The following is a 461373-nucleotide window of genomic DNA, read 5'->3' on the forward strand; positions in this document are numbered from 1 at the left end:
CTGGCGGCGGAAGCCAGGGCGGCCTGCAAGGGTTTGGCGGTAAGGGTGGCGCTGATACCCAGTTCGTCCCGGGCGTGCGAACCCAACGCATCATGGGCCATCAATTGATCGGCCACCTGATGCGCCAGTTCGGGTGATACGCCACGGTGCATGTAGATGTTGGCGAGCTCGATGTGTTCGGCTTTCGGGTCACTGGCCAGCTCGGCCCGTTCGCGGGACAAATCGGCACGCTCGGTATCCGCCTGGGAGTGTACGGAGATGTACTCGCCTGCCGCCATGGACATGGCGCCGGCCATCAGTCCCGCCATGCCCGTGACCAGCAACGTGGCGTGGCTGGCGTTGGCGGCGGCAACGCCGATCAGCAGGCTGGCGGTGGAGACAATGCCGTCGTTGGCCCCCAGGACGGCGGCGCGCAGCCAGCCGATACGATCACTGCGGTGGGATTCGGTGTGTCTGTGCATGAATTTCATGGTTGAGCGCGACTCACTGTCATTGGGCGGTTCACATCGGGCGGGTTTCAATCTGCGCCTGCAACTGGCCGCCGACAATGGATATTTCCTTGAATTGTTGGCCGTCGCGCAGCACGAACAGCGCGTCCATCCCGCGTTCCTGTGCCAGGCGTGGCCCTTCGGTTTCACCCAGCACCATCAGCGCCGTGGCCCAGGCATCGGCGAGCATGCACGAAGCAGCCACCACGGTGACGGCGGCGAGCGGGTTGCACAGCGGCGCGCCGGTGGCCGGGTTCATGGTATGAGCATAGGCTTGACCGGCCACGTCGACCCACTGTCGGTAGTCCCCGGAGGTCGCGATCGCGGCGTCGCCAAGTTCCATCACACCCATGACTTCACGCACGCCCCGGTCAGGCTTTTCCACCGCTACGGTCCAGCACTGGCCGTCGGGTTTGACGCCCCGGGCGCGCATCTCGCCATCGATGCCGACCAGGTAGCGGGTGATGCCAAAACCATCCAGGCAACGGGCCAACTCATCGACGCCAAACCCCTTGGCGATGCCATTCAAATCAAGGTGCAGCGGCGCGCGTTTGCGTACCTGATTGCGTAACGGGTCGACCACCAACGCGGCGCTGGCTGACAGCCGGGTGCGCGGCGGCATCGTCGCGAGCGCCTGTTCTGTAACGGTCGGTTCTGCGGGGCCGAACCCCCAGGCATTCACCAGATCACCGACGGCAATGTCGAAGGCGCCGCCGGATTGCTGACTGACACGCAGTGCCGCTGACAGCACCGTTGCCAGTTCCTGAGGCACCGAAATCCATTGCTGCTCGGGGGCGGCATTGAGGCGGTTGAGGTCCGAGTCGGGTTTCCAGGTGGACATTTGCTGATCCACCCGGGCCACGGCGCACGCCAGGCGCTGACCCACTTCGTCGGTATCGATTCCGGCCCCGGCATAGAACAGGGCGGTGTAGCGGCTGCCCATGGTTTCGCCGTTCAGGCTGTAGCGCTGCAACTCAGTAGACGTCTTCACGGTAGCGTCCTTGTGCCTTGAGGGTCAGCACCGTCAGGTTGAGAGGTGCCAACACCTCATCGAGGGCGTGCATCACGCCTTTGGCCATTTCGCGACTGCCACACACCAGCACCTGGGCGCCTTTTTCAATCAGTCGACGCAGGGCCTGGGCATCGCCGATCAGCCGGTCTTGCACGTAGCAGCGGTCCTGAACCTGAGAGAAGGCGGCGCGCAATGCCGTCAGGCGCCGGTCGGCCAGGTACTGCTTGAGTTGCGGCTCGTAGAGGAAGTCCGAGGCCGGGTTGCGCCCGCCCCAATACAAGTGCATCGGGTGGTGGGCCGTGTTGTTGCGGATAAAACCGGCCAATGGACCGATGCCGGTACCGGCACCGATCAGGATCACCGGGTGCGTGCCCGACGCCGGGCGAAATTGCGGGTTGGGCTGGATAAACGCTTCGATCGATGCTCCGATGTCCAGGCCATGAAGGAATTCCGAGCACACGCCACCGTTGTGTTTGCGCACGCAGATTTCCAGCACGCCGTCCTGCGAACCGCTGGCCAGCGAGTAGAAACGGGGGATCGGACTGCCCGGAGGCACAATCCCGACCAGGTCACCGGCCAGGAAGTCCGGCAGCGCACCGGGTGCCTTGAAGCGCAAGACGTGGGTCGGTGCGTTCACCTGTTCGCCATAGACGATGCGCTCAGTCAGCAGCAATGGACGGGTCTGTGGCCGCTGCGGGGCATGGACCAGTGTCAGGTCATGTTTGAGCACGTCGCCCAGCGCGTGGCCCCAACGTGCAAATTCCTGAGAGGATTGGCGGTTGACAGTTTCCAGCCCCAATAACGGCGAGCCACCGGCTTGCAACATCGCGTCCTGCACCTGATGGGCGAACTGACAGAACTGCGCAAACTGGCGGTCACCAAAGCCCAGCACGGCAAAGGGCAGGCCGGGCTTGAGACCGGTTTTGGCCAGCCGCGCCATGAACTGCGAAGCCGAGGCTGGCGCGTCGCCGTCACCGTGGGTCGCGGTGAGGATGATCACGCGTTGGGCGCTGCGGTAGTCGTTGGCGTATTGATTCATCGCCGCGCTATGCACTCGGTGTCCGGCCAGGTGCAAGGCGTCATGCAAGGTCTTGGCAAAGCCCCAGGTGCTGTTGTTTTCACTGCCCACCAGAATCACGCTGTCGGCAGAGTGGGCAGGGCTGTTGTGGCGGATGTTCGGGCTCGCCTTGCGCCGGCGCCACCACAACAGGAGGCCGGTGACGCTCATCAACGGCACACAGAGGGCACAGAGCCCAAGCGACAGGCCCAACCACCACAGGCCTTCACCGGTGTGCAGCTGATAGATCAATTCGTAGAGGTTGTGCATCGAGTCGTGGGCCTGGTAGGACAACAAGGCGCCGCTGGCCTGATCCACGTAGCCGTCGCCCTGGGCCGTGCGCAGGGAAAACACGTCCTTCGGGTTGCCGGGACTGGGGTAGACCAGCTCGCGCAGGTCATTCAGGTCGGTGGCCTGCAAGGCTTGCAGGCTCGCCACCGGCAAGGCCGGCCCGGCACTGACGTGGGCGGGGAAGGCGGGTTCATTCTGACTGCCGTCGGCGATAAAACCGAAAGTGGTGGCGGACATATACAGCCCGCTCAAGGCCGACAGCAGCAGCCCGAGCAAGGCCAGTCGTCCGACTTCAGCATGCCAGCGTTGGTTGAACGTGCCGCGCAGTGGCCGCAGCAGGTTGCGCCAGCCACCCAGGCGTCGGGCCAGCAACAGCGCGCCGGACACTGACAGCATCAGCATGAACAACGCGCCGACACCCGACACCCCATGGCCCGGTGTGCCAAGGAACATCGAGCGGTGCAGCTCTTTCACCCAACGCGTGAACGCGGAGGGCGCATAAGGCGCGAGGCCTTCGCCAGTCAGTGGGTCGACCGTTTCAGCCCCGGCCTGACCGTTCTGGTTGTAGTAGACGATGACCGTCCCGGACGCTGTGCGCTGGATCTGCTCCACGCCCGGGAAGTGATTGGCCACACGCCCGGCCAATTGGCCGACGTTGAGTTGCCCGGCCGCGGTGGGGGTGCTGTGCAAGCGTTCCAGCGCCGGGTCGACCGACAGGATCGCGCCGCTGATGGCCAACAGCATGACCAACAGGGAGGCGATCAGGCCGGACAGGGAATGGGACTGGCGAAGCATGTTCAGCCTCCAGAAAGGGCAGGTGCTACAAATCGTAAGTAAAGGACTCGACATAGGTGCTGCCGGTCGCCGGCTGGCCTGCGCCCTTGGACGTCAGGGGCACGCTGACATCGGCGCGGGCGTCACGTTTGTCCTCGACGGCACTGTCGATGCGGATCTGATACCCGGCATCGATCAGGGTGTCTGCCAGTTCGACGCTGACTTTGAGCGTGCGCCCACTGCCGACACTGGCGCCGCTGACGCCGTCAAACTCGCTCGGGTTCATCCCGCTGCCACGGGCCCAGTCGCCCAGGTGCTTGTAGTACTTGGCCTTCTTGCCGGCCACCCACAGGGTTTTCTGGTATTGGCCGTTGGCGTCGGTGACGTAGATCGCCAGGTAGGCATCATTGCCGCTGTAGTCCTTGAGCTGGGTAGTCAGGGTTACTTCCCGGGCCTGGGCCAACCCCGGCAGGGCAATGGCGCCGGCGAGACAGGTGGCTGCGATGATCTTTTTCATGAGGGTGTCCTTGTGATCGTTAGGTCGAGAGCCTGGACCTGCTTGCTGACAGCAACCTGAATCGCAGGAAAAACTCATCGACGGGTGAGGCGTCATTCGGTGAGCGGGCTGCCGAGATAATCCCTGGCATCGCCGTCGTCGCGGAAATGGATCTCGAGCGTGCGCAGGCGCAGCGAGGCCGGTGAGTAGCTGGCTTCGATGGCGTTGCCCTTGCGGTCCAACCCCTTGAGTTCGTAACAACCGTCGTCGACCTTGATGCGTTGCACGCTCCAGCCGTATTGCCGCTCGACCTGCTGTCGCAAAGTCTCGCGGGGTTGCCAGTCGCTCACCGGGTCGCTGCAGTCGTCGTCGGCCATGGCGAAACCGCTAAGCAGCAGGCTCAACAGCGCGGCATGGGCAATAAAACCTGATTTCATGATCTGTCTCCTGCCGAGGTCGGCGTCTGTGGCATACCCTAAGGTGCATTCCTGACAACCAGCTGAATCTTCAGATTCACGTCAGGTAAGGCGATTAAGGTGCGGCACGACAACCACCACAGGAGGTGCCAGATGCGGGTTTTATTGGTCGAGGACGCCCCAGGGCTGGGGGAAGCGGTGCGCGAACAGATCGCCGATGACGGTCACGCCGTCGATTGGGTGCAGCGCCTGGACCATGCGCGCAACAGCGTGCGCACCACGCCTTACGACCTGATCCTGCTGGACCTGATGCTGCCGGACGGTCTCGGGCTGGATTTCTTGCGTCAGCAGCGCTCGGCGGGGGACGTGACCCCGGTGATTATCCTGACGGCCCAGGATCAGATTTCCGATCGCATCGCCGGCCTCAATGCCGGGGCCGACGATTACCTGGTCAAACCGTTCGACCTGTTTGAACTCTCGGCCCGTGTGGCGGCGGTGGCCCGACGTTACAGCGGCAATCCCAATCCGCAGATCAGACTTGGTGATGTGCAGGTCGACATGAGCGCCCGCACCGTGCAGCGTGCCGGCACCACCGTGGACCTGACGGCCCGGGAATGGGCGCTGTTCGAAGCGTTCGTGCAGCGCCCCAGCGCGTTGTTGTCCAAGTCGCAGCTCGAAGAGCGGCTGTATGCCTTCGGTGCCGAAATCGAGAGCAATACCATCGAGGTGTACATCAGCCGTCTGCGTAAAAAACTGGGGCGCGATCTGATTGAAACCGTGCGCGGCATGGGCTACCGGTTGGCGGCCGCATGAAGTCTTCTTCGAGCCTGCAAAAACGCCTCGGCCTGGGGCTGACCCTGGGCATGACCTTACTGTGGCTGGGCGCGACGGTCGGCGCCTGGCTGGTGGTGCAACATGAGTTGAACGAGGCGTTCGACAGTGCGCTGGAAGAGACCGCGCAACGGATCTTGCCGCTGGCCGTGCTGGAAATCAGCAACCGGGAGGAACCCCGTGAAGCGCAGCACGTTGCGACGTTGAAAATGCACAACGAATACCTGACATACCTGGTGCGCGATGCCAGCGGCAAGATCCTGATGCAGTCCCACGACGCCAACCCGAAGATCTTCAGTAAGCGGCCGACCGAGGGATTTTCCACCTCTGAAAAGTACCGTTTGTATGGCGCCAGTGCGTTACGCGAGACGCTGTTCATTGAGATCGCCGAGCCGCTGGGTCATCGCCGTGAAGCCGCGCGGGAGGCTTTGTTTGCCTTGTTGTTGCCGCTGTTGGCGCTGATTCCCATCAGCCTGTTGGGCACCTGGTTGTTCGTGCGGATCAGCCTGCGCAGTGTGTTGGCGTATCGTCGGGCGGTCGAGGCGCGTGGGGTGGGGGATCTGTCGCCGATCAAGGTGGCCCGCCTGCCCGCAGAAATCGATCCGTTGGCCGAGGCGGTCAACCACCTGCTGGAGCGCTTGCGCAAGGCCCTGGAGGCCGAGCGCAGTTTTACCGCCAACAGCGCCCATGAACTGCGCACGCCACTGGCCGCGACCCTGGCGCAGATCCAGCGTTTACACCACGAGGCGCCCGAAGGGCCGTTGCGGGTGCGGGCGGCGAAGATCGAAAACGCCTTGCGTGAGCTGGCGCGGCTTTCGGAAAAGCTCATGCAATTGGCCAAGGCCGAGGGCGGGGGGCTGTTGTCCGAAACGCCTCAGGACCTGATTCCGTTGCTGGCCCACGGCGTTGATGAGTGGAACCAGCGCAGCGGCCAGCGCATTGAATTGCATTTGCCAGGGCAGGCCAGCGTGTACTCGAACATCGACCCGGATGCCTTTGGCATCTTGTTGCGCAACCTGATCGAGAACGCGCTGAAGTACGGCGCCACCGATCAACCGATCGAAGTCAGCCTCACCGAACAGGCCCAACTTCGGGTAGTCAATGGCGGCCCGGCGGTGCCGGCATCGGTGTTGCAGCACCTGACCGAGCGTTTTGTGCGAGGTCACAGTGAAATAAGCGGTTCTGGATTAGGGCTGGCGATCGCCAAAACTATTGTCCAAGGGGTCAACGCGAGTATGAAATTGGTCTCTCCTGCAACCGGTCGACAAGAAGGTTTTGAAGTGTGCGTCTGGTTACCGCTCGCGACGGTGATCGGAGACTGACAACGGCCGGGTCATTGTCGTAAATCCGCTTGCGTTAAAAAGTCCGACTGTTTCAGCGGTGAGGACAGTAAATGAGCGCGGGTCTCTCAGGCACTTATCGTAAGTAATGCAACAACTAATGGATCCAATGGAAGTATCTGGCGCCCATCTAATTTACGCGGGCCAGTTATCATGCGGCTTTCCGGGAAGTTGCCGACTTGCCGTCGGGATGAGTTGCTTTGACTGAAGTAACCGTTTGTCGGTAGTCTGCCCAAGAAATGAACATTCTAGCCTCTGCGCCCTCTGATCTTTCAGCATGTCACCATGACTCGCTATTGCTGTCGCGAGAAAAGAAGTGGAAAAACAACCTCATGTGCAGTGAATGCAAATGGGGATTTTTTTATCTGAAATTCAGGAGGTAATAACTAAGCCGGTCATTGAATTGCCAGGTAATTCAATGGGCTAAGCAGTGTCAGGTCGACGATTTGGCATATCTTATAAAAAGTAAGATCGCACAGGGTTTGAAGAGCGAAATGCCCTGTTGAAGAACCGATCTGTACTATCGAATAAGGTGGGGAACTTACCGTGGCGATAAATACAATTATGAGCCTGTTGGAAAACAAAGAATGTATGGAATTTTTGCGGCTGGGCGTTATTTACGTTCATTTATTGTCGTGTTGCGTGGCTATTGGCCTGGTGTTGACCAGTGATATTGCAATGGTTAAAGATTTATTGAAGCGGAAAACGTCCACTGGGCATGATCATGCTCACATGGAAAGTCTGCAGAAGTCGGTGGTGGTTGCGTTAATCGCGTTGTGGGTAACCGGTATCGCTGTCATGGGAATTGATTACCTGGATAAAGGTATGAACTACTTCATGAACCCAAAACTTCAAGCCAAAGTTATTATTGTCATGTTGCTGACCTACAACGGCATGTTGTTGCATCGCCTGGTATTGCCCGCTTTGCAAAAGGCCGGCTCCTTACTCGATCTCGGATTCAGCGCACGGATGCTGGCGCTGTTTTGCGTCTCGCTGTCGGCGGTGTCGTGGATGTACGCGGCCATGCTGGGCGTCGGTCGCCCGTTGGCCTGGAAATACTCGCTTTCCGAACTGTTGATGGCGTATCCGGTGCTGATCGCATTGGGTTTCCTGACCATGCTGGTGTTGACTCAGCGAGTCAAACAACAGGACTACGCCGTTTTCTCAGCGCGGACCGTTGCGAGCCAGTGCTAGGCCCGTTCAGCGCGTAAGTTTGGCGGGCTTGTTTTAAAGCCTGGCAGTGGCGACTTTCTTAGTGCAAGGCAATATAGGCCTGCACTGAGAAGGTCGCTTTTTTTTGCCGCCATCTTGGCGCGTAACTGTAAGCGGGCACGGTGAATGGATGCTCGCTTATGGCTAGCGGTGCTTCGCGGCTTGCCTGTCCGTTCGATATCAGTAAAGCTTTGCCGCGCCCGGTCCCGGGCGGGTTGGCTACATGATCCAATGGTTAAGGAAAGCGTTGAATGACACTCAGGGTGATGGTGGTCGGTGGCTACGGAAATTTCGGCAGCATCGTTTGCAGGCATTTAGTTGCGATGCCAGACGTAGAGCTGGTGGTCTCCGGTCGTAACTCACACAAGTTGCAGCGCCAGGTCAATGAATTGAAAACCCAGTCCGGCCGTGTCTGTGAAAGTTGGTGCGGTGATGCCATGGGCAGTGCGTTCGGCTCCGCGCTGAGCGCGATGGGCATCCAGTGGGTCGTGCACACCGGGGGCCCGTTTCAGGGGCAATCCTATGCCGTCGCGCAAAGCTGCATCGACGCGGGCGTGAACTACTGCGATCTGGCTGACTGCCGCACCTTCGTCAATGGCATTGATGTGCTCGACGCGAGCGCAAAACAGGCCGGCGTGGCCGTTCTCAGTGGGTGCAGTTCGGTGCCGACGCTGTCGTCGGCGCTCATCGACCACTATCGATATCGCTTCAAACGCATCGACTCGATTGCGCATGGCATTTCTTCCTCGGCCAAGATGCCCGGCCTCTCGACCGTCGAAGGGGTGCTGGCCTATGCGGGCAAACCAATCAAGCAGCTCAAGAACGGCCAGGTGCACGAAGTGTCGGGCTGGCAGGATTTGACCCTGCGCAAGATGCCGCAATTGGGGACTCGTGTCCTGTCCAATGTCGATGTGCCGGACATGGATATCTTCGCGGCCCGTTACGGCGCCCATACCTTGAGTTTCAAGGCAGGTTCGGGCCTGAAACTCGGTGGCGTGGTCAACTACGTGCTCGCCGAGGCGTTGAGAATCGGGCTGGTGCGAGACTCCGCGGCGTGGGCGGCAAGGCTGCATCGTTGGGGGACGTGGTTTGAGCGATTCGGTGATGGCTTGAGTGCGATGTACATCGACGTCGAAGGGCAGGGCGTTGACGGGCAACCGCTGTCCATGACCGTGCAATTGACGGCGCACAATGACAAGGGCCCTGAAATCCCGAGCTGCGCGGCTGTCGCCCTGGTAGCAAAACGGGTCGCGGGTTACGTGCCGGCACCCGGCGCCCGTCCCTGCGTGGGCGAGATCAGCGTCGACGAGTACATGGCCGCGATCAACGACCCCGCCAATCTGCAGCTGTCCGTGCGCTTTTCTGACGAGCAGGGCTGAGCATGCTCTATCTGTGCCTGAAGTACCTGCACGTCATTGCCGCGATTTTCCTGTTCGGGTTCGGCATGGGCTCCTATCTCTATCTGATCGCGGCCAGTCGCACAGCCAACCCGCAAGTGATCGCGCACGTCGCCAGAATGGTGGTGCGCTTCGACACCTGGATTACCACCCCGGCAGGCTTCATTCAGATCGTCTCCGGTTACCTGCTGATGAAAGTGTCCGGGCTGCCCATGAGCACTGAATGGATTCTGACCTCGTTGATCATTTTCCTGTGCGTGGGGTCATTGTGGCTGCCGGTGTTGGTGCTGCAGAAGCGGCTGCACGGGATGGCGTTGAGCGCGGTGGAGACGGGCGAGGGGCTCGACGCGCAATTCCGGTCGGTCTACCAGAAGTGGTTCTGGATGGGCGTGATGGGTTTTGCGGGGATGTTTGTGATCGTGATGATGATGGTCACGAAGATGACGCCGATGCAGTTGATCGAGGCGGTGGCCTAGCGCAACGGCCACGCCTCATATTTGACCTGGCTTTGTCGCCTAGTGGGTCTCAAGCCACTCCTGAAACCGGGTCGCGCCGACAATGGGATTGGCACCTGGTGTCAGCGACTGGTCATTGATCGGCGCACCGAAGTAAGGGACCGTGTCGTCCGCGACGGTCTGGCGTGGGTCCAGGGTGTGCTTCAAATAGTCGCTCGCGAACTCGATGAGCGGGCGGTTTTCAGGGCCGGCCACTTCGACGGTCTGATTGATCGGTGCTTTCAACGCGATGTCCGTCAGTGCCGCCGCCACATCGGCCGAGGCTACCGGTTGCAGCGCGGCGGACGTCAAGTGAATGGTGTCGCCTTCCTCGCGCCCGGAGTGAGCAATGGCATGGATAAATTCGAAGAACTGCGTGGCCCGCACAATGGTGTAGGGAATGCCCGACTTCTTGATGAGTTTTTCCTGGGCCATTTTCGCCCGGAAGTAACCGCTGCCGAGCATCCGTTCGGTGCCGACCACCGACAGCACAACATGGTGTTTGACGCCGTCGATTTTCTCCGCCGCGATCAGGTTATGCCCGGCGGTTTCGAAGAAGTGCAACGCCGCGTGGTCCTCGAACGAAGGCGAGTTCGACACGTCGACCACCACATCCGCACCTTTCAACGCCTGCGTCAGCCCCTCGCCGCTGATGACATTGACGCCGGTGCTTGGCGACGCCGCCAAGGCTTCATGCCCCAGATCCTGCAGGTTCTGGCAGAGCTTGCTGCCGATCAGCCCGGTGCCACCGATGACGACGATTTTCATGTCCTGTCTCCCGAAGCGGTGAGTGCTTGAATCATTAAACACCTGTGCAGGTGGCCGTATCGGGCGCTGGTGCACGTTGCCGACAGGAGGTCGCAAGTCTCAATGCCTGGTGGAATAAACGGTGGTTCTTTGCTTTAGTCCACCTGTCTGGCCAGCGTGTGCCACGACTGGAGCGCCCCATGAACTCTCGATTCCCGTCGTTTTCCGTACTGGCTGCTGCGCTTGCCTTCGGCTTTTCTCCAGGTGCCGAAGCGGCCGAATACACGCAAGTGAATGAAACCGCCAGCACGATCTCCTTTACGTACAACCAGTTCAGCTCGCGGGTGTACGGCACGTTTGACACGTTCAAGGCCACGCTCGACTTCGACACGGACAACCCCGAGGAGGGCCGTGCCGCGCTGACCATCCAGCTCGACAGCATCGATGCCGGTAGCGAAGACGCCAACACCGAACTGCAAAGGCCCGCCTGGTTCGACACGCAGAAGTATCCCGAGGCGACGTTTGAATCGACCACCGTGAACGCGCTGGGTGACCACCGCTATTCGATCACCGGCAAACTGACGCTCAGAGGCGTCACCCGTGAGGTGACTGTTCCGGTCCTCCTGAAAGAGGAGGAGGCCATCGGGATCTTCGATGGCCAGCTAACGCTCAAGCGTAGCGACTTCAAGGTCGGCGAGGGTGAATGGGGCGACACGGTTGTTTCCGACGACATCATTATCCGGTTTCGGATGGTTGCGCCGCAGCGGTAGTGGTAGCGGTCAGTGGGGTCTAACGGCAAGCATCCGCCACCGCTTTCTCGGCCCGTTCAATTTCCTGCTTGATGTCCGTGGTGATCCGCTGTTCCTTGAACTTCTGTTCGAGAAATTGCTGGCTCCCCTGGTTTTTCAGCTCTGCGTCGGTGGCGGCGTCCTGCGCCTGCAACTCGGCAGCGTGTGCGTCTATGACGGCTTCAACCTCGGCATCATTTTTCGCGGTATCCAGGGAGCTGACCAATTTGCCGACTTCGGCTTTCTCGGCTTCGGCGTAAGCATCGACAGACAGCCCGGCAGCCATCGCTCGTGCTCGAATTTCCACCTCTTCCTTGTGCTGTCGAGCTGCCTTGCACACTGCATCCCGGCGCGCGCGTTCGCCAGTGTTCCATTCTATAAACCCATACGTCGTCACTCCGATCATGGTCAGGGTAATGACGGCGCTGATAAGTTGGGCTCTCACATTGCGCAACCTCAACAGTCAAGTGGATCCGTATGAGTCACTATCGCCCGATTCCATGGGAGGCTTCAAAAGCGTAGCAGGACGAACGCGTTGTACGTTGCCGGCGCAATGTCATTTGGCTCGATGCCTAGGGATAGCTCACTTTGTGCTATTACTTTTCTGACGATTGTCACAGAGGCTTTAAGGGCGCATTACCGTGAATGTGCGGGTACCCACGAGTCGTAATTGTTTGTTTGCCTAGGTGGCAGGATGCCACAATCGTTTTTTTTGTCGCAGCATCATGATCAGGCGGATCAAATGGGTGGCCCAGGATTTCGGCACGACCAGGATGCTTTCATCGCAGCGCAGGTGCGCAGTGATCGATTGCATCAGCTTTTCCACCAGTCATTCCCTGCGATTTTCGGCAGTTTTCTGGCCGCGATCATGCTGTGCGGGCTGTGCTGGGAGCGTTTTGATCACTCCGTCATTTTCACCTGGATAGGGCTGCTGACAGCGTCGTCGTTGCTGCGCCTCCTGATGTTCGTGGCCTGGTTTCGCTGCCCGGACAGTGAGCGCACCCCGCAACGCTGGGAGAAGAAATACGGGTTCACGCTGGTGTTGTCCGCCGGGATATGGGGGGCGGGTGCATTTGCGGTCATGCCGGCAAACGACCTATTGGCCCAGGCACTGGTCATGCTTTTTGCCGTCGGCATGTCGGTCAGCGCGGTGTCGTGTTATTCGGCGTATCGATACATGACGCTGGCGTCCATTGGCCTTGTGTTGTTGCCGTGTACGCTCTGGCTGCTGTTTCAATCGTCAGCGATTCAGGTCGGCATGGCGCTGGCCGTGATTGTGTTCGCCTCATTCGTGGCCAGCGCGACACGCAAACTGGCCGAAGCCCTGGAAACCGCCTTCCTGCTAACCCGCGAAATGGAACGCGCCCATCGCATTGCCACTTACGCCGCACAGACCGATGAACTCACCGGCCTGAAAAATCGCCGCGCTTTTTTCGAGCATGCCCAGCAACTGTTCCATGACTGCCAACACAACCGGTTACCGTTGTGCGCGGTGATGCTGGACATGGATCACTTCAAGCACATCAATGACACCTACGGTCATCAGGTCGGGGATCAGGTGTTGCGGCAAATGGGCGTGATCATCAATCGGTCCTTCCGCGACACGGATGTCTCCGGCAGGCTCGGCGGTGAAGAGTTCGCGATCCTGCTCCCGGATACTTCCATTGAAGTCGCCCTTAACATCGCCGAGCAACTTATCCAGTCGATCGGTGGATTGATGACCGGACCGGTTCACCGTATATCGGCCAGCCTCGGTGTGGCAGCGATGGACATCGGCGATAACGATTTTCAAAGTTTGCTGAATAACGCGGATAAAGCGCTGTATCGAGCCAAGGCGCGTGGGCGTAATCAGGTAGCTGTTTCGGAGTAGGGAGGTAGAAAGGTTTTTCGGCCGTGCTTGAAAGCATTCACGCGATTGGCGGGTTGCGCAATTGTTGTAGCAGCCGGACGCTGGCTGCTACAGGCAGGCGGGCGTTTAAGCGAGCTTCACATTCATGGTGATGCCCGCCGTGAACACCTTCTTGCCTTCGGCATCATGAATATCCACCGGCACGATCTTGTCGCCCTCCGTCCGCCAATCCACCGCCTCGCCATCGGCCACCGCCGTCACATCGCTCTTGGCCTTGGCCAGATACTCGACCGTCATCCCTTTCGGAATCCAGCGCGCACCGGCCGGAATGGACACGTCGGTCATCGTCCCTGCCGCCAGTTCGGCGGCGTTGCACATCGCAATCGCATGAACCGAGCCCAAGTGGTTGGTGATCTCCTTGCTGAACGGCACCTGCACCGTGGCATGACCGGGGCGCAACGCCGAGATCAGCGGCTTGATGGTGCTGAAATAGGGGGCCACCTGGCAGGCCATTTTGCTGAATGCTTCCGGGCCGGCGCTGTTGAACATGCTGAGAAACTGACTCATTTTGAAGCCTCGCTGAGGGATGGTTTTACAGAATGATGTTCCGTAACAGAATAATGTTCTGTTACGGAACAGTATTCTGTCGCGAGGAAATCTGTCAACCTAGCGCAGCTTTCTCACCGGCAGCCGCCTGCCTTGTCATGAATTTTCTGGCCTGTATCCCGCATGGAAACCGCAGATCTACTCGAGCGCAGCTACCCCGGCAGAAGAGCCGAACTCAAGCGCGACATCTTCAGAAAAGCCTTGGCCCTGTTCAACGAACAAGGGCTCGAAGCCACGACCATCGAAATGATCCGCGCCGAATGCGATACCAGCGTCGGCGCGATCTACCATCATTTCGGTAACAAGGAAGGCTTGGTGGCCGCGTTGTTTTTTACGGCGCTGGATGACCAGGCACTGCTTCGTGACAGCTACCTCGCCGAGGCACAGACCACCGAAGAGGGCGTGCACGCGCTGGTCCACAGCTACGTCGATTGGGTCGACAGCCAACCCGAGTGGGCGCGTTTCCAGTACCACGCGCGATTTGCCGTCACCAAAGGGCCGTTCAAGGAAGAACTGGCCACTCGCAACAAAATCCGTAACCAGACACTCGGCCAATGGCTGGCAGAGCCCGGCCGACGCGATGAATTGCGCGCGTTTCCGGCCGAATTGCTGCCGTCGCTGATCATCGGCCAGGCGGACAGTTACTGCCGGGCCTGGTTGTCGGGGAGGGTGGTCGCCAGTCCGAATGCCTACCGGGAATTGCTGGCAGAAGCGGCGTGGCGATCAATCTGTGACAATAGCCGCGCCGAAACCCAGTAAAGCGATCCCGGAGTCAGAATTTCAATGCCCGAACTCACCCACTTCGACGCCCCGTGCCCGGAGCCCATCAACAGCCAGATCCTGCAGATGGTCGTTGACAACCTGACCGACATCAGCATGGTCGGCATCGTGCCGAGCAACCCGCTGTACAACGTGTATCAGTACGCGGTCGGTTACGAAGTGCATCTGTACCTGGAAGCCCTCGGCGGGTCCAAGGACATTGCGGTCGAGTTGATCGTCGCCACCGACGATGAAAACCCTGAAAAGGTCATCGGCTTTCTGCTGTACCTGCCGGTCAAGGACGATCCCGAAGCCTGCGGCGTGGCCTACATGGCCGTTGACTCGGGTCATCGCCGCCGAGGCGTCGCGCGGACCATGCTGCAAGACATGATCAGCCGCTACCCCCACGCCGAACTGACCTGCACCGTGGCCAAGGTGCCGTGGTTCGAGTCGATGGGTTTTCAGGTGCTGGGCGTGCGCGGCACGCAGGTGCTGATGAACACCCGCGACCACAGCAGCGAAGGCTTGATGGGACTGTTGGATGTCACATTTATCTACAGTTCTCTAGAGGTTCGGCAGATACATAACTACTTGCTGCAAAAACACGGAAAGCGCGCGATGGTCGATGCCGAAAAGCAACGCGACCGGCATCTGGACCAAATGACCCACAACGCCAAGGTGTTTGTGCTGAATCGTTTGGGCCGGGACGCGGCGAACGAGCCCCGTCTGGACTAGACTCATAAGTCCTTTTGGGAGCGCGTGGTCGTCCTGCCATGATATTCTGCGCGCCAACTTGGTTTGACCTATTCAGTTGGCCCGTCCTTGAGACGTGCCGACAGGATCAATGTCGCTCAAGTAGCTGAAGCCAATAATGATAAAAAGTCAGTTCAGTAGGGACATATAAATTGAGGTCGATGCAGACAGTCGGCCTTGTGTGCCCACCCTTCGATTCTTGTGTACGAGCACCCACGACGTCCTGCCTGAATGTCATGAACCAAGGGGCCGTGAGCGGGAATGGAAGGGCGGATGGCGTTTTATCATAGGTGCTACAGATGTTTAAGAAAATGAACACGGCCCTGCTGGGGCTGGCTTTGTCGATGGGGATCACGTCCGTTCACGCGGCAGAGGCAAAGAAAGTCGATGTACTGCTGATCGGCGGCGGCATCATGAGCGCGACCCTGGGTGTCTGGCTCAACGAGCTGGAACCTGGCACTTCGATGGAAATGATCGAGCGCCTCGACGGCGTCGCTCTGGAGAGCTCCAACGGCTGGAACAACGCCGGTACCGGTCACTCCGCCCTGGCCGAGTTGAACTACACCCCGGAAGACGACAAGGGCAACGTACAGATCCCGAAAGCCGTTGAAATCAACGAAGCGTTCCAGATCTCCCGTCAGTTCTGGGCCTGGCAGGTTCAGCAAGGCGTGCTGAAAAACCCGCGTTCGTTCATCAACTCCACGCCGCACATGAGCTTTGTGTGGGGCGATGACAACATCAAGTTCCTGAAAAAGCGCTACGAAGCCCTGCAAGCGAGCCCGCTGTTCGCCGGCATGCAGTACTCCGAAGACCCGGCTGTGATCAAGAAGTGGGTTCCGCTGATGATGGAAGGGCGCGACCCGAACCAGAAAATCGCGGCCACCTGGAGCCCGATCGGCACCGACGTCAACTTTGGCGAAATCACCCGCCAGTTCGTCGCGCACCTGCAAACCACACCGAAGTTCGACTTGAAACTGTCTAGCGAAGTGCAAGACATCACCAAGAACGACGACGGCACCTGGCGCGTCAGCTACAAAAACCTGAAAGACGGCACCAAGTCCGAAACCGACGCCAAGTTCGTGTTCATCGGCGCGGGCGGCGGTGCACTGCACCTGCTGCAGAAGTCCGGTATTCCTGAAGCCAAGGAATACGCAGGCTTCCCGGTAGGCGGCTCGTTCCTCGTCACCGAAAACCCGACCCTCGCCGAACAACACCTGGCCAAGGCCTACGGCAAAGCCTCCGTTGGCGCACCGCCAATGTCGGTTCCGCACCTGGACACCCGTGTCCTGGACGGCAAGCGCGTCATTCTGTTTGGCCCATTCGCGACCTTCAGCACCAAGTTCCTGAAGGAAGGCTCGTACCTGGACCTGCTGACCACCACCACCACGCACAACGTGTGGCCAATGACCAAAGTCGGCATCAAGGAATACCCGCTGGTCGAGTACCTCGCCGGCCAACTGATGCTGTCTGACGAAGACCGCCTCAACGCCCTGAAAGAATACTTCCCGAACGCCAAAGCCGAAGACTGGCGCCTGTGGCAAGCCGGCCAACGCGTGCAAATCATCAAGCGTGATGAAGCGGCGGGTGGCGTGCTGAAGCTGGGCACCGAGATCGTTGCATCGCAAGACGGCACCATTGCCGGCCTGCTGGGCGCATCGCCGGGCGCCTCGACGGCTGCACCGATCATGCTGACCGTGCTGCAGAAAGTGTTCAAGGACAAGGTGGCTTCGCCTGCCTGGCAGGAAAAGCTGCATCAGATCGTGCCGAGCTATGGCACTCAGCTGAACGGCAGCCCTGAGAAGGTTGCGCAGGAGTGGGCTTACACCGCCAAGGTGCTGCAACTGACTCCGCCGCCAGCGATTGGTCAGGTAGCGGCTCCGGCTGCTGCTCCGGCTGCTGCTGATAAGGCGAAAGCGCCGAAGGCTAATGCTGCCAGTGATATGGCTTTGTAAGTAGAAGCGTAATCAGAGAAAGCCCACTGATCGGAGACGGTCAGTGGGCTTTTTTGTGCTTCAAACTCAGCACTTGCTGGCCCGTAATATCCAAGACTGACACCGCCTCTGTGGCGAGGGAGCTTGCTCCCGGTGGGCTGCGGAGCAGACCCGTTCAGGCCATGCTCATTCAGAGCGGTACATCAATTCCAAGCGTTCTATCCACTCGTTTGTAGCGCCAAATCTTGCGTAATACTTCATTCTTTCCAGGTCACTCAATTGAGTGAGGAAGGGAATGAAGTAATTGTCGTTGTAGTACCCTTGAGCACCTTGCATCTCTCCACCCCACCAGGAAGGGTTGTACCCTTCAAACGCTATCCATGGGGGAGGAGGGGCAAAATTCTCGCGCAAAATAACATTCATGAAATCGATGCTGTTCGTAACCATTCGAACAGTTGTTGAGTTGAACTCTCTTGTGGAAGTAAAAAATACTAATTGCTCGTTTTTTTCATCGTTAACATAGTGCTTTGCAGGTAGCTCATTAAATATTTTTTCAGATGTGTATTTAAAATTTGCTTCGACGAACGCCAGAAATTTATGAGTGTCTGCGTGCTCAATTAAAAATGAAGAATAAAAGGCTGGAATACCCAGTCCTTCTAAAGATGATGTTTTGGGGTAGTAGGGCAGCCGACTCATTTCGCTTGTTGAAGGATCAGCGAAAATGGTTTTTAGCTCTGAAATGGAGTATCCAGCAATTTGCTCTTCTGGTTCTTGCTTCATGAAGGATTTGAAACGACTAAAAAAACTCATCACCAGACCTCAGTCTTGTACGTAATCAGTAAGCCAGGTTGCACCCAAATAACCCGCCGTACCGAAGATAATTCCACCAACAGCAGCACTGACAATTGCTCCTGGGCCCGTTTCTATACCAACAGCAGCACCTACCGCCAGGCCAATCCGTCCTCCCGCGATTGCGGCTCCCCAACCTCCAGCTTGCTTGACTACTTCGACCGAGATCGGTTTGACGCTATTTTGCTTGATTGACTCATCTGTAGCCAACTTCAAGTCATAGGCGGTAAAACCGATGGCAAAAACCCTTACAACTCTCGCTCCCTTAATCAACATGTTTGTTGCTTTGTAGGAACTTGGGGTAAAGACTGCTTTGGCCGGTACTTTTTCAGCCTGAACCAGTACTTCTTTGTCTATATTCTTAACCCAATCTGCGATTTGGTCTATCTGGACGACTTTCTTTGGGGCGACTTTTTTGTATTCGTCGAGTGACTTTAATATCTCTTCGGTGGATACAAGCTTTGCACCTGCTGCTTTTGCTTTTTCTATATCAATGTAAACGGTCTTGCCCTCGAATCGCGGCGACCCGTTTGGAAATTCAGAGCTGGTAGATAGATAGCTGGACGGATGTTTTCTGCTGCTAAATACGTGCTCCGCTACCGTGGCGTTGGATTTCGGGTCTATAGGTATCATGCCAAATTTTTCCGGCCATACCTCGTGCTTGATTTGAAACGCGGGGAGGTTCTTTGCGACAAGGTGAGGATTATCTGGTGAGGAGTAGATTTTGCGAACTAGAAAGCCATCTTTACCTATTTCATCGACGACAACGAACAAGTGAATGTTGGCAGGCATTGAATAGCCAGGCACATTGCTAACCGACCCGGCCTGTTGATTTGTAGGGACTTTACAAGAAAACTCAGTCATGCATCGCCCCACTTTTCAAGCGCGGCAACACCTGTGGTGATTTCCAGCGTTTCCTGTTTTTTGGTTGTGATTCGTGGCGTATGTCCTGACTCGTCAGAAAAGCCGGTGTAAACCCGGCCTGCTTCATCTTTGATGTGATAGGGCACATAGGCAAGAGGCTGGCCGTCGCTCCCGAGAATACGAAACTGCTCATTGAATGGCTGCAACCACAGCGGCATAGGTAAGGGCGGGACGAAGTCCGCAGGCGAGTGGACGTTGCCAATGATCACCGTTCCGGAGCCACTCACCACGTTATTGCCGTGGGCACCAACACTGCCGACCGTTGCGGCGGGTTTACCGTTTATAAGAACGGTAGAAGCGACCTCTCCTACAATGGGGCTGCCGCACGTACTTTTGTCGTCTTGGCGAGCAGCAGCCAACCCGTCAAAGAATACGTCGGGAGAGCCAGCGGCGATGGGGTTTACTCCGTGGCCGGGTAGCGGACAGCTTGTGGGATCCGTGACTCGGGCAGCAGGTTTTCCAGCCATTTTGAACGTCCTTGTAAAATGTGAAGTGGAGGATTGTTACACAAAGAATCCGCTGACAACCATGGCCATCCTTTTTAGCCCATTCACGACCAATACTTCCCGAACGCCAAAGCCGAAGACTGGCACCTACAGAAAGTGTTCAAGGACAAGGTGGCTTCGCCTGCCTGGCAGGAAAAGCTGCATCAGATCGTGCCGAGCTATGGCACTCAGCTGAACGGCAGCCCTGAGAAGGTTGCGCAGGAGTGGGCTTACACCGCCAAGGTGCTGCAACTGACTCCGCCGCCAGCGATTGGTCAGGTAGCGGCTCCGGCTGCTGCTCCGGCTGCTGCTGATAAGGCGAAAGCGCCGAAGGCTAATGCTGCCAGTGATATGGCTTTGTAAGTAGAAGCGTAATCAGAGAAAGCCCACTGATCGGAGACGGTCAGTGGGCTTTTTTGTGGGGAGTGGTTTTCGAGGGGGTAGATTCATCTGGGCTCACATCTCGGTGCTTCATCCAAAGCCTGTCTCAACGCATCAAAAATTTTGAACCGCCTTTGGACGCGCTCGCCTAATGATTAGCTTGTGAACGAATCGCACAGGCAATGTGCCAATACCGGCATTTTCCGAGAGGTGGTCAACGTGGCTAAAGACGAGAAGAAAAGCAAAGGTGATGCTTCGAACGCCAGCAAGGATTTGAAAGACAAAAAGTCATCGAAGGCAAAGAAATCAGCTGCGGCCTCGGCTCTTTCGAAATCTTCCGAAAAGAAAGACAAGAAAAAAGATGCCGAACCGAAGAAATCTGCAAAAAAAGCTGATAGCAAGCCAGACAAGGCTAAGAAATCAGACAAGGCAGAAAAGCCGGCGAAAAAGAAAAAGTGACCTCTGCGATCTGCTAGGGCGTTACGCCCTAGCTTCCTCAGGCCAAATTGCGAGCAAGCCTGGCCCACCTCAATACCCGGTTATCGCAGTGCTTCGCGTCGATATTGTCCGGGCGATTTTCCGTGAACACGGCGGAACGCGACTCCAAAGGCAGCATCCGACAGATAACCCAGCGAAGCGGCAACGGTAGCGACGTTGTCCGTGCCATCGCGCAACCTCGACGCCGCCACTTGCATGCGCCATCGCGTGACATATTCGCCGGGCGACTGCCCCACGCGCGTCTTGAATAATGCAGTAAAGCCAGAGCGGGACATGCAAGCCATATCCGCCATTTCAGCCAGCCTCAAAGATTTTTCGGGTGCGCCATGAATGGCACGCAACACCTTGGCGATGACCGGATCTCGAAGTCCTCCCAGCCAATTCAAATCAGTAGAGTCGGCGGCGGTGATGCGATGGCGAAGCACGTGAATGAAGATCAGCCGCAGTAGATCGTTGCACATTGCATGCGCGCCAGCTTGATTCGATTGCCACTCACGATCCAGTTCATCCAGCAGCCAGCCAAACGACGATGCGCCTCCGGACCCGGCGCGGATGATGAGTGCAGGCGGCAATGCATCGAGCAACTCCATCGCCGCAGGACCGACAAGTGAAACGCTGCCGCCCAGCAACTCGACATCGTCACCCACGCCGAACATTGCCGACGCCCCCGCATGGGAAAACACATCGGAGGCATTTATCGCCTCCACATCCGGCCCGCTGGCCAGAACGAACGGCGTACGAGCAACGACAAAACAGTCGCCAGCCCTCAGATGACAAGGCGCCATGCCGTCCATGCGCAACCAGCACTCGCCTCGTCGCACGACATTGAATTTCAATTCGATGGGCCGGAACTGTAATGCCCAAGTGCCGCCTGCCTGCAATCGCACGGAGCAGGCGGCACGCAGTCCTGACAGCGCCAGGACTTCGGACAATGGATCAGAAACTGAATTTTGGATGATCACGATAGAAAACCGGGTTTCTTGAGCTGTTTCGTCCAGCGAGCTTAGTGAAGAATCGAGCACTTCGATACCTGCGAGGGAGATTTCTCATGCCGACGCTTCAAAACCCCATTCACTCCGACTTCAATTCCGCCAGTACCGCCGCCGAGGTCATGGCAGGTGTTGACCTGACCGGCAAAATTGCGATCGTCACCGGCGGTTATTCGGGAATCGGACTGGTCACCACGAAGAGCCTGGCTGCCGCCGGCGCGCACGTTATCGTTCCCGCCCGAGATCCGGTCCGGGCCCTGGCTGCCCTGGCAGAGGTCAAGCGGGTCGAAGTACTGGAGATGGACTTGATGCAACCCGCATCGGTTGAAGCCTTCAGCCTACGCATGCTCAACAGTGGCCGTCCGATCTCGCTGCTGATCAACTGCGCCGGGGTCATGGCCTCGCCACTGACGCGAGACGGCGATGGGCATGAAAGTCAGTTCGCTACGAACCATCTCGGTCATTACCGCCTGACTTGCGGGCTGTGGCCGGCACTGATTGCCGCGGGTGCGGCGCGCGTGGTTTCGGTCTCGTCACGAGGGCATCAGATCGCCGGGGTGGATTTTGACGACATCGATTTTTTGCGCCGGCCATACGACAAGTGGGTGGCGTACGGTCAGTCGAAAACCGCCAACGCACTGTTTGCGTTGGCGCTCGACAAACTCGGACGTCATCGCGGCGTGCGGGCATTCTCGCTGCACCCGGGGCAAGTCCTGACCAGCCTCGGACGCCATCTGAGCAGCGCCGAAATAGCCGCATTCGACGTGCTGGATGAGCACGGTCGGCAGCGCCTGAACCCGGAGATCGGACTCAAGACACTGGAACAGGGCGCTGCAACCGGCCTGTGGTGTGCGACCAGCGCCACGCTTGCAACCTTGGGCGGTGTTTACTGCGAAGATTGCAATATCGCCTCTATCAACGAATCGGAGACGGGACGCAAGGGCGTGGCCAGATGGGCAGTCGATCTTGAGTATGCCGAGCGTCTTTGGGCCGCATCGGAGCAATGGACAGAGATGACAGTTTCATAAATCTGATACTGTTTTTTATGTTGGATCTGAGTCTTTTTTTAGTGCGTCGGTGCTCTATAGAGTGCGCGTCCGACGCACTAGTGGACAGTGATCGGCCGCCTACTATTTCTGGCTCTCTGAAGACCGGACGACCTCGAGAGTCTTCAGGAACCACCATGAATACTCGTCCTGGTTTTCGCAGCAAGACACTCCCCGAATCGCAACGTGACATTCTCGGTATGATCGCGACCGATCATCATCTGGGCGACATACTCTGCGCCATCTGCCAGATGCACGACGCACAGGCCCCCGAAACCTTCTGTTCGATACTGCTCACTGATGCCGAGGGCAAACGCTTGCTGAGCGGCGCGGCGCCCAGCCTTCCGGTCGAATACAGTGACGCGATTCATGGAATGGCCATTGGTCCACAGGAAGGAACCTGCGGCACCGCTGCGTTCCGGCGCGAGCTTGTAGTCACCGAAGACATCGCCCGGGACCCCAACTGGGAGCGTTTCCGCAGCCTGGCGCTGGGGCATAACCTGCGTTCCTGCTGGTCGGTGCCTTTGCTCTCCCATCAGGGACGCGTGTTGGGTACATTTGCCCTGTACCAGAACCGCGTCCATGCGCCGGACGAGGCGCAGATTCAACGACTGGACCGCGCGGCCCAACTGGCAGTCATTGCGATTCGTCATGAGCGTGATGGCCAACGACTGGAGGAAAGCGAACAACGTTTTCGTTCATTGTTCACCTACAACCCCCACCCCGTGTTCTCCCTCGATCTGTTCGGCAATATCCAAAGTGTGAACGCAGCAGGCCTGAAGCTGAAACCGTACACCGCAACCGATTTCATTGGTCATCACTTTTCCCATCTGGTACTCGAAGAGGACCTGGAGCGGGTCAGTCAGCATTTTTCCGCAGCCCGCGCCGGAGAACCTCAGCGCTTCGAGGCACGGGTTCTCGACGAGAGTGACAATCTGCTGACCATGGACATCTCTAACCTGCCGATCATGGTCAACGGAGAAATCGTCGGGGTATTCGGCATTGCCCGGGACATCAGCGAGCAGAAGCATTACGAGCGCCAGTTGAGCTTCAACGCCAGCCATGACCGGCTGACCGGCTTGCTCAACCGTGTTTCGCTTGAAGAACGGCTTGTTCTGGATTGTCACATCAGTCGTCGGCGCAAGCGTCGTCTGGCGGTGATGTGCATTGATCTGGATGGATTCAAATCCATCAACGATTCGATCGGACACTACTTCGGCGATCAGGTGCTGATTGAGGTGGCGCAGCGTATGACCCAGCAGATTCGTCCCGGCGATACCATCGTGCGCATGGGCGGTGATGAATTTATCGTTCTGCTGCCGGACTTGCTTCGTGATGAGGACGTTGTACCGGTAGCCGAGCGATTGATGGCCAACATTGCCAGGCCCTACTGCATCCAGGGCATTGACCTGCACCTGAGCGCAAGTGTCGGCATCACCCTGAACGATGGTCACATCGAGCAGCCGATGCAGTTGATCCAGCAGGCTGACATGGCCATGTACAAAGCCAAGCAGCAAGGGCGCAACAACTTTCAGTGGTACACCAGCGATCTTAATCAGCGCGTTTGCGAGCACGCGAGCCTGCGCAATGACCTGCAAAAGGCTATCGAGACCCAGTCGCTCAAGCTGCATTATCAACCGCAGATAGAAGCGCGCACCGGGCGAGTGGTCGGGATCGAAGCGTTGCTGCGCTGGGAGCATCCGGAAAAAGGATTTATCTCACCCGCGGTGTTTGTGCCGGTGGCAGAGGACAGTGGTCAGATCATCCCGCTGAGCCTTTGGGTTCTCGATACGGCCTGCGCACAGCTGCACCAGCTAGGCGAGCAGGGCATCACGGGCATTTCGATGGCCGTGAATATTTCGCCGATGCATTTCCAGCGTGGTCAGTTCGTGGAATGTATCCAGGCGGTGCTGAGCAAACACGGCCTCAGCGCCGGACAGTTGGAACTGGAGATTACTGAGTCGCTCTTGCTGCATAACGTTGAACAGGCGATCGACACGTTGCACCGGCTTAAGGCATTGGGGGTACGCATTGCTCTCGATGATTTCGGCACCGGTTTTTCCAGCCTCAGCTACCTCAAGCGTTTGCCCATCGACAAGATCAAGATTGACCGCTCGTTCATCCAGGAAATCGCTACCGACCCTCACGATGCAGCGATCACCCAAGGCATTATTTCCATGGCCCATCACCTCAGTCTGACGGTGGTCGCCGAGGGCGTGGAAACGGCGTCCCAGGTGGATTTCCTGAAGGGCAGTCGTTGCGATATTTTTCAGGGGTATTACTTCGCCAAACCGATGCCTTGTGCAGAAATCGAAGCTTTCCTGAGCCATCCCGCGTCCCATCCCTGACCGGCCATTATGTCGGGTCTCAGTCCTGAAAATCAGACGCTAAGGCAAATTTTCAGACTCCAGCGCAGAACTCCCTCTCCTCAGGCAAGGCGCTCCCCGCGCCTTTCTCACACACTCGGCTCTAACGCTATCGCGCTGCACAACAACAAGAGCCGCGAAAAAAATGACTACTTTCCAGCCTGCTACCGAAAGCCCGACCAGCCACATCGGCGCCCGTCAGACCCGTGTCGAGGACGCCGCATTGTTGCGCGGCCTCGGCTGCTATGCCGATGACGCTGCGATCCCTCCGGGAACGCTACACGCGGCGATCATCCGCTCACCCCACGCTCATGCACGTATCACCTCGGTGGACTTTTCCCGTGCGCTGCTGATGAAAGGCGTGCATGGCGTGCTGGTCGGCGAAGACGTCAAACGCTGGGCGCTGCCGTTCCCGGTGGGGGTGCGGCAGCCGATGGAGCACTGGTGCGTCGCCGTCGACAAAGTGCGTTACGTCGGAGAGCCGGTGGCCGTGGTGATCGCCGAGAGCCGCTATCTGGCCGAGGACGCCATCGAAGGGGTGCGCGTTGAATACGAGCCGCTGCCACCGATCATCGATCCTGAACTGGCCACTGCCGAACAGGCGCCGGTCCTGCACGAAGCAGTCGGCAGCAACGTGGTCAATGAGCGGCACTTTCGTTATGGCGAGCCGGAGCAGGCCTTCGAGCAGGCGCCGCACAAGGTCTCGCTCAAAGTAAAGTTTCCGCGCAGTTCCTGCACGCCCATCGAATGCTATGTGGTGCTGGCTCAGTACGAGCGCGCCACCGGCATTTATGACGTGCTGGCCAATTTTCAGGGCCCTTATGCGTTGCACACGGTCATGGCCAGGGCACTGAACGTGCCCGGTAACCGCTTGCGTTTACGCACACCGAAAGATTCCGGCGGCAGCTTTGGCATCAAGCAAGGGGTTTTCCCTTACGTGGTGATGATGGGCCTGGCGTCACGCAAGGTCGGTGCACCGGTGAAGTGGGTCGAGGACCGTCTGGAACATCTTCAGGGGGCTTCTTCGGCGACCAATCGGGTGACCGAAATTGAAGCGGCGGTAGAAGCCGATGGCCGCATCACCGCGTTGCGTTATGACCAGATCGACGATTGTGGCGCCTACCTGAGAGCGCCCGAACCGGCGACTTTTTACCGCATGCACGGCAACCTGACGGGAGCCTACGCGATCCGCAATTTGCAAGTGCGTAACCGGGTGGTGCTGACCAACAAAACCCCTTCCGGCCTGAACCGGGGTTTCGGTGGACCGCAGGTGTATTTCGCCCTGGAGCGGCTGCTGCAACACATCGCCGTGCAGTTGAAGCTTGATCCGTTGGATGTGATCCGCCGCAACCTGGTGCCGGCCGATGCCTTCCCTTATCGCGCGGCTGCCGGTGCGTTGCTCGATTCCGGCAACTACCAGGCTGGCATTGCCTTGGCGGCGGCTGATGGCGGTCTCGACGAGTTGCTCAAACGTCGTGATCAGGCGCGTGCCGAAGGCCGGATCTATGGCATTGGTTATGCCGCTGTCATCGAACCGTCGATTTCCAACATGGGCTACATCACCACTGCGATGACACCCGAAGAGCGGCGCAAGGCCGGTCCGAAAAACGGCGCTGTCGCCACCGCAACCATCAACGTCGGCCCGTTGGGTGACGTCAGTGTGCATGTGTCCTCGGCACCGCAAGGGCAGGGCCATCAAACCACCGTCGCTCAAGTCGTCGCCGAAGTGCTTGGGGTTGCGCTGGAATCCATCGTGGTCAACGTCGAGCTGGACACCCAGAAGGACGCCTGGTCGATTGCCTCGGGCAACTATTCCAGCCGCTTCGCCGGCGCTGTGGCCGGTGCCGTTTACAAAGCCGCGCTGAAGATCCGCGATCGCCTCGCCGCGATTGCCGCCGAGCAATTGCAGGCCAGTCCCGAAGATATTCGTTTCGCCGGCGGCAAGATATTCGTGGTCAATGGCGGGGCGGTAGCGCCATTTCATCGGATTGCCGGTGCGACCCACTGGTCGCCGGGCCTGCTGCCGGAAGGGGAAAACGGCGGTCTGCGTGAAACCGCCTTCTGGAGCCCGCCGCAATTGGAGGCACCGGACGACAAGGATCAGGTCAACAGCTCGCTGTGCTACGGCTTTGTCTTCGACATCTGCGGTCTGGAAATCGACCGCATGACCGGCGAGATCCACATCGATCGCTACGTCACCTGCCATGACGCCGGCCGCCTGCTCAACCCGGCGCTGGTCGATGGCCAGATTCGTGGCGGCTTCACCCAAGGGCTCGGCGCGGCGCTGATGGAAGAGTTCGCCTACGGCGAGGACGGTAGTTTCCTCAGCGGGACCTTCGCTGATTATCTGGTGCCGACCGCACCGGAAGTGATCGAACCGATGATCCTGCACATGGAAACGCCATCGCCCTTCACCCCATTGGGCGCCAAGGGGGTGGGCGAGGGCAACAATATGAGCACGCCGGTGTGCGTCGCCAACGCGGTGGCCGATGCCCTGGGTCGCTCGGACATCCGTCTGCCACTGACGCCATCGAAAGTACGCACGCTGATCGGGATCGACGAGCCGCCACGGCCCGCCGGTATGGAGCCCGATGAAAACCTGGACGCAGTACCTGCCGGTGGACCGGCACTGCGGGCCAACGACTCGGTGGTGATTCCTGCTTCGCCGCAACAGGTCTTCGACACCTTGCTCGACCCGCAGACGCTGGCGGCGATCATTCCCGGTTGTCACGACCTCGTGCTTGAAGGCGAAAACCGTTACCGCGCAGACGTCACCGTCGGCGTCGGCATGATCCGTGCGCGCTTCGAGGCCAAGGTTGCCCTGAGTGATCTGGACCCGCCGCATTCGTTGCGTCTGTCCGGATCCGGCAGCAGTTCGATGGGCTCGGCCCAGGGCCAGGCCAAGGTGCGTTTCGTCGAACTGGAAAATGGCCACACGCGTCTGGAATACCAATATCAGGTGGCGGTCAGCGGCAAGGTCGCCGCGGTCGGCGGCCGAATGCTGCAAGGGGCCTCGAAAGTGATCATCGGACAAATATTTACTCGCCTGTCACAACGGGTCAGCGGCCAAGCCATCTCCACCGGCTGGTGGGCGCGATTGCGGGCCTCGCTTGGCGCGCTGTTTGGCAAGGGAGGTGCGCAATGAAACCGGCTGCTTTCGATTACGTTCGGGCTGATACCCGTCGTCAGGTGGTTGAGTTGCTCGCCGAGTACGGCCAGGAAGCTCGCATCATCGCCGGTGGCCAATCGCTGATGGCGGTGCTGAACATGCGCCTGGCTCAACCCAAGTTGCTGATCGATATCAATCATGTGGCTGAGCTGGCCTATATCGAACTGCGCAAGGATTGCCTGGCGGTAGGTGCCGGGGTACGGCAGGCACAGTTGCTCGCGCGTTCGACCCTGATGGACGAGGTGCCTTTATTGGCGCTGGCAATGCCTTGGATCGGTCACTTCCAGACGCGTAATCGCGGCACAGTCTGCGGTTCGGTGGCTCATGCCGACCCGAGCGCCGAGTTGCCGCTGTGCCTGGTGACGCTGGGTGGCGAGATCGTTCTGGAGTCGAAAAAAGGCAAGCGCATTGTCAAGGCTGCTGACTTCTTCCAAGGCATTCTCACCACCGACAAGCGTGCGGATGAACTGGTCGTCGAGGTGCGCTTTCCGCTCAAGCGCGAAGGCATTACCTATCGCTTCCGCGAGATCGCCATGCGCCACGGCGACTTTGCAATTGTCTCCCTGGCCGCAGCCATCGGCGCGGATCAGGTCGAACTGGGCATCGGCGGGGTCGCCGACCGTCCGCAACGTCGCAGCCTGCCTCGTGGTGCGGCGCTGCCGGACGCGCTCAATCAAACCGCCTGGTCGCTCGATGCACAAGACGATGTGCAGGCCAGCGCTGCCTATCGCCGCCAACTGATTCGCGAGCTGGGTCACCAGCTGATCGAAGGAGTCTGAACATGCGTGTAACTGCCGACCAAACCTTTCCGATCCGCCTGGAACTCAACGGCCGCTCCCGCGAAGCCCTGGCTGAGCCGCGGACCCAACTCTGCGACTTCCTGCGCCACGACCTCGGTGCCACCGGTGTCCATGTCGGATGCGAACACGGTGTCTGCGGTGCCTGCACGGTGCTGGTGGACGGAGTCGCCATGCGTTCCTGCCTGATGCTCGCGGTACAGGGGCACGAGCGGCGTATCGAGACCGTCGAGTCGCTGGCTGACGACGACACTCTGAGTGACCTGCAACAAGCCTTTCGCCGTCATCACGCCTTGCAGTGCGGCTTTTGCACTGCGGGCATTCTCATGTCCTGCGTGGATTTTCTCGAGCGGGTACCCAACCCGGACGAGACCCAGGTACGCGACATGCTTTCGGGGCACCTATGTCGCTGCACGGGTTACACCGGCATCGTTCAGGCCGTGCTCGAAGTCGCTGCCCAGCGCCAAACGAACAAAGGGGTAAAACAATAATGTTCGATCTCGGACGCAGTTTCCTCGCTGCCGTTGAACGCCGACCGCATGCCGTGGCGGTCAGTGACGGTGCGTTGAAGAAAACCTATGAAGACTGGTTCGTCGATATCCAGAGCGCCGCCTGGGGCTTGCAATGCCTTGGGCTGCAACGCGGTGACCGACTGCTGGTAGTGATGCAAAACCGCTGGCAGATGGCAACCCTGCATTGGGCCTGTCAGTTCGCGGGCATCGTCATGACCCCGTTGAACTGGCGTTCGACGGCCGAGGAACTGGGCTACTGCATCGAAGATGCGCAAATCCGTGCAGTGGCTTACGACGACGCAACCGTGACCGCTGTGGCCGGTTGCAGCGCCGCCACAAGGTTGCCACGGATCGCCACCGGACTCCGTGCCGCCAACACCGACCTGAGTTTCGAGGAACTGTGTTCGCAGACCCCCTCCGGCATCATTTTGCAGGCCGACGCCGAAGACTTTTCACTGCTGCTGTACACCTCCGGAACCACCAGCAAGCCCAAGGGCGTGCCGCGTCGGCACCGTAGCGAACGCGCTGCTGCGGTTGCCCACGTAGCGCAAAACCTTTACCGCCAGGGCGAGTGCACGCTGGGTGTCATGCCGCTTTACCACACCATGGGCGTGCGCTCGTTGCTGTCCATGGCGTTGATCGACGGGCATTTCGTCTGTGTGCCGAAGTTTGACGTGGAAGCCACGCTGCATGCCATCGAGCGGGAAAAGGTCAGCAACCTGTACCTGGTGCCGACGCTCTACCACATGCTCATCGAACACCCGGCCTTTGCTCGCGAGCGAGTCGCCAGTGTGGAGAAAATCGGCTTTGCCGGTGCACCGATGAGCGACGGTTTGATGCGTCGCGTCGAGCAGGCGTTCCAGCCGCAATTGTTCGTCAATCATTACGGCAGCTCGGAGATCTACACCTTCACCATCGACCAGCAAGCCAGCCGCAAACCCGGTTCGTCAGGGCGCAGTGCAATGAACCAGCGCGTGCGCGTGGTGCCGATCGATGCCGAAACGGTGGACGTACAGGTCAACCCATTGGAGGAGGGCCAGATCATCGCCGACCTGGCGAGTGACGAGGCGTTCGAAGGCTACCTGAACCGCCCCGAAGCGACCGCCAAGGCGTTGCGTGATGGATGGTATTTCACGGGTGACATCGGCTACTTCGATCTGGAGGGCGATCTGTTCGTCACCGGTCGTGTCGATGACTTGATCATCACCGGCGGCGAAAACGTCAGCCCGGCAGAAATCGAAAACATGCTCTCTCTGCACCCAGCAGTGGAAGAAGTGGTGGTGGTCGGTCTGCCCGACGAGCAGTGGGGCAAGATCATTGCCGCGTTTATCAAGCTGCGCGCCGAGGTATCGGAAAGCGACCTCGATGCCCATTGCATTGCTTCGGGCCTGGCCAAATTCAAGCGGCCACGGCGTTATCAGTTCATCGATCAGATTCCCAAATCTCCAGTGGGCAAGGTGCTGCGGCGCGTGCTGCTGGCTCAATTTCAGGAACAGGCCTTGAAGGCCATCAGCTAATCATCCAGAGGACACTCTCATGCAACAGCAAGCGATCCAGCAATTTCTCGACACTCAGTTCGATGGCTTCCAGGTTGAAGTCGATGTGTCCCGCGAGCGCGCCGACATCATCCTCAACCGCGCACCGTTGAACGTCATTTCCATGGGGCAGCGTGATGAACTGCGCCAGGTCTTCGAAGCCCTCGATGCACACAAAGGCGTGCGCGTCATCGTGCTGCGCTCGGTGGGCGAACACTTCTCCAGCGGTGGCGACATCAAGGGCTTCCTCGAAGCGTCGCCAGAGCACGTTTCGAAACTGGCCTGGAACGTCGCGGCACCGGCACGTTGCGAAAAACCGGTGATCGTGGCCAACCGGGGTTACACCTTCGGCGTCGGTTTCGAACTGTCCCTGGCCTGCGATTTCCGCATTGCTTCGCAAACCACTCGCTACGCCTTGCCTGAGCAGAACCTCGGTCAGATCCCGGGCTCGGGTGGCTCCGCGCGCCTGCAGAAAATCATCGGCATCACCCGCACCAAACACATGGTGATGCGCGCCAAACGCATCACCGGTGACCAGGCCTACGCCTGGGGTATCGCGACCGAGGTCGTGCCGGATACCGAACTGGAAAGCACCGTCGACGCGTTGGTCGATGAACTGCGCCGCTTCTCGCCGCTGGCTCAGCGCACGGCGAAAAAACTGATCAACGACAACGAAGATGCGCCGCTGACCGTCGCGATCGAAATGGAAGGTCACTGCTATAGCCGTCTGCGTAGCTCCAAGGACTTCAAGGAAGGCGTTGAAGCGTTTCACAGCAAGCGTACGGCCGTGTTTATCGGCGAGTAAATCGTACTGGCGAGCGGGCCCGGGAGTATGTTGGTAACAGCGTACGCCTTACGGAGCAGGGCCTGCCGCCCCTTCAATGCAACTGAAAGGGCACATCAAGGTTTCACCGCTGACCTGCTGATTACTCGCAACCCGTGCACCGGGATGCAGAACGTTCGATCACCGTTTGTGTGAGGCAACCATGACTACGACAACAACAATAACTGCATCACCCTCCAGCGCCGCTAGCGATACACCACAGATTCCACCGGGCAAGGCCTTGCTCGCGGCATTTGCCTCGACATTCGGCTGGGCGCTGGATTTGTTTGACCTGTTCATTCTGCTTTATGTGGCACCGATTATCGGCCGCCTGTTCTTCCCCTCGGACACCCCGACATTGTCGCTGGCCGCGGTATATGCCTCGTTCGCCGTGGCGTTGCTGGTGCGTCCGCTGGGCTCGGCGATCTTCGGCGCGTATGCCGACAAACACGGCCGCAAGCGTGCGTTGATGGTGTCGATGGTCGGCGTCGGTATTTCAACGGCACTGTTTGGCGCGTTGCCGACCATTCATCAGGTCGGCATATTGGCCCCGATACTGTTTTTGGTCTTGCGGGTGATTCAGGGCATTTTCGTGGGCGGCATCGTTGCCTCCACTCACACCATCGGCACCGAATCCATCTCGCCGCGCTATCGCGGCTTGATGTCCGGGTTGATCGGTGGTGCCGGCGCCGGTATGGGCGCGCTGTTGGCGTCATTCACTTATCTGGTGTTGTCGGAGATCTTTCCCGGGGAAGAATTTGACGTCTGGGGCTGGCGCTTCATGTTCTTCTGCGGCCTGCTCAGCACGTTTTTCGGTCTGGTGATGTTCCGTTACCTGGAAGAGACCCCGGTCTGGCAGCAACTGCAACAAGCGCGCAAAACCAAGGGGCCGGCGGTAGTTGTCGTGTCGCCGCTCAAGCGTCTGTTCGGTCGCGAGTACCGCGGCGTGATGCTGGTCAACCTGCTAATTACGTTCGGAGGCGGTGCCACGTATTACCTGGCCTGCGGTTATCTGCCGACGTTGCTCAACGTGGTCGCCAAAGTGCCCCATGCGCAGACTTCGCAGCTGCTCATGTACGGGTCGGTGGCAACCATTGTCGGAGCACTGGCCTTCGGTTACCTGAGTGACCTGATCGGTCGCAAGAAGACTTTCCTGCTGCTGGGTGTGATCAACCTGGTGAGCCTGCCGATGATGTTCCTTGGTGTCGCCGAATCGGGTTCGCTGACCCGTACTGCGCTGTATTGCGTGGGTATAGGCTTCATAGGTGGGGCGATCATCGCGCCGATTCTGATCTTCCTCAACGAACGCTTTGCCACCGAGCTGCGAGCCAGCGGCACCGGATTGTCCTGGAACATCGGTTTCGCCCTCGGCGGAACCATGCCGACGTTTGTGTCCCTGGTCAGCGGCAGCCCGGCGCAGATCCCCATGGTGCTGGCGATGTTCGCCGTCGGTCTGTCGGTGATCTACCTGATCGGCAGCGTGGTGATTCCAGAAACCCAAGGCAACTTCAAATAACGGCGGGGAGGTGCTCCAGGAATTCGCCGATCAGCTGCAAAGTCCGCTCGGGCGCTTCGGTTTGAGGAAAGTGTCGACAGTCATCCAGCAGCACACAGCGGCACGGTCCAGCGACCTGTCGCTGGATGACCACCAGTTGCTCGGGCGTGGCGTAGTGGTCGTCGCGACCCTGAATGACCAGCAGCGGCCTTTCGATACAAGCCAACTGCGCTTCGAGATCGTCCAGGGAAAAGTCGGGGTGTAGCCAGCTGTCGCTCCAGCCGTGAAAAGCGCCATCGACATTTGTCCCATGGTGGCGTGCCAGGCGTTCGCGCAATTCGCCCAGATGCCAAGCCTCGGTGGTATGGCGAATGCCATCGAGGCTCTCGGTCTCGACAATCACGTGAGGCGCCAGTGCGATGCTGCCCAACACGCGTGGATCGTTGGTGGCGGCATAGGCAAGGACGATGGATGCGCCGTCACTGTGACCGAGCAAGACCACTTGCGGCAGTTGCAAGGCATCGAGCAATTGCCGCAGTTCACGAGGGCCGTCGCTGCTCAGGTAGTTCAGCGGCCGCGGCAGGGTTACCGGGCTCGATTGCCCATAACCCTGACGGCTGTAAGTGACCACACCGCAGCCGCTGACCTGGGCCAGGCGCAGGGGGAAGTCTTTCCATTGTTCGGCGCTGCCGAGGCCTTCGTGCAACAGCACAAACGTTGGTCGCGACGGGTCAGCCGCAGGCAGTTGGCGATATTCCAGGCGCAGCGGCCCAAGTTGCAAAAATTGTTGTGGCGACATGTTGAATCAACGATTGAACAAGGTTGCTCGCAGGTTACCGTAAACGTAACCCAGCATGCAGTACCACGCTTTGCTTGAGGTATAGAAAACATGCGTCATCTCGATGTTCAGGTGATCGACCAGGCACTGCAATGGGCTCGCGCCGGGCAGGCCCAGTGGCTGTGCACAGTGCTCTCCACCTATGGCTCGGCGCCGCGTGCGCCGGGTGCGATGCTGGTGACCAATGGCACAGGCGAACACGTCGGCTCGCTGTCGGGTGGCTGCGTCGAAGAGGAGTTTCTCGAAAGCCTGACGCGCGGTGAGTTACGCGAACCGGCGCAGATCGTCAGTTATGGCGACAGCGTCGAGCAACGCCACCGTCTGCGATTGCCCTGTGGTGGCGTGCTGATCGTGCTGGTCGAGCACCGCGCTGCCAGTCTCGAATGGATCGCCCACCTGGAGAGTCTGCAAGCGGCGTTGCTCGGCCAGCGCCGTCTGATGCGTCACGTCGAGCTGAGCAGCGGTGCCTTGCGCCTGGACCCGGACACCGGACACGGCAGCGAGCGGGTGCAAGTCGTCGACGAAAAGGTGCGTATCAGCGTCGGCCCGGCGTTACGACTGATTCTGGCGGGGCTCTCGCCGGTCGCCGAATTCTGCGCCAGTTTTGCCCGCGCCATCGGCTGCGAAGTCATCGCCTGCGATCCCCGGGAAGAGATGCTGCAAGTACAACTCGAAGGTGTGGAGATGCAACGCGTGCTGCCCTCGATGTTCATTGCCGCCGGAGGTTGCCACGCGGCGACCGCGGTGGTGGCGCTGACTCACGATCCGCGAATCGATGACCTGGCGCTGATGGAAGCGGTGCACACTCCGGCGTTTTACATCGGCGCCATGGGATCTCAGGCAACGTCGGCCAAGCGCGCCGAGCGGCTGAAACGCATCGGTGGTCTGACGGATGAACAGATCGCCCGTTTACACATGCCCATCGGCCTCGATCTGGGCAGCAAGGCCCCGGCGGAAATCGCTCTGGCGGTGGTGGCCGATATCCTGCGCGTTTATCACGGCAAAGAACGCCATGCCTTGTAAGGCGGTTTTTCCGACGAGCGTGGGGGCTGCGAAAGTCGAGGTAGACGCTCGGTCATTCGCGCGCGATAGTGGCCAGCCAAGTGTTGCTGAACCATTGAGTGACCGTCGGGGTTGAGAAATAGATAGACGCCCCGATGATATGCATTGTGGTCGGTAACAATATCGCTTCTAGCGAGCGGAGGAATCTGATGTCGATTGCCCAACGGGTTTTCCACGGCAGGTTTGGACGGGTCGCCTTGCTGAATATGGATCGTTCGCTGGTCACCCACACCCATTCCGAATGCCATGTCCTGGTTAAAGTGTCCGGTGAAGACACTTACTTCAACGTCAACGGTCGGCGGGTTCCGCTCAGCGATCGCACGGCGGTGCTGGTCAACGCCTGGGAGCCGCATTTCTACGATCCGCAGCCGGGCGCCGGTGCCACCCTGATCCTTGCGCTCTACATCGAGCCCGCCTGGCTAGCCACTGCCCAGCAGTCGCTGGCGCTCAGCGGTCGGCCGGACTTTTTTGCCCGGTCGTGCATCGAGCTGTCGAGTCGTAATCGCACCTTGGCCGACATCCTGGTCGCCGAAGCGCATGGCTGCGGGATCGTGCCGAAAGAACGCATGGAATTCATGCTGTTCGACTTCCTGATCGAACTGATCGAGGACTTTTCCAGTTGGCGGCATTTGTCGATGCTGGGTGCGCCGAACTCAGGTGAGTTCCGGGACGCGCGCGTGCGCCGTGGCACCGCCTGGTTGCTTGAGCACCTCGATGATCCGAACCCGATCGACAACGCCGCGCGGGCTTGTGGACTGTCTCGGGCGCACTTCTTTGCGCTGTTCAAGAAAGATACCGGCATGACCCCGACCTTGCTGCTGAACGACGCGCGCATGCGCCGGGCTTTTACCTGGCTGGAGCGTGAGCGCAGTGGAACGTTGGGCCTGTTGTCGGAGAACCTCGGGTTCTCCGAGCAAGGTCATTTCACACGGTTTTTCCGCCAGCACATCGGAGCTTCTCCCAGCCAGTATCGGCGTGTAGTGGATTGTTATGCGACGGTTTGAACCGAGAGGAGGGCGGGGGTATTGGGCAATACTCCCGCCGATGAAGTTAGTCTTTCAACTTGAAGCTGACGGCTTTTATAGGCTACGTAAGTTGTAACATCTATTAATTGTCCAGAAAGTCATAAATCTCTTTCATGCGCTCTTCGCGCATCAACTCAAGTTCTTCCTTGGTTTCGGCCACCCACTGCAGGATGAAGTCCCAGCAATCGCAGCCGTGCGCGTCGGCTTCTGCTTCAAATGCTTCTTTCAGAAATTTAAGGCGATATTCTTCCGGCGAGAGCCCACAGTTTTCAGCGAGGCTGTAGTTCAGCTCGCTGAGTTCAAGTTGGATCCATAAGTTGGCGTCCAGAAACTTTTTCAGGGCGAGTTCGGCTCTAAGTTCTTTTGCGATCATGAATGCTCTCTTGTGGAATGCAATAAGTAGCTGGTTGTTCGAGGTCGGCCCAGCGATAAATCGGACTGTGTCAATTTCCTGCCATCATCCATCCTCGAACGCCATGACGTTCACTCAACTCTTTCACGACGCGAGCCGCGTCCTGCTTTTGTTTATACGGGCCGATGACGACAAAGTTGTTTTCTTTACGCGCTACCGGCAACTCCAACTGTTGAATGGCTTTTACTGCGCGATGGCGACTGGGTGTGTTCAATGCAATTTCGACCACCCAAACGCCGGATGAAGGCGTGGTTGAAGCTTTTTTTTTAGGGTGGAGAATATAGCCGCCGCATGTCAAGCACGGGCGTTCCAGCGTGATTAGCGAGCCTGGAATGGTACGAAAGACATGCCATTGCGTATGAATGGTTTTTTTACGAGCGAAGAGTGCCAAGAGCAGGCCGGTGAAAGCAATCAGACCGCTTAGAATAATTGTCCATTTGTGTGCCTGTGTGGGCAATGAAGGCAGCGTAAGTACTGTAGTTTCATCTGGCTTTTCCATCAAAAATTGTACGGCCTCAGCCTCCGTTGAGTCGGGTATGCGGGATTCGTTTTTCGCAAGGTGCGCGAGCCTGTCGGAATCTTTTGCACTGAGCTCTGCCGCAACTTTATTTGCGGTGTCATCGAATAGTTGTTCGAACTTTGTCACTTTTTGCTGGATGTGTGAATTGTCGACGTTATTTTGACAAGTTTGTCCTGTGGACGTGTAGGTCCATAGTAGTGCTGATAGTTGCCCAAAAACGCCAGTTACCAGGAAGCCCAAGCCAAGCTTTCGCACGACACCATCTCCAAATCAAATGAATTGTTATTTGTCCCGTTTGTTCTGATAAAACAGGGTTCTATTTTTGATCCTGGGATGGTCTAGATTCTTGAGCGCGTCAGTGTGCCCAAGCGCCAAAACGAGTTGGCTGCTTTTTGTTGTTTTAAAGAACATCGGGCATGCACTTTATAGACTGTTGGTTGACGAAAAAGGCTCAGGTGATCAAAAAAAAGCCGTATCAGATGGATTTGATGAGGGCCAATTAAAACACTTATATTTAAGGTTAATATCGTGGCCAAAGTACCTGGCCAAAGATTCAAGCCAAGCCTGCGCGCTCGGTATAAATGAAAGGATTGTTAGCCGGCCCTTTACGGTACGGACGGGGAGAAGCAACTGAATTTTTTGTCACCCTTTCAAACGATGCCGGTGTGCTGCACTACACTTCAGGTGCCATTCCTACCGCAGAGAGTTCTTGGAGAACGCTCCAGATGCTGTGCTTAGTCCTGAAGAGTTTGCGGAACTGAGCGCTCAGCTTGAAAGCTCTGCTCAACACGCCTGGCCGTGGACGCATTACCGGTCCTGATGTGGGATGAGGGTCAATGCTATGGCCGCTGAAGGCAACGTCGGACAATTATTTGCTGTCGTCACTTTGCTTGCCGCCGCCGTGGTGGCAGTGCCGCTGCTCAAACGCATCGGGCTCGGCTCAGTGGTCGGTTACCTGGCGGCGGGGCTGATCATTGGCCCCTTCGGACTGCAACTGATCAATAACCCCCACACCATCATTGAGGTGGCCGAGCTGGGTGTGGCGATGTTTCTTTTTGTGATTGGACTGGAGATGAAACCCTCGCACCTATGGGATCTGCGTCGGCAGATCTTTGGGCTGGGCAGCCTGCAGGTGGTGGTCTGTGCTGTTCTGCTCACTTTTGTCGGCATGGCTTTTGGATTCCCTTGGCAGGTGTCATTTGTCTGCGCAGCGGGTTTTGTACTCACCTCCACGGCCCTGGTTATGCAAGTTCTCTCGGAACGCGGTGACATTACCGAGCCGAGAGGGCAGCACGTCAGCGCTCTGATTGACCAAGGTGTTCTGCAGACCACTGTGGGCGAGCACTTCGGTGCGATTAATGCGGCCAACATGCGTCGTGCCCATGCGCTGGTCGAGAGCGGCAAGGCCCGGGGCAAGATCGTTCTAGAAGGTTTCTGACTTCACTCCTCGGGCGGGCTCGCTTGCGGGCCTCTGAACCGCCTGCGGCATCACTGCCATTTTTTATGTCGCAGAGTTGACGATGAATCCGTCCAGTAACGTATTGGTTTCAGTTCGCTTCGGAACGAGGCTGTACTCCGAATTGCGGAACGATGTGAGTGCCCAGCTCCTCAATAACTTGCGCAGCAGGGCGCTTTCCGTACTTGAGATTCAGGATAACGTGGTCCACCCCGATTTCCTCAAGCGCCTCCAGCAAAGCCCGGAGGTGGACGCGTCCAAGCCTGAACCCCAAATGAATGTGAGTGGGCGGCGTGGACGGGTTCTCACTGAGGTCGATGTAAAGCGACTGAGTGAAGGGCTTATAGACGGAACCACATTGCTTCATGACCTCCAGCCGCCAATCTTCCACGATCAGTCGCTGCATTTTCGGCGCGCGTGGATAGTTGATCCATCCGACGCTTTCGCGCGCTATCCAATCCAGTGACTGGCGGCTATGCCCGGTTACGAGCATTGGAATCACTTGGGTTGTGGGTTTCGGAATGAGGTCTGCGCCCTGCATCTCACCACCGCTCCAGCGGATGGGTTCAAAGCTTGTGCTGTGGGCTCGGCGAATCACTTCGTAGTGCTCTCGAAAGATTTCTCCGCGCCTTTCGGCATCGACGCCAAAAGCCGAAAATTCCACAGGGCGATCGCCGGAAGCTACCCCCAGAATCAAGCGACCTGCGCTCAACTGATCGATGCTGGCTGATGCCTTGGCCGTGTGCAGTGGATGGTGTAAAGGGATGGCAATGGATGCGGTGCCAAGCGTTATCTCTGACGTATGAGCGGCTATATAGCCCAGGTAAACCCAAGGGTCGAAGACTTGGCCGACATCGCCGAAGCCAGGGTCGCGAAGAGGCACATCGCGAAACCAGAGCGCGCAAAAGCCCAGCTCCTCGGCTCGTTTGGCCAATGCGACCTGGTTGAGCATGCTCGGAGTGTCCCCATCGAAGGCCTCCAAAGGAAAGAACAATCCCAGGCTCAAATGACCCGGAGTGAAGGTTCGGCTGAACCCTCGATGCTCCTGATAAGGAATCGTGCTCGGCCGATACATACTAATCTTCCTCAATGGGGAGAACGTGAACAGCGCCCCTGTTTCCAGAGGTGCTGCGGCATCGGTCGCTTGGGAACGACAGGTGGGGTAGTGGGTGCAATCTTTGCCCGTTGCGCCGTACATGCTGGTCGGGTCGACCGGAGTGAGGGGCCAGTTGCTGGCGATACGATACGCGCGGGCAGGTCCGGATTGGCATTGAGCGGGCGGTCAAAATAAATCAGATCGTTCCAACCCGATACATCGCCTGAGCAAAAGCATGGGGACCATCCAACAAGCGTAGGCGGCATTGCGGGGGAACCGCCATGTTCGTCGTCCGTCTCGGTACCTGTCGCAGATGGTTAGACCGCAGTCTGGGCCTTGGGCGTCGTGATCGGCGCGCCGCGGGTTGCTATAGAGGACAGTCGTCAGGTCAGCCCGCTGAGCCTTTGGGTACTCGACCGACAATTGGGTCCGGCCCCAATCCTGAAATTCAGACGATAAGATAAATTTTCAGACTGCAACGCAGAACTCCATTTCCCTAGGCAAGGCACTCCCTGCGCCTTTCTCACACAATCCGCTCTATCGCTATCGCGTTGCATAACAGAAACAGGTGCGATGAGCGACTTTGGAACTTGCATTAACAATATTAACTTGATGCAGGAGGGGCGAGGCATCGTCGATTTCTCGTTTTCAGCAGGATGTTAAGAATAATAAAAAAACGCGCACCTGAAAATCTTGCGTTGCTTCTATTACTTTAAAATAACAAATGGAGCGCTATATAAATGAGTGGAAAAACAATAACTGCAAGTTCGGTGTTTCTTAGTATTACCCTGAGTGCCCAGGTGCATGCGGACTTCCTGAGTGATAGCAAAGCCACCTTGGGAATGAGAAACTTCTACTTCAATAACGACAACCGCGATGGCGTCGCCGCACCTTCCAAAACCGAAGAATGGGCGCAGGGTTTCATGTTGGACTTCAAATCGGGCTATACCGATGGCATGGTTGGCTTTGGTGTCGATGGCTTGGGGTTGCTGGGGGTTACCCTGGACAGCGGCAAAGGACGGCATGTCGGCAGCAGCATGATGCCTTCTGACAGTGACAACCGTGCCGTCGACGAGTGGAGCAGGCTGGGGCTGACCGGAAAAGTCAAAATGTCGAAAACTGAACTTCGCTACGGCACCTTGATTCCGAAACTCCCAATTCTGGTCGCCAACGATGGGCGCGTGCTTCCGCAAACCTTCGAGGGCGTTCAAATCACCTCGAGCGAGCTCAATAGCCTGACCTTGACTGGAGGTCGGATCGAACATGCAATAGGACGTGGTTCGAGCGATCAGACGGGGCTGGCCGTTACTGGTGGTACGCGTGAAAGCAATCAGTTTGACTTCGCCGGGGGCGATTGGAAAGTCACCAAGGATCTGACAGCTCAGTACTACTACGCCGGCCTCGATAACTACTATACGCAGCATTTTTTGGGATTGATTCACACCCTTGCCATCTCGGACAATCAGTCCCTAAAAACCGACCTGCGCTACTTCAAAACTGACTCGTCAGGTGCAAATAGCTCCGGTACGTCAGGCTACAGAGTTAGTGGCTACACCAAAAACGGTGATGGAGAAATCGACAACCGTACCTGGAGTGCCGCGTTGATTTACACACTGGGTGGCCACGCGATTACTGCGGGGTACCAAAGTGTGTCGGATGGCAGCAACTTCACTCAACTCAGTCAGGGTAGCCTGGTAGACAAGGGCGCCGGTGGAGCAAGCCTGTATCTGTATACAGACCGCCTGATCCAAACCTTCACCCGCGCAGGCGAGCGCACAGCTTTCGGTCAGTATGCTTACGACTTCGCCGCTCTGGGTGTCCCTGGCCTGAAAGGCTCGGTCATGTACCTCTCCGGCGATAACATTAAAACTACGTCAGGCGACAACCAAAAGGAATGGGAAAGAGACATTAGTCTGGACTACGTCCTTCAGTCGGGAGCGCTCAAAGGCGTCGGGTTCGGCTGGCGTAACGGCAAGTCCAACAGCGAAGCGGCTCGTAGCGTAGATCAGAATCGTGTTTTTGTAAGCTATAGCCTTCCGCTTCTCTAACTATTGTCATGAGCGGTTAATTCCCAGCTTTGTTTTTGTTTACATAGCTAATGATGGATTCAGTCGTCTTGTTCCACTTGAAGAGCTTGGCAAGCGCTGCGGGCGCTGAGACCTGGAACTGATGGCTGACCTCTTTGGGCGTTAATCCCTCCGCCAATAACAGCAGAATTTTGGCCCGCAGCCCAAGACGCTGCCCCAGCCAGCCCATCCGCGACCAGCCTTGTAGTGTGGCGTGGTCAAATCGCATTAAAACGAATGGGGCGGCGGGTTTGTCTACACCCTCTTAGAAGCCTTCCAGCACGACCTTGCCCTTCGCCTTGCCGCTTTCCAGCAGAGCATGGGCACGACGAAGATTTTCTGCGCTGATGCGCCCGTAGTTGTCGCCAACGGTGGTGCGCAAGTCACCCGCATCAATGCGCCGCGAAACTTCGTTGAGGATGTTGTGCTGCTCCTGCATGTCCTCTGTCTCGTAAAGCGAGCGGGTGTACATCAGCTCCCAGTGCAACGACAGGCTCTTGCGCTTGAGCGGTACGGCGTCCAGCGTGGCCGGGTCATCGATCAGGCCCAGCTTGCCCTGAGGCTTCAGTGATTCGATGATTTGCTCGTAGTGCCGATCGGTCTGGGTCAGGCTAGCGACATGGCTGACTTGTGCGATACCGATGCGCTTGAGCTCCTCGCTGAGTGGCTTGGTATGGTCGATGACATGATGCGCACCAAGCTCGGTTACCCAGGTCTGGGTTTCAGGGCGCGAAGCCGTACCAATGATCGTCAACCCGGTTAGCTGACGCGCCAGCTGAGTCAGGATTGAACCCACCCCGCCTGCAGCGCCGATGATCAGCAGCGTTTCGCCCCGGTCGGTGGTATCGCGTGCAACACCGAGGCGATCAAACAGTAATTCCCAAGCGGTCAAGGAAGTCAGTGGCAATGCCGCAGCCTTGCTGAAATCCAGCGACTGGGGCATTGAGCCGACGATACGCTCGTCCACCAGTTGCAGCTCACTGTTGCTGCCCGGGCGGATCAGCGATCCGGCGTACCAGACCCTGTCACCGGGCTTGAATAGCGTCACGTCGCTGCCGACCGACTTGACCACGCCGGCAGCGTCCCAACCGAGGATACGCGGCTGGCTTTCGTCCTCGTGCGGTACGTAGCCCTGCCGCACCTTGGTATCGACAGGATTGACCGATACGGCCTTTACCTCTACGAGCAAGTCGCGCGGCCCCGGCACTGGCTCGGGAATATCGATCTCCACCAAGGCGTCGGGATGTTCAATAGGCAGGCATTTGAAGTGTGCAATGGCTTTCATTCGAAGATCCTCAGGAGATGCGATACATTTTCGTGATGGTGAGCTTTTCAGCAGCACGTTCGATGAAAGGGAGCGCTGCCTGAAAATGCGGTGTCGCTTCGTGATCAGTCAGCGCCGCTTCGTCCCGCCACTGCTCGATCATGTGGAAAGTGCGAGCCTGCTCGGCATCACGATGGAAGTCGTACTGGATACAGTCCGCTTCGCCTCGGCTTGGGCCTTGCAGGCCCTGCAGCGTTTGCTCGAGCTCGGCTTCGAAGCCGGCCTTGGCGACCAAGGTGGCAATCAGTGTCAGAGGGGTGGTCATCAAACCTCCTGTCTGTGTGCGATATAAAGAGGGAGCGCATTGGCTGGCACGGAGTATCGAAGATGTCCATGCCGGCCATGCGGCCAAAAACCTGAATCCGGGTGAGAGCGCGACAACAATCTTGCCCGCTTGGGCATTCGACCAAGTTGATAGCCCTAAGGCCATGCGAGCGCCCTCGCTCCGGCGGGATCACCTGTAGCGTTCAAGCCAATGGGCATAGGGAGCGGGCAGGGTCCAGGCAGCACGCTCTACACCCAGCGCCTGGGCGGCTGAATAGGACCAGTTGGGATTGCCCAGGTGCGCCCGGCCAATCATCGCCAGGTCCAGTTGACCACTCTTCACCGCTTCTTCGGCGACGCTCGGCGTGCCGAAGCCCCATGCCGAGGCCACCGCAATCCCCGCCTCGCGCCGTACACGCTGGGTAACTTCGCCCATGAAACCGGGGGCCCAAGGAATGTTGGATTCAGGGATGGTGAACCCGATACTGACGCTGAGTAAGTCCAATCCACCGTCCTTGAAACGACGTGTCAGTTCGATAGCCTCTGACAAGGTCTGTTCATCCCGACCGTCGTATTCGATGACACCCAGACGAGCGGTCAGCGGCAAGTGCTCTGGCCATACTTCGCGAACCGCCGCCAGTGTTTCCAGCAGAAAGCGGCTACGGTTATCGAAATTTCCGCCATAGGCGTCGTCACGAAGGTTGGAGTGTTCAGAGAGGAATGACTGGGCCAGATAGCCATGGGCGAAATGCAGCTCCAACCACTCGAAGCCGGCTTCACGTGCACGGCGAGCGGCGGAGACAAAATCCTCGCGCACTCGGGCGATATCCTCCAGCGTCATGGCTTTCGGCTGCTTGGCGAGATGAGCGCCAAAGGCAACAGCAGACGGGGCGATGGTCTGCCAGCCACGCAAATCATCCTCGCCGATATGATCGTCACCTTCCCAAGGACGGTTCGCACTGGCCTTGCGCCCCGCGTGGGCAATCTGGATACCTGGCACTGCGCCGGCAGCCTTGATCGATTGCACCACCGGCACGAAGGCACGAGCGAGCTCATCATTCCAGATACCAGCGCAGCCAGGCGTGATCCGTCCTTCGGGTGACACGGCGGTCGCCTCGACAACCACCAGTCCCGCCCCGCCACGCGCGAGGGTGGCATAGTGCACAGTGTGCCAATCGTTGATCAGGCCATCATTGGCCGAGTACATGCACATGGGGGGAATCGCGATCCGGTTGCGAAGGGAGACATCCTTGAGCGTGAAAGGTTGGAACAGTGCAGACATCAGGTTTTTTCTCCGAGGGATACTATTACTGTTGTTCGATAATATTCGAACTATTGGCCTAGAGCAAACCCGTGTATGATTCGCTCATGCGCCCCTTCAAACACCTTCCTCTCAGCGAATTCGTTCTTGAGCGTCTGTTTTACGCCTTGAGCGACCCTGTACGCCTGGAGATTGTCCGGCGCCTCGCCGAGCTGGGAGAGGCCAGCTGCGGCGACCTGGACGGTGGCCGCGCGAAGTCCACCATGTCCCATCATTTTCGGGTGCTGCGAGATGCCGGCCTGGTTCAAACCCAGACCATCGGCACGACCCACATGAACTCGTTGCGTAGAGAAGACTTGAGTAACCGTTTTCCGGGCCTGCTGGAAACGATCCTGTCCCAGCACGACTAAGCCTGTCGCTCAATGACGACTTTGCCAATGGCACTGCCTGACTCAAGGCGATCATGTGCCGCGCTGACACCCGCAGCAGTGAAGTCATGGCGCTCATCGATCAGTGGTTTAACCAGGCCGCGATCAACCAGGGCGGCCAGTCTTTGCAGGATCTCGCCATGGTGCTTGCGGCCTTCGTTATGAATGATCGAAATAGCCATGAATACAAAGTCGAGTCTCAATGCCTTAAAGTGCATTTCGGTCAGATCGTAGCTGTCGTAACCGATGATCGAGACAACATGGCCCTTAAGCTTCGCGGCTTTCAGTGAGTTTTGTAAGACCTCACCGCCCAAGGTATCGAAGACCGTATCGAATCCTTTTCCTTCGGTGATTCGCTGACTGTATTCCTGGGGCGTCTCGCTGTTATAAAAAATAATCTCATCGGCGCCCAGTTGACGGGCAATTTCCGCTTTTTCTGGCGTTGAAACCGTCGTCGAAACCCTGGCCCCCAGGACCTTGGCCAATTGAATGCCTATGTGCCCAACACCACCGGTGCCACCATGCACCAAGACGTTGTCATTGGGTTTGATCGAGGCTCGGTCGATCAGCGCCTCCCAGGCCGTAATTGCCACGAGCGGCAAGCTGGCTGCTTCGCCAAAAGAGAGCGACTTGGGTTTTAGAGCAAGCATCTCAGCATCGGCCTCCATCTGATCTGCCAGCGCACCGGGAATCCCCACGATGCCGCCGAAACAGCCATAGACTTCATCGCCTACGTTAAAGCGGGTCACACCAGCACCAACGGAGCTGACCACCCCTGAAACATCGATGTGAAGAATTGCCGGAAAAGTCAGACCGGCCGTACCTTCGCTGCCCCGACGAATTTTCGTGTCTACTGGATTCACGCTTGTCGCCCACACGTCGATAATCACATGACCTGGGCGGGCAACGGGGTTTTCCGTATTAATTTCTACAAAAAGGTCTGAGTTACCATGCTGATTTATCACAATGGCTTTCAAGGCTTAAACTCCGAGGAACAATAGGCCAACAAATTTATCATCAGTAATATGGGATAAATACGCTAGAATTATTGAATCTTTCGGTCCTTTTGGTTGGTAATAAATGCTGGATTCCATTGATGAATTGCGGTTGTTTATTGCTGTTTTCGAGGAGGGTTCCATCCGCGCAGCGTCCGAACGAATGGGGATGACTGCCGCAGGCGCAAGCAAGCGTCTTCTGGCCCTTGAAGACAGCGTTGGTCGGAGACTTTTTAACCGCACCACCCGCAAGCTAAGTCCCACTTCGGACGGTGAGAAGCTTTATCAACACGCACTAAGCATCCTGGAAAGCGTCGAAAAAGCGGAGCGAGGATTTTTCCAGAAGACCGAGATTACCGGTCATCTACGCATAACCGCTTCCGCGACATTTGCCCAAGGTTATTTATCGAGCGTCGTGAGCAGTTATCTCAAACGCTACCCTGGCGTTATCGTTGATTTACACCCGACAGATCAACTGGTTGATTTGGCCGCCCATGGTACCGACCTTGCGATTCGGCACGGAGTAATGGCCGATTCATCCCTGATCGCGCAGAGGATTTCTGCGTCCCGACGTCTGATTTGCGCCGCCCCCCAATATTGGGAAAAACAGGGTATGCCTACCTCTCCAAAAGACTTAACCACGCTGGACGGCCTCATCGTCGGAAAAGATTCCAGTTGGACCATGTCCCGAGGAGGCGTTAAAAAAACATGCAAAATACGCAACCGTTTTTCATCCAGTTTGGGGGAAGTGGTTCGCCAGATGGCAATAGATGGGCATGGAGTAGCGCTGCTGATGGACTGGCATATACGAGATGATCTTGATTCAGGAAAGCTGGTGGAGGCATTTTCCAATTGGGCCATTGAGCCGCCAGTGGGAATCTATGCGGTATACCCTTCAAGAGAAAACATCGCTCCGACTGTTCTCAGTTTTGTTGCTCATCTCAAAGAGTGGGTCGCGGCCCACCCCGTTTAAACTGAGCGCTGATGGGCGACAATCCACCTTTTGAAGCGCTTTCGTTAAGGGAAAGCTTTGGGCGCCGCCGGTAAACGGTCCTCGGGTAGCCTGGACCTAGATCTTTTCTTGCAGCGCTTTGAAAAAGGCATCGATATTTTCGTCGTGACGTTTGTAATAGGTCCAAGGGCCTATCCGCTGCGAGGTTACCAGGTGCGCGCGCTGCAGGGTTGTGAGGTAAAGCGATGTAGTGGACTGCGAAAGGCCTGTGCGCTCCTGGATGATGCTGACGCACACGCCTACTGTTTCCGGGTCGACTTCCTGCTCGGGAAAGTTCGTCCTGGGATCCTTGAGCCAATTGAGGATGTCAAGGCGCGTCGGGTTCGCCAAGGCTTTCAGGGTTTCGTTGATGTCAATGTTCATAAAATTGGCGATACCTGTTTTTCGCGATATTGCGATATCTTCGTCGTTCGCACGGAGAATTGGAAGGCACCCAAAGTGACCTCTGCGTGCATTTGTTGCCAGGCAAGATGTTCCCCTTCCTCGGTCAGCAAGCGTAAGCCGCGCCCTGGAGTCTGGGACGCGGCGCGGATTGCTCAGGGGCGATAGCTCGGGTAGTCGGTGTAGCCCTTGTCGGTACCGCCATACATGCTTGTCGGGTCGACCGGATTGAGCGGCCAGTCGTTGGCGATACGGGCGGGCAGGTCGGGGTTGGCGATGAAAGGACGACCAAACGCGATCAGATCCCCCCAACCCGCCTGGATGACACGATTTCCGCGTTCAGCGGTGTACCTGCCGGCATAGAGAATCTTACCGCTGAAGATACTGCGAATATCTTCCCGGAACGCTTCAGGTAGATCGGGTGCGTTCTCCCAGTCGGCCTCGGCGAGCGACAGGTAGGCGATACCCACTTCCTCGAGAATCTTCACCGCTTCGACATAGGTTTGATGGGGATCTTTCTCGACCAGGCCGAGGTAGACGCGATCTTCATCGGTGGTCGCGAAGAGCGGGGCGAAGCGAACGCCCATACGCTCCTTGCCAACGACGCCAGCAACTGCCTGGGTGATTTCGCGCAGGAAGCGCAGTCGATTTTGCAACGAGCCACCATATTCATCATCACGCTGGTTTGTGTGGGCGGAAATGAACTGGTTCACCAGGTAGCCGTTCGCGCAGTGCAGTTCCACTCCGTCGAACCCGGCGTCCAGGGCATTGCGGGCCGCCTGGGCATAGAGCTGGACCAGTTCTTTCACCTCTGCGGTGGAAAGAGCGCGCGGGGTCGATGGATCGGCCAGTGCACCCGTGCCAGGGCCGGTCTCGATGAATACCTTGACGTTGTCCGCCTTTATGGCTGACGGCGCGACCGGCGCTTCACGGCCGGGCTGCAAGGACATGTGCGACACGCGGCCGACATGCCAAAGTTGAGCGAAGATCACACCCCCTTCGGCGTGAACGGCGTCGGTGATTTTGCGCCAGCCTTCAATCTGCTCGGCGCTGTGAATGCCGGGAGTCCAGGCATAACCCTGTCCACGAGGCTCGATCTGGGTGCCTTCGGTCACCATGAATCCCGCGCCAGTACGCTGGCGGTAATACGTGGCCATGAGATCGTTCGGAATGTTGCCAGGCTGGGAGCTACGCGAACGGGTAAGTGGTGGCAAAACGATTCGATTCTTGAGGGTGTAGGGCCCCAGCTGTGCAGTTTTGAAGAGCGCGGACTGTGTCATTTCATTTACCTGCATATATAGAAATATCGATGTATTAAGCTAAATGGATGCGGATCCACGGGATCAGAGCAAACCGTAAGGCGCTTCGTTGAGGTGTTCACCCACATCTTCTGCATTTGGCGCTTCCTGAGATACGGGGGGTGGCTTCGAACTCAGACTATTTGTGATATCGAGATATGTCAATATCTAGTTTTTTCTTTCTCAATTTGGTCAGCTATCGCAGGTTGCTCAGATCGAGATACTGATCAATGCTGCGCAAAAGATGATGTGTTGGGATGCGATCTTCCATCCGGATATCCACCGTATTTGCGCTGCTGGTTCAGAACTTCGATGTAGTAGTCGCCCTAGGCGCGGGCCTGGAGTCCGACGCGCCAGTACTGGTCAAGCTGCACGTCGGTGCCGAGGTAGGTATGTCCTTTTCTACCGGTCGGGGACCATGCACCTCGGGGTGCATTTGAAAGTGTCCCTTGGAAGGCATACGATCGAGGATGAGGCAGTTTACAGGCAAGCTACAGCGCCGCCACGGTGACACCACGCCGAATGCGGTCAGCAGACCGGGAGGCGTTACTTGAAGTGCACAACTGATATGCCCGCTAGCGTCATCACAAAACTCACCTACCTGGTCAAGCACGATGCGAAGCCCTATGTGCATACCGAGGCTTTGACCGGTGACAGTGAACCGCACTACTTTGCCGAGCAGGAGGAGCGCGAGGTCACGATACACAACGGTCGTCCGTTGGCAGGCAGCCTGTCTCTGGACAAGCAGGGGTTTGAGCTCCATCGGCGGGATACGGTGGTCGACGACCTCTACGACGATGCCTTGGTGGAAAGCGTCTACTATGACGAGGTCAAGGCCTTGATCAAGGAGCTGACGGGCGCGAGCCGGGTCGTCATCTTCGACCACACCAGGCGCAGCGACGCCGAGGGGCGGGATATTCGCGGCCCAGCCAGCCGTGTGCATAATGACTACACCGAGCGCTCGGGTCCTGAGCGTATTCGCGACGTGCTGGGCCTGGATCAGGCCGCCGCACTGGTGTCGGTGGCCCAGATTAACCTCTGGCGCCCGATGAGCGGGCCCGTCAAGCGCTCGCCGCTGGCCGTGCTGGACGCCTCGACGCTTGACTCCAATGACCTGCTGGCCACCGACTTGGTCTATCCGGATCGTATCGGTGAGATCTACCACCTGGCCTACAATCCGCAACAGCGCTGGTACTATTTTCCGGACATGCCCCGTGACGAAGTCTTGCTGATCAAGGGGTATGACTCACGTCACGACGGCCGTGCCCGCTTCACGCCCCATACCGCCTTCAAAGACCCCAATACGCCGCCGGGAGCCCCGCCGCGCGAGAGTATCGAAGTTCGCACCCTGGCCTTCTTTGATTAGGTTTTTGCCGCTTGGCGCGGGCCTCCCGCCGCGCGGTGTTCCCCCCCCCCCGTGCTTTACCAGGCGACCACCCGCTTCTCGTTGGTAGGGATGTATAGCGACTGGGTGAAGGGCTTGAACAGCTAACCACATTCGGCACGATCCGCAGTGCGCCAGTCCTCGACAATCAGCTGCTGAGTCTTTGGTGCGCGCGGATAGCTGATCCACCCGTGATATGGCTTAATTATAAAGATTCAACGATACCTGAAATTTAGGAAAACATAGCAGATCATGGTTGCTGTCAGGCCGACCAATATGTACTCGACGCGGGGTAGGAATATAACCAACCCACCTAGAGAAAACACGATCAGGTGTTTTGTAGTATGTATTTCCTTATTTTAGGTACCGCTATGAAGTAGCCATGTTGCTTGCCTAAGAAAAATAAGGCCATGCCGATGATTGACGTAATCTGGAAATCGCGCATCGCAATGTCATTCAGGATCGCATGCCTGATCAAATTTGCGAGAAGTGCTAGCCCCATAAATAGAAAAAGGTGCGAGTAGATTAAGGAGTGTCCACTCATACTACTTTCATTTTTGCTCAGTAGGTAAAAGCTATCAAAATAGATCCACCAGATACTGCAAATCATGATAAATCCGGTGATAGCTGCCATCACATTATAACGATCCCATTGAATGTCAGATAACCCTCCAGAAAGGCTAATTACCGACTCGCCCAATAAGATGAGGGTGAGTAAACCTAGTCGTTCAACCAAGTGTTCTGTATGTGCAGGCAATGGCTTTAGCTTACCCCAAGAAAACAAAGGGAGCAGAATGTCAAGAAAAATCCCAATGTAAGCGACAAGGTAACGCATAGGTGGGTCAAAAAGAATGGATGAAAGACTAACAACTGCGCTAACTAACAGGGCGAAGCCAAGCCTGGAGGAGAATTCGCTACGGTGATCGAATTTATTTATGGACGAAATGTACATAATACTGATGATGGCACGTATACCAAAATAGCAGGCAATGACAAGCGCATAGTTTACTTCCAATTCTTCCCCAATCCGTGCAGACAGCACAATGAGCAGCAACATTAAAAATAATGTTGCCAAGCGGTGAAGGTTACTGTCTGTATCAAACCTATTTGAGTAAATCGTGTGGCTGGACCAGATCCACCATAATGGAACAAAAAGCAGTAAAAATGTCCATAATTGCTCCTGTTCAAAGTGGCCGTGATGAAGATGTCCAAGAGTATGCGTAACCTTGCCAATTGCAACAACGAAAATCAGGTCAAAAAACAACTCTAACCATGTGGCGTGTCGATTTTTTTCATAATACTTCAAAGATTTCATTCGCTGCTGGCTCCGTGTGCACCTCTTTAATGTAGAAGGAAACTAACGGATAAGCGAACGGGTGGACGGGTATAGGCGTCAACCTTGGGGACGGTCGCAAAAACTGAGTGCAACACCTGACCTAGTCCACCACCACGTCTGTTAGTACGGTCAATACAGAATCCAGCGTGCCATCGGGCCGATAGCAACATTGCGCACGGGCGGACCTTAGCGGGCAACTGGGCTGCTGTTCCGCCAACCATTCATTCAGCGCCTCGACCAGGACACGGGCCTCGACTATGGAATCTTCCGAGCTGTCAAAAATTAACATCGCCATTTTTTATGTCCTCGGTTCGCTGGGCTGATATTTTCGTGCCGCTGCTTTATGAGCGATGCTTATCGCTGGCAGCACCTGGATTCTTCAATCTCCCGTATTGAAATATTATCGAATGCACACCTGGTGCGCTGCGCAATGGGGGACGTTCGCCCTCGGCTACGGTGTGAGTGATGCCAAGCGATTTCACTATCTAGCGATTTCGTCAACTCACTAACGAGAGCTCAATCATCTGACTCATCTCGGTGAACTCTGGAGCCCCGTCATAGCGAAGCCCGTCAATGTAAAACGCTGGGGTGCCATTCACGCCGCTCCGTACGCCGCCATTAAAATCGGATTTTATTTTGGGTACGTAGGTACCGTCTTGCATGGCAAGATAGAGTTCTTCGTCGGAGAGGCCATGTTTTAGAGCGATGGCCCGAAACAGCGGCAGGCCCAATCGATCCTGATTTTCATACAATTCGTCGTGCGCCTCCCAGAAGAATCCTCGACTCCCGGCAAACTCAGCGGTGACAGCTGCAGCCATCGCATGCGGGTGAGCAGTGGTCAGTGGAAAATTACGGAACACGAACAGCAAATCATCGCGAAAATGCTGTTGCAGATTCTTGACTATCCAATACGCTTCAGCGCAATAGGGACATTGATAGTCGCCAAATTCCACCAGTGTGACCTTGGCATGCGCACTTCCCTGGCGATGGTCGCTGGCACTTACCGGGACTTTGAGAGTGGCCATGGGATCACCTGTTAATTTTAGGTTGGCGTGCTTTGTGATGAATTCGCCAGAGCATCCAGCGCATCCAGAATGCCGTCCGCCCCCGGATTGATTGCCATCGGGGAGACGTAGCTCCAGGCGACCACCCCCTCCTTGTCAATCACGAACAGCGCCCGCTTACAAACTCCCAGGTGGGAGTCGTACGCTCCATACTGTCGCGCCACAGCCCCTTTGGGCTCGAAATCGGCCAGCAGGCTGAAGTGAAAACTCCGATCTTTGGCAAAGGCCTGATGACACCAAGCGCTGTCAACCGAGATACCCAGTAGCGTCGCACCGTATTCTCTGAATGTGGGTAGCAACTGGTTGTACAAGGTCAGTTGGTCGCCACAAACCGAAGTCCAGTCTGCGGGATAAAACGCCAGTATCACGGGAGTTCCCTTTAGCTCGCGTAGGGACAACTGCTGATCAGGGGTTGCGTACAGAGTGAAGTCGGGCGCGACAGTGCCGGCCGGCAGCGGCCCCTGAACCAGGTCGCCATTCGTTTCTTTCGCATCATCCAATTCTGAAGTGTGCATGGCTTGAGCCCTTATAGATGGGCGGTTGGGGTCTGCTCAGCGGGATACGACTTGCCCGGGGGGATAACTCCATCCACCGCCAAGTGATTTATAAATGGCGACGATGCCTCGATACACCTCGTTCGAGGCCTGAGCCTAAGTGTCTTCGGTTGCGAGACGTTCACTATCCGCATCAAGAAGCACGAGGAGATCCGCCGTGCCTTCGCGGTATTGGATTGAGGCCAGGTTGGCAGCGGAAAGGCTGGATTCGCTCTGACGCACCATTGACTATAGTCGTTGTTGGCGCTTGCCGTAATCGCTGAACGCGTTCTCCGTTTCCTCCAATGCCGGCAAGACCTCGCGCGCTCGTTCTTTTGCTGTCATTTTCGGCGGCTTTTTTATCCGATGGTTTTGGTGCGAACCGCAATCATGTCCTTGCTGATCGATTCGCCCCTGCGAATTCCGACATCGAAGCGTTGCTCGATCACGCTGGTGATTCCATAGCCTCATTTGCTGATGAGTTGGTGGTTTACGACTGGCGGTATTTTTGAGCACAAATTTATCAGACGTCGTTCGTCGGTATCCTGGGTCGCCCATAGCGTGTTTTGATGAGATCCGACTATCGTTATTGGATGGCGTAGTCTGCCGAGACTGCCATTCCCTCCAACGTAATCGTCTTCCTGAGCAATCTCAGCGTATTGCGGATCTCATGCCCCTATGTCTTGAGCATCGTTTACGGGGACGTAGATCCATCCGAATGAGTCCGTGTTATCCATCTTTGGAGACAACTCATCATGGCTACTCTCTGTGAAATATGTAATGCGAGACCCGCTGTAGCGCGAGTGACCGTATCGCAAAATGGCCAAGCCAGGACAATGTCCATTTGCGACCACGATTACCGTCAACTCTTACGCCATCAAAGCATGTTGAATCCATTCGACTCTCTACTGGGCGGGGGTGTGTCCCGCTTTTTCGACAGCATGGGCGGAGCAAAGGATCAAGCGGGTGATGACTTCAGGCTCTCTGCGCAAGTGCCTCGAGAATCTGTCGATGCAACCGATGCATTCAGTTCCCAGACGCTGGAAATCCTGCAACGCGCGGGTGAGAAAGCCCATGAGCTCAACCGTAGCGAGCTCGATACTGAGCATTTGTTGTATGTGCTTGCGGATACCGATGTGGGTACGGCGTTGCTTAAGGAGCTGAAGCTTTCTCCGGACGAGATCAAAGGCTACATCGATCAACATGCTCAGAGGGGCACAGCGGAGGCCCAGGCCCCGGTGGACCAGATGAGCATTTCGCCACGGTTAAAGAAAGTTTTCAATTTTGCGTTCCAGGCATCTCGTGATTTAGGACATTCGTACGTTGGCCCAGAGCATTTGTTGATCGGGCTTGCCTCTGTACCAGAAAGTATCGCCGGGACATTGCTTAAAAAATACGGCGTAACGCCTGAAGCCTTGCGGCAGAAGGTGGTCAAGGTGGTGGGTAAGGGGGCTGAGGATGGGCGAGTCGACACCCCGACGGGAACACCGACACTCGACAAGTTCGGTCGCGACCTGACGTCACTGGCTCGTGAGGGCAAACTCGATCCCGTACTGGGGCGCGCGCAGGAAATCGAAAATACCGTCGAGGTGCTGGCGCGGCGCAGAAAGAACAATCCGGTTCTTATCGGCGAACCTGGCGTCGGTAAAACAGCCATCGTTGAAGGGCTTGCACAACGAATAGTAAAGGGCGATGTCCCTGAGATTCTGCGTGGCAGGCGGCTTGTTGAAGTCAATCTGAACTCAATGGTTGCGGGCTCTAAATATCGTGGTGAATTTGAGGAGCGAGCCAAGCAACTGCTTGATGAAGTCGCCGCAAAAAGCTCGGAGCTTATTCTGTTCATCGACGAGTTACATACGATCGTTGGCGCGGGGCAGGGTGGTGAGGAGGGCGGCCTCGATATTGCCAATGTACTCAAACCCGCATTGGCACGCGGAGAGCTTAGCTTGATCGGTGCGACGACACTCAATGAGTATCAAAAGCACATCGAAAAAGACGCAGCGCTTGAACGACGTTTTCAGCCTGTGCTGATATCCGAACCCACCGTAGAACAGACCATCATTATACTGCGTGGGCTGCGCGACAAGCTTGAGGCTCACCATCAAGTCACATTCGCCGATGAAGCATTTGTGGCGGCAGCAGAGCTGTCGGATCGTTACATCACCTCGCGCTATTTGCCGGATAAAGCCATAGACCTAATCGATCAGGCCGCGGCCCGCGTTCGAATCAGTTCCTCGTCAAGGCCGGCCAGCATCCAGGAGCTGGAAGCCGAGATTACGCAACTTAAACGTGAACAGGATTATGCATCCTCCCGTAAACGTTTTGATGAATCCAAAGGCTTTGAAGAACGCATTGGTCAAAAACAAGCGCAACTGGGAGAGGAAACAGAAGCCTGGGAGCGCAAGACAGGTTCCGAAACCCTTGAGGTGACCCTGGAGTCAATTGCCGAGGTGCTGTCCCGTCTCACCGGTATTCCTGTGACCGAGCTTACGCAAGAAGAGCGTCAAAAATTGTTGAATATGGAAGAGACGTTGCGTGATCGGCTGGTCGGGCAGGAAGATGCTGTGCTCGCGGTCAGCGATGCCGTTCGTTTGTCTCGAGCCGGACTTGGCCAAGCCAACAGACCTATTGCCACGTTCCTCTTTCTTGGCCCTACGGGCGTTGGCAAAACTGAACTTGCCAAAGCGTTGGCGGAAACGGTGTTTGGTGACGAGCAATCGATCATTCGTATTGATATGTCGGAGTACATGGAGCGGCATGCGGTTGCTCGTTTGATCGGTGCGCCACCCGGTTATGTGGGATATGACGAAGGCGGTCAGTTGACAGAGCGTGTCCGCCGCAAGCCCTACAGTGTGATTCTGCTCGACGAGATCGAGAAAGCGCATCCCGATGTGAGCAACGTATTGCTTCAGGTATTCGACGATGGGCGTCTCACGGACGGCAAGGGACGTGTTGTGGACTTCAGCAATACGATCATCATTGCCACCAGTAACCTGGGCTCTCCCATCATCATGGAGAATCTCGAGCGCCCTGAAGATGAACGCCTTACGGAAAAAGCGTTACGTAATGAATTGATGGGAGTCTTGAAAGGGCATTTTCGTCCCGAATTCCTGAACCGTATTGATGACATCATCGTGTTTCATGCCCTTACCCGTGACAACATCCGATCGATTGTGAACATTCAGCTTGATCGGGTCATTCGAACCGCAGCTGCACAGAACATTACAGTGAAAGTTGATGGCTCACTCATTGATCATCTGGCGGACGTTGGTTATCAGCCAGAGTTTGGCGCGCGCGAGTTGAAACGTCAGATTCGCCAGACCGTCGAAACGCGGCTTGCGAAGGAAATGCTCGCTGGCAAGCTGAAAGCCGGCGACAGTGTCGAGTTGGGTTACGACAAAGAGCGTGGCGAAGTGGTCTTCAAAAAGGTCGAGGTGGATGCGTCAAAGACTTCCGAAAAGGGTAGTCCACCTGGCCAATCGGATGATCTGACACCTGCCGCGGAGACTGGGACTTAGCCTCATGCTTGGACGGGCCCGGCAGACTGAAGACGCAAGTGTGGAGGGTTATCGTGTCAAAGCCTGATTCTGAAAGGCGTGAGCGCAACTCGACGCTGAAAAATTTCAGACTTCAGTGGGCGCTGATGAGTGCTTACGAACGTTTCGAACAATTGGTTGTTCTTGCGCTCAGTCTCATCATCGCGTCTGTGATTATGATGGCGCTACTGCAGCTCTGTCGCAGGGTCGTGCCGTTGTTGATCAGTGGTGCGATTGATCCTCTGGACCACGATGTTTTCCAGGCCCTCTTTGGCTCAATCTTCACCGTGCTGATAGCCCTGGAGTTCAAGCATTCGATTGTGCGCCCCGCCTTAAGACGCAACAGCATCGTTCAGGTTCGCACAGTGCTGTTGATCGCCCTGCTGGCGCTCAGCCGGAAGTTCGTTATTCTCGATTCTGCCGCTACTCCTGCGCTCACCATTGCCGCACTAGGATTTGCCACCCTGGTACTCGGCATCGTCTGCTGGCTCTTACGAGAGCGTGATAAGGATGACTTACGAGAAAGTGATAAGGATGAATAGCTACAATTCTTGGTGAACGCTCCGGATCTGGTGCTTAGTCCTGAAGAATTTGCAGAACTGAGCGCTCAGCTTGAAAGCTCTGCTCAACACGCCTGGCCGTGGAAGCATTACCGGTCCTGATGTGGGATGAGGGTCAATGCTATGGCCGTTGAAGGCAATGCAGGACAATTATTGGGCGTCGTCATTTTGCTTGCCGCCGCCGTGCTGGTAGTGCCGCTGTTCAAACGCATCGGGCTCGGCTCAGTGGTCGGTTACCTGGCGGCGGGCCTGATCATTGGCCCCTTCGGACTGCAACTTTTCAATGACCCCCACACCATCCTTGAGGTGGCCGAGTTGGGCGTGGTCATGTTTCTTTTTGTGATTGGCCTGGAGATGAAACCCTCTCACCTATGGGACCTGCGTAGGCAGATCTTTGGGTTGGGCAGCCTGCAGGTGGTGGTCAGTGCATGTCTGCTCACTTTTGTCGGCATGGCTTTCGGATTCTCTTGGCAGGTGTCATTTGTCTGCGCAGCGGGTTTTGTACTCACCTCCACGGCTCTGGTTATGCAAGTTCTCTCGGAACGCGGTGACATTACCGAGCCGAGAGGGCAGCACGTCGTGTCCATTTTGCTGTTTGAAGACCTGTTGATAGCCCCTTTGCTGGCGGTGGTGGCATTTCTGGCGCCCACGGAGTTGGCGAATGGACCCACGTCTCCACTTTGGCAGCGCATAGGTATCGCAGCGCTGTCCTTGGGTGCATTGGTGGCCATCGGGTTGTGGCTGCTCAATCCCCTGTTTCGGGTATTGGCCCAAGTCAAAGCGCGCGAGGTAATGACTGCCGCTGCGCTGCTGGTTGTGTTGGGCGCAGCGTTGCTGATGGAACTCGGCGGTCTTTCAATGGCGATGGGGGCTTTCGCGGCCGGTGTGTTGCTGTCCGAATCCACTTTCCGCCACCAGTTGGAGGCCGACATCGAGCCGTTTCGCGGCCTGCTGCTGGGGCTGTTTTTCCTCGGCGTCGGCATGTCGCTGGATCTGCAATTGGTGGCCGAGGCCTGGAAGCTCATCATCTCCGGCGTGCTGGCGCTGATGGTGGTCAAGGCGCTGTGTATTTATGCGGTCGCGCGCCTCGCGAAAAGCGGTCATGACGACGCGCTGGATCGCGCCTTGCTGATGGCGCAGGGTGGCGAATTTGCTTTTGTGCTGTTTGCCGAAGCGCTCAAACTCAGGGCCATCAGTCCTGAAGTCAACGCCAATATGACGGCTATTGTGGTGCTCTCCATGGTCATAACGCCGGTGACTTTATTGCTGTACAAACGGTTTGCTCGCGCGCGGACCGTTTCCCTGGACGGTGTGGAAGCCGCACAGAATCTGCGCTGCAATGTACTCATCATCGGTTTTGGCCGTGTGGGGCAGATTGCCTGCCAAGCGCCGCTCGCTCAGGGAGCGAAAATTTCCATCATCGATATAAATCCAGAGGTCATCCGCGCCGTGACACCCTATGGTTTCAAGGTCTATTACGGCGATGGCGCCCGCCATGAAATATTGCACGCCGCTGGCGCCCATCACGCTCGCGCCATCATTGTTTGTGTGGACGATAAAAAAGCCGCGACTCGCATTGTCGAAAGTACGCGGCACTTCTGCCCGCAGGTGAAATTGGTGGTACGCGCTTTTGACCGCGAACATGCGCTGGAATTGGTCAAACACGACGCCGACTACATAGTGCGGGAAACCTTTGAGGCCGCCCTGCTGCTCGGCCGTCAGGCCGTGGTGACTCTGGGGGCGTCGGAGCACGAAGCCGACGCAGTGATCGACGAAGTGCGCAAACGCGATGCCGAACGTTTTGCCTTGGAAACATCGGGCGGGCTGTTTGCCGGACGAGCGTTGGTGCTGGGAAATATTGAGCGCATCGAGCCGCCGAACCCTGAGGCGCGGGAGGCTCGGTGAGCATCAGTCACAGTGCCGGCTCAACTGCGCTCCAGAGCAGAAAACTGGCTACTCAACCACGTATAAAGCTGAGAAACCGCAGGGCTGATCTGCTTGCGATGCGGGCACACCAGACTCAACGGCGAAGCTTCGCCAGGATAATCCGGTAGCAGCACAAGCAGGCGCTCAGCGGCGATATCGGCACTGACATCCAGCCAGGATTTGTAGGCGATACCTTCACCGTCCAACGACCAGCGTCGCACGACATCGGCGTCATCGCTGAACAGTGGCCCCGAAACCTGCACGGTTTGTCCGCCCAGGTTCCACTTGTCGTAGACCCGGCCATTTTGCAGATAGAGCAGGCAGGCATGCTTGCTCAAGTCATCCGGTGTTTGGGGAGAACCGCAGCGTTGCACATACTCCGGCGAGGCAACCAGCACCCGCTGGTTCCACGGCGCAAGCGGCAGTGCCACGTAGTTGGCATCTTCATTCGGGCCGTATCGAATCGCCACGTCCACCGGGTCGCGAAACAGATTGGCCACCTGGTCCGACAGGAAAAAACGCAACGTCAATTCCGGATGCTGACGGCGGAACAGCGTCAACCACGGCAGCAGTATGTTGCGCCCCAGATCGGATGGCGCTGTCACTTGCAGTACGCCCCGCAGCGTGGCGTTCTCACCACGCAGGTTTTCCTCGCCTTGCTTCAGGGTCTCAAGCACTGAGTGGGCGGTGGGCAGATATTGCTCGCCCTCGGCAGTCAATCGCAGGCTGCGAGTGGTGCGGGCGAACAGGCGCACGTCGAGCTCGCGCTCCAGACGTTTGATGGCGGCGGCGACCTGACCAGGCAGTAGATCAGCCTCCAGCGCCGCTGCGGTGAAACTGCCCAGCGCGGCACTGCGGATAAATAAACCAAGATCGTCGATGCGGATCATTTTCACTCCTGCAGTGAAAGTGTTGGCGCATTCTGCTTGTTTTTCTTTGTACATGGGAAGTCGAAGATGGCTGCAAGTGAGCGCATCAACCCTTCAGACAGCGAGTGTCCATGAAAGCCATCACCTTTACCGAACATGCTTTGCCCATCGACAATCCACACGCATTGATCGACATCAGCCTCCCGGTGCCCACGCCTGGTCCACGGGATCTGCTGGTCGAAGTTCGCGCGGTGTCAGTGAATCCCGTCGATACCAAGGTGCGCGCCGGAACTTTCACAAAAGAACCGAAAATCCTCGGCTGGGATGCCACAGGCATTGTCCGCGAGATCGGCTCTGAAGTGACGCTGTTTCAGCCGGGCGATGAAGTGTTCTATGCCGGCTCGATTGCCCGCACCGGCAGCTACAGCGAATTCCATCTGGTCGATGAGCGGATCGTCGGGCACAAGCCTCGGTCATTGAGTGCCGCCGATTCGGCAGCGTTGCCGTTGACCTCGATCACTGCCTGGGAATTGTTGTTTGACCGGCTCGGTGTCGTCGAGGGTTCGGGGGAGGGCAAGTGCCTGTTGATCACTGGAGCGGCTGGCGGCGTCGGTTCGATGCTGGTGCAACTGGCCCGACAGTTGACCCGCCTTACCGTCATCGGTACCGCCTCACGCCAGGAAACCGCTGATTGGGTGCGGCAGTTGGGCGCGCATCACGTGATTGATCACAGCCAGCCACTGCTCGCACAGTTGCAAGCGCTCGGCGTGGCGGAGATCGACTATGTCGCCAGCCTGACTCACACCGAACAGCACTTTGCACAACTGATTGACGTGCTCAAGCCGCAAGGGCGCCTGAGCGTGATTGACGATCCCGAAAGCCTCGACGTGATGCCGCTCAAGCGTAAGTCGCTGTCGTTGCATTGGGAGCTGATGTTCACCCGGTCCCTGTACGAAACCCCGGACATGATCAACCAGCATCACCTGCTCAATCGGGTCAGCGCTCTGATTGACCAAGGTGTTCTGCAGACCACTGTGGGCGAGCACTTCGGTGCGATTAATGCGGCCAACATGCGTCGTGCCCATGCGCTGGTCGAGAGCGGCAAGGCCCGGGGCAAAATCGTTCTCGAAGGTTTCTGATTTTACTCATCAGGCGGGGCCGCTGAACCACCTGCGGCATCACTAGCCAATCTTTAATGTTGGAGCGTTGACGATGAATTCGTCCAGTAACGTGTTGGTATCGATTGCCGTACTCAAGGCCAAGGCAGGCAAAGAGCTGGCATTGAAACAGGAATTGCTGGCGCTGGTAGAGCCGACCCGCGCAGAGCCGGGCAATCTCGACTATGTGTTGTTCGAGTTGCGTGATGAGCAGGGCACGTTCTACATGCGCGAGGCTTTCAGGGATCAGGCGGCGCTGGATGCGCATTTTTCGATGCCTTACTTTCAGCGCTTTGCCGCGACGGCAGATGACCTGCTGAAAGAGCCGTTGCAACTGATATTCCTTGAGCAGGTATCGGCTTGATCATTCAACCTGCTGAACCGCACCACCTCGGCCGGGCGTGGACGCGGCCGGCGTATCAATTTGCTCCAGGGTGCGGCTTGACTCCGAATTGCGGAACGAGGTGAGCGCCCAGCTCCTCAATGACTTGCGCAGCAGGGCGCTTTCCGTACTTGAGATTCAGGATAACGTGGTCCACCCCGATTTCCTCAAGCGCCTCCAGCAAAGCCCGGAGGTGGACGCGTCCAAGCCTGAACCCCAAATGAATGTGAGTGGGTGGCGTGGACGGGTTCTCACTGAGGTCGATGTAAAGCGACTGAGTGAAGGGCTTATAGATGGAACCACATTGCTTCATGACTTCCAGTCGCCAATCTTCCACGATCAGTCGCTGCATTTTCGGCGCGCGCGGATAGTTGATCCATCCGACGCTTTCGCGCGCGATCCAATCCAGTGACTGGCGGCTATGCCCGGTCACGAGCATTGGAATGACCTGGGTTGTGGGTTTCGGAATGAGGTCTGCGCCCTGCAGCTCGCCACCGCTCCAGCGGATGGGTTCAAAGCTTGTGCTGTGGGCTCGGCGAATCACTTCGTAGTGCTCTCGAAAGATTTCTCCGCGCCTTTCGGGATCGACGTCAAAGGCCGAAAACTCCACTGGGCGATCGCCGGAGGCTACCCCAAGAATCAATCGACCTGCGCTCAACTGGTCGACGCTGGCTGATGCCTTGGCCGTGTGCAGAGGATGGTGTAAAGGGATGGCGATGGATGCGGTGCCTAGCGCTATCTCCGACGTATGAGCGGCCATATAGCCCAGGTAAACCCATGGGTCGAAGACTTGGCCAACATCGCCGAAACCAGGGTCCCGAAGAGGCACGTCGCGAAACCAGAGCGCGGAGAAGCCCAGTGCCTCTGCTCGCTTGGCCAATTCGACCTGGTTGAGCATGCTCGGAGTGTCCCCATCGAAGGCCTCCAATGGAAAGAACAATCCCAGGCTCAAATGACCCGGAGTGAACGTTCGCCTGAACCCTCGATGCTCCTGATAAGGAACCGTGCTTGGCCGATACATAATCATCTTCCTCAATGGAAGAACGTGAACCGCGGGTCGACCGGATTGAGAGGCGAGTTGTTGGCGATATGCGCGTGCAGGTCCGGATTGGCAAGGAACGGGCGGTCAAAGGCAATCAGATCGCTCCAGCCCAATACTGATCACTCAGCAACGGACTGGGGATTCATGCAAGAAGCGTAGGCGGTTTTGCAGAGAACCGCCATGTTCTGGGCGTGCGGAACTCGGATTTTGGCGCCAAGACTAAGATTGATCATCCACCACTGACCTTCCAGTGTTTGACGTTATCAGCAAACACCATCTGCTTCATCTCATGAGCAATACCATAAGCCAGCGATTCATGGGCGGCGATGACCTTTTCCTCCGCGGACAAGCAATGAAAAATGTCGAGTTTGGTCGCTGCGTCAGCGGTTTCGAGCATGAAGATTTGCACGTAGCGCGCAAGGTCATTGTCGAGACTGGACAGGTATTCCCGTAGTCGTTGATGGTCGACGGATTTTTGGCTGAAGTACCAGTTCATCGGATGAATCAGAAAGCGTGCGTGAGGGGATGTGATGCGCCGGCCTGCCGCCAGAAACATGATGATGCCCATCGATTCGATATTGCCGGCGTTGATTGCGCAAAGCGGTACGGGCAACGACTTCAGGAACGTGTAGAGCGTGAAGCCAAAATTGGTGCTGCCCCCGCAAGTGGACAGGTTCAGGAGAAGGGAGGTGGCACCCTGATCGATGGCTTCAAGGCAGCAATCCCTGAAGCGCTCGGTCGTTGCCTGGTCGATCTGGCAATGAAAATGCACGATGTGTTCAGTCATTGATTGACCTCCTGGGTGCGATGCGGGGGAGGGCTTCCAAGCGCTATTGAGTCTAGTAAACATCGCTTATTCAGGGCGAAAAACCGCCGTAAGGTGACACCGACGAATGGGACAGCCGTCAGTCGACTGGTCGCCGTTTCCAATGGAACCAAACGCCCGAATCCGCTCGTCGCGAGCCCCGTATTTCCGTTCAAACTTTCCGTTTTGTGCATCCTCCGAATTGTACGGGCCCATGCTCGTGCCAACGATGTAGAGGTGAACAAAATGGCCAATACAGGAAATAACAATCCAGGCAATTTTTCCAATGATCCTGACAAGGCTTCAGAAGCCGGAAAGAAAGGCGGAGAAGCGTCTGGCGGCAACTTTGCGAACGATCCACAACGCGCGTCTGAAGCGGGTCAAAAGGGAGGTCAAGCTTCTGGCGGACAGCCCTCGCGCGATAAAGACAGCATGTCCGGAGGTGGGCAGGGTACAAATCGCGGAGGGGAATTTGCCGACGATAAGGAAAACATGTCCAAACCAGGCCAAAAAGGCGGCCAGGCTTCCGGCGGACAACAGTCCAACAAGGCTGATCAATCGTCCAGCGGCGGGCAAGGAAGCGGACGCGGTGGCAATTTCGCCGATGACCGCGATAAGTCGTCTGGAACGGGGCGCAATGATGATGGGATGAGCGGAGGTGGAGGACGTAAGTCTTGATGTCGTCTGACCCTATCAAGCCCCGAATTTTCGGGGCTTGATATCGATGGCAATGCTCGTCTTATCTTGCTTAAGTCATGCTGATGGGGCTAGATCGCCTTCACCCTTGTCTCCTCGCCAGGATCAATTTATGCCACTGAGATTTCACAAGATGCACGCCAATGGCGATGACTTCGTTGTTGTGGACTCGCGAAACTCGACCAATCTAGCGCCTTTCTCGGGAGCACTCACAGGTAGCTGGTAATGAGCATGGGGTAGGGCAGTTGAAGGATTGAATGGAACATCTTCACTATATTGCGCGGTTTCTTTCGCCGCCTTAGACATCACTGTTACGTAAGGTCAAATCGCTCCAACGCATAATCCTTACCTGCCAAGGTCAGTTCAAAAATGGTGGCGCCAAACGTACCGCGGGTCACTTTTTGCGTCACCAGACGTTTAGCCTGGAGTTGCTTTAGACCGGCTTCAACTTCTACCGTGCTGAGGGAGACAAGTTTGCAAACCGAGTTCAAGTTTGCAACTTTTCTGAAGTTCGCATGATAGGCCAAAACTTCCATCAGTAGCGTTTGGTTATCGGTCAACTTTGGAAACTGAGGGTTGTTCTTTTTGTAAACCTTTCGCTCTATCTCGTGTAACTCGCCGTCAGTTCCATCAGGGATGCGGACGTAGTAAATCGCTACAGACAGCGTGCCGATTAAAATCGCGATAATCATCAGCAGCGACCAATTCGGCATTGGCGTTTCCAGCAAAAGCCAATCCCCCAAACGTAGCAGCCAGCTCGTGGTATCGGCCAACAATGTCAGGTCGAAATAAGTTTCGAGCGACGTTATGGCCACCCAAGCGACAACGAAAATGCCAGCCAGGAAGGCCATAGCCTTGGGTGTGAACGAGGAATGCTTGCCTTGTGCTGCCATGCTACTCGTCTCGACCGCAGAAACTGATGCTATCAGCATAGCAGTGGAAAAGCGGGCGTCTGGCACCTCACCTGCAAGGTCCAGCATTTGGCCTTATCAAACCAACGGACTCCCGCGCATCCCTCGCGCCGGATCATCCAGCAACCTGAATTGCTCCACCATAAAATCAATCAACATCCGCATCGACGGCAGCATCCCTTGCCTGCTCGCAAACACCGCATAAATCATCTCGGTCCGCGGTGCCCAATCAGGCAACACCACCACCAGCTGCCCGCGCTCGATAAAGTCATGCACCAGCGACATCGGCATCTGCGCAATGCCGACGCTGTCTATCGCCGCGCAGCGCAGCATCGGCAGCCCCTTAGTAATCAGTTGAGGACGGTGCTGGATCGTGAATTCCAAGCCATCTTGATGGAACAGCGTCCAGCTGTAATCGCGTTGCGGGCTGCCGTGATGGACGCTGGGGAAGCGTGACAGGTCTTCCGGCTCCTTGGGTTCACCGAGGCGGTTCAACAGCGCGGGACTGGCCACCAGGCATTGCGGCCGCTGGGACATGACGCGGTTGACCAGGTCCGAGTCCTGAAGGGGAGGCGGGCGGACTCTCAGTGCCAGGTCAACGCCTTCGGCGACCACGTCGACCTGACGGTCGCTGGCTTCCAGATGCACTTCGACACGCGGGTGCATGGCCATGAACCGGGTGATGATGCCGCCGACGCATTCTTCCAGTAAGACCGTCGGGCAGGTAACGCGCAGCAAGCCGCCGGGTTCTGAGTGGGTCATGGCAACCGCCGCTTCAGCGGCTTCTGCGCCTTTGAGCATGGCGCGGCAATGGGCGTAATACGTCTGCCCTAATTCCGTCACCGTGAAATGGCGGGTGTTGCGGATGATCAGGCGCACGCCCAGGCGTTCTTCGAGCAGTGCAATGCGCCGGCTGAGGTTGGATTTTGGAATGCCCAGCGCCCGTGCGGTCGGCGCGAAGCCGCCGTGGTCCACCACCATCACAAAGTACTGAAGGTCATTGAGGTCGAGCACCGGGCGACATCCATTCGGCCAAAAGAGGCCAACTATACAAGAACGATCGTCCAATGGATGGGAAAGACAAACCCGTTTTTCGGGACTGGTTCACAAGACAGCGAAGCACCTAGATTGCCGCCGTTCGGTGGATTCATTAAAGGAGCTTCAGATGTTACATAGGATGATTCTCGCGATGTCTCCACGCTTTTTTTACTGGATGACTAAAACTTGAACAAGCTGTCCGAGATGCAATCTTTTGTCATGGTGGTGGACACCGGTAGTATTTCCGAAGCCGCTCGGCGTTTGGGTATCGCAAAATCCATGGTCAGCCTGCGGATCCAGCAACTGGAAAAGCGCCTGGGCAGTATTCTGCTGGAGCGTGGGCGCCAAGCCCGGTTGACGGAGGCGGGCGATGTTTTTTACCGTTATTGCGTGCGCATTCTGGCCGATGTCGAAGATGCCGAAGACGCGGTGCAGGCGTTTCAATCGAGCTTGCGCGGTGTGCTGCGGCTGGCTGCGCCGATGGCCTTCAGCATTCGTTACCTGACGCCGATTCTGTCGTCCTTCGCGGTGCGTTACCCGGAGTTGCAGCTGGATATCGAGTTCGATGACCGCCACGTCAATCTGCACGAAGAACGCTATGACGCGGCCATCCGCATCGGCGAGTTGCCGGACTCTTCCCTGGTCGCCAAGACCATCACGCCCAACCGCCACATCATTTGCGCAAGCCCCGGATATCTTGCCGAACACGGCACACCGCAAACCCCGCAAGAGCTGTCCCGGCACTTCGCCATGCTCTATGTGAATCGCGAACCCCACGGCATGTGGACGCTGCCGGTGAACAACACCCTGGAATCGTTCCGTGTGCGCTGCCGGATGCGCACCAACAACGGCCATCAACTCATGGAAGGCGCCAAGGCCGGCATGGGCCTGGCGATTCTGCCGACTTTCCTGGCGGCGCCGGCGATTGTGGCCGGTGAGCTCAAGGAAGTGCTGGCGTCTTATGCCCCACGTGGCGGCAATATTTCGGCGGTCTACCGGCAATCCCAGCGTGCGTCGCCCAAGCTTCATGCGCTGACCAGCTTCCTCATCGAACAGATCGGCAACCCGCCGGTGTGGGAGCAAATGCTTGCGGCTCACACGCGTTCAATCGTTCTGGAAAAACGAAACCGGGAATCGTCTTTTGCCGGCTTATGAGCCTGCGCACCGTCCAATATGCTTTTTCCCAACAGACGCATTCTGACGTCTGACAGGGAAGAAAACGGATGAAGAGTACCCTTGACAATCCTGCTCGCCGGGCGGTCCTGGCCGGCGGAGTTGTGGCCGCTGCGACGTTGGCGGCGGGCAGTGGTTTGGCGCAGGCGTTTGAGTCCAGCGGTATGGCTGGCAAGCGTGGCGCTGATCGTGCGTCGGTTGATGTGATCATTGTTGGCGGTGGTTCGGCGGGCGCGGTGCTGGCCCGTCGGTTGAGCGAGAACACCACGCGTCAGGTGTTATTGCTCGAAGCCGGCCATGGCTACGGCCCGCACAATTACCCCGAGATCGTGGCCAGCAGCGACATCGTCGGCGCTAACGCCAACCCTGAATTCGAGTGGGGTTACAAGACCCGACCGGGCTACATCGACCACCCCATCGGCGTCTTGCGCGGCAAGGTGTTGGGTGGGAGTTCGGCGATCAACGGCGCGGTGGCCATCCGTGCCCGTGCCACCGATTTCAAGCGCTGGGATCTGCCAGGCTGGAGCTACGAAGAGCTGCTGCCGTCGTTCAAAAAACTGGAAACCCACAGCGGTGGTGCGAGCGCGTTGCACGGCCATGAAGGGCCGCTGCCGGTGCATCAACTCGGCAAGGCCGACGTCACGCCCATGCAGCGCGCGTTCATCTACGCGACCTTCGCCAATGGCTATCGCGTAATCGAAGACTTTGACGGCGCTGACGCCCACGGCGTCGGCCCGTACCCGATGAACATTGTCAACGGCGTGCGGGTCAACACCGGCATGGCGTACCTCACCGACGAGGTGCGCGCCCGCGACAACCTGCACATCCAGACTGACAGCCTGGTGGACAAAGTGCTGTTCGACGGCAAACGTGCGATCGGCGTGCAACTGGCCAACGGTGAAAAATTGTTGGCCGCTGAAGTGATCCTTTCCGCCGGCAGCTACGGCAGCGCCGCGATCCTCTTGCGTTCGGGCGTTGGGCCTGGCGAAGACCTGCGTGCCTTGCAGATTCCGCCAGTCGCCGAGCTGCCGGTCGGGCAAAACCTGGTGGATCACCCGTTCTATTACAACGCCTACGCCGCCAAGCCAGACGCCATCGGCAGCCAGTCGCCCGCCATCGGCGCCAAGCTCTGGACCCACAGCCGTTCCGCCGAGACTGGCGAGCTGGACCTGCACATCACCGCCACCCACTTGTTTCCTCATGATCAAAGCCCGACCGGCGTCGGCTTCGTGCTCGCCGTCGCCCTGACGCGGCCACTGTCTCGGGGCAAGGTGACGCTGGCCAGTCGTGATCCGTTCGTGGCACCGACCATCGACCTGAATTTTCTCGCCGAGCCCAAGGACCGCCAGCGCCTGCTGGATGGCATCCGCCTGGCCCGCAAAATCGGCGGCACAGGGCCGCTGAATGCGTTGATCCATTCCGAGCTCAACCCCGGTCAAGGCAACGACTCGGACGAGGCGCTGCTGGCCAGCGTCAAAGCCAGTCTCGACACCTATCACCACCCGACCTCGACGGCGCCGATGGGCAAGCCGGGGGATGCGCGGGCGGTGGTCGACCTGCAAGCGCGGGTCATTGGTGTGCAGGGGCTGCGCGTCGTGGACGCGTCGATCTTCCCCGACGTGCCCTCGGTCGCCACCAACATCACCGTGATTGCCGCCGCCGAGCACATTGCTCGTCTCTACGCTTAATTTTCAGGAACCTGCCTCTATGAACAGCACCCCGGTATTGAACTGGATCGACGGCCAATGGCTGGACTCCGGTGTTTACAAAGACTCCATCGACCCGGCGACTTACGAGCTGATCGGCCGATACGCCGAAGGCGGCTTGAACGAAGCGCAAGCCGGCATCGAGGCCGCGCAACGGGCATTTGCCGAATCGCCCTGGAAAGATGACCGACACTTGCGCGCTCAGGTCTTGCTTGAGCTAGCGGATGCCTTCGAGCGCAACGCCGATGAGCTGATCGACACTCTGGCACTGGAGAACGGCAAGATTCGGCCCGAAGCCGAGTTTGAAGTCGGCATGGTGCCCTCCAAGTTGCGCTATTACGCGGCCCTGGCGCGTGCCGAATACGGGCGTGCGGCGGAGCCAAAACCCGGCAGGATTTCCCTGGTGATTCGTCAGGCGGTGGGCGTGGCGGGCATCATCGTGCCGTGGAACTCGCCGGTGGTCTTGATGATCCGCTCGCTGGCTCCGGCGCTGGCGGCCGGTTGCACCACGGTCATCAAGATGCCCGGGCAAACCGCCCAGACCAACTGCCTGGTGGCGCGGATCATGAGCGAGGCGCTGTCGCTGCCCCGTGGCGTGATCAATCTGTTCAGCGAGCAGGGCGCGGCGGGCTCGATCCATCTGGTGGAATCACCGCGTGTTCCGGTGATCAGTTTCACCGGCAGCACCAGCACCGGCCGGGCGATTTCCGCCGCGGGTGCCCAGCACCTCAAGCGTTTTGGCCTGGAGCTCGGTGGAAAAACGCCGATGCTGGTGTTCAACGACGCCGACCTGGACGCGGCCGTGCCGACCCTGGTGAAAGCCCTGACGGTATTCGCCGGCCAGTTCTGCATGACCGGTTCGCGGCTGTTGGTGCAACGGGATATCGCCACGGTGTTGACTGAGCGTTTGGCCGCAAAACTGGACGCAGTGCGCGCCGGGCCCGCCGCCGACTCGGCCAGCGAGATGGGGCCGTTGATCGATAAGCCCAACGTGCAACGGGTCAATCAAATCGTCAAAGAGGCGATTACCGCCGGTGCCCAGGTCATCGTGCGCGGTGGCCCGGTGACCGAGGGGCCGTTGGCCAAGGGTGCGTTCTATCGCCCGACGCTGCTGCGGGTCAGCGACCCCGAAATGGCCATCGTCCAGCGCGAAACCTTCGGCCCGGTGCTGACATTGCAAGTGTTTGACAGCGAAGCCGAAGGCATCGAACTGGCCAACAACAGCGAGTTCGGCCTGGCCGCCAGTGTCTGGACCCGCGATGTCGACCGCGCGCTGCGGGTGGCTCGCGAACTGGAGGCGGGCACGGTATGGGTCAATGACTGGGCCGTGGTCTACGACGAGTTTGAAGAGGGCGGTTTCAAACAGTCGGGGCAGGGGCGGCTGAACGGCGTGGCGGCCATGGATGATTTTGTCGAGTACAAACACATCGCCCTCAATCCCGGCCTGCGCAAGGGCTGAATCTAATGCGGCCCACCCGATTTATGATCGGCGCGCTGCTGGCGGGGACGCTGACTGCGTCCTCCGCTTTTGCCGCCCACGAAAATGATGTGTCACCCATGAGAAGTGCCCCCATGTCCAAGGACAGACTTTACGACGCCTTACTGGACGCGCTGACCGCAACGTTCGGCCACCATCCGGGCTTTCGCGCGACCCATGCCAAGGGTGTGCTGCTCAGCGGAACCTTTATGGCATCGCCGCCCGCGCCGGTATTGAGTCGGGCGGCGCATTTGCAGGGTCAACCAGTGCCGGTGTTGCTGCGGTTCTCCAACTTCAGCGGCGTACCCGCCACCGAGGACGGCGACCCGATGGCCAGTCCTCATGGCCTGGCCATTCGTTTTGCCCTGCCGGACGGTGAGTCCACTGATATCGTGACCCACTCGTTCGACGGCTTCCCGGTGGCCACCCCCGAAGACTTCCTGAGTTTTCTGCAAGGCATCGCCGCCAATGTCGCCACGCCGCCGGACCCGCTGCCGCTGCAAACCTTTCTGGCCAGTCATCCCCGAGCCGAACATTTCCTTCAAACGCCCAAGCCCGCGCCGAGCAGTTACGCCGGTATCGAGTACTTCGGCATCAACGCCCTGGTGTTCACCAACCGTCAGGGTGAAGCGCATATCGGCCGATACCGGATTGAACCGTTGCGAGTGGAGCCAGTATTGAGTGAGCAGCAAGCCGCCGCGCTGCCTGCCGATTATTTGCAGGATGAAATCAGCGCACGGTTGGGCAGGGGCGCTGTGAAGTTGCGTCTGGTGGTGCAGTTGGCGGCGCCCGGGGATGCCATCGAGGACGGTTCGATCCCTTGGTCGCGCAGCCACGATGAAGTTGAGCTGGGGATACTGACCCTCGATGCGTTTGTCCCGGCCGGGGAGCAGCAATCCGCCCAACAGCGCCTCGACTTCAACCCCGGTCGCTTGATCGACGGCATTGCACCCAGTGACGACCCGATGATTCTGGCGCGCGAACGCATCTACCAACGGGCGCTGCTCCGGCGGCAGCAACCATGAGCATCGAGGCTGAGATTGGCGTCAGCGTGATTGTGCATGAGGTCAATCCGCAGCATCAGGCGTTGTATGAGCAGTGGATGAACAAGGCCATCGACGCGCATCGGCAGTTTCCGGGTTACCTGGCAACGGACGTGGTCAAGCCTGTTGGCTCGCACCTGCGTTACGCGATCATTTTGCGCTTTGTCAGCAAGGGGCACGTTGTGGCGTGGCTGGAATCTCAGGTGCGGCATGCGTTGTTGCGCGAGTCATTGCCCTGGTTGCGGCAGGACTATCACCGTACTGACGATGATTCGAAATTCTGGTTTGAACCGGTGCAGGGGCGGGTGACTGTTGCGCGATGGAAGCAATGGGTGCTGTCTTGGATGATCGTTTTGCCGTTGACGGTGTTCTTGCCTTGGGGGTTGGCGGTGCTGCTTGAACTGGCTGATCTGCGATGGCCGGTCTGGGTATTCAAGGTCACGGTAGCCGGGTTGGTATCGTTCAACATGGTGTATTGGCTGATGCCGTTGACGACGCGGTTGATGTCGCGGTGGTTGTTGAAGTGATGATCGAATGAGGATTGCCCGCAGTCTGTTTAAACAGAAAAAATCACTCACGTTTAAATGAAGCTTGCTGTTACCGCATCGAGGCTACAACGCCTTGCGCCACCCCCTACACGTAAGACAGAATCCGCCGGCTTGTGCGTCTGGGGCGCGGGTTTTATCGTTCCTGGGTCACTGAAAAACAGTGATCGGGTTTGGTAGCCCGGTATAACTAGACGCATAGCGCATCGTTCGCAGACGTGTTCACGTCTCCGATTTATGGTGGCCATGCGCAGGGCTCCTTCGGGGGCGCCGGGTTCATCTAGTTACCGGTCTACCAACCCGCGTATGGCCGCCACCCTTCGTTTGGTAGCGAGGGTGATGGCTCTTCTTTATGTGTTAACTAGAGAGTTCCATCCATGATCAAACCAACGCCAAACCCACCGGACACCGATCCGGCATCCCCCTATGAATCCCTCGATTCGAAAAAACTCCACGAAGCCGCCGAGCGCGCCCTCGACCACTACCTCAACCCGGGGGCCCACATCATGGCCAGCACCCACGAACCCGAACCCATGTTCCTCGCCAACCCCAAGTACGACACCGAATCCCTGCTGGCCAACGCCAGCGAATCACTGGGCTCGGCCACCACCATGCTCAGCAACTTCGCCGCGCTGTTGGACAACTCACACCGCAAGACCCTGCTGGGGATCACACAAGTGGTGATGCTGGGGGAATTGGCCGTGAACCAGGCGCTGGATAACGTCGAGCCCAAGGCGTAAATCACCAATCCCTGTAGGAGTGAGCCTGCTCGCGATGGCGGTGGGTCAGGCAACATTTCTGTTGAATGCAAATCCACTATCGCGAGCAGGCTTGCTCCCACATTGGATGGTGTCGTCCCACAGGTATTGTTATCGCCGCTGCCCCCTGTAGGAGTGAGCCTGCTCGCGATGGCGGTGGGTCAGGCAACATTTCTGTTGAATGTAAATCCGCTATCGCGAGCAGGCTCGCTCCCACATTGGATGAGGTCGTCCCACAGGTATTGTTATCGCCGCCGCTCCCTGTAGGAGTGAGCCTGCTCGCGATGGCGGTGGGTCAGGCAACATCTCTGTTGAATGTAAATCCGCTATCGCGAGCAAGCTCGCTCCCACATTGGATGGGGTCGTCCCACAGGTATTGTTATCGCCGCTGCTCCCTGTAGGAGTGAGCCTGCTCGCGATGGCAGTGGATCAGCCAACATTTCTGTTGAATGTAAATCCGCTATCGCGAGCAGGCTCGCTCCCACATTGGATGGGGTCGTCCCTCAGGTATTGTTATCGCCGCTGCTCCCTGTAGGAGTGAGCCTGCTCGCGATGGCGGTGGATCAGCCAACATTTCTATTGAATGTAAATCCGCCATCGCTAGCAGGCTCGCTCCCACATTGGATGGGGTCGTCCCTCAGGTATTGTTATCGCCGCTGCTCCCTGTAGGAGTGAGCCTGCTCGCGATGGCGGTGGATCAGCCAACATTTCTGTTGAATGTAAATCCGCTATCGCGAGCAGGCTCGCTCCCACATTGGATGGTGTCGTCCCACAGGTATTGTTATCGCCGCTGCTCCCTGTAGGAGTGAGCCTGCTCGCGATGGCGGTGGGTCAGGCAACATTTCTGTTGAATGTAAATCCGCCATCGCGAGCAAGCTCGCTCCCACATTGGATGGTGCCATCCCACAGGTATTGTTATCGCCGCTGCCCCCTGTAGAAGTGAGCCTGCTCGCGATGGCGGTGGATCAGCCAACATTTCTGTTGAATATAAATCCGCTATCGCGAGCAAGCTTGCTCCCACATTGGATGGTGCCATCCCACAGGTATTGTTATCGCCGCTGCCCCCTGTAGGAGTGAGCCTGCTCGCGATGGCGGTGGATCAGCCAACATTTCTGTTGAATATAAATCCGCTATCGCGAGCAAGCTTGCTCCCACATTGGATGGTGCCATCCCACAGGTATTGTTATCGCCGCTGCTCCCTGTAGGAGTGAGCCTGCTCGCGATGGCAGTGGATCAGCCAACATTTCTATTGAATGTAAATCCGCCATCGCGAGCAGGCTCGCTCCCACATTGGATGGTGCCGTCCCATTGTTATCGCCGCTACCCCCTGTAGGAGTGAGCCTGCTCGCGATGGCGGTGGATCAGCCAACATTTCTGTTGAATGTAAATCCGCTATCGCGAGCAGGCTCGCACCCACATTGGATGGGGTCGTCCCACAGGTATTGTTATCGCCGCTGCTCCCTGTAGGAGTGAGCCTGCTCGCGATGGCGGTGGGTCAGCCAACATTTCTGTTGAATGTAAATCCGCCATCGCGAGCAAGCTCGTTCCCACAGGCCTCGCGCTGCTCGGCAGCGGCTACACGTCCAGCATCTGATCCGTATTTTCCTTCGCCATCTGCCTCTGTCATGCACCCACCCTCACGCTCACAATGACAGCACGGTCCGCAGTCGCGCAGTCACTGCACCGTAAACTCATAATGTAGGAGGCCCCATGGGCAAGATGGCAATTTTCCTCGGTGGATTTCTGGTGTTAACCATTTTGATTGGTGCCCTGGCCACCATCTCTCCCGTTTAGTCCCTTCCTCCCGGCAGCAAAAAGCAAAACGCCTCCACATCGGGAGGTGTTTGCGATTTGAGTTCGGCAATCACTCCGCCCGCCAGCGCCGCGCCTGCACAATCAGCGCCGGGGCAAAGTGCAGCACGACCATCCGCACCAAATGATGCGTCAGGATAAACACCACATTCAGCCCGCCACTGAACGCGACGATGGCAATGGTTTCAATGGCGCCCGGCATGTACGCCAGCCACAACGACAGCGGATCGCTGCCCAGCAACTGCCCGGCTACACCGGCAAACGCGGCGGCGATCAGCAACATGAGGCCGACGGCGAGCAGCCCGGTGCGGCCATGGCGGACCAGTTCGGTGAAGGTGATGTCCTTGAATTTCGAGCCAATCAGCACACCGATCAGCACGGAGGCGGAGTCGATACTCCACTGCGGCAGGTGGAATGTCTGGAGGTAGCCCAGCTTGATGCAGGCGGCGGTGAGCACGATGGCGGTGAGCATGAACGGCGCTGGCACGCCGACGCTCAACAGCACGCGGCCGAGCAGCAGGCACAAGGCGATCAGCGACAGCAGGGTCAGCGCCGTACTCACGCCCAGCGGGCTGCTCTGGGCCAGCGCCACGTCGACATGCCCGGGAATGCAAAAACTGACCAGCAAGGTGATCGACAACAGGCGGACCAGGTGCACGACGATCACTTTGCTGGACGCGCGTTCAGACTCGATCAAGTCGAAGACGGCGGCGAGTGCGCCGGGGTACACGGATAACAGCGAGTCCTTGAGGTTCCAGCCCGAGACTCTGAACAACCAGAAACCGGCCACGGAACTCTGGACCATCAGGCACAGCAGCATGAAGCCGAGGCTGGGCAACATGGCCGCCACGGTGTGATTGTCCCACGAGGTAAACATCAAGCCGGTCGCAATCCCCAGCACAATTTGCACATAGCCAAGGCTGAAGGGCAGGGTGGGGGAAAATCGCAGATTGCTGGCGATCAACGCGCTCGCGAGTATCGAGCCCAACAACAGGCCGTGGGGGATACCGGCGTATTGCAACACGGTGCCGACGCCGGTGGCGATCAGCAAACACACCAGGGTTTTCATGAGTCTTCCTTGATTCTTGAAGTGCGCCAACGCTTCCATTTGGGCCGTGCACGTTTTCCCACTTAATGGCGTGAGGCGTCAAGTACGTGCATCTCAGTGTTGTCAGTGTGAGTTACCGGGTATGGCGAGCGGCCGTCCGTGGGCCCGCCCCTGTCGATCAGAGGCGGGTTATCGCGAACCCTCCCGACTTCATTGCCGGGCCTGGGGTGAATGCGGGTTGTGGTCGGTGTGTTTCGGTCCAGCCAATGCCCACGCCACCACCCCAATCAGCGGCACAAACACGATCACCACGATCCACAAGAGTTTGTTGGTCGATTTGCCTTCGGCTTTGCGCACTCGGTTGATTGCCCATAGCTCGACCAGCAACAGAACGGCTGTCAGCACGATCCAGATTGTTTCGATTTGCATGAGTCACCCTCCAGATAGTCCTTTTGTTAGGTGAGCCGTGGTGGGCAGGGTTCATTAAATTTTGGTGGAGGCTTGTGCTGGGTTGCTCGCGAGGGTGATCTGTCAGTCACATCTGTTTAACTGTCAGGGCCTCATCGCGAGCAGGCTCGCTCCTGTAGGGATTGCGGGGGTTCATTAGATCGAGTTGGCGAGCTTTCCGGTGGAGAGGCGGCGTTTGTAGGCGCTGTCGCGGTTGGCCAGCCAGTAGTAGAGCGGCGAGGTGATGAGCAGGCCGACCAGCCAGGACAGGTCAGCGCCGTTGATGTGTTCGGAGATGGGCCCAACGTACAGCGGCGTGTTCATGAACGGAATCTGCACCGCGATCCCGATTGCATACGCCAGCAACGCCTGCGGGTTGTAGCGTCCATAGATCCCGCCATCGACCTTGAAGATCGAATCGATGTCGTACTGACCTTTGTGAATCGCGTAGAAATCGATCAGGTTGATCGCGGTCCACGGCACCAGTACCACGAGCAGCACCAGCACCATATCGACGAAGTGCCCGATGAAGTTGGCAGAGGCGCCGACGGCGGCGAAGCAGCAGGCGGCAAGGATGATGACGGAGAGGACGGCGCGGCTTTTGGCGGTCGGGATCCAGCGGTAGGCGAAGGTTTGCACCAGGGTGATTACCGACAGCACAGCGCCGTAGAGGTTGAGGGCGTTGTGGCTGATGACGCTGAGCAAGAACAACACGAGCATCAACGGGCCGATGGAGCCGGTGGCGAGTTTGACCGCGTCCATGGTGTCCATGCCCACGGGCGTGGCGAGGACGGCGACGGCGCCGAAGATGAACGAGAGGCTGGAGCCGAGGACGGTGCCCAGGTACGTGGTCCAGAACGTGGCGGCCACCGGCACGCTCGCCGGCAGGTAGCGCGAGTAGTCGGAGACGTAGGGGGCAAAGGCGATTTGCCAGAGCGCGGCGAGGGAGACGGTGGCCAGCCAGCCGGAGATGTTGAAGCTGCCACGGGTGAGGAAATCGGCGGTCTGCACGTGGGTGAAGATGTAGCCGAAACCAAGCACGATGCCGGCGCCCAGCACCCAGGTGCCGATGCGGTTGAGTACGTGGATGAACCGGTAGCCGATGATGCCGATGATGCCGGAACCGAGGGCGCCGATGACGATGCCGACCGGCACCGGCACGCTGTCGACCACGCCGTGCAGGGATTTGCCGGCAAGAACGATGTTGGAAGCGAAGAAGCCGATGTACATGATGCCGGCGATCAGCACCACCAGCAGGGCGCCGAGGGAGCCGAACTGGGTGCGGCTCTGGATCATCTGCGGGATGCCCATCTGTGGGCCTTGCGCCGAGTGCAGCGCCATCAGCACGCCGCCGACCAGGTGGCCAACGAGGATGGCGACGATGCCCCACACCAGGTTGAGGTGGAACATCTGCACGCCAAGGGCGCCGGTGACGATGGGCAGCGGGGCGATGTTGCCGCCGAACCAGAGGGTGAACAGGTCACGGGTCTTGCCGTGGCGATCTTCGGGCGGCACGTAGCCGATGGTGTGTTTTTCGATGAGCGGGGCGGCGGTTGTTGCGGTGGTAACCATGACGGACTCCAAGGCAATTTGAGTACGTGGACGTACTTCGGTGAGCGCCGCACGGGGGCGACGCTTTTCTTGTTGGAGTGATGATGTGCGGTGGGGGCGGATAGATAAATTAGTAAGATTGTGGGTATAGACGTTAAAAAAAGTAGGTCGTTTGGTCACCGCAAAACCCTGTGGGAGCTAGCCCGCCAGCGATAGCGATTTGACAGTCAACATTGATTTGGCTGTCAGATCGCTATCGCTGGCGGGCTAGCTCCCACAGGGATTTTTTGGGTGTTCGGAATCTTTGTTATTCAGTGATCGATAGCAGCATCCGTTGCAACATGGCGTCGCAGGCAGTGAGTTGTTCGAGGCTGACGAATTCGTCGGGTTTATGGCCCTGGTCCATGCTGCCGGGGCCGCAGACGACGGTGGGAATGCCGGCGGCATCGAACAGGCCGCCCTCGGTGCCGAAGGCCACGGTGCCGAACGCTCGGGAGCCACAGAACCTGGCGATCAACTCGGCCGCTTCGCTGTGTGCATCAGTCGCCAATCCCGGATACGCCGACAACTGGCTGAATCGAATCTCGCTCTGTTCACTCACGGCACGCATGCGCGGCAACACCTGTTGCTCGGCAAAGGCCTTCAACGCCTGTGCAACTTCACTCGGATCATACGAGGGCAACGCGCGGATTTCGAAGTCGAAGCGGCAATCGGCGGGGACGATGTTCAAGGCCTTGCCACCGCAAATCACCCCGGTTTGCACAGTGCTGAACGGCGGATCGAACCGCGCATCGTGATGCTCGGGGGCTTTGAGTCGGTTGCCGATCCGCCCCAGCTCACCAATCAGTTCGGCGGCGTATTCGATGGCATTGACCCCCAGCGGCGCGTAGGCGGAGTGGCACGCTTCACCGTGGACATCGCAGCGCATCGCCAGTTTGCCTTTATGCCCGAGCACCGGCTTGAGCTCGGTCGGCTCGCCGATAATGCACAGCATCGGTTTGACTGGGCGCTGTTCCAACTCCGCCAGCAACGAACGCACGCCGAGGCAGCCGACCTCTTCATCGTATGAAAGCGCGATGTGCACCGGCAGCCGCAACCGGGCGTTCACCAGCGACGGAACGAGGGCCAGTACACAAGCGATGTAGCCTTTCATGTCCGCCGTGCCGCGCCCGAACAGTTTGCCGCCGCGCTCGGTGAGTTCAAACGGCGCAACAGTCCACGGCTGGCCGTCGACGGGCACCACGTCGGTGTGCCCCGACAGCACGATGCCCGGCCGATCCGCCGGGCCAATGGTCGCGAACAGATTGGCCTTGCTGCGCTGCTCGTTGTAAATCAGCTCGCAAGGCACATCGAAACCCTCGAGGTAGTCGCGGATGAACTCGATCAGGTGCAGGTTGGATTCGCGGCTGGTGGTGTCGAACGCCACCAGGGTTTCCAGCAAATCACGGCTGCTGCTCATCGGTCGTCTCCGGCGACGCCGTAGCCGGGGGACTTGTCGGGGGCGAGGGCGCGGTCGATGTAGTCCTGAACTTGCGGGCGATAAGCGTCCCAAAGTTTTTCCAGCTGGCCGATGGGATTTTCGTCCGCCCAATCGACCCGCAGGTTGATGATCGGCCAGGTCAGTTCGCCGACCACCACCATCGCCGCCGAATGCACCGGCCCGGCTTCGCCACCGGCGGCGATGGCCGCTTTCATGGCAGCGAGCAAGCGGTCGGCGAGTTGTCCTTCGCCGTGTTCGAACGCTTGGACCATGGCCTCGATAACCGAACGGTCGGCAAGCATGTTGCCGGCGGCGACGCATTGTTCACCGGACACGGCGTTGTGGTTGCCCAGGGTTTGCGCGCCGCTGAAATGCGCGGTCTGGCCGAGGTGGTCGATGGCGGTAATCTGACGGTATTGGCTGTAGCCGTTGCGGGTCAGGACTTTGTCCAGCGCCTCGGCCGGCGCCAGGCCTTGTTCCATCATGGCGAGCACTTCCGGGCCTAACGACGGCAAGGTGATGTTTTGTGTGGAGACGGCGCCGACACCCGGCAACAGCCAGGGGCAACGGGCGCCGACGGCGATGCTGGAGGAACTGATCGCAATGCCGAACTGGCCGGTTTCGGGGCATCGGGCGGCGATGGAGAAAGTCATGGGTTTAGCTCCTTGGTTTGCCTTGGAGAAGGTGGTGTCTGGGCGGGCCTCTTCGCGAGCAGGCTCGCTCCTGCAGATGATCGGTGACGTGCATGAAATCGAGATCTACCGTAGGAGCGAAGCTTGCTCGCGAAGGCCGCGACTCGGTCTAACGGCTCACTCAGGAATCACCGCAATCACATCAATCTCCATCAGCCACTGCGGCTGCCCCAGCGCCGACACCACCAGCCCGGTCGAAATCGGAAACACGCCTTTGAGCCACTTGCCCACTTCCTGATACACCGGCTCGCGATACCGCGGGTCAATCAGATAAGTCGTGGTTTTCACAATGTGGCTGAGATCGCTGCCTGCCTCTTCCAGCAACTGCTTGACGTTGCGCATGGCCTGCTCGGCCTGCGCACGCGGGTCACCCAGACCCACCAGCCGGCCCTCGAAATCCGTTCCGACCTGGCCGCGAACATAAACGGTATTGCCGGCCCGGACCGCCTGGCACAGGTCATTGTCCAGGCTCTGGTTCGGGTAGGTTTCCTTGGTGTTGAACATGCGAATACGGGTATGGGTTGGCGTGGACATTTTTAGCTCCTGACAGAAAAAGGCTTAGGCACTGACCGTGGTTTTGAGGGCGACCGGGGGCTGTTCAGCCTCGCGTTGCGCCGCATCGTGGTAGTCGAGGTAAGAGCGCTGAATGGCGATGTGATCCGCCACGTACTTGGCGTCGTGCCAGACACCCCAGATAAACGAAGAGCCGCGACGGGACTGCCACGGCAGGCCGAGGAAATACACGCCAGCCTCGCTCGACACGCCGCGCTGATGCTGGGGCTTGCCGTTGTCGTCGAAGGCATTGACCTTGAGCCAGCTGTAATCCGTGGCGAAACCGGTGGCCCAGATGATCGAGGTGACGCCGACCTTGGTCAGGTCGAGTTCAAGAATCGGGTGGGTCACGCATTCGGGATCCGGGAACACGTGGCGGGCTTCAGGTTCTTCCGGCAGGTCCAGGCCGTTGCGTTCGATATAAGCGTCGGCGGCATTTAGCAGCGCCAGGTAGTTCTCATCGCCACGCGCCAGGTTGTCCGCCAGATTCGGCTGGAACGTCGCTACGTTACCGTTGAACGATTGAGTCAGACCCACCAGCGTCATGCCGCGATGGGCGAGTCCACGGAAGTCCACCGTGCGCCCGCCATGGGCACCGCTGACCGCGATGGTCACGTGCTCCCGTCCCGGTTTCATCGCCGCCTGATCCCACTCGCCCAGCACACCCAGCCACCAGCAGAAATCACGGTTGCGGTAAGCGCGAGGAGGGCGGTCGTGGGCGCCGACGGAGAGGTAAACCTTCTTCCCCGCACGCTGCAATTCATCGGCAATCTGCACGCCGGACGAACCCGCGCCGACCACCAGCACCGCGCCTTCAGGCAGTTGCGCCGGGTTGCGGTAGTCGGCCGAGTGGATCTGCATGAAAGGCTGATCTTTCGGCGCAATCGGCGGAATGACCGGCCGCTGGAAAGGCCCGGTGGCCGCCACCACGCGGTTGGCCTCAATCACGCCTTCAGAGGTTTCAATGGTGAAACCCGGGCGACCGACATTGCGCTCGACTTTCAGCACGTCGACGCCGGTGCGGATCGGCGCGTTGAATTTCCTGGCGTAGGCTTCGAAGTAATCGGCGACGCGTTCTTTCGGGGCAAATTCGTCGGGGCTGAGGTCGTCGAAATCAAGACCCGGGAACCGGTCATGCCACGCCGGACCATTGGCCACCAGCGAATCCCAGCGCCCGGTGCGCCAACGCTCGGCAATGCGGCTGCGCTCCAGCACCAGGTGCGGCACCCCGAGTTTGCTCAAGTGTTCACTCATGGCCACGCCAGCCTGACCGGCGCCAACAATCAGCGTATCTGTTTTTATTTTTTCAGTGGTCATCTCAATACCCTTCGAAGTTGGAGTGAGGTCGCGAACGCCCCGCCATTTCTTGGGCTCAAGACTAGGGATGACCCTGGTATCGGTAAAATATTATTAAGCTGGCATTTGAGTATAAATAACTGAGGCAGAGCGCCGTATGGCGCTCGGGTGGATACGCCGAAGAGGCGCCACGGGTTAACATGGCGCTTTATCAGCGCACCATACAACCGGTTGGGTAATGTAATGGAGTGGATCGAGCATTGATCGAACGACGCCAATTCAGCGGAGGCATGAAGGGCAAAAACCTTCGCTATCTCAATGAACACCCTGATGGGACCCAGCAAACGGTCCGCGCAGGCTTTCTGCTGCTCGAACATTTCTCGCTGCCGGCGTTCACCCAGGCGCTGGATACGGTCGTCACGGCCAATCTGCTACGACCCGACTCGTTCTCTTCTCGCACCTTTGGTTTGAACGATGGCGAAGTCGTCAGCGATCTGGGCCTGGTCATTCGGCCCGATGCCCGTATCGATTGCGCAACGGTCAAAGCGCTGGACCTGCTGGTGATCTGCGGTGGCTACCGGACAGAACTCAAGGCCAGCGAAGGCTTGATCAGTCTGTTGCGCACGGCGTCGGACCAGGGCGTCAGCCTGGCCGGGCTGTGGAATGGTGCATGGTTTTTGGGGAAGGCCGGTCTGCTGGACGGTTACCGTTGCGCGATTCACCCGGAGCATCGCCCGGCGCTGGCGGATTTCTGCAAGGCCACGCAGGTCAGCAGCGAGCCCTACATCATTGATCGAGACCGGCTGACGGCTTCGAGCCCGTCCGGGGCCTTTCACATGGCGCTGGACTGGATCAAAGGCCTTTACGGCAAAGCGCTTGTCGAGGGGATCGAGGACATCCTGGCGTTCGAGGAGTCGCGCTACCGGCGCATCAAGCCTACGGAAAATGTCTGTGTGAGCGCGCCATTGCGCGAGGTGGTGAAGCTGATGGACGCCAACCTCGAAGAGCCGTTGGAGCTGGAGCAACTGGCGGTCTACGCGGGTCGTTCTCGTCGACAGCTCGAACGGTTGTTCAAGGAGCAACTGGGGACTACGCCACAGCGGTATTACATGGAACTGAGGATTACCGAAGCGCGGCGGCTGCTCCAGCATACGGAGCTGTCCCAGGTGGACGTGCTGGTGGCGTGTGGCTTTGTGTCGCCGAGCCATTTCAGCAAGTGCTACAGCTCGTATTTCGGCTACCGGCCTTCCAAGGAGAAGCGACTCGTCAAATAAGAGCCGCTCGCCCCGAGAAACCCCGACCGTTAATGCATCTTGCTGTGATCAGCCATGCCGAGTGCCCGGGCCTCGGCTTCCACTTTAATCGTCTCTTTCTCGCCCTTGGCGTTTTCCACGGTCAGGATCAGCGGGACTTTATCGCCTTCCTTCACCTGCGCCGTCAGGTCCATCAGCATCACGTGATAGCCGTGGGGATCAAAGCTCACCGGCTTGCCGGCCGGCAGCTCGACAGACTCGACCTGACGCATGCTCATCACATCATCTTTCATGCTGGATTGGTGAATCTGTACGGTTTTGGCGACAGGCGATTGCACGCTGAGCAGCTTGCTGTCGCTGTCGGCTTGCAGGGTCATGAAGGCGCCGGTCGATGGCTGGCCGGCAACGGTCGCGCGGACCCAGGCGTCGTCCACTCTGGTTTGCGCCGATACCTGCCAGGCCATGCCGATCAGGGCGCACCCCAGGACCAGTTGTTTGACGCGTCGCGAGAAAGCGGTGTTGGCGTGGATCGAATTCATCAGCAGACTTCCATGACGGTGAGCAGGTCTTCTGCGCACTCTTGAGCCGTAAGGGACGCGGACAGCCCCAGGCGCAAGTTGCCCCGGGAGTCGAAGACGTAGCTGGTCGCGGTGTGGGAAAGGGTGTAGGTCGAACCGCTCGGGATCTTTTCGAAGAACACGCCGAACTCCTTGGCGGTGGCGGCGGTTTCTTCCAGCGTGCCGTGCAGCGCCTCGAAGCTCGGGTCGAACGTCTTGACGTAGGCGTCGAGCATTTGCGGCGTGTCGCGTTCCGGGTCGAGGGTGATGAAGATCACCTGCAGCTTCTCGCCGTCTCGGCCCATCAGTTTCTTGGCCTGTGCCGCACGGGCCAGGGTCGTGGGGCAGACCGCCGGGCATTGGGTGAAACCGAAGAACACCATCGGCATCAGGCCGCGATAACTGGTGAGCATCTTCGTTTCGCCCTGGGCGTCTTTGAGCTTGAAGGTACGCCCCATGATCTTGTCGCTGAGGTCCTTGCCGTACTTGAACGACAGCCTGGAGCTGTCATCGCAGCCGGCGAGCAGGCCAAGACTCAACAAGCCCATACCGCGCAGGACCGTGCGGCGGGTAAACAACGTACTCATGGAAAAGCATTCCTGTGTTGCGACGGGAAATCTGTAGCGCCTGATGAGTCAGACGAAAAAAGCGCGTGGATATTAACAAACTGTGGCCGTGTTTCGCTCATTGTTGGACGAGGGGTGGTTTTGGTACAGCATCAGAAGTTGCAGAAAACTACGGATCAGCGTCGGACCTGTAGGAGCCAGGCTTGCCGGCGAAGGCGCTCTCAAGTACGCCTTCGCCGGCAAGCCTGGCTCCTACAGGTTCCGATACATATCTCGGCCGAACGGACACATTCCAGATACAAAAGTGCGCTTTCATGGCCCTGTCCCCCCTCACAATGAGAGCGTTGCCATGATCCGTAAACTGCAGCAAGCCGCCCGCTTCCTCAGCCAGAGCGCGCGTTTGATGGTCGGCGTCCCTGATTACGACAACTATGTCGCCCAGATGGCGCTCAAACACCCCGAAGAACCGGTGATGAGCCATTCGGCGTTTCTTCGCGAGCGTCAGGAAGCCCGCTACGGCGGCAAGCAATGCACCACGCGTTGCTGCTGATTACCCGGGCAAACGCCGCGATCAGCACAATATCTTCGCCATTGCGTAACCACTGCTAAGCTTCGACGTTGCAGCGTCCGAGCCTTTACGGGATCGGGCGTTGAGCGTGGCCATGGAGTACGACTTCAGTATCAATATCCACTTCTACAGGGGTGGCGAGCGATTGTCGGTAACCTGCACGGAGGCAGGCAATGGTAATCAAGCACGTAGGCCATTCAAGTGCCGAGGGCGTTCCCGAGCCACTCGATCACGAAGAGATAGAGCGGGTGCTGGCGTTGTTGCTGGCCAGTCCGGTGTTTGCCAAGTCCAGGCGCATGGGAAGCTTGCTGCGTTTCCTGGTCGATCACGAACTTCAGTTTTCCACTATCCCACTCACCGAGCATGCCATCGGCATCGCCGTGTTTCGCCGTGACCCGGCTGTTTACTGCACCGGAGACGACCCGGTGGTGCGCGTGCAGGTGGGCCGGTTGCGGCGCAAACTCGCGATCCATTACGCCACCCTGGGGCAGCAAGACCCGATACGCCTGAGCATTCCGGCCGGTTGTTATCGGCTGGCTTACCAGCGGATCAGACCCAAAACCATCTCGATGCGTCATCCTGTTTTGCAGATTCAGCCGTTTACCTGCATCACCCGTGACGGCGATGACTTCACCAGGGGCTTGTCTGAAGAATTGAGCTGCCGGCTTTTCGAGTCGTTCGAGCAGACGCAAAGCCATGGCAACCACGTGTTGATGAAAGTGTCACGCTCCAGTGTCAAGGCACTGGACGTTGTGCGTGCCGGGCGCGGTAACTATTCCCTTGAGGGCAGCGTGCGGGTGGAACCGAGCCGAGTCCGGGCATCGGTGCGCCTGATTGATGTCGCACAGGGGCGGATCCGCTGGTCCGAGCAGTTCGATCGCAATCAACCTTACGGCATCGCGACCCAGGAAGATCTGGCGGAGTCCATCTGTCGGTCGTTGACGGGCTATTTCGCCCGGGGAAGCGGTGATGTTTCTTGAGAGGAAGGGGCAACCGCGAGGTTGCCCCCGGTGCGACGATTACACGGTTTTCCATGCACCGTCTTCGTAGCGACGGGTTGCATCGTTAACGACAGTCAGGTCGATTTCGATGGCCTTGGACCGCGACGTGCTGAACATGGTGCTGGTCTGCACGTTCTGCTCGAACCACACGAGAATGGTCTCGACAGGGGTCAAAACAGTGTTGCCGGTAACCACCTGCTTGGTGGCGACGTAGATCGGCGTGCTGACCTGCGTGCCGTCGATGCCGACTGACAACTGGTTGATGCCGGGGTGGATCGGGCCGTATTCGTTATCCAGGGTAATGGATATGTCTGGGCCGCCGGTTACCGCCTGGCCCAGCAAGCCTTCCGGGCTGAGTATTGATTGTTGCCCCAGGCCGATCGTGACGATGTTGGTCGACACCTTCACCGTCACGTCAGCCTGAAAAGTATTGGACCCGAACAGTTGGTATTGCGGGGTCCAGCTGAAGCCGTTGTTGCTCAGGTACTTGTCATAGGACTGCCAGACAACGTTATAGGCTTCGTTGCCGACTTTCTTGGCGAAGCACAGCTTGTAGCCTGACTGCTTGAGAAGGGTCAGGTCATCGGCTGCGATCTCGATCGTGACGGACTTTTGCGTGGCTGCCAGGGTTGACGTCAACACCTTGCAGTAGTCCGACGTTTTCAGAGCCGTGGGGGCAATGCTCTGGAACGACTTGAGGGCCTCTTGCACATCATTGTGAAGTTGCAGAGCTTGCTTGCTTACAGCGCTCGACTTACTCATGGCTTTCCTCTTCCTTGGTTGTGTTGGGCAATCAATGGGCAGCGGGCAGCGAATCCGACAAGTGATCGGGCAGCACCCTCTAAACACATTGACGGCTTCACAGTAGGCGCAGGATTCAGGGCGGCGAAGTGTCTTGGCGTTACAGCGGGGAGGGCGGTTAAACCAGCAAGGTAACAGCCTGCGTAACCGGGTTGTATCAAGGGAATCTGTGAGTTGAAACAGCGGAGCGGCCGTGCGACCGCCCCACCGTGGCTTCATGCAGTCGGGCTACTCACCTTCGCGTCGGCCCAGACGAAGTTCCAGCTGGTTCGTTTGCCCTTGGCAATCTCGATCAGCTTGTTCTCATATACGGTGTGATTGACCGTGCCGGTGTAAGTCAGCTTCCGGGCCGCGTTGGTCCCGGTGACTTCCCCGGGTTCGCCGCCAGATTCAGTCATGGCCTTTTTCATATCGGCTTCCGACGGGGCGCTGCTCTGGTTTTTTTCAACGGTTACGAAACTCATGGTGTCACCTCTTCCGTGATGGGGGGATCGGCGGACAGTCGGGTCAAGACGTTCTCGACCCGGCCAACACACCGAAGCCAATACTCTATTGGCCCGCCGGGCACCGCAGAAGTGACAACACGGTCGGTAAGGTAACACCGCGGATACAGCGAATCGCGCGATGTAACGGCGACGTATCAGCCAGTGGCATCATTTCGCTTTCCAGTGTCCACCGCCCGATTCGCAATCAGTCTTCGATTGGGCCAAGTGTTCCGCACCGTAGTAATACGTGGTGATCTGGGCGTTATCGGGGATGTTCGGCGACTTGCTGTTCTTGTCCTTGCTGGTGGAGTGAGGGTTGGCCAGGGATTCCTGGGTCAGGGTCGCGATGCAGGAGGCCTGATAATGATCGTCGCACTGGTCGACTTTTTTCTTGGTGCTGGTGAGCATGTCCTTGCTCTCGTTGCTGCATGACCAATCGATGGCATTTACCGGCATGCCTTCGTACTCATAGCAACTATGGGACTCGACCACCGGAATGGAAGGGCTTTGGGATCGGGTCAGGACGTCACAGCCTTCAGCGAATACCAGCGTAGGGCTCAGGCTGGCGAACAGAAACAGCAGTCTACGGTTCATCGGGAATTCCTCTCCAATGGCGCTGCTCGTGATCAAAGATCGGCGCTTATGGAGTTTCGAAAACACGATGAGGCGTGGGGTTCAATTCGTTTTTGAGCCGCGACGGCATTTAATCCATCAGCGCGCAGTTAAAAGGGCTGCCCTCTCGCTCACGAGAGGGCAGGTGTCCGTTTTATGTGTGATGAATCTCCCGATCCTTGGTTTCCGGCATGAAGAATATGCCCAGGACGGCGGTCATCACGGCGATGACAATCGGGTACCAGAGGCCGTAGTAGATATCACCCGTGGCCGCGACCATGGCGAACGCGACCGTCGGCAGGAAACCGCCGAACCAGCCGTTGCCGATGTGGTAGGGCAGCGACATCGAGGTGTAGCGGATGCGCGCCGGGAACAGTTCCACCAGCCAGGCGGCAATCGGACCGTAGACCATGGTCACGTAGATCACGAGGATGGTCAGAAGCAACAGCACCATCGGGTAGTTGGTCTTGGCCGGGTCGGCTTTCTCGGGGTAACCGGCTTCTTTGAGGGCGGTGCCGAGAGTGGCGGTGAACGCGTCGTTCTTGGCCTTGAAGTCGGCGGCCGGCATGCCGGTGCCCTCGAAACTCTGAAGCACTTTATCGCCGATGCGCACCTGCGCGACCGTGCCCGGTTCAGCCTTTTCGTTCTTGTAGGGGATGGCCCGTTTGGCCAGCACGGTCTTGGCGAGGTCGCAGGAACTGGTGAATTTGGCCTTGCCGACCGGGTCGAACTGGAACGAGCACTGGTCGGGATCGGCGATCACCGTGACCGGGTTCTTCTCCTGCGCGATGAACACGTCGGGGTTTCCGTACTGAGTCAACGCATGGAAGATCGGGAAGTAGGTCACTGCTGCGAGGATGCAGCCGGCCATGATGATGCCTTTGCGGCCGATACGGTCGGACAGGCTGCCGAAGATGACGAAGAACGGCGTGCCGATCAGCAGCGAGCCAGCAATCAGCAGGTTAGCCGTCTGCGCGTCGATCTTCAGTGTCTGCAGCAGGAAGAACAGCGCGTAAAACTGCCCGGTGTACCAGACGACCGCCTGGCCGGCCGTACCGCCGAGCAGGGCCATGATCACGATTTTCAGGTTATCCCAGCGGGCGAAGGATTCGGTCAGCGGCGCCTTGGAAGACTTGCCCTCTGCCTTCATTTTCACGAATACCGGTGATTCGCTGAGCTGCAAGCGGATGTACACCGACACAATCAGCAGCAGGATCGACAGCAGAAACGGAATCCGCCAGCCCCAGGCCTCGAAAGCTTCGTTGCCCAGGATCGTCCGGCAAGCAAGGATCACCAGCAGCGAAAGGAACAGGCCCAGGGTCGCGGTGGTTTGAATCCATGAGGTGAAATAACCGCGTTTGCCTTTTGGCGCATGCTCCGCGACGTAGGTCGCCGCGCCACCGTACTCACCGCCCAGCGCCAGGCCTTGCAACAGGCGCAAGGTGATCAGGATGATCGGCGCCGCCACGCCAATGGTCGCGTAGCCGGGCAGAAAACCGACGACGGCGGTGGAGACACCCATGATCACAATGGTGATGAGGAACGTGTGCTTGCGCCCGATCATGTCACCCAGGCGCCCGAACACGATGGCGCCGAAGGGACGCACCGCGAAACCCGCAGCGAACGCGAGCAGCGCGAAGATGAAGGACGTTGTCTCATTGACCCCGGCAAAAAAATGCTTGGCGATGATCGCGGCCAGGGAGCCGTAAAGGTAGAAGTCGTACCACTCGAACACGGTGCCCAGGGACGAGGCAAAAATGACCTTGCGCTCCTCCTTGGTTATACCGCGTTGGGGCGCGCTGCCCGTGGAGATGTTGTCGATTGCGGCCATGAGTCTTCTCCGTCGTTCTTGTTATAGGCCGGAGTACCTTGTTACCTCTTTGCCGCACCCAGGCCCTTGGGCTGATGTCGTCGGATTACGGATTGCACGAAGCATGCACACAGGTTGACCGCCTCGCATCGCTGCAAGGTTTCTTGAAGCATAATCGGCTTCACGCAGATATCCACTCGACGTCACTTCTCACCCCACGGAGTCACGCCTGACGCCTCGGTACGCAACCATTCGTTTAATCAATAATCACCATCAAGGAATGCAAGTTCTGTTTTTTTGTCATGAGAGGAGGATAGCGTCATACCAAAGTCGCCTCTGAAGGAACCTGCGCGATGAGAATCTCTACCTTGCTGGCCCTTGTCGCCGTATTGACCGGCAGTATTGCCGCCACCGTGCCGGCCTACGCGGCCGATCCGTCCTGCCATTTCCTGCCGATGGGCGATAGCCCCGCGAGCTTGCAACCCACTCAGTCGGTGGGCGTGCTCTACAGCGAAAACACCCTCAACACGATCGAATACCTTGAGCAGTACCATTCGGTCGCGCTGAATGGTGCGAAGAACCCGGCGCTGGATTCGCGCATCAGCAGCGCCTTCGTCAACAGCTCCGATCCTAAGCGGGCGATCAACTGGCTGATGGGGTCGCTGCAAAAACAATTTGCTTCGGTGACCGTCTACGACAATCTCGACGCCCTGGTACAAGCCCATCCCGATGTGGTGGTGATGCTCGACACCTACAACCGTCTGGTGTCCAAGCGCAACAACCAGGTCGAAGCGCGATTCCTCGCCAAGTTCTACGACTCGAACCTGCAATACATCGGCAAGGCTGAAGGCTCACGTGAGCAGCAGATGCCTTCGGTGTGGGTGCATGGCAAAGCTGCCCCGGAAATTGCTGCGCAAATCGACCAGCAAAATGCGGTGCAGATAAATGCGTTGAAGCAGTTTGATGCGTCGTTGAAGGCGTTGGTGACGTCTGGTAATGGGGCGCAAGTCGCCAGTTACTGATGCACATTCAACGTGATCAATAACTTACTTGTGAATTCCACACATTGAGGTGTGACCGCTTCTGACCTGTGGCGAGGGAGCTTGCTCCCGTTCGGCTGCGCAGCATTCGTAAATCCAGTGCACGCGGTTTATCTGAATGATCCGGGTTGCGGATTTTGGGGCCGCTTCGCGCCCCAGCGAGAGCAAGCTCCCTCGCCACAGGATATTGGTGAGTTCAACGTATCGAGGCCTCAACGCTCCTTTTTTGAGGAAGGGCGGTCAGGTGATTTTCAGGTTTATTCAAGTGCCGCGCATATCAGGTGGCGCACGACCTCGGCCTCCACAGCGCCTTCATCGCCACCCTCATCAAATACCGCGCAACTCGCCGTGCGGTTTCCATCAATGCAGCGGTAAACCGCAATGATGCTGCCCGGTCCGGCTCCCGTGTGACCACTCAAGGTCAGGCCACTTTCCACCGTGCCCTGCATCAGACCGAGGCCGTATCCCGGAGCAACCCAGGGACGCCCAGCGATCGGTCCGCCCAGCGTGCGTACCGTTTGCATCTCCCGCAGCAGTGATTGCGGCAACAGATGCCCGTCCAATAGACGATCCAGACACAGGGCCGCTTCAACAAGCGGGCCGACCAGCAAACCGTGATAAACCCAGCCCGGGTCGTAAGTCGAAGCCGCTCCCATGTTGACGTACGCCAGATCGGCGCGGGTCGTGGCGAGGCGGATGCGCGATAAACCGAGCGGGGCAAACACGCGTTGCGTCAGCGCTTCTTCAAGTCTCAGCCCCGTGACGCGCGCAATGAGCCTGGCGATGAACAAGTAGCCGACGTTCGAGTATCGCCAGCCGTCTCCGGGTGCATAACGTAACCTGGTCGCATCAAGACGCTGCAGCATTTCGGCGGCTGACCACGGTGTCTCATGGCGCGCGACGGCGGTGTGGTAATCGGCGAGTTCACTGTAATCCGCCAATCCGGCTTCATGCCGCAGCAGTTGACGCAACGTGAACGGGCCTTCAGGCACTCCCTCATCCAGACCGATCAATCCATCACGCACCAGCGACAACGCTGCGGCGGCGAGAACTGTCTTGGTGAAACTCCACCAGGGCACGGTTACGTCGGGCTGCTCAGGCGTGAGGAGTGAACCTTTTGAGACAAGGGCGAAGGGCATGGGCTGACTGCTCTGGGGGAGACGCCGGGGAGTTTGCCAGAAAACAAAACCGCGATTGTGTTTACGCAACGGTTTGGCTAATCTCGCACAAACACGCAAACTCAGGCATAAACATGCAAGATCAGCATTCGGCCACCGAGCTTCCTTCCGTGCGCCGGCAAAAAATCCTCCTGATCCTCGAGCGCGACGGCAAGGTCATGGCCTCGGAATTGAGCCAACATTTCGCCGTTTCGGAAGACACCATTCGCCGCGACCTGTCGGAGCTGCACAGCGCCGGCCTGGTGCAACGCGTGCACGGTGGCGCGCTGCCTCGGCCCAAGGATACGGGCAAGGATTTCCTCACTCGGGTAGGTGAAACCGACGAGGTGAAAGTGCACCTCGCGCAACTTGCCGCGCGACACGTCCGGGATGGTCAGATCGTGATGTTCGATTCGGGGAGTACCACGCTGCAGATCGCCCGGTCCTTGCCTTCGACTATTTCCATCACGGCCATCACCACATCGCCGTTAACCGCGATTACCCTCGCGGAATACCCTGGCATCAAGGTGATTCTGGCGGGTGGGCAACTTAACCTGGCGACGATGTCGGTCAGCGGTCACGAGACCGTGCGCTTGTTGCAAGGCATCAAGGCTGACGTGCTGTTTACCGGGGTTTGTGCGATTCATCCGGAGGTCGGCATCAGCTCGCTGCATTTTGATGAGGTGCCAGTGAAGCAGGCGCTGTTTGACAGTGCCTCTCAAGTGATCGCCGTCACCACGGCGGACAAATTGGGTGCGGTGGAACCGTACATCGTCGTGCCGTGCTCACGTTTGCACACCCTGATTACCGAGCGTCACGTGGCGTCAGGCGACATCGACGACTATCGCAAGCTGGGAATCGAAGTGGTGCAAGCGCACGCCTGAGCGATCAGCCATGCCCCAGGGCAATCGCAAACGACACCACGATCAAGCACGCAAACGCAAAATTGATGTTCATGAAGCTTTCGCCCGAATAATCAGAAGTGGCGTCATCCTGAACTCGCCGCTTAAAAATAAGAAATTCGGCTTCATGATTTAAAAGATCGAAGCAATTGATAACGGTGTAGCCCACACCTGCAAACAGCAGCCTAAACCAGGTATTTGTTGAACCAGGCCACGGTCCTGTCCCACGCGAGCTTCGCAGCGGCTTCATCGTAGCGAGGCGTGGAATCGTTATGAAAACCGTGATTGCAGCCTGCGTAAATGAATGCCTCGTAAGTTTTGCCCGACGCTTTCAACGCTTTCTCATACGCCGGCCATCCTTCATTGATGCCCTTGTCCAGTTCGCCGTAATGCAACAGCAGCGGCGCCTTGATTTTCGGCACATCCTCAGCCTTTGGCTGACGGCCATAAAAGGGCACGGCCGCCGCCAGTTCCGGGTAGGCCACCGCCGCCGCATTGGAGACGCCGCCGCCATAGCAGAACCCGGTGATGCCGACCTTCCCCGTGGTCTTGTCATTTTTCATCAACCAGTCAATGGCGGCGAAAAAGTCATTCATCAGCTTTTCCGGATCGACAGTCGCTTGTAACTCCTTGCCTTTTTCATCGTTGCCCGGATAGCCGCCCACCGAACTCAGGCCATCGGGTGCGAGGGCAATAAACCCCGCTTTGGCAACGCGCCGGGCGACGTCCTCGATGTAAGGGTTGAGCCCACGGTTTTCATGCACGACCAACACCGCCGGCACCTTGCCGGTGGCTTTGGCCGGGCGCACCAGATAGCCGCGGACATTGCCGTGGCCCTTGGGTGAGGGATAGGAAATGTACTCGGGGAGGATGTCCGGGTCGGTGAATTCAACCTGCTCGGCGAGCGCGTAGTTCGGGCTCAGGGAGGCGAGGAGGGCGCTGGCTGTCAAACCGCCCAGGGTGAACAGCGCTGCTCGATCAAGAAACTCGCGCCGGTTGATCTTGCCGTGGGCGTAGTAGTCGTAGAGCTCCAGCAGTTCCGGGGCGAAGTCTTTGGCGGTGAGACGTTCCATGGGGGCACTTCCCGTTGGTTCAGGATCTGAATCAGTAAAGCAGCGTTTGGCGCACTGACTCAGTTTTCGAAACAGGACGCCGGCAACGCCAGCGCCCGTCTGGACATTGGTCGCCTGGATATTCAGATCATTGCCGCGACGCAGAATCGGCCGATAACCCGCATGCTGCTTGAGCCAGACGGCATTATCGGTCTCGCGCCGCAACAACCAAGCGATGTGTTTAGTGTCCGCCCACCACCATACTGCTGAACGGCGCCACATAAGCCTGCAACGTCACCAACCCACCGACCAAGATCGCCAGCACAATCGAGTGGAAGAACACATATCGCAGAATCTCCCCTTCATGCCCGTACCAGCGAGTCGCCGTGGACGCGACCACGATCGACTGGGCGTCGACCATTTTGCCCATGACCCCACCGGAACTGTTGGCTGCGGCCATCAGCACCGGGCTGATGCCCAGTTGCTCGGCGGTCACTCGTTGCAAGCCGCCAAACAGCACGTTGGAGGCGGTGTCGGAGCCGGTCAACGCCACGCCGAGCCAGCCCAGGAGGGTGCCGAACATGGGGTAGAAGATGCCGGTCGCGGCGAAGGCCAGGCCCATGGTGGCGTCGAGGCCCGAGTAGCGCGTGAGGAAACCGAGCGCAAGCATGGCCACGATGGTGATGAGTGAGTAACGCACCACCCACAGCGTTCGCAGGTATTGGCGGGCCAGTTGCGGGATGGAATAACCCATCAGCAGGCCGCCGACGATGGCCGCCAGGAGGATGCCGCTGCCGGTGCTGGTGAACCAGGTGAATTTGTAGACCGCTTCCTCGGTTTTTGCCGCGGGCACCACGGGCGGCACCTTTTCGATTTGCTGGTGAATGGTGGTGAAGGTCACGATCGGGGCGAAGATCGGGTTGGCTTCGCGCATCGGTTTGCCCTGAGGGTCGAGCTTGGCCGAATTGGTGGCCGGATCGAATGCCGGGCGGGTATCGAACATGTTCTTGAAGCCCTGAGTGCCCCAGGCGAATACAAACACGGTGAGGATGATCCACGGCATCCAGGCGCGCATCACCGCCGGTTTGGCATCACTGGCGAAGGTCCCGCTGGCCTCGGGTTTTTGCTGATGCTCCTCGTCGATCTTCGAGTTGTCGACATGCCCAGTCAGGGCCGCCGAGGTGTGGATCGTGGCCGGTTTCCAGACCTTGAGGAAACCGGTCAGGCACGCCATGGAGATCAGCGCGGCGATCACGTCCACCAGCATCGGCCCGTGGTAGTTGGACACCAGAAACTGCGGCACGGCGAAACTGACCCCGGCTACCAGAATGGCCGGCCAGATTTCCAGCATTTTGCGCCAGCCGGCAAAGGCCCAGATCAACCAGAACGGCACGAGCACCGAGAAGAACGGCAACTGCCGGCCGACCATCATCGACAGCTCCATTTCATCCAGGCCGGTGACCTTGGCCAAGGTGATGATGGGCGTGCCCAGTGCACCAAACGCCACGGGCGCGGTGTTGGCGATCAGCGCCAGGCCTGAGGCGGCCAGCGGCGAGAAGCCCAAGCCGATCAGAATCGCCCCGGTCACCGCCACCGGCGTGCCGAACCCGGCAGCCCCTTCAAAGAAGGCGCCGAAGCAGAAGGCGATCAGCAGCAGTTGCAGGCGTCGATCGTCGGTGATGCGCGCAAGGGAATCCTGAAGCACTTTGAACGAACCGTTTTCGGTGGTCAGCCGGTGCAGGAAGATGATGTTGAGGACAATCCAGCCAATCGGCAGCAGGCCGTTGGCGGCGCCGTAGAGTGCCGCCGAGCCGGCCATGTCCGCGGGCATGCCGAAGGCAAAGATGGCAATCAACAGCGCCGAGCCAAGGGCCAGCAAGGCTGCCAGATGTGCCTTGATATGGAAAAACGCCAGGGACGCCAGCATCACCACCACCGGCACCGCCGCCATGATGGTTGAAAGCACCGGGTTACCAAAGGGATCGTAGATTTGCTGCCAGACCATGTTCCACCTCTGCTTTTTATTGTTAGTAGTGCAGGCCCCGGACGGGGTTGGTGGCATGGAGTATAGGTGGCATTACGCCGCTGTCCTGTGAAGTTTGTCGGCGTTAATACCTTGTATCAGTGTCCAGTCCTGACCCGGCCGATCTTCTACTACGCTCAGAAAGAATGACGGCGCGAGCCCCGATCCAGGGCTTGCGCGTCCAATGCTCTGGCCCGATCCATTCACCACGAGAGGGAGACAGCGATGACTGAACGCCATGAGGAACACAAGGAAACGCTATCCAACGGATGCAGGATCGACGTGAAAGCCGAGATATTGAGGGACGGCTCCCTGAAGATGTTCATCGGTGTTTACCGGCCGGATGGCTCGGTCATAAAAGAGGACAATGACCCGCGTCCGCATCTGTTGGACATGGAGGACGCTTTGGCCTGGGCAGTTGAAAAAGCCAAAGACATCGGTAACCGCCAGCACACGTTGTAAGAGCGGTGAACCACCGCTCTGACCATCGCCTTTATTGCGTACCAAACATGGCTGTCCAGTAAATCCCGGCGTCACTCTTTGGATCAACCGCATAGGCCGCGCCCAGTTCGCGGAACTGTGGGTTCATCAGGTTGGCGCAATGCCCGGGGCTGGCCAGCCAGCCATCGACGACCTTGCGCGGGGTGTCTTGCCCGGCAGCGATGTTCTCGCCGATTTCCTGATAGGTGTATCCCGCCAGTTCAGCGCGATCCCCCGGTGTGCGACCGTCCTGGTCCTTGTGGTCGAAGAAATTGTTATTCGCCATGGCCCGGGTATGCGCTTCGGCCGCGGCCGCCAACGTCGCATTCCAGGCCAGCGGCGTGGTCGCGGCAAACGGTTGGCCGCCGCACTGGCGCGGCTGGGCGCGGGCGGTATTGAGCAAGCCCAGCAACTTCTGGCCCTCAGCCGCGGCGTCACCCATGCGCGCGGTCAATTGCGGTCGCGCGAGCACAATGCGCCAGTCGCGACCCTGGTGGCTGACACCGACGTCGATGAATTGCGGGTTCAGCACGACCTGGCAGAAGCTCTCCTTGATCGCCGTCATGGCGGACTGTGCATCACGCGGTCCGGACAACATAATCGCTTGCACGTTGGTCATCGGGTACGACGCTTGAGCCATGGCCTGCTGCAAGTCGACAGCTCCGCTGGGCGACAGGTTCAGGCGCGAATCGCTCGTCAGCGGCGGCAACACCGATGACGCCTGACCGGCGCAACGCTGTACCTGGCTGCGGTAAACGTTGATCGACTCGACCAATTGCGTTTCTTCGCTGGCCACAGCAGTGGCGGCGAACACCAACCCCAGTGGCAACACGGCAAAACGCATAGCGGATGACAGGACGCGCATGGAAATCTCCCTTGAATTGACTGCGCCCATGATGCGCGATTCCACCCCATGCCGCGCAATGCCTTTTTGCGCTTTGTTGTCCGGCGGTTGACATGATTTGGCTACTACACTGAAGCCAAGTCGCCAAACGGGCGCTTCCCTCGACGCCAAACAGAGTGTCTCCATCATGTCCTTCAAATGGTCCGTTGCGTTTCTCGTGATTACCCTTGTCGCAGGCCAGGTTATTGCCGACGACCAGCAGCAAAAAAAAGAAGTGGCTGAAGACAAGGCTCAGGTGCTTGAGCAAAAAGCCGCGGACAAGAGCGCCGATGTACCGGTGCCTAAATCCGAGGCGATCACCCAATCCGAAGTCCAGGCCGTCGATCCCGCCGGCAAGTCTCCGCTGGACGATGCAATAACCTGCATGGCCCGCTCCATCTACTGGGAGGCCAAAGGCAAGGACACCGACGACATGGCCGCCGTCGCCAACGTGGTCATGAACCGCCTCGGCCACGCTGGTTTCCCCGACACCGTGTGCGCGGTGGTCAAGCAAGGCTCCGAGACCAAGAGCTGCCAGTTCTCGTGGTGGTGCGACGGGCGCCCGGACACCGTCCAGGAAGAGACGCAATATGCCCTGGCCAAGGAAATCGCGCGCAAGGCGCTGAACAAGCAGCTCCCGGATCGCACCGGTGGCGCGATGTATTTTCATGACCGCACGGTGAAACCGGACTGGGCCAAGGAGTACATCAAAACCGCTGAAATCGGGATGTTCCGGTTTTATAAACCGCATGATGGTTCGGCGAAGTAGGGGGCACTAACCACGTCGAATATCGCCTTGCCAAGGAGTGACGCGCCTTTCTCAGAAGAGGTAGAGAAGGGTTGCAATGACCACAACGACCCCTGACCCCATAACGAGTATTTTTGATGATGACGTGCCGGACACCGGTTGCGCACCCCCATCAGCTCCCGAAGTGCCTTCACTGAGCATTTCGATTGAGGCAGGGCTGATAAGGCTGGGTGACCGGTGATTGGAAACATGAGGATTGCTCATTCGCAGGCTGTAGCCTTTGTCGACCCAGAGAGGCAGTTCATCCGGGTTTGCGACACGGATATAGTCCTTCTCGAATCGAGTCATGCTGACCACGTAATGTCCATCCTCATGCCTGTGTGGCCGTAAAACGGTTCCAATCGCATTGCCCCTCTTAACAACGGCTTGAAGTTTTAACATTGGATTTTGCTCCATCACTTCTGGCTAGAACTTCGCGTAATTCAACGCATCGATAAGGGCCGAACCGCCAATGCCGGTCACACGGTGCTTGCCAGACCTGAAAGATGTGGCGACCCGACTTGCCCGATGGGGCCATCACGGGCACAGAAAAAAGGCACCTTCATCGCTTGATGAAGGTGCCTTTTGCATAGGCGTCGGTTTTTACAACTCCTGCCCTAAAAAGATCAACGTATTGCCATGGGCCTCAGCCGCTGCACGCTGGTTGTAGCTGTCGCGATGCGAGCAGTTGAAGCCATGCTCGGCCTCCGGGTACACGACGATTTCCACGTTGTCGTTGTTGTCGAAACGCTCGGCGATTTTCTCCACCGCTTCCAGGGGAATGTGGCTGTCCTGTTCACCGAAGTGCATCAGCAACGGCACCTCGATTTCATCGGCGCGGTCCAGATGGTTCTGGATGCCGCCACCGTAGTAGGCGATGGCCACATCCACCAGGCCGTTAGTGGCGGTGAGGTAGGACAGCAAGCCGCCGAAGCAATAACCGATGGAAGCGATGCCGCCGTCCAGGCCCGGTTGCGCATCGAGCGCTTCGATGGCCAGTTTGATGTCGTCCTGCGCCTTATCGATGTCGGTGGCGTTCATCAGCTCGACGGCGCGTTTCCAGCCCGCTTCGTCGTAACCCAGTTCGATACGGTGGCCGTTGCGCCAGAACAGGTCCGGCGCAATCACCAGGTAACCATCGGCGGCGTATTGCTCCGCGACCGAGCGGATGTGTTCATTCACGCCGAAGATCTCCTGGATCAGCACGATCCCCGGACCTTTGCGAGTATGCGGAATCGCCAGGTAAGCGCCGAAGGTGCCTTCGTCGCTGTCGATCTCGATCCATTGGGTGGTTACGCTCATGGTGGCTCCTGTCTACGCAAGTGAGTGAGGTTGAGGCTTATTTCGGCTGCGTGGCCTTGTAGCTTGGCAGAGACTGCATACGTTTCCACCATCCGTCGAAACCGTCCACCGAAAACACCTGTGGCGCATCCGGCGTCATCGCGATGTAGGCGCAGCCCGGTGCCAGGTAAAAGTCACCGATACTGGGTTCAAGACCGGCGATATACGGATCGGTGCCTTTTATTTTCATCAGCTCGCGCAACACCCGTTTCGAATGTTCGATCCCTTTGCGGCGCGCCTCTTCATTCTGACCGCCAATGAAGTCAGGAAAAAGATGGTAGCCGAACACTTGCACCAGGTTGCCATAGCCATAGGCATCGTAGATGCCCTGGGCCATGTGAGTGCGAGCGCGGTCGTGGGCGTTATCCGGTGTGATGGACGGCCCGGGCAGGACTTCGTCCAGATAGGCGATGATCGCGCCGGTTTCGATGACCCGAAAGCCGTCATGGTCGATGACGGGCACCTTGCCGAAAGGGTGCCGCACCAAATGTTCCGGCAGATGCGGCTCGCCTTTGATCACATTGACCTGCACCTGGTCGAAGTCCGCGTCTTTTTCCGCAAGCAGCATTTTCACTGTGCGCACATAGGTACTGCCGTCAAAACCGTAGAGAGTGAGGCTCATGGCGATTGCTCCGTTTTCAAGGGAGTGGAGGACGCGCCCGAGACTCTGGTCGGTCAACGGTTATGGCGACGCCAGAAGAATCGAGCCAACAGTGCATCCAGGCTGAGCTTGCCGGCACCCGAGAGCAACAACGGCATCATGGCGGCGAGGTAGATCAGCGGCAGCTTGAAGTTGCCGTGACCCTTGTTGCTGATGGCGTAACCCTGGGCAAGCTCACTCAATGTAGACCAATCGGCCGGCCAGTGAACGGCAGCGGTCGCGACAATCGTGACAACGATCAGAATGATGGCCGACACCCGCGTCCCGAAGCCGACCAGGATGGCCAGGGCGCAAATCAGCTCCGCCCACATCGACAGCTCCCAGTTCAGCGTGGCCGGCACGTGGTTGAACGGAAACGGGAAGGCGTCCTGGATGTCGGCGAACCAGTTCTCGCCGTTCCATTTTTCCAGGCCCGACTCGAAGAATTCCCAAGCAATGAACAGCCGCAGCGTCAAAGGCGCGAGCCAGCTGCCGGCACGATCAAGGTTTAGGTGCAGGCCTTTCACGGCCGATGAAAGTGAGGTGGTCATGAGCGTGATCTCCGTTCAGTCAGGAAGGCGGGGCAGCGGTTGCCCCGCGTAATCGGGTTACTCGCTGGCGCCGCACTTACCCTCGCCGCACTTGCCTTCAGCCGGTTTTTCCGCGGTATCGGCCTGGGCTTGGCTGTAGCCGTGGGCCAGTTGTTTCATGCTGAACGCTTCGGATTCGGAAGCCGAAGCCGCGTTGGACAGGGCCAGGCCACCGGCGATGATCAGGCCGAGGGTCAGGGAAGAAGTCGAGAGCTTGAACATGGTGATACTCCGTAGCGTTGAGTGAGTTGAGCGCTTTGATCGGCTTGGCCAATCGACGCGCACAGTTCATCAAGCGGGTGTATCTGCGATGTGTCTTTGGTGCGGGGTTTTATGGATGGGGTGTGTCGCAAGGGCGTCTGTACACACTCCGATACACGGCCCCGACACCTTGAGCCTGTGCAAACCCCCTGTGGGAGCGAGCCTGCTCGCGATAGCGGTGTGTCAGACACCATCAATGTCGACTGACAGGCAGCTATCGCGAGCAGGCGCGCTCCTACAGGGGGGATGGGTGAAGTTGAGATTGTGGTCGGGTCATCTGTGATCCGGCGCTCACCAACAGCGTCTAGCCTCCGTGTCCCCGCAATCCCACGGGGCGAGACTTCGGAACCCGGCATGCAAGCGCTGTTGAACGAGATCCTTGACGCCGTCCGGCCGCTGATCGGTCAGGGCAAGGTGGCTGACTACATTCCCGCCCTCGGCACGGTGCCGGCCAATCAGTTGGGCATTGCCGTGTATGGCAACGATGGCGAGCTGTATTGCGCGGGCGATGCCGATACACCGTTTTCGGTGCAGAGTATTTCCAAGGTGTTCAGCCTGGTGCAGGCCATCGATCACTCCGGCGAGGCGATCTGGGAACGCCTCGGTCACGAGCCTTCCGGGCAGCCGTTCAACTCGCTGGTGCAGCTGGAATTCGAGCGCGGCCGCCCGCGCAATCCCTTTATCAATGCCGGTGCACTGGTGATCTGCGACATCAACCAGTCACGCTTTGCCGCGCCAGCGTTGTCGATGCGCGACTTCGTCCGTCGCTTGTCCGGCAATCCGCAGGTGATGGTGGACGGCAAGGTCGCCGAATCCGAATACCAGCACCGCGCGCGCAACGCGGCCATGGCCTACCTGATGCAGTCGTTCGGCAATTTTCACAACGACGTCGAGGCCGTGTTGCGCAGCTATTTCAGCCATTGCGCGGTGCGCATGAATTGCGTGGACCTGGCCCGGGCGTTCTGCTTCCTGGCCAACGACGGGTTCTGCAAACACAGCGGCGAACAGATCCTGACAGCGCGCCAGACCCAGCAGGTCAACTCGATCATGGCCACCAGCGGGCTGTACGACGAAGCCGGCAACTTCGCCTACCGCGTCGGCTTGCCGGGCAAAAGCGGTGTGGGCGGGGGAATCGTCGCGGTGGTGCCGGGGCAGTTCACGGTGTGCGTCTGGTCACCGGAACTGAATGCCGCCGGCAACTCGCTGGCCGGCATGGCGGCGCTGGAATTGTTGAGCCAGCGAATTGGCTGGTCGGTGTTCTGAGGCATTCGGGCCTGAGCGGTTAATGACGCTCCCTGGATTTTCCTATACATTTTCCAGCCGCCCACTGCATGGTGAAACCGCTTCATGTCTCTTGCGCTCGAACGTCTAGTCGCTGGCACGCCGATCCCTTTTGCCGGTAATCGTGTCACTGTCGTCAGCCCCGAACTGGCCGCGCGCTTTCAGCCCGGGGACCATTTGCTGGTCGAGCAGGTCAGTGGCGAGTTGTTGCTGATCCCGGTGGTTGACCAGCAAGCGGCCGCCGTCGCCATCGAGCGCGCCGAAGCGGCGTTCAGTGCGCTGTCCAGCGTCCCGGATCAGGCGATCAGTGCGTTCTTCGATCTGTTTGCCCAACGCCTGGAAACCCCCGAGTGCTGGGCCTTGATCGAGGCCGCTAACCTGGCCGACATCGAACGCGCCAAGGCCCGCGGGCGTTCCACCACGCGACTGCTCGCCGATGAACGCATGCGCCGCGACATGATCGCCGGCCTGCGGGCCTGGCGCGATGCGTCGGCGACTCGCGGCAAGGTCATCAGTTGCGTCGAGCACGACGGCTGGAAGGTCGAGCAAGTGGTGTCGCCGCTGGGCATCGTCGCATTTGTGTTCGAAGGCCGACCGAATGTGTTCGCCGACGCCGCCGGTGTGTTGCGCACCGGCAACACCGCCGTGCTGCGCATTGGCAGCGATGCGTTGGGCACCGCTCAGGCCATCGTCACTCACGCATTGAACCCGGCACTCAGCGACGCCGGTTTGCCGAACGGCGCGGTGTCGTTGGTGGAAAGCGTCAATCACGCCGCCGGTTGGGCGATGTTCGCCGACCGTCGTTTGTCGCTGGCCGTGGCCCGGGGTTCGGGGCGGGCGGTCAGCCAACTGGGCAGCATCGCCCAACAGGCCGGCACCGCTGTCAGTCTGCACGGCACTGGTGGCGCCTGGCTGATCGCTGACAAAGACGCTGATGCCCAGCGCTTTGCCGCCGTGGTACGCAATTCACTGGACCGCAAAGTCTGCAACACCTTGAACGTCTGCCTGATCCAGCGCGACCGCGCCGCTGAGCTAGTGCCGTTGTTTCTCGACGCCCTACAGCAGGCGGGCACCGCCCGGAGCCAGGGTTGCAAGCTGCACATCGTTGAAGGCAGCGAGTCGTGGTTGCCGACTGAATGGCAAACCGGCAGCGTTGAGGTGTATCGCGCCGAAGGCTACCAGACCGAGGCGCTGGCCGAACCGTTGCCCGAGGAGCAGTTGGGCCGCGAGTGGGAATGGGAAGAAACTCCGGAAGTCAGCCTGAAGATCGTCGATGACCTGGACAGCGCCATCGCCTTGTTCAATCGCTACAGCCCGCAGTTCACCGTGTCGCTGATCAGCGAAGACGGGGCCGCGCATGAGCGTTTCTACAACGCGGTCAACGCGCCGTTTGTGGGCAACGGAATTACCCGCTGGGTCGACGGCCAATATGCGCTGAACAAGCCGGAACTGGGGCTTTCGAACTGGGAGAGCGGTCGGCTGTTTGCCCGCAGTGCGATTCTTTCGGGAGACGGGGTGTTCACCATTCGCAGTCGCATGACCCAGACCGATCTGTCGGTAAAACGCTGACATTCCTGGCACAGGCAACGATCGCACTATAATTAAGGTGTGTTTGCGTCTGTGTCTTGAGTGAGGGCTGCGTCATGAAACTTCATTCTTTTCGGCATTACTCCCACGATCTGGAAACGGTCGTGCACGACACATGGATCACCGGCCGGGTGAAGTCGGCCCTGGCGTTGGCAGAACCCAGCCTCGGCCTGCAGATCCATGTCAAAACCCTTGCGGGTACGGTGGCGTTGAGCGGTCGGGTCAACACCCATAAACAGTGTGAGCAGGCTGTTGCTCTGGCCCGTTCGGTGCCGGGCGTCGTCGAAATCGATGCCAGGGATTTGCGGACCCACGTGTTCACGCCAGGCAGTAATCCGGTTCCCCCCAACGCCGAAGAAACCGCCGAGCGTCGGCCATCATCGTCAGCAAAAGACGATCACTGATCAGGGCGACCTTGTGAGTGCAGCGCTCCCGTGAACCGGGAGCGCCTTGGTGTGGGCATTTCAGCTCGAACAACAATGGATTGCGTTTTTTGGGTGTTCTCTCGCTGGAAGCAAAGGCGGATGATTGGCCGTTCCCCAGAGAGGTGTACCCGATGAAACGTGTCCTCATGTTGTTGGCCAACGGTGTCGAGCCACTGGAAATGGCGGCGTTTACCGATGTGCTCGGTTGGGCCAATCTGCTTGGCGACCAACCCGTGGAATTGATCAACGCCGGCCTCCGGCGGAATATCGTGACGACCTTCGGGTTATCGTTCAATCCGGCTCATTTATTGAGCGAGGTCGATCTCGACAGCTTCGACGCTTTGGCATTGCCCGGTGGTTTCGAACCCTCGGGCTTCTATGAAGAGGCCTTGAGTGAGCCGTTTCTGGCGGTCATCCGGCACTTTGTTGCGGCCGGTAAAACCGTCGCCAGTGTCTGCGTGTCGTCGGTGTGCCTGGGCGTTGCCGGGGTGCTGAAAGACAAAGATGCCACGACCTATCACCAGGTCGGTGGCAAGCGCAAAAACCAGCTGGTTGAAACCGGCGCCCGTTTCGTCGACTGGCCTGTGGTGGTTGATGGCCGCATCATCACGTCAAGCGGCCCCGGCACGGCAACGGAAGTCGCCTTCGTGCTGCTGGAACAACTGACCAGCGCTGCAAATGCGGCGGATATCCGGCAGAAAATGCGTTTTCCAACACCGTCTCGCCAGTGGTATGAAACGCCGCAAGTGCCTTGATCCGGCACGCCATTCATTTGCCTCATACATCCAGGGAGCCGCTTCAGTCGAGCGCATTCGTCGCGCCCGACCTTCCAGGTTCTGCCTCCCATCCCATCAAGCAGCTTCGACGGCTTTGCCATGCATGGCACACGTGGTCGGGTGTTCGGCCAGTGACACAAAGCGGCGACTGCCGGCCTCCAGGGCATCGATCGAACCGGTCTCGATGTCGTAGACCCAGCCATGCAGGTTCAACTGACCTTTTTCCTGGGCCAGGCGCACGCTCGGATGCGTCTGGATGTTGGCCAGTTGCGCGATGACGTTCTCCCGGACCATCGAACTCACCTTCGCCGCGTCATCGGCGTGAGGGCGGGATTCGTTGATGACCTTGGCGGATTCAGCGTGTTGCAACCAGCCACTGACGGCGGGCAGGTGATCCATGCATGTGCACTTGGCGATGGCGGTCATGGCGCCGCAATCCGAGTGGCCACAGATCACAATGTCAGTCACGCCGAGCACTGCGACTGCATATTCGACCGTGGCCGAGACACCACCCGGGTGCGGGCTGTAGGAGGGCACGATATTGCCGGCGTTGCGGATCACAAACAGTTCCCCGGGTTCTTGCTGGGTCAGCAGTTCGGGGACCACGCGGCTGTCGGAACAGGTGATGAATAACGTGCCGGGATGCTGGGTGGTGGCCAGGTGTTTGAACAGGTCGGTGCGTTGCGGGAACGCTTCGTTCTGGAACTTCAAAAAACCTTCGATGAGCGCTTTCATGGTGACGTCCTCATAAGTGATGAACAGGGGCTACTCAGCTCGAGCAACCGGTTCCGAATTCGCTGAATTGCAGAATGTGAGTGGTGCCTTTGGAATCCTGGTACGTCATTTCCACCGGGACCACGCCGCAGACATCGGCGGTCGGGGTGATTGCCACGACGTGGGCGATGTCCAGGCTCATGCCGTATTGATAGGCAACGGCTGCGTCCTGGGCTTGAACCTGGGCCGATACGCCCGCGATCAACGAAAGAGCCAGCATCATTTTTTTCATGGGGCATCCTCCAGACGAGTGTGGTGGCTGACAAAGTGTGTGGGGTGTTGGGTCTGGCCCGCACCGGAGTGCGGACCGGTTCAACTTAGAAAGGACGCAGGGGCAGGAACTTGCCGTCGAGGGTGATGACTGCGCGGTGGCCGCCTTCCGGGTCTTCGACTTTCTTCATGTCCAGCTTGAAGTTGATCGCGCTGATGATGCCGTCGCCGAATTGTTCGTGAACCAGGGCTTTCAACGTGGTGCCGTAGATCTGGATCATCTCGTGGAAACGGTAGATGGTCGGGTCGGTTGGAACGCCTGAGAGGCTGCCGCGCAGCGGAATGATTTGCAGGCGGGCCACGGCGTCGGCGTCCAGGTCCAGTTTTTCGCCAACCACTTTGGCGGCTTTTTCTGGCAGCGGGTGTTGGCCGAGCAGGGCGGCGGTGACGTAGGCCAGGCTCAGGCCGGTGCCCTCGGCCATGTCTGCGAAGGACAGGTTTTTGCGCGCTTTGGCGTCGAGGATTTTGGCGGTCAGCTCGAGACTGGTGTCGTTGTAAGCGTGGGACTGTTGCATGGTGTTTCTCCTATCGGGGTTGTGTTGCTTGGGTGTGAAGCAATCTTCTACCGATTGATCCATAGCGTCCAAGACCGATATACAATGCGTTGCATAAGTCCTGCCTATAGATGGTGAGCCCCATGCTGCTGCGACATCTGCGTTATTTGCTGGCGGTTGCCGACCACGGCGGCTTTACCCGCGCCGCCGAGGCGCTGCACGTTTCACAACCGACCCTCTCCCAGCAAATCCGCCAGCTTGAAGAAACCCTGGGCGTGAGCCTGTTCGACCGGACGTCGCGCACGGTCAAGCCGACCGATGCGGGCCAGGCCTACATCGAGTGTGCACGTCGGGTATTAGTGGAACTGGAAGCCGGCAAACGGGCGCTGCATGACGTGAAGGATTTATCGCGCGGCACCTTGCGCCTGGCGATGACGCCAACGTTCATGGCGTATCTGGTGGGGCCGTTGGTGCGCGATTACGTGGCGCGGTATCCGAACATCCATCTGCAGATTTTCGAGTTGTCGATGGACGACATCGAGGCGGGGCTGGTGGATGACTCGCTGGACATCGCCATCGCGTTTACTCAGGTGAGAAACGCCGACATCGAATCGATCCCGGCGTTTACCGAAACCCTGGGGGTGATGGTGGGGCGGGATCACCCGCTATATGAACGGCGAGCCGCGTTGTCCGCTGAAGAGGTGGCGCAGTTGGATTTTGCGCTGCTGGCCCCGGACTTCGTCACCCGCACCCGCATCGATGACTATTTTGCGCAGGAGCAGATCACGCCGAAGGTGGTGATTGAGGTGAATTCGGTGAGCACCTTGCTGGAGGTGATTCGGCACACGGCTATCGCCACCATTCTTCCCGAACCGATTGCCACCCAGGACCGGGCACTGCGCAAAATTCCATTGCTGGGGGAAGCGCCTACACGCGGGGCGGCGCTACTTCGGCGCAAAAATAATTATCACAGCGCGGCGTCGGTGGCCTTAATGAACCTGGTGTTGGGCGCGGTGGCGACGGAGTCAGTCATCCAGTGATTGGCAGATGCCATTGGGGGCTTTGCCCGTGGAGCTCACGGTCACCGAGTCGTCATCGGCGAGAATGATCAAGATCGTGACGCCCGAACCCTTGGCTTCAAAGCTGCGCTCGTTGATGGCTTTGGTAACGGCATCTTTGTCATTGATTGTTACCGGACCTTCCTGATCTGCATGGACGGCAATATTGCCGGGGCAAATCACATCAAATGAAGGAAGGTTGGGGATGCTGTCTGCGTGGGCAACATTTGCCATTGTCAGTAACAGCAGGGTTGTCAGGGCATTTTTCATCGCAAGTCTCCATGGGCACAGCAGCGAATACGCTTAACGATAGCTGTATTTACTGCGCACGAGACAAACAAAAAAAGGCCCCGCTTGATCATACGAGCGGGGCCTTATTTATTGAGGAGCAGCGGGGGGGGATATCAGTAGAACCGGTCAATCACCCGAACTTCATTCTGGTTCTGCATCGAGGCCCACGCCTGTTTCAGCGTTTGCAGAACATTACCGATGAAGTCCTTGTCGGCTGCGGCTTTCTTGCCGACATAGCCTTGGCCGCGACGGTACATCTTCAGTCGGGCCAGCAGGTTCTGGTTGTTCTGGTCGAACTCCGCTTCATGGGCGTGTGGCGACAGGCAATCGATATGAACCTGGCCCGATTTGCTGATCCACAGAATGTGGCTGTCGTGGCTGTCTTTTTGCGCCGCGAAGATGCGAGCCAGTTCATCGATAGTAGGTTGATTGTTCAGATTCATAATATGCCCCTTGACCATTTGGTGATCTTTCAAAGTTGATTCGCTAATACAGGTAGCCCATCGGTTAGTTGATCCCTGGCACCGAAACCAGGACGTCAGCGGTCAGCCGTCAATTCGACGGGGTCTCGCGTCTGTTGCATGTAGTCGTGTTGAATAACTGCTACGCAATAGCGTCACAACGAAGAGAAGCAGCGAAAACCTGGAGGCCACCGCCGACTTTTTAGGGTCGGCCACAAGCTTCATGAGGATTGATCGCCAGCGCTTCTCGTCCTTGTACTGGACGTTCGGGCCAGGTCAGCTTCTTCAATCTGCCTTGTGGGCAGCGTGTATCCGGGAAAAACAGCTCGGCGGTCAGACGAGCTTGCTCAAACATGTTGCTGTACTCCCGATCGGGGAGATGTCTGCATCATGCAAGGGCAAATCGGAGGCGTCAACCGTTATGTAGTGATTATTTTTAATCACTACATATTGTCGGACAAAGCGCTTTGGAATTAAAAAGCAGCGACGCAACGCCCGGGTCAGGACGATGGCAGCAGATGTTGGAAGCGATAGAAGGTGCAGGGATAACCGTCTACCGACCGTTGATGCAGGGTGAATTCATCGCCTGCGAACTCGGGCATCACCTTGGCCCAGAAGCGCCGTGCAGGCACGTTCGCGTCGATGTGGAAAATCTGCCATTGACCGGGGAACCGGCTCAAGAGGGTAGACACGACAAACTTCGCGACACCTTGGCCACGAAAGCGTCGGCTGATGAACAAGTAGCCGATGTTGTGCTCGGCCCCCTCAACATGGACATCGTCATCCACGGTCACGAAACCGGCCAGTTCCCCGTCCACCTTGATCAGATACGGCCGGGTTGCTGGGTTACGCCAGTAATCCGGTTTCGGCTGGATATTGAAAAAACCGTGCTCGCCGAGTTTCAGCGGTAGAAACTCGCTGAAGTCATGCATGTAGAACTGCATCAGGTTTTCAATCGTTTCCAGTTCGTCGCGGTGTGCGGCATGCAGTTCTATCGAGGGCATGCTGGGTTTTCTCCAGATCGAAGGGCCGTCCGTGGCTCTTTCGGGATCACTCAGTGCGGAGCGAAGTCGTATGTCCCACCCGTCTTCAACGCCGCGGCGTAAGCAGGACGTGCCTGGAAGCGATCAACCCAGGCCGCTACATGAGGGTAGTTGCCCAGCTTGCCTTGGGCGCGGGCAATCTCACCGATAAAGCTCATCTGGATATCGGCGGCGCTGAATTCGTCACCCAGCAAATAATCGGACTGGCTCAAGGCCGTGTCGAGGTAGCCAAGGTAGTTGGCCACTTCGGAGTTGATGCGCGGATGCAGTGGCGCACCGGCTTCACCCAGACGCCCGACGTACAGGTTCAACATCAGCGGCAGCATGGCCGAGCCTTCGGCGAAGTGCAGCCACTGGACGTATTCGTCATAGGCGGGGGTAGACGGATCGGGTTGCAGGCGCCCCTGGCCATGACGACGGATCAGGTAATCGATGATCGCAGAGGACTCGATCAATTTCTGCGCGCCATCTTCGATGACCGGCGATTTGCCCAGGGCGTTGATCGCTTTCAATTCCGGCGGTGCCAGATTGGTTTTCGGGTCACGCTGATAGCGTTTCAGCTCATAAGGAATGGCCAGTTCTTCCAGCAACCAGAGAATCCGCTGGGAGCGGGAGTTGTTGAGGTGGTGCACGATAATCATAAACAAGATTCCTGTAGCAGCTGTCGATTGAAACGAGGCTGCGATGCCGTTTCAGAAAATGGGGCCATCGCCGGGCTTGAAGAACACTAGACCATTACGGTCCGTTCGAAGTGCCCTCAAGCTTTACTGGCCGGTTTCGCCGCGCGTTTGGCGCCTGTCGACGGCTTGCGCTTGGCGGGCTTTCGTTTGTTTTTCCACGGAGTGGCGCCACGACCGGCCGGGCTCGCCGGCCCGCTGATGGTCAGGCTCAGGCCGGCGCAACGGGCGACCTGTTTGCTCATCCACGCGGCCTGTTTGGTGACGAATTCTTCCAGGCTCATCTCGCCGCTTTGCACCATGTCCAGCGCCTGTTCCCAGATGGCCGTGGTGCCGGGGTCGGCGATGGCGCGCGGCACCGCATCGATCAGGCTGAAGGCCGCCGGGGTCGCGGCCAGGGCCTTGCCGTTCTTGATCAGGTAACCGCGGTCGAGCAGGCCCTGGATGATCGAGGCGCGTGTCGCCTCGGTGCCAATGCCGGTGGTGTCCTTGAGCTTCTGTTTGAGCAGCGGGTCTTCCACCAGTTTGGCGACGTTCTTCATCGCTTTGATCAGGTCGCCTTCGGTGAATGGCTTGGGCGGTTGCGTCCAGAGGTCCTTGAGCTTCACGTCGGCCACCGCGCAGTCACGCCCTTCGGCCAATGCCGGGAGTGTTTGCGGTGCGGGTGCCTCGCGACCCTTGGCCGGGGCGAGCGCCTCGGGCAGGGCGCGTTTCCAGCCGGGCTCGACGATCTGCTTGCCGACGGCGCGCAAGGCTTCACCGGCGCAGTCGAAGTCGGCCTGGGTGCGGTCGTATTCATGGTTGGGCAGGAACTGCGCCAGATAGCGTGCGCGGATCAGGGTGTAGACCGCCCGTTGCTTGCCCACCAGTCGATCGAGATGCTTGGCCGCCGCCGTCGGGATGATGCCGTGGTGAGCCGTGACCTTGGCGTCGTTCCAGGCCCGTGAACGGCGCTGTGGCTCCAGGTGATCGTTCAAGGCGTTCAGGGACGGATCGGCCTGCCGGAGCGCGGCGAGAATGCCCGGGGCTTCACTGTGCTGGCTCAGCGGCAGGAAACCGCAATCGCTGCGCGGGTAGGTGATGACTTTGTGGGTTTCGTAGAGCGCCTGGGCGATGTCGAGGGTTTCCTGGGCGCCGAGCCCGAGCTTCTTCGAACAGACTTCCTGCAACGTGCCCAGGTCGAACGGCAACGGCGCGACTTCACGCATTCGCTCGGTGCGCAACTTGATCACCCGGGCACTCGCCGCGCTGCTGATGGCCGCAGCCGCTTGCTGGGCCAGCGGCTGATTCAGGCAACGATCCTGATCGTCACAGACGTCGGATGCCGCGCGCCACTGGGCGGTGAACGCCGTGCCGTCATGCAACAGCTGCACGTCGATGGCCCAATAGGCCACCGGTACGAAATCGGCAATGCTGCGGTCACGATCCACCACCAGCCGCAAGGTCGGTGTCTGCACCCGGCCTACCGGCAACACGCCCTGATAACCGGACTGACGGCCCAGCAACGTGAACAAGCGGCTCATGTTCATCCCGATCAACCAGTCGGCCCGGGAACGTCCCAGCGCCGAATGATAAAGGCTGAAAGTTTCGGCTCCCGGTTTGAGCGCCGCCAGCGCCTTGCGTATCGACGCATCGTCCAGTGCCGACAGCCACAGGCGCCGGATCGGCCCGCGATAGCGGCAATGCTCGACCAGTTCCCGGGCAATCATCTCGCCCTCACGGTCGGCGTCAGTGGCAATCACCAGCTCGTCAGCCTCGCCCAGCAGGCGTTTGACGGCCTTGTACTGGCTGGCGGTGCGCGGTTTGACCGTCATCTTCCATTTTTCCGGAATGATCGGCAGATCCGCCAGCACCCAACGCTTGTAGCGCGCGTCGTAGGCGTCCGGCGGCGCGGTTTCCAGCAGATGGCCGATGCACCAGGTCACCGTGACGTCCGTTCCCAGCCAGCAACCGTCGCCCCGACGCTTGGCGCCGAGTACTGCCGCGATGTCTTTGGCCTGGGAAGGTTTTTCACAGAGGTACAGCTGCATAACCACCATCGTTCATCAAGTGTGCAAGAGACGCACAGAATGGCGGGTGATGAGCAAGGGATCAATCATTATCTGTATGGATGTACAGCAAAGCTGTTGCGTTTGTTTGCGCCAGTCAAAACGGCCCGTTCGGCTGCGAGGCCGTCGTGCTGACGAAATTTGGGTTATACCTGACATTCGCAGTCTCAGGTTTCGGGGCCGCTGCGCGACCCATCGCGGGCAAGCCGGATCACCGTACCGCACGCTCCCACAGGTCCATCACCTTCATGAGGCACGTATTCCATGAAAAGCACCGGTCCCAGTCCTGTCATCACCATCGCCGAGCAGCCGGGCTGCCTGTTAGTGAAATTTCACGGTATTCAAGTGGCCGCTTCCTCGCGCGCACTGGTGCTGCTAGAGGCCAATTATCCTCCGGTGTACTACGTGCCCTGGGAGGACATCGACGAAAATTATTTCGCCCGCACCGACCACACGACCTATTGCCCGTACAAGGGCGACGCCACGTATTACAGCCTGCAAATCCCGGGGCATGAGGGCGCCAACGCGGTGTGGCGCTATGAAGACCCCAAAGTGTCGGTCGAACAGATTCGCGGGTATGTGGCGTTCTATCCCGATCAGGTTACGTTTGAGGTGCTCAAAGACGTTGAGTGAGGTTCGGCATTGACGGCAATGCTGCTCACTCACGCGCGATTTTTCAGGCCTACCTGCTTTTGCGGCGAGGGAGCTTGCTCCCGCTGGGCTGCGTAGCGGCCCCAAAAACGGGGCAACCCTACCGATTTTTGTGAGTGCTGCGCACTCAAGCGGGAGCAAGCTCCCTCGCCACAGGTTTTTGATTGGCTGAAGAGGTGATCAGGTGAGCAAACGCCCACATTAACCGAGCGTTTTCATTTCAGCGAACAGTCCCCACCAGCGTCGATTCATCAATCTGACCAATCGAAGTGACCCCGGTCAGGGTCATGGCCACGCGCATTTCCTTGGCGAAAATATCCAGCATGTTCTCCACCCCGCGTTGACCATCGGCCGCCAGCGCATAAGCCATGGATCGCCCCAGCAATACACCTTTGGCGCCCATGGCCAGCATCCGCACCACATCCAGCCCCGAGCGAATACCCGAGTCGACCAGCACCGTCAGGTCATTGCCCACCGCTTGCATGATCGGCGGCAATGCCTGGGCGGTAGAAAGGACGCCGTCGAGCTGTCGCCCCCCATGGTTCGACACCACGATGCCGTCTGCGCCAAAGCTCACCGCGTCCCTGGCGTCCTGCGGGTCGAGGATGCCTTTGATGATCATCGGGCCTTTCCAGAAGTCACGAATCCACTCCAGATCACTCCAGCTGATCGACGGGTCGAAGTTATTGGCCAGCCAGCCCATGTAGTCTTCAAGCGTGACGGCTTTGCCCAGGTACTTCGAGATGTTGCCCAGGTCGTGCGGGCGGCCCATGACCCCAACGTTGAACGCCCAGTCGGGGCGTGTCATGGCCTGAAGCATGCGTCGCGATGACGCAAAAGGCCCGGACATGCCCGAATGCGCATCGCGGTAGCGGGCGCCCGGGGTCGGCATGTCGACAGTAAACACCAGGTTTTTCACCCCGGCGGCCTTCGCTCGCTCCAGGGCGTTTTTCATGAAGCCCCGGTCTTTGAGCACGTACAGCTGAAACCAGATGGCTTGCTGGCTCTGCGCCACGACTTCCTCGATCGAACACACCGATACGGTTGAAAGGCACAGCGGGATACCTTTTTTCTCCGCCGCTCTGACCGCCTGCACCTCACCCCGGCGGGCGAACATGCCCGTCAGGCCGACCGGCGCCAATATGACGGGCATTGATAGGGGCTGATCGAAGAGGGTGGTTTCCAGGCTCAGGGTTTCGACGTTTTTCAGAATCCGCTGACGCAGGCTGATGCCCGCCAGGTCGGCGCTGTTGGCCCGTAGCGTATGCTCGGCATACGCCCCGCCATCAATGTAATCGAACAGAAAACGCGGAAGTTTGCGACGTGCTGCCTCGCGGTAGTCGGATGCGGATGAAATGATCATGGGGCCTCGGTCTGGTGAGTGTCGGGGCTGTAGAGATCGTTGAGCTTAACCTGTGGCGAGAGAGCTTGCTCCCGCTGGGTGGCGAAGCCACCCCAATCCAGCCGACTCGATTGTTCTGACACACCGAGGCGGCTGGTTTGGGCCTGCTACGCAGGCCAGCGGGAGCAAGCTCCCTCGCCACAGGGGATTGTGGTGGACTCAGTTAGTGTCCAGATCCACGTTTTTGGTCTCACGCAGACAGATCATCCCCACCACCAGGCTCACCGCGGTAATCACCACCGGGTACCACAGCCCGTAGAAGATGTCCCCGGTATACACCACCAAGGCAAACGACACGGTCGGCAGGAAACCGCCAAACCAGCCATTACCAATGTGGTACGGCAGGGACATCGAGGTGTAGCGGATACGGGTCGGGAACAGTTCGACCATCAGCGCTGCCAACGGGCCGTAACACATGGCGGAAATGATGATCAGCACCACCATCAGTCCCACGATCATGGGCTTGTTGACCTGTTGCGTATCGGCTTGTGACGGATACCCCGCCAAGGTCACCGCACCGCGCAGGGCCGCTTCGTCGAAGCCATCCAGTTTCACGTCACCGACGCTGACCTGCACGTCGCTGCCGGCCGGTGCGGCTTCGCTCGTGTAGGGCAGGCCCTGCTTCACCAGGAAGGTTTTGACCTTGTCGCACGGGCTGTCAAATTTCGCCTTGCCCACCGGGTCGAACTGGAAGGTGCAGGTGGCCGGGTCGGCCAGTACGGTAATCGGTGCCTGACGGCTGGCCTGGTCGATGGCCGGGTTGGCGTAGTGGGCGATGGACTTGAAGATCGGGAAGTACAACGCAGTAGCCAGCAACAGACCGATCATCAGCACCGGTTTGCGCCCGACCTTGTCCGACAGCCAGCCAAAAAAGATGAAGAACGGCGCGCCGATAATCACGCTGACAATCAGCAGACTGTTGGCCAGCGCCGGGTCCATCTTCAGGAACTGCGTGAGGAAAAACAGCACATAGAACTGTGCGGCGTAGAAGGTCACCGCTTGCCCGGCGTTGATGCTGAACAGGGCGATCAGTACGACTTTGAGGTTTTCCCATTTACCGAAAGAATCGCGTAGCGGCGACTTGCAGAGTTTGCCTTCCTCTTTCATTTTCACGAAGGCCGGCGACTCGTGCAGGCTCAAGCGAATCCAGGTCGAGATGCCCAACAGCACGATGGAAAACAGAAACGGAATGCGCCAGCCCCAGACTTCAAACTGGTCGCCGGTGAAATAACGGCAGCCAAGCACCACCAGCAGCGACAGCAACAGGCCGAGGGTGGCGGTGGACTGAATCCAGCTGGTGTGGAAACCGCGCTTGCCCATCGGCGCGTGTTCGGCGACGTAAGTGGCAGCGCCGCCGTACTCACCGCCCAGGGCCAGGCCCTGAAGCATGCGCAACACCACGAGGATGATTGGCGCGGCGATGCCGATGCTCGCATAAGTCGGCAGCAGCCCGACACAGAAGGTCGCCAGGCCCATGAGGACGATGGTCGCGAGGAACGTGTATTTACGCCCGATCATGTCCCCCAGCCGTCCGAACACCAACGCGCCGAAGGGCCGCACGATGAAACCGGCGGCGAAGGCCATCAGCGCAAAGATAAACGCCGTGGTGTCGTTGACCCCGGCGAAAAACTGCTTGCTGATCACCGCCGCGAGGGCGCCGTAGAGGAAAAAGTCGTACCACTCGAACACCGTCCCGAGTGACGACGCGAAGATGACTTTGCGGGTGTCGGGGCTGGTGTCGACGCTGAGCGTGGCATCCAGGGGCTGAACATGTTCTGACATATCGGTATCCCTCACAGTGATTGTTTTTGTTGTTCCACTGTCGGCGCCAGCCTTGTGGGCGGGCGCCGCGTTTATCCATAAAGCCGGGTGTACGTCGATCTTTGTAGGAGCGAAGCTTGCTCGCGAAGGCGTCAGACCTGACACACGGTGTCATCGTTCTTCGCGGGCAAGCCTCGCTCCTACAGTGGGTTGCTCATAAAGCCGGGTGTACGTCGATCTTTGTAGGCGCGAAGCTTGCTCGCGAAGGCGTCAGACCTGACACACCGCGTCATCGTTCTTCGCGGTCAAGCCTCGCTCCTACAGTGGGTTGCTCCATAAAGCCGGGTGTACGTCGATCTTTGTAGGCGCGAAGCTTGCTCGCGAAGGCGTCAGGCCTGACACACCACGCCATCGTTCTTCGCGGGCAAGCCTCGCTCCTACAGTGGGTTGCTCCATAAAGCCGGGTGTACGTCGTCTTTGTAGGAGCGAAGCTTGCTCGCGAAGGCGTCCGACCTGACACACCACGTCATCGTTCTTCGCGGGCAAGCCTCGCTCCTACAGTGGGTTGCTCCATAAAGCCGGGTGTACGTCGATCTTCGTAGGAGCGAAGCTTGCTCGCGAAGGCGTCAAACCTGACACACCACGTCATCGTTCTTCGCGGGCAAGCCTCGCTCCTACAGTGGGTTGCTCCATAAAGCCGGGTGTACGTCGATCTTTGCAGGAGCGAAGCTTGCTCGCGAAGGCGTCCGACCTGACACACCGCGTCTTCGTTCTTCGCGGGCAAGCCTCGCTCCTACAGTGGGTTGCTCCATAAAGCCGGGTGTACGTCGATCTTTGTAGGCGCGAAGCTTGCTCGCGAAGGCGTCAGACCTGACACACCGCGTCATCGTTCTTCGCGGTCAAGCCTCGCTCCTACAGTGGGTTGCTCCATAAAGCCGGGTGTACGTCGATCTTTGTAGGCGCGAAGCTTGCTCGCGAAGGCGTCAGGCCTGACACACCGCGTCATCGTTCTTCGCGGGCAAGCCTCGCTCCTACAGTGGGTTGCTCATAAAGCCGGGTGTACGTCGATCTTTGTAGGAGCGAAGCTTGCTCGCGAAGGCGTCAGGCCTGACACACCGCGTCATCGTTCTTCGCGGGCAAGCCTCGCTCCTACAGTGGGTTGCTCAGCAGTTCCTTCTGCGGGTTGAGGTTCCTTGTGCTGGGGTTGAGGATCATCAGCGCAGCCTTTTCGGCAATCATCAGCGTAGGCGAGCACGTATTGCCCGAGGTAATGCGCGGCATGATCGAGGCATCCGCGATGCGCAGTCCGGGAATCCCGTGAACGCGCAACTCGGCATCGACCACGGCCTCCACATCGTTGCCCATGCGGCAGGTGCCCACCGGATGGAAAATCGTCGTGCCAATTCGTGCGGCGGCTTCGTGTAGTTCCTCTTCGGTCTGCAAGCTATCGCCGGGCAAGTACTCGACCGGTTTGAACGCTCGCAGGGCCGGGGCGGCGACGATGCGCCGGGTCAGGCGAATGGCATCAGCCGCGACCCGCAAATCCTCTGGATGGCTTAAATAGTTGGGCTGAATCAGCGGCGCTTCCTGCGGATCGGCGGAACGAATCTCCACCCGTCCGCGACTCTGTGGCCTCAGGTCGCAAACCGACGCCGTGAAAGCAGGGAAGGCGTGCAGCGGTTCGCCGAAGCGTTCCAGCGACAGCGGTTGAACGTGGTATTCGAGATTGGCCGAGGTCTGTTCCGGCCCTGACCGGGCAAACGCCCCCAGCTGACTCGGCGCCATCGACAGCGGGCCGCTGCGGTCGTACAGATAACGCAGACCCATGCCCATCTTGCCCCACACGCTGCCAGCGATCTGGTTCAGGGTGCGGGCGTTTTCCAGTTTGTAGATCAGCCGCAGTTGCAGGTGATCCTGCAGATTGCCGCCCACGCCCGGCAGTTCATGAGCCACACCGATCCCCAGTTTTTCCAGGAGCGGGCGAGGGCCGATCCCGGAGCGTTGCAGAATGCTCGGCGAACCGACGGAGCCTGCGCACAGCACAATTTCCTTGCGCGCCTTGAAGGTTTTTGCCTGGCCTTGATAACGGGTGCTGACCGCCGAAGCACGGCCGTTTTCCAGCAGCACGCGGTCCACTTCGACGTCGGTCAGCACGGTGAGATTGGCGCGATTGCGGATCGGTTTGAGAAACGCCTTGGCCGCGTTCCAGCGAATCCCGGCCTTCTGGTTGACCTGAAAATAGCCGCAGCCTTCGTTGTCGCCCTGGTTGAAGTCATCGATGCTGGCAATGCCGCTTTGCTCGGCGGCACTGCGGAACGCATCCAGAATCGGCCACGACAGCCGCTGACGCTCGACCCGCCAGTCGCCGCTGGCGCCGTGAAATTGCGAGTCGCCGGCAAAATGGTTTTCGCTTTTCTTGAACAGCGGCAGCACGTCGTTCCAGCGCCAGCCCGGATTGCCGTCAGCGGCCCAGCCGTCATAGTCGCCAGCCTGGCCGCGCATGTAGATCATGCCGTTGATCGAGGAACAGCCGCCCAGCACTTTGCCGCGCGGGTAACTCAGGGCGCGACCTTGCAGGCCGGGTTGCGCTTCGGTCTTGAAGCACCAGTCGGTGCGCGGGTTGCCGATGCAGAACAGGTAACCCACGGGGATGTGAATCCAAGCATAGTTATCGCGGCCGCCGGCTTCGAGCAGCAAGACGCGGTGTTGCGGGTCGGCCGACAGCCGATTGGCCAGCAAACAACCGGCCGGCCCGGCACCGACCACGATGTAGTCGAATTCATCAAGGGAAGTCTGCATCCCTGACCTCGTATTGTTGTTCTTGTTGTCGGTCATCCTAGTTGTTAGCTTTCGTCAAAAGAATGTTAGTTTTTGCGCAGCCGCTGTGCGTTTTCAGACAGCGCCTCAAACAGCGTAGCCCCAAGGACGACTCATGTTCGACTGGAATGACCTGCGGTTTTTTCTCGAATTGCAACGCAGCGGGCGTTTGCTCACCGCCGCCCGCCGTTTGAACACCACCCACGCCACCGTCGCCCGGCACATCGAGGCCATTGAAAAGAGCCTTGGCACCGCGCTGTTTGTCCAGCATGCCCAGGGCTACGAAATGACCCCGGCCGGCGAAGCGCTGCTCAAGCACGCCGAAGCCATGGAAAACGTCGCGTTGCTGGCGCAAGAGGAAATCACCCAGTCCACGGCGCCACTGGGCAAGATTCGCGTCGGCGTGACCGAAGGGTTGGGCATCATGTTCCTCGCCAGCCGCATGAACGGCCTGTTCGAACGCTACCCCGGACTGGAAGTGGAGCTGGTCGCCGTGCCGCGCTTCGTCAGCATCCTCAACCGCGAAGCCGAAATCAGCATCCACCTTGAACGCCCGGCCGCCGACATGCTGGTCACGCGCAAACTCACCGACTATCGCCTGGCGCTCTACGCCAGCCAGGCCTACCTCGACAAGGCACCGCCGCTGCACAGCCGCGAAGACCTCGGCCGCCACGCGTGGATCGGCTACGTCGATGACTTGCTGTTCAGCCAGGAACTGATGTTCCTCAACAGTTTTTGCCGCAACCCGCAGGTGGTGTTCCACAGCACCAGCGTCATCGCCCAGCAACAGGCGGCACGTTCGGGATTGGGGATTGCGGTGCTGCCGTGCTACATGGCCAGCGCCGATCCGGAGCTGGTGCCGCTGTTTCCAGACGAGAGCATTGAGCGCAGCTACTGGATCAGCACGCGGCGGGAATTGCACAAGTCGGTGAGATTGCGGGTGATGTGGGATTACGTGGTGGAGTTGTGTGAGGCGGAGCAGGGGTTATTGATGGGATAGCCTGCCAACCCATCATAGATCTCTGATCAACCAAGCAATGAAGCAACCAACACAACCCCTGTGGCGAGGGAGCTTGCTCCCGCTGGACTGCGCAGCTGTCCTGGTCTTCAATTCGGGATGAAGACAAGGAGCGTCCTCCGACACTCCGTCGCGAACAAGGGAGCTTGCAGCATGACCGAAGAGACAAAAGTGAAAGGCCCGGCGTCGTACTTCCCGTCCATCGAGAAAAAGTACGGTCAGCCCATCAACCATTGGCTGGACCTGCTCGGGACGGTGAGCGGCAAGAAGCATATGGAAATGGTGGCTTTGCTGAAGGATGAGCATGCAATGGGGCATGGCCATGCGAATGCGTTGGTGGCGCATTATTTGGCGGCTGTTAAAAAGTGAGGCCGCTGTAAAAGGCTGCAATGTGAAATGGCGGTGAGAGGGGGGCTGGATGTGCCACCGCCATCGCGAGCAGGCTCACTCCTACATGGGTTCTGCGTCGTTCGCGAGTGTTGTGGTCAGCATAGCCTCCTGTGGGAGTGAGCCTGCTCGCGATGGCGCCAGCTGGCTCACCGCATTCTGCCGGGATCACTCAAACATTCGGCGGCAACTCGCGGGTGGTGCGCTATAGTGGGTCGCGGGGTTGGCTGTCGGGAATCGACAGCGTGGCGCGCAAGCCGCCTTCCGGGCGATTGGCCAGGGTGATGCGTCCGCCCAGTCGGGTGGCGATGGTGTTGACGATGGTCAGGCCCAAACCCGCGCCATGGGCATTGCCACGGCTGTAGAAGCGTTCGAACAACCGCCCGCGATCCGCCTCGTCGATACCGGGCCCCTGGTCCTCGACGCTCAGCGAATAGAAGCCATCCGCCTGACTGAGTTGCACCGTGATGACCCCATGCTCCGGGGAAAAGTTCGCCGCGTTGCTGATCAGGTTGTTCAAGGCGATGTCGATGGCGGCGGCGTCGGCCACCACTTCAAAGGGGCGATCGGTGACGTCGAAGGCCAGCTCAAGGTTCTTGCTCAGCAACCACGGCGTGAGCTGCACGAGGCTGTCGCGCACGGTGGCGGCAAGGTCGATGCGTTGCTGTACAGGTGCGATGGCTTTGGGTTCGAGGCGGGCCATGGTCAGCAATTGATTGACCAGGCGGCTGGTGCGGTCGACGCCGGCGATCAGGAATTCCAGGGATTCACGGCGCTCCTGTTCCGTGCCGGCTTCCAGCAGATTTTGCGCATGCACACGCAGCACGGCCAGCGGTGTGCGCATTTCGTGGGCGGCATCGGCGATGAAGCGCCGCTCGCGGCCCATCACTTCCTGAATCTGCGCGAGCATGCGGTTGAGCGCCGCTTGCATCGGCTCCAGCTCACTGGGCAACGGCGTCAGTTGCAGAGGCTCCAGCGAACCGCTGTGCCGCGCGCGCAAGGTCGCCGCCATGTCTTCCAGCGGCTTGAGGCCCCAGCCGATGGCCAACCAGATCATCGCCGCCAGAATCAGGCTGCCCAGCACATTGGGCCCCAAGGTATGGCGCACGATCCGGTCCACCAGGTCCGAACGCACGTCGTCCCGTTCGCCCACCCAGATTCTCAGACCGTTCTGTTTGTCTACCAACAGGAACGCACGCCAATGGCGGTTGTTGAGGTCCACGACGTCGCTGAAGCCGGGTGTCGACGGCGGCGCGCTGAAGGAGGGCGCACTGGCCGTGTGCACCAGCACTTCGCCGTTGAGGGTCCAGACTTGAAAAGCCATCTTGGTTTCATAGGGATGGCCATCGACCCTCGGCTCGGCCTCGCCCAGCGCCTTGTTGAAGGCCTGATACAGATCGGCGTGTTCCTTGCTCGCCATCGGCATGCGCATCACCCCCTGCAACAGCCGGGCGTTTTGCGCGAGTTGGGCATCGTAGACTTCGGCGATTTCGTGATTGCTGTCGTGCAGGTTCAACAGGCTGATCACCGCCAGCCCTACCAGCATCAGGCCAATGATCAGCGTGAGCGTGCGGCGCCGGATCGACGTCATCGGCGCTCCTCCACCAGGTAACCGACACCACGAATGGTGCGGATCAGGTCGGTGGAGAATTTTTTGCGCAGGTGATGGATGTGCACTTCCAGGGTGTTGCTTTCGGCTTCTTCATTCCAGCCATACAGCAACTGCATCAGATGATCGCGGGTCATGACCCGGCCCGGCGGTGAGAGCAATTCGTGGAGCAGCTGATATTCCTTGGGCGTCAGAGCCACCGGCTCGCCCAGGTAACTGACTTGCTGGGTGCCGGGGTTCAGGCTGATGCCGGCGTGTTCGATCAGCACCTGGGCGCGGCCGGCACTGCGCCGCAACAAGGCCCGCAGGCGAGCCTTGAGTTCCGCCAGATCAAAGGGTTTGACCAGGTAATCGTCGGCCCCGGCGTCCAGCCCGGCAATGCGGTCTTCGGTCGCATCCCGGGCGGTGAGGATCAGCACCGGCAGGTTGGAGCCGCTGTCCCGCAAGCGGCGCAGCACTTCCAGCCCGTCCATGCGCGGCAGACCGAGGTCGAGCACCGCCAGGTCAAAGGTTTCACTGAGCAGCGCGTGCAAGGCGCTGGTGCCGTCCTTTAGCCAATCGACGGTATAACCTTCGCGGCCCAGGGCTTGATGGATGCCCTCGCCGAGGGCCACGTCGTCCTCAATCAGTAATAAGCGCACACGGACTCCTGTCAGTTGAGTTTCTTGTTCACGTCCACCAGCAACGTTTCGATCTCTTTGCGTCGCCCGGCGTCGGCGAGTTCACGGCCTGGTCTCGGGGCGGCTTGCAGGGCTTTTTGCAACGCGCTGCGGGCTTCGCTGTAACGTTTTTGACGGTAGAGGTGATCGCCCCAGAAGTACAGACTATCGATGCCCTCCGGGTTGAGTTGCAAGGCCTGTTTAAGTAACTGTTCGGCCTTGTCCGAGTCACCGAAACCGATGGGCCAGCCGGGGACGCGATCATACAACGCGCCGAGGCTGGTATAGGCCGAGCCTTGCAGGGCTTTGGGGTCCAGCGTCATGGCTTTTTCCAGATCGGCTTTCGCGGCCTTCACCTTGCTCAGCGCACCGAGGCCACCTTGGGCACCGGCCCAGCTGCTGTTGACGATGCCGGACCAGATCCAGGCTTCGGCCACCGATTGACGTTCCTGAGTGAACGCGGATGCCTGGCCTGCCAGTTTCTCGAATGCAGCGGTGCGTTGCGCTTCCGGGACTTCGTATTGAATGTGCGCCCAGCTTTGCTGGATGCCCTGGAGGCGTTGCTGATCGGCGGGTTCCAGTGCCCAGACACTCTGGCTCAGGGCTCCCAGCAGCAGGCAAGCGATGATTTTCTTCATGGTTTGAGGGTCTCGTTGTCGGGCTTCTGACTCAGGCGACGGATCAGCGGCAATTGCTTGCGCAAGCCACGGTCCACCAGATTGGGCAGCAGGCTGTTGAGGCGCACAAAAAAGCGCTCCGGCCAGCCGAGGTACAAGTCGCGTCGGTCACCGGCAATCGCATGCATCACTGCGGCGGCAACGGTTTGCGGATCGTCGACGTTGGCCTTGAGCGCATCGTTCAACGCCTGCGCCGCCGGGCTGTTCATGCTGGTGCGGGTAGCGCGCGGGGCGACGTAGAGCACGCTGACCCGGGTGTCCGCCAACTCCCGGCGCAGGGCCTCGGAAAACCCGCGCAAGGCAAACTTGGTGGCGCAATAACTGGCGTAACCGGGGTAACCGATGGAGCCGTAAGTCGAGCCGACGTTCACCACCATCGCGCTCTCGGCTTGTTTGAGCAGCGGCAGCAGGGTTTTGGTCAGGCAAATCGGCGCGCTGATGTTAAGGGCCATCATGGCGTGGATATCGCTGTCCTCCAGCTGCTCAAGCATGGCGAAGTGATTGATCCCGGCGGCGTTGATCAGCAGGTTGATCCCGCCAATCGATTCGGCTGCGGTCAGCACCTTGCGTCGGTCGGACAGCACGGTCAGGTCCGCGCCGACCCAGTACAGGTTTTGCGGATAGCGTTCAAGCAAAGGCCGCAGCGGTTCCTGGTGCCGAGCCACCGCCAGCACCCGGGCGCCGCTGGCGCACAACGCGGTGGCGATCGCCAGGCCGATACCGCCGCTGGCGCCGGTCAGCACCACGCGGGCATCATGCAACTTCATGCAGGGCCTCCCCGTCACGCGGCAAGCCGCGGAACATATCGGTGTAAAGTTTGTACACCACTTTGGAGGCGTGAATCACCGCAGCCTGGTCGTCCGGATCGTCGAGGGTATTCATCAACCGGCGATAGGTCTGCATGTGCTCGATGTCCAAAGAGCCATGGGAACTGAGGTAACTGAAGGCGCTTTCCGGCAACGCCAGGCGCTCGCGGATGCTGCCGGCGGCGTGGGTGGCCAAGGCAATGCTGGTGCCTTCCAGCACGTTGACCATGCCGAACAGGCCGACCGGGTTGTCGCGGGCAATCAGGTCGTAGAGGTAGCTGACCATCAATTCAATCGGCAGGCTCGGACGACCGTCGCGCACGGCAATGCGGTCGCCGCCGCAGGCTTCGATATCGTCCAGCACCCACTGCTCGTGACCGTATTCCTCCTCGATGTACTCGCACACCGCTTTACGCAGCCATTCCAGGCGCGACGGCAATTTCGCCCCGCACGCCATCATCAACGGCACGGTGTGGCGCACGTGGTAATAGGCTTGCGCCAGGAAGGCCCGGTAGCTTTCCAGGCTGACCTTGCCCTCAAGGGCATCGCGGATGACCGGCAGGTTGAACAGTTCATGGCGTTCGTGTTGCGTGGCTTCTTGCAGCGTGTCGAAAAAACTCATGATGCGGATTCCTCGGAAAGTACAGATTCAGTCAGTTGCGCCCGGTAGCGCTCGATGATGGCGTCACGGCGCGGGCGGCCATTGGCGGTAAGCAGGCCATTGGCGGGGGTGAAAGGTTGATCGAGACGGGTCCAGTGATGGACCTGCGCATAACCGGGCAAGGCCTCGTTGGCCTCGGCGACGGCGGCAGCCAGTTCGGCGTCGGTGCAGTCCGGGCGATGGGGCCAGAGCAGCGCATGGTTGTGCGGCATGGCTTCGCCGTAGACGAAGGCCTGGGCGATATGGCGGCGCTGGGTCAATTCGGCCTCGACCCATTCCGGGTTGACGTTGCGTCCGAAACTGGTGACGAATTGATGCTTCTTGCGCCCCTTGAGGTAGAGAAAACCGTCCGGGTCGAACTCGCCGAGATCGCCGGTCGGCCACCATTCATCGGTGTGCGGCGCCTCTCCCAGATAACCGAGCAAGGTCGAACCCTTGACCAGCACCTCGCCGTCCTCGGCCAGACGAATCGTGACGTGGGGCAGGGGCCGGCCGACACTGCCGAGACGGCGCGCTTCGGGGCGATTGAGGCACACCACCGAGGCGCACTCCGACAGGCCGTAACCTTCGTAAACAGGGATGCCGATGCGTTGCGCGCGGTGCAGCAACTCCTCGGCCACCCGCGCGCCACCCACCGCCGCAAACCGCAACGAGTAGGGACTGAAGGCTTTCTGCTCGGCGGCGCTGACCAACATCTGCAACAACTGCGGCACCAGGATCAGGCTCTCGGGCGCCCGGGTGGCCAGGCAACCGAGCAGACGCGGCACATCAACACCGCTGGCGCCCTGAATCCCCAGGGTTTTCTGGCTGGGCAAACTCAACGTGGCCCCGGCATACAGCGCGGCGTAGCAACCGAGGTTTTCCAGCAAAATCGCCAGGGGTAACAACGCCAGATGATGCTGCGGATCGGCGGGTTTGCTCGCCTGATTCAGTTCGCGAGCGACCGTCAACAGGCTCTCGGCGCTGAGACACACGCCTTTGGGCGTGCCCGTGGTGCCCGAGGTGAAGGTCAGTTTGGCGGTCCCTTCCGGCATGCGGTTCGGGCCGCTGAACGTGCGGCGCCAGAACTCACCGGTCTTCTCGTAGCCGGCCGCTTGCAACTCGTCGTCCAGCGCGGGTTCGGCAATCACCCGTTCGGCCTGGCTCTGCTCCAGACAATGGGCGCGCTGAGCGGGGCTGAAAAAAGGCGGCAACGTCAGGCAAGTCAGGCCTTCGAACAGCGCGGCCAGGTCCCAGAGCATCGCTTCGACGCCATTGTCCAACGCCAGCGCAATCACCTTGACCTGCTCATCGCGCAGCCGTTGCTGGCGATACACCACCTCGGCATACAGCGTGGCGTAATCCACCTTCTGATGATCACCCCACAACGCGATGGCGCTGGTCTTGCGCTCGGCATGGCTGCGCAAGGTCTGTTTGAAACGCTCGGTTTCAGGCGACATGGCTGGATTCCTCAAGGGATGTCGGCAAACCCAGGCGATTGAACATCCCGATGTTGCGCAAATGAATAAAACCGGCGCGGATGTTGCCGACGTGCACCCAAGGCTTGCTCTCGTAATAACTGCCCCAGTGCTGTCGTTCGTCCCCCAGCCGCTCAGGGTCGGCCGCGCACAGCGTCACCGGTTTCAAGCCCAGGCGATGAAAGCTGTTCACCAAGCCGATGTTGCCGGTGAACGCCACCCATTCCAGGCCGCCCATGGCCAGCAAGTAAGTGATGGCAATGATGCTCATCCGCGCACTGCCGGTGTCACTGGCGGCCAGATTGCCGACCTCGACGATACCGGCACGATCCACCGGGCGGTCCGCCGCAGCGCTGATCAGCGGCTCGATCGACTCGTCCAGATAACGTTCCAGAAACAACGACTCAGCATTGGCCATGCGCACACCGGCCACCGCACACAGCGAGCCGGAGGCATCACTCATGCCAAACAGCTCCGGCATGAAATGACGAATATCGGCGCCATGGGCCTTACGAAAACGTTGCTGAATAAAGGCTTCAAAGACCGGGCGCTCGACGTCGTCCGGTAACGCCCTGGCCAGGTTCATCGGCGGAGCTTCGGCCTGGCCGAAGCGTAGGGGTAGAGGAATATTCCATTCAAAGTCAGGCATTGGAAGACGCCTCCCGAGTAAGTGTGGGAGAAGTATCGAAGCCATTTCTTAACGGAATCTGAAGGTAAGAAAAAGATCATCTTCCGCTGTCTTCAGATTGCCTTAAGACTTCGCGGGCAGGGTGTGCCCCGTCGGTGCGTTGACACACCGCACCCCGGCCGCACGAATGACTCGGCCGCCGGCAATGACATTCATGAGGCCCGTTATGACCCGCGAATCAATGACCCATCGGTATGGAAAACTCTCGATCACCTTGCACTGGCTGATGCTGGTACTGTTCGTCGGCGTGTACGCCTGCATCGAAATCAAAGGCCTGCTGCCCAAGGGCCAACCGTTGAGAGCCATGTTTCTCGGGCTGCACGGCCTCTTCGGCTTGAGCATTTTTGCCCTGGTGTGGGTGCGATTGCTCGGACGCCTGACGCCTCGGCCACCGATCACCCCGGCACTGCCCAAATGGCAGACCGGCGTTTCGCACCTGATGCACCTGGCCTTGTACGTATTAATGATCGCCACGCCGCTGCTGGCCTGGCTGATGCTGTCCGCCGGCGGCAAACCGATGCCTTATTTCGATTTCTACCTGCCATCGCCGGTGGCGGTTGACCCGGACCTGGCCAAGCAATTCAAGTACTGGCACGAACTGCTCGGCAGCGCGGGTTACTGGCTGATCGGCCTGCACGCGGCGGCGGGGTTATTCCATCACTATTGGGTCCGCGACAACACCCTGACCCGCATGCTGCCCGGCCGGTCCAATCCCATCAACCAGCGCCAGCGTTAATCCCAAGCCCGGTGCCAACCAGACACCGGCCATATCCATAGCCACCCCGAGACCCCGAATTCACCCCAAACCCCCTGTGGGAGCGAGCCTGCTCGCGATGGCGTCATCCCAGACGCCATCAATCTCAGCCATGGATTCCCACTTCGATATTCACTGCCTTAAACATGTTTGAGCCCCCACGTTTAAAGACACTCAGTGTTACGTCCGAACGGCTACAACGCCTTGCGTCATTGCCTACGCGTACGCCAGAATCCGCCGGCTTGTGCGTCTAGGACACGGGTTCTATCGTGGCGGGGTCACTGAAAAACAGTGATCGGGTTTGGTAGCCCGGATCGTTCTAGACTCATGGCTTCACCTTTACGCAGTCGGTTTCACAAGACTTTGCGTTCATGGTGGTCATGCGTGGGGCCCACTTGTGGGCGCCGGGTTCTAGTGCGACCGGTCTACCAACCCGCGTATGGCCGCCACCCTCCGTTTGGTAGCGAGAGAGTGATGGTTCCTTGAAATATTCGCGCTAGAGGTTTCACCATGATCAAACCAACACCCAACCCACCGGACACCAATCCGGCATCCCCCTACGAATCTCTCGATTCCAAAAAACTCCACGAAGCCGCCGAACGCGCCCTCGACCACTACCTCAATCCAGGTGCCAACATCATGGCCAGCACCCACGAACCCGAACCCATGTTCCTCGCCAACCCGGCATACGACACCGAATCCCTGCTGGCCAACGCCAGCGAATCACTGGGCTCGGCGACTACCATGCTCAGCAATTTTGCGGCGTTGCTGGATAACTCGCACCGCAAGACGCTGCTGGGGATTACGCAGGTGGTGATGTTGGGGGAATTGGCGGTGAATCAGGCGTTGGATAAGGTTGAGGTGAAGGAGTAAGGGCAATCCCTCTGTGGCGGTGGGTTAGTCCGTCGTCACAGAGGGGAGGGCAAGTCGGCAACTGTATCCATGAGGCTCGGCTTTTGGGCGAAATTGACTCATTGCTGGCTGCTATCGGCCCAGAGTGTGTAAAAACGCTGCGCCAAAATTGAAGTGTGCGCGTCTACGTTAAATCTGAAATTTATCGGCACGTCAGCAGATGTGGATTTTGCGTAGAGGCGCGATTTTCAGTCCGGTTTTGAGTACCTGTCGCGCTCAAAAACGTTTTTAAACAGCCTCGGCCAAGAGCTGCCATTTGTGAAAGACCTCAACCAGCATCCGCCATGTTCTGGGCGAACTGATTATTAGGCTTCAAGGTTTCCAAGGGACTTTGAGCTAGTCAAACCAGAGAAGGCTGACATTGCGCAGCCGCCTCGCAGAGTCACCTTAAAAAATAAATTTACACTGGCCTCTTGAAATCTACATAAGTGACCTCATTTTAGTATCACAAAGCCACTACAATGAGGCGCTCTATGGCAGTACATAGCGGTAGCATCAAAATTCTCAGCCTAAATGGTGGGGGAGCCAGAGGCTTATTTACCATCAATGTGCTCGCTGAGATTGAGCGAATCATTGAACAACAGACCGGGCAGTCGAACGTAAAAGCGGGAGAGTACTTCGATCTGATTACTGGCACCTCAATTGGCGGGATTCTGGCGTTAGGGCTCGCATCAGGAAAAAGTGCTAGGGAGTTAGAGTCGGTCTTCCGCGTCCAGGCCCCCCTAATCTTTCCGCGGATGAGCTCTTGGCGGAAAAAATTGAGGGCTGCTTTTAGTGCCCGATACAGCAGCAAACCACTCTTTGATGCCGTCGCAAGCATGATTGGAGCCGATATCACATTTGGTGACTTGACACGTCGCGTCATGATTCCCGCTGTGAACCTCTCGACCGGCAAACCCCAGTTTTTCAAAACTCCTCATAATCCAGCGTTCAATCGTGACGGTCGCCTCAAGCTGATAGATGCAGCAATGGCTACATCGGCGGCACCTACCTACTTTGCGCCTCATCATTGCGTGGATTTGGATGCGTACTTCGCTGATGGAGGCTTGGTTGCTAACAACCCAAGCTTCATCGGACTACATGAAGTTTTCCGGGACATGACTAGCGACTTTCCGGACGCCACGGTTACCGATGTCAAGATATTGAATGTCGGCACACTGGGGGAGGAGTACACGGTGAGTCCGGCCGCGCTAGAGTCAAAGCGCAACCGTGGCTATCTCGGATTGTGGGGCCTTGGTGAGCGATTGGTGCTGACCACTATGACCGCGAATCAGCAGCTTCATAAAGCAATGTTGGAGCGGGAGCTCAGAACCTATAACGCATCAGAAAACTACGTTTATCTTGACGATATCGTTCCTAACGAAGCTGCATCCGATATCACTCTGGATAACGCAAGCGAAAGTAGCTTGCGTAACCTCGCAAGCCGGGGAAAACAGCTGGCTACTAACGAGTTTACAAAGAACCCTCTATTGCAAGCTTTCTTCAAACATCCGGCAGCGCCCTTTGCTGTACCTGGTCCCGTCCAACAGGAGCAAAAGTGATGAGTTGGAATTTCCACCGCTATTACAACGACAGCACCGATGGGCTCATTAGTAAGTTGAGATTAGCAGACCCCTGTGTCGTGAAGCTTAAAGGATTGCGCGACCTAGCCCGAATCCGCACAAAAGAGGTTTTCAACGAAGCGAAAGAGCTCGTCAGAACATCCAGCGCGACCATCTCTCTCGAAAGTATTACAGCTCGAGTTGCGAACACTCGGCTAAAGTATCTAAGCCCGCAAGCTCAGACTGAGGCAGCAAAGCTTCTCAGAGACATGGATGATGAAGCGCGGAAAGCTTTTCTGTCTCTTACACCGCGCTTTTGGACACAGGGAAGTTTTCAGTACGATACACTCAATTATCCGTACGCCACCCCGCCTCAGGAAATGGACATAGATGATGGCACATATCTCCCGATGGCCATCTTTGAAGATCGTCCCGTTATTGGCCACCAACTGCTCCTGCTTCTTGTGGACTCATCGCTGAAGTCCTTGGTGCATGAAAACGAAGGCTGGCAATTTGAGGCCAAGCGAACCTGTGCTCGAATCAAAATCCCTGCAGAGCACACACATATTGATGTCCCTATGTATGCAATTCCAGAAGACCAATTTTTGCTCAAGGAAGTAGCTCTGGCGAAAAGCCGTGGCATGGTCATGGATTCGATAAATGGGTCGTTTTCATTAGAAAGTGCCGACTATGAGCTTGATGAGGACTGCGTGAACCTGGCGTTGCGCGAAGGTGATCAAAAGTGGATGAAGAGTGATCCAAAAATTGTCGAAGACTGGTTCAACGATAGTTGCCGGCGCATTGGCCCTCACCTACGCAGTATTTGCCGTTTTATGAAATCGTGGCGAGATGTTCAATGGGAAAAGGGTGGGGGCCCTTCGTCTATATCACTGATGGCCGCTACCGTCAGTATTCTTGATCGGATTGCACACGATAAAAATGATCTTGGTGCAACGATGCGAATGCTCGCAAAGTACCTTCCTGACGAGTTCTCAAAGGGGGTGGAAAGCCCAGACCACACTGACGAGAAACCGCTCTTTCCGCCGCGAATTGAGCACGAGGAGCGCGAGTTGGAAATCATGGCAGGACTCTCTGAGCTGCACGGTATTTTGATTGATGCTCAGCAGTGCGTATCTAAAGAGCTCGCTCTCCAATCTATCAATCGTGCGTTCGGCCAGCGGGTGCTCAAAAGCGACCTTATTGTTAGTGAAAAGTCTGCCCCTGCGTTTGCCAATGAGCCTACACGTGGTGCCCAAGCTGCGACCATCAGCAACACCATGGCGAGCGGTTAACACTAAATGCTTAGTGAGCTTCATCAGGTATTGCTGGGGTGCGGGTTTCAATACACCAAGGCCCGGCACATCCCTGAAGGTACGCCTCTGTGTCTCCTCGACGTCGCGAAAGGGTTTTACGTCAAATCTTACGGAACTACGGGTGGCGAGTTCAGCATTGCTTTAAGCCTCCCTATAGACCCTCATATCACTTTACCTACTGCGTACATTCTCAAAAAGCCTGACCAGTACAAGAATCGATTGCTGCCACATGTCAATCTGGGGTGGTACCTGTGCTATGTCCGAGAGATGGAAGCTGACTGGGATGCGAATAATCTGCAGGAACTCTATCTGCAGGTCGATTGCCAAATCCAAACTACGCTAAATGCCTCAGTCGCCTCAGCGAATCAAGGCTCGCCCGATGACCGAGAAATGGAGGGCGAGTTCTCATCCTATTGGCTATCCCAGAAGAAGTTATATCTACTCTCAGATGCATCAGAAAAATTAGAAATGGAATGTTATGTGACTCTCAATGAGAGCGGATTAGCAAACCCCGGAAAGGCCTCAGGTGAGGAGTGGGTTGCCTATGAAAAAGAAGACGAAAGCGAATTCAATGAGTGGCTAAAGCAGAGACACCTTACGAAGCAAGACGGAAGGACGATTCTCACAACCTATTTCAAAATCAACCCTTCCCGCCTAGCCGGTGTGGAATGGCCACCACAAAATCTCCGCGCACTACTCCATTGGCTTACCGAAGTAGATCTAAGTGCTCGTAGCCGTCTGCTGGATCACTTTGTGAATAATCCGGTGAAACGGCATGTGCTTCTTTTCGATGTTCGCCACCAAGACTTGGTTGGGCTCTTTGTTGAGCTCGATATTGCTGCGACTGGATTGAATACCTATCCTCGGAAAAAAAATCGGAAGAAACACACGGGGCGCGTAGTCAAATCGAAGACGCTGATCACATGTCTTTCCGCCAAGCGCTCGGTTCATAAATTCTCTCGACTTGGGGTAACTAGAGCAGACAGAAAGACGATTTTGAGCCGCAACCGCCGTCGATCAGCAACCGGCGACTTGAGTACTAAACGCATTGCACTCATAGGCTGTGGAACCATTGGTGGATATCTATGTGGCTTGCTGCTTCGCTCTGGCGCAGGTTGCGGAAACACTCGATTTGATCTCTACGACGACGACTCATTCGGACCTCAAAACTTTGGACGCCACCCACTCTCAACCTTAGATTTTGGGCAGAACAAAGCAAAAGCTTTAGCAGCCGCGCTTAAATCCTCTACACATTTAAATTGTAAGGTAGAGGGGAAGCCTACTAGTTTTTCAATTACCCCTGAGCTGTTGAGCCAGTACGACATCGTCATTGATGCAACTGGCCGGCCTCCAGTGGCAAAACGCTTGGCTCACGTAGTTCGCACAATACCAAACAACAAGCGTCCAAAGGTTGTTCACGGATTCAACGATGGCAACGGTCGTTCATCAAAAGTCATGATTGACGATGGTAGTTGTTGCTACGGGTGCATGCTTATTGATCCCGCATTCTACAAAAATGGCTTGGATTTACGGTTTAGCAAAATCAGTACGGCCGAGGAACGCTTCGTCAGTTGCGGGAATACCTTCACTCCCTATGACGCGGCTGTCAGCGTTATCACTGCGGCTATGATGCAGGAAGCTGTACTTTCGATTTTGGAGCCAAGTCTTAGCTGGACGTATAGCGAACATATGTTGGACGGTAGTCGGTCCAAACAAGCTCGACTTTTACCTCGACAACGCAATTGTCCCATTTGCCATGACTGACACTGAGCTGACATTTACAGATAAGCATGGTGGGTTGCTGGTGATTACGTCTTCTCCTCTAAAGAGAATGCTGGCCTACCGCCAACTCAGCTGGCTTAGTACCGAAGCTGCCGGAGTGCTCATCGGGGAACGTCGTGGGCCGCACTTGGTGGTTCATCAGATATCCGAGCCTGGACCTGGCGATATCAGGCGTCGATGCTTTGTGGACCGAAGAGGAGCGCATCATCAAACTGCTGTAGATGAAGCCTTCATCAGTTCGTCAGGGATGCTTCAATATCTTGGCGAATGGCACACCCATCCGGAGGACTCTCCGTCACCTTCATCTACTGATTTGGACACATGGCAGCGGCACCTCATTGCCGGCCACGAAAAAATGGTCTTATTGATAGTAGGTCGTAAGGAAATTTGGGCAGCCCAAAAGGACGCCCAAATAATTACCCCTCTTCTTGAGGCTTAATAATTGCTCGCTACTAAAGTTCTTGAACAGGTGCAGTAACTGTAAAGAAAACGATCATTATTTGGGTGGTATGAGTGACGGACCGCTTTTGGCCCAGAGTGTGTAAAAACGCTGCGCCAAAATTGAAGTGCGCGCGTCTACGTTAAATCTGAAATTTATCGGCACTTCAGCAGATGTGGATTTTGCGTAGAAGCGCGATTTTCAGTCCGGTTTTGAGTACCTGTCGCGCTCAAAAACGTTTTTACACAGCCTCGGCCGATTGCAGCCTCTCGCGAAGGGCTGCAATTGGAAAAATACAACCGCCCCCTTTTTTCCTTTTTTAGCATCCAGATGCTACCGGCTAGGAACGTGTATTTTTTTTGGACTGAAATAACAGGGCCTGTTCACTCGTAACCAAATACCAGGGATCTCTGGGGAGCTGTGGTTTAAGCATATACGATGGGGCGCTTGGATGCCGATAGCTTATTCGTTATCTATAGTTAGCCCCGCCGCGTCCCACTCAAAAAGTCGAGTGATCACCCTACGCAAGTCGTCTCCGTACCTGTCAGTGATGTAAGCGAGAAAATTGTCTGAGGGCAGAACCGGGAGAAGTATAAATAGACCTTCATTGTACTTTTCTGGTGATATTAGTCCGAGTCGATAGAGGTCTCCCGTCACAGGATGCTGTTGTACCTCGCTCACATTTTCAAATAACTGTATTGGGTGATGGAAATAATCTAAACGGGCGAGTAAAACTTGCCTCAGAAAATGGGCGTGACCTTCTGGCAGAGATCGAAGTCGCAATAACCAGTTTCGTAAATTTGCATGCTCCATAGGGCTGTGTGATTGATTAAAGCCTAGCGATTTACTTAGTTTGTCCAATTGTATGGAAACATTAATACGATTGAATAAATGCCATTCACGCTCGTGATCTGCGCGGTATGGCACGGAGTCGTTACTATTTGCGCCCGCACTCCATCCTTGTAATTGCTCCTGCAAGCTAGGACCACGTAAGTGAGATGCACACACCATCACCACAGCTTGGCCATTACTTGCTTTAAATTGTTGTGGTCCTCTCCGTACATAAAAGCCAATGTCCTCAGGACTATTCATAATTGGCAATCCACATCCTGGGATCTCACATCGCCCCCCTGCGCGCTGGAAAATCATGTGCTGAACGTCCGGGAATCCGAAGGGGTTGTAGAGGGTGTAGTGATAGCCGATCCTTTTGAAAATGGCCCCCGGCCCTATCATTTCTAAGCCATGAGGATCTGTGTCTGGAAGTTGCTTGAGTTCACAAATAAGAGATCGAACTTCTGAAGCGTCAGAGGTAAGGGTTGCAACCTTATGCACTAAACGTTGCCCATTCTGAAGGGTGTCGGCAATGACTCCTCCATGATTTAGGCGCAACATATTGTTTCGCTGGCTCGATTTTCTTGCCTCTCTTATCATCATTGAGTAAGTCATGACCAATATGTTCTGTTCGTGCAATATATTGTCTAACAGTTGCTGCTGAGCGTCAGATTCGGGAGCTTTGTCGCCGATTACTAATAAATAGTCAAACCTCAAGAAGACATTATTTTTTACGCCATTATCATCAAAAATTTTGTATGGGTATTGTTCAAAAAGACGCTTAAGCTTGAGTAATGATGCTTGTCGCTCAGCTGGAAATGTCAGCTCGGATTTCCACTCATTTACTTGTCGAAGCGGCCCATTTATGTCGGAGTGCAAACAGTCTTTGCCTTTCTTACGCGTAAAAACTTTTCGTGCGGAACTTTCTATCTCGACAAGAGTTACTTTGATGATGTTCGCTTGACAGGTGATATAACAAAAATCTGGTATGTGCTCGCTAGATAGTTGGCGCTTAGAAATAATTGAGTTCAGGTAGAGGCCGCCTAGAAATAGTCTAGGTGTGAATATTAGATGCGGATTTTTAATTAGATACCGATGCAGGCGGTTCTCATCATGAAAGTTTTCGCGTTCGCGCTTGAACTTTGCGGATTTATTGTTAGATGAAGGCTTGGAGCGCACATGAAATATACTTACCTTTTCGCGTGAGTTGCTTTTCTTGGCTTTTCTTTTCGCATTTTGAGCTTCGACTTTTTTTCGTACCGATTGCCGAGTTTTTTCAAGCTCCTCCTCAAATCCGTTGAATGCGCAGCCCATGCTTACTAACCCCTATGATGTCCACCGTCCCTGAATCGTATTCTAAATTGCGATGATGGGGTAAGCAGCTCGCCTAACAAACGTGCGAGGGATGACGCAAGGAAACATCTTGCTTAAGCAGCTTTGCTGATTCCCGTTGGCTAATCAGTGAGGCTAGACCCTCGCTATCGACCCAAAATTGCTCAAAAAACGGGACGTAAAAAAACGGGGCGGATTTATTTAACGGCCAATTAGCGCCTGCCTTTGTAGCAACTGTCGAGGCTGGGAGGCTGCACTTGAGGGCGTGATCCTCGCAAATTGGCGTACGCGGTGCTCCTGAAAGAACCAGCTGCCTGATTTCACGACTGCTTCGCAGCCAAACGCAGCCTCGCGCTGCTCGGCAGCTGCTACAAAAAAGTTAGGCTAGGATTTCGAATGACGTGCTAGCTAGACGCTCGCCGTTCACCAGGATGTGCACCGCATGTTTCCCCACATAGTGCTTCCGAGTAGTCAGCTCCTTGATCTGCTGCCCACGACTAACCCGCTCAGTCGCCCCACCAGCCAACGTCAACGCCTTCAGCTTGAACACCTTCGCCGAAGTCCCCCCATTGGCCTTCACATAATCAATCGCATAATCAATCACCAGCCGCTGACTCTCCGCCACCGTGGATTTCACCGCAAACGACAACGTAATCTTCTCCCCCAACCGAATCACCGCCGGCTCCACCTTCACCCCAACAATCTCAACCTCAGCCTTACCACTCGCCCCAATAATCGCCAACGCCCGCTGGTTTCCCTGCTTGATCAAACTGCGCAACGCATGCTTGGCAATCCACGCCGTGTGCTTGTTCTCCAGCGACCACCCCTCAATCAAGTCCAGCACCCACTCCGGATGGTCCTTGGTGATGTCATTCAGGTGATTGGCCACCGACTTGCGCACGTAAAGGCTGTCATCTGCCTTGAGGTTGTCGAGAATCGCCGCCGCCAATGTCGGATCACTCTGAATCTGTTCCAACCGAAACGACCATGGCAAACGCGGCCGACTGCCTTCGCTGGCCAGGCGCCGCACGTGCTCGTTCTCATCCCGAGACCATGCCTGCATCAGCGCCAACGACCGTTGCAGATCGCTGCGCAGAAAATACCGGATCGCAAATTCCGCAGACCCAAACGCGGTGAAGTATTTGAGCGCGTCCATCGAGCGCTCGAAATCATGCGCGCCATACATCGCCACGTAGTGCGGCAGCGAGATGCTGACGAAGCCGCTGTTGAGGCGGGGGGCGAGGGCGCGTAGCACTTCGAGGGATTCGTCGTAATCCAGCGGCAGCACGGCGTGCAGGCATTCGCTGACGCGGGCCATGCGTTGCATGATCGACAGGTCGGCGAGGCCGTCGTTGGCCATTTTCAGGAAGGCTTTGGCGTTGAAGGCCGGGTAGACCGCCGTCATTTCGGTTGCGATGTGTTTGAGGCGTTCGGCGTTGAAGATTTCCTTCAGGGCCGGGGCAGGTTGTTCGGCGGCGGTCATGGTCGGGTCCGTTCGAGGGGGCCGGTCAGGTTATCGGGGTACTGATGAAAGCCTCAAGCTTTTCTGTCTGCGCGGCGAATTCTGTGATAGTGGCGGGCTCACGGGTCAAATCATTCCCCGGGGGATCGACGTTCGCTGACGCTGACGATGGACGCTCGGGCCGGTTCGGGAGGGGAGTTGAGTGGGTCCATACGGACGGTGCCTGTGAAGTACGCTTCAGGGCCTTTTATCGAGGGTTGCGAGCCTGCGCGCTTGAGGATCATGATCCGGTCCTATTGATAAATGAACAGGAAATTTTATGGGCCTCACGCTCCACATACACTCTATGCATGTCCTGGAGTAAAGCGACCCATGGAAGCCAACCGTTTTGGTGACATCGCTGCATTTGTCTGCGCCGTAAAGGCTGGAAGCTTTACCGCGGCGGCGGCTTCTCTGGGCCTGACCCGGTCGGCGGTGGGGAAAAGCATAGTTCGCCTGGAAAGCCGGATGGGCGCGCGGCTTCTCAATCGCACGACGCGCAAACTGAGTCTGACTGACGAGGGGCAGGTCGCCTATGAGCGCTGGCGTCAGATTCTCGAAGATCTGGATGAAGTGGACGCGACCATGGCCTTGCGTCGTGGGCGGCCCACCGGGACCTTTAAGCTCACGGCACCGCTGTCCTTTGGTCAGCGCCACATTCTGCCGATTCTGGATGCTTATCTGAAGCAGTGGCCTGAACTGCGGGCGGATGTCTGGTTTACCGATCGCTTTGTTGATCTGATCGAGGAGGGCATCGACATCGCCATACGAATTGGCATGCCCAAAGATGACTCCCAATTATTCACCCGTACCGTGGCTTGGCAGCAATTCGCGACGTGTGCATCGCCTGCTTATCTGGCCCAACGCGGCGTGCCGCAAACGCCCGCTGACCTTGTCGGGCATGACACCATCGCTTTATTCAGTGGGGAGCGGCCGACCGTCTGGCGTTACCAGACACCTGCCGGCCTTCATCTCTACGAACAGCCGGGGCGACTGAACATCGACAGTTCAGAAGCCACGCGAGAAGCGGCGCTGGCAGGCATCGGCCTGATTCATCTGCCGACCTACATTACGGGTAACGACCTGCGCGATGGCACGTTAGTGGAAGTGTTGAAACCCTATCGCGCACCTCCTGATCCCATCAGAGTCGTCTACACCAGCAAGCGTCACCTGTCCCCCCGCGTTCGCAGGTTTATTGACCTGTTGATCGAGCGTTGGGAAACAGGCGTGCCGTGGGAAAGATAGCGATATTGGGGACTCAGCGGACCGTGTAACGGTCGCGAACTGCTGTTTATCCAGCCTGGGGAATCAATAAATATGTCAGTCATCGTCACTCACGGGACTGCCATCATGACTACCGCCACACACTTCTCGCCGCCAGCTCAACCTGCCACTTTACCGACCGCCCATCCTTCGCTTGAGCGCCATCCCGGGTTTCAACGCTTGTTTAAACCGCAGGCGCTCACGATTGGCCTGATCTTGCCCCTCGAAACCCACCCGGGCAGACCGGCGCCGACCATGCGTGATCACGTGGAGATGGCGCAACGCGCCGAAGCGCTGGGCTTTGGTGCCTTATGGATGCGCGACATACCTTTCTACGACCCGGATTATGGTGATGTGGCGCAGATCTTTGAGCCGCTGGTCTACATCGGTTACCTGGCCGCCGCCACCCGCAGCATTGTCTTGGGCACCACGGGTATTGTGTTGCCGACCCGTGATCCGATGTATCTGGCCAAGCAAGCGACGTCCCTCGATCAACTCAGTGAAGGTCGACTGGTGTTGGGGCTGTCCTCGGGTGATCGATACAGTGATTACCCGATGCTGGGCATCGATTATGAATCCCGTGGCGATCGTTACCGTGATGCCTTTTCGGTGTTTCGAACCCTGATCGAGCAGAGCTTTCCGCGTTTCCGCTCCGAGCGATTCGGTGGCTCACTCGGAAACCTGGACCTGGTGCCGAAAGCGCCGTATGGCCGCGTCCCGTCAATTGCTGTCGGCCAGGCGCAACAGAGCGTTGAATGGTTGGCTCAGCACCTTGATGGCTATCTTGCTGGCGTCCAAAGCCCGGAGCGGTTGGCAGCGTTGGGCGAGAGCTGGCACGCCGCCGTGCAGGAGGCGGAGAACCGCAACGCTTTCAAACCGTTGGGCCTGGGCGGCTATTTCGACCTCAGCGACAACCCGGATCAGCCATTCCAGCGCATCCAGGGTGGCTTCCGGGCAGGGCGCAACGGCCTGCGTAATTACCTGGAGCACGCGCAATCTGCCGGTGTTTCGCACATCGCGCTCAACCCCAAGGTCAGCCGTCAACCCTATGGCGAAATCCTCGACGAACTCGGCGAGTACGTTTTGCCGTACTTCCCGTCACACGCCTGAGATCACGCGGAGGAATCACTCATGTCATCACTTTTCGACTCTTATGACCTTGCGGGTCAGTTGCTGCCCAATCGCATCGTCATGGCGCCGATGACCCGCGCTCGCGTCGAGGGCACCGTGCCGTCTGAAGACATGGCGACCTACTACGCCCAGCGCGCCGGAGCCGGCCTGATCATCAGTGAAAGCGCGCAGGTTTCTCCGCAGGGACGTGGCTACCTGTATACCCCGGGGATCCACAGCGCAGCGCAAATTGAAGGCTGGAAGCGCGTGACTGATGCTGTTCATCAAGCCGGGGGACGCATGTTCCTCCAGCTCTGGCATGTGGGGCGCGTCTCGCACTCTTCGCTGTTGGACGGATGCTCGCCTGTCGCGCCTGTGGCCATGCCCGCCAGTCAAACGTTGGTGCATGCTTACGACAGCGACGGCAAGCCTGCGCAAGTTGCGGTGAGTGCGCCCGTGGCGTTGGATGCCGAGGGGATTCGGCAGGTCATTGCAGACTTTCGCCTGGCCTCGGCCAACGCCCTGTCGGCAGGTTTTGACGGTGTCGAAATTCACGCCGGCAACGGCTATCTGTTTGAACAATTCATCAACGGCGGCTTCAACACACGTGAAGACCGCTACGGTGGTGCGCCGATTGCGAATCGCCTGCGATTGCTGCTTGAGACGGTCGATGCGGTGAGTGCGCAGATCGGCAGTGCGAAGGTGGGTGTGCGCGTGTCGCCTTTTGCCCACTTGGCGGACCTGCACCCGTTCGATGGCGAAGAGGCCACTTGGCTCGCTCTGGCCGGAGCACTGTCGCAACGCCAGATTGCCTACTTGCATGCGAGCCATCTCGGCACGCCGGACTTTCAAAAAGACTTCCGCGCCGCTTACGACGGCACCTTGATGGTGTCGGGCGGGTTCACCCTTGAAACCGCGCAGCAGGCCATCGAAGAAGGATTAAGCGACCTGGTGGTGTTTGGCCGGCCGTTTATAGCCAACCCCGATCTGGTCAATCGCTTGCGCCATGGCTGGCCACTGGCCGAAGCGGGAAGGGAGGCTTACTACGGCGGGGGCGCGCATGGCTACATCGATTATCCCGCGTACTCGTCGCCAGTCGCAGAAAGTGCCTAGCGGACCCGTCGTGCAGCGCCGGGGCAGGCTGTTCGGCGGCGGTCATGGTCGGGTCCGTTCGAGGGGGCCGGTCAGGTTATCGGGGTACTGATGAAGGCCTCAAGCTTTTCCGCCTGCGCGGTGAATTCGGCGATGCGCGGGAAGCGTGAGGCGTCGACTTGGTCCGGTGTCACCAGGTTGGTGAAGCTCCAGGCGACGGCGAGGGTGATGCCGTCTTGCTCTATCAAAGCGCCGTTGGCCAGAGGCTGTTTTTCCAGCTCGCGTTCAAGCGCTGAATAGGCTGCGGCGAGTTGCCCTTCGACGCGCTCAACCCAAGGCTGGTATTGAATTTCGGCGGGGCGCAGGTTGCGTTCGTAGTAAAGCTGAACGGACTTTTCGCACGCCGCCAACCCGAGCCCGATCAGGCGCCATGCGCGCAGCCGTTGCGTGAGGTCGCCGGGCATCAGGCTTTTGCCAGGGCCGGCGAGGGCTTCGAGGTAGTCGATGATCAGGGTCGAGTCGATCAACACTTCGCCGTCGTCCAGCACCAGGGTCGGCGCTTTGACCACGGGGTTGATCTGCTGGAAGTGCTCGAAGTGGCGGAACACCGAAACCGACTCGTGCTCCAGGTCGATGCCCAGGTGTGTGGCAGAAATGGCCACGCGCCGCACGTAGGGCGAATCCAGCATGCCGATCAGTTTCATTGAACCGCTCCTTCAGGTGTCCATGTCGGGATGGACTACCTTAGCTGAGGTTCGGCGACCTGCAAGCGGCCTTGGTTAATCTTCGAAACCGACTTGCTCGTGTATCTCGTCGACCTTCAATTCCAGGCGATAGGCCACGGCGATGAACAGCGCCTGACACAGGCACAACGTCGCGCTCAACGAGCGGAAGGCGAACGAGCTGCCTTCGTTGACCAGCAGCACGGTGTTGGCGCGTTTGGCCAGGGGCGAGAGGTTGCTGTCGGTGATGATCAGGGTTTTCGCCTGGTTGTGCTGGGCGATGCGCAGGCAGTGCTGGGTTTCCTTGCCGTAGGGCGTGAAGCTGATGGCGATCACCAGGTCATTGGCGCGCACGCTGCGCATCTGCTCGCGATAACTGCCGCCAAGGCCGGAGACCAAGTGGATGCGCTTGTTGGTGTGTTGCAGGTTGTAGACCAGGTAATCCGCGACGGCGAACGAGCGGCGCACGCCGACCACGTAGATGTTGTCGGCGTTGACCACCAGGTCCACGGCTTTGTCGAAGGCCTGGTCATCGAGTTCCAGCCCCAGCCGTTCGATGCCCGACAGAGTCGCGTCGATGCACTCGCGTGCGAGGTCGCCGCCGCTGGCTTTCTGCGATTTGTTGGCGATCATGCTGCGAATGCGCTGCTGGTAGTTCTGCACCGGCGTGGTCTTGTGCGTGTACGCCTCGCGGAACAAGGCCTGCATTTCGCTGAAACCGCTGAACCCGAAACGCTGCGAGAACCGCACGATGGCCGACGGGTGGACTTCGCACTCGCGGGCGATGTCGCTGATGCGGTCGACCATGATCCGGTCGCTTTGCTGGCTCATGTAGCTGGCGATGCGTTTGAGCTGGCGCGGCAGGCTTTCGTATTCGTTGGTGATCAGCTGCAACAGACGCTCGGCATTGATCGGGGGGCTGGCGAGATCGCTGTCGGGCGTGCTCTCGGTCGTAGCCGGCTGATCGGTGCGGGACATAGGGAATCCTTCTGGCTTGTTCTTATAGGGCTGACTGGTGTGTCGGCCCCTGACAATAGGTTGGCTGTGCGCAGTCTACAGGGTAGGCCGGAATAAAATCTTGAGCTTGCGGCCGGCGTGCGGTTTGCTGAAACGATGCACTGTGTCTGGAATGCTTTTGTAGAAGTTTATTGGAAAAAATATTCCACGTAAAAATTATTTGGAATAATTATTGATTGTTCGGTCCCGGTCGTTTTAGTCTGCATCCCACCAAGAGCGTTCGGCGCCTCCATCGCCCCGAACGCAGGCTGATAAAAATAACAGGAGCCAGCATGGGCCAGACTCGTTTTGCCAGTGGGCGTCAATTGGATCTGATTTGCCTGGGGCGCCTTGGCGTCGACCTCTATGCGCAGCAAGTCGGGGCGCGGCTGGAAGATGTTTCAAGCTTCGCCAAATACCTTGGGGGATCGTCCGCCAACATCGCGTTCGGCACCGCTCGACTGGGCCTGAAATCGGCGATGTTGAGCCGGGTAGGGGACGACCACATGGGGCGGTTCCTCCTGGAATCCCTGGCGCGTGAAGGCTGTGACGTCAGCGGCGTCAAGGTCGATCCGGAACGCCTGACCGCCATGGTCCTGCTCGGTCTCAAGGACCGCGAAACCTTTCCTTTAGTCTTCTACCGCGAAAACTGCGCCGACATGGCGCTGCGGGCCGAGGACATCAGCGAAGCCTTTATTGCCTCCAGCAAAGCCTTGCTGATCACCGGCACCCATTTCTCCACCGACGGCGTCTATAAGGCGAGCATTCAGGCGCTGGATTACGCCGAGAAGCACAACGTCAAACGGGTGCTGGATATCGATTATCGCCCGGTGCTGTGGGGGCTGGCGGGCAAGGCGGACGGGGAAACCCGGTTTGTTGCCGATCAGAACGTCAGCCAGCATGTGCAGAAAATCCTGCCGCGTTTTGACCTGATTGTCGGCACTGAAGAAGAGTTTTTGATTGCGGGCGGTTCCGAGGATTTGCTCACGGCGTTGCGCAATGTTCGGCGTTTGAGCGACGCAACGCTGGTGGTCAAGCTCGGGCCGCAGGGTTGCACGGTGATTCACGGGGTGATTCCGGTGCGGCTTGAAGACGGGGCGATTTACCCCGGTGTTCGGGTGGAAGTGCTCAACGTGTTGGGGGCCGGCGATGCCTTTATGTCGGGTTTCCTCAGCGGTTGGCTGGAGGATGCCAGCGATGAGCGCTGCTGCCAGTTGGCCAATGCTTGCGGCGGGCTGGTGGTGTCGCGCCATGCCTGCGCCCCGGCGATGCCGACCCGCGCCGAACTCAATTACCTGTTCAACAGCCCGGTGCCGATCACCCGGCCGGATCAGGACGAAGTGCTGCAGCGTCTGCATCAGGTCAGCGTGCCGCGCAAACAGTGGAAGCAGCTGTTCATTTTCGCCTTTGATCACCGTGGGCAACTGGTGGAACTGGCGCACAAGGGCGGTCGCGACCTCAACGCCATCTGCGAACTCAAGCAGCTCTTTATCAAAGCCGTGGAGCGGGTCGAAGCGGATTTGCGCGAGCAAGGGATCGAGGCGGATGTCGGCTTGTTGGCTGATCAGCGTTTCGGCCAGGACTCGCTGAACGCCGCCACCGGTCGTGGCTGGTGGGTGGCGCGGCCGGTGGAAGTGCAGGGCTCGCGGCCGTTGGCCTTCGAACATGGGCGCTCGATCGGCAGCAACCTGATTGCCTGGCCGCAAGAGCAGATCATCAAGTGCCTGGTGCAATTTCATCCTGATGATGAGCCGTTGTTGCGCCTGGAACAGGAAGCGCAGATCAAGGGGTTGTATCAGGCGTCCCAGGTCAGCGGTCATGAACTGCTGCTGGAAATCATCCCGCCCAAGGATCATCCGTCGACCCATCCGGACGTGCTGTATCGCGCGCTGAAACGCCTCTACAACCTGGGGATTTACCCGGCGTGGTGGAAGATCGAAGCGCAGAGTGCCGAGGAGTGGAAGCAGCTTGATGAGTTGATTCAGGAGCGAGATCCGTATTGCCGGGGCGTGGTGTTGCTGGGGCTGAATGCGCCGGCGGCGGCACTGGCCGAAGGGTTTCAGCAAGCGAGCCAGAGCCAGACCTGTCGCGGGTTCGCGGTGGGGAGGACGATTTTCCAGGAACCGAGCCGCGCGTGGCTGGCCGGTGAAATCGATGATGAGGCGCTGATTGCTCAGGTGCAGGGCACCTTCGTCGAACTCATCGACGCCTGGCGCACGGCCCGCGCCTGACGTGACACCGCGTTATCGTTCTTCGCGGGCAAGCCTCGCTCCTACGGGAAGCCGCGTTGATCTGTAGGAGCGAGGCTTGCCCGCGAAGTCGGCCTCAGACTCAACGGAAATTTAGAAAACAACAAAAAGGTGCAGCCATGCCCGCTATCCGAATTGGCATCAACCCGATCTCCTGGAGCAACGACGACTTGCCGTCCCTCGGTGGCGAGACGCCGTTGAGCACCGCGTTGAGCGAAGGCAAGGAGATCGGTTACGAAGGTTTTGAACTCAACGGCAAATTCCCCAAGGATGCCAAAGGCGTCGGTGACGTGCTGCGGCCTTACGATCTGGCGCTGGTGTCCGGCTGGTATTCCAGCCGTCTGGCGCGCCGTTCCGTGGCCGAAGAAATCGACGCCATCGGCAGCCACGTCGAGCTGCTGGCGAAGAACGGCGCCAAGGTGCTGGTTTACGGCGAAGTGGCGGACTCGATTCAGGGCCAGCGCATCCCCTTGGTTGAACGCCCGCGTTTCCACACCGAACAGGCCTGGCAGGAATACGCCGACAAGCTCACCGAACTGGCGCGGTTCACCCTGTCCCAAGGCGTGCGCCTGGCCTATCACCACCACATGGGCGCTTACGTCGAATCCCCGGCCGACATCGACAAGTTGATGGCGTTGACCGGCAGCGAAGTCGGTCTGCTGTTCGATTCGGGCCATTGCTACATGGGCGGCGGCGAGCCGTTGCACGTCTTGCGCAAACACATCGAACGCATCTGCCACGTGCATTTCAAGGACGTGCGCAAACCGGTGGTGCAACTGGCGCGCAACAACCTGTGGAGCTTTCCGGACTGCATCATCAACGGCACCTTCACCGTGCCCGGCGATGGCGACATCGACTTCGCCGCGCTGCTCGATGTGTTGCTGGCCAACGATTACCACGGCTGGCTGGTGGTCGAGGCTGAGCAAGACCCGGCCGTGGCGCCGAGTTACGTCTACGCGAAAAAAGGCTACGACACCTTGCGTGCGTTGCTCGACGAGAGGATTGCGCTATGAGCCTGCTGGTCAAAAGCAATGCCCGAGGCCGGACCATGGTCGAGTTGGGCAAAGGTGAGCTGGAATACGTTGGCTTCGCCGCTTACCGCTTGAGCCTCGGCGAAACCTTGCCGGTGGCGGCGGGCGATAAAGAGCTGTGCCTGGTGCTGCTCAGCGGCCGGGTCAGCATCAAGGGTGAAGCGCCGGGGCAGGGGGCGTTCGACTGGGACAACCTCGGCGATCGCCAGTCGGTGTTCGAGGACAAATCGCCGTTCGCCGCTTATTTGCCGCCGGGCAGTCAGGCCCAGGTCGTCGCGTTGAGCGATGTGCAGATCGCCGTCTGCGCCGCACCGGGCTCAGCCGAAAAGGGCCTCGGTCCACGGCTGATCAAACCCGACACCATGAAGCGCAGCGTGCGCGGCAAGGGCGCCAACACCCGTTACGTCTGCGACATCCTGCCGGACACCGAGCCCGCCCATTCGCTGCTGGTGGTGGAAGTGCGCACGCCGTCGGGACACTCGTCGAGCTACCCGCCGCACAAGCACGACACCGACGATTTGCCGCACCAGAGCTTTCTCGAAGAAACCTATTACCACCAGATCAACCCGCCCCAGGGTTTCGTGTTCCAGCGCGTCTACACCGACGACCGCAGCATCGATCAAGCCATGGCCGTGGAAAACAGCGACCTCGTGGTCGTGCCCAAGGGCTATCACCCGGTCAGCGTGCCCTACGGCTACGAGTCGTATTACCTGAACGTGATGGCCGGCCCGAAACGGGTCTGGCAGTTCCACAACGATCCGCAGCACAGCTGGCTACTTGATCTCTGATCTAAAAAGCCTGAATTCCACTATTCGAACGGAGAACAAGAACAATGAGCGACGCCCAGGTCATCGGCCATTACCTCGACGGTCACGTGCAAGACAGCGGTAGCGAGCGGTTCAGCAATGTCTTCAACCCGGCGACCGGCGAGGTGCAAGCGCGTGTCGGGCTGGCCAGTTCGAAGACCGTGGACGATGCCGTTGCCTCGGCCCTGAAAGCATTCCCGGCCTGGTCCGAGCAATCGTCCTTGCGCCGTTCGCGGGTGATGTTCAAGTTCAAGGAATTGCTCGACCGTCATCACGACGAACTGGCCGAAATCATCAGCCGCGAACACGGCAAGGTGTTCTCCGACGCCAAGGGCGAAGTCACCCGTGGCATCGAGATCGTCGAATACGCCTGTGGCGCGCCGAGCCTGCTGAAAACCGAATTCAGCGACAACATCGGCGGCGGCATCGACAACTGGAACCTGCGCCAGCCGCTGGGCGTATGCGCCGGTGTCACGCCGTTCAACTTCCCAGTGATGGTGCCACTGTGGATGATCCCGCTGGCGCTGGTTACCGGTAACTGCTTCATCCTCAAACCCTCCGAGCGCGACCCGTCCGCCAGTTTGCTGATGGCCCGTTTGCTGACCGAAGCCGGTTTGCCGGACGGCGTGTTCAACGTGGTTCAGGGCGACAAGACAGCGGTCGATGCGCTGCTGCAACACCCGGACATCGAGGCGATTTCCTTTGTCGGCTCGACGCCGATTGCCGAGTACATCCACCAGCAAGCCACCTCGCGCGGCAAGCGGGTGCAGGCGCTGGGCGGGGCGAAGAATCACATGATCGTCATGCCCGACGCGGATCTGGATCAGGCCGCAGACGCCTTGATCGGCGCGGCTTACGGCTCGGCCGGCGAGCGCTGCATGGCGATCTCGATTGCCGTGGCGGTGGGCGATGTTGCAGACCAATTGATTGCCAAACTGCTGCCGCGCATCGATCAACTCAAGGTCGGCAACGGCATGCAGGGCGACAGTGACATGGGGCCGTTGGTGACGGCCGAACACAAGGCCAAGGTCGAAGGCTTTATCGACCAGGGCGTGGCGCAAGGCGCGCAGCTGATTGTCGATGGTCGTGGGTTCAAGGTGCCGGGGGCGGAGAACGGCTTCTTCGTCGGCGCGACGTTGTTCGATCACGTCACTACCGAGATGAGCATTTACCAGCAAGAGATCTTCGGCCCGGTGCTGGGCATCGTCCGCGTCCCGGATTTCGCCAGCGCCGTGGCGTTGATCAACGCCCACGAATTCGGCAACGGCGTGTCGTGTTTCACCAGTGACGGCGGCATCGCCCGAGCGTTTGCACGCACTATCAAGGTCGGTATGGTCGGCATCAACGTGCCGATTCCGGTGCCCATGGCCTGGCACTCGTTTGGCGGCTGGAAACGCTCGCTGTTCGGCGACCATCACGCCTATGGCGAAGAAGGCATCCGTTTCTACAGCCGCTACAAAAGCGTGATGCAACGCTGGCCCGACAGCATCGCCAAGGGCCCTGAATTCAGCATGCCGACAGCCAAGTGATTCACCTGTGCGGAGAATAACAATAATGAGCAAACCCCTGCGTTTCGCCCTGAACCGTATGGTCGCCCCACGTTTGTCCCTGCCCGCGTTCATCGACCTGGCGGTGGCCCTCAAGGCTGACGCCATCGAGATTCGCAATGACCTCAAGGGTGTCGAGATAGAAGACGGCACCGCGCCCGAGCGCGTCCGCGAGTTGTGCGCGGCCCAAGGCATCAGCGTGCTGTCGATCAACGCGCTGTACCCGTTTGATGTGTGGAATGACGAGCGCCGGACGCTGGCCTTGAAACTGGCGACTTATGCTCGTGATTGCGGCGCGCAGGGGTTGGTCATGTGCCCGCTGAATGATCGCGCGGATACTCGTAGCGAAGCCGAGCGCGCTTCAGGCTTGCAAACCGCCTTGAGTGAACTGGCGCCGATCCTGCGCGATCACGGCATTCTCGGTTTCATCGAGCCGTTGGGTTTCGAAGAATGCTCGCTGCGGCGTAAACGCACGGCGGTGGAAGCGATCAAGGTTGTCGGTGGGCTGGATGTGTTCCGGCTCGTCCACGACACCTTTCACCATCACCTGGCCGGCGAGTCCGAGTTTTTCCCCGAACTGACCGGGCTGGTGCATATCTCCGGTGTCGAGGATGCCGAGGCGCCGTTGGCGACGATCCGCGACGGCCATCGCGTGCTGGTGGGCGAGGGAGACATTCTTGGCAATGCCGCACAGATCGACACCTTGCTCAGCGGCGGTTACAGCGGCTACCTGTCATTCGAACCGTTTGCCGACAGCGTCCACGGCCTGGCCAACATCGAGCAGGCCATTGGAGCAAGCATGAATCACCTACAAAAATCCCAAGGCTAATGAAGAACCCCTGTAGGAGTGAGCCTGCTCGCGATTGCGCAGTGTCAGGCAGCATCAATGTCGACGGACACTGCGCAATCGCGAGCAGGCTCACTCCTACAAGTTTTCTGCGTGTATTGAAGGATCAGTTATGACCACAACAAGACTGACCATGGCCCAGGCCCTGGTGAAATTCCTCGATAACCAGTACATCGAGGTCGACGGGGTCCAGAGCAAATTCGTCGCCGGGATCTTTACCATTTTCGGCCACGGCAACGTGTTGGGCCTGGGGCAAGCCCTGGAGCAGGACAGCGGTGACCTGATCGTCCATCAAGGCCGCAACGAACAAGGCATGGCCCACGCCGCCATCGGTTTCGCCAAGCAACACCTGCGGCGCAAAATCTACGCCTGTACCTCATCCGTCGGCCCAGGCGCTGCGAACATGCTGACCGCCGCCGCGACGGCCACCGCCAACCGCATTCCCTTGCTGCTGTTGCCCGGCGACGTCTACGCCTGCCGCCAGCCGGACCCGGTGTTGCAGCAAATCGAACAGTTCCACGACTTGAGCATCAGCACCAACGATGCATTCAAGGCCGTGAGCAAATACTGGGACCGCATCAACCGCCCCGAGCAGTTGATGACCGCGGCGATCCACGCCATGCGGGTGCTCACCGACCCTGCCGAAACCGGCGCGGTGACCCTGGCCTTGCCGCAAGACGTGCAAGGCGAGGCCTACGACTATCCCGATTACTTCCTGCAAAAACGCGTGCACCGCATCGAACGTCGTCCGGCCACCGATGCGATGCTGGGTGATGCGCTGGCGCTGTTCAAAGGCAAGCGCAAACCGCTGATCATTTGCGGTGGCGGGGTCAAATACTCCGGGGCCAACGCGGCGTTACAGGCGTTTGCCGAGCGCTTCGACATTCCCTTCGCCGAAACCCAGGCCGGCAAGAGCGCGGTGGTGTCCAGCCATCCGCTGAACGTCGGCGGGATTGGCGAAACCGGGTGCCTGGCGGCGAACCTGTTGGCAAAAGACGCCGATCTGATCATCGGTATCGGCACCCGCTACAGCGATTTCACCACCGCGTCGAAATCCCTGTTCCAGCATCCGGACGTGCAGTTTCTCAACCTCAACATCAGCCCGTGCGATGCCCTGAAACTGGATGGCGTGCAACTGCTGGCGGATGCGGAAACCGGTTTGCTGGCGCTGGCCGAAGCACTGGGCGATTACCGTTCCAGCTGGGGCGATCAACCGCGTCAGGCCAAGGCTCAGTTGGATGAGGAGGTTGATCGGCTCTATCAGATCGAGTACCAGGCTCAAGACTTCTCCCCGGAAATCAACGACCACATGGACCCGGCGGTCCTGCGCGAATTCATCGAACTGACCGGCTCGTGCCTGACCCAGAGCCGCGTGCTCGGAGTGCTCAACGAAACCCTCGCTGATGACGCCGTGATCGTCGCCGCCGCCGGCAGTCTGCCCGGTGACTTGCAGCGCAGCTGGCGCAGCAAGGGCGTGAACACCTATCACGTCGAGTACGGTTATTCGTGCATGGGTTACGAGGTCAACGCCGCACTGGGCGTGAAACTCGCCGAGCCGGAGCGCGAGGTCTATGCGCTGGTCGGCGACGGCTCTTACATGATGCTGCACTCAGAGCTGGCGACCTCGATCCAGGAGCGCCGCAAGATCAACGTGGTCCTGCTCGACAACATGACCTTCGGCTGCATCAACAACTTGCAGATGGGCAACGGCATGGACAGCTTCGGCACCGAGTTCCGTTTCCGCAACCCGGACACCGGCAAGCTCGATGGCGGCTTTGTGCCGGTGGATTTCGCCATGAGCGCGGCGGCCTATGGCTGCAAGACTTACAAAGTGAACACCGCTGACGAGCTGAAAGCCGCGCTGGCGGATGCGCGTTTGCAGACCGTGTCGACGCTGATCGACATCAAGGTCCTGCCCAAGACCATGATTCATGGCTACCTGTCGTGGTGGCGGGTCGGCGTGGCGCAAGTCTCCACCAGCGCCCGCACCAACGCGGTGGCCAAGACCCTCAATGAACGACTGGCCAAGGCCCGTCAGTACTGATTGCCCTGAATCGAACAATAAGGAGTCCTTACATGTCATTAAAGTTAGGCGTCATCGGCACCGGGGCCATCGGCCAGGACCACATCCGTCGTTGCAGCCAGACCTTGCTCAACAGCCAGGTGGTCGCCGTCACCGACATCAATTTGCAGCAAGCGGCCAAAGTCGTGTCCGACCTGAATCTGACCGCCGAGGTCTACCCCGACGGTCTGGCGCTGATCAACGCGCCAGAAGTCGAAGCGATCCTCGTCACTTCCTGGGGCCCGAGCCACGAAGCGTTTGTGCTGGCGGCGATTGCGGCGGGTAAACCGGTGTTCTGCGAGAAGCCCCTGGCCGTCACCGCCGAAGGCTGTCGCAACATCGTCGAGGCCGAAGTGGCCCACGGCAAGCGCCTGGTGCAGGTCGGTTTCATGCGGCCGTATGACGAAGGCTATCGCGCACTCAAAGCGGTGATCGACAGCGGTCAGATCGGTGAACCGTTGATGCTCCATTGCGCGCACCGCAACCCGACCGTGGGCGAGAACTACAAGACCGACATGGCCATCACCGATACGCTGATCCACGAACTCGACGTGCTGCGCTGGTTGCTCGATGACGATTACGTGTCCGTGCAAGTGGTGTTCCCACGCAAGAGCAGCAAGGCCCTCGCGCATTTGAAAGACCCGCAAATCGTCCTGCTGGAGACTGCCAAGGGCACACGCATCGACGTCGAAGTGTTCGTCAATTGCCAGTACGGCTACGACATCCAGTGCGAAGTGGTGGGGGAGACCGGCATCGCCAAACTGCCGGAGCCTTCGCAGGTTCAACTGCGCAGTGGCGCGAAGTTGTCGAACGCGATTTTGATGGACTGGAAGGATCGCTTCATCGCGGCCTATGACGTGGAGTTGCAGGCCTTCATCGATGGCGTGCGAGCGGGGCAGGTCGGAGGCCCGTCAGCATGGGATGGCTTCGCTGCCGCCGTCGCTGCCGACGCCTGCATCGAAGCACAAAACAGCGGAGCGATCGTCAAAGTCACACTCCCTGACCGCCCCCGTTTCTACGGTTGAGCACCGTCCCCTGTGGGAGCGAGCCTGCTCGCGATAGCGCCAGCACATTCAACATTAATGTCGGCTGACACTCCGCTATCGCGAGCAGGCTAGCTCCCACAGGGGGCGTGTATATCCGGCAGCTATTTATAAGGAGAACATTTTCATGCGCATCGGACTTGTCGGTTACGGCCATGGCGGCCGGTTTTTCCATGCTCCGCTGATCAGCAGCCTGCCGGCGGCGACGTTCGTGGGCGTGGTCACCCGTTCCCCGGAACGTCGACAATTGCTGGCGGCCGAACACCCTGGCGTACCGGCCTTCGACAGCATCGGCCAATTGGTCGAAGCCGGGATCGATGTGCTGGTGGTATCGACGCCGCTCAAGGGGCGCCCGGCGCTGGTGCTCGACGGCATCGAACACGGCGTGGCGGTGGTTAGCGACAAGCCGTTTGCCGCCGATGCGCAGCAAGCGCAAACCCTGATCACCATGGCCGAGCGCCAGGGCGTGCGGCTCAGCGTCTACCAGAACCGTCGCTGGGACTCGGACTTCCTCACCGTGCGCAAACTCATCGAGTCCGGCGCTCTGGGCCGTGTCACCCGTTTCGAGTCGCGGATCGAGCGTTACTCGCCGCAATCGGTGAACAACGGCAGTGGCGGCGGCTTCCTGCGCGATTTGGGCAGCCACCTGGTGGATCAGGCGTTGCTGCTGTTCGGCCCGGTGACCCGGGTGTACGCCGAACTGGATTACCGGGAAAAAGACCAGGCCTTCGACAACGGCTTCTTTGTATCCCTGACCCACGCCAACGGAGTGATCTCGCACCTGGGCGGCAGTTGCCTGCAAAACACCCCTGGCCCGCGTTTTCGCGTGACCGGCACTCAAGGTTGTTACAGCGTCGATGGTCTGGACGGGCAGGAAGCTTCAGCGCTCGCCGGGCTATCGCCGAAATCCGAGGGTGAGCGCTGGGGCGGGGAAGAGCATCGCCGCTGGGGCTGGTTTGAACAGGGCGAAGTGCGTGAGCGGGTGCCCTCGGAACGCGGATGCTGGAATCAGTTCTATTTGCAGCTACAAACCGCGTTACAGAGCGGTGGCCCACTGCCTGTCGAAGCCCGTGATGCACTGGCGACCACCCGCGTTCTAGACGCTGCGCGCTTGAGTTTCGAACGGCGTCAGGTCGTGGAATTGAGCCCGTTTGAGAGCCATGGAACAAAATCAGAATAAAATTCTAAAATGAGTTGATATAGAAATAATATTCCAATAAAGTCATTTCCAGCGAACTGCCTCTCGCTCGTTTTCACAGCTTTTCCCGCTTGCCTGCTTACTGAAAATCGTCACGCCTCATCCATAAAACCAACAAGAATGTGGAGAAAGACTTTTCATGAAGACCAAGATCCGTTTTGCCTCACTGGCCTTGTCCCTGATGTTCGCCAGTGGCGCTGCACTCGCCGACATGAAGATCGGCGTCAGCATGTCCCAGTTCGATGACACCTGGCTGACCTACCTGCGCGAATCCATGGACAAGAAAGCCAAGTCCTACCCCGACGGCGTGCAGCTGCAATTCGAAGATGCGCGCAGCGACGTGGTCAAGCAGTTGAGCCAGGTCGAAAGCTTCATCAGCCAGAAAGTCGATGCCATCGTGGTTAACCCGGTGGATACCGCCGCCACCAAGAAAATCACCGAAGCCGCCGTCAAGGCCGGCATCCCGCTGGTCTACGTCAACCGTCGTCCCGATGACCTGAAACTGCCCAAAGGCGTGGTCACTGTGGCCTCCAACGACCTGGAAGCCGGTGAAATGCAGATGCAATACCTGGCCGACAAAATGGGCGGCAAGGGCGACATCGTGATTCTGCTGGGCGACCTCGCGAACAACTCCACCACCAACCGCACCAAGGGCGTGAAAGAGGTGCTGGCCAAATACCCGAACATCAAGATCGAGCAAGAACAGACCGGCACCTGGCTGCGGGATAAAGGCATGACCCTGGTCAACGACTGGCTGACCCAGGGCCGCAAGTTTGATGCAGTGGTGGCCAACAACGACGAAATGGCCATTGGTGCCGCGATGGCCCTGCAACAGGCCGGCGTCGACAAGGGCAGTGTGCTGATCGCGGGTGTCGACGGTACGCCGGACGGCTTGAACGCAATCAAGAAAGGCAGTCTGGCGGTCTCGGTGTTCCAGGATGCGAAAGGTCAGGCCGACGGCTCCATCGACACGGCAGTGAAAATGGCCAAAAACGAGCCGGTTGAACAGGCCGTGTGGGTGCCATACCGTTTGATCACGCCGCAAAACGTCGACACGTTCAAATAGCCCGTCCGCCCCATAACAACAATAAGCACGCAAGGTTGCCACCGCGACCTTGCTGATGGAGTACCTGATCATGTTCGCTTCAGCGACTGCTTCGAGCGCCCCGTTGGTGGGTATCCAGCCAACCGCAACACCTGTCGATGAGCCGTACCTGCTGGAGATCATCAACGTCAGCAAGGGTTTTCCCGGTGTGGTGGCGTTGTCGGACGTGCAGCTGCGGGTGCGCCCCGGCTCCGTCCTGGCGCTGATGGGCGAGAACGGTGCGGGCAAGTCCACCCTGATGAAAATCATCGCCGGCATCTACCAGCCGGACGCCGGCGAGCTGCGCCTTCGCGGCCAGCCGGTGGTGTTCGATACGCCGCTGGCCGCGCTGCAGGCCGGGATCGCAATGATCCACCAGGAACTCAACCTGATGCCGCACATGAGCATCGCCGAGAACATCTGGATCGGCCGCGAGCAGCTCAACAGCCTGCACATGATCGACCACCGCGAAATGCACCGCTGCACTGCGAAACTGCTCGAACGCCTGCGGATCAACCTCGACCCGGAGGAGCAGGTCGGCAATCTGAGCATCGCCGAGCGGCAGATGGTCGAGATCGCCAAAGCGGTGTCCTACGATTCCGACATCCTGATCATGGACGAACCGACCTCGGCCATCACCGACAAGGAAGTCGCCCACCTGTTCTCGATCATTGCCGACCTCAAGAGCCAGGGCAAAGGCATCATCTACATCACCCACAAAATGAACGAAGTGTTCGAGATCGCCGATGAAGTAGCGGTGTTCCGCGACGGCGCCTACATCGGCTTGCAACGGGCTGACAGCATGGACGGCGACAGCCTGATTTCGATGATGGTCGGCCGCGCGCTGAGCCAGTTGTTCCCGGTGCGCGAAAAACCGATTGGCGATCTGCTGTTGTCGGTGCGCGACCTCAAGCTCGACGGCATTTTCAAAGGGGTGTCCTTCGACCTGCATGCGGGCGAGATCCTCGGCATCGCCGGGCTGATGGGCTCAGGCCGCACCAACGTTGCCGAAGCGATTTTTGGCATCACTCCGAGCGACGGTGGCGAGATTCGTCTCGATGGCGAAGTGGTGCGCATCAGCGATCCGCACATGGCGATCGAGAAGGGCTTCGCCTTGCTGACCGAGGATCGCAAGCTCAGCGGCCTGTTCCCGTGCCTGTCGGTGCTGGAGAACATGGAAATGGCGGTGCTGCCGCATTACGCCGGCCACGGGTTCATCCAGCAGAAAGCCCTGCGGGTCTTGTGCGAAGACATGTGCAAGAAGCTGCGGGTGAAAACCCCGTCGCTTGAGCAGTGCATCGACACCTTGTCCGGCGGCAACCAACAGAAAGCCTTGCTGGCGCGCTGGCTGATGACCAATCCACGCATCCTGATCCTCGACGAACCGACTCGTGGCATCGATGTCGGCGCCAAGGCCGAGATCTACCGGCTGATCTCCTACCTCGCCAGCGAAGGCATGGCGGTGATCATGATTTCCTCGGAGCTGCCGGAAGTGCTCGGCATGAGCGACCGGGTGATGGTCATGCACGAGGGCGACCTGATGGGCACCCTCGACCGCAGCGAAGCGACCCAGGAACGAGTCATGCAACTGGCCTCGGGCATGTCCGTACGCCATTGAGTCAAGGGCAAACAGAGTCCAAGGGTGAGCAGAGTCCAGGGGTGAACCGGGATTCTGTGGCGAGGGAGCTTGCTCCCGCTGGGCTGCGAAGCGGCCCCAATGTCTCGAACATACCGTAGAACTGGCGAGCGCTGCGCACTCGAGCGGGAGCAAGCTCCCTCGCCACAGGTATGTAGTCGATGCCGGAATTCATTAGAAGGGTGAATGGTTATGAACGCGATACTGGAAAACAAGCCAGCAACGGCACCGGTCAAGAGTCGTCGGCGCTTTCCGACCGAGTTGAGCATCTTCCTGGTGCTGATTGGCATCGGCCTGGTCTTCGAAGTCTTTGGCTGGATCGTGCGCGACCAGAGCTTCCTGATGAACTCCCAGCGCCTGGTGCTGATGATCCTGCAAGTGTCGATCATCGGCCTGCTGGCGATTGGCGTGACCCAGGTGATCATCACCACCGGGATCGACCTGTCCTCCGGTTCGGTGCTGGCGCTGTCAGCGATGATCGCTGCGAGTCTGGCCCAGACCTCGGATTTCGCCCGGGCGGTGTTTCCGTCGCTGACCGACTTGCCCGTATGGATTCCGGTGATCGCCGGGCTCGGCGTCGGGCTGCTGGCGGGCGCGATCAATGGCAGCATCATTGCCATCACCGGGATTCCGCCGTTCATTGCCACCCTCGGCATGATGGTCTCGGCGCGTGGCCTGGCGCGTTATTACACCGAAGGCCAGCCGGTGAGCATGCTCTCGGATTCCTACACGGCCATCGGTCATGGCGCCATGCCGGTGATCATTTTCCTGGTGGTGGCGGTGATCTTTCACATCGCCCTGCGCTACACCAAGTACGGCAAGTACACCTACGCCATCGGCGGCAACATGCAGGCGGCGCGCACCTCGGGGATCAACGTCAAGCGTCATCTGGTGATCGTCTACAGTATTGCCGGGTTGCTGGCGGGCCTGGCGGGCGTCGTGGCCTCGGCGCGTGCCGCGACCGGGCAGGCGGGGATGGGCATGTCTTATGAGCTGGACGCGATTGCCGCGGCGGTCATCGGCGGCACCAGCCTGGCCGGTGGCGTCGGGCGCATTACCGGCACCGTGATCGGTGCCTTGATTCTCGGAGTGATGGCCAGTGGGTTTACCTTTGTCGGTGTTGATGCGTATATTCAGGACATCATCAAGGGACTGATTATTGTGGCGGCGGTGGTGATCGACCAATACCGCAACAAGCGTAAACTCAAGCGCTGAGTCGTAGAACCGACAGCCAATGCGCCACGCCTGACCCGCGTGGCGCAACCATTTGTCTTCTCTATACAGCCGCTCGATTGAATTTCTTGCTATAAACGCACTCCGATAACCACCGCAGAGGCTGCCATAGAGCACTTTCCGGGCTTTGTCGGACAAATTCGCTGTCTTTTCAGTTGCTGAGGCCTCAAGTCGGCCTTAGACTGCCGGCCCTCGTAAATTGAGTGCCGGGTGGCGCTTGGAATAAACGGCGCCTTTCCGATGGCCAGACCTGGTCCACCGGAACGCTCCCTAATTCGCCTTAATGCACGTTTTTTTATAGAGATATCAATGACAAAGGACAAGTTGCTGGCCATGCCGGCGGATGACTACATGAATGCCGAGCAACATGCTTTTTTCTATGAGCTGTTGCAGAACATGAAAGTCGAAACCCATGAGCGCATCGAACAGAACCGCATCGCCATCGAGAGCCTGGACACTCCAGCCGATCCGGCCGACGCTGCTTCTGTCGAAGAAGAGCGCACCTGGCTGGTGAACGCGATCGATCGCGACCAGCGCATGCTGCCTCAGTTGGAACAGGCTCTGGAACGCATCAAAGAAGACAGCTTCGGCTGGTGCGATGACAGCGGCGAGGCCATCGGCCTGAAACGCCTGCTGATCAGCCCGACCACCAAGTACTGCATCGAAGCTCAAGAGCGTCACGAACAGATCGACAAGCACCAGCGTCAGGCCTGATTTCGTAGCGCCCCGCATCGCGGGCAAGCCCGCTCCCACGGTTCACGATGAACCTGCAGGAGTGAGGCTTGCCCGCGATGCTTTTTGCCGTCTGCGAAAACCTCAGGCACTTCTATTGATCTGCTGCAACGCCCACTACTAATGGACCATAGATAATGGCCTTGTGGTGGCGTTTAATGCATGCACAACAATTAGAAGAGCCTTGGGGTGACGAAGATGACGAGAGACGGATCTCTGGTTGCGGCAGTGCCTGCACCAGTGTTTTTGCCGAAAAACCTTTGGCTGACGCCAACCCTGCAAAGCATCGTCCTGATGCTCTTGCTGTGCGGCATGGCGTTGGGTGGCTGGTCGCTTTACCTTTGCCTGCCACTGGCGGTGCTGGTGATCTGGCTGCCTCGCCTGCGCTCGCGCGCCACGCCCGAAGCAGCGCCCGCCGACGGCGCCAGCGCCATCGCCGAGTTGACTCGCGATCTTTCCTACACCACCAGTCATAACGCTTTGTCGGCCGCGGGCGTGGCCTTTTCGGTCAAGCAACTGGCGGACAAACTGCAATCGCAACTCGACGCGGCGGCGCAAATCGTCAGCAACGCCGAAGTGATGATCGGGACCGAACAAGCCACGTCGAAACTCAGCCGCGAAGCCCTCAGTGCCGCCAGCGAAGCTCATCAGAGCAGCGCAGCAGGGCGCACGGAACTGATCGAGTCCATCAGCCGCATGCATCAGCTCAGTCAGCGCGCCAATAACAGCCGTGAACTGATCGAAGCCCTGAGCCTGCGCAGCGACGATATTCAACGGGTCACCCTGGTGATTCAGTCCATCGCCAGTCAGACCAACCTGCTGGCCTTGAACGCCGCGATTGAAGCGGCTCGGGCCGGGGAACATGGTCGCGGGTTCGCGGTGGTGGCGGATGAGGTTCGCGGCCTGGCGGCGCGCACGGCGACGGCGACTGGCGAAGTCGGGGAGATGGTCGCCGATATCCAGCAACGCACCGCGCAAGTGGTGGAGCAGATCCGCCAACTGTCCAGCGACCTCGACATCGGCGTCAAGCAGGTCGAGCACACCGGCCAGCACCTGGAAAACATCGCGCGCCTGGCTGCCGGCGTCGAGCATCAGGTCGGGGAAATCGCCAAGGGGGCGGACACCAACCGCGAACAACTCGACAGCCTGTTCCATGCCATTGAACAGATGCGCAGCGACCTGGCGATCAGCGACCAACAGACCCAGCGCCTGGCCCAGGCTGCGGTGCAAATGGAAGGCCAGGCCGAAACCATCAGCGAGCGTCTGGCCGAAGTCGGGCTGGATGACTACCACCAACGCATCTATGACCTGGCCCGCGAAGGCGCCAGCCAGATTGCCGCGCGTTTCGAAGCGGATATTGATCAGGGCCGTGTCAGCCTCGATGATCTGTTTGATCGCAATTACCAGGCGATCCCCAACACCAGTCCGGCCAAGTTTCAGACGCGTTTTGATCGTTACACCGATCAGGTCTTGCCCGCCATCCAGGAACCGTTGCTGCCGCGCCATGAAGGCCTGGTGTTTGCCATCGCCTGTACCCAGCAGGGTTACGTGCCCACCCATAACAAAATTTTCAGCCAACCGCTGACCGGCGATGCGCAGGTCGATACGGTCCAAAACCGCACCAAGCGCAAATTTGCCGACCGCACCGGCATCCGCTGTGGCAGCCATCAACAGCCGGTGTTGTTGCAGACTTACACCCGCGACACAGGCGAACTGATGCACGACCTTTCGGTGCCGATCATGCTCAAGGGGCGGCATTGGGGTGGGTTGCGGTTGGGGTACAAACCGCAAAGTCCTCGCTAGATGCTCAACATGATAACCGGTGAGCAAGCCTGAAACTCAACTGTGGCGAGGGAGCTTGCTCCCGCTGGGCTGCGTAGCGGCCCCAAGATGGGCCTGCTGCGCAGTCCAACGGGAGCAAGCTCCCTCGCCACAGGTTTATCGCTGACGGAAGACAGGCGGGCTAGTGAATCTGATGCATGCGCAGGTTCAGGTCGTCGACCACCCGCGCCCAATCGGCGTCTTCACGCAATTGTTCTTTGAGGAAGCCGGCTTGTTGCGGCGTCCAGAACTCCGCATCGATGAGTTTCTTGTCGTCGGCCAAAGGTGAATGGCTGGCGATGAATTCATCGATGGCTTTCTGACTGGAGTCCAGACCGAGCTGGTCGAACAAACCTTTCAAGTCGTGTATAGGTGAATCCATCTTCATCTCCTTGCGGGGCGCGATCTGAGGTGCGGCTTCATGGCATCTGAGCGGGCCGCGCTTCAGGAGTTCGATTGCGATGTGGGGAAGCAGGAGAGAGCATAGACGGCAAATCCGACGATCAGGCTTTCAATGCACCTTCATCGACAGCAGTTTTCAGAGCCTGGGCAGCTTCTTTGGCGGCGATGGCAGCGACGTCCGAGGTCTTGAACCAGCGATCCTTCTCGACTTGGTGATACGTCACCGTGGTCAACGGTGGTTTGGCACGCATGACAATGACTGCCTGGAATTCGCCTTCGACCTCTCTGGCTTCGCCCCGGATAAAAAATTCACCGATATCAAATTCCGTCACGTAGCTGCCTTCCCTTGGAAATATATTGTTGTGTTGAATGCCGTCCGTCCTGGGGACGAATTTCATTGGTCGGGCAGTATGGCAGTAGTTGCCTGCCGGCGGCTGAGTTAAGTCGCCGGCATGACGAAACGTCTATAGACATGAAGGCAGGCGAACGCGTCAGATGCGAGACTCAAGTGAGCGGGCAAGTGCGCAGGCTTCGTTATGGCAGCCACGGAAACCTCTTACACGACCCGTAGAAATTTCCTTGATATGGAAGAAGGCATTACCGGCCAGCACCACCTGAAAGCGTGGCAGCAGCAGGCTTTCAGGCTGCAATTCATGCGGCTGGAACACCGCCGGGTGCAACGGGGCGTAATTGTTTGCGCGCGTTGTCTGGGGGGAAGCGAAGTGAGTCATGGTGCACATGTGAAGTCCTTTTCATTGTTTTACCGACGTGTGTACATCGTTTTGGGTAGTCTCGGTGAGCATCGCTGCTCTAGAATCACCCGCACTGGTTAGCGAACGGTGTTCATCTAAAGCAATTTTTTATTTGCGATATGTCGGAAAAGTGCTTTTTTTAAAGAGTTTTTTCCCTAAAGTTGGTAATCCGGTTTCCTCTGGCTGTGAGAAGGGCTTTTTCCTTCAACATCTGACGACTTTCACAGAGGACGGCGCGAGTGATATTCCAGTAATCTCACTGACCTCGCGAGGCATGAGCGCTCTGCTCGGCTCAGGATTTCAACCCGGGTCTTACGGCAACACTTCGGCATGGCCGCTTTTTTCTGCTGTGCGCTTTTTCTGCGTGCGGCATCATTTTCAGATGTGGGGATGTTTCCTTGGCAGTAAGTAATCTCGATATGCATGCTTTGTTCGTGCTGGGTGATTTGCGCGCAAAGCTGGTTAAACAGTTTCAGTCACGTTTCGTTTACATCACCGAACAGAACGCTGAAGGCATTTACATTGCCGAGATCGACACCGAAGAGGCGCTGGTGGTCGACGACAAGCCTGGGCTGAAGCTCAAGGTCGGCGATCATTTCAGCGCTTCGGTTCTGCCCAGTCGTGAAGGCGGCAAGCTCGACATCAAGTTCCGTGAAATCAAACTGACGGTTTACGGGCTGGGCGATTACGCCTTTGTCACCACCGCAGAGGGTCACGCGATTGTGTTCAAGGAAGGCCATAGCGTGGTGATGGTCTTCGCCGCCCACCAGCAGCTGCAGGAAGGCCTGACCAAAACCCTGAAAGCCGTGACCGCCAAAGCCGCCAAGTGGCGCAAAGGCGAACTGATCACGTTCAAGGCCAGCGAGTAATGACCCTGACCCGCGCCGACTTCCACGAACAGAACCAGGCCAGTGCGCACCTCGAAGCCCGACGGCTGTTCGAGCACAAGGCTGTTCTGCAGGGAGGCTGGCTGACGTGGGTGGCGTCACAGATTTACACGCTGCGCCCGGCGGCTTACGCCAGCATGGTCAGAAGAGAGCTGGCACGCTTGCAGGAAACTTCCGAAAATTGAATCGCCCCTCTCGAAAGCAGGAACCTCTACTACAGTCAGTTGACTGAGTATTCAGAGGCTTGCGGTCTTCTGTCAGGCCATCCTGCTATTTGCTGTGAACAGTACGAGGTGCAAAAGCATGAAAGGATTTCGACGGTTGTTGGTTGGTGCACTGGCCGCATTGGGTGTATTGAGTTCACCCATTCCGGTATTCGCTGCCCAGGCGCCGATCCATTTTGCCGACCTGAATTGGGAAAGTGGCAGCCTGATCACCGACATCCTGCGGATCATCGTCGAGAAGGGCTACGGCCTGCCGACCGACACCTTGCCCGGGACCACCATTACCCTGGAAACCGCCTTGGCCAACAATGACATTCAGGTCATTGGCGAGGAGTGGGCCGGTCGCAGCCCGGTCTGGGTCAAGGCTGAAGCCGAGGGCAAGGTCGTGAGCCTGGGCGACACGGTCAAGGGTGCCACTGAAGGCTGGTGGGTGCCGGAATACGTGATCAAGGGCGACCCGGCCAAGGGCATCAAGCCACTGGCTCCAGATCTGCGCAGTGTCAGCGACCTGCCCAAGTACAAGGACGTGTTCAGCGATCCGGAAAGCCCGGGCAAGGGACGCTTCCTCAACAGCCCGATTGGCTGGACATCGGAAGTGGTGAACAAGCAGAAACTCACGGCTTATGGCCTGAACGACAGCTATGTGAATTTCCGCAGCGGTTCCGGGGCTGCGCTGGATGCAGAGATCAGTTCGTCGATCCGTCGTGGCAAGCCTGTGCTGTTTTATTACTGGTCACCGACGCCGTTGCTTGGGCGCTTCAAGCTGATTCAGCTGGAGGAACCGCCCTTTGATGCCGAAGCCTGGAAAACCCTGACGGACGCTGATAACCCTAATCCGAAACCGACTCGCTCGCTGGCCTCGAAGCTGTCGATTGGCGTGTCCACACCTTTTCAAAAGCAGTACCCGCAGATTGCCGATTTCTTCAGCAAGGTCGATTTTCCGATCGACCCCTTGAACAAGGCACTGGCCCAAATGAGCGAAAAACACACCCCGCCACGGCAAGCGGCGGAGGCGTTCATGAAGGCGCACCCAGAGGTATGGCAGGCGTGGGTGCCGAAGGATGTGGCGGATAAAGTCTCCGCCAGTCTTCAGTGACTATTGTGGCTAGGGAGCAAGCTCCCTCGCCACAAGACATGTGCAGGGTTAAAAACGCGTTTGCACCGCAAGCTCAAACGTACGCGGTGTTCCGAGGTAATACGCCGGCGATACATGCGCAAACTCGGCATACACCTCGTTGGTCAGATTTCGCACTCGGCCGGTGACGGTGGTGTGGCGGTCGACCTCGTAACGGAGAAACGTGCCGTAGAGCGTGTACGACGGCACCGTCATGGTGTTGGCGCTGTCGGCAAACACTGAGGCCACATAACGCGCATCGACACCCCCTTGCCACTGCGGTGCGAAGTCATAGGTCAGCCACACATTGCCGACCCGGTCCGGCACATTGGTCGGCGTGTTGCCCTTGCGTGATACCACCACGCCCGCCGCATTTTTCTCGGTGAACGCGTCGTACTGTGCGTCAACCCACGCGAAGTTGCCCTCGGCCAACAGCTTGTCGGTGATTTGCAACGAACTGGCCAATTCAATCCCCTTCGACGTCTGCTGACCCACTGGAATGCTGAGGGTCGGGTCCAGCGGATCGGTCACTGCGAAATCCTTGCGCTCAATCGTGTACGCCGCCACCGTTGCCGAACCGCGCCCGTCCAGATAATCGAACTTGCTGCCGACTTCCCATTGCTTGCCGGTGGACACGTCGAAATCCTGCGTGCCGTTGGGTTGTTCGGCAGCGCTGCTGTATTGCACGTAGACGTTGGCGGAGGGAATGAACTGGTAGGTCAGGCCGACCCTTCCCGTCACCGGCTCCCAGCTGCGTTTCAAATGGCGGGGATTGCTGGCGGTCACTTGCCGGTGATTGGTCACGTCCAGGTCGATATCGTCGTAACGCAGGCCCGTCAGCAACGCCAGTTTGTCGGTCAGCGCCAGGCGGTTTTCGGCGAACAGGGCTTTGGTGGTGACCTCGTTGGTCTTGTCGCTGACAAATCCCGGTCGGGTGCCGGGAATGTCGTAGAAGTGCCCCGGCTGGAAGTTATTCGGGTCAACGGTGCTTGCGCCTTTGACGTTCAACGGCGAGTTGGTGGTCTGGTTGACCTTGTACTCGAAACCGCCAGACCAGGTGGTCTCCAGGCCCAATAGCGTGTTGTCGTGGCGCAGTTCGAACTGGTTGCCGTTCTGTTCGCCCTGATGCCGGACCTGATACGCCGTGGAGCGATTCACCGCGCTGTTGTCGGCGTTGTACTGATAGGTTTCCAGGTTGCGGTAATCGCGCTGGCTGTCGAGGTGGTAAAGCGTGTTGCGCAGGGTGGTACTGTCGGTGATCCGGTAGTCGATGATCGAGCGAGCCCAGATCGTGCGCTGCTCGTAACGCCCGTCTTCAACGTTGTAATTGTTGAAACGATTGTGTTCGTCGATTTTCAGCTCGCCCGCCTTGGGATTCAGCACGGGTGTGCCCCAGTAAGGACTGTCTTCGTGTTCGTCCTGGTATTCCAGCGCGAGGGTGTGGGACAGGTTGGGCGTCAGGTCGCTGAGCAGCGAAAACGCGACACTCCAGGCATCGCGCTCCTGGCGGTCGATGTAGCCATTGCCGGTGTTGTGGCTGACGTCGAGGCGCGCGTAGTGCTGCACATCATCCCCGGCCTCGCTGAGTGCGTGGTTAAGACCGAACGCGGTCTCGGTCGTGTCATAAGTCCCATAACTGGCACGACCTTCGACCGCTTGCTCTTCGCGGGTCGCAAGTTTGGTCACGTAGTTCAATGAGCCACCCACGGAGCCGGTGCCGTTGATCAGCGACGAGGGGCCACCCACCAGTTCGACCCGATCGTATATCCATGCATCCACTGGCCGGGCGAGGCCGCCAGAGACGTTGATGCCGTTGAACATCTGTGTGATCTGACCGCTGGTGAAACCGCGGTAGGAAACGAACCCGCCGAAACCCGGCGGTGCGCTGGCGTTGACACCCGGCAAGGTGTTGGCGGCGTCCTGGAAGTTTTGTGCGCCGTGCCGCTCGATGTCGTGGCGGTTGGCGATGGCGACTGATGCCGGGGTTTCCCGCACGCTAAGGCCCAGACGCGAGGCCATGCCGCTGGACTGATCGAGGCTCAGCCCTGGCTCGGTCGTCGCTTCGCCATCAATGGTAATCGGTGCGAGGTCGACGGTGGATTGCGCCCAAGCGTTAACAGACAGGCAGCCGCACAGGCTGGCCAGCAAAGGGCTTACTAACAAAGAAGCATGTTTCATCGATGAATCCTGAATTCCTGGCTAAGAAACAGCGCACGGGCGAACGCCACGCGTTGGCGCAGTGGGCTGATCGGGAAAGGCGAAGAAAATCAGGCGACAGGCGGAGCGCGAGGATTGGCCGAGGGCCAGGTGAAACGGGCGGGGAGGTCAGCGTTGGCGATGACAGCCAGAGGCGGGCTGTGCTGCTCCGGGAGTATCGCCAGGGTCAGGCTGGAGTTGAGCGCCGGGCCCATGCCACCGGTGGAACACAGCGGGCAACCAAAGGCTTTGGACAGGGTCGGCAGGTTGTCGTCCGAGGAGTTCGAGGAAACTGGCGCCTGGGTCGCCGGATCAACCGAACAGAACGGGCCGCCGATGCCGTTGAGCTGCATCCCGACCATTTGCCCGTGACCGATACTGCAGGCGAACACATTGAACAGGACGCAGCAATAAAGCATCCATGCCATCAATGTGCGATCAGTTCGGGCGAGTTTCATGGAGCGGCACTTTATCATCGTCGATGACGAATACCCTTACAAAATCGTTCAATGAAGTTCATCCTGCTGCGACATTTCACGCTGGATGTCTGAACATGAGCCTATTGATCGCGCAATGGATGGCTGCCATCTTCCTGTTGATCAGCCTGATCCACCTGTACTGGGCGGCAGGCGGCAAGTTAGGTAGCGAGGCGGCGGTCCCGCGAATATCGCCAGAGGGGGGAGGGGAATCCAGGCCGGCCTTCAAGCCGTCGGGGTTTGCCACGTTGCTGGTCGCGGTGGGATTGCTGTTGATCGCGATGCTGGTATGCCTGCGGGTCGGCCTGTATTTGCCGACGGTGCATCACTGGTCGCTGCAATGGGTAATCAGCGCCATTGCGATGCTGATGTTTGCCCGGGCAATCGGCGATTCGAATCTGATCGGGTTTTTCAAGCAGGTCAAGGATTCGAAGTTTGCCCGACTCGACACCTGGGCTTATTCGCCGCTGTGTGTGGTGTTGGGGGCCGGGTTGTTGGCTGTTGCCTGGATCTGAAAAGCTTCGCGGGCAAGCCTCGCTCCTACAGGTTTTGGGTCGATCACACGTTGGTGATTTCCCACGATCCTGTAGGAGCGAGGCTTGCCCGCGAAGAGGCCCTGACCTCCAACACAAATCTTCCGAACTAACTCCCGCTTTCTGTGCGCCGACTACTCACCTCAGCCGGCACATCATCCCCCGCCATGCGCTTGCGAAACAGCGCCGCCCGCGCCAGCAGCAATGTGGTCACCGGCACCGTAATCGACAACAGGATCGGAATCAGCCAGGCATGCAGCACCGGCCCGGACTTCAGCGCCGAAAAATATATGATCGAGGCCAGCGCCACACACCACGCCCCCAGGGTCGAGGCCAGTGCCGGCGGGTGCATACGCTGGAAATAATCCTTCATCCGCACCAGGCCAATGGCGCCGATCAGCGCAAACAGACTGCCGAGCACCAGCAGGATCGCCACGGGTATTTCAACCCACAGAGACAGTTCCGCGTTCATTCGATCACCTCGCCACGCAGCAGGAATTTGGCCAGGGCAAACGAGCCGACGAAGCCGAACAGGGCGATCAGCAGCGCCGCCTCGAAGTAAGTGTCACTGGCATACCGAATGCCAAGCGCCAGCATCATCAGCATCGCGATGATGTACAGGTAGTCCAGTGCCAGAACCCGGTCCTGGGCCGACGGGCCTTTGAACAGGCGAATCAGGGTCAGGATCATCGCCAGCGAAAAGATGAACAGGCTCAGCAGGATCGCGTTCGACAGCAATTCGCTCATTCGAAGATCTCCATCAAGGGGCGCTCGTAGGTCGCCTTGAAGTGTTCGATAAACAGCGTTTCATCCTCCAGATCGAACACGTGCAGCAACAGAATGCTGCGGTCCAGCGCCAGTTCAGACCAGACCGTCCCGGGGACCACCGTGCAGATCATCGACAGTGCCGCGAGGCCGTTGGCATCGCGCAAGTCCAGCGGGACCTTGATGAAGCGCGGGCGCGGTGGACGGCGACCGGCATTGAGCACGCCCCAGGCCACGACGAGGTTGGACACCAGCACGTCACGACCGACCAGGAAGAACAAACGCAGGATCACCCCCGGTCGACGAATGCGGATCGGCAGCGGCCGCAGCTTGCGCATCATCAGCGGCGCGCAGAACCCCAGCACCGCGCCGAGCAACAGGTTGCCGGGGCTTATCGACAGGTTCAGCACCAGCCACAACAGCCACAATGCCAGGGACAACCACGGTGCCGGAAACAGACGCTTCATGGCTGCACCTCCAGCATCGCCGCCCTGGCTTCCGGGCTCGGCACCACACGCGTGCCCAGTACCGCCATCACGTATTGCTGCGGATTGTTCAAGGCATCAGCGGCCGCCTGGGTGTAGCGCATCAGCGGTTCGGCCTTGAAGGTCAGCGCAACACTCAGCCCCAGCAGGACGATGATCGGCACGCACTCGAAGCGTCGCAGCAACGGTGATGGCCGTTCTTCGGGTGTCCAGAAACGCTGGATGCCCAGCCGCGAGAAGGCAATCAACGACGCCAGCCCGGACAGGATCAGCAACGCCAGCAAGCCCCACGCCGCGTTCGATATCGGCACATCGGTGCTATTGCCCAACCCCAACGGGTTGAGCAGGGCACTCAACAGGCTGAGTTTGCCGATAAACCCGGACAACGGCGGCATGCCGATAATCAGCAGCGAGCAAGCAATGAAGCTCAAGCCGAGGAAGGCCATGGTCCAGGGAATCACCTGGCCGACCACGGCTTTCTGTTCGTCATCGAGGTTGATGCCTTTGGGCGGTTGCAGGGATTCCATCGGCCGTGGAAGCAGGTCGCCGTCGTCGAACAGCGGCATTTCATTGGCGGAACGGGAGCGCTCGATCAGCTCGGCCAACAGGAACAACGCGCTCAACGCCAGGGTCGAGCTGACCAGATAGAACAGCGCCGCGCCGATCAGGTTCGGCTGGGCAAAGCCGATGGCCGACAGCAGAATCCCCGCCGACACCAGAATGCTCAGGCTGGCCATGCGTTCCAGTCGTTGCGCGGCGAGGATTGCCACGCCGGCGCAGACGATGGTCGCCATGCCGCCGTAAATCAGCCAGTCGCCACCAAAGTACGCCGACGCCCCGGCCTGGCCGGAGAACAGCAAGGTCCACAAGCGCAGCAAGGTGTAGACGCCGACCTTGGTCATGATCGCGAACATCGCCGCCACCGGTGCGCTGGCGGCGGAATAGGCCGGCACCAGCCAGAAGTTCAGCGGCCACATCCCTGCCTTGGCCAGGAACGCCACCGCGAGAATCCCCGCGCCGGCGTGCAGCAGGCCGCGATCGGCTTCCGGCACCAGCGGGATTTTCAGCGCCAGGTCGGCCATGTTCAGCGTGCCGGTGACGCCATAAATCAGCGCAGCGCCAATCAGGAACAGCGACGACGCCAGCAGGTTGATCGAGATGTAATGCAAGCCCGAGGACACCCGCGCCCGGCCCGAACCGTGGAGCATCAGGCCGTAGGAGGCCGCCAGCAGCACTTCGAAAAACACGAACAGGTTGAACAGATCCGCCGTCAGGAACGCGCCGTAAAGGCCCATCATCTGAATCTGGAACAGTGCGTGGAAACTCGAACCGGCGCCGTCCCAACGGGCCATGGCGAACAGCAAGGCACTGACGCCGATGATCCCGGTCAGCACCAGCATCAACGCCGACAGGCGATCGACCACCAGCACGATTCCGAATGGCACCTGCCAGTTGCCCGGGAGGTAGACGCCGATCGAACCGGGCACGCCAGTGGCTTGCGTCCATTGCAGCAACAGCACGGAAATCCCCAGGCCCAGCAGGCTGGAGAACAGGTTGATCTTGGCTTTCAACGGGCGGTGTTTCTCGCCGAGCATCAGCATGAGGGCGGCGGTCAGCAGCGGCAGCAGAATCGGTGCCGCGATCAGGTGCGTCATTGCATTCATTCTTTAGGCTCCCGGCCATCGACGTGGTCGGTCCCGGTCAAGCCGCGCGAGGCCAGCAACACCACCAGAAACAGCGCTGTCATGGCGAAGCTGATCACGATCGCGGTCAGCACCAGCGCTTGCGGCAGCGGGTCGGTGTAGTGCAACAGGTCCTGCGGCACGCCGTCCTTGATGATCGGCTCCTTGCCGATGAACAAGCTGCCCATGCTGAAGATGAACAGGTTGACGCCGTAGGACAGCAGGCACAGGCCCATCACCACCTGAAACGTCCGTGGCCGCAGGATCAGCCAGACGCCGGACGCGGCGAGCACGCCGATGGCGATTGCGATGACTTCTTCCATCAGACGGCTCCTTTGGTGGCGACGGATCTGGGCAGGGCAGCGGTCTTGTGACCCCGGACCGATTGGTGAGCGATGGCGGTGAGGATCAACAGCGTCGAACCGACCACCACGGCGTACACGCCGATATCAAAGAACAGCGCACTGGCGATGTGAATGTCGCCCAGCACCGGCAGTTCAAAATGCCAGGTGTGGGTGGTCAGGAACGGATACCCGACTGCCATCGCGCCGAGCCCGGTGATCGTGGCGAACAACAGGCCGGTGCCCATCCAGCGCAACGGTCGCAGGCTCATTTGTGCCTCGACCCACTGGGTGCCGGCAACCATGTATTGCAGGATGAAGGCGACCGACATCACCAGCCCGGCGACAAAACCGCCACCCGGTTGATTGTGCCCGCGCATGAACAGGTAGAAGGACACCACCACCGCAATCGGCAGCAGCAGGCGCACCAGCACCGCCGGGACCATCATGAAACCGAGCGCGGTGTCGCTGGCATGGCGCGGGTTGACCAGGTCGGTGACGACGTCGGGCGCCAGCAGGCGTTGCTGAGCCGGCAATTGCAGGCTTTCTTTCGGCGGGCGGAAGCGGCGCAACAGGGCGAAGACGGTCAGGGCCACGGCGGCCAGCACAGTTATTTCACCGAGGGTATCGAAACCACGGAAGTCCACCAGCATCACGTTGACCACGTTGCTGCCGCCGCCTTCGGGCAGGGCGCGACTGAGGTAGAACGAGGAAATGTGGTTGGGCGTCTGGCGCGTCAGCATCGCGTAGGCCAGCAACGCCATGCCGCCACCGACGACACTCGACAGCAGCAAGTCGCGGATCCGGCGGATGCGCGCCTTGCGCAGGGTGCTCGGCAGGGGCGCCACCTCTTCGATCCGCCGTGGCAACCAGCGCAGACCGAGGAGGATCAGCACCGTAGTCACCACTTCCACGACCAGTTGCGTCAATGCCAGGTCCGGCGCCGAGAACCAGACAAAGGTGACACAGGTCATCAGGCCGCAGACGCTGACCATGGTCAGGGCGGCGAGCCGGTGATACTTGGCCTGCCACGCCGCGCCGAGGGCACAGGCAATCGCCAGCAGCCACAGGGTCACGAACACGATCGAGCCCGGAATCTTCGGCCGGTCACCCCAGCTCAGGCTGCTGTGCAGCATCGGAATCAATCCGGCGAACACCGCCGCGAGGACCACCAGGAACAATTGCGTTTGCAGGCGCTTGGTGTTGATTCGCCGCTCCAGCCGACGGGCGAGGCGCATCATGACCACCAGGCTGCGTTCGAACAGGCGCTTGCCGTTGAAACGCCCAATGATCGGCGGGTATTTGAAACGCCCGCGCTTGAGCTGATTGCGCAGCAGCAGGTAAAGCACGATGCCGCAGGACATGGCGATCAGGCTCATGATCATCGGCGCGTTCCAGCCGTGCCAGATCGCCAGGCTGTACTCCGGCAAGGTGCCGCCCACCACCGGCAGGGCCGCAGCGGACAGCAACGGGCCGACCACTTGCGCCGGGAAAATCCCCACGACCAGACAGGCGAACACCAGCAACTCCACCGGCGCGCGCATCCAGCGTGGCGGTTCGTGCGGGGTGTGGGGCAGGTCGGTGGCGGTCGGGCCGAAGAACACATCAACGGTGAAGCGCAGCGAATAGGCGACGCTGAAAGTACCGGCGATGGTCGCCACGATTGGCAAGGTCATCTCGACCCAGGCCGTGGCGTTGATGAACACGGTTTCGGCGAAGAACATCTCTTTGGACAGGAAGCCGTTGAGCAGCGGCACACCGGCCATCGAGGCACTGGCGACCATGGCCAGGGTGGCGGTGAACGGGATCAGCTTGATCAGGCCGCTGAGCTTGCGGATGTCACGGGTGCCGCTTTCATGGTCGATGATCCCGGCGGCCATGAACAGCGAGGCCTTGAACGTGGCGTGGTTGAGGATGTGAAACACGGCGGCCACGGCGGCCAGCGGACTGTTAAGTCCCAACAACAAGGTGATCAGGCCGAGGTGGCTGATGGTCGAGTAGGCCAGCAAACCCTTGAGGTCGTTCTGGAACATCGCGCAGTACGCGCCAAGCAACAGGGTACAAGCCCCGGCGCCGCTGACGATGTAGAACCATTCTTCACTGCCGGACAACGACGGCCAGAGCCGCGCGAGCAGAAACACCCCGGCCTTGACCATGGTCGCCGAGTGCAGATAAGCCGAAACCGGTGTCGGCGCTGCCATCGCGTGGGGCAGCCAGAAGTGGAAGGGGAATTGCGCACTTTTGCTCAGGGCGCCGATCAGGATCAGGGGCAGCAGGATAGGGTAGAGGTGATGCGCGCGAATCAGGTCGCCGGCGGCCAGGACCTTGTCCAGGTCATAGCTGCCGACCACATGGCCGAGCAGCATCACCCCCGCCAGCAAACACAAACCGCCCGCGCCGGTGACCATCAGCGCCATATAGGCGCCGCGTCGCGCATCGGCGCGGTGGTGCCAATAGCCGATCAACAGGAATGAAAAGAGGCTGGTCAGCTCCCAGAAAAACACGATCTGGATAAGGTTGCCGGAGATCACCAATCCGAGCATCGCACCCATGAACGCCAGGAAAAACGCAAAGAAACGCGGCACCGGATCGTCCGGCGACATGTAATAGCGGGCGTATAAAGAAACCAGCGTGCCGATGCCCAGCACCAGCATCGAGAACAGCCAGGCGAAGCCGTCCATGCGCAGGACGAAGTTCAGGCCCAGGCTGGGCAGCCAGAAAAATTCTTCACGAATGACGCCGCCATCGGCGATTTGCGGGTACAAGAGGGCAACCTGGACGGTGCCAATCAAAGCCACCAGGCCAGCCAGTAAAGATTCGGTATTACGCGCGTTGTGTGGCAGCAAAGCCGCCAGACAGCTGCCGATAAAAGGCAGAAGCAGTAGAACTATCAGGGACATAGGCTTCTAATCTGCGGAAGTTTGTGAAGCATCATACGTGCCAGCTCTCGGATCACCAAACGCCAAGCTGTCGCAGAATCCTTCAAGGTAGACGGGAAAAGCCGGGTTTACAGTGTTGCGAAGGACTGTTTTAGCAGGTCCGGCCCCTTCGCGGGCAAGCCTCGCTCCTACGGGTTTTGTGTCGATACCTGAACTTGCGAACGACACAAAACCCGTAGGAGCGAGGCTTGCCCGCGAAGGCAATCCGCCAGGCACCGAAAATCTTAAAGCTTAACCTTGGATTTCCCGTTCCAACTCTTCTTCGGTCGCAGCTGCCTTACCCTTGGTCTTCAACTCACTCACTATCACCGCCGCCACAATTAACCCCGCACCCACCAGAGCAATCGCCGGCAACCGCTCCCCGGCGATCCGCCCGACAATCCCGGCCCACACCGGCTCGCCCGCATAGATCAACGTCGCCCGAGTCGGCGATACGCTCTTCTGCGCCCAGTTCATCGCCACCTGGATTGCCGCGCTCGCGGCGCCCAGGCCCAGTGCACTGCACAGCAACAACCACGAGAAATCCGGAATCACTTCCTGGGTCGGCACCACCATCAGGAACGCCAGCACCGACGTGGTCGCCAGTTGCACCACCGTCACCCGGCGCACATCGACCTGACCGGCATAGGTGCTGATCAGAATGATCTCTGCCGCAATCGCGACCGCGCTGATGAGCGTGGCGATTTCACCGGGGCTGAAATTAAAGGACGCGCCCGCAGGCCCGGACAGCAACATCAACCCGGTAAACGCCAGCATGATCCCGATGCTCGGCATCAGCCCCGGACGCCGCCCCAGCACCAGCCATTGCAGCAACGGCACGAAGGGCACGTACAGCGCGGTAATAAACGCCGACTGACTGCTGGGAATACTTTGCAAACCCACGGTCTGCAAGCCGTAACCGAGCATGATCGCCACGCCGATAAAGGCACCGGCCTTGAGTTCGAACAGGGTCAGGTCCCGCAGGTGACGCCATGAGAACAACGCAACAATGATTGCCGCCGCGGCAAAGCGCAGGCCGACGAAAAACATCGGCCCGCTGACGGTCATTGCATGCTGCACCAGCAGGAATGTCCCGCCCCAGACCATGGTGATCAGCACCAGCACGCACTCGGCCTTGCTGAACCGAGAGAAACGGGGAGAAGTGTGAGAGGGGTTCACAGACGTCATGACCTTGCGCGCTACCTGAGGGCGACGCACAATGCGTCGAATGTTGCGCAGTATACTGCCCAACCCCACCGAGTGAGCAATATAGTGCACAAAGATTCTACCCCGCGGGCTTCGGTCCTCCAGCACGTCAGCCAGAACGTCCGACGCCTGCGCCATGCCGCCGACATGAGCCAGACCGCGCTGGCCGAAAAGTCCGGAGTTAGCCGCCGCATGCTGGTGGCCATCGAGGCTGGCGAGAAAAACGTCAGCCTGACCACCCTTGATCGCGTGGCCGAAGCGCTGGACGTGGCGTTCAGTGATTTGATCCAGGCGCCGGATGCCCGAGATCCGAGCCGTATCAACGAAGTGGCCTGGGCCGGTACGATCCCCGGGAGCAAAGCCGTTCTGCTGTCCAAAGCCACCGCTACCCGCGAAGTGGAGCAATGGGAGTGGTGCCTGCAACCAGGAGAAATCTACCCCTCGCAACCGGATGCCGAGGGCTGGAGTGAGCAGATCTTTGTATTTGAAGGCTGCCTGACCTTGATGCTGGGCGACACGCCGCATGATATCGCCGCCGGCGAGTTCTACATGTTCCCCAGCAACCAGCCGCACGCCTACCGCAATGATGGGGTTGTGGCGACGCGGTTTGTGCGAAACGTGGTGATTTGACTGCGGACTATCGCTCAGCGGAAACGATGAGCTACCTGGTCGCCATCGGCAGGGCGCTGATGACACGTCCTACTTTGGTACTGCTTGATGAACCATCCATGGGTTTGGCGCCTATTATCGTCCCGGAGATTGTCGAGATCGTCGCGCAACTCAATCGTGCCGAGCAGGTGAGCTTTCTGATTGCCGAGCAAAACATTAACGTGGCACTCAACTACGCATCGACGGCTTACGTCCTCGATACCGGCCGAGTCGTTGCTGGCGCGGGGCGACCTGCCCGGTTTCTATTCAGGTAAACATTGACCAGTGAGAACGCCATGACTCAAACCCAGCGCGCACAGGCGACCGACGCCATCCGCCACGCGGACATCCTGGTCGTCGGCGGCGGCCTCAGCGGAGCGATGCTGGCGGCGCAGCTGTTGCGATTGCCTGGCAAGCGTTCGGTGCTGGTGATCGAGCCGCGCGCGGAACTCGGGCGGGGCGAGGCGTACAGCGCGGTCGAGCTGGGCCATACGCTCAACGGCAACGCTGCGCGCATGAGCGTTGACCCGGACAACGCTGACGACCTGACCCAATGGCTTACCGAACACATCGCGGCCGGTGGCTGGCCGGAATCCGATGAGCAGCATGTGCCGATCAGTGAGTTGTTCCCGCCCCGGGGCCTGTTCGGGGTGTACGTGCAGCAGCGCTTGGCGCAAGCGCAGGCGGTGGGGGCGGTGGACGGATCGACGGTCGAGCACGTGCGGGCCGAGGTGGTCGATCTGCAAACCCGGGACGACTCAGTGTTGCTGACCTTGAGTAATGGGCAGCGCTTGCAAGGCGCTTACGCGGTGCTGGCCACGGGGATGTTTCCCGCTGCGCGCACCCCGCAGACCGAATCCAGCGGTTTGAACGCTGCGGCGCTGGATCCGTGGGATGTCGCGGCCATGCGCCGGCTGGACCCGCAGTCGACGGTGTTGATCATCGGTTCGGGCCTGACCATGGTCGATGCCGTCGTGTCGTTGGAGCAGGCCGGGCATCGTGGCCCGATCGAAGTGTTTTCCCGGCACGGCTTGCTGCCGCACGTGCGCCGGCAGCCGCCGGCCTGGGTGGATTTTCTCGCTGAGGATCAGTGCATTCGCACGCCTCGACAGCTGGTGCGCGAACTGCGCCGGCATTGCCGGGACGCCATCGCTCAAGGCATCGACTGGCAGGCGCCGCTCGATACCGTGCGGGCGCACATCGGCCGGTTGTGGAATCAGGCGACGGACGTGCAGCGCCGACAGTTTGTGCGGCATGTGCGGCCCTGGTGGGAAAGTCATCACCACCGCTCGCCACCGTTGAGTGCCGAGTTGGTGGCGCGGCTGCACAAGGAAGGGCGGTTGCGGATCCAGGCGGCGTCGTTCAAAGGGCTGGAATCGACGGTCGAGGGGCGGGTGAGCATCCGCATCCGCCGTCGTGGCGAGGTTGAAACCACGGTGGTCAGCGGCGCAGCGTTGATCAATTCCAGCGGCATCGAATACGACTGGCGTCGGGTGGCCCGACCGCTGCCGCAACAACTGCTGGCGCGCGGGCTGATTCGCCCGGGGCCATTGGCGTTGGGGATTGCGGCGGCGGTTGATGGCGCGGTGCTGGACGCTGACGGACAGGTCGCCCAACGGCTGTTCGCCATGGGCCCGCCGTTGCGCGGCATGTGGTGGGAAAGCACGGCCGTCACCGACGTCGCCAGTCAGGCCAAAGCCCTCGCCGACCGGCTGGCCCGGTCGCTGTAGCCGCCGTCGAGCTTGCGTTCGGCTGCACAGTCAGTGCAGCTTCAGGTGCTTTGCACTATCCCAACCCCCTGCGGTCGTAATCTTCACAGGGCGGCGCGTCACTGCGCCGCCGCAACCTTGGAGATCCAATGAGCCAGGACGTCCTGACCACCGAAGCCAATCGCCGTCAGTTGCAGCAAATCATCGCCGGTTTGTCCGATGGGGTGATTTTGCTGGAACTCGACCAGACCATTGTGTGGGCCAATGAAGCCGCGCTGGCCATGCATGGCGTCAGTCAGATCGGCGAGTTGGGCGCCAATGCCAAGGAGTACGCCAAGCGCTTCGCCTTGCGCTATCGCAATAATCACCCGGTGCCGCCAGAGAACTACCCGATCAGCCGCGTCGCTAAGGGCGAGACCTTCGCCGATGTGTTGGTCGAGGTGACGCCGGTCGACGATGAGGAACGCATGTGGGTTCATAACGTGCGCAGCATGGTCCTCGCCGACAGCGCCGGCGAGGCGGAGTCGCTGGTGTTGATCATGGACGATGTCACGGAATGGGCGAGCGCCGAGCAGCGTTTCGAGAAGACGTTCAATGCGAATCCGGCACCGGCGGTGATCTGTCGTCTCAGCGATTTGCGTTACATCAAAGTCAATTCGGGCTTCCTGGAAATGACCGGCTATGCCCGCGATCAGGTGATCGGGACTTCGACCTATGAGCTGGACATTCTGGATGGCGCCGAAAACAGGGACCTGGCCATCGAGCGTCTGCGCGAGCACGCCACGATCCCGCAGATGCAGGCTGAGCTGAAACTGCCTGAAGGCGGCAGCAAGCAGGTGATCGTCGCCGGTCAGCCGCTGGAGTTCAACGAGGAAGACTGCATGCTGTTTTCCTTCGTCGACATGGAGCCGCGGCACAAGGCCGAGGTTGCCCTGCGCCAGAGCGAGGAGCGGTTCGCCAAGGCGTTTCGCCTGACGCCGGTGCCGACGCTGGTCTGTGGTGCACAGGATCAGGTGGTGATCGACGTCAACGAAGCCTTCCTGGATACCCTCGCGTACCCCAGTGAAGAGGTGCTCGGAAAAACCGTTGCCGAACTCGACTTTATCGATGACAAGGGCGCGCGCACACGGCTGTTCGCGGCGCTGGAGAAGGCGGGAAGCCTGGATCGGGTCGATGTCAGAATCCGCAGGAAAGACTCGAGCGTGATTGACTGCACGGTGTCGGCCGACACCGTGAACATTCAGGACAACCCTTGCTACCTGCTGGTGTTGATGAACATCACCGAACGCAAACGTACCGAGCTGGAACTGGTGGCGGCGATCGAAGAAGTGATGAAAGACGCTTCCTGGTTCACCCGTACGTTGATCGAAAAACTCGCCAACGTGAAGAACATTAACTCGCCGCAGTTACCCAGCGTGTCCTTCACCGACCTGACCGCCCGCGAGCGCGATGTGCTCGGCCTGATCTGCGAAGGCCTGGCGGACAAGGAAATCGCGGCACGCCTGAAACTGGCGCCCAATACTGTGCGCAACCACGTGTCGACGGTGTATTCCAAGCTGGATGTGCACAGTCGCAGCGAAGCAATTGTGTGGGCGCGGGAGCGAGGTTTGTTCTCCAGTGAGTGGCGGCCCAAAGGCCAGCGTTAAGGTGCAAATGCACTAGACGAGGCAGTGCAAATGGAGGTTCTGGCGGGGTGCAGCAGTTCCTAACCTGTCAGGGTGCGAAACGGGCCTTTGGTCGGTATCGCGTCCTCTACGAAACAGCTTAAGGAACAGTCGTATGCTCGGCCAATTCAACCAGTTTTCAGTCGACGGGGTCAGCCGGCCCATGGGTGAATCGCAATGATTTATCTGGCGCAATTGCGTGCGCAACTGGAACAGCACTTTTCCCCGCTGGCTTGTGATTGCAGCGTGTCGGGGGACAACTCGGTGACGGTGAAGCTGTATCACCCGGCGTCGGGGCAGGTGGATCTGGTGGTCAGTGGGCTGAGTGTCGCTCACCTCAGAACACCGGAAGCGGTCGCTTCGTTGATTGAGGAGCTGCGTTACGAGCTCGAAAGCAACAATTTGCATCAGAGGCAGGACTCGGTTTCGTAGCTGTCGTTTTTCAGTGTTGAAAACGAGTTAAGTGCCTTATTGACTGGCATTGGCGGCGGGCTAGGCTATAAGAAATGCGAGGGTATTATTTTCTGTGACCAATCCGCGGCTACGCGGTAGGGGTGTCGGGTCGCGGAAAGTGTCGATGACTTATCGCGGGACAGCCTATGAACAGTCTTGGGAAACGTGCTTTTTCGCCCCTGTCGCTCGCCTTTTGCGTAGCGATGCTCAGTGGTTGCGCCAGTCCGCCACCTCCACCGCCCGCCGCACCACCGCCTGTTCCGCAGCGCACCTGCGAAACCACTGAACAAACGGATGTGATGGGCGATGCAAGAGTGACCGAGGAAGTGACCCGGCAAACGAAAGTGACCCGTTGTGTCACTCAGTAGGTCTGAGTGACTGCTTCGTTGCTTTCTTCATGTGTTGAATGCGCAATGATCCGGCACCCTCACGGGTGCCGACACCTGGGGGCCTGAACCTCAGACATCCTCGATCCTGACCCAGCGTGACTCGCTTGCCGCCAACCGGATCGCCGTCGCCAGACGTTCAACTTCCCATGCTTGCTCAAAGTCAGTCCCGCCCTGGGAAAGGCCAGCCAGGGCCATCACCAGGTCATGTACCTCTAGCGTCTTGAGTTCGTTGTATCCCAGCTGATGACCCGCAGCCGGGCTGAACGCCGCGTAGCCCGGCAGGTTCGGTCCGGCGAGCAAGCGCTGGAAACCGTCCTGGCCGGCGCGATACAGGCGCAGCTCGTTCAAGCGCTCCTGGTCGAACGCCAGCGTGCCTTCAGTGCCGCTGATCTCGAAGCTCAGGTGGTTCTTGTAGCCATGCTTGAGCCAACTGCTGCTGAACGTACCGCGTGCGCCGTTGGCAAACCGCAGCAGCGCGTGGACCTGATCGTCGACTGCAATGGGCCGTTGCTCCTGGCTGCCTGACGTCGCAGGACGCTGCCGGTGCACGGTTTGAGCGTCGGCGCACACTGATGCGACATCGCCCATCAGATAGCGCGCCATCGCCAGTAAATGACTGCCCAGATCCGCCAGCGCGCCGCCCGCGTGATCGGCATCGCAGCGCCACGACCACGGCGAAGCAGGATCGGCCATGAAGTCTTCGCTGAATTCGCCCTGAAAACTGATGAGCTGCCCCAGTTTGCCGCTGTCGATCAGCTCCCTGGCCAGCCCGATCATCGGGTTGTGCTGATAGTTGTAACCTACCCGCGTCACGATGCCCGCAGCGTTGGCGGCCTGACGCATCGCGTTAGCTTGCTGCAGATTCACCGCCAGAGGCTTCTCGCAATACACCGCTTTACCCGCCGCGAGGGCGGCCATGGCCATGGGGTAGTGGAGGTGATTGGGCGTAGTGATGGCGACCAGATTGACCTTGGGATCATCGATCAGCTGTTGCCAGTCGGTGTGAGCGGTTTCGAAACTCCAGGCGTCGGCACAGTGCCGTGCACGATGTGGATCGACGTCGGCGAGGGCCGCCAGCCTGAGCTTCAGCGGGAGCTCGAACACCGCGCTGACGTTGCGAAAGGCCAGGGCGTGAGCGCGACCCATGAAACCTGTGCCGATGAGTCCGATACCGAGTTCGCGCATAGCTGGGGGCCTTTTGGGATTTTTGTTGTTGGGACGCTATTTATGGAATATAAATTCCTAAAATGCAATTGGTGGAATAATAATTCGTTATTTGTATGGGATCAGCGAAATGGCTACAACGCTATGCGCTCAGTAGGCGGTGCTGGAAGGTGAGGGGGCGAGTCATTGGTGGAATATTTGGTGGGCCGCTCTTGCTGATCTCTTTTACCGCTCTGTCAGATTTTGAAATAACTCGTCTCGTATGAGGTGCTCCGAAACATTGTAGGATTTCATCCCCCATTTCTTTCAGGTCTATATGAACACCCTCCTGGAGCCTCCCAGTCGCTTTTTTCAATCCACACCCTGTATCCATTCGGCCTTCGCTATTCGGCGCAGGTCTCGCTTTCTAATATCGCGTAACCTCGAAATCCCGGCTGCAGGTTGCTCAGTGATGTCCTTCTCCAGGACTGACCGTGCCATCTCGAAGGGCTCTCCTCCTTGCCTGCGCTCGGTGAAACCTTTCTTTCTTGCGCCTTGTGCCCTGAACATCGCATCCGCTCCGTCGAGCAGGCGTTCGTGTGTTTCTGCCATTCACTCATTCGCCCCCACTCTACGAGAGACTGAATAATTCCTATGGAATGGATTGCTGATCCCACGGCCTGGCTTGGCCTGCTGACCCTGATCGTGCTGGAGCTGGTGCTCGGCATCGACAACCTTGTGTTCATTGCCATCCTGGCTGACAAGCTACCGCCAGAGCAGCGAGATCGCGCGCGTGTCATCGGGCTGTCCCTTGCATTGCTGATGCGTCTTGGCTTGCTCGCGAGCATCTCCTGGATGGTCACCCTGACCGAACCTTTGTTCGAGGTCTTCGACAAGACGTTCTCGGGCCGGGATTTGATCATGCTGTTCGGTGGTGTGTTCTTGTTGTTCAAGGCAACCATGGAATTGCATGAGCGACTTGAAGGGCATGTGACACAACGCTCAGGCAATGCGGCCTATGCGATGTTCTGGCCTATCGTTGCGCAAATTGTGGTACTGGATGCCGTCTTCTCGCTGGACGCTGTGATCACTGCCGTGGGCATGGTGGAGCACTTGTCGGTCATGATGATCGCTGTGATTTTCTCCATTGGCTTGATGATCATCGCAAGCAAGCCATTGACCAATTTCGTCAACGGGCACCCCACCGTCATCATGCTCTGCCTGGGTTTCTTGATGATGATCGGCTTCAGCCTCACCGCTGAGGGCCTTGGCTTCCACATTCCGAAAGGCTATCTCTACGCAGCGATCGGCTTCTCGATCCTGATCGAGTTGTTCAATCAGGTGGCTCGCTCACGCCGCAAGAAGAGTGTGCAAGGTCATCGCCCTATGCGTGAGCGTACTGCGCATGCCGTTTTGCGTTTGCTGGGTGGCCACAAGCTGGGGGCCGATGAAGTTGGCGAGGAAATCGCTGACATGCTGTCAGGTGCAGAGGCCGAGCAGGTTTTCCATCGACGGGAGCGCGTCATGATCAGTGGCGTGCTGCAGTTGGCGGAACGCCCGATACGCGGCGTCATGACTCCGCGTGCGGAAATCGACCACATTGACCTGGCCGATTCTGCGGAAAAAATCCGCACCCAGCTGATGCACTCGCCGTACTCCCGATTGCCGTTGATCCGCAGTGGGCGCGTTGATGAACCTTTGGGGTTCGTCCACAAGAAGGAGCTGCTCAAAGAGCTGTTGGCCGGGCACCAGCCCAACCTGGAAACCATTGCCCGCCAGGCCATCAACTTGCTGGACAACTTCTCGATTCTCAACGCACTGGAACAGATGCGCAAAGAGTCGACTCACATCGCGTTCGTGGTGAACGAGTTCGGTGACTTCATGGGTATTCTGACCATGACCGACATTCTCGAATCCATCGCGGGTGAGTTGCCGGATGCCAGTGAAATTGAAGGCCCGAACATCGTTGTCGAGGAGGGAGGCTTCCTCGTCAGTGGTGCGCTGAATCTCAGCCAGATTCGCGAACACATTGGCTTCCAGGCTAAAGCGACTGATGACTATCAGACGCTCGCAGGGTTGGTCATGAGCTTGCTGGATCGTCTGCCGGTCATTGGCGACAAGCTCGATTGGCAGGAGTGGAGCATGACCGTTGTGGAGGTCGAAGAACGACGAGTGACGAGGGTGCGATTGCGTAAAAAGTAAGCCGGAGTCCGCTCGGCAAAAGGCAGCCCTGAGGCTGCCTTTTGTTCATCCTGGGCAGTGAATCAGGACAAGAACCCGCCATCCACATTCAACGAAACCCCGGTCGTGTAGCTCGACGCATCGCTGGCGAGGTACAGCACCGCGCCGGCCATCTCGCTCGGATCCGCTACGCGCTTGAGCGGGATCTGCTGCAACGCGGTCTTCAGGATCGCGTCGTTCTTCACCAATGCCGACGCGAACTTGGTGTCGGTCAGGCCCGGCAGCAGGGCGTTGCAGCGGATGCCGAACTGCGCGCATTCCTTGGCGAACACCTTGGTCATGTTGATCACGGCGGCCTTGGTCACCGAGTAGATGCCCTGGAAGATGCCCGGCGAGATGCCATTGATCGACGCGACGTTGATGATGCTGCCGCCGCCGTTTTCGCGCATCAGTTTGCCGGCTTCGACCGACATGAAGAAGTAGCCACGGATGTTGACGTCGACGGTCTTCTGGAAAGCGCCTAGGTCGGTGTCCAGTACGTTGCAGAACTGTGGGTTGGTCGCGGCGTTGTTGACCAGGATGTCCAGGCGCCCGAACTGTTCCTTGATGCCGGCGAAGACCTGGCTGATCTGTTCCATTTCACCGATGTGGCACGCGACGGCGGTGGCTTTGCCGCCGGCGGCGATGATGGCGTCGGCCACGTGCTGGCAGCCATCGAGCTTGCGGCTCGAGACGATGACGTGGGCGCCTTGCTGGGCCAACAGTTTGGCGATGGCCTCACCGATACCGCGGCTGGCGCCGGAGACGAAGGCGATTTTGCCGTCGAGGTCGAACAAGTGAGTCTTGGACATGAGGTTTCCTTGTTATTAGGGCCCGGAATGTAGTTAAAGCCGCGATCAGAGCGTAGATTTCTGGATGACTTGCAGGCTCATCTGCTCCAGCAGTTTGTTCATGTGAATGAACTGCGCGAAGCGTTTGTCCTGGGTCTGACCGTGGAAGAAGCGGTAGTAGATCTGCTGCACGATGCCGGCCAGGCGGAACAGGCCGTAGGTGTAATAGAAGTCGAAATTGTCGATCTGGATGCCAGAGCGCTGGGCGTAGTAATCGACGAACTCGCGACGGGTCAGCATGCCCGGGGCGTGGCTCGGCTGGCGACGCATCAGTTGCACCGGCGCCGGGTCTGTGGCTTCGATCCAGTAGGCGAGGGTGTTGCCGAGGTCCATCAGCGGGTCGCCGAGGGTGGTGAGTTCCCAGTCGAGCACGCCGATGATTTGCATCGGGTTGTTCGGGTCGAGGATCACGTTGTCGAAGCGGTAGTCGTTGTGGACGATGCTGGAGGTCGGGTGGTCGGCCGGCATCTTGTCGTTGAGCCAGGCCTTGACCGCCTCCCACTTCGGCGCGTCCGGCGTCAGGGCTTTTTCGTAGCGATCGCTCCAGCCCTTGATCTGCCGTGCCACATAACCTTCGGGCTTGCCCAGGTCGCCCAGGCCAAAGGCCTTGTAGTCGACACGATGCAGTTCAACGAACTTGTCGATGAAGCTTTTGCACAAGGCTTCGGTTTTCGCCGAGTCCAGGCCCAGTTCCGGTGGCAGTTCCGAGCGCAGGATGATCCCGTTGACCCGTTCCATCACGTAGAACTCGGCGCCGATCACCGATTCGTCGGTGCAGTGCACATAGGCCTTGGGGCAATACGGAAAACCGTCGCGCAGTTGATTGAGAATGCGAAATTCGCGGCCCATGTCGTGTGCGGACTTGGCTTTGTGGCCAAACGGCGGCCGACGCAGGACGAACTCTTGCTCCGGGTATTCCAGCAGGTAGGTCAGGTTCGACGCACCGCCTGGAAACTGGCTGATCTGAGGCAAGCCACTCAAGCCCGGAATGTGGGCCTTGAGGTACGGATCGATCAGGCTGGCATCGAGTTCTTCGCCGGTGCGGATACGGGTGGACTGGTCAGTAAGCGCCATGCTTATCCCTTCTGCTTATTCTGGAGGCCTGCGATTATTGGCTAATCTAATGCGCGCACCCGGCACCCACAACCACGAACGGCCCTTATAGGTGAGCGTGTTGCCGGGCAATCATTGCTTTTGATACACCTGTTTGAATGACCCTCAAGGCGCAACCTTGCTCAGTGAGGCCGGCAGGGTAATGGGCGTCAACACGGGACTGCCGGAGAAGAATGCCACCAGGTTACGACCCACCAACTCCACGGTGCCTTGCGTAGCCTCCGGAGACAACCCAGCGACATGCGGCGTCAGGATCACGTTGGTCAGCGCCTTGAGTGCCTCCGGCACGTGAGGCTCGGCATCAAACACATCCAGGGCGGCACCGGCAATGCGTCGTTGCTCAAGCGCAGTGACCAGGTCTGCCGTGGCGATCACCGAGGCTCGGGCGATGTTCACGACGAACCCTTTGGGGCCCAAGGCATCCAGGACGTGTTTATTGATCAGGTGTTTGGTGCCCAGGCCGCCAGGGGTGGCAACGATCAAAAAGTCCGAGGCACGAGCCAGTTCGGTCGGTGTCGAGCAGAAGGTATAGGGTACGTCGCTGCGATGCTGGCGGTTGTGGTAACTCACGGTCATGTCGAAGCCGGCGGCGGCGCGTTTGGCGATGGCCATGCCGACCGCGCCGAGGCCGAGGATCCCCAGGCGCTTGCCGGCCAGGGAGGGGCGCATGATCTTCGGCCACTCGCCGCGGCGTACCGCTGCGTCGCAACGGGGAATGTCGCGAACCAGCGCCAGCAACATCGCCATGGCATGGTCGGCCACTGAAGAGGCGTTGACGCCGGCGCCATTGGTGACGGTGATGTCCCGGTTGGCGGCGGCTTGCAGGTCGACGTGTTCGTAACCGGCACCGATCACGCAGATGATTTTGAGGTTGGGCAGGGCGGCAATTTCATCGGCGTACAAGCCCAATGGACCGCGAGTCAGTACCGCATCAATCTGCGGGCCATGCCGTGAGATGGCGGCGGCGCGCTCGGCCGGCGTCGGGGCCAGAATCAGGTGAAAGCCCTGATGTTCGAGAATCGGCAAGTAATCGTTGATGGTTTCAACCAGTACCAGAACGGTTGCAGGCATGCTGAGCTCCTGTGGGGATTGAATGTCGGATCTCGAATGTTGCTTCAGATTGCTGATTCCAGAGGAGTTTAGCAACGACCGGGGATTGCACACGCCGTTGATCAGACTGATTCACCTTGGGAGGTCAGAAAATGGCGGGCGGCGTCGAGAATCTCATCAGACAGTTCATCCCCCCGCGTGGCGCGAGCCAGGGTCAGCGCGCCGACCATCAAGGAATAATCCACCAAGGCTTGCTGGCGATTGGCTTGGGGCTGATCCGAACCCATCAAAGGGGTGAGCATCTGCAACAAGGCTTCCAGCCCCTGGGTGTAGGTCTGGTGCAAACCGCTTTCGGCGGTTTCATGGCACATGTCGCCGGCAAACGCCGTGACCGGGCAGCTTTCGCCCGGGTTATCGCGGTTGGCCGCCGACAGGTAGGGCGCGATGATGCTCGTGCGGGCCGAAACGCGGTTATCGTTGGCGTCGATTTTCTGCTTCCAGCGTTCCATCGACTGGGTGAACGCCCGGGTGCAGGCCTCTTTCGCCAGCGCTTCCTTAGAGTCGAAATGACCGTAGAACCCGCCATGGGTCAAGCCGGCCGCGCCCATTACATCGACGACGCTGATCCCGTGCAGGCCGCGCTCGCGAAACAGTCGCGTGGCGGCTTCGACGATGATCTCGCGGTTGAGTTCGGCTTGTTTGCGAGAGACTCGAGGCATGGCGGCTCACAGGTAGGGAAGGTGTTTAGATGACTGGCATCATAAGGAACTGTCGAGCGCGTGTCAGTGAATGACTTTCGCGGCAACAGTCGGCCCGGTCGAAGGATGTTTCTATCCCGATTGAGAGATGTCCTCCGAGACCTTGTAAAACGCCAGGCGTGGCGGCAATCAGTTGGCGTATTGAGCGATGCCATTGCCGAAAGACCAGTTCTCGGGTTTGCCTTCCACCAGATTGATGAAGACATCTTCCAGGCGAACACCCAGTTCAGCGTTGAGGCTTTCGGCGATGGTCTTGTAGAGCAGTTTTTTCTGCTCGAGGGTGCGGCCTTCCCGCAAGGTGATCTGGATGATCACCAGGTTGTCCGTGCGATTGATGCCCATGTAAACGGGGTCAAAGATGAAGTGGTTCTCGTCGTGTTCGGCGAGGATCTGGAAGTTATCGTTCTCGGGGACGCCAATGGTGGCATGCATGGCAGCGTAGATCAGCTTGCCGATGCGCTTGGCGAAGGTCGGGTCCGGGTTCTTTTTGATATCGACGCGAACGAGTGGCATGAGAGGTCTCCGTAAAAGAGGGCTGCCGGTCAGCAGGTGATTTGAAAAAACATGACGCTAATCCTTCACCGAATAGATTTATCAGGACATCTATTTAATTTGATGCAAGAGCGCCACGGGAGCAAGTGTAGGAGAGCGCCACAAAGGCACGCACCCACTGGGTCTGGATCTGATCCGCACAACCACTCCTCAGCTAAGTCTTTGCTTCTGTTCATTAATCCCGGACAATCGCGCCCCTGTTTCGGCCAGGGCGCTGCCCGTCGGATTTTTCCGACTCGTCCTGACCGGGTAGCAAATGACCGGAATGCGGAGATCCCACCGGATGAATGATCAGGCCAATAGCGTCGACGAACGCTATGTAGCGGCGACACCAGCGACTCTCACTAGCTGGAATCGCCATGACACCACCTGGATGCTCGGCCTGTTTGGCACGGCCATCGGAGCCGGTACCCTGTTTTTGCCGATCAACGCAGGCCTGGGAGGTTTCTGGCCGTTGCTGATCCTGGCGGTACTGGCCTTCCCGATGACCTTTTATGCGCACCGTGGCCTGACCCGCTTCGTGTTGTCCGGCCGCGAAGGCGCGGACATCACCGAAGTGGTGGAAGAACACTTCGGCATCAAGGCCGGTGCGTTGATCACCTTGCTGTACTTCTTCGCGATCTTCCCGATCCTGCTGATCTACAGCGTGGCCCTGACTAACACCGTGGGCAGTTTCCTTGAACATCAACTGCACATCATGCCGCCCCCGCGCGCCGTGCTGTCGCTGGTGCTGATCCTCGGCCTGCTGGCGGTGGTGCGTTGTGGCGAGCAGGCGATCGTCAAGGCCATGAGCCTGATGGTGTACCCGTTCATCGTGGCGCTGCTGTTTCTCGCGGTGTTCCTGATTCCGCACTGGAACGGTGGCATCCTGGCCACGGCGTCGACCCTGCCTGAACCGTCGGCGCTGCTGCACACGCTGTGGCTGGCCATTCCGGTGATGGTGTTCTCGTTCAACCACTCGCCGATCATTTCGGCGTTCGCGGTGGACCAGAAGCGTCGTTACGGCGAACACGCTGAAGAACGCAGCTCGCAGATCCTCTCCCGCGCCCACCTCTTGATGGTGGCGATGGTGCTGTTCTTCGTCTTCAGCTGCGTGCTGACCCTGTCGCCGGGGCAACTGGCGGAAGCCAAGGCGCAGAATCTGTCGATCCTGTCGTACCTGGCCAACCACTTCAGCAACCCGACCATTGCCTTTGCGGCGCCGTTGATTGCGTTCGTGGCCATATCCAAGTCATTCCTGGGCCACTACATCGGCGCCAGCGAAGGCCTCAAAGGCTTGATCGTAAAAAGCGGCAAACGCCCGGCGCCGAAGACCCTGGACCGCATGACCGCCGCGTTCATGCTGGTGGTGTGCTGGATTGTCGCGACCCTGAACCCGAGCATTCTCGGCATGATCGAAACCCTCGGTGGCCCGATCATCGCCGCGATCCTGTTCCTGATGCCGATGTACGCGATCCGCAAAGTGCCGGCGATGGCGCGCTTCCGAGGTCAGGCGTCCAACGTCTTCGTGACGGCGGTGGGGCTGGTGGCGATTTCGGCGTTGATCTATTCGCTGACGGCCTGAGCACTGCTTTGATCATTCCCACGCGGGGCGGGGGAACGATCAGGGAGCGATCAGGCATATAAAAACGCTGCTCATCTTTCGATGGGCGGCGTTTTTTATTGCGTAGAAGAACGCACACCCCTGATCCAGCGCACCCGTCCCCCAGGATTAGCGGCTAAGCTTGCGGCTGCATCAGCGCGTCGTAGACCGTTTGCCGCAGATTGACCCTTTCTCTGGAGACGCTTTATGGCAGGTGCCCCCGGCGCATCGGTGCAACCCCGTGCCGATACGCCCAACCGCTGGCTCGACGTTATGGCCGGTGTGTCGATTGCCGGTTTGTTGTTGCCCGAGGCCGTTGCCTATTCCAGCATTGCGGCGTTACCGCCCCAGGCCGGGGTGATTGCGCTGTTTGCCGGGTTGCTGTGCTACGGACTGTTCGGCACCAGCCGTTTTGCCATTGTTTCCGCGACTTCATCTTCGGCAGCGGTACTGGCCGCCGCCACCGCCACGCTGGCCAACGGTGATTCAGGGCTGCGCATGACGCTGGCGATCGGCCTGGTGCTGGTGACGGGTGGTTTCTTCCTGTTGGCCGGACTGTTCAAGCTTGGCCGCGTGACGTCATTTATCGCCAAACCGGTACTGCGCGGCTTTGCATTGGGCCTGGCCGTGACCATCATCCTCAAGCAACTGGCGAGCATCGTTGACGTGCACTTGAGCAACGGCAACCTGATCCGTTTCCTGCCGCAACTGCTGGAGCAGTGGGCGCAGTGGAATCGGGTTGGCTTGCTGGTCGCCGCGGTGGCGCTGCTGGTGTTGTGGGTGTGTGCACGTTTTCGGCGATTACCGGGAGGCTTGCTGGTGGTGGCGCTCGGCATTGCCGCCGGCCAATGGCTGAACCTGCCGGCCTACGGAGTGAAACTGATCGGTGTGATCGACCTGAGCCTTGAAGTGCCCCGGCTGCCGGTGCTGCCGTTTGCCGACTGGCTGCACCTGGGGGAATTGGCGTTTGCCATGGTGATGATTCTGTATGCCGAATCCTATGGATCGATTACCTCGTTTGCACTCAAGCATGGTGACCGGGTTTCCTCGAACCGCGATCTGCTGGCCCTCGGGGCGGCCAATCTGCTGTCAGGCCTGTTCCACGGCATGCCGAGCGGCGCCGGTTACTCCGCGACGTCGGCCAATGAGGCGGCCGGTGCCGGTTCACGCCTGGCCGGTGTGGTTGCGGCGGGGGTGGTGTTGCTGATTGTCTTGACCGTGTTGCCCTGGATTGCCTTGACGCCCGAACCGGTGCTGGCGGCCATCGTCATTCATGCACTGGCGCGCGGCTTGAGCCTGCAGCCATTGGGTCGGTATTTCATCTGGCGTCGCGACCGCTTGCTGGTGATCTGCGCGGTGGCCGCCGTGTTGGTGCTTGGCGTGCTGGACGGCTTGCTGGTGGCGGTGGTGATCAGCGTGGTGCTGATGCTCAAGCAGATGTCTTCGGCGGATATTCAAGTGCTGGGGCAAATGGGTAACGGCCATGATTATGTCGACCTGCAGCGCCATCCCGATGCCCGGGCGATCCCTGGCGTGCTGATCGTGAGGCCCAGCGAGGCGCTGTTTTTCGCGAACGTGGAGCGCATTCTGAGTGGCGCGCTGCACCTGGCCCGGCACGCGGAGCCGCCGGTGCATACGATCATTCTCAGCCTGGAAGAATCCCCCGATCTGGACGGCACCAGTATCGAAGCGCTGGAAGCGTTCTTTATGCAGGTGCGGGCGCTGGACATGCTGTTGATCCTGGCGCGGCTCAAGCACGAAGCCAAAGCGGTGCTCGCACGGTTACCGACGCAGGAAATGGAGCAGGTGATTCTGAGTGGCCTGAGCGTCGACGGCGCGGTGCAACAAGCCCTCAAGCCATCCACATAACCCCTGTGGTAGCGGGTTTGCGGGCATAAAAAAACGCCGCTCATCTCACGATGGGCGGCGTTTTTTATTGCGTTGCAGCGTTAGGCTTGAACGACCGGGATGTTGGCGTTCGCAGCAGCTTCACGGAACTCGGCGATCTGGTCGAAGGACAGGTAGCGGTAAACGTCGGCCGCCATGCTGTCGATCTTGCCAGCGTATTCCATGTACTCCTCGACGGTCGGCAGGCGACCCAGGATGGAAGCAACGGACGCCAGCTCGGCCGAGGCCAGGTAGACGTTCGCGCCGTCACCCAGACGGTTCGGGAAGTTACGGGTCGATGTCGACACCACGGTGGAGTTCGGCTCTACACGTGCCTGGTTACCCATGCACAGCGAGCAGCCTGGCATTTCCATGCGAGCGCCGGCCTTGCCGTAGATGCCGTAGTAGCCTTCTTCGGTCAGCTGGTGAGCGTCCATTTTGGTCGGCGGCGACAGCCACAGACGGGTTGGAAGCTGACCTTTGACCTGATCCAGCAGTTTACCGGCAGCGCGGAAGTGACCGATGTTGGTCATGCACGAACCGATGAACACTTCGTCGATCTTCTCGCCAGCAACGCTGGACAGCAGACGGGCGTCGTCCGGATCGTTTGGCGCGCAGAGCACAGGCTCTTTGATGTCGGCCAGGTCGATTTCGATGATTTCAGCGTATTCGGCGTCAGCATCGGCAACCATCAGCTCAGGGTTGGCAACCCAGGCTTCCATCGCTTGAGCACGACGTTCCAGGGTACGCGCATCGCCGTAGCCTTCACCGATCATCCAGCGCAGCAGGGTGATGTTGGAGTTCAGGTACTCGGTGATGGATTCTTTCGACAGCTTGATGGTGCAACCGGCAGCCGAACGTTCAGCCGAGGCGTCGGACAGCTCGAAAGCTTGTTCGATGCTCAGGTTGTCCAGGCCTTCGATTTCCAGGATGCGACCGGAGAATGCGTTCTTCTTGCCTTTCTTCTCAACGGTCAACAGGCCAGCCTGAATCGCGAAGTAAGGAATGGCGTGAACCAGGTCACGCAGGGTGACGCCCGGTTGCATTTTGCCTTTGAAGCGCACCAGGATCGATTCCGGCATGTCCAGCGGCATGACGCCAGTGGCGGCGGCGAACGCTACCAGGCCAGAACCGGCCGGGAACGAAATGCCCATCGGGAAACGGGTGTGCGAGTCACCACCGGTACCGACGGTGTCCGGCAGCAGCATGCGGTTCAGCCAGCTGTGGATGATGCCGTCGCCCGGACGCAGGGAAACGCCGCCGCGGGTCATGATGAAGTCTGGCAGGGTGTGGTGGGTGGTCACGTCGATCGGCTTTGGATAGGCCGCGGTGTGGCAGAAGGACTGCATCACCAGATCGGTCGAGAAGCCCAGGCACGCCAGGTCTTTCAGTTCGTCACGGGTCATAGGACCGGTGGTGTCCTGAGAACCGACGGTGGTCATCTTCGGTTCGCAGTAGGTGCCAGGACGAACGCCTTTGCCTTCTGGCAGACCGCACGCCTTGCCGACCATTTTCTGTGCCAGGGTGAAGCCTTTGCCGGTATCGACAGGCGCTTCAGGCAGTTTGAACAGGTCGGTAGGGCCCAGGCCCAGTTCGGCACGTGCCTTGTCGGTCAGGCCGCGACCGATGATCAGCGGAATACGGCCGCCAGCACGAACTTCGTCCAACAGTACCGGGGTCTTCATTTCGAAGGTGGTCAGGACTTCGTCAGTGCCGTGTTTGCAGACTTTGCCAGCATGCGGATACAGGTCGATCACGTCGCCCATGTGCATGTTGGTCACGTCGAATTCGATTGGCAGTGCGCCGGCATCTTCCATGGTGTTGTAGAAGATCGGAGCGATTTTGCTGCCGAAGCAGAAACCGCCGGCACGCTTGTTCGGCACGAAAGGCACGTCGTCACCGAAGAACCACAGCACCGAGTTGGTGGCGGACTTACGCGAAGAACCGGTACCGACCACGTCACCGACGTAGGCGATCGGGAAGCCTTGACCGCGCATTTCTTCGATCTGCTTCATCGGACCGGTGACGCCCTGGGCGTCAGGCACGATGCCTTCACGGGCCATTTTCAGCATGGCGAGGGCGTGCAGCGGGATGTCCGGGCGGGACCAGGCGTCCGGAGCAGGGGACAGGTCGTCGGTGTTGGTTTCGCCGGTGACCTTGAACACGCGCAGGCTGATCTTGTCGGCCAGTACAGGGCGGTTCTTGAACCACTCGCCGTCAGCCCAGGATTGCAGCACGCCTTTAGCGTGTACGTTGCCGTTCTTGGCTTTTTCAGCGACGTCGTGGAACGCGTCGAACATCAGCAGGGTGTGCTTGAGTTCTTTGGCAGCGACTGGCGCCAGTTCGGCGTCGTCCAGCAGATTGACCAGGGTCACGATGTTGTAGCCGCCCTGCATGGTGCCGAGCAGTTCAACAGCGCGTTTCTTGTCGATCAGAGGGGAGGTTGCTTCGCCTTTGGCGAGGGCAGACAGGAAACCGGCCTTTACATAGGCTGCTTCGTCCACGCCTGGCGGAATGCGATTGGTGATCAGGTCAACGAGGAAAGCTTCTTCGCCAGCCGGGGGATTCTTCAGCAGCTCGACCAGGCCTGCAGTTTGTTCGGCGTTTAGCGGCTGGGGAACGATACCCAGTGCTGCACGCTCTTCGATATGTTTGCGGTAGGCTTCAAGCACAGTTATTACCCTCATCAGTGGTCCCAAATGGGTGTCCGGGACGCTCATCCCGAAATTGCCGTACTCATGCGCTGCGTGGCGTTGTGGGCCACTTAGCCAGAATTACCGACAATTCCTTACAGAAGCTGCTTTCAAAGTTTTACGCCTGCAGAACGGGGAGCTGATGAGGGTTGGCGTAGAGCTTTTCCCCGCTGGAAAAACCCTTCGCCAACTCCGCTCTGAAGGAACGACTGTGCTCGTGACGCTTTGAAAACAGCTTCTAACGGACATTGGCGCCTTAAAAGGCTGGCTGATTCTACGGCAAAAAAAAATTAAAGGTAAGTTGGCCCCTCAAGATTGAGGGGTGATCAATGTTAGACAAAGGGCTAACATGCCGGCCTGTTCTGCTTTCCCGTGTCCTCCTGACCTATGCCCAATCAGACCATCAAGACCCCCTGCGTCGGCCTCTGTTCCACTGTTTACGGTGATCTGGTGTGCCGTGGCTGCAAGCGTTTCCACCATGAAGTGATCAACTGGAATGGTTACAACGAGGAGGAAAAGCGCGCGGTATGGCTGCGTCTTGAGCAGTTGTTGTCCCAGGTGATGGCCAGCAAGCTGGAAATTTTCGACCCGCAGCGCCTGCGCTTGCAACTGGAGCAGCGCAAGATCCGCTTTGTGCCGCATCAATCCGAGTATTGCTGGGCTTATCAGCTGATCGCCCGTGGTGCGCGGGTCATCAATAACCTGGAAGCCTACGGGATGGTGCTGATGCCGGAGTTTCGCGACTGGAACCTGCCGGAATTGCGTGACGCCATTGATCGGGAATTCTTTTTGCTCTCTGAGGCGCATTATCAGCGCTACATTGCGCCGGGGTTTCTGAAAGACGCTTTTGGCGGCTGAACATTGAGTGCTTCGCGGGCAAGCCTCGCTCCTACAGGTTTTGTGTTGATCACCCCCGTTGTGTCCGACACAAACCCTGTAGGAGCGAGGCTTGCCCGCGAAGGCGTACTACCCGACGCCGCAAATCTCAATGCTGCGTCACAATCTCCTCCAGATGATCCATGATCGTATCCGGCTTCAGCACCAGCACATCGCTCTCCACCGCATCCAGCACCACTTCCGCCGTATTCCCGATCAACGCTCCGGACAACCCGGACCGCGCAACAGTGCCAATCACGGTCACCGCCGCCTGCAGCTTGTGCACCATGAACGGAATCAACACATCCGCCGGACCTTCCTCGATGTGCAGGTGATCATCATCGATATCGAACTCGGCCTGAAAGGCCTTGCACTGCTCGCGATAGCGCGCCTCGATGTTTTCGCTGAGCTGCAGCGTAGGGTCCGCCGCCGACAGCATCGGTGACGGATGGGCACTGACCACGTGCAGTTTGGCCTTGGCCAGGCTGGCGATGTCGTAACCGTGATCGACGATGGTGGCGTGCAACGTGCGGTGTTCGCCATCGGCATTGCCGACGTCAATGGCCGCGAGAATGACCCCGCCGGTCCACGGTTTAGAGGTTTTCACCAGCAGCACCGGCGTCGGGCAATAACGCAGCAGTTTCCAGTCCGCCGGGGTCAGCAGGGCTTTTTTCAGCGGGCTGTCGGGGTAATGCTGTTTGATCACCAGCCCGCAGCCTTCCGCCTGCTGCACATCGACGATGGTTTCATGCAGGCTTTCATTCCAGGCCTGCTCGGTGGTGACGCTGTAGCCGTCCTGCAACAGTGCCGCCTTGAGCACGCCCAACATGCCGCTGTGGTCATGCTTGCGATCGCACACCAGCAGATGCAGATGCGCCTGGGTCACGCCTGCAATCAGTTTGGCCCGTTTGAGCGCCAGGCTTTCCGAGTGTTCGGGTTCGATGACCACCAGGATGCTGCGAATGGCTTGCATGATCGGGATCTCCAGGAAGGTAAAAAATACTGCGTTGGACAACTATAGTTGGTCACCGCCAACCCGGTACTTGATGCATATCAACGGCGGCGACTGGTGGTCTGGCGGCAGGCCGGTATAATCGGCGCCCTTCGATTCAGACCTTTTATTCCGTGAGCCCCATGATCCTTCCCGAAATTCACGAGTTCCTCGGCTGCCGAACCCCCGATGGCTGGGTCCAGGCCGCGCTTGCCGATCAGGACACCTTGCTGATCGACCACAAGAACTGTGAGTTCAAGGCGGCCAGCACGGCGTTGAGCCTGATCGCCAAGTATCACTCCCATGTTGACCTGATCAACCTGATGTCGCGCCTGGCCCGGGAAGAGCTGGTGCACCACGAGCAGGTCATGCGCCTGATGAAAAAGCGCAAGATCGAGCTGCGTCAGCTGTCCGCCGGGCGTTATGCCTCGGGCCTGCGCAAAGTGGTGCGCAGCCACGAGCCGGTCAAGCTGGTGGACACGCTGGTGGTCGGCGCATTTATCGAAGCCCGCAGCTGCGAGCGTTTCGAAGCGCTGGTGCCGCATCTGGACGAAGAACTGGGCAAGTTCTATTTCGGCTTGCTGAAAAGCGAAGCGCGGCATTTCCAGGGTTACCTGAAACTCGCTTACCAGTACGGTGATGCCAAGGATGTTGCGCAAGTCATTGACCGGGTCCGTGCCGCCGAGCAGGAACTGATCGAGTCGCCGGACGTGGAGTTCCGTTTTCACAGCGGTGTCCCGGCATCGGCGTGATTCGCCCTCCGCGCGTTGCAATCTTTTGCGACTGAATTGTTAAAAACTCTTAAGAGTATGAAAGATCACTGAAAACCGGCCCTCGAGGCCGGTTTTTGCTGCCCGTCATCACCGTCCCGTCACCGATTGGCGCCATAATGCCGCCCACTTTTCACAAGGGTTGGCAGACGGTCGTTATGGATAACCTGGGTTTTGGCAAAGTATTGCTGGTGGAAGACGACGAGAAGCTCGCCGGGCTGATCGCGCATTTCCTGTCCCAACATGGCTTTGAGGTCCGCCAGGTTCACCGCGGCGACCTCGCGTTGGCCGCGTTCCTCGAATTCAAACCGAAAATCGTCGTGCTCGACCTGATGCTGCCCGGGCAGAGCGGCCTGCACGTGTGCCGCGAGATCCGCAGCGTGTCCGACACGCCGATCGTCATCCTGACGGCCAAGGAAGATGACCTCGATCACATCCTCGGCCTGGAGTCCGGTGCCGACGACTACGTGATCAAACCAATCAAACCGCCTGTATTGCTGGCCCGCCTGCGTGCGTTGCAACGGCGTCAGGCGCCGGACAGCGGCGTGTGCAGCGCCCTGGAATTCGGCAACCTGAGCATCGACCGCAGCTGTCGCGAAGTGCGGTTGGCGGGGGAGGTCATCGAAATGACCACCATGGAATTCGAACTGCTGTGGTTGCTGGCCAGCGCTGCCGGCAAGGTTCTGTCCCGTGACGACATCCTCAACCGTATGCGCGGTATTGCGTTTGACGGCCTCAACCGCAGTGTCGACGTCTACATCAGCAAGTTGCGCGGCAAGCTCAAGGACAACCCGCGCGAACCGGTGTGCATCAAGACCATCTGGGGCAAGGGTTACCTGTTCAATCCGTTTGCGTGGGAGCTGTAAATGCTGCGGTTATTTCTTGGGCTGTTTCTGGTGATGACGGTCGGCCTGGTACTGGGGTTGCAAACGGTCGAGCGCACGTTCGATGCACTTCTCGATGATCAGATGCAGAGCTACAACCGCGAGGCGGTGCGTGGCCAGGCCTGGTCGCTGGCCGAGCAATTACGCGATCTGGACGGGTCGGACCGGGAGCGCGAACTGGAAGCGGTGCGCCCGCACTATGGCTTGGGCCTGACGCTGGTCGAGAGCCGGCAACTGTCCCTGACCGATCAGGAGAAAGCCGAGTTGGCCCAAGGGCTTCTGGTGATCCGTGACAAGTACACGCAGTTCATCTCGCGCATTGACGAGGGTTCGCAGTTGCTCAGCATCAAGCTGCCGGCCGAGCCCAGTCTGATGCCGTTCTACATTGCCGCGGCGTATCTGATGATCGCGGTGATGATCGGTTTTGTGTTGATGTTCTGGGTACGCCCGCATTGGCGAGATCTGGAGAAACTGCGCCTGGCGGCCGAACGTTTTGGCGATAACGACCTGTCGTCGCGGATCCAGCTGTCCAAACGCTCGAACATTCGTGACCTGGCCGAGCACTTCAACCTGATGGCGGCGCGCATCGAAGGCTTGATCGCCAATCAGCGCGAACTGACTAACGCGGTGTCCCACGAGTTGCGCACGCCGATTGCCCGCCTGTCATTCGAACTCGATCAGCTCAAGCAACAACCCGATCCGACCCAGAACCGCGAACTGATTGCCGACATGTACGCCGACCTGGGCGAGCTGGAAGAAATGGTTTCCGAGCTGCTGACCTACGCCAGCCTTGAGCGCGGCGCTACGGTCATCAGCCGGGAAAACATCCAGGCCAACAGTTGGCTGGACAGCGTGGTCGGCAGCGTGGCCCTGGAGGCCGAGGCTGCCGGGGTGCAGTTGTTGATTGTCGAGTGTCAGGTCGATGAGGTTCGCATTGAGCCACGCTTTATGGCCCGGGCGGTGATCAACCTGCTGCGCAATGCCATTCGTTATGCCGATGAGCGGGTGGAGGTGTCGTTGGTCCGTACCGGTGATCACTACGAAGTGCGGGTCAACGATGATGGGCCAGGTGTGCCGGTGGACGGGCGCGAGAAAATTTTCGAACCGTTCTCGCGCCTGGACGCCAGCCGTGATCGCCGCACAGGTGGGTTTGGTTTGGGGTTGGCGTTGGTGCGGCGGGTGTCGCAATCCCATGGCGGGCAGGTGGAAGTGGGGGATTCGCCTTGGGGTGGGGCGTCGTTTCGCATGACGTGGGCGCATCTGGATTGATTGCGTTGATCTCACCGCCCCCATCGCGAGCAGGCTCACTCCCACAGGGGAATGCATTCCAAGTGTAGGAGCGAGCCTGCTCGCGATGGAACCATCCGCAACACCGAAGAGCTAAAAAACGTACACCACCTGCCCACCCACCGAAGTCTCCCATAGGGGAATGCATTCCAAGTGTGGGAGCGAGCCTGCTCGCGACGAGGCCATCCGCAACACCGAAGCGCTAAAAGGCGTACACCACCTGCCCACCCACCGAAGTCTCCCACAGGGGAATGCATTCCAAGTGTGGGAGTGAGCCTGCTCGCGATGGGGCCATCCGCAACATCGAAGCGCTAAAAGGTGTACACCACCTGCCCACCCACCGAAGTCTCCCACAGGGGAATGCATTCCAAGTGTAGGAGTGAGCCTGCTCGCGATGAGGCCATCCGCAACACCGAAGAGCTAAAAGGTGTACACGACCTGCCCACCCACCGAAGTCTCCCACAGGAGAATGCATTCCAAGTGTGGGAGCGAGCCTGCTCGCGATGGGGCCATCCGCACCACCGGATCGCTAAAAAGCGTACACCACCTGCCCACCCACCGAAGTCTCCCACAGGAGAATGCATTCCAAGTGTAGGAGTGAGCCTGCTCGCGATGGGGCCATCCGCACCACCGAAGAGCTAAAAGGCTTACACCACCTGCCCACCCACCGAAGTCTCCCAAAGGGGAATGCATTCCAAGTGTAGGAGTGAGCCTGCTCGCGATGGGGCCATCCGCAACACCGGATCGCTAAAAGGCGTACATCACCTGCCCAGCCAAAGAGGTCTGCATTCGCCGCTCGACAATCGGACTGTCGGCCGCATCACCTGCCAGATACTGCGCGGCCAGCACCGTCGACACACTCCACTGATCATCAATCGGCATCGACCAGCTCAACTCCGCCCCTCGACTCACCAACCCTCCGCGAGTGTCATGCGCCCTGAACCGGCTGCGCGAAGCCTGCGCCGCACTGACGCCATACCAGGTGCGCACGTAATGGCTGTCGCCAAACTGACTGTTCAGGCTGCCCACGACCTTGCCATAGTCGCCCTCATAAAACGGCGCGCTGATGCTCAGCTTCAGGCGATTCCAGGATGAACCGGTGTCGTGATCGTCATCGTCCTTTTCCAGCGCATGCTCGAACTCGGCACCGAGAATGATCGGGCCCATGTGGTAAGTCCCGTCCAGACCCAACGCCGGCCGCGACTTGATCGAGCCCATGCCGTTGAGCTCGTCCGAGCCTTTGAACCCGCTCTTGCGATCCTTGCGCACATCGCTCGCGCCGATGTACACGCTCAGGCCGAAGTCGTCTTCATCAAAAGCCCAGCCCAAACCCTTTTCCGTGTCCAGAAAGAGGCCATAGGGGCTGATAACCTTGGCGCCCAGCAGCGGCGCCACTACGCGCTCGTCGCTGCCGCTGTACCGCGGCGCGCTGGCGGCACCGGCGCGCAAGGTGTATTGCCAGTCTTCAGCGCGTAATGAGTCGGTGGGAAGCAGCAGGCAAAACGAAGTCAACGACAGACACATCGAACGTAACATGGGAGCACCCGAGGGGAGGTTGGATGCGCCCATGCTAGGCGGCCGCCGGCCGGCAATCTTTGAGAGCTTTGTCGGGAAACTGTCAAAGACTGTGAAGCGGCTTTAGCGGCTCAAACCCAGGCGCTCATGCCATTGGGCGATGGACTCCTCGGGGTAGACGTCGAATTGCTGGTCGGCAGGATGCGCCTCGACTTCCACCCACGGCGCCTTGGAGCCGAGCATCAAGTGCGTGTGTTCCGGTGGCACCGGCAATGGCGTGTCGATGGCCGAGGCAAACGGGTGGATCAGCTCCGGCCACTCAGGGCTGAACAGCCACAAACCTGACCCGCAAAGGCTGCAGAAATGCCGTTCGGCGCTGCTGCTGTGGGCGTGTTTGTCGCCTTCGTCCTTGAGTCGTGCATGATAAATCGCGATGTGCTTGCGGCCGCGGACTTTCAGGCTGGCGGCATCACCGGCAATATTGATCGAGTAACCGCCACCGCCCTGAGTCTTGCGGCAGATCGAGCAGTAGCAACGCTGATAAGGGTAGGGGTGGGCGCTGGTCAAACTGAACGACACAGCGCTGCAATGGCAGGAACCTTCGAGCTGCATGGGAACCTCCGACAAGGGTTGGGTTTACCCCAGACAGCCTAGACCGTCAGCGGACGTCGACCGGCACCAGAATCGCATCACCGGTCGCCACCAGATTCAGCTGGTCGCCGGTTTGCGCGAACAACTCGGCGCGGGCAAACACCTGCTTTTTGCCGGCCTTCACCACCCGGCCCCTCGCGATGAACACTTCGCCAATGGCGGGTGCCAGGCAGTTGACCGAAAAATGTGAAGCCAGCACGTTGCCGGCAACCGTCCCGGCGGCGAATCCGCAGGCCGTGTCGAGCAATGCGCCGATCAGGCCGGCGTGCAGAAAGCCTGCGTATTGCGCCATGTCGGCCTCGCGAAAAGCCAGGGTCAGCTCGACTTCACCGCTCGCGGCTGCGGTCACTTCGAAGCCTGCCCAGCGGTTGAAGGCTGAGGTTGAATTGATGTGTTTGAGTGCGTCGAGCATGTCTAATCCCTCCGGTTGAGACACCAACATGCGCCGGGTTCCGGGGGAAGTCATGGTGGATAAGGGAGGGTGATGGGCTGCAGAATCTGTGGTGAATGTGCCGCCTTCGCGAGCAGGCTCGCTCCTACAGTTGAAATGCATTCCCCTGTAGGAGTGAGCCTGCTCGCGAAGAACGATAGCGCGGTCCCGCTGGACGCCCCCCCATGCCCAAGGCAGCATGGTCGCCTTCATCACCGGGGCTGAATTCATGCGACGACTGCCTTCCTTAGCAGCACTCAGAACCTTCGAATGCGCCGCCCGCCACGCGCATTTCGGCCGGGCCGCCGCCGAGCTGTGCGTCAGCGACAGCGCCGTCAGCCATCAGATCCGTCAGCTCGAAGAGCACTTGGGCGTCTCTTTGTTCATCCGCGAAGGTCGGCAAATCCGCCCGACCATGGCCGCGGGGCGATTGATGCAAAGCCTGCAGCACGCCTTCGAACTGATCGGCGAGGCCTGCGATGAATTGCGCGACCCGTCGTCGTTGGCGGTGTTGCGCCTGGCGGTCACCGCCGAGCTGGCGCAAAAGTGGCTGATGAGTCGGCTCACGGACTTCTACGCGCGCTATCCGCACATCACGCTGCACCTCTACGAACAACCGATCGACGCCACGGCGCCGGGGGAGGACATCGACCTGGCGATCACGTATGGAACGGGCCCGGTCGACAGCAGCGCGTACTTCGTCCGTCCCTTGCCGGCGTTGCAATTTTTCCCGGTGTGCAGCCCCGGCCTCTTCAACCAAGGCACCCTGAAAACTCCGAAGGACCTGGCGCGCCATTGCCTGCTGCACGACGATCAGGACGGCAAGACCTGGACCGCCTGGCTCACCAGTCATGCCGGCGATCAGCGTCCCGACCGCCAACTGTATTTCGCCCACGCGGGCCTGGCGCTGGAAGCGGCGGCGCAAGGGCAGGGCGTGGCCATGGGCGACAATCTGACGGCTCAGGAAGACTTGCTCAGCGGTCGTCTGGTCCGGCCATTCACCGCCAGCATGACCGCGCTCGGGCAATATGCATTGGTGTGTGAGCGGGTGCGTCTGGAGCGTCCGGCCGTGGCGCTGATGCTGGAGTGGTTCAACGATCAGCTGATCGATTGATGAGTTGAATTCAAGTATTCCGAAATAATCATCGTTGGCGAGGAGCGCACCGACGACCTTAGCCTGTGGTCATTCCAATCCCCGCTGATGAGGTCTGACCATGGCACGTTTGCTCGATTCCACCCCGAAACTCGACGGCTTCCGCCTGCCCGGCGAATTCGAAACCAAGGCCGGTTGCTGGCTCGGCTGGCCGGAACGTACCGACGTCTGGCGCAACGGTGCCAAGCCTGCGCAGAAAGTCTGGGTGCAGATCGTCACCGCCATTGCCCAGAGCGAACCCGTGACGGTGTGTGCTTCCGCCGCCCAGTTCGCCACCGCTCGCCGCCAGTTGCCGCCTGAGGTTCGCGTGGTGGAAATGACCTGCAACGACACCTGGTTCCGCGACAGTGGCCCGTGCTTTGTGGTCAACGACGACAGCGGTGAAGTGCGCGGCGTCGACTTCGAGTTCAACGCCTATGGCGGTCTCGACGGCGGGTTGTACTACCCGTGGGACAAGGACGATCAGATCGCCAGCAAGATCCTCGAAATCGAGCGTTTCGACCGTTATCGCGCGCCGTTGATTGCCGAGATGGGCGGGATCCAGAGTGACGGCCAGGGCAGCATCCTCACCACCGAGCAATGCCTGCTCAACCGCAATCGCAACCAACATCTGGGCAAGGAAGAAGTGACCCGTCGCCTGACCGATTACCTCGGTGCCGAGCAAATCATCTGGCTGCCACGGGGTTGCAAGTTCGACGAAACCGACGGCCACGTCGACGATCTCGCCTGCTTCGTGCGCCCCGGCGAAGTGGTGCTGCAATGGACCGATAATCGCGATGACCCGCAGTGGGAAATCTATCAAGAGGCCTACGACATTTTGCGCAGCACCCGCGACAGCCGTGGCCGCGAGTTGATCGTGCACAAGCTGCCACAACCGGATGTGCTGGAGTGGACCGCTGAAGAAGCCGAAGGCCTGGACCAGCAAGACAGCACCCATACCCGTCAGGCCGGGACCCAAATCTGCGCGTCGTACATCAACTACTACGCCGGCAACAGCTCGATCGTGGTGCCGCTGTTTGGTGATCGCAACGATCAGGCGGCGCAGGCGACGCTGGCCGAATTGTTCCCGCAGCACACAATTGTCGGCATCGAAAACTCCCGGGAAATCCTCCTCGGTGGCGGCAACGTCGCGTGCATCACCATGCCGCAATACGCCGCCCCCGCCAATAACAGGAAGGGAGTTTAATCATGGGCCTGCACAAACTGACTCAAGCGTTATTGCTGGTGCTTGCACCCATGTGTGTGCAGGCCGCCGACACCGCGAAACCGGTGGTGAACCTGTACATCTGGGGCGAATACCTGGCCCCGGATACCCTGGCCAATTTCGAGAAGAAAACCGGCATCCATGTGGTGGTCGATCACTTCGACTCCCTTGAAACTGCCGAGACCAAACTGCTGACCGGCCGCAGCGGTTATGACCTGGTGCTGACGGCGGGGCAGCACCTGTCCCGGGCGATCCAGAGCGGGGCTATTCAAACACTGAACCTGCAACGGCTGCCGCACTTTGCTGGCGTCGGCGAAGAATTCCGCCAGCACATGGCGGCGTTCGATCCGGGCAATCGTTATGCCGGGATCTACGCCTGGGGCACTACCGGGGTCGGCTATCAGGAAGAGGCGATCAAACAGCGTTTGCCCGATGCGCCACGGGACAGCTGGGCGATGCTGTTCGACCCGGCCGTGGTGTCGAAATTTGCCGATTGCGGGGTCAGTCTGCTCAACGACCCGAACGAGGTGTTTGCCGCGGTCATGAAGTACATGGGCCTGGACATCAACCGCCAGAACCTCGATGACCTGAAACTGGCCGAACAACAATTGGCGAAGATCCGGCCGTACATCCGCTACTTCGACAATGACCTGAACATCAGCGACCTGGCCAACGGCAATACCTGCGTGGCGATGTCGTGGAACGGCAACGTGGCCATCGCGGCCGGGCAGGCCGAGGCGGCGAACAAACCGTTCAAGCTCAGTTACCGGATACCGAAGGAGGGCACGTTGATCTGGTTTGACGCCATGGTCATTCCCAAGGATGCACCGCACCCCGAGGCCGGGCTGGCGTTGATGGATTACCTGATGACACCCGAAGTGATTGCGCCGATCACGGACACCATTCACTACGCCAATGCGATTACGGCGGCGGACGGGTTGATTGATCCGGCGATTCGTAACGATCCAGAGACGTATCCGTCGGCGCAGGTGAGGGCTTCGTTGTATAGCAAGAATGACAATGGCAAGGCGTTCAACCGGGCGCTGATTCGGGCGTTCAGTCGGTTGAAATCCGGGTTGTGATCGGCTTTGAGTGATGCGGTGAATGGGCAATCGCCTTCGCGGGCAAGCCCGCTCCCACAGGTCGGGCACAGATGCTGCGTACACAAAAATCCTTGTGGGAGCGGGCTTGCGCGCGATGAACGATAACCCGGTTTATTTGCCGGTCATCCGCCACAAATACCAGGAAGCCACCGTCCGATACGGACGCCACGCCAAGCCAATCTCCACCATCTGCTTACGCGTCGGCTGCACCTCCAGGCCCTTCAGCCGGCGATACCCCTCACGCACCCCAAAGTCATCCGCCGGCAAAATATCCGGTCGCTCCAGGCTGTAAATCAGCAGCATCTCGACCGTCCAGCGCCCAACCCCGCGCAAGGTAATCAACCGCTCGATCAGCGCCTCATCGTCCATCGCCAGTGCGGTGGCGTAATCCGGTACGACACCGTCCAGAGCCGCCTGCGCAATCCCTTGAATGGTCGCGATCTTGCCGGCGGAAAACCCGCAACTGCGCAGTGGATCAAAGCCTGTCGCCAGAATCTGCTCAGGCCTTGGAAACGTGGTCGACGGAAACAACGCCAGCAGCCGGCCGATAATCGCATCCCCGGCCTTGGCGTGCAGTTGCTGATAGGCAATCGCCCGCACCAGCGATTCATAAGGATCGCGAGCTGCGTGGGGCTCATGCAGGCAGGGGCCAACGGCGGCGATGTGGCGCCGCCAGTCGTCATCGATTGATGACAGAAACCCGGTCGCGGGCAGATAGGGATCGGGCATGGCGATCAAGCGTTCCCGGCAGGTTTCAGCAGGGCATTGATTTCCCCATACGTGAAGGCCTTGAGGTGGCTGCTGTCGAGTTTGCCAGTTTCCAGAAAACCTTTGGCCAGGGACGCCATGGCGCCATACAGAAATTCGGCGATGCCCGAGCCGGCACTCAGGCGTCGCACGCCGAGTGCTTGCAACGCTTCAGGCGATGGCAACCCCGGCAACCCGAGCACATTCACCGGCAGCGGTGTGCCCTGGCACAGCGCAGCGATTTCATACTCCGCCGTGACGCCCGCCGCAAACAGCCCGTCAGCCCCCGCCGCCTGATACAACGCGGCGCGCCTGAGCGTTTCGGCGACGCGGTCTTCGGCAGGTACCAGGCCCCTTAAGTACACGTCGGTGCGGGCATTGATGAACAGCTTCACCTTGCGCCGATCGGCCACCTGCCGGGCGACTTCGATCTTGCGCACCAGCAGCTCTGGCGCAGTGGCACCGTCCTCGATATTGATCCCCACCGCACCGGCCGCGATTACCGCATCAACGACTTCGGCCACCCGCGTCAGGTCGTCGGAATAACCGGCCTCGATGTCGACGGTCAACGGCACCGAGATCACCCGGGCGATGGACTCGACGGTCGATATCAGGCGTTCGAGGGGCAGGGCATTGCCGTCCGCATATCCATGCGCCCAGGCCACCGCCGCGCTGCTGGTGGCCACGGCCTTGCAGCCCAGTTGCTCGACGATGCGCGCCCCGGTGGCGTCGGCGACGTTAGTCAGGATCAATAAGCCGTCGCGGTGCAGTTGATGAAATCGAGTGTCCATCGAATGTCGTTCCTTATGACGTTTGCAGAAAATCAGGGGATCAGAATGCGAGTTGTCCGGTCAGCTGCACCGCGGCTTTTTCCAGCCGGAGCAAAAACGCCTTGCGCGGTTGACCTCCACCATAGCCCGTCAACGAGCCGTCTGCACCGATCACCCGGTGGCAGGGCAATACAATCGAAAGACGGTTCTGCCCGTTGGCCAGGCCCACGGCGCGACTGGCGCCGGGCTTGCCCAGTGTTGCGGCGATGGTGCCGTAGGTGCTGGTCTGGCCGTAGGGGATCTTCGCCAGTTCAGCCCAGACCTGCCGCGCAAATTCGCTGCCGGGCAAGTGCAGTGCAACGGTGAATTCAGTGAGTTTTCCGGCGAAATACTGGGTCAGCTCGGCTTCAATCTGCTGCAAATGGGCGTTGTGTCCCGGCGCCACGGCATAGCCATAACGCTTCTGCAGTTCTTCGACTTCCCGGGTCAGTGCCGGTCGATCCAAGAACTCCAGCAGCACCAGCCCACGGCGTTCGGCCATGGCGATCATCGGCCCAAGCGGTGTGGTCAGGCGCGTGAACAGCAGCGGTTCACTGTTGGCCGCGCGGCCCGGCGTGATGTGGAAGGATTTTTGAAACGCATCGCGAAAACCGCTCAGGGATTCGTAGCCCGAGTCAAACGCCACATTGTCGATGGAATCCCCCTGTTTGATACCGCCCAACGCCATCCCCAGGCGTCGGGTGCGCAGCCAGGCGTGGAAGGTCATGCCGAAATGCTGCTTGAACCAGCGGCGCAGTTTCAGCGGCTCGATGCCCTCAGCCAATAACTGGACATCGGTCCAGCGCAGGTCGGGATCGTTGTCCACCGACTTGAGCAGCCCCTGCACCCAGTCCGGCGCAATGGCCGCAGCGTCCAGCGGTTTGCAGCGCAGGCAAGCGCGATAGCCCGCCGACATGCACTCATCAGCGTGGGCGAAGAACTCGACGTTCTCCGGCTTGGGCTTGCGCGCCGTGCAACTGGGGCGGCAGAAGATTCCGGTGGTCTTCACGGCAGTAAAGAACACCCCCTCGTAGGCGGTGTCTCGTTCGAGCATGGCGCGAACCATCTCGGCGTGGGGCGGAAGCAAAGCGTTTTGTAGGTTCATGGGCTGAGCATAAGGCCCGTTGGGCGACGTCTCCACCGGAAAATCGACAGGGAATTACGCTGACTCGTTACAGGGGGCGATGCAGTCCCATTCGATTTTCGGCCCGACGTGCGGTGCCATGCACCCGCGACGGGCCGGCCAGTCCCCAATGGCTTTTGTGCCGGCGAATTCCGAAGGGTCTTTGTTATCGACAGGCTCGCGACCAAAACCAACGCACTTTTCCTCCCTGCTAATGCTTGTGTCGGTGGTGGATGTCCGGAAAGTGTGGATGGCTGTGGCGGATCGGCGTGTGCTGATGTTCGTGGCTGTGCGGCTCGGTCCCGTCCCACTCGAACGAATGCTCATGTTGATGATGCTCGTCATGCACGTGCCGATGGCCATGGGTGAGTGCCACGTGCTGATGCTCATGGGCATGATGCTCCCTGAGATGTATCCAGACGCCCAGGCCCATCAGCAACGATGCGATCCAGAACGTCAGGGAAACCGTCTCACCGAACAGCAGGAGGGCGATGGCGGCGCCGAGAAAAGGCGCCGTGGAAAAGTAGGCGCCCGTGCGTGCAGTGCCCAGCCCGCGCAACGCCAGCACGAACAACACCAGGCTGATGCCGTAGCCGAGGAAGCCGACGATCAACGTCGGCCCGATTACCGTGATGTGCGGCAGTTTTGCCCCCAGCAGCAACGCCAGCGAGCAGTTCACCAACCCTGCGGCCAGCCCCTTGATACCGGCAATGAACACGGCATCCGAGGCCGACACCTTGCGCGTGAGGTTGTTATCGATCGCCCAACAGGCGCAGGCCAGTGCGACCGCCAGTGGCCCGATCCAGCCTTGTGGCTGAGCCGAATCGTGCGGCCACGCTAGCAGCAATCCACCCGCGACAATGGCCAGCATCCCGGCGACGATGCGTCGGTCTGCATTTTCCTTGAACACGACCCACGCCAACACGGCAGTCAGTACCGCTTCGAGGTTGAGCATCAGCGAGGCCGTGGCGCCGGAGGTCAGGGTCAAACCAAACATCAGCGCCACCGGCCCCAGCACGCCGCCAAACACGATGGCACCGATCAGCCAGGGCCATTCAGACGCTTTCAGGCCGCTGGGCTGCCAGCCCCGGTCGCGGATCAGCCTGACGAGGGTCAAGCCCAGCCCGCTGCCCAGATACAGCAATCCAGCCAGCAGGATCGGCGAGAGGTCCAGGCCCAACACCTTGGCCAGCGGCGTACTCGCCCCAAACAGCGCGGCTGCGCTCAGAGCATAGACAACGTTCAGGTTCATTCGAGGCTCGGCGAGTATTGATTAGTGATGCAGCGCAGTTTGAACCTGCGCTGCATCCCGTCAACCCCAGGAATCAGGCCCGACGCGCCATCAACAATACCGAAGCCGCCGCCGACAACAACCCCGCGCAGCAACGGTTGAATAGCCGCTTGCCCCGGGGCTCGGCAAACCAGCGGCGCATGTGCAGGCCCATGTAGGCGTAGGCGCTGATGGCGATCCATTCCAGCATCAGGAACAACGCGCCGAGCAACGCAAACTGTGGCGTCACGGCGCGGGTCGGGTCGACGAACTGGGGCAGGAATGCAGTGAAGATCAGGATCGCCTTGGGGTTGCCGGCCGCCACCAGAAACTCCTGTCGCGCCAGCGCCAACACGCCGACCGACGAACCCGACGAGGCTTTTTCGACCCCAGGATCGGCGCGCCACAATTGCCATGCGAGGTAAAACAGATACGCCGCGCCAACGATCTTGATGCCGTAGAACAGCAACTCGGACGTTTGCAGCACCACCGCCAACCCGGCCGACGCCAAGGCAATCATCCCGGCAAACGCCAGCAACCGCCCGATCCCCGCCACGCAGGAGATGCGGTAGCCGTAGCGGGTCGAGTTGCTGACCGACAGCAGATTGTTCGGGCCCGGCGCCATGTTCAGGGCGAAGCAGGCGGGGATAAACAGCGTGAGCGTGGCGAGGTCCATGACAGGTCTCCGGTAACGAGAGCGGTATTTTTATCATGGCCGGCGGGGGGCTTTCCCCGTACAGCGATGGACGCAAGTCGCCGTACACTTTTGTTGTTTGTCGTGAGTGCGCGCCCGCTCATTCAACATGATTTGCGGGCGCTTGTTTAAAACCCGTCGGGTTTACTTCCTGAAAGCTACAAATCCTTGCGCCGTTGCCTACGGCTGCGCCAGAATCCGCCGGCTTGTGTGCTGTAGACCTTGATTCTATTGTTTCCGTGCCGCTGAACACTCAGCGGTCGGGCTTGGAAACTCGACGGGTAAACGACACGAAGGCACCTCTTCATAACGTATTTTTTCGCACTAAGTGCGTTGCGTTATGGCGGCTGTGCGTGGGAGACCTTATAGGTCTGCCGGGCTCGTTTACCCTGGTTTTCCAACCCGCGTACAGCTGCCACCCCTTCGCTTGGAAACGAACGTGGCAGCCTCACCAGTAAACGAGGTTTCACCATGTTCAAAGTCACACCAAACCCGCCGGACACCGATCCGGTTTCCCCATACGAATCTGACTCAAAGAAGCTCAACGAGGCTGCGGAACGAGCGCTCGACTTCCACTTCCCGTCGAATGCCGATATCAAAGCCACTCCGCGAATACGCAGCACCCTGTTTTCCGTAGACCCCGAGGCCTCGGCCGAAACCCTGGCGGTTTATCTGGTCGAGACCCTGGCCTCGGTCGATGTGATGGTCCATCAGTTGGTGGATCATCTGGAGGGTGAATCGCGTTACGCGCTCCTGGGTATATCCAACAGCATCATGACGGCGGAGATCACGGCGAACCGGGTGTTGGATAAGATTGATCTGCCCAAGTAGGTGCCGCTTGCTGTGGTGAGTGGCTAACGGATGTTTGGCTGTTCATCAGGGCCAGAAGTGACACAGCCGCGACTCGTACGTTTCAAACGCGAAGAACCCCCAGTGGTCTGCCAATCACTGGGGGTTTTTGTTGGCCGCAAGACCGGCCGGTTTCATCGCCGGTCATGCTCCCCCGGTCACATGTTGCGTATCGCCTCGTTCTCGTTAAGCACGAAATTTCATGAGCTCCTTCCAAATGTAACCGTAGCTGTAGCGAAGCCATGCAACTTTTAACAAGTCGAAGTTACGTCGTAGCCAACTGTTTTTTCGCGCTTTTAGTTCTTTGGCTATTTCATCTAGCAACCATTCATCCTTAAAACCAGTCCAGACAGGAGGGACGGGCGTTTCAAGGTTGCTGAAACACACAGGCGCGACCTCTGAGTACAAAATGTCCTCAACGACCTTTGGGTCATAGCCCCGGATTCGTTCTGCGATAGAGGCGTAGTCGACGGAGCTGTCTACAAAAGCCTCTGCCAGTGCGATCTGGATGCTTGCTCGTTCCGCAGGAGTCAGAATATGTCCCAATGGGCCAGCTCCTCTAGCTCTGCGTCGAATATTCTCCTGTCACATGTTGCGTATCGCGTCGTTCTCGTCAAGCACGAACTCCAGTCCAATACCCACTTCCTTTAGGACCTCAGCAGCGCGGTCAATAAAAAACTCGCCCTGCTCTGGCAGCTCATACAAGCCGTTGATGCGAATGATGGGGTGCTTTCCAAGGGCATTGGGTATCTCGGTGTAGATCTCGCCGCTCTCGATGAACGCAACGTAGGTATTGAGTTTGTCCTGCAGCAATTGCAGATGCTCGCCTTGCTCAGCTTTGCCGCCCCATTCGAGGTGGTCAGAGATGAACAACACCACGTTGTCAGGTTCCCAGGTAGGGATGGCCCAGATATCAATCACCTGTGGATTTGTAATGGACATGTCTGCTCCCTCAGGAATTTCGACTCTGGTCGGTGGAATCGTGGTGCGCCCCGGGAAACCGGGTTTACCTTTGCCTACGATGGTTGCTCCAGTTTTTCTATCTCTGGAAAACCGAGTTTCTGGTTGCGCGTGAGTGACGCTGTTTCAGAAGATTTGCATTCAATGCATGTGATTTTGCCATCGCCGTCACCGGCGTTTTTCAAAGTACTTGGTGCCGAAAAGAAATACTTCTCCTTGGAAGGCATGCGCAGGATTATTTTCGAGTAATAAGAGGCAAGATTTATTTGCGGTAGTGTTTAGATATCTCCCGCCATATATATTTGTATCGAAACTCAAGCCAGTGTATTAGTAGTTTGTCTTTCTGGCGTCGTAGATAACTGTTTTCTCTGGCTTGCAACGACTTATTGATGTCAGCCTCCAAGTTTTCTAAATTGAAGGCTGACCATATCATGGGGATTACTGTCTCAAGATTTGTATGGCAGACAGGTGCTACTTCATGGTAAAGAATTTTTCTGATTTCTTCAGGATCGTAGTCTTCGGTTTGGCGTGCAATGGTTTCATAGTCAATTTCCGTGTCAACAAACGCGTCAGACAGAGCCCAGTAAACATATGAACGCTCCTCGTCAGTCATTGAACGTCCCATGTCAGAAACTCCTCGAGTTCTTCGTCAAAACTATCCGCAACGTAGTCGCCAAGAATGCCGCCCGCAATACTGCCAGCGACCACGACAGCAATGGCACACACCGGGGCGGCAGGACCACACAGTAATGAGATACTTAGCCCAGCCAAAGCTCCACCGGCTGCGCCACCGCTCAGGATTATTCCTTGTCTTCCGGCTTCCTTGGTTTTATTGTCGGCTTTGTATATTTCGGAGGCGGCAAAAGCCGCAGTCACAATCCACGCGACTTTGCCAGCCACATTCATTCTCTTGGTGCCGCGAGTAACTTTGCTGTTGTCCACGCCAGATTTTTTCAAAATCAAATAATGGACTTTGGATTTTTCTACATCGGTTAACAGATCAAAATTTTTCTTGTAAAGCGAGTGAGCGTACTTATCCAGAGTGGTTTGCAGGGTTGGCCCGTTCAGCTTGATATATTTCGCAACGGCGACACCTTGAGCAGATGTAAACTTCCGATGCTCGTTCATGATGTTGTTACGCATTTCTTGGCAATACGCCACGCCGTCCTTAGCGGTAACGTTGCCCGCAAGCACTTCGGCTTCAACCAGACGTGACATCTCTTTTATCTTGCTTTGGTACTTCAAGCGAGTATTGGCGTCCTTGATCGCGTCAGTGGCAAAACGTGCTGCTGCGCCTTCCATACCGGCAATCGCCATTTCCAAAGGTGAGCTATGTAGATCATGCTCTTTTTTCAAGAGATAACTGCCCGTAATGAGCATGGGTTCCGTCACGAGATGTTCCTTATCTCTGAATTGTGCTGAGGATGGATTCGAGGATCGAAGCGCTGTCGGAGGTTTCCTCGACGCCGTAATCGATTGCGGTACAGGTCTTGCCTGTGGGGTTGGAAAATGTGACGGTGTTTTTTGCATCAAACACACCTTGCATCACCGATCCGTCTTCGAAATGTGCAACGCAGGAAAGCCCTTCATAGCTTTCGACGGTCGGAATCTTAAAACCGATCCAGTTCCCGTGAATGACCATGGGCGTAGGCGGAGTAAAGGGGGTAGGGGTGTGGGAGCTTCCGATGATGACCGTACCCGAACCGCCGATCACGACGTCGCCATGGGTGCCGACAGTACCGACCAGTGCGGCATTTTTGCCGTTGATAAACACTGTGCCGGACACTTCCGAGGCTAGCGCACTACCGCAGGTACACGTGTCACCTTTGCGAGCGGCTGCAAGACCGTCAAAGAACACATCAGGAGAACCGGAGGCGATAGCTTTGGAACCGTGCCCCGGGATGGGACAACTGGTTGGGTCGGTGATTCGTGCAGCTGGCTTTGCCATGCTTGACTTCCTGTCGACGAATTTAAAGGGGGACGACTGTATCAGACTTGCTCTGAAAAATGGCTCGCGAAGCGGGGCATAAGGTGAGCTGAGCGACGGCTCCGCCGGAAAATTTGCCCTGGAACTCAGGTGCGACGCGCCATCAACAATACCGAAGCCGCCGCCGACAACAACCCCGCGCAGCAACGGTTGAATAGCCGCTTGCCCCGGGGCTCGGCAAACCAGCGGCGCATGTGCAGGCCCATGTAGGCGTAGGCGCTTATGGCGATCCATTCGAGCATCAGGAACAACGCGCCGAGCAGTGCAAACTGTGGCGTCACGGCGCGTGTCGGGTCGACGAACTGGGGCAGGAACGCGGTGAAGATCAGGATCGCCTTGGGGTTGCCGGCCGCCACCAGAAACTCCTGTCGCGCCAGCGCCAACACGCCGACCGACGAACCCGACGAGGCTTTTTCGACCCCAGGATCGGCGCGCCACAATTGCCATGCGAGGTAAAACAGATACGCCGCGCCAACGATCTTGATGCCGTAGAACAGCAACTCGGACGTTTGCAGCACCACCGCCAACCCGGCCGACGCCAAGGCAATCATCCCGGCAAACGCCAGCAACCGCCCGATCCCCGCCACGCAGGAGATGCGGTAGCCGTAGCGGGTCGAGTTGCTGACCGACAGCAGATTGTTCGGGCCCGGCGCCATGTTCAGGGCGAAGCAGGCGGGGATAAACAGCGTGAGCGTGGCGAGGTCCATGACAGGTCTCCGGTAACGAGAGCGGTATTTTTATCATGGCCGGCGGGGGGCTTTCCCCGTACAGCGATGGACGCAAGTCGCCGTACACTTTTGTTGTTTGTCGTGAGTGCGCGCCCGCTCATTCAACATGATTTGCGGGTGCTTGTTTAAAACCCGTCGGGTTTACTTCCTGAAAGCTACAAATCCTTGCGCCGTTGCCTACGGCTGCGCCAGAATCCGCCGGCTTGTGCGCCTTGGGCCTGGGCTCTATCGTTTCCGGGTCGCTGCCAATTCAGCGTCCGGATTTGACCGTCCGACTCAATCAAGGCGCACCAGTGTCCAAGAAAAGTTTCCGGCTTTTTTGCGGTGGCTGTGCGCGGGACATCTTCGGGTGTGCCGGATTCCTTGATTTCCGGTCGGTCAACCCGCGTACAGCTGCCACCTTCATTCGTTTGACCGCGAATGGTGGCAGCTCCACTAATCAAGGAGCATCACAATGTTCAAGGCCACACCCAATCCCCCGGGAACCGACGACGTTTCCCCCTACGAATCCGCCGATTCCAAAAAGCTCAACGAAGCCGCCGAGCGAGCGCTCGACTTCCACTTCCCGTCGAATGCCGATATCAAAGCTATCCCGCGAATACGCAGCACCCTGTTTTCCGTAGACCCCGAGGCCTCGGCCGAAACCTTGGCGGTTTATCTGGTCGAGACGCTGGCCTCTGTCGACGTGATGGTGCACCAGTTGGTGGATCATCTGGAAGGTGAGTCGCGCTACGCGCTACTGGGTATTTCCAACAGCATCATGACGGCGGAGATCACGGCGAACCGGGTGTTGGATAAGATTGATCTGCCCAAGTAGGTGCCGCTTGCTGTGGTGAGTGGCTAACGGATGTTTGGCTGTTCATCAGGGCCAGAAGTGGCATAGCAGCGACTCGTGCGTTTCAAACGCGAAGAACCCCCAGTGGTCTGCCGATCACTGGGGGTTTTTGTTGGCCACAAGACCGGCCGGTTTCGCCGGGCACCGTCGGTCTACCTCGCAAACCTCCTCGCACCCACCACACACAAAATCACCGCAACGGTAACCCCCAGCATGCCGAGACTAACCTGCTCGTGCAGCAGCGTAGCCGCCAGCGCCAATCCAAAAAACGGCTGTAGCAGCTGCAGCTGCCCAACGGCTGCAATCCCCCCTCGGGCCAGCCCCCGATACCAGAATACAAAGCCGATCAGCATGCTGAAGAGCGACACATACGCCAGGCTCCACCAGGCCGGTGCGCTGATGCCCGAGAACGAAGAGGGCGTCAGCCACCAGGTCAGTGGCGCCACGATCGGCAGTGACACTACCAGCGCCCAGGAAATCACCTGCCAGCCGCCCAGGGTTTTGGAAAGCTTCGCCCCTTCGGCATAACCGAGGCCGCAGGCAAGAATGGCCAGTAGCATCAGGATGTCGCCGGCCGGCGAAGCGGTGAGTCCCTGGGAAACGGCGAACCCGACCACCAGTAAACTGCCCAGGACCGAGAAGAACCAAAAGGCCGGCCGGGGACGCTCGCCGCCGCGCAACACCCCGAACGCGGCGGTCGCGAGCGGCAACATGCCGACGAAGACAATGGAGTGCGCGGACGTCACATATTGAAGCGCCAGCGCCGTCAGCAGCGGAAACCCGACCACCACGCCCAGCGCGACGATGACCAAGGGCAGCATCTGGTGGCGCGCAGGGCGCTTTTCCTTGAACAGCCACAACATGCACAGCGCCAGCACGCCGGCGATGGTGGCTCGGGCGACGGTCAGAAAGACCGGCTCGAATTCCAGGACGGCCACCCGTGTCGCGGGCAGCGAACCGCTGAAGATCAGGACGCCGATGAGTCCATTGATCAACCCGCTGGTGTTCTTTTCCACTGTCTGGTTTTGCAGCTTCGATGTGCGTTCCATTTGGCGTCCACTCAAGGGGCGGGGTTGCGTTCAGCGCATCGTATGACCGACTATCGATACAATCAAAAAATTGTCATGGATACATTTCCCTATGCCTCGCTCCCGGTACAAGTCGCTGGTGGACGCCTTCGCAGCCGATATCCGCTCAGGGCGTTTGCCGCCCGGTACGCGCCTGCCGACTCATCGTTTGCTCGCCGCCAGCCATGGCTTGGCCTTGGTCACTGCCAGCCGGGTCTATGCAGAGCTGGAGGCCATGGGCCTCGTCAGTGGCGAAACGGGGCGCGGGACTTTCGTCCGGGAGACTTCGCTGCCGCCCAGCCTGGGCATTCATCAGCCCAGCGTGGCGGCGGGGATGATCGACCTCAACTTCAACTATCCCTCGGTACCGGGGCAGGCCGATCTGCTGCGCAATGCCTTGCGTCAGCTCGCATTGTCCGGTGACCTGGAATCCCATCTGCGCTATCAACCGCACGCGGGGCGCCTGCACGAGCGGGCATCGGTCGCGCGCCATCTGGAGGTGCGCGGGCTGACGGTACAGGCCGAGCAGGTGTTGCTCGTCAGTGGCGCGCAGCATGGTTTGACGGTGGCGTTGATGGCGCTGCTGCAACCGGGGGACGTGATCGCGGCCGACGCATTGACCTATCCAGGGTTCAAGGTGCTGGCTGAAACGCTGCATCTGGAAGTCGTGCCTATTCCCGGGACCGATACCGGGCCGGATCTGGAGGCGCTGGAAAAGCTCTGCCGGAGCCGATCGGTGCGAGCCGTCTACACCATGCCGACGCTGCACAATCCGCTGGGATGGGTGATGGCCGCCGATCAGCGTGAACGCTTGGTGGCGATTGCGCGCCAGCATGACCTGCACATCATCGAGGACGCTGCCTACGCGTTCCTGGCCGAAGACTCGCTGCCACCGCTCGCGCAACTGGCCCCCGAAAGAACGGTGTACGTTTCAGGCTTTTCCAAGAGCGTCGCCACCGGGCTACGCGTCGGATTCGTCGCTGCGCCCCTGAAAACCGTGCCCGCACTGGAGCGCACGATCAGGGCGACTACCTGGAATACCCCCGGGGTGATGACGGCGATTGCGTGTGCGTGGATCGATGACGGCACCGTCAGCCAGCTCGAAGCGCAAAAACGTGCAGACGCACAGGCCCGCCAGGCCGTGGCCGATCAGCACCTGGCCGGCCTGCACTTCGTGCGCCATCCATCCTCCTACTTTATCTGGCTGCCCTTGTCGGAAGACGCACGGGCCGACCAGATTGCCATGGCATTGATGCGCGAGCAGGTGGCGGTATCGACCGCCGAACCGTTTGCGACTTCTGTCCATGTGCCCCACGCAATCCGCCTGGCGCTGGGTTCGGTGGATTTGGGCGCACTTGCCGTGGCACTGGAGAAAGTGAAGCGGGTGGTGGGGGCGTACTCGTAGCGAAGTCATTGCCCGGGTGTGATCACTTCGCTAGCCACACACCCATAACCACAACCATGACCTACGCTTGTTCACAGACGCATGTTCAGAGAGCAGGGTTTGCTCCTGAGCGCGATTCAATCGGCACCCCACAAAAATAATATCGGGAGAGTCCCTATGCTTGCCTTGCTCCGTCGATCAAGCCGCTTCATGGCAATTGCCGTCACCGCTGCCGCGCTCGCGGCACCGGCGTTTGCGCTGGACACCGTCAAGTTCATGGCCCCTGGCTCGGTCGGTGGCGGCTATGACCAGACCGCACGGGATCTGGGCAAAGCCCTGGTCGAGGCCAAGGCGGCCAAATCCGTCACCTTCGAGAACAAGGGCGGCGCTGGCGGTACGCTCGGGCTGGCGCAATTTGCCAACAGTACCAAGGGCGACCCGAATGCGCTGCTGGTGGTCGGGGCGATCATGGTCGCAGGTATTGAACAGAACAAACCGCAAATCACCTTGAAGGACGTGACACCGATTGCCCGGCTGTTCACCGAATACAACGTCATTGCCGTACGCAAGGAGTCCGAGTTCAAAACCCTGGAGGACTTGCTCAAAGCCTTCAAGGACAAACCCTCCAGCATCACGTGGGGCGGAGGTTCCAAGGGGTCGATTGATCACATCGGGATCGCCGACCTGGCCGGCAAAATGGGAATCCCCGTCAACAAGGTGAACTACGTGGCGTTCGCGGGTGGGGGCGAAGTGGTGGCGCAGGTACTCGGAGGCCAGATCAAAGTGATCACCGGAGGTTATGCCGAACTGGGCCAATACATCCGCAACGGGCAGTTCCGGGTGCTCGCCATCGGCGCGCCCGAGCGCATTGCCGGCATCGACGCGCCAACGCTCAAAGAGAGTGGCTACGACGTGATAATCGGCAACTGGCGCGGTGTTTACGGTGCCGCGGGCCTCACACCCGAGCAGCGCAAGGAAGTGACGGACGCCGTGCTGGTCGCCGCCGCCAGCGACGGCTGGAAAGCCAATGTCGAGACCAATAAATGGGCGCCCAACCTTCTGACCGGCGATGAGTTCGGCAAATTCGTCGACGAAGAACACGTGCGGTTGCGTGCGATGCTGGTCGAGGTCGGGTTGATTGCGAAATGAACCCGACTCGTAGAATCCTGCCGGTGCAACTGGCGATCGGCCTCGGTGTGGTCGCCATCAGTACAGTGTTGGCGCTCGGCGCCAACCGCTTTCCTGAGGAAATGGGTTTCGTCATCCTCGGCGCTCACGTCTATCCCTACGCATTAGCAGTGTTCCTCGGTGTGGTCGGTCTGTTGCTGTGTTATCAGGCCGTCACCGGTGGTTTTCGCGAATTGGCCGATCACGAAGACGAGTCTGCCAAGGCACTGCCCGGGGGCAAACTCGGGGCTGCCTGGGTGACCGCGGGCCTGGTGGGCGTGGCGGTGCTGATCAACCTCATCGGGTTCGTGCTGTCGGCGGGGTTGTTGTTCGCCTGTTCAGCCCGGGGGTTTGGCAGTCGTCGCCCGGTGCGCGACCTCGCCATCGGCATTGCCCTGACGCTGCCGATTTACTGGCTGTTCAACGCCGGGCTCGGCGTGTCCCTTCCGCCCCTGATCAACGCCTGGATCTGAGGAGGTAAAGCACGGTGGATATTCTCTCAAGCCTGGCCATCGGTTTCGCCGCCGCGCTGACCCCGATCAATCTGATGTGGGGATTCATCGGCTGCCTGCTCGGCACGGCCATCGGTGTGTTGCCGGGGATCGGACCGGCACTGACCGTTGCGCTGCTGTTGCCGATCACCGCCAAGGTCGACCCCACCGGGGCGCTGATCATGTTCGCCGGGATCTATTACGGCGCTCAGTTCGGCGGCTCGACCACGTCCATCCTGCTCAATACCCCCGGGGAATCGTCGTCCATGGTCACGGCCCTGGAAGGCAACCTCATGGCCCGAAACGGACGGGCAGGGCCGGCCCTGGCGACGGCGGCTATCGGGTCGTTTGTCGCCGGCACCATCGCGACGATCCTGCTCACCTTGTTTGCGCCCATCGTTGCCACGTTGGCGCTGAAGTTTGGTCCGGCGGAGTATTTTGCGATTCTGGTGCTGTCCTTCACGACGGTGTCGGCAGTGCTCGGCGCTTCGATGCTGCGGGGTTTCGTCTCGCTGGGGATTGGCTTGACGATTGGCTTGATCGGCCTGGATTCGACCTCGGGCATTGCCCGCTACACCCTGGGCGTGCCGGAGTTGGTGGATGGCATTGAAGTCGTGCTCGTGGCAGTCGGTTTGTTTGCCGTGGGCGAGGCGTTGTACAGCTTGCTGTATCAAAAAGAAGAAGCGTCCGGTCGGCACCGGCTGACGTCTTTGTGGATGACGCGCGCCGACTGGAAGCGCTCGATTCCCGCCTGGCTGCGGGGCACTCTGATCGGTTTTCCTTTCGGCTCCATTCCGGCCGGTGGCGCTGAAATCCCGACCTTTTTGTCCTATTCGGCCGAACGCAAACTGAGCAGGTTTCCCAAAGAGTTTGCAGGCAGCAAGGGCGAGGGTGCCATCGAAGGCGTTGCCGGCCCCGAGGCCGCCAACAATGCCAGCGCGACCGGTTCCCTGGTGCCGCTGCTGACGCTGGGCATTCCGACTTCCGCCACGGCTGCAATCCTGTTGGCCGCGTTCCAGAACTACAACCTGCAACCGGGGCCGATGCTGTTCCAGACCTCGGGTGATCTGGTCTGGACCCTTGTCGCCTCGCTGTACATCGGCAACGTCATCCTGCTGGTGTTGAACCTGCCGTTGGTGGGGTTGTGGGTCAAATTGTTGCAGATTCCCCGACCGTACCTGAACGCCGGCATTCTGGTGTTCGCCACCATTGGTGTATACGGCATGCGCCACTCTTCGTTCGACCTGCTGCTGATGTTGGCAATCGGTTGGGGCGGGGTGCTGATGCGGCGCTTCGATTTCCCTGTCGCGCCGGTGATCGTGGGCATGCTGCTGGGACCGATGGCCGAAAAACAGCTGCGCAACGCGTTGTCCATCAGCGAAGGTGACTGGATGATCTTTCTGACGCAACCTATCGCCGCGTCGTTCCTCGCGCTGACCCTGTTGGTGTTGATCGTGCCCCATCTGCTGCACGCTCGGGGCATCAAGTTGCATGAGGATGATTAGGCAGTTTTCTTCAATACGCAGGGCAGGGCGCTCAGTACCTTGGGCGCTGGTTTTCCTGAATTGAAGAAGGTGTGCATGAGTCTGATTATCTCCATGGCCACATTTGCCCTGGTGGCGTCGATAACGCCGGGTCCGGTCAACATTGTCGCGTTGAGTTCGGGGGCGCAGTTCGGCTTTCGCGCCAGTCAGCGGCATGTGGCCGGGGCCACGTTGGGCTTTGTGTTATTGCTGGTGTTGATGGGCCTGGGGCTGCATGAGGTGTTGCGCATCTGGCCCGCGCTGACACAGGTGGTGCAACTGGCGGGCGTGGCGTTTTTGTTGTTCATGGCCTGGAAGCTTGCGGCAGACGATGGTCGCATCGACGCCAAAGAGTCGCGCCGGGCACCGTCGATGCTGTATGGCGCGGTGATGCAATGGCTTAACCCGAAAGCCTGGCTGGCGTGTGTGGCGGGCATGGGCGCCTTCGTCGCGGACGGCGAGGCGCGGTTGGTCTGGCAGTTTGCAGCGGTGTATCTGGTGATTTGCTACGTGTCGGTGGGGTGTTGGGCGTATGCCGGAACTTTTCTGCGGGGTTATCTGAATAACCCTGCAGGCATGCGCTTGTTTAACCGCGTCATGGCGCTATTGCTGGGGGCGAGTGCCGTGTATCTGCTGGTTTCCTAGCCCCCGGTTCACTCACCTCAATCGAGACCGTGCAGCAAACTGAACTCATTTTTTATCAATGGTGTGCTTAGCCTCGATACTGTCCCGGTGTCGCTGCCAGATGCTGTTTGAATACCCGCTGGAAATGCGCCTGATCGGCAAATCCCGCTTCCAGTGCTACCTCCGCAATCAACTTGCCATTGCGCAGTTGATCACGGGCGAACTGGATACGCCGGTTGACCAGAAAGGCATGGGGCGTCATGCCGTAATGGTGCTTGAAGGCGCGAATCAGGTAGGACGGAGACAGTTGAGCCGCGTCGCAAATATCTTCGAGCTTGAGTGGGTGTGTACAGTTGTCACGAATGTAGTCGGCCGCCCGTTCCAGCTTGAAATTGGGTTCGCGCAACGCTTGATCGACCGGGTTTAGCCGCTGTTGCACATCGGTAAAAAACTCCACCGCCGCACTGTGTTTGCACAACACGTCCTGCCAGGGATCAACCAGTATTTCGTACAAGCTGTTGAGGCCGTCGAACAGGTTGCCATCGCGGGTGTGGGTGACGGAAAACCGCCTGAAGGCGGAGTCCTGGCTGAAGCCGAGCTGACGCTGCAAATCGGTCAGCCAAGGCGTTTCGACGTACAGCATCAAGTATGACCACGGCTGGTCGTCGATCGGATTGCAGGCATGGACATCATCAGGGTTCATCAACACCACGGTGCCGGCGCTGACCTGGAACTGCGCTTGCTCATGAAGGTAAGTACTGCGCCCGGCGGTGATCGCGCCGATGGAAAAGTGCTCGTGGGAATGCCTGGTGTAGCAGACCTCGCGGCCGTCGGCGATGGAACGGGCCTCGATGAAGGGCAGGGCATCGTCTCGCCAGAAACGGGGTGCTGTGTCAGCGTCTTTGGCAAAGGTGTGCTTCATCGTCAATGTCCTCGGCAGGCCAGCAACGGAGTGTATTAGCTCTCGCCGTCAAAGGCTCGTCGCAACGCGGCAATGTCGAGCTTTTTCATCTGCATCATGGCTTGCATGGCGCGTTGGGATTTCTTCGTGTCGGGGTCTTTGAGCATGTCCATCATGGCGACCGGCACGATCTGCCAGGACAAGCCGAACTTGTCCTTGACCCAACCGCACTGCTCGTTCTGCGGATGGGCGGAAAGCGAGCCCCAGAAATAGTCGACTTCTTCCTGGGTCTGGCAGTTGACCTGAAACGAAATCGCTTCGCTGAACGTGAACGCCGGGCCGCCATTGAGGCCTGTCATGGGCTGCCCGTCGAGTTCGAAGCTGACCGTCATCACAGAGCCTTCGGGCATGCCATGAACCTCCTGGCCGGCCTTGCCGTAGTGAGTGATGGCAGTGATTTTCGAATGATCGAAGATCGAACAGTAAAACTTCGCCGCCTCTTCGGCCTGATTGTCGAACCAGAGGCAGGGCGTCAGTTTTTGCACGCGTTGCATGATGATGCTCCTCTACGGGTGATTCATGCTGGATTATCAGCGTAGCCAGCTTGTAGTCGATTGGCTGGACCGTAGATCGACATTTACCCTCAGGTCCTGGTGTGCGACCAAGTCAAAATGACAACTATGTGAGTCATATAGACCATTCGTGAGAGTGGTCCTTATGACTCATATCGCTTCAGGGTGCTGATTTGGAAGGATTAAAAAACTGGCATGAGACTTGATACGTAAAACGTACAACTGAACTGCTTCAGGAGTACGGAAAAATGTTCGAGTTCTTCAACAATCCTCAGACCGTTCTGAACCTGTCGAGTCGCGTGCTGGGCGCGGGTCTGGCACTGCTTTTGGCGGGCATCTACGGCGCGTATCTCTACGGCGGCCATGTGCCAATCGTGGCGCTGGTGATGATGCATGCCATGACCATCGTCGGGCCTACCTTGCTCAAGATCGGCTACGTGATGCGCCTGCTGGCCCAGCATCGGTTGAGTAAAGGTTTGGCCAGGGTGGTGGCCTGATGCGCAGACTCGCCGCTGCCCCCCTCTTCAGTCTCGACTTTCGACCCTTCTTTCTGGCGATCGCCGGTGCGAGCCGGGTGTTTCCGGTACCGTTTTCCGGGTGGGGGCTGGGCTCTCGGCGCTGTTGTGGAGCGGCTCTTTCGGCCTGTTTCTCATGCACTACACCGGCATCCTGTTGAGGCCGAGACTCTAATGCCCGAGGCCGCCGCGATCAGCGATCCACTGCGTGGCCATGTCGATGAAGGCGCGCAGTTTCGGTTGAGTCTGGGTACGGCTGGGGAAGTACAGGTACAACCCCGAACTCAGCGGCACAAACGGCTGCAGCACTCGCTCCAGCTGACCGTTCGCCAGCTCGTCGATGATCTCCAGGTTGCAGGCGTAAGCTAATCCGAGCCCGTTTCGGGCGGCGCTGATCAGTAGCTTGCGATCATTGACGAGCACGCCACTCTCGACGCCCACCGTGAAGTCTCGCCCGTCGCGGCGAAACTCCCAGCGATGCGCGCTGCCTGAGCTGGCGAAGCGGAAGCCGATGCACGCATGCCGGGTCAGCTCTTCCGGGCTGAGCGGTTTGCCGGCCTTGGCGAAGTACGCTGGCGAACCCACCACCGACCATTGCAGGTCCGGTGTCAGGCGCACGGCGATCATGTCTTTCTCGATGGACTCTCCCAGCCGGATCCCGGCATCGAAACCGCTTTCCATCAAGTCGACTGTGGCGTCGTCCAATGAAATGTCGAGGCCGACCTGCGGATAAGCCTGGCGAAACAGCGGCATCAGCGGCTCGATCAACAAGGCGCCGGACAGGCGTGGCGCGGTGATGCGCAACGTGCCCATCGGTTGGTCGCGAAAACCGCTGAGCACCGCCAGGGCTTCGTCGATTTCACTGGCCGCCGGACGCAAGCGGGCGAACAGGCTGGCGCCAGCCTCGGTCAACGCCACCCGGCGCGTAGTGCGCTGGAACAGCAACACGCCGGTGCGCCGCTCGAGCAGTTTGATCGCGTGGCTGACCGCCGTGGGCGTCACCGCCAACCGGGTGGCGGCGAGGGTGAAGCTTTTGTGCTCGGCCACCGCCAGAAACTCGGTCAAGCCATCGAAAGGATCGCGATTCATATCGACGCCATTATGAAAGACAGTTTCATAGTGCTTGTAACACGAGGGCATTTTTCAGACCAATCTTCCTGCGTACCTTGTGCTCACCCCAACCCAAACAAGGAACTCGATTCATGACCACTTCCCACACCTTCAAACGTGTCTGGCTCATCACTGGCGCTTCCCGTGGTATCGGCGCCAGGATCGCGGCCGCTGCACTGGCCAATGGCGACGCCGTGGTGGCCACCGCCCGTGATGCCAGCAGCGTCACCCAACGTTTCGGCACTCAACCCGCGTTGCTCGCCGTGTCCCTGGATGTCACCAACGAAGCGCAAGGCGTTGCGGTCGCCAAGGCCGCCATCGAGCATTTCGGGCGCATCGATGTGTTGGTCAACAACGCCGGCTTTGGTTTGCTGGGCGCGGTGGAAGAAGCCAGCGCCGATGAAGTGCGCCGTGTGTACGAAACCAACGTCTTCGGTTTGCTGAACATCACTCGGGCCGTGTTGCCATACATGCGCGCCGCCCGCAGTGGGCATGTGATCAACCTGTCATCGGTGGGTGGTTACGCGTCGGGGCCGGGGTTTGGCGTCTATTGCTCGACCAAGTTTGCCGTCGAAGGCCTGAGCGAGGCGTTGCACGCCGAGTTGGCACCTGTGGGCGTCAAAGTCACCGTGGTTGAGCCTGGATATTTCCGGACCGAATTCCTCGAGGGCAACTCCCTGGTCGAATCCCCGTCGACGATTGCCGACTACGACAGCACGGCGGGTGAGGTGCGCAAAATTGCCAAGGCCGTGACCCTGAACCAGCCGGGCGACCCGGACAAGCTCGCCCAGGCCATGATTATCCTGGTGGAAGCAAAAAAGGCACCGCTGCGCTTGCCGCTGGGCAGTGATTGCGTCGCGGCGATCGAAGCCAAGAACGCCTTCGTCACCGATGAGTTGCAGACGTGGCGCGAGGTGTCGGTGTCCACCGACTACTGATCGCAATCTTTGTGGCCAGGGAGCTGCTGTGGCGAGGGAGCTTGCTCCCGCTCGGCTGCGAAGCGGCCCCAAACCCTCCAAACCTGGTACATCAGAAAAACCGTGTTAGCTGGTTTTGCGACGGCTTCGCCGCCGAGCGGGAGCAAGCTCCCTCGCCACAAATGCCCACCAGGCACAAAAGCCCGTTAGCCACCCAAGCGCCATCACTACAAAACCTCATTCCAAGGCCACCCATCAAGACGTGGCTACTGATCGCAATCTTTGTGGCCAGGGAGCTGCTGTGGCGAGGGAGCTTGCTCCCGCTGGGCTGCGAAGCGGCCCCAAACCCTCCAAACCCGGTACATCAGAAAAACCGTGTTAGCTGGTTTTGCGACGGCTTCGCTGTCGAGCGGGAGCAAGCGCCCTCGCCACAAATGCCCACCAGGCACAAAAGCCCGCTAGCCGCCCAAGCGCCATCACTACAAAACCTCATTCCAAGGCCACCCATCAAGGTGGCCTTTTTTTGACCGGTGGTCGATGAACCGGTCTCGCCCGGCATTTTGCGCTTAGCTGTAGGGATAACCGGAGGCGCGCGTAGGCATTCCGTGTCACAGCGACGCCCCTTCAGAACACCGTGAGTCTGAGGAAATTCGCAATGCTGACCCTGAATATCAACGGCAAGGATCAGGAGTTGGATGTCCCCGCGGACATGCCGCTGCTCTGGGTCCTGCGCGATGTCGCGCACCTGACCGGGACCAAATTCGGTTGCGGCATGGCCCAGTGTGGCGCCTGCACCGTGCACGTCGACGGCGCGCCGCTGCGCTCGTGCATCACGCCCGCCACCGCAGTAGCCCACGGGCAAAAAATCCTTACCATCGAAGGCCTGTCCACGGATGGTTCGCACCCAGTGCAGCAAGCCTGGGCCGAACTCGACGTGGTGCAGTGCGGTTACTGCCAGTCCGGGCAGATCATGTCCGCCGCCGCGCTGCTGGCGAAAATCCCCAAACCCACCGACAGCGACATCGATCAGGCGCTCTCCGGCAATATCTGCCGCTGCGGCACCTACCCAAGGATCCGCGCCGCGGTCAAACGCGCCGCCGAGATCGGTTGATGCCACGTTGAAGGGAGTCTGAACATGAACAGCATCAACCCGGTGTCACGTCGCGGTTTTCTCAAGGGCAGCGCGCTGTTGGGCGGAGGTCTGGTGGTGGCGTTCGTCATTCCCGGCGCCCATCGCTTTGCCGTGGGGGCAGAGAATGAAGGCAACGTGTTTGCGCCCAATGCGTTTTTACGGATCGGCAACGACAACGTCGTCACCGTACTGCTCGGCCACTCGGAAATGGGCCAGGGCATCTGGACCGGCCTCACCATGCTGATCGCAGAAGAGCTGGACGCCGACTGGTCGAAAATCCGCGTCGAACATTCACCCGCCTCGGCGGCTGACTACGGCATGGCGGGTTTCGGCGGAATGCAGATCACCGGCGGCTCGACTTCGACGTGGATGGAGTTCGATCGCTATCGGCAGGCCGGCGCGGCAGCGCGTCTGATGCTGGTCGACGCAGCCGCCAAGCGTTTCAACGTCGCGCCCTCGGCGATTCACACCGAGTCAGGCGTGGTGATTGCCGGCGACAATCGCGCGACCTACGGCGAACTGGCGGACGACGCCGGCAAGCTGCCGGTGCCGGATCCGGCCTCGATCAAGTTCAAAGAGGCCAAGGACTGGAAACTGATCGGCAAACCCACCAAGCGCCTGGACACCCCGGAGAAAATCACCGGCCGGGCCAAGTTCGGCATGGACGTGCAATTTGAGGGCTTGATGACCGCCATGGTCGCCCGCTCACCCGTGTTTGGCGGCAGCGTCAAATCTTTCGAAGGCGCCGAAGCGCTGGCCGTGCCGGGCGTGCATAAAGTGGTGCAGGTGCCCACCGGCGTGGCGGTGATTGCCGACCATTACTGGGCGGCGAAGCTGGGGCGTGATGCGCTGAAGGTCGAGTGGGACCTGGGGCTGAATGCCGGCCTCGACAGCCAGAAATTGCTGGAAAGCTTCCGCAAACTCGCGACCACGCCTGGCGTCTCGGCCAGCAAGGCCGGCGATACCGCCGCCGCGCTGGGCAAGGCGGCCAAGACCGTCGACGTCGAATACAGCGTGCCGTACCTGGCCCATGCGCCGATGGAGCCGCTCAATTGCACGGTGAAAATCAGCAAGGACAAGTGCGAGATCTGGACCGGCACGCAGTTCCAGACCCTGGATCAAATGATCGCGGGCAAGATCACCGGGCTCAAACCTGAGCAGGTTGAAATCCACACCGAATTCCTCGGCGGCGGCTTCGGTCGTCGGGCCAATCCGACCTCGGACTTTGTCGCTGAAGCCGTGCAGGTCGCCAAGGCGGCAGGCGGGCCGGTGAAAACCGTCTGGTCCCGGGAGGATGACGTCCGCGGCGGTTATTACCGCTCGGCGTTCCTGCATCAGGCACGGATCGGCCTGGATGCTGGCGGCATGCCTGTGGCCTGGAAGCATGTGATGGTCGGTCAGTCGATCATGGCCGGTACCATGATGGAGGCGACGATGGTCAAGGACGGTATCGACAAGACCTCGGTCGAAGGCGTTGCCGACAGCCCGTACCTTGAAGACCTGGCCAATCACCAGGTGGAACTGCACTCGCCGACTACCGGCATCAGCGTGTTGTGGCTGCGTTCGGTGGGGCACAGCCACACGGCGTTTGTCATGGAGTCGTTGATTGATGAACTGGCGGAGGCGGCTGGCAAGGATCCGGTGGAATACCGACGAACCTTGCTCAAGGCGCATCCGCGACATTTGGGTGTGCTGAACCTCGCCGTCGAAAAAGCCAACTGGAAGGCGGAACTGCCGGACGGCCATGCCTTGGGTGTGGCGGTGCATGAGTCTTTCGGCAGTTACGTCGCGCAGGTCGCTGAGGTGTCCCAGGACAACCTGAAAATCCGCGTGCACCGGGTGGTGTGCGCGGTGGACTGCGGGATTGCGGTCAACCCGATGAGCATCGCGGCGCAGATGGAGTCCTGCATCACCTTCGGCCTCGGCTTTACCTTGCACAGCAAACTGACGTTCAAGGACGGTCAGGTGGTGCAATCCAATTACCACGACTATCAGGTGCTGCGGCTCAACGAAATGCCGGTGGTCGAAGTGCATATCGTGCCAAGCACTGAACGGTCCGGCGGTATTGGCGAAGCCGGCGTCCCACCCACGGCGCCGGCAGTGGCCAACGCGGTGTTCGCCCTGACCGGGCAGCGCTTGCGGGAACTGCCGTTGCAACTGTCGGGGGTGTGAGATGAGACGACATCTGATTCTGGGGACGGTGGTGTTGATCGGCTTGGTCAGCTATGCCGAGCACCTGTTTGCTGACGATAAGGAAGCCATCAAGGCGTTTGATACGGTTCAGAAGGTCTTTCAAAGTCCGCGTTGCCAGAACTGTCATATCCCGGGCGATTCGCCGTTGCAGTTCGATGCAGGCATCCCCCACGCCATGAGCGTAGTGCGCGGGATGGACGGAAAGGGCGCAGCGGGGTTGCCCTGCGCGACCTGTCACGCCGAGTCCAATCCGCCCGCCAGTTACGGGCCGCATACGCCACCGGGGGCGCCGCACTGGAGCTTGCCGCCCGCGGCGCACAAGATGGCCTGGATCGGGCTGCCGGCCGACCAGTTGTGCGCGATGATCAAGGATCGCTCCAGTAATGGTGACCGTGATTTCGCGGCCCTGATCAAGCACGTCACCGAGGACAAACTGGTGCTCTGGGGCTGGAATCCGGGTGAGGGAAGGGCGCCGGTGCCGGTGCCGCACGACATTTTCGTCACCCAATTCAAGCTGTGGGCGGCCGCTGGAGGCCCGTGTCCGGTGCAGGGCAGTTGACCGGCGGTCCGTTAACAGGGAGTCAAACCGGGTATGCACGACTCTAAAGTACATACCCGCCAATGGAGTGAGTCATGCTGATCCCAGGCAAACCGGTCAAGCGCGGTGCTTGTACAGACCCGTTACGTTCGCCACTGCAGGAGCGTGAGCTGCTGCGTGACCTGGCCCGCAAGGCCGAGCAAGAACTGATGGGCGTGCAGATGGCGAGCATGGATGAGTTGACGCTGCTGCCCAACCGCCACGGTTTTACAGCGCTGGCCCAACAGGGGATGGACGCCTGCCAGCAACTGGGGCTGCCGGCGACGCTGCTGTTTTTCGACCTCGATAACTTCAAGCGAATCAACTATCTGTACGGGCGCGCCGAGGGTGATCACGCCCTGAAGACCTTCGCTGACGTGCTGCGTATCGCCTTTCGCGAAAGCGATGTGATTGGTCGACTGGGCAACGATGAGTTTGTCGCCCTGTTGACGGGTGCAAGCGTCGTCGAGCTGTCCGCGATCAAGGCCCGGCTCGAAGAAATACTCGCCGAGCGCAATGCCACGGCGAATCGCAGTTTTGCCATTCACTTCAGCATTGGCCAGGTCGAGTTTGATGCTCGGCTAAACCCGACAGCGGAAGACGTGTTGACCCTGGCCGATAAGGCGATGCACGACACGGATCATTGCTGAGCGGCGCCTTGCAACGCTGCGGCAACGTAGGCGGCCGTTCGCAACAGGCGGCCATCGTCCCTGAACCTCCCGATGATCTGTAGCCCGACCGGCAACATGGGGTGGGCGCGCACCAGCGGGACGTTCACCTGCGGCCAGCCAAACGCCCCCCAGAACTTGATGAAATCCGACGGTCCGGTGCTTTCCAGGCCCATCGGCGCGACCATCCCGCAGGAGGCACCGAGCATGGCGTCGAACGGTTGGCAAAGCTCATTCAAACGGGGCGCAAGGGTGGCCAGGCGCGCCTTGGCAGCGGATTCCTGCTCCCAGGTTGTTGCCGCCGCTCGCTCGAACATGGCCAGTGTCGATGGGCTCAGTTGAGCACGATGGCGTTGGAATTCCTTGGCCAGCGAGCGGGCACCTTCGCAATCGTTGATCAGCTGATGGTCGTCGAACACTGCGGCAAACTCATCGGGCAGTTCCAGTTCGCTCACATAATGGCCGGCGCTGCGCAACTGATCCGTGGCCTGCTCCAGAGCGCAGGCCACCTCGGCGTCTACCTGATCCCAGCGTGAGGTGCGGCAGAAACCCAGCCGCAGTGGACGCCGCTCGACGTCCGGCACTACAAAACCGGGAATCAACACCCGCGCCACAAGGTGCAGATCGCGCACCGATCGTCCATACCAGCCCACGGTGTCGAAGCTCGGCGCCAGCGGCTTTACACCTTCAAGCGACACCAGTCCCAGGGACGGTTTGTAGGCGAAGAGGCCGCAATAGGACGCCGGCTTGAGCAGCGAGCCAGCCGTCTGGGTACCCAGCGCCACCGCGAAGAAACCCGCTGCCATCCCCGCCGCCGAACCCGCGCTGGAGCTGCCCGGCGTGCGAGCGAGATCGTGAGGATTTCGGGTCGGGCCAGTGTGCATGTAGGCAAATTCGGTGGTGTGGGTCTTGCCCATGATCAGCGCCCCGGCCTGGCGCAGCAGCGTCACGACGTGGGCATCCCGGGACGGTTGATGGTCGGCGTAGATGGGCGAGAAAAATTGCGTGGGGTAGGCGGCCGTGTCGAAGATGTCCTTGATGCCGACGGGGACGCCGGCCAGCAGGCCGCGCCCGGTGATCTGCGCAGCATCGGCACGCACCTGCCGGTCGTCGAACGAGACGAACGCCTGAATCTCCGGCTCCCGCGCCTGAATGCACTCAAGAAAGGATTCGGCGATGGCGGCAGCGGTCGTATCGCCATTGACTACCGCTTCACTGAGGGTGGTCGCGTCAAGGGCTGGGCGGTTCATTTGGCGAACAACTGGCTGATGTTTTTAAATGCCTTGAACTCCAACGCGTTGCCGCAAGGGTCGAAGAGAAACATCGTGGACTGCTCGCCCACCAATCCCTGAAAGCGGATGCCTGGCTCGATCACGAAGCGTGTCCCAAGGCCTTTCAAGCGCTCGGCCAGCGCCTCCCATTCCGCCATCCCCAGCACCACACCGAAATGCGGTACCGGTACGTCATGACCGTCCACGGCATTGGTGTGCGCCGCTTCCTGTGAAGCGTTTTTCGGTGCCAGGTGAATCACCAGTTGATGACCGAAAAAATTGAAATCGACCCACTGTTCGCTGGAACGGCCTTCTTCAAGACCGAAGACTTCGCCATAGAAACGCCGGGCAGCGGCCAGATCGTAAACCGGTACAGCCAAGTGAAAAGGGGAGAGTTGCATCGGATTCGCCTCGGATTGTCAGGAGATGAGGCTGAGTTTAGCGCTATGATTTTTGATTGAAAGACGATAGTTTTTGCGTCGAGCTCAAATTATTTCGATCAATCGAGAAGTCCAATGCTGCGCGAATTGAAAACCTTCGTCGCCGTCACACGCTACGGCACATTCGCCGCCGCCGGCATGCACATCGGTCTGACGCAGTCGGCGGTCAGCGCGCAGATGCGCAACCTGGAAAAGGCGCTGGGCATCCGCCTGTTCGATCGCACCGGGCGACAGGCGATTCTCAATGCCGCAGGGCAACGGGCATTGCCGATGGCGCAGCAGATCCTCGACACGTTTAACCGGATGGCCGTCAGTGAGGACGTCAGCGAGTACCGTGGCGAGTTGAAAATCGGTGCGGTGGCCACGGTCCAGACCGGATTGTTGCCTCAGGCATTTTTGCGCTTGAGGGAACAGGCACCGCTGCTGGAACCGAAACTGGTGCCGGGCGTGTCGTTGAACCTGCTGAGTCAGGTCGATACGGGTGAGGTGGATCTGGCGATATTGATCAAGCCGCCCTTCGAACTGCCCAAGGAGCTGTCGGCGCAGGTGATTCGCCGGGAACCATTTGTATTGATCGTGCCGATGGATCTTGAGGGCGATGATCCGCTGCAGATCCTCGCGAGCCAGCCGCACGTGCGGTACGACCGTAACTCATTCGGAGGGCGCCTGATTACGCGGTTTTTGCGTGAACAGCAGATTGATGTGCACGTGGCGATGGAGATGGATGAGCTGGAAGCCATTGTGAAAATGGTTGAATGCGGGTTTGGTGTTTCACTGCTGCCCGAGGCCGGGTTATGGCTTGAACATGGGGCGAAGGTCAGGATCATTGCGCTGGGCGAGCTGACGTTTTATCGGGAGATTGTCTTGTTGCAGCGCTACAGCCAACGCACGCAGCCGATCCAGCTGTTGTTTGCCAAGTGCCTCACGACACTCGCCGACTAAACGCCATCCACCTGTGGGAGCGAGCCTGCTCGCGATTGCAGTGTGTCAGTCAACATTAATACTGAATGTCAGACCGCAATCGCGAGCAGGCTCGCTCCCACAGGGGATTTGCGTCGGGCTTGATAATGCAGGCATAAAAAACCCGCCAGACGAGGCGGGTTTCTTATTGGCTAGCAGAAGATCACTCTTCCAGGCTACCCATCGCAGTGGTGTTGAAGCCACCGTCTACATACATGATTTCGCCGCTGATGCCGGACGCCAGGTCCGAGCACAGGAAGGCGCCGGCGTTGCCGACTTCGTCGATGGTGACGTTGCGACGCAGCGGGGTTTGCGCTTCGTTGGCGGCCAGCATCTTGCGGAAGTTCTTGATGCCGGAAGCGGCGAGGGTGCGGATCGGGCCAGCCGATACGCAGTTGACGCGGGTGCCGTCCGGGCCCAGGGAGCCGGCCAGGTAACGCACGCCGGCTTCCAGCGAAGCCTTGGCCATGCCCATTACGTTGTAGTTCGGCATGGTGCGCTCGGCACCCAGGTACGACAGGGTCAGCAGGCTGCCATTGCGGCCTTTCATCATTTCGCGGCCAGCTTTGGCCAGGGCCACGAAGCTGTAGGCGCTGATGTCGTGAGCGATGCGGAAACCTTCACGGGTGGTGGCTTCGGTGAAGTCGCCGTCCAGTTGGTCGCCCGGGGCGAAGCCGACGGAGTGCACGATGCAATCCAGTCCGTCCCACTTCTTGCTCAGCTCAACGAAAACCTTGGCGATTTCTTCATCGCTGGCCACGTCGCACGGGAAGCACAGGTCAGGGTTGGAACCCCAGCTTTGTGCGAACTCTTCGACACGACCCTTGAGTTTGTCGTTCTGATAAGTGAAGGCAAGCTCAGCGCCCTCGCGATGCATGGCGGCAGCGATGCCGGATGCGATGGACAGCTTGCTGGCGACACCGACGATCAGTACGCGCTTACCGGCGAGAAAACCCATGTGTTGCTCCTCTCTTTCAGGTTATTGCGCAGTGGCCGGAGCCAGGAAAGCGGCTTCCAGCAACTGCTGTGTATACGGATGTTGGGGGGCGGCAAAGATACTTTGCGCGTCTCCCTGTTCGACCACTTGGCCCTGCTTGACCACCATCAGCTGGTGGCTCAGCGCCTTGACGACAGCCAGGTCATGGCTGATAAACAGATACGTCAGGTTGTACTTGGTTTGCAGTGAGCGCAGCAGCTCCACCACTTGGCGTTGCACGGTGCGGTCGAGGGCCGATGTCGGCTCGTCCAGCAAAATCAACGCCGGTTTTAGCACTAATGCCCGGGCAATGGCGATTCTCTGCCGCTGCCCACCGGAAAATTCGTGGGGGTAGCGGTTCCGGGTTTCCGGGTCCAGGCCTACCTCCTTCAATGCCGCAATAATCGCTTGTTCCTGTTCCGCCTCGGTGCCCATCTTGTGGATCCGCAGGCCTTCGCCGACGATCTGGCTCACGCACATCCGTGGGCTCAGGCTGCCAAACGGGTCCTGAAACACCACCTGCATCTCCCGGCGCAACGGCCGAACCTCGGCCTGCGTAAGGCAGTCTAGCTGCTTGCCTTCAAACCGGATGGCGCCTTTGCTGCCGATCAGCCGCAAAATCGCCAAACCCAGTGTCGACTTGCCCGAACCGCTTTCTCCCACAATCCCCAGGGTCTGGCCCTGAGGCAGGCTGAAATTGATCCCGTCCACCGCTTTGATGTGGTCAACGGTCTTTTTCAGAAAGCCTTTCTTGATCGGGAACCAGACTTTCAGGTCCTCGACCTGCAGCAGCGGCGGGCCAATCACGTTGGTCGCAGGCGTCCCGCTGGGCTCCGCTGCCAGCAGTTCCCGAGTGTACGGATGCTGCGGCGCGCGGAACAACTCTTCGCACGATGCCTGTTCGACGATGCAACCGCGCTGCATGACACATACGCGATGCGCAATTCTTCGTACAAGGTTCAAATCGTGACTGATCAGTAGCAAGGCCATGCCCAGGCGGGCCTGCAATTCCTTGAGCAGTTCGAGGATTTTCAGCTGAACGGTCACGTCCAGCGCGGTGGTTGGCTCGTCGGCAATCAGCAGTTCCGGCTCGTTGGCCAGGGCCATGGCAATCATCACCCGCTGGCGCTGGCCACCGGACAACTCGTGGGGTAAAGCCTTGAGGCGCTTGTGCGGTTCAGGAATGCCGACCATTTCCAGCAATTCCAGGGTGCGCCTGGTCGCCACTTTGCCGACAAGGCCCTTGTGAATACCCAGCACCTCGTTGATCTGCTTCTCGATCGAGTGCAGCGGATTGAGCGAGGTCATCGGTTCCTGGAAGATCATCGCGATCCGGTTGCCGCGGATGTGGCGGATGGTTTTCTCTTTCAGACTCAGCAGGTCTTGCCCGGCATACTCGATGGTCCCGGACGGATGCCGGGCGAGCGGGTAGGGCAGCAGTCGCAGGATCGAATGTGCGGTCACCGATTTGCCTGAGCCGCTTTCGCCAACCAGGGCCAGGGTTTCGCCGCGCTTGATGTCGAAGCTGACGCCTTCCACCACCCGCTGGCAGTGATCGCCGACGACGAATTCGACGGCCAGGTCGCGCACTTCGATCAGATTGTCCTGATTCATTTCACTTCCTCGGGTCGAAGGCATCGCGAGCGGACTCGCCGATGAACACCAGCAAACTCAACATCAATGCCAACACGGCAAACGCGCTCATGCCCAGCCACGGTGCTTGCAGGTTGGATTTGCCCTGGGCCACCAGTTCACCCAGGGACGGCGCACCCGGTGGCAACCCGAAGCCCAGGAAGTCGAGGGCGGTCAGGGTGCCGATGGCTCCGGTCAAAATGAACGGCATGAAGGTCATGGTCGAAACCATGGCGTTGGGCAGGATGTGGCGGAACATGATCGCGCCATTCTGCATCCCCAGCGCCCGGGCCGCGCGCACATATTCCAGGTTACGCCCGCGCAGGAACTCGGCGCGCACCACGTCCACCAGGCTCATCCACGAGAACAGCAGCATGATGCCCAGCAGCCACCAGAAGTTCGGCTGCACGAAACTGGCGAGAATGATCAGCAAATACAACACCGGCAGCCCGGACCAGATTTCCAGGAAACGCTGCCCGGCCAGATCCACCCAGCCGCCATAGAACCCCTGCAAGGCCCCGGCGATCACGCCGATGATCGAGCTGAGAATGGTCAGGGTCAGGGCAAACAGTACCGAAATGCGGAAGCCGTAAATCACCCGCGCCAACACATCGCGGCCCTGATCGTCGGTGCCCAGCAGGTTGTCGGCCGAAGGTGGCGCCGGCGCCGGGACTTTCAGATCGTAATTGATGCTTTGGTAGCTGTAAGGGATCGGCGCCCACAGCACCCAGGCATCCTTGGCCTTGAGCAATTCACGGATGTACGGGCTCTTGTAGTTGGCCTCCAGCGGAAATTCGCCGCCGAACGCGGTTTCCGGGTAGCGCTTGAGCGCCGGGAAATACCAGCCGTTGTCGTAATGCACCACCAGCGGTTTGTCGTTGGCAATCAGTTCGGCGCCGAGGCTCAGGCCGAACAGCACCAGAAACAGCCACAGCGACCACCAGCCACGCTTGTTGGCCTTGAACAGTTCGAAACGCCGGCGATTGAGCGGGGACAGATTCATCTCAATGCTCCCGGCTTTCGAAATCGATGCGCGGATCGACAAAGGTGTACGTCAAATCGCCAATCAGTTTCACCACCAGCCCCAGCAACGTGAAGATAAACAGCGTGCCGAACACCACCGGGTAATCGCGGTTGATCGCTGCTTCGAAACTCATCAAACCGAGACCGTCCAGGGAGAAGATCACTTCCACCAGCAGCGAGCCGGTGAAGAAGATCCCGATAAACGCCGACGGGAAGCCGGCGATCACCAGCAGCATCGCATTGCGGAACACATGACCGTAAAGCACACGGTGATTGGTCAGGCCCTTGGCCTTGGCAGTGACCACGTACTGCTTGTTGATTTCGTCGAGGAAGCTGTTTTTGGTCAGCAGGGTCATGGTCGCGAAGTTGCCGATCACCAGCGCGGTCACCGGCAATGCCAGGTGCCAGAAGTAATCGAGAATCTTGCCGCCAGTGCTCAGCTCATCAAAGTTGTTCGACGTCAGTCCCCTGAGCGGAAACCAGTCCAGGTAGCTGCCGCCGGCAAACACCACGATCAGCAGGATCGCAAACAGGAACGCCGGGATCGCATAACCGACGATAATCAGCGAACTGGTCCAGACGTCAAAGTGGCTGCCGTGTCGCGTTGCCTTGGCGATCCCCAGCGGGATCGACACCAGGTACATGATCAGCGTGCTCCACAGCCCGAGCGAGATCGACACCGGCATCTTTTCCTTGATCAGGTCGATGACCTTGGCGTCGCGGAAGAAACTGTCGCCGAAGTCCAGGGTGGCGTAGTTCTTGATCATGATCCACAAGCGTTCCGGCGCCGATTTGTCGAAGCCGTACATGTGCTCGATTTCCTTGACCAGCATCGGGTCCAGGCCCTGCGCGCCGCGATAGGCCGAGCCGGCCACCGAGACTTCGGCACCGCCGCCGGCAATGCGGCTGGTGGCGCCTTCGAAGCCTTCGAGCTTGGCGATCATCTGCTCCACCGGCCCACCGGGGGCGGCCTGGATGATCACGAAGTTGATCAGCAGAATGCCGAGCAAGGTCGGGATGATCAGCAGCAGTCGCCGAAAAATATACGCCAGCATCTGATTACTCCGTGCCCGCAGGGTCGGCTTGCAGTTTGGTTTCGACTTCTACCGCAGGTTTCGCATCAGGCTTGACCCACCAGGTAGTGGTGCCGATGTCGTACTTGGGAGAGACTTTCGGGCGAGCGATGTGGTTCCAGTACGCCACGCGCCAGGTTTTGATGTGCCAGTTGGGGATCACGTAATAGCCCCATTGCAGCACGCGGTCCAGTGCCCGGGCATGAGCCACCAGGCTTTTGCGCGAATCGGCGTTGATCAGTTGTTCGACCAGTTGATCGACCACCGGGTCCTTGAGGCCCATGGAATTGCGGCTGCCGGGTTTGTCGGCCGCGGCGGACATCCAGAACTCGCGCTGCTCGTTGCCCGGCGAGTTGGATTGCGGGAAGCTGCCGACGATCATGTCGAAGTCCCGTGAACGCACGCGGTTGATGTACTGCGAGACATCGACCCGACGGATCACCAGGTCAATGCCCAGGTCGCTGAGGTTGCGCTTGAACGGCAGCAGCACGCGTTCGAATTCGGTCTGGGCCAACAGGAACTCGATGGTCACCGGTTTGCCGTTGGCGTCGACCATCTTGTCGTCGACGATCCGCCAGCCCGCCTCTTGCAGCAGTTGGTAGGCTTTGCGCTGCTGGGCGCGGATCATGCCGCTGGCGTCGGTCATCGGGTTCTGGAACGCTTCGCTGAATACCTGCTCGGGGATCTTGCCGCGGAACGGACTCAAAATTTCAAGCTGATCGGCGTCGGGCAGGCCGGTCGCGGCCATTTCCGAGTTTTCGAAGAAACTGCGGGTACGCACGTAGGCGCCGTTGAACAGTTGCTTGTTGGTCCATTCAAAGTCCAGCAGCAACGTAAATGCCTGGCGCACGCGCACGTCCTGGAACACCGGACGGCGCAGGTTGAACACAAAGCCTTGCATGCCGGTCGGGTTGCCGTTCGGGATCTGTTCCTTGTTCAATCGGCCTTCGGTGACCGCCGGGATGTTGTAGGCGTTCGCCCAGTTCTTCGCGCTCATTTCCAGCCAGTAATCGAACTGCCCCGCCTTGAGGGCTTCCAGCGCCACCGTGTTGTCGCGGTAGTAATCGGTGGTCATCACGTCGAAATTGTAGAAGCCACGGTTGGCCGGCAGGTCCTTGCCCCAGTAATCCTTGACCCGCTCGTAGCGGATCGAACGCCCGGCCTTCACTTCGGTCACCTTGTAGGGGCCGCTGCCCAACGGTATTTCGAGGTTGCCTTTGTTGAAATCACGATTGGCCCACCAGTGTTTGGGCAACACTGGCAACTGGCCGAGGATCAGCGGCAGTTCGCGGTTGTTGTTGTGCTTGAACTTGAACAGCACGGTGAGCGGGTCTTCGGCGACCGCTTCCTCGACATCGCTGTAGTAACCGCGATAGAGCGGGGCGCCTTCTTTGGTCAGCATCTGGAAACTGAACACCACGTCTTCGGCGCGCATCGGATGGCCGTCGTGGAAGCGCGCTTCAGGACGCAGGTAGAAGCGCACCCAGCTGTTGTCCGGGGCTTTCTCGATCTTGCCGGCGACCAGTCCGTATTCAGTGAACGGCTCGTCCAGGCCCTGTTTGGCCAGGGTGTCGTAGATCATGCCGATGTCGTCGGCCGGTACGCCTTTGCTGATGAACGGGTTGAGGCTGTCGAAGCCGCCGAACCCGGCCTGGCGAAAGATTCCGCCTTTGGGGGCGTCGGGGTTCACGTAGTCGAAATGCTTGAAGTCGGCCGGATATTTCGGCGGCTCGTTGTACAGGGTCACGGCGTGTTGCGGGGCGGCGCAGGCCAGCCCGGCGAACAGCAGACCGCTGGCCTGCATCAGCAGTGCGCATAGGGGCTTCATCGATCTTTCTCCGAAGATTTCAGCCACCACGCGGAGAGGCCCAGGGTATAGGGCGGCGTGGTGACGAAGGCGAACCGGTTGCGGTAGGCCAGGCGGTGATAATTGAGGTACCAGTTGGGAATCATGTAGTGCTGCCACAACAAGACCCGGTCCAGGGCTTTGCCGGCGGCCACTTGTTCGTCGCGGGTTTGCGCGGCGAGCAATTGTTCGAGCAGGTGATCGACCACCGGGTTGGCGATGCCGGCGTAGTTTTTACTGCCCTTGACCCCGACCTGGCCGGAATGGAAATACTGCCATTGCTCCAGGCCCGGGCTGAGGGTCTGGTTGAGCGTCATCAGGATCATGTCGAAATCGAACTGATCGAGGCGTTGTTTGTACTGCGCGCGATCCACTGTGCGCAGCCGCGCATCGATGCCAATGTTGGCGAGGTTCTCGACGTAAGGCTGAAGGATGCGCTCCAGGTTCGGGTTGACCAGCAGGATCTCGAGCTTGAGCGGTTGGCCTTTGGCGTTCTCGATCCGTTGTCCATTCAGCTTCCACCCGGCCTCGGCGAGCAGCGCCAGGGCCTTGCGCATGGTTTCCCGAGGGATGCCGCGTCCGTCGGTCTTTGGCAGGCTGAACGGCTCGGTGAGGAGCTTGGCGGGCAATTGCTCGCGATAGGGCTTGAGCAACAGCCATTCATGACCGACCGGCAGGCCCGTGGCGGAGAATTCGCTGTTGGGGTAGTAACTCATGGCGCGCTTGTAGGCGCCGCTGAACAGCGTGCGGTTGGTCCACTCGAAGTCGAACATCAGCCCCATGGCTTCACGGACTTTGGTCTCGGAGAAGATCGGGCGCCGGCTGTTCATGAACAGACCCTGAGTCTGGGTCGGGATCTGGTGCGGGATCTGCGCCTTGATCACGTCTCCACGGCGCACGGCCGGGAAGTTGTAACCGTTTTCCCAGTTCTTCGCCTGGTGCTCGATGTAAATGTCGAATTCGCCGGCCTTGAAGGCTTCGAACGCCACATCGCTGTCGCGGTAGAACTCGACTTCCATGCGGTCGACGTTGTACTTGCCACGATTGACCGGAAGGTCCTTGCCCCAGTAATCCTTGACCCGCTCGAAAATGATCTGGCGTCCTGGCGTCACCGAGGTGATGCGATAAGGCCCGCTGCCCAGCGGTGGTTCGAAGGTTGTAGCCTTGAAGTCGCGACCTTTCCAGTAATGCTGCGGCAGCACCGGCAATTCGCCCAGGCGCAGGATCTGCAACGGATTGCCGGCCCGCTTGAAGACGAATCGAATGCGCTGCGGGTTGAGGATGTCGACCCGCAACACTTCCTGAAGGCTGGTGCGGTACTGCGGGTGACCTTCCTTGAGCAGCAAGCGATAGGAAAAGGCCACGTCGTAGGCGGTAATCGGCGTGCCGTCGTGAAAGCGCGCTTCGGGGCGCAGGTTGAACACCACCCAACTGCGGTCCTCGCTGTACTCCACCGATTGCGCGATCAAGCCATAACTGGAGGTCGGCTCATCGCCGGACGGCGCGTATTGACCGGTGCCGACCATCAGCGGTTCGTTGAGCTCGTTGATGCCGTATTGCAGGAAATTGGCGGTGGAAACCGGGCTTGAGCCCTTGAATGTGTAAGGGTTGAGCGTATCGAAGGTGCCAAACGCCATCACCCGCAACGTACCGCCCTTGGGCGCTTGCGGGTTGACCCAGTCGAAGTGGGTAAATCTGGCCGGGTACTTGAGCGTGCCGAACTGCGCATAACCATGGCTTTCGCTGATCGTCGCGCTTGCGGTGGAGCTCAAGGCCAGGCTGATCAGGAAGAGGAGGAGGGGACGCTTCAAGTCAGAGATCCGATCCAGGCGGCTTGGGCTTTGTGGGCCGTACAGTAACAGCTTGTATCGACAGGAAAAAGACAGGGGGTTAATGCGCTGTTAATTGCCGAGGTGACGATGCGGCAGGTGCTGTGCCTGTGGCGAGGGAGCTTGCTCCCGCTGGGCTGCGAAGCGGCCCCAAAACCTGAAAATTTTTATAATTTCTGACACACCGCATGTTCAGGGTTTACGACTGCTTCGCAGCCGAGCGGGAGCAAGCGCCCTCGCCACAGTTCCCATGCATCCCCCGATTCCAGCAGAGCTCAAATTGCAGGCGAAAAAAAGCCCCTGGATTCAGGGGCTCGTTTTTAGCGCGGCGAAGAAACTGTCAGCATCTGCCCAGGCTTGAGCGCCTGGCCAACACGCGGATTCCAGCGCTTGAGGTGCTGCATTTCAACGTTGAAGCGTTTGGCGACCATGTATAGCGAATCGCCTTGCTTGACCTTGTATTGGGTCTGCGGCTTCTGTTTGTCGGCTTTGCTGTTGGTCTTGCTGTTCGCCGCCACAACGGTGTTGACGCGACCGCCGCTACGTTTGGCAGTGTCCTGCATCACCAGGGTCTGGCCGACCTTGAGGTTCTTGCCGGTCATCTTGTTCCAGCGCTGCAGGTCCTTGACGGCGACCTTGTTCGCCTTGGCGATGGCGGCCAGGTTGTCGCCGCGTTTGACGCGGTAGGCACGTTTCAGGCTGGCGACTTCGGATTCATCGGCGCCTTCGAAGACCGGCTTGAGCGACTTCTTGCTGATCAACTCTTCAGGACGCATGGTCGAGAGGCTGGCGGTCAGCAACTGCGCCTTGGACGTTGGCACGAGCAAATGCTGGGGGCCGTCGATGGTGGTGCGCTGTTTGAAGGCCGGGTTGAGCTGGAACAACTCGTCTTCGTCGATGTTGGCCACCGCGGCAACCTTGGACAGGTCCATGCGCTGGTTGATTTCGACGACCTGGAAGTAAGGTTCGTTGGCGATCGGGTTGAGGTTCACGCCGTAGGCTTCGGGGGCCAGCACAACCTGGGACAAGGCCAGCAGCTTGGGCACGTAAGCCTGGGTTTCGGCTGGCAGCGGCAGGTTCCAGTAATCGGTCGGCAGGCCCAGCTTCTCGTTGCGCTCGATGGCACGGCTGACCGTACCTTCACCGGCGTTGTAGGCCGCCAGAGCCAGCAACCAGTCACCGTTGAACATGTCGTGCAGGCGGGTCAGGTAATCCATGGCCGCAGTGGTCGAGGCGGTGATGTCGCGACGACCATCATAGAAGCGGGTCTGACGCAGGTTGAAGTAACGGCCGGTGGAAGGAATGAATTGCCAAAGGCCCACCGCATTGGCCCGGGAGTAGGCCATCGGGTTGTAGGCGCTTTCAATCACTGGCAGCAGCGCCAGTTCCAGCGGCATGTTGCGTTCTTCAAGGCGTTCGACGATGTAGTGAATGTAGAGGCTGCCGCGTTCACCGGCGTTTTCAAGGAAGGACGGGTTGCTGGCGAACCACAGGCGCTGTTGCTCGATGCGCGGGTTGACGCCCAGGTTGTCCTGCAACTGGAAACCCTGGCGCATGCGCTCCCAGACATCCTGTGGAATTTGCGGAGTCGGCTTTTCGCTGAGCCAGATAGGTTTCTGCTTGGCGCGAGCGGCGATGTTCGGAGTGTGTGTCGCTTCGGTCTGCGGCACATGGCTGGAACAGCCCGCCAGAGTGGCGGACACAGCCACCGCTATGGCTTGAGCCAAGCGGGTCAATGCGTCTGAATTGATGGCTTTACGAATAGATGACGACATTGGCTGGAAGTAAGTTCCGGGCAAAAATGTCGGGCGATTCTAGAAAGCGCACCCTCTGCGGTCAACCATTCAGAATTTTTGTACCAACGGGGCGGCGACTTAGAACTTATCTTTCCAAGCCCGAAGAGCAGCAAAGACCGCACTCGGAGACCGGTTTTGGGTTCCATTCCGTTCGTCCACTTTTTCTTTAACGGATGTTTCGTCGACACGCAAAAAGGGGTTGGTCAGTTTTTCAAGCGCCAGAGTAGAGGGCAGCGTCATGATTCCGGCAGCACGTTGCTCGGTAACTTTTTCCAGACGTGCGGCGGTGTCAGGATTGCCGGGTTCGACCGCTGCGGCAAATTTCAGATTGCTCAGGGTGTATTCGTGGGTGCAATAGACCAGCGTATCTTCCGGCAGCTCAGCGAGGCGGCTCAGCGAGGTGTGCATCTGCTCGGGCGTGCCTTCAAACAAGCGCCCGCAACCGGCGGCGAAAAGGGTGTCGCCGCAGAACAGCAGGCCGTGGTGATAATAGGCAATATGCCCCAGGGTGTGTCCGGGAACCGCATAGACGTCGAAGTCCCAGCCCAGCACGCTGACACGGTCGTTGTCCTTGAGCGCCACGTCTCGCGCCGGGATGGTTTCGCTGGCCGGGCCGTAGACTTTCGCGTCTGTCGCTTTTTTCAGCTGCTCGACACCGCCGACATGATCATGATGATGGTGAGTGATCAGGATGTCGCTCAATACCCAACCCTTATGCGCCGCCAGCCATGCTTGCACGGGCGCGGCATCACCCGGATCGACCACGGCGCAGCGCTGGGTGTTGTGGTCCTGTAACAACCAGATGTAGTTGTCGGTGAAGGCGGGCAGGGCACTGATCTGTATCATCGTCGGATTCGCCAAGCTGAAAACAATGGCGCATCTTAGAACTTCCTGGCGCGTTGGAGAATGCAATGACCGATAAAGCGTTCGCTCAGGCCGATCCTGAGTGGCTGAATTTGATCAGCGCGGCCCGTGAATGGCTGTCCGGGCCCATCGGGCAATTTCTGTTGGACGAAGAGCGGCGCATGCTTGAAGACGAGCTGGGCCGCTTCTTCGGTGGCTATCTGGTGCATTACGGCCCGTCGGCCCAGACACCGCCGTCGGCACCCCAGGTTCAGCGTAATGTGCGACTTGGCGCGCCGTTGCCGGGGGTCGAGATCGTCTGCGAAGAGCAGGCATGGCCGTTGAGCGAGCATGCCGCTGATGTGGTGGTGATGCAGCACGGCCTGGATTTCTGCCTGTCGCCCCACGGCTTGCTGCGTGAAGCCGCGAGCAGCGTGCGGCCCGGCGGGCATCTGCTGATCATCGGGATCAACCCCTGGAGCAGCTGGGGCTTGCGCCATGTGTTCGCTCACGACGGCTTGCGCAAGGCGCGCTGCATCTCACCGTCGCGGGTCGGCGACTGGCTGAATCTGCTGGGCTTCGCGCTGGAGAAACGCCGCTTCGGGTGCTATCGTCCGCCGCTTGCGTCACCCGCCTGGCAGGCTCGCCTGGCCGGTTGGGAGCGCAAGGCCGGAGACTGGCAACTGTCGGGCGGCGGCTTCTATTTATTGGTGGCGCGCAAGATCGTTGTTGGCCTGCGACCCGTCCGTCAGGAGCGGCGCGAACCGATGGGCAAGCTGATTCCATTGCCGATGGCCAAGGTCAACCGTCGTAACATCGAGCCGTAATACACTCTTTATTTTCCCGGCCGGGTTCGCCCCGGCCTCGGGCATCGTCGGTCACTGATCGGCGAGCCACCGCATTTTCTGGATAGATTGGCATGAGCGATAGCGTAGAACTCTTCACCGACGGCGCCTGCAAAGGCAACCCTGGCCCTGGCGGCTGGGGCGCGTTGCTGGTGTGCAAAGGCATTGAAAAGGAGCTGTGGGGCGGCGAAGCCAACACCACCAACAACCGCATGGAGCTGATGGGCGCGATTCGTGGCCTGGAAGAACTCAAGCGCTCCTGCGACGTGCTGCTGGTGACCGACTCCCAGTACGTGATGAAAGGCATCAACGAGTGGATGGACAACTGGAAGAAGCGCGGCTGGAAAACGGCGGCGAAGGAACCGGTCAAAAACGCTGACCTCTGGAAACTGCTGGATGAGCAGGTCAACCGCCACAACGTCACCTGGAAATGGGTACGCGGGCACATCGGCCACCATGGCAACGAACGGGCTGACCAACTGGCCAACCGTGGCGTGGATGAAGTGCGCGGGTACAAGCAGGCTTGATCGGTAGTGCCGCCCTTCGCGAGCACTGTCTGCCGGAGAACCATGCAGGAGCGAGGCTTGCCCGCGAAGAAAGCGCCGCGGTGTAACTGAGAGACCGGGTTATCGTTCTTCGCGAGCAAGCTTCGCTCCTCCAGGGTGTCACAGCATCAAGATCGCGGTGGCCAGTTGTTGGTCTGAATACGGTTCGTTGACCACCCCGCGAATCCGCAAAAACGCCGCCTGGATCCGCGCCCCGCGAATCACCCCCTCGCTCGCCACAAACGCTGCCGCATCATCCTTGGCCGCCAGTACGATCTTGTCGTCGCTGAATGAGCCACTGGTGCCTTTGGTGGAGCTCATCGTCAGACTGACGGTGACGTCTGTGCTGATGACAAAACTGGTGGCGTGGGCGCCGGAACCCAGCAAACAGGTACTCAATAAAACCAGCCGTGCAGTCTTCATGACGATTTCAAACCTTGGGTAAGCAAGGGGTGCACGCTAGCAATCCATCGGTTTCCAGACTTTATGAACATTGCTAATGATTGTTAAAAACTGCATGAGCGCCCGTCACCTGGCAGTGCGCGCGCCGGATCCCGCGAGCGTGTTAACATCGCCGCTTTTGCACGATTGACCCGTTGAGAGCTGAGCACTGATGGCCACCAGATCCGTTGTACTCGATACCGAAACCACCGGCATGCCGGTGACCGACGGCCACCGGATTATCGAAATCGGTTGTGTCGAGTTGATCGGTCGGCGCCTGACGGGCCGGCATTTCCACGTTTACCTGCAACCGGATCGCGAGAGTGACGAAGGCGCCATCGGCGTCCACGGCATTACCAACGAATTCCTGGTGGGCAAACCGCGTTTCACTGAAGTGGCCGATGAGTTTTTCGAATTCATCAAAGGCGCGCAGCTGATCATCCATAACGCGGCGTTCGACGTTGGCTTCATCAACAACGAATTCGCCCTGATGGGCCAGCACGACCGTGCGGACATCACGCAACACTGCTCGATCCTCGACACCCTGATGATGGCCCGGGAACGTCACCCGGGGCAGCGCAACAGCCTCGATGCGTTGTGCAAACGTTATGGCGTCGACAACTCCGGTCGTGAACTTCACGGCGCCTTGCTCGACTCCGAGATCCTCGCCGACGTTTACCTGACCATGACCGGCGGCCAGACCAGCCTGTCACTGGCCGGTAATGCGTCCGACGGCAACGGTTCCGGCGAAGGCGCTGACAACTCCGCCACCGAAATCCGCCGCTTGCCGGCCGACCGCCAGCCGACCCGGATCATCCCCGCCAGCGAAGATGACCTGGCCCGGCACGTGGCACGCCTGGAAGCCATCGCCAAGTCCGCCGGCGCCCCGTCGCTGTGGCAGCAGTTGGTCGAGGCCAAGGCGCAGGCTTGAGGCGAATCAGATGTAACAGGGCTTTTGTGGTGAGGGAGCTTCCTTGCCACAAGTAGTCCTGCTGAATGTTGGAGAGTTGATGGCCACATGATGGTGCACTCATTGACCCGCTTCAGGGCATCGTCGCTCGCCACATCCGCTTCAACCCTCTACCCTGAGCATATTGGCAGGCCACGGTCTGCAGCCTCAGGACACTGAGCCTCATGTATAAAGATTTGAAATTCCCGGTCTTGATCGTGCATCGCGACATCAAGGCCGACACCGTCGCCGGTGATCGCGTGCGTGGCATCGCCCGGGAACTGGAGCAGGAAGGCTTCAGCATCGTTTCGGCGGTGGACTACACCGAAGGGCGGCTGGTCGCTTCGACCCATCACGGCCTTTCCTGCATGTTGATCGCCGCCGAAGACGCCAGCGTCCACTCTCATTTGTTACACAATATGGCCGAGCTGATCGGCCTGGCGCGAGTGCGGGCGCCGGACTTGCCGATCTTTGCGCTGGGCGAACAGGTCACGCTGGAAAACGCCCCGGCCGATGCCATGGCCGAACTCAATCAACTGCGCGGCATTCTCTATCTGTTCGAAGACACCGTGCCCTTTCTGGCGCGGCAAGTGGCCCGGGCGGCCCGTAAATACCTGGATGGTTTGCTTCCGCCGTTTTTCAAGGCGCTGGTGCAACACACCGCCGATTCCAACTATTCCTGGCACACACCCGGCCATGGCGGTGGCGTGGCGTATCACAAAAGCCCGGTGGGGCAGGCGTTTCACCAGTTTTTCGGGGAAAACACCCTGCGCTCGGACTTGTCGGTGTCGGTGCCGGAACTGGGTTCCTTGCTCGATCACACCGGCCCGCTCGCCGAAGCGGAAGCCAGGGCTGCGCGCAATTTCGGCGCCGATCACACCTTTTTCGTGATCAATGGCACCTCGACTGCCAACAAGATCGTCTGGCATTCGATGGTCGCTCGCGATGACCTGGTGCTGGTGGACCGCAACTGCCACAAGTCGGTACTGCACTCGATCATCATGACCGGCGCGATTCCGTTGTACCTGTGCCCGGAGCGCAATGAACTGGGGATCATCGGACCGATTCCGCTGAGCGAGTTCAGCCGCGAATCGATTCAGGCAAAGATCGACGCCAGCCCGCTGACCCAGGGGCGTGAGCTCAAGGTCAAGTTGGCCGTGGTGACCAATTCGACCTACGATGGCCTTTGCTACAACGCCGAACTGATCAAGCAGAGCCTGGGCAACAGCGTCGAGGTCCTGCATTTCGACGAGGCCTGGTACGCCTACGCGGCGTTCCACGAGTTTTTCGCCGGTCGTTATGGCATGGGCACGTCCCGTAGCGAAGACAGCCCGCTGGTATTCACCACGCATTCCACACACAAACTGTTGGCCGCGTTCAGCCAGGCCTCGATGATTCATGTCCAGGACGGAGGTGCGCGGCAACTGGATCGCGATCGCTTCAATGAAGCATTCATGATGCACATCTCGACGTCGCCGCAGTACAGCATCATCGCTTCGCTGGACGTGGCATCGGCGATGATGGAAGGCCCGGCCGGGCGTTCGCTGTTGCAGGAAATGTTCGACGAAGCCCTGAGTTTTCGCCGGGCGCTGGCCAATCTGCGCCAGCACATCGCTGCGGACGACTGGTGGTTTTCCATCTGGCAGCCACCGTCGGTGGAAGGCATCGAGCGCGTGGTCACCGAAGACTGGCTGCTGCAACCCGACGCCGACTGGCATGGCTTTGGTGGGGTGACTGACGATTACGTGTTGCTTGATCCGATCAAAGTCACCTTGGTGATGCCTGGCCTGACGGCGGGCGGTGCGCTGAGCGAACGCGGGATTCCGGCGGCCGTGGTCAGCAAGTTCCTTTGGGAGCGCGGACTGGTGGTCGAGAAGACCGGCCTCTATTCATTCCTGGTGCTGTTCTCGATGGGCATCACCAAGGGCAAATGGAGCACGTTGCTGACCGAATTATTGGAGTTCAAGCGCAGTTACGACGCCAATGTCAGTCTGGCGTCGTGCCTGCCATGCGTGGCGCAACAGAACGTCGCGCGTTATCAGGGCATGGGTTTGCGGGATTTGTGCGATCAACTGCACGCCTGTTATCGCAGCAATGCCACGGCCAAACACCTCAAGCGCATGTACACCGTGTTGCCGGAAATCGCCATGAAGCCGGCTGACGCCTATGATCATTTGGTGCGGGGAGAGGTGGAGGCAGTGTCGATTGATGCCCTGGAAGGGCGAATTGCCGCGGTGATGCTGGTGCCGTACCCACCCGGCATCCCGCTGATCATGCCGGGGGAGCGGTTCACCGAGTCGACCCGGTCGATCATCGATTACCTGTCGTTTGCTCGCACGTTTGACAGCAGCTTCCCCGGGTTTGTCGTTGATGTGCACGGACTGCAACACGAAGACGAGGGCAATGGACGGCATTACACCGTCGATTGCATCAAGGAATGAGGACCTTTCCCAGCATGCAACCGATCATGAATCCCAAATACCCAGGTCTCTCGGTGCGTGTCGCCGATGAGGGATTTGCGCCCTATATCTGGGGCAGCGATTTCAGTTTTGAAGTCGCGGCCTATGGTGCAGCTGAAATCGGCAAACCGGTGGAGCAGTGGCGGGTCACGCCGATCACCCCTTATCGAAAGTGCTACGGGATTGATCCCGAGGAGTTCAGCAGTTTTCGCGATGCCGCCGACAGTGCGGTGTTCATGGCCTATCTCGATGACGAGCCCGTCGGCCATCTGGTGGTCAGCACCAACTGGAACGGCTTTGCCCATATCGACGAGTTGGCCGTGCATGCGCCAGCGCGCCGTCACGGTGTGGCCAAGGCGTTGCTGGATGTGGCGCAGTTCTGGAGTCGCAAGAAGAAGTTGCCGGGCATCATGCTCGAAACCCAGAACAACAATCTGGGCGCCTGTCGACTCTATGAGCGCTGTGGTTTCGTGATAGGCGGGATCGATCATCTGCGTTATCGCGGCATCGACCCGAACACCGCCGAAGTCGCGCTGTTCTGGTATCGCCTGTTCGATAATCCGCTGGAAAACCCGCTCAGCTCGACAACATCGCCACGGCTTGTTCCGTGAGGATGTCCAGCAGCACCTGAACGGCGGGCATGGGCTCGCCGTTCTTCAGGGTCAGGGCATAGAGGCTGATCGGCACCGCAGGCGCCAAGGGGCAGGCATCCAGGCCGCTCGACTTGGCCCCAAGGGCGGTGAAGGGGTCGACAATCGCCAGGCCTTCGCCGGCCTCGACCATGCTGCGCATCATCTGATGAGTTTGCACCCGCGTCTGGATGACCGGGGCAGGGCGCAAGGCATGCAATTTGTTATCGAGCGCCGGGCTTAGCGGATCATGACCTTCCAGACCAACCATCGACTGGCCAGCCAGATCCTGCAACGAAATGTACTTCTGTTTCGGTTGCAGCCAGCCATGGGGCGCCAACAGCTGGAGCTTGCCTTGGGCAATCACTTGGCAATAGATGTCGGCGTGGTCGGGATCGTGCAGGCTCAGCCCCAGATCGCTTTCACGCAGCAGCAGGCTTCTGACGATCTCGCGGGTGGGTTGGCTCAGCAGGGTGCAAGCCGCATCGGGAAGGCGTCGGCGCAGGGCGGCGATGCTGTGGGGCAATAACTGCTGGGCCAGTGGCGGGGTGCAGATGATGCGCAGCGGGTGCGCCTGATACTGCTTGAGGCTGCTGGCCAGGCGCTGGACCGGTTCAAGCGCGTCATACACGCGGGCGATTTCAACCTGCAGCTCCCGCGCCTCGCGCGTCGCCTGCAAACGTCCACGCACGCTGGAAAACAGCATGAATCCCAGCTGATCCTCGGCGTCGCGCAAAATGCCTTCGACCTCGGCCACCGGCAACTGCAGCCATTCGGCGGCGGTGCCCAGATGACCGGTCTGCAAGAGCGCGTGGATCACTTCGATATGACGTAAACGCATGCGTGAAGTCCATGTTCAGCAGGTGAGGGAGTCAGTGACTGAATCCTAACTCAAGTGCGCGCATATGACTTCGGCTCATAACGCGGGGTTATGAGGCAGCGGTGATTTCCGGCCGGCTGCCGACATAGGTGTCGGGCTCGCGCACGATGGTGATTTTCGATTGCACCAGCTGAAACTGGTTGTCGTCGAGCTTATCGACGCGATCGCCAATAGCCAGTTTGTAGGTGGTCACAGGCGCCGAGCCAGTGAGGCCGTCATGCGAGGGGGTGGATTCCTGGAACTCATGCACGGAATAAACGCGGCCTTCCGCGTCTCTTGCATGGAACTGACCGACGAGTACTGCTGCCATCTGCTTAGAACCTCTGGAGATAAATCACTCAATTTGCGGTTCTGTAGACCGTGGTTAAGCGAAGTAAGTTTTCCTACAGGAAAAAAATAGTCAGGGGCGGTGAATTCAACAGCCCACTGGGTGAATCGTCATCTATAACTACAAGTCTTTCCCATCGAACAGTCGAGAGTCTTCAATGAGCAACGTCTACACGATCGCCGTACTGGTCGGCAGCTTGAGAAAGGAATCAATCAACCGCAAGGTTGCGCTGGCCCTGGCCGACCTGGCGCCTGCCAATCTCAAGCTCACCATCGTCGAAATCGGCGATCTGGCGCTCTACAACGAAGACATTGACGGGACTTCACCGCCGGCAGCCTACAGCACTTTCCGACAACAAGTGAGTTCATCCGACGCAGTGCTGTTCGTCACCCCTGAATACAACCGCTCGGTGCCGGCACCGCTGAAGAATGCGATTGACGTGGGATCGCGTCCCTATGGCAAGAGCGCCTGGAGCGGCAAGCCAGGAGCGGTGATCAGCGTTTCGCCGGGGGCTGTCGGCGGGTTTGGGGCCAACCATCACTTGCGTCAGTCAATGGTGTTTCTGGACGTGCCGTGCATGCAGCAGCCGGAAGCCTATCTGGGGGGCGCAGGTTCGGCGTTCGATGAGTCGGGCCAATTGTCCGAATCGGTGAGGCCGTTCTTGCAGAATTTCATCAATGCGTATGGCAAATGGGTCGAGCAGCATAAGAAAGAGTGACCTGAACGCAACACATCCCCTGTAGCAGCTGCCGGGTTGTTCAGTCTTTGCTTTACTGCATATTCGGAATTCCATATATTCACGCCTCGTTTTTCCAGAGGCGTGTACCCGCATGCTTATAGCGTCGCTGATTTTCCTGCTGACCATCACCCTGGTGATCTGGCAACCCAAAGGCCTGGGGGTTGGCTGGAGTGCGACATTTGGCGCCGTGCTGGCGCTGATTTTCGGGGTGGTGCACCTGGCTGATATCCCGATTGTGTGGCAGATCATCTGGAACGCCACCGGCACCTTCGTGGCGCTGATCATCATCAGTCTGTTGCTGGATGAGGCGGGATTCTTTGCCTGGGCAGCCTTGCATGTGGCCCGTTGGGGAAAGGGCAGCGGGCGCAAACTCTTCGCTTATATGGTGCTGCTCGGGGCGCTGGTGTCGGCGTTGTTCGCCAATGACGGTGCGGCGCTGATTCTCACCCCGATCGTGATTTCCATGCTGCTGGCGCTGCGCTTTTCCCCGGCGGCGACGTTGGCATTCGTGATGGGCGCCGGGTTCATCGCCGATACCGCGAGCCTGCCGTTGGTGGTGTCGAACCTGGTGAACATCGTTTCGGCGGACTACTTCGATATCACCTTCAACCGCTATGCGGCGGTGATGATTCCGGTCAACTTCGTCAGCGTCGCCGCCACGCTGGCGATGTTGATGTGGTTTTTTCGTCGTGACATCCCCAAGGCTTACGACCCCGAGCAACTGGAACATCCGTCGACGGCGATCCATGACAAGGCGACGTTTTATGCCGGTTGGGCAGTGCTGGCCATCCTGTTGATCGGCTGCTTCGCCCTTGAGCCGCTGGGCATTCCGATCAGCGCCATTTCCGCTGTCTGTGCCGCGTTGCTGCTGGCCATCGCCGCCCGTGGCCACAAGATCTCCACGCGCAAGGTGATGAAAGAAGCGCCGTGGCAGATCGTGATTTTCTCGTTGGGCATGTACCTGGTGGTCTATGGCCTGCGCAATGCCGGGCTCACCGGGTATCTGGCGGGGTGGCTGGACGGGTTCGCACAGTACGGCGTTTGGGGCGCGGCGATGGGCACGGGCGTGCTGACCGCGCTGTTGTCGTCGATGATGAACAACTTGCCGACGGTGTTGATTGGTTTGCTGTCGATCGATGCCAGCCAGGCCACGGGAGTGGTCAAGGAAGCGATGATTTATGCCAACGTCATTGGCAGCGACCTGGGGCCGAAAATCACGCCGATTGGCAGTCTGGCGACGTTGTTGTGGTTGCATGTGCTGCAACGCAAGAACATTCAGATCGGCTGGGGGTACTACTTCAAGGTCGGGGTGGTGTTGACGGTGCCGGTGTTGTTGGTGACGTTGGCGGCTTTGGCTTTGCGGTTATCCATTTAGAACGGGGTGGCTTCTTCGCGGGCAAGCCTCGCTCCTACAGGATTTATGACGAATGCAAATTCAGCGAACGATACAAAACCTGTAGAAGCGAGGCTTGCCCGCGAAGGGGCCAACCCAGGCACTACAAATCTCAACCACTGCCCGGCACATTCGGCCAAAGATCCGCCACCAGAAACAATCGCTCCGCTTCCTCCCAATCCCCATCCGCGTTCTCGATCAGGCGCACCATCAACTGCGCCGGGGCCAATGGCTCCAGGTCACTGAGCCATGCGTCCAGCTGCCCGGTGTTCCAGGTCTGTTCCGCCGGGTAATGCGCCGGCGCCAGCCACGCATGGCGGGGCAGGGGTTGCCAGCGGCCGAACGGGCGCTGCACGACAAAGTCCGCCCAGTCTTTCTGATGCAGCCAGCTGCCGCGCAGATGCTGTGGATGGGCACCGTGGGGGGGCTCGGCTTGTCCTGGCCACGGATACAGCAGATAACCGCCCAGCCACAGATGCGCGCTGAACTGCTGAATATCCAGCGCCGCCAGCACCTCGCGACTCTCGGGGCGGGCGGAAATCGGCAGTTGGTGTTGCGTCAGATGCGCCAGTTTGCGGTCCAGACGATCATGACAACCTGGTCCGAGCCACTGCGCCGTGTCCTGTCCGTCACCATTCTGCGGCCCCAGATACAGCTTGATCGCCAGTTCCAGATGATGCACGCCGTCGCGATCGCGCAACAGCATGTCCAGCTCGCCCAAAGTGTGGCCTTCGCGGCGGATCGGCATGTTGGCGGCAATCAACTCGATACCCGGCGCATGGCGCACGGCGTATTGCCACAAGCGTTCGTAATACAGGCCCAGTCGCCGGGTCCTGGCCTGCGCCAGCCAGTGCAGCAAGTCGTAACTGTCACGGTCGAGTTGCTTCAGCCAGCGTTCCAGCTGCTCAGGTGCCTGCACCCAGTCGCTGCCGGCCAGCGGATGGCGTTGCGGCCACGGAGCGGTGTCGAGCATCGGCGGCGCGAGGATGACCCAGGCAAGGTCGCGCACTTCGGGGTGGCGCAACTGGTGGGGTAACTGGAGCAAATCGGGAAATAGGATCATCTTGCGAGCATAGCCCTAAACATGAGTACACCCTTGTGGCTGAAAGGATTTTGTCTATCCCGCGCTTTCGCCCATAATCGTGTTTTTCACCGTCGCGCAGGAACCCCATGGAGCAATTTCGTAATATCGGCATCATCGGTCGCCTGGGCAGTTCGCAGGTGCTGGATACCGTCCGCCGACTGAAACGGTTTCTGCTTGATCGTCACCTGCACGTGATTCTCGAAGACACCATCGCCGAAGTCCTGCCCGGTCATGGCCTGCAAACCTCGTCTCGCAAGATGCTCGGCGAAGTCTGTGACATGGTGATTGTGGTCGGCGGTGACGGCAGCCTGCTTGGCGCCGCGCGTGCCTTGGCCCGACACAATATTCCGGTGCTCGGCATCAACCGGGGCAGCCTCGGTTTCCTGACCGACATTCGCCCGGATGAACTGGAAGTCAAAGTCGCCGAAGTGCTCGATGGCCATTACCTGGTGGAAAACCGCTTCCTGCTGCAAGCCGAAGTCCGGCGCCATGCCGAGGCCATCGGCCAGGGCGATGCGCTGAACGACGTGGTCCTGCACCCGGGCAAATCGACGCGGATGATCGAATTCGAGTTGTACATCGACGGCCAGTTCGTCTGCAGCCAGAAGGCCGACGGCCTGATCGTCGCAACGCCCACCGGTTCGACCGCCTATGCGCTGTCGGCGGGCGGGCCGATCATGCACCCCAAGCTCGACGCTATTGTGATTGTGCCGATGTACCCCCATACCTTGTCGGGCAGGCCAATTGTGGTCGATGGCAACAGTGAGCTGAAAATCGTCGTGTCCAAAGATATGCAGATTTACCCGCAAGTCTCCTGTGACGGGCAGAACCATTTCACCTGCGCGCCGGGCGACACCATCACCATCAGCAAAAAAGCCCAGAAACTGCGGCTGATCCACCCGCTCGACCACAACTACTATGAGGTCTGCCGGACCAAGCTTGGCTGGGGCAGCCGGTTGGGTGGTGGAGGCGACTGATGCTCGATCCCGCGCGTAGCTACGACCTGATCGGTGACGTGCACGGTTGCGCTCTGACCCTTGAGCACTTGCTCGACCGGCTCGGTTATCACAAACAAGGTGGCGTCTGGCGGCATCCATCGCGCATGGCGGTGTTCGTCGGCGACATCATCGACCGCGGCCCGCGGATTCGCGAGGCGCTGCATATCGTCCACGACATGGTCGAGGCCGGTCAGGCGCTGTGCATCATGGGCAACCATGAATTCAACGCCCTCGGCTGGGCCACGCCGGCGCCGCCAGGCAGCGGCAAGCAGTTCGTGCGCGAACACACGCCACGCCATGCGCGTCTGCTCGGTGAAACCCTGACGCAATTTGAACATCACCCCGGCGACTGGCATGACTTCCAGCAATGGTTTTACGAACTGCCATTGTTTGTGGATGCCGGGCGTTTCCGCGTGGTGCACGCCTGCTGGGATGCCGGCCTGATCGAGCCGCTGCGCGCGCTGTTTCCCGATGGCTGCGTCGACGAACATTTCCTCCAGGCCTCGGCCGTGCCGGGCAGTTTCGCCTGCACCGTGTTCGATCGTTTGCTGCGCGGGACCGACATGCGTCTGCCCCACGGGCTGACCATGACCAGCGGCGATGGCCTGACGCGTTCGTTCTTCCGCACCAAATTCTGGGAAGACGACCCGCAAACCTACGGAGACATTGTGTTCCAGCCCGACGCCTTGCCCGAACCCGTGGCCCAGACGCCCCTGTCGTCCACCGAAAAAAATACCTTGCTGCGTTACGGCGTCGATGAGCCGCTGTTGTTCGTTGGCCATTACTGGCGCAGCGGCAAACCGGCGCCGATCCGTCCGAACCTGGCCTGCCTGGATTACAGCGCGGTGCTCTACGGCAAATTGGTCGCCTATCGCCTGGATCAGGAAACCCGCCTCGACCCGCACAAGTTTGTCTGGGTCGATGTCGAGCGGCCGGAGGTGTTGCGATGACTACCGTTGCTGTTTTACGCCTGCCGCTGGCCGTGGATTTGAGCGGGTTCGTCAAACTGCTGCAACGCATGCAGGTGCCGCATCGGGTCAGCGAAGAGTCCGGTGAACAGGTGCTGTGGGTGCCGGCCAATATCAGCGAAGACGTCCGTTCCTTATATGAACGTTTCCCGGCGGGCGACCCTGATCAGCAGCTGGACATTCCGGTCGCGCAAACCACCAGGCGGCCTGGTTTCGTCGAGCAGATGCGCCATGCCAAGGCAACCGGCTTGGTGTTGCTGCTGAGCCTGATCGTCGGTGCGGTGACGCTGCTGGGGGAAAACCTCGACACGCTGCGTTGGCTGACCTTCCTCGATTTTCGTATCGTGGGCGAGTACATCCATTTTGTGCCCTTGGCCGACAGCCTGGCGGCGGGGCAGTGGTGGCGTCTGGTGACGCCGATGCTGATCCACTTCGGCATCCTGCACCTGGCCATGAACGGCATGTGGTACTGGGAGCTGGGGCGGCGCATCGAGTCGCGTCAGGGCAGCATCAACCTGATCGGCTTGACCTTGCTTTTCAGCCTGGTGTCGAACTACGCCCAGTTTGTTTTCAGTGGCCCGACCCTGTTCGGCGGGTTGTCCGGGGTGCTTTACGGCCTGCTCGGGCATTGCTGGATTTTCCAGATATTGTCGCCGAACCCGGCATATCGCCTGCCGCGCGGCGTGCTGGTGATGATGCTGGTGTGGCTGGTGCTGTGCCTGTCGGGCCTGGTCTCGATGATCGGTTTTGGCGAAATCGCCAACGCAGCCCATGTCAGCGGGTTGCTCGTCGGATGCTTGACCGGTTTGTTGGGCGGTTTGTACAACCGCCGTAAACTGGCCGTCTAATCAGTTATGTATTAAAGAGCGGAGCCCTTGATGTCCTCTTTTAACGAAATGATTCAAAACATCACCCCCGATATCTACCAGAGCCTGAAGCTGGCGGTGGAGATCGGCAAATGGTCCGACGGTGGCAAACTCACCGCCGAACAACGTGAATTGTCGCTGCAAGCGATGATCGCCTGGGAAATCCAGAACCTGCCCGAGGAAGAGCGTACCGGCTACATGGGCCCGCAGGAATGCAGCTCGAAGTCGATCAGCGTGCCGAACATCCTGTTCAAATCGGATGCCATCCATTGATTGAGATTGGCCGTGGTGCAATCAGCAAAATGTCGGCGCGCCTTGACGGGCCGAACGTGCAGTACGCGTTTCGTCTGGATGACGTCGAGGTGCCGGTCAATCCCTTGATCGGCAGCACGGTGCGTCTGGAATATCTGGGGGCGATTCATTGCACCCATTGCGGGCGCAAGACCAAAACCAGTTTCAGCCAGGGGTATTGCTATCCGTGCATGACCAAACTGGCGCAGTGCGACCTCTGCATCATGAGTCCGGAGCGTTGCCACTACGACGCTGGCACCTGCCGTGAGCCGGAGTGGGGCGAGAAGTTCTGCATGACCGATCACATTGTGTATCTGTCGAATTCGTCCGGGGTGAAAGTCGGGATTACCCGCGCCACCCAGCTGCCGACTCGCTGGATCGACCAGGGCGCCCGTCAGGCGTTGCCGATCATGCGCGTTTCGACCCGCCAGCAATCGGGGTTTGTCGAGGACCTGTTCCGCAGTCAGGTGGCGGACAAGACCAACTGGCGTGCTTTACTCAAGGGCGACGCGGTGTCGGTGAACCTGGCCGAGGTTCGCGATCAGTTGTTCGACAGCTGCGCCGAAGGGTTGCAAGGTTTGCAGGAACGATTCGGCCTACAAGCAATCCAGACCATTACCGACGTAGAAACCCTCGAAATCCGCTATCCGGTCGAGCAATACCCGGCCAAAATCGTCAGCTTCAACCTGGACAAGAATCCGATTGCCGAAGGCACGTTGTTGGGGATCAAGGGCCAATACCTGATTTTCGACACCGGCGTCATCAATATTCGTAAATACACGGCTTATCAGCTCGCCGTGCATCAGTAAGGACTCCAGCATGCGCACCGAACAACCGAAGATGATCTATTTGAAAGACTATCAGGCGCCCGAGTACCTGATCGACGAGACGCACCTGACCTTCGAGTTGTTCGAGGACCACAGCCTGGTCCATGCGCAACTGGTGATGCGCCGCAATCCCGAGCGCGGCCCGGGCCTGCCGCCGCTGGTGCTGGACGGCCAGCAACTCGAGCTGCTGTCGGTCACCGTGGCTGACCGCGAGCTGAGCGACGCTGATTATCAGCTGACGGAAAACCACCTGACCCTGCACCCGACCAGCACCACCTTCACGGTCGATACCAGCGTCAAGATCCACCCGGAAACCAACACCGCCCTGGAAGGTTTGTACAAATCCGGCACGATGTTCTGCACCCAGTGCGAGGCCGAAGGCTTCCGCAAGATCACCTATTACCTCGACCGCCCGGACGTGATGAGCACGTTCACCACCACGGTCATTGCCGAGCAGCATAGCTATCCGGTGTTGCTGTCCAACGGCAATCCGATTGCCTCCGGTCCCGGCGAAGACGGCCGGCACTGGGCGACCTGGGAAGACCCGTTCAAGAAACCGGCGTACCTGTTCGCGCTGGTGGCCGGTGACTTGTGGTGCGTCGAAGACAGCTTCACCACCATGAGCGAGCGCTCGGTGGCGCTGCGCATTTATGTCGAGCCGGAAAACATCGACAAGTGCCAGCACGCGATGAACAGCCTCAAGAAGTCGATGCGCTGGGACGAGGAGGTCTACGGTCGCGAGTACGATCTGGACATCTTCATGATCGTCGCGGTCAACGACTTCAACATGGGCGCCATGGAGAACAAGGGCCTCAACATCTTCAACTCCAGCGCCGTACTGGCCCGCGCCGAAACCGCCACCGATGCCGCGCACCAGCGTGTCGAAGCGATCGTCGCGCACGAATACTTCCACAACTGGTCGGGCAACCGCGTGACCTGCCGCGACTGGTTCCAGTTGTCGCTCAAGGAAGGCTTCACCGTGTTCCGTGATTCGGGCTTCTCCGCCGACATGAACTCGGCCACCGTGAAACGCATCCAGGATGTGGCTTACCTGCGTACTCACCAGTTCGCTGAAGACGCAGGCCCCATGGCTCACGCCGTGCGCCCGGACAGCTTCATCGAGATTTCCAATTTCTATACCCTGACCGTGTACGAAAAGGGTTCGGAAGTGGTCGGCATGATCCACACCTTGCTCGGCGCCGAAGGCTTCCGCAAAGGCAGCGACCTGTATTTCGAACGCCATGACGGCCAGGCCGTGACCTGCGACGACTTCATCAAAGCCATGGAAGATGCCAACGGTGTCGACCTGACCCAGTTCAAGCGCTGGTACAGCCAGGCCGGTACCCCGCGTCTGGCGGTGAGCGAGTCCTACGACGCCGCCGCGAAAACCTACAGCCTGACTTTCCGCCAAAGCTGCCCGGCGACCCCGGACAAGGTGGAAAAACTGCCGTTCGTGATTCCTGTGGAATTGGGCCTGCTTGACTCGAAAGGGGCGGCCATTGCGTTGCGTCTTTCCGGTGAAGACCGCGCCCAAGGCGCTTCGCGGGTGATTTCGGTGACCGAAGCCGAGCAGACCTTCACCTTCGTCGACATCACTGAACAGCCACTGCCTTCATTACTGCGCGGCTTCTCGGCGCCAGTCAAACTGAGCTTCCCGTACAACCGCGATCAACTGATGTTCCTGATGCAGCACGACAGCGACGGTTTCAACCGCTGGGATGCCGGTCAGCAATTGTCGGTTCAGGTGCTGCAAGAGCTGATCGCTCAGCAGCAAAAGGGCGAAGCACTGGTGCTGGATCAACGTCTGGTTTCTGCTTTGCGCACCGTGCTGTCCGACGAGACGCTGGACCAGGCGATGGTTGCGGAAATGCTCTCGCTGCCGGGTGAGGCGTATCTGACCGAAATCAGCGACGTGGCTGACGTCGACGCCATCCATATCGCTCGCGAGTTTGCCCGCAAGCAATTGGCTGAAGGTTTGTTCGAGGCGCTGTGGTTGCGTTATCAGGCCAACCGCGATCTGTCGAAGAAAACCCCGTATGTGGCCGAGGCCGAGCATTTCGCCCGTCGTGCCTTGCAGAACATCGCGCTGTCGTACCTGATGCTCAGCGGCAAGCCGGAAGTGTTGGCGGCGACGCTGGAACAATTCGAGACCAGCGACAACATGACCGAACGCCTGACCGCGCTGGCGGTGTTGGTCAATTCGCCGTTTGAAGAGCAGAAGGCCTTGGCGCTGGCGAGTTTTGCCGAGCACTTCAAGGACAATCCGCTGGTCATGGATCAGTGGTTCAGTGTCCAGGCGGGCAGCACGTTGCCCGGTGGTCTGGAGCGCGTTCGTCAGTTGATGGAGCATCCGGCGTTCAACATCAAGAACCCGAACAAGGTGCGGGCATTGGTCGGCGCGTTTGCCGGGCAGAACCTGATCAACTTCCATGCGGCGGACGGTTCCGGGTATCGCTTCCTGGCGGATCTGGTGATCGAGTTGAATGGCTTCAACCCGCAGATCGCTTCCCGCCAGTTGGCGCCGCTGACTCGCTGGCGCAAATACGACGACGCCCGTCAGGCGTTGATGAAAGGCGAGCTGGAGCGGATTCGTGCTTCGGGTCAGCTGTCCAGCGATGTGTTTGAAGTGGTCAGCAAAAGCCTGGCTTGATCCCTGTTCCGCGGAGTACCTGATCATTCCCACGCTCTGCGTGGGAATGCATCCCGTGACGCTCCGCGCACAGCCTCTACAGCGGACGCAGAGCGTCCATGGCGGCCTTCCCACGCAGAGTGGGAACGATCTTCACGATCTTGCTTAACATCACCCCTCCGAATGCCTCCCCATTCATCCGCACCCGCTATCGCTCCAGTTAACAAAACATAACGTGGCGTCGATTGTCAGACCTTTCCAAACCCCGATAGGATAAGCCAGCTTCCGAAGGGGCTCTAGATTGCGCATTTCAGGACTATGCTCCAGAACAGGCAATCCCGATGAGCACCCCTTACGGCGCCCTGAAAGGTTGAACGACCTAACAATAATAATGGGGGAAGGTCTATGAGTGAGCCTGTCATGGGTGTGGGTATCTGCCGCCCGCCGGCATTACGCAAGTTCGCGTTGCTGGCCACAGCGCTCTCGCTGTTGGGTTGTGCCGTGCTGTCGGCACCTGCGGTGGCCGCTGCGGCGCCAGCGTCCGACACTGTTTATGCCGTTGAATCTGCCAAAGCCAGCAAGAGCCTGATGCTCGACGTCGTGCACGTCGGCAAGCGCCTGGTGGCTGTGGGTGATCGCGGGCACATTCTGTATTCCGATGACCAGGGTGCAACCTGGACCCAGGCCAAAGTGCCGACCCGGCAATTGTTGACGTCGGTGTTTTTCGCCGATGACCAACACGGCTGGGCCGTCGGCCATGACGCTCAGATCCTCGCCAGCGAGGACGGTGGCGCCACCTGGACCAAGCAATTCGAAGATTTGAAACGCGAATCGCCGCTGCTCGACGTCTGGTTCCAGGACGTCAACAGCGGCTTTGCCGTGGGCGCCTACGGTGCGTTGCTGGCCACCACCGACGGTGGCAAGCACTGGGAAGATGCCAGTGATCGCCTCGACAACGAAGACCAGTACCACCTCAACGGCATTGCGGCGGTCAAGGATGCCGGGCTGTTCATCGTCGGGGAGCAGGGCAGCATGTTCCGCTCCGCCGACTGGGGCCAGACCTGGGAAAAACTGGAAGGCCCATACGAAGGTTCGCTGTTCGGCGTGATCGGCACCGCTCAGGCCAACACACTGCTGGCCTACGGGTTGCGGGGCAATCTGTTCCGTTCGACCGATTTCGGCACGACCTGGGAACCGGTCGAACTCAAGGCTGCTCGCGGTGCGCTGGAGTTCGGTCTGTCCGGCGCGACGCTGCTCGACGACGGCTCGATTGTCATCGTCGGCAACGGCGGCTCGGTGATCCGCAGCAACGATAACGGCGAAACCTTCAGCGTGTTCAACCGCCCGGATCGCATTTCCGTTTCGGCGGTGACCGCGGCAGGCAACGGCAATCTGATTCTGGCAGGTCAGGGTGGCGTTCGCGTCACCACGCCAACCGGCGCAGAGAATGGCAAAAACGGGTCGTCCAAATGAGCCGGGCAAATAATAAGAAGGCGGGTCTATGACATCCTTGAGCAGTCATCACCAAGACAAGGCGACGTTTCTTGAGCGCCTGATTTTCAACAACCGCCCGGCAGTGATCGTCATCTGCCTGCTGGTCAGCATCTTCCTGTTCTGGCAGGCGACGCTGATCCGGCCGTCCACCAGTTTCGAAAAAATGATCCCCCTCGATCATCCCTTCATTCAAAAGATGATGGAACACCGTAACGATCTGGCGAACCTGGGCAACACGGTGCGCATTTCCGTGGAGGCCACCGACGGTGACATATTCTCCAAGGAATACATGGAGACCCTGCGTCAGATCAACGACGAAGTGTTCTACATTTCCGGCGTCGACCGTTCCGGCCTCAAGTCGCTGTGGAGCCCGAGCGTGCGCTGGACCGAGGTGACGGAGGAGGGCTTTGCCGGTGGCGAAGTGATCCCGCAGAGCTATAACGGCTCCCAGCAAAGCCTCGACCTGCTTCGCAACAACGTGCTCAAGTCCGGTCAGGTCGGGCGTCTGGTGGCCAACGACTTCAAGTCGAGCATCGTCGACATCCCGCTGCTGGAGTCCTACCCGGACCCGCAGGATCAGGGCAAGTTGCTGGCGCTGGACTACCGCAAGTTCTCCCACGAGCTGGAAGAAAAGATCCGCGACAAGTTTGAAGCGCAGAACCCTAACGTGCAGATCCACATCGTCGGTTTCGCCAAGAAAGTCGGCGACCTGATCGATGGCCTGGTCATGGTGGTGATGTTCTTCGGCGTCGCCTTCGTCATCACCCTGATCCTGCTGTACTGGTTCACCAACTGCATGCGCAGCACCGTGGCGGTGTTGAGTACGACGCTGGTGGCGGTGGTCTGGCAGTTGGGGTTGATGCACTTCTTCGGTTTCGGGCTTGATCCGTATTCGATGCTGGTGCCGTTCCTGATCTTCGCCATCGGTATTTCCCACGGCGTACAGAAGATCAACGGGATCGCCTTGCAGTCCAGCGAAGCCGACAACGCCTTGACCGCCGCACGACGCACGTTCCGCCAGTTGTTCCTGCCAGGGATGATCGCGATCCTTGCGGACGCGGTGGGCTTCATCACGCTGTTGATCATCGACATCGGTGTGATTCGTGAACTGGCCATCGGTGCCTCCATCGGTGTCGCGGTGATCGTGTTCACCAACCTGATCCTGCTGCCGGTCGCCATCTCCTATGTCGGCATCAGCAAGCGCGCTATCGAACGCAGCAAGAAAGACGCGCACCGCGAACACCCGTTCTGGCGCCTGCTGTCGAGCTTTGCCAGCCCGAAAGTCGCACCGGTGTCGATCGTCCTGGCCTTGCTGGCCTTCGGTGGCGGCCTCTGGTACAGCCAGAACCTGAAAATCGGCGACCTCGACCAGGGTGCCCCGGAACTGCGGCCGGACTCGCGTTACAACAAGGACAACAACTTCATCATCAGCAACTACTCGACCAGCTCCGACGTATTGGTGGTGATGGTCAAGACCAAGTCCGAAGGTTGCTCGCGCTACGAAGCCATGGCGCCGATCGACGAACTGATGTGGAAGATGCAGAACACCGAGGGCGTGCAGTCGGCGATCTCCCTGGTGACCGTGTCCAAGCAGATGATCAAGGGCATGAACGAGGGCAACCTGAAATGGGAAACCCTGTCGCGTAACTCGGACGTACTGAACAACTCCATTGCCCGTGCCGATGGCTTGTACAACAACAGTTGCTCCCTGGCGCCGGTGCTGGTGTTCCTCAACGACCACAAGGCCGCCACCCTGGATCGCGCCGTGCATGCGGTGCAAGACTTCGCCAAGGAAAACAACAAGGACGGCCTGGAGTTCATCCTCGCGGCGGGTAACGCCGGTATCGAGGCGGCGACCAACGAGGTGATCAAGGAATCCGAGCTGACCATCCTGATCCTCGTTTACATCTGCGTCGCGACCATGTGCATGATCACCTTCCGTTCCTGGGCGGCGACCTTGTGCATCGTGCTGCCGCTGGTGCTGACCTCGGTACTCGGCAACGCCCTGATGGCCTTCATGGGCATCGGCGTGAAAGTCGCGACCCTGCCGGTCGTTGCGCTGGGGGTGGGGATTGGCGTGGACTACGGCATCTACATCTATAGCCGTCTGGAAAGCTTCCTGCGTGCAGGCCTGCCGTTGCAAGAAGCCTACTACCAGACGCTCAAGTCCACTGGTAAAGCCGTACTGTTCACCGGCCTGTGCCTGGCGATCGGTGTGTGCACCTGGATCTTCTCGGCTATCAAGTTCCAGGCCGACATGGGCCTGATGCTGACCTTCATGCTGCTCTGGAACATGTTCGGCGCGCTTTGGCTGCTGCCGGCGCTGGCTCGCTTCCTGATCAAGCCGGAGAAACTGGCGGGGCAGAAGGGCAATTCGTTGTTCGCTCACTGATCCCTGGCTGAAATAGAAAAGCCGCAACCTGGGTTGCGGCTTTTTTTCATCTGGGGATTAACACAACCCTTTGCAGGAGCCGGCTTGCTGGCTCCTAAAAAGGACCGCGTTGGTTATGAGGGATCAGTGCCGAGCACGACGTTCAGCGCACTGCGCGCATCGTCGAGCTGAACGAGGGTCGCATGCCGCGCACCCAGCGCATCGCGGTTCTCGATCGCCGTCAGGATCGCCTTGTGTCGGGGCAGCGCCAGTTCATGCAGGTTCGGCCGCTGGTTGGAATGTTTCAGCGCTTCAGCAATCGCCACCGACAGCATGTTGCACAGGTTGGCCAGCAGATCGTTGTGGGTCGCATCGGCGATGCGGCTGTGAAAATCCAGGTCCGGCTGCAACAGCGCTTCCGGCGTCGGTGCGGCTTCCATGCGCTGGTAGGCTTCACCGATGGAGGCGATGTCTGCGTCGGTCGCGAACTGCGCGGCGAGGGCGGCGGCAGCGGGTTCGATGATGCTGCGCACGCTGGTCAGCAACTCGAAAAATTCATTCTGCGGGCTGCTTTGCATTAGCCAGTGCAGCACATCCGGATCGAGCATGTGCCATTCCTTGCGCTGCTTGACCACGGTGCCGACCCGCGGACGGGAATACACCAGGCCTTTGGCAACCAGCACGCGGGTGGCTTCGCGCAGCACCGGGCGGCTGACCGCGTACTCCTCGCACAGCAGGGCTTCGGCGGGCAGTTTGTCGCACGGTTTGAAGCGCCCGGAAACGATCTGCATGCCCAATTCCTGGACGATGCGCGAGTGCATGCTTTTGCGGTCGGAGGGTTTGCGGTAATCCATGGGGAACGGCGCGATCCTGTGCGATGGAGATGCCGCGCATGATAGCAGGCGCGGACCCGGTCCTGAATCAGATGAAGAGCCAATGTGGAAGTGAGCCTGCACGCGATAGCGGTCGTTCAGTCAACATCAATGTTGAATGTTCGACCGCTATCGCGAGCAGGCTCGCTTCTACAGGGGGATTGATGTGATCAGTGAGAGTGGCGCGGGACTTCGGAACCGCGGCAGCCAACCAGGAAGTCGAAATCGCAGCCCTGATCCGCTTGCAGCACATGGTCGATGTACAGCTGACGATAACCGCCCACGATCAGATTTTGCGGCGGTTGCAGATCCGCCATGCGCGCAGCCAGTTCAGCATCCGGGATGTCCAGGTGCAAACGCCCGTTGGCGCAATCCAGTTCGATCCAGTCGCCTTCCTTCACCGTCGCCAGAGGTCCGCCGGCCGCTGCTTCCGGGGCCACGTGCAAAACCACGGTGCCATACGCCGTGCCGCTCATGCGTGCGTCGGAAATGCGCACCATGTCCGTCACGCCCTGGGCCAGCAGCTTGGCCGGCAAGCCCATGTTGCCGACTTCGGCCATGCCCGGATAACCCTTCGGCCCGCAGTTCTTCATCACCAGAATCGAGTTGGCATCGACGTCCAGGTCCGGATCGTTGATCCGTGCCTTGTACATGTCGAAGTTCTCGAACACCACCGCACGCCCGCGATGCTGCATCAATTCGGCACTGGCCGCGGATGGCTTGAGCACTGCACCGAGGGGCGCGAGGTTACCGCGCAATACGCAAATGCCGCCATCGGCGCGGATCGGGTTGTCGAGGGTGCGGATCACTTCGTCCTGGCCATAGATCGGCGCGTCCTTGGTGTTCTCGCCCAGGGTTTTGCCGTTGACGGTCAAGGCGTTCGGGTTGGGGATCAGGTTAGCTTCACCGAGGCGACGCAATACCGCTGGCAGGCCGCCGGCGTAGTAGAACTCTTCCATCAGGAAGCGCCCGGACGGTTGCAGGTCGACAATGGTCGGCATGCCGCGACCGATGCGGGTCCAGTCATCCAGGTCCAGCTCGACGCCGATACGACCGGCGATGGCTTTCAAGTGGATCACGGCGTTGGTCGAGCCACCGATGGCGGCGTTCACGCGGATGGCGTTTTCGAAGGCTTCCTTGGTCAGGATCTTCGACAGCCGCAGATCTTCACGGACCATCTCCACCGCGCGCATGCCGGACATATGCGCCAACACATAACGCCGCGCATCCACCGCGGGAATCGCCGCGTTGTGGGGCAGGGACGTGCCCAGTGCTTCGGCCATGCAGGCCATGGTCGACGCCGTGCCCATGGTGTTGCAGGTGCCGGCCGAACGGGACATGCCGCCCTCGGCCGCGAGGAAATCGTCAATCGTGATGGTGCCGGCTTTGACTTGCTCGCTGAGCTGCCAGACCACGGTGCCGGAGCCAATGTCCTGGCCTTTGTGCTTGCCGTTGAGCATCGGCCCGCCGGTAACGACGATGGCCGGCACGTCGCAACTGGCCGCGCCCATCAGCAGCGCCGGGGTGGTTTTGTCGCAACCGGTCAGCAGGACCACGCCATCAATCGGGTTGCCACGGATCGCTTCTTCAACGTCCATGCTTGCCAGGTTGCGGGTGAGCATGGCGGTAGGGCGCAGGTTCGATTCGCCATTGGAGAACACCGGGAATTCCACCGGAAAACCACCGGCCTCGATCACCCCGCGTTTGACATGCTCCGCGATCTGGCGGAAATGCGCGTTGCACGGGGTCAGTTCCGACCAGGTGTTGCAGATGCCGATGATCGGCTTGCCGTGGAACTGGTGGTCGGCGATGCCCTGATTTTTCATCCAGCTGCGGTACATGAAGCCGTTCTTGTCAGCGGTGCCAAACCATTGGGCGGAGCGCAGGTTGGGTTTTTTATCGGACATGATCGATTCTCTTATTGTATGACTATATTGTTCGAGCTAAGGCGTAACATAAGCGCAATTTCGCCGGTTTGGAAGTGTTGTTGGTTAATTAGTAATACTATATAGTCGCTTTCAACGGAGGGATTGCCCTGGCGGTTTTCAGCGAGAGGCGTCCCCCGAGGTTCTATAACAACAACAATCGGAGACCGATCTCATGAGCCAGGAACTGCGGCTTATTCGTCGCATTACGCTGAAACTGATTCCCTTCCTGATCCTGCTGTACCTGATCGCCTATGTGGATCGCTCCGCCGTAGGTTTCGCCAAGCTGCACATGGGCGCCGACATTGGCCTGGGTGACGCAGCCTATGGCCTCGGTGCAGGGTTGTTCTTCATTGGCTACTTCCTGCTGGAGATCCCCAGCAACCTGATGCTCGACCGCTTCGGTGCCCGACGCTGGTTCGCACGGATCATGGTCACCTGGGGCGCCATCACCATCGGCATGGCGTTCGTCCAAGGGCCGCACAGCTTCTATGTCATGCGCTTTCTGCTCGGCGCGGCCGAAGCCGGGTTCTTCCCGGGCGTTCTCTACTACATCACCCAATGGTTCCCGGTTCGCCATCGCGGCAAGATCCTTGGCCTGTTCATTCTTTCCCAGCCCATCGCGATGATGATCACCGGCCCGGTGTCCGGCGGTTTGCTTGGCATGGACGGCGTCCTTGGTTTGCATGGCTGGCAGTGGCTGTTCATCGTCATCGGCACCCCGGCGATCCTGCTGACCTGGCCGGTACTGCGTTACCTGCCGGACGGACCCCAGCAAGTGAAATGGATGGATCAGGCCGAGAAAGACTGGCTGACCGGCGAGCTGAAAAAGGACCTGGAGGCCTACGGCCAGACCCGTCATGGCAATCCGCTGCACGCCCTGAAAGACAAACGCGTGTTGCTGCTGGCGCTGTTTTATCTGCCGGTGACCTTGAGCATTTATGGCCTGGGCCTGTGGCTGCCGACGTTGATCAAACAGTTTGGTGGTACGGACCTGGTGACCGGTTTCGTGTCATCGGTGCCCTACATCTTCGGGATCATCGGGCTGCTAATCATTCCGCGCAGTTCTGACCGCCTGAATGATCGTTACGGTCACCTCGCCGTGCTTTACGTGCTGGGCGCCATCGGGCTGTTCCTCAGCGCCTGGCTGACGGTGCCTGTGCTGCAACTTGCGGCGTTGTGCCTGGTGGCGTTTGCGCTGTTTTCCTGCACCGCAGTGTTCTGGACCTTGCCCGGTCGTTTCTTCGCTGGCGCCAGTGCGGCGGCCGGGATCGCGTTGATCAACTCGGTGGGCAACCTGGGCGGCTACATTGGCCCGTTCGTGATCGGTGCACTGAAGGAGTACACCGGCAACCTGGCGTCGGGGCTGTACTTCCTGTCGGGGGTGATGGTGTTCGGGCTGGTGTTGACCGGCGTGGTCTATCGGTTACTGGAGCGCAAGCATGTGCTGGCGGCCGACCAGTTCGCAGCCAGTGCTCGCGGCGCGACTCGCACCTGAGAGATCACACAAATGCCCTGTGGGAGCGAGCCTGCTCGCGAAGGCGGAGTGTCAGTCGGTAATGATTTTGGATTTGACGGCCTCATCGCGAGCAGGCTCGCCCCCACAGGGTGCAATGCCGCCTTCAAGATTGTTTACAGGAGAAAATCCATGCGTTTAGTGCAGTTCGAACTGAGTAACGGCGAGCGCCGGGTAGGCGTGGTCGAGGAGGGGCTGGTGCGCGAAGTGCAGGACGCGCGCACGGTCCGTGACCTGGCCCTGGCGGCTATCGAGGCGGGCGTCAATCTGCAGCAGCAGGTGAAAACCCTGGGCCTGGGCATCGGCCATGACTACGCGGAGCTGCTGGCGCAACTGCGGATCCTCCCTCCGCTGGATCACCCGGACCCGGCGCACATGCTGGTCAGCGGCACCGGCCTGACCCATCTGGGCAGCGCTTCGGCCCGCGACAAGATGCACCAGCAGGCCGGCGATGAAGCGGCAATGACCGACACCATGCGCATTTTCAAATGGGGCGTGGAGGGCGGTAAACCGGCGGCCGGGCAGGCCGGTGTGCAACCGGAGTGGTTCTACAAGGGTGACGGCAGCATCGTCGTGCGTCCGGGCCAGCCGTTCCCGCTGCCACCCTTTGCCGAAGACGCGGGTGAAGAGCCTGAACTCAGCGGCCTCTACGTCATCGGCCAGGACGGTAAACCGTATCGCCTCGGCTTCGCGGTGGGCAACGAGTTCTCCGACCATGTGATGGAGCGCAAGAATTACCTCTACCTGGCGCATTCGAAATTGCGCAGTTGCAGCTATGGCCCGGAACTGCGGGTCGGCGAATTGCCGGCACATCTGGCTGGCACCAGCCGCATCCTGCGTGACGGTGAAGTGCTGTGGCAGAACGAGTTCCTCAGCGGCGAGGCCAACATGTGCCACAGCTTCGAGAACCTTGAGTACCACCATTTCAAGTACAGCCAGTTCTTGCGTCCGGGGGACGTGCACATTCATTTTTTCGGCACCGCGACCTTGTCCTTTGCCGACGGCATTCGCACCCGGGAGGGTGATGTGTTCGAGATCAGTCAGGCCGAGTTCGGCGCGCCGTTGATCAACGGGATCGCCCCGGTTGAAGCCGCGTTCGAGCCCGGCACCGTCGGCACCCTTTAAGGAGATACGCATGCCTCAGATTCTTGGTCACAACTACATTGGCGGTCAGCGCAGCGCGACTGGCACCGTCAAAATGCAAAGTGTTGATGCCAGCACCGGCGAAGCCTTGCCTCATGATTTCTTCCAGGCAACGCCTGAGGAAGTCGATGCCGCCGCCAAGGCTGCCGCCGCCGCTTACCCGGCCTATCGCAGTCTGAGTGCGGAACGTCGCGCGCAATTTCTCGATGCGATTGCCGATGAACTCGACGCCTTGGGCGATGACTTTGTCGCGGTGGTCTGCCGCGAAACGGCATTGCCGGCCGGACGTATTCAAGGCGAGCGCGGGCGCACCAGCGGGCAGATGCGTCTGTTCGCCAAAGTGCTGCGTCGCGGCGATTTCTACGGCGCGCGAATTGATCTGGCAATGCCGGATCGCCAACCGCTGCCACGACCGGACCTGCGCCAATACCGCATCGGTCTTGGGCCTGTTGCGGTGTTCGGTGCGAGCAACTTTCCGTTGGCCTTCTCCACGGCGGGCGGCGACACCGCGTCGGCGCTGGCCGCCGGTTGCCCGGTGGTGTTCAAGGCTCACGGCGGCCACATGGCCACCGCCGAACTGGTCGCCGATGCGCTGATTCGCGCGGCGGAAAAAACCGGCATGCCGGCCGGCGTGTTCAACATGATCTACGGCGGCGGAGTCGGCGAGGCGCTGGTCAAACACCCGGCGATTCAGGCGGTCGGTTTTACCGGTTCGCTGAAGGGTGGCCGCGCCTTGTGCGACATGGCTGCCGCACGTCCACAACCGATCCCTGTGTTCGCCGAGATGTCGAGTATCAACCCGGTGATCGTGTTGCCGAAGGCATTGGCTGCTCGGGCCGACACCGTCGCCCGTGACCTGACCGCTTCGGTCGTGCAGGGATGCGGTCAGTTCTGCACCAATCCCGGTCTGGTCATCGGTATTCGCTCGCCGCAATTCACCGCGTTTGTGCAGCAGGTCGCGGGCCTCATCGGCGATCAGGCGGCGCAAACAATGCTCAATGCAGGGACGTTGAGCAGCTATGGCAACGGCCTGCAAAAACTCCTAGCTCACCCGGGCATTGAGCATCTGGCTGGCAATCCGCAGCAAGGCAATCAGGCGCAACCGCAGGTGTTCAAGGCTGACGTCAGCCTGCTGATCAATGGCGATGCAGTGCTGCAGGAAGAAGTGTTCGGCCCGACCACTGTGTTCGTCGAAGTGGCGGATCAGGCGCAACTCAGTGCCGCGTTGAACGGCCTGCACGGGCAGCTGACGGCGACGATCATTGGTGAGCCGGCGGACTTCGAACAGTTCGGCGAGCTGACGGCGTTGCTGGAGCAAAAGGTCGGACGGATCCTGCTCAATGGCTATCCGACGGGCGTTGAAGTCTGCGACTCGATGGTCCACGGCGGGCCGTACCCGGCAACTTCCGATGCACGCGGCACGTCGGTCGGCACGTTGGCGATTGATCGATTCCTGCGGCCGGTGTGTTTCCAGAACTATCCCGACAGCCTGTTGCCGGAACCGCTGAAGAACGCCAACCCCCTGCGCATCCAGCGTCTGGTGGACGGCAAACCTTCCCGCGACGCCCTTTAACAGCTCACCGCAATCCCCGTGGGAGCGAGCCTGCTCGCGAAAGTGGTGCATCAGTCAACAACAATATCGACTGACACTCCGCATTCGCGAGCAGGCTCGCTCCCACAGTATTTTGTGTCGCCAGCATGTTGGATGAGCGACACAGACCCACCCTCACATTGAGCTATCATTGCGTCTTTCCCATTCAAAGATTGACTGCCATGACTGCCGCATCCGACACCTTGATCAACGCCCTCGAACACTGTGACATGCTGGAAATCGACGGGCTGCACGCCTTCGATTTTTCCCTCGATGAAGACGAAAACCTGCACATCGAATGCATGGACGGCCGAGCACTCAAACGTTGGGAGTTCAGCATTGCGCAGATCACAGCGGCGACTTTCGATCCTGATTTGAAGAGCTGGATCATTACCGGCGATTCCGGTGAGCATCGACTAGTGCCTATGGACGCGTTCGGCGGTGGTGACGACGAGGAAGAAGGGAATGAGGATGCATAAGCTCTGGCCGCTGTTGATGGCCGGCAGCATCGGCGCGATGGGCATTGAAGCCGCGTCGGCCGACGACTATCAGTTGCTGGTCGGTTCCTACACGGCGGGGCAGAGCCAGGGGATTTATCGCCTGAACTTCGACAGCGCCACCGGGCAGATCAACCCCAAGCCGCTGCAAGTGGTCACCAGTGAAAACCCGTCCTGGCTGACCGTTTCCAAGGATCAGCAGCGTTTGTTCGTGGTCAATGAAAACGGCCCCGGCCAGAAAGACCCGGTCGGGCGCGTCAGCAGTTATTCAATCGATCCCAAGACCCATGCACTGAGCCTGATCAATCAGGTGCAAAGCCTGGGCAACGAGCCGACCCATTCGAGCCTCAGCGCTGATGCCAGTCATTTGTTCGTCAGCAACTATTCAGTGGTTGAAGACCCGGGCGGCACGTTGGCGGTGTTGCCCGTGGGCGCCGACGGCAAGCTCCAGCCCGTGGTGCAGATGAGCAGTCACCCGTCGAGCCGGGTCAATCCCGAGCGGCAGATGTCGGCGCATGTGCATTCGACGGTTTCCTCGCCGGACGGCCAGTACGTGTTCTCCAATGACTTGGGCGCCGACAAGATCTTTGTCTACCGCTTCGATCCCAAGGCCAATCCGGAGCTACCGTTGACTGCCGCCACACCGGCGTCGGTCCAGTTGCCAGCCGGCAGCGGGCCCCGTCATTTGCTGTTCAGCGCCGATGGCAAACACGCCTGGCTGACCATGGAAATGAGCGCGCAGGTCGCGGTGTTCGATTTCCAGAACGGCAAACTTGAGCAGACCCAGATGGTTGATCTGGCGGCGGGCCAGCCTGTTTCCGACAAGGCCGCCGCTGCGTTGCACGCCTCGGCCGATGGCAAGTTCCTTTACGTCAGCAACCGTGGCACCGCCAATCAGGTGCTGGTGTTTGCCATCGATCCTGCGTCCGGCCATCTTAAGGAGCTACAGCGTCGTTCGGTGGACGGTGATCACCCGCGCGAGTTCAGCCTCGACCCGAGTGGCCAGTTCTTGCTGATTGCCAACCAGAAGAGCAACCAGATTGTTGTGGTCGAACGCGATGCCAAGAGCGGTTTGTTGGGTAAAACCGTACAGAAACTGCCGATGGATGCCCCGAGCGACCTCAAGTTCCTGGTGCGTCAATAGGCCGCAGGCCCCGGTTGACGGGGCCTGCATCCTTGTATTAATGCGGCTGATATCTGCTAATGCTACAAAAGATTTCAAGGCGCCAACCCTCGAAGGTTAAGTTTGCTCCACGGCCCCATCGGGCAAGCAAGCCAACTGAATCCGAGGAATACCGCCATGAACTTCAATCTCTTCTCCATCATCGCCGCTTCTGCCATCTCCGCCACCGTTGCTCTGCCAGCCAGCGCCAACGTTGAGATCAGCGACAAAAAATCCCACGCCCAGAGCTACACCCAGAAATACCTGCAACAGAGCGCCAACTTCTACGCGGCACTGGATCACAAGACCCAAGCCTGAAATTCAAGCCCTGCACCCTTTATGCAGGAGCGAAGTCACTTGCGCCGATCGATCGAAATACGTCGAACGTCGATGAGTGATGTCGCTCCTGCATAACGCGTTTACGACAGCATCACATTGCCATCAATGTATCGCTTGATATCACATAGCCATGCATTTAGATTTGACGTTGATTTTTTGACTCAACATCTAATAACAAGGATCGACAGCATGGCGATGCGTCTGGCAGTGGTTCTTCTGTTCCTCTATTCCACCCCCATTCTTTCGGCTGCTCAGCCCGTTTCCCAGGAGCCGGACGCGGCCCGCGAACGCTTGATGAGTTTTATTCAAGACTGAGATAGACGGGCTTAATGATCAATGAAGCTGATGGTGACTATGGAAAACCCTGAGTGGTTGTCACCGCTTTTTTGATCGATTCTGTGGGCACTTAAACATGCCCACGGAGAACACCATGGCCAGCTCAATCCTCACTTCTGCCAAATACGGCGCCTACCTGGCCATAGGTCTTTACGTGGCCCTGGTGCTGATCGTCAGCGTTTCGTCCAATTTGCAGCACACCTTTGAAGCGCCGGTTCAGGTCGCTTATCCCGCCATCCAGTTCGAACACCGTGCTCAAAGCGTCGTGGTCGATCAAGCCGCATCGGCGGGAGTGGCAGGGGCATGAAAGGCAGCAAACTCTGGGTCATAGCCTTCCTGGCATTCATGACCAATGGCGCTTCCCTGTTGGGGATAGGGCAGGGCTCGGCGGGTTCAGTTGCGCGGTCCATCGAAGCCAATCACAACCTGGCGCGTAATATTGAAACCGCAAAAGCTCTGGGCTTGCTGGCCGGCAATCCGCCCATGAAACGGCAAGACGATTTCTTCGGGCCGTTCCAGGTGGATTGCTCGGTAGTGGAGATGTGCGAGGTGTTCGCCTGAAAACGAGCGGCTATTGAGATCCATTGTGGCGAGGGCGTTTGTCGGAACGCCGCATCGCCCCGTTGGGCTGCGAAGCAGTCGTAAATCGGGCGACTCGGTGTGTAAGAAAGATTGAAGGGGGCTGCTTCGCACCCCAGCGGGAGCAAGCTCCCTCGCCACAGGGATTGTGCGTTACTTCTGCATCACGCCTACAAACAACTCTGACGCCAGAAACCGCTGCAACCACCCCTGCAACCGCACATAAGGCGTCTGCCCGAACCACTCGCGATCGACATGGGCGAATTGCCGTATGAACGGCATCAACGCCACATCCGCCAGGCTCGGATGCGCCGCCAGCAGATACTCGCGTCCCTCCAGCAACACCTCCAGCTTGCGCAAGAACACCTCACCTTCAGCACGATAGGTTTCCATCGGCTGCTCGGGGTAACGCTCGGCGTATTTGTAGCGATTCAAATGCACCTTGAACACCTGATCGTTCTCTTCAATCAGCGCGGCGATGTGCGCCTGTCCGGCAGGATCACCCTTGAGCAACCAATCCTGCGGATCGTTCTGCGCCAAGGCCCAGTGCATGATCGCCAGGCTTTCATCGATGACTTGACCGTCGATACTCAGCACGGGGACCGTGCCCTTGGCCGACAGCGCAAGCATTTCGGCAGGTTTGGCTTTCAGGCTGACCTCGACAATCTGCACCGCAACGCCCGAATAGCGCAGGGCCATGCGCGCTCGCATGGCGTAAGGGCAGCGGCGGAACGAGTACAGCGTATTCATTTGACCTCCAGGGTACTCAAGCCATTGCCCTGGCGTTGGACCTGAATCTGCACCGGAATCCGCTCATGCATTTCCTGCACATGGGAAATCACCGCGACCTTGCGGCCCTGGGCTTGCAAGCCGTCGAGTGCGTCCATGGCCAGTTGCAGGGATTCCGGATCGAGGCTGCCGAAGCCTTCGTCGATGAACAGCGATTCGATTTTCAGTGTGCTCGAAGCCATCGACGCCAAACCGAGCGCCAGGGCCAACGACACCAGGAACGTCTCGCCGCCCGACAACGAATGCACCGAACGCAGCTCATCGCCCATCTCGGTGTCCATCACCAGCAACCCGAGCATGCTGCCGCCGCGTTTCAGGCGATAGCGCCGCACCAGTTGTCGCAGCTGTACGTTGGCGTGATGCACCAGCAAGTCGAGGTTGTAGGCTTGGGCGATCTTGCGGAAGGTGTCGCCGGTCGCCGAGCCGATCAAGGCATTCAGGCGAGCCCAGCGTTGATACTCGCTGTAGGCGTCGGCGATCTGCTGCGCCAGGGCTTGGTTGGCGTTCTGCCGACGCTGATCCTCGGCCTGTTCGGCGCGCAGTTCGGCGCAACGGTGCTCGCTGGCGGCGAACAGGTTTTGCAGGTCTGTCAGTGCCGTGGCGAGTTGCTCGGCGTCGAGATTGCCGTTGTGTTGCGCCTGATGATTGAGCAGGCGCTGGTCCCGTTCCTGCAATCGCACGTTGGCCTGTTCGATGGCTTTTTCGCTTTGCTGCAAGTGCTGCCGCAGTTCGCTGACGTGCTGGTCGTCGACGCTCAGCAGCGCTTCCAGTCCGCCATCGTCGAGCTCTGGATGCAAGGCGCGCCAGTCGGCGATCTTTGCGCTCAGTTCGCGGTCTTCGGTTTCCAGGGCCAGCAGGCGCTCTTGTCTGGCTTTGAGTTCAGCGGCCAGTTCGACTAACCGCGTGCGCACGGTTTGCAGTTCCTGATGGGCTGTTGCCTGGGCAGTGCGCGCCTGTTCGACGGCTTGATCCAGTTGCTGCTGCCAGTGTTCGGCGCTGCTGTGTTCGCCCAGCAATTGCGTCAGCCGTTCCTGGCAAGCCTGTTGTTGCTCGGCGAGGACGGTGAATTGCTGCTGCGCCGCTTCCAGTGCCTGGGCGCGGGCCAGTTGGCGGTCCTGTTCTTTTTCCAGTGTCTGCTGGCGTTGTTGCTGTTCGCCGAGCTCATCGCGTTGCTGTTCGAGTTGCTCCAGGCGCTGGGCGATCTGCCGGTCGAGTTGCATGAAGGTCGCGGCCGGTTCGTTGCGCAAGGCCTCCAGTGTCTCGGCCGGAAGCAGGGTGCTGAAGGCGCTCAGCTCTTCGTCGAGACGCTGGCGATCACTGCCCAGCTCACGCTGCTGGTTACTCAAGTGCTGCGTCGCTTGCTGGCTAGCTGCCTCGGCACTGCGCAGTTGCTGCTGAAGGCGAGCCGCATCTTGTTGCAGGGTGAGCAGGGCGGTCTGCCGTTGTTCATCCTGGGTGATGCTCTGGTTCAACTGGCTGTTTTGCTGCGCCAGCCAACTGTCGCGCTTGTTCGCGTCCTGAGCCAGCAGTTGCGTCGACAACGGATGGGCTTCGAGGCTCGGCGTCAGGCCTTGTTGCTGGCTGGCGAGTTGCTCCTGTTGCTGCAGCAGTTCTTTTTGCTGAGCAATCAAACCGCCGACTTCACCGCGCAAATCGGTGAGTTTCTCTTTCAGCAGGTCGACGGCCTTCTGCGCATTGGCCTGCTCGCTTTCATCGTGGCGACCGAGGCTTTGCAGCAACGCTTCGGGTTGATGATAGGGATGGTCGGGGCTGCCGCAGACCGGGCAGGGCTGATCGTCCTGTAGCTGTGCGCGCAGTTCTTCGACGCTGGCGCTACGGGCCAGACGCTGACGCTCCAGCAGTTCGCGAGTGACGGTCAGGGTCTGTTCGGCGATGACCAACTCGTTCTTGGTCTTCACGCCGTCCTGGGTCAGGCGATCACGTTCCTGCTGGGCGCTGAGCTGGCGTTGCGTCAGCTCGGCGCTGCGCTTGTCGATCTCCTGCTGGCTGGCCCACAGCCGTGTCAGTTCTTCAAACGCCCGCAGTTGTTTGCGGTTGTCCTGCAACAAGTTGCCCAGTAACTGGATTTGTTCGGCCACGGCTTCCGGCTCGGCACCGGCTTCTTTGTAGAGCACTTCCAGATGCTGCTTTTGAGCCGCCAGTTCTTCGCCGGCGCGGGCGGCGCTTTGCTCCAGAGCCGCCAGTTCAGCCTGGCCCTTGTTCAAGCGATTACCGATCAACATCAGCTGTTGCAGGCGATCACGGTAGGCGTTCCACGCCTCGCTCAACGGCGCTAAATGCGTGCTTTGCTCAAGCTCCCCGGCAATCCGCTCCAGACGTGCAGCCACCTGTTTTTGTTGCTCGAGCAGGCCCTGAATCGTGTGCTGTCCTTGAGTGCTGGCCAGTTCCGCCTGTTGCTTGTGCTCTGCACTCACACTGGCGTCTTTGACCAGCCGAGCGAGGGTGCTTTGCTCTTCAAAGGCCTGGCGCAGCAACGGAGCTTTTTTCGTGTGCTGGCTTTGGGCGTCGACCAGCGCGGTCTGCGCAGCGCTCAAGCTCTGTTCGAGTTGCGCCTGCCGCTCGTTCAACTCGGCCTGCTGTTGGATGTGCTGCTGAATCTGCGCCGCCAGCGGGGTGAGCTGGGCGGTGAGTTCGGTCTTGCGGGCGAACTGGTGCCGTTGCGGGGCCAGTTGTTCCAGGCGCGTCAGCTTCAACCGGTCGCCAGCCAGGCTTTCCCAGTGCTGCCGGGCGCTGGTCAGCTGTTCGGTGGCGCTCTGTTGTTCGTCCTGCAATTGCCGCAGGTCCTTGAGCCAGGTGTGCTGCAATTCAAGTTGTTTGAGCTGCGCTTGCTGGGTCTTGAGTTGCTGCTGCGCTTCGTTGAAGCGCGCATCGAGCTCGGCCCGGGCTTCGGGAGCCAGCGGCGTCACACCCGTGGCCTGATCCTGCAACAGCTTGTGCGCTTCACGCGCCTCTTTGGCTTTGTCGAAGGCGCGGCGACCGAGGCGGGTGTACAGCGCGGTATCGGTGAGCTTTTCCAGCAGTTCGCTGCGTTCGTTGTCGTTGGCCTTGAGGAAGGCACTGAACTCGCTCTGGGCCAGCAGCACGGCGCGGGTGAACTGTTCGAAGTTCAGGCCCAGCACGGCTTCGAGCTGGGTTTTGAACTCGACTTTCTGACTGGCCAGCAACTGATCCTGATCGATGTCGCGCAGGCTCTGGCGACTGGCTTGCAGCTTGCCGCCGGCCTTTTCGCGAGCGCGATTGGCTTCCCAGCGCGCGCGGTAACGACGGCCATCGATGCCGACGAAATCCACCTCGGCATACCCTTCGCCGGTGCCACGCCGCAGCAAGGTGCGCGGGTCGCCGGTGCTGATTTCGCCATCGGCGTCCGGTGCCTTGGCCGACACCTGAGCGTTGCTCAATCGCGGAACGGCGCCAAACAGCGCGAGACACAAGGCGTCGAGCAAGGTGCTTTTGCCCGCGCCGGTCGGCCCGGTGATCGCGAACAGGCCGGCACTCGCCAGCGGTTCAGCGGTAAAGTCGATTTCAAAGGGCCCGGCCAGCGAGGCGAGGTTTTTCAGGCGGATCGCGAGGATCTTCATGGTTGTTCGCTCTCCATCTGCACGTCCTGCAACAGCTCGGCAAAATCTTTCAGCGTTTGCTCATCGACCTCGCTGCCGTAGCTGTCCTGCCAGGCACGACTGAACAATTCCTGCGGCGTGAGCTGGTCCAGTTCGATCAACGTGGTGCCGTCTTCGACACCCTCGTGACTGCCGTTGCCGGCATATTCGGCGGCGATGCGCACCAGGCGCACGGCTTTGCCTTGAAGGGCGCTTTCAACCTGGTGACGCAAGTCGGGTTGTGGTTCGTCGAGACGCACCCGCACTTCCAGCCACGGCTGGCGCTGAATGTCGGCCAGCAAATCGATGTTCGGCAGGTCGGCCAGTTGCAAGAGAATCTCGGCCAGCGGTGCCGGGCCGATGCGTTGCAGGTTGACCGCACGGGGAATCAGTTTCGGTTCGACGCTGACCAGGGTTTCGCCGTCGAGCGTGACGTCGAGAATCTGATGCTGATAACCGATTTCCGAGAACGACAACGGAATCGGCGAGCCGCTGTAGCGGATGCGCTCTTCACCGTTGACCTTCTGCGGCTTGTGTAAATGCCCCAGCGCGACGTAGCTGATGCTCGGCCCGAACAGGCTGGCGGGCAGGGCTTCGGCATTGCCGATGATCAGGCTGCGCTCGGAGTCTTCCGAAACGGAACCGCCGGCCATGTGCGCATGGCTGATGGCAATCAGCGCCTGGCCAGGCTTGCGCTTGGCATTGGCCGCTTCGATCAGCCACTCGTGCACCTGACCGATGCCGCGCAGGTAGTTGTCACCCAACTGCGCGCCAGTCACTTCGGCAGGGCGCAAAAACGGCAGCGCCAGGCACCAGCCGGCAATTTCGCCGCTGGCATCTGGCAACGGCAGTAACAGCCGTTCGGCGTCCAGTTGACCGTCGTCGAGCCACAGCACGCGGCCAAGCGCATGGGTGCGCAAACGCCGCATCAACGGCGCGGGCAATTCGATCCGCGAGCCGGAGTCGTGGTTGCCGGCGATGATGACGATGGTCAGCAGCGGTTGCTGCTCGTGGGCGCTGACGATGAATTCATAGAGGCGTTCCTGGGCTTTGACCGGCGGGTTGACCGTGTCGAAGATATCGCCGGCAATCAACAGCACATCAGGCTGGTCCAGCTTCAGCTGGCGCAACAGCCATTCAAGAAAGCAGGCGTGCTCGAAATCGCGGTCCTGGCCGTGCAGGTTTTGCCCAAGGTGCCAGTCGGAGGTGTGAAACAGACGCAAGGCGTACTCCGTAGGAAAATAAGGTGATGGCCGCGTGGAAATTGATGGCGGCGAAAAGAGTGGGAGTTTACTGGCAAACCGTCGTTTGGGTGCGTCAAGGGGGGTATTTTTGCCCTGACTTAAAGTATTCGGCGATCTTTAGGCCGTCATCGCGAGCAGGCTCGCTCCCACATTGGACCTGCGTTAACTCCAATGTTGTGTCCAGTACCGTCCCTTGTGGGAGCGAGCCTGCTCGCGATGAACGATGATGCGGTGTTACTTCGGATACAGCGGCGGCAGGCCACTGTCTCCCACCGGATCCTGAACCCGTTCGGCAATCGGGATCGCCTTGATCGCCCGCCACAGATCTTCGCCTTGCCAGTGCTGGCCGGTTTCGCTGTAGAGCGCGCCGTTCAAGCCGTCCAGTGCGTCGGACAGTGGCACGAAGCGGGCGGCCATGTCGGCGAGGGTTTCCGGTTGTTGCCGGGCCCAGGCGTCGAGGGCCTGGCGGGTGGCGTGGGGATCGTTGGCCTGGCAGGCGCGCTTGAGTTCGTCGAGGACGGTGCGTGGGCTCGGGCCGGTCTGCGCGGCGCGCAGCACAGCGGGTTGCCAGCGGCCACGCCACCAGAGACCGAAACCGAGCAGGGTGGTGCAGGCCAGGATCAGGGTGCTGAGTTTCCAGCGCCAAAGGGTTTCGCTGTCGGCTGCGGACATGACCGACGGCGTGCCAGCCGGAGTATCGACCACCAGGCTCGGATTACTCGCCACTTGCAGGCTTCGGGCCGGCAGGCTGCTGTGTTCCAGGTGATCTTCGAAGGTGTTCCACCAGACCACTTCCACCGCAGGCAACTCGATGGCGCCACTGCGGCCCGGCACCAGCGCTTCGCGCTCTTCACGACTGCCGATCAGGCCGCGCTCGGTGCTTTGGTTGCTCAGCACTGGTTGGTCCGGGTAACGGCGCAGGCCGTTGACGTCGGTGGCCGGCAGCGGCGGCAGTTGGGAGCTGGCCAAGCCTTCGGCCTTCAAGGTGAGGCTACGAGTCAGCGAATCACCCGCCTGCGCATGGTCCGGCTCCGGGTTCCAGCTTTCGCTCAGGCTCAGGCTGCGGGCCGGCAACCAGGGCAGGTCGGCAGGGTAGGTAATGGGTTTGGCCTTGACCGTCAGCAGAATCGGAGTGGAGCTGACACGCATCAGTTTCCCGGACTTCGGCGCCTGGGTGGCGTCCTGGGTGGGTTGGGTGTCGACGAGCGTGGCACTGAAAATCTGCGCCGGAATGGTCAATTCGCCGCTGTGTTGCGGGTAGATCGCATAGCGCATTTCAATCACGCCATGACGCAGGCCGTTGATGGCTTTCTCGTAAGTGCGCGACTCGCCCAGTTGTTCGATACGCGCATCGGGAATCTGCAACGGAGTCAGGCTGCTGTCGTCGTACAGCGACACCGAATGATAGATGCGCAAAGTCAGGATGGCCTGGGCCTGCACATAAACACTGGACTGGTCGAGGCTCGCGTCGATAAACACCGGGGCCAGTTTGTTCGCGGTGTCCTGGGTTTCGCTTTCGACCACTTGCACGGTAATCGGCTGGCTCTGCACCTCGCCCAGTTGCAGCGGTGGAATCGTCACGCTGCCGTTTTCCTTGGGCAGCAAGGTGATGATCCAGCGCGTGGTAGCGCGGTTGTCGCCGTTCAGGGTGGTCAGTTGGTTGACCTGGCGGGTGCCACGCACTTCGAACAGCGGTTCCAGCGGTGCCAGGTCAGGCTTGCCGAATTGGGTGACGTCGTTGGATTCCAGGGTCAGTTCGACCGTCTCGCCGGAGTTCAGGCGACTGCGATCGACACTGGCGACCAGCGCCGCCGCCTGAGCCTGGACGGTGCTGAGCAGCAGGGCGAGCATGAAAAGGGTGAAGCGGGTCATCGCGTTTTTTCCTGATCCTGATGTTGTTGCTGTTCGTACCAGAATTTGCGCCTGAGCAATTCGCCCGGGTCATCGGGGATCGTGCGCAGCCATTGCTCCAGCGCCTGACGCTGTTCGCCGTCGATATTGTCGCTGGCCGGCCGCATCGGTGGTGTGGTGCTTTGCTCGTCCCCCAGCTCGCTGCCCGGGACTTCATTGGCGCCCGGTTTCGGCGGTGTTGTGGCCTGTTGCCCGGCGTCCGGCGTGGTCTGCCCGGCGTCGGACTTCGGTGGGTTGTTGTCCGCAGGCTGTGTGGCGGCACCCGGTGGCGTTTCTTGCTCGGTGTCCTTGGTCTCGTCATCGGCGGATTTCTGCGGCTCAACCGGTGGCGGTGCGTTTTTCTGCTTGAGCAGACTTTCTACCAGTGCCTTGTTGGTCTGCGCGGGGCGCAGATCAGGCTGGCGTTCCAGCGCCTGATCGTAAGCGTCCAGCGCCGCTTCCAGCTCACCGCTTTTGGCCAGGGCGTTGCCACGATTGTAGTGGGCGTGGGCATCGTTGCCCTCGGCGAACCGCTGGGCGGCGCCGCTGTAGTCGCCGGCCTCATACAGCGCGACGCCTTGCCACTGCGGATCCTCAAAATGCTGCGACGCCTTCGCCGGATGGCCTTGCCTGAGCAGATGCAGGCCCCGTTGATCGGGGCGCAACCACAAGTCTTCAAAGTCGAAGGCATAGCTCGGTTGCGGCAACAGGAACAGTAAAGGCAGGCAGAACAACCAGCCACGGCGACCGGCGCACGCCGCCAGCAGCAACAGCGGCAGCAGCAGCCAGTAACCCTGATCGGCCCAGGTGTCCAGGCGCAAGGTCTGGCCGTCGTTGCGCAGGGTGCGTGGACCGTCAAGCAGGCCGAGCCCGCGCAGGTCGGTATCGCCCAGTCGCGCTGGGCGATAGCGTCCGCCAAGCTCGTTGGCAAAAGCTTTCAGGCTTGGACTGTCCAGGTACGGCACAAGGATCGCGCCCTGGTCGTCCTTGAGAAAACTGCCGTCCTCCTGTGCGACCGGTGCGCCTTCGGCGGTGCCGATGCCGAGCATCAGGAACTGCGTCGATTTTCGATCCAGTGCCTGGCGAATGCCTTCACGTTCCAGGTCCGTCAGGGTGGAACCGATCAACAGGATCCGGCCTTCACCCAATCCCCCCTGACTCAGCAGTGCCAGGGCCTTGGTCACAGCGAGGTCCGCGCGATGGCCGGCTTCGGGCATCAGCGACGGCTTGAGCGCATCGAGCAGATTACGGCTGGTCGACAGGTCATCCGACAGAGGCACCAGGGTGTGGGCGCTGCCGGCGTAAACGACGATTGCAGTCTGGGCGTCGCTGCGCACTTGCAACAGGTCCAACAGTTTGCGCCGGGCCTGTTCCAGCCGGTTCGGCGCAACGTCGGTGGCGAGCATTTCCGGGGTCAGCTCAAGCACGACCACCAGCGGGTCGGCGGGTTTCTGACTGATTTGTTCGACGCGCTGCCAACTCGGCCCCAACAAGGCCAGGACGGTCAGTATCCACGCCAGGCCGAGGACGACCCACGGCAGTTTGCTGTCGCGACCGTTGCCACCGCTCAGCAAAGCAGCGTGGAAGGCCGGTGGCAGGATCATCTGCCAGCGCCCGGCGCGTTTTTGTCGATGCCAGAGTTGCCAGAGCAGCCAGCCCAACAGAGGCAACAACAGCAACCACCAGGGGCGGAACCAGTACGGCCACAGCGCACTCATCGGCGCCTCCGCAGGCGCAGGCGTTTGAGTCGCTGGCGCCAGTCAGGCAATTGCGTTTGCAAAAACAGGTCCTTGGTAAAGAGCCGTTGCAGCGGGTTGTCCGGCCAACGCTCGCGCACCACCAACAACATGCTCAACAACAACGCCAGCGCCAAAGGCCAGTGATACAGCGCCTGCGCCGGGCGGGCCTGGGTCGGCTGTTGGGTCACTGGCTCAAGTGTGTCGAGGGTGTCCTTGATCGTTTGCAGCTCTTTGCCATCGTGGGCGCGGAAGTACTGACCGCCGGTGACTTGGGCGATGGCCATCAACGCCGGTTCATCCAGATCCAGGCTCGGATTGACCCCCAGGAACCCCAAGGTGCCGCTTTGCTCCGGGTCAGCGCCGATGCCGATCGGGTAGATTTTCACGCCTTCCTTGGCCGCCAGGCGCGCCGCCGTGAGCGGGTCGATTTCACCGCCATTGTTGGCGCCATCCGTGACAAGGATCAACACACGGCTCTGGGCCGGACGCATGCGCAGGCGCTTAATCGCCAGGCCGATGGCGTCGCCGATTGCCGTGTTCTTGCCGGCGATGCCGATTCGCGCTTCGTCGAGCCACACGCGCACGGTGTGCCGGTCGAACGTCAAGGGTGCTTGAAGGTAAGCCTGGCTGCCGAACAGGATCAGGCCGACACGGTCACCGTCGCGACTTTCAAGGAAGTCACCGAGCAAGTGCTGAACCAGCGACAGTCGGCTGACGTCTTCGTCCTGCCACTGCATGTCGGGGAAATCCATGGAACCGGACACGTCCACGGCCACCAGCAGATCGCGACCACTGGCGGCAATCGGCAGGGGATCGCCCAGCCATTGCGGGCGCGCCGCCGCTATCAGCAACAACAGCCACAACAGAATGAACGGTGCTTGCTGGCGCCAGGCCGGCAGGTTGGCGCGCGCACGGCGGCGGGCGAGGCCTTCGAGGTCATTGAGGAAACTGACCTTGAGCGCCGGTTCGCCACTGTCGGCCACCGGCAGCAGGACGCGCATCAACCAGGGCAGCGGCAGCAGGGCAAAGATCCACGGCCAGGCGAACTCAAACATGTTTGCGAATCCAGGTATCGACGGCTTGAGTGAGGCCGGCGATGGCCTTGTCGTCGAGTTTGCATTCGGGTTTGTAGGCGCCTTCGACCAGCACCATCCAGCGGGTCAGACCGGCGGCCGGGCAGCGGTTGTCGAGGAACGCCAGCCACTTACGCCCGTTGAGGGTGTGGCTCTGGCTGTAGGGATAGTGATTGCGGCACAGGCGTTTGAGCAAACCATTGAGTTGTTGCAGCCAGGCGCCGGCCGGTGCGCCGTCGTAGGGTTTCGGCATCCGCGCCAGTTCGGCGAGTGCGGCGATGCGCACCGGGTCCAGCGGTTGTTCGGCGCGGACGATCGGGCGCTTGTTCGGAATGAATCGCCGCGCCTTCCACAGGCCGAAACCGATCAGCGGCAGCAACAACAGCAACAGCCACCAGCCGGGCGCGGGGGGCCAGAACTCGATGGGCGGCGGGGTAATCAGCGGTTGCAGTTGATCGAGGCTGCTCATCGACCTTTCCCCGGTTTCTGTGGGTTGAGGTACTCGCGCAGTTGCTCGACCATCTCGCTCTGGGTGCTCAACGGCATCAGCAATACCCGCAGTTTTTGCGCGAGCAATTCCCAGCGAGCGATGCGCGCTTCGGCCTGGGCGCGGTAGGTCTGGCGCAGGTCGAAATTCAGGGTGTCGAGTTCCAGTTGCGCGCCACGTTCAACGAAACGAAGCAGCCCGGCGGCGGGCAGGGCGTGGTCCAGCGGATCGGACAGCGGCAGCAGCAACAGGTCGCAATGGCGCGACAACAGGCTCAGTTGCTGTTCAGAACCTTCGGTCAAGGCGCGTTCATCGCAGATCACAATCACCAGGCTGCCGGGGCGCAGCACCTCCCGTGCACGACGCAGGGCCATGTTGAGGGAATCGCGGTTCTGTTCGCTTTCGGTGTGCAGCGACTGATTGACCCGCACCAGACGGTTAAGCAGTTGCAGCAGGCTTTGTTTGCTGCGCCGGGGTTTGATTTCGTAGTGCTCGTTGTCGCCGAACACCAACCCGCCGACCCGGTCGTTATGGCCAAGGGCCGCCCAGCCAATCAGGCTCGCTGCCTGAGCGGCCAGCACTGATTTGAACATCAGCCCCGAACCGAAAAACAGCCGACGGCTTTGCTCGACCATGATGAAAATCGGTCGCTCGCGTTCTTCGTGAAACAGCTTGGTGTGGGGCTCCTGGGTGCGGGCGGTAACGCGCCAGTCGATGGTGCGCACGTCGTCGCCGGCCTGATAAACCCGCACTTGATCGAAGTCCACACCACGGCCGCGCAGTTTGGAGTGGTGCAGGCCGATCAGGGGGCTGCGCTGGCTCGGCGTGGAAAACAGCTGCACTTCGCGCACGCGATGGCGCATCTCGATCAGCTCGGCGAGGCTGACGCGGATGCCCGGCTCGGGCGGAAGGAGGGCGTTCATGGGGGTCAAGCGACGGCTACGACGTCGAGAATCCGCTGGACCACCCGGTCCTGATCGATGCCAGCGGCTTCGGCTTCAAAGGACAGAATGATGCGGTGGCGCAATACGTCGAACAGCACGGCCTGGATGTCTTCCGGGCTGACGAAGTCGCGACCGGCCAGCCAGGCATGGGCCCGGGCACAGCGATCGAGGGCAATCGAACCGCGAGGACTGGCGCCATAGGCGATCCACTCGGCCATCTCCGGGTCGAACTTGGCCGGGGTGCGCGTGGCCATGACCAGTTGCACCAGGTATTCCTCCACGGCGTCGGCCATGTACAGGCCAAGGATTTCCTTGCGTGCGGCAAAAATCGCCTGCTGGCTGACCCGGCGCTCAGGCTTGGTTTCGCCGTTCAGGGCTTCGCCACGGGCCTGTTGCAGGATTCGGCGTTCGACGGCGGCATCGGGGAAGCCGATTTTCACGTGCATCAGGAAGCGGTCGAGCTGCGCTTCCGGCAGGGGATAGGTGCCCTCCTGCTCGATCGGGTTTTGCGTGGCCATTACCAGAAACAGCGGTGACAGCTCGTAAGTGCTGCGCCCGACACTGACCTGGCGCTCGGCCATTGCTTCCAGCAATGCCGATTGAACCTTGGCCGGGGCGCGGTTGATTTCGTCCGCCAGCACCAGGTTATGGAAGATCGGGCCCTGCTGGAACACGAAGCTGCCGGTTTCCGGGCGATAGATTTCCGTGCCGGTGATGTCGGCCGGCAGCAGGTCGGGGGTGAACTGGATGCGATGGAACTGGGCTTCGATGCCTTCGGCGAGTTCTTTGATGGCCTTGGTCTTGGCTAGCCCCGGGGCGCCCTCGACCAGCATGTGGCCGTCGGCGAGCAAGGCGATGAGCAAGCGCTCGATGAGTTTTTCCTGGCCGAGAATCTGCGTTGAAAGAAAGGTTCGCAGCGCTAGCAGCGCTTCACGATGTTCCATCGATGACTGTTCCTGGAAAGGGTGACCGAAGACGTTCGAATAACGCCAGGGCTGGGGGCGTTACTTTAATCCATCGCGGGGGGCGGCGACTAACGGCATTTTGTGCAAAGTGCGGGAATTGATGGGTGAAATTGTTGGAAATTTGTAGGCGAGGGACAGGGTGGTGATCTGGCTGGCCTCATCGCGAGCGGGCTCGCTCCCACAGGTGACCGGGTTCTCACATGAAAATACGATCAAATGTGGGAGCGAGCCTGCTCGCGATGAGGCAGGTTCAGGCACCCGAGATTCCGAGGCTTAGAGCTGGCTTATATAGGTGCCGGTGCCTTTAAGGATGTTCTGCAAGGTCTCTTCCACTTCCGCCAGATCCTGCGCATCGGTGCCGTGCAGGATTTCCAGCGAGTCTTCGCCATCGAGCACATCGATGTCCGCAGCGGCGATTTCGATCAGCAGGCGGTCAGGGCTGAGGGTGACTTTCACACCGTTGAGGGCCGAAGGTTTGTCGTGGAAGATGATCTCCAGCTCATCCTCGTCCGGAAAGCGGCTCATCAGGAACATTTCGCCCTCGACGCTGTTGCAGCAGAGCATGGCCAAGTTGTCTTCTTCTTCGTCGCACGGGTTGACGATCAAGAGGTCAGTTGTCATTTGCATGGGGAAATCCTGGCTCGGCGAGCATCGTGAACGCAATAAAAGGCGATTCTGCCAGCCCTCGGGAATTTCTGCTTGTCTGAGTGTCAGATCATGTGTCGCGAACACTTGGAGTGTTACTGGTCATTTCTGGTACGGATGTGCCGCAAAACCGGGGATAAAGCGCCCGTTTTCCTGCACGACTGCTAGTGTTGTTCGAGGCGCATGTCGTGAGCTGCGTACCGATGACCGAATATGTCGCAGCGCCGCAAGCACAGGCCTTGCCGCACTCGTTAAGCTGCGCATCGAATGGATATCCGTAAAGACAGTGTGCAATTCATCGCACAGGCGTTTTTGCCGATACCCCTTCATGGAAGGTGAATGTGACCTGAGTGTCTCGTCCAGCTTCACCCACCTGTCACCCTGTTTCCTCTGCCCGAGAATCAGGAACAGGGTGACGGATCGCCCCGAAAGGGGTTTTGCACGCGACGCTTCCATCAATAACAAGCCCAAGCGGAGTACCACAGATGGCGTTCTTCACCGCAGCCAGCAAAGCCGACTTCCAGCACCAACTGCAAGCGGCACTGGCCCAGCACATCAGTGAACAGGCACTGCCACAAGTGGCGCTGTTCGCTGAACAATTCTTCGGCATCATTTCCCTGGACGAGCTGACCCAGCGTCGGTTGTCCGACCTCGCCGGCTGCACCCTTTCTGCGTGGCGCCTGCTTGAGCGCTTCGATCACGCGCAACCGCAAGTGCGCGTCTACAACCCGGATTACGAACGCCACGGCTGGCAGTCGACCCACACCGCGGTCGAAGTGCTGCACCACGACCTGCCATTTCTGGTGGACTCGGTGCGTACCGAGCTGAACCGTCGCGGCTACAGCATTCACACCCTGCAAACCACTGTGCTGAGCGTGCGTCGCGGCAGCAAGGGCGAGCTGCTGGAAATCCTGCCGAAAGGCACCCAGGGCGAAGGCATTCTGCAAGAATCGCTGATGTACCTGGAAATCGACCGCTGCGCCAACGCGGCCGAGCTCAATGTCCTGACCAAAGAGCTGGAGCAGGTTCTCGGTGAAGTCCGCGTCGCGGTCACCGATTTCGAACCGATGAAAGACAAGGTCCAGGAAATTCTCTCCGGCCTGGACAACAGCCAGTACGCCGTCGATCCAGAAGAAAAAGCCGAAATCAAAAGCTTCCTGGAATGGCTCGTGGGCAACCACTTCACATTCCTGGGCTATGAAGAGTTCGTGGTTCGCGATGAAGTCGACGGTGGTCACATCGTCTACGACCAGGATTCCTTCCTGGGCCTGACCAAACTGCTGCGCACCGGCCTGACCTATGATGACCTGCGCATCGAAGACTACGCCGTGAACTACCTGCGTGAACCGACCCTGCTGTCGTTCGCCAAGGCTGCGCACCCAAGCCGTGTACACCGTCCGGCTTACCCGGATTACGTGTCGATCCGCGAAATTGACGCCGACGGCAAAGTCATCAAGGAATGCCGTTTCATGGGCCTGTACACCTCTTCGGTGTATGGCGAGAGCGTGCGGGTCATTCCGTACATCCGCCGCAAGGTCGAAGAAATCGAACGCCGTTCCGGCTTCCAGCCCAAGGCTCACCTGGGCAAGGAACTGGCGCAGGTGGTCGAAGTGCTGCCGCGTGACGATCTGTTCCAGACGCCGGTGGACGAGCTGTTCAGCACCGTGATGTCGATCGTGCAGATCCAGGAGCGCAACAAGATCCGCGTGTTCCTGCGCAAAGACCCGTATGGCCGTTTCTGCTACTGCCTGGCCTACGTGCCGCGCGACATCTACTCCACCGAAGTGCGCCAGAAGATCCAGCAAGTGCTGATGGATCGCCTGAAAGCCTCGGACTGCGAGTTCTGGACCTTCTTCTCCGAGTCCGTGCTGGCACGCGTGCAACTGATTCTGCGCGTCGATCCGAAGAACCGTCTCGACATCGACCCGGTCCTGCTGGAAAAAGAAGTGGTCCAGGCCTGCCGCAGCTGGCAGGACGACTACGCCAGTCTGGTAGTCGAAAGCTTCGGCGAAGCCCACGGCACCAACGTGCTGGCTGACTTCCCGAAAGGCTTTCCAGCCGGTTACCGCGAGCGTTTCGCTGCCCATTCGGCCGTGGTCGATATGCAGCACCTGCTGAGCCTGACCGAAAAAAATCCGCTGGTGATGAGTTTCTATCAGCCACTGGGCCAGGTGTCTGGTCAGCGCGAATTGCACTGCAAGCTGTATCACGCCGATACACCGCTGGCGCTGTCCGACGTGTTGCCGATCCTGGAAAACCTCGGTCTGCGCGTGTTGGGTGAATTCCCGTATCGCCTGCGCCACAACAGTGGCCGCGAGTTCTGGATTCACGACTTCGCGTTCACCGCCGCTGAAGGCCTGGAACTCGACATCCAGCAACTCAACGACACCTTGCAGGACGCCTTCGTCCACATCGTGCGTGGCGATGCCGAGAACGATGCATTCAACCGCCTGGTGCTGACCGCCGGCCTGCCTTGGCGCGATGTGGCGCTGTTGCGTGCCTACGCCCGTTACATGAAGCAGATTCGCCTGGGCTTCGACCTGGGTTACATCGCCAGCACCCTGAACAACCACACCGACATCGCTCGCGAGTTGACCCGGTTGTTCAAGACCCGTTTCTACCTGGCGCGCAAGCTGACCAGCGACGATCTGGAAGACAAGCAGCAACGCCTGGAACACGCGATCATTACCGCGCTGGACGAAGTCCAGGTGCTCAACGAAGACCGTATCCTGCGTCGCTACCTGGACCTGATCAAGGCCACGCTGCGGACCAACTTCTACCAGACCGATGCGAACGGCAAGAACAAGTCCTACTTCAGCTTCAAGTTCAACCCGCACCAGATTCCAGAGCTGCCCAAGCCCGTACCGAAGTTCGAAATCTTCGTTTACTCGCCACGCGTCGAAGGCGTGCACCTGCGCTTCGGCAACGTCGCTCGCGGTGGTCTGCGCTGGTCTGACCGTGAAGAAGACTTCCGTACCGAAGTGCTGGGCCTGGTAAAAGCCCAGCAAGTGAAGAACTCGGTCATCGTGCCAGTGGGCGCCAAGGGCGGCTTCCTGCCGCGTCGTCTGCCACTGGGCGGCAGCCGAGACGAGATCGCGGCCGAGGGCATCGCCTGCTACCGCATCTTCATTTCGGGCCTGTTGGACATCACCGACAACCTGAAGGACGGTGCACTGGTTCCGCCGGCCAACGTCGTGCGTCATGACGACGATGACCCGTACCTGGTGGTCGCTGCGGACAAGGGCACTGCCACCTTCTCCGACATCGCCAACGGTATCGCCATCGACTACGGCTTCTGGCTCGGCGATGCATTCGCATCGGGCGGTTCTGCCGGTTACGACCACAAGAAGATGGGCATCACCGCCAAAGGCGCGTGGGTGGGCGTTCAACGTCACTTCCGCGAGCGCGGCATCAATGTCCAGGAAGACAGCATCACCGTGGTGGGCGTCGGCGACATGGCCGGTGACGTGTTCGGTAACGGCTTGTTGATGTCCGACAAGCTGCAACTGGTCGCAGCCTTCAACCACTTGCACATCTTCATTGACCCGAACCCGGAGCCTGCCAACAGCTTCGCCGAGCGTCAGCGCCTGTTCGACCTGCCGCGCTCGGCCTGGTCGGATTACGACACCAGCATCATGTCCGAAGGCGGCGGGATCTTCTCCCGCAGCGCGAAAAGCATCGCGATTTCCCCGCAGATGAAAGAGCGCTTCGACATCCAGGCGGACAAACTGACCCCGACCGAACTGCTGAATGCCTTGCTCAAGGCACCGGTAGACCTGTTGTGGAACGGCGGTATCGGCACCTACGTCAAAGCCAGCACCGAAAGCCACGCCGATGTCGGCGACAAGGCCAACGATGCACTGCGCGTGAACGGCAACGAACTGCGCTGCAAAGTGGTGGGCGAGGGCGGTAACCTCGGTATGACCCAACTGGGTCGTGTCGAATTCGGCCTCAATGGCGGCGGTTCCAACACCGACTTCATCGATAACGCCGGTGGCGTGGACTGCTCCGACCACGAAGTGAACATCAAGATCCTGCTGAACGAAGTGGTTCAGGCCGGTGACATGACCGACAAGCAACGTAACCAGTTGCTGGCGAGCATGACCGACGAAGTCGGCAACCTGGTGCTGGGCAACAACTACAAGCAGACCCAGGCCCTGTCCCTGGCGGCGCGTCGTGCCTTGCCGCGGATCGCTGAATACAAGCGCCTGATGAACGATCTGGAAGGTCGCGGCAAGCTGGATCGCGCCATCGAGTTCCTGCCGGCCGAAGAAGCCATCAACGAGCGCGTCGCTGCAGGCCATGGCCTGACCCGTGCCGAGCTGTCGGTGCTGATCTCCTACAGCAAGATCGACCTCAAGGAAGCGCTGCTCAATTCCCAGGTGCCGGACGACGACTACCTGACGCGCGACATGGAAACCGCTTTCCCGCCAAGCCTGGTGAGCAAGTTTTCCCAAGCCATGCGCCGTCACCGTCTGAAGCGCGAAATCGTCAGCACCCAGATCGCCAACGATCTGGTCAACCACATGGGCATCACCTTCGTTCAGCGACTCAAAGAGTCGACCGGCATGAGCCCGGCGAACGTGGCCGGTGCGTATGTGATCGTGCGTGACATCTTCCATCTCCCGCATTGGTTCCGTCAGATCGAATCCCTGGATTATCAGGTTTCCGCCGACGTGCAACTGGAGCTGATGGACGAGCTGATGCGCCTGGGCCGTCGCGCCACGCGCTGGTTCCTGCGTGCCCGTCGCAACGAGCAGAACGCTGCCCGTGACGTTGCGCACTTCGGTCCGCACCTCAAGGAGCTGGGGCTGAAGCTTGACGAACTGCTCAGTGGCGAGATCCGCGACACCTGGCAGGCCCGCTATCAGGCGTACGTCGAAGCCGGTGTGCCGGAGTTGCTCGCACGCATGGTGGCTGGCACTTCGCACTTGTACACCCTGCTGCCGATCATCGAGGCCTCCGACGTGACCGGCCAGAACCCTGCAGACGTGGCCAAGGCCTACTTCGCCGTGGGCAGCGCGCTGGACATTACCTGGTACCTGCAACAGATCAGCGCTCTGCCGGTTGAAAACAACTGGCAGGCCCTGGCCCGGGAAGCGTTCCGTGATGACGTCGACTGGCAGCAACGTGCGATCACCATCTCCGTCCTGCAACAGGGCGACGGCACTCAGGACGTGGAAACCCGCCTGGCGCTGTGGATGGAAGAGCACAAAGGCATGATCGAACGCTGGCGCGCCATGCTGGTGGAAATCCGTGCCGCCAGCGGCACCGATTACGCCATGTACGCGGTGGCCAACCGTGAGTTGCTGGACCTGGCGTTGAGCGGGCAAGCGGTAGTGCCTGCGCCTGTCACAGCAGCTGCCGAGCTGGAACCGGCTGCCTGATCAAGCGCTGAATGAACAAGCCCCGTCTTGAAAGAGGCGGGGCTTTTTTTTGTCTTGCTGTCCCGTCCTGAATAAGGTTTACACCTTCTGATCTGTTTTTCAGGAGGACGTAATGGAATCAGCAAAAAGGCGTAGTCAGCGAGACTACACGCTGACCTTTAAATTGTCGGTAGTCGATCAGGTCGAAAAAGGCGAGCTGAGCTATAAAGAGGCTCAGGAGCGCTACGGGATTCAAGGCAAAACGACCGTTCTGACGTGGTTACGCAAGCACGGTCGGCAGGATTGGAGCCCAGGCACATACATTGGCTCGCCGAGGATGGGGTCTATGCCCGACAAAAACCGACCATTAACGCCAGAACAACGCATCAAAGAGCTTGAAGAACAGTTGGCGCTGTCCAATCAGAAAGCGCAGTTTTTCGAGGCGGTCGTGGATGTCTTGAAAAATGACTACGGTCTCTCTGTCGTAAAAAAGCGTCCCGGCAAGTCCTCGCGCAAAAACGAATCCAAAACCTGAGCATCAGCAGGGCTTGCCAGTTCATGGGGATAAGCCGCCAGGCTTACTACAAACGCAATCGCGCCGATGCAGCTCGTCTGGTTCTGGATCAGAAAGTTGCCGATTTCGTTCAACAAAAGCGCCTGCGGCAGCCGCGGCTGGGCACCCGAAAGCTGTATTACTTGCTGCAATGCCAGCCTCAACTTGAGCTGCAAGTGGGGCGAGATCGGCTGTTTTCGATTCTGCGTGAACGGCGTTTATTGGTGGCTCGCAAGCGGGCTTATCACAAGACGACCAATAGTCATCATCGCTTTCACCGCCACCCGAACCTGCTCAAACCAGGTCCTGATCAGGTTGTTCCCTGCGGCCCGGAACAAGTCTGGGTGGCTGACATAACCTATTTGCCAACTCAGGAAGGTGTGGCTTATCTGAGCCTTGTGACGGATGCTTTTTCGCGAAAGATCGTGGGCTATCACGTCCATGAAAGCCTTCATGCCGAGTCGGTAGCACACGCGCTGAGCTGGGCGGTAAAGCACCGTCGGACAGAGCAGCCGTTGGTGCACCACTCAGATAGAGGTATCCAATATTGCTCGGGGATGTACCAAGCGTTGCACGCGAAATACGGCATTCGATGTTCAATGACGGATGGCTATGACTGCTACCAAAATGCCTTGGCAGAGAGGGTCAACGGGATACTGAAGACAGAGCTTATGCTTCAGCGGCCGCAGGATTTGACGCAAGCGAAGAAGATGGTGAGTGAGTCGGTATCGATCTACAACGGCGAGCGACCGCACCTGTCTTTGAAATACAAAACGCCCGATGCGGTGCATCGGGCGTTAGGGTGAAACAGGTGTAAACCTATTTCAGGACTAGACATGCGAAAGGCTGGCGAAATTCAGTTCAAACAGCGGAAAACAAAACCCTGCCGGCGCCCGTTAATCGGTAAAGAAGAGCCCGCAACGACGATCTGACTATTTTTCTGTATCGCGATGGCTGTGCCCATGTCGAGTACGTCCGTCAAGTTAATACGCAGCAATCCGCGCTCGTTGCCGAAATTGGTGTCCAATTGGCCATCCGGCAGGTATTGAGCAATGATGGTTTTCGAGTCTTGATCTCCCAGTGTGTTGCCGACAGCTACGATCTTCCCGTCTTTTCGTACAGCACCAGATAGCCACTGAACACCCAATGGCGCGTCATCGACTGGCGTCTGCACTGGCTCGCCACCATTGAACGCTTTGACAGGTTCACCTTTTGCGTCGAGGCAAACCAGAAGGGTCCCACGAAGCCCGCCGAGTGTGCTGCCAATACCCAGAATATTGTTGTCTATCAGAGTGAGACTGGAGATTTGGCTGGGTTCATCAATGGAATTGAGCAGAAAAAAACCGTTAGTTCCGAATCCATCGAAAGTTGTGCCGTCGGCGTTGTACACGGCCACCAGTGCGGTAGTTCTGGCGTTCACCATGGCGTTCCCCGCGACAGCAAACATTCCATTTTCAAGCGGGATCATTGAGCCAATCCAGGTCGGATATTCTGGATGCCTGATATATACGTAACCTTTTTTCTCTGCACCGAACTCTTTATCTATCGATCCGTCCCTGTTCAGGCGAATCAGTAACCCTGCACGTTCTGTATAGCTGAACTGTTGATTGCTGATGACTAACAATTTTCCATCAGGCAGTTCAGACGAAAAACTGTCGGGACTAGCGACGGATACACCACTCTGAAAATCTTCAGGCGGCTTGACCGTTACTGACTCAAAGGGACGTATGACCGTCACGCCCTTTTGGCCGAACGCTTGCACTGGGCTTCCTGTCGTATCGAATAGCGCGAATGCCAGTTCATTGCTGTATTCCTCGAGTGAGAAAAAACCACTTAGCAGTATTTCACCGCTTTTTAACACCGTAGTGTGATGACCTTTCGACTTATACCCCGACTCGAACTCGCCAGTGACGACACCACTCGCGCCAAAAGTCGTGTCCTGCATGCCATCGGGGGTTAATCGAACGAGTGAAAATTGTGCTTGATGACCTCCGGCGATCAGCAATCTATCGTCAGGGTCTACCGTGATCCCGTCAGCGTTGTTATTGTCGTTTTGCTGTTTTTCAATCCAAACGATCCCGGTGCGATCGCTACCAAAGCGGGGATCCAGATAATCGAGGCCATTTTTAAGGCGTTTTGTTTGCATGTCGACGCTCCTTTCGAACAATGGGGACTTTGTAACTGTGCGTCGCGAAAGCGTACCCATATCCGGTTCATGCGTCGCAGCGGAGGTATCAGAGCGTAGCGACACCGATTACGCCATGTACGCGGTGGCCAACCGTGAGTTGCTGGACCTGGCGTTGAGTGGGCAGCGGTAGTGCCTGCGCCTGTCACAGCAGCTGCCGAGCTGGAACCGGCTCTGGAATCCTATATTCACGAACTCCAATCCAGAGATGGTTTCATCGAGTTTTTTATCGGCTGCTCATTAATCCAGATAGCAGAAAATTGCCGGTAACATGCTGTCCTCCCGCGTGATACCGCCAATCACGATCCGTCGCTGTTGATCGGTGGCGACGGCTTCTGACAGCTGGCCCGCATAATTAATCCACTCCTCTTGCAGCTCGCCGGATTCGAGGAACTTTGCTGTAACGGTGTAGTACGGCCGCCCTATCCCTTCCATGGAGCCTCCGCATGCAAAAATCTGACCCTTGGCATCAATCAGGCCTGCGTGCCAGGAATAACTGCGGTCCGGCTCCGTAGGGAGCAAGACGGGCTGCCCATTGTTGAAAGAAGTGTCGTAATGACCGTTTTCATCCAGGCATACGAGCATGCCCTGAGAACGATCGGAGCCGCTCTTCTGAGCGAAGACCAGTATTTTGCTTTGGTCCTTGACGGCTATATCCACGTCGACTGAATGGAAATCGAAGTCGTTGAGGAGTGCGAAGCCCTGGTTTGCGAAGCTCGTGTCCAGTTCTCCGTTCACGAAGTATCGGGCAAGCAAGACTGCACGTTGGTCATTCACCACAGCGAAACCGCCTAGCACGACCGTATCCGCTGATGTTTGCACTATGCGCCTGGTGAGTGAAGGGTGCTCAGGGTGCCGGGCGCTTTTGTAGTGTTTACCTTCATGGAAGTTTGAGTCGGGTTGTCCATCCGCCGTCAATCGAATGAGCCACCCCTCGTATACCAACAGTATTTTCCCATCGGGAAGTATCACGGGGTTGTTGGAGGACGCGCTACTCGCTGATCGCTCAGGCGCGGGAAAATCGTTAGCGTCTGCAGAACTTTCAGGGAGAGGAATGACAATCTTGCCAAATTCGCCGAAGTGCGAATCGTAATGGCCTGATTCGTCAAAGCGAGCGAGCGCGGGGAGTAATCTGGAACCTTCGGCCTGATGTGATCCGCTGAGCAAAAGGGTCCCGTTTTTTAAAATGGAAATAGCACTGCCTGTGGATTCGCCGCCATCGTGGAAGCGATCAACGATGAATCCCTGATGACCGAATAATCGGTCCGTACTGCCGTCCTTCAACAGCCGCCCCAGCACGAAACCGACAGTGGTGGAACTGGTAAAGAGCACCTTTTCGTTAGCGTCGATCGCCAGTCCGTGAATTCTTGAAACCTCAATTCCCGCCCCTGGTATACGAATGACGGTTTTCCCCTTTTCACCGAAATCAGGGTCCAACGGGTTGCGTTTGACATGACTCATGATCAGCTCCTTGGAATGATCGAAAGGTACCGACCCCCACTGGTCAATGCCTTGTGTCCAATTAGGTAGGCATTGGAGGCTGAACGTCTACTGTCATTCCTGACAGTAGACGTGTTCATTTTATTGTGATTAAAAGTAAGGTTATGTTGAGCGCTAGTACGGCGCTTGAAGTTGTTTTGACTCAATGGCTGATAGTGTCTCTGTGGGTTGCATCACTAAATTGTTGAGCGATTGATCAAACTTTTGCAGTGCCCGAATTTGCACATTCTGTTGCTCGTTAATATCCGCCACAATCTCTTCACTGCGCTTGTAATCGGCCCATAACGGACTCAACACTTTGGCATCATGCCCTTGAGCAGTGCCGATGTAATTGAAGTTTGAGTCGTAGAACTGCGCACTCACATGCGCTTCGATATCCGAACTGCGCGATGTGATCAATTGGCTGCGGGTGTCGACAATGGCGACCACGTCGGGCTTCGCCGCCCTGAGGCTTTGCATGTCCGGATACACCGTCACCGAGCCGAACTGGCGTTGTAACGATGCCTTGACCCAGTCCACGGCATGGTCCGGTCTGGAGGTGGCCACGTAGGCGTCGTGGATCGATTGCACCAGCAGGCTCTGGCCGAAGCCGGTGCCGGCGTTGGCCTGGTAGTGTTGGAGGTAGTCGCGGTTGGCCTGGGTGTTGCGGCTGTAGACGATACCCAACGAAACCTGGTGGCCGTTGGGGACGTGCGTGGCATTGCTGCGGCCAACCGGTCCAGTAAAAAGGCCTTCCAGCGAAGAGCCGGCTTTGGGCGCAGTGGGAACAGAGCAGCCCGCCAGGATGAGGGTCATTGTTAATGTACTGACAAGCGCAAGTTTCATGGTGTTACTCCAGTGAAACAACATGAGTCGGAAGTTGTAATGTCGGAATATCCGGCGAGTTGTCCAGACTAAACCTGTCGCTGCGCAATGAAATAGCCAGTCGCTGCACTTCTTGGCTGGGCGATAGTTTAATTGGGTTTAAGCGAGGCCCAGTAATTACGCCGGGAAATAAAAAGGCCCGAAATGTTAATTCGCGCCTTTTTATTTATGGCTATCCCTTCAGCTATCAGTTTTCCAAGGGGATCAACACTTTCTCGTCGGGGGACAACACCATGAATACCAATAGTTTGGCAGGCTTGGTTGCACTGGCGTTTTTCGAGACCAGGTGTTCCGAACCGGCGGGTTCGTACCAATACTGTCCGGCCTTGTAAGTGATTGCTTTCTCGCCCTTCACTTGAGAAATAACCGCACCTGACAGCACGTAGGCCATGGCAGTGCCTTCATGCTTGTGGGCAATCGACGATTGGCCGGGTTTGTAGTCGACCTCGATCATCATGGCTTTTTTGCCGGGCACGTTTTTCAGCGCTTCATCCTGCAATACCGTGATCTTTTCTGAAGGGCCTTCGTGAGCAATGGCAGTCGCAGAAACGGTCAGGGCGAGGGCAGCCAGGGGAGCAGCAAGGATACGCAAAGCTTTCATGGTCATTCACCTGCGGTTGGTTTAGTTGTCAGAAACAACAGTAGTGCGCAGGTGGGGCCAATCAAACAGCCAATATTCGCGAAGGTGAGGGGACCAATCTGTAGCGGCCCTGTGGCGAGGGGACAAGCCCTCCGCCACAGGGCCGCTACAGGGTGTTCAGCGGATCGGGAAGCTGTTGAAGTCGACGGAATTCGCCAATCGATTGTCGATCAGGCCAATAAAGCCTTGTACTTCAGGGCAGTTGAAATGCGATTGCATGGCCGCTTCCGATTGCCAGCGGGCGCTGACGGTCCAGCGGTTGCTGTCCTCTGGGCAGCGGTCGACCATATAGGAATCACAGCCCGGTTGCTGACGCAGGGTGTCGACAATCTTTTGCAGTTGCTTACCCAGTTCTTCCGAGCGGCCGGCGGCGGCCTGCACCTGTACGGTATTGATCACTTCGTTGGACATTGCTCACACTCCTGAATCAGGCCGGACGAATCCTGCTCACTGAGGGATAACGCTTATGCAGGATAGGCCTGCACCTGTGGACCGCCAATAGCCAATCGCTGGATAAAGCCGCAGACCAATCGATCAGGCCACCTGCTGCAAAATGTCGCGCAAACGGTCCAGGGCGATGTCGATGTCCAGGGTTTCGATGGCGCCAAAGCCCAGGAACAGCCCGGCCCGTGGCGCTTGCTGGTAGAAAAAGCTGTCGATAGCGTAGAGGCCGACTTCGACCTTTTTCGCCAGTTCGATCACCAACGGAATATCGATAGGCACTTTGCACATCACCACCATGTGAAACCCGGCCGTGGTGGGCACGGGTTCAAGCCAGGGCGAAAGGTCGCCCGCCATGCGCGACAGGATCCGCTCGCGACGTCCGGCATAGATCGTATGGCAGCGCCGGATATGCTTGAGCAGGCAACCTTCGGCGATGAACTTGGCCAGCGCCCACTGGGGCAGGGTGGAGGTGTGCAGGTCGGTCAGTTGCTTGGCGCGGATGACGGCTTCAAGAATCGCCGGCGGCAACACCGCATAACCGAGGCGCAGCTCCGGCAGCATGGTTTTCGAAAAGGTCCCGACGTAGGCGACGATGCCACGCTCATCCATGCTTTGCAGTGAATCGGTCGGGCGGCCTTCGTAGCGAAACTCGCTGTCGTAATCGTCCTCGATGATGATTGCGCCCAACTCATAAGCCCGTTCCAGCAGCGCAACCCGGCGTGCCTGACTCATCGGCATGCCCAGCGGAAACTGGTGGGACGGCGTGACGTAAATCAGCCGGGTGCCCAAGGGAATCTTGTCCACCTCAATCCCTTCGGCATCCACCGGCACCCCGATCACCGTGGCCCCATGGGTGCCAAACAACAGGCGAGCCGGCGGATAGCCGGGGTCTTCCATGGCGACAATGCTGCCCGGACGGGTCAGCACCCGGGAGATCAGGTCCAGCGCCTGTTGCGCGCCATTGCACACCACCACGTCTTCGTCCTGGCAATTGACCCCACGGGAAAATGCGATGTGCCGGGCGATCGCGTTGCGCAGCGCCGGCAGGCCTTCGGGCAGGCTGTAGAAGCCCTTGGAACCGGCAATCTGGCGCAACGCGTGAGAGGTGCAGCGCCGCCAATCGTCCTGCGGAAACTGGCCTTTGCTGGTCGCGCCACCGATGAAGTCGTAGCGTAACGAGCCCTCCAGGGTCGGGTGGCGCAGAAACACCGGCAGGTTGCGCCAGGACTCGATCACCTCGAAGCTCGCCAGCTGTGAATGGCTTTGCTTGGGGGCGGCTTTGGCCGTCCGGGCGTTGACGAACGTGCCTTTGCCGATCACCCCGGTGAGGAAGTTCTCATAGGTCAGTTGCGCGTAGGTGTCGGAAATGGTCTTGCGCGAAATGCCCAGCTGTTCGGCCAGCAAACGGCTGGGTGGCAGTTGCGTCCCGGCTGCCAGGCGGCCGGATTCAATGGCGCTGCGCAGTTGGTTGTACAACTGGCCTGCCAGGTCCTTGCGGCCGTTGATGACAACATGAAGTTCCATACCGGCGAGGCTCCTGGAGCGATTGAGGCGCGTGTGCGTCGCGCCAGATTACCCGCATGAGCCGCCGTGCAGAAGTTGCGTGGGCGAAAAACCCGGGATTGGTCTGCCGCCGAATGGTCCACGGCTTTTTCGTCGAATTGGATCTGTAACGCCGCTGCGTCAGCGCCTACCTTGGGGGTCTTCATTTGATCCAAGAGGGTCACCCCATGAGTTCCCGCCTGGATTACTACAGTGCGTCGCCCAAAGCGATGAAAGCGATGATCGCCATGGAGGCCTTGACCAGCAACCTCAGTATCGAGCCAGCCTTGCTGCATCTGATCAAGATCCGCGCCTCGCAACTCAATGGCTGCGCCTTCTGCACCGACATGCATTCAGTGGATGCGCGGCGCCTTGGCGAGACGGATCGGCGCTTGTATTCGATTGTGGTGTGGCGCGACAGCGGCTTCTTCAACCCTCGTGAACGCGCGGCGCTGGCCTGGACCGAAGCGGTGACCTTGCTTTCCGAAAGCCATGTGCCGGATGACGTCTACGCCGTGGCGCGTGAGCAGTTCAACGAAAGCGAAATGGTCGACTTGACCATCGCGGTCACCACCATCAACAGCTGGAATCGCCTGGCGGTGAGTTTTCGGCAAAGCCCCAGCAGCTGAATCGATTTTCCGCCGTAGGTGTCACGTCAGGTTCATAAACGCTGCGCAGGATGAGGGCTTCAAGGATAGATCGACAGGAGTCATTGATGTCATTCATGGAATCCACCCGCGCCGCCGGTATCGATCCGGTACTGGCGCAGTCTTTCCGGGTCAGCGCCCGTTGCGGCTGTTTCATGCAAGCGGCCCGCAGCCTCAACATCAAATCAACTCAGTTGCGCAAACACCTCGCGCAGCTCGAAACGCAAATGCAGTGTTCGCTGTTCAATCACCAGGACAATGGCCTGGCCTTGAGCCGTGAAGGGTTGCAGCTTCAGGCGCAATTGATCGCCCTGGCCCATGAACACGACGTACCGGTGATCGAACAGCCGCTGATTCGGTTGGCTGTGGCCGAGTCGATCCTGCACGACATCCTGGGCCGCGATCTGGTCTCGTTGCTGCGACGCAACGCCAGCGTGCGCCTGGACATCATCACGCTGGACAGCGAACTGTCGCTGCGAGCGGTCAGTGCAGATGTGGTGCTGTGGCTGGCAGGCACCGAGTCACCGCTGCCGGGCCCGAGTTTCCCTGTCAGCGAGCCTCAGCCTTTGGCGCGACTGGATTATCTGCCGCATATCGCCAAACGTTATTCCCGGGTTGCAGCTCGGCCTGACAGCCTTGATGACCTGGCCGATTTCATGTTGGTGCAATGGCAGCCTGATCGTCAGATCGAGAGTTTTCGGCCGTGGAATGGCGTGGTCGACCAGCGCCTGGCCGGCGTGGTGCAGTTGCATTCTTATGAGCTGATGCTGGAAATGATTCGTTGCAGCGCCTGCATTGGTTTGCTGCCCAATTACATGAGCCAGTTTGACAGGGGGCTGGTCGGGTTATCGGGGTTGTTCGACCAGCCGATGCAGCGCCAGGTGTGGATGGCGGTCAATGCCGAGTCTGCGGGGCAGGCCGAGGTGCAGATGATCGTCGAACTGATTCACAACACCTTCAACGAGCGGCGGGAGTGGTTCGAAGCCTAACCCCGATCCAAACTGTGGGAGCGAGCCTGCTCGCGATAGCGTCGTAACATTCAATATCCAAGGTGACTGACCCGCCGCTATCGCGAGCAGGCTCGCTCCCACATGGGATTCTCGCCATTCCAGGAGATGGTGTTGTAGAGTAAGCGGCCATGTCTGCATCAAGGATGAGTCAACCATGCCCGCCACCGATTCTGTCATCACCCTCGAACGCTTCAGCGAATCCCACATCGACGGCGTCACCGCGCTCTACAACGACCCGGCGATTACCCGTCAGGTCCTGCAAATGCCGTTTCAATCCACCGAGATCTGGCGCCAACGCCTGGCTTCGGATAACGAGCGGCTGGTGAAACTGGTGGCGCTGCATCAGGGCGCGGTCATCGGCAACATTGGTCTGGAGCAGTTCTCGCGGATCCGCCGCAGCCATGCCGGCAATCTCGGCATGGCGGTCGCGGTGCAATGGCAAGGCAAAGGCGTGGGCTCAAAACTGCTGGCAGCGGCGCTGGACGTCGCCGACAACTGGATGAACCTGCAACGGGTCGAGCTTTCGGTGTACGCCGACAACGAAGCGGCCATCGGGCTCTACCGCAAGTTCGGTTTCGAGACCGAAGGCCTGTTCCGTGACTACGCCGTGCGGGACGGCCGACTGGTCGATACCCTGAGCATGGCGCGCCTGCGCCGCTCACTCAAGTCCGACTGACTCAGTCGCCCAACGCGAACGCCACTGCCGCCTGCGCATGCAGTGCGGTGGTGTCTAGCAAGGGCAGGGCGCTGTGCTCGGGTTTGATCAGCAACCGATTTCGGTGCAATCGTCAGTGGCTCGCTGATTACACCGACGAGCAACCTCGTCATCGATAATCCGGCGCACGGGCCAGGCGCTGTTTAGCACTCTCGAAACCAGATCAAAAGATGTAAGTGTTACTCATGATGAGTCACCGTAGATAGAAAGATTTATCCCTGTATTCACGCCGCTTTTTAGGAAATAAGTATTGTCAACTGTCAGGTCTGACAGTTGTCGGGAAAAGTAAGCAAGCGTATTAAAGGAGGCGATAGCGTCACTATTAAAAGCGCTGGTGATGGCTTGGAGAAGTGATGTGGTTAGCGCCTTGTATATAGAGTGTGCAAGGGATATTCATTTATTTTTGGGTGGGTTGAACATGAGTGTCGAACTTAAGAGCGAAAAAAGCACGACGGGTTCTTTTAATGTGCGCGTGGATGGGAAAGAACCGATAAAGCAAGACTCTAAATCGTTTGATGTGAAAGAAGGAAGTGTTGAAATTTGGGTCCTGGAGGGTGTCGGCGGTCCTATGGCGCCCAGAACTCATCTGTTGCTTGGTTTTCAGGGAGACTATCCCAGCGGGCGCCATGACGCTACAAAACTGTTGAAAGTTGAATATAAAGAGTGGTCGGACATGCATGGATTTGAGTATAAGGCCAAGTCGGGCTGGGTCGAAGTCAGCTCAACACCATCGCCGCGACGTATCACTGGGAAATTTGAAATGGTAGTGGGTATTCACTCTAGTTCGCCACCTGGGGCTCCTTCGGAAAAAACGGTGTCGGGAGATTTTGATTTGACTAACGAGTAGTGTGTTTTTTGAAGTAAATACTAGTGCAAGACTTGCCCGTAGAGAGATTTTGCGCTGGCTGATTATAGTTGTAAGTTTGCTGGTTCGTGATGGTATCAGGCACTTTCTTCTGTGCCTGATACAACACTTTTGTGACGAATTTATCGCTATACCTAAAGCATGACATGCCTGTGTCGCACGCCCAGGGTCGACTGACTCAGTCACCCAGCGCGAACGCCACCGCCGCCTGCGCATGCAGTTCGGTGGTGTCGAGCAAGGGCAGGGCGCTGTGCTCGGCTTTGATCAGCATGCCGATTTCGGTGCAACCGAGGATGATCGCCTGGGCACCTCGCCGAGTCAGCGACTCGATGACCTGCTGATACACCTTGCGTGACGCCTCGCTGATCACCCCGACGCACAACTCGTCATAGATGATCCGGTGCACGGCGTTGCGTTCCTCGGCGTCCGGCACCAGCACCGTCAACCCCGTCGCGCTCAGGCGATCCTTGAGAAAGTCCTGTTCCATGGTGAACGCCGTCCCGAGCAACCCGACTTTCAGCGTTCCGGCCTCCACGGCGGCCTGACCGGTCGGGTCGGCGATGTGCAGGAACGGAATACTGATCGCGGCCTGAATCTGCCCGGCCACCTTGTGCATGGTGTTGGTACACAGCACCACGCACTCGGCACCACCGGCCTGCAGTCGCTGCGCCGCATCCACCAGGATCGCCGCCGCGTCGTCCCAGCGCCCGGCATGCTGGGCCTGTTCGACAGGGCCGAAGTCGACGCTGTACATCAGCAATTTCGCCGAACGCAACGGCCCGAGCCGGTCGCGTACCTGTTGGTTGATGAGGCGGTAATACTCGGCGCTGGACTCCCAGCTCATGCCGCCGATTAGGCCGATGGTGTGCATCCTGTTCTCCCATTATGTGAGTCGGGAGAGTGTCCTTTGTTTTAGGTAAAAGGCGCTAGAGGGCGGCGCGATTTGGCCGCACAATGCCCTGGCGCTCGCGCTTCAGGACAGCCAGTAGCGAGGCATCAGGGGAGGACCAGTTGATCCGATGCAACATATTGAAAACTCGCCTTCCCGCCCATGGTTGAAGGGGGTATGAGCCTGATCACAGGTACCCAAATCCTGGCGGTGGTTGAGTCACGGAAGTCTTTCTGATTGTTCCGGGCTTCCGCAAGACCGGCATTGTCACCACCCGCGATAAAAAAGAAGGCCATAAGTGGCAGGGTATTTTGCAGATTTTGCGGCCAGGTCTTGATGACGATTTCGTTTTGTTCGTTGAGTCCGGCAACGCCCAACATCCCTCTTGCCCGTACCGATTGATAAAACGGAACTGAAGCTGGTTTTCCAGTCGCCTCCGACACGTCAAATCCGCATTGTCGGATATGTTGATTGCTGGGTGAACTATCCCAGACACTTTTCCATTGTTCTGCTGTGGTGACTCCGGCACTGCGGCAACGCTGGCTTTGAGAGGGATACGAGGCGTGATGACCGCAGGGCGTGGTTCGATTCCAGGTCCAGCCATCGATGGGAAAGGAGCAAAGGTAATCGAGATCGATCTTGTCCACTGGTGCACCAAAGATGGGGTATAGCATGAAGCCGTTGTTCTTACCCCAGGCAAGGCGTCCCATATTTGCATCCACTCTCAGGTAAGAAAACGAAACACCACCGTTTTTGACGGACGTCGGGCTAGGGTTCCAGACATGATGTGTTTCACCTGGCTGTTTATCGGTGACTCTGAGTGTGACCCCCGAGCACAGAAATGCCGGTGCAGTGACCGAGTTGTTGCAGTTTTGAAGTGTTTGATTGTAAAGATTGGTAAGTAAGTTAACAACTTCCGGTCCGGTCATTGCTGCATGTACGTTACCGGTCGCACCGATCTCCTGAGGCGATTGTCTATCGATTTGAGCACAGCCGAAAATCGATAGAACAAGTAAGGAAAGTATGATCTTTTTCATAAAATCTCGCTCAACCGTCATGTTGGTTTTTCTGTTTTAAATGGTGATAGTTATTGCTTTTCGGCATCAGCATGTGGCGTACTTGGCGTTTCGAAAAGTCAAGGTGCGTTTTCGGGTAAAGGAACAACATGGTTGCAACCGCCTTCCAACGTTTTTGCATACCCCACGTCAGGTCGCCATGGTTCCAGGTTCCACTGCGGCTTATCTCTTGCTATTACCAGGTGGCAGATCAGTTGATGGCGTAGTCCATGGGTGTTTTTCCAGTAGCGACTGTTTGAGTAGTCGCGACTAAGTTCGTCCCACAGATAAGGGGTGCCTTCCGGCGGTGTCCGTCTCGCACAAGGCGTGGGCGTGATAGAAAATGACCACTGGTAGTCGCGATAAAACCATTGCGCACTTTCGACGTATTTTACGCAGCGCTCAACGGTAAGAGTGTAGCTGTCAGACTTTACTGTTGCTGTTTGCGCATGGAGAGATGTATTCAAGCCTGACATTAGCCCGATGATTAGCGGGAAATGGCGGACAACGTTCAGGGCCGTTAAGAAAGAGTTCCACCGCAGGATCGTCATTGGGTCACCACCTGATCTGCGGCAATGTAGGCAAAAGTGGCTGTTCCGGTAGCGTTGACGGGAGGTGTCAGGCGGATGATAGGTACAAAAATTTTTGGATTAGTCGAGTTGTAGAAATCTCGTTGATTATATTGGGCGTCTGCCAATCCTTCGTTCGAACCACCTGCAATGAAAAAGAACGCCATGATGGGAAAGGTGTTGGCGCGACCCGCAGGCCAGGTTCGTATAATAATTTCGTTATGTTCGTTGAAACCCGTAGTGCCTAACATGGATTTTGCCAACAAGGACTGGTAAAACGCCGGCCCTGCCAATGTATTACGGTCATCCTGGACGTCGAAACCACATTGGCGAAGGTTTGGATTACCTCCCGACAAATTCCATACGGCAACTGCTTGTGCTGCGGTGGTCACACCGGCGTCTTGGCAACGTTTGCTTTGTACTGGGTAGCTGGCGGATGGTCCGCAAACTTCCGTTGCACTACGATGCCAACCCCATGCATCCATCGGGTATGTGCAAAGGTATTGCAACTGGTCCTTGCCAGCCGGCTGTTCGAGGAAGGGGTAGAGGATGTAGCCATTCCCATAACCCCATGCGAGCCGTCCAAAGTTTGTATCAGCCCTCAAGTACGAGAAGGATATGCCGCCACTTCTCGTGGAGGTGGGGCTCGGGTCCCAGACTTTATATCGTCCGGCAGGATCTTTCACCGTAACCCTTAGTGTGATGCCAGAACACAGGAACGCCGGTTGTGAGTCTATCTTGTTACAGTTGGGGAACTTCCTGCCATAAAGCGTGGTGAGCTGGGCTGCTACAGTGGACCCATTTTGAGCATTGTTCCCACTGAGCACTCCGCCTGCATCAGTTGGGATTTTATCAGTCTGGCTGCAACCTGCCATAAATACGAATAGAACAAATCCAATTATTCTGTGCATGACGCAATCCTCGCGGACAGTCGTGTAACGACCCCGGCTTAAAGACCTGCTGATTGTTTGGTGTATTTAATTGAAGTCAGGCGTAGTGTTCGTGTATCTATAAAGCAACTCTCAAGCACCATGAAAAAATAAGCGGTTCATTAGTGCCAGTCTTTTTCAGTGTGTAGTTGAACATTACGTCAAACTCCTTATTCTCTGTCAGCCATGCCTGCAAAACAGGCAAATTTGTATAGGTGGGGTTTGTGATAGTGACTTCTTCACCATATCGAGTCACCCGGCCGAACAATGCGAGCCGCACTTTATAATTGCCTTCCAGTGCCGGGTAATAGGCTCTGAGGTTGGTTTTGTCCGAGGAGAGTGTGGGTTCCGGAAGGTGATGTTTTTGTCCGGTGATTCGAATGTCCAGGCGTTCAGACGGAAGGTCCTCGGTGGTGCCCGGTAACCTGACGGTGTAACTGATCTCCGCACGTGAATCGATGCAATCAACCACTTCCAGCCTGGGAACTGGAAATCTCAGTGTCTGCCCTGCATAAGAAACAGTTTGAATCTCACTGCCATACGTCGAAGTGCGTCCGAGCCAATAAACTTTGACAGTTTGCCCTGCGGCGGAACCGGTGAAGTTGACCTCGACCGTAGCAAACTTGGTCTCATAGAAGTCTTTTTCAAAGTTTAATACGGTGCCGTTCTGTTCCTTGGCTTCCAGTACTTTTGGTTTTAGTAGATCCAGAACCGGTCGTTTGATGTGCACATCGACGTAAACCGTACTCGACCAAATGGCCTGCGGGCCGGAAGAGTTTCCAATTTGATCGACGACCCTGAAGCGCATTGCAAATCGAGGGTTATCATTTTTGAACGCGTCTGCAAAAAGCTTCAGTACGATTGTGCCGGCGGTGGCTTGTGCAGCCGTTACCGTGTGCGGAACAGTGTTGCCATCACAATCGAGCGTGATTTTGTCGTACGCCCGCATGTAAGGGTACTTGAGTGTGACATCTACCCCTTGAGCGGCACGAATCGCATCGATACCCTTGGCGATGACGTCAGCGGGAAGTGTCATTTCAAGGTTGGGATTGGCTCCGGATCCCGTTACTTCGCCGCCAGGGCGAGGAGTGTTAAAGAGAACGACAAGGTCTTCGGAGGTTTCCGGTTGCTCCTGACCGATACGTTTGACTTGTAAACGAATCCGGTTGATTCCGTTCTGCAGGATTTCGCCCGGCAGATCCAGCGTGAATCTTTCGTTTTCCTCTCCGGGCTGGATTGTCTTGGTGTCAACGGCCGAAGGTAGGTCATTCAGTAATAGACCTGCGGTGTCGTATGGGCTCATGTTCAGCCAAGGGTCAACCACCGCTTGCACGCTGCCAGATGTAACAAGGGAAAGCGCGATGCCTCCCTGGGGCTCGTCGGGATGGGTAACTGGCGTCGTCCACCCCGGTATGAAGACCCTGTCGATCTTCAACGTTGAGTTGCTCATGAGCGTTTCCTTGGCTATGGGCCGTTGGCCTTCTTGTTACGTCTGCTGTGGTTATCAAACACCTGTCAGGCGAGCGCCGGCTACTGTCAGATCTGACAGGTGAGGGTGTATAAACCCCTGAAAAAGTAACCGTTCGTCGTTTTCATCCACCGTTAAGAGATGTCCTTACGGCAGCTTTGTCGTACGCCGATCACTGGCATCTGCCATGATTGAATCCCGCAGCACCGCTTCAACCAAAGGAACACCGCAATGGACGACGTACAGCAACTGGGCGAGATGCTTCGCCACTATGCAGAAAGCGAAGCGCACAAGAAGCAAGTGTTTGAGTCGCAATCGGCCGTGTGGGCGACGCGCATTGGTGAACTGTTCGACCAGATCCAGCAATGGCTGGAGCCGATCCAGGTGCCGAACCTGCTGGAAGTGAGTCGCGAGGTGTATGTCGCTTCAGGGCCGAGCGTTCCGGTCGAGTCGTCGACGTTCAAGACCGAGAAACTGAGCATTGTCATTGCCGGCAAACCGGTGGAGTTCGTGCCGGACGTGATGGGCGTCGGTGGTCAGATTTCGTTGGCGGTGATGGGTTTGACGGCCGCGCGGTATGGCAGCATTTCGCTGGTGTGCCTGCCGCCTTCCACGAGCTGGCAATGGCGCAAGACCAATGGTTTGAAAGACCCGGATACGTTTGCCTTCGACGCGAACTTCCTGGCGCAGCAGTTGCAGAGCCTGATCCCCCGCGAACGCGGCTGATTCTCTGACCTTACACATAATCCTGTGGGAGATTCTATGGTTGAGGGGAAACCCTCAACTGACCTTTGACTGATATTCGCTTTGCCCTTTCAGCAAGGCGAATGCCACCCGCGCAAGCTTGCGAGCCAGCATCACCAGCGCCTCAGTAGTGCTGAAGCCCCGGGCTCTTTGGGCTTCGTAAAACCCTTTCCAGGCTTTCGTACGGCTAGCCGACATCGCTGCATTGTGCAGAAGCCGGCGGGCCTCGGGGTCACCGCGCTTGGTCAAACTGCGGCGACCGTCCTTCTGTCCTGATTTAGACACCCGTAAATCCATGCCCAGGAAGGCGATAAACGCATCCGCGTTTCTAAAATCCCCGCGCTGAAATGCAGTTATCAAGCGAGCCCCAGTCAAAAATCCAATGCCTTCAACTTTCAGGCAACGTTTCAGTTGACCGAGTAAACCGGCTTCTTTGAGCTGATCGTTGATCGTCTTTTCGATCAGCGTTTCAAGCTGCTGCATGGACTTCACTTGTTCTGCAAAAGCCGCTTTCAGCAGCGGCTCATTCGACCAACTCTGCACCAGGCCAACCCTAGCCTGGACCAAGGCAGCCCGGCGGCGGAAGAGGCTCAGGAGCTGGCGGTACAGCGGTGATGGAGGGGTCCAGGGGCGCAACTCCTCGGCTTCGTTCTTCAGGTAACGGGCCAGCAACTTGGCGTCCAGCGCGTCGGTTTTGGCGCGGATCTTCACGCCTTCGCGATAATGTTTGAGTTCATAGCCTCCCACCATGTAAATCGCACATCCGGCCTCATAGGCCAGATCAGCAAAGTCCAGGTGATAGATGTTGGTCGCCTCAATGGCAATAGCCACCGTCCCCGGCAACGTATTCAGCCACTGCTTGATGGATGTTTTAGTGTTGGGAATCTCTTTAAGCAAATCGTTATCAGCCTGATAAATCACCAGTTCATTCTTGGCGACATCCACGCCCACGATCGGTTTTGATAGAGAGACCGGCATTGCCATAGGATTTCCTCCGAGATAAGGTTTGAGCACTTGAAGGGCTCACCCAGAGGCGCAGGCTTGTTCCTATCGTCGGTCTAGCCAGATGCATTCTTTATCGGCGCTTGGGTGAAAGGAGGAGGGGCGAAATCTCCCACAGTCTGTACTGCGTCAACAGTCAGAATCGAGCCTTGTCCCTCCTCCTCCCTTCAAGTCCTACCATACAAGCGAGCCTGTTCACGATGACGGTGTATCAGTCAGCATTAATATCGACTGACACTGCGCCATCGCGACCAGGCTCGCTCCCACATTTGGATGTGTGGTGTGTCAGATTTCCAGGTTGACCCAACCGGATTTAGCTTCTTCGGGGGCTACCGCCTTCACAGTCTTCCCCGTCGCCAACTCCACCCGCCGCGCCACCTCAGGGTCATCGGCAAACGGAATCAGGCTCGCGTCCTCCAGGCTCTCGGCCGTCTGGTGTTTCAGGCAATACTCGATTGCCAGCCAAAACCCCACGACCCCGAACAAATTCAGCACTATCTCGGTCATCTCAAACCTCACGCAATCTGCGCTTCACGTTCGGCCATCGCCATGTCCGAAACCCGCACGGTGCGCCACGTGTTGTAGGCCATCAGCAACATGCCGCTGAGGAAGAAAACCCCGCCGGCAAAGCGCACCACGAACCCCGGATGGCTGGCCTGCAAGGCCTCGACGAACGAGTAGGTCAGGGTGCCGTCGTCGTTGATCGCACGCCACATCAACCCTTGGGTGATGCCGTTGACCCACATCGAGGCGATATACAACACCGTGCCGATGGTCGCGAGCCAGAAGTGCAAGTTGATCAGCGGCGTACTGAACATCTGCTCACGACCGAAGACTTTCGGCACCATGTGGTAAATGGCCCCGAAGGTGATCATCGCCACCCAACCGAGGGCGCCAGCGTGGACGTGGCCGATGGTCCAGTCGGTGTAATGGGAGAGGGCGTTGACCGTTTTGATGGCCATCATCGGTCCTTCGAACGTCGACATCCCGTAGAACGCCAGCGACAGCACCAAAAAGCGCAGGATTGGGTCGGTGCGCAATTTATGCCAGGCGCCCGACAGGGTCATCATGCCGTTAATCATCCCGCCCCAGCTCGGTGCCAGCAGGATCAGCGACATCGCCATGCCCAGCGACTGCGCCCAGTCCGGCAGTGCGGTGTAGTGCAAATGGTGCGGGCCGGCCCAGATGTACAGGGTGATCAGCGCCCAGAAATGCACGATCGACAACCGATACGAATACACCGGCCGCCCGACCTGTTTCGGCACGAAGTAATACATCATCCCCAGGAACCCGGTGGTGAGGAAAAAGCCCACCGCGTTATGCCCGTACCACCACTGCACCATGGCGTCGGTGGCCCCCGAATACACCGGATAGGACTTGAACCAGTCCACCGGAATCGACAGGTGATTGACCACGTGCAGCATCGCGATCACGACGATGAAGGCACCGAAGAACCAGTTGCCGACGTAGATGTGCCTGGTCTTGCGCTGCACCACGGTGGTGAAGAAGACGATGGCGTAGGCGACCCAGACCAAGGTCATCCACACCGCGCCGGAGAACTCGATCTCGGCGTATTCCTTGGTGGTGGTGTAGCCCAGCGGCAGGGTGATCAGCATCACCACAATCACCGACTGCCAGCCCCAAAAGGTGAACGCGGCCAGTTTGTCGGAGTACAGCCGTACCTGACACGTGCGCTGCACCGCGTAGTAACTGGCGGCGAATTGCGCGCTGCCGGCAAAGCCGAAAATGACCAGGCTGGTGTGCAGCGGGCGCAAGCGGCCGAAGGTGGTCCACGGCAGGTCGAGGTTCATCTCGGGCCATACCAGTTGCGAGGCGATCCACACCCCCATTGCCATCCCCACGACGCCCCAGACGATGGTTGCCACGACGAATTGGCGGACGACCTTGTAGTTATAGGCCTGTCCGATTGTTGCTGTGCTCATGGTCAATGCTTCCACGGTTGCAAAGTCTTGCCAGGCCACCCGGACTGGCATGTCGTCCACTGTAGAAACCCTGCCCGAAACAAAACAGACTCAGAAAAACCGAGTTTATGCGGATCAGATACGAGGCCTGCCTGCGGTGATCTGACGCACTCTGATACGGTTTTTTAGCATTCAGGTGAATCTATAACGCGCTGCGCCGTAGGTTCATAGTCACTGCCACAAGCACCGCCACCCTGTAGCAGAGCGTGCGATCCACCCTGATGAGGTAGCCACATGTATCAGTACGACGACTATGACCGGGCCTTGGTCTTCGAGCGGGTTGCGCAGTTTCGCGATCAGGTCGAGCGTTTCATGACGGGCGAGTTGAGCGAGGAAGAGTTCCTGCCGTTGCGTCTGCAGAACGGCCTGTATATGCAAAAGCACGCCTACATGCTGCGCGTGGCGATTCCTTACGGCACCCTGAGCGCCAGGCAGATGCGCACGCTGGCGAGCATCGCCCGGGACTATGATCGCGGTTACGGCCACTTCACCACTCGGCAGAACATGCAGTTCAACTGGATCGAACTGGCGCAGGTGCCGGATATCCTCGAACGACTTGCCCAGGTCGAGATGCACGCGATCCAGACCTCCGGCAACTGCGTGCGTAACATCACCACCGAAGCGTTTGCCGGTGTGGCGGCGGACGAACTGATGGACCCGCGACCGCTGGCCGAGATCCTGCGCCAGTGGTCGACCATCAACCCGGAATTTCTGTACCTTCCGCGCAAGTTCAAGATTGCCATCTGCTCGGCGGAGCAGGACCGCGCCGCGATCATGATGCATGACATTGGCCTTTATCTTTATCGCGATGACAGTGGGCAGATGCTGCTGCGGGTCATTGTCGGTGGCGGGTTGGGGCGCACGCCGATTCTTGGGTTACAGATTCGCGAGGGTTTGCCCTGGCAGCATTTGCTTTCCTATGTTGAGGCGGTGCTGCGGGTCTACAACCGTCACGGCCGACGCGACAACAAGTACAAGGCGCGGATCAAGATTCTGGTCAAGGCCCTGGGCATCGAAGCTTTCGCCAGGGAAGTGGAGGAAGAATGGCAGTACCTCAAGGACGGTCCGGCGCAGTTGACCGACGTCGAATATGAGCGGGTCGCCAGTGCCTTCGTGTCGCCCGATTACCGATCGCTGTCCGACACGGACCTGAATTTCGGCACGCGCCTGGCCGAGAACCCGGCCTTCGCACGTTGGGTTACGCGCAACGTTCAACCGCACAAGGTCGCGGGTTACACCAGCGTGGTGCTGTCGACCAAACCGGGCTTCGACTCACCACCGGGGGACGTGACGACCGAGCAAATGTTGGCCGTGGCCGAGTGGTCCGAACAGTTCGGGTTCGGCGAAATTCGCATCGCCCATGAACAGAACATCGTGCTGCCGGACGTACCCAAAGCTGATCTCTACACCCTGTGGTGCCTGGCCTGCGAGCAGGGCCTGGGCTGCGCCAATATCGGTTTGCTGACCGACATCATCGCGTGCCCCGGCGGCGATTTCTGCGCGCTGGCCAACGCCAAATCGATCCCGATTGCCCAAGCGATCCAGGCACGTTTCGAAGACCTGGATTACCTCCACGACCTGGGCGACATCAGCCTGAACATTTCCGGCTGCATGAACGCCTGCGGTCACCACCACATCGGCAACATCGGCATTCTGGGCGTCGATAAGAACGGCAGCGAGTGGTACCAGATCACCCTCGGCGGCAGCCAGGGCAAGAACAGCGCCCTGGGCAAAGTCATCGGCCCGTCCTTCAGCGCGGCAGAGGTGCCCGGGGTGATCGAGCGGATCATCGCCACGTTCGTCGATTACCGCGAGAGCGAAGAACTGTTTGTCGACACCTTGCAGCGCATTGGTCTTGAGCCGTTCAAGGAGCAGGTTTATCCAAAGTTGCTGGAGGTCTCGGCATGAACAATCTGTTGCGACTGGAGGAGGGCGTGGCGCGGATTGTGGCTGACGATCCTTGGGTGCTGGTCAGGGACGCAGAGGGTGAGTTGCCGGACGGGTCGGTGATTTTGCCGTTGAGTCGCTGGCTTCAAGCGCCCGCACAGCATGCAGTGTGGCTGGGGCCTGACGACGAGGTGGAAAGTCTCAAGCCATGGTTTGACTCATTGCCGCTGATTGCCCTGGATTTCCCGAGTTTTCGCGACGGACGCGGTTACAGCCAGGCGTACCTGCTGCGTACTCGGTTGGGCTGGACGGGGGAATTGCGCGCGGTTGGTGATGTGCTGCGCGATCAGCTCAGCCACATGCGCCAATGCGGATTCGATAGTTTCGCGGTGCGCGAAGACAAATCCGCCGAGGACGCGCTGAAGGGACTGGCCGGGATGAGTGTGCTCTATGGGCGTTCAGTGATTGAACCGCGGCCGTTATTCAGGAGGCGTTGAGAGTTTCGCTTGGGTCGATGATGGCGTTTTGATAAAGTCCGCGCATTCTCAAAAAGGAGTCGGGTATGCGCAGGATTTTCGCGGTCGGGTTGGTGACGTTGATGTTAACGGGTTGCGGTGGTCCGAAACTGGACGGCACCAGTGACGAGAGCCTCACGGCATCGCTGGAAAAGGTCACGGCAGACTTGCCGCAAGACAAGAAAGCCCAACTCCTTGAAGACTTGAAACTCATCACCTTCAGCAATATCGGCGAGGCGCTGACTGGCCAGATCACGGCCGAGCAAGCCAAAAACAACGTGCGCACGACGCTCAATGGTAAAACCGCTGAAGACGTCGCTGCCATCGCCGCCAACCTGCGCAGCGAGCGTGCCCTCAAAGAAAAACAACAAGCCCTGGCCGAGATCAAGCAGCTGCAGGATATCCAGCAGATGGCGGAGAAAGCCAAGGTCGAGATGGCCAAGTTCCAGATTCTCAAGTCGGAATTTTATTTCACCGAGAAGAACAAGAATGTTGCGGCGCCGCATGGTCAGCCGGTGGTGGTAGCAAAGGTCAAGAATGGCACGACGTACTCTGTGGCCCGTGTTGGTTTCAAAGGCACCGTGGCCAGCCCTGGCCGTGCCACGCCATGGTTTGTCGGCACAGTCGAATTGCCGATTCCCGGCGGTATAGAGCCGGGCGAGTCGCCGACCTGGGAAATCACACCGAACCAGTTCAGCGACTGGGGCAAGCTTGATGCGCCCGCAGAAGCGCTGTTCAGCCTGGAAATCATCAAACTGGTCGGTGCCGACGGCACGCTGTTGTTTGACGCCAGTGGCCTGACTCCGCAGCAGACCGAGCGCCTGCAGGCGCTGCAAGGCAAATACGCCGCTAACTAATCAATGACATAACCGAGGACCCGCGCCAGCGGGTTTTCGGCTGCATGGAAGAAGTCGGGAAAGGAGTCGGGTCGTGGGTGTGGGCAAGAAGGTTTTGGGGCTGATTGCGCTGTTGCTGATGTTGGCGCTGTGGGCCAGTTATTTTTACGTGTTCAAGGAAAACCGTGACGGCCAGTTGGGCGGAGCCTTCGACAGCACGGCTTGGTGCGGCACGCCACCGGCCAGCGATGCCGCGCTACTGGGCAAGGATCAACTGACGCTGCGCATCACCAACACGGTGCGCGGCGAGTTCATGCTCAGTGGTGCCGTGGTGGTGTCCGAGCGCACCTTCAACCGCTATGACCTTGGCCGCAACGAACTGCGCCTGCGTCTGGAACCTTTGCAGTGGTCGTTCGGCGTCACGCCGATTTTCCTTGAGCAGGTCAAGGTCCAGCCGCTGAGCCGCAACCTCGCGTCGGCCAACAAAAGCGCCTACGCCGAACTTGAGCCAAGGCCCATCGGGGTGCAGGGCCGGGCCACGGATTTTCCCTTCGATACCTACCGTTATGGCTACAAACCGGTGCTGTATTACCTCAAGGGCAACGAGCGCATCGACTTGAGGTTCAAAAACATCACCACGCTGATGGAGATGTCGAACACGTTCACGCCGGTCCAGAAGTACAACCGCGTCGACTACATCAACGAACGCAACGCGATGATCCGCGATGAAGACTACAAGGCCTACGGCGCCCACGAGTGTGCGTTCAGCGTCGAGCGCAAAGGCTCGTTCAAGGTGATCGTGCTGCTCTTGTTGCTGGTGCTGTGCCTGCCGCTGCTGCACGTGTTCTATCGCGATGAACCGGGGATCGATTTTCTCGCCACGCTGGTGAGTATCGGCGCGATCCGGGTGTTGCTGGTGGGGCCGATGAAGGACTTCCAGCTGTACACCATCGACTTTTTGTTCGCGGGGGTGATTATCCTGGTGGGCACGGTGTCGCTGATCAAGGCGATGCGGGCGAACAGCCGGCGGGAGTTGGCGTTGAAGAGTGGTTCTTCGTGGTAAATCTGATCTGAAACCGGGTTGACGCCATCGCGGGCAAGCCACGCTCTCACAAGGATTGCATAAACCCTGTAGGAGCGAGGCTTGCCCGTGAAGAGGCCTTCGGGTCAACCATCGGTCATTTCAACGCCGGATCGCCCCCGTTCATTTTCTTCCAGCGTTGCAACAGCACCTGCGCCTTCGGTTCCTGCCCGTTATCCAGGTAGTACTGGATCAGCGACAACCGCGCATTGCGGTTGGCCGGTTGCACGTTCAACAACCGCTCCAGCTCTTCGCATGCCTCATCAACCTTGCCGCTGTCGTGCAACGCCACCGCCAGCACGTAGCCGTATTGGGCGTTCTGCGGTTCCAGTTGCGCGGCTTTGCGCAAGGCTGGCATGGCTTGCGCTGACTGGCCCGCACGCACCAGCGCCAAGCCCTGGGTGTGTTGCAGCAGGGCGTTGTCCGGGTGTTCTTTCAGGCTTTGTGCCAACAGCGTCTGCGCTTCCTGGCCGCGTCCATTGGCTTCCAGCCATTGCACCAGCGTGACCAGCGCCGGGTAGAAATCCGGATCACGCTTGAGGGCGGTGCGCAGCAGCGATTCGACTTCGTCGTTGCGCCCGCTGGCCTGGTAGAGCATCGCCAGGTTCAGGTTGGACTCGGCGCGCTCGGGCAGGCTTTTTTGCACCGCTTCGTATTCGGCAATGGCCGCGCTCCAGTTGGCCCGGGCACTGCCCAATCCGTTACGCGCGACGCTCAGCAAGTCCCGGGCCGCGACGATCCGCACCGCCTTCACCGGATCGTCCAGCAACGGCGTCAGCAGCGGCGCACGCTCCGGTGGCGGCAGGAACGCACTGATTGCCCGCACTGCGCTTTCACGCACCTGCGGTGCAGGGTTGCTCAAGTCCTTGGTCGCGAGTTTCAAGGCCTGTTCGCTCGGGTACAGCGGCAGTTCTGCCAGCAAGGTGGCGCGCTGAATCGCCGGCAGGTTGCTGCGCTGCAACTGTTCGTACAAGGCTTGCGCGGCGCCGGGCTGACCGTTGCGAATCAGCCACAGGCTTTCGTCGTAGCGTGGCGCCTGCGCCGTGGTGGCGGTGTTCCAGAGTTTGAATTGCTCAGTGACCTTGTCGCCGGCCTTGCCTTGGTGACAGGTCAGGCAGGCGCCCGGCGTGCCGAGTTTTTTTGCCCGCTCCGGGTTGGGAATGCTGAAGCTGTGGTCGTGCCGGAAGTCGTTGCCCATGTAGAACTTGCCGGGCATGTGGCAATCCACGCATTGGGAGCCAGGCTGGCCCGGGGTGTGGCGGGTGTGTTCGATGGAGTCGTAGTTCTTGGCTTGCAAACCCTTGCCATCGACGCCTGCTACCGAAGTCTTGCCGGCGGTGTTGTGGCATTGCAGGCAAACGCCGTTGCCCGGGGCCTTGAGTTCGGTGCTGTGGGGGTTGTGGCAGTTGCTGCAACGCACGCCCTTGTCGAACATTTTGCTTTGGGCGAAGGAGCCGTGCTCGAACACTTCATCCTTGATCTTGCCGTCCAGTGCGTACAGCTCGCGGGTCAGGGGGCTCGGCAGGTAGTCGTCCATCAAACGCTTGCCAACGGTGTAGCCGTCGCCCAGCGGTGCGCGGCGCGAATGGCAGCGGGCACAGGTTTCGATTTCGACCGTGGCGTCCTTGTCCCTGAGGTCGACCGCAAAGCCGGCGTGGATCAGATCACCTTTCTTCGCCGTCCATTCCAAGTGGTTGGACGCGGGCCCGTGGCATGCCTGACAACCGACACCGAGGCTGTTCCACTGGCTGTCGAAGGTGTTTTTGGCCGCGTCGAAATTGCGCTTGTAACCAGTGGTGTGGCATTCGACACACATGAAATTGGCGTTCTGGCTGGGCTTGCTCCAGTGCAGCGGGTTCTTGAAATTCACGCCCTGGCCCGGATAGAGGTGGAACCAGCGGTTTTTCTCGGTATCCCAAGCCACGCCAAGCGCTTGCAAGCGACCTTCGCCGACCTCGATCAGGTATTGCTGCAACGGCGCGATGCCAAAGGTGTAGGCCACTTTGAAGTCGGCATTCTTGCCGTCAATACCGGGCGTGTTGACCCAGAAACCGTCGTCCTTGCGCGAGAAACGGGTGGTTTCGTTTTGCGCCTTGAACGTGACGTTATTGAAATCGCCCAGCATCGTTTCGGCATTGGCCTCCTGCATCGCCAACTGGTGATGGGAGCCTTGCCAATCTTTCATCTGTTCGCTGTGGCAGCCCCGGCATTGTTGCTCATCGACCATCTTCGCCGGTGTCACGACGACAGGTTGCGCTTTGGCCGGCTGAACAGTCGGCGTACTGACGGGCACGGTATTGATCGGCGCTGGCGTGCTGTACAGCAGAAACCAGCCGATTGCCACCACGGCCACCAGCAAGACGCCGATGGTCACGGGAAACAGGTAACGGTTAATCAATGTCGGTGGTGAATCAGGGGTTGGGGTTGCTGCTTTATTTTTATATTTCGGCATTGCAACTTCCATAGTCCAGTGCATTTGCCGTCAGGCGTGCGTTGAAGCTTGATGCAGCTTTGCCGGAGGTTCTGTGTCTGTCAAATGGCGCTTGTGAGCCATTGCGCAGCGATAGATAAATAGTGTGCTTTTTGACAACAACACGCTGTGCGTTGGCTATAACTGTAATTCCCGTATGCAATACCGTTGTCGGCCTTCTGACAGGAGTTACAGCATGAAGCTTGCGTTAATGATGGGCACGTTGTGCATTGCCTCGATCGGGGTGGTGGGCTGTGCCAGCAAAGTCGTAGAGCCGGACCAGTATTCAGGTTTTCTCAAGGACTACAGTCAACTCAAGGAAGCCAAGTCACCCTCGGGCGCGACAGTGATGCGCTGGGTCGATCCCAAGCTCGACATCCGTCAATACACCAGCGTCTACATTGAGCCGACCCAGCTCTATCCGAAACCACAACCGACGGTGAAAATCCCCCAGGCGACCCTCAACGGCATCACCGGTTACTACGACCAGGCGCTGAAGCGCGAGGTGGGTAAATCCCTGCCATTGGCCGCAGGTCCTGGCCCGGGCGTGATGGTGGTGCGTGCCGCGATTACGGCGGTAAGCAGCAAGACAGAAGGGCTGAAACCTTATGAAGTGATCCCGATTGCGCTGGTGGCCGCGGCGGTCAGCACGGCCAGCGGTATTCGTGATCAGGAGACCGATCTGGCCACCGAAGCGGTGTTCCTCGATGGCGGCAATAACCATGTGTTAGCCCAGGTCGTGCGCAAGGGCACCGGCAAGCCGCTGGAAAACGAGTCTCAGGTGATGAAGGCCGATGACGTGAAAGGCGTGATTGATGGTTGGGCGTCGGATTTGCATCAGTCTTTTCTAAAGCTTAAGTCCAAGTGATGCGTTGACGGTTGATGGTCGCTTCGCGGGCAAGCCTCGCTCCTACGGTATTGAGTCGTTAGTCAACTTTATGAACGACCTGAACCTGTAGGAGCGAGGCTTGCCCGCGAAGGCGGCCTCAAGAACAACACATCACTCAATACTCAGCACGCGCCAGTCGGTTGTAATGGCTGATCAGCGAATCATATCCACGCGTCACCGCATAAAAATCATCACTCAATCGCTGTGGTTCAGCCTTGTTCTTCCAGTCCTTGTGCAGCGCATTCAAGGCATCCAGATACTTCTGTGTCGGCCTGGCGATGTGCGACCAGAGATAACTGGGTGCTTCGTTACGGTTTTGCGTTTCCTGCATATGGCGTTGGCCGAACTGCTGCAGGTAATCCCAGGCCAATTGCAGTTCAGCGATGGCTTTAGCCAGTGCCTGCGGCGTCAGGGTTCGATTGTTCACGCCCTCGGTTACAAGGTTCAGCGTGTCCCTGGCCTGGATCATGTAGGCCAGCAAATACCAGTGAATGTCCTTGCCCAGGCGCGCTTCGATCAGTTTGAGTTGCTCGCGCCGCTGTTCAAGGTCCAGCGCTTCAACCTGCTGCCTCAGTACCGTTGACGCCGTGAGGTAGTCCTCGGCCCTGGGTCTGAATTGATCGGCAAAGGCGGGCTGCACCTCACTGATGGCGGTCGAAAAACGCGCCTGTCGGTAAAAGGTGATTTGCTGCGTAAAGGGCGTCACTTGCTGTAATGCCTGTGCGTAGGCATCGGCTTTCAACGCCAGTGTTGGGTCGTAGTCCAGCAACTTGAGTTTTTCGCTGATTTTCGGCGAACAGATATCCCTTTGAATGGCGGGCGCATCACGGGCACCGTTGTCGTCGAAATCATGCTGGTTGGCGATCCAGTCTCGCACCGGTTCCGCAGGTTGCTTCGGCGATTTGTACAGTTCGTAGGCGACCCGCCAATGCACGTCGACCCGGTTGATGCAATCGATCATCGGGCTCAGGGCATTGGCCTGCGCGGTGAGCGGAGCGTCGTGTTGATCCAGCCACAAATCGATGCGGGCGACGAATTTCGAAGAGCCGGCCAGCCCCATCAGGATCAGCATCACAAGGGTCGCCACCGGGAACAGCCATTTCGGGTTCATGGCTGTTTCTCCTGGCCGTACCACTGCTCAACAGTGGCCGGTGCGTTGCATTCGCTGGCGGTGGCCGGCATCCGGCTGCACAAGCGTTCGGTCCACTGTTGCAGGCCCTGGTTGCGGTTGACCGTACTTTGGCTTGAGATCACTTTGAACACGCCGAGTACTAAAACCAGGACCAAAATGCCCGCGCCCATCAGGCTGCGTTTGAGCAAGGGGCTGGCATGTTGCCAGGAAACGTGCGGTTTGACCTTCCTTCGGCGTATAAGTCCGACACTCATCAGTGTCGTGATGTAAACGATGCTGCCGACCACGCCATACACGTTGCCAATGCCCGCCGCCATCGCAATGCAGGGAATCAAGTCGCGCAGCACTCCAAACGGCAGGGGCATGAGCGAGGGCGAAAGGCGCACACTCAATCGATCGTCCAGCCACCAAAAGCGATGGGCAACGTGCGCCGTCAGCCAGTTGAGTGCCCATCCGACGACCGCGAATATTACCGACCAGAACACCATGACGCCGATCAATTCGCCCAGACGCGTGCCCAACGGCGCGAACTGAATAAAGGTGCCGACCAGACAGGCCAGGACAATACCCAGGTAAATCGGCCAGCTGTCATAGGTATGTTCCCAGTCACGCCAGAAGAACGGCGTACCGCCGGGCAGGTCTGCGCAGATGTCGGGGTGGTTGGCGTACAACGCAGAGCTCAGCTTTCGACAGTGCACCCAATCGTCTTCGCGCAAGCGTCGGGCCAGGGCTCGGCGCTGACTGAATGGGCCCGGGCCCAGCAGCAAGTGGGCGGCGCGATGCTCTGGCGTGGCAGCGGGTTCTGCGGCGAGGCGTTGTTGCCGGGCCAGAAATATCGGCGCTTCACGACGCTCCGCCAAGCGCTCGCGCTGTAGCGACAGTTCTACAATCAGTTCTTCGTCCAGTTCCAGGCGCTGCCAGAGACTGAACCAGTGAAAGGTTTCCATTGCCCATTCGAGCAGTGTTTCACAGGTCTCGAAGTGTTCGACGCAATGCCTGAGCACGGCGTCTTCCATCACATCGGCCGCGCCATGTTCGAGGGCGGCGGCATAACGTTGTTCGAGCTCGACACGGCTGACACCGTCCAGCGAACGGGTGACACGTTGCAGCGTGTCGACTTCCACCACCGACAGCCCGCTCAGGTCCCACGGGGCATCGTTACCCGAGTCATCCTCGCGCAATTGCTCCCATTCCTTGATGCTCAGCGCTTGCTCATACGCCTCACGCAGACGCTGAAAGCCCTCTGGGTCTTCATCCGGGCGCGTCTGTTTGAGCAGGATTGCGTATTGGCGTTTGATACTGCGTGTATCGGCATCGGCCGGGAGGCCAAGGGTGGTCCAGCAACTCATTGCGTGTGCAACTCCATGAAAACCCGGGACGCGTCCACTAGTGGCAATTTGATTTTGCGCACCCTACCTGTTTCGCGTCGAAAAGTCCTCGGGTCTTACCTTCAGTCACCGACAAACGTTTACTGCAGTCCGGCGTAACGCTTTTTTTATTGCACTTGCTCGGGAGCGGGCGCATCGAACGGATAGATCTGGCGCCATTCGGATGCCATATCCACGATCGTCCAGCCACGGGTTTTGGCTTCGTCCAGGGCGTTGTCCAGACGCCCGATCTGCGATTGACGGTCATAGGCCCATTCGCGCTTGGCGTCGGTGTGGTGCACCAACCCCATGAAGCGTTTGCCCGGCCCGGCGGCGGTCCACTGCAGCATTTGCAGGTCGCCATCGGAGTTGCCGAACGCGAGGATCGGCCGGCGCCCGATCACGGCGTCGATGCTTTCCGGTTTGCCCGGGCCGTCGTCGTTGTGGGCCAGTTTCGGGGTGCGCACGATCGAGGCCTTGCCGTCCTTGAACTGGAACGCGGTGACAAAGGTGGTGCCGATCACTTGCTCGGGTGGAATGCCGTAGACCTCCTCGGCAAAGGCGCGCATGAACGCGGTGTCGCCCCCGGAGACGATGTAGGTCTTGAAGTCCTGGCTGCGCAGGTAATCGAGCATTTCCAGCATCGGCTGGAAGATCATCTCGGTGTACGGCTTGCCGGTTTTCGGATGTTTGGCTTGGCTCAGCCAGGTCTTGGCGTAGTCATCGAAGGCGTCGGTGGTCATGCCGGTGTGGGTGGCGCCGAAAATCTTCAGGATGCCGTCCATACCGGTGGCAGCCAGGGCCTGGTGATCGTTTTCCAGCACGGCTTTGAAGGGCTGGGTGGTTTTCCATTCCGGGTGTTGCGGTGCGGTGCGCTTGACCTCTTCGAGGGCAAACAGCAACTCGAAATACATCGGCTGTTCGCTCCACAACGTGCCGTCATTGTCAAAGACGGCGATGCGGTCCTCGGGTTTGACGAAGTCCTTGCCGGACTGGTCGGTGACAGTCTGGACGAACTCGATGATGCTTTTCTTCGATGGGCCGTCGTTCCACGAGGGCAGGGGTTCGGCTGCCAGGGCCAGCAGCGGCATGCTCAAGACCAGCGCAAACAGAAGCCTCAGCCCATGGCGTCGGCGGGTCGACATCAGGTTTGTCATGGGAAGTCCTTCTCGTGAATAGGGTTGAGTGGGCGCAACGCGTCAGCTGCCGGGGGCGGGTGGTGACAGGTCTGACTATGCAGCGTAGCCAAGGATTTCTTCAGTTGGCGCAACGCCTGATCTTCGGTCGGTTGCCGGCTGTAACAGGCGCGCAACAGGTTTTGCAGGCGCGGGCCGAGGTTGCCCGGTTTCAGGCCCAGGCGGCTGCGTCTGCCCCAGAGGTACAGGGCGCTCAGTTGTGCCGGTTTGCCATCGATCTGCACCGGAGTTTTGCACCAGGTGTGTCGGTCGGGGTGCTCCTGCGGTCGACGGAGTGGGAATTCATGGTTTAGCCGGCACGGGGGTTAGCGGCGGAATTTTCCACTGGCCGCTGGTGACTTCCGGTTTTGGCAGGTACAGGCGCAACGCCCCAAAGAACGGGCCTTCAGGCGCAGGCAGCCAGTTGCTTTGCAGGTCCTTGGCCGGTGCACTGTTTTGCAGATAAAGGGTCAAGCCACCGTCGGTGTCGGGCTTGAGATCGGGCAGCATTCGCGAGTTGATCAGGTAGCGGTTCAACGGGTTGGCCACCAGCAACTTGTTCTTGCTGTCGTACATCGTCAGCGACCAGAACGCATCGGCCGGGGGCAGGGCGCCTTTGTCGAAATGCAGGGTGTAATCGTGTTTCGAGGCGTCGAGCGGCTTGCCGTCCTTGTCGACGAAATAGCCGATGTAATTGGCCTCTTCGGCCGAGTTGCCGAAAATCCCCAGGTTGGCGCCAGCGTAGCGGTACAGGTAATTGCCCTTGAGGTGATCGCGGGTGCCGTAGAAATCGCCGCTGGTGACCTCGTGAGTATCGACTTTGTCTTTCTTGAATCGGGCGAATTCGGCCTTGGCATCACTGATACCGTCTTCCAGGGCCTGGCGTTGTTCTGCGGTGAAGTCGTGCAGGTTGAAAGGCTCGCCGGCCTCGATGCCGATGGTCTTGAAGCGCGCGAGCAAGTCCTTTTCCGCATCCTGCGCCGGGGCGAAGGCCAGCATGAAGTTAAGGTAGCGGAACAGATCAGGGGTATCGCTCATGGTCGGGGTGGGTTTGGGCCAGGCAATCTTCGGCGCGGCGGGTGGGGCCTTCTGCTTGACGTAGTGGCTCAGCGTTTCGACCTTGTAGCCTTTCTGAATCTTCTTGACCTGGGCCAGGTCCTTTTCATCGAACAGCTGCGTGCGATACAGGGCGTAGGCGATGTGGGTTTCGCTGCGCAGCAGTCGATCCATTTTTACTGGTTGCTGACCCTGCCAATTGGGGCCGGCGACCATGAAATGCCCGCCGTTGTTGCCCGTACTGCGGGTGCCCAGGTACGCAAAGTTTTGCGTGTAGGCGTCGATCAATTGCACTGAGTAGTAACGGTGCCCGTCGATGGGCGGCAAAGTCAGCACCACTGGTTCGGCGCGCAGGTCCATCCACACAAAGGAGTAGGGCGTGTCGGCGTTGGGTGTGACGAACGCGGTGTCCTTGGCGGTGAACGCCTTCGCGGTGTTGCCGATCCGGTTGAACGGCGCCTTGAAGTTCGCGCTCTTTGTGTCAACCGCTTGGGAGTAGAGGGTTTTGTACATCTCCACCACCGGAAATCCGTACAGGTAGGCTTCCTTGGCGATGCCCCGGGCGTCTTCGGGAGTAGCAGTGAAGTCGGCCCAGGCGCTGGTGCTCAGGGCGAGCGAGAGCGCGGTGAGCAACAGGCGGTTAGTCATAGTGAACCCTTGGGCGTCATTTCACCGCTGTGACGGCGTCGAGTACCGGACGGGATGGGGGGGCGATCGCCATAGAGCCCGTGTAGAAACAAAGGATCGCTTCTTGGGCCGGCAGACTGTTTTCCAGCGCAGCCTTGCGGATTTGGGTATCGAGGTCCTGGGCACCGACGCCGCAACTGACGAACATGGTCATCAGGCTGTAGCCGGCCAAGCGAATTGCACAGTGCATACGAGACTCCTATTTACCGAAAGGCAGTTGTGTCGCGGTTGCCACTGCTGCGTAATCTCTTTCCTATCAAGCCTGTATGACATGTTTGTTGAAGTTAGCAGCTAACGTCGGATTCGCCAGCCGGACGGGGGCTTTGGATGTTTGTTCAGGTTTTCGGTATTTTTTGTGCATTGAAATTGAATGCAAACCTGAGGCTTGGGTGATGTGGCAGAAAAGCCATCGCGGGCAAGCCTGGCACCTGCAAGAGAACGCGGTGTGGTGATCGACTTGCCCGAGAAAAGTGTTGATGAGGTGGCGCTGGACGCTTAACCCCTGCAATGTTCAGCGCTTTTTCATCTGCTCGCGTATCCGTTCTTCCTGCTCACGCAGTTGCGGAGTGAATTCCTCGCCGAAATCTTCCGCTCCGTATATAGGGCGGATCTCGATCTCCGCTTCGGTGCCCGGCATCGGATTGGGGCAGCGTTTGACCCACTCGATCGCTTCCTCTTTCGACTTGACCTCCCAAATCCAGTAACCGGCGATCAGCTCTTTGGTTTCGGCGAACGGGCCGTCGATGACCGTGCGTTTTTCGCCGGAGAAACGCACACGGGCGCCTTTGCTGCTCGGTTGCAGGCCGTCGCAGTCGATGAGGATGCCGGCTTTGGTCAGTTCCTCGTTGTAATTGCCCATCGCAGTCATCAGTTCCTCGGTGGGCAGCACACCGGCCTCGGAGTCCGGGCTGGCTTTCACAATGATCATGAATCGCATGTTTTTAACTCCGCTGGAGGGTGGGTGATTCACTGTCTAGTCGAATGGGCGTGAGCCGAATCGACAGGCAATGTGTGAAATGTAGAGGCGGTGGCTGCCTTTCATCTTGAACGCCGGGTGAAGGCGGGAGAGGGCGGTACGCTGTACACCGGCTGCACGAACTGTTCGGCTGTCGGTGGTGCGTTGATATGCTGAGGTTGCTGAGACGGTGGGCGCGCATCCGACCCTGTAGACGGTCGCCTGCTCACGATAGCGAACCGACATTCAAAATGAATATCGACGAATACACCGTTATCGCGAGCAGGCTCGCTCCTACAGGTTTCTGTGTCGTTTGGAAGAGTTGTATCCAGTTTAGGGGGCGACACTTCACAATTTGTATCCGGGCATAGGTCGTCGGCCCATTTCGTGGTTAACTTCGGCCTCTTCAAAATTCTCCACAACAACGTCAGAAGGACTCCGTTCATGGCTCAAGTCACTCTTAAAGGCTCCCCGGTTCAAGTCAACGGCCAACTGCCACAAGCCGGTTCCAAGGCGCCAGCCTTTTCCCTGGTTGCCGGCAATCTGTCCGACGTGACCCTGGCGAACTTCGCCGGCAAGCGCAAAGTGCTGAACATCTTCCCAAGCGTCGACACCCCGACCTGCGCCACTTCGGTACGCAAGTTCAACGCCCAGGCCAACGACATCGCCAACACCGTGGTGCTGTGCATCTCCGCTGACCTGCCGTTCGCTCAAGCTCGCTTCTGCGGCGCCGAAGGCCTGGAAAACGTACAGAACCTGTCGACTCTGCGCGGTGCCGAGTTCATCGAGAACTACGGCGTGGCCATCGCTGACGGCCCGCTCAAAGGCCTGACCGCCCGTGCCGTCGTGGTACTGGACGAAAACGACAACGTTCTGCACAGCGAACTGGTCAAGGAAATTGCTGAAGAACCGAACTACGAAGCGGCACTCGCCGTTCTGAAATAAGGTTACTTTTACAATTGTTAACGGCCTGAGGGGGCGTTCTCAGTTAATTTCCCCGCCGCGTTGTCGCCTTAAAGCGGGCCAGGCAAGGCGCAGGCCGCTGGGAATGGTTGTTCCCTTTCCAAGGCCTGCAACGCAGGCTGGCCCGCTTTAAGGCACAACCCGAAGGGCCGGGCCTGCTGTTGTGCAGGGCTGCGTTGCTCGAAGCTTATTTGGAATGACCAAACCACGCTTCTCGCGCCTTGGCCTGCACAACAGCAGACCCGGCGCGGCGGGGTAATCAGCTGAGAACGCCCCCTCTGTCCAGGCCGTTTTCATTTGTGCTTCAGTGTCTTAGATAAATCTCCTGTTACGTAAGCCGAAGGTAAATTGCCGGTAAAGGCGCTTTGCTTAATACCCACCAGTGCTTATCGTTCAGCCTCCTGTAGAAAGAAGCTCACGCGCCCAATGGTTGATCATTCCATGCAATCCTCCGCTTCCCGTAATCCTCGTCGCTGGCTGCTCGGCCTGCTTGTCCTGTTGGTCATCGCTGGCCTGTGCTGGAAATTCTGGCCCGCCGGCACTGCCAATAAGGACGGTGCTGCGCCGAAAGCCGTGGCCGGCCAAACCGGCAAATCGGGGGGGATGCGTCCTGGCTTCGGCGGGGCGACCGGACCGATCCCGGTGCGCGTGGCGCCGGCGGTCAAGGGTGATTTTCCGCTGTACTACAAGGCGCTGGGCACCGTCACCGCGTTGAACACCATCAATGTGCGCAGTCGGGTTGGCGGCGAACTGATGAAGATTTCCTTCGAAGAAGGGCAGATGGTCAAGGCCGGCGACCTGCTGGCTGAAATCGATCCGCGCCCTTACCAGAACGCCTTGCTCCAGGCCGAAGGCACGCTGCTGCAGAACCAGGCACAACTGAAAAACGCGCAGGTCGACGTCGAGCGTTATCGCGGCCTGTTCAAGGAAGACAGCATCGCCAAGCAAACCCTGGACACCGCCGAAGCACTGGTCGCCCAGTACCAGGGCACGGTCAAGACCAATCAGGCGGCGGTCAACGACGCCAAGCTCAATCTCGAATTCACCAGGATCCGCGCCCCGATAACCGGGCGCGTGGGCCTGCGGCAGCTGGACGTCGGCAACCTGGTGGCGGCCAACGACACCACGGCGCTGGCGATCATCACCCAGACCCAGCCGATCAGCGTCGCCTTCACCTTGCCGGAAAACAGCCTCGACATCGTCCTGGCACGCTACCGCACCGGCGCCAAATTGCCGGCCGAAGCCTGGGACCGTGGTGACACCAAGTTGCAGGCCACCGGTATGTTGCAGAGCCTGGACAACCAGATCGACGTGACCACCGGCACCCTGAAATTCAAGGCACGCTACGATAACCGTGATCAGGCGCTATTCCCCAATCAGTTCGTCAACGTCCACCTGCTGGCCGACACCTTGAAAGACGTGGTGCTCGCGCCATCGGCGGCGATTCAGTTCGGCACTAACGGCACCTTCGTCTACGCCATGGACGGTGACAAGAAAGTCGCGATCCGCCAGTTGAAAGTCGGTGCCAGTGACGGTGAAAACACGGTGATTACCGAAGGCCTGGCGCCTGGGGACCGTGTGGTCCTCGAAGGCACTGACCGCCTGAAGGAAGGCAGCGAAGTGGAGGTGGTCAACGACACCAAGGACGTGCCGACCACCCCGACCGGGCACCTGCAAGGCAAGTCGGCAGCCAGCTCGGCTGAGCCGGCGACCACCGACAAGGCGAAAAAGGGCGGCGCATGAACATCTCGCGGCTGTTCATCCTTCGCCCGGTCGCCACCACGCTGAGCATGCTGGCCATTATCCTGGCCGGCGTGATTGCTTATCGGCTAATGCCGGTGTCGGCATTGCCTCAGGTGGATTACCCGACCATCCGCGTCATGACGCTGTATCCCGGCGCCAGCCCGGATGTCATGACCAGCGCCGTGACCGCGCCGCTGGAGCGTCAGTTCGGGCAGATGCCCGGCCTGACTCAGATGGCGTCGACCAGTTCCGGTGGCGCGTCGGTGCTGACCCTGCGTTTCAGCCTCGACATCAACATGGACGTCGCCGAACAGCAGGTGCAGGCCGCGATCAACGCTGCGACCAATCTGCTGCCCAAGGACCTGCCGGCACCGCCGGTGTACAACAAGGTCAACCCGGCGGACACCCCGGTGCTGACCCTGGCCATCACCTCCAAAACCATGCTGTTGCCCAAGCTTAACGACTTGGTCGATACCCGCATGGCGCAGAAAATCGCCCAGATCAGCGGCGTCGGCATGGTCAGCATTGCCGGCGGCCAGCGCCAGGCGGTACGGATCAAGGTCAACCCGGAGGCGTTGGCGGCCAATGGCTTGAACCTGTCGGATGTGCGCACCCTGATCGGCGCGTCCAACGTCAACCAGCCCAAGGGCAACTTCGACGGCCCGACCCGGGTCTCGATGCTCGATGCCAACGACCAGCTGACGTCGCCGAAAGACTATGCCAACCTGATTTTGGCCTACGCCAATGGTGCGCCGCTGCGCCTCAAGGACGTGGCCGAGATTGTCGACGGCGCCGAGAACGAACGCCTGGCGGCGTGGGCCAATGAAAACCAGGCGGTGTTGCTGAACATTCAGCGTCAGCCCGGCGCGAACGTTATCGAGGTGGTCGACCGTATCAAGGCCTTGCTGCCGAGCATCACCGACAACCTGCCGGCCGGCCTCGACGTCACGGTCCTCACCGACCGCACCCAGACCATCCGCGCCTCCGTCACCGACGTGCAGCACGAATTGCTGATCGCCATCGCGCTGGTGGTCATGGTCACGTTTCTGTTCCTGCGCCGGTTCAGCGCCACGATCATTCCGTCGGTGGCCGTGCCACTGTCGTTGATCGGCACATTCGGCGTGATGTACCTCGCCGGTTTCTCGGTCAACAACCTGACCTTGATGGCCCTGACCATCGCCACCGGTTTCGTGGTGGACGATGCGATCGTGATGTTGGAGAACATTTCCCGGTTTATCGAAGAAGGGGACAGTCCCCTTAATGCGGCGCTGAAGGGCGCCAAGCAGATCGGCTTTACCCTGATTTCTCTGACCCTGTCTTTGATCGCGGTACTGATCCCGCTATTGTTCATGGCGGACGTGGTGGGGCGCTTGTTCCGCGAATTCGCCATCACCTTGGCGGTGGCGATCCTGATTTCCCTGGTCGTGTCGCTGACCCTGACGCCGATGATGTGCGCACGGTTGTTGAAACGTGAACCCAAGGAAGAAGAACAGGGCCGTTTCTACCGGGCCAGCGGCGCGACAATTGATTGGATGATCGCGGCTTACGGCCGCAAGTTAAAGTGGGTTCTCAAGCATCAACCGCTGACATTGATGGTAGCCATCGGCACCCTGGCGCTGACGGTGTTCCTGTATTTGATCGTGCCCAAGGGCTTTTTTCCGGTGCAGGACACGGGCGTTATCCAGGGCATTTCCGAGGCGCCGCAGTCGATTTCCTTTGCCGCGATGAGCGAGCGGCAGCAGGAACTGGCCAAGGTGATCCTGGCCGATCCGGCGGTGGAGAGCCTGTCGTCCTACATCGGTGTCGACGGCGACAACTCGACGCTCAACAGCGGTCGCCTGCTGATCAACCTCAAGTCCCACAGCAACCGCGACCTGAGCGCCACCGAAGTGATCGCCCGTCTGCAACCGGAACTGGACAAGCTGGTCGGCATTCGCCTGTTCATGCAGCCGGTGCAGGACTTGACCATTGAAGACCGTGTCAGCCGCACGCAATACCAGTTCAGCATGTCGTCGCCAGATTCCGAGTTGCTCAGTCTGTGGAGCGGTCGTCTGGTGGACGCACTGACGCAACGCCCGGAGTTGACCGACGTCGCCAGCGACTTGCAGGACAAGGGCTTGCAGGTCTATCTGGTGATTGACCGCGATGCAGCGTCGCGGGTCGGCGTATCGGTGTCGAACATCACCGATGCGCTGTACGACGCCTTCGGCCAGCGGCAGATTTCCACCATTTACACCCAGGCCAGCCAGTACCGCGTGGTGCTGCAATCGCAGTCCGGCGAGAAGATCGGCCCGGATGCGTTGAACCAGATTCACGTCAAGACCACCGACGGCGGGCAAGTACGCCTGTCCAGCCTGGCGCGCATCGAGGAGCGTCAGGCGCAACTGGCGATCACTCACATCGGCCAATTCCCGGCCGTGATGATGTCCTTCAACCTCGCACCCGGCGTGGCGCTGGGGCACGCGGTGGAAATCATCGAACAAGTGCAGAAAGACATCGGCATGCCGATTGGCGTGCAGACCCAGTTCCAGGGTGCCGCCGAGGCATTCCAGGCATCGTTGTCGAGCACCTTGCTGTTGATTCTGGCGGCGGTGGTGACCATGTACATCGTGCTCGGCGTGCTCTACGAGAGCTACATCCACCCGATCACCATTCTCTCGACCTTGCCCTCGGCGGCGGTCGGCGCCTTGCTGGCGTTGTTGTTGAGCGGCAATGACCTGGGCATGATCGCGATCATCGGCATCATTCTGCTGATCGGCATCGTGAAAAAGAACGCGATCATGATGATCGACTTCGCCCTCGACGCCGAGCGCAATCAGGGCATGGACCCGGAAACCGCGATTTATCAAGCGGCGCTGCTGCGTTTCAGGCCCATCCTGATGACTACCCTGGCGGCATTGTTTGGTGCGGTGCCGTTGATGCTGGCCACCGGTTCCGGCGCTGAATTGCGCCAGCCGTTGGGCCTGGTGATGGTTGGCGGTTTGCTGCTGAGTCAGGTGCTGACGTTGTTCACCACGCCGGTGATCTACCTGTATTTCGACCGTCTCGGTCGGCGCTGGGGTCGCAAGTCTGAAGCCGCGGAAGCGGTAGAGCAGCCATGAACCTGTCCGGACCTTTCATCAAGCGGCCGGTCGCGACCATGCTGCTGAGCCTAGCGATCATGCTGCTGGGCGGCGTGAGCTTCGGCCTGTTGCCGGTGTCGCCGTTGCCGCAGATGGATTTCCCGGTGATCGTGGTCCAGGCCAGCTTGCCCGGCGCCAGCCCTGAGGTTATGGCCTCGACCGTGGCCACGCCGCTGGAACGCTCCTTCGGCGCCATCGCCGGCGTCAACACCATGAGCAGCCGCTCCAGCCAGGGCTCGACCCGGGTGATTTTGCAGTTCGACCTCGACCGCGACATCAACGGTGCGGCCCGGGAAGTGCAAGCGGCCATCAACGCCTCGCGCAACCTGCTGCCGAGCGGGATGCGCAGCATGCCGACCTATAAGAAGGTCAACCCGTCCCAGGCGCCGATCATGGTGCTGTCGCTGACCTCCGACGTGCTGGAAAAAGGCCAGCTCTATGATTTGGCCTCGACGATCCTGTCCCAGAGCCTGTCCCAGGTGCAGGGCGTCGGTGAGGTGCAGATCGGCGGCAGCTCCCTGCCGGCGGTGCGCATCGAACTCGAACCCCAGGCGCTCAACCAGTACGGCGTGGCCCTGGACGATGTGCGCAACACCATCGCCAATGCCAACGTGCGCCGGCCCAAGGGCTCGGTCGAAGACGGCCAGCGGCTGTGGCAGGTGCAGGCCAACGATCAACTGGAGAAAGCCAAGGATTACGAATCGCTGATCATCCACTACGCCGACGGCGCGGCATTGCGCCTGAAAGACGTGGCCAAGGTCAGCGATGGCGTCGAGGACCGCTACAACAGCGGCTTCTTCAACAATGACGCGGCGGTGCTGCTGGTGATCAACCGCCAGGCCGGTGCGAACATCATCGAGACGGTCAACGAAATCAAGGCTCAGCTGCCGGCGTTGCAGGCGGTGCTGCCGGCCAGCGTCAAGCTGAACCTGGCGATGGACCGCTCGCCGGTGATCAAGGCGACGTTGCACGAAGCGGAAATGACCCTGCTGATCGCCGTGGCGCTGGTGATTCTGGTGGTGTTCCTGTTCCTCGGTAACTTCCGCGCCTCACTGATTCCGACCCTGGCGGTGCCGGTGTCGCTGGTCGGCACGTTTGCGGTGATGTACCTGTACGGGTTCTCCCTGAACAACCTGTCGCTGATGGCGCTGATCCTGGCCACCGGGCTGGTGGTGGACGACGCCATCGTGGTGCTGGAGAACATTTCCCGGCACATCGATGAAGGCGTGCCGCCGATGAAGGCCGCCTACCTCGGCGCTGAGGAAGTCGGCTTCACGTTGCTGTCGATGAACGTCTCGCTGGTGGCGGTGTTCCTGTCGATCCTGTTCATGGGCGGGATTGTCGAAAGCCTGTTCCGCGAGTTTTCCATCACCTTGGCGGCGTCCATTGTGGTCTCGCTGGTGGTCTCGCTGACGCTGACGCCGATGCTCTGCGCCCGTTGGCTCAAGCCGCACACGCCGGGGCAGGAAAACCGTTTGCAGCGCTGGAGCCAGCGGGCCAACGAGTGGATGGTCGGCAAATACGCCACCAGCCTCGACTGGGTGCTGCGTCACCGCCGGCTGACCTTGCTCAGCCTGATCGTGACAGTCGGCGTTAACATTGCGTTGTATGTCGTTGTTCCTAAAACGTTTATGCCGCAACAAGATACCGGCCAGCTCATCGGTTTCGTGCGCGGCGACGACGGTCTGTCGTTCAGCGTCATGCAGCCAAAAATGGAAACGTTCCGCCGTGCCGTGCTCAAGGACGATGCGGTGCAAAGCGTCGCCGGGTTCATCGGCGGCACCAGCGGCACCAACAACGCCTTCATGCTGGTGCGCTTGAAGCCGATCAAGGAACGCAACATTTCCGCGCAGAAAGTCATCGAGCGCCTGCGCAAGGAAATGCCCAAGGTCCCTGGTGCGCAGTTGATGCTGATGGCGGACCAGGACTTGCAGTTCGGCGGGGGGCGTGAACAGACCACGGCGCAGTATTCCTACATCTTGCAAAGCGGTGATCTGGGCGCATTGCGCCAGTGGTACCCGAAAGTCGTCGCCGCTTTGAAAGCGTTGCCAGAGTTGACGGCGATCGATGCCCGTGAAGGTCGGGGCGCCCAGCAAGTGACGCTGATCGTCGACCGCGATCAGGCGAAACGCTTGGGGGTCGACATGGACATGGTCACCTCGGTGTTGAACAACGCCTACAGCCAGCGGCAGATCTCGACGATTTACGACAGCCTCAACCAATACCAGGTGGTGATGGAGGTCAATCCGAAATACGCCCAGGACCCGATCACGCTCAAGCAGGTGCAAGTGATCACCGCCGACGGTGCGCGGATTCCGCTGTCGACCATCGCGCACTATGAAAACAGTCTGGAAGATGACCGGGTCAGCCATGAAGGCCAGTTCGCCTCCGAAAGCATTGCCTTCGACATGGCGGAAGGCGTCACGGTGGAGCAGGGCAGCGCCGCCATCGAGCGCGCAGTTGCCAAGGTGGGCCTGCCGGAAGATGTCATTGCGAAAATGGCCGGCACCGCCGATGCCTTCGCCGCCACCCAGAAGAGCCAGCCGTGGATGATTCTCGGCGCGCTGGTGGCGGTCTATCTGGTGCTGGGCGTGCTGTATGAAAGCTACATTCATCCGCTGACGATTTTGTCGACATTGCCGTCAGCCGGGGTTGGCGCGTTGCTGTCGATCTACGCGCTGGGCGGCGAGTTCAGCCTGATTTCGTTGCTCGGGCTGTTCCTGCTGATCGGCGTGGTCAAGAAAAACGCCATCCTGATGATCGACCTCGCGCTGCAACTGGAGCGCCAGCAGGGCCTGGCGCCGCTGGAGTCGATTCGCAGTGCCTGTCTGCAACGTCTGCGGCCGATTCTGATGACCACCCTGGCGGCGATCCTCGGCGCGTTGCCGCTGCTGTTGGGCCGTGCCGAAGGCGCGGAAATGCGTCAGCCGCTGGGCCTGACCATCATCGGCGGGCTGATTTTCAGCCAGGTGCTGACCCTTTACACCACCCCGGTGGTTTACCTCTATCTCGACAAACTGCGCCATCGCTTCAACAAATGGCGTGGCGTGCGTACCGATGCTGCTCTGGAAACTCCGCTATGACTGACCGTTCGCTTATCAATCTGGCCACGCCACTGGCAGCCGCCCGGGGCTCGCGTTTGTTGAGCCTGGCGCTGTGCGTGGCGATGCTCAGCGCTTGCGCTGTCGGCCCGGACTACCAGCGCCCGCCAGCCGCCGCGCCGGTGCAATACAAGGAAGCCGCCGGCTGGCGTCAGGCCAGCCCGAGTGATTCACTGGCCCGTGGTGCCTGGTGGGAGTTGTATGGCGATCAGCAGCTCAACGGCCTGATCGAAAAACTCAACCGCTCCAACCAGACTGTCGCCCAGTCTGAAGCCCAGTACCGTCAGGCCCAAGCCTTGGTGCGCAGTGCCCGGGGCGCGTTTTTTCCGACGGTGGACCTTACAGTCGGGAAAAATCGTTCCAGCCAGGGCACCGGCAGCAGCAGTTCGAGCCTGACCAGTTCCTCCAGCGGGATTCGCGACACCTACACTGCGCAGGCCGGGGTCAGTTGGGAGGCGGATATCTGGGGCAAATTGCGTCGGGGCCTGGAAGCCGACACCGCCAACGCCGAAGCCAGCTTCGCCGACCTGGCAGCGATGCGCCTGAGCCAGCAATCGGAGCTGGTGCAGAACTACCTGCAATTGCGGGTGATCGACGAACAGAAACGCCTGTTGGAAGCGACCGTCGAGGCCTATCAGCGCTCGCTGAAAATGACCGAAAACCAGTACCGCGCCGGTGTCTCCGGCAAGGACGCGGTGGCCCAGGCGCAGACCCAGCTTAAAAGCACCCAGGCGGACATGGTCGACCTGATCTGGCAGCGTGCCCAGTTCGAGAACGCCATCGCCGTGCTGATCGGGCTACCACCCGCCGAGTTCAGCCTGGCCGAAACCAAGACCATCCCGGCATTGCCTGAAGTGCCGCTGGGCCTGCCGTCGCAGCTGCTCGAGCGTCGCCCGGACATCGCTTCCGCCGAGCGTTCGGTGATGGCGGCCAACGCCAACATCGGCGTGGCCAAGGCCGCCTACTACCCGGACCTGACCCTGAGCCTGAACGGCGGTTACAGCAGCAGCACCTATGCCAACTGGATCAGCGTGCCGAACCGCTTCTGGTCGGTAGGGCCGCAACTGGCCATGACCCTGTTTGATGGCGGCCAGCGTTCGGCCGAGGTCGATCGCAGTGAAGCGGCCTACGACGAAACGGTCGCCAAGTACCGCCAGACCGTGCTCGATGGTTTCCGCGAGGTGGAAAACTATCTGGTGCAGCTCAAGGTGCTGGAAGACGAAGCCGGCGTGCGCCAGGAAGCACTGGATGCTGCGCGTGAATCCCTGCGGTTGACGCGAAATCAATACAAGGCCGGATTGATTGCTTACCTGGACGTGGTAGTCATCCAGGCCACGGCGTTGAATAACGAACGTAACGTGTTGAGTCTGTTACAGAGCCGCTTGATCGCCAGTGTGCAGTTGATTGCAGCGCTGGGCGGTGGTTGGGACGGGGCGCTTCAAGTCAGCGAGAACAAATAGCCCTGACACCCAACCCCTTTGTTGATCGTTCCCACGCAGAGCCTGAGAACGATCAACTTGAACCTTTGGGGCGATCAAACAAACGTTTCATCGGGTTGATGGCCATTTGATTACTTTGTCAGTGCGTTCTTTTGCGCAATCAGTACAATCGCCCGATTTGCCCTGCCGAGAACGGAAGCAGTACGGGGGGCGATCGCGAGAAGTCACATGCTCATCGGTAGCTATTCCCCCACACTCGTAATCATTTCGCTCTGTGTAGCGATTCTCGCCTCCTATACCGCGCTCGACCTGACCGAACGCATTGCCACCGCCAAGGGCCGTGCCGTGTTCCTTTGGACCGCGGGCGGCGCCTTTGCCATGGGCGTGGGCGTGTGGTCTATGCACTTTATCGGCATGCTCGCGTTCACCTTGCCCATCGATCTGGGGTACGACTTCAGCCTTACGTCCCTGTCGCTGCTGACCGCGATCCTGTCCTGCGGTTTTGCCCTGTGGCTGGTCAGTCAGCCCCGGTTGCCGTCCTGGCAACTGGCGTTCGGTGCTCTGATCATGGGCGCCGGGATCAGTGCGATGCATTACACCGGCATGGCCGCCATGCGCATGCAGCCGGGCATCGATTACGACCCGACGCTGTTTGGTGCATCGCTGCTCATCGCCGTCGGTGCTTCCGGCGCCGCGTTATGGATCGCCTTCCGCCTGCGCCAGCACACGCCGTATGTGGGCCTGTTTCGCGCCGGTGCGGCGGTGATCATGGGCCTGGCCATCGTCGGCATGCATTACACCGGAATGGCGGCGGCACGCTTCCCGGACGGCAGTTTCTGTGGCGCCGCCCTCAGCGGCTTGAACGGCAAAGGCCTCGACAACCTGGTGCTGATCACCACGCTTGCGGTATTGAGCATCGCCTTGTTGACCTCGGTTCTCGATGCGCGTCTTGAAGCCCGCACCGCGGATCTTGCGCGCTCGTTGACGCAAGCCAATCGCGAACTGACCCAACTGGCCCTGCACGACACCCTGACCGGGTTGCCCAATCGCATGTTGCTGGCCGACCGTATCGAACAGGCCATGTCCAAGGTTCAGGAGCAGGGCGGTTGCTTTGCGCTGATGTTTATCGACCTCGACGGCTTCAAACCGGTCAACGATGCCTTCGGCCACCACATGGGCGATCAGTTGTTGCGCGAGGTCGGTTTACGTCTGCGCGAAGACATGCGCAGTCAGGACACCTTGGCGCGGATCGGCGGCGATGAATTCGTCCTGCTGGTACGCCTCAGCGAGCCAAATGACGCGCTGAACGTCGCCGCGCGGCAGGTCGGGCTGATCGGCAGTTCGTTCCGGGTCGCCGAGCAAGACCTGCAGATTTCCGCCAGCCTTGGCATCGCGCTGTACCCGGGCAACGGCCAGACCGCCCAGGAATTGCTGATGAACGCCGACGCTGCGATGTACCACGCCAAGGGCGCCGGGAAAAACGGCTACAGCTTCTTCGACGCCTCGATGAACAGCAACGCGCGTAAACAGCTGCAACTGCTCCAGGATTTGCGCAATGCCCTCGATCAGCAGCAGTTCAGCCTCTATTACCAACCCAAGTTCGACGCCAGCAATGGTCGTCCGGTGGGTGCTGAGGCGTTGCTGCGTTGGGAGCATCCGACCCAGGGCATGCTGCTGCCGGACAAGTTTATCGAGCTGGCGGAAAGGACCGGGCTGATCATTCCCATTGGTGAATGGGTGCTGAACGAAGCCTGCCGCCAGATGCGCGAGTGGTACGTGCTCGGCTACACCGACTGGCGCATTGCGGTGAACCTCTCGGCGTTGCAGTTCTGCCATACGGGCCTGGTCAAGAGCGTCTCCAACGCCTTGGCCCGGCATCAGTTGCCGGCCAATAGCCTGACCCTTGAAATCACCGAAACCACCGCCATGAGCGATGCCGATGCGAGCATGACGGTGCTTCAGGAACTTTCGGAAATGGGCGTCGATCTGTCCATCGATGACTTCGGCACGGGTTATTCGAGCTTGATGTACCTCAAGCGCCTGCCGGCCAATGAGCTGAAGATCGACCGCGGTTTTGTCCGCGATCTGGAACACGACAGTGACGACGCCGCCATCGTGTCCGCCATCGTCGCGCTCGGCCAGGCGCTGGGTTTGCGCATTGTCGCCGAAGGCGTCGAGACCGGTGTCCAGCAAGACTTCCTGACCAAACTCGGTTGCGATTCGTTGCAGGGCTACCTGCTCGGGCACCCGCTGCCGGCGGATCGCTTCATGGCCGACATCGTCCGTGGTGAACGATGGGTGCCTGTGGCCGCTGTCGAGCCTGCCTGATCGTGAGGGGGACGGCGTCTACAGAGACCCCAATGCACACAGCGTTGGCGAGTTCAGTTGATGTGAGTCCATGCAAAAGCCGGCAATGGAGGTTATTCTTGCCCCCGATTGCTTACGCGTGAAGGGGAAGTCAACATGGACAAAGTCATTGTCATCACCGGCGGCGGCCGTGGTATCGGCGCGGCAACCGCGCTGTTGGCTGCAGGGCTTGGTTATCGGGTCTGTATCAACTATCAGTCCGACGAATCGGCTGCACAAAGCGTCCTGGAGCAAGTTCGGGCTCTGGGCGCTCAAGCCATTCTCGTGCGTGCCGACGTCAGCATCGAAGACGAAGTGATCAGTCTGTTCCACCGCGTGGACACCGAACTGGGTCGCGTCACGGCGCTGGTGAACAACGCCGGCACCGTGGGTCAAAAATCCCGCGTCGACGAAATGTCCGAGTTCCGCATTCTCAAAACGCTCAAGACCAACGTCCTGGCACCGATCCTCTGCGCCAAGCACGCGATCATGCGCATGTCGCCCAAGCATGGCGGGCAGGGCGGCAGCATCGTCAATGTGTCCTCTGTGGCCTCGCGTCTGGGTTCACCCAACGAGTACGTGGATTACGCAGCGTCAAAAGGCGCGCTGGACAGCTTCACCATCGGCCTGTCCAAGGAAGTGGCGGGCGAAGGCATTCGCGTCAACGCGGTGCGGCCAGGCTTTATTTACACCGACTTCCATGCGCTGAGCGGTGATCCGGATCGGGTCAGCAAGCTGGAATCGGCGATCCCGATGGCCCGCGGTGGACGGCCGGACGAAGTGGCCGAGGCGATTATCTGGTTGCTGTCGGACAAGGCTTCTTATGCGACCGGGACTTTTGTTGACCTGGGTGGTGGGCGTTAATCCTTAAGATTTGTATTGTCCGGCCCGGCCCCTTCGCGAGCAGGCTCCCCACAGTGGATTGATGTGAACACAGTATTTGTGAACGACACTAAATTCCTGTGTGGGGCGAGCCTGCTCGCGATGGCGGCAGCCCAAACGACATCAACGCTTCAGAACGACCGCACTATCCGCCCCAACGTCTCCATCGCCTTCTCCGAATCCTCGGTCCACGGGCTGCCATAATTCAGCCGGATACAATTCCTGAACCGCTGCGTCGGTGAAAAGATCGGCCCCGGCGCGATGCTGATGCCTTGCGCCAGTGCCATCTGGAACAACTTCAGCGAATCCATCTGCGGCGGCAGTTCCAGCCACAGGAAGTAGCCGCCGGCCGGTTGGCTGACACGTGTCTGCGCCGGAAAATAGCGGGCGATGGCGGCGAGCATGGCGCTTTGCTGTTCTTCCAGGGCGTAGCGCAGTTTGCGCAGGTGCCGGTCGTAGCCGCCGTGTTGCAGGTAGTCGGCGATAGCGGCCTGGGCCGGCATCGAGGCGCACAGCGAAGTCATCAGTTTCAGCCGTTCGATCTTCTGCGCATATCGCCCGGCGGCGACCCAGCCGATGCGGTAGCCCGGGGCGAGGCTCTTGGCGAAGGAACCGCAATGCATCACCAGCCCTTCGGTATCAAACGCCTTGGCCGGTTTCGGCGCCTGCTGGCCGTAATAGAGTTCGGCGTAGACGTCGTCCTCGATCAGCGGCACCTGGTGGCTGCGCAACAGCTCGACCAGCTCCTGTTTCTTCGCCTCGGGCATGGTCGCGCCCATCGGGTTCTGGAAACTGGTCATGCACCAGCAGGCCTTGATCGGGTGGCGCTCCAGGGTTTGCGCGAGCACGCCCAGGTCGATACCGTCGCGCGGGTGCACCGGGATCTCGACGGCTTTGAGTTTCAGCCGTTCCAGGATTTGCAGGCAGGCATAGAACGCCGGCGCTTCAATGGCCACCAGGTCGCCGGGTTCGGTGACCGCTTGCAGGCACAGGTTGAGGGCTTCCAGCGCGCCGTTGGTAATCAGCAGTTCTTCCATCGGCAACATCAGGCCGCCGACCATGTAGCGCAGGGCAATCTGGCGCCGCAGTTGCGGGTTGCCCGGCGACATGTCGGTGACGACCATGCGCGGGTCCATGTCCCGTGCGGCGCTGGCCAGGGAGCGTGACAGGCGCTGCAACGGGAAAAGGGTCGGGCTGGGAAAGGCCGAGCCGAAGGGCACGGTGGTCGGGTCCTTGATCGAGTCGAGGACCGAAAACACCAGCTCGCTGACGTCGACTTCGGTGGATTCATTGACCTGGCTGCTGATCACCGGCTCCGAGAACGGACTCGGCGCGTGCGCGTTGACGAAATAGCCGGAACGCGGCCGGGCGCGGATCAGGCCACGGCGTTCGAGCAGGTAGTAGGCCTGGAATACCGTGGACGGGCTGACCCCGTAAGTCTGGCTGGCATAGCGCACCGACGGCACGCGTTGGCCAGGGCCCAGGACGCCGGAGCGAATCAGTTCAGCGATGTCTTCGGCGAATTTTTCGTAGCGTTTCATCGAGTGCCTGATTGGTGTTTTTTCAGTGAAATCGAGGTGACTTCTTCGCGGGCAAGCACCGCTCCTACAGTCAGCACGAAACCGTAGGAGCGAGGCTTGCCCGCGAATGGCAGCACCGCAGTCTAAGGGATCAACGGTTCATCGGCGCAACAAACCGGCTCTTGGCCACGCTATAGATGTCCGGTTCGTCACTGTCGACAATCTTGAAACTGATCGTCTGCGAGCTGCTGCTGGGGCGTTCCGCGGTCATGGCCACTGACACCGGTACATCGACAATCTCACCCGGCGCCAGGCTCAGCTCGGTCTTGCCTTGCAGCACGAAGCCTTCGCCGTCCACCAGGCTCAGCCGATAGTCCTGACGCAGCTGGGTCTTGTTGATGACCTTCAAGCTGTAGATGTTTTCGATCTGCCCCTGGCTGTTCTCTCGGAACAGGCCGCGGTCCTTGCTCACGTCCAGCGACACCATCGGCCGCTCGACCAACGCCAGGGCGAGGGCGCCGATCATCACCAGCAGCACCGCGGTGTAACCGATCAGCCGCGGCCGTAGCAGATGAGTCTTGCCCCCTTGCAACTCATGCTCCGAGGTATAGCTGATCAAGCCACGGGCATAACCCATTTTGTCCATGATCGAATCGCAGGCGTCGATACACGCCGCGCAGCCGATGCACTCCATTTGCAAGCCGTCGCGTATGTCGATCCCGGTCGGGCAGACTTGCACGCACAGCTGGCAATCGATGCAATCACCCAGCCCCACCTCGGCCGGTTTCACCTCGCGTTTGCGCGGGCCACGGTTTTCACCGCGGGCCACGTCGTAGGAAATGGTCAAGGTGTCCTTGTCGAACATCACGCTCTGGAACCGCGCATACGGGCACATGTGCATGCACACCGCTTCACGCAGCCAGCCGGCATTGATGTAAGTCGCGCCGGTGAAAAACAGCACCCAGAACAGACTGACACCGCCCATCTGCAAGGTCAGCAGCTCTTCGGCCAAGGGCCGGATCGGCGTGAAATACCCCACAAAGGTCAGCCCGGTGAGCAGACTGATGGCCAGCCACAGTGTGTGCTTGGCCGAGCGGCGAATAAGTTTGTTCAGGCCCCACGGCGCGGCTTGCAGCTTGATGCGCTGGTTGCGTTCGCCTTCGGTGATCTTCTCGCACCACATGAAGATCCAGGTCCAGGAACTCTGCGGGCAGGTGTAACCGCACCAGACCCTGCCGGCGAACACGGTGATCGCGAACAGGCCGAACGCGGCGATGATCAGCAGCGCCGAAAGCAGGATGAAATCCTGGGGCCAGAAAGTTGCGCCGAAGATGTGGAATTTGCTTTCGGAAAGGTCCCAGAGCACCGCCTGACGGTCACCCCAGTTCAGCCACACGGTGCCGAAGAACAACAAAAACAGAACGCCCGCACCGCTCAGACGCAACGTGCGGAACAGGCCGGTGAAGCTGCGGGTGTGAATCAGGTTGTCGCTGGACTTGGCCTTTATCTTTGGACGCAAAGGCTCGGTTTTTATAAATGAGGCAGGTTCTACGATTCGGACGGGGATTCTTTCGCTCATGGTCTTTCGCTCATCAGCCTCCATCAGGCATGAGCACTATGACCAGCGATCTGTTTGCATAACAGACTCAGGTATTGCAATAAAAAGCGGATCAGATGGGGATTGGCCCGCTGCCTGCGACAACTTGATGCACCCCGTCACAGCAGGGCGCAGACGTCTATAACAGGCGCCTGCGGGCGGTGTTGATCCGCATCAGTCAAATCACCGAATCACTGTCAGTGGCTTTCAAATGCTTACGACCGTCCACTGCGCCTGCTACGGTCAATGCGTCGGCTTCTGCTTCGGTGATGTAGACGCGCTGGCCGTTGAGCTCAACCGCCGACATGGCTTTTTCCGAGTCGGTGATGATCGTGACATCGGGGCACAGGCGAATTTCTTCGCCGTTCTCGGTAACGAAAAAGCAGGTCTGGTTTTCGATGCGCACAGTCATGGAGGTGTCCTTTTTTTAGCGGGTTCTAAACTGTTAGGGCGCATCCGACGGACATCGTTCTGTGCAACTGATTAATGGTCGGCGCGGTCCATCCTCCCATAACGATCAATCACAAGGATTGCACCATGAACGCCTGGTGGCATGAGGTTTGGGTAACGCTGCAAGCGGAGTTCGCCGACATCGGCGATGCGTCACAACTGACGCGTATAACCGTGAGATTACTCATGGCTGCGATCCTGGGTGGCATCCTGGGTTTCGAGCGTGAGCAAAAGGGCAAGGCCGCCGGCGTGCGTACGCACATGCTGGTAGCGCTGGGAGCTGCGTTGTTTGTGCTGGTGCCACAGATGTCCGGCTCCCAGGCCGATGCCATGAGCCGGGTGGTGCAAGGCGTGATCGCCGGGATCGGCTTCCTCGGCGCCGGCACCATTCTGAAAAACCAGGAGGCCGATGAAGGCCACGTAAAAGGCCTGACCACCGCCGCCGGTTTATGGCTGACCGCCGCCATCGGTGTCTCGGCCGGGCTGGGCCGCGAGGCGACGGCGGTGTTTAGTACGCTGCTGGCATTGGCGATTTTCAGCGTGATGCCGAGGATCGTGCAAATACTCGACAGGGACAAAGACGAGCAGGAACGGCCCTAGATAGCCATCGTCACTCAGGCGTGACGATCACTGGCGGCATCGTGCTCGGTGGTTCTTCCCGGGGTGGCGGCGTAGTGCCAGGCGGTTCCTTTTCAGGTACCGGTTGCGGCTCGGTCGGCGGAATGGTCGGGGTGTCGATGTTCGGATCAGGTGTCTCGGCAGGGATTGGAATACTCATCGTTGAAGCCTCCAGTGGCACATGGCGTAAGTCGTGCTTAAGTGAGTTGACCGTCACGCAAGGGATTTGATTCCGCAGCAAATGGGCGTGAACTTTTCCCCGCGCTTGTCGCTCGGAACCTAAGTGAGTTCATTTCGGGCCCGACGGGTTTCGTGTGAAAGACGACCAGACACAAGAGCGTCCATGGGGCGTTAAGGAGAGATGCTCGATGACTGCTGAAAAACCGACAGAGCTGAACTACAACCCTCATATGCCACTGTCACAGGCGCTACTGCTGCCGCGCATCGCGATTGAAAGCGTGATGCCGACTCTGGATGGCGGGCAGTTCGCGGCCAAGGCCGTGGTGGGCCAGGACGTGGTGGTGACCAGCAAAGTGTTCGCCGACGGCCACGACAAACTGGCCGTGCGCATACGCTGGCGTGCCGACGGCGACGAGGCCTGGCAGAGCGAGGTCATGACCGAACTCGGCAATAACGGCTGGGAAGGGCAGTTCCGCGTTGAAGATCAAGGCCGCTACGTCTTTTGTATCGAAGCCTGGATCGATCAGTACGCCAGCTTTCTATACGAGATCGAGAAGAAACACATTGCCGGCGTGCCCATCAGCCTGGAGTTGCAGGAAGGGCGCAACCAGGTGAAACAGGCGGCCGAGCGCTCGGAAGGGCCGCTGAGCGAAGACCTGGCGGCGTTGCACCATGAATTGTCCGGGTTGCTCGAAGCGGAACAAGTCACCTTGTTTCTGCACCAACGCAGTGCGGACCTGATGGCTCAGGCCGATCACCGTGCCTACTTGAGTCTCAGTCCTGAATTTCCGCTGGACGTCGAGCGCGAGCTCGCCCAGTTCGCCAGCTGGTATGAGTTGTTTCCGCGCTCGATCACCGACGATCCAAACCGTCACGGCACGTTCAACGACGTGCATGCTCGGTTGGCGATGATTCAGGACATGGGTTTCGACGTGCTGTATTTCCCGCCCATTCATCCGATCGGGCGCAGCTTCCGCAAAGGCCCGAACAATTCACTGAGCGCCGGCCCCGACGATCCGGGCAGCCCGTATGCCATCGGCAGCGAAGAGGGCGGGCACGAGGCGATTCACTCCGAACTCGGCACCCGCGAAGACTTTCGTCGACTGGTGGCAGCGGCGGCGGATTACGGACTGGAAATTGCCCTCGATTTCGCGATCCAGTGTTCCCAGGATCACCCGTGGCTCAAACAGCACCCGGGCTGGTTCAACTGGCGCCCGGACGGCACGATCAAATACGCCGAGAACCCGCCGAAAAAGTACCAGGACATCGTCAACGTCGATTTCTATGCCAGCGATGCAATTCCCAGCCTGTGGGTCGAGCTGCGGGACATTGTGGTCGGTTGGGTCGAAGAGGGCGTGAAGATCTTTCGTGTCGACAACCCTCACACCAAGCCGCTGCCGTTCTGGCAATGGCTGATCGCCGATGTGCGGGCGTTGTATCCCGAGGTGATCTTCCTGGCGGAGGCCTTTACCACGCCGGCGATGATGGCGCGGCTGGGCAAGGTCGGTTACTCCCAGAGTTACACCTACTTCACCTGGCGCAATACCAAGCGGGAACTGGCGACCTATTTCACCGAACTCAACGAGTCGCCATGGCGCGAATGCTACCGGCCGAATTTCTTCGTCAACACGCCGGACATCAACCCCGCGTTTCTGCATGAGTCCGGACGCGCCGGCTTTCTCATCCGCGCGGCGCTGGCGACCATGGGCTCCGGTTTGTGGGGCATGTATTCGGGCTTCGAACTCTGTGAAGCCGCGCCGGTACCGGGCAAAGAGGAATACCTCAATTCCGAGAAATACGAGATCCGCCCACGGGACTTTACCGCGCCGGGCAACATCATCGCCGAGATCGCCCAGCTCAACCGCATCCGCCGGCAAAACCCGGCATTGCACACGCACCTGGGCCTGAAGGTCTACAACGCGTGGAACGACAACATTCTGTACTTCGGCAAACGCAGCGCAGATGGCAGCAACTTCATTCTGGTGGCCGTCAGCCTCGATCCGCATAACGTCCAGGAAGCGAATTTTGAATTGCCGCTGTGGGAAATGGGCTTGCCCGATGACGCCAGCACTGAGGGTGAAGACTTGATGAGCGGCCATCGCTGGACCTGGTACGGCAAGTATCAGTTCATGCGAATCGACCCGGCGCATCAACCGTTCGGTATCTGGCGAATCACAACTTCTTGAAGCCCCCCAGATTTGCGATGGGATGAACTTTTGTGGCGAGGGAGCTTGCTCCCGCTGTGGCGCGCAGCGGCCCTATTTTTTCAGGGTCAACTGATTTACAGGTTTTGCGACTGCTTCGCAGCCGAGCGGGAGCAAGCTCCCTCGCCACAGGTAGGCGTTCGGCTCAGGGGCTGCACTGAATTCAACAGGAGTTTCAAATGGCGAAGAAACCCAAGGCAGCCACCTTTATCAAGGACCCGCTCTGGTACAAGGATGCGGTGATCTACCAGGTTCACGTTAAGTCTTTTTTCGACTCCAACAACGACGGGATCGGCGACTTTCCCGGCCTTATCGCCAAACTCGATTACATTGCCGACCTCGGCGTCAACACCATCTGGCTCTTGCCGTTCTATCCGTCGCCACGGCGCGATGATGGCTACGACATTGCCGAATACCGTGGCGTCCACCCCGATTACGGCACCATGGCCGACGCCAAACGTTTCATCTCCGAGGCCCACAAACGCGGCCTGCGGGTGATTACCGAGCTGGTCATCAACCACACCTCCGACCAGCACGCGTGGTTCCAGCGCGCACGAAAAGCCAAACCAGGTTCGGCGGCGCGGGACTTCTACGTCTGGTCCGACGACGATCACAAATACGACGGCACCCGGATCATCTTTCTCGACACCGAAAAGTCCAACTGGACCTGGGACCCGGTCGCCGGCCAGTACTTCTGGCACCGGTTCTATTCGCACCAGCCAGACCTCAACTTCGACAACCCGCAAGTCATGAAAGCGGTGCTGTCGGTGATGCGCTACTGGCTCGACATGGGCATCGACGGCCTGCGCCTGGACGCGATTCCCTACCTGATCGAGCGCGACGGCACCAACAACGAAAACCTGCCCGAGACCCACGACGTCCTCAAGCAGATCCGTGCCGAGATCGACGCCAACTATCCAGACCGCATGCTTCTGGCCGAGGCCAATCAATGGCCGGAAGACACGCAGCTGTACTTCGGTGACACCGATAAAAAAGGCCTCAACGGTGATGAATGCCACATGGCCTTTCACTTCCCGTTGATGCCGCGCATGTACATGGCGCTGGCTCAGGAAGATCGTTTCCCGATCACCGACATCCTGCGCCAGACCCCGGAGATCCCGGCCAACTGTCAGTGGGCGATTTTCCTGCGCAACCACGATGAGTTGACCCTGGAAATGGTCACCGACAAGGAACGCGATTACCTGTGGAACTACTACGCGGCCGACCGTCGGGCGCGGATCAACCTCGGTATTCGCCGCCGCCTCGCACCGTTGATGGAGCGGGATCGCCGTCGGGTGGAACTGCTCAACAGTCTGCTGCTGTCGATGCCGGGCACACCGACGATGTATTACGGCGATGAAATCGGCATGGGCGACAACATCTACCTCGGCGACCGTGACGGCGTACGCACGCCCATGCAGTGGTCGATCGACCGTAACGGCGGTTTTTCCCGCGCCGACCCGGCGAGCCTGGTACTGCCGCCGATCATGGACCCGCAATACGGGTACCTGTCGGTCAATGTCGAGACCCAGGCCGGCGACCCGCATTCGCTGCTGAACTGGACCCGGCGCATGCTCGCCGTGCGTAAGCAGTCCAAGGCCTTCGGGCGTGGCACGCTGAAAATGCTCTCGCCGAGCAACCGGCGAATTCTGGCCTACACCCGTGAATACGACGGGCCGGACGGCAAATACGAAATCATCCTGTGTGTGGCCAACGTATCGCGCAGTGCGCAAGCGGCGGAGCTGGACCTGTCGGCTTACGCCGGTATGGTGCCGGTGGAGATGCTCGGGGGTAACGCTTTCCCGCCGATCGGCCAGCTGAATTTCCTCCTGACGCTGGCGCCTTACGGCTTTTATTGGTTTGGACTTGCTGCGGAGAATCAAATGCCCAGCTGGCACGTAGAACCGGCGCAAAGCCTGCCGGACTTCACCACCCTGGTGTTGAAAAAACGCATGGAAGAACTGCTCGAAGCGCCGTCACGCGGCACGCTGGAGCAGGGCATCTTGCCGAACTGGCTGCAAAACCGTCGCTGGTTCGCCGGCAAGGACGCGGCCATCGAGAAGGTCAACCTGGTCTATGGCGTGCGCTTCGGCGATGCGCAGCATCCGGTGCTTTTGAGTGAAATCGAAGTCACCAGCGGCGGCCAGACCAGCCGTTACCAGTTGCCTTTCGGCTTCATTGCCGATGATCAGGTCGGGCCGGCGTTGCCGCAGCAACTCGCGCTGTCTCGGGTTCGACGTGGCCCTCAAGTGGGGTTGATCACCGACGCATTCAGCCTGGAAAACTTCATCCGCGCGGTGCTGCGAGGCATGCAGGAAAACACCGTGTTGCCTTCCGATGGCGGCGAGATCCGTTTCGAACCGACCGAGGAACTGGCCAAACTGGGCCTGACGGCCGAATCCGAAGTGCGCTACCTGTCGGCCGAGCAGTCCAACAGTTCGGTGGTGATCGGCAGCAGCCTGGTGCTGAAGCTGATCCGCAAGGTCGCCTCGGGCGTGCACCCGGAACTGGAAATGAGCGCCTATCTGACCAACGCCGGTTTTAGCAACATCTCGCCGCTGCTGGGGTCGGTGGTTCGCCGCGACGCCAAGGGCGAGGACAATCTGCTGATGATTGCCCAAGGCTATTTGAGCAATCAGGGCGATGCCTGGGAATGGACCCAGAACAACCTCGAACGGGCACTGCGCGACGAACTGGCCGACGCCATGTCCGAGCAGGAGCAGCACTACAACGCACTGGGTGAGCTCAAAGACTTCGCCGGCATGCTCGGCCAACGGCTGGGTGAGATGCACCAGGTGCTGGCGGCCCCGACCGATGACCCGGACTTCGCCCCGCAGGTCACCACGCAAAAAGAGGCCCTGGCCTCGGCCAAGGACGTCGCGGCGCAACTGGAGCACTCGCTGAAGTTGCTCAAACAGCATCAAAGCGAACTGAACCCGGCGGACAAAGCGCTGGTCACTCGTTTACTGGACAACAAAAAAGCCATCCTCAGTCATGTCCAGGACCTGGGCGAAAAAGCCGTCGGTGGTTTGCGCATTCGCGTCCACGGCGATTTGCACCTGGGTCAGGTGCTGGTGATCAAGGGCGACGCCTTCTTGATCGACTTCGAAGGCGAGCCGGCACGGCCGCTCAGCGAACGACGCGGCAAGCACAGCCCGTACAAAGATGTCAGTGGCGTGTTGCGCTCCTTCGATTACGCCGCGGCGATGGCGATCAACGTGCATAACGTCGACAACACCGCCGAAGCCCGAGCGGCACGGCAACGGGTAGCCGACCGTTATTTGAATGAAGCAAAACAGGCATTTGTCGACGCTTATCGGCTGGCGGCAGCTAGTCTTGCTCATGCGTGGCAAGATCCGGAAGGCGAGGACGCCGCGTTGGCGTTGTTCGGGCTGGAGAAGGCGGCGTATGAGGTGGCTTATGAGGCTGAAAATCGCCCCACGTGGCTGCCGGTGCCATTGCACGGTTTGTATGGATTATTGAGTGGGCTTAAACCCTTTTCCGAGCTTGGTGGAGAGTAGTCATGAGTTTCTCGAACAAGGAACAGGGTCACGCTAAAGAAGCGTTGCTGCCCAGATCGCGGGATATCGACGCGCTGGTACGCGCCGAACATCACGACCCTTTTGCAATTCTCGGCCCCCACGGCGATGACGCCGGCGGGCAATTCATTCGAGCGTATCTGCCAGACGCGCTGAGCGTGCAGGTACTGGCCAGGGACTCCGGGGAAGAACTCGGCAACCTTGAAGCCACTCAGACGCCGGGCCTGTTTGTCGGGCACTTCGATCGGGCGCAGCCGTATCTTTTGCGCACCCGTTGGGCTGGTGGCGAACAGGTTTCCGAGGACCCTTACAGCTTTGGCCCATTACTCGGCGAAATGGACTTGTACCTGTTCGCCGAAGGCAATCATCGCGACCTCAGTGCCTGCCTCGGCGCGCAGCTGAAGACGGTGGACGGCGTCGACGGCGTGCGTTTCGCCGTGTGGGCGCCGAATGCCAAACGGGTGTCGGTGGTCGGTGACTTCAACAACTGGGACGGTCGTCGGCACCCGATGCGTTTGCGCCATCCCACCGGGGTCTGGGAAGTGTTCATCCCGCGTTTGCAGGCAGGGGAAACCTACAAATACGAAATCCTCGGCGCCCACGGGATTCTGCCGCTCAAGGCTGACCCGATGGCATTGGCCACCTCGCTGCCGCCGGATACCGCGTCCAAAGTCGCCTCACCGTTGAACATCGACTGGCAGGATCAGGCGTGGATGGAGTCTCGTGGCGAGCGGCATCTGCCGAGTGCGCCGCTGTCGATCTACGAGTTGCACGCCGGCTCGTGGCAATGCGAGCTGGACGATCTGGGTGAAGTGGCGCGCCAGTACACCTGGCACGAACTGGGCGAGCGGCTGATTCCTTATGTGAAGGAACTGGGCTTCACCCACATCGAGCTGATGCCGATCATGGAACACCCGTTCGGCGGTTCCTGGGGTTACCAGTTGCTGTCGCAATTCGCCCCGAGCGCCCGTTATGGTTCGCCGGATGACTTCGCCGCCTTCGTCAACGCCTGTCACCAGGCTGACATCGGCGTGATCCTCGATTGGGTGCCGGCGCATTTCCCCACCGATACCCACGGCCTGGCGCAATTCGATGGCACCGCGTTGTACGAATACGGCAATCCGCAGGAAGGTTTCCATCAGGACTGGGACACGCTGATCTATAACCTGGGCCGCACCGAAGTGCACGGCTACATGCTGGCCTCGGCGCTGCACTGGCTCAAGCATTTCCACGTCGATGGCCTGCGGGTCGATGCCGTGGCGTCGATGCTCTATCGCGATTACTCGCGCAAGGCCGGGGAATGGGTGCCAAACCGTCACGGCGGGCGCGAGAACCTCGAAGCCATCGACTTCCTGCGCCACCTCAACGACGTGGTCAACATCGAAGCGCCCGGTGCGCTGGTGATTGCCGAGGAGTCCACCGCGTGGCCGGGTGTCAGCCAGAGCACGCAACAGGGCGGGCTGGGCTTTGACTACAAATGGAACATGGGCTGGATGCACGATTCGCTGCATTACATCCAACAGGATCCGGTGTACCGCGCCCATCACCACAACGAGCTGAGTTTCGGCCTGGTGTATGCCTGGTCCGAGCGTTTCATTCTGCCGATCTCCCACGATGAAGTGGTGCACGGCAAGCACTCGCTGATCGACAAGATGCCTGGCGACCGCTGGCAGAAATTTGCCAACCTGCGGGCCTATTTAAGCTTCATGTGGGCGCATCCTGGCAAGAAACTGCTGTTCATGGGCTGCGAGTTCGGCCAGTGGCGCGAGTGGAATCACGATCAGCAACTGGACTGGTACCTGCTGCAATACTCCGAACACAAGGGTGTGCAGAAACTGGTCGGCGACCTCAATCGGCTGTACCGCGAAGAGCCGGCGATGCATGACCAGGATGACGCGCCGCAAGGCTTCCAGTGGTTGATCGGCGATGATGCGATCAACAGCGTTTACGCGTTCCTGCGTTGGAGCAAGGAAGGGCGGCCGGTGTTGGTGGTGGCGAACTTCACGCCGGTGCCGCGTCAGGCCTATCGCATCGGCGTACCGTTCGCCGGGCGCTGGGGCGAGGTGATCAACAGCGACGCGGCGATGTATGCCGGGTCCAACTATGGCAACAGCGGCGGGGCGTTTACCGAGGAAGAGCCGAGCCATGGCCAGAACATTTCACTGGTGTTGAATCTGCCACCGTTGGCGGTGTTGATCCTGAGTCCTGAGGGTTGATCCAGTACGGGGTCTCTTCCATCACGAGCAGGCTCGCTGCGACATGATCGTTCCCCACGCTCCGCGTGGGAATGCAGCCCCGGGACGCTCCGCGTCCCTACGATGTGACGCAGAGCGCCACTGGAGGCATTCCCACGCGGAGCGTGGGAACGATCACTTCACCACCGCATCCGCACACCCAGACTCCCGATCAAGCCGTTCAAATCATTTTCATCCACATCGCTGCTGTAATCGGCGCTGAAGTAGAAACTCACCGCGGGCGTGACTCTGGCCACCAGCCCCAACCCCACTTCGACCGTCGATGAGTTGCGGCTGCTGCTGATCTTGTCGACCTGATCGAGGGTCACGGTGTTGCCGGTGTACACGGTGTGCCACAAGTTGGTCCGCACATAGGGTTCGACTCCCAGGCCGTTGATGTCGTAACTACCTTTCAACCTTGCGCCGACCCGGCCGCTCCAGGACGTCAGGTCGCTGGACGATGCATTACTTGAACCGGCATAAGGCGTATCCAGCGTGATGCGCTGATTGATCAACTGCGCTTGCGGTTCGACTACCCAGTTTTCGCTGACCCCAATCGGAAATCCGCCTTCCACCGACAACGTCACCGCGCTGCCTTCGGTTGCTATCCGCGCGCCCCGGTCGTTACGGCTGTAACCGGCGACCCGTCCACCACTGGCCGACAAATCCACGTGCCAGCCTTGTGGCCCGGTCAGGCTCCAGTAGGCGCCGAGGCTCTGGCCTTGAAGGTTGAGGGTATCGGTCTCGGGGGCGGCGAGGGCGCGACGGGTCAACAGGCCGTTGCTGTTGCCTTGTAACTGCGTCATCCCGCCGATCAGGCCGACCCGTTGGGTATGGCCGCTACCGCTTTGCAGGGTCAGGATCGCCGGGCCTTTGAATTCGGTGCTGCCGGGGCTGGAAACCCCTTGAGGCATTACATAGGTCTGTGCTTGTCGCGATGCCTGCCCGTACAACTGGTCCCAGGTCGAAGGCGCGGCATCTTCGATGGTCAGGCGAGAACTTCGTGTATCGGAGGCGGCGTTGAAATGGCCGGGGTAGGGGGCGGTGATGTGTATCGTGGGCAAGGTCATTGCCGGTACATCCTGGCGATACCAGGGGGCGGTTTCATCCTCTGCGTGCCCGGCTTGCACCTCCATGGACGAACACAGCAGCAGAGAACTCGAGACAGTGCAAAAAGTGATTTTGATCTCTTGTTGGGTGAATGAAGTTTTCATGGGGGTCTACCTTGCAATCGCATGCCGTATCTCGCTTTGGCGTCTCTCCTACCCCGAATGAGGGGCGACCGAATGGATTGAGGCAAGCCGCTGGCCGCCCGATTTCGCGGGTGTCTGGAGGTTTGCCCCTGGTGGATTTCCGGGGGTAGTAACGTGAAGCTAAGAAGACCCTTGACAATGCGTCAAGAAAATGGCCGATAGGCGGTAATGGAATTTTAGTGCTCGCAAGTGACTGATTTTTGCCGCGCATCTAAGTTCTTGTTTGTTCGAAAAATCGTCAAAAAACCCTCGGGCCAGAGCCTTTGGATAGTGGGCTACCGGTCTGTCCGGGCGGGGTTCAGGGCCTGCTGGCCCGACGATGTCCATGTCTCGATTCTGTCAGTAATGCTGCGCTGAAATGAACGCAAGGGAATCGCTGTCCTCACACCGGTTTGTCTATCTGGCGAACAGGACTGGCCGCAACTAGGCTGAACATTCAGCCACAAGGTTTCGGGCGGCAGCCCGGCGCAGGGACAGGAGAAAAATCGATGAAAACCCAATCCAGTGTTTTCTGCCTGATGTTTACCCTGCTCCTTGCCCCAGGGGCTCGCGCCGAAAAGGTACCGGCGGCGGACGCCACCCCGATCATCAATCCGCAGGTGGTCGATAAGCTGATTGATATGGGCAACTACCTGCGCAGCCTGTCGAAGTTTCAGGTAGATGCCGAAGTGACCCTGGATACCGTCCTGGAGACCGGGCAGAAGATCAAGTCCGAGGCTTCCACTACTCTGAAAGTGCTGGGGCATGACCGTATGTATGCCCGGACAGAAGGCGATGTCCGAACGCGAGAGTTCTTCTATAACGGCAAGAAACTGACCCAGTACTCACCGTACCTCAAGTACTACACCACGGTGGATGCTCCGCCCAAGGTGTCCGAAACCCTGCACATGATCGAAAACCATTACGGGATCCAGATCCCCATGGAAGACCTGTTTCTGTTTGGCAGCGATCAGGCCCAGATCGATGCACTCAAGGAAGCCCTGTACGTGGGACCGTCAACGATCAAGGGCCAACTCTGTGATCACTTGGCCTTTCGGCAGGAGGGCGTCGACTGGCAATTGTGGATCACACGGTCCGAGAAGCCACTGCCGTGCAAACTGGTGATTACCACCACCGATGAGCAGAGCTTTCCGGAATACAGCGCGGTGTATCACTGGAACCTGAAGCCTGGCCTCCAGGAGTCGATGTTCACCTTCAAACCGGCCAAGGGTGATGTGGCGATTGCGCTGAAGAAAGCCGCTGATCAGGGAGGGGAATGACATGAACCGGTCGATGTCGTGGAGCCTGTTTGTATCGCTAGCCACTGCCGCAGTGCTGACTGTCGGCCTGATCGCCGAAGCGGATGCCCGGCCACGGGGCCAGGGGCAGGCAAGGGCGTCAGTCAACCGTGCGCCAGCCCCCAATGCCCAGCGGGCGCAGCGGATCAATACCCCGCCGCGCGCGAGCAACGTCAATGCGGGCAATCGGGTGAACTCAGGCAACCGGGTCAATGCCGGGAACACTGTCGGCAACCGTACCAACATCAACAACAGCACTCGTAACGTCAACATCAACAACAATCGCGACGTCGACATTGATGTCGATGGGCATGGCCGCTATGGCTACGACGATCACTATCATCCGATCGCCACGGCGGCGGCCGTGACCGCGACGGTCGCGGTGACAGCAGCGGTGGTTGGCTCGATCCTGACGCCGGCACAAATGCCCAGCAGTTGCGTGCAGGTCATGCAATACAACACGGTGTACATGCAGTGCGGTTCAACCTGGTACCAGCCGCAGTATCAGGGCAGCAATGTGACCTATGTTGTGGTCAACGCACCTTGATGCTTTGATCGCTCAGAGGTGCACTTCCACCGCCAACGGCAAGTGGTCCGACAGGTGCGTCCAGGGTTTATTGCCGAGAATTCGCGGGTTGTGGCTGCTGGCGTTGCGCAGGTAGACCCGGTCCAGGCGCAGCAGCGGAAAGCGCGCCGGGTAGGTTTTCGCCGGGCGGCCATTGTGGCGTTCGAAGGCTTCGTGCAGGTAATTGCGACGGGAGAGGGCGGCGTTGCCTTGCAGCTGCCAGTCGTTGAAGTCGCCGGCGATGATTACCGGCGCATCGTCGGGCAGGGATTCGAGCAGTAGGCAGAGCAGTTGCAGCTGCAACTGGCGATGACTTTCCAGCAAGCTCAAGTGCACGCAGATCGCATGGACTTCAGCGTGCCCCGGCACGTCCAGTACGCAGTGCAGCAAGCCGCGGCGTTCGGGGCCGGTGATCGAGACATCGAGATTGCGGTGTTCGCGAATCGGGTATTTCGATAGCAGCGCGTTGCCATGATGGCCGTTGGGGTAAACGGCGTTGCGACCGTAGGCGAAATCGCTCCACATGCTGTCGGCCAGGAACTCGTATTGCGAGGTCTGCGGCCAGTCGTTGTAACGGGAGGAATGCCGATCGTGCTCGCCGACCACTTCCTGCAGGAATACAAGATCGGCCGACGTACTGCGCACCGCTTCTCGCAGCTCCGGAAGGATGAAACGCCGATTGAGGGCGGTAAACCCTTTGTGGGTGTTGACCGTCAGCACCCTCAATCGATGAATCGCCGGGGGCGAGTCCAAGGGCACTGATTCAACGGCTCGCTGCTCGGAATCGCTGGTCACGTTCACTCCTCTGAATCTGGGCTGCTTATGCATGCGACTGATGCAGCGGCGGGCAGTTCAGTTTGAGCGACACCCATTCCAAGTGGGAGCGAGCCTGCTCGCGATAGCGGAGTGACATCCAGCATTGATGTCGACTGCCCCAACGATATCGCGAGCAGGCTCTCTCCCGCAGGGATGGGTTGGATGGGGAATTGGGTCAGACAAAGACAACTTCATAGGGCAAACGCATGCGCTCCAGTATCACCCGGGGCAGCAGCGGCGCGATGCCGATGGCCGGTTCGCCGTCGAGCTGGCTGGCGTAGGCGTGGGTGGCGTGGCTTTTGCGCGCGACGGTCCAGGTGTCGAGGCGTACTTTGCGCGCACGATGCCAGGGAAAGAGTCCTTGATCTCGGGTCGGCCAGTGCCAGGCCCAGACCGGCAGTTCGTTGACCGTCGCGCCGACCATGCTCGCCGCATTGGCGCTGGCGCGGCCGACGGCGTCATGATCGCAGGTGCCGTCTTCGCGCCAGGTAGTGAACACCACATCGCCGGGGCGCAAATAACGGGCGATGAATTGGGTCAATTGGGTTTCATGCTTGGCCAGGGCGTTGTCGGTAAAGCCGCCGCGAATCCACTTCAGGCTGTGCATCGGCAAACCGAGCCGGCGCAAGGCTTCGACGCTTTCCTGGCCGCGAAACACACTCAGGCGTTTCTCTGACCACTGTTGCGAGCCCGGATGGCTGGCGCTGCCATCGGTGATCGAGATCAATTGCAGGGGATGACCCAACGAGGATAGGAGCTGAAGCAAGCCTCCACACATGACCACTTCATCGCCAGGATGCGGCGCAATGACCACGGCACGCGCGCCAGTGGGGACCAGGGTCTCGGTGTTGATGACGGGGATGTTGTCCAGTTGCCGGGCGCTGTTCCAGACCTGTCCCGGCAAGCTGCTTTCGATGAGGGAAACGGGTTTCATCGGGCTACGTCCTTGTTCTGTTTGAGAGCAATGTGCAGCGCTCCATACCCTGGATTGCCGCGAGGAGAGTATTGCTCAAGTCTCGCTATTCGTCGCGTGGTGCTGTCATCTGAGACGGTATTTTTTAACCAGGCTGTACCAGGTCTCGCAAATAATCGCCGAAACCACCGCGTGCGCGACTGTCCAGCCGAGCACTGGTCAGCACTTGCGGGCGATGGCTCCAGGCTATGTTTGCGCCACAGCGTTCGAGTTGTCGCACCAGTTGCACATCTTCGTCACAGGCCAGCGGTTCGAAACCGCCGGCGCGCTGATAGGCGTCAGCACTGATGCCCAGATTGGCTCCATGAATGTGCCGATGACCTTCGCGGGCCTGATAGTGCTGGTGATAGCGAATCTGAGCCGACTCATCGAACGCCTCGTGCCACGCCTCCACCGTGACCGTGCCGCACACCGCATCGACGTCGAGGGCCAGTTGCGCCACCAGCCAATCGTGCGCCACACGGCTGTCGGCATCGGAACAGGATATCCAGCGTGCCCCACGATCGAGCAGAAACCGTGCGCCGGCGGCGCGAGCCTGACCGACGTTGCGTGCCTCGATCGCCAGACTGTGCACCGGATAGGCGCTGACGATCTCCGAGGACCGGTCGGTGCAACTGTCGAGCACCACCAGCACCTCGACGGTTTCACCGCCCAGCCGCTCGTGTTGCGCGGCGAGCAGGGCCGCCTCAAGGCAGTCTTCGAGCAAGTCTTCTTCGTTATGCGCGGGGATCAGAATGCCGATCATCGCAAGCCCTCCAGAGCCGCCACGGAGCGTGGTTCACGACTCCAGAGTTCCAGTAGAAAATCCGCTTCCTGATGCAGGGCCAGTCGCGGCAAATGCAAATGTTCGTGGAGCAAGTCATGGACTTGCCGGGCGTTCAACGGACAGCCGTCGATGGGCGGGCGCCAGTGGCAGGCCAGCAGTTGGCCGTCGGCGGTCAGCGATTGTGCGGCCTGTTCGATCAGGCGTTTCAGATCATCGGCGTCGAGGTAGTAGCCGATCTCGCTGAGCACGATCAGGTCGAATTTCTCGTCCGGCCAATCGGCAGGCAAGCGGCTGTGGCGGACTTCGGCGTGGTCGAACGGGCCGAGTCGGGTGCGAGCCAGCGTCACGGCTGCGGCGGCGGTGTCGCAACACAGCAGACGATCGCAGCGGCTGGCCAGCTCAAAGCTCAACTCGCCGTTGGCGCAGCCGGGCTCAAAGATCGCCCGGTAGTGAGGGCGGGGCAGCGCGGCGAGGGTGATTGCGCGTTTGCGCTGTTCGTACCAGCGCTGACGGAACGACCAGGGATCATCGTTGCCGGCAAACAGACCGTCGAAATAGCGGTCGTCGACGCTCATACAAACACCACTTCGAACGGTTGCAGCAGCCGTTCCAGCACATAGGGCGCCAGCACGGGCGGCAAGCCGATGTGCGGGTCACCCTCCAACTGGCTGGCAAAGGCGTGGATCGCGTGGCGTTTGCGCGCGACCAGGTGCGGGGCCAGGAGGATTTTTCGCGCCCGGTGCCACGGCACGAAACTGTCTTCAGGTGTCGCCCAGTGCCAGGTCCACACGGGCAATTCATAGACGGTCGCACCCGCTCGTCTTGCCGCTGTGGCGCTGGCCCGGCCCACGGCTTCGTGGTCGCAATGGCCGTCCTCGCGCCACGTGGTGAATACCACGTCGTTGGGGTGCAAGTGACGTTCGATGAACTCGCTCAGCTCGCTTTCTCGATCAGCGACCTGGCTGTCCTTGAATCCACCACGCAGCCATTTCAGGCTGTGCAGTGGCACACCGAGACGTCGCAAGGCTTCGACCGATTCCTGTGGCCGCACCGCGCTCAGGCGCTCCACCGGCCAGCGCTCGGAGCCGGGATGGCTGGCGCTGCCATCGGTGACCGAGATCAGCTGCAAGGGCCGACCGGCGGCGGCGAGCAATTGCAGGAAACCGCCGCAGCCCAGCACTTCGTCATCCGGGTGCGGAGCGATGATCACTGCGCGGGCACCTTCCGGCACCAGGCTCAGGATATCGATCACCGGTAACTGCGCCAGGTGGCTGGAGGTCTGCCACCGATGAAGCGGCGTGCCCTGGCCGACGATAGGATTGGTTTTCATAACGTCCATGTTCCGGTAATGACGGTTTGGCCGAGGGCGGCGAGGTCCCGTTCGGCGTGGCTTTGGCGCAGGAACACCGGCAGGTCGGCGATCAATCGGGCGAACTGCCGATCCCTACAGTAGGGACCCGCGCCGAGGGCGTGGCCGACATGCAACATGACCTGTTCGGCGGTGTGTTCCACCACCGCCCGGGCGCGCCGGGCCAGCAATTCGGCGTCGTCCAGCGGGGCGGCGTCGATCATCAGTGCGCTGACCCGCAAGACCTCGGCGGCGGCATGCAGCGCACTGTCGACGGCACCGAGGTGAGCGAGGGCGTGGGGTTCTTCATGGTGCGCGCAATGGCTGCGCAGGCGTTCGGCAATGCTTTGCGCCGCGCCGTACCAGCAGGCGGCAATGCCGATGCCGCCCTGCCAGAAACCGGGCCGATTCAGGTAATCGCCGGGTGAACCGATGGCTTGGCCCTCGGCGCCTTCGAACAGCACTTCGACGCTGCCGGAGGCGCCCATGCCGACCGCTTGCCAGCCTTGATCGGTCACGGTCACGCCGGGTTGATCCAGCGCCACCGCGACCAATTGCTGGCAGTCCTGTTGATCCCAGGCCGTGAGCAGCGCATGACTCAACACCGCCGCGCCCGAGCACCAGGCCTTGCGCCCGTTCAACTCGACCATGTGTCCCTGCGGACGGACGCGCACCCGGGCGTTTGGCGGTTCAGCGGCCCACATGCCCCAGGTGCTGCCCGGCGTCGGCGAGCCGCCGAGTTGCTGGATGATTGCCAGCGCATCGGTATGGCCTTCGTACAACTTGCATAACCCGAGGTCATGCCCGCCGACCTCGGCCAACCGCTGGAAGCGCTCCAGCGTCTGGCCACTGCCGGGTAGCGGAAGCTGATCAAGCCCAGCCTCCACCAACGCCCGCAGGCACCGGCCTAGCGCCTGAGTATCGGCGTAGTCCGGTGGCTGGCGAGTGAGAAACGCTTGAAGGTCCATTTCACTCTTCTTCCTCATGCTGCAATTCGAACAGCAGCAGCGAACGACCGGTGACGGAGTACTCGTGCCCGAACTCGAAGCGTTCCTGTCCACGAATCGACGGTTGATTGGTGTCGACCATGCACGTCCAGTGATAGCCGTCCGGCACTTCCGGCAAGGTGAAGTTGACGATGTCGTGGTGCGCGTTGACCACCAGCAACAGGGTTGCGTTACCGCCCTTGCGGCGGATACCGGTTTCCTGGGCGCGGCCGTCCATCAACATGCCGAGGCAGCGGCCATGCGGTTCTTCCCACTGCTCAATGGACATTTCACTGCCATCCGGGGCGAGCCAGGTCACGTCCTTGACGCCGATGTCCTCGTTGTAATTACCCACCAGGAAGCGTCCGCGACGCAGGATCGGATAGGCCAGGCGCAACTTGATCAGGCGCTTGACGAACTTGAGCAGGGCCTTGCCGTCTTCGCTCAGGTCCCAATTGACCCAGCCGATGTCGCTGTCCTGGCAATAGGCGTTGTTGTTGCCTTCCTGGGTCCGGGCGAACTCGTCGCCGGCCACCAGCATCGGGGTGCCTTGGGACAGCAGCAGCGTGGCGAAGAAATTGCGCATTTGCCGCTGACGCAGTTCATTGATTTCCGGATCGTCAGTCGGGCCTTCGACGCCGTGGTTCCAGGACAGGTTGTTATTGCTGCCGTCCTGATTGTTCTCGTCGTTGGCTTCGTTGTGCTTGTCGTTGTACGACACCAGGTCATTGAGGGTGAAACCGTCATGGGCGGTGATGAAGTTCAACGAGGCATAGGGCCGCCGGCCGCGCTGATTGAACATCTCGCCGGACGCCGTCATGCGGCTGGCGAAGTCGGCCAGTTGGCCGTCATCGCCTTTCCAGAACGCGCGCACGGTGTCGCGGAACTTGTCGTTCCACTCGACCCAGCCCGGCGGAAAACCGCCGACCTGATAACCGCCGGGGCCGCAATCCCATGGCTCGGCGATCATCTTCACCTGGCGCAGCACCGGGTCCTGGCGGCAGGCCACGAGGAAGCTGTGACGTTCGTCGAAGCCTTCGTGGTAGCGGCCGAGGATGGTCGCCAGGTCGAAACGGAAACCGTCCACGTGCATTTCCGTGGCCCAATAGCGCAGGGAGTCGGTGACCATTTGCAGCACGCAAGGGTGACTCAAATCGAGGGTGTTGCCGGTGCCGGAATCGTTGATGTAGTAACGCTTGTCATCGGGCATCAAGCGGTAATACGAGGCGTTGTCGATGCCGCGCATGGACAGGGTCGGCCCTTGTTCGTTGCCCTCGGCGGTGTGGTTGTAGACCACATCGAGGATCACTTCCAGATTGGCTTCGTGCAGGTGCGCGACCATCTCCTTGAACTCGGCGATCTTGCCGCTGGCCAGGTAACGCGGGTCCGGGGCAAAGAAGGCGATGCTGTTGTAGCCCCAGTAATTGGTCATGCCTTTGTGCAGCAGGTGCTGGTCGTTCACGAAAGCGTGGATCGGCAGCAACTCGACCGACGACACCCCGAGCTTGCGAATGTGTTCCAGCACGTCATCGACCATCAACCCGGCGAAGGTGCCACGCACGTTCTCGGGGACCGAAGGGTGGCGCATGCTGATGCCGCGTACATGGGTTTCATAAATGATCGTCTTGTCCCACGGCACGCTGACGCGATGGTCGTTGCCCCAGGTGTGAGCCGGGTCGATCACCTTGCACTTGGGGACAAACGGTGCGCTGTCGCGTTCATCGAAACTCAAATCGGCGTCAGGATGCCCGATGGTGTAGCCGAACAACGCTTCGGACCATTTCAGCTGGCCGACCAGTTGTTTTGCATAGGGGTCGATCAGCAGTTTGTTGTGGTTGAAACGATGACCGTTGGCCGGGTCGTATGGGCCATAGACACGGTAGCCGTAAATCAGCCCTGGGTGGGCGTCGGGCAAGTAGCCGTGGTAGATCTCGTCGGTGTATTCCGGCAGTTCGATACGTTCGAGTTCAACCTCGCCGGCATCGTCGAAGATGCACAGCTCGACTTTGGTGGCGTTGGCGGAAAACAAGGCAAAGTTGACCCCCAGACCATCCCAGGTCGCACCCAGCGGGAAGGGCAAGCCTTCACGGATTCGCGAGGCCTCGGCGTGAGGTTCTGGCGCGGCTTTCTTTGGATTGGACATAGATGCTCCTGCAAAAAGGGGATTCTTTGTAGGCGCGAGGCTTGCCCGCGAAGGCGGTGTTTCAGTCACAGTTGAATCGACTGACATGCCGCCTTCGCGGGCAAGCCTCGCTCCTACAGGTTTTTCGTGGGCGAGCAAGCCCACGGTGGCCAGGGGGCTGGCCACGAGGTCAATCAGGACGCGATAGTGAAGCGTCAGACAGCAGGCGGTTTGCGCGCTGCTTTAGGCTTCTTCTCGGCAGCTTTTTCGCCGGGCGGAATCACCTTTGAAGCCGCTGCAGGCTTGGCCTTGGCTTTCGGCTCGGGCACCTTGCCATTGGCTTTGGCCACAGCAGGCTTGGCAACCGTTTTACTGCCGGCAGCCTTGGGCAATTTTTTGGGGGCCAGGGCTTCGGCTTCAGCCAGCTTGCACGCCATCTCCCAATGTCGGGCGTCCTGGCCCTCAGGCTTACCTTCCGATTCCCAGATTTGATAGGCAAATTCGCGAACGCGTTTATCGTCGGTACTCATCGCAATACTCCTGAACTGAACTCAAGCTTGGGTAAACGTTTGAATAAAGAGATTGACCGGGAAATCCCCCAGCGCGGCGCTGATGTTCAGCTCCCTGTGGTGTGTGACTGATGTGCTCGAGAAAAGTCCCTTCAGATTTTCCTCAGAGGCGGTGAACGGTAATTTCACCCGTGTATCGCCCCAGCGCAGCGCGTCAACCCAGGGTTCGGCACTGTTTTCCAGCAGCGGGGCGCATCGAATCGGTACGATCACGATGGCCCGTTTTCCCTGATGTTCGCGAGCAAAGGCCAGCACTCGGTGAGCCTGGCTGCCCACGACCTCAAGGGCTTGATACGTCCCTCGCCGAAACAGCTCCGCATGCTCGGCCCGCAGGTTCAACACCTGCTTGATCAGGGTTTGCTTGATGTGCCCGTCACGCCAGTTGGTCAACAGGTCAGGCAGATTCAACGGCACCTGCATCGCCTGTTGGCGGCTCACGTAATCCACCGGCCGACGGTTGTCCGGGTCCACCAGCGAGAAGTCCCAGTACTCGTTGCCCTGGTAGAGGTCCGGGATCCCCGGCACGGTCATGCGCAGCAAGGTTTGCGCCAATCCGTTGAGGGCACCGGGGACGGCGATGGTCTTGGCGGCTTTGCTGAGTGCGGTGCACAAGAGCTCGCCTTCAGGGCTGAGCAGCAAGCGTTGCAGGAATTGCTGAACGGCGTTTTCGTAAGCCTCGTTCGGCGCGCTCCAGCTGCTTTGCAATTTGGCTTCACGCAAGGCTTTTTGTTGCCACTGCCACACCCGTTGAGTGTAGTTCTCCAGCGCCGGTTGATCGTAACCGTGCAAGTCGAGTGGCCAGCTGCCGAGGAGCGCTTGATACAGGATCAATTCATCGCCCGCCGAGGGCATCTGGTCGTCTTCACGCAAGGGCCGGGCAAGTGTCCGCCACAGCGGGACCTGCTCGGCGTACCAGGCGCTGCGTTCACTCAACACCGCCAACCGCGCGCGGGTGTCTTCGCCGCGTTTGTGGTCGTGGGTGGCGGTGGCTAGCAGGTTGTCCGGAAACTGCTCCAGGCGATTGATGCAGACGGCATGGAAATCGGCGACCGGCGCACTGAATTGCTCGGTGCTGAAGCCCACATCATTGCGCGACAGCAGCACCGCTGAGCGATAGAACGCGGTGTCTTCCACAGCCTTGGCTGCGGCGGGTGAAGTCAGTTGCTGGAACCGCACACAGGCATGCTTGAGGATCTTGCGCTGACGACCCACCGGGCGTTTGCGCCACGGCTCACCGCCGAGCCAACCGGCCAGGCAATCGAGCACCGGCCAATCGGCCTCGCCGAGGGTCTGCCGGGCACCGTCCATGGCCTGCTGGAAAAACACATCGTCTTCGGCAGAACGGCCACGCGGGCTGATGTAGGTGCGGTACACCGGGAAATGCACGATCAGTTCCTGCAACGCCCGACGGATCGCGCCCAAGGTCAGGTCGCGGGTCATCAGATCGTCCCGAGCCACTTGCAGCAACGCCTGGGCCACACTCTCGAAATCGCCGGCCAAGGAGCCGTTGAGAATCTGCTGGCGCGCCAATTGCGCTTCCTGACGGAAGTCGGCGGGCCGTTCGCTGAAGCGATTCCACAGTTCACCCAGAACCTTTTCACCCTCGGGATCGTGCTGCAGCAACGACAACTGGTTCATGAATTCGTAACCGGTGGTGCCGTCCACCGACCAGTCGCGGTGCAGGGTTTCACCTTCACCGAGAATCTTCTCGACGTAGATTGGCAGGTGCCGGTCGGGCGACAGCGTATCGACCCGACGCCGTAGTTTGCGGCAGTAGCCGCGCGGGTCGGCGAGGCCGTCGATGTGGTCGATGCGCAGACCGTCGACCAGGCCTTCAGCCACCAACTCGAAGATTTTCGCGTGGGTCGCTTCGAACACGGCGGGGCGTTCGACCCGCAGGCCGCCCAATTCGTTGACATCGAAAAAACGCCGCCAATTGATGTCATCCGCCGCCGTGCGCCAACTGGCCAGCCGATAGCTTTGGCGTTCGAGCAGGTTGTGCAGCCGCTTAAAACCATCGGGCGTCAGCGAATCGTAGGCACTGAGATTCTGCTGAATGCACTGCAGGATCGCAGGGTCACTGGCCAGTTCGCGCAGCTCTGCCTTCAGCGGTTGCGCCAGGCTGTGCGAGTCGGTCTGGTAGCTCAAAGCACTGAAACGGTCGGCGAGAAACTTGAGTTGCTCGTCGTCGGTTCGCAGCAGTTCACCGTAGCTCGACGGGCAGATCGGGAAATGATGCTCGTAGTGCTCGACATAAAATGCACCGCGTTGTGCATCAAAGCGCAAGGGCAGGGTGCCGTCTTGCAAGGCGACGCCGTAATCGCTGCCGAGGAAAGGCAGCAGCAACTGGCCCTCCATCAGCGGGTCGGGTGAGTGCCACTGAATGTCGAAAAACTCGCCGTAAGGGCTCAGGCGTCCCCATTCCAGCAAGTCCAGCCACCAAGGGTTATCACTACCGCCGACGGCCATGTGGTTGGAGACGATGTCGAGGATCAGCCCCATTTTGTGTTCGCGCAGGGCCGCAACCAGGCGACGCAGGGCCGCTTCACCGCCCAGCTCAGGGTTGACCGTGGTCGGGTCCACCACGTCGTACCCGTGCATTGAACCGGCGCGGGCAGCAAGCAGTGGCGAGGCATAGACGTGGCTGATGCCCAGGCTGGCAAAGTACGGCACCAACGGCACGGCTTGATCCAGCGTGAAGCCTTTATGGAATTGCAGGCGCAACGACGCGCGAAGCGGCAGCGGTTGTATTGACTGATTCATTGGTCACGCTCGCCAGCCTGAAGTCGCGCGCAGGCGAGCAATTCCAGGCGCCGCGAGGCGTCCGGGTCATCGAGCAGCGCTTCACTGCTGCCCGGCAAGCGCCGCGACCAGTTGGGGTGCGTGTCGATGGTGCCGGGCAGGTTGGCCTGTTGTTCGATGCCCAGGGCATCTTCCAGTGGCAGCAACACCAGCGGTGCCCGGGTATGCCCGAGAAAGCGTACCGCCGCGTCCAGTATCTGGTCCGTCTCATGGGATTCTTCGCGGAAGTTCTGCGGGTCCTCGCTCAGCACGCGACGCAGGCCTTCACGCTCGCGCTCACGGTGATGGCGCCATTCGATTTCACCCGTGGCATCGACCAGGCCCAATCGGGCGTTCCAGTCGATGTCACGGCCATGCCACCAGCCATTGAGCGTCGGCAGGTCATGGGTGCTGGTGGTCGCTAGGGCGTTGTCCGGCCAGTCGAGAATCGATTTGAAGTGCGCGTTGTCCTGTTCAAACAGCAGCACGCGCATGCCGAGGATCGAGCGGGCGATGAGTTTTTCCCGCAGACCATCGGCCACCGTCCCGAGGTCTTCGCCCAGTACGATCGCCTGATGGCGATGGGATTCAAGGCTGAGCAGGCGCAGCAGGTCGTCCACCGGGTAATACAGGTAGGCGCCGTCGGCGGGCGGCGAGCCATTGGGGATTACCCACAGCCGTTGCAGGCCCATGACGTGATCAATGCGCAATCCGCCGGCGTGGGCGAAATTGGCCCGGAGCATTTCGATGAAAGCGCGAAAGCCGTTGCGCACCAGGCCTTCAGGAGAGAACGCGGAAATGCCCCAGCCCTGGCCGGTGCGGTTGAGAATGTCCGGTGGCGCTCCCACCGTCAGTGAGGCGAGCAGTTCGTCCTGGCGACTCCACGCCTGACTGCCACCGCCGTCGGCACCCACCGCCAGATCAGCGATCAGCCCAATGCTCATCCCCGCGCTGCGGGCGGCGGTTTGTGCGCGCTCCAGGCAACGGGTGATCAGCCATTGGCTGAATGCGAAGAAGCCAATGCGACCGGCGTTCTCTTCGGCAAATTCGGCGAGGGCGGCGCTGCGCGGGTCGCGCCATTGTTCCGGCCACTCGCGCCAGTCGAGGGTTTCACCCTTGGCGGCGCGCGCTTCTTGTATGGCTTCGAAGCGGCAGTGGTTTTCCAGTGCCTCACCGGCCGCGTGGCGGAAACTGCTGAAATCGGCATGCAACGGGTGTTCGCCCTGGACGAAGCCCTCATACAAGGCTTGCAGCAAACGATGCTTGGCTTCGGCGGCCACGGGCCAGTCAATCAGCGGCTGTTCTTCCAGGTGTTGCAGTTCGGCAGCGAGGCCGGTGGCGTCTATCGCGGCACGCCACGCGCGCTCGCCGAGAATAGCGCCCGGCGCAGCGTAGAGGCTGTTGAGAAACAACCGGCTGGACGGTGAATACGGGCTGTAGCGTTGGGTGTCGCTGCCAAACATCGCGTGCAGCGGACTGATCGCCAGCGCCTCGGCACCGCGTTCGCCGGCCACTCGAGCGAGGTCTTCCAGCGCCTGGGTATCGCCGAACCCGCCATCGCCGGCGCGACGCAGCGAGTACAACTGCACGCTGAGGCCCCAGGTGCGCGGGATCGGACTGTCGACGGCATCGCCGACGCTGTAGCAACGCGCTGGTGCCACGGCCAGGGTAAATGATTGTCCGTCGATGCTGACGTGCTGATACCCGACCGGAACCAGGCCGGGCAGTTGGGCCTCGGCGTCCAGTTTCAGGTTGAGTCGTGAGCCATCTTCAAGGTGGATCTCGCACGGCGATTCCGGTTCAAAGAAATGCGCCAGGTCGAGGCTGACGCCGAAATCGGCGGTAATGAGCGGCGGCAGATGCCGGGTCTGTTGCACCTCCTGCAATTGCAGGAGGCTGGCGTCGATTTCCTGTGCGGTGCTGGCCGGGTGGCCGAGTCCGATCAGGACATTGCGCAATACCGAGGGGGCGACTTTCTGCGGGCGGCCGTTGGCGTCGATCCAGTCGACTGCCAAACCGGCACGGCCGGCCAGTATTTCCAATTGCGCATCACTCATTGGCGCTCTCCATCCGGGGGTAGCAAGGGGGCTGCGGCCGTGAGGCTGACTAGCGCGCAATACGGGGCAAGGGTGCCCTGTTCCAACAGGCCGGCTGACTGAGGCGGCGTTTCGAACAACAACCTGGCGTCGGCCTGTGGGGAGTGGACCACTGGCTTGTCGCTGAGGTTCAGGTCAATGCGCAGCTGACGGCCATTGCCCAGTCGCCAGCGCGCTGTCACTGCACCTTCGCCCAACACCTCGGCACCCAGGGCTTGAGCGCCCGGCAGGTGGGGGATGATGTGGTCGTGGCGAATCCGCAGCAGTTGGTGATACAGCCCCTGCATGGCCGATTGCCGGGTGGCGGTCAGTTTTGGCCGCGACGCTTCAAAGGTCTGAGGCGCGTTCGGATCGGGTATCTGTTCGCGTCTATGAGGATCGGCAAAGGCGCTGAAGGCCGCGAATTCATTCCGTCGCCCTTCGCGGACCAGCTCCGCCAGCTCACCGTGATGGCTGGTAAAGAACAGGAACGGCTCTTCGGCCGCGAATTCGTCGCCCATGAACATCAGCGGGATCATCGGCGACAGCAGCAACAGCGCGGTCGCCGCTTTCAGGGCTTCGAGGGGAGCCAGTTGATGCAAGCGTTCGCCGAAGGCACGGTTGCCGATTTGGTCATGGTTCTGCAAAAACAGCACGAACGCGCTGGGCGGCAGGTGACCGCTGGGCTCGCCCCGGGTTGTCCCGTGGCGGGTCACGTGGCCCTGAAACACGAAGCCCTGGCTCAGGCAGCGCGCCAGTTTTTCCGTGGGGTTGTCGGCATAGTCGGCGTAGTAGGCGTCAGTTTCACCGGTCAGCAAAACGTGCAAGGCGTTGTGGCCGTCATCGTTCCACTGCGCGTCGAATCCTTCCTCCAGCAGGCTGGCCTGGTTGTGTTCGTTCTCGACCGTCAGCCAGACGTGCCGCGCGGGGTTGGTTTGCTCGCGAACCGTCTGCGCCAGTTCCTGAAGAAAGTCCGGGCTCTCAATGGCGTGCACGGCATCCAGGCGCAGACCATCGAAGCGGTATTCCAGCAACCACATCAGCGCATTGTCGATAAAAAAGTCCCGCACTTCTCGGCGCCGGAAATCGATGGCCGCGCCCCAAGGCGTGTGCTTGTCTTCGCGAAAAAAGCCCTTGGCGTAGTGATGCAGGTAATTGCCGTCCGGGCCGAAGTGGTTGTAGACCACGTCGAGAATCACCGCCAGGCCATGGCCGTGGGCGGTGTCGATCAGGTGTTTAAGTTGTTCGGGAGTGCCATAGGACGATTGGGGCGCGTAGGGCAGAACCCCGTCGTAACCCCAGTTGCGATCGCCGGGGAACTGCGCCAGCGGCATCAGCTCGATCGCGGTGATGCCCAGATCAACGAGGCGCGCCAGGTGCTTCTCGACTTCACTGAAGCCGCCGAGCGCACCGACATGCAATTCGTAGATGACCGCCTCGTTCCAGGGGCGGCCGGTCCAGGCGCTGTTCTGCCATTGATAGGCGAGTGGATCGACCACCACGCTGTGGTCGCCGATATCGCCGGCCTGCGCGCGGGAGGCCGGGTCCGGCACTTCCAGCTCGCCATCGATGTTGTAGCGGTAACGCGTACCCGCCGTGCAACGGGTCTTGATCACGAACCAGCCATCAGCCTGAGGCAGTAGCGGCAAGGATTGTCCATCTTCCAGTTCGACACTGACGTAAAACGCATCTGGCGCCCACAAGGCAAAACGCGTGTGTTCTGCGTCCAGCATGATTGCGCCGTGGGGCCAGGTCTCAAGGGTCCGTAACGGCATCGTTGAAAACCTCTTTTTACTGTTTGCCCGATTTACCCAGGGCTTTGGCGACCAGTCGTTCGTAGAGTTCGGCGTAGGGTTCAACCGCCTTGCACCAGTTGAACGGCGCGGCCATGGCGCGGCACCGCATGGCGCTGAGCAGGCCGGGGAAGGCGAAGACCTTGAACGCGCGGCTCAGGGCTTCTTGATAGCTCTCCACCGTGGATTCGTCGAACAGGAAACCGGTCACGCCGTTTTCGATGGTGTCGGCCAGACCGCCGGTATTGCGGGCCACCGGCAGCGAGCCGAAGCGCTGGGCGTACATCTGGCTCAAGCCGCATGGCTCGTAACGCGACGGCATCAACAGGAAATCACTGCCGGCGAACATGCGACGGGCGTCGGTTTCATTGAAGCCGATGCGCACGCCGATTTGCCCGGGGAAGCGCAGGGCGAGTTCCCTCATGGCTTGTTCTTCTTCAGGCTCGCCACGACCGATGATCGCGATCTGGCCCCCGTTGTTGACGATGTATTCGGAGACCGCTTCGGTCAGGTCCAGGCCTTTCTGATAGACCAGGCGCGAGACCACGGCGAACAGCGGGCCTTCGGAGTCTTCCAGGCCGAACAGGTCGCGGACATGGGCGGCGTTGACTGCTTTGCCGTCCCAGTCGCCGATGCCGAACGGGCAGAACAGGTGCGGGTCGGTGGCGGCGTCCCAGCTTTCGTCGATGCCATTCGGAATACCGCTGAGCAGGCCTTGCTGGGTCTTGGCGGCGAGAAAGCCGTCGAGACCGCAGCCGAAGGCCGGCGTGGTGATTTCCTGGGCGTAAGTGGCGCTGACGGTGGTGATGTGGCTCGAATAGGCCATGCCGGCCTTGAGGAACGACATCTTGCCGTAGAACTCCATGCCTTCCTGTTGCAAGGCATGGTTGGGAATACCGAGTTCAGGGCACGACCCCAGGCTGGTGACGCCTTGATAGGCCAGGTTGTGAATGGTGAAGAGCGTCGGGGTGCGCTGTCCACGCCAGTGCATGTAGGCCGGTGCCAGGCCGGCTGGCCAGTCATGGGCATGCACCAGATCCGGGCACCAGTGGATTTGTGCCAGATTGGCGGCGATATCGGCGGCGGCCAGGCCCAGGCGGGCGAAACGAATGTGGTTGTCCGGCCAATCGCGGCCGTTGTTGGCGCCGTAAGGCGAACCTTCGCGCTCGTAGAGTTCGGGGCAGATCAACACGTAAATGACCAGACCGTCCGGCATGTCCATGCGTCCGATCTTGCAGGGTGGCAGTGCGGCGTGCCCACCCAGTTCACCGATGATATGGATCGGGTTTTCACTGTGCAGCACTTGCGGGTAACCGGGGATCAGCACCCGCACATCGTGCAGATGAGACATGGCCCGGGGCAGCGCTGCGGAAACGTCACCCAGGCCGCCGGTCTTGACCAGATCGGCGATCTCGGAGGTGACGAACAATACCTTCTTTCTGTTCGGATTCTGACTGGCAGCCGGTGACAGCGTTTTGGTGCCTGGTACGCTGATCGATTTGGCGCTCGGAGCATTCACGGCGCTTGATTCGCCGACCTGCTGATGAGCACGCTCTCCCTGAATATCTAAAGCCGCACTAATCATATGAATCTCCCGTGTTGTTGATCTAATTCTAGGTCTGGCACCAACGGTGTTCGTGGCCAAATCCTGTGGCCGGGCGCAAACGCGCTTCGCATCGGTGAGCAAATGCTGCCCCATGCGCTAATGCAGAAAGGGTGAAGGGGCCGTTGCAAGGAATGCACCAGTCGCTGAGGCCCTACCTTTAACCTGACCCTTGGGCAGGACCGAAAGTTTCGAGTTTTTTACCACCAGATGACTGACCGGTTTTACCTCGCGAAAATGAGTCTAGGCCAGATCCTAGAGCGGGGCAGGTCAAGTGGCGAAATTGTTCGACAATCGGTGGGGAGAGGGTAAAGGCACAACGCTTGTAGGGGGAAACGCACCGACGAAGGGCAGGTTTATTTTTCGGTATGGGTCAAAACGGGACTGGCAAGTCACGGTAATGGGCGTGGTTTACGGGGTTTTGCACCATTGCAGTGCGAGGTGTGTCGGGTGTGAGGGCCTCATCGCGAGCAGGCTCGCTCCCACAGGATCGCGGTCATCCGTGGACTATTTTCACTGCAAGCCGCTCCCACCTTGAAATGCGGTCCACTGTGGGAGCGAGCCTGCTCGCGAAAAATATCAGGCGTTACGCGGTTTACGCCCTGAAACAAAATGACTCACATCATTGAACCCTGGCGTCGACGAATGCCCCGGCGTGACCAGCGAATCAATAAACGCCTCGTCTTCAGCCGTGATCTTCACTGCCTGCGCCTTGGTGTACGCATCCCATTGCTCCTCGGTGCGCGGTCCGACAATCGCCGATGTCACGGCGCTGTTGTTCAACACCCAGGCAATGGCGAACTCGACAATGCCCACGCCACGTTCCTGCGTGTACCGTTGAATCTGCTGGGCAATACGCAACGACTCCACTCGCCATTCGGTTTCCAGAATACGTTTGTCAGCGCGACCGGCGCGGCTGTTGGCGTCCGGTTTCACGTCCGGCGCATATTTGCCGCTGAGCACTCCGCGCGCAAGCGGACTGTAAGGCACCACGCCCAAACCATAGTTTTGCGCGGCCGTAATCTGCTCGGTCTCGGCCTGACGGTTGACGATGTTGTACAGCGGCTGACTGATCACCGGCCGATCAACACCCAACTGATCCGCCACCCGGATCACCTCGGCAATCCGCCAGCCACGGTAGTTCGACAGGCCCCAGTACCGGATCTTGCCCTGGCGAATCAGATCGCCAATCGCCGACACGGTCACTTCCAGCGGCGTGTTGTGGTCTTCGCGGTGCAGGTAATAGATGTCGAGGTAGTCAGTGCCCAAACGCGTCAGGCTGGCATCAAGGCCATTGAAAATATGCTTGCGGCTCAACCCGCTGCGGTTCGGCACACCGTCCACCGGGCCAAAGCCGACCTTGGTCGCCAGCACCCATTCGTGACGGTTGCCGGCAATCGCTTCGCCGACGATCTCTTCGGAACGGCCGCCGGTGTAGACGTCCGCAGTGTCGATGAAATTGATGCCCTGGTCCCAGGCCTTGTCGATGATCCGCAGGGAATCTTCGGTACTGGTCTGTTCGCCGAACATCATGGTGCCCAGGGTCAGGGTCGACACCTGTAAACCCGAATGACCCAGCGTGCGATAACTCATGAGGAAATCCTTTTACCGTGGGAAAGCTTCAATCAAATACCAGAACGCCTGCGCGTCGAAAAGTGAATTTATACGCAAAGTGCATGACAACGTTCTTGCAGAAACGCTTGCAACACCTTGACCCGCTCCGAGACCTGCACCCGATGCGGGCACAGCAAATTGAACGGCACGCTTTCGCCTTGCCAGTCATCAAACAGCGTCACCAGCCGCCCGGCCTGCACATCGGCGGCGACATCCAGCCAGGCTTTATAAGCAATGCCATACGCCGCTCAAGCCTTGGGTTTGAGGCTTGAGGGCCTGTTCACCGTCCGCCAGGGCGGCCAGAGCCAGACGCACGCTTTCCAGATAACGCCGGCCTTCCTCGGTCAGGCGCATGCTGCGCGTGGAGCGCGCGAACAGGCGGATGCCGAGTCGGGTTTCCAGGCGTTTGAGGGCGATGCTGGCAGCGGCAGGGGTGAGTTCCAAAGTACGGGCGGCGGCGGAGATGCTGCCGGAGTCGGCGGTGCGAACGAAGATCTCCAGGTCGAGGATCGAGCTCATGGGTAAAAATCCTTTGAAGATCTGGCATCTTTAACGTGAATTTTGATTGCCAAATCCTACGCATGAGATCAACGCCCATAAACCCTCATGACCATTTGTCGCCACTGTCAGTTCTGACAGTAGCCGCCATTGCCGTTCCGTTATTTGATAGCTCCCACCAACGTCCACCGCACCGGAGCCTCAGACATGACCACCGCCCAATCCCCCGACAACGCCTTCCTCGTGCTGGATCGTCCGCGAGTACTGGGCGCTACCCTTCCGGTTGTAGACGCAGAGATCGGCGTCTCGCTGGTGATCTATGACCTGGTCATCGATGGCTTGGGCGCGACCGTCAATGTGGATCCGCCTTTGTCGGGCACGGTCGATCCGGGCGATGTGATTGAGCTGTGGCTGGAGGGCGACACCACGTTCCTGGACAGTGAAATCATCACCGATGTGAATGCCATCACCACATTGCGCATCCCCAAGGGCCGCTTGCAGACCGACCGGTTCAACTTGCTTTTTTACACGATCCTGCGCGGCAGTCAGAACATCGGCACGTCCCTGTCACTGATCATGCTCTACAACAAGATCCGGCCCGGCCTGAAAGACACCCGCCCCGAAATCGACGGCCATTCCGAGCTGGCATTGTTGCTCCCCGACGAAATCCGCAACGGCGTCGGCGCCGATTTTGTCAGTGCGCAGGTGTGCGTGTCCTATCCGTACTGCCGAGCTCACGACACGATCACCTTGAAATGTAACGGCGAGATCATGACCCACCAGGTTCGCGCGGATGAGGCGCCAAAGCCGCCGAATCCTGGTTCGCCGAACCCGATTACCGCGTGTTTTACGGTCACCCGTGCCTATCTGGAGCGCGCCATCAGACCAGGCGGCAAGCTCGATTTTTCCTACACCGTCACCGACCAGCTCGGTAACACGCCAGACACCGACGCGGTGTGGTCGGCGTCGCAAACCGTGGACGAAGACCTGGCCGGCACTCGTCTGAAAGCACCGATCATGCTGGAAAGGATGGAGGATTATCCGGGGGATGATTCCACCCTGATCGAGTTGGAGAAGCTGGCCGGTGGACCGCTGCTGGTGATTGTCATCACCACCGACCACCGTTTCCTGCCGGGCGACACCATTGAAGCAACCTACACGGCGAAAGTACCCGGACAACCGGTGGACGTGGTAGTGCCGGTAAGCGGGGTGGTCGAGGCCGATCCGTTCGGGCAGAAGAAGCCTTGCATACTGCAGGTGCCGAACGACAAGGTCATCGCCCAGAGTGTGGTGACGATGGTGTATACGCTGAAAAGGGGTGGGGCGGTGATTGCTACTTCTGCAACCGCTGTGGCACGAGTGATCGGTGAAAGCCCGATTACCCTGGATACGCCAGTCCCTGCCGCCAATCCGGTCGATCCACTCGCTTACCCGCAAGGTGTGACGGTTCAGGTCACCTATGCGGCCTCGCTGCCGGGGGATCAGGCGAGTCTGGTCCTGCTCAACGCTGTGCCGGGTGAACCGCTGTTTCCGGTGTTGCCGCTCGATTCGAACCATCGGGCGACGTTTACCCTGGATGCGTCGTTTCTCGGGGCGTGGCATGGCAAGGTGCCGCAATTGCGTTGGGAACTGGTACGTGGCGGGCAGTCGATTGCCCAATCGTTACCGTTGATGCTGACGGTCAACCGGATTTTAGATGGGGATGCACGGTTGCCGAGACCGGTGATCGCCGGTCAGACGGGTCTGGAGCTGGATGTTATGAAGCTTGTGGCCACCGATACCTTGAGCGTTGCGCAATGGCTTTTGCAGGTGGCGGGACAGTTCGTCTGGTTGCGCTATGACGGGTTTGACCAGCAGGGTAGCCCAGTGAATTTCGTGCGGCAGGGGCAAGCCCATCAGTCCGCCTCGGGGTTTACCACGCTGGCGCCGGTTGAGTGGTTGAAAGCCCTCGGGAGCGGCACGGAGGTGACGGTCACGTTCAAAGTGAACTTCGCCAAACAGGCTGATGAAGGTGCTGCGGTGACCTTCCTGCTGCGTAGCTACAGGGTTACCGCACACCCGGCATTAGTCGTCGATACCACTCCTCTTGTCTTGAGGGGGGAAAATATCTCGATTGTCGGCACATCACTCCCATGGGTTCCCACAGGGGACTACCCGGCTGACACTTTCGAGCGGCGTTTCGCAAGCGGCGGTGTGCCCCCTATAACCTTTGAATCTTCCAACGTACAGATCGCCTCGGTCGACAGGAACAGCGGAATGATACGAAGTGAGGGGAATGGAATAGCCACCATCACCGTTTCCGACAGTGCAGGCCAAACAAGGGAGATCCTGGTGACTTGCTTCAACGTCACCCAATACATCTATAACCCAACGCCTCTCACTTGGAATGCCTATGAATCATGGCGAACCTCACAAGGCGCTTCTTGGCCTATAAACAACGACTTGTTAGTGCATGATCGTCTTCTCAACATGAAATATACCCTTACCGTTACTCAAAACTATTGGAGCGGTCCCCGTGAAGTTATTCATCCGTATAGAGGGTCTGTCGCGGGGTATTGGCTGGAAACAAGGCGGTGGGAAGGCTATTACAAGGCTGAGATCGACAGAACTTTTCCGGGGCTGGCCTATATATAACCCCAGTCAATGACTAGAACTAAAGTTCATCCACCACCGTCGCTTCCCCTCCAGGGGAGGCGGCTGAGGCTGTTCCTCAACCAAGCGTTTTTCAGAGACGTGGGGATAGATTTGTTTAGAAGAAAAAGGGAGCGCGCCCAAGTCCACCGCTTGTCGGGAACCCCTTCCTACCTGTTATTTCTGACAGTAGCCACCACCATTACTTCAGGCCTTAATTGACTCCGTCACTCAAACCCTCGACAGGAGTCAACATCATGTCTGTTCAACCCGACTACACCCCTTCGCCAGCACCCGCATTCAAGAAAGCCGTGACGGGTTCAAGCCGCCTGAAAGTCATAGGCGCGCGCTCGAGTCCCCACCTGTTTGGGCTGTCCGGTACGTCACGTCTACTGCGCGCCTTTGATGCCCTTACCGGGGAGCCAGTCGTTGCGCAGTGGAAGTACGCGACTGACAACGACTGGACAACGGCCCACACCTGGCGCGATACCCAGCAACAGGCACTGCATGTTCGCGTCGGCGACGATCAGGTCATCCTGAATTCGGCGAACATTATTGGCAGTTGGGGCGCCTTCGTCGCGCGTACTGATGACGGGGGCCTCGTCGGCTGGGGGCATCCGGATTTGGGTGCAGCGATCCCTGCGGACACTGCGCCCCCGAATGACATCACTGCTGTCAGCGCCACTTCCAGCGCTTTTGCCGCCCTTCGAGCCGATGGAACGGTGGCGGTTTGGGGCGACGCGGGCGCTGGCGGGAATATGGGCGGTATCAGTTCTTCGGATTTTGTTGAGGTCAGCGGTGGCAAAAGCGCGTTCGCCGGTATAAAAAACACTGGGCAAGTGGTGGCCTGGGGACAGGGTAGCGAAGTGCCCGAGTCCATCGGCGCGCTGAGGGACATTGTGCAGTGCGTGGGCAGTGACGGTGTATTTGTCGCACGACGGGAAACCGGGCATTTGGTGGCTTGGGGCAAACCTGACACCGGTGGAACGCTGCCGCCCGAGATCGCGATGCTTTCCGACTTCAAAACCTTCCTCGGCACCCAATATGCTTTTGCCGCATTGCGCGCAAAGGGCAGTCTCGTCGCCTGGGGCCGGAGTACCGGGGGAACCCTGCCGGCACCCATCGCCTCACTGACCGATGTCAACGAACTGTGCTGCGCCAATCAGTTCGCCTTTGCTGCAACGCGTTCCACCGGCCAGGTTGTGGCCTGGGGGCACCAAATGGGGGGTGGCACCATCGGCAACCCAGAAATAGAGGCCCGGACTGATATTGAAGTAGTCTGCTGCACCTTTTCCGCATTTGCTGCTCTTTGCACCAACGGTCAGGTTGTCGCTTGGGGAGATGGCTCAGCTGGTGGCGAAATACCTGCCGATATTGCACAACGGCGCGACATTGTTCAGGTGGTTGGCTCGTCGGCAGCCTTTGCAGCCCTGTGCAAGGATGGCAGCGTTGTGGCCTGGGGGAATAAAAGCTTGGGGGGCGATACATCTGCGGTGGAAAGCCGGTTGACCGATGTACGAGCCATTTACGCCAATAGTACCGCGTTCACGGCGCTGACCTCGGACGGCCGCGTGGTGACTTGGGGGAGCGCTCAAACGGGCGGCGACAGCAGTCCGGTGCAAGAACTGTTGGATGGCAAGGTTTCCTATCAGGTGCAAGCGGGTTAGTCAGGGCTGTTGCAACAGCCGTGATGAGTAAGTAATAAACGGAGATGTTTAACAGACATCTCCAGACACTCTCTCGGACTACACAACCTTGCGCCGTTGCCTACGGCTGCGCCAGAATCCGCCGGCTTGTGCGTCTTGTGCCTGGGTTTTATCGTTTGTCCCGTCGCTGAATATCAGTGATCGGGTTTGGTAGCCCGGGTTTTTAGACGCAAAGCACCTTCCTTTGCTGAGATTTTTCGTCTCGGTTTTATGGTGGTCATGCGCAGGGCGCCTTCGGGCGCGCCGCTTCCTAAAGCCCGGTCTACCAACCTGCGTATGGCCACCACCCGTTCGTTTGGTAGCGAGGGGTGATGGCTCCTTTTAAGCGCTTTAGGAGTTTCATCCATGTTCAAACCAACACCAAACCCACCCGAAGCGGACGACGTTTCCCCCTACGAATCCACCGATTCCAAAAAACTCAACGACGCCGCCGAACGAGCGCTCGACTTTCACTTCCCATCCAATGCCGACATCAAGGCCACCCCGCGAACCCGCAGTACCCTGTTTTCCGTAGACCCCGAAGCCACGACCGAAACCCTGGCTGTGTATCTGGTCGAGACGCTGGCGTCGGTCGATGTGATGGTTCATCAGTTGGTGGATCATCTGGCGGGTGAATCGCGTTATGCGCTGTTGGGTATTTCCAACAGCATTATGACGGCGGAGATCACGGCGAATCGGCTGCTGGATAACGTTGGCCCGCAGGGCTAAAGCCAATTTCGAAGAGGGCACATACTCGTGGCGAGGGAGCTTGCTCCCGCTCGGCTGCGCAGCAGTCGTAAATCCGGTATCTGCGGTGTACCTGAAAGCTCGCGGTTGCAGCTTTTGGGGCTGCTTCGCAGCCCAGCGCGAGCAAGCTCCCTCGCCACAAAAGCTTGAGTGTTCACAAAAGTGTGTCTGGCCACATAAGAGCTGTGTGCACACGCGAAATAAGAAACGGCCCGAAAGGGCCTTTTTTTGTTGATCGGAAGGGACGCGAAGCGTCCCGGGCTGCATTCCCACGCGGAGCGTGGGAACGATCATCTGTAACGCCTTACACCCGCAACGTGCGCGTCATGCGCAGCGCCAACAAGCTCCCGCACACAATCACGCCCGCCAGCAGATAAAGCGCCGCATCGGTCGAGCCGGTGCTGTCCTTGACCCAGCCCACCAGGTACGGGCTCAGGAAACCCGCCATCTGTCCCATGGAGTTGATCAGCGCCAGACCACCCGCCGCCGCGCCCGCGCTCAACATCGCTGTCGGCACTGGCCAGAACATTGGCAAACCGGTGAGGGCGCCCATGGTGGCGATGGTCAAACCGAGAATCGCGATGGCCGGTGTTGTGGCAAAGTTGACGGCAATCAGCAAGCCCACCGCGCCCATCAACATAGGCACCACCAAGTGCCAGCGACGTTCTTTGCGCAGGTCTGCCGAACGCCCAACCATCAACATGAACAGCGCCGCCAGCAGATACGGAATCGCGCTCAACCAACCAATCACCAGGTTATCGCTGAAGCCCAGGTTCTTGATGATCGACGGCAGCCAGAAGTTGATCGCGTAGACGCCGCTCTGGATGCAGAAGTAAATCAAACCGAAGGCCCAGATCGCCGGGTTCTTGAACACGGCCAGCAGCGAGTCAGTAGCGGTTTTCGGTTTGTTGGCCAGATCGATGGCGTGGTCGGCTTCCAGCACCGAACGCTCGAACGGCGTGAGCCACTTGGCATTGGCGTAACTGTCGCTCAGCAGGAAATAGGCGAGGGCGCCGAGGATCACGGTCGGGATGCCTTGCAACAGGAACATCCACTGCCAGCCCGCCAAACCGCCTTGGCCCGCCGCGAAATGGTTAAGAATCCAACCTGAGAACGGGCTGCCGAGCAGGCCGGACACCGGGATCGCCGACATGAACAGCGCCATGATGCGGCCACGGCGGAAGGTCGGGAACCACTGCGAAAGATACAGCACCACGCCCGGGAAGAACCCGGCTTCGGCCGCGCCGGTGAACAGGCGCAAGGTGTAGAACTCGGTCGGGGTGGTGACGAACAGCAGGCAGGTGGAAAGCGTGCCCCAGACGATCATCATCAGCGCGATCCAGCGCCGTGGGCCGAATTTAGTCAGGGCCAGGTTGCTCGGTACGCCGCACAGCACGTAGCCGATGAAGAAGATCCCGGCCCCGAGGCCGTACACGGTTTCGCTGAATTTCAGCGCGTCGAGCATCTGCAGTTTGGCGAATCCAACGTTGACCCGGTCGAGGTAGTTGAACAGGTAGCAGATGAAGATGAAGGGGATCAAACGCAGGGTAATGCGTTTGTAGACGGCGTTTTTGTCGTCAACGATGGCCTGGGTAGCGGCGGCGCTCTGTGACATGGCGGGCTCTCTCTTTATTATGATTTTTTGCGATGCGCAGGGTAACGTTGATCGCCCAGAGAGTCTCGACCACCCTCGGGGTGGCTGTCTTTGTGCCTGAGCACAGGGTTTGCGACCCAGCCCTGTGCGGGTGAACAACCTGTCCCATCACCCGTTAAAGGATCCCGATATGTTCGAACTCGATCACGACCTGGCCCAGGACATCGTCGACCGGGCGATGGCCATCCTGCCGTACAACGTCAACGTGATGGACAGCCAGGGATTGATTCTCGGCAGCGGCGAGCCGGAGCGCATCAACACCCGCCATGAAGGCGCGCAGTTGGTGTTGGCCAATGGGCGCGTGGTGGAAATCGATGCGCAGACGGCTATTCATCTCAAGGGCGTGCAGCCCGGGATCAACTTGCCGTTGCTGCTCGATCAACGCCTGATCGGTGTGCTGGGCATTACCGGTGAGCCGGAGCAACTGCGCACCTATGCCGAGCTGGTGCGGATGACCGCCGAAATGTTGGTCGGCCAGCGCAATCAGCAGGCCGAGCAGCAGTGGCGGCGTCAACGTTGCGATGATCTGCTGGCATTGCTGTTGAGCGAGGCGGGGGATTCGCCGCGCTTGCTGGATGAAGCGCAGCAATTGGGCCTGAAACCGCAAATGACGCGGGTGCCTTATATGTTCGAGTTGGGCGTGGAGCACGGTCCCGGGCAGACGGTGGAGGCGCTCAGTGCCTGGCTGACTTCGCGTTACCCGGACAGTTGGTGCGTGAGTTCGGCCAAGTCTTCGTTGCTGTGGTGTCGGCCGGCGAGTCAGGCGATCGAGAATGAACGGCTGCTGGAAAAACTCGATGGCCTGGGCTGGAACATTGTGCGCATTGCCGTGGGGGGGCAGGCGGATGGGTTGTCCGGGCTGCGTCGTTGTTATCGACGGGTTGGCGACTTGCTGGCCTATGGGCGCGATGTGCTGCCGCGTTCGCGCTTGCTCACGCTCACCCGTTATCGGTTGCCGGTGATGCTGTGGCGGCATCGCAACGATGACGCGCTGGATGAATTGCTCAAGCCACTGCGCAAAGTCATCGCCAAGGACGGCAACGGCCAACTGCTGGCGACCTTGCGCAGTTGGTGCGAGCACGACGGGCAGAGTCAGGCCTGCGCGGATGCGCTGGGGATTCATCGCAACAGCTTGCGCTATCGGATGGAGCGGATTGCCGAGTTGAGCGGGGTTGATCCGCTGAAACTGGACGGCATGCTCGCGCTCTACCTCGGCGTGCAGCTTTTGCCACAAACGGATGTCCCGTAGCGATCTCAAGGACGCCATCGCGAGCAGGGGTTTTGTGAACACCGCAGGACCAATGTGGGAGCGAGCCTGCTCGCGATGGCGGACCAGCAGCCGCACAGATGCTGGATCTGAAAACAGGCGTTTTGTAGAAATGAACAACAAACGCCACCCCCGCTTGTGCAGCGGACCGGCGTTATTGTGCGGGGCTGCTGGCAGCATGGAACGCATTGGAACTGGAGAATTCGCATGAAAATCGTGATCGCCCCCGATTCGTTCAAGGACAGCCTGAGTGCCCAGGGTGTGGCCGACGCCATTGCCCTCGGTCTGGCGCAGGTCTGGCCGGATGCGCAACTGGTCAAATGCCCGATGGCCGACGGCGGCGAAGGCACGGTCGAGTCGATTCTGGCCGCGTGCGAAGGCGAATTGCGCAGGACCCAAGTTCGCGGTCCGCTCGGCATCACCGTCGATGCCGCGTGGGGCTGGTTGCCGCAAACCCACACCGCAATCATCGAAATGGCCGAAGCCAGCGGTCTGCAACTGGTGCCGCCGGGGCAACGCGATGCGTGCATCAGCAGCACCTTTGGCACCGGTGAACTGATTCGTGCGGCGCTGGATGCCGGGGCGCAACGGGTGATCCTGGCCATTGGCGGCAGCGCCACCAATGATGGCGGCGCCGGAGCGATGCAGGCGCTGGGCGTAAAGTTACTGGACGTGCAAGGGCAAGCGCTGGCCCCAGGTGGATTGGCCCTGGCGCAACTGGCTTGCATCGACCTGAGTGCAATTGATCCGCGCCTGACCGACGTGCGTTTCGACATCGCCGCCGACGTCAACAACCCCCTGTGCGGTCCGCACGGCGCTTCCGTGATTTTTGGTCCGCAGAAAGGTGCGTCGCCCGAGCAAGTCCTGCAATTGGACGCTGCCCTGGGGCACTTCGCCGAGCTGTGCGCCCAGGCGTTGGGCAAGGACGTCCAGCACGAGCCGGGCAGCGGCGCGGCGGGAGGGTTGGGATTTGCGGCCAAGGCGTTTCTGGAGGCGCAATTCAAGGCCGGGGTTGAAGTGGTGGCCGAACTGGTCGGGCTGGCCGAGGCGGTGAAGGGCGCTGATCTGGTCATCACCGGCGAAGGCCGTTTTGACGCCCAGACCTTGCGCGGCAAAACCCCATTCGGCGTCGCACGGATTGCCCGGGAGCAGGGCGTGCCAGTGATTGTGATTGCGGGGACGTTGGGTGAGGGTTATCAGGACTTGTATGAACATGGCATCGATGCCGCGTTTGCCTTGGCCAGTGGGCCGATGACGCTCGAGCAGGCATGTGCCGAGGCGCCGCGATTGTTGCGCGAGCGGGCGAGTGATATTGCCCGTGTTTGGCGGATCGCCAACCGCAAGCCCTAACCAAAATTGTCAGCACACAGGAATCCTGTGGCGAGGGAGCTTGCTCCCGCTGGGCAGCGAAGCGGCTCCAAAATCTACGGCCGCTACGCAGCCGGACGGGAGCAAGCTCCCTCGCCACAAATGTTCATCAGGGCCGCCACTGTGTTTCAGCGTTGAAACAGATGTCGCCCGGCAAAAATATTTTTCTTCAATCCCCGCAAAAAACCTCATCCCCAGCCGATACAGCCAATAAGCGCACACAAACCTATTACAACAGTGGCGCCCCGCTGACCCTGTGCGCCTCACGCCCGCCACTCAGCCATCACCGCAAGGACGCTCGCCGCCTCAATCACCCGAGTATCGTCCTATGTCCCTGCGTAATCTGAATATCGCACCTCGAGCCTTCCTGGGGTTTGCTTTCATTGCCTTGCTCGTCATCGTGCTCGGTGTGTTTGCGGTGAATCGCATGTCGATCATCCGCCAGGCCTCGATCGACATGGGCAGTACCCAACTGCCCAGCATCGGCTTCCTGGGCAATGTCACCGAAAACATCCTGCGCATGCGCATCTTGTCGTTCCGGATTCTGGTCAACCGCGAGCCGGCCAGTTTGCAGGAAGCTGAAGCGCGGATCGCGGTGCTTATCGACAAGGCGCGCAAGGCCCAGGCCAGTTATGCCGAGTTGCCGATGGAGTCGGACGAAGAGGCGCTGTACAAGGTATTCAGCGCGACGCTGGAAAAATACATGCAAGCGCAACGCGAGATGCTGGACCTGTCGCGCCAGAACAAGGTGGATGAGATGCGCGCCTTGATCAACACGCGGATCAAGGAAGGCACCGACCAGATGGGCGAGCAGCTCAATAAACTGGTGGCTTACAACCAGCAGGGCGCAAAAGCGGCCGGGATGATTGCGCAAGAAAACTACAACACCGCCGTGAACGGCATCATCGTGGTGTCGGTGGTCGCGTCGCTCCTGACCGTGCTGCTGGCCTGGCTACTGACCCGCAGCATCGTCACGCCGCTCAATCGCGCAGTGCAGGCCGCAGAAACCATTGCCGGCGGCAACCTGAGCAAAGCCATCGAAATCGACGGCAAGGACGAACCGGCACGCTTGCTCGGGGCCTTGTCCGTCATGCAGGCCAATCTGCGCGAAACCATCGAGCAGATCGCCGGTTCCGCCACGCAACTGGGGGCCGCCGCAGAAGAACTCAGCACCGTGACCGAGGAAGCGTCCCGCGGCCTGCAACAACAGAACAACGAAATCGAACAAGCCGCCACGGCGGTCAACGAAATGACCGCTGCCGTGGAAGAAGTCGCGCGCAACGCCGTGTCGACCTCCGAAGCGTCGAGCCAGTCGACCCAGGCCGCCCGTGAAGGCCGCGACCGCGTGGTGGAAACCGTGGACGCGATCCAGACCATGACCCACGACGTGCAAAACACGTCGTTGATGATCGAAGGCCTGGCCGCACAGGGCCGCGACATCGGCAAAGTGCTGGACGTGATCCGCGCCATCGCCGAACAGACCAACCTGCTGGCGCTCAACGCGGCCATTGAAGCGGCCCGTGCCGGTGAAGCCGGACGTGGTTTTGCCGTGGTGGCAGACGAAGTCCGGGCCCTGGCCCATCGCACGGCACAATCGACCCAGGAAATCGAAAAAATGGTCGCCGGCATCCAGAACGGCACGGGCGAAGCCGTCTCGTCGATGCAGCAGAGCAATCAGCGCACCCAGAGCACCTTGGAGATGGCCCGCGCCGCTGGTGTGGCGCTGGAGCAGATCACCCAGTCAATCCACTTGATCAACGAACGCAACCTGGTGATCGCCAGCGCGTCGGAAGAGCAAGCCCAGGTGTCCCGCGAAGTCGACCGCAACCTGGTGAACATCCGCGACCTCGCCACCCAGTCCGCCGCCGGTGCCAATCAGACCAGCGCCGCGACGCATGAGCTGTCGCGCCTGGCGGTCGATTTGAATGCGATGGTGGCGCGTTTCGTGATTTGAGATAGGGTTGAGACTGGGAGTCCGCGCGCGACAGGAGAAACACATGCGCTATTCAGCCTTGACCCAACGAATCGCCGGCGACGGAGCGGCAGCCTGGCAGATTCATGACCGAGCGCTGGAAATGCGCGAGCAAGGAGTCGATGTACTGCTGTTGTCGATCGGCGATCCTGATTTCGATACGCCGGCGCCCATCGTGCAGGCGGCCATCGACAGTTTGCGGGCCGGCGACACGCATTACCCGGAGGTGCGCGGCAGTCGCGGATTGCGCAGCAGCATTGCGCGGCGCCATCGACAGCGCAGTGGTCAGGCGGTGGACGCCGATCATGTGATCGTGTTTCCGGGCGCGCAGTGTGCGGTGTATTCGGTCGCGCAATGCCTGCTCGATCCCGGCGATGAGGTGATCGTCGCCGAACCGATGTACGTGACCTATGAAGGGGTGTTCGGGGCTTGCGCGGCCAAGGTGGTGCCGGTGGCAGTGCGGCCGGAGAACGGCTTTCGCGTTGACCCGGCGGATGTCGCGGCGCTGATTACGCCGAAGACCCGCGTCCTGTTGCTCAACAGTCCAAACAATCCGTCCGGCGCAAGCCTGTCATTGAAGACCTGGCAAGCGCTGGCGGTGTTGTGCGTGCGTCATGATCTGTGGCTGATCAGCGACGAGGTCTACAGCGATCTGTTGTTCGAGGGCGAACACATCAGCCCGGCAAGCCTGCCGGGCATGGCCGAACGCACCGCGACCATCAACAGCCTGTCCAAATCCCACGCCATGAGTGGCTGGCGCGTGGGTTGGTCAATCGGCCCGAAAATGTTGGCCGAGCATCTGGTGCATTTGTCGTTGTGCATGCTGTTCGGCATTCCCGATTTTGTGCAGAAAGCCGCGCAAGTGGCGCTGGATGAAGACCTGCCGGAAGTGGCGCTGATGCGAGAGGAATATCGCCTGCGTCGCGATCTGGTGTGCGCGAGGTTGAGTGGTTGCCCGGGGATCCGCCCGATCCGGCCGGATGGCGGGATGTTCGTGATGGTCGATGTGCGCCCGACCGGGTTGTGTGCCCAAGGGTTTGCCGAGCGTCTGCTGGAGGGTTACGGCGTGTCGGTGCTGGCCGGCGAGGCATTCGGGCCGAGTGCGGCGGGGCATATCCGCATCGGGTTGGTGGTGGATCAAGTGAAACTGGCGGATGCGTGCCGGCGGATTGCGTTGTGTGCTGCGGACCTGCTCGAAGCGCGGCGGGCCTGACAGTGTTGTGTGAGTGCCGGCCTCTTCGCGGGCAAGCCTTGCTCCTACAGGATCGGCGAACCCGTAGGAGCGAGGCTTGCCCGCGAAGGCTGACTAACAGACGCCGAAATCCTAACGCTCGGACCACGCCCCGACATTCACCAGGTTCTTCGGCCGTTCTCCAGCCAACGCCATCAGCAGATTATCCACCGCGCACCCAGCCATCGCTTCCCGCGTCTCATGCGTCGCCGACCCCATATGCGGCGTCGCCACCACGTTGTTCAATGTCAACAACGGCGAATCAACATTCAGCGGCTCACGCTCAAACACATCCAGTCCCGCCGCGCGAATCTGTCCGGTGCGCAATGCCTCAATCAGCGCGGCCTCATCGACGACTTTTCCTCGGGAAATGTTGATGAAAATACTCTCCGGGCGCATCAAGGCGAACTCTTCAGCGCCAATCAACCCTTCGGTTTCAGCCGTCAACGGCAAGGTCAGGCAAATGAAATCGGCCTGTTGCAACAGCGCCGTCAGGCTGCGGTACTGAGCATCAAAGCGTTGCTCAACCGCCGGTTTTGGCGAATGGCTGTGATAGATAACCGGCATGCCAAAACCAAAATGCCCGCGCTGGGCCAACGCCTCACCAATACGCCCCATGCCGATGATGCCCAGGGTCTTGCCGTGCACGTCGGTGCCGAAATGCACCGGACCGATGTTGCGGTTCCACTGACCGGCGCGGACCATGTTGGCCAGTTCCACCACCCGCCGGGCCGTCGCCAGAATCAGCGCGAACCCCGTATCCGCCGTGGTTTCCGTCAGCACGTCCGGGGTGTTGCTGAGCAGAATGCGCCGCTCGGTCAGGTAGTCGATGTCATAGTTGTCGACGCCCACCGAGACACTGGCAATCGCTTCAAGATTGGGCGCCAGATCAAGCAGTTCGCCGTCCAGCTTCAGACTCGCGCCAAGCAAGCCATGGGCGCGGGGCAGGGCGGCGCGCAGTCGTTCGATGCCCTCCGGGTTGAGGTTGTCGATCAGTGTCACGTCGGTGTGCTCATGCAGGCGAGCCATCAACAGCGGCGAGAGTTTCTTGTACAGCACGACCTGCTTTTTCATCGTCATCATCTCAACTTCAAATCAAGGGTGAGCCGGCACTGGCCGTTGCGTATCGGCCTTGGCCACGACCCGGTCACTGGCGCCGGGCTTGAGGAAAATCGTCAAAATCACGGAGAGCATCAACGCGCCGCTCATCAGCAAGTAAGACGCGCCAGGCGAGCCGGTGGAGCTGTTCAGGTAGCCGACCAGATACGAACCGCCGAATGAACCCAGCGCGCCCATGCTGTTGATCAGCGCCATGGCCCCGCCGGCAACGTTGGCCGGGAGGATTTCCGGAACGATGGCGAAAAACGGCCCATACGGCGCATACATGCAGGCGCCGGCGATCACCAGCAGGGTGTAGGACCACCAGAAATGTTCGGCGCCCAAGGCATAGGAACCGTAGAACGCAATCGAGGCGATCAGCAGCGGCGGCCAGACGAAGCGTTTGCGCTTCTGCAATTTGTCCGAGCCCCAGGACACCAGCAGCATGGCGATCACTGCGGCCAGGTACGGCAGCGCCGAGAGCCAGCCGGCTTCGATCATGTCCATCTGCGCGCCGGCCTTGAGGATCGACGGCAGCCACAACACGAAACCGTAGACACCAATGCTCCAGCAGAAAAACTGCAGCGCAAGGATGATCACTTTCGGCGAACGGAAGGCTTCGGCGTAGTTCTTCACTGCTTTGATGCCGACCTGTTCGGCGGCGAGAGCGCTTTCCAGGTCGTGCTTCTCCTGGTCGGTCAGCCACTTGGCCTGGGCCGGACGGTCATCGGCCAGACGCCACCAGATAAACGCCCAGAATACCGCCGGCAAACCTTCAATGATGAACATCCAGCGCCAGCTGTAATGCTGCACCAGATAACCTGACACCACTGACATCCACAGCATGGTCACCGGGTTGCCGAGGATCAGGAAAGTATTGGCCCGGGAGCGTTCGGCGCGGGTGAACCAGTGGCACAGGTACACCAGCATCGCTGGCATCACCGCGGCTTCGACCACACCGAGCATGAAACGGATCACGATCAGCCAATAGGCGTTGGAGACGACCCCGGTCAACGTCGCGAGCCCGCCCCAGAGGATCAGGCTGACGAAAATCAGCTTCTTCACGCTGTGTTTCTGCGCATAGATCGCGCCCGGTATCTGGAAGAAAAAGTAACCGAGGAAAAACAGCGCGCCGAGCATTGAAGACAGGCCGGGCGTGATCATCAGGTCGGCGGCCATCCCGGAGGCGGCAGCGAAGCCGTAATTGGCGCGGTCCAGATACGCCAGGCTGTAGGTGATGAAGACGATGGGCATGATGTACCACCAACGGCGGGTGGCGAGTGAGGCGGTTTTCATAGTGGTGCTCCTGAGCTTGTTGTTTTTGTCGCAGCAGGTAACGGGTCAGAAATCTTCAGTGGCTGTGCGGGGCTCTTCGCGGGCAAGCCTCGCTCCTACAAGAGCGCCGCTGTCCTGTAGGCGCGAAGCTTGCCCGCGAACAGCGGTCTCAAATTCGACGGACATTTCCAGGCGGGTCGGCAACCCCTCCATATCCCCGCGACTCTGCACCGCACGGCTGCCAATCCAGTTGGCCCGCTGCACGGCATCGGCGAAGCTGTGGTTTTCGAGCAAGGCGCTGATCATGCCGACGGCAAAGCCATCACCGGCGCCGACGGTATCGACCACCGTTGCCACCGGCACACCCGCGACAAACCCTTGATCTTGCTGCGTGCGGTAATACGCGCCATGGGGCCCGAGTTTGATTGCCACCGCTTCTGCACCCTGATCGAGATAAAACGCCGCAATGTCCTCCGGGTCTTCATACCCGGTCAGTAAACGTCCTTCACTCAACCCCGGCAGCACCCAGTGGGCGAGGGCGGCGAGGCGATTGATCTCGCTGATCATCAGTTGCTCGCTGGCCCACAGGCTCGGACGCAGGTTCGGGTCGAAGGACACGCTGCGCCCGGCAGTGCGCATGCGGGTCATCAGTTCAAAAGACATTTCCCGGGCCGACGCAGACAGCGCCGGAGGAATGCCGGTAGCGTGCAGATGTCGCGCGTTGAGCAACGGCGGGGAGATCGATTGCACCGACAAATGACTCGCCGCCGAGCCGCGACGGAAATACTCGACCGCCGGATCACTGCCATCGTCGGTACGAGACTTGAGCTGAAACCCGGTCGGGTGTGCCGGGTCGATGGCGACATGGCTGCAATCCAGGCCTTCCTTTTCCAACGTATCGATGACAAACCGTCCCAACGAATCGGCACCGACCCGGCTCAGCCACGCCACGTTGAACCCCAGCCGCGACAGGCCGATCGCGACGTTGCTGTCCGCCCCGGCAATGCGCTTGTGGAATTGGCCGACGGCCGCCAGATCACCGTTCTGATCTGCGACGAACATGGCCATGGTTTCGCCGAACGAGAGAATATCGAACTCAGACATGGGCACTCTCCAGACGGGATTGGCCGAGGCGGGCGAGGGTGGCGACGTGGTCGGTGGTCAACTGCACCAGGTCATCGCCTTGCAGCGGATATTCCGCCGCGCGCATGACGCCTTGGGCCATGTGCCGCAGCAGTTGTTCCCACAGATGCACATCGCTGGCAGCTGGCGGGGTGGCGACCAGTTTGCCGTCAGCCCGGCGCGCAACGGCTTTGCAATGCACGTAGCCGACATGCCGACCGAGCAGCCGAGCGGCATTGACGGCGGACTGGTCCTGCCATTGCCAGTTGCCGATGTCGAAGGTCATTTTGATCGGCAGTCGGTGTTGCTCGACTTCGCCGAAGAAGCGTTGGAACGGCTCGATACGCCCGCCGTGCAAGGTCTGGTCGTTTTCCACCAGCAGCTGCACCGGGCTTCGCGCGAGGATCCGGCTCAAGGTGTGCAGATCGTTGTTGTCGGTGAAGTAGCCCAAGGAAACTTTCAGCCATTTGGCGCCGAACGTTTCAGCGCGCTGGAGGGTGGAAAGCAGTTCAGGGTTGGGTTTCGACTGGCCGGCCAGCCACAGTTCCATCGGTGAGGAATAGATGCTTTCCAGGCCATGTGAGCGAGTGGCGTCGGCCAGTTGCACCGGGTTTTCATGGGTCAGCAATTCTTCGCGCCATTCAATGCGCGTGGCACCGGCAGCCGCCAATACCTCGATAAAACTGCCTTGGCCACGTTGGCGGACCAGATCGGCGCCGTAGCTCGACAGGCTGATGGAAACGGGTGGTTTATTCATTGTTTTGCACCTCTGAAACCGGTTTCATTTTTGTTCAAAAAAAAGGCTTAAGTAATGTGGGGTTCTTTCGGGCCTCATCGCGAGCAGGCTCACTCCCACAGGCATACGCATTCCAATGTGGGAGCGAGCCTGGTCGCGATAGGGCCATCACATTCACTGAAGATTCCCAAGGGTCGACCCACGCACAATCAACCGCGCCGAAAAATCCATCGTCCGCACCGGTCCGTCATCCCCACGCAACCGCTTGAGCAAACACTCAAACGCGCTCGCGCCAATCTCCGCCGTCGGCTGGGCCAGCGCCGTAATCCCGCTGCCCACCAGCGGATACCAATCCAGATCATCCAAAGCGATCAACCCGACATCCTCGAACAGATTGCACTGCAACTCGCGCAAGGCATGGGTTGCGGCCAACGCCGCAATGCCATTGGCACAGAACAACGCTTTGTGACCAGGGCCGGGGGTTGTAAGGAAGGTTTTCAGTTGCGCAGTCAGCTCGCTACCGGTTTCGACCACCGCGCCGGTCAGCGCGGGACGCTGCCCGATCTGCGCCTTGAAACTGCTGACCCGCTCAATCCGCGAGCTGGTGCCGTCAAACGGTTCGGTCACCATCAGCACGTCGCGATAGCCGCGTTCCTGCAAGTGGGCGATGGCCATTTCCACTGCGGCCGGGTTGTCCAGACCGACCAGATCACTTTCAAGCTGCTCAACCTTGCGATCCACCAGCACCATCGGCATCTCCCGATGCAGCTCGCGCAACTCATCGCGGTGGTGGCCCAGGGTATTCACGATCAAACCTTCGATGTTGTATGAGCGCAGCAACGCCAGGTGCTGGCGTTCCTGCTCGTCATCGCGATCGGTGTTGCACACCACCAGGCTGTAGCCGTGCTGACGGCAGGCGGTTTCCACCCCGTGCATCACGGCAATCGAATAAGGGTTACGGATGTCGGCTACCAGCATGCCGATCAGGCGAGTGCGGCCGCGTTTCAGGCCGCGGGCCATCTGGTTGGGGCGATAGCCGAGTTGGGCAATCGCCTGCTCGATGCGCAAGGCAATGGCATCGGAGAGCAGGGCGCGATCATCGCCGATGAAGCGCGAGACGCTGGCCTTGGAGACGCCGGCATGTTCGGCGACGTCGAGCATGGTGACGCGGCTGCGCTGGGCGGCGGAGAAATCGTTCACGGTCTGAAACCTTCTTATTGGATTTATCAGGTTAAGTGCCAAGCACTGAAACCGGTTTCAGAAGACACCATTCGTGAGAATGCGTCAACCCAGTAGAGTCTCAGTGCGTAGGAAAAAGGCCGATGAACGGTAGCTTTACCTGTCAGATATGACAGTAGCCACACCACTGAACTCGGCGCTTAATTTCTTTCATTACCAACGAGCAGTTTTATGACCATCAAAGGACTTGCGATATGGCGCCCAATAAACCCCTGACGTTCGATGCGCCAAAAGTTGAAGGTGTAGAAGATCCCGATGTCGATCCAGAGGGGTATATCCCACTTCCATTGCTGCTCACAGGCATTGATGTGGTCGTGCCTTTATGGGACGAACCGGCGACGAAACCGGGCGAAAGGGACATTATGACGGTTCGCTTTGAGCAACCCGGACAACGACCTGTAGTAATAGAAAATATTTATACTCCGGCGGACATGAAGCCTGAATTTATTATTCATATTGGCCCAGAGCATCTGGTGAATGATGGCGTCGGGGAGTTGTGGTATGAAGTGCTTAATACGGCGGACAATCCATCTTATTCATATCGCCGCAAACTGACAATAGATCACGCTCCGGTATTGATTGATCTTGAAGAGGCTGATTTTCTATATACAGATCTCTGGGGGAATTATAACTGCGATACCGAACCGCCAATATGGCTTGGTATACATGTTGTTATTCCGCCGCTAACCCTGTTTAGGGTTGGTGATAGATGCGAAGTCACATGGAGAGGGTATTCCACACTGAATGGGAGTGGCGTTGAAATCGTTAGCGCACGTTGGATCAATGTGCGCCAGAACTTGAGCGTTACAGAGATTCGGGAAGGATATCCACTTGTCGTTCAGCCCTACGACATACATATAGCGCCGATGGTAAAAAACTCTTCCGCCACCCTGGTTTATCAAGTCTATCGTGGGGCCAGACTTGTTGGTGTGTCAAAAACAGCATTGGTCAAAATCGACAGAATCATCGTTGGTGTAGAGCTCCCATGTGGGCCTTGAGCAATGTTGAATAATGTTTGTTGCGTAAATGTTGTAAGTCGTATTGTTTGTTCTTAATAAGTTCTACTTAACATGTGATGCCAGGAGAATTCAAGATGAACAGCAGAGTTGATAAAGCCATATTGTCCCGAAGAGCTGTGCTTCAGAAGCGTTTCGGTGCGGGAGGCATGTTTGCAAATCCCGTTGGTGTCACGATTACTGATCAAACACTTCCCGGGGGTGACTTGCGTATCCCGCTGGCGGCGCTGTCCGCGCCGCTCAAATACACCATTCCGCGACCTTCGGAGCTTGAGGATCCGGCTGATGTGATTCAGTTTACGATCCGTGAGAAAGGTACGACAATCTGGACGGATATAGAGCTCCCGCAAGAATTGGGGCCTATTGCTGACAGGACATGGCCCTTGCCCAAGACAATCCCGATGAGTCCGTGGATGGTTGAGAAAAACATACCTGAAACGCCTACCGAATATGAACTTCAATACGTTTACTGGTATGGCGGGGTGAACCCGGGGTACTCGGACATCGTTACATACGCCATGGACCGAACTGCACCCTATCGAGTGAAGACACCAGCTTCGAACCTGTCTCCGGGAGCGGCTACTTTTCCGGCCGATTTACCGCCGACCGCTGTTATCGATGAAGCCTACATAGGTAACAACCCGAGCGGAATCACGTTGACTGCCGCGGTCTATGGGAACTATCACAGCACCGACATGTTGCTGGTCTGGGTGGGCATAGCCCCTGATCCTGGGCGTGACGAACCGGTGCTTGAAATCCCTTTGCCTGCCTCGCTCCAATTTACCATCCCCATCAATGTATTCGTAAATGCTGTTGAGGGTGTCAACACCGTTCGCTATAGAGTGAGGGATCTTGTAGGCCACTTGAGCAAAGTATCGAATCCCGCTTCGCGTGAAGTAAAGCGCATTGCCGACCCGACTGTATTTGAACCACCCGTGGTGCCATTGGCCAGCGACGGTTTGATTGATCTGGGTGACTGTGATCTTGGAGTCACACTTGAGGCGTCGGTGCCCAGCCCGAATGCTACAACGGACACGCTTATGGGGTACTGGGGCCCAGAAGAGTTGGGTGAAAAGCTTGTGAGCAGTGCAATTGATGGAAAGCTGGTTTGGGAGGTTCCTTATTCCATCATCAAGAGCGTGTATGGCAATACCGATGGCGATGAAGAAACCGAGTTCAGTTATGCCATGTTTCGAGGTAACCGTCTTCTTGGCGGGAGTAATGACAAGACATTAGTCAATATTTACTATATCGGTCCGCCTAACCCGAATGAGCCGGATCCCGTGAACCCTGAACTTGAACAACCTGTGCTGACGTTTTCAGGGGGCAGTACGGATAAGGTAGAAGAAGGGGATTACGGTAAAGATGCAACGATTTCAGTTCAATTGTTTGCCACTCCGCCTACTGAAGAAGGATGGTTGGTTACGGTTTATTATGATGGAGTGCAAGTAGGTACGACCATCGCCTTAATCCCGGGTCAGGAAAATACGACACTTACGCGAACGCTTCCCTGGGAAACAATCTTTGATCAAGGTCCCGGAGAAAAACCTTTGCATTGGGTCCTTCATACAGAACAGAACCCAAACCCGGTAGAGTGTATACCCAAGCCTATTCCTGTAGCCGCTTTCCCTATTCAGACTCCTAAGCCTGAGGTGCAGAATCTTGCAGGCCCGCTTCTGAGGATCGGTTGTGCAACATTGAACTTTATACCTCCGGGTGATGGCACTGACCGGCGTAATCTGAGAGTTATCATTCCGAAAAGTGATTACACGCTCCCGGGTGAGACGATCACGTTAAGTTTTGCTGCATATACTGATGAAACTCCACCGGTTCTTGTTCCGGGAACGGATACCACAGCAACTTTGTTGGTGTCTGGCCCGTACCCTGATGCGGGGGCTCCAATTAATATCGGTGTGTACGACACTCATTTCAGACCGGCGAACCGGACATATGGTGTACTTAAATACACCATTACCCGATCGGATTCTACGCCCACTCCAGATTCAGCGGAGGCTAAACATTACATGCTGTTTACTAATAGCGAAGGGCAGTACTGCGAAGAAGTAAATCCTGTTCCATGACGTTCGCTACAGACAATGCGACTGGTTGGTCTTAGTCGCATTGTCTTTACGTTGCTTCGAGACCTGTCAGAAGAATCCGATGGTGGGTTTTTCTATGCTGAAAAACAGATAAGTCCTACAGATATGTGCCTGGCTTAACGCTAGCCTAGCGACCCTCGTTTCCATGGTCCCTCTACAAGTGGCAGTGGCCAGATGTTTAGATGACAGGTGTCTACTATGCAAAAAAAGTTAACCACAGTGCCTCCTTTTTCTATTGGTTGGAGTTTGGTGTTTTCTTCCATTCTGTTGCCATTCTCATCAACGACCATGGCAGGAAACCTTGTTGGCGGGACGACAACCATTACAGGTGGTACTCCCGAGCAATGGTCGCTTAGCTCAGATGCCACATTGAACGTCAATGGCGCTCAAGCATTGTTCATAAACACCGACAGTTCGACACTCAATGTCAATGCAGGTATTACTCAACAGATTACAGCCCGCAACGGCTCTCAAGTTAACCTGCGTGGAGCAACCGTCTCGGGCGTAGGCGGTCTGGCTGCCGTGGTACTAGTCAATAGTCAGGCCACTATCGACAACAGCACGATTACTGGCAATCGTGTCGGGCTCCAGGTAGTACGCGATGTGAGTACCTCGACGGGGTCTACCGCCACCGTTAGCGGCAACAGCAACATTACCGGTGTGACGGGCGGGGCCCTGGTGAGTGCATTCAGTCGTTTGGATGTCACTGATTCGAAGATTCAGGGAACAGGTGCCACCAGTTACGGATTGAGGTTGGCCAGCGGTCACGCCACGGCAACCGACAGTACGATCAAAGGGGGACAAAACGGTGTGACGATCGGGCTTGACGCAAACTCTATCCAGCCCGCGACACTCAACCTCAACAATACAACTGTCGAAGGCGTAACGGGTTCGGCCATTCAGGTTGATTTCGCCAATGCAGGCTCTTCGACTGCGACGATCATGCTGAACAACTCCCGACTGGTGGCAGGCAACGATACCTTGCTCGATGTACGAGGAGGGGCTACAGCCTCGTTGACTGTCAATAACAGTACGTTGAGCGGCAATATCGTCAATGAAGCAGGCAGCACCACTGACCTGGTCTTACAGAACAATTCGGTTCTGACAGGCAACCTGGAAAATGTCTCTCGTGCAACCATCAATGACTCTTCTCGATGGGTACTGGTGGGCGATGGCCACATAGACAATCTGACGTTAAACGGTGGCACCGTTCGTTTCGGCGCCGTCAATGAGTTTTATCAATTGAATGTGGGGCAGCTTGCTGGTAACGGTCGCTTCGAGTTGGGAACTGACTTCGCTACGGGACAGACAGACCTGCTGAATGTGACAGGAACGGCAAGCGGTCGACATGAACTGGTCATCAGTAGTTCTGGGGTGGACCCCGCCGCCGGTCAACCGGTTCGGGTAGTGCAAACAGGGGGCGGCGATGCGCAATTCTTTATGGTTCGGGATGTAGACCTCGGGACCTTCTCCTATAGCGTGGCGAAAAGTGGCAACGACTGGATTCTCGATCCAACGACAAGGACAGTCAGCCCAGGCGCGCGCTCGGTGCTGGCTTTATTCAACACGGCATCGACCGTGTGGTCCGCCGAAGCTACTTCACTGCGTTCGCGCATGGGAGAGTTGCGATTCAATGGTGCCGAAGGCGGAGCATGGGGGCGCACCTATGGCAACAAATACAACGTAGCCGATGGTTCAGGTGTTGGATATCAGCAAACCCAACGAGGTTTTACGTTGGGGGCCGATGTTCCGCTGCCATTCGGCGACGGACAATGGTTGATAGGCTGGATGGCGGGGCATAGCAAGTCCGACCTGAATCTTGATGGCGGTACTTCCGGTACCGTTACCAGCAACTATCTGGGAACCTACCTCACCTGGATCGATGCCCGTAGTGGTTACTACCTGGACGGAGTTCTTAAATTAAACCGCTTTCGCAACGAGGCCAAAGTTGGCCTGAGCGATGGACACAGGGCCAAAGGTGATTACGATAATACCGGGCTGGGTGGCTCCTTGGAATTTGGGCGGAATATCAAACTGGCTGAGGGCTATTTCTTTGAGCCCTATACAAAGTGGTCAGGCGTGGTCATTCAGGGCAGGAGTTTCACTCTGGACAACGATATGCAAGCTGATGGAGATCGCACACGGTCATTGGTGGGTGAGGCTGGCGTGACAGCTGGACGCACTTTTGCACTGGAAGGCGGTCTGCAAGTTCAGCCCTATGTACGGGTCGCACTGGGTCACGAGTTCGCCAAAAATAATGAGGTCAAGGTCAACGATAATGTGTTCAATAATGATCTCTCAGGGTCCCGAAGTGAGATTGCCGCAGGTTTGGCTCTCGCCATGACGGATCGCCTGCAAGTGCACATTGATGCGGATTACAGTAAAGGGAAAAACATAGAGCGGCCGATCGGCTTGAATGTAGGTGTTCGTTACGGTTTTTAAGAAGCCAATGGTGGTGATTAAATAAAAAAGGAAGCGACGGCTTCCTTTTTTATTGAGCGTTTCTTTCATGGCGTTGTTAGGCCGCCTGTCTCGTGCTGCTGTTTTTACGAGCGCTGGAGATATCGCTTTTTGAGTTGAATTCGAGATTGAGCGTTAAGGTTTTATCTTCGTCATCATCCTGGTTTTCCAGAAGGACGTCTTTGAGTTCTCCAGAGAAAACACCCGTAATGTTATCGTACTTGATGTCAATCGTTCCGCTTTGCTGCATGTAAAAGACGGGGCCTGTGGATTCGGTATTGTCCACAAAGGTTACCCGCACCTCGCTGGAGTCGGGGCTGACGGTATAACTGCCCTCTACCAAGTCTTTCCTGGCTGACACGTACACTTCTTTTGTGGTGGACTCCGGGCGTGGTGCACGTTGCCTGGCAAACATGACATGAGACTCGCCGTGGGGTGGTGGGAAAGTCTCTGACCTCAACTCTACCAACTGCGCGTTGAACGCGATTCCGTCGCCAATAGTTCCATTGCAGCTACCGGATCGGGGGATGTTGTTGATGCTGTTCATTGAAGTTATCTCCGCGATTATGACTCGAAATATCCTGGCAATAGAGCATCCGGGATGACATATCAGAGCGCTTAAAAGCCGACCTGTAAACTGACATGCTTGACAGTTTACAGGTCCTTATAAATGTGATTTTTTCTTGCGGTAGGGGGGACTATCCGATCCAGGCACTGAGCCACGTTGAGCCCGCCAGCAACAAACCCATGGAGCGATTGAAGTATTGCAACGCTTTAATTGAATGGAGTCTTTTTTTCACACTTGATCCCAGCAGCGCCCAGGCAGCCATGCAAGGCAGAGCTATCGCAAAAAAAACAAAACTCAATAACAAAACGTGATGCATACGATCGGAGCCGTTGCTGGCAAAGACACTGATGACCGCCATGGCCATCATCCAGGTTTTTGGGTTCACCCATTGCAGGCCTGCGGCGGTAAAAAGTCCTGGGCGCCGATGGCTGTCAGATAAGTCAGGATCAAGGGCTTGGGTGGGCGAATGGAAAATCTGCCAGGCCAGGTAGGTCAACCAGGCAACGCCTAGCCACTGCATGGCGTATTGCAGCGCGGGAATCTGCTTCAGCGATTCGCCCAACCCATAACCCACCAGCAGGACGATGAGTGCAGCACTGGCGCAGGCACCGAAGATGATAGGCAAAGTAGCCTTGAAGCCATGCCGGGCGCTGTTGCTCAGTACCAGAATGTTGGTCGGCCCCGGTGTGATGGAAGCAACAAAAGCAAACAGCAAAAAAGGCAACAGCGAGGGGGAAGTGGACGGCATGACAAAGGACTCCGGGAGTGATCTGAAGTGCCGATCCTCACAAGTTCTGTTTCAAGCGTCTGGAAGATTTGAGCAGCGCTTGCGGTACAACGCCGGCGTCAAGCCATAAGCCCGGACGAACCAGCGTCCCAAGTGGCTCTGATCGGCAAACCCCAACGCCGTCGCCACCGCCGCCGGTTGTTCGCCACGGGCCAGCATCCTCCGGGCGGTAGCCAAGCGCAATTGCACCAGATAGGCATGCGGTGCCAGACCGTAGGCCGCCTTGAACGCTCGAGTCAGGCGGAAGCGGTCGACCCCGGTTGCCACAGCCAGCTGGTCAAGACTTATATCGTTTTGAGCGTTGGCGTGCAGATACTCCCGAGCCCTCTGTGCCACCAGCGGCAGGCGCGGGTCTACGCCATAGCGGGCGCGCCAGTGCAAATGGCTGGTCAGGCGTTCGAGAAGGCCGTCGATGGCACTCTGGCGGACGATTTTCAGTTCACCGCCATGCAGGGTTTCAAAGGCAAGGCTGGTGGCCTGAGCCAGTCGGATGTCGCTGGCGAGGGTGGTGGCGAAACTCAACTGGCTGTCAAGCGGTGCGTCTTCGAACAGCGTGCTCAGTTCACGTTCCAGCCACTGCGGATCAAGGTACAACATGCGGTAGGTGAAACCATCCTCTGTCGGCGCCTCACCGTCATGGATGTCCCCCGGTTCGAGCAGGAACACCTTGCCCGGGGTGCTCTGATGCCTGGCACGCCGACAATTGAACTGCTGGACTCCTTGCTCGGTCACGCCCACCAGATAACTGTCATGCCAGTGCGGATCGTAAGCGTGGCCCTCGAAATGCGCGCGCAGGGTCTCGATACCGGTGTCGGCATCCTGGGCCAGGTCGATCCAGTTGGCGTTGCTCATGGCAGCCTGCGTATGCGGAAGTCACGGGTGCAGGTTAGCGTGTAGCCAGGGGGGCGTGTCTAGAAGGTTTGTGCGACGGGCGATGGGGGCGCGGGCATACGTTGAAGGTTTTATGCCTGCGGGCGGTTGATACAACCTCCCACAGGCATGCGTTAAATGTTTTATACCTTTTGACGGGAAGCATGAAGCCTGTGGAATACAGCGTCAATGCCTTCGACATTGAATACGGCGCTCAGATCGAAGGGGATATCGTCCGACCCCACCAGCCTGCAGGAGGTGCTGCCGTGGATCCGTTTGGACTGTTCATCAAGCGTGAATTTAACGGTGCCCTTGATGACGTTATATTCGTAGAACACGCCACCACCCTCTGGTAGACGGACACAGTAAACGTCGAGTTTATCGGCCGGCAGGCCATGTTCTCCGCTGAAAACGTCTGCGTGAAAACTGAACGTAAAGCCGACGTAGAATCCATCCTGTAGTTCACTCTGGCCGCTGACGGACCAAGAGGCAGGAATGCTGGGAGTAGGGCGTGGAAAATACCTCAACGAGACATCGTCCGTGTCGAAGTTTTTAAGTGGGCCTCCAATAAACGTAGCGTTGACGCGGCCGGTCGATTTGGCATGTTTCTGAAGGGCGGGAATTCGTTTATCAGTCATGATCGTTCCTTCGGTTCATTAAAAGTGAGGGCTGCGATTTGTTTGTTCGCAGCTTCAGAGTTACGCCGAATGGGTACTTTGTATACTGTCAGAGTTGACAGTTGAAACACCGGCTTCTATATGTTTTTAATAATCAGTTAAACAGCCCCGCCGCAATGTTGATCGAAAACCCCAGAATCGCCGTATTGAACAAAAAACCGATCAATGATTGCGCCAGCACAATCTTGCGCATATTCCGAGTCGCCACACCCACGTCCGAAGTCTGCACGGCCACGCCGATGGTGAAAGAGAAATACAGGAAGTCCCAATAATTGGGTGTTTCCAGTCCTTCAGCGAAGCGCAACGCCAAGTCTTCGCCGTCCCAGGTATAGAACAGGCGAGCGTAATGCACGCTGAAAATCACCCCGATCAACAACCACGAGCCGATGACCGTCAGTGCGGTGAAGCCGTAATGCAGGAGCTTGCGGGTGGTTTCCAGGTCCTTGCTGCCGGCCAGTTCGAAGGTGATGGTCGCAAGGCTGGCAAGCGCGGCGATGCACACCACGAACAACACCAGCCCGGCGTTTTCGTCTTCGATCTCGGCGATGCGTTTCACATCTGGCGCCTTCGCACGGGCGGCGAGCCAAAGCATCAGGATCAGGTAAGTCCAGACGCCGACGTTCCAGCCAATGAGGATTTTGCTGATGATCGAATCGGCCGGAGCCAGAATGCCCGCCGCGACGCCAAGGGTGGCGGCGGCGGACAGGCGAGGGTGGGTGCGGGCCAGGAAGGGCATGAAGGCTCAAGGTCAGGGGGCTTTGCAGCACCATAGCCCTGCCGTGAGTGGTGCGGCAAGAGCGGGGCTTTTGCCTATTATGGAAACGCTCAGACCGGACGCTTTGTGCCGTCGAAATTGAACAGCCCTTTTTTCACGTTGACAGTCTTTGACCCGTCCGAGCGTTCGGCTTCGAACACGATGGAACCCGCCAAGACATCCAAGGATGAATCTTTGTTTAGTTGGACGGTGTCGAGCTGGAGCTTGCCGTCAATGGAGAGATAACTGCTTATCCCGGAGGAATCAAATTCGATGTACATCGCGCGAACTTCGGCGCTGTCCCGGATGAGTGTGTATTCCTTGTTGGTCTCTAACGTATTGGCGACAAACAGGACGATGACTGCATTCGGGGAGCCGGGTTGTTTGGACCAGGCCCGCCAATGCTCAACTGGGAAATTGGTGTCATTACCAGGGTTCGCGGTCAGGTCAAATTCAACAGCACTGTATTGTTTCACGTCCTCGCCGTCTTGAATCTCAGCAGTGAAGCTCCCGGTCGCTTTGTGCTCCTTCGGTCCGGTCAGGCTTGCATCAAAACCTGCAAGGTCGAACGCCCCTTCAGTCACTGTAACGAGTTCATGTGTTGGGGACACCGCATCGAACTTGAAACTGGCGGTAGCTTTTTCCTCTTTTTCGTCGATGGTGAAAGTTACTTGCCCCTTGTCAGCGATGAACGGACTGGCGTCTGGTCCATTAAATTCCCAAAAGGTAGCGTTGACTGTGTTGGGGTTATTGACGTCCTTATCAATCATGTAAACCTTGTTTGTCACACTGCCCTCATACGGGATCCTGAAGATGAAATCGTAAAAATGGGCTTCGTCTTCCTTGACGTTATGAGTGGCCATTGCATACCAACGACCTTCACCAGCGTCTTTGTAGAGCTTCATTTTTGTTTCGTCGCCCACGAAGTCTCCGCGCTCGCCAAGATTTGCGGTGCATGTTCCGGTAGTGGCATTGGGTGTAAGGCTGATTTTTTTCATCAGAGCATTCCTTCGCTGGGGTTGATCTCGTGCTCAACGACCTGGTTGAGCGTTGAACCCAGCGTAAAGAGGAATGCAGACCCCGTGAACTGTCAGATCTGACAGTTCACGGGGCCGTGAGGGCTTAAAAAATGCTGTTTATAGAATGAACGGTTCAGTCCTTTTTCTTGAAACGAACAACCCACTTCATCACCACCACAAAAAACACCGGCACAAACACCACCGCCAGCGTCGCCGTGATCATCCCGCCGATCACCCCGGTGCCGATTGCTTGCTGACTCGCCGAACTGGCCCCGGTAGCAATTGCCAACGGCACCACACCCAGAATGAACGCCAGCGACGTCATCACAATCGGCCGCAACCGCAAGCGCGCGGCTTGCAGCGTGGCGTCGATCAAGTCATGCCCTTCGTCGTACAGGCTCTTGGCGAATTCGATGATCAGGATCGCGTTCTTCGCCGACAGGCCAATGATGGTGATCAGTCCGACCTTGAAGAACACGTCGTTGGGCATCCCGCGAAAGGTCACGGCCAGCACGGCGCCGAGCACACCCAGCGGCACTACCAGCAGCACCGATGTTGGAATCGACCAGCTTTCATACAGCGCCGCCAGACAGAGGAACACGATCAACAGCGACAGCCCGAGCAGAATCGGTGCCTGACTGCCGGACAAACGTTCCTGCAACGACAACCCGGTCCACTCCTGACCCAACCCGGCCGGGCCGAGCGCAACCAGCCGCTCGATTTCCGCCATGGCTTCGCCGGTGCTGTGGCCGGGCGCCGGCTCGCCGGAAATGCTGATCGCCGGGTAACCGTTGTAACGGGTCAACTGCGCCGGGCCCTGGGTCCATTTCGCCTGGACGAAGGCCGACAACGGCACCATTTTTCCGCCGTCGTTACGCACGTGGATCTTCAGCAGATCGGCCACCTGGCTGCGTTGATCGCCTTCAGCCTGAACCACCACCCGTTGCATCCGCCCCTGATTGGGGAAGTCGTTGATGTAGGCCGAACCGACCGCCGTGGAGAGCACGTTGCCAATGTCGGCAAAGGACACGCCCAAAGCGTTGGCCTGTTTGCGGTCGACTTCCAGCTGCACTTGCGGCGCCTCGGCCAGCGCGCTTTCACGGACGTTCATCAGGATCGGGCTTTTCTCGGCGGCGGCGAGCAATTCGCTACGCGCCTTCATCAGCGTGGCATGACCGAGGCCGCCACGGTCCTGCAAGCGGAACTCGAAGCCGCTGGAAGTGCCAAGACCGTCAACCGGCGGCGGCAGCACCGAGAAGGCCACCGCATCCTTTATCTGGCTCAGGGCAATGTTGGCGCGGTCGGCAATCGAACTCGCCGAGTCGTCGCTGCCCCGATCCGACCAATCCTTCAGCGTGGTAAATGCCAGCGCGGCGTTTTGTCCGCTGCCGGAAAAACTGAAACCGAGAATCACTGTGCTGTCGCCGACACCCGGCTCAGTGGCGTTGTGCGCTTCAACTTGTTCCACGACCTTGACCGTTCGGTTTTTGCTCGCGCCCGGTGGTAGCTGAATGTCGGTGATGGTGTAGCCCTGATCCTCAACCGGCAGAAACGAGGAGGGCAGGCGACTGAAACACAGGCCCAGACCAATCAGCAGCACGCCGTAGATCAGCAGATAACGGCCCGTGCGTTTCAGTGCATACGCCACCCAACCTTGATAACGCTCGGTCAAACGATCGAAACCACGGTTGAACCAACCAAAGAACCCGCTCTTTTCGTGATGCTCGCCCTTGGCAATCGGCTTGAGCAGCGTCGCGCACAGCGCCGGGGTCAGGGTCAGCGCAAGGAAGGCGGAGAACAGGATCGAGGTGGCCATCGACAGCGAGAACTGTCGGTAAATCACCCCGACCGAGCCCTGCATGAACGCCATCGGAATAAACACCGCCACCAGCACCAGGGTGATGCCGATGATTGCCCCGGTAATCTGCTTCATCGCCTTGCGCGTCGCCTCTTTGGGCGACAGGCCCTCGGTGGCCATGATCCGCTCGACGTTTTCCACCACCACGATGGCGTCATCCACCAGAATGCCGATGGCCAATACCATGCCGAACATGGTCAGCACGTTGATCGAGAAGCCCAGCGCGAGCATGGTCGCAAACGTGCCCATCAGCGCCACCGGCACCACCAGCGTCGGGATCAGCGTGTAGCGGATGTTCTGCAGGAACAGGAACATCACCGCAAACACCAGCAGCATCGCCTCGCCGAGGGTGTAAACCACTTTGGTGATCGAGACTTTGACGAACGGCGAGGTGTCGTAAGGAATCTTGTATTCCACGTTCGCCGGGAAGTAGCGCGCCAGTTCATCCATCTTCGCTCGCACCAGGGTCGCGGTGCTCAGCGCATTGGCGCCCGGCGCCAACTGTACGCTGACGGCGGTGGAAGGCTTGCCGTTCAGGCGCGTGCCGAACTGATATTCCTGGCTGCCGATCTCGACCCGCGCCACGTCCTTGATGCGCACGGTGGAACCGTCAGGGGTGGCTTTGAGGACGATGTCGGCGAATTCTTCCGGCGTCGACAATTGGCCTTTTACCAGAATGGTCGCGGTGATTTCCTGGGTGGTGCGCGTCGGCAAATCGCCGATGCTGCCGGCCGAGACCTGGGCGTTCTGCGCGACGATGGCGGCGTTGACGTCGCCCGGGGTCAGGTTGAAACCGATCAGCTTCTGCGGGTCGATCCAGATGCGCATCGCCCGTTCGGCGCCATACAACTGGGCTTTGCCGACGCCGTCCAGACGCTTGATCTCGTTCATCACGTTGCGCGCCAGGTAATCACTGAGCGCCACATCGTCGAGCTTGCCGTCGCTGGAAGTCAGGGTGATCAACAACAGGAAACCGGCGGAGACTTTCTCCACCTGCAAGCCTTGCTGATTGACCGCTTGGGGCAGCCGCGATTCCACGACTTTCAGCCGGTTTTGCACGTCGACCTGGGCCATTTCCGGGTGGGTGCCCGGCTGGAAAGTAGCCTTGATGGTGGCGCTGCCGAGGCTGCTCTGGGATTCGAAATACAACAGGTGATCGGCGCCGTTGAGCTCTTCCTCGATCAGGCTGACTACGCTCTCGTCGATGGTCTGCGCCGAAGCGCCGGGGTACACGGCGTAGATTTCGATCTGCGGCGGCGCGACGTCGGGGTATTGCGCCACCGGCAACTGAGGAATGGCCAAGGCGCCGGCCAGCAGGATGAACAGGGCAACCACCCAGGCGAACACCGGGCGATCGATAAAGAACTGCGGCATAAAAAGCGTCCTGCTTACTGACCAGAAACCTGGGCAAGTGGAAGAGGGGTGTTGTCGATCTGGACTTTTTCACCGGGCTTGGCGTGTTGCAGGCCTTCGGTGACAATGCGGTCGCCGGGGTTAAGACCGGCGGTGACGATCCAGCGATCGTTCTGTACCGCGCCCAGTTCTACCGTTTGCTGGCCGATACGCTGCTCGGCGTCGATCACCAACACCTGGGCAATGCCGGCGCTGTCACGCTGAATGGACCGCTGCGGTACGCTGATGCCTTGCTGATTGACGGCTTGTTCGAGGCGCACCCGCACGAAGCTGCCCGGTAGCAAGTCGAGGTCCGGGTTGGGGAACTCGCTGCGCACGATAATCTGGCCAGTGCCCGGGTCGACAGTGATGTCGGTGAACAGCAGCTTGCCCGGCAGCGGGTAAAGGCTGCCGTCATCCTGAATCAGCGTGGCTTTGGCCTGGCCCTGGCCCACTTCCTTCAACTGTCCGGAACGGAAGGCGCGGCGCAGGTCGTTGAGTTCCCGGGTCGATTGGGTCAGGTCGGCGTGAATCGGGTTCAGCTGCTGGATCAGTGCCAGCGGCGTGGTTTCGTTCTGCCCGACCAGCGCACCTTCGGTCACCAGCGCGCGGCCGATGCGCCCGGAAATCGGTGCAGTGACGGTGGCGTAACCGAGGTTGAGTTTCGCCCGGTCTACGGAGGCCTTGTTGGCGGCGACATCAGCAGCGGTTTGCCGGGCACTGGCCCGGGCGTTGTCGTAATCCTGGCCGCTGATGGCGTTGCCTTCGATCAACTGGGCATAACGCTGTTCCTGCAATTTGGCCTGGAACGCATTGGCTTCAGCCTTGCGCAAGGACGCTTCGGCGCTGTCGAGGTCAGCCTTGAAGGGCGCCGGGTCGATACGGAACAGCACATCGCCTTTTTTGACGTCGCTGCCTTCGCGAAAGGTGCGTTGCAACACGACGCCGGCGACCCGGGCGCGGACTTCGGCAATCCGTGGCGCGGCAATTCGCCCGCTCAGTTCACTGGTGATCGACAGGGGCCGGGCTTCGACTGTTTCGACGCGCACCGTGGCCAGAGGCGCCTGTTCTTCGGCGTTCGAGGACTTGTCACAAGCGCTCAGCGTCAATGCCAGCGCCATCAGGCTGAGCTTGGCAAGCAGGTTCTTTGACATGTAATTACCCCAATAATGACTGCCCGCATCCTACGGGGAGGCGAGGAGAGTAGCGGTGAAGCTTTGTTGGTGCTGTGTGAAATTGTGTAAGGGTTTTGCTCGCGGGCGTGCGGGGGCGTATATCCTTGGCCGCTTGAAACTTTTTGCGCCTGTCAGGCCGCCTTCGCGGGCAAGCCTCGCTCCTACCGTTAATCGCATTCCCTCGTAGGAGCGAGTAATCGCATTTCCCTGTAGGAGCGAGGCTTGCCCGCGAAGAGGCCCCAAAGGTCGCCACTGCACTTTCTGGAAACACCCATGCCCAACATCCTCCTGGTCGAAGACGACACCGCGCTCTCCGAACTGATTGCCAGCTACCTGGAACGCAATGGCTATAGCGTCAGTGTCATCAGCCGTGGCGACCACGTGCGCGAGCGGGCGCGGGTCAATCCGCCGGACCTGGTCATCCTCGACCTGATGCTGCCCGGGCTCGATGGCCTGCAAGTCTGCCGCTTGCTGCGGGCGGATTCGGCCACGCTGCCGATCCTGATGCTCACCGCTCGCGACGACAGCCACGACCAGGTGCTGGGGCTGGAAATGGGCGCCGACGACTACGTCACCAAACCCTGCGAACCCCGCGTCTTGCTGGCCCGCGTGCGCACGCTGTTGCGCCGCAGCAGCCTCAGCGAACCGCAGACCGCCAACGACCGCATCCTCATGGGCAACTTGTGCATCGACTTGTCCGAGCGCACCGTGACTTGGCGCGATCAGCTGGTGGAGCTGTCCAGCGGTGAATACAACCTGCTGGTGGTGCTGGCCCGGCATGCCGGCGAAGTGCTGAGCCGCGACCAGATCCTGCAACGCCTGCGCGGCATCGAATTCAACGGCACCGACCGCTCGGTGGACGTGGCGATTTCCAAGTTGCGGCGCAAGTTCGACGACCACGCGGGCGAGGCGCGCAAGATCAAGACCGTGTGGGGCAAGGGCTACCTGTTCAGCCGTTCCGAGTGGGAATGCTGAGACGATGTTCAGGATCCTGTTTCGCCTCTATCTGGTGATGATCGTCTCCTACAGCGCGGCGATCTACCTGATGCCGGACTTGGTGATCAAGCTCTTCCATGAACGGTTCGTCACCTACAACCTCGATTATTCGCGCGGGCTGCAAACCCTCATCGTCAAACAGTTCCATGCCGTGCCGGAAGCTCAATGGCCAGCGTTGGCGACTGAAATGGACAAGGAGTTTGCCCCGCTGCGCATCGTTCTGACCCGCCATGACGATCCCGACTTCACCCTCCAGGAGCGCCAGCGTTTGCAGCGTGGCGAGAACGTCGTGCGCATTGGTGACTGGGGCTGGCGCACGCTCGCCGTGGCACCGCTGAATGAGCAGTCCGTTGTCGAAATGGTCGTACCGCCGGACCCGATGGACGTCAGCCTGTTGTACTGGAGCATCAACGTCCTGATCGGCGCGACCATGCTCGCCTGCCTGTTGCTGTGGCTGCGTCCGCACTGGCGCGATCTGGAACGGCTCAAAGGCACCGCCGAACGTTTCGGCAAGGGCCACCTCGGCGAACGCACACAGATCTCCTCGCACTCCAACATTGGTAGCCTGGCCACCGTCTTCGACACCATGGCCGGCGACATCGAAAACCTGCTCAACCAGCAACGCGACTTGCTCAACGCCGTGTCCCACGAACTGCGCACACCGCTGACGCGCCTGGACTTCGGCCTGGCCCTGGCGCTGTCCGACGACTTGCCGGCCGCCAGTCGCGAGCGGTTGCTGGGGCTGGTCGCGCACATACGGGAGCTGGATGAGCTGGTGCTGGAGTTGCTGTCCTACAGCCGACTGCAAAACCCGGCGCGTCTGCCGGAGCAGGTTGAAGTGTCGCTGGACGAGTTCATCGACAGCATTCTGGGCAGCGTCGATGAAGAACTGGAATCGCCGGACATCGTGATCGACGTGCTGCTGCATGGGCAGCTTGAACGCTTCGTGCTGGACCCGCGACTGACGGCTCGCGCGATACAGAACCTGCTGCGCAATGCCATGCGCTATTGCGAAAAGCGCATTCAGATTGGCGTAAAGGTCTGTCCGAAAGGTTGTGAAATCTGGGTCGATGACGACGGTATCGGCATTCCCGACGATGAGCGCGAGCGGATCTTTGAACCGTTCTATCGGCTGGATCGTAGCCGGGATCGGGCCACGGGCGGGTTTGGTCTGGGGCTGGCGATCAGTCGTCGGGCGCTGGAAGCGCAGGGTGGCACGCTTACCGTGGAACCGTCGCCATTGGGTGGTGCGCGATTCCGATTGTGGCTGCCTACCGCCGCCTGATCTAACACTGAACCTGTGGCGAGGGGGCTTGTCGGAACGCCGCATCGTCCCGTTCGGCTGCGCAGTAGTCGCTAAACCAGCCAATGCGGTGTGAATTAAAGAATGCAGGAGGCCGCTTCGCGCCCCAACGGGGGCAAGCCCCCTCGCCACAGGGCATCAATGGCCGCCGGTTTTTGATCGCTCAGCCGAGTATTTCTTTTGAGGGAATCAAACCGACCCCAGCCACTTGCATCCGCTCGATCGCCGCCGCCAGCGAGCCGTCCAGATCAATCGCCCGGCACGCATCCATCACCACAAAGGCATTGAACCCTGCCGCCCGTGCATCCAGCGCCGAAAACATCACGCAGAAATCCAGTGCCAGCCCGACCAGGTAGACGGTGTCGATGCCGCGTTCTTTCAAATAGCCGGCCAGCCCGGTGGCGGTCGTGCGATCCGCTTCCAGAAACGCCGAATAACTGTCGATGTCCGGGTTGCAGCCCTTGCGGATGATCAGTTGCGCATGGGGCAGGTTGAGACCCTTGTGTAACTCGGCCCCTGTCGTCGCCCGAATACAATGGTCCGGCCACAGTGTTTGCGGGCCGTAAGGCAGCTCGATGACCTCGTAAGGTTCGCGATCGGGATGGCTGGACGCGAACGAGGCGTGGCCGGGCGGGTGCCAGTCCTGGGTAATGATGACCTGTTTGAACCGGTCGCCCAGGCGGTTGATCAAGGGCACGATCAAGTCTCCCTCGGGCACCGGCAGCTGACCACCGGGGATGAAGTCGTTCTGTACGTCGATGACCAGCAAGGCTGTGCGAGAAACGTTTGGCATGGGGAGGTTCCTCCTTGGAAAACAGACGCCAAGCATAGGGCAACTTCGCTCACGCGCTAAGTCGGCTACGCAACGATTTCGCCATGCCTTCCAGTTCCGCCGCCGGGTTATGCCCGATCAGCATCCACGCATGTTCCATGTCTGCCCAATACACCACATTCATCCTGTGCCGAATCTCATGGGAAAAATGCCGGCTACCACTGTTGGAGCGCTTGGCGCACAAGGCAATCGGACCATGTGCCGGGTCCAGATAAGTAATCTGCGCGATCGGCATGCCGTCGTATTCGAGGATCTGCGCGCGCTTCAATTCGGACCGTGGCAGGGCCAGTTTTGCAGGCGTCAGGCTCAGGCCCAGGCGCGCGTCGATGGTTCGCAGTTGCGCCCGTTGCGAGGCTTCGTCGACGGGCAAGTGTTCCAGGGTTTGCGGCACGTACAGCGACATATAGTCGGCGACCAGGCCCCGCCAGTTGCTTTTTTCCTGGCTCAGTTGCCAGGCAAGGAACAATCGATCCGCCACCACGCCACTCACCACCAGGCCGGCCGCCGCCGCGAGGAATCGGCGTCGATTCAGGGCCGGACGTTCAGGCGAGGGCAAAGTGTCGAGCATCGACTGCAAGCGGTGGACAGGCGCCTGTTGGGCCAGTTCGTCATAAGCCTCTTTGAACGGCAGGCTGCTGCGGGCCAGCCATTGCAGGCGCAAGTTGAGTGTCGAGTCTTCGGCGACGGCCGCGTCGATGCGGGTGCGCTGGTCGGCATCGAGCTGATCGTCGAGGTACGCCACCAGTTCCTCGTCCGAAGGTGTCGCGCGCTCGTTCATCGACGTTCTCCCGTGAAAGGGTTCGGCACTGTGTGCAGTGGCGGATATTCAGCCAGTTTCACCCGTGCGGCGGCGAGGCGGCTCATGACGGTGCCGATGGGCACTTGCAGCACCTCGGCGACTTCGCGATACGACAAGCCTTCAACGTAAGCCAGGTACACCGTTTCACGCTGGGCCTCGGGCAGGGCGTCGACACGGCGGATGACCTGGGCGGCGAGCACATGGGTCTGCGCTACCGATTCTCCGTCAACCGACAACTGGCTGTCGGCATCGACCAGGCCCTGACCCTGGCGCACCCGTCGGGAGCGCACTTCGTTGAGCCAGATCGAATGCAAAATGCTCAACAGCCAGCGGTCCATGCGAGTGCCAGGGACAAACTGCCCGGCACGCTCAAGTGCCCGAACGCAGGTGGCTTGCACCAGGTCTTCGGCCACATGCCGTTGCCGGGACAGCAGCAGGCCGTAACGCCATAAACGCGTCAAATGCTGGCCCAGTTCTGTTCGTATTGCCTGATCGCTGGCGATGGCGACCTCCGTCTGTTCGGTGTGTCAGGTTTTCGATGAATCATTGATCGCTTCGGCCAGGTCCTGATATTCCTCACACGTACTGCCACAGATCGATTTGATCTGCTGCAACTGCTCTTGCGCCAGGTCCAGCCGACCTTTGATCACGTAAGCCTCGCCGAGGTATTCACGCACTTGCGCATAGTGCGGGTCGAGTTTGACCGATTGCAGGTAATAACCGATGCCTTCGTCGGTACGCCCCAGTTTACGCGTGGCATAGCCGCGGTAGTTCAGAGCCTTGGCCGTATTTGGATTCTTGAGCGTATCGAGCAGGGCCAGGGCTTCTTCGTAGCGACCGTCCTTGGCCAGGCGGTAGGCGTAATCGGTGCGGTCAGCGTCCGGGACCAGGCTGCTGGTTTGCATGACGCACTTCTGCGATTTGGTGTCGAACACCTGGCCTTTGGGGCAGTTGGGTTTGGCCGGAGCGTCATCGTCGCCATCGGCCAGGGCCAGTGAACCGGACAACGCAACGGCGAGCAACAGCGGGGCGGTGAAAACAGCAAAACGGATAGTCATGGAAAATGCTCGGCGAGTTGATTCGATTGAGTGTAAACCACGCCCCGGCCGCAGGCGGCGGCAAGGGCAATTCTCATGGGGCGTTGATTGGAGAACACCGCAGGGTGAACAATTATTCATTTCTTTGGCGGGGAAAGCTCAAATCGAGGCGCTATGCTCGACAGCATTCGTTGTTCAGGAGCACTGCCATGAAAGATCAGGTCCATCATTCTGCGGCTGCGGGTTACAAAACCGGGGCCGATACTTATGTTCGCGGCCGCCCGGACTACCCGCCGCAAGTGGCCGAGTGGCTGAGCGAAACCCTGGGCTTGAACGCGGGCAAAACCGTGATCGATCTGGGCGCGGGCACCGGTAAATTCACTGGGCGCCTGGTCGCGACCGGCGCGCAGGTGATTGCCGTGGAACCGGTGCCGCAGATGCTTGAGAAGTTGTCCGACGCGTTCCCCGATGTGTTGGCGGTGAGCGGCACCGCGATGGATTTGCCGCTGCCGGATGCATCAGTGGACGTGGTGGTCTGCGCCCAGGCCTTTCACTGGTTTGCCAGCACTGAAGCTCTGACCGAAATCGCCCGGGTCCTCAAGCTCGGTGGCAGACTGGGCCTGGTGTGGAACCTGCGCGATACCAAGGTGAGTTGGGTGCCGAAACTGGATGCGATCGTCAACGCGCTGGAAGGCGATACGCCGCGCTACTACACGGGAGCCTGGCGTCAGGCCTTTCCTCATCCGGCGTTCGGGCCGTTGCAAGCCCAGTATTTCAGCCATGGGCACACGGGGGCGCCGGAAGATGTGATCTTCAATCGCGTGCGCTCGACCAGTTTTATTGCGGCGTTGCCCGAGGAGCAGCGGGAGAGGGTGGATGAACAGATGCGGGCGTTGATTGCCGGGGAGCCTGACTTGCGCGGCAAGGATGTGGTGACCGTACCTTATGAAACCGTGGCGTTTGTGGCGGTGAAGGGCAGTTAGATCGGCGGTGCTGCCTTCGCGGGCAAGCCTCGCTCCTACAAAGGCACCGTATGCCCGTAGGAGCGAGGCTTGCCCGCGAAGAGGTCAGATCAGACACTGGAGAACCCGAGGCAGTCCCGCTTTTGGCCGAACCACTGCCTTACTCCCCCACGCAATGCCTTGTTATAGTCCGGTCCTCATTTTTGCCCGGTAAAAGGATCACTGCCATGTCTCAGTACACCGCGTTCACCGTCGAACTGGCCGATAAAATCGCCCATGTGCAGATCAACCGCCCGGAAAAGATCAATTCGATGAACGCCGCGTTCTGGAGCGAGATCATCGACATTTTCCAGTGGATCGATGACACCGATGAAGCCCGGGTTGTTGTACTCAGTGGCGCCGGCAAGCACTTTTCCTCCGGCATCGACCTGATGATGCTGGCCGGAGTGGCCAATGAACTGGGCAAGGACGTCGGCCGCAATGCACGTCTGCTGCGCCGCAAGATCCTCGCTCTGCAAGCGTCGTTCAACGCCGTCGATAACTGCCGCAAGCCGGTGCTGGCGGCGATTCAGGGTTATTGCCTGGGCGGCGCCATCGACCTGATTGCCGCGTGCGACATGCGTTACGCCGCCGAGGATGCGCAATTTTCGATCAAGGAAATCGACATCGGCATGGCCGCCGACGTTGGCACTTTGCAACGTTTGCCGCGGATCATCGGTGACGGCATGCTGCGTGAACTGGCTTACACTGGTCGCACCTTTGGCGCCGAGGAAGCGCGCAACATCGGCCTGGTCAATCGCGTTTACAGCGACCAGGCCAGCCTGTTGGATGGTGTGATGGGCATTGCCCGGGAAATCGCCAGCAAGTCGCCGATCGCGGTCACCGGCACCAAAGAGATGATCAGCTACATGCGCGACCACCGCATCGACGACGGCCTCGAATACGTTGCCACCTGGAACGCCGCCATGCTGCAATCCACCGATTTGCGCGTGGCCATGGCTGCCCATATGAGCAAACAGAAACCCGAATTTCTGGACTGATTAAAATGACTTCACGCTGGACCACCGCAGTACTGGACACCGATCAACCTGGCGGCTGGGCCGTGGCTCGCAGCCCCGAAGGCTTTCTGTTCGACGACAATGGCGCGCTGTTCCCCCGCGAATGGCTCAAACGCCAGGACCTGTCGATCCTGGCCGAACATGGCATCGGTCACCTGGATGGCGAACCGGTCTACCTGCTGGAATTGCGCAGTCACAGCGACGTACCGGGCTGCAACTGGAAAGGCTTGCGGGCGTTCATGCTCGATGGCGATCACACGGTGTACAAGGTGCTTGGTTATGCCGCGCAGATCGGCACCTGGTACCGCGAGCATCGCTTTTGTGGCAATTGCGGTCAGGCGGCGACGCAAGTTCCTCGTGAGCGTGCGATGTACTGCGAACCGTGTGATTTACGCTATTACCCGCGCATCTCGCCGAGCATGATTGTGCTGGTGACCCGGGGCGACGAGGTGCTGTTGGCCCGTTCGCCACGTTTCGTGGCCGGGGTCTACAGCACGTTGGCGGGGTTTGCCGAGCCGGGCGAGTCAGCCGAGGACTGCCTGATTCGCGAAGTGCGCGAGGAGGTGCAGATCGAGGTCAAGAACATCCAGTACCTGGGCAGCCAGTGCTGGCCGTTCCCGCATTCGATGATGCTCGGCTTTCACGCCGAGTACGCCGGTGGCGAGATTGTCTGTCAGGAAGACGAGATTGAAGACGCCCAGTGGTTCAACGTTCATGAGTTGCCACCCTTGCCGGCGTCGCGCTCGATTGCCCGTTACCTCATCGACGTCTACGTGGCGCGGCGCTTAGGCCACGCTGAACCAGTGCTGCCAGGCTAGCCGCACGGTCAAGCCCAGCACCACGGTGATGAACACCGGGCGAATGAACTTCGCGCCGCCGCTGATGGCGGTGCGAGCCCCGAAGAACGCGCCGACCATCACCGACAGGCCCATGCTCAGGCCGATGATCCAGTCCACCTGCCCGGAAAACACGAACACCGACAGCGCCGCGATGTTGCTGACGAAGTTCATGCTGCGCGCCACGCCGCTGGCCTTCACCAGGTCAATCGGATACATCAGCAGACTGCTGACAGTCCAGAACGCGCCGGTGCCCGGACCGGCCACGCCGTCGTAGAAACCGAGGCTGAAGCCTTGGGTCGATTGCCACTTTTTCTTGATCGGTGCGTCGCTGTCCAGCGGCGCTTTTGGCGTGCCGCCGAACAACAAATACAGGCCACAGGCGAACACGATCACCGGCAGCATTTTGTTCAGCCATTCGGCGGGCAGGTAATGCGCGACCACGGCGCCGGTCAGCGCACCGACCAGCGTACCGACGATGGCGTGCACCCACTGCCGGGGATGGAACAGCTTGCGGCGGTAGAAGGTAAAACTGGCGGTGGCGGAGCCGAAGGTCGAACTCAGCTTATTGGTGCCCAGCACCAGGTGTGGCGGCAGGCCGGCGGTCAACAGCGCCGGGGTAGTCAGCAGACCGCCACCGCCGGCGATGGCGTCGATGAAACCGGCAATGAAGGCGACAATGGCCAGAATGGCCAGGGTGGTGAGGTCAACGCTGAGTTCAAAAGGCATGGAAATCGGCTTATTCGGCGGGGTGCAGCAAGGGGCTGCGGGGAAGGGCCGATATCTTACCTAGATCCAGACTTTGCGGCGACTGGTCTGGCCCTTTCGCGGGCAAGCCTCGCTCCTACGGGATTGTGGTCATCACAAAATGGGCGGACGACATAAATCCCGTAGGAGCGAGGCTTGCCCGCGAAGGCTGATTCACAGTCAACAAATAAGTGGCCTGTTACATCGCCTTCGCGGGCAAGTCGCGTTCCTACAGGGGATCAGCGGTTACAGACCAAGGTCGGACAGGCTCGGATGATCATCCGGGCGACGTCCCAGTGGCCAATGGAACTTGCGGTCGCTTTCCTTGATCGGCATGTCGTTGATGCAGGCAAACCGGTTGGCCATCAAACCGTTTTCATCGAACTCCCAGTTTTCGTTGCCGTAGGAACGGAACCAGTTACCCGAGTCGTCGTGCCATTCATAGGCGTAACGTACGGCGATGCGGTTGCCGGTGAAGGCCCAGAGTTCCTTGATCAGGCGATAATCCAGTTCCTTGGCCCACTTGCGGGTCAGGAAACCTTTGGCTTCTTCGCGGTTGTAGGCGAACTCGGCGCGGTTACGCCACTGGGTGTCCAGGGTGTAGGCCAGCGACACGCGTTCCGGGTCGCGGGAGTTCCAGCCGTCTTCGGCCAGGCGAACTTTTTCGATGGCTGATTCACGGGTAAACGGCGGCAATGGCGGACGAACTTCGGCGTTAGACATATATAGTCTCCCTTTCAAGTTAGAGTTCGAGCAAGTTGTCAGGCTTGGTTCAAGTGTTACAGGTCCAATAACTTTCGCGCCATGCATTGCGCATTATCGGCGGCACTGTGATCACCCATCACAAGCGCTACGGTAATGGCGCCGTCGATGAGGATCAGCAGCTGTTTGGCCAGCGTCTCCGGGTCGTTAGCGCCATGTTCGGTGCAGAGCTCGCACACGTAGTCGAGCAGCTTTTGTTTGTGGTCTTTGGCGACCAGGCGAACCGGGTCTGACGGGTCGCCGGTTTCACCACTGGTATTGATGAACGCACAGCCACGGAAACCTTCAGAGGCGAACCAGGCCTTGAGCACGGTAAACAGGTTGAGCAGGCGGTCGGCCGGGGTTTCAGCCTGGTCGACTTCACTTCTGTACCAGTGCATCCAGCGCGCGTCGCGGCGTTGCAGGGCGGCGACGGTCAGCTCCTCCTTGTTGGCGAAGTAGCGGTAGATACTTTTTCTGGAGACGCCGGCGGTTTTCACCAGAAGATCCATGCCGGTGGCGGCGATGCCACTTTTATAGATCAACTTTTCGGTGACATCCAGAATGATGTCCCGTGTGTCGTTGCTTGTGATTTCGTTCATGTGGCGAACAGTAGAACGATCGTTCTCCTTGGTCAACAGGTTTTTAGAAAGATCGTTCCCGCGCTCTGCGTGGGAATGCATCCCGTGACGTTACGCGTCACATTTCGAAGCGGACGCAGAGCGTCCATGGCGGCATTACCACGCGGAGCGTGGGAACGATCGGTGCCGTGGGAAGACCCAAGCGGATCCATGGTGTAAGCTCTCGGACTCTTCGGAATTGACCCTTTGCGAGCCCTATGCCGTCGCTTTTCAAACGCTCTCTGCTGCCTAAGCTGCGCAGTTTTCCGCTGACCGCCGATGCCGTCACCATTCTTTCCGGCGCTGCCGAGTTCCGGCGTTGCCTGCTGGAAAAAATCGCCAGTGCCACCCAACGCATCTATATCGTTGCGCTGTACTTGCAACAGGACGAGGCCGGTCAGGAAATCCTTGATGCCTTGCACGCCGCCAAACTGAAGCGTCCGGAACTGGACGTGGTCGTGGTGGTTGACTGGCTGCGCGCTCAGCGCGGCTTGATCGGTGCCGGCAAACAGCCGGGCAACTCGGCCTGGTACCAGGAAGCGACGCGCACCCACGAAAGTGTTGTGCCGGTGTACGGCGTGCCGGTGCAGACTCGCGAGTTGTTCGGCGTGCTGCATTTGAAAGGCTTTGTGATCGATGACTGCGTGATCTACAGCGGCGCGAGCCTGAACAACGTTTACCTGCACAAGTTCGACAAGTACCGCTACGACCGTTATCACCTGCTGCAGAACCACGCGCTGGCTGATTCCATGCAGCACTTGATCCAGCACGGTCTGATCGCTTCCAAAGCGGTGCATCGCCTCGACCTGCCGAACCTGCCGACTACCCGCAGCCTGCGCAACGACATTGGCGATTTGCGCAGCCGCCTCAAGCACGCGGCGTACGACACCACGGCCGGCAGTACGGCGAAGGGCGGTTTGTCGGTGAGTCCGCTGCTCGGTGTGGGCAAGAACAACCCGTTGAGCCGAGTGATTTGCGAGTTGATCGCCAGCGCTCAGCATCAGTTGACCATCTGTACGCCGTATTTCAACCTGCCATTGGCGGTGACCCGGGAAATCAACCGGGCTCTGGGGCGCGGCGTGAAAATCGACATCGTGGTCGGCGACAAGACCGCCAACGACTTCTTCATCCCGCCGAGCGAGCCGTTCAAGGTGATCGCCGCGCTGCCGTATCTTTACGAGATCAGCCTGCGGCGCTTTGCCAAACGCCATCAACACAGCATCGACAGCGGCAAGTTGAACCTGCATTTGTGGAAGGACGGCGACAACACCTATCACCTCAAAGGCATGTGGATCGACAAGCGCTACACCTTGCTGACCGGTAATAACCTCAACCCACGGGCGTTCCGCCTCGACCTTGAGAACGCGTTGCTGATCGATGACCCGAAAGGCGAATTGCTGGAGCCGCGCAGTAAAGAACTGGGCGAGATTTTCCACAACACCACGCGCATCCAGCGATATCAGGATCTGGAAACGCTGCTGGAATACCCGGCGGCGGTGGCCAAGTTCCTCAAGCGTGTCAGTCGGGTGCGGATCGAGCGGTTGCTCTATCGGATTTTGTAACCCTCAGTGCTGCCGCGTCTGTGGCCACAACGCCACCAGCAGCAACAGCGCAGCGGCAAACAGGTAGGGAAGGCGCGGATCGACGTCGTAGATCAACGTCGCCGCCAGCGGTCCGATGACCACGCCAAAGCCTTGCGCGGCACCAATGGAGCCGGCGGTGGCGCCTTGTTCCGAGGCGTCGACCGCGTTGGCCGCCAGTGCGGCGAACGACGGAAAGATCAGCCCCATCCCACCCGCCGACACGAAAAAACACAGCCATAAACCCCACGCAGCATCCGCCAGGATGCTGCCGGCAAAGCCCACGGCCGCCACCAGTGCGCCCGCGCGGATGAGCCGCAGCGGCGGCCATTCAAGCCGGCGCACCAGCAGTTGCGAACAGATCAGCGCGAAACCGACCATGGTCAAGGCGATGCCCGCGGTTTGCGCGGCATCGGCCGGGTTCATGCCGAGTCGGTCGAGGGCGAAGAAGCCGACGGTGATCTGCGCAATCGACACACAGAGCATCGCCACAAACGCGACAGCCATTGGGCGACGCAGTCGTGGATCGTTCAGATGAACCTTGCGCGGCGCTTGCCGCAGGTGCAGTTCCTGACCCTTGAGTTTGTAGTGCAGCACCACAAACGCCAGTAACGGCAGGATCGCCATGGCATAGAACGGCAAGCTCAGACTGAAGCGCGACAACAACGCCGCAATCGCCGGGCCGATCACCAGTCCGCAGGCGTTGGCCGCGCCCAGGGCCGCCATGGCTTTGGCGCGGTGTTGCGGCTCGATGTTGTCGGCGATCAGCGCGTTGCCGCCCACCGGAATCGCAGCATAGAACACGCCGATCAGGCCGCGTCCGATCATCAACCCGATAAACCCCAACAGCGCCGACGGCAGAAAACGCAACGAGGCATCGATGAACAGGCACAAGGCCCAGTAGGCGAGGGTGAAGCCGGCTGTGGCGATCAACAGAATCCGTCGCCGGCCATAGCGATCACTGGCCCGACCCCAGGGGCGGGCGAGCAACATCCAGATCACCCCGGACACCGTCACCGCCGCGCCGGCCTGCCAGGTGGCCAGGCCCAACACCCGGGCGATCGGTCCGATCAGGGAGACGAACGCCATCATCGACATGGAACAGGCCATGTTGGCGACCATGAGTGGGCGCAGGTCGAAGGCAGGGGTGGTCATGGTGAGTCTTCCGTGAGCTTTTATTATTGGCGGGGGATGTTAGCGCGGGTTATGTGCAAGGCAGGAGGAATATCGGTGAGCGTGATAATGCCTTCGCGGGCAAGCCTCGCTGCGGGAGCGAGGCTTGCCCGCGAAGAGGCCCGCCAAAACGCTACAAAAATCAGTTCAAACCCAATTTCCCACGCAATGTGGAAAGGTCTTCAGCCAACGTATTCACCGGCCCAACCAACGCCTTGCGGTCGTTCTCTTTCACCTTGTCATACGTCTCGAACCCACCATCCCCGGTTTTGTACTTCGCCAGAATCTTGTTCACGCTGGCAAAGTTCTTGTCGACCTTGGCAATAAACGCCGCGTCCTGCTTTTCGATCTGCGGACGGAACAGGTCGACGATTTTCTTCGCGCCGTCGATGTTGCCCTGGAAGTCATACAGGTCAGTGTGGCTGTAGCGGTCTTCTTCACCGGAGATCTTGGTGGCCGCCACCTCTTCAAGCAAGGCAGCGGCGCCGCCCACGACTTTCTCGGGCGGGAAGGTCAGGCCGGCGACGCGGGTTTGCAGGTCTTTGACGTCTTTGTTCAAGCCATCGGCCAGTTCATCGAGACCCTGGGTGCTGTTTTGCGAGAACAGCGAATATTCAATGCGGTGGAAACCGGTGAAATCTTCGGCCTTCACGCCTTTTTCGTGGTCATCAACGCGTGAGTCGATGGACGCATCGAGGTCGCTGAACAGCTCTGCAATCGGCTCGATCGATTCGTAGAAAACCCGGGTCGGTGCGTACAGTTTCCTGGCGGTGGCCAAGTCGCCTTTTTTCACTGCATCGGTGAACTGCTGTGTGTGGCTGGCCAGCTCATCCAGTTGCTCGGTGACATAGATTTTGTAATCCGAAATCGGCTGCACCAGCTCCAGCGGCGCCGTCGCCGCGAAAGCCGACAGCGGGGTATTGAGCAAGCCTAGGGTCAGCAATAACGCGAGGGGCGACTTTTTCATGGGACGGTTCCGTGTGGGGGTTGTTCAGGTGTTTGTTTTGGGTGAGGTAGTGTCAAGCAGCGAGCGACCGATGAAGTCCTGGTCGCCCGTCACACCCGGCAGGGTGAAGAAGTAACCGCCGCCGACCGGCTTGAGGTATTCCTCCAGCGGCTCGCCGTTGAGTCGGGTTTGGACGGTGATAAAACCTTTGTCCAGATCGGCCTGGTAGCAGATAAACAACAAACCCATGTCCAACTGACCGTTCTTGTTCACGCCGTTGGAGTAGTTGAACGGCCGACGGAGGATCAGGTTGACCTGGGTCGCAGCAGTGCGCGGGTTGGCCAGGCGGATATGCGCGTCGAGTTTGGTCAGTTTGCCTTGCGGGTCCTTGGCGTAGTCCGGAACTTCAGTTTCATGGGCGCCGCCCATGGGCGCGCCGGTGGCTTTTATGCGGCCGAGAATGCTTTCCTGTTCCTGCAAGGGCGTGCGGTCCCAGCGCTCGACGAAGTTGCGGATGATCCGCACCGCCTGATAGCTGCCATAGGCGGCCCATGCCGGTTCGTCGCTGCCCGGTTGCACCCAGACGAGGCTGTCCATGGCCTTGGCGTCGTTGGAGTCCGGGTTCGCCGAGCCGTCGCGAAAACCGAGGAAATTGCGTGCGCTCTGCGCCGGCACACCGGGTTTCGCCGGGGCCTGGGGCGGCACGCTGCCTTCCTGTTTCCAGCGCACCAGCAGCAGGTCCGGCAGGTTTTTCACAATGTCGCGCAGGGCGTGGATGTTGGTGTCGGTGGTGTTGGCGCAAAACTGCAGACTCAGGTCGCCGTGGCAGCAATCGGCTTCCAGAGCATCGTTAGGAAAACCGACCATGCGGCTCAACCGTTTGGGCTTGGCCGCGGCCAGGCCGAAGCGCTCGTCGAACAGCGACTCGCCCACCGATACGGTGATGGTCAGGTTGTCCGGCGTGACCACCGGGCCGAGGATGCCCGAATCCATCGGCGGCAGTTTCGGATCGACTTGCGCCACCGGTCCGCCCTGCATCAGGAACGCGATGCGCTCGTTGAGGGTGCGGAATAGCCGTTCCAGGTCCTCGCGATCACTGGCCAGCACATCAAACGACACCAACATGCCGGACGCCGGGCGCGGAGTGACGATGCCGGTCTGGTGCTTGCCATGGAACGCGTGGCGGTCTTCGGTCTTGTCGCTGCTTGGCGCTTCGGTGACTTGCGCGGGGCTTGCGGCCATCGCCGGGCAGCTCAGTGCGGAGCCTGCCAGCGCAACACCCGCAGCGCCCATGCCCATCAATACACGGCGACGCTGGAGGTTGAAGTGTTCTGAATCGTTCATCGGTTTTGAGTCTTCTGCTTAAAGGCCGGAAAGGCCGAGGGCGGGATCGATTCCATCGAGTGCGTCGGCCAGCGCCTTGGCCTTGTCGGCGATCTGTTTACGCTGCGCGGCACTCACTGTGTCGTAGCTCGCGTAGCCGTCCTGGACCTTCAACCCATTGAGTTCGGCATCGAGGGCAGTGATCGCGCTGTCGATCTTCGGCAACAACTCGGTGGCGGACTTGGTCAGCAACGGGCGCAACAGGTCGACGACTTTGCGCGCAGCAAAGAGGTTGGCGGCGAAACCGTTCAGGTCGGTGTGGCTGTAGCGTTCTTCTTCACCGCTGCTGGCACGCACATCGGCGAGGCTGTGCAGATTGCGCGCGACAATGCTCACCAACTGTTCCGGTGGCAGCGATTGCGCGAGCAGTTGCTGTTTGAGCGTGGCGACGTCGCTGTTCAAGCGCTGGGCAACCGGTGCCAGACCGTCGAGGTTGCGTTGCTGGAACAGCGCGTACTCGATGCGGTGGAAACCGCTGAAGGCTGGATCCTGTTCGCGTTTCTCGAAGTAATCGGCGCGGGCATTGATGGCGTTGTCGAGTTCAGCCAGACGCTGGGCGGCGGGGGCGATCCGTTGATAAGCGGCGCGGGCGGGCACATACAGCGCTTGTGCCTGGCTCAGGTCGCCAGCGGCGATTGCTTGCTCAAGGGCGGCGACGGCTTTGATCAGCGCTTTGCTTTGACTGCTCAGGTACACACGGAATTCAGACAACGGCCCTACGAAGGCGACCATCGACGGCTTGGCCTTGGCGGCCGCATCGGAGGCGGCAGTCGGAGTCACGTGCAAGGTGCCTCGCGGGTTGCTCAGCAATCCGCAGGTGATCGCATAGTCGCCGGGTAGCAGGTTGGCATTGATCACCTGGCTCAGGCCCGGCGCGATGTTTTCCCGTTCTTCGACCACCAGCACGCCGTCAAGGATCTCCCATTCCACCGCCCGATCCGAGCGATTGACGATGCGGAAGCTGGCGCGACCCGCCGGAACGGTCAGCGCATTCGGCTCGCAGCTGTGCGGGTGAATGGTCACCAGCACTTCGTCATGGTTAACCTGGCGCTTGGCCGCCGCCATTTTCGAGGCGTAGTAAAACAGGCCGCCGGCGGCGATCATCACGATCACCGAACCGGCCACCGCCCAGCGCAAGGCGCGGGGAGGCGAGGCCTGGGGAGGGGCTTGATTTGGCATGGGTGCCCTTATTGGCTGGAAACGGAAGAAGGTTGTTCAGCGGGTGCCGGGGCTGGGATGAAGAACATCACCAGCGCCACTGCCAGGTAAATCAGATAGGCCCCGAGGGTGCTGACCGTCGGCGCGTCCTGGTAACCGAACATGCCGGCCAGCACCGAACCCACCGGGCCGTCCACCGGCAGCGTCGCACTGAAGTCCAAGAGCACGGTTTGCAGGTGATTCCAGACTCCGGCTTCATGCAGCGCCTGCACCGAGTTGGCGAGAATGCCCGCCGCCACCACCAGGATGAACAAGCCGGTCCAGCGGAAGAACGCGCCGAGGTTCAGGCGCATGCTGCCGGTGTAGATCAGGAAGCCGACGATGATCGCCAGGATCAGGCCGAGGAGGGCGCCGATCGGTGCCGCCGGGCCTTCGCTCTGCTGGAACACCGCGAGCAGGAAGAACACCGTCTCCAGGCCTTCCCGGGCCACGGCGAAAAACACCATGGCGATCAGTGCCGTGACCTGGTGTTTGGAGCCGGTCAGCGCGTGATCGAGGGAGACGTGCAGCGAGTGCTTGATCGAACGCGCCACTTTGCGCATCCAGAAGACCATGGAGCTGAGAATGCCGACAGCCACCAGGCCGACCACACCTTCAAACAACTCCTGTTGTTTCTGCGGGAATTCGGCGCTCACCAGCTCCAGACCACCGCCCACCAGCAAGGCCAGCGCAACGGCAAGGAAAACGCCGATCCACACGGCGGGCATCCACTGGCCACGGCCGGTCTGTTTGAGGTAGCTGGCGATGATGCCAACGATCAACGCGGCTTCAATGCCTTCGCGAAGCATGATCAGAAAAGGAACAAGCATTCAGCACCGTCGTGGAATTAGATAGGGTGCTAAGTTGTAACATAATGACACTCATTCCCAAATGGCATTCATTGGCATTTACCTGAACCTAACCTGAACAACTCTAAAGATCACACCCCCCCCTTGTAGGAGCGAGGCTTGCCCGCGAAGAACGATTACTCGGTATCAGGGCAAGACCGAGTCGCCTGCTTCGCGAGCAAGTCAGATCGCCGCACCGCTCGCTCCTACAGGATTGGGTCGCTGTGCGCTAAGATGCCGGCACTCAAACAAGATCAAGGCCCACCTCGCTCAATGTCGGAAAAAGACACCATCGCCATCCAACTGGTGCGTGAAGCCCTGTTGCAAAGCTGCGCCCCCGGAGCCGCCACCGACGAGGTATTGAACAAGGTCGGCATCGATCCGCAGCTGCTGCAAACCAGCGATGCCCGCGTTCCGGCGACGGCGTATGCACGGCTTTGGCGCTTGCTGGCCAGGCGCGGGGACGATGAATTTTTTGGCATGGACCCGCGCAAGCTCAAATCCGGCAGCCTTGAGTTTCTCTGCCGCAGCTCGATGATCCAGCCGAGCCTGGCAGCCGGCCTGACCTCAGGCCTGAGTTTCCTGTCGTTGATGCTCGAACGCATGCCGGCGCAGCTGGTTCGTCAGCAAAGCCTGGCGGAGATCGTGTTGCTGGAAGATGAGCTGGACCCGCGCCGGGCCTTTACCTATTTCACCTACTGGATGATCGTGCACGGCGTTGCCTGTTGGCTGGCGGGGCGGCGGATACCGATTCTGGCCATTGAATTACGTTGCCCGGCGCCGGATTTCTGCGATGACTATCAGGTGATGTTCTCCGAGAACCTGCGTTTCGACCGGCCCCGCACGCGGATGATTTTCTCGGCGGATTGCCTGGACCTGCCGATCAAGCGCAGCCCGGAAGAACTCAAGCGCTTCCTGGCCCATGCGCCAGCGAATATTCTGGTCAAGTACCGCGACCCGGAGAGCCTGGCGAGCCGGATCAAGCATGATCTACGCCAGTTGCCCGCCGATCAGTGGCCGGAGACCGAGCCTCTGGCGCAGCAACTGTGCATGTCGGCCTCGACCTTGCGCCGGCGCCTGGCGGAGGAAGGGCAGACCTATCAAGGGCTCAAGGACAGCGTGCGCAAGGAATTGGCCATTGTCTGGCTGGCTGAGCCGAGTATCAGCTTTGCCGAGATCGCCACGCGGCTGGGGTTTGCGGATGCGAGTTCGTTCTACAAGGCGTTTCGCAAGTGGTCGGGGTCCAATCCTGGGCATTATCGGAGTTTGATCCTTAACGAAGCGAGCTAGATACCGATCGTTCCCGCGCAGAGCGTGGGAACGATCATTGGCTACCTTGGCCAAACCAGTCAGACAACTTGATAGCTTTGACCATTGCCCCGAGCCCCGCGTGGGGTGAGTATTTCTGTGGTTTTTACGGTTCCCCCAACCTAATAAAAATACACAGGGATTCTGGCAATGCGCGATTACTTGTCTGCCACGTCACAGTTCAATTATCAGCACACCGTCGACGCCGCCCTGGCCGGCGATCTGACTGCCCTAAACGCCTGCGTCGAGTGTTGCGACCGGCATGCCTTGCCGGGGCGTATTGCGCTGTTCTGGGAAGGCCGCGACGGCGCCAGCGCCACGTACACCTTCAAGGACTTGCAGGACAAAGCCGCGCGCTTTGCCAACTTCCTTCTGGCCCAGGGCGTGAAAAAAGGCGACAAGGTCGCCGGCCTGCTGCCACGTAATATCGAATTGCTGATCACCGTCTTCGCCACCTGGCGCATCGGCGCGGTCTATCAGCCTTTGTTTACCGCCTTCGGCCCGAAAGCCATCGAACACCGACTCAGCTGCTCCGGCGCCAAAGTGGTGGTAACCGATGCGGTCAATCGCCCCAAACTCATTGAAGTCGCCGACTGCCCGACCATCGTTACCGTCGGCGGTGCGAAAGGCCAAGGCATCGTCCGTGGCGATTACAGCTTCTGGGCCGAACTGGCCAATTATTCCCCCGAGTGCGAACCGGTGTTGCTGACCGGCGAAGACCCGTTCCTGCTGATGTTCACCTCGGGCACCACCGGCCCGTCGAAAGCCCTGTCGGTGCCACTCAAAGCCATTGTCGCTTTCCAGAGCTACACCCGCGACGCCGTGGACCTGCGCCCCGAAGACGCGTTCTGGAACGTCGCCGATCCGGGCTGGGCCTACGGCATCTATTTCGGCGTCACCGGTCCCATGGCGATGGGGCATCCGATCACGTTTTACGATGGCCCGTTCACCCTCGAAAGCACCTGCCGGGTGATCAATAAATACGGGATCACCAACCTCACCGGGTCACCGACGGCCTATCGCTTGTTGATTGCCGGTGGCGACGAGTTCGCCAAGTCGATCAAGGGCAAACTGCGCATCGTCAGCAGCGCCGGTGAGCCGCTGAACCCGGAAGTGATCCGTTGGTTCGCCGACAACCTCGGGGTGGTCATTCATGACCATTACGGCCAGACCGAACTGGGCATGGTCCTGTGCAATCACCATGGCCTAGAGCACCCGATCCACATGGGCGCCGCCGGCTTTGCCTCGCCGGGCCACCGCATCGTGGTGCTCGACGACGAATACAAGGAACTCGGCGTCGGCCAGCCCGGCATCCTCGCCATCGACCGTACCCAGTCGCCGATGTGCTGGTTCGCCGGTTACGAAGGCGCGCCAACCAAGGCCTTCGTTGGCAACTACTACCTGAGTGGCGACACCGTCGAGTGGAACCCGGACGGCAGCATCAGCTTCGTCGGGCGCAGCGATGACGTGATCACCACTTCCGGCTACCGCGTCGGCCCGTTCGATGTGGAAAGTGCATTGATCGAACACCCGTCAGTGATCGAAGCCGCCGTCGTCGGAAAACCCGATCCGGAGCGCACCGAACTGGTCAAAGCCTTCGTCGTGATTTGCGAGCAATACCGCCCGACGCCGGAGCTGGCCGAAGAACTGCGTCAACACGTGCGCAAGCGTCTGGCCGCGCATTCGTACCCGCGTGAAATCGAATTTGTCAGCGAGTTGCCGAAAACCCCAAGCGGCAAATTGCAGCGCTTTATCTTGCGCAACCAGGAAATCGCCAAGGCTCAAGAGGCTGCGGCGAAGAACGTTTAGCTTGAATCAAGGACACAATGATGCAGATCGAAAACAAGGTTTTTCTCGTCACCGGCGGTGCCTCGGGCCTCGGTGCGGCCACCGCTGAAATGCTGGTCGCGGCTGGCGCCAAAGTGATGCTGGTGGACATGAACGCCGAGGCGGTCGCGGCCCAGGCGCAACGTCTCGGCGCGCAAAGCGTAGTGGCCGACATCAGCGACGAAGCCGCCGCCGAAGCCGCTGTGCAGGCGACGGTGAAAGCCTTCGGCGGTCTCAACGGTCTGGTCAATTGCGCCGGCATCGTGCGTGGCGAGAAGATCCTCGGCAAGACTGGCCCGCACGCGCTGGCCAGTTTCAGCCAGGTGATCAACGTCAACCTGATCGGCAGCTTCAATATGCTGCGCCTGGCTTCGGCGGCCATCGCCGAAACCGAAGCGGATGCCGACGGCGAACGCGGCGTGATCATCAACACCGCCTCAGCCGCGGCTTACGATGGCCAGATCGGCCAGGCTGCTTATGCAGCGTCCAAAGGCGCGATCGTCAGCCTGACCTTGCCCGCCGCCCGTGAACTGGCGCGCTTCGGCATCCGCGTGATGACCATCGCCCCCGGCATTTTTGAAACCCCGATGATGGCCGGAATGACCCCGGAAGTCCGCGCGTCCCTGGCGGCTGGTGTACCATTTCCGCCGCGTCTGGGCAAACCGGGCGAGTATGCCGCGCTGGTCAGGCATATCATTGAAAACAGCATGCTCAATGGCGAGGTGATCCGTCTCGACGGTGCCTTGCGCATGGCCGCTAAATAAGGAGGATTTGTCATGACTATTGCCAACGATCCCATCGTTATCGTCAGCGCCGTCCGCACCCCGATGGGCGGTTTCCAGGGCGAACTGAAAAGCCTGACCGCGCCGCAACTGGGGGCTGCCGCGATCCGCGCTGCCGTCGAACGCGCGGGTATCAAACCTGAATCCGTAGAAGAAGTGCTGTTTGGCTGCGTACTGCCCGCCGGGCTCGGTCAGGCACCGGCGCGGCAAGCTGCATTGGGCGCGGGGCTGGATAAATCGACCCGCTGCACCACCCTTAACAAGATGTGCGGCTCGGGCATGGAAGCAGCGATTCTGGCCCACGACATGCTCGTTGCCGGCAGCGCCGACGTGGTCGTCGCGGGCGGCATGGAAAGCATGTCCAACGCGCCGTACCTGCTGGACCGCGCTCGCAGCGGTTACCGCATGGGCCATGGCCGCGTGCTCGATTCCATGTTCCTCGACGGTCTGGAAGACGCCTACGACAAGGGCCGCCTGATGGGCACCTTCGCCGAGGATTGCGCCGAAACCAACGGTTTCAGCCGCGAAGCCCAGGACGCGTTCGCCATTGCCTCGACCACCCGCGCGCAGCAGGCGATCAAGGACGGCAGCTTCAAGGACGAGATCGTGCCGATTACCGTGACTGTCGGAAAAGAGCAGGTGCTGATCAGCAACGACGAACAACCACCGAAAGCCAAGCTGGACAAGATCACTTCGCTGAAACCGGCATTCCGCGAAGGCGGCACGGTGACCGCGGCCAACTCCAGTTCGATTTCCGACGGTGCGGCGGCGCTGGTGCTGATGCGCCGGTCCGAAGCACAGAAACAAGGTCTGAAACCGCTGGCAGTGATTCACGGCCATGCTGCATTTGCCGATACCCCGGGCCTGTTCCCGGTGGCACCGGTGGGCGCGATCAAGAAGCTGCTGAAGAAAACCGGTTGGTCCGTGGACGACGTCGAGCTGTTCGAAGTCAACGAAGCATTCGCGGTGGTCAGTCTGGTGACCATGACCAAACTGGAAATCCCCCACGAGAAGATCAACGTGCACGGCGGCGCCTGCGCCCTGGGCCACCCGATTGGTGCGTCTGGCGCGCGGATTCTCGTGACCTTGCTCTCGGCCCTGCGCCAGAAAGGCCTGAAACGCGGCGTTGCAGCGATCTGCATCGGCGGCGGTGAAGCCACGGCCATGGCTGTGGAATGCCTTTACTAAGGTTGACGCAATTCCCACTGTAGGAGCGAGCCTGCTCGAGAATGCGGTGTGTCATTCAACGTTAATGTCGACTGACACGGCTCTTCGCGAGCAGGCTCGCTCCTACAGGTTCTGCGTCAGGCTCAATTTTTAAGGATTCACCATGATTCCCGATGACGACCAACAACAGATCCGCGACATGGCCCGACAATTCGCCCAGGAACGGCTGAAACCGTTTGCCGCCGAGTGGGACCGCGAACACCGCTTCCCCAAGGAAGCCATCGGTGAGATGGCCGAACTGGGCTTCTTCGGCATGCTGGTGCCGGAGGAGTGGGGCGGTTGCAACACCGGTTACCTGGCCTACGCCATGGCTTTGGAAGAAATCGCCGCCGGTGACGGCGCCTGCTCGACGATCATGAGCGTGCACAACTCCGTGGGTTGCGTACCTATCCTCAAGTACGGCAACGACGATCAGAAAGAACGCTTCCTCATGCCACTGGCCAGCGGCGCGATGCTCGGCGCCTTTGCCCTGACCGAACCGCAGGCCGGTTCCGACGCCAGCGGCCTGAAAACCCGTGCGCGTCTGGAAGGCGATCACTACGTGCTCAACGGCTGCAAGCAGTTCATCACGTCCGGGCAGAACGCCGGGGTGGTGATCGTGTTTGCCGTGACCGACCCGAGTGCCGGCAAGCGCGGCATCACGGCGCTGATCGTGCCGACCGATTCGCCGGGCTACAAAGTCGCCCGGGTCGAAGACAAACTCGGTCAGCACGCCTCCGACACCTGCCAGATTCTCTTCGAAGACGTCAAAGTGCCGGTGGCCAACCGGTTAGGTGAGGAGGGCGAAGGTTACCGGATCGCCCTGGCCAACCTTGAAGGCGGCCGCGTCGGCATCGCTTCGCAATCGGTGGGCATGGCCCGCGCCGCGTTTGAAGCGGCCCGCGACTACGCCCGTGAGCGTGAGAGTTTCGGCAAGCCGATCATCGAACATCAAGCCGTAGCCTTCCGCTTGGCAGACATGGCGACGCAAATCGCCGTCGCCCGGCAAATGGTGCATTACGCCGCTGCATTGAGGGACAGCGGTCAACCGGCCCTGGTCGAAGCGTCCATGGCCAAGCTGTTCGCCTCGGAAATGGCCGAGAAGGTCTGCTCCTCGGCGTTGCAAACCCTCGGCGGTTACGGTTACCTGAACGACTTCCCGCTGGAGCGGATCTACCGCGACGTGCGGGTTTGCCAGATCTACGAAGGCACCAGCGATATTCAGCGCATGGTTATTTCGCGCAATCTTTAAGAAGGAGTCCATTGTGAGTTACGAAACGATTTTGCTGGAAACCCACGGTCGTGTAGGCCTGATCACCCTCAACCGTCCGCAGGCGCTGAACGCGTTGAATGCGCAGATCGTCAGCGAACTGAACCACGCCCTCGATGGCCTGGAAGCTGATTCGAACATCGGCTGCATCGTGCTGACCGGCTCGAAAAAAGCCTTCGCCGCCGGCGCCGACATCAAGGAAATGGCCGAGCTGACCTACCCGCAGATCTATCTGGACGACCTGTTCAGCGACAGCGATCGCGTGGCCAACCGCCGCAAGCCGATCATTGCAGCGGTCAACGGTTTCGCCCTGGGCGGTGGCTGTGAACTGGCGCTGATGTGCGATTTCATCCTTGCCGGCGACAATGCGAAATTCGGCCAGCCGGAAATCAACCTCGGCGTGCTGCCGGGTATGGGCGGCACCCAGCGCCTGACCCGCGCCGTGGGCAAGGCCAAGGCCATGGAAATGTGCCTGAGCGGACGTTTGATTGATGCGGTAGAAGCCGAGCGTTGCGGGATCGTCGCGCGGATCGTGCCGGCGGATGAACTGCTGGAAGAAGCGCTGAAAGTCGCCGCGTTGATCGCCAAGAAGTCGTTGCCGATCGCGATGATGATCAAGGAAAGCGTCAACCGCGCGTTTGAAGTGAGCCTGTCGGAAGGCGTGCGCTTTGAGCGCCGGGTGTTCCATGCGGCGTTTGCGACGCAGGATCAGAAGGAAGGGATGGCGGCGTTCATTGCCAAGCGTGAGGCGCAGTTCCAGGGGAAGTGATGTAGCGACCTCACCGACGCCTTCGCGGGCAAGCCTCACTCCTACTGGGTTACGAGTCGTTCATGCGAACACCGATAACCTGTAGGAGCGAGGCTTGCCTGCGAAGCTTTCAAGCTTCACACCAGATAGTTTTTCAACTCCCGGGCAATCACCATCCGCTGTATCTCGCTCGACCCTTCATAAATCTGCGTAATCCGCGCATCCCGGTAATAGCGCTCCACCGGGTAATCTTCCAGATACCCGTACCCGCCATGAATCTGCATCGCCGACGAGCAGACTTTCTCGGCCATTTCCGACGCAAACAGCTTGGCCTGCGAAGCCTCGGACAGGCACGGTTTGCCGGCACTGCGCAGCCGAGCCGCATGCAGGATCAGCAAGCGCGCCGCGTTTAGCCGGGTGTGCATGTCAGCGAGCATATTCGCGATGCTCTGGTGCTCGATGATCGGTTTGTCGAACTGCACCCGATCCCGCGAATACGCCAGTGCGGCTTCGAACGCTGCCCGGGCAATGCCCAGCGCCTGGGCAGCGATGCCGATGCGGCCGCCTTCGAGGTTGGACAGGGCGATGGCCAGCCCTTTACCGCGATCACCCAGCAGATTGGCTTCGGGAATCGTGCAGTTGCTCAAAGTCACCGCGCAGGTGTCGGAGGCGCGAATGCCCATTTTGTGTTCGGTGCGGTCGACGATGAAACCGGCGGTATCGGTCGGCACCAGGAACGCCGAGATGCCGCGCTTGCCCAGGTCCGGATCGGTCACGGCAAACACAATCGCCAGTTTTGCCCGCTTGCCATTGCTGACGAATTGCTTGGCGCCGTTGATCACCCATTGGCCGTCGCGCAGTTCGGCGCGGGTGCGCAGGTTGTGCGCTTCGGAGCCGGCTTGCGGCTCGGTCAGGCAGAAGCAGCTGATCGCCTGGCCGCTGGCCAGATCCGGCAACCAGGTTTGTTTCTGTTCTTCGGTGCCGTAGTTGAGCACCGGGCCGCAGCCCACGGAATTGTGGATGCTCATCAATGCGCCCGTGGCGCCGTCGCCGGCCGAAATCTCTTCTACCGCCAGGGCGTAGGCGACGTAGTCGACATAGGTGCCGCCCCATTCTTCCGGCACCACCATGCCCAGCAGGCCCAGTTCACCCATCTTCGCCACCAGACCGTCATCGATCCAGCCGGCCTTTTCCCAGGCTTGCGCATGGGGCGCGATTTCGCCGCGGGCAAAGTCCCGGGCCATGTCGCGGATCATGACTTGCTCTTCGCTCAATTCGATATCGTGCATGGCTCAGTTCCCGCTCTGGTCAAAACCGCTGAAGAAACTCGCGACGTGCTCGGCGTCCAGCGCCTGCAAGGTTGGCGGATTCCAGCGTGGTTGCTTGTCTTTATCGATCAGCAAGGCGCGCACGCCTTCGATCAGGTCGCCGCGCGCGAACCACTGACGGTCCAGGTGCAGCTCAAGGGCGAAACAGTCTTCGAGGCTCAAGTGCCGACCACGGCGCAGCATTTCCAGGGTCACGCCCATCGCCAGCGGCGAACGGCTCTCCAGCAGGCCGGCGGTGGTCATGGCCCATTCATGGCTGTCGGCGACCGTCACTTCACGCAGTTGCTCAACAATACTCGGCACATCGGGCAGGGCGAAGAAGTGATCGATGGCCGGGCGCAGCGCTTCCAATGGCGCATCGGGTAGTTGTTGCACCGCGAGTTTCGCCAGCAGGCCTTGCAGGTCCTTGAGCGGCGTGTCGCGCCATTCGAGCTGGTCGAGTTGCTCGTCGAGGGCGCCGAGTTTTTCGCTTTCCAGAAACCAGTCTGCCAAGCCGCAATAGAGCGCATCGGCTGCACGGATTTGCACGCCGCTGACGCCCAGATAAATCCCCAGCTCACCGGGAATCCGTGGCAAGAAATGACTGCCACCGACGTCCGGGAAATAACCGATGGCCACTTCCGGCATCGCCAGACGGCTCTTCTCCGTGACCACGCGCAAGTCAGCGCCTTGCACCAGGCCCATGCCGCCGCCGAGGACAAAACCGTCCATCAGGGCCAGCACCGGTTTGCAGTAGTGATGAATGGCGAGGTCGAGGGCGTATTCCTCGACGAAGAAGTCTTCGTGCAACGTGTCGCCGCTTTTGAAACTGTCATACAGCGAGCGAATATCGCCGCCGGCACAGAACGCTTTCTCGCCGGCACCGCGCAAGACCACCGCGTGAACCTGCGGATCCTGCGCCCAGGCGTCGAGCTGGCGCTGCAGGTGGCGGACCATGTTCAGGGTAATGGCGTTGAGACCGGCGGGGCGATTGAGGGTCAGGTGACCGATGTGGTTGCGGACCTCGGCCAGCACTTCGTTTTGCGTGGCATCCATGAACGAAGTCTCTTTCGATGAAACCTGAGCAGTCATCACTAACTCCCTGCTTTTATTGTTCTTTATAGAGAAGCTCGCGCGCGAGCGATCCCGGATCGTACCAGTGCAAATTTATGATGTACAACCGGGATATATGCAGGTGCTTTCTGCATATTTGCATGGGCCTGTGAGAGCGAGCCTGCTCGCGAAGGCGTTGTGTGATTCAACATTGAGGTTGACGGGCAGGGCGTCTTCGCGAGCAGGGAGGTGTGCCGTCAGGAACTATGACGCAGCACTTCACTAATACTGCGACGTTTGGCGTGTAACTCACTGATATGAATCAGTTGTTCCAGGTCTTCCGGGGTGACATCGAAGAACGCCTCCATGTCCGCCAATGCCAGTTTCAAGTCCTGGGCGGTGATGGCCTGGCTGTCGATCGGCGGATGATCCGCCGGCACCATGGGCACCGGTTCGGCGGCGCGCTTGGGGTAGCGAATGCGCGTCAGGTTGTTATAGGCCAGCGCGCAGAGCAGCATGGTCGATGCGGCGAGCATGACCGCGCCGAGGGCTTTCCAGTCCAGCGCGATGGTTGCCGGATCGGCCAGCACCAACAGCAACGCCAGCGCTCCGGCCGGTGGGTGCAGGCAACGCAACCAGCACATCAGGATCAGCGCCATGCCCGCCGCCAGGCAGGCGCTGCCAAGGGTTCGGCCGAGAACATGTGCGACCAGCAGCGCAACGACGCCGGCACTCAAATAGCCGCCCAGAATCGACCATGGCTGGGCGAGGGCGCCGGAGGACACCGCGAACAGCAACACCGCCGATGCGCCCAATGGCCCGATCAAATGTTGCGCCACTTCCATGCCGAACACTTGGGCGCACAGCCAGACGCTGAACAGCGTGCCCAGGGACATGCCAATGGCAGCACGGCTCCATTCGGAAGGACGGGTGTTGATGGCGGCAGGTAACCAGCGAGCGAGCATGAGGCAAACGATCCGTTGGTAAAAATCCAGGAAAAAAAAAGGCTTAACTGGGAAACCCAGAAAGCCCTTGAAGGTGTTCCAACTATTGGGGGAGGAACGGGGCACAGTGTGCCGTTCATTCCCGATGCTGACAAATTCATATTAATGCAGTTTGAGTGCATTATTTTTGCTGTAACGCGACTCGGCGACCGCTCATGAAACACAGGAACCCGCCCATGGCCGTCAGCGCGCTCAGGGCATAAAACATGGTGGGCGCCGGTGTGTGCATCAGCAGGAAACCACAAATCACCGGGCTCAGGGCTCCGCCGAGGGCCGCGAGGTTTTGTGCGCCGTAGTAACTGCCGCGCAGTTCTTCCGGGGCCAGGGTGTCGACGAAGAGAAATTCGGCGGGGTAAATGATCATTTCGCCGAGGGTGAAGATGAACATCGCCACGCACCAGCTCACCAGGCTGTCGGCCAGACTGAAGCCGATCAGCCCGACGATAAACAGGCTGGTGCCGCCGGCGATCCAGTAACGCAGCTGTTCGCGTTTGAGGAATCGGCCGATCTGGTATTGCAGCAGGATCACGCTGATGGCGTTGCAGGCGAGCAGGGCGGCCATGGTTTCCAGCGCGCGTTTGGAATCATGGGTCACCAGCAGGTATTGCGACAGGTACAGGGTGAATCGACCGTGGACCACGGTGCTGAGCAGGCAACCGCAGGTGAACATGATCAGTGTGCGGTCGTTCTTAAGAGTAATCAGCGTCTTGAGAAAACTTTGGGGTTGGCCGATCGGGGGTGTCTGCGACGAGTCCCTGGGGATGCCGATCATCAGGAAAATGCTGAAGAACGCGATGCCGCCGGCTATCAGGAACGGCGCAATCGGGTACACCCCGGCAATCACCACGCCGAGCATCGGGCCGGTGGCGTAGCCGATGTTGGTCAGGGTGTAGCGCAGGGAAAACGCCTTGGCGCGTTGGCCAATCGGCAGGTTTTCGCTGAGGATCGCCTTCGAGCCGATCAGGAACAGCGCCGAGGCGGTTTCGGTGATGACCAGGGTGGCGGTGGTCAGGTAGAGGTTTTCGGCGAAGGTCAGCAGGACGAAGCCGATGGCGCTGGAGAGCATCGCCAGAATCAGCAGCCGACGTTTTTCGAGGCGGTCGATGATGTAGCCGCCATAGAGCGCGAGCAGGGTGGCGATGAACACCGCGATGCCCAACAGCAAACCGACGTCCTGCTGGTTGAGGCCGAGCTTGTTGCTCAGGAACAAGGTGAGCAGCGGGCTGGTGATGGCGCGGCTGACGACGATGGTCAGCGAAACGATCATCAACCGGCGGATTACGAGCGAGTAAGTGGCCACGGTGGGGCAAATGTCCTTATTCAGATTTTGAAGTGTTCGTCGTGGAGCCGCGTCGCCTTCATTCGCGGGCAAGCCTCGCTCCTACAGGTTGTTGGTGTCCGCATGATCAACGCAGGACCTGTAGGAGCGAGGCTTGCCCGCGAAGAGGCCCGCACAGGCAAAACACCGATTCAAGTGTGTCCAACCGCCACAATTGCTCAAGCAATTCCTCAGCCTGCTCCTGGGCCATCACCCGCCCGGCCAAGCTGAAAAACTTCTCCTCCAATGCCGCATCACTCAACGGATTCCCCGGCGCGCCCAATGGCGGGTCGACACAAAGATTTGCCTGCCGACCGTCCACCGTCCGCACGCAGATGACGGGCTCGCCATCCTCTGACAGTTGCGGATCCACTTCAAGACGAATGCGCGCCATCCAGTGAGCAATCCGAGGGTCGCCCCGTTGCGCCTCGTCATAGGCTTCCAGCCGGCAATGACCATGAACCAGCCGGGCGGCGAGGGCATAGGGCAAACTCATCTGTGCCGCCGCGAGCGTGCTGACATCCTGTCCACCGCACATGTCCTGAAGAAACCCGCACAACGAGACGTCGATGTCTTCAATCTGATCGGCGCCGACCTGCAGTTGATCCATTAACAACCCCAACGCATCGATTGCCGAATGAGTCCCCCGGCACGCGGCGTAGGGCTTGATCGAGCAGCGGGCGAGTTTCCACACGACGCCCAGATCCGCATCGAGCGCGGTCGGGTCTGAGGCCACGCCGGCCAGGGTTCTGAGAAAACCGCCCCAGACATCCTCGAACAACTTTTTCGGTCCGCTGATGCCTTGTTGAGCAAACCGCGCTGCCAGCAATCCACCTTCGGCCGCTCGACCGCTGTGCAGCTTTTTACTCTGCGAGCCGTCGTGGATGAAGGCCCACAGCCCACCGCTGAAACTTCCAGCGATGCCCAGTGCCGACACGGTTTGCGCGGTGTCCAGTCCAAGGATCCGCGCGCTCGCCGCTGCGGCGCCGAAGACCCCGCAGGTCGCGGTCGAATGCCAGCCCGCGCCGTTGTGCGCCGAATAGCCGCCGCAGGCTTCGAGCACGCGACGGCTGACGTCGTAGCCAATCACCACGGCGGTAATCAACTCGCGGCCGTTGACCGGTTCGGTCTGCATCGACACCGCAGCCATCACCGCCGGCAGCACCACCGCGCCGGAGTGGTCGCAGCCCCCGGTGTCGTCCAGTTCCAGGGCATGGGCGGCGATGCCATTGAGGATCGCGGCCTGAGCGGCGCCCATGCGCAGATCAGTGCCCCAGACCAGGGTGTCACCGGCTTCACTTGCGAATACCTGACGCGCCTGTTTCGCCACTTCGCTGTCAGCCCCGGCCAATGTCACGCCGAAGGTGTCGAGGATGTGTCGTTTGGCTTGCGCCACCAGGGCCGGTGGCAAATCTTCAAAGCGCGTGTCGACGCAAAACTGCGCGAGTCGCTGCATGCGTTCAGTCATACGAGGTAATCCCGGTAATGCCGCTCATACACCGATGCCGGATGATCCTCGGTCACGGGGACTGCCGGATCGGCCCACCATTGCGCGACCTCGCCGGCCGTGGCGATCCACACGTCATCGTGCTGCTGCATGCCCTCAAGCAATTCACGCAACACGCCAATTCGCCCCGGCGTGGCAATGATTTCCGGGTGCAGGCGCAGCACGTAACACAGGCCAAATCGGCGAAACCCGGCGAAGTCCATTTGCAGGTTGCCCAGGGTGTGGCTGTAAGAGGCGATTCGCGATTGTGCCGGCGGCACCGCCGGGCTGAGATTGAAGGCGAAATAGGGCTCGTCTTCCAGTTCGTAGTGCAACGGCAGCTCGATCACTTCGGGGGCGGTGGGGTGAGCGAACGGCAAATCATCGCCGCGCCACGACGAAGACCAGCGAATGCCTTGGTTCCTCAGCGCCTCGATGAAGCCCGGCGCACCGTTACCGGCCGGGATTCGAAACCCGCTTGGACGCTGGCCGGTCAGCGCCGCGAGCGCTTCGCAACCCTTGGCAATCTCGGCGCTTTGTCCGGCCAGATCGAGCAGGTCGTAGTTCTGGTGGCGATAGCCGGCGCAGGCGATCTCATGCCCGCCGGCCTGAATTGCCCGAAGGTGTTGCGGGTTTTCCTCGGCAACGATACCCGGGATGCACCAACTGCTTTTTACCCCGAGTTCGGCGAACAAACCGAGCAACCGCTCGACGCCGCGCTGGGTGCCGTAACGCCAGACCGACAGCGTCTTGTCGCGGCCGGCGACTTCAGGCGCCTGGGTCAGGATGCCGTGGATGTCGTTGTAGTCGACGGTCAGGACCACGGCGCAGCGGTAGCCTTTGGGCCAGACGGTGGAATTAGCCATGGTGATGCTCCTTGAGCCACCACTGGGCGACATCGCGGCAGGTGGCAAACCACACGTCGTCGCGCTGACGCATGTGTTCGAAGAGTTTTTCCAGCAGCAGGATGCGCCCCGGCTTGCCGGTGATCTTGGGGTGGAACAGGGTGGTCAGGCACAGCCCTTCATTCATCGCGCCGTCGTACTCGCGGCACCAGTTGTCGAGGGTCAGTGCGTAGCTGGCGGTGCGGTCCAGCCCCGAGGGGAAGTCCGGCGCCCGGGTGTAGGCGAGGGAGGCGTAGTCGTCCATTTCCCAGCGGCCGGGGATTTCCACCAGCGGGGTTTCATGGCCCAGCACTTTCACCAGGTACGGGCGGTCATCGCCGCGCATGCTGCTGGAGTAAGTCACGCCGGCTTCCACCAGCATCGCCGGGGTCTCGGCTCGCCAGTCGCCGGAGGGGGTGCGGAAACCTTCGGCGCGGATGTTCAGGTGTTTCCAGAACACCTCGCGGGATTTGTTCATCACGTCCTTTTGCTGTTCCAGCGCCAGGGCGTAAAAGGATTCGTGTTTGTAGCCGTGGTACGCCACCTCATGCCCGCGCTCGACAATCGCCTGGCACTGTTTCGGCCAGTTTTCCACGACCCAGGCCGGGACGAAAAACGTCGTCGGGATCCGGTATTCGTCGAGCAAATCCAGAATCCGCGGCAAGGCCCGGTAAGGACCATAACCGCCGAAACCGAAGTACTCGGGCTTGCGCCAGATCGAACCGTTGAGCATCGCATCGCCCGTCGGGCCATCGAGGTCGAAGGCCAGGGCGAGGCAGGCTTTGTGCGGGTAGGGCCAGGTGGGTTGGGGGGAGGAGGACATCGTGGCGCTCCATTTTATCTATAAGTAAAACGCAGTTCCTGTAGGCGCGAAGCTTGCTCGCGAAGAGGCCGGTACATTCAGCATCTCTGCTGACTGAAACACCGCCTTCGCGGGCAAGCCTCGCGCCTACAGGGCAAGCATTACTTGCCGGCGTTGATGGTCACGGTCTTGATCGCGCCCAGTTCCAGGTCCCATTTCTTGAGGATCGCCTGATAGCTGCCGTCATCGACCATGCTCTGCAACGCGACCTTCACCGCTTCACTCAACTCAGGCTTTTTCTTGCTCACGCCAAGGCCGGTGAACTGCTGGGAGATTGGCAGGCCCACGGTCTTGTACATGTCCTTTTCCTGGGTCTTGAGATACGGCAGGGTTTCGCTACCCTGCATGGCCGCATCGATACGGCTCTGACGCAATTGCGCGCGGGCATCGGCCGAGCCTTCGGTGCCGACCACCACGATGGCCGGTTTGCCGGCGCCTTCGCAGTGGGCCTTGCTGTATTCAGCAATTTCCGCCGGGAAGGTGGTACGACGGCTGGTGCCGACTTTCTTGCCGCACAGGTCGGTGATCTCGTTGAAGTCCTTGTTCTTCTGCAAGGTGTAGAACTGCGGGCCACTGGTGAAGTAGTCGACAAAGGTCACGCTGGCCTGGCGTTCAGCGGTGTCGGTCATGCCCGACATCACCATGTCCACGCGGTCGGTGGTCAGGGCATTGATCATTTGCTCGAAGCCGGTTTCCTGCCACTTGATCTTCACGCCCAGACGTTCGGCCAGGGCATTGCCCAGGTCAACGTCGAGACCGGTGAGGGTGTTGGTGGCCGGGTCCTTGAAATCCATCGGCGGGTAGTTCGGCATGATCGCCACAACGACCTCGCCTTTTTCCTTGATGCCGGCCGGAAGCTCAGCGGCGAAGGTGAAGCCGCAAGCCATAACGCCTGCGAGTACTGTTGGGATAACTATTTTCTTCATGGTCGTTCTCTTATGAGTGTTGTGAGCGCCAAACGGCGCTTAGGTTCGAACGGCAGAAATGAAGCTTTGGGTGCGCGGGTTTTGCGGACTTATTAGTATTTCTTCGGGGCTTCCAGCCTCCACGATCTGCCCGCCGTCCATGAACACCATGCGGTTGGCAACCTCACGGGCAAAGCCCAGTTCATGGGTGACGACGATCATGGTCATGCCGGTTTGCGCGAGGTCACGCATCACCGACAGCACCTCACCGACCAGTTCCGGGTCGAGTGCCGAAGTGGGTTCATCGAACAGCATCAGCTTGGGACGCATGGCCAGGGCACGGGCAATGGCGACGCGTTGCTGCTGACCACCCGAGAGTTCGATCGGGTAGCTGTTACGCTTGTCGGCCAGGCCGACGCGAGCGAGCAATTCCACGGCTTCTTCGTGCGCCTCTTTGGGCGAACGCTTGAGCACCTGGCACGGCCCTTCGATGATGTTTTGCAGCACAGTCATGTGCGGGAACAGGTTGAAACGCTGGAACACCATGCCGGTGGACAGGCGTTGACGGGCGATCTGCGACTCATTGAGCTCGTGCAGTTTGTTGCCGACGACCCGGTAACCCACCAGTTCGCCGTCGACCCACAGGCCGCCCTTGTCGATCTTTTCCAGCTGGTTGACGCAACGCAGCAAGGTACTTTTGCCGGAGCCGGACGGGCCAATGATGCACAGCACTTCGCCTTGCTCGACTTCGATATTGACGTCCTTGAGCGCGTGGAACTGGTCGTAATATTTGTTCAGGCTCACGGCCTTGACGATGCTTCTCATGTGGGGCTCCTCAAGAACGCTTGCCGGCGCCGCGAGCGAAACGACGCTCCAGACGGCTTTGACCGAAGGACAGTACGGTGACGGTGGCCAGGTACCAGATACCGGCGACGATCAGCAGCTCCATTACGCGGGCGTTGGCGTAGTAGATGTTCTGGGCGTTGTAGAGCAGCTCCGAGTACTGGATTACGCTCGCCAGGGAGGTCATTTTCACCATGCCGATGAACTCGTTGCCCACCGGCGGAATGATCACCCGCATGGCTTGCGGCAGGATGATCCGGCGCAGGGCTTGCAGGCGCGGCATGCCGATCGACTTGGCGGCTTCGTACTGCCCGGTGTCCACCGACAGCAAGCCGGCACGCACCACTTCAGCGGTGTAGGCGCCCTGGTTGATGCTCAAGCCGAGCAGGGCGGCCACGAACGGGGTCATCAGAGTCACGGTGTCCATCTCGAACACGCCGGGAATGCCGATGGTGGGAAAGATCAGCGCCAGGTTGAACCACAACAGCAGTTGCAGGATCAGCGGCGTACCGCGAAACAGCCAGGTGTAGGTCACCGCCACATAACGCAGGATCGGATTGGCCGACATGCGCATGATCGCCGTGATCACCCCGAAGACGATGCCCAGGGCCATCGCCAGCACCGCCATGACGATGGTGTTGAGCAAACCCCACATGATCGCTTGCGAGGTAAGGAACTGGCCGATGTACGACCATTCGATCTTGCCTTCGGCGAAGGCGCGTACCAGCCCGAGGATCGCAATGACGATGACGGTGGCGAAGAAAATCCGCCCGTAATAACGCCGGGGCACGTGGTGGTATTGGGTAATGTCGAACTGGTTTTCCGCCAGTTTTCGCTCCCGCTGGAGTCGTTCTGCCTGAGTCTGGCTCATGTTGTTTCTCCGTACACTGTTCTTTCAGATCAACCAAAATCCCCTGTAGGAGCGAAGCTTGCTCGCGAAAGCGGTGTGACATTCAACATTGAGGTCGACTGACATGACCTCTTCGCGAGCAAGCTTCGCTCCTACGGATTTTTGCGTGCTGCTTCAGAGGCGGAAACCCTCATAGTTCTCGGTCCATTGCTGCTGCGCCGCGAGGGCGGTTTTCAGACGGCCGATCTGCTCGCGCACCTGTTGCGGCGCCGTGCCACCCCAGCCACTGCGGGCGGCGATGGCAGCTTCGAGGGTCAGACTCTCGCGCACTTCCGCGGTCAGGCGTGGATCAATCTCGGCCAGCAGCGCCGGCGATGCTTCCCACAATTCAATGTCGTGTTTCTCACAGGCCTGGACCAGCGCGCCGGTGATTTCATGCGCTTCCTTGAACGGTACGCCGCGCATGGCCAGCCAGTCGGCGACTTCGGTGGCCAGGGTGAAACCGAGCGGTGCCTGGCGACGCAGTTCTTCGACGTTGACCTTCATGGTTGCGACCATCCCGGCCATGGCCGGCAACACCAGCAGCAGCGTGTCGACGCTGTCGAGCACGCCGTTCTTGTCTTCGCTCAAGTCGCGGTTGTACGACAGCGGCAGGGATTTCAACGTCGATAACAACCCGGTGAGGTTGCCGATCAAGCGGCCAGCCTTGCCCCGTGCCAGTTCGGCAATGTCCGGGTTCTTCTTCTGCGGCATGATCGAACTGCCGGTGGCGTAGGCATCGTCCAGCGCGACCCAGCGAAATTGCCGCGACGACCACAGGCAAAACTCTTCGGCGAGGCGGGAAATGTTGATCCCGAGCATGCTGGCGATAAACAGAAACTCGGCGACGTGATCGCGGCTGGCCACGGCGTCAATGGAGTTTTCGCAGACGCCGCTGTAGCCCATTTCCTTGGCCGACTGCTGCGGCAGGCGCGCGATGGCGGAACCGGCCATGGCCGCCGCGCCGAGTGGCGACAGCGAGGTGCGATTGTCCCAGTCCACCAGACGTTGCACGTCACGCAGCATTGATTGAGCGTGAGCCAGCAAGTGGTGAGCGAAGACGATCGGTTGCGCTTGCTGCAAGTGAGTGAAGCCTGGACAGATGCTCTCGATGTGTTGCTCGGCCTGATCCACAAGCGCTTGCTGCAAGGCCAGCACTTCGACGGCCAGGGTGCGCACGTGATCCCGTAGGAACAGACGCAGGTCGTTGGCGGTCTGGTCGTTACGGGACCGCCCGGCGCGCAGTTTGCCACCGAGGGCGCCGAGGCGTTCGGTCAGCAGGCGTTCGATAAAGGTGTGGACGTCTTCGTCGTCCAGAGTCGGCGCGATGCTGCCGGCACGGAAGTCATCACCGATGCGCGTCAGAGCGTCGAGCATGGTCAGGGTTTCCTGCTCGCTCAACAGCCCGGCGCGCTGCAATTCACGGGCATGCGCCTTGGAACCGGCGAGGTCATACGGGGTAAGGCGAAAGTAGCGTTCGGGGCAACGGGACAAGGCCGCCAGGGCTTCGGATGGGCCGCTTTTGAAGCGCGCACCCCAGAGACGGTCGGTGGTTTGAGACATTGTTGTTTTCCTCGTCGTAGCCGGAAGTTAGTCATTAGTTTGGTGTGATGCCGAAGAGCTTCGCGGGCAAGCCTCGCTCCTACAGATCGGTATGCCGGACCTGGAACCCGTGCCGGGATCGTTAAAAAATCAACCGGGCGTGGTCAGGCCAAAGCAGTTTCAATAGGGGCAGTTATATCGTTGCGAGAGCTGATCGAAGTGTCAGCTTTTAATAGTTCGAAATCAGTGAGTTGGCACTGAAGTACGGGGATTATTAGCGGTTGCCAAGCCTGGTTTTCTGTGTTCATTATTATTTACCAGCACTATTTTTGTTGTTGGACACAGAGTGTTGAATAGGGCGCCAGAGGTAAATAAGCATTATGGAAACCCCACTTTCCAATTCCGGAAACCCGCCACCGAAAACGTCGCATCGGGCGCCGCTGGCCCTCAGTGGCCTGGATTTCAAACTGCTAAAAGTGTTCAAGGCCGTGGTCGAGGCCGGAGGCTTCAGTGCCGCCCAGAACGAGCTGAATGTGGGGCTGGCAGCCATCAGCAAACAGATTTCCGACCTTGAAATCCGCATCGGCATGCGCCTGTGCACCCGAGGCCGGGAAGGCTTTCACCTGACCGAAGAAGGCAGTCTGGTGTACCAGGCATCCATCGACTTGTTTGCCTCGGTCGACAACTTTCGTGATCGGCTTAGTTCGGCGCAGAATGAACTTGTCGGTGACCTTGGGGTGGGTGTTATTGACAATACAATCTCCGACGATAATTCACCGTTAGTGGCCGCGCTTAGAAGAATCAATGAAGAGTCACCTAAAGTAAGGTTCCAACTTCAGTCATCGCAACTGGATGAAGTCGAAAGAGGCGTCGTAGAGGGGCGGTTAGTGGCGGGCATCGTTCCTGTTTATCAGAAGCGTGAAGAGTTCGATTACTACGCGCTGTATGAAGAGCGCTCGGAGGTTTACTGCGCGCTCGGTCATCCGCTGTTCTCGATGCCGGACGCCGAAATCGGCAGCCACGTGCTCAAGGATTACGAGTTCATCAACCACCGCTACGCGATTCATCGCGACAAACTCAATTTCGTCCACTACGACAGTTTTTCAGCCTCGGCAACTCAGGTGGAAGCCGTGGCATTGCTGATCAAGACCGGGCGTTTCCTGGGCTTTTTGCCGCAGCATTACGCCGCATCGATGGCGGCTCAGGGACAATTTCGCGCGGTGCGCCCGGACCTGATCAGCATCGTCACGCCGTTCAATCTGATCCTGCGCCACAACACCGTGCGCAGCCCGCTGGTCAAGGCGTTTGCGCAGGCATTGGGTGTGGATCTGAAGGCACCGGTTTGAAAGTCAGACACATCTGATACGCAAGACAGGGATTATTTCAGGCTGCGCATCGTCATCTGTTTTGATCAATCTGATTTGTTTTTTACAGTACCTTCTCAAGTTTTTTTGGGAAGGCGATCAAAAGATAAATTGATAAGCCGATATAACAAGTCCCGCCCCTCATTCTGAGAATAATAGAATCAATATCTGCAAAGTCAGTAATCACGGAAAAAATAATCATGGTGTGGAAGCCAGCGCAAGAAATGATCAATAACTTGCGAAAAATATTCTTCTTTTAAACTTGGCGGTGGCCAGCCGCCGAACGCTCGATGGCGGGGAGGGCGACGTCGGTGGAGTGGGCACGGCGGGCGATGACATTGATCCGTGCACCTTAGCAGCAGCCTCACGGGCTCGGCATCTGCGAAGGCAGGTTGAGGTGCAGCAACACGTAATCATCTTTGTCGAATCGGCCGCTTAACACCGGCGGCACGGCTGCGAACGGCGTGCCTTGCAAGGCCCGATAGTCACGCGCGTCCATCATCAACCACGCCGGCAGTTGAAGCTGTTCCAGCTCCTGAATCGACTCGGTGAACACCGGTTGCAAGTCCTCGTCGATATTGACCATGAACTTGATCGCCTTCGCGTCTTTACCCATGCCATGCAATACCAGCGGCGCCGGATCGTTTTGCACGAGCGCAAAGGCCGCGCGGCTGAACGTCTGGGTGTCGTAGAGCCGGCGTTCGACCGGTTCGAACACCAGAATGTAGACCGACCACAACGCCAGAACCGCGCAAAACGCCAAGGTCTGTGCCCGCCATTGGGGCCTGAAAAGCGTGGCCAGTGCGATCACTTGCAGCGCGGCGAGGATGATCAGCATCGAAGTGATCGAGGTCAGTTGCTCGGGAAACCGTCGATGGGCGTACAGCAACACGCCGATCAATACGCAGGGCGTCAACAACCACACTCCTTGCATCAAACCGCGCAACCAAACGAAAACCCGCCCCCGCGCGACCTGGAACGGGTACGCGGCAATGATCGCGGCCATGGGCAACATCGGCAGCAGGTAGCGGGCCTTTTTTGCTTGGGGAATCGACAGTCCGACCATCACAATCAACGCCGCCGCCGTGCAGTACTGTAACAGGCGCAGCGCCGGACCTGACTGGCGCTGATGGGGCAGCCAGACCGCCGCCAACACCAGCAGCGCCAACGGATACGCCAGCGCATAGTTGCCCAGCGATCCGGTGAAGTAATACAGCGAACCGCTCACGCCTTCACTGCCGTCCATTCGCCCCAGAAACTGCATGCGCACGACATCCTGCATGAACAGGGGACCGCCACGGCTTTCGGCCAGCCATAACAACATGCCGACGCTTGCGGCCAGCAGTACCGCCGCCGTCAGGCCGAAGCCGAACAGCCGCTGCCATTGGCGATTGAGCAGCCAATAACTGCACAGCATGCCAGTCGGGACCACCAGCCCGATCGGGCCACGAACCGCAAAGCCCAGAAGCAACAGGGCAAAAATCAGCAGCCAGCGCCGGGGTGCCGAAAAGTGGTCCGCGGCATAACCCAGATAGAACACTGCAAAGGCGAGCGCCGCGAGCATCAGGTCCTGGGACACCGCTCGGACTTCGGTGACGAAGGTGTTGGTCATCAACATCAACGCGATGCTCAGCAGCGCCCAACGTGGGGAGTAGGGCGCCAGCAAGCGGTACATCAGCGTAACGATTACCGCCCCGGCAATCGCGCTTGGTAACCAGGCACTGAGGCTGTTGACCTGTCCGAAGGGCAATGACAGGACCCAGATGAACAGGGTCGAAAGCGCCGAGTAATCGGCGTAGGGCTGGCCATAGGTGGTCGGAAAAACCGTCGGCCCATGGCGCAGCATTTCCTCGGCAAACAGCACAAAACGCGAATCGAAACCGATGGCGGCCTGCTGATAAACCCCGGCGCTGAACAGCCCCAGCGCCAGCAGCCCCAGCCACAAGGACTGCCGGCGTATGGGCGCCGATACGGCGATCAAGCGACGACCTGATTCGCGGGCCACTGCTGGAACGGAATCGGCAATTTGCGTGATTCCCCACGGCCTATCGGGAAGTACAGAAAACCGCTACGTGCCAGGCGTTCGGCGTCGTACAAATTGCGTCCGTCGAAGATCACCGGCGCCTTCAACCGTTGCTGGATCAGGTTGAAATCCGGGGCCTTGAACTGCTGCCACTCGGTGCAAATGATCAGCGCATCGGCACCGGCCAATACCGATTCCGGTGTGCCCATCAGCATCAACTTCGACTCCTCGGGATACAGGTGCTGGGTTTCCTGCATGGCTTCCGGGTCGAATGCGCGCACGCTGGCGCCGGCGGCCCACAGCGATTCCAGCAGCACCCGGCTCGGCGCATCACGCATGTCATCGGTGTTGGGTTTGAAGGCCAGGCCCCACACGGCGAAGGTCTTGCCGCGCAAGTCACCCTTGTAGAACGCGTTGATGCGCTCGAACAGCTTGTGCTTCTGCCGCTGATTGATCGCTTCCACTGCCTGCAACAGGTCGCTGGAGCAGTGCGCCTCTTCGGCGCTGTGAATCAGCGCGCGCATGTCTTTGGGGAAACACGAGCCGCCATACCCGCAGCCGGGGTAGATGAAGTGGTAACCGATGCGCGAGTCGGCGCCGATGCCCAGGCGCACCGATTCGATGTCCGCACCCAGATGCTCGGCCAGTTCGGCGATCTGGTTGATGAAGCTGATCTTGGTGGCCAGCATGCAGTTGGCGGCGTACTTGGTCAGCTCGGCGCTGCGCAGGTCCATGAACATGATGCGGTCGTGGTTGCGATTGAACGGCGCGTAAAGGTCGCGCATCACGTCGCGCACGTCATCGCTGTCGCAGCCGATGACGATCCGGTCCGGGCGCCGGCAGTCCGCCACGGCCGAACCTTCCTTCAGAAATTCGGGGTTGGAGACGATATCGAACTGCAGCAAGCGGCCGACCTTGATCAGGCACTTGTCGATATGCGCACGCAAGGTGTCGCCCGTGCCCACCGGTACCGTGGATTTCTCCACCAGAATCACCGGCTGCTCACGATGCCGTGCAACCGCTTCGCCCACCGACAACACGTAGCGCAGGTCCGCCGAGCCATCGTCCCGGGACGGTGTACCGACCGCGATAAACAGCACCTGACCATGCTGCACCGCGAGTTTTTCATCGGTGGTGAATTGCAGGCGTTTGGCTTCCAGGCTTTCGCGCACCAGGCTGGCCAGCCCCGGTTCGAAAATGCTCACGTGGCCTTGTTGCAGCAATTCGACTTTCTTCTCGTCAATGTCCATGCAGACCACGTCGTGGCCGACTTCCGCCAGGACGGCGGCTTGCACCAGGCCAACGTAACCGCTACCAAATACACTGATTTTCATGAGGCACTCCTGCGTTCGGGCGCGCGAGCCGGACGTGAGTTGATGGTGATGACTCCGAGCATGACCAGGGCCACGCCGAGGGTTTTTGTAACGCTGAACGCTTCGTTGAACACCGGCAGGCTGGCGGCCAGCAGATACACCAGCGCGTAGCTGATGCTCAGCAGCGAATAGGCCCGGCCCAGCGGCACATCCCGCAGGGCGGCGAGCCAGGACAGCATTGAAACTCCGTAGGCCAGAATCGCCCCCAGCACCACGGCGACCGCCACTGGATCGATGCTGGAAGTCAGTAGATGTTCGGGGGACGGCAGGCGCGTCATGCTCCAGCGCATGCCCAACTGCGCCGCGCTGCCGAGCAGCACGCTGCCCATGGCGAAGCTGATTCCGCGACGCAGGCTCATGCGTGTTGCCCCAGCAGAATCACACCGCCGATCACCAGCGCCACGCCCAGCCAGTGCCGGCGGTCGATGGGCTCGTGGAAGACAAACCGGGCGATCAGGGTAATCAGCACGAAATTCAGGCTGAGCATTGGGTAGGCAATGCCGACTTCAAGGCGCTGCAACACCAGCAGCCAGACCAGCAAACCCAACCCCAGCGCAGCGAGTGCCAGCCACAACCACGGCGAGCGCAGTTTCTCGCCCCAGGCTGACGGCTTCGCCCGCCAACTGTCGACGGCGTACTTCTGGGCGATCTGGCCCAGGCAGGTCAGCAGGCACGCGGCCAACAGCAGGAGCAGGCTCATGACGCACCCTGAGGAAAGATCAGAATCACCAGATTGCCTTGTTCATAGCGCTTGCCATCCTTGGGCAGCCGTTCGATTTCTTGCAGCTCGTCCTCACCCTTGACCCGCATCACCACGCCGACCGAGCCGCTCTGACGGGCGTTGCGCATCCACTGCTGAACCTGATCGGGATCGACGCGCTGCTGCACCGAGTCAGGATAAGCAAGGCCATATTTCAGTTCGCCTATCGTGTTGTACAACGCCACGTCCGGGCGCTTCAGACGCCAGGCCAGGGCAGCCGCGGCGCCGAGATCGTTGCTCAACAGTTTCCCGGTCTGCGCCAGTTCATCGGCGTGATGGCGGATGAACTGGTCGGGCATCTTGTTGGCCACCACCGAGTCGGGCAGCCCGGCGGGCAGCAGACCGATCAGCAGCAGGCTGCCGAAGGCCGGTGCGGCCCAGCATTGCAGGGGTCTGAAAGCTTGCAGCAGGTTGGCCATGATCCAGCCGATCAGGCCGATGAACACCAGCACCAGGTTGTGCAGTTCATGGTTATACAGCGGCTTTTTCAGTTGCAGGTAAACCAGTGCGAGCAGGGCGGTCAGCCCCAGCAGCAAGTTCAGCAAACCGTTGAGGCCCAGCACCCGGCCTTGCTCCAGCTTGAGTCGGTCGGCCAGGGTATGCCCCAACAGCAAGGCCAATGGCAGCAGGCAGGGTAAGATGTAGCTCGGCAATTTGCCGTTGCTCAGGCTGAAAAATAGCAGCGGCATCACCAGCCACAGCAGCAGAAAACCGATGCGGACCTGGCCACGGGTTGTCCATGCTTGCCGCAACGCCGACGGCAGCAACGCCACCCACGGCAAACTGAACGCCACCAGCAACGGCAAATAGAACCACCACGGCGCGTCATGCTGGGCGTCGTCACCGGCAAAGCGACGTATGTGTTCGTGCCAGAAGAAAAATCGCCAGTAATCGGGTTGCTGCGAGTGAATCGCCAGCGCCCACGGCAGACTGACCGCAATAGCCACGATGATCGCCACGGGGCCGTAGACCAGCAGCTCACGCCAGCGTTTTTGCCAGATCATGAAGGGCAGGGCGATCAGCACCGGCAGTAACCAGGCGAGAAAGCCCTTGGTCATGAATCCCATGCCGCAGGCCAGCCCCAGCACCGCCCAACCCATCAGGCGCGGACCCCGGCGGTCGCTGTCGAGCGCGAACCATAACGCGACCAGGCTCAGATTGACCCAGAAGGTGAATTGCGGGTCGAGATTGGCGTAGCCGGCCTGGCCCGCGACCACGGTGAAACTCATGTACAGCAACGCACAGGCAAAGCTTTTGCGCGGTTCGTTCCACAAACGACGGGCGATCAGAAAACACAACAACACACTCAGGCCCATGCTCAGCGCCGAGGCAAAGCGCACTCCAAACAGGTTCTGGCCAAACAAGGCCTGGCTGGCCGCAATCACCCAGTACCCGGCTGCCGGCTTTTCGAAATAGCGCAGGCCCATGAAATGCGGCGATACCCAGTCGCCGCTCAGGAGCATGCCTTGGCTGATCTGCGCATAGCGGGTTTCATCGGGAATCCATAAGCCGTGGCTGCCCAACGGCAACAGATACGCCAACAGAAAAACCCCCAACAGCAGCGGCAGTCCCCAGCGTTTGCTCATGCGCCTTGCACTCCCAGCCAGCCTTCCCGGCCTTCGAGATGGCCGCGCACGACCCGGCCCGCTGGCAAGGCGCCCGGGGCTGCGGGAAGCAGGTCGCCCAAGGGTTTAAAGCCGATACCACGCTGGCGCGCATCGGCCAGCAGTTGACGGAAATCGTTGGCCATCAGAATCCCTTCTACTTCGGCGTGGATCGTATAAACGTTGAGGTGTTCAGGGGTGAAGCGATCGAGGATGAAGGCGTTGAAGTCCTTGGCCGCAACGGCAGGGCCCACCACTTCATCGAAGGTCGGCAGGTCCACCGGAATCTGCGGCGCCCCCAAGCCACCGCCGGCCAACCTTGGTTGGAACAGGCTCTGGCCGCGGCAATCGCTGTTGTAACGAAAGCCGAAGGCCTGCTTGGCCTCGATCACGCGTTCGTCCGCACGCCAACCGGCCGACGCCGAGCACTCAACGGCTTGCCCGAGGATGTCGCTGAGGGTGTCGACGCCCTGGCGGATCTGTTCGATCAGCTGCGCCTCGCTCCACCGCCCGGCATTGGCCTGCCAGCCATGGTGATCCCAGGCGTGCAGACCGACTTCATGGCCCGCATCCCGGGCCTGACGCATCAAGTGCCCGAGGTCGCGGCCGATCGGTTTGCCCGGCCAGGCCGTGCCGGCCAGCAGAATGTCCCAGCCGTACAGGCCGGCCGCGTTGGAACGGAGCATTTTCCAGAGGAATTGCGGGCGGATCAGGCGCCACAGATGGCGCCCCATATTGTCCGGCCCGACACTGAAGAAAAACGTCGCCTTGACCTGCGCTTCATCGAGGATTTCCAGCAGTCGCGGCACCCCCTCACGGGTGCCCCGGTAAGTGTCGACATCGATTCGAAGGCCTGCCCGCATCAGCATGATTCTTCTTTGGAGTGCTCGGCAATTTCGAGCATGGCCTCGCGCAGGAAGAAATCCAGGGTGTTGCCGATGGTCTCGCTCATCTCCACCGTCGGCGTCCAGTCCAGCAGGCGCTTGGCGTTGGCGATACTCGGTTTGCGGTGGGACACGTCCTGGTAGCCGGTGCCGTAGAACGCCTTGCTTTCCACGTCGCGGAAACCGGCGAACGGCGGGAAGTTGTCGCGCAACGGGTGCGCTTCGAATTGACGCAACAGTTCTTCGCCCAACTGACGAATGCTGGCCTCGTTGTCCGGGTTGCCGATGTTGATGATCTGGCCATTGCAGGCATCGTTCTCGTTGTCGATGATCCGTGCCAGCGCTTCGACGCCGTCGGCAATGTCAGTAAAGCAGCGTTTCTGCTCGCCGCCGTCGAACAGGCGAATCGGCGTGCCTTCCACCAGGTTCAGGATCAGTTGGGTGATGGCCCGGGAGCTGCCGATCCGCGCCGAGTCCAGCCGGTCGAGGCGCGGGCCCATCCAGTTGAAAGGACGGAACAGGGTGAAGTTCAGGCCTTTCTGGCCGTAGGCCCAGATCACCCGGTCGAGCAACTGCTTGGAGATCGAGTAGATCCAGCGTTGCTTGTTGATCGGGCCGACGACGAAGTTGGAGCTGTCTTCGTCGAAGTTCTGGTCCTGGCACATGCCATACACTTCGGAGGTCGACGGGAAGATCACGCGCTTGTTGTATTTGACGCAGTAGCGCACCAGTTTCAGGTTCTCTTCGAAGTCCAGTTCGAACACCCGCAGCGGGTTGCGGGTGTATTCGATTGGCGTGGCTATCGCCACCAGCGGCAGGATCACGTCGCACTTCTTGATGTGGTATTCGATCCACTCGGAGTGAATGCTGATGTCGCCTTCGACGAAGTGAAAACGCGGATGGCTGCGCAAGCGGTCAATGGCATCGGAGCCGATATCGAGGCCGTACACCTCGTATCGGTCATCGCGCAAAAGCCGCTCGGACAGGTGATTGCCGATGAAGCCGTTGACGCCCAGGATCAGCACCCGAGTGCGGCGTGGCGCGCGGCCGGACTCGGCGCCACGCAACACGGAACCGTCGACCAGCCCCAGTTCACTGGCCAGTTGCGGACCGCTCAGGTACAAGCCGTTGTCGTTACGCTGGCCGGAGGTGATGACCAAAGAGTCTTCGCCACAGGCAATGCGCAGCGGATCGACGCTGATGACCCGGCCCGGTGCCTGGCCTGCGTTGCCCTTGGCAACTTCTGCGCTCCAGACGATCAGCTTGTGTTCGCCAACGGCACAGAACGCGCCTGGGTACGGCTGGGTGACGGCGCGGACCAGGTTGAACAGATCTTCGGCGGAGCGCTTCCACACAAGCTTGCCGTCGGCCGGGGTGCGACGTCCGAACACCGTGGCTTTGGATTCATCCTGCGGGGTTTCGCTGACGGTGCCTTGACGCAACGCCGGCAAGGCATCGCGCAGCAGGTCGATGGCGGCCACACGCAATTTGCCGTGCAGGCTCAACGCCGTGTCGCTGCGCTCAATGGCCACCCGTTGCTGGGCGATGATTGCACCGGCGTCGGCGCGCTTGACCATACGGTGAAGGGTCACGCCGGTTTCACTTTCACCGTTGACCAGCACCCAGTTGGCCGGTGCACGACCCCGGTAGCGTGGCAACAACGAACCGTGCAAGTTGAACGCGCCTTTGCGTGCCGTGGCCAACAGCGGTTCGCTCAGCAGCTGGCGGTAGTAGAACGAGAACAGGTAATCGGGTTTCAGCTTGCTGATGCGCTCGATCCACAACGGATGGTTGGCATCTTCCGGGGCATGAACCGGGATGCCCTTGCGCGCACACAGTTGCGCCACGGAGGCGTAAAAGGTGTTTTCCTTCGGATCATCGGCGTGGGTAAACACCGCGGCGATCTCGAAGCCCGCGTCAAGCAGGGTTTCGATGCCGGCACAGCCGATATCGTGATAGGCGAAGACAACAGCTTTTGCGCTCATGAGAGAACCTGATCGGAAGAAGTGTTAGTGAGGCCGTCGACGGTGACAACGGGTGCTGGCGTGGCGGGTTGGCTACGCAGGACTTTCTCGACGAAGAATCGGGGGCGGGCGCGGACGTCGCTGTACATGCGGCCCAGGTATTCGCCCAACAGGCCCATGCCGATGAACTGCCCGCCGGTGAACACAAACAGCACGGCGAACAACACGAATGTGCCGTCGCCGGCCCATTCGGCGCCGAACACCAGGCGCAGGACGATCAACGCCGTGGCGAACAGCAAGCCGAGTCCGGCCATGGCGAAGCCCACGATGCTCAGCAACCGCAGCGGCGTGGTGGTCATGCAGGTGATCAGGTCGAACATCAGGTTGACCAGGCGCATGGGGCTGTATTTGGATTCGCCGTGTTCACGTTCGGCGTGGGTCACCAGGATCTCCGTGGTGTGCCGGGCGAAGCTGTTGGCCAGGATCGGAATGAAGGTGCTGCGTTCGCGGCAGGCGAGCATCGCGTCGACAATGCTGCGGCGGTAGGCGCGCAGCATGCAGCCGTAATCGCTCATGGCCACACCGGTCGAGCGCTGCACGGCCAGGTTGATCAGCTTCGACGGCCAGCGGCGCAGCGCGGAGTCCTGGCGGTTGTTGCGTACCGTGGCAACCACGTCATAGCCCAGCTCGGCCTGCGCCACCAGGCGAGGGATTTCTTCCGGCGGGTTTTGCAGGTCGGCGTCGAGGGTGATCACCACATCGCCTTTGCACTGCTCGAAACCGGCCATGATTGCCGCGTGTTGGCCGTAGTTGCGGTTGAGAATGACCGCCACCACCGGGCTGCACTCTCGATTGGCGGCCTCCTCGAGGATTTGTGCGGAGTTGTCGCGGCTGCCGTCATCGACCAGCACGATTTCATAGTCATGGCGCAACAAACGGCAGGCCGCTTCGGTCCGCCTGAGCAGCTCGGGCAGGCTGTCCTGTTCGTTGTAGACCGGGATGACGATCGACACGCAACGGATCGGATACGGTTTCACAGGCTTTTTTCCAGTGTGTTTTCGATGGCGTCGACGACACGATTGACGTCATCGAGGGTCATGTCGGGGAACAACGGAATCGAGCACAGGCGCTCCGAGTTCCATTCGGTGTTGGGCAGGTGAAGGTCAGGGAAACGCTGGCGGTACCAGGTGTGCAGGTGCGTGGCGATGAAGTGAATGCCAGTGCCGATGTTCTGTTCCTGCAAGGCCCTCATGAAGGCATCGCGATCCAGTCCGCAGCGCTCGGCGTCGATGCGCAGGACGAACAGGTGCCACGCGTGCCGCTGCGGATACGTCGGGATGGCCAGCGGTTGCACTGGTAAACCTTCGAGGCGTTGCAGGTAGGTGCGCGCCAGCTCGGTGCGCTTGGCGTTGATCGCACCCAGACGCTCCAGCTGCACCAGGGCGATGGCGGCATTGATGTCGGCCAGGTTGTATTTGAAACCCGGCTCCATCACTTGTGCCTGAGGTCTGCGACCGTGGGTCAGCCGATCGTAGGCATCAACGCCCAGCCCATGAAACTTGAGCATGCGTACCCGGTTGGCCAGCGCGGTGTCGTCGCTGACGAACATCGCGCCCTCGGCGCAGGTCATGTTCTTGATCGCGTGGAACGAGAAGATCGCCGTGCCTTTCGCGCCGACATGTCGACCTTTATAGAAGGTGCCTGCTGCATGGGCGGCGTCTTCGATGACGGGGATGCCGTGTTTGTCGGCCAATGCGTAAAGTGGATCAAGGTCGAAGGCGGCACCGGCGTAATGCACCGGAATGATTGCCCGGGTGCGCGGCGTGATCGCCGCCTCGATGCTGGCCAGGTCACACATGAGCGTGTCGCGGTCAACGTCGACGAAGACCGGTTTGGCACCCAGCAGGCAGATCATGTTGGCGGTGGACACCCAGGTCTGCGACGGCGTAATGACTTCATCGCCCGGACCAATGCCCAATGCCAGTAACGTGATATGCATACCACCAGTGGCCGAAGAAAGTGCAACGGCATGACGGCAGCCGACATAGTGGGCAAATTGCTCTTCCAGTTGCTGGGTTTTCGGCCCGGTAGTGATCCAGCCGGAGCGCAATACTTGCTCTACGGCTGCGATTTCCTCATCGCCGATAGTCGGGCGGGAGAAGGGGAGAAACGCCTCATTCATAAGAATCTCCGGGCGAACGGCTTCCTTCAGCAAAATCGCCGAAAGAAGCGTGTTTTCAAGGGGTTGACTACCGGAGCAGGAAGCCATCAATTGACTTTCCGGGCCGCGACCGGCAGCGTGACGACCCACAAGGGCTCGTCGGGTTGATTGAAGGTTATGCCCGATTTTGTGAAAGGAACATGAAAAACCGGTCTTCGAATCGTTTATCTGAAAGTCATACAGCCACTGTTCAGACTTCTGCCGTTTATCGCGTTTTTTAGAAGAGAAGTCCTGCGGAAGTGTTCCCCTTTATATGAACAATGTTTCAATCCTTAGTTGTTTTTACTGAATTGTTTCCACTCAAGGCCGTTTCGTTTGATTGACTTAGTTAATACCCACTCTGTTGCTTCGAAGACCAACCCGATGACTGTCTACCTGGCCCGACTGGCGCCCTCCAGTCAGTTGACCATGCGCTACGTTTTGCAGGATGCGGCCGACCGTTTGGGTTTCGAAGACATGAATGTCGAGGAGATTCCCTGGCATCAGCTCCAACCCGACAATGTGATTGCGCTGGTCGCAGCGCTGCGTGAAGACGGGTACGCACCGAATACCTCGTCGCTGTACGTCAATGCGGTACGCGGGGTGATGAACGAAGCGTGGCGCATGAGCCTGATCAGTCAGGAACACTTGCTGAAAATGCGCTCGGTGAAAGGGATTGCCGGCACGCGTCTGTCCCAGGGGCGCAACCTCAGGCGCTCGCTGATTCAGGAGATGATGGCGGTGTGTGCCGCCGACCCGCGTCCTCAAGGCTTGAGAGACGCCGCCATCATCGGAATTTTGTACGGTTCGGGAATGCGCAAATCCGAGTCGGTGAACCTGGACCTGTCACAGGTGGATTTCAGCGAGCGCAGCTTGCGGGTCACCGCCAAGGGCAACAAGCAGTTGATCAAATACGCCCCGGCCTGGGCCTTTGAAAAACTGCAGGCCTGGCTGGAACTGCGCCGTTCGCACCTCAAGGAAGGCGAGGTGGACGACCCGTTCCTGTTCAACCGTATCCGTCGTGGCAGCCACATCACCCGCGAGCGCATCACCAAACACGCGATCTATTACATCGCCCGGCAGCGCGGTGCGCAGGTCGGGGTGAAGATCATGCCGCATGATTTCCGGCGCTCGTTCATCACCCGGGTGATCGAAGAGCATGACCTGTCGATCGCGCAAAAACTCGCTCATCACAGCAATATCCAGACGACGGCCAACTACGATGTGCGCGACGACAACGAGCGGCGTCGGGCGGTTGACCGCTTCGATCTCTGATGGACTTGATTCACGGTTCACTCAGCACATGGGCATGGCCGATGGTTGATACGTGAACCTCGCTGCCAGCGGGCGGCGCGTACAGGCCAGAGCTGCGCACCATCAATGATCGACCGTGCGGGTCGCCGGCGACGGTGGGCTGCAACTCCACGGTCAAGGTGCAGGTGTTGCCGCTGAAATCCCGCTCGGTCACCACGGCGCGGCACCCGGCGACTTCGGTCGGACTGGGCTGGATGCTGACCAGTTGCAGCTGCTCGGGGCGCAGCATGATCTGCGCCGCATTGTTATTACGGTGGTTGTTAACCGGAATACGGCCCAGATCGCAATGGGCCCACCCGGCCTCGATCCTGGCGGGCATGACCACGGCATCTCCAAGAAACAGCGCGGTCTGTTCGTCGTCGGGATAGCGGTAAAGGTCCAGCGGATGGCCCGACTGCACCAGCCGGCCGTCACGCATTACCGCCAACTGATCGGCGAACGACAAGGCTTCACTCTGGTCATGGGTGACCAGGATGGTGGTGACGCCGGCGTCGGACAGCAATCGCGCGACCATTTTGCGCATGGCGCCCCGCAGACCGGTATCGAGGGCCGAAAACGGCTCGTCCAGCAACATCAGCCGTGGTTGCTGCGCCAACGCACGCGCCAGCGCCACTCGCTGTTGCTGACCACCGGAAAGCTCATGAGGCCAACGTTGGGCCATGCTCGCGTCGAGGGCCACGCTGTCCATCAACTCAGCGATTCGCTGGTGCTTCGCCTCGCCTTTGGTCGACAGCCCGAAACCGATATTGGCGGCCACCGTCATGTGCGGGAACAGCGCGCCGTCCTGGGGGACATAGCCGATCAAGCGCTGATGCGCCGGGACTTCATGGGTGTCGTCGACGAGTGTCTGGCCGTCGAGCGAAATACTGCCCGTGTCCGGGAATTCGAAACCGGCGATCATCCGCAGCAACGTGGTTTTTCCGGAACCCGAGGGGCCAACGATGACTGTCCGGCTGCCTTTTGGCACCGACAGGCTGACGTTCTCCAGCGCTCGCTGAGAACCGTAATATTTGCAGATCGCGTGCAGTTCCAGAGCGTTCATCGTCCAGCCGTTCGTTTGGATTGGTAATAAAGAATTGCGGTCAACGGAAGCGACAGCACAATCATCAGCAGGGCGTAGGGCGCGGCGGCGGCATAGTCGATTTCGCTGGTCATGGCCCAGAAACCGGTGGCCAGGGTGCGCGTGCCGTTGGGGGCGAGCAGCAGGGTCGCGGTCAGCTCATTGGTGATCGCCAGAAACACCAGCGCGGCACCGGCGGCGGCCCCGGGCGCGGCCAGGCGCAGGGTGATCAGCCACAGTGCTCGCGCAGGCGAGCGGCCGAGGCTGCGCGCCATGTTTTCCAGTTCGACCGGTGCCTGCGCGATGCCCGCACGCAAACTCACCAGGGCGCGGGGCAAAAACATCAGCAGATACGCCAACAGGACGGTGATCGTGGTCTGGTAGATCGGTCGGGCGAAATGAATGGTAATGGTGACCAAGGCCAGGGCGACGACGATCCCGGGCAACGAGCTGGTGATGTAGTTGCAGCTTTCGAGCAACCGCTGCAGCCGACCCGGCGAGCGAATCGACAGCCAGGCAATCGGGATGGCGGCGCAGGTGGTCAGGACTGCGCCGCAAATCCCCAGCAGCAGGGTTTGTTCCAGCGCCGGCACAAGCTCTGCCAAGTCCCAGACTTGCGGGCCGCCCGCGATCAGCCATTTGCCCAAGGTGATCAGCGGCACACCCAAGGCCAGGGCGCAGGTGGTGATTTGCAGCATCAACCCCAGCACGGTGGCTTGAGCGCCCAGGCGCACCACCCGTTGTTCACGCGCGCTGCCGGAACCGACCCGGGCGTAACGCGCCGTACCGCGAGCGGCCGATTCGGCGGTCAGCATCAGCAGGCAACACAGGGCGAGCACGCTGGCCAGCATGTGGGCAGCGGGGCCGTTGAAGGTGGATTTGAACTGATCGAAGATCGCCGTGGTGAAGGTGTCGAAGCGGATCATCGCGTACAGGCCATATTCGGCCAGCAGGTGCAGGCCCACGAGCAACGCACCGCCACAGATGGCCAGGCGCAGTTGCGGCAACACCACCCGGAAAAAGATCGCCCAGGGCTTGAGCCCCAGGGATTCGGCCACGTCTTCGATCGCCGGGTCGAGCCGGCGCAACGTCGCTGCAATCGGCAAGTACAGGAACGGGAAGTAGGCGATCACCGAGACCAGAACCCCGGCAAACAGGCCGTGAATCGGTGGTACCAGGCTGACCCAGGCATAGCTGTGCACGAAGGCCGGCACCGCCAGCGGCGCGATCGCCAGCAACGACCAGCCACGTCGCCCGGGCAGGTTGGTGCGCTCCGTCAACCAGGCCAGGGCCAGGCCCAGGCTGATGCACAACGGAATCGTGATCACCACTAGCAACACGGTGTTGATCAGTAACTCGCCGACCCGAGGCCGGAACACCAGCGGCACCAGCGTTGCCCAGCCGGTTTGTATCGACACGCCGATGACGAAGGCAATCGGCATCAGTGCCAGCAACGACACCAGCACCGACAAACCGATTACCCAGGCGCCACCGCGACCGGCGAAGACGCCACGGGCGCGTCGTTGCAGGTTGACGGGTATCGCCGCAGGGATACCGGTTGGCAGGGATTCAGGGATCAATTAGAGCAGCCCCGCCTGAGTCATCAGGTCCACGGCTTTTTTGCTGTCGAGTTTCGACGCATCGACCATCGGGGCGTCGAGTTGCGACAAAGGCACCAGTTTCGGATTGGATGGGGCGTTTTTGCCCACGGCGTATTCAAACGACTTGCCAGTCTTGAGGATGTCCTGGCCGTCCTTGCCGGTGATCCATTTGAGCAACGCCTGGGCTTGTTCCTTGTGCTTGCTGGACGACAATACGCCGCCCCCCGAGACGCTGACAAAGGCCCCCGGGTCCTTGTGCTTGAAGTAGTGCAGGGCCGTGTTGTTGCTGTTTTCGCCGGTCTTGGCTTGATCGCCGAAGCTGTAATAGTGATAGATCACGCCGCTGTCGATCTGCCCGGCATTCACCGCCTTGAGCACGGCGCTGTTGCCGCGATAGGCCGTAACGTTGTTTTTCATCCCTTTGAGCCATTCCAGCGTTGCGGCTTCACCCTTGAGTTCCAGCACTGCAGCGACGATTGCCTGGAAGTCAGCACCGGCCGGAGAAGCGCCCCAACGACCTTTCCACGCTGGACCCGCGAGGTCCATCATTGATTTCGGCAAGTCGGCCTCGGGCAGTTTCGCAGGGTTATAGACAAACACGGTTGAGCGCGCGGCAATCCCGACCCATTTGCCATGGGCCGGACGATAAGCCGCCTCGACTTGCTCCAGCGTCGTCGGGGCAACCGGCGCAAACAGGCCGGCGTTGTCCACCAGCACCATCGCCGGGGAGTTCTCGGTCAGGAACACATCGGCCGGGGACGCGGCGCCTTCCTGCACGATCTGATTGCCCATCTCGGTATCGTCACCATTGCGCACGGTGACCTTGATGCCGGTTTCCTTGGTGAAGCCCTCGACCCAGGCTTTGGTCAGGCTTTCGTGCTGCGCGTTGTAGACCACAATGCCGTCATCCGCTGCAAACACCTGTGTGGCGCCGAGCAGGGCAGTGGCCAGCAAGGCCGCTTTGAGGAAGGAAGGGGTAGAGGTGAACATTCTGTCGGCAGCTCCTGTTCTTTTGGAAGGCATGCACGTCCATTCGCGGATCAATCAATGCGAACCATTTGCATGTTTGAATCGCAGGGAATGTAGAGCTAAAAATGAGAAAAAAACGTCAAAGAAACCGTTAATACATGTCATTTACATTCAGATTAGCAGCACCTCGGCCCCTTGCCCGATGGGTCTGAATCAAACGGTGTGGTCACTGGCTCGATGGGCAGCCTTTCGAAGTTCCGCCGGCCGCCTGATTGATCGCAGCGGCCAGACGCTTGACGTTGTTCTGATGGGCCACCACCAATTCATCAATGCTGGGACCGGAAGGTGACTGCAACGTGCTGCGGCAAGTAATCAGCGTGTTATCACTGTCGCCAAGGCTGCGCAGGCGCCATTTGACGTCGATCAGCGCGTATTGCCCTGGAATCGAGTCGAAGCGCTGCACATCCAGGCGCAGTGACATTTTGCGTTGTGAATGGCTGTTGATCAGTTGGTCAACCATGGCGCTGCGCAATTCATCCACCAGGCTCGCGGCCCACCATTCGGTTTCGAGTATCGCCAGGCCGCTGTTGCCCTGGCGGATCACGATCTGCGGACGATCAACCTGAGGCGGTACGCTGATGCTTTCAATCTCGATCTCCGAGGTAGCGCCTCTGGATTGATTACCCAATTGCGCCGGAATCAGGGTGTGAAACTGAATCGGATCACTGCGGCAAGCGGTGAGCAGTAACAGCGCGGTGACCAAGGTGATCTTCAGCGAAAAAGCCATGGTGTTGCTCCTGTGGTCAGTTGCGCGGTGGCGCCTGCAGATCCATCGGTGCGGCGTTGTTGGGGCGGCCGCGAATCAGCGATTCCGGATGCCGTCCCAGGTAATCCGAGAGCTCACGCAAGGAGCGCGACATGCGTCCGAGTTCGTCCAGGGTCTGGGTCAGCTGTTCGCGCTGCGGTGAGTCTTCGGCGAGCGTCGAACTGGCCGATTGCAGGGTTTTGCTGACGTCGGCCAGGGTGGTTTGCACGCCCGGCAGCGTCTTGGCGTTGAATTGGGCGAGGCCTTTGCGCAGTTCGACGAGGTTACTGTCGAGATTGCCGGCAATTCGCTCGATCGGCAGTTGGTTGATCTTGTTGACCATGCCTTCGAGTTTTTCCTGCAACTGTTCGAGGCTGCCGGGAATGGTTGGAATACTGACCGGACGGGCGCTTGGATCGAACGCGACTTTCTCGGCCTTGGGGTAGAAATCCAGTGAGATGTACAGCTGGCCGGTCAGCAGATTGCCGCTGCGCGCCTGGGCGCGCAGACCGTTCTCGATAAAGGAACCCATCAAGCGCACGCCTGCGGCTTCATCATTGGGATCATGATTGAGCGCCTTGAGCATTTTGGTATGGGCCGAACCCAGGCGCTGCGGGTAGATCACGATGCCAACGTTGACCGGGAAGCTGCGCTTTTTCGCATCGAAATCCAGATTGATCGACACCACTTTGCCGAACTCCACGCCGAGGAATTCCACCGGTGCATCGACTTTGAGGCCACGCAGGGCCTGGTCGAAACGCAGGCTCAAGTATTGGCCCTTGCCACTGGGCGGGGCGAGGGCGGTTTGCTGGTCGGGGAACAGTTCATAGGCATACTCTTCTGCCGCCGGTTTATCGTTGGGGCTGTACTCCGGCGCGCGGAAGGCGATGCCGCCCACCAGCAGCGATGACAACGACTCGGTCTTCACCGCAAAGCCATTGGCGCCGACGCTGACATCAATACCGCTGGCGTTCCAGAACCGGGTGTTTTCGGTGACATAGGCATCGTTGGGCGCGTGAATGAACAGGTCGATGTTCACACCGTTGCCGTCAGGGTCCAGCGCATAGGCCACCACCTGGCCGACCGGAATTTTCCGGTAATAGACTGGCGAGCCGATGTCCAGCGATCCGAGGTCCTGGGTGTGCAAGGTAAAGCGTTTGCCCGGTTCGCCATAGGTAATCGCTGGCGGGTTTTCCTGGCCTTTGAAGTGTTTCGAACGGGTGTTGGACTGGCCGATATCCGCGCCGATGTAGTCACCGGAGAACAGGGTATCGATGCCCGACACGCCGCCGGCACCGATACGCGGACGCACCACCCAGAACTGTGAGTCTTCACGGGTGAAGCTTTCCGCCTGTTTGGCCAGTTTGATCGTGGCGTTGACACTCTTCTGGTCGCTGCTCAGTTCCACGTCCGAGACCTGCCCGATCACCACATTGCGGTATTTGACCTCGGTCTTGTTGGCAGTCAGGCCGCTGCCGGTCTTGAACGTGACCGTGATGGTCGGGCCTTCCTGCATCATGCTGTGGACCACCAGGGAAATGCCCACCAGTACTGCGACGATTGGCACGATCCAGACCAGCGAAACGCTGAAACGACGAGTCTTGATTGGGGCCTGGCCAGGGGCTTGCGGCCCGTCAGTGGCTTGCGACTTCATCCATGTCCTCCTCGGTGTGTGAGTTTTTATCCTGCTCGTTATCCCAGATCAGACGCGGGTCGAAACTCATCGCTGACAGCATGGTGAACACCACCACCAGTCCAAAAAACAGAATGCCCGGACGCGGTTCGATATCGGCCAGGGCTTGAAACTTCACCAGTGAGGCCACCAGGGCCACCACGATCACGTCGAGCATGGACCAATAACCGATGAGCTCGACGAAGCGGTATAACGTCGATCGCTCCTTGCGCGCCCATAGGCTGTTGCGATGCACCGTAATCAGCAGCAGCATTAACGCGACGAACTTGACGCCCGGCACCGCGATGCTGGCGATAAAAATGATCAGGGCGATGTCCCAGGCACCGTGCTGCCAGAAATCCAGCACGCCGCCCATGATTGTGCTGTCAGCTCCGTTGCCGACCATCTTCGTATTCATCACCGGCAGCAGATTGGCCGGGACGTAAAACACCAATGAGGTCAGCAGGTAGGCCCAGGTGCGGGTCAGCGAGTTGGTTTTGCGCCGATGCAACGGCGCGCCGCAGCGCTCGCATTCTTGCGGTTCACCTGTCATGTCGCAGGCCAGTCCGCAGCTGTGGCACAGGCAGAGGTTGAGTTCGCTGGCGACCGGAGGCGTTGTCATAGAATGTCCCACAGCTCACGGATATCGCGCCCGGCGATGCGGATCATCATCAGGCTGAGCACCGCCAGGGCAAACAGACCGATGCCGGGCAGCACATCCAGCAACCCGGCGAGCTTGATCACCGCAACCATGGCCCCCAGCAGACAGACTTCGAGCATGCTCCAGGGCCGCAGGGTTTCCAGCCAGCGCATGCAGAAGCTGAAACCGGGCGAGCGCCGGGAGGCGAGGGCATAGCTCAGCACCCAGATCAGCAGCAACAGCTGGAAAATCGGCGCGATGATCATCGCGATCGCCGCCACCATGGCAATGAACGTGATCGGCCCCAGGCTCAGGGCCAGCACCGAGTCCCAGAGGGTTGCGCTGTTTTTCAGGCCTTTGAGGCTGATGCTCATGACCGGGTAGAAATTGGCGAAAATCCACAGCATCAACGCCGTCCAGGTCAACGCCAGGCGTTGTTCCACCGTCAGGCCGTTATAGCGCTGGAGCACACCGCCGCAGCGTGTACACAGGGTTTTTTGATGTTTGGCGAGCGTGACTTTTTCATACACGCAGTCGCAGTGCTCGCAGATGATCAGTTGGTCAGTCGTAGCCATTGGCCGCACTCGCCAGGACGCAGAAAAGTCAGAGCACCTCCTCAATATAGAAGTGCCTTGCGATTGAGCAAATCGAAAGGCCTAAACAACTGATTGACCGCGTTATCGTTTATCGCGAGCAGGCTCACTCCCACAGGGATCGTCGTCGTTCACAAATGCTGTGTCCGCCGAAAATCCCCTGTGGGAGCGAGCCTGCTCGCGATAGCGGCCTGTCAGCCAACCAGTTCGCGCAGGCGATACCAGAACATCCCGAGCGCCAGCAACGGCGAGCGCAGCATCGGCCCGCCGGGAAAGGTCATGTGCGGCACGGCGCTGAACACGTCGAACCCTCGACTGTGCCCGGCATGGATCGCTTCACCCAATAGCTTCGCGCACCAATGCGTGACGTTCAGCCCATGCCCCGAGTAACCCTGGGCATAAAAAACATTCGGGTGCTGACTCAAGCGGCCAACTTGCGGGAAGCGATTGGCGGAGATGCCGATCCGGCCGCCCCATTGATAGTCGATGCGCACATCGCGCAATTGCGGGAAGACTTTGAGCATCTGCGGGCGCATGTACGCCGTGATGT

Annotated in this window: 410 protein-coding genes and 11 pseudogenes (2 of these 421 cut by a window edge); 184 read left to right on the plus strand and 237 right to left on the minus strand. The window is 59.4% G+C overall.

Features of this window, described 5'->3' with window-relative positions; genetic code table 11:
• From RHP74_RS11935 to RHP74_RS11955, 5 genes are all read right to left on the minus strand, one after another.
• A protein-coding gene (locus RHP74_RS11935) for a VIT family protein (RefSeq protein ID WP_010459348.1) crosses the window boundary here: on the minus strand, positions 1–470 show its 5' portion. 232 nt of this gene lie to the left of the window's left edge; the window shows 470 of its 702 coding nt (coding positions 1–470); the start codon lies at positions 468–470; the stop codon falls past the left edge of the window.
• 31 nt (positions 471–501) lie between these two features.
• Entirely contained in the window at positions 502–1479 is a 978-nt protein-coding gene (locus RHP74_RS11940; RefSeq protein WP_311099564.1) for an FAD:protein FMN transferase, read from the minus strand.
• Entirely contained in the window at positions 1463–3643 is a 2181-nt protein-coding gene (locus tag RHP74_RS11945) for a PepSY domain-containing protein (RefSeq protein ID WP_311099566.1), read from the minus strand. Before RHP74_RS11945 ends, RHP74_RS11940 begins: the two co-directional genes overlap by 17 nt.
• Before the next feature lie 25 nt (positions 3644–3668).
• Entirely contained in the window at positions 3669–4139 is a 471-nt protein-coding gene (locus RHP74_RS11950) for a DUF2271 domain-containing protein (RefSeq protein WP_010459354.1), read from the minus strand.
• Positions 4140–4231: 92 nt separating this feature from the next.
• Positions 4232–4555 carry a PepSY domain-containing protein gene (locus tag RHP74_RS11955; RefSeq protein ID WP_010459356.1) on the minus strand — a complete coding sequence of 108 codons (324 nt, stop codon included), beginning with the start codon at positions 4553–4555 and terminating at the stop codon, positions 4232–4234.
• A 132-nt stretch (positions 4556–4687) separates the two neighbouring features.
• Between RHP74_RS11955 and RHP74_RS11960 the strand changes: the two genes are divergently transcribed.
• The 5 genes from RHP74_RS11960 (at position 4688) to RHP74_RS11980 (ending at position 9790) form a co-directional block, all read left to right on the plus strand.
• On the plus strand, positions 4688–5347 hold the full coding sequence (locus RHP74_RS11960; RefSeq protein ID WP_311099568.1) for a response regulator transcription factor: 660 nt from the start codon (positions 4688–4690) through the stop codon (positions 5345–5347).
• Entirely contained in the window at positions 5344–6687 is a 1344-nt protein-coding gene (locus tag RHP74_RS11965) for a HAMP domain-containing sensor histidine kinase (RefSeq protein ID WP_145309422.1), read from the plus strand. The genes RHP74_RS11960 and RHP74_RS11965 overlap by 4 nt, the downstream gene beginning before the upstream one ends.
• Before the next feature lie 564 nt (positions 6688–7251).
• The gene (locus tag RHP74_RS11970; RefSeq protein ID WP_311099571.1) at positions 7252–7899 is read left to right on the plus strand and encodes a hypothetical protein; all 648 of its coding nucleotides are present in this window, start codon (positions 7252–7254) and stop codon (positions 7897–7899) included.
• A gap of 269 nt (positions 7900–8168) precedes the next feature.
• A complete protein-coding gene (locus RHP74_RS11975) occupies positions 8169–9296 on the plus strand; it encodes a saccharopine dehydrogenase NADP-binding domain-containing protein (protein ID WP_282410169.1) in 1128 nt (375 codons plus the stop codon).
• A gap of 2 nt (positions 9297–9298) precedes the next feature.
• On the plus strand, positions 9299–9790 hold the full coding sequence (locus RHP74_RS11980) for a DUF2269 domain-containing protein (protein WP_077749870.1): 492 nt from the start codon (positions 9299–9301) through the stop codon (positions 9788–9790).
• Between the two features lie 39 nt (positions 9791–9829).
• On the opposite strand, the gene RHP74_RS11985 is transcribed toward RHP74_RS11980, so the two are convergent.
• On the minus strand, positions 9830–10576 hold the full coding sequence (locus RHP74_RS11985; protein WP_311099576.1) for an SDR family oxidoreductase: 747 nt from the start codon (positions 10574–10576) through the stop codon (positions 9830–9832).
• A gap of 179 nt (positions 10577–10755) precedes the next feature.
• Between RHP74_RS11985 and RHP74_RS11990 the strand changes: the two genes are divergently transcribed.
• Positions 10756–11325, plus strand: a complete 570-nt coding sequence (locus RHP74_RS11990; RefSeq protein ID WP_311099578.1) for a YceI family protein — start codon at positions 10756–10758, stop codon at positions 11323–11325.
• Positions 11326–11344: 19 nt separating this feature from the next.
• Here RHP74_RS11990 and RHP74_RS11995 read toward each other — a convergent pair whose 3' ends face one another.
• Entirely contained in the window at positions 11345–11788 is a 444-nt protein-coding gene (locus RHP74_RS11995; RefSeq protein WP_042932138.1) for a hypothetical protein, read from the minus strand.
• Positions 11789–12085: 297 nt separating this feature from the next.
• On the opposite strand from RHP74_RS11995, the gene RHP74_RS12000 reads away from it, so the two are divergent.
• The gene (locus tag RHP74_RS12000) at positions 12086–13213 is read left to right on the plus strand and encodes a diguanylate cyclase (RefSeq protein WP_311099580.1); all 1128 of its coding nucleotides are present in this window, start codon (positions 12086–12088) and stop codon (positions 13211–13213) included.
• Between the two features lie 105 nt (positions 13214–13318).
• On the opposite strand, the gene RHP74_RS12005 is transcribed toward RHP74_RS12000, so the two are convergent.
• Positions 13319–13759 (minus strand): hotdog fold domain-containing protein, encoded by a 441-nt coding sequence (locus RHP74_RS12005; RefSeq protein ID WP_311099582.1) that lies wholly within the window; start codon positions 13757–13759, stop codon positions 13319–13321.
• 162 nt (positions 13760–13921) lie between these two features.
• On the opposite strand from RHP74_RS12005, the gene RHP74_RS12010 reads away from it, so the two are divergent.
• The 3 genes from RHP74_RS12010 to mqo all read left to right on the plus strand — a co-directional run bounded on the left by RHP74_RS12010 (position 13922) and on the right by mqo (position 17262).
• Positions 13922–14557, plus strand: a complete 636-nt coding sequence (locus tag RHP74_RS12010; protein ID WP_311099584.1) for a TetR/AcrR family transcriptional regulator — start codon at positions 13922–13924, stop codon at positions 14555–14557.
• Positions 14558–14581: 24 nt separating this feature from the next.
• A complete protein-coding gene (locus tag RHP74_RS12015) occupies positions 14582–15292 on the plus strand; it encodes a GNAT family N-acetyltransferase (protein WP_311099586.1) in 711 nt (236 codons plus the stop codon).
• A 317-nt stretch (positions 15293–15609) separates the two neighbouring features.
• The gene (gene mqo, locus RHP74_RS12020) at positions 15610–17262 is read left to right on the plus strand and encodes a malate dehydrogenase (quinone) (RefSeq protein WP_311099588.1); all 1653 of its coding nucleotides are present in this window, start codon (positions 15610–15612) and stop codon (positions 17260–17262) included.
• A gap of 165 nt (positions 17263–17427) precedes the next feature.
• Here the strand turns inward: mqo and RHP74_RS12025 are convergent, their stop codons facing one another.
• From RHP74_RS12025 to RHP74_RS12035, 3 genes are read right to left on the minus strand one after another with little or no spacing between them, the layout of a single operon-like run.
• Positions 17428–18051, minus strand: a complete 624-nt coding sequence (locus tag RHP74_RS12025; RefSeq protein ID WP_311099590.1) for a hypothetical protein — start codon at positions 18049–18051, stop codon at positions 17428–17430.
• 9 nt (positions 18052–18060) lie between these two features.
• Positions 18061–18954 (minus strand): glycine zipper family protein, encoded by an 894-nt coding sequence (locus RHP74_RS12030; RefSeq protein WP_311099591.1) that lies wholly within the window; start codon positions 18952–18954, stop codon positions 18061–18063.
• Positions 18951–19481 carry a PAAR domain-containing protein gene (locus RHP74_RS12035; protein ID WP_077750538.1) on the minus strand — a complete coding sequence of 177 codons (531 nt, stop codon included), beginning with the start codon at positions 19479–19481 and terminating at the stop codon, positions 18951–18953. Before RHP74_RS12035 ends, RHP74_RS12030 begins: the two co-directional genes overlap by 4 nt.
• Before the next feature lie 126 nt (positions 19482–19607).
• On the opposite strand from RHP74_RS12035, the pseudogene RHP74_RS12040 reads away from it, so the two are divergent.
• Both RHP74_RS12040 and RHP74_RS12045 read left to right on the plus strand, forming a co-directional pair.
• Positions 19608–19862, plus strand: a pseudogene (locus tag RHP74_RS12040) (malate:quinone oxidoreductase); the annotation flags it as partial.
• A 180-nt stretch (positions 19863–20042) separates the two neighbouring features.
• Positions 20043–20339 carry a hypothetical protein gene (locus RHP74_RS12045; RefSeq protein WP_010459396.1) on the plus strand — a complete coding sequence of 99 codons (297 nt, stop codon included), beginning with the start codon at positions 20043–20045 and terminating at the stop codon, positions 20337–20339.
• An 80-nt stretch (positions 20340–20419) separates the two neighbouring features.
• Here the strand turns inward: RHP74_RS12045 and RHP74_RS12050 are convergent, their stop codons facing one another.
• Positions 20420–21400, minus strand: a complete 981-nt coding sequence (locus RHP74_RS12050; protein WP_234452952.1) for an AraC family transcriptional regulator — start codon at positions 21398–21400, stop codon at positions 20420–20422.
• A gap of 26 nt (positions 21401–21426) precedes the next feature.
• Here RHP74_RS12050 and RHP74_RS12055 point away from each other — a divergent pair, with 26 nt between their 5' ends.
• The 8 genes from RHP74_RS12055 (at position 21427) to RHP74_RS12090 (ending at position 33131) form a co-directional block, all read left to right on the plus strand.
• The gene (locus RHP74_RS12055; RefSeq protein ID WP_311099596.1) at positions 21427–22395 is read left to right on the plus strand and encodes an oxidoreductase; all 969 of its coding nucleotides are present in this window, start codon (positions 21427–21429) and stop codon (positions 22393–22395) included.
• A gap of 155 nt (positions 22396–22550) precedes the next feature.
• Positions 22551–24761: an EAL domain-containing protein gene (locus RHP74_RS12060; RefSeq protein ID WP_311099598.1), complete on the plus strand. Its 2211-nt coding sequence runs from the start codon at positions 22551–22553 to the stop codon at positions 24759–24761.
• 163 nt (positions 24762–24924) lie between these two features.
• On the plus strand, positions 24925–27924 hold the full coding sequence (locus RHP74_RS12065; protein WP_010459403.1) for a molybdopterin cofactor-binding domain-containing protein: 3000 nt from the start codon (positions 24925–24927) through the stop codon (positions 27922–27924).
• Positions 27921–28727, plus strand: a complete 807-nt coding sequence (locus tag RHP74_RS12070) for a xanthine dehydrogenase family protein subunit M (protein ID WP_102615848.1) — start codon at positions 27921–27923, stop codon at positions 28725–28727. Before RHP74_RS12065 ends, RHP74_RS12070 begins: the two co-directional genes overlap by 4 nt.
• A gap of 2 nt (positions 28728–28729) precedes the next feature.
• A complete protein-coding gene (locus tag RHP74_RS12075; protein ID WP_010459409.1) occupies positions 28730–29236 on the plus strand; it encodes a (2Fe-2S)-binding protein in 507 nt (168 codons plus the stop codon).
• A complete protein-coding gene (locus RHP74_RS12080) occupies positions 29236–30774 on the plus strand; it encodes an AMP-binding protein (protein WP_311099602.1) in 1539 nt (512 codons plus the stop codon). The genes RHP74_RS12075 and RHP74_RS12080 overlap by 1 nt, the downstream gene beginning before the upstream one ends.
• Before the next feature lie 19 nt (positions 30775–30793).
• A complete protein-coding gene (locus tag RHP74_RS12085) occupies positions 30794–31597 on the plus strand; it encodes an enoyl-CoA hydratase/isomerase family protein (RefSeq protein ID WP_010459412.1) in 804 nt (267 codons plus the stop codon).
• A gap of 181 nt (positions 31598–31778) precedes the next feature.
• Positions 31779–33131: an MFS transporter gene (locus RHP74_RS12090; RefSeq protein WP_200668316.1), complete on the plus strand. Its 1353-nt coding sequence runs from the start codon at positions 31779–31781 to the stop codon at positions 33129–33131.
• On the opposite strand, the gene RHP74_RS12095 is transcribed toward RHP74_RS12090, so the two are convergent.
• The gene (locus RHP74_RS12095) at positions 33124–33909 is read right to left on the minus strand and encodes an alpha/beta hydrolase (RefSeq protein WP_311099610.1); all 786 of its coding nucleotides are present in this window, start codon (positions 33907–33909) and stop codon (positions 33124–33126) included. The genes RHP74_RS12090 and RHP74_RS12095 overlap by 8 nt on opposite strands.
• 90 nt (positions 33910–33999) lie before the next feature.
• On the opposite strand from RHP74_RS12095, the gene RHP74_RS12100 reads away from it, so the two are divergent.
• Positions 34000–34971 carry an XdhC family protein gene (locus RHP74_RS12100; RefSeq protein WP_311099612.1) on the plus strand — a complete coding sequence of 324 codons (972 nt, stop codon included), beginning with the start codon at positions 34000–34002 and terminating at the stop codon, positions 34969–34971.
• Positions 34972–35159: 188 nt separating this feature from the next.
• Positions 35160–36014, plus strand: a complete 855-nt coding sequence (locus RHP74_RS12105; protein ID WP_077750318.1) for an AraC family transcriptional regulator — start codon at positions 35160–35162, stop codon at positions 36012–36014.
• A 103-nt stretch (positions 36015–36117) separates the two neighbouring features.
• Here RHP74_RS12105 and RHP74_RS12110 read toward each other — a convergent pair whose 3' ends face one another.
• Positions 36118–36408 (minus strand): DUF6388 family protein, encoded by a 291-nt coding sequence (locus RHP74_RS12110; RefSeq protein ID WP_010459421.1) that lies wholly within the window; start codon positions 36406–36408, stop codon positions 36118–36120.
• 70 nt (positions 36409–36478) lie between these two features.
• Complete coding sequence (locus RHP74_RS12115) at positions 36479–37222, minus strand: SPOR domain-containing protein (protein ID WP_311099615.1); 744 nt, start codon at positions 37220–37222, stop codon at positions 36479–36481.
• Between the two features lie 586 nt (positions 37223–37808).
• On the opposite strand from RHP74_RS12115, the pseudogene RHP74_RS12120 reads away from it, so the two are divergent.
• Positions 37809–38276 (plus strand): annotated as a pseudogene (locus RHP74_RS12120) (cation:proton antiporter); the annotation flags it as partial.
• Positions 38256–38405 (plus strand): annotated as a pseudogene (locus RHP74_RS12125) (zinc-binding dehydrogenase); the annotation flags it as partial. The pseudogenes RHP74_RS12120 and RHP74_RS12125, both read left to right, overlap by 21 nt.
• 109 nt (positions 38406–38514) lie before the next feature.
• Here the strand turns inward: RHP74_RS12125 and RHP74_RS12130 are convergent.
• Positions 38515–39498: an LLM class oxidoreductase gene (locus tag RHP74_RS12130; RefSeq protein ID WP_311100470.1), complete on the minus strand. Its 984-nt coding sequence runs from the start codon at positions 39496–39498 to the stop codon at positions 38515–38517.
• Between the two features lie 761 nt (positions 39499–40259).
• Here RHP74_RS12130 and RHP74_RS12135 point away from each other — a divergent pair.
• Positions 40260–41567 carry an OprD family porin gene (locus RHP74_RS12135; protein WP_311099617.1) on the plus strand — a complete coding sequence of 436 codons (1308 nt, stop codon included), beginning with the start codon at positions 40260–40262 and terminating at the stop codon, positions 41565–41567.
• Positions 41568–41583: 16 nt separating this feature from the next.
• Here the strand turns inward: RHP74_RS12135 and RHP74_RS12140 are convergent, their stop codons facing one another.
• From RHP74_RS12140 to RHP74_RS12155, 4 genes are all read right to left on the minus strand, one after another.
• Positions 41584–41775, minus strand: a complete 192-nt coding sequence (locus tag RHP74_RS12140) for a hypothetical protein (protein ID WP_064677802.1) — start codon at positions 41773–41775, stop codon at positions 41584–41586.
• Positions 41776–41850: 75 nt separating this feature from the next.
• Positions 41851–42870, minus strand: a complete 1020-nt coding sequence (locus tag RHP74_RS12145) for a zinc-binding alcohol dehydrogenase family protein (protein WP_064677803.1) — start codon at positions 42868–42870, stop codon at positions 41851–41853.
• Positions 42871–42880: 10 nt separating this feature from the next.
• Positions 42881–43174, minus strand: a complete 294-nt coding sequence (locus RHP74_RS12150) for a putative quinol monooxygenase (protein WP_064677804.1) — start codon at positions 43172–43174, stop codon at positions 42881–42883.
• A gap of 189 nt (positions 43175–43363) precedes the next feature.
• On the minus strand, positions 43364–44455 hold the full coding sequence (locus tag RHP74_RS12155) for an NADH:flavin oxidoreductase/NADH oxidase (protein WP_084322895.1): 1092 nt from the start codon (positions 44453–44455) through the stop codon (positions 43364–43366).
• Positions 44456–44541: 86 nt separating this feature from the next.
• On the opposite strand from RHP74_RS12155, the gene RHP74_RS12160 reads away from it, so the two are divergent.
• A complete protein-coding gene (locus tag RHP74_RS12160; RefSeq protein ID WP_064680709.1) occupies positions 44542–44844 on the plus strand; it encodes a helix-turn-helix transcriptional regulator in 303 nt (100 codons plus the stop codon).
• On the opposite strand, the gene RHP74_RS12165 is transcribed toward RHP74_RS12160, so the two are convergent.
• Positions 44841–45839: a zinc-dependent alcohol dehydrogenase family protein gene (locus RHP74_RS12165; RefSeq protein ID WP_311099623.1), complete on the minus strand. Its 999-nt coding sequence runs from the start codon at positions 45837–45839 to the stop codon at positions 44841–44843. The genes RHP74_RS12160 and RHP74_RS12165 overlap by 4 nt on opposite strands.
• A gap of 103 nt (positions 45840–45942) precedes the next feature.
• Between RHP74_RS12165 and RHP74_RS12170 the strand changes: the two genes are divergently transcribed.
• Complete coding sequence (locus tag RHP74_RS12170) at positions 45943–46830, plus strand: LysR family transcriptional regulator (protein ID WP_311099626.1); 888 nt, start codon at positions 45943–45945, stop codon at positions 46828–46830.
• A 96-nt stretch (positions 46831–46926) separates the two neighbouring features.
• On the opposite strand, the gene RHP74_RS12175 is transcribed toward RHP74_RS12170, so the two are convergent.
• Both RHP74_RS12175 and RHP74_RS12180 read right to left on the minus strand, forming a co-directional pair.
• On the minus strand, positions 46927–47232 hold the full coding sequence (locus RHP74_RS12175) for a helix-turn-helix transcriptional regulator (protein ID WP_311099628.1): 306 nt from the start codon (positions 47230–47232) through the stop codon (positions 46927–46929).
• Positions 47233–47405: 173 nt separating this feature from the next.
• Entirely contained in the window at positions 47406–48530 is a 1125-nt protein-coding gene (locus tag RHP74_RS12180; protein ID WP_282410191.1) for an alkene reductase, read from the minus strand.
• A gap of 568 nt (positions 48531–49098) precedes the next feature.
• Between RHP74_RS12180 and RHP74_RS12185 the strand changes: the two genes are divergently transcribed.
• On the plus strand, positions 49099–49914 hold the full coding sequence (locus tag RHP74_RS12185) for a CmcJ/NvfI family oxidoreductase (protein ID WP_282410192.1): 816 nt from the start codon (positions 49099–49101) through the stop codon (positions 49912–49914).
• A gap of 346 nt (positions 49915–50260) precedes the next feature.
• Here RHP74_RS12185 and RHP74_RS12195 read toward each other — a convergent pair whose 3' ends face one another.
• The 4 genes and pseudogenes from RHP74_RS12195 to RHP74_RS12210 all read right to left on the minus strand — a co-directional run.
• Positions 50261–51247 (minus strand): low temperature requirement protein A, encoded by a 987-nt coding sequence (locus RHP74_RS12195; RefSeq protein WP_311099630.1) that lies wholly within the window; start codon positions 51245–51247, stop codon positions 50261–50263.
• 518 nt (positions 51248–51765) lie between these two features.
• On the minus strand, positions 51766–52293 hold the full coding sequence (locus tag RHP74_RS12200; protein WP_010459441.1) for a thioredoxin domain-containing protein: 528 nt from the start codon (positions 52291–52293) through the stop codon (positions 51766–51768).
• 17 nt (positions 52294–52310) lie between these two features.
• Positions 52311–52847, minus strand: a complete 537-nt coding sequence (locus RHP74_RS12205; protein ID WP_311099633.1) for a redoxin domain-containing protein — start codon at positions 52845–52847, stop codon at positions 52311–52313.
• Between the two features lie 36 nt (positions 52848–52883).
• A pseudogene (locus RHP74_RS12210) lies at positions 52884–53189 on the minus strand (TolC family protein); the annotation flags it as partial.
• A 428-nt stretch (positions 53190–53617) separates the two neighbouring features.
• Here RHP74_RS12210 and RHP74_RS12220 point away from each other — a divergent pair.
• The 3 genes from RHP74_RS12220 to RHP74_RS12230 all read left to right on the plus strand — a co-directional run bounded on the left by RHP74_RS12220 (position 53618) and on the right by RHP74_RS12230 (position 58866).
• Positions 53618–56383: an AAA family ATPase gene (locus tag RHP74_RS12220; protein WP_409201933.1), complete on the plus strand. Its 2766-nt coding sequence runs from the start codon at positions 53618–53620 to the stop codon at positions 56381–56383.
• A 125-nt stretch (positions 56384–56508) separates the two neighbouring features.
• Positions 56509–56943 (plus strand): phosphate-starvation-inducible PsiE family protein, encoded by a 435-nt coding sequence (locus RHP74_RS12225; protein WP_049870760.1) that lies wholly within the window; start codon positions 56509–56511, stop codon positions 56941–56943.
• Positions 56944–57084: 141 nt separating this feature from the next.
• Positions 57085–58866: a monovalent cation:proton antiporter-2 (CPA2) family protein gene (locus RHP74_RS12230; RefSeq protein ID WP_010459454.1), complete on the plus strand. Its 1782-nt coding sequence runs from the start codon at positions 57085–57087 to the stop codon at positions 58864–58866.
• A 20-nt stretch (positions 58867–58886) separates the two neighbouring features.
• Here RHP74_RS12230 and RHP74_RS12235 read toward each other — a convergent pair whose 3' ends face one another.
• Complete coding sequence (locus RHP74_RS12235) at positions 58887–59777, minus strand: LysR family transcriptional regulator (RefSeq protein ID WP_311099638.1); 891 nt, start codon at positions 59775–59777, stop codon at positions 58887–58889.
• 110 nt (positions 59778–59887) lie between these two features.
• Here RHP74_RS12235 and RHP74_RS12240 point away from each other — a divergent pair, with 110 nt between their 5' ends.
• Positions 59888–60895, plus strand: coding sequence for a zinc-binding alcohol dehydrogenase family protein (locus tag RHP74_RS12240; protein ID WP_311099640.1), 1008 nt, complete (start codon positions 59888–59890; stop codon positions 60893–60895).
• Between the two features lie 73 nt (positions 60896–60968).
• Positions 60969–61277 carry a putative quinol monooxygenase gene (locus RHP74_RS12245; RefSeq protein ID WP_010459460.1) on the plus strand — a complete coding sequence of 103 codons (309 nt, stop codon included), beginning with the start codon at positions 60969–60971 and terminating at the stop codon, positions 61275–61277.
• Between the two features lie 55 nt (positions 61278–61332).
• On the opposite strand, the gene RHP74_RS12250 is transcribed toward RHP74_RS12245, so the two are convergent.
• Both RHP74_RS12250 and RHP74_RS12255 read right to left on the minus strand, forming a co-directional pair.
• Complete coding sequence (locus RHP74_RS12250; RefSeq protein ID WP_311099643.1) at positions 61333–62316, minus strand: LLM class oxidoreductase; 984 nt, start codon at positions 62314–62316, stop codon at positions 61333–61335.
• A 250-nt stretch (positions 62317–62566) separates the two neighbouring features.
• Positions 62567–63124 carry an ATP-dependent Clp protease proteolytic subunit gene (locus tag RHP74_RS12255; RefSeq protein ID WP_010459465.1) on the minus strand — a complete coding sequence of 186 codons (558 nt, stop codon included), beginning with the start codon at positions 63122–63124 and terminating at the stop codon, positions 62567–62569.
• 264 nt (positions 63125–63388) lie between these two features.
• Between RHP74_RS12255 and RHP74_RS12260 the strand changes: the two are divergent.
• A pseudogene (locus RHP74_RS12260) lies at positions 63389–63550 on the plus strand (general stress protein); the annotation flags it as partial.
• Between the two features lie 599 nt (positions 63551–64149).
• On the opposite strand, the gene RHP74_RS12265 reads toward RHP74_RS12260, so the two are convergent.
• Positions 64150–64731, minus strand: coding sequence for a hypothetical protein (locus RHP74_RS12265; RefSeq protein ID WP_311100473.1), 582 nt, complete (start codon positions 64729–64731; stop codon positions 64150–64152).
• A 96-nt stretch (positions 64732–64827) separates the two neighbouring features.
• Complete coding sequence (locus RHP74_RS12270) at positions 64828–65763, minus strand: LysR substrate-binding domain-containing protein (RefSeq protein ID WP_172790752.1); 936 nt, start codon at positions 65761–65763, stop codon at positions 64828–64830.
• 210 nt (positions 65764–65973) lie between these two features.
• Here RHP74_RS12270 and RHP74_RS12275 point away from each other — a divergent pair, with 210 nt between their 5' ends.
• The 6 genes from RHP74_RS12275 (at position 65974) to RHP74_RS12300 (ending at position 72471) form a co-directional block, all read left to right on the plus strand.
• Positions 65974–66942, plus strand: coding sequence for a LysR substrate-binding domain-containing protein (locus RHP74_RS12275; protein ID WP_311099646.1), 969 nt, complete (start codon positions 65974–65976; stop codon positions 66940–66942).
• 68 nt (positions 66943–67010) lie between these two features.
• Positions 67011–68648 carry a GMC family oxidoreductase N-terminal domain-containing protein gene (locus RHP74_RS12280; protein ID WP_311099648.1) on the plus strand — a complete coding sequence of 546 codons (1638 nt, stop codon included), beginning with the start codon at positions 67011–67013 and terminating at the stop codon, positions 68646–68648.
• Positions 68649–68667: 19 nt separating this feature from the next.
• Positions 68668–70125 (plus strand): aldehyde dehydrogenase family protein, encoded by a 1458-nt coding sequence (locus RHP74_RS12285; RefSeq protein WP_311099650.1) that lies wholly within the window; start codon positions 68668–68670, stop codon positions 70123–70125.
• 113 nt (positions 70126–70238) lie between these two features.
• A complete protein-coding gene (locus RHP74_RS12290) occupies positions 70239–71168 on the plus strand; it encodes a catalase family peroxidase (RefSeq protein WP_311099652.1) in 930 nt (309 codons plus the stop codon).
• Complete coding sequence (locus RHP74_RS12295; RefSeq protein ID WP_154504346.1) at positions 71165–71713, plus strand: hypothetical protein; 549 nt, start codon at positions 71165–71167, stop codon at positions 71711–71713. Before RHP74_RS12290 ends, RHP74_RS12295 begins: the two co-directional genes overlap by 4 nt.
• A 395-nt stretch (positions 71714–72108) precedes the next feature.
• Entirely contained in the window at positions 72109–72471 is a 363-nt protein-coding gene (locus RHP74_RS12300) for a DUF6124 family protein (protein WP_077750329.1), read from the plus strand.
• A 1882-nt stretch (positions 72472–74353) separates the two neighbouring features.
• Here the strand turns inward: RHP74_RS12300 and RHP74_RS12305 are convergent.
• The 7 genes from RHP74_RS12305 to RHP74_RS12335 form a co-directional block, all read right to left on the minus strand.
• Entirely contained in the window at positions 74354–75370 is a 1017-nt protein-coding gene (locus RHP74_RS12305; protein WP_311099655.1) for an AbrB family transcriptional regulator, read from the minus strand.
• A gap of 189 nt (positions 75371–75559) precedes the next feature.
• A complete protein-coding gene (locus RHP74_RS12310) occupies positions 75560–75778 on the minus strand; it encodes a PLD nuclease N-terminal domain-containing protein (RefSeq protein ID WP_010459492.1) in 219 nt (72 codons plus the stop codon).
• A 174-nt stretch (positions 75779–75952) separates the two neighbouring features.
• On the minus strand, positions 75953–77368 hold the full coding sequence (locus tag RHP74_RS12315) for a cytosine permease (protein WP_311099658.1): 1416 nt from the start codon (positions 77366–77368) through the stop codon (positions 75953–75955).
• 286 nt (positions 77369–77654) lie between these two features.
• The gene (gene argE / locus RHP74_RS12320) at positions 77655–78806 is read right to left on the minus strand and encodes an acetylornithine deacetylase (protein WP_311099660.1); all 1152 of its coding nucleotides are present in this window, start codon (positions 78804–78806) and stop codon (positions 77655–77657) included.
• The gene (locus RHP74_RS12325) at positions 78803–79480 is read right to left on the minus strand and encodes a DUF1028 domain-containing protein (protein WP_154912544.1); all 678 of its coding nucleotides are present in this window, start codon (positions 79478–79480) and stop codon (positions 78803–78805) included. The genes argE and RHP74_RS12325 overlap by 4 nt, the downstream gene beginning before the upstream one ends.
• A 156-nt stretch (positions 79481–79636) precedes the next feature.
• Positions 79637–80053, minus strand: coding sequence for a RidA family protein (locus RHP74_RS12330; protein ID WP_017338215.1), 417 nt, complete (start codon positions 80051–80053; stop codon positions 79637–79639).
• A gap of 24 nt (positions 80054–80077) precedes the next feature.
• Complete coding sequence (locus RHP74_RS12335; protein ID WP_311099663.1) at positions 80078–81388, minus strand: NAD(P)/FAD-dependent oxidoreductase; 1311 nt, start codon at positions 81386–81388, stop codon at positions 80078–80080.
• Positions 81389–81657: 269 nt separating this feature from the next.
• Between RHP74_RS12335 and RHP74_RS12340 the strand changes: the two genes are divergently transcribed.
• Positions 81658–82641, plus strand: a complete 984-nt coding sequence (locus RHP74_RS12340) for a GlxA family transcriptional regulator (protein ID WP_311100475.1) — start codon at positions 81658–81660, stop codon at positions 82639–82641.
• A 29-nt stretch (positions 82642–82670) separates the two neighbouring features.
• Here the strand turns inward: RHP74_RS12340 and RHP74_RS12345 are convergent, their stop codons facing one another.
• Entirely contained in the window at positions 82671–83159 is a 489-nt protein-coding gene (locus RHP74_RS12345; RefSeq protein WP_010459506.1) for a copper chaperone PCu(A)C, read from the minus strand.
• Positions 83159–83764, minus strand: coding sequence for an SCO family protein (locus RHP74_RS12350; protein ID WP_010459508.1), 606 nt, complete (start codon positions 83762–83764; stop codon positions 83159–83161). The genes RHP74_RS12345 and RHP74_RS12350 overlap by 1 nt, the downstream gene beginning before the upstream one ends.
• 328 nt (positions 83765–84092) lie before the next feature.
• Here RHP74_RS12350 and RHP74_RS12355 point away from each other — a divergent pair, with 328 nt between their 5' ends.
• Positions 84093–84293 carry a YbdD/YjiX family protein gene (locus tag RHP74_RS12355; protein WP_010459510.1) on the plus strand — a complete coding sequence of 67 codons (201 nt, stop codon included), beginning with the start codon at positions 84093–84095 and terminating at the stop codon, positions 84291–84293.
• 191 nt (positions 84294–84484) lie between these two features.
• Entirely contained in the window at positions 84485–85291 is an 807-nt protein-coding gene (locus tag RHP74_RS12360) for a hypothetical protein (protein WP_311099668.1), read from the plus strand.
• A gap of 39 nt (positions 85292–85330) precedes the next feature.
• On the opposite strand, the gene RHP74_RS12365 is transcribed toward RHP74_RS12360, so the two are convergent.
• The 4 genes from RHP74_RS12365 to RHP74_RS12380 form a co-directional block, all read right to left on the minus strand.
• Positions 85331–86074, minus strand: coding sequence for a hypothetical protein (locus tag RHP74_RS12365; RefSeq protein WP_311099669.1), 744 nt, complete (start codon positions 86072–86074; stop codon positions 85331–85333).
• 254 nt (positions 86075–86328) lie between these two features.
• The gene (locus RHP74_RS12370; RefSeq protein ID WP_083376984.1) at positions 86329–86577 is read right to left on the minus strand and encodes a hypothetical protein; all 249 of its coding nucleotides are present in this window, start codon (positions 86575–86577) and stop codon (positions 86329–86331) included.
• Positions 86578–86766: 189 nt separating this feature from the next.
• Entirely contained in the window at positions 86767–87192 is a 426-nt protein-coding gene (locus tag RHP74_RS12375) for a hypothetical protein (RefSeq protein ID WP_311099671.1), read from the minus strand.
• A 172-nt stretch (positions 87193–87364) separates the two neighbouring features.
• Entirely contained in the window at positions 87365–89041 is a 1677-nt protein-coding gene (locus RHP74_RS12380) for an MFS transporter (protein WP_311099673.1), read from the minus strand.
• A gap of 332 nt (positions 89042–89373) precedes the next feature.
• Here RHP74_RS12380 and RHP74_RS12385 point away from each other — a divergent pair, with 332 nt between their 5' ends.
• Entirely contained in the window at positions 89374–90042 is a 669-nt protein-coding gene (locus RHP74_RS12385; protein ID WP_102595582.1) for an ATPase, read from the plus strand.
• A gap of 275 nt (positions 90043–90317) precedes the next feature.
• Here the strand turns inward: RHP74_RS12385 and RHP74_RS12390 are convergent, their stop codons facing one another.
• Complete coding sequence (locus tag RHP74_RS12390; RefSeq protein ID WP_311099676.1) at positions 90318–91199, minus strand: serine hydrolase domain-containing protein; 882 nt, start codon at positions 91197–91199, stop codon at positions 90318–90320.
• Positions 91200–91312: 113 nt separating this feature from the next.
• Here RHP74_RS12390 and RHP74_RS12395 point away from each other — a divergent pair, with 113 nt between their 5' ends.
• The gene (locus tag RHP74_RS12395; protein WP_010459523.1) at positions 91313–92101 is read left to right on the plus strand and encodes a DeoR/GlpR family DNA-binding transcription regulator; all 789 of its coding nucleotides are present in this window, start codon (positions 91313–91315) and stop codon (positions 92099–92101) included.
• A gap of 203 nt (positions 92102–92304) precedes the next feature.
• On the opposite strand, the gene yghX is transcribed toward RHP74_RS12395, so the two are convergent.
• Positions 92305–93192 carry a YghX family hydrolase gene (yghX, locus tag RHP74_RS12400; protein WP_010459524.1) on the minus strand — a complete coding sequence of 296 codons (888 nt, stop codon included), beginning with the start codon at positions 93190–93192 and terminating at the stop codon, positions 92305–92307.
• Positions 93193–93412: 220 nt separating this feature from the next.
• On the minus strand, positions 93413–95176 hold the full coding sequence (locus RHP74_RS12405; protein ID WP_311099677.1) for an L-lactate permease: 1764 nt from the start codon (positions 95174–95176) through the stop codon (positions 93413–93415).
• Between the two features lie 243 nt (positions 95177–95419).
• Between RHP74_RS12405 and RHP74_RS12410 the strand changes: the two genes are divergently transcribed.
• A complete protein-coding gene (locus tag RHP74_RS12410) occupies positions 95420–95656 on the plus strand; it encodes a hypothetical protein (RefSeq protein WP_010459533.1) in 237 nt (78 codons plus the stop codon).
• A gap of 31 nt (positions 95657–95687) precedes the next feature.
• Here the strand turns inward: RHP74_RS12410 and RHP74_RS12415 are convergent, their stop codons facing one another.
• Positions 95688–96539: a CAP domain-containing protein gene (locus RHP74_RS12415; protein ID WP_311099680.1), complete on the minus strand. Its 852-nt coding sequence runs from the start codon at positions 96537–96539 to the stop codon at positions 95688–95690.
• 166 nt (positions 96540–96705) lie between these two features.
• On the opposite strand from RHP74_RS12415, the gene RHP74_RS12420 reads away from it, so the two are divergent.
• Positions 96706–97326, plus strand: coding sequence for a cell wall hydrolase (locus RHP74_RS12420; RefSeq protein ID WP_010459537.1), 621 nt, complete (start codon positions 96706–96708; stop codon positions 97324–97326).
• Positions 97327–97377: 51 nt separating this feature from the next.
• Here RHP74_RS12420 and RHP74_RS12425 read toward each other — a convergent pair whose 3' ends face one another.
• From RHP74_RS12425 to RHP74_RS12445, 5 genes are all read right to left on the minus strand, one after another.
• Entirely contained in the window at positions 97378–97746 is a 369-nt protein-coding gene (locus tag RHP74_RS12425) for a hypothetical protein (RefSeq protein WP_311099681.1), read from the minus strand.
• 201 nt (positions 97747–97947) lie between these two features.
• On the minus strand, positions 97948–98646 hold the full coding sequence (locus tag RHP74_RS12430; RefSeq protein ID WP_010459541.1) for a dienelactone hydrolase family protein: 699 nt from the start codon (positions 98644–98646) through the stop codon (positions 97948–97950).
• 37 nt (positions 98647–98683) lie between these two features.
• On the minus strand, positions 98684–99307 hold the full coding sequence (locus tag RHP74_RS12435) for a glutathione S-transferase family protein (protein ID WP_010459543.1): 624 nt from the start codon (positions 99305–99307) through the stop codon (positions 98684–98686).
• Between the two features lie 53 nt (positions 99308–99360).
• On the minus strand, positions 99361–99876 hold the full coding sequence (locus tag RHP74_RS12440) for a DoxX family protein (protein ID WP_102595340.1): 516 nt from the start codon (positions 99874–99876) through the stop codon (positions 99361–99363).
• A gap of 57 nt (positions 99877–99933) precedes the next feature.
• Complete coding sequence (locus RHP74_RS12445; RefSeq protein ID WP_010459547.1) at positions 99934–100137, minus strand: hypothetical protein; 204 nt, start codon at positions 100135–100137, stop codon at positions 99934–99936.
• A gap of 393 nt (positions 100138–100530) precedes the next feature.
• Between RHP74_RS12445 and glsB the strand changes: the two genes are divergently transcribed.
• The 4 genes from glsB to RHP74_RS12465 all read left to right on the plus strand — a co-directional run bounded on the left by glsB (position 100531) and on the right by RHP74_RS12465 (position 104224).
• Positions 100531–101439 carry a glutaminase B gene (gene glsB / locus RHP74_RS12450; protein ID WP_010459549.1) on the plus strand — a complete coding sequence of 303 codons (909 nt, stop codon included), beginning with the start codon at positions 100531–100533 and terminating at the stop codon, positions 101437–101439.
• Positions 101440–101523: 84 nt separating this feature from the next.
• A complete protein-coding gene (locus tag RHP74_RS12455) occupies positions 101524–103026 on the plus strand; it encodes an aldehyde dehydrogenase family protein (RefSeq protein WP_311099686.1) in 1503 nt (500 codons plus the stop codon).
• Positions 103027–103100: 74 nt separating this feature from the next.
• Complete coding sequence (locus RHP74_RS12460; RefSeq protein WP_077750141.1) at positions 103101–103448, plus strand: BON domain-containing protein; 348 nt, start codon at positions 103101–103103, stop codon at positions 103446–103448.
• Between the two features lie 152 nt (positions 103449–103600).
• Positions 103601–104224, plus strand: a complete 624-nt coding sequence (locus tag RHP74_RS12465) for a DJ-1/PfpI family protein (RefSeq protein WP_010459555.1) — start codon at positions 103601–103603, stop codon at positions 104222–104224.
• A gap of 96 nt (positions 104225–104320) precedes the next feature.
• On the opposite strand, the gene RHP74_RS12470 is transcribed toward RHP74_RS12465, so the two are convergent.
• The 3 genes from RHP74_RS12470 to cynS form a co-directional block, all read right to left on the minus strand.
• Positions 104321–104980, minus strand: a complete 660-nt coding sequence (locus RHP74_RS12470; RefSeq protein ID WP_311099688.1) for a carbonic anhydrase — start codon at positions 104978–104980, stop codon at positions 104321–104323.
• A 34-nt stretch (positions 104981–105014) separates the two neighbouring features.
• Complete coding sequence (locus RHP74_RS12475; protein WP_083376970.1) at positions 105015–105251, minus strand: DUF2790 domain-containing protein; 237 nt, start codon at positions 105249–105251, stop codon at positions 105015–105017.
• 85 nt (positions 105252–105336) lie between these two features.
• On the minus strand, positions 105337–105804 hold the full coding sequence (gene cynS / locus RHP74_RS12480) for a cyanase (RefSeq protein WP_010459558.1): 468 nt from the start codon (positions 105802–105804) through the stop codon (positions 105337–105339).
• 122 nt (positions 105805–105926) lie between these two features.
• On the opposite strand from cynS, the gene cynR reads away from it, so the two are divergent.
• Positions 105927–106823 (plus strand): transcriptional regulator CynR, encoded by an 897-nt coding sequence (cynR, locus tag RHP74_RS12485; protein WP_311099691.1) that lies wholly within the window; start codon positions 105927–105929, stop codon positions 106821–106823.
• Here cynR and RHP74_RS12490 read toward each other — a convergent pair.
• The 5 genes from RHP74_RS12490 to RHP74_RS12510 form a co-directional block, all read right to left on the minus strand.
• Entirely contained in the window at positions 106809–107111 is a 303-nt protein-coding gene (locus RHP74_RS12490) for a hypothetical protein (protein WP_077750146.1), read from the minus strand. The genes cynR and RHP74_RS12490 overlap by 15 nt on opposite strands.
• 134 nt (positions 107112–107245) lie before the next feature.
• Positions 107246–107575 (minus strand): hypothetical protein, encoded by a 330-nt coding sequence (locus RHP74_RS12495; protein WP_042932832.1) that lies wholly within the window; start codon positions 107573–107575, stop codon positions 107246–107248.
• 518 nt (positions 107576–108093) lie between these two features.
• Positions 108094–108597, minus strand: coding sequence for a GNAT family N-acetyltransferase (locus tag RHP74_RS12500; RefSeq protein WP_311099693.1), 504 nt, complete (start codon positions 108595–108597; stop codon positions 108094–108096).
• Between the two features lie 50 nt (positions 108598–108647).
• The gene (locus RHP74_RS12505; protein ID WP_010459566.1) at positions 108648–109277 is read right to left on the minus strand and encodes a glutathione S-transferase family protein; all 630 of its coding nucleotides are present in this window, start codon (positions 109275–109277) and stop codon (positions 108648–108650) included.
• A gap of 116 nt (positions 109278–109393) precedes the next feature.
• Positions 109394–111343 (minus strand): DNA topoisomerase III, encoded by a 1950-nt coding sequence (locus RHP74_RS12510; protein ID WP_311099696.1) that lies wholly within the window; start codon positions 111341–111343, stop codon positions 109394–109396.
• Positions 111344–111625: 282 nt separating this feature from the next.
• Here RHP74_RS12510 and RHP74_RS12515 point away from each other — a divergent pair, with 282 nt between their 5' ends.
• The gene (locus RHP74_RS12515) at positions 111626–111994 is read left to right on the plus strand and encodes a DUF427 domain-containing protein (RefSeq protein ID WP_282411073.1); all 369 of its coding nucleotides are present in this window, start codon (positions 111626–111628) and stop codon (positions 111992–111994) included.
• A 238-nt stretch (positions 111995–112232) separates the two neighbouring features.
• Here the strand turns inward: RHP74_RS12515 and lldD are convergent, their stop codons facing one another.
• From lldD to RHP74_RS12530, 3 genes are all read right to left on the minus strand, one after another.
• On the minus strand, positions 112233–113375 hold the full coding sequence (lldD, locus tag RHP74_RS12520) for an FMN-dependent L-lactate dehydrogenase LldD (RefSeq protein WP_304873010.1): 1143 nt from the start codon (positions 113373–113375) through the stop codon (positions 112233–112235).
• A 198-nt stretch (positions 113376–113573) separates the two neighbouring features.
• The gene (locus RHP74_RS12525) at positions 113574–115196 is read right to left on the minus strand and encodes an MFS transporter (protein WP_077750152.1); all 1623 of its coding nucleotides are present in this window, start codon (positions 115194–115196) and stop codon (positions 113574–113576) included.
• 1128 nt (positions 115197–116324) lie between these two features.
• Positions 116325–117974: a GMC family oxidoreductase N-terminal domain-containing protein gene (locus tag RHP74_RS12530; protein ID WP_311099698.1), complete on the minus strand. Its 1650-nt coding sequence runs from the start codon at positions 117972–117974 to the stop codon at positions 116325–116327.
• A 133-nt stretch (positions 117975–118107) separates the two neighbouring features.
• Between RHP74_RS12530 and RHP74_RS12535 the strand changes: the two genes are divergently transcribed.
• Positions 118108–118992: a LysR family transcriptional regulator gene (locus RHP74_RS12535; RefSeq protein WP_010459579.1), complete on the plus strand. Its 885-nt coding sequence runs from the start codon at positions 118108–118110 to the stop codon at positions 118990–118992.
• A gap of 171 nt (positions 118993–119163) precedes the next feature.
• Positions 119164–119379, plus strand: a complete 216-nt coding sequence (locus RHP74_RS12540; protein WP_311099701.1) for a DUF4287 domain-containing protein — start codon at positions 119164–119166, stop codon at positions 119377–119379.
• Between the two features lie 223 nt (positions 119380–119602).
• On the opposite strand, the gene RHP74_RS12545 is transcribed toward RHP74_RS12540, so the two are convergent.
• From RHP74_RS12545 to RHP74_RS12575, 7 genes are read right to left on the minus strand one after another with little or no spacing between them, the layout of a single operon-like run.
• Positions 119603–120988, minus strand: a complete 1386-nt coding sequence (locus RHP74_RS12545; protein ID WP_311099703.1) for an ATP-binding protein — start codon at positions 120986–120988, stop codon at positions 119603–119605.
• Entirely contained in the window at positions 120985–121647 is a 663-nt protein-coding gene (locus RHP74_RS12550; RefSeq protein WP_010459585.1) for a response regulator, read from the minus strand. The genes RHP74_RS12545 and RHP74_RS12550 overlap by 4 nt, the downstream gene beginning before the upstream one ends.
• An 11-nt stretch (positions 121648–121658) precedes the next feature.
• Positions 121659–122303 (minus strand): tetratricopeptide repeat protein, encoded by a 645-nt coding sequence (locus RHP74_RS12555; protein WP_077750500.1) that lies wholly within the window; start codon positions 122301–122303, stop codon positions 121659–121661.
• Positions 122300–123109 (minus strand): SDR family oxidoreductase, encoded by an 810-nt coding sequence (locus tag RHP74_RS12560; RefSeq protein ID WP_102595682.1) that lies wholly within the window; start codon positions 123107–123109, stop codon positions 122300–122302. The genes RHP74_RS12555 and RHP74_RS12560 overlap by 4 nt, the downstream gene beginning before the upstream one ends.
• Positions 123096–123770 (minus strand): TenA family transcriptional regulator, encoded by a 675-nt coding sequence (locus RHP74_RS12565; protein ID WP_077750499.1) that lies wholly within the window; start codon positions 123768–123770, stop codon positions 123096–123098. The genes RHP74_RS12560 and RHP74_RS12565 overlap by 14 nt, the downstream gene beginning before the upstream one ends.
• Positions 123767–125248 (minus strand): AMP-binding protein, encoded by a 1482-nt coding sequence (locus RHP74_RS12570; RefSeq protein WP_172790784.1) that lies wholly within the window; start codon positions 125246–125248, stop codon positions 123767–123769. The genes RHP74_RS12565 and RHP74_RS12570 overlap by 4 nt, the downstream gene beginning before the upstream one ends.
• A complete protein-coding gene (locus tag RHP74_RS12575) occupies positions 125238–125915 on the minus strand; it encodes a thermostable hemolysin (RefSeq protein WP_042932122.1) in 678 nt (225 codons plus the stop codon). Before RHP74_RS12575 ends, RHP74_RS12570 begins: the two co-directional genes overlap by 11 nt.
• 205 nt (positions 125916–126120) lie before the next feature.
• Here RHP74_RS12575 and RHP74_RS12580 point away from each other — a divergent pair, with 205 nt between their 5' ends.
• From RHP74_RS12580 to RHP74_RS12605, 6 genes are all read left to right on the plus strand, one after another.
• The gene (locus RHP74_RS12580; RefSeq protein ID WP_311099712.1) at positions 126121–126690 is read left to right on the plus strand and encodes a cytochrome b; all 570 of its coding nucleotides are present in this window, start codon (positions 126121–126123) and stop codon (positions 126688–126690) included.
• Between the two features lie 528 nt (positions 126691–127218).
• Positions 127219–127581 carry a DUF6124 family protein gene (locus RHP74_RS12585; protein WP_010459606.1) on the plus strand — a complete coding sequence of 121 codons (363 nt, stop codon included), beginning with the start codon at positions 127219–127221 and terminating at the stop codon, positions 127579–127581.
• 512 nt (positions 127582–128093) lie between these two features.
• Positions 128094–129161: a CBASS cGAMP-activated phospholipase gene (locus tag RHP74_RS12590; protein ID WP_311099715.1), complete on the plus strand. Its 1068-nt coding sequence runs from the start codon at positions 128094–128096 to the stop codon at positions 129159–129161.
• A complete protein-coding gene (locus RHP74_RS12595) occupies positions 129161–130453 on the plus strand; it encodes a CBASS cGAMP synthase (RefSeq protein ID WP_311099717.1) in 1293 nt (430 codons plus the stop codon). Before RHP74_RS12590 ends, RHP74_RS12595 begins: the two co-directional genes overlap by 1 nt.
• Positions 130454–130459: 6 nt before the next feature.
• A complete protein-coding gene (locus tag RHP74_RS12600; protein WP_311099719.1) occupies positions 130460–132238 on the plus strand; it encodes an E2/UBC family protein in 1779 nt (592 codons plus the stop codon).
• Entirely contained in the window at positions 132231–132695 is a 465-nt protein-coding gene (locus RHP74_RS12605; RefSeq protein ID WP_311099720.1) for a Mov34/MPN/PAD-1 family protein, read from the plus strand. Before RHP74_RS12600 ends, RHP74_RS12605 begins: the two co-directional genes overlap by 8 nt.
• A gap of 462 nt (positions 132696–133157) precedes the next feature.
• Here the strand turns inward: RHP74_RS12605 and RHP74_RS12610 are convergent, their stop codons facing one another.
• Entirely contained in the window at positions 133158–134840 is a 1683-nt protein-coding gene (locus RHP74_RS12610) for a Shedu anti-phage system protein SduA domain-containing protein (RefSeq protein WP_311099722.1), read from the minus strand.
• Between the two features lie 397 nt (positions 134841–135237).
• Positions 135238–136341: a DNA alkylation repair protein gene (locus RHP74_RS12615; protein ID WP_311099724.1), complete on the minus strand. Its 1104-nt coding sequence runs from the start codon at positions 136339–136341 to the stop codon at positions 135238–135240.
• Between the two features lie 351 nt (positions 136342–136692).
• Here RHP74_RS12615 and RHP74_RS12620 point away from each other — a divergent pair, with 351 nt between their 5' ends.
• From RHP74_RS12620 to RHP74_RS12630, 3 genes are all read left to right on the plus strand, one after another.
• Positions 136693–137604 (plus strand): LysR family transcriptional regulator, encoded by a 912-nt coding sequence (locus RHP74_RS12620; RefSeq protein ID WP_172790790.1) that lies wholly within the window; start codon positions 136693–136695, stop codon positions 137602–137604.
• Between the two features lie 105 nt (positions 137605–137709).
• Positions 137710–138732: an LLM class oxidoreductase gene (locus RHP74_RS12625; RefSeq protein ID WP_311099726.1), complete on the plus strand. Its 1023-nt coding sequence runs from the start codon at positions 137710–137712 to the stop codon at positions 138730–138732.
• 21 nt (positions 138733–138753) lie between these two features.
• On the plus strand, positions 138754–139845 hold the full coding sequence (locus RHP74_RS12630; RefSeq protein WP_311099728.1) for an alkene reductase: 1092 nt from the start codon (positions 138754–138756) through the stop codon (positions 139843–139845).
• A gap of 71 nt (positions 139846–139916) precedes the next feature.
• Here RHP74_RS12630 and RHP74_RS12635 read toward each other — a convergent pair whose 3' ends face one another.
• Positions 139917–140528 (minus strand): glutathione S-transferase, encoded by a 612-nt coding sequence (locus tag RHP74_RS12635; protein ID WP_311099730.1) that lies wholly within the window; start codon positions 140526–140528, stop codon positions 139917–139919.
• 75 nt (positions 140529–140603) lie between these two features.
• A complete protein-coding gene (locus tag RHP74_RS12640) occupies positions 140604–141524 on the minus strand; it encodes a MurR/RpiR family transcriptional regulator (protein ID WP_077749729.1) in 921 nt (306 codons plus the stop codon).
• A 311-nt stretch (positions 141525–141835) separates the two neighbouring features.
• Here RHP74_RS12640 and iolC point away from each other — a divergent pair, with 311 nt between their 5' ends.
• From iolC to RHP74_RS12705, 13 genes are all read left to right on the plus strand, one after another.
• A complete protein-coding gene (gene iolC / locus RHP74_RS12645; RefSeq protein WP_311099732.1) occupies positions 141836–143773 on the plus strand; it encodes a bifunctional 5-dehydro-2-deoxygluconokinase/5-dehydro-2-deoxyphosphogluconate aldolase in 1938 nt (645 codons plus the stop codon).
• Positions 143774–143910: 137 nt separating this feature from the next.
• Positions 143911–144804, plus strand: a complete 894-nt coding sequence (gene iolE, locus RHP74_RS12650; RefSeq protein WP_077749727.1) for a myo-inosose-2 dehydratase — start codon at positions 143911–143913, stop codon at positions 144802–144804.
• A complete protein-coding gene (gene iolB / locus RHP74_RS12655) occupies positions 144801–145610 on the plus strand; it encodes a 5-deoxy-glucuronate isomerase (RefSeq protein WP_010459621.1) in 810 nt (269 codons plus the stop codon). Before iolE ends, iolB begins: the two co-directional genes overlap by 4 nt.
• 44 nt (positions 145611–145654) lie before the next feature.
• On the plus strand, positions 145655–147157 hold the full coding sequence (locus RHP74_RS12660) for a CoA-acylating methylmalonate-semialdehyde dehydrogenase (RefSeq protein ID WP_311099734.1): 1503 nt from the start codon (positions 145655–145657) through the stop codon (positions 147155–147157).
• A gap of 25 nt (positions 147158–147182) precedes the next feature.
• Positions 147183–148004, plus strand: a complete 822-nt coding sequence (locus RHP74_RS12665) for a TIM barrel protein (protein ID WP_311099736.1) — start codon at positions 147183–147185, stop codon at positions 148002–148004.
• 130 nt (positions 148005–148134) lie between these two features.
• Positions 148135–150066: a 3D-(3,5/4)-trihydroxycyclohexane-1,2-dione acylhydrolase (decyclizing) gene (gene iolD, locus RHP74_RS12670; RefSeq protein WP_311099738.1), complete on the plus strand. Its 1932-nt coding sequence runs from the start codon at positions 148135–148137 to the stop codon at positions 150064–150066.
• Between the two features lie 32 nt (positions 150067–150098).
• Complete coding sequence (locus RHP74_RS12675) at positions 150099–151109, plus strand: Gfo/Idh/MocA family protein (protein WP_145310314.1); 1011 nt, start codon at positions 150099–150101, stop codon at positions 151107–151109.
• Positions 151110–151254: 145 nt separating this feature from the next.
• A complete protein-coding gene (locus tag RHP74_RS12680; protein ID WP_288115004.1) occupies positions 151255–152307 on the plus strand; it encodes a Gfo/Idh/MocA family protein in 1053 nt (350 codons plus the stop codon).
• A gap of 157 nt (positions 152308–152464) precedes the next feature.
• Positions 152465–153391, plus strand: a complete 927-nt coding sequence (locus RHP74_RS12685) for a sugar ABC transporter substrate-binding protein (RefSeq protein ID WP_010459630.1) — start codon at positions 152465–152467, stop codon at positions 153389–153391.
• A 70-nt stretch (positions 153392–153461) separates the two neighbouring features.
• A complete protein-coding gene (locus tag RHP74_RS12690; RefSeq protein WP_311099741.1) occupies positions 153462–155027 on the plus strand; it encodes a sugar ABC transporter ATP-binding protein in 1566 nt (521 codons plus the stop codon).
• A gap of 210 nt (positions 155028–155237) precedes the next feature.
• Positions 155238–156260 (plus strand): ABC transporter permease, encoded by a 1023-nt coding sequence (locus tag RHP74_RS12695; protein ID WP_145310308.1) that lies wholly within the window; start codon positions 155238–155240, stop codon positions 156258–156260.
• 327 nt (positions 156261–156587) lie between these two features.
• Entirely contained in the window at positions 156588–156992 is a 405-nt protein-coding gene (locus RHP74_RS12700; RefSeq protein WP_010459637.1) for a TraR/DksA family transcriptional regulator, read from the plus strand.
• Positions 156993–157589: 597 nt separating this feature from the next.
• Entirely contained in the window at positions 157590–158813 is a 1224-nt protein-coding gene (locus RHP74_RS12705) for a methyl-accepting chemotaxis protein (protein WP_370655171.1), read from the plus strand.
• Between the two features lie 160 nt (positions 158814–158973).
• Here RHP74_RS12705 and RHP74_RS12710 read toward each other — a convergent pair whose 3' ends face one another.
• From RHP74_RS12710 to RHP74_RS12720, 3 genes are all read right to left on the minus strand, one after another.
• Positions 158974–159213 carry a DUF2789 domain-containing protein gene (locus tag RHP74_RS12710; protein WP_010459641.1) on the minus strand — a complete coding sequence of 80 codons (240 nt, stop codon included), beginning with the start codon at positions 159211–159213 and terminating at the stop codon, positions 158974–158976.
• 121 nt (positions 159214–159334) lie between these two features.
• Positions 159335–159565 carry a hypothetical protein gene (locus RHP74_RS12715; protein WP_010459643.1) on the minus strand — a complete coding sequence of 77 codons (231 nt, stop codon included), beginning with the start codon at positions 159563–159565 and terminating at the stop codon, positions 159335–159337.
• Between the two features lie 159 nt (positions 159566–159724).
• Positions 159725–159973 carry a hypothetical protein gene (locus tag RHP74_RS12720; protein WP_010459645.1) on the minus strand — a complete coding sequence of 83 codons (249 nt, stop codon included), beginning with the start codon at positions 159971–159973 and terminating at the stop codon, positions 159725–159727.
• Positions 159974–160028: 55 nt separating this feature from the next.
• Between RHP74_RS12720 and RHP74_RS12725 the strand changes: the two genes are divergently transcribed.
• The 4 genes from RHP74_RS12725 to RHP74_RS12740 all read left to right on the plus strand — a co-directional run bounded on the left by RHP74_RS12725 (position 160029) and on the right by RHP74_RS12740 (position 162192).
• On the plus strand, positions 160029–160397 hold the full coding sequence (locus tag RHP74_RS12725; RefSeq protein ID WP_146012942.1) for a hypothetical protein: 369 nt from the start codon (positions 160029–160031) through the stop codon (positions 160395–160397).
• On the plus strand, positions 160384–160854 hold the full coding sequence (locus RHP74_RS12730) for a hypothetical protein (RefSeq protein ID WP_042932119.1): 471 nt from the start codon (positions 160384–160386) through the stop codon (positions 160852–160854). Before RHP74_RS12725 ends, RHP74_RS12730 begins: the two co-directional genes overlap by 14 nt.
• Positions 160854–161057: a hypothetical protein gene (locus RHP74_RS12735; RefSeq protein WP_010459649.1), complete on the plus strand. Its 204-nt coding sequence runs from the start codon at positions 160854–160856 to the stop codon at positions 161055–161057. The genes RHP74_RS12730 and RHP74_RS12735 overlap by 1 nt, the downstream gene beginning before the upstream one ends.
• A 118-nt stretch (positions 161058–161175) precedes the next feature.
• Positions 161176–162192 (plus strand): ABC transporter substrate-binding protein, encoded by a 1017-nt coding sequence (locus RHP74_RS12740; RefSeq protein WP_311099747.1) that lies wholly within the window; start codon positions 161176–161178, stop codon positions 162190–162192.
• Between the two features lie 48 nt (positions 162193–162240).
• Here RHP74_RS12740 and RHP74_RS12745 read toward each other — a convergent pair whose 3' ends face one another.
• A complete protein-coding gene (locus tag RHP74_RS12745; protein WP_311099749.1) occupies positions 162241–164388 on the minus strand; it encodes a TonB-dependent receptor in 2148 nt (715 codons plus the stop codon).
• Between the two features lie 89 nt (positions 164389–164477).
• Positions 164478–164864, minus strand: coding sequence for a DUF2946 domain-containing protein (locus RHP74_RS12750; protein WP_077749714.1), 387 nt, complete (start codon positions 164862–164864; stop codon positions 164478–164480).
• Positions 164865–164959: 95 nt separating this feature from the next.
• Here RHP74_RS12750 and RHP74_RS12755 point away from each other — a divergent pair, with 95 nt between their 5' ends.
• Positions 164960–165397: a DUF3995 domain-containing protein gene (locus RHP74_RS12755; RefSeq protein WP_010459658.1), complete on the plus strand. Its 438-nt coding sequence runs from the start codon at positions 164960–164962 to the stop codon at positions 165395–165397.
• 127 nt (positions 165398–165524) lie between these two features.
• On the opposite strand, the gene RHP74_RS12760 is transcribed toward RHP74_RS12755, so the two are convergent.
• From RHP74_RS12760 to RHP74_RS12790, 7 genes are all read right to left on the minus strand, one after another.
• Positions 165525–165887, minus strand: coding sequence for a Na+/H+ antiporter subunit G (locus tag RHP74_RS12760; protein WP_010459660.1), 363 nt, complete (start codon positions 165885–165887; stop codon positions 165525–165527).
• Positions 165884–166162, minus strand: coding sequence for a K+/H+ antiporter subunit F (locus RHP74_RS12765; RefSeq protein WP_007935991.1), 279 nt, complete (start codon positions 166160–166162; stop codon positions 165884–165886). The genes RHP74_RS12760 and RHP74_RS12765 overlap by 4 nt, the downstream gene beginning before the upstream one ends.
• Positions 166159–166647, minus strand: a complete 489-nt coding sequence (locus RHP74_RS12770; RefSeq protein WP_145310302.1) for a Na+/H+ antiporter subunit E — start codon at positions 166645–166647, stop codon at positions 166159–166161. The genes RHP74_RS12765 and RHP74_RS12770 overlap by 4 nt, the downstream gene beginning before the upstream one ends.
• Positions 166644–168329, minus strand: a complete 1686-nt coding sequence (locus RHP74_RS12775) for a monovalent cation/H+ antiporter subunit D (protein ID WP_102595422.1) — start codon at positions 168327–168329, stop codon at positions 166644–166646. The genes RHP74_RS12770 and RHP74_RS12775 overlap by 4 nt, the downstream gene beginning before the upstream one ends.
• The gene (locus RHP74_RS12780; protein WP_007986256.1) at positions 168326–168670 is read right to left on the minus strand and encodes a Na+/H+ antiporter subunit C; all 345 of its coding nucleotides are present in this window, start codon (positions 168668–168670) and stop codon (positions 168326–168328) included. Before RHP74_RS12780 ends, RHP74_RS12775 begins: the two co-directional genes overlap by 4 nt.
• The gene (locus tag RHP74_RS12785; protein WP_145310298.1) at positions 168670–171588 is read right to left on the minus strand and encodes a monovalent cation/H+ antiporter subunit A; all 2919 of its coding nucleotides are present in this window, start codon (positions 171586–171588) and stop codon (positions 168670–168672) included. The genes RHP74_RS12780 and RHP74_RS12785 overlap by 1 nt, the downstream gene beginning before the upstream one ends.
• Positions 171589–171858: 270 nt before the next feature.
• Positions 171859–172884 carry a DMT family transporter gene (locus tag RHP74_RS12790; RefSeq protein WP_083376928.1) on the minus strand — a complete coding sequence of 342 codons (1026 nt, stop codon included), beginning with the start codon at positions 172882–172884 and terminating at the stop codon, positions 171859–171861.
• On the opposite strand from RHP74_RS12790, the gene RHP74_RS12795 reads away from it, so the two are divergent.
• From RHP74_RS12795 to RHP74_RS12815, 5 genes and pseudogenes are all read left to right on the plus strand, one after another.
• Complete coding sequence (locus RHP74_RS12795) at positions 172879–173442, plus strand: XRE family transcriptional regulator (protein WP_311099755.1); 564 nt, start codon at positions 172879–172881, stop codon at positions 173440–173442. The genes RHP74_RS12790 and RHP74_RS12795 overlap by 6 nt on opposite strands.
• A 35-nt stretch (positions 173443–173477) precedes the next feature.
• A pseudogene (locus RHP74_RS12800) lies at positions 173478–173742 on the plus strand (ABC transporter ATP-binding protein); the annotation flags it as partial.
• A 14-nt stretch (positions 173743–173756) separates the two neighbouring features.
• A complete protein-coding gene (locus RHP74_RS12805; protein WP_311099757.1) occupies positions 173757–175190 on the plus strand; it encodes an FAD/NAD(P)-binding protein in 1434 nt (477 codons plus the stop codon).
• Positions 175191–175318: 128 nt separating this feature from the next.
• Positions 175319–176815 (plus strand): helix-turn-helix transcriptional regulator, encoded by a 1497-nt coding sequence (locus RHP74_RS12810; RefSeq protein ID WP_077749707.1) that lies wholly within the window; start codon positions 175319–175321, stop codon positions 176813–176815.
• Positions 176816–177010: 195 nt separating this feature from the next.
• Complete coding sequence (locus RHP74_RS12815) at positions 177011–177265, plus strand: DUF1652 domain-containing protein (protein ID WP_010459680.1); 255 nt, start codon at positions 177011–177013, stop codon at positions 177263–177265.
• 479 nt (positions 177266–177744) lie between these two features.
• Here the strand turns inward: RHP74_RS12815 and RHP74_RS12820 are convergent, their stop codons facing one another.
• Positions 177745–178860 (minus strand): Gfo/Idh/MocA family oxidoreductase, encoded by a 1116-nt coding sequence (locus RHP74_RS12820; RefSeq protein ID WP_311099758.1) that lies wholly within the window; start codon positions 178858–178860, stop codon positions 177745–177747.
• Between the two features lie 612 nt (positions 178861–179472).
• Between RHP74_RS12820 and RHP74_RS12825 the strand changes: the two genes are divergently transcribed.
• Positions 179473–181020: a TerC family protein gene (locus tag RHP74_RS12825; RefSeq protein ID WP_077749704.1), complete on the plus strand. Its 1548-nt coding sequence runs from the start codon at positions 179473–179475 to the stop codon at positions 181018–181020.
• Positions 181021–181082: 62 nt separating this feature from the next.
• Here RHP74_RS12825 and RHP74_RS12830 read toward each other — a convergent pair whose 3' ends face one another.
• The 5 genes from RHP74_RS12830 to RHP74_RS12850 all read right to left on the minus strand — a co-directional run bounded on the left by RHP74_RS12830 (position 181083) and on the right by RHP74_RS12850 (position 185323).
• Positions 181083–181850 carry an SDR family oxidoreductase gene (locus RHP74_RS12830; protein ID WP_010459689.1) on the minus strand — a complete coding sequence of 256 codons (768 nt, stop codon included), beginning with the start codon at positions 181848–181850 and terminating at the stop codon, positions 181083–181085.
• A gap of 45 nt (positions 181851–181895) precedes the next feature.
• Positions 181896–182963 (minus strand): phosphotransferase family protein, encoded by a 1068-nt coding sequence (locus RHP74_RS12835; protein ID WP_010459691.1) that lies wholly within the window; start codon positions 182961–182963, stop codon positions 181896–181898.
• 144 nt (positions 182964–183107) lie between these two features.
• Positions 183108–184073, minus strand: coding sequence for a 2-hydroxyacid dehydrogenase (locus RHP74_RS12840; protein WP_311099762.1), 966 nt, complete (start codon positions 184071–184073; stop codon positions 183108–183110).
• Between the two features lie 101 nt (positions 184074–184174).
• Positions 184175–184771: a TetR/AcrR family transcriptional regulator gene (locus RHP74_RS12845; protein ID WP_077749703.1), complete on the minus strand. Its 597-nt coding sequence runs from the start codon at positions 184769–184771 to the stop codon at positions 184175–184177.
• A 168-nt stretch (positions 184772–184939) separates the two neighbouring features.
• Entirely contained in the window at positions 184940–185323 is a 384-nt protein-coding gene (locus tag RHP74_RS12850; RefSeq protein ID WP_311099764.1) for a tautomerase family protein, read from the minus strand.
• 322 nt (positions 185324–185645) lie between these two features.
• On the opposite strand from RHP74_RS12850, the gene RHP74_RS12855 reads away from it, so the two are divergent.
• Positions 185646–186926 carry a serine/threonine transporter gene (locus RHP74_RS12855; RefSeq protein ID WP_010459699.1) on the plus strand — a complete coding sequence of 427 codons (1281 nt, stop codon included), beginning with the start codon at positions 185646–185648 and terminating at the stop codon, positions 186924–186926.
• A 225-nt stretch (positions 186927–187151) separates the two neighbouring features.
• A complete protein-coding gene (locus RHP74_RS12860; protein WP_010459701.1) occupies positions 187152–188813 on the plus strand; it encodes a SulP family inorganic anion transporter in 1662 nt (553 codons plus the stop codon).
• Positions 188814–188893: 80 nt separating this feature from the next.
• On the opposite strand, the gene acnB is transcribed toward RHP74_RS12860, so the two are convergent.
• The gene (gene acnB, locus RHP74_RS12865; RefSeq protein WP_010459703.1) at positions 188894–191503 is read right to left on the minus strand and encodes a bifunctional aconitate hydratase 2/2-methylisocitrate dehydratase; all 2610 of its coding nucleotides are present in this window, start codon (positions 191501–191503) and stop codon (positions 188894–188896) included.
• Positions 191504–191911: 408 nt separating this feature from the next.
• Here acnB and RHP74_RS12870 point away from each other — a divergent pair, with 408 nt between their 5' ends.
• Positions 191912–192382 (plus strand): DUF1289 domain-containing protein, encoded by a 471-nt coding sequence (locus RHP74_RS12870; protein WP_010459705.1) that lies wholly within the window; start codon positions 191912–191914, stop codon positions 192380–192382.
• 127 nt (positions 192383–192509) lie between these two features.
• Here the strand turns inward: RHP74_RS12870 and RHP74_RS12875 are convergent, their stop codons facing one another.
• Positions 192510–193373: a universal stress protein gene (locus RHP74_RS12875; protein WP_311099767.1), complete on the minus strand. Its 864-nt coding sequence runs from the start codon at positions 193371–193373 to the stop codon at positions 192510–192512.
• Between the two features lie 161 nt (positions 193374–193534).
• Here RHP74_RS12875 and RHP74_RS12880 point away from each other — a divergent pair, with 161 nt between their 5' ends.
• The 3 genes from RHP74_RS12880 to RHP74_RS12890 all read left to right on the plus strand — a co-directional run bounded on the left by RHP74_RS12880 (position 193535) and on the right by RHP74_RS12890 (position 196314).
• Positions 193535–194143, plus strand: a complete 609-nt coding sequence (locus RHP74_RS12880) for a tRNA-(ms[2]io[6]A)-hydroxylase (protein ID WP_010459709.1) — start codon at positions 193535–193537, stop codon at positions 194141–194143.
• Between the two features lie 176 nt (positions 194144–194319).
• Positions 194320–195027, plus strand: coding sequence for a winged helix-turn-helix domain-containing protein (locus RHP74_RS12885; protein ID WP_010459711.1), 708 nt, complete (start codon positions 194320–194322; stop codon positions 195025–195027).
• Positions 195028–196314: an ATP-binding protein gene (locus RHP74_RS12890; RefSeq protein ID WP_010459713.1), complete on the plus strand. Its 1287-nt coding sequence runs from the start codon at positions 195028–195030 to the stop codon at positions 196312–196314.
• 765 nt (positions 196315–197079) lie between these two features.
• Here the strand turns inward: RHP74_RS12890 and RHP74_RS12895 are convergent.
• From RHP74_RS12895 to RHP74_RS12905, 3 genes are all read right to left on the minus strand, one after another.
• A complete protein-coding gene (locus tag RHP74_RS12895) occupies positions 197080–197868 on the minus strand; it encodes a MipA/OmpV family protein (RefSeq protein WP_311099770.1) in 789 nt (262 codons plus the stop codon).
• 102 nt (positions 197869–197970) lie between these two features.
• Entirely contained in the window at positions 197971–198459 is a 489-nt protein-coding gene (locus tag RHP74_RS12900) for a GFA family protein (RefSeq protein ID WP_311099771.1), read from the minus strand.
• Between the two features lie 46 nt (positions 198460–198505).
• On the minus strand, positions 198506–198910 hold the full coding sequence (locus RHP74_RS12905; protein ID WP_311099772.1) for a PaaI family thioesterase: 405 nt from the start codon (positions 198908–198910) through the stop codon (positions 198506–198508).
• Positions 198911–199157: 247 nt separating this feature from the next.
• Between RHP74_RS12905 and RHP74_RS12910 the strand changes: the two genes are divergently transcribed.
• The 3 genes from RHP74_RS12910 to RHP74_RS12920 all read left to right on the plus strand — a co-directional run bounded on the left by RHP74_RS12910 (position 199158) and on the right by RHP74_RS12920 (position 202367).
• Positions 199158–200042, plus strand: coding sequence for a LysR substrate-binding domain-containing protein (locus RHP74_RS12910; RefSeq protein WP_311099773.1), 885 nt, complete (start codon positions 199158–199160; stop codon positions 200040–200042).
• Between the two features lie 100 nt (positions 200043–200142).
• Entirely contained in the window at positions 200143–201267 is a 1125-nt protein-coding gene (aguA, locus tag RHP74_RS12915) for an agmatine deiminase (protein ID WP_077750492.1), read from the plus strand.
• A 2-nt stretch (positions 201268–201269) separates the two neighbouring features.
• Positions 201270–202367: an extracellular solute-binding protein gene (locus tag RHP74_RS12920; protein WP_311099775.1), complete on the plus strand. Its 1098-nt coding sequence runs from the start codon at positions 201270–201272 to the stop codon at positions 202365–202367.
• Positions 202368–202499: 132 nt separating this feature from the next.
• On the opposite strand, the gene RHP74_RS12925 is transcribed toward RHP74_RS12920, so the two are convergent.
• From RHP74_RS12925 to RHP74_RS12945, 5 genes are all read right to left on the minus strand, one after another.
• The gene (locus RHP74_RS12925) at positions 202500–203117 is read right to left on the minus strand and encodes a DNA-3-methyladenine glycosylase (protein ID WP_311099777.1); all 618 of its coding nucleotides are present in this window, start codon (positions 203115–203117) and stop codon (positions 202500–202502) included.
• Positions 203118–203122: 5 nt separating this feature from the next.
• Positions 203123–203926, minus strand: a complete 804-nt coding sequence (locus RHP74_RS12930; RefSeq protein WP_311099779.1) for an isocitrate lyase/phosphoenolpyruvate mutase family protein — start codon at positions 203924–203926, stop codon at positions 203123–203125.
• Positions 203927–203966: 40 nt separating this feature from the next.
• Complete coding sequence (locus tag RHP74_RS12935; RefSeq protein ID WP_311099780.1) at positions 203967–205049, minus strand: trifunctional transcriptional activator/DNA repair protein Ada/methylated-DNA--[protein]-cysteine S-methyltransferase; 1083 nt, start codon at positions 205047–205049, stop codon at positions 203967–203969.
• 229 nt (positions 205050–205278) lie between these two features.
• On the minus strand, positions 205279–206319 hold the full coding sequence (locus tag RHP74_RS12940; protein ID WP_083376917.1) for a DMT family transporter: 1041 nt from the start codon (positions 206317–206319) through the stop codon (positions 205279–205281).
• Positions 206320–206392: 73 nt separating this feature from the next.
• Positions 206393–207013, minus strand: a complete 621-nt coding sequence (locus RHP74_RS12945; RefSeq protein WP_083376916.1) for a LysE family translocator — start codon at positions 207011–207013, stop codon at positions 206393–206395.
• Between the two features lie 489 nt (positions 207014–207502).
• Here RHP74_RS12945 and RHP74_RS12950 point away from each other — a divergent pair, with 489 nt between their 5' ends.
• Positions 207503–207862 (plus strand): DUF6124 family protein, encoded by a 360-nt coding sequence (locus RHP74_RS12950; protein ID WP_311099782.1) that lies wholly within the window; start codon positions 207503–207505, stop codon positions 207860–207862.
• Between the two features lie 204 nt (positions 207863–208066).
• Here RHP74_RS12950 and RHP74_RS12955 read toward each other — a convergent pair whose 3' ends face one another.
• From RHP74_RS12955 to RHP74_RS12985, 7 genes and pseudogenes are all read right to left on the minus strand, one after another.
• Positions 208067–208426, minus strand: coding sequence for a hypothetical protein (locus RHP74_RS12955; RefSeq protein WP_311099784.1), 360 nt, complete (start codon positions 208424–208426; stop codon positions 208067–208069).
• A 39-nt stretch (positions 208427–208465) separates the two neighbouring features.
• Positions 208466–208822, minus strand: coding sequence for a DUF6572 domain-containing protein (locus RHP74_RS12960; RefSeq protein ID WP_311100478.1), 357 nt, complete (start codon positions 208820–208822; stop codon positions 208466–208468).
• Between the two features lie 15 nt (positions 208823–208837).
• A pseudogene (locus tag RHP74_RS12965) lies at positions 208838–209010 on the minus strand (pyocin); the annotation flags it as partial.
• A 92-nt stretch (positions 209011–209102) separates the two neighbouring features.
• Positions 209103–209465 (minus strand): hypothetical protein, encoded by a 363-nt coding sequence (locus tag RHP74_RS12970; RefSeq protein ID WP_311099786.1) that lies wholly within the window; start codon positions 209463–209465, stop codon positions 209103–209105.
• Positions 209450–210232 (minus strand): hypothetical protein, encoded by a 783-nt coding sequence (locus RHP74_RS12975; RefSeq protein ID WP_311099787.1) that lies wholly within the window; start codon positions 210230–210232, stop codon positions 209450–209452. The genes RHP74_RS12970 and RHP74_RS12975 overlap by 16 nt, the downstream gene beginning before the upstream one ends.
• A 10-nt stretch (positions 210233–210242) precedes the next feature.
• The gene (locus RHP74_RS12980) at positions 210243–210788 is read right to left on the minus strand and encodes a PAAR domain-containing protein (protein ID WP_311099789.1); all 546 of its coding nucleotides are present in this window, start codon (positions 210786–210788) and stop codon (positions 210243–210245) included.
• A 125-nt stretch (positions 210789–210913) separates the two neighbouring features.
• A complete protein-coding gene (locus tag RHP74_RS12985) occupies positions 210914–211534 on the minus strand; it encodes a LysE family translocator (RefSeq protein ID WP_311099791.1) in 621 nt (206 codons plus the stop codon).
• Positions 211535–212009: 475 nt separating this feature from the next.
• Here RHP74_RS12985 and RHP74_RS12990 point away from each other — a divergent pair, with 475 nt between their 5' ends.
• Entirely contained in the window at positions 212010–212372 is a 363-nt protein-coding gene (locus RHP74_RS12990) for a DUF6124 family protein (protein WP_010459737.1), read from the plus strand.
• A gap of 170 nt (positions 212373–212542) precedes the next feature.
• Here RHP74_RS12990 and RHP74_RS12995 read toward each other — a convergent pair whose 3' ends face one another.
• Positions 212543–213439 carry a DMT family transporter gene (locus RHP74_RS12995; RefSeq protein ID WP_311099793.1) on the minus strand — a complete coding sequence of 299 codons (897 nt, stop codon included), beginning with the start codon at positions 213437–213439 and terminating at the stop codon, positions 212543–212545.
• Positions 213440–213530: 91 nt separating this feature from the next.
• Here RHP74_RS12995 and RHP74_RS13000 point away from each other — a divergent pair, with 91 nt between their 5' ends.
• The 5 genes from RHP74_RS13000 (at position 213531) to RHP74_RS13020 (ending at position 218667) form a co-directional block, all read left to right on the plus strand.
• The gene (locus RHP74_RS13000) at positions 213531–214862 is read left to right on the plus strand and encodes a PLP-dependent aminotransferase family protein (protein WP_311099795.1); all 1332 of its coding nucleotides are present in this window, start codon (positions 213531–213533) and stop codon (positions 214860–214862) included.
• A 156-nt stretch (positions 214863–215018) separates the two neighbouring features.
• Entirely contained in the window at positions 215019–215990 is a 972-nt protein-coding gene (locus RHP74_RS13005) for a tripartite tricarboxylate transporter substrate-binding protein (protein WP_311099797.1), read from the plus strand.
• On the plus strand, positions 215987–216481 hold the full coding sequence (locus tag RHP74_RS13010; RefSeq protein ID WP_077750510.1) for a tripartite tricarboxylate transporter TctB family protein: 495 nt from the start codon (positions 215987–215989) through the stop codon (positions 216479–216481). Before RHP74_RS13005 ends, RHP74_RS13010 begins: the two co-directional genes overlap by 4 nt.
• Positions 216482–216495: 14 nt before the next feature.
• Positions 216496–218004 carry a tripartite tricarboxylate transporter permease gene (locus RHP74_RS13015; protein WP_311099799.1) on the plus strand — a complete coding sequence of 503 codons (1509 nt, stop codon included), beginning with the start codon at positions 216496–216498 and terminating at the stop codon, positions 218002–218004.
• Positions 218005–218079: 75 nt separating this feature from the next.
• Positions 218080–218667 carry a LysE family translocator gene (locus RHP74_RS13020; protein ID WP_311099801.1) on the plus strand — a complete coding sequence of 196 codons (588 nt, stop codon included), beginning with the start codon at positions 218080–218082 and terminating at the stop codon, positions 218665–218667.
• 67 nt (positions 218668–218734) lie between these two features.
• Here RHP74_RS13020 and RHP74_RS13025 read toward each other — a convergent pair whose 3' ends face one another.
• Together RHP74_RS13025 and RHP74_RS13030 are read right to left on the minus strand one after the other, a co-directional pair.
• Complete coding sequence (locus RHP74_RS13025) at positions 218735–219568, minus strand: AraC family transcriptional regulator (protein WP_010459752.1); 834 nt, start codon at positions 219566–219568, stop codon at positions 218735–218737.
• A gap of 35 nt (positions 219569–219603) precedes the next feature.
• Positions 219604–220101, minus strand: coding sequence for a VOC family protein (locus RHP74_RS13030; RefSeq protein ID WP_083376911.1), 498 nt, complete (start codon positions 220099–220101; stop codon positions 219604–219606).
• Positions 220102–220367: 266 nt separating this feature from the next.
• On the opposite strand from RHP74_RS13030, the gene RHP74_RS13035 reads away from it, so the two are divergent.
• Complete coding sequence (locus RHP74_RS13035) at positions 220368–220616, plus strand: transmembrane sensor/regulator PpyR (RefSeq protein ID WP_311099804.1); 249 nt, start codon at positions 220368–220370, stop codon at positions 220614–220616.
• A gap of 189 nt (positions 220617–220805) precedes the next feature.
• Here the strand turns inward: RHP74_RS13035 and RHP74_RS13040 are convergent, their stop codons facing one another.
• Positions 220806–221723, minus strand: a complete 918-nt coding sequence (locus RHP74_RS13040; RefSeq protein WP_304817655.1) for a LysR family transcriptional regulator — start codon at positions 221721–221723, stop codon at positions 220806–220808.
• A 113-nt stretch (positions 221724–221836) separates the two neighbouring features.
• Between RHP74_RS13040 and RHP74_RS13045 the strand changes: the two genes are divergently transcribed.
• The 5 genes from RHP74_RS13045 (at position 221837) to RHP74_RS13065 (ending at position 227213) form a co-directional block, all read left to right on the plus strand.
• Positions 221837–222682 (plus strand): oxidoreductase, encoded by an 846-nt coding sequence (locus tag RHP74_RS13045; RefSeq protein ID WP_311099807.1) that lies wholly within the window; start codon positions 221837–221839, stop codon positions 222680–222682.
• A gap of 634 nt (positions 222683–223316) precedes the next feature.
• The gene (locus RHP74_RS13050) at positions 223317–223772 is read left to right on the plus strand and encodes a (2Fe-2S)-binding protein (RefSeq protein ID WP_010459764.1); all 456 of its coding nucleotides are present in this window, start codon (positions 223317–223319) and stop codon (positions 223770–223772) included.
• A 24-nt stretch (positions 223773–223796) separates the two neighbouring features.
• Complete coding sequence (locus RHP74_RS13055) at positions 223797–225965, plus strand: xanthine dehydrogenase family protein molybdopterin-binding subunit (protein WP_311099812.1); 2169 nt, start codon at positions 223797–223799, stop codon at positions 225963–225965.
• Position 225966: 1 nt separating this feature from the next.
• Entirely contained in the window at positions 225967–226545 is a 579-nt protein-coding gene (locus RHP74_RS13060) for a hypothetical protein (protein ID WP_311099814.1), read from the plus strand.
• Positions 226546–226619: 74 nt separating this feature from the next.
• Positions 226620–227213: a GGDEF domain-containing protein gene (locus RHP74_RS13065; RefSeq protein WP_010459770.1), complete on the plus strand. Its 594-nt coding sequence runs from the start codon at positions 226620–226622 to the stop codon at positions 227211–227213.
• Here RHP74_RS13065 and RHP74_RS13070 read toward each other — a convergent pair.
• Positions 227204–228481 carry an amidase gene (locus RHP74_RS13070; protein WP_311099817.1) on the minus strand — a complete coding sequence of 426 codons (1278 nt, stop codon included), beginning with the start codon at positions 228479–228481 and terminating at the stop codon, positions 227204–227206. The two genes, RHP74_RS13065 and RHP74_RS13070, sit on opposite strands and share 10 nt — an antisense overlap.
• Positions 228478–228903, minus strand: coding sequence for a VOC family protein (locus RHP74_RS13075; RefSeq protein WP_311099819.1), 426 nt, complete (start codon positions 228901–228903; stop codon positions 228478–228480). The genes RHP74_RS13070 and RHP74_RS13075 overlap by 4 nt, the downstream gene beginning before the upstream one ends.
• Positions 228904–229017: 114 nt before the next feature.
• On the opposite strand from RHP74_RS13075, the gene RHP74_RS13080 reads away from it, so the two are divergent.
• Entirely contained in the window at positions 229018–229884 is an 867-nt protein-coding gene (locus RHP74_RS13080) for a LysR family transcriptional regulator (RefSeq protein WP_311099821.1), read from the plus strand.
• A gap of 181 nt (positions 229885–230065) precedes the next feature.
• On the opposite strand, the gene fabI is transcribed toward RHP74_RS13080, so the two are convergent.
• The 8 genes from fabI to gloB form a co-directional block, all read right to left on the minus strand.
• Positions 230066–230860, minus strand: a complete 795-nt coding sequence (fabI, locus tag RHP74_RS13085; protein ID WP_077749640.1) for an enoyl-ACP reductase FabI — start codon at positions 230858–230860, stop codon at positions 230066–230068.
• A gap of 21 nt (positions 230861–230881) precedes the next feature.
• Complete coding sequence (locus RHP74_RS13090; RefSeq protein ID WP_145310167.1) at positions 230882–232492, minus strand: ABC transporter ATP-binding protein; 1611 nt, start codon at positions 232490–232492, stop codon at positions 230882–230884.
• 1 nt (position 232493) lies between these two features.
• On the minus strand, positions 232494–233513 hold the full coding sequence (locus RHP74_RS13095; protein WP_010459784.1) for an ABC transporter permease: 1020 nt from the start codon (positions 233511–233513) through the stop codon (positions 232494–232496).
• A 1-nt stretch (position 233514) separates the two neighbouring features.
• Positions 233515–234588, minus strand: a complete 1074-nt coding sequence (locus RHP74_RS13100; protein ID WP_010459785.1) for a microcin C ABC transporter permease YejB — start codon at positions 234586–234588, stop codon at positions 233515–233517.
• Positions 234589–234592: 4 nt separating this feature from the next.
• Complete coding sequence (locus RHP74_RS13105) at positions 234593–236434, minus strand: extracellular solute-binding protein (RefSeq protein WP_311099827.1); 1842 nt, start codon at positions 236432–236434, stop codon at positions 234593–234595.
• Entirely contained in the window at positions 236431–238239 is a 1809-nt protein-coding gene (locus RHP74_RS13110; RefSeq protein WP_370655179.1) for an extracellular solute-binding protein, read from the minus strand. The genes RHP74_RS13105 and RHP74_RS13110 overlap by 4 nt, the downstream gene beginning before the upstream one ends.
• A gap of 362 nt (positions 238240–238601) precedes the next feature.
• Complete coding sequence (locus tag RHP74_RS13115; protein ID WP_010459791.1) at positions 238602–240056, minus strand: transglycosylase SLT domain-containing protein; 1455 nt, start codon at positions 240054–240056, stop codon at positions 238602–238604.
• Positions 240057–240155: 99 nt separating this feature from the next.
• On the minus strand, positions 240156–240923 hold the full coding sequence (gloB, locus tag RHP74_RS13120; RefSeq protein WP_145310159.1) for a hydroxyacylglutathione hydrolase: 768 nt from the start codon (positions 240921–240923) through the stop codon (positions 240156–240158).
• Positions 240924–240988: 65 nt separating this feature from the next.
• On the opposite strand from gloB, the gene RHP74_RS13125 reads away from it, so the two are divergent.
• Together RHP74_RS13125 and rnhA are read left to right on the plus strand one after the other, a co-directional pair.
• The gene (locus tag RHP74_RS13125) at positions 240989–241747 is read left to right on the plus strand and encodes a class I SAM-dependent methyltransferase (protein WP_010459795.1); all 759 of its coding nucleotides are present in this window, start codon (positions 240989–240991) and stop codon (positions 241745–241747) included.
• A 92-nt stretch (positions 241748–241839) separates the two neighbouring features.
• Positions 241840–242292 (plus strand): ribonuclease HI, encoded by a 453-nt coding sequence (gene rnhA, locus RHP74_RS13130; protein ID WP_008152099.1) that lies wholly within the window; start codon positions 241840–241842, stop codon positions 242290–242292.
• A 138-nt stretch (positions 242293–242430) separates the two neighbouring features.
• Here rnhA and RHP74_RS13135 read toward each other — a convergent pair whose 3' ends face one another.
• On the minus strand, positions 242431–242733 hold the full coding sequence (locus RHP74_RS13135) for a DUF2388 domain-containing protein (RefSeq protein ID WP_049870729.1): 303 nt from the start codon (positions 242731–242733) through the stop codon (positions 242431–242433).
• Between the two features lie 190 nt (positions 242734–242923).
• Between RHP74_RS13135 and dnaQ the strand changes: the two genes are divergently transcribed.
• From dnaQ to RHP74_RS13150, 3 genes are all read left to right on the plus strand, one after another.
• On the plus strand, positions 242924–243682 hold the full coding sequence (dnaQ, locus tag RHP74_RS13140) for a DNA polymerase III subunit epsilon (RefSeq protein WP_010459800.1): 759 nt from the start codon (positions 242924–242926) through the stop codon (positions 243680–243682).
• Between the two features lie 203 nt (positions 243683–243885).
• The gene (locus RHP74_RS13145; RefSeq protein WP_172790823.1) at positions 243886–246141 is read left to right on the plus strand and encodes an Orn/Lys/Arg decarboxylase N-terminal domain-containing protein; all 2256 of its coding nucleotides are present in this window, start codon (positions 243886–243888) and stop codon (positions 246139–246141) included.
• A gap of 14 nt (positions 246142–246155) precedes the next feature.
• On the plus strand, positions 246156–246770 hold the full coding sequence (locus RHP74_RS13150) for a GNAT family N-acetyltransferase (protein ID WP_010459805.1): 615 nt from the start codon (positions 246156–246158) through the stop codon (positions 246768–246770).
• On the opposite strand, the gene RHP74_RS13155 is transcribed toward RHP74_RS13150, so the two are convergent.
• Both RHP74_RS13155 and RHP74_RS13160 read right to left on the minus strand, forming a co-directional pair.
• Positions 246736–247629, minus strand: a complete 894-nt coding sequence (locus tag RHP74_RS13155; protein ID WP_010459807.1) for a LysR substrate-binding domain-containing protein — start codon at positions 247627–247629, stop codon at positions 246736–246738. The two genes, RHP74_RS13150 and RHP74_RS13155, sit on opposite strands and share 35 nt — an antisense overlap.
• Positions 247630–247717: 88 nt before the next feature.
• The gene (locus tag RHP74_RS13160) at positions 247718–247978 is read right to left on the minus strand and encodes a hypothetical protein (RefSeq protein ID WP_311099841.1); all 261 of its coding nucleotides are present in this window, start codon (positions 247976–247978) and stop codon (positions 247718–247720) included.
• A gap of 175 nt (positions 247979–248153) precedes the next feature.
• On the opposite strand from RHP74_RS13160, the gene RHP74_RS13165 reads away from it, so the two are divergent.
• Positions 248154–248714, plus strand: coding sequence for an NADPH-dependent FMN reductase (locus tag RHP74_RS13165; protein WP_010459811.1), 561 nt, complete (start codon positions 248154–248156; stop codon positions 248712–248714).
• Positions 248715–248826: 112 nt separating this feature from the next.
• Positions 248827–250110, plus strand: a complete 1284-nt coding sequence (locus RHP74_RS13170) for an arsenic transporter (RefSeq protein ID WP_010459813.1) — start codon at positions 248827–248829, stop codon at positions 250108–250110.
• A gap of 130 nt (positions 250111–250240) precedes the next feature.
• Here RHP74_RS13170 and RHP74_RS13175 read toward each other — a convergent pair whose 3' ends face one another.
• Positions 250241–251191, minus strand: a complete 951-nt coding sequence (locus RHP74_RS13175; protein WP_311099845.1) for a DUF1853 family protein — start codon at positions 251189–251191, stop codon at positions 250241–250243.
• A 107-nt stretch (positions 251192–251298) separates the two neighbouring features.
• Here RHP74_RS13175 and RHP74_RS13180 point away from each other — a divergent pair, with 107 nt between their 5' ends.
• From RHP74_RS13180 to RHP74_RS13215, 8 genes are all read left to right on the plus strand, one after another.
• The gene (locus RHP74_RS13180; RefSeq protein ID WP_010459816.1) at positions 251299–252189 is read left to right on the plus strand and encodes an NAD(+) kinase; all 891 of its coding nucleotides are present in this window, start codon (positions 251299–251301) and stop codon (positions 252187–252189) included.
• Positions 252186–253160 carry a metallophosphoesterase gene (locus RHP74_RS13185; protein ID WP_370654424.1) on the plus strand — a complete coding sequence of 325 codons (975 nt, stop codon included), beginning with the start codon at positions 252186–252188 and terminating at the stop codon, positions 253158–253160. Before RHP74_RS13180 ends, RHP74_RS13185 begins: the two co-directional genes overlap by 4 nt.
• Positions 253157–254026, plus strand: a complete 870-nt coding sequence (locus RHP74_RS13190) for a rhomboid family intramembrane serine protease (RefSeq protein WP_145310144.1) — start codon at positions 253157–253159, stop codon at positions 254024–254026. Before RHP74_RS13185 ends, RHP74_RS13190 begins: the two co-directional genes overlap by 4 nt.
• A 30-nt stretch (positions 254027–254056) precedes the next feature.
• A complete protein-coding gene (locus tag RHP74_RS13195) occupies positions 254057–254317 on the plus strand; it encodes a YeaC family protein (protein ID WP_010459822.1) in 261 nt (86 codons plus the stop codon).
• Positions 254314–255144 carry a DUF2797 domain-containing protein gene (locus RHP74_RS13200; protein WP_311099850.1) on the plus strand — a complete coding sequence of 277 codons (831 nt, stop codon included), beginning with the start codon at positions 254314–254316 and terminating at the stop codon, positions 255142–255144. The genes RHP74_RS13195 and RHP74_RS13200 overlap by 4 nt, the downstream gene beginning before the upstream one ends.
• A 10-nt stretch (positions 255145–255154) precedes the next feature.
• Positions 255155–257812 (plus strand): aminopeptidase N, encoded by a 2658-nt coding sequence (pepN, locus tag RHP74_RS13205; RefSeq protein WP_145310142.1) that lies wholly within the window; start codon positions 255155–255157, stop codon positions 257810–257812.
• Positions 257813–258196: 384 nt separating this feature from the next.
• Positions 258197–259264, plus strand: a complete 1068-nt coding sequence (locus tag RHP74_RS13210) for a YCF48-related protein (protein ID WP_083376878.1) — start codon at positions 258197–258199, stop codon at positions 259262–259264.
• Between the two features lie 28 nt (positions 259265–259292).
• Positions 259293–261677: an RND family transporter gene (locus tag RHP74_RS13215; protein WP_311099854.1), complete on the plus strand. Its 2385-nt coding sequence runs from the start codon at positions 259293–259295 to the stop codon at positions 261675–261677.
• Positions 261678–261790: 113 nt separating this feature from the next.
• On the opposite strand, the gene RHP74_RS13220 is transcribed toward RHP74_RS13215, so the two are convergent.
• Together RHP74_RS13220 and RHP74_RS13225 are read right to left on the minus strand one after the other, a co-directional pair.
• Positions 261791–262510: a FadR/GntR family transcriptional regulator gene (locus tag RHP74_RS13220; RefSeq protein WP_010459832.1), complete on the minus strand. Its 720-nt coding sequence runs from the start codon at positions 262508–262510 to the stop codon at positions 261791–261793.
• Positions 262511–262698: 188 nt separating this feature from the next.
• The gene (locus tag RHP74_RS13225; RefSeq protein WP_010459835.1) at positions 262699–264435 is read right to left on the minus strand and encodes an IlvD/Edd family dehydratase; all 1737 of its coding nucleotides are present in this window, start codon (positions 264433–264435) and stop codon (positions 262699–262701) included.
• A 193-nt stretch (positions 264436–264628) separates the two neighbouring features.
• On the opposite strand from RHP74_RS13225, the gene RHP74_RS13230 reads away from it, so the two are divergent.
• The 9 genes from RHP74_RS13230 to RHP74_RS13270 all read left to right on the plus strand — a co-directional run bounded on the left by RHP74_RS13230 (position 264629) and on the right by RHP74_RS13270 (position 271598).
• Positions 264629–265951, plus strand: coding sequence for an MFS transporter (locus tag RHP74_RS13230; RefSeq protein ID WP_083376877.1), 1323 nt, complete (start codon positions 264629–264631; stop codon positions 265949–265951).
• Positions 265952–266101: 150 nt separating this feature from the next.
• Positions 266102–267094: an AraD1 family protein gene (araD1, locus tag RHP74_RS13235; protein ID WP_311099857.1), complete on the plus strand. Its 993-nt coding sequence runs from the start codon at positions 266102–266104 to the stop codon at positions 267092–267094.
• Positions 267095–267104: 10 nt separating this feature from the next.
• A complete protein-coding gene (locus tag RHP74_RS13240; protein ID WP_311099859.1) occupies positions 267105–268685 on the plus strand; it encodes an aldehyde dehydrogenase (NADP(+)) in 1581 nt (526 codons plus the stop codon).
• A 200-nt stretch (positions 268686–268885) separates the two neighbouring features.
• The gene (locus RHP74_RS13245; RefSeq protein ID WP_010459840.1) at positions 268886–269182 is read left to right on the plus strand and encodes a DUF5629 family protein; all 297 of its coding nucleotides are present in this window, start codon (positions 268886–268888) and stop codon (positions 269180–269182) included.
• Positions 269169–270344 (plus strand): lactonase family protein, encoded by a 1176-nt coding sequence (locus RHP74_RS13250; RefSeq protein WP_311099861.1) that lies wholly within the window; start codon positions 269169–269171, stop codon positions 270342–270344. Before RHP74_RS13245 ends, RHP74_RS13250 begins: the two co-directional genes overlap by 14 nt.
• Before the next feature lie 156 nt (positions 270345–270500).
• The gene (locus tag RHP74_RS13255) at positions 270501–270680 is read left to right on the plus strand and encodes a hypothetical protein (RefSeq protein WP_010459844.1); all 180 of its coding nucleotides are present in this window, start codon (positions 270501–270503) and stop codon (positions 270678–270680) included.
• Between the two features lie 210 nt (positions 270681–270890).
• A complete protein-coding gene (locus RHP74_RS13260) occupies positions 270891–271016 on the plus strand; it encodes a hypothetical protein (RefSeq protein WP_255311789.1) in 126 nt (41 codons plus the stop codon).
• A gap of 115 nt (positions 271017–271131) precedes the next feature.
• Positions 271132–271344: a hypothetical protein gene (locus RHP74_RS13265; RefSeq protein ID WP_010459849.1), complete on the plus strand. Its 213-nt coding sequence runs from the start codon at positions 271132–271134 to the stop codon at positions 271342–271344.
• Complete coding sequence (locus tag RHP74_RS13270; protein WP_077749656.1) at positions 271341–271598, plus strand: hypothetical protein; 258 nt, start codon at positions 271341–271343, stop codon at positions 271596–271598. Before RHP74_RS13265 ends, RHP74_RS13270 begins: the two co-directional genes overlap by 4 nt.
• 171 nt (positions 271599–271769) lie before the next feature.
• Here RHP74_RS13270 and RHP74_RS13275 read toward each other — a convergent pair whose 3' ends face one another.
• The 10 genes from RHP74_RS13275 to RHP74_RS13320 all read right to left on the minus strand — a co-directional run bounded on the left by RHP74_RS13275 (position 271770) and on the right by RHP74_RS13320 (position 284991).
• Positions 271770–272366, minus strand: a complete 597-nt coding sequence (locus RHP74_RS13275; protein WP_311099865.1) for a glutathione S-transferase — start codon at positions 272364–272366, stop codon at positions 271770–271772.
• On the minus strand, positions 272363–276004 hold the full coding sequence (locus RHP74_RS13280; protein WP_311099867.1) for an AAA family ATPase: 3642 nt from the start codon (positions 276002–276004) through the stop codon (positions 272363–272365). The genes RHP74_RS13275 and RHP74_RS13280 overlap by 4 nt, the downstream gene beginning before the upstream one ends.
• Entirely contained in the window at positions 276001–277245 is a 1245-nt protein-coding gene (locus RHP74_RS13285; RefSeq protein WP_311099868.1) for an exonuclease SbcCD subunit D C-terminal domain-containing protein, read from the minus strand. The genes RHP74_RS13280 and RHP74_RS13285 overlap by 4 nt, the downstream gene beginning before the upstream one ends.
• Positions 277246–277500: 255 nt before the next feature.
• Positions 277501–279138 carry a BatD family protein gene (locus RHP74_RS13290; RefSeq protein WP_311099870.1) on the minus strand — a complete coding sequence of 546 codons (1638 nt, stop codon included), beginning with the start codon at positions 279136–279138 and terminating at the stop codon, positions 277501–277503.
• Positions 279135–280874, minus strand: a complete 1740-nt coding sequence (locus RHP74_RS13295) for a tetratricopeptide repeat protein (protein WP_311099872.1) — start codon at positions 280872–280874, stop codon at positions 279135–279137. The genes RHP74_RS13290 and RHP74_RS13295 overlap by 4 nt, the downstream gene beginning before the upstream one ends.
• The gene (locus RHP74_RS13300; protein ID WP_010459863.1) at positions 280871–281950 is read right to left on the minus strand and encodes a VWA domain-containing protein; all 1080 of its coding nucleotides are present in this window, start codon (positions 281948–281950) and stop codon (positions 280871–280873) included. Before RHP74_RS13300 ends, RHP74_RS13295 begins: the two co-directional genes overlap by 4 nt.
• On the minus strand, positions 281943–282437 hold the full coding sequence (locus RHP74_RS13305; RefSeq protein ID WP_010459865.1) for a DUF4381 domain-containing protein: 495 nt from the start codon (positions 282435–282437) through the stop codon (positions 281943–281945). Before RHP74_RS13305 ends, RHP74_RS13300 begins: the two co-directional genes overlap by 8 nt.
• Positions 282434–283378, minus strand: coding sequence for a DUF58 domain-containing protein (locus tag RHP74_RS13310; RefSeq protein ID WP_010459867.1), 945 nt, complete (start codon positions 283376–283378; stop codon positions 282434–282436). The genes RHP74_RS13305 and RHP74_RS13310 overlap by 4 nt, the downstream gene beginning before the upstream one ends.
• Before the next feature lie 5 nt (positions 283379–283383).
• A complete protein-coding gene (locus RHP74_RS13315) occupies positions 283384–284343 on the minus strand; it encodes a MoxR family ATPase (RefSeq protein ID WP_003218556.1) in 960 nt (319 codons plus the stop codon).
• A 294-nt stretch (positions 284344–284637) separates the two neighbouring features.
• Positions 284638–284991, minus strand: a complete 354-nt coding sequence (locus RHP74_RS13320) for a hypothetical protein (protein ID WP_010459880.1) — start codon at positions 284989–284991, stop codon at positions 284638–284640.
• A 503-nt stretch (positions 284992–285494) separates the two neighbouring features.
• Here RHP74_RS13320 and RHP74_RS13325 point away from each other — a divergent pair.
• Both RHP74_RS13325 and RHP74_RS13330 read left to right on the plus strand, forming a co-directional pair.
• Positions 285495–290396 (plus strand): NAD-glutamate dehydrogenase, encoded by a 4902-nt coding sequence (locus RHP74_RS13325; RefSeq protein ID WP_311099878.1) that lies wholly within the window; start codon positions 285495–285497, stop codon positions 290394–290396.
• 112 nt (positions 290397–290508) lie between these two features.
• A pseudogene (locus tag RHP74_RS13330) lies at positions 290509–291762 on the plus strand (IS3 family transposase).
• Positions 291763–291784: 22 nt separating this feature from the next.
• Here the strand turns inward: RHP74_RS13330 and RHP74_RS13335 are convergent.
• The 6 genes from RHP74_RS13335 to RHP74_RS13360 form a co-directional block, all read right to left on the minus strand.
• Positions 291785–293074, minus strand: a complete 1290-nt coding sequence (locus tag RHP74_RS13335) for a hypothetical protein (RefSeq protein ID WP_311099880.1) — start codon at positions 293072–293074, stop codon at positions 291785–291787.
• A gap of 279 nt (positions 293075–293353) precedes the next feature.
• Positions 293354–294574 carry a hypothetical protein gene (locus RHP74_RS13340; protein WP_311099882.1) on the minus strand — a complete coding sequence of 407 codons (1221 nt, stop codon included), beginning with the start codon at positions 294572–294574 and terminating at the stop codon, positions 293354–293356.
• Positions 294575–294727: 153 nt separating this feature from the next.
• Positions 294728–295438 carry an ATPase gene (locus RHP74_RS13345; protein WP_311099884.1) on the minus strand — a complete coding sequence of 237 codons (711 nt, stop codon included), beginning with the start codon at positions 295436–295438 and terminating at the stop codon, positions 294728–294730.
• Positions 295439–295664: 226 nt separating this feature from the next.
• Positions 295665–296078 (minus strand): cupin domain-containing protein, encoded by a 414-nt coding sequence (locus tag RHP74_RS13350; protein ID WP_010459886.1) that lies wholly within the window; start codon positions 296076–296078, stop codon positions 295665–295667.
• A gap of 156 nt (positions 296079–296234) precedes the next feature.
• On the minus strand, positions 296235–296528 hold the full coding sequence (locus RHP74_RS13355) for an antibiotic biosynthesis monooxygenase family protein (RefSeq protein ID WP_010459887.1): 294 nt from the start codon (positions 296526–296528) through the stop codon (positions 296235–296237).
• Between the two features lie 123 nt (positions 296529–296651).
• Positions 296652–298085, minus strand: a complete 1434-nt coding sequence (locus RHP74_RS13360; protein WP_010459888.1) for a PLP-dependent aminotransferase family protein — start codon at positions 298083–298085, stop codon at positions 296652–296654.
• 206 nt (positions 298086–298291) lie between these two features.
• On the opposite strand from RHP74_RS13360, the gene RHP74_RS13365 reads away from it, so the two are divergent.
• The 3 genes from RHP74_RS13365 (at position 298292) to RHP74_RS13375 (ending at position 300436) form a co-directional block, all read left to right on the plus strand.
• Entirely contained in the window at positions 298292–298732 is a 441-nt protein-coding gene (locus RHP74_RS13365; protein ID WP_010459889.1) for a carboxymuconolactone decarboxylase family protein, read from the plus strand.
• Positions 298733–298818: 86 nt separating this feature from the next.
• Positions 298819–299739, plus strand: a complete 921-nt coding sequence (locus RHP74_RS13370; RefSeq protein WP_311099888.1) for a LysR family transcriptional regulator — start codon at positions 298819–298821, stop codon at positions 299737–299739.
• A gap of 175 nt (positions 299740–299914) precedes the next feature.
• Positions 299915–300436, plus strand: coding sequence for a GNAT family N-acetyltransferase (locus RHP74_RS13375; RefSeq protein ID WP_282411538.1), 522 nt, complete (start codon positions 299915–299917; stop codon positions 300434–300436).
• A gap of 1 nt (position 300437) precedes the next feature.
• On the opposite strand, the pseudogene RHP74_RS13380 reads toward RHP74_RS13375, so the two are convergent.
• Positions 300438–300547: pseudogene (locus RHP74_RS13380) on the minus strand (aspartate/glutamate racemase); the annotation flags it as partial.
• A 346-nt stretch (positions 300548–300893) separates the two neighbouring features.
• On the opposite strand from RHP74_RS13380, the gene RHP74_RS13385 reads away from it, so the two are divergent.
• The gene (locus tag RHP74_RS13385; RefSeq protein WP_304875394.1) at positions 300894–301322 is read left to right on the plus strand and encodes a hypothetical protein; all 429 of its coding nucleotides are present in this window, start codon (positions 300894–300896) and stop codon (positions 301320–301322) included.
• Positions 301323–301518: 196 nt separating this feature from the next.
• Here the strand turns inward: RHP74_RS13385 and RHP74_RS13390 are convergent, their stop codons facing one another.
• The 5 genes from RHP74_RS13390 to RHP74_RS13410 all read right to left on the minus strand — a co-directional run bounded on the left by RHP74_RS13390 (position 301519) and on the right by RHP74_RS13410 (position 306232).
• The gene (locus RHP74_RS13390) at positions 301519–302211 is read right to left on the minus strand and encodes an aspartate/glutamate racemase family protein (RefSeq protein WP_282411536.1); all 693 of its coding nucleotides are present in this window, start codon (positions 302209–302211) and stop codon (positions 301519–301521) included.
• Positions 302212–302336: 125 nt separating this feature from the next.
• Complete coding sequence (locus RHP74_RS13395; protein WP_311099892.1) at positions 302337–303266, minus strand: halovibrin HvnC; 930 nt, start codon at positions 303264–303266, stop codon at positions 302337–302339.
• Positions 303267–303364: 98 nt separating this feature from the next.
• The gene (locus RHP74_RS13400) at positions 303365–303835 is read right to left on the minus strand and encodes a DUF2599 domain-containing protein (protein ID WP_311099893.1); all 471 of its coding nucleotides are present in this window, start codon (positions 303833–303835) and stop codon (positions 303365–303367) included.
• Positions 303832–304764: a halovibrin HvnC gene (locus RHP74_RS13405; RefSeq protein ID WP_311099896.1), complete on the minus strand. Its 933-nt coding sequence runs from the start codon at positions 304762–304764 to the stop codon at positions 303832–303834. The genes RHP74_RS13400 and RHP74_RS13405 overlap by 4 nt, the downstream gene beginning before the upstream one ends.
• A 97-nt stretch (positions 304765–304861) precedes the next feature.
• On the minus strand, positions 304862–306232 hold the full coding sequence (locus tag RHP74_RS13410) for a hypothetical protein (protein WP_304875402.1): 1371 nt from the start codon (positions 306230–306232) through the stop codon (positions 304862–304864).
• 249 nt (positions 306233–306481) lie between these two features.
• Between RHP74_RS13410 and RHP74_RS13415 the strand changes: the two genes are divergently transcribed.
• Complete coding sequence (locus tag RHP74_RS13415; RefSeq protein ID WP_010459894.1) at positions 306482–306976, plus strand: hypothetical protein; 495 nt, start codon at positions 306482–306484, stop codon at positions 306974–306976.
• 54 nt (positions 306977–307030) lie between these two features.
• Here RHP74_RS13415 and RHP74_RS13420 read toward each other — a convergent pair whose 3' ends face one another.
• The 3 genes from RHP74_RS13420 to ccoN all read right to left on the minus strand — a co-directional run bounded on the left by RHP74_RS13420 (position 307031) and on the right by ccoN (position 309939).
• Positions 307031–307978: an IS110 family transposase gene (locus RHP74_RS13420; protein WP_042932411.1), complete on the minus strand. Its 948-nt coding sequence runs from the start codon at positions 307976–307978 to the stop codon at positions 307031–307033.
• A 303-nt stretch (positions 307979–308281) separates the two neighbouring features.
• Positions 308282–308503: a cbb3-type cytochrome c oxidase subunit 3 gene (locus RHP74_RS13425; RefSeq protein WP_311099898.1), complete on the minus strand. Its 222-nt coding sequence runs from the start codon at positions 308501–308503 to the stop codon at positions 308282–308284.
• 8 nt (positions 308504–308511) lie between these two features.
• Complete coding sequence (gene ccoN, locus RHP74_RS13430; protein ID WP_311099900.1) at positions 308512–309939, minus strand: cytochrome-c oxidase, cbb3-type subunit I; 1428 nt, start codon at positions 309937–309939, stop codon at positions 308512–308514.
• A 273-nt stretch (positions 309940–310212) separates the two neighbouring features.
• Between ccoN and RHP74_RS13435 the strand changes: the two genes are divergently transcribed.
• From RHP74_RS13435 to RHP74_RS13450, 4 genes are all read left to right on the plus strand, one after another.
• Positions 310213–311886 (plus strand): nitrite/sulfite reductase, encoded by a 1674-nt coding sequence (locus RHP74_RS13435; protein WP_311099902.1) that lies wholly within the window; start codon positions 310213–310215, stop codon positions 311884–311886.
• Entirely contained in the window at positions 311883–312362 is a 480-nt protein-coding gene (locus tag RHP74_RS13440) for a DUF934 domain-containing protein (protein WP_010459898.1), read from the plus strand. Before RHP74_RS13435 ends, RHP74_RS13440 begins: the two co-directional genes overlap by 4 nt.
• A gap of 65 nt (positions 312363–312427) precedes the next feature.
• The gene (locus RHP74_RS13445) at positions 312428–313237 is read left to right on the plus strand and encodes a DUF6694 family lipoprotein (RefSeq protein WP_311099904.1); all 810 of its coding nucleotides are present in this window, start codon (positions 312428–312430) and stop codon (positions 313235–313237) included.
• 73 nt (positions 313238–313310) lie between these two features.
• A complete protein-coding gene (locus RHP74_RS13450) occupies positions 313311–314279 on the plus strand; it encodes a hypothetical protein (protein WP_282411531.1) in 969 nt (322 codons plus the stop codon).
• A 115-nt stretch (positions 314280–314394) separates the two neighbouring features.
• On the opposite strand, the gene RHP74_RS13455 is transcribed toward RHP74_RS13450, so the two are convergent.
• Positions 314395–316749, minus strand: coding sequence for a tetratricopeptide repeat protein (locus RHP74_RS13455; protein WP_311099906.1), 2355 nt, complete (start codon positions 316747–316749; stop codon positions 314395–314397).
• Positions 316750–316963: 214 nt separating this feature from the next.
• On the opposite strand from RHP74_RS13455, the gene RHP74_RS13460 reads away from it, so the two are divergent.
• A complete protein-coding gene (locus RHP74_RS13460; protein WP_102594860.1) occupies positions 316964–317635 on the plus strand; it encodes a DUF3313 domain-containing protein in 672 nt (223 codons plus the stop codon).
• Between the two features lie 136 nt (positions 317636–317771).
• Here the strand turns inward: RHP74_RS13460 and RHP74_RS13465 are convergent, their stop codons facing one another.
• The 7 genes from RHP74_RS13465 to RHP74_RS13495 form a co-directional block, all read right to left on the minus strand.
• Positions 317772–318767, minus strand: a complete 996-nt coding sequence (locus RHP74_RS13465; RefSeq protein WP_311099909.1) for a DUF3829 domain-containing protein — start codon at positions 318765–318767, stop codon at positions 317772–317774.
• On the minus strand, positions 318764–320137 hold the full coding sequence (locus RHP74_RS13470) for a J domain-containing protein (RefSeq protein WP_311099911.1): 1374 nt from the start codon (positions 320135–320137) through the stop codon (positions 318764–318766). The genes RHP74_RS13465 and RHP74_RS13470 overlap by 4 nt, the downstream gene beginning before the upstream one ends.
• A 146-nt stretch (positions 320138–320283) precedes the next feature.
• Positions 320284–321312 (minus strand): HAD family hydrolase, encoded by a 1029-nt coding sequence (locus RHP74_RS13475; protein ID WP_311099914.1) that lies wholly within the window; start codon positions 321310–321312, stop codon positions 320284–320286.
• Positions 321309–321575, minus strand: coding sequence for a hypothetical protein (locus RHP74_RS13480; protein WP_010459906.1), 267 nt, complete (start codon positions 321573–321575; stop codon positions 321309–321311). Before RHP74_RS13480 ends, RHP74_RS13475 begins: the two co-directional genes overlap by 4 nt.
• A 58-nt stretch (positions 321576–321633) precedes the next feature.
• The gene (locus tag RHP74_RS13485) at positions 321634–323034 is read right to left on the minus strand and encodes a DUF1254 domain-containing protein (protein WP_311099916.1); all 1401 of its coding nucleotides are present in this window, start codon (positions 323032–323034) and stop codon (positions 321634–321636) included.
• 16 nt (positions 323035–323050) lie between these two features.
• Positions 323051–323263, minus strand: a complete 213-nt coding sequence (locus tag RHP74_RS13490; protein ID WP_145307337.1) for a hypothetical protein — start codon at positions 323261–323263, stop codon at positions 323051–323053.
• Between the two features lie 321 nt (positions 323264–323584).
• Positions 323585–324010, minus strand: coding sequence for a YciI family protein (locus tag RHP74_RS13495; protein WP_010459909.1), 426 nt, complete (start codon positions 324008–324010; stop codon positions 323585–323587).
• A 462-nt stretch (positions 324011–324472) separates the two neighbouring features.
• On the opposite strand from RHP74_RS13495, the gene tpx reads away from it, so the two are divergent.
• From tpx to RHP74_RS13530, 7 genes are all read left to right on the plus strand, one after another.
• Positions 324473–324973, plus strand: coding sequence for a thiol peroxidase (gene tpx / locus RHP74_RS13500; RefSeq protein WP_010459910.1), 501 nt, complete (start codon positions 324473–324475; stop codon positions 324971–324973).
• Between the two features lie 444 nt (positions 324974–325417).
• A complete protein-coding gene (locus tag RHP74_RS13505) occupies positions 325418–326734 on the plus strand; it encodes an MdtA/MuxA family multidrug efflux RND transporter periplasmic adaptor subunit (RefSeq protein ID WP_311099920.1) in 1317 nt (438 codons plus the stop codon).
• Positions 326731–329835 (plus strand): MdtB/MuxB family multidrug efflux RND transporter permease subunit, encoded by a 3105-nt coding sequence (locus RHP74_RS13510; RefSeq protein ID WP_145307331.1) that lies wholly within the window; start codon positions 326731–326733, stop codon positions 329833–329835. Before RHP74_RS13505 ends, RHP74_RS13510 begins: the two co-directional genes overlap by 4 nt.
• Positions 329832–332939, plus strand: coding sequence for an efflux RND transporter permease subunit (locus RHP74_RS13515; RefSeq protein ID WP_311099923.1), 3108 nt, complete (start codon positions 329832–329834; stop codon positions 332937–332939). The genes RHP74_RS13510 and RHP74_RS13515 overlap by 4 nt, the downstream gene beginning before the upstream one ends.
• A complete protein-coding gene (locus RHP74_RS13520) occupies positions 332936–334417 on the plus strand; it encodes an efflux transporter outer membrane subunit (protein ID WP_010459914.1) in 1482 nt (493 codons plus the stop codon). Before RHP74_RS13515 ends, RHP74_RS13520 begins: the two co-directional genes overlap by 4 nt.
• A gap of 207 nt (positions 334418–334624) precedes the next feature.
• Positions 334625–336724, plus strand: a complete 2100-nt coding sequence (locus RHP74_RS13525; protein WP_221109410.1) for a bifunctional diguanylate cyclase/phosphodiesterase — start codon at positions 334625–334627, stop codon at positions 336722–336724.
• Positions 336725–336859: 135 nt separating this feature from the next.
• Positions 336860–337606: an SDR family oxidoreductase gene (locus tag RHP74_RS13530; RefSeq protein WP_010459916.1), complete on the plus strand. Its 747-nt coding sequence runs from the start codon at positions 336860–336862 to the stop codon at positions 337604–337606.
• A gap of 149 nt (positions 337607–337755) precedes the next feature.
• Here RHP74_RS13530 and mapR read toward each other — a convergent pair whose 3' ends face one another.
• The 3 genes from mapR to RHP74_RS13545 form a co-directional block, all read right to left on the minus strand.
• Positions 337756–339165, minus strand: coding sequence for a GntR family transcriptional regulator MpaR (gene mapR, locus RHP74_RS13535; protein WP_010459917.1), 1410 nt, complete (start codon positions 339163–339165; stop codon positions 337756–337758).
• Between the two features lie 130 nt (positions 339166–339295).
• Positions 339296–340723: a cytochrome c oxidase accessory protein CcoG gene (gene ccoG, locus RHP74_RS13540; protein ID WP_145307325.1), complete on the minus strand. Its 1428-nt coding sequence runs from the start codon at positions 340721–340723 to the stop codon at positions 339296–339298.
• 196 nt (positions 340724–340919) lie between these two features.
• Positions 340920–341153, minus strand: a complete 234-nt coding sequence (locus RHP74_RS13545) for a DUF3203 family protein (RefSeq protein ID WP_109630730.1) — start codon at positions 341151–341153, stop codon at positions 340920–340922.
• Between the two features lie 125 nt (positions 341154–341278).
• Between RHP74_RS13545 and RHP74_RS13550 the strand changes: the two genes are divergently transcribed.
• Positions 341279–341791, plus strand: a complete 513-nt coding sequence (locus RHP74_RS13550) for an MgtC/SapB family protein (RefSeq protein WP_311099927.1) — start codon at positions 341279–341281, stop codon at positions 341789–341791.
• Positions 341792–341801: 10 nt separating this feature from the next.
• Here RHP74_RS13550 and RHP74_RS13555 read toward each other — a convergent pair whose 3' ends face one another.
• Complete coding sequence (locus tag RHP74_RS13555) at positions 341802–341969, minus strand: hypothetical protein (protein WP_311099929.1); 168 nt, start codon at positions 341967–341969, stop codon at positions 341802–341804.
• A 208-nt stretch (positions 341970–342177) separates the two neighbouring features.
• Between RHP74_RS13555 and RHP74_RS13560 the strand changes: the two genes are divergently transcribed.
• The 3 genes from RHP74_RS13560 (at position 342178) to glgB (ending at position 349948) form a co-directional block, all read left to right on the plus strand.
• Positions 342178–344175 (plus strand): alpha-1,4-glucan--maltose-1-phosphate maltosyltransferase, encoded by a 1998-nt coding sequence (locus tag RHP74_RS13560; protein ID WP_145307321.1) that lies wholly within the window; start codon positions 342178–342180, stop codon positions 344173–344175.
• A gap of 197 nt (positions 344176–344372) precedes the next feature.
• Entirely contained in the window at positions 344373–347714 is a 3342-nt protein-coding gene (gene treS, locus RHP74_RS13565) for a maltose alpha-D-glucosyltransferase (protein ID WP_102593613.1), read from the plus strand.
• Between the two features lie 2 nt (positions 347715–347716).
• Positions 347717–349948, plus strand: a complete 2232-nt coding sequence (gene glgB / locus RHP74_RS13570; RefSeq protein ID WP_010459929.1) for a 1,4-alpha-glucan branching protein GlgB — start codon at positions 347717–347719, stop codon at positions 349946–349948.
• Between the two features lie 158 nt (positions 349949–350106).
• Here glgB and RHP74_RS13575 read toward each other — a convergent pair whose 3' ends face one another.
• Positions 350107–351180 (minus strand): autotransporter outer membrane beta-barrel domain-containing protein, encoded by a 1074-nt coding sequence (locus tag RHP74_RS13575; protein ID WP_311099932.1) that lies wholly within the window; start codon positions 351178–351180, stop codon positions 350107–350109.
• A gap of 527 nt (positions 351181–351707) precedes the next feature.
• On the opposite strand from RHP74_RS13575, the gene RHP74_RS13580 reads away from it, so the two are divergent.
• Together RHP74_RS13580 and RHP74_RS13585 are read left to right on the plus strand one after the other, a co-directional pair.
• Positions 351708–352478, plus strand: a complete 771-nt coding sequence (locus RHP74_RS13580; RefSeq protein ID WP_311099934.1) for a DUF2092 domain-containing protein — start codon at positions 351708–351710, stop codon at positions 352476–352478.
• Between the two features lies 1 nt (position 352479).
• The gene (locus tag RHP74_RS13585; RefSeq protein ID WP_311099935.1) at positions 352480–353043 is read left to right on the plus strand and encodes a hypothetical protein; all 564 of its coding nucleotides are present in this window, start codon (positions 352480–352482) and stop codon (positions 353041–353043) included.
• Positions 353044–353055: 12 nt separating this feature from the next.
• Here the strand turns inward: RHP74_RS13585 and RHP74_RS13590 are convergent, their stop codons facing one another.
• The 14 genes and pseudogenes from RHP74_RS13590 to RHP74_RS13655 all read right to left on the minus strand — a co-directional run bounded on the left by RHP74_RS13590 (position 353056) and on the right by RHP74_RS13655 (position 371026).
• Positions 353056–353856 (minus strand): endonuclease/exonuclease/phosphatase family protein, encoded by an 801-nt coding sequence (locus RHP74_RS13590; RefSeq protein ID WP_010459937.1) that lies wholly within the window; start codon positions 353854–353856, stop codon positions 353056–353058.
• Between the two features lie 196 nt (positions 353857–354052).
• Positions 354053–354811: a PIG-L deacetylase family protein gene (locus RHP74_RS13595; protein WP_145307309.1), complete on the minus strand. Its 759-nt coding sequence runs from the start codon at positions 354809–354811 to the stop codon at positions 354053–354055.
• Positions 354812–354935: 124 nt separating this feature from the next.
• Positions 354936–355595: a glycosyltransferase gene (locus RHP74_RS13600; RefSeq protein WP_311099938.1), complete on the minus strand. Its 660-nt coding sequence runs from the start codon at positions 355593–355595 to the stop codon at positions 354936–354938.
• On the minus strand, positions 355592–356191 hold the full coding sequence (locus RHP74_RS13605; RefSeq protein WP_010459944.1) for an SAM-dependent methyltransferase: 600 nt from the start codon (positions 356189–356191) through the stop codon (positions 355592–355594). The genes RHP74_RS13600 and RHP74_RS13605 overlap by 4 nt, the downstream gene beginning before the upstream one ends.
• Positions 356188–356946: a PIG-L deacetylase family protein gene (locus tag RHP74_RS13610; protein ID WP_010459946.1), complete on the minus strand. Its 759-nt coding sequence runs from the start codon at positions 356944–356946 to the stop codon at positions 356188–356190. Before RHP74_RS13610 ends, RHP74_RS13605 begins: the two co-directional genes overlap by 4 nt.
• Entirely contained in the window at positions 356943–357932 is a 990-nt protein-coding gene (locus tag RHP74_RS13615) for an acyl-CoA dehydrogenase family protein (RefSeq protein ID WP_077749962.1), read from the minus strand. Before RHP74_RS13615 ends, RHP74_RS13610 begins: the two co-directional genes overlap by 4 nt.
• A 1-nt stretch (position 357933) precedes the next feature.
• Positions 357934–360093, minus strand: coding sequence for a glycogen debranching protein GlgX (gene glgX / locus RHP74_RS13620; RefSeq protein WP_010459951.1), 2160 nt, complete (start codon positions 360091–360093; stop codon positions 357934–357936).
• Between the two features lie 194 nt (positions 360094–360287).
• A complete protein-coding gene (locus RHP74_RS13625; protein WP_010459953.1) occupies positions 360288–360602 on the minus strand; it encodes a DUF2934 domain-containing protein in 315 nt (104 codons plus the stop codon).
• 21 nt (positions 360603–360623) lie between these two features.
• Entirely contained in the window at positions 360624–363404 is a 2781-nt protein-coding gene (locus RHP74_RS13630) for a malto-oligosyltrehalose synthase (protein WP_311099942.1), read from the minus strand.
• Positions 363401–365479: a 4-alpha-glucanotransferase gene (gene malQ / locus RHP74_RS13635; RefSeq protein WP_010459957.1), complete on the minus strand. Its 2079-nt coding sequence runs from the start codon at positions 365477–365479 to the stop codon at positions 363401–363403. Before malQ ends, RHP74_RS13630 begins: the two co-directional genes overlap by 4 nt.
• Positions 365476–367272, minus strand: a complete 1797-nt coding sequence (gene treZ, locus RHP74_RS13640) for a malto-oligosyltrehalose trehalohydrolase (protein ID WP_077749958.1) — start codon at positions 367270–367272, stop codon at positions 365476–365478. The genes malQ and treZ overlap by 4 nt, the downstream gene beginning before the upstream one ends.
• A 16-nt stretch (positions 367273–367288) precedes the next feature.
• Entirely contained in the window at positions 367289–368875 is a 1587-nt protein-coding gene (glgA, locus tag RHP74_RS13645) for a glycogen synthase GlgA (protein ID WP_010459959.1), read from the minus strand.
• Positions 368876–369472: 597 nt separating this feature from the next.
• Complete coding sequence (locus tag RHP74_RS13650) at positions 369473–370486, minus strand: aldo/keto reductase (protein ID WP_304818350.1); 1014 nt, start codon at positions 370484–370486, stop codon at positions 369473–369475.
• Positions 370487–370554: 68 nt separating this feature from the next.
• A pseudogene (locus RHP74_RS13655) lies at positions 370555–371026 on the minus strand (LysR family transcriptional regulator).
• Positions 371027–371212: 186 nt separating this feature from the next.
• Between RHP74_RS13655 and RHP74_RS13660 the strand changes: the two are divergent.
• From RHP74_RS13660 to RHP74_RS13670, 3 genes are all read left to right on the plus strand, one after another.
• Complete coding sequence (locus RHP74_RS13660) at positions 371213–373639, plus strand: hypothetical protein (protein ID WP_311099946.1); 2427 nt, start codon at positions 371213–371215, stop codon at positions 373637–373639.
• Between the two features lie 254 nt (positions 373640–373893).
• Positions 373894–375303: a hypothetical protein gene (locus RHP74_RS13665; RefSeq protein WP_311099947.1), complete on the plus strand. Its 1410-nt coding sequence runs from the start codon at positions 373894–373896 to the stop codon at positions 375301–375303.
• A 384-nt stretch (positions 375304–375687) separates the two neighbouring features.
• Positions 375688–376050: a DUF6124 family protein gene (locus tag RHP74_RS13670; RefSeq protein WP_010459965.1), complete on the plus strand. Its 363-nt coding sequence runs from the start codon at positions 375688–375690 to the stop codon at positions 376048–376050.
• 322 nt (positions 376051–376372) lie between these two features.
• Here RHP74_RS13670 and RHP74_RS13675 read toward each other — a convergent pair whose 3' ends face one another.
• On the minus strand, positions 376373–377683 hold the full coding sequence (locus tag RHP74_RS13675; RefSeq protein ID WP_010459966.1) for an MFS transporter: 1311 nt from the start codon (positions 377681–377683) through the stop codon (positions 376373–376375).
• A gap of 169 nt (positions 377684–377852) precedes the next feature.
• On the opposite strand from RHP74_RS13675, the gene RHP74_RS13680 reads away from it, so the two are divergent.
• From RHP74_RS13680 to RHP74_RS13695, 4 genes are all read left to right on the plus strand, one after another.
• Complete coding sequence (locus RHP74_RS13680) at positions 377853–378971, plus strand: sugar diacid recognition domain-containing protein (RefSeq protein ID WP_311099951.1); 1119 nt, start codon at positions 377853–377855, stop codon at positions 378969–378971.
• Positions 378972–379196: 225 nt separating this feature from the next.
• Complete coding sequence (locus RHP74_RS13685) at positions 379197–380339, plus strand: glycerate kinase (RefSeq protein WP_311099952.1); 1143 nt, start codon at positions 379197–379199, stop codon at positions 380337–380339.
• A 346-nt stretch (positions 380340–380685) separates the two neighbouring features.
• Entirely contained in the window at positions 380686–382311 is a 1626-nt protein-coding gene (locus RHP74_RS13690) for a methyl-accepting chemotaxis protein (protein ID WP_010459969.1), read from the plus strand.
• A gap of 43 nt (positions 382312–382354) precedes the next feature.
• The gene (locus RHP74_RS13695) at positions 382355–383542 is read left to right on the plus strand and encodes a pyridoxal phosphate-dependent aminotransferase (RefSeq protein WP_288113390.1); all 1188 of its coding nucleotides are present in this window, start codon (positions 382355–382357) and stop codon (positions 383540–383542) included.
• Positions 383543–383653: 111 nt separating this feature from the next.
• On the opposite strand, the gene RHP74_RS13700 is transcribed toward RHP74_RS13695, so the two are convergent.
• The 5 genes from RHP74_RS13700 to RHP74_RS13720 form a co-directional block, all read right to left on the minus strand.
• Positions 383654–384634: an NAD(P)-dependent oxidoreductase gene (locus RHP74_RS13700; protein ID WP_311099956.1), complete on the minus strand. Its 981-nt coding sequence runs from the start codon at positions 384632–384634 to the stop codon at positions 383654–383656.
• A gap of 21 nt (positions 384635–384655) precedes the next feature.
• Entirely contained in the window at positions 384656–385954 is a 1299-nt protein-coding gene (locus RHP74_RS13705; RefSeq protein WP_282411831.1) for an MFS transporter, read from the minus strand.
• Positions 385955–385999: 45 nt separating this feature from the next.
• Positions 386000–387037: a sugar kinase gene (locus RHP74_RS13710; RefSeq protein ID WP_311099958.1), complete on the minus strand. Its 1038-nt coding sequence runs from the start codon at positions 387035–387037 to the stop codon at positions 386000–386002.
• The gene (locus RHP74_RS13715) at positions 387030–387812 is read right to left on the minus strand and encodes a sugar phosphate isomerase/epimerase (RefSeq protein WP_083376833.1); all 783 of its coding nucleotides are present in this window, start codon (positions 387810–387812) and stop codon (positions 387030–387032) included. The genes RHP74_RS13710 and RHP74_RS13715 overlap by 8 nt, the downstream gene beginning before the upstream one ends.
• 153 nt (positions 387813–387965) lie before the next feature.
• Entirely contained in the window at positions 387966–388991 is a 1026-nt protein-coding gene (locus tag RHP74_RS13720; RefSeq protein WP_010459977.1) for a LacI family DNA-binding transcriptional regulator, read from the minus strand.
• Between the two features lie 233 nt (positions 388992–389224).
• Here RHP74_RS13720 and RHP74_RS13725 point away from each other — a divergent pair, with 233 nt between their 5' ends.
• The 3 genes from RHP74_RS13725 (at position 389225) to RHP74_RS13735 (ending at position 394587) form a co-directional block, all read left to right on the plus strand.
• Positions 389225–390028 carry a hypothetical protein gene (locus tag RHP74_RS13725; protein ID WP_311099961.1) on the plus strand — a complete coding sequence of 268 codons (804 nt, stop codon included), beginning with the start codon at positions 389225–389227 and terminating at the stop codon, positions 390026–390028.
• A 95-nt stretch (positions 390029–390123) separates the two neighbouring features.
• The gene (locus RHP74_RS13730; protein ID WP_311099962.1) at positions 390124–392127 is read left to right on the plus strand and encodes a hypothetical protein; all 2004 of its coding nucleotides are present in this window, start codon (positions 390124–390126) and stop codon (positions 392125–392127) included.
• Between the two features lie 216 nt (positions 392128–392343).
• Positions 392344–394587 (plus strand): autotransporter outer membrane beta-barrel domain-containing protein, encoded by a 2244-nt coding sequence (locus RHP74_RS13735; RefSeq protein ID WP_311099964.1) that lies wholly within the window; start codon positions 392344–392346, stop codon positions 394585–394587.
• Between the two features lie 76 nt (positions 394588–394663).
• Here the strand turns inward: RHP74_RS13735 and RHP74_RS13740 are convergent, their stop codons facing one another.
• The 8 genes from RHP74_RS13740 to RHP74_RS13775 form a co-directional block, all read right to left on the minus strand.
• On the minus strand, positions 394664–395152 hold the full coding sequence (locus RHP74_RS13740; protein WP_221109435.1) for a hypothetical protein: 489 nt from the start codon (positions 395150–395152) through the stop codon (positions 394664–394666).
• Between the two features lie 151 nt (positions 395153–395303).
• A complete protein-coding gene (locus RHP74_RS13745; protein WP_311099966.1) occupies positions 395304–395921 on the minus strand; it encodes a LysE family translocator in 618 nt (205 codons plus the stop codon).
• Positions 395922–395972: 51 nt separating this feature from the next.
• On the minus strand, positions 395973–396812 hold the full coding sequence (locus RHP74_RS13750; protein WP_221109448.1) for an AraC family transcriptional regulator: 840 nt from the start codon (positions 396810–396812) through the stop codon (positions 395973–395975).
• 161 nt (positions 396813–396973) lie between these two features.
• Positions 396974–397468: a hypothetical protein gene (locus tag RHP74_RS13755; RefSeq protein WP_282411442.1), complete on the minus strand. Its 495-nt coding sequence runs from the start codon at positions 397466–397468 to the stop codon at positions 396974–396976.
• Positions 397469–397601: 133 nt separating this feature from the next.
• Positions 397602–398243 (minus strand): DUF1345 domain-containing protein, encoded by a 642-nt coding sequence (locus tag RHP74_RS13760; protein WP_221109452.1) that lies wholly within the window; start codon positions 398241–398243, stop codon positions 397602–397604.
• Positions 398244–398332: 89 nt separating this feature from the next.
• The gene (locus RHP74_RS13765) at positions 398333–399259 is read right to left on the minus strand and encodes a hypothetical protein (RefSeq protein WP_221109454.1); all 927 of its coding nucleotides are present in this window, start codon (positions 399257–399259) and stop codon (positions 398333–398335) included.
• A gap of 154 nt (positions 399260–399413) precedes the next feature.
• Positions 399414–402512 (minus strand): efflux RND transporter permease subunit, encoded by a 3099-nt coding sequence (locus tag RHP74_RS13770; protein WP_311099970.1) that lies wholly within the window; start codon positions 402510–402512, stop codon positions 399414–399416.
• Positions 402513–402526: 14 nt separating this feature from the next.
• The gene (locus RHP74_RS13775; RefSeq protein ID WP_311099972.1) at positions 402527–403684 is read right to left on the minus strand and encodes an efflux RND transporter periplasmic adaptor subunit; all 1158 of its coding nucleotides are present in this window, start codon (positions 403682–403684) and stop codon (positions 402527–402529) included.
• A 294-nt stretch (positions 403685–403978) separates the two neighbouring features.
• Here RHP74_RS13775 and RHP74_RS13780 point away from each other — a divergent pair, with 294 nt between their 5' ends.
• Together RHP74_RS13780 and RHP74_RS13785 are read left to right on the plus strand one after the other, a co-directional pair.
• On the plus strand, positions 403979–404680 hold the full coding sequence (locus RHP74_RS13780; RefSeq protein ID WP_010459989.1) for a response regulator transcription factor: 702 nt from the start codon (positions 403979–403981) through the stop codon (positions 404678–404680).
• Between the two features lie 4 nt (positions 404681–404684).
• A complete protein-coding gene (locus RHP74_RS13785) occupies positions 404685–405986 on the plus strand; it encodes an ATP-binding protein (RefSeq protein ID WP_304818131.1) in 1302 nt (433 codons plus the stop codon).
• A 181-nt stretch (positions 405987–406167) separates the two neighbouring features.
• On the opposite strand, the gene pncA is transcribed toward RHP74_RS13785, so the two are convergent.
• The 4 genes from pncA to RHP74_RS13805 form a co-directional block, all read right to left on the minus strand.
• Positions 406168–406797 carry a bifunctional nicotinamidase/pyrazinamidase gene (gene pncA / locus RHP74_RS13790; protein ID WP_221109459.1) on the minus strand — a complete coding sequence of 210 codons (630 nt, stop codon included), beginning with the start codon at positions 406795–406797 and terminating at the stop codon, positions 406168–406170.
• Between the two features lie 49 nt (positions 406798–406846).
• The gene (locus tag RHP74_RS13795) at positions 406847–407614 is read right to left on the minus strand and encodes an anti-sigma factor (RefSeq protein ID WP_154911755.1); all 768 of its coding nucleotides are present in this window, start codon (positions 407612–407614) and stop codon (positions 406847–406849) included.
• On the minus strand, positions 407611–408096 hold the full coding sequence (locus RHP74_RS13800) for an RNA polymerase sigma factor (protein ID WP_077748369.1): 486 nt from the start codon (positions 408094–408096) through the stop codon (positions 407611–407613). Before RHP74_RS13800 ends, RHP74_RS13795 begins: the two co-directional genes overlap by 4 nt.
• A 66-nt stretch (positions 408097–408162) precedes the next feature.
• Positions 408163–408693, minus strand: a complete 531-nt coding sequence (locus RHP74_RS13805) for a tetratricopeptide repeat protein (RefSeq protein WP_083376824.1) — start codon at positions 408691–408693, stop codon at positions 408163–408165.
• Positions 408694–408881: 188 nt separating this feature from the next.
• Here RHP74_RS13805 and RHP74_RS13810 point away from each other — a divergent pair, with 188 nt between their 5' ends.
• The 3 genes from RHP74_RS13810 (at position 408882) to nudC (ending at position 411510) form a co-directional block, all read left to right on the plus strand.
• Positions 408882–409655 carry a class I SAM-dependent methyltransferase gene (locus tag RHP74_RS13810; RefSeq protein WP_311099978.1) on the plus strand — a complete coding sequence of 258 codons (774 nt, stop codon included), beginning with the start codon at positions 408882–408884 and terminating at the stop codon, positions 409653–409655.
• A 206-nt stretch (positions 409656–409861) separates the two neighbouring features.
• On the plus strand, positions 409862–410674 hold the full coding sequence (locus RHP74_RS13815) for a crotonase/enoyl-CoA hydratase family protein (RefSeq protein ID WP_010460005.1): 813 nt from the start codon (positions 409862–409864) through the stop codon (positions 410672–410674).
• 5 nt (positions 410675–410679) lie between these two features.
• Positions 410680–411510, plus strand: coding sequence for an NAD(+) diphosphatase (gene nudC / locus RHP74_RS13820; RefSeq protein WP_169857798.1), 831 nt, complete (start codon positions 410680–410682; stop codon positions 411508–411510).
• On the opposite strand, the gene RHP74_RS13825 is transcribed toward nudC, so the two are convergent.
• From RHP74_RS13825 to RHP74_RS13835, 3 genes are all read right to left on the minus strand, one after another.
• A complete protein-coding gene (locus RHP74_RS13825; protein WP_102593769.1) occupies positions 411478–412257 on the minus strand; it encodes a TSUP family transporter in 780 nt (259 codons plus the stop codon). The genes nudC and RHP74_RS13825 overlap by 33 nt on opposite strands.
• 264 nt (positions 412258–412521) lie before the next feature.
• Positions 412522–412998, minus strand: a complete 477-nt coding sequence (locus RHP74_RS13830; protein ID WP_076031053.1) for a nuclear transport factor 2 family protein — start codon at positions 412996–412998, stop codon at positions 412522–412524.
• Between the two features lie 56 nt (positions 412999–413054).
• The gene (locus RHP74_RS13835; RefSeq protein WP_102593770.1) at positions 413055–413618 is read right to left on the minus strand and encodes a TetR/AcrR family transcriptional regulator; all 564 of its coding nucleotides are present in this window, start codon (positions 413616–413618) and stop codon (positions 413055–413057) included.
• A gap of 236 nt (positions 413619–413854) precedes the next feature.
• On the opposite strand from RHP74_RS13835, the gene pssA reads away from it, so the two are divergent.
• Positions 413855–415198, plus strand: coding sequence for a CDP-diacylglycerol--serine O-phosphatidyltransferase (pssA, locus tag RHP74_RS13840; RefSeq protein WP_010460013.1), 1344 nt, complete (start codon positions 413855–413857; stop codon positions 415196–415198).
• Positions 415199–415201: 3 nt separating this feature from the next.
• Here the strand turns inward: pssA and RHP74_RS13845 are convergent, their stop codons facing one another.
• From RHP74_RS13845 to efeU, 5 genes are all read right to left on the minus strand, one after another.
• Positions 415202–416371, minus strand: a complete 1170-nt coding sequence (locus RHP74_RS13845) for an MFS transporter (RefSeq protein ID WP_154504577.1) — start codon at positions 416369–416371, stop codon at positions 415202–415204.
• A 160-nt stretch (positions 416372–416531) separates the two neighbouring features.
• Positions 416532–417356 carry an iron uptake system protein EfeO gene (gene efeO, locus RHP74_RS13850; RefSeq protein WP_169857797.1) on the minus strand — a complete coding sequence of 275 codons (825 nt, stop codon included), beginning with the start codon at positions 417354–417356 and terminating at the stop codon, positions 416532–416534.
• Between the two features lie 24 nt (positions 417357–417380).
• Complete coding sequence (efeB, locus tag RHP74_RS13855; RefSeq protein WP_311099984.1) at positions 417381–418679, minus strand: iron uptake transporter deferrochelatase/peroxidase subunit; 1299 nt, start codon at positions 418677–418679, stop codon at positions 417381–417383.
• Between the two features lie 18 nt (positions 418680–418697).
• Positions 418698–419897, minus strand: coding sequence for an iron uptake system protein EfeO (efeO, locus tag RHP74_RS13860; protein WP_311099986.1), 1200 nt, complete (start codon positions 419895–419897; stop codon positions 418698–418700).
• 8 nt (positions 419898–419905) lie between these two features.
• Positions 419906–420745, minus strand: coding sequence for an iron uptake transporter permease EfeU (efeU, locus tag RHP74_RS13865; protein ID WP_288113406.1), 840 nt, complete (start codon positions 420743–420745; stop codon positions 419906–419908).
• Positions 420746–421036: 291 nt separating this feature from the next.
• Between efeU and RHP74_RS13870 the strand changes: the two genes are divergently transcribed.
• The 6 genes from RHP74_RS13870 (at position 421037) to RHP74_RS13895 (ending at position 427925) form a co-directional block, all read left to right on the plus strand.
• Positions 421037–422053 carry an AraC family transcriptional regulator gene (locus tag RHP74_RS13870; protein ID WP_042932818.1) on the plus strand — a complete coding sequence of 339 codons (1017 nt, stop codon included), beginning with the start codon at positions 421037–421039 and terminating at the stop codon, positions 422051–422053.
• A 168-nt stretch (positions 422054–422221) separates the two neighbouring features.
• The gene (locus tag RHP74_RS13875; RefSeq protein ID WP_145307258.1) at positions 422222–423880 is read left to right on the plus strand and encodes an AMP-binding protein; all 1659 of its coding nucleotides are present in this window, start codon (positions 422222–422224) and stop codon (positions 423878–423880) included.
• 20 nt (positions 423881–423900) lie between these two features.
• Positions 423901–424662, plus strand: a complete 762-nt coding sequence (locus RHP74_RS13880) for an SDR family NAD(P)-dependent oxidoreductase (protein ID WP_083376816.1) — start codon at positions 423901–423903, stop codon at positions 424660–424662.
• A gap of 12 nt (positions 424663–424674) precedes the next feature.
• On the plus strand, positions 424675–425868 hold the full coding sequence (locus tag RHP74_RS13885) for an acetyl-CoA C-acyltransferase (RefSeq protein WP_154504585.1): 1194 nt from the start codon (positions 424675–424677) through the stop codon (positions 425866–425868).
• A gap of 142 nt (positions 425869–426010) precedes the next feature.
• Positions 426011–427138, plus strand: a complete 1128-nt coding sequence (locus RHP74_RS13890) for an acyl-CoA dehydrogenase (RefSeq protein ID WP_311099991.1) — start codon at positions 426011–426013, stop codon at positions 427136–427138.
• A 13-nt stretch (positions 427139–427151) separates the two neighbouring features.
• Positions 427152–427925 (plus strand): enoyl-CoA hydratase, encoded by a 774-nt coding sequence (locus RHP74_RS13895; RefSeq protein ID WP_077748383.1) that lies wholly within the window; start codon positions 427152–427154, stop codon positions 427923–427925.
• Between the two features lie 116 nt (positions 427926–428041).
• Here RHP74_RS13895 and RHP74_RS13900 read toward each other — a convergent pair whose 3' ends face one another.
• The 11 genes from RHP74_RS13900 to argH form a co-directional block, all read right to left on the minus strand.
• Positions 428042–429193 carry an acyl-CoA dehydrogenase family protein gene (locus RHP74_RS13900; RefSeq protein WP_311099993.1) on the minus strand — a complete coding sequence of 384 codons (1152 nt, stop codon included), beginning with the start codon at positions 429191–429193 and terminating at the stop codon, positions 428042–428044.
• Between the two features lie 3 nt (positions 429194–429196).
• Positions 429197–430303 carry an enoyl-CoA hydratase/isomerase family protein gene (locus RHP74_RS13905; RefSeq protein WP_304817509.1) on the minus strand — a complete coding sequence of 369 codons (1107 nt, stop codon included), beginning with the start codon at positions 430301–430303 and terminating at the stop codon, positions 429197–429199.
• Between the two features lie 218 nt (positions 430304–430521).
• Positions 430522–431229, minus strand: a complete 708-nt coding sequence (locus tag RHP74_RS13910; RefSeq protein ID WP_010460040.1) for an HPP family protein — start codon at positions 431227–431229, stop codon at positions 430522–430524.
• Between the two features lie 160 nt (positions 431230–431389).
• On the minus strand, positions 431390–432568 hold the full coding sequence (locus RHP74_RS13915) for an MFS transporter (RefSeq protein ID WP_102593775.1): 1179 nt from the start codon (positions 432566–432568) through the stop codon (positions 431390–431392).
• Positions 432569–432674: 106 nt separating this feature from the next.
• The gene (locus RHP74_RS13920; protein ID WP_311099997.1) at positions 432675–434054 is read right to left on the minus strand and encodes an MmgE/PrpD family protein; all 1380 of its coding nucleotides are present in this window, start codon (positions 434052–434054) and stop codon (positions 432675–432677) included.
• Positions 434051–434938 (minus strand): polysaccharide deacetylase, encoded by an 888-nt coding sequence (locus RHP74_RS13925; protein WP_311099999.1) that lies wholly within the window; start codon positions 434936–434938, stop codon positions 434051–434053. The genes RHP74_RS13920 and RHP74_RS13925 overlap by 4 nt, the downstream gene beginning before the upstream one ends.
• Entirely contained in the window at positions 434931–435779 is an 849-nt protein-coding gene (locus RHP74_RS13930; RefSeq protein ID WP_311100001.1) for a polysaccharide deacetylase, read from the minus strand. Before RHP74_RS13930 ends, RHP74_RS13925 begins: the two co-directional genes overlap by 8 nt.
• Positions 435780–435919: 140 nt before the next feature.
• Positions 435920–436744, minus strand: coding sequence for an ABC transporter substrate-binding protein (locus RHP74_RS13935; protein ID WP_042932091.1), 825 nt, complete (start codon positions 436742–436744; stop codon positions 435920–435922).
• A gap of 39 nt (positions 436745–436783) precedes the next feature.
• The gene (locus RHP74_RS13940; protein WP_010460050.1) at positions 436784–437548 is read right to left on the minus strand and encodes an amino acid ABC transporter ATP-binding protein; all 765 of its coding nucleotides are present in this window, start codon (positions 437546–437548) and stop codon (positions 436784–436786) included.
• A gap of 10 nt (positions 437549–437558) precedes the next feature.
• A complete protein-coding gene (locus tag RHP74_RS13945; RefSeq protein WP_010460052.1) occupies positions 437559–438437 on the minus strand; it encodes an amino acid ABC transporter permease in 879 nt (292 codons plus the stop codon).
• Between the two features lie 153 nt (positions 438438–438590).
• Positions 438591–440018: an argininosuccinate lyase gene (gene argH / locus RHP74_RS13950; protein ID WP_311100005.1), complete on the minus strand. Its 1428-nt coding sequence runs from the start codon at positions 440016–440018 to the stop codon at positions 438591–438593.
• 359 nt (positions 440019–440377) lie between these two features.
• On the opposite strand from argH, the gene RHP74_RS13955 reads away from it, so the two are divergent.
• A complete protein-coding gene (locus RHP74_RS13955; protein WP_083376808.1) occupies positions 440378–441343 on the plus strand; it encodes a LysR family transcriptional regulator in 966 nt (321 codons plus the stop codon).
• Positions 441344–441725: 382 nt separating this feature from the next.
• Here the strand turns inward: RHP74_RS13955 and RHP74_RS13960 are convergent, their stop codons facing one another.
• From RHP74_RS13960 to arnB, 9 genes and pseudogenes are all read right to left on the minus strand, one after another.
• Positions 441726–443339 (minus strand): ArnT family glycosyltransferase, encoded by a 1614-nt coding sequence (locus RHP74_RS13960; protein ID WP_409201934.1) that lies wholly within the window; start codon positions 443337–443339, stop codon positions 441726–441728.
• A pseudogene (locus RHP74_RS13965) lies at positions 443337–444718 on the minus strand (UDP-glucose dehydrogenase family protein); the annotation flags it as partial. The gene RHP74_RS13960 and the pseudogene RHP74_RS13965, both read right to left, overlap by 3 nt.
• Positions 444715–445116: a 4-amino-4-deoxy-L-arabinose-phosphoundecaprenol flippase subunit ArnF gene (arnF, locus tag RHP74_RS13970; RefSeq protein WP_311100008.1), complete on the minus strand. Its 402-nt coding sequence runs from the start codon at positions 445114–445116 to the stop codon at positions 444715–444717. The gene arnF and the pseudogene RHP74_RS13965, both read right to left, overlap by 4 nt.
• Entirely contained in the window at positions 445113–445457 is a 345-nt protein-coding gene (arnE, locus tag RHP74_RS13975; protein ID WP_010460060.1) for a 4-amino-4-deoxy-L-arabinose-phosphoundecaprenol flippase subunit ArnE, read from the minus strand. The genes arnF and arnE overlap by 4 nt, the downstream gene beginning before the upstream one ends.
• Entirely contained in the window at positions 445454–447103 is a 1650-nt protein-coding gene (arnT, locus tag RHP74_RS13980; RefSeq protein ID WP_311100010.1) for a lipid IV(A) 4-amino-4-deoxy-L-arabinosyltransferase, read from the minus strand. The genes arnE and arnT overlap by 4 nt, the downstream gene beginning before the upstream one ends.
• Entirely contained in the window at positions 447100–447984 is an 885-nt protein-coding gene (arnD, locus tag RHP74_RS13985; RefSeq protein ID WP_010460063.1) for a 4-deoxy-4-formamido-L-arabinose-phosphoundecaprenol deformylase, read from the minus strand. The genes arnT and arnD overlap by 4 nt, the downstream gene beginning before the upstream one ends.
• The gene (gene arnA / locus RHP74_RS13990; RefSeq protein ID WP_311100012.1) at positions 447984–449990 is read right to left on the minus strand and encodes a bifunctional UDP-4-amino-4-deoxy-L-arabinose formyltransferase/UDP-glucuronic acid oxidase ArnA; all 2007 of its coding nucleotides are present in this window, start codon (positions 449988–449990) and stop codon (positions 447984–447986) included. The genes arnD and arnA overlap by 1 nt, the downstream gene beginning before the upstream one ends.
• Positions 449987–451006, minus strand: coding sequence for an undecaprenyl-phosphate 4-deoxy-4-formamido-L-arabinose transferase (arnC, locus tag RHP74_RS13995; RefSeq protein ID WP_083376803.1), 1020 nt, complete (start codon positions 451004–451006; stop codon positions 449987–449989). Before arnC ends, arnA begins: the two co-directional genes overlap by 4 nt.
• Positions 451003–452151: a UDP-4-amino-4-deoxy-L-arabinose aminotransferase gene (gene arnB, locus RHP74_RS14000; protein WP_311100015.1), complete on the minus strand. Its 1149-nt coding sequence runs from the start codon at positions 452149–452151 to the stop codon at positions 451003–451005. Before arnB ends, arnC begins: the two co-directional genes overlap by 4 nt.
• Before the next feature lie 402 nt (positions 452152–452553).
• On the opposite strand from arnB, the gene xerC reads away from it, so the two are divergent.
• Positions 452554–453444: a tyrosine recombinase XerC gene (gene xerC / locus RHP74_RS14005; protein ID WP_010460071.1), complete on the plus strand. Its 891-nt coding sequence runs from the start codon at positions 452554–452556 to the stop codon at positions 453442–453444.
• Positions 453445–453454: 10 nt separating this feature from the next.
• On the opposite strand, the gene RHP74_RS14010 is transcribed toward xerC, so the two are convergent.
• The 8 genes from RHP74_RS14010 to RHP74_RS14045 form a co-directional block, all read right to left on the minus strand.
• Entirely contained in the window at positions 453455–454525 is a 1071-nt protein-coding gene (locus RHP74_RS14010) for an ABC transporter ATP-binding protein (RefSeq protein ID WP_154504609.1), read from the minus strand.
• Positions 454522–456120: an ABC transporter permease gene (locus tag RHP74_RS14015; protein ID WP_409201935.1), complete on the minus strand. Its 1599-nt coding sequence runs from the start codon at positions 456118–456120 to the stop codon at positions 454522–454524. Before RHP74_RS14015 ends, RHP74_RS14010 begins: the two co-directional genes overlap by 4 nt.
• A gap of 3 nt (positions 456121–456123) precedes the next feature.
• Positions 456124–457134, minus strand: a complete 1011-nt coding sequence (locus RHP74_RS14020; protein WP_311100017.1) for an iron ABC transporter substrate-binding protein — start codon at positions 457132–457134, stop codon at positions 456124–456126.
• 205 nt (positions 457135–457339) lie between these two features.
• A complete protein-coding gene (locus RHP74_RS14025; RefSeq protein ID WP_311100019.1) occupies positions 457340–457900 on the minus strand; it encodes a PqiC family protein in 561 nt (186 codons plus the stop codon).
• A 16-nt stretch (positions 457901–457916) separates the two neighbouring features.
• Positions 457917–459572, minus strand: coding sequence for an intermembrane transport protein PqiB (locus RHP74_RS14030; RefSeq protein ID WP_282411539.1), 1656 nt, complete (start codon positions 459570–459572; stop codon positions 457917–457919).
• Positions 459553–460212, minus strand: a complete 660-nt coding sequence (locus RHP74_RS14035) for a paraquat-inducible protein A (RefSeq protein ID WP_010460084.1) — start codon at positions 460210–460212, stop codon at positions 459553–459555. Before RHP74_RS14035 ends, RHP74_RS14030 begins: the two co-directional genes overlap by 20 nt.
• The gene (locus tag RHP74_RS14040) at positions 460209–460805 is read right to left on the minus strand and encodes a paraquat-inducible protein A (protein WP_010460085.1); all 597 of its coding nucleotides are present in this window, start codon (positions 460803–460805) and stop codon (positions 460209–460211) included. The genes RHP74_RS14035 and RHP74_RS14040 overlap by 4 nt, the downstream gene beginning before the upstream one ends.
• 212 nt (positions 460806–461017) lie before the next feature.
• Positions 461018–461373: the final stretch of an FAD-binding oxidoreductase gene (locus RHP74_RS14045; protein WP_304873853.1), read on the minus strand. The gene runs 937 nt beyond the window's last position; 356 of the gene's 1293 nt are visible here — the last part of the coding sequence; the start codon falls outside the window, past its right edge — the gene reads right to left on this strand; the stop codon is at positions 461018–461020.

It is taken from the genome of Pseudomonas sp. SG20052, from assembly GCF_031766055.1.
In the GTDB taxonomy this organism is placed as follows: domain Bacteria; phylum Pseudomonadota; class Gammaproteobacteria; order Pseudomonadales; family Pseudomonadaceae; genus Aquipseudomonas; species Aquipseudomonas mandelii.

Bases quoted from the DNA above. Each gene is read 5' to 3' on its own strand.
- RHP74_RS13870 (WP_042932818.1), top strand. From the start codon at position 421,037: ATGTCGGAAAAAGACACCATCGCCATCCAACTGGTGCGTGAAGCCCTG.
- RHP74_RS12205 (WP_311099633.1), bottom strand. From the start codon at position 52,847: ATGCACACTTCAGAATTGGATGATGCGAAAGAAACGAATGGCGACCTG.
- RHP74_RS12360 (WP_311099668.1), top strand. From the start codon at position 84,485: ATGGTAATCAAGCACGTAGGCCATTCAAGTGCCGAGGGCGTTCCCGAG.
- RHP74_RS12750 (WP_077749714.1), bottom strand. From the start codon at position 164,864: ATGAAACTCGCCCGAACTGATCGCACATTGATGGCATGGATGCTTTAT.
- RHP74_RS12765 (WP_007935991.1), bottom strand. From the start codon at position 166,162: ATGAGCGAATTGCTGTCGAACGCGATCCTGCTGAGCCTGTTCATCTTT.
- RHP74_RS13060 (WP_311099814.1), top strand. From the start codon at position 225,967: ATGAGACGACATCTGATTCTGGGGACGGTGGTGTTGATCGGCTTGGTC.
- RHP74_RS12195 (WP_311099630.1), bottom strand. From the start codon at position 51,247: ATGAAATCTTTGAAGTATTATGAAAAAAATCGACACGCCACATGGTTA.
- RHP74_RS12855 (WP_010459699.1), top strand. From the start codon at position 185,646: ATGAATGATCAGGCCAATAGCGTCGACGAACGCTATGTAGCGGCGACA.
- RHP74_RS12760 (WP_010459660.1), bottom strand. From the start codon at position 165,887: ATGAACGCGGAACTGTCTCTGTGGGTTGAAATACCCGTGGCGATCCTG.
- RHP74_RS12405 (WP_311099677.1), bottom strand. From the start codon at position 95,176: ATGGTCTGGCAGCAAATCTACGATCCCTTTGGTAACCCGGTGCTTTCA.
- RHP74_RS12910 (WP_311099773.1), top strand. From the start codon at position 199,158: ATGCGACGACTGCCTTCCTTAGCAGCACTCAGAACCTTCGAATGCGCC.
- RHP74_RS12380 (WP_311099673.1), bottom strand. From the start codon at position 89,041: ATGGCCGCAATCGACAACATCTCCACGGGCAGCGCGCCCCAACGCGGT.
- RHP74_RS13925 (WP_311099999.1), bottom strand. From the start codon at position 434,938: ATGGCTAATTCCACCGTCTGGCCCAAAGGCTACCGCTGCGCCGTGGTC.
- RHP74_RS12845 (WP_077749703.1), bottom strand. From the start codon at position 184,771: ATGCCTCGAGTCTCTCGCAAACAAGCCGAACTCAACCGCGAGATCATC.
- RHP74_RS13665 (WP_311099947.1), top strand. From the start codon at position 373,894: ATGTCTGTTCAACCCGACTACACCCCTTCGCCAGCACCCGCATTCAAG.
- RHP74_RS12335 (WP_311099663.1), bottom strand. From the start codon at position 81,388: ATGACCACTGAAAAAATAAAAACAGATACGCTGATTGTTGGCGCCGGT.
- RHP74_RS12895 (WP_311099770.1), bottom strand. From the start codon at position 197,868: ATGTTACGTTCGATGTGTCTGTCGTTGACTTCGTTTTGCCTGCTGCTT.
- RHP74_RS13300 (WP_010459863.1), bottom strand. From the start codon at position 281,950: ATGTTTGAGTTCGCCTGGCCGTGGATCTTTGCCCTGCTGCCGCTGCCC.
- RHP74_RS11965 (WP_145309422.1), top strand. From the start codon at position 5,344: ATGAAGTCTTCTTCGAGCCTGCAAAAACGCCTCGGCCTGGGGCTGACC.
- RHP74_RS12875 (WP_311099767.1), bottom strand. From the start codon at position 193,373: ATGCAAGCCATTCGCAGCATCCTGGTGGTCATCGAACCCGAACACTCG.
- efeO (WP_169857797.1), bottom strand. From the start codon at position 417,356: ATGAAAAAGTCGCCCCTCGCGTTATTGCTGACCCTAGGCTTGCTCAAT.
- RHP74_RS12555 (WP_077750500.1), bottom strand. From the start codon at position 122,303: ATGAAGAAAATCATCGCTTGCCTGCTGCTGGGAGCCCTGAGCCAGAGT.
- RHP74_RS13445 (WP_311099904.1), top strand. From the start codon at position 312,428: ATGCGCAGGATTTTCGCGGTCGGGTTGGTGACGTTGATGTTAACGGGT.
- RHP74_RS12055 (WP_311099596.1), top strand. From the start codon at position 21,427: ATGCCGACGCTTCAAAACCCCATTCACTCCGACTTCAATTCCGCCAGT.
- RHP74_RS13600 (WP_311099938.1), bottom strand. From the start codon at position 355,595: ATGATCGGCATTCTGATCCCCGCGCATAACGAAGAAGACTTGCTCGAA.
- RHP74_RS13315 (WP_003218556.1), bottom strand. From the start codon at position 284,343: ATGGAACATCGTGAAGCGCTGCTAGCGCTGCGAACCTTTCTTTCAACG.
- RHP74_RS12470 (WP_311099688.1), bottom strand. From the start codon at position 104,980: ATGAAAGCGCTCATCGAAGGTTTTTTGAAGTTCCAGAACGAAGCGTTC.
- RHP74_RS13685 (WP_311099952.1), top strand. From the start codon at position 379,197: ATGAAAATCGTGATCGCCCCCGATTCGTTCAAGGACAGCCTGAGTGCC.
- RHP74_RS13690 (WP_010459969.1), top strand. From the start codon at position 380,686: ATGTCCCTGCGTAATCTGAATATCGCACCTCGAGCCTTCCTGGGGTTT.
- RHP74_RS12575 (WP_042932122.1), bottom strand. From the start codon at position 125,915: ATGCCTGACTTTGAATGGAATATTCCTCTACCCCTACGCTTCGGCCAG.
- RHP74_RS13055 (WP_311099812.1), top strand. From the start codon at position 223,797: ATGAACAGCATCAACCCGGTGTCACGTCGCGGTTTTCTCAAGGGCAGC.
- RHP74_RS12295 (WP_154504346.1), top strand. From the start codon at position 71,165: ATGAGCATCGAGGCTGAGATTGGCGTCAGCGTGATTGTGCATGAGGTC.
- RHP74_RS13955 (WP_083376808.1), top strand. From the start codon at position 440,378: ATGGAAACCCCACTTTCCAATTCCGGAAACCCGCCACCGAAAACGTCG.
- RHP74_RS13845 (WP_154504577.1), bottom strand. From the start codon at position 416,371: ATGACCACCCCTGCCTTCGACCTGCGCCCACTCATGGTCGCCAACATG.
- RHP74_RS12950 (WP_311099782.1), top strand. From the start codon at position 207,503: ATGTTCAAAGTCACACCAAACCCGCCGGACACCGATCCGGTTTCCCCA.
- RHP74_RS13170 (WP_010459813.1), top strand. From the start codon at position 248,827: ATGCTTATAGCGTCGCTGATTTTCCTGCTGACCATCACCCTGGTGATC.
- RHP74_RS12350 (WP_010459508.1), bottom strand. From the start codon at position 83,764: ATGAGTACGTTGTTTACCCGCCGCACGGTCCTGCGCGGTATGGGCTTG.
- RHP74_RS12000 (WP_311099580.1), top strand. From the start codon at position 12,086: ATGGGTGGCCCAGGATTTCGGCACGACCAGGATGCTTTCATCGCAGCG.
- RHP74_RS13900 (WP_311099993.1), bottom strand. From the start codon at position 429,193: ATGCACGATATCGAATTGAGCGAAGAGCAAGTCATGATCCGCGACATG.
- RHP74_RS13675 (WP_010459966.1), bottom strand. From the start codon at position 377,683: ATGTCACAGAGCGCCGCCGCTACCCAGGCCATCGTTGACGACAAAAAC.
- RHP74_RS13155 (WP_010459807.1), bottom strand. From the start codon at position 247,629: ATGCGTTTACGTCATATCGAAGTGATCCACGCGCTCTTGCAGACCGGT.
- RHP74_RS11980 (WP_077749870.1), top strand. From the start codon at position 9,299: ATGCTCTATCTGTGCCTGAAGTACCTGCACGTCATTGCCGCGATTTTC.
- RHP74_RS13370 (WP_311099888.1), top strand. From the start codon at position 298,819: ATGTCATTCATGGAATCCACCCGCGCCGCCGGTATCGATCCGGTACTG.
- RHP74_RS12030 (WP_311099591.1), bottom strand. From the start codon at position 18,954: ATGACTGAGTTTTCTTGTAAAGTCCCTACAAATCAACAGGCCGGGTCG.
- RHP74_RS12695 (WP_145310308.1), top strand. From the start codon at position 155,238: ATGAACGCGATACTGGAAAACAAGCCAGCAACGGCACCGGTCAAGAGT.
- RHP74_RS13400 (WP_311099893.1), bottom strand. From the start codon at position 303,835: ATGACGATCCTGCGGTGGAACTCTTTCTTAACGGCCCTGAACGTTGTC.
- iolB (WP_010459621.1), top strand. From the start codon at position 144,801: ATGAGCCTGCTGGTCAAAAGCAATGCCCGAGGCCGGACCATGGTCGAG.
- RHP74_RS12455 (WP_311099686.1), top strand. From the start codon at position 101,524: ATGTCTCTTGCGCTCGAACGTCTAGTCGCTGGCACGCCGATCCCTTTT.
- RHP74_RS12160 (WP_064680709.1), top strand. From the start codon at position 44,542: ATGCGCCCCTTCAAACACCTTCCTCTCAGCGAATTCGTTCTTGAGCGT.
- RHP74_RS12225 (WP_049870760.1), top strand. From the start codon at position 56,509: ATGAGTGCTTACGAACGTTTCGAACAATTGGTTGTTCTTGCGCTCAGT.
- RHP74_RS12840 (WP_311099762.1), bottom strand. From the start codon at position 184,073: ATGCCTGCAACCGTTCTGGTACTGGTTGAAACCATCAACGATTACTTG.
- RHP74_RS12770 (WP_145310302.1), bottom strand. From the start codon at position 166,647: ATGAAGCGTCTGTTTCCGGCACCGTGGTTGTCCCTGGCATTGTGGCTG.
- RHP74_RS12850 (WP_311099764.1), bottom strand. From the start codon at position 185,323: ATGCCACTCGTTCGCGTCGATATCAAAAAGAACCCGGACCCGACCTTC.
- RHP74_RS12690 (WP_311099741.1), top strand. From the start codon at position 153,462: ATGTTCGCTTCAGCGACTGCTTCGAGCGCCCCGTTGGTGGGTATCCAG.
- RHP74_RS12510 (WP_311099696.1), bottom strand. From the start codon at position 111,343: ATGCAGCTGTACCTCTGTGAAAAACCTTCCCAGGCCAAAGACATCGCG.
- RHP74_RS13510 (WP_145307331.1), top strand. From the start codon at position 326,731: ATGAACATCTCGCGGCTGTTCATCCTTCGCCCGGTCGCCACCACGCTG.
- RHP74_RS13530 (WP_010459916.1), top strand. From the start codon at position 336,860: ATGGACAAAGTCATTGTCATCACCGGCGGCGGCCGTGGTATCGGCGCG.
- RHP74_RS12595 (WP_311099717.1), top strand. From the start codon at position 129,161: ATGAGTTGGAATTTCCACCGCTATTACAACGACAGCACCGATGGGCTC.
- RHP74_RS13150 (WP_010459805.1), top strand. From the start codon at position 246,156: ATGCAACCGATCATGAATCCCAAATACCCAGGTCTCTCGGTGCGTGTC.
- RHP74_RS12315 (WP_311099658.1), bottom strand. From the start codon at position 77,368: ATGGTTACCACCGCAACAACCGCCGCCCCGCTCATCGAAAAACACACC.
- RHP74_RS13485 (WP_311099916.1), bottom strand. From the start codon at position 323,034: ATGACTAACCGCCTGTTGCTCACCGCGCTCTCGCTCGCCCTGAGCACC.
- ccoG (WP_145307325.1), bottom strand. From the start codon at position 340,723: ATGAGCGAAAGAATCCCCGTCCGAATCGTAGAACCTGCCTCATTTATA.
- RHP74_RS12435 (WP_010459543.1), bottom strand. From the start codon at position 99,307: ATGAGCCTCACTCTCTACGGTTTTGACGGCAGTACCTATGTGCGCACA.
- RHP74_RS13340 (WP_311099882.1), bottom strand. From the start codon at position 294,574: ATGAGTCATGTCAAACGCAACCCGTTGGACCCTGATTTCGGTGAAAAG.
- glgA (WP_010459959.1), bottom strand. From the start codon at position 368,875: ATGATTAGTGCGGCTTTAGATATTCAGGGAGAGCGTGCTCATCAGCAG.
- RHP74_RS13460 (WP_102594860.1), top strand. From the start codon at position 316,964: ATGAAGCTTGCGTTAATGATGGGCACGTTGTGCATTGCCTCGATCGGG.
- arnD (WP_010460063.1), bottom strand. From the start codon at position 447,984: ATGCGGGCAGGCCTTCGAATCGATGTCGACACTTACCGGGGCACCCGT.
- RHP74_RS13010 (WP_077750510.1), top strand. From the start codon at position 215,987: ATGAACCCGACTCGTAGAATCCTGCCGGTGCAACTGGCGATCGGCCTC.
- RHP74_RS12490 (WP_077750146.1), bottom strand. From the start codon at position 107,111: ATGAAAAATGCCCTGACAACCCTGCTGTTACTGACAATGGCAAATGTT.
- RHP74_RS13885 (WP_154504585.1), top strand. From the start codon at position 424,675: ATGACTATTGCCAACGATCCCATCGTTATCGTCAGCGCCGTCCGCACC.
- RHP74_RS12440 (WP_102595340.1), bottom strand. From the start codon at position 99,876: ATGACCACCTCACTTTCATCGGCCGTGAAAGGCCTGCACCTAAACCTT.
- RHP74_RS13575 (WP_311099932.1), bottom strand. From the start codon at position 351,180: ATGAAAACTTCATTCACCCAACAAGAGATCAAAATCACTTTTTGCACT.
- RHP74_RS12685 (WP_010459630.1), top strand. From the start codon at position 152,465: ATGAAGACCAAGATCCGTTTTGCCTCACTGGCCTTGTCCCTGATGTTC.
- RHP74_RS12240 (WP_311099640.1), top strand. From the start codon at position 59,888: ATGAAAGCCATCACCTTTACCGAACATGCTTTGCCCATCGACAATCCA.
- RHP74_RS12535 (WP_010459579.1), top strand. From the start codon at position 118,108: ATGTTCGACTGGAATGACCTGCGGTTTTTTCTCGAATTGCAACGCAGC.
- malQ (WP_010459957.1), bottom strand. From the start codon at position 365,479: ATGAGTGATGCGCAATTGGAAATACTGGCCGGCCGTGCCGGTTTGGCA.
- RHP74_RS14010 (WP_154504609.1), bottom strand. From the start codon at position 454,525: ATGAACGCTCTGGAACTGCACGCGATCTGCAAATATTACGGTTCTCAG.
- efeB (WP_311099984.1), bottom strand. From the start codon at position 418,679: ATGAACGATTCAGAACACTTCAACCTCCAGCGTCGCCGTGTATTGATG.
- RHP74_RS13945 (WP_010460052.1), bottom strand. From the start codon at position 438,437: ATGAGCCAGACTCAGGCAGAACGACTCCAGCGGGAGCGAAAACTGGCG.
- RHP74_RS12080 (WP_311099602.1), top strand. From the start codon at position 29,236: ATGTTCGATCTCGGACGCAGTTTCCTCGCTGCCGTTGAACGCCGACCG.
- RHP74_RS12635 (WP_311099730.1), bottom strand. From the start codon at position 140,528: ATGAAACTGATCGGCATGCTGGATTCGCCCTACGTGCGGCGCGTGGCC.
- RHP74_RS13930 (WP_311100001.1), bottom strand. From the start codon at position 435,779: ATGTCCTCCTCCCCCCAACCCACCTGGCCCTACCCGCACAAAGCCTGC.
- RHP74_RS13040 (WP_304817655.1), bottom strand. From the start codon at position 221,723: ATGAATCGCGATCCTTTCGATGGCTTGACCGAGTTTCTGGCGGTGGCC.
- RHP74_RS12985 (WP_311099791.1), bottom strand. From the start codon at position 211,534: ATGGACCTCGCCACGCTCACGCTGTTTATCCCCGCCTGCTTCGCCCTG.
- RHP74_RS13705 (WP_282411831.1), bottom strand. From the start codon at position 385,954: ATGAAAACCGCCTCACTCGCCACCCGCCGTTGGTGGTACATCATGCCC.
- RHP74_RS13830 (WP_076031053.1), bottom strand. From the start codon at position 412,998: ATGTCTAACGCCGAAGTTCGTCCGCCATTGCCGCCGTTTACCCGTGAA.
- RHP74_RS13525 (WP_221109410.1), top strand. From the start codon at position 334,625: ATGCTCATCGGTAGCTATTCCCCCACACTCGTAATCATTTCGCTCTGT.
- RHP74_RS12565 (WP_077750499.1), bottom strand. From the start codon at position 123,770: ATGAGTTTTTTCGACACGCTGCAAGAAGCCACGCAACACGAACGCCAT.
- RHP74_RS12420 (WP_010459537.1), top strand. From the start codon at position 96,706: ATGTCCTTCAAATGGTCCGTTGCGTTTCTCGTGATTACCCTTGTCGCA.
- RHP74_RS12250 (WP_311099643.1), bottom strand. From the start codon at position 62,316: ATGTATCGGCCAAGCACGGTTCCTTATCAGGAGCATCGAGGGTTCAGG.
- RHP74_RS12970 (WP_311099786.1), bottom strand. From the start codon at position 209,465: ATGGGACGTTCAATGACTGACGAGGAGCGTTCATATGTTTACTGGGCT.
- RHP74_RS13255 (WP_010459844.1), top strand. From the start codon at position 270,501: ATGAACTTCAATCTCTTCTCCATCATCGCCGCTTCTGCCATCTCCGCC.
- RHP74_RS12580 (WP_311099712.1), top strand. From the start codon at position 126,121: ATGACCCGCGAATCAATGACCCATCGGTATGGAAAACTCTCGATCACC.
- RHP74_RS12615 (WP_311099724.1), bottom strand. From the start codon at position 136,341: ATGACCGCCGCCGAACAACCTGCCCCGGCCCTGAAGGAAATCTTCAAC.
- RHP74_RS12130 (WP_311100470.1), bottom strand. From the start codon at position 39,498: ATGTATCGGCCGAGCACGATTCCTTATCAGGAGCATCGAGGGTTCAGC.
- RHP74_RS12835 (WP_010459691.1), bottom strand. From the start codon at position 182,963: ATGGCGCTTACTGACCAGTCCACCCGTATCCGCACCGGCGAAGAACTC.
- RHP74_RS11945 (WP_311099566.1), bottom strand. From the start codon at position 3,643: ATGCTTCGCCAGTCCCATTCCCTGTCCGGCCTGATCGCCTCCCTGTTG.
- RHP74_RS12035 (WP_077750538.1), bottom strand. From the start codon at position 19,481: ATGGCTGGAAAACCTGCTGCCCGAGTCACGGATCCCACAAGCTGTCCG.
- RHP74_RS12495 (WP_042932832.1), bottom strand. From the start codon at position 107,575: ATGAATCTGAACAATCAACCTACTATCGATGAACTGGCTCGCATCTTC.
- RHP74_RS13890 (WP_311099991.1), top strand. From the start codon at position 426,011: ATGATTCCCGATGACGACCAACAACAGATCCGCGACATGGCCCGACAA.
- RHP74_RS12825 (WP_077749704.1), top strand. From the start codon at position 179,473: ATGGAATGGATTGCTGATCCCACGGCCTGGCTTGGCCTGCTGACCCTG.
- RHP74_RS13295 (WP_311099872.1), bottom strand. From the start codon at position 280,874: ATGAGTGCGCTGTGGCCGTACTGGTTCCGCCCCTGGTGGTTGCTGTTG.
- RHP74_RS12175 (WP_311099628.1), bottom strand. From the start codon at position 47,232: ATGAACATTGACATCAACGAAACCCTGAAAGCCTTGGCGAACCCGACG.
- fabI (WP_077749640.1), bottom strand. From the start codon at position 230,860: ATGGGTTTTCTCGCCGGTAAGCGCGTACTGATCGTCGGTGTCGCCAGC.
- dnaQ (WP_010459800.1), top strand. From the start codon at position 242,924: ATGGCCACCAGATCCGTTGTACTCGATACCGAAACCACCGGCATGCCG.
- RHP74_RS13005 (WP_311099797.1), top strand. From the start codon at position 215,019: ATGCTTGCCTTGCTCCGTCGATCAAGCCGCTTCATGGCAATTGCCGTC.
- RHP74_RS12870 (WP_010459705.1), top strand. From the start codon at position 191,912: ATGCCCAATCAGACCATCAAGACCCCCTGCGTCGGCCTCTGTTCCACT.
- efeU (WP_288113406.1), bottom strand. From the start codon at position 420,745: ATGCTTGTTCCTTTTCTGATCATGCTTCGCGAAGGCATTGAAGCCGCG.
- RHP74_RS12700 (WP_010459637.1), top strand. From the start codon at position 156,588: ATGACAAAGGACAAGTTGCTGGCCATGCCGGCGGATGACTACATGAAT.
- RHP74_RS12065 (WP_010459403.1), top strand. From the start codon at position 24,925: ATGACTACTTTCCAGCCTGCTACCGAAAGCCCGACCAGCCACATCGGC.
- RHP74_RS12075 (WP_010459409.1), top strand. From the start codon at position 28,730: ATGCGTGTAACTGCCGACCAAACCTTTCCGATCCGCCTGGAACTCAAC.
- RHP74_RS13755 (WP_282411442.1), bottom strand. From the start codon at position 397,468: ATGACTGATAAACGAATTCCCGCCCTTCAGAAACATGCCAAATCGACC.
- RHP74_RS13815 (WP_010460005.1), top strand. From the start codon at position 409,862: ATGTCTCAGTACACCGCGTTCACCGTCGAACTGGCCGATAAAATCGCC.
- RHP74_RS11960 (WP_311099568.1), top strand. From the start codon at position 4,688: ATGCGGGTTTTATTGGTCGAGGACGCCCCAGGGCTGGGGGAAGCGGTG.
- RHP74_RS13345 (WP_311099884.1), bottom strand. From the start codon at position 295,438: ATGAAACTTGCGCTTGTCAGTACATTAACAATGACCCTCATCCTGGCG.
- RHP74_RS12745 (WP_311099749.1), bottom strand. From the start codon at position 164,388: ATGAAACATGCTTCTTTGTTAGTAAGCCCTTTGCTGGCCAGCCTGTGC.
- RHP74_RS12995 (WP_311099793.1), bottom strand. From the start codon at position 213,439: ATGGAACGCACATCGAAGCTGCAAAACCAGACAGTGGAAAAGAACACC.
- RHP74_RS12930 (WP_311099779.1), bottom strand. From the start codon at position 203,926: ATGGACACTCGATTTCATCAACTGCACCGCGACGGCTTATTGATCCTG.
- RHP74_RS12610 (WP_311099722.1), bottom strand. From the start codon at position 134,840: ATGGGCTGCGCATTCAACGGATTTGAGGAGGAGCTTGAAAAAACTCGG.
- RHP74_RS12025 (WP_311099590.1), bottom strand. From the start codon at position 18,051: ATGAGTTTTTTTAGTCGTTTCAAATCCTTCATGAAGCAAGAACCAGAA.
- RHP74_RS11990 (WP_311099578.1), top strand. From the start codon at position 10,756: ATGAACTCTCGATTCCCGTCGTTTTCCGTACTGGCTGCTGCGCTTGCC.
- RHP74_RS13670 (WP_010459965.1), top strand. From the start codon at position 375,688: ATGTTCAAACCAACACCAAACCCACCCGAAGCGGACGACGTTTCCCCC.
- RHP74_RS12180 (WP_282410191.1), bottom strand. From the start codon at position 48,530: ATGACACAGTCCGCGCTCTTCAAAACTGCACAGCTGGGGCCCTACACC.
- RHP74_RS12060 (WP_311099598.1), top strand. From the start codon at position 22,551: ATGAATACTCGTCCTGGTTTTCGCAGCAAGACACTCCCCGAATCGCAA.
- RHP74_RS12925 (WP_311099777.1), bottom strand. From the start codon at position 203,117: ATGCCCGATCCCTATCTGCCCGCGACCGGGTTTCTGTCATCAATCGAT.
- RHP74_RS12665 (WP_311099736.1), top strand. From the start codon at position 147,183: ATGAGCAAACCCCTGCGTTTCGCCCTGAACCGTATGGTCGCCCCACGT.
- RHP74_RS13105 (WP_311099827.1), bottom strand. From the start codon at position 236,434: ATGAAGCCCCTATGCGCACTGCTGATGCAGGCCAGCGGTCTGCTGTTC.
- RHP74_RS13625 (WP_010459953.1), bottom strand. From the start codon at position 360,602: ATGAGTACCGACGATAAACGCGTTCGCGAATTTGCCTATCAAATCTGG.
- RHP74_RS13115 (WP_010459791.1), bottom strand. From the start codon at position 240,056: ATGTCGTCATCTATTCGTAAAGCCATCAATTCAGACGCATTGACCCGC.
- RHP74_RS13475 (WP_311099914.1), bottom strand. From the start codon at position 321,312: ATGACAAACCTGATGTCGACCCGCCGACGCCATGGGCTGAGGCTTCTG.
- RHP74_RS12935 (WP_311099780.1), bottom strand. From the start codon at position 205,049: ATGAACCTACAAAACGCTTTGCTTCCGCCCCACGCCGAGATGGTTCGC.
- RHP74_RS13100 (WP_010459785.1), bottom strand. From the start codon at position 234,588: ATGCTGGCGTATATTTTTCGGCGACTGCTGCTGATCATCCCGACCTTG.
- RHP74_RS12085 (WP_010459412.1), top strand. From the start codon at position 30,794: ATGCAACAGCAAGCGATCCAGCAATTTCTCGACACTCAGTTCGATGGC.
- RHP74_RS13505 (WP_311099920.1), top strand. From the start codon at position 325,418: ATGGTTGATCATTCCATGCAATCCTCCGCTTCCCGTAATCCTCGTCGC.
- RHP74_RS13175 (WP_311099845.1), bottom strand. From the start codon at position 251,191: ATGATCCTATTTCCCGATTTGCTCCAGTTACCCCACCAGTTGCGCCAC.
- RHP74_RS13585 (WP_311099935.1), top strand. From the start codon at position 352,480: ATGAACCGGTCGATGTCGTGGAGCCTGTTTGTATCGCTAGCCACTGCC.
- RHP74_RS13465 (WP_311099909.1), bottom strand. From the start codon at position 318,767: ATGAACCCGAAATGGCTGTTCCCGGTGGCGACCCTTGTGATGCTGATC.
- RHP74_RS13410 (WP_304875402.1), bottom strand. From the start codon at position 306,232: ATGAGCAACTCAACGTTGAAGATCGACAGGGTCTTCATACCGGGGTGG.
- RHP74_RS13080 (WP_311099821.1), top strand. From the start codon at position 229,018: ATGCTGCGCGAATTGAAAACCTTCGTCGCCGTCACACGCTACGGCACA.
- rnhA (WP_008152099.1), top strand. From the start codon at position 241,840: ATGAGCGATAGCGTAGAACTCTTCACCGACGGCGCCTGCAAAGGCAAC.
- RHP74_RS13455 (WP_311099906.1), bottom strand. From the start codon at position 316,749: ATGCCGAAATATAAAAATAAAGCAGCAACCCCAACCCCTGATTCACCA.
- RHP74_RS12900 (WP_311099771.1), bottom strand. From the start codon at position 198,459: ATGCAGCTCGAAGGTTCCTGCCATTGCAGCGCTGTGTCGTTCAGTTTG.
- cynR (WP_311099691.1), top strand. From the start codon at position 105,927: ATGCTGCTGCGACATCTGCGTTATTTGCTGGCGGTTGCCGACCACGGC.
- RHP74_RS13550 (WP_311099927.1), top strand. From the start codon at position 341,279: ATGAACGCCTGGTGGCATGAGGTTTGGGTAACGCTGCAAGCGGAGTTC.
- RHP74_RS12545 (WP_311099703.1), bottom strand. From the start codon at position 120,988: ATGACGTCGATCCGGCGCCGCACGCTCACGCTGATCATTGGCCTGATG.
- RHP74_RS13280 (WP_311099867.1), bottom strand. From the start codon at position 276,004: ATGAAGATCCTCGCGATCCGCCTGAAAAACCTCGCCTCGCTGGCCGGG.
- RHP74_RS12070 (WP_102615848.1), top strand. From the start codon at position 27,921: ATGAAACCGGCTGCTTTCGATTACGTTCGGGCTGATACCCGTCGTCAG.
- RHP74_RS13835 (WP_102593770.1), bottom strand. From the start codon at position 413,618: ATGAACGAAATCACAAGCAACGACACACGGGACATCATTCTGGATGTC.
- arnA (WP_311100012.1), bottom strand. From the start codon at position 449,990: ATGAGCGCAAAAGCTGTTGTCTTCGCCTATCACGATATCGGCTGTGCC.
- RHP74_RS13785 (WP_304818131.1), top strand. From the start codon at position 404,685: ATGTTCAGGATCCTGTTTCGCCTCTATCTGGTGATGATCGTCTCCTAC.
- RHP74_RS12425 (WP_311099681.1), bottom strand. From the start codon at position 97,746: ATGTTAAAACTTCAAGCCGTTGTTAAGAGGGGCAATGCGATTGGAACC.
- RHP74_RS12860 (WP_010459701.1), top strand. From the start codon at position 187,152: ATGGCAGGTGCCCCCGGCGCATCGGTGCAACCCCGTGCCGATACGCCC.
- RHP74_RS12660 (WP_311099734.1), top strand. From the start codon at position 145,655: ATGAGCGACGCCCAGGTCATCGGCCATTACCTCGACGGTCACGTGCAA.
- RHP74_RS13560 (WP_145307321.1), top strand. From the start codon at position 342,178: ATGACTGCTGAAAAACCGACAGAGCTGAACTACAACCCTCATATGCCA.
- RHP74_RS12170 (WP_311099626.1), top strand. From the start codon at position 45,943: ATGCTGGATTCCATTGATGAATTGCGGTTGTTTATTGCTGTTTTCGAG.
- RHP74_RS13735 (WP_311099964.1), top strand. From the start codon at position 392,344: ATGCAAAAAAAGTTAACCACAGTGCCTCCTTTTTCTATTGGTTGGAGT.
- RHP74_RS13310 (WP_010459867.1), bottom strand. From the start codon at position 283,378: ATGAACGCCCTCCTTCCGCCCGAGCCGGGCATCCGCGTCAGCCTCGCC.
- RHP74_RS13875 (WP_145307258.1), top strand. From the start codon at position 422,222: ATGCGCGATTACTTGTCTGCCACGTCACAGTTCAATTATCAGCACACC.
- RHP74_RS12100 (WP_311099612.1), top strand. From the start codon at position 34,000: ATGCGTCATCTCGATGTTCAGGTGATCGACCAGGCACTGCAATGGGCT.
- RHP74_RS13765 (WP_221109454.1), bottom strand. From the start codon at position 399,259: ATGAAAAAAATCAGCCTTACACCCAATGCCACTACCGGAACATGCACC.
- RHP74_RS13770 (WP_311099970.1), bottom strand. From the start codon at position 402,512: ATGCCGCAGTTCTTTATCGATCGCCCGGTGTTCGCCTGGGTGGTTGCC.
- RHP74_RS13020 (WP_311099801.1), top strand. From the start codon at position 218,080: ATGAGTCTGATTATCTCCATGGCCACATTTGCCCTGGTGGCGTCGATA.
- RHP74_RS12720 (WP_010459645.1), bottom strand. From the start codon at position 159,973: ATGTGCACCATGACTCACTTCGCTTCCCCCCAGACAACGCGCGCAAAC.
- pssA (WP_010460013.1), top strand. From the start codon at position 413,855: ATGCCGTCGCTTTTCAAACGCTCTCTGCTGCCTAAGCTGCGCAGTTTT.
- RHP74_RS13805 (WP_083376824.1), bottom strand. From the start codon at position 408,693: ATGACTATCCGTTTTGCTGTTTTCACCGCCCCGCTGTTGCTCGCCGTT.
- RHP74_RS13190 (WP_145310144.1), top strand. From the start codon at position 253,157: ATGACTACCGTTGCTGTTTTACGCCTGCCGCTGGCCGTGGATTTGAGC.
- RHP74_RS12735 (WP_010459649.1), top strand. From the start codon at position 160,854: ATGACCCTGACCCGCGCCGACTTCCACGAACAGAACCAGGCCAGTGCG.
- RHP74_RS14020 (WP_311100017.1), bottom strand. From the start codon at position 457,134: ATGTTCACCTCTACCCCTTCCTTCCTCAAAGCGGCCTTGCTGGCCACT.
- RHP74_RS13350 (WP_010459886.1), bottom strand. From the start codon at position 296,078: ATGAAAGCTTTGCGTATCCTTGCTGCTCCCCTGGCTGCCCTCGCCCTG.
- RHP74_RS13795 (WP_154911755.1), bottom strand. From the start codon at position 407,614: ATGAACGAGCGCGCGACACCTTCGGACGAGGAACTGGTGGCGTACCTC.
- RHP74_RS12305 (WP_311099655.1), bottom strand. From the start codon at position 75,370: ATGAAAACCCTGGTGTGTTTGCTGATCGCCACCGGCGTCGGCACCGTG.
- RHP74_RS13090 (WP_145310167.1), bottom strand. From the start codon at position 232,492: ATGAATCAGGACAATCTGATCGAAGTGCGCGACCTGGCCGTCGAATTC.
- RHP74_RS13615 (WP_077749962.1), bottom strand. From the start codon at position 357,932: ATGGACCTTCAAGCGTTTCTCACTCGCCAGCCACCGGACTACGCCGAT.
- RHP74_RS12640 (WP_077749729.1), bottom strand. From the start codon at position 141,524: ATGTCCCGCACCGATCAGCCGGCTACGACCGAGAGCACGCCCGACAGC.
- RHP74_RS13605 (WP_010459944.1), bottom strand. From the start codon at position 356,191: ATGAGCGTCGACGACCGCTATTTCGACGGTCTGTTTGCCGGCAACGAT.
- iolE (WP_077749727.1), top strand. From the start codon at position 143,911: ATGCCCGCTATCCGAATTGGCATCAACCCGATCTCCTGGAGCAACGAC.
- RHP74_RS13440 (WP_010459898.1), top strand. From the start codon at position 311,883: ATGAACAATCTGTTGCGACTGGAGGAGGGCGTGGCGCGGATTGTGGCT.
- RHP74_RS13715 (WP_083376833.1), bottom strand. From the start codon at position 387,812: ATGAATAAACCACCCGTTTCCATCAGCCTGTCGAGCTACGGCGCCGAT.
- mqo (WP_311099588.1), top strand. From the start codon at position 15,610: ATGTTTAAGAAAATGAACACGGCCCTGCTGGGGCTGGCTTTGTCGATG.
- arnT (WP_311100010.1), bottom strand. From the start codon at position 447,103: ATGAGCAAACGCTGGGGACTGCCGCTGCTGTTGGGGGTTTTTCTGTTG.
- RHP74_RS12980 (WP_311099789.1), bottom strand. From the start codon at position 210,788: ATGGCAAAGCCAGCTGCACGAATCACCGACCCAACCAGTTGTCCCATC.
- RHP74_RS13220 (WP_010459832.1), bottom strand. From the start codon at position 262,510: ATGGATTACCGCAAACCCTCCGACCGCAAAAGCATGCACTCGCGCATC.
- RHP74_RS13740 (WP_221109435.1), bottom strand. From the start codon at position 395,152: ATGAACAGCATCAACAACATCCCCCGATCCGGTAGCTGCAATGGAACT.
- RHP74_RS12500 (WP_311099693.1), bottom strand. From the start codon at position 108,597: ATGCCCTCGATAGAACTGCATGCCGCACACCGCGACGAACTGGAAACG.
- RHP74_RS13810 (WP_311099978.1), top strand. From the start codon at position 408,882: ATGAAAGATCAGGTCCATCATTCTGCGGCTGCGGGTTACAAAACCGGG.
- RHP74_RS13760 (WP_221109452.1), bottom strand. From the start codon at position 398,243: ATGCCCTTCCTGGCCCGCACCCACCCTCGCCTGTCCGCCGCCGCCACC.
- tpx (WP_010459910.1), top strand. From the start codon at position 324,473: ATGGCTCAAGTCACTCTTAAAGGCTCCCCGGTTCAAGTCAACGGCCAA.
- RHP74_RS12245 (WP_010459460.1), top strand. From the start codon at position 60,969: ATGAATTCGTCCAGTAACGTGTTGGTATCGATTGCCGTACTCAAGGCC.
- RHP74_RS13580 (WP_311099934.1), top strand. From the start codon at position 351,708: ATGAAAACCCAATCCAGTGTTTTCTGCCTGATGTTTACCCTGCTCCTT.
- pepN (WP_145310142.1), top strand. From the start codon at position 255,155: ATGCGCACCGAACAACCGAAGATGATCTATTTGAAAGACTATCAGGCG.
- RHP74_RS13305 (WP_010459865.1), bottom strand. From the start codon at position 282,437: ATGAGCAGCCTCGATCAACTGCAACCGCTGATTACCCCGCCGCCCATC.
- RHP74_RS12140 (WP_064677802.1), bottom strand. From the start codon at position 41,775: ATGGGCTGGCTGGGGCAGCGTCTTGGGCTGCGGGCCAAAATTCTGCTG.
- RHP74_RS13165 (WP_010459811.1), top strand. From the start codon at position 248,154: ATGAGCAACGTCTACACGATCGCCGTACTGGTCGGCAGCTTGAGAAAG.
- RHP74_RS13710 (WP_311099958.1), bottom strand. From the start codon at position 387,037: ATGTCTGAGTTCGATATTCTCTCGTTCGGCGAAACCATGGCCATGTTC.
- RHP74_RS13225 (WP_010459835.1), bottom strand. From the start codon at position 264,435: ATGTCCGATAAAAAACCCAACCTGCGCTCCGCCCAATGGTTTGGCACC.
- RHP74_RS12460 (WP_077750141.1), top strand. From the start codon at position 103,101: ATGAAACTTCATTCTTTTCGGCATTACTCCCACGATCTGGAAACGGTC.
- RHP74_RS12395 (WP_010459523.1), top strand. From the start codon at position 91,313: ATGCAAGATCAGCATTCGGCCACCGAGCTTCCTTCCGTGCGCCGGCAA.
- RHP74_RS13320 (WP_010459880.1), bottom strand. From the start codon at position 284,991: ATGCAAATGACAACTGACCTCTTGATCGTCAACCCGTGCGACGAAGAA.
- araD1 (WP_311099857.1), top strand. From the start codon at position 266,102: ATGCGTTTAGTGCAGTTCGAACTGAGTAACGGCGAGCGCCGGGTAGGC.
- RHP74_RS12325 (WP_154912544.1), bottom strand. From the start codon at position 79,480: ATGACTTTCTCCATCGCCGCCCGATGCCCCGAAACCGGCCAGTTCGGC.
- RHP74_RS13030 (WP_083376911.1), bottom strand. From the start codon at position 220,101: ATGCAACGCGTGCAAAAACTGACGCCCTGCCTCTGGTTCGACAATCAG.
- RHP74_RS12945 (WP_083376916.1), bottom strand. From the start codon at position 207,013: ATGGACCTCGCCACGCTCACGCTGTTTATCCCCGCCTGCTTCGCCCTG.
- lldD (WP_304873010.1), bottom strand. From the start codon at position 113,375: ATGATCATTTCATCCGCATCCGACTACCGCGAGGCAGCACGTCGCAAA.
- ccoN (WP_311099900.1), bottom strand. From the start codon at position 309,939: ATGAGCACAGCAACAATCGGACAGGCCTATAACTACAAGGTCGTCCGC.
- RHP74_RS12385 (WP_102595582.1), top strand. From the start codon at position 89,374: ATGAGAATCTCTACCTTGCTGGCCCTTGTCGCCGTATTGACCGGCAGT.
- RHP74_RS12280 (WP_311099648.1), top strand. From the start codon at position 67,011: ATGAAGAGTACCCTTGACAATCCTGCTCGCCGGGCGGTCCTGGCCGGC.
- RHP74_RS12515 (WP_282411073.1), top strand. From the start codon at position 111,626: ATGAAAAGCACCGGTCCCAGTCCTGTCATCACCATCGCCGAGCAGCCG.
- RHP74_RS12530 (WP_311099698.1), bottom strand. From the start codon at position 117,974: ATGCAGACTTCCCTTGATGAATTCGACTACATCGTGGTCGGTGCCGGG.
- RHP74_RS13000 (WP_311099795.1), top strand. From the start codon at position 213,531: ATGCCTCGCTCCCGGTACAAGTCGCTGGTGGACGCCTTCGCAGCCGAT.
- RHP74_RS12290 (WP_311099652.1), top strand. From the start codon at position 70,239: ATGTCCAAGGACAGACTTTACGACGCCTTACTGGACGCGCTGACCGCA.
- RHP74_RS13215 (WP_311099854.1), top strand. From the start codon at position 259,293: ATGACATCCTTGAGCAGTCATCACCAAGACAAGGCGACGTTTCTTGAG.
- RHP74_RS12415 (WP_311099680.1), bottom strand. From the start codon at position 96,539: ATGCGCGTCCTGTCATCCGCTATGCGTTTTGCCGTGTTGCCACTGGGG.
- glsB (WP_010459549.1), top strand. From the start codon at position 100,531: ATGCAAGCGCTGTTGAACGAGATCCTTGACGCCGTCCGGCCGCTGATC.
- RHP74_RS12940 (WP_083376917.1), bottom strand. From the start codon at position 206,319: ATGAACCTGAACGTTGTCTATGCTCTGAGCGCAGCCGCGCTGTTTGGG.
- RHP74_RS14035 (WP_010460084.1), bottom strand. From the start codon at position 460,212: ATGACAACGCCTCCGGTCGCCAGCGAACTCAACCTCTGCCTGTGCCAC.
- RHP74_RS13595 (WP_145307309.1), bottom strand. From the start codon at position 354,811: ATGAAACCCGTTTCCCTCATCGAAAGCAGCTTGCCGGGACAGGTCTGG.
- RHP74_RS13210 (WP_083376878.1), top strand. From the start codon at position 258,197: ATGAGTGAGCCTGTCATGGGTGTGGGTATCTGCCGCCCGCCGGCATTA.
- RHP74_RS13025 (WP_010459752.1), bottom strand. From the start codon at position 219,568: ATGAAGCACACCTTTGCCAAAGACGCTGACACAGCACCCCGTTTCTGG.
- RHP74_RS13195 (WP_010459822.1), top strand. From the start codon at position 254,057: ATGTCCTCTTTTAACGAAATGATTCAAAACATCACCCCCGATATCTAC.
- RHP74_RS11985 (WP_311099576.1), bottom strand. From the start codon at position 10,576: ATGAAAATCGTCGTCATCGGTGGCACCGGGCTGATCGGCAGCAAGCTC.
- RHP74_RS13695 (WP_288113390.1), top strand. From the start codon at position 382,355: ATGCGCTATTCAGCCTTGACCCAACGAATCGCCGGCGACGGAGCGGCA.
- RHP74_RS12110 (WP_010459421.1), bottom strand. From the start codon at position 36,408: ATGATCGCAAAAGAACTTAGAGCCGAACTCGCCCTGAAAAAGTTTCTG.
- RHP74_RS13240 (WP_311099859.1), top strand. From the start codon at position 267,105: ATGCCTCAGATTCTTGGTCACAACTACATTGGCGGTCAGCGCAGCGCG.
- RHP74_RS12810 (WP_077749707.1), top strand. From the start codon at position 175,319: ATGAGCCAGGACGTCCTGACCACCGAAGCCAATCGCCGTCAGTTGCAG.
- RHP74_RS13680 (WP_311099951.1), top strand. From the start codon at position 377,853: ATGTTCGAACTCGATCACGACCTGGCCCAGGACATCGTCGACCGGGCG.
- RHP74_RS13880 (WP_083376816.1), top strand. From the start codon at position 423,901: ATGCAGATCGAAAACAAGGTTTTTCTCGTCACCGGCGGTGCCTCGGGC.
- RHP74_RS12200 (WP_010459441.1), bottom strand. From the start codon at position 52,293: ATGGCCACTCTCAAAGTCCCGGTAAGTGCCAGCGACCATCGCCAGGGA.
- RHP74_RS12680 (WP_288115004.1), top strand. From the start codon at position 151,255: ATGCGCATCGGACTTGTCGGTTACGGCCATGGCGGCCGGTTTTTCCAT.
- treS (WP_102593613.1), top strand. From the start codon at position 344,373: ATGGCGAAGAAACCCAAGGCAGCCACCTTTATCAAGGACCCGCTCTGG.
- RHP74_RS13555 (WP_311099929.1), bottom strand. From the start codon at position 341,969: ATGAGTATTCCAATCCCTGCCGAGACACCTGATCCGAACATCGACACC.
- RHP74_RS13125 (WP_010459795.1), top strand. From the start codon at position 240,989: ATGACCGATAAAGCGTTCGCTCAGGCCGATCCTGAGTGGCTGAATTTG.
- RHP74_RS12785 (WP_145310298.1), bottom strand. From the start codon at position 171,588: ATGTCCCTGATAGTTCTACTGCTTCTGCCTTTTATCGGCAGCTGTCTG.
- RHP74_RS13395 (WP_311099892.1), bottom strand. From the start codon at position 303,266: ATGAAAAAGATCATACTTTCCTTACTTGTTCTATCGATTTTCGGCTGT.
- RHP74_RS13035 (WP_311099804.1), top strand. From the start codon at position 220,368: ATGTTCGAGTTCTTCAACAATCCTCAGACCGTTCTGAACCTGTCGAGT.
- RHP74_RS13390 (WP_282411536.1), bottom strand. From the start codon at position 302,211: ATGCACACCATCGGCCTAATCGGCGGCATGAGCTGGGAGTCCAGCGCC.
- RHP74_RS12235 (WP_311099638.1), bottom strand. From the start codon at position 59,777: ATGATCCGCATCGACGATCTTGGTTTATTTATCCGCAGTGCCGCGCTG.
- RHP74_RS13065 (WP_010459770.1), top strand. From the start codon at position 226,620: ATGCTGATCCCAGGCAAACCGGTCAAGCGCGGTGCTTGTACAGACCCG.
- RHP74_RS13650 (WP_304818350.1), bottom strand. From the start codon at position 370,486: ATGAGTTATCGCACGCTGGGTCATTCGGGTTTACAGGTGTCGACCCTG.
- RHP74_RS13745 (WP_311099966.1), bottom strand. From the start codon at position 395,921: ATGCCGTCCACTTCCCCCTCGCTGTTGCCTTTTTTGCTGTTTGCTTTT.
- argH (WP_311100005.1), bottom strand. From the start codon at position 440,018: ATGTCTCAAACCACCGACCGTCTCTGGGGTGCGCGCTTCAAAAGCGGC.
- RHP74_RS13365 (WP_010459889.1), top strand. From the start codon at position 298,292: ATGAGTTCCCGCCTGGATTACTACAGTGCGTCGCCCAAAGCGATGAAA.
- RHP74_RS12675 (WP_145310314.1), top strand. From the start codon at position 150,099: ATGTCATTAAAGTTAGGCGTCATCGGCACCGGGGCCATCGGCCAGGAC.
- arnB (WP_311100015.1), bottom strand. From the start codon at position 452,151: ATGAATGAGGCGTTTCTCCCCTTCTCCCGCCCGACTATCGGCGATGAG.
- RHP74_RS12505 (WP_010459566.1), bottom strand. From the start codon at position 109,277: ATGATTATCGTGCACCACCTCAACAACTCCCGCTCCCAGCGGATTCTC.
- glgB (WP_010459929.1), top strand. From the start codon at position 347,717: ATGAGTTTCTCGAACAAGGAACAGGGTCACGCTAAAGAAGCGTTGCTG.
- gloB (WP_145310159.1), bottom strand. From the start codon at position 240,923: ATGATACAGATCAGTGCCCTGCCCGCCTTCACCGACAACTACATCTGG.
- RHP74_RS13160 (WP_311099841.1), bottom strand. From the start codon at position 247,978: ATGGCAGCAGTACTCGTCGGTCAGTTCCATGCAAGAGACGCGGAAGGC.
- RHP74_RS12885 (WP_010459711.1), top strand. From the start codon at position 194,320: ATGGATAACCTGGGTTTTGGCAAAGTATTGCTGGTGGAAGACGACGAG.
- RHP74_RS13335 (WP_311099880.1), bottom strand. From the start codon at position 293,074: ATGCAAACAAAACGCCTTAAAAATGGCCTCGATTATCTGGATCCCCGC.
- RHP74_RS13520 (WP_010459914.1), top strand. From the start codon at position 332,936: ATGACTGACCGTTCGCTTATCAATCTGGCCACGCCACTGGCAGCCGCC.
- RHP74_RS13355 (WP_010459887.1), bottom strand. From the start codon at position 296,528: ATGTCCAACGAAGTGATCAATACCGTACAGGTGCAGGCCGCCGCCGGC.
- RHP74_RS13075 (WP_311099819.1), bottom strand. From the start codon at position 228,903: ATGCAACTCTCCCCTTTTCACTTGGCTGTACCGGTTTACGATCTGGCC.
- RHP74_RS12560 (WP_102595682.1), bottom strand. From the start codon at position 123,109: ATGAAGTTGCATGATGCCCGCGTGGTGCTGACCGGCGCCAGCGGCGGT.
- RHP74_RS13180 (WP_010459816.1), top strand. From the start codon at position 251,299: ATGGAGCAATTTCGTAATATCGGCATCATCGGTCGCCTGGGCAGTTCG.
- RHP74_RS12780 (WP_007986256.1), bottom strand. From the start codon at position 168,670: ATGGAAGAAGTCATCGCAATCGCCATCGGCGTGCTCGCCGCGTCCGGC.
- RHP74_RS12090 (WP_200668316.1), top strand. From the start codon at position 31,779: ATGACTACGACAACAACAATAACTGCATCACCCTCCAGCGCCGCTAGC.
- RHP74_RS13405 (WP_311099896.1), bottom strand. From the start codon at position 304,764: ATGCACAGAATAATTGGATTTGTTCTATTCGTATTTATGGCAGGTTGC.
- RHP74_RS13270 (WP_077749656.1), top strand. From the start codon at position 271,341: ATGAAAGGCAGCAAACTCTGGGTCATAGCCTTCCTGGCATTCATGACC.
- RHP74_RS12370 (WP_083376984.1), bottom strand. From the start codon at position 86,577: ATGAGTTTCGTAACCGTTGAAAAAAACCAGAGCAGCGCCCCGTCGGAA.
- RHP74_RS13360 (WP_010459888.1), bottom strand. From the start codon at position 298,085: ATGGAACTTCATGTTGTCATCAACGGCCGCAAGGACCTGGCAGGCCAG.
- RHP74_RS13910 (WP_010460040.1), bottom strand. From the start codon at position 431,229: ATGCTCGCTCGCTGGTTACCTGCCGCCATCAACACCCGTCCTTCCGAA.
- RHP74_RS13490 (WP_145307337.1), bottom strand. From the start codon at position 323,263: ATGCACTGTGCAATTCGCTTGGCCGGCTACAGCCTGATGACCATGTTC.
- RHP74_RS13375 (WP_282411538.1), top strand. From the start codon at position 299,915: ATGCCCGCCACCGATTCTGTCATCACCCTCGAACGCTTCAGCGAATCC.
- RHP74_RS13780 (WP_010459989.1), top strand. From the start codon at position 403,979: ATGCCCAACATCCTCCTGGTCGAAGACGACACCGCGCTCTCCGAACTG.
- yghX (WP_010459524.1), bottom strand. From the start codon at position 93,192: ATGGAACGTCTCACCGCCAAAGACTTCGCCCCGGAACTGCTGGAGCTC.
- RHP74_RS13515 (WP_311099923.1), top strand. From the start codon at position 329,832: ATGAACCTGTCCGGACCTTTCATCAAGCGGCCGGTCGCGACCATGCTG.
- RHP74_RS13730 (WP_311099962.1), top strand. From the start codon at position 390,124: ATGAACAGCAGAGTTGATAAAGCCATATTGTCCCGAAGAGCTGTGCTT.
- arnE (WP_010460060.1), bottom strand. From the start codon at position 445,457: ATGAGCCTGCTCCTGCTGTTGGCCGCGTGCCTGCTGACCTGCCTGGGC.
- RHP74_RS13435 (WP_311099902.1), top strand. From the start codon at position 310,213: ATGTATCAGTACGACGACTATGACCGGGCCTTGGTCTTCGAGCGGGTT.
- RHP74_RS12265 (WP_311100473.1), bottom strand. From the start codon at position 64,731: ATGGCAGCACAAGGCAAGCATTCCTCGTTCACACCCAAGGCTATGGCC.
- RHP74_RS12600 (WP_311099719.1), top strand. From the start codon at position 130,460: ATGCTTAGTGAGCTTCATCAGGTATTGCTGGGGTGCGGGTTTCAATAC.
- RHP74_RS12375 (WP_311099671.1), bottom strand. From the start codon at position 87,192: ATGAACCGTAGACTGCTGTTTCTGTTCGCCAGCCTGAGCCCTACGCTG.
- RHP74_RS12150 (WP_064677804.1), bottom strand. From the start codon at position 43,174: ATGACCACCCCTCTGACACTGATTGCCACCTTGGTCGCCAAGGCCGGC.
- RHP74_RS12540 (WP_311099701.1), top strand. From the start codon at position 119,164: ATGACCGAAGAGACAAAAGTGAAAGGCCCGGCGTCGTACTTCCCGTCC.
- xerC (WP_010460071.1), top strand. From the start codon at position 452,554: ATGACTGTCTACCTGGCCCGACTGGCGCCCTCCAGTCAGTTGACCATG.
- RHP74_RS12905 (WP_311099772.1), bottom strand. From the start codon at position 198,910: ATGCTCGACGCACTCAAACACATCAATTCAACCTCAGCCTTCAACCGC.
- efeO (WP_311099986.1), bottom strand. From the start codon at position 419,897: ATGCCAAATCAAGCCCCTCCCCAGGCCTCGCCTCCCCGCGCCTTGCGC.
- RHP74_RS13545 (WP_109630730.1), bottom strand. From the start codon at position 341,153: ATGACTGTGCGCATCGAAAACCAGACCTGCTTTTTCGTTACCGAGAAC.
- RHP74_RS13070 (WP_311099817.1), bottom strand. From the start codon at position 228,481: ATGAACCGCCCAGCCCTTGACGCGACCACCCTCAGTGAAGCGGTAGTC.
- RHP74_RS12445 (WP_010459547.1), bottom strand. From the start codon at position 100,137: ATGTTCAAGCTCTCGACTTCTTCCCTGACCCTCGGCCTGATCATCGCC.
- RHP74_RS12300 (WP_077750329.1), top strand. From the start codon at position 72,109: ATGATCAAACCAACGCCAAACCCACCGGACACCGATCCGGCATCCCCC.
- RHP74_RS12820 (WP_311099758.1), bottom strand. From the start codon at position 178,860: ATGCGCGAACTCGGTATCGGACTCATCGGCACAGGTTTCATGGGTCGC.
- RHP74_RS13700 (WP_311099956.1), bottom strand. From the start codon at position 384,634: ATGAAAAAGCAGGTCGTGCTGTACAAGAAACTCTCGCCGCTGTTGATG.
- RHP74_RS12990 (WP_010459737.1), top strand. From the start codon at position 212,010: ATGTTCAAGGCCACACCCAATCCCCCGGGAACCGACGACGTTTCCCCC.
- RHP74_RS14030 (WP_282411539.1), bottom strand. From the start codon at position 459,572: ATGAAGTCGCAAGCCACTGACGGGCCGCAAGCCCCTGGCCAGGCCCCA.
- RHP74_RS12430 (WP_010459541.1), bottom strand. From the start codon at position 98,646: ATGAGCGTAACCACCCAATGGATCGAGATCGACAGCGACGAAGGCACC.
- RHP74_RS12095 (WP_311099610.1), bottom strand. From the start codon at position 33,909: ATGTCGCCACAACAATTTTTGCAACTTGGGCCGCTGCGCCTGGAATAT.
- RHP74_RS13905 (WP_304817509.1), bottom strand. From the start codon at position 430,303: ATGACTGCTCAGGTTTCATCGAAAGAGACTTCGTTCATGGATGCCACG.
- RHP74_RS13325 (WP_311099878.1), top strand. From the start codon at position 285,495: ATGGCGTTCTTCACCGCAGCCAGCAAAGCCGACTTCCAGCACCAACTG.
- RHP74_RS13825 (WP_102593769.1), bottom strand. From the start codon at position 412,257: ATGCCTTTTGAACTCAGCGTTGACCTCACCACCCTGGCCATTCTGGCC.
- RHP74_RS12155 (WP_084322895.1), bottom strand. From the start codon at position 44,455: ATGTCTGCACTGTTCCAACCTTTCACGCTCAAGGATGTCTCCCTTCGC.
- RHP74_RS13610 (WP_010459946.1), bottom strand. From the start codon at position 356,946: ATGAAAACCAATCCTATCGTCGGCCAGGGCACGCCGCTTCATCGGTGG.
- RHP74_RS12330 (WP_017338215.1), bottom strand. From the start codon at position 80,053: ATGTCCACGCCAACCCATACCCGTATTCGCATGTTCAACACCAAGGAA.
- RHP74_RS13495 (WP_010459909.1), bottom strand. From the start codon at position 324,010: ATGCGATTCATGATCATTGTGAAAGCCAGCCCGGACTCCGAGGCCGGT.
- RHP74_RS13135 (WP_049870729.1), bottom strand. From the start codon at position 242,733: ATGAAGACTGCACGGCTGGTTTTATTGAGTACCTGTTTGCTGGGTTCC.
- RHP74_RS11950 (WP_010459354.1), bottom strand. From the start codon at position 4,139: ATGAAAAAGATCATCGCAGCCACCTGTCTCGCCGGCGCCATTGCCCTG.
- RHP74_RS12705 (WP_370655171.1), top strand. From the start codon at position 157,590: ATGATCGGGACCGAACAAGCCACGTCGAAACTCAGCCGCGAAGCCCTC.
- RHP74_RS12105 (WP_077750318.1), top strand. From the start codon at position 35,160: ATGTCGATTGCCCAACGGGTTTTCCACGGCAGGTTTGGACGGGTCGCC.
- RHP74_RS11975 (WP_282410169.1), top strand. From the start codon at position 8,169: ATGACACTCAGGGTGATGGTGGTCGGTGGCTACGGAAATTTCGGCAGC.
- RHP74_RS12345 (WP_010459506.1), bottom strand. From the start codon at position 83,159: ATGAATTCGATCCACGCCAACACCGCTTTCTCGCGACGCGTCAAACAA.
- RHP74_RS12465 (WP_010459555.1), top strand. From the start codon at position 103,601: ATGAAACGTGTCCTCATGTTGTTGGCCAACGGTGTCGAGCCACTGGAA.
- RHP74_RS11955 (WP_010459356.1), bottom strand. From the start codon at position 4,555: ATGAAATCAGGTTTTATTGCCCATGCCGCGCTGTTGAGCCTGCTGCTT.
- RHP74_RS12355 (WP_010459510.1), top strand. From the start codon at position 84,093: ATGATCCGTAAACTGCAGCAAGCCGCCCGCTTCCTCAGCCAGAGCGCG.
- RHP74_RS13145 (WP_172790823.1), top strand. From the start codon at position 243,886: ATGTATAAAGATTTGAAATTCCCGGTCTTGATCGTGCATCGCGACATC.
- RHP74_RS12015 (WP_311099586.1), top strand. From the start codon at position 14,582: ATGCCCGAACTCACCCACTTCGACGCCCCGTGCCCGGAGCCCATCAAC.
- RHP74_RS13265 (WP_010459849.1), top strand. From the start codon at position 271,132: ATGGCCAGCTCAATCCTCACTTCTGCCAAATACGGCGCCTACCTGGCC.
- RHP74_RS13750 (WP_221109448.1), bottom strand. From the start codon at position 396,812: ATGAGCAACGCCAACTGGATCGACCTGGCCCAGGATGCCGACACCGGT.
- RHP74_RS12605 (WP_311099720.1), top strand. From the start codon at position 132,231: ATGACTGACACTGAGCTGACATTTACAGATAAGCATGGTGGGTTGCTG.
- RHP74_RS12475 (WP_083376970.1), bottom strand. From the start codon at position 105,251: ATGAAAAAAATGATGCTGGCTCTTTCGTTGATCGCGGGCGTATCGGCC.
- cynS (WP_010459558.1), bottom strand. From the start codon at position 105,804: ATGCAACAGTCCCACGCTTACAACGACACCAGTCTCGAGCTGACCGCC.
- RHP74_RS13260 (WP_255311789.1), top strand. From the start codon at position 270,891: ATGGCGATGCGTCTGGCAGTGGTTCTTCTGTTCCTCTATTCCACCCCC.
- RHP74_RS13290 (WP_311099870.1), bottom strand. From the start codon at position 279,138: ATGACCCGCTTCACCCTTTTCATGCTCGCCCTGCTGCTCAGCACCGTC.
- RHP74_RS12285 (WP_311099650.1), top strand. From the start codon at position 68,668: ATGAACAGCACCCCGGTATTGAACTGGATCGACGGCCAATGGCTGGAC.
- RHP74_RS12410 (WP_010459533.1), top strand. From the start codon at position 95,420: ATGACTGAACGCCATGAGGAACACAAGGAAACGCTATCCAACGGATGC.
- RHP74_RS12390 (WP_311099676.1), bottom strand. From the start codon at position 91,199: ATGCCCTTCGCCCTTGTCTCAAAAGGTTCACTCCTCACGCCTGAGCAG.
- RHP74_RS13775 (WP_311099972.1), bottom strand. From the start codon at position 403,684: ATGTCAAAGAACCTGCTTGCCAAGCTCAGCCTGATGGCGCTGGCATTG.
- mapR (WP_010459917.1), bottom strand. From the start codon at position 339,165: ATGAAACGCTACGAAAAATTCGCCGAAGACATCGCTGAACTGATTCGC.
- RHP74_RS13425 (WP_311099898.1), bottom strand. From the start codon at position 308,503: ATGACCGAGATAGTGCTGAATTTGTTCGGGGTCGTGGGGTTTTGGCTG.
- RHP74_RS13050 (WP_010459764.1), top strand. From the start codon at position 223,317: ATGCTGACCCTGAATATCAACGGCAAGGATCAGGAGTTGGATGTCCCC.
- RHP74_RS12570 (WP_172790784.1), bottom strand. From the start codon at position 125,248: ATGTCGCCTGAAACCGAGCGTTTCAAACAGACCTTGCGCAGCCATGCC.
- RHP74_RS12590 (WP_311099715.1), top strand. From the start codon at position 128,094: ATGGCAGTACATAGCGGTAGCATCAAAATTCTCAGCCTAAATGGTGGG.
- aguA (WP_077750492.1), top strand. From the start codon at position 200,143: ATGGCACGTTTGCTCGATTCCACCCCGAAACTCGACGGCTTCCGCCTG.
- RHP74_RS12310 (WP_010459492.1), bottom strand. From the start codon at position 75,778: ATGCAAATCGAAACAATCTGGATCGTGCTGACAGCCGTTCTGTTGCTG.
- arnF (WP_311100008.1), bottom strand. From the start codon at position 445,116: ATGAGCCTGCGTCGCGGAATCAGCTTCGCCATGGGCAGCGTGCTGCTC.
- RHP74_RS12625 (WP_311099726.1), top strand. From the start codon at position 137,710: ATGACTACCGCCACACACTTCTCGCCGCCAGCTCAACCTGCCACTTTA.
- argE (WP_311099660.1), bottom strand. From the start codon at position 78,806: ATGAGCAGCAGCCGTGATTTGCTGGAAACCCTGGTGGCGTTCGACACC.
- RHP74_RS12775 (WP_102595422.1), bottom strand. From the start codon at position 168,329: ATGAATGCAATGACGCACCTGATCGCGGCACCGATTCTGCTGCCGCTG.
- RHP74_RS13230 (WP_083376877.1), top strand. From the start codon at position 264,629: ATGAGCCAGGAACTGCGGCTTATTCGTCGCATTACGCTGAAACTGATT.
- RHP74_RS12805 (WP_311099757.1), top strand. From the start codon at position 173,757: ATGACTCAAACCCAGCGCGCACAGGCGACCGACGCCATCCGCCACGCG.
- RHP74_RS12365 (WP_311099669.1), bottom strand. From the start codon at position 86,074: ATGAGTAAGTCGAGCGCTGTAAGCAAGCAAGCTCTGCAACTTCACAAT.
- RHP74_RS14025 (WP_311100019.1), bottom strand. From the start codon at position 457,900: ATGGCTTTTTCGCTGAAGATCACCTTGGTCACCGCGCTGTTACTGCTC.
- RHP74_RS12740 (WP_311099747.1), top strand. From the start codon at position 161,176: ATGAAAGGATTTCGACGGTTGTTGGTTGGTGCACTGGCCGCATTGGGT.
- RHP74_RS12145 (WP_064677803.1), bottom strand. From the start codon at position 42,870: ATGAAAGCCATTGCACACTTCAAATGCCTGCCTATTGAACATCCCGAC.
- RHP74_RS13385 (WP_304875394.1), top strand. From the start codon at position 300,894: ATGAGTGTCGAACTTAAGAGCGAAAAAAGCACGACGGGTTCTTTTAAT.
- RHP74_RS13660 (WP_311099946.1), top strand. From the start codon at position 371,213: ATGACCACCGCCCAATCCCCCGACAACGCCTTCCTCGTGCTGGATCGT.
- RHP74_RS12920 (WP_311099775.1), top strand. From the start codon at position 201,270: ATGGGCCTGCACAAACTGACTCAAGCGTTATTGCTGGTGCTTGCACCC.
- RHP74_RS12815 (WP_010459680.1), top strand. From the start codon at position 177,011: ATGATTTATCTGGCGCAATTGCGTGCGCAACTGGAACAGCACTTTTCC.
- RHP74_RS13935 (WP_042932091.1), bottom strand. From the start codon at position 436,744: ATGAAGAAAATAGTTATCCCAACAGTACTCGCAGGCGTTATGGCTTGC.
- RHP74_RS13045 (WP_311099807.1), top strand. From the start codon at position 221,837: ATGACCACTTCCCACACCTTCAAACGTGTCTGGCTCATCACTGGCGCT.
- RHP74_RS13920 (WP_311099997.1), bottom strand. From the start codon at position 434,054: ATGACTGAACGCATGCAGCGACTCGCGCAGTTTTGCGTCGACACGCGC.
- RHP74_RS12890 (WP_010459713.1), top strand. From the start codon at position 195,028: ATGCTGCGGTTATTTCTTGGGCTGTTTCTGGTGATGACGGTCGGCCTG.
- RHP74_RS12755 (WP_010459658.1), top strand. From the start codon at position 164,960: ATGAGCCTATTGATCGCGCAATGGATGGCTGCCATCTTCCTGTTGATC.
- nudC (WP_169857798.1), top strand. From the start codon at position 410,680: ATGACTTCACGCTGGACCACCGCAGTACTGGACACCGATCAACCTGGC.
- RHP74_RS12135 (WP_311099617.1), top strand. From the start codon at position 40,260: ATGAGTGGAAAAACAATAACTGCAAGTTCGGTGTTTCTTAGTATTACC.
- RHP74_RS12620 (WP_172790790.1), top strand. From the start codon at position 136,693: ATGGAAGCCAACCGTTTTGGTGACATCGCTGCATTTGTCTGCGCCGTA.
- RHP74_RS13275 (WP_311099865.1), bottom strand. From the start codon at position 272,366: ATGAATACGCTGTACTCGTTCCGCCGCTGCCCTTACGCCATGCGAGCG.
- RHP74_RS12340 (WP_311100475.1), top strand. From the start codon at position 81,658: ATGAAGGGCAAAAACCTTCGCTATCTCAATGAACACCCTGATGGGACC.
- iolC (WP_311099732.1), top strand. From the start codon at position 141,836: ATGGGCCAGACTCGTTTTGCCAGTGGGCGTCAATTGGATCTGATTTGC.
- iolD (WP_311099738.1), top strand. From the start codon at position 148,135: ATGACCACAACAAGACTGACCATGGCCCAGGCCCTGGTGAAATTCCTC.
- RHP74_RS14040 (WP_010460085.1), bottom strand. From the start codon at position 460,805: ATGGCTACGACTGACCAACTGATCATCTGCGAGCACTGCGACTGCGTG.
- RHP74_RS12630 (WP_311099728.1), top strand. From the start codon at position 138,754: ATGTCATCACTTTTCGACTCTTATGACCTTGCGGGTCAGTTGCTGCCC.
- RHP74_RS13470 (WP_311099911.1), bottom strand. From the start codon at position 320,137: ATGAGTTGCTGGACCACCCTTGGCCTCCCGGCCGATGCCGATACACGC.
- RHP74_RS13095 (WP_010459784.1), bottom strand. From the start codon at position 233,513: ATGAATCTGTCCCCGCTCAATCGCCGGCGTTTCGAACTGTTCAAGGCC.
- RHP74_RS12710 (WP_010459641.1), bottom strand. From the start codon at position 159,213: ATGGATTCACCTATACACGACTTGAAAGGTTTGTTCGACCAGCTCGGT.
- RHP74_RS13940 (WP_010460050.1), bottom strand. From the start codon at position 437,548: ATGAGAAGCATCGTCAAGGCCGTGAGCCTGAACAAATATTACGACCAG.
- RHP74_RS12830 (WP_010459689.1), bottom strand. From the start codon at position 181,850: ATGTCCAAGACTCACTTGTTCGACCTCGACGGCAAAATCGCCTTCGTC.
- pncA (WP_221109459.1), bottom strand. From the start codon at position 406,797: ATGCCAAACGTTTCTCGCACAGCCTTGCTGGTCATCGACGTACAGAAC.
- RHP74_RS13725 (WP_311099961.1), top strand. From the start codon at position 389,225: ATGGCGCCCAATAAACCCCTGACGTTCGATGCGCCAAAAGTTGAAGGT.
- RHP74_RS13245 (WP_010459840.1), top strand. From the start codon at position 268,886: ATGACTGCCGCATCCGACACCTTGATCAACGCCCTCGAACACTGTGAC.
- RHP74_RS12525 (WP_077750152.1), bottom strand. From the start codon at position 115,196: ATGTCAGAACATGTTCAGCCCCTGGATGCCACGCTCAGCGTCGACACC.
- RHP74_RS12255 (WP_010459465.1), bottom strand. From the start codon at position 63,124: ATGACTGAACACATCGTGCATTTTCATTGCCAGATCGACCAGGCAACG.
- RHP74_RS12005 (WP_311099582.1), bottom strand. From the start codon at position 13,759: ATGAGTCAGTTTCTCAGCATGTTCAACAGCGCCGGCCCGGAAGCATTC.
- RHP74_RS12585 (WP_010459606.1), top strand. From the start codon at position 127,219: ATGATCAAACCAACACCCAACCCACCGGACACCAATCCGGCATCCCCC.
- RHP74_RS12960 (WP_311100478.1), bottom strand. From the start codon at position 208,822: ATGTCCATTACAAATCCACAGGTGATTGATATCTGGGCCATCCCTACC.
- RHP74_RS12880 (WP_010459709.1), top strand. From the start codon at position 193,535: ATGATCCTTCCCGAAATTCACGAGTTCCTCGGCTGCCGAACCCCCGAT.
- RHP74_RS12230 (WP_010459454.1), top strand. From the start codon at position 57,085: ATGGCCGTTGAAGGCAATGCAGGACAATTATTGGGCGTCGTCATTTTG.
- RHP74_RS13415 (WP_010459894.1), top strand. From the start codon at position 306,482: ATGGACGACGTACAGCAACTGGGCGAGATGCTTCGCCACTATGCAGAA.
- RHP74_RS13630 (WP_311099942.1), bottom strand. From the start codon at position 363,404: ATGAATCAGTCAATACAACCGCTGCCGCTTCGCGCGTCGTTGCGCCTG.
- treZ (WP_077749958.1), bottom strand. From the start codon at position 367,272: ATGCCGTTACGGACCCTTGAGACCTGGCCCCACGGCGCAATCATGCTG.
- RHP74_RS13250 (WP_311099861.1), top strand. From the start codon at position 269,169: ATGAGGATGCATAAGCTCTGGCCGCTGTTGATGGCCGGCAGCATCGGC.
- RHP74_RS12010 (WP_311099584.1), top strand. From the start codon at position 13,922: ATGGAAACCGCAGATCTACTCGAGCGCAGCTACCCCGGCAGAAGAGCC.
- glgX (WP_010459951.1), bottom strand. From the start codon at position 360,093: ATGTCCAATCCAAAGAAAGCCGCGCCAGAACCTCACGCCGAGGCCTCG.
- RHP74_RS13420 (WP_042932411.1), bottom strand. From the start codon at position 307,978: ATGGCAATGCCGGTCTCTCTATCAAAACCGATCGTGGGCGTGGATGTC.